Annotated in this window: 431 protein-coding genes, 8 tRNA genes, 1 other RNA gene, 12 pseudogenes and 2 riboswitches (2 of these 454 only partly in view); of the genes and pseudogenes, 308 read left to right on the top strand and 144 right to left on the bottom strand. The window is 50.9% G+C overall.

The window, feature by feature from the left end; genetic code table 11:
- Positions 1 to 853, top strand: partial view of an aminotransferase class I/II-fold pyridoxal phosphate-dependent enzyme gene (locus EP25_RS0108485; RefSeq protein ID WP_031433474.1) — the 3' portion only. Its footprint begins 365 nt before the window's first position; only the last 853 of its 1,218 coding nucleotides appear in the window; the start codon falls outside the window, past its left edge; it ends in the stop codon at positions 851 to 853.
- Positions 854 to 1,108: 255 nt separating this feature from the next.
- Positions 1,109 to 1,261, top strand: a complete 153-nt coding sequence (locus EP25_RS23595) for a hypothetical protein (protein ID WP_200875021.1) — start codon at positions 1,109 to 1,111, stop codon at positions 1,259 to 1,261.
- 101 nt (positions 1,262 to 1,362) lie between these two features.
- Here EP25_RS23595 and EP25_RS0108475 read toward each other — a convergent pair whose 3' ends face one another.
- The 3 genes from EP25_RS0108475 to glgX all read right to left on the bottom strand — a co-directional run bounded on the left by EP25_RS0108475 (position 1,363) and on the right by glgX (position 5,127).
- Positions 1,363 to 2,130 (bottom strand): HAD family hydrolase, encoded by a 768-nt coding sequence (locus EP25_RS0108475; protein ID WP_031433473.1) that lies wholly within the window; start codon positions 2,128 to 2,130, stop codon positions 1,363 to 1,365.
- Between the two features lie 163 nt (positions 2,131 to 2,293).
- Positions 2,294 to 2,884, bottom strand: coding sequence for a Uma2 family endonuclease (locus EP25_RS0108465; RefSeq protein ID WP_031433472.1), 591 nt, complete (start codon positions 2,882 to 2,884; stop codon positions 2,294 to 2,296).
- A 131-nt stretch (positions 2,885 to 3,015) separates the two neighbouring features.
- Positions 3,016 to 5,127, bottom strand: coding sequence for a glycogen debranching protein GlgX (gene glgX / locus EP25_RS0108460; protein ID WP_031433471.1), 2,112 nt, complete (start codon positions 5,125 to 5,127; stop codon positions 3,016 to 3,018).
- Positions 5,128 to 5,393: 266 nt separating this feature from the next.
- Between glgX and EP25_RS0108455 the strand changes: the two genes are divergently transcribed.
- From EP25_RS0108455 to rfbD, 9 genes are all read left to right on the top strand, one after another.
- Positions 5,394 to 6,161 carry a DUF4912 domain-containing protein gene (locus EP25_RS0108455; RefSeq protein ID WP_084190993.1) on the top strand — a complete coding sequence of 256 codons (768 nt, stop codon included), beginning with the start codon at positions 5,394 to 5,396 and terminating at the stop codon, positions 6,159 to 6,161.
- Positions 6,161 to 7,792: a glycoside hydrolase family 57 protein gene (locus EP25_RS0108450; protein ID WP_036300374.1), complete on the top strand. Its 1,632-nt coding sequence runs from the start codon at positions 6,161 to 6,163 to the stop codon at positions 7,790 to 7,792. The genes EP25_RS0108455 and EP25_RS0108450 overlap by 1 nt, the downstream gene beginning before the upstream one ends.
- Before the next feature lie 99 nt (positions 7,793 to 7,891).
- Positions 7,892 to 9,397, top strand: coding sequence for an endonuclease/exonuclease/phosphatase family protein (locus EP25_RS0108445; protein ID WP_031433468.1), 1,506 nt, complete (start codon positions 7,892 to 7,894; stop codon positions 9,395 to 9,397).
- A 58-nt stretch (positions 9,398 to 9,455) separates the two neighbouring features.
- A complete protein-coding gene (locus EP25_RS0108440) occupies positions 9,456 to 11,051 on the top strand; it encodes a phospholipase D-like domain-containing protein (protein WP_031433467.1) in 1,596 nt (531 codons plus the stop codon).
- 9 nt (positions 11,052 to 11,060) lie between these two features.
- The gene (locus EP25_RS0108435) at positions 11,061 to 11,855 is read left to right on the top strand and encodes a transglutaminase domain-containing protein (protein WP_031433466.1); all 795 of its coding nucleotides are present in this window, start codon (positions 11,061 to 11,063) and stop codon (positions 11,853 to 11,855) included.
- Positions 11,856 to 12,191: 336 nt separating this feature from the next.
- Positions 12,192 to 13,268: a dTDP-glucose 4,6-dehydratase gene (gene rfbB / locus EP25_RS0108430; protein ID WP_031433465.1), complete on the top strand. Its 1,077-nt coding sequence runs from the start codon at positions 12,192 to 12,194 to the stop codon at positions 13,266 to 13,268.
- A 3-nt stretch (positions 13,269 to 13,271) separates the two neighbouring features.
- Positions 13,272 to 14,147: a glucose-1-phosphate thymidylyltransferase RfbA gene (gene rfbA, locus EP25_RS0108425; RefSeq protein WP_031433464.1), complete on the top strand. Its 876-nt coding sequence runs from the start codon at positions 13,272 to 13,274 to the stop codon at positions 14,145 to 14,147.
- On the top strand, positions 14,147 to 14,692 hold the full coding sequence (gene rfbC, locus EP25_RS0108420; RefSeq protein WP_031433463.1) for a dTDP-4-dehydrorhamnose 3,5-epimerase: 546 nt from the start codon (positions 14,147 to 14,149) through the stop codon (positions 14,690 to 14,692). The genes rfbA and rfbC overlap by 1 nt, the downstream gene beginning before the upstream one ends.
- Positions 14,689 to 15,573 (top strand): dTDP-4-dehydrorhamnose reductase, encoded by an 885-nt coding sequence (gene rfbD, locus EP25_RS0108415; protein ID WP_031433462.1) that lies wholly within the window; start codon positions 14,689 to 14,691, stop codon positions 15,571 to 15,573. Before rfbC ends, rfbD begins: the two co-directional genes overlap by 4 nt.
- Before the next feature lie 211 nt (positions 15,574 to 15,784).
- On the opposite strand, the gene EP25_RS0108410 is transcribed toward rfbD, so the two are convergent.
- The 5 genes from EP25_RS0108410 to nadB all read right to left on the bottom strand — a co-directional run bounded on the left by EP25_RS0108410 (position 15,785) and on the right by nadB (position 21,568).
- Positions 15,785 to 16,147 (bottom strand): PilZ domain-containing protein, encoded by a 363-nt coding sequence (locus tag EP25_RS0108410; protein ID WP_031433461.1) that lies wholly within the window; start codon positions 16,145 to 16,147, stop codon positions 15,785 to 15,787.
- A 170-nt stretch (positions 16,148 to 16,317) separates the two neighbouring features.
- Positions 16,318 to 17,409, bottom strand: coding sequence for a TIGR03790 family protein (locus EP25_RS0108405; protein ID WP_084190992.1), 1,092 nt, complete (start codon positions 17,407 to 17,409; stop codon positions 16,318 to 16,320).
- A 486-nt stretch (positions 17,410 to 17,895) separates the two neighbouring features.
- Positions 17,896 to 17,970, bottom strand: a riboswitch (cyclic di-GMP riboswitch).
- Between the two features lie 279 nt (positions 17,971 to 18,249).
- Positions 18,250 to 19,335 (bottom strand): hypothetical protein, encoded by a 1,086-nt coding sequence (locus EP25_RS0108390; protein ID WP_152555622.1) that lies wholly within the window; start codon positions 19,333 to 19,335, stop codon positions 18,250 to 18,252.
- Between the two features lie 139 nt (positions 19,336 to 19,474).
- Positions 19,475 to 19,909 (bottom strand): NUDIX domain-containing protein, encoded by a 435-nt coding sequence (locus EP25_RS0108385; protein ID WP_031433457.1) that lies wholly within the window; start codon positions 19,907 to 19,909, stop codon positions 19,475 to 19,477.
- Positions 19,910 to 19,927: 18 nt separating this feature from the next.
- Positions 19,928 to 21,568, bottom strand: a complete 1,641-nt coding sequence (gene nadB, locus EP25_RS0108380) for an L-aspartate oxidase (protein ID WP_235185869.1) — start codon at positions 21,566 to 21,568, stop codon at positions 19,928 to 19,930.
- A gap of 130 nt (positions 21,569 to 21,698) precedes the next feature.
- On the opposite strand from nadB, the gene rpoE reads away from it, so the two are divergent.
- From rpoE to EP25_RS0108360, 4 genes are all read left to right on the top strand, one after another.
- Complete coding sequence (gene rpoE, locus EP25_RS0108375) at positions 21,699 to 22,289, top strand: RNA polymerase sigma factor RpoE (RefSeq protein ID WP_031433455.1); 591 nt, start codon at positions 21,699 to 21,701, stop codon at positions 22,287 to 22,289.
- A gap of 13 nt (positions 22,290 to 22,302) precedes the next feature.
- A complete protein-coding gene (locus EP25_RS0108370; protein WP_031433454.1) occupies positions 22,303 to 22,857 on the top strand; it encodes a sigma-E factor negative regulatory protein in 555 nt (184 codons plus the stop codon).
- Positions 22,854 to 23,807: a MucB/RseB C-terminal domain-containing protein gene (locus EP25_RS0108365; RefSeq protein WP_036300371.1), complete on the top strand. Its 954-nt coding sequence runs from the start codon at positions 22,854 to 22,856 to the stop codon at positions 23,805 to 23,807. Before EP25_RS0108370 ends, EP25_RS0108365 begins: the two co-directional genes overlap by 4 nt.
- 64 nt (positions 23,808 to 23,871) lie before the next feature.
- Entirely contained in the window at positions 23,872 to 25,266 is a 1,395-nt protein-coding gene (locus tag EP25_RS0108360; protein ID WP_031433452.1) for a DegQ family serine endoprotease, read from the top strand.
- 40 nt (positions 25,267 to 25,306) lie between these two features.
- Here the strand turns inward: EP25_RS0108360 and EP25_RS0108355 are convergent, their stop codons facing one another.
- Entirely contained in the window at positions 25,307 to 27,256 is a 1,950-nt protein-coding gene (locus tag EP25_RS0108355; protein ID WP_031433451.1) for a helix-hairpin-helix domain-containing protein, read from the bottom strand.
- A 180-nt stretch (positions 27,257 to 27,436) separates the two neighbouring features.
- On the opposite strand from EP25_RS0108355, the gene EP25_RS0108350 reads away from it, so the two are divergent.
- Both EP25_RS0108350 and EP25_RS0108345 read left to right on the top strand, forming a co-directional pair.
- A complete protein-coding gene (locus EP25_RS0108350) occupies positions 27,437 to 28,573 on the top strand; it encodes a sensor domain-containing diguanylate cyclase (RefSeq protein WP_031433450.1) in 1,137 nt (378 codons plus the stop codon).
- A gap of 119 nt (positions 28,574 to 28,692) precedes the next feature.
- Entirely contained in the window at positions 28,693 to 29,481 is a 789-nt protein-coding gene (locus tag EP25_RS0108345) for a pentapeptide repeat-containing protein (protein WP_031433449.1), read from the top strand.
- 73 nt (positions 29,482 to 29,554) lie between these two features.
- Here the strand turns inward: EP25_RS0108345 and EP25_RS0108340 are convergent, their stop codons facing one another.
- A complete protein-coding gene (locus EP25_RS0108340; RefSeq protein ID WP_031433448.1) occupies positions 29,555 to 30,133 on the bottom strand; it encodes a Maf family protein in 579 nt (192 codons plus the stop codon).
- A 68-nt stretch (positions 30,134 to 30,201) separates the two neighbouring features.
- On the opposite strand from EP25_RS0108340, the gene EP25_RS0108335 reads away from it, so the two are divergent.
- The 16 genes from EP25_RS0108335 (at position 30,202) to EP25_RS0108255 (ending at position 45,008) form a co-directional block, all read left to right on the top strand.
- Positions 30,202 to 30,723 carry a YceD family protein gene (locus EP25_RS0108335; protein ID WP_031433447.1) on the top strand — a complete coding sequence of 174 codons (522 nt, stop codon included), beginning with the start codon at positions 30,202 to 30,204 and terminating at the stop codon, positions 30,721 to 30,723.
- Positions 30,724 to 30,725: 2 nt separating this feature from the next.
- Positions 30,726 to 30,908, top strand: a complete 183-nt coding sequence (gene rpmF / locus EP25_RS0108330) for a 50S ribosomal protein L32 (RefSeq protein WP_031433446.1) — start codon at positions 30,726 to 30,728, stop codon at positions 30,906 to 30,908.
- Positions 30,909 to 30,986: 78 nt separating this feature from the next.
- Positions 30,987 to 32,015: a phosphate acyltransferase PlsX gene (plsX, locus tag EP25_RS0108325; RefSeq protein ID WP_084190991.1), complete on the top strand. Its 1,029-nt coding sequence runs from the start codon at positions 30,987 to 30,989 to the stop codon at positions 32,013 to 32,015.
- Positions 32,012 to 32,980, top strand: a complete 969-nt coding sequence (locus EP25_RS0108320) for a beta-ketoacyl-ACP synthase III (RefSeq protein ID WP_031433444.1) — start codon at positions 32,012 to 32,014, stop codon at positions 32,978 to 32,980. Before plsX ends, EP25_RS0108320 begins: the two co-directional genes overlap by 4 nt.
- A 10-nt stretch (positions 32,981 to 32,990) precedes the next feature.
- Positions 32,991 to 33,941, top strand: a complete 951-nt coding sequence (gene fabD / locus EP25_RS0108315; RefSeq protein ID WP_031433443.1) for an ACP S-malonyltransferase — start codon at positions 32,991 to 32,993, stop codon at positions 33,939 to 33,941.
- Positions 33,934 to 34,662 carry a 3-oxoacyl-ACP reductase FabG gene (gene fabG, locus EP25_RS0108310; protein WP_031433442.1) on the top strand — a complete coding sequence of 243 codons (729 nt, stop codon included), beginning with the start codon at positions 33,934 to 33,936 and terminating at the stop codon, positions 34,660 to 34,662. The genes fabD and fabG overlap by 8 nt, the downstream gene beginning before the upstream one ends.
- 145 nt (positions 34,663 to 34,807) lie before the next feature.
- Positions 34,808 to 35,038, top strand: a complete 231-nt coding sequence (gene acpP / locus EP25_RS0108305) for an acyl carrier protein (RefSeq protein ID WP_031433441.1) — start codon at positions 34,808 to 34,810, stop codon at positions 35,036 to 35,038.
- An 88-nt stretch (positions 35,039 to 35,126) separates the two neighbouring features.
- Positions 35,127 to 36,371 carry a beta-ketoacyl-ACP synthase II gene (gene fabF / locus EP25_RS0108300; protein ID WP_031433440.1) on the top strand — a complete coding sequence of 415 codons (1,245 nt, stop codon included), beginning with the start codon at positions 35,127 to 35,129 and terminating at the stop codon, positions 36,369 to 36,371.
- Between the two features lie 20 nt (positions 36,372 to 36,391).
- Positions 36,392 to 37,222, top strand: coding sequence for an aminodeoxychorismate lyase (pabC, locus tag EP25_RS0108295; RefSeq protein ID WP_031433439.1), 831 nt, complete (start codon positions 36,392 to 36,394; stop codon positions 37,220 to 37,222).
- A complete protein-coding gene (gene mltG, locus EP25_RS0108290) occupies positions 37,215 to 38,213 on the top strand; it encodes an endolytic transglycosylase MltG (protein WP_031433438.1) in 999 nt (332 codons plus the stop codon). Before pabC ends, mltG begins: the two co-directional genes overlap by 8 nt.
- Complete coding sequence (gene tmk / locus EP25_RS0108285) at positions 38,210 to 38,830, top strand: dTMP kinase (protein WP_031433437.1); 621 nt, start codon at positions 38,210 to 38,212, stop codon at positions 38,828 to 38,830. Before mltG ends, tmk begins: the two co-directional genes overlap by 4 nt.
- On the top strand, positions 38,827 to 39,807 hold the full coding sequence (holB, locus tag EP25_RS0108280) for a DNA polymerase III subunit delta' (protein ID WP_235185868.1): 981 nt from the start codon (positions 38,827 to 38,829) through the stop codon (positions 39,805 to 39,807). The genes tmk and holB overlap by 4 nt, the downstream gene beginning before the upstream one ends.
- A gap of 4 nt (positions 39,808 to 39,811) precedes the next feature.
- Complete coding sequence (locus EP25_RS0108275) at positions 39,812 to 40,162, top strand: PilZ domain-containing protein (protein WP_031433435.1); 351 nt, start codon at positions 39,812 to 39,814, stop codon at positions 40,160 to 40,162.
- Positions 40,163 to 40,185: 23 nt separating this feature from the next.
- On the top strand, positions 40,186 to 40,962 hold the full coding sequence (locus tag EP25_RS0108270) for a TatD family hydrolase (RefSeq protein ID WP_031433434.1): 777 nt from the start codon (positions 40,186 to 40,188) through the stop codon (positions 40,960 to 40,962).
- A 586-nt stretch (positions 40,963 to 41,548) separates the two neighbouring features.
- Positions 41,549 to 44,389 carry a bifunctional diguanylate cyclase/phosphodiesterase gene (locus EP25_RS0108260; RefSeq protein WP_036300367.1) on the top strand — a complete coding sequence of 947 codons (2,841 nt, stop codon included), beginning with the start codon at positions 41,549 to 41,551 and terminating at the stop codon, positions 44,387 to 44,389.
- A 22-nt stretch (positions 44,390 to 44,411) separates the two neighbouring features.
- Positions 44,412 to 45,008 (top strand): N-acyl amino acid synthase FeeM domain-containing protein, encoded by a 597-nt coding sequence (locus EP25_RS0108255; RefSeq protein WP_031433432.1) that lies wholly within the window; start codon positions 44,412 to 44,414, stop codon positions 45,006 to 45,008.
- 9 nt (positions 45,009 to 45,017) lie between these two features.
- Here the strand turns inward: EP25_RS0108255 and EP25_RS0108250 are convergent, their stop codons facing one another.
- The 3 genes from EP25_RS0108250 to EP25_RS0108240 all read right to left on the bottom strand — a co-directional run bounded on the left by EP25_RS0108250 (position 45,018) and on the right by EP25_RS0108240 (position 47,923).
- Positions 45,018 to 46,244 (bottom strand): hypothetical protein, encoded by a 1,227-nt coding sequence (locus EP25_RS0108250; RefSeq protein ID WP_036300362.1) that lies wholly within the window; start codon positions 46,242 to 46,244, stop codon positions 45,018 to 45,020.
- 1 nt (position 46,245) lies between these two features.
- Complete coding sequence (locus tag EP25_RS0108245; RefSeq protein WP_031433430.1) at positions 46,246 to 46,707, bottom strand: substrate-binding domain-containing protein; 462 nt, start codon at positions 46,705 to 46,707, stop codon at positions 46,246 to 46,248.
- Positions 46,708 to 46,795: 88 nt separating this feature from the next.
- The gene (locus tag EP25_RS0108240) at positions 46,796 to 47,923 is read right to left on the bottom strand and encodes an aminotransferase class V-fold PLP-dependent enzyme (protein WP_031433429.1); all 1,128 of its coding nucleotides are present in this window, start codon (positions 47,921 to 47,923) and stop codon (positions 46,796 to 46,798) included.
- 170 nt (positions 47,924 to 48,093) lie between these two features.
- Between EP25_RS0108240 and galU the strand changes: the two genes are divergently transcribed.
- A complete protein-coding gene (galU, locus tag EP25_RS0108235) occupies positions 48,094 to 48,975 on the top strand; it encodes a UTP--glucose-1-phosphate uridylyltransferase GalU (protein WP_031433428.1) in 882 nt (293 codons plus the stop codon).
- A gap of 24 nt (positions 48,976 to 48,999) precedes the next feature.
- On the opposite strand, the gene EP25_RS0108230 is transcribed toward galU, so the two are convergent.
- Complete coding sequence (locus EP25_RS0108230; protein WP_235185867.1) at positions 49,000 to 49,902, bottom strand: DMT family transporter; 903 nt, start codon at positions 49,900 to 49,902, stop codon at positions 49,000 to 49,002.
- Positions 49,903 to 50,069: 167 nt separating this feature from the next.
- Between EP25_RS0108230 and EP25_RS0108225 the strand changes: the two genes are divergently transcribed.
- Genes EP25_RS0108225 through EP25_RS0108205 form a run of 5 tightly spaced genes read left to right on the top strand, consistent with a single transcriptional unit; the run spans position 50,070 to position 55,988 of the window.
- Positions 50,070 to 51,203: a Glu/Leu/Phe/Val family dehydrogenase gene (locus tag EP25_RS0108225; protein WP_031433426.1), complete on the top strand. Its 1,134-nt coding sequence runs from the start codon at positions 50,070 to 50,072 to the stop codon at positions 51,201 to 51,203.
- 15 nt (positions 51,204 to 51,218) lie between these two features.
- A complete protein-coding gene (locus EP25_RS0108220; protein ID WP_031433425.1) occupies positions 51,219 to 52,127 on the top strand; it encodes a 2-oxoacid:acceptor oxidoreductase family protein in 909 nt (302 codons plus the stop codon).
- The gene (locus EP25_RS0108215; RefSeq protein WP_031433424.1) at positions 52,124 to 53,374 is read left to right on the top strand and encodes a pyruvate synthase; all 1,251 of its coding nucleotides are present in this window, start codon (positions 52,124 to 52,126) and stop codon (positions 53,372 to 53,374) included. The genes EP25_RS0108220 and EP25_RS0108215 overlap by 4 nt, the downstream gene beginning before the upstream one ends.
- Positions 53,371 to 54,291 carry a thiamine pyrophosphate-dependent enzyme gene (locus EP25_RS0108210; protein WP_031433423.1) on the top strand — a complete coding sequence of 307 codons (921 nt, stop codon included), beginning with the start codon at positions 53,371 to 53,373 and terminating at the stop codon, positions 54,289 to 54,291. Before EP25_RS0108215 ends, EP25_RS0108210 begins: the two co-directional genes overlap by 4 nt.
- Before the next feature lie 2 nt (positions 54,292 to 54,293).
- Positions 54,294 to 55,988, top strand: coding sequence for an AMP-binding protein (locus EP25_RS0108205; protein WP_200875020.1), 1,695 nt, complete (start codon positions 54,294 to 54,296; stop codon positions 55,986 to 55,988).
- Positions 55,989 to 56,021: 33 nt separating this feature from the next.
- Here the strand turns inward: EP25_RS0108205 and EP25_RS0108200 are convergent, their stop codons facing one another.
- The gene (locus EP25_RS0108200; protein WP_235185866.1) at positions 56,022 to 56,288 is read right to left on the bottom strand and encodes a hypothetical protein; all 267 of its coding nucleotides are present in this window, start codon (positions 56,286 to 56,288) and stop codon (positions 56,022 to 56,024) included.
- Positions 56,289 to 56,352: 64 nt separating this feature from the next.
- On the bottom strand, positions 56,353 to 56,574 hold the full coding sequence (locus EP25_RS0108195; RefSeq protein WP_152555621.1) for a hypothetical protein: 222 nt from the start codon (positions 56,572 to 56,574) through the stop codon (positions 56,353 to 56,355).
- A gap of 94 nt (positions 56,575 to 56,668) precedes the next feature.
- Between EP25_RS0108195 and EP25_RS0108190 the strand changes: the two genes are divergently transcribed.
- Together EP25_RS0108190 and EP25_RS0108185 are read left to right on the top strand one after the other, a co-directional pair.
- Entirely contained in the window at positions 56,669 to 57,253 is a 585-nt protein-coding gene (locus EP25_RS0108190; RefSeq protein WP_031433419.1) for a hypothetical protein, read from the top strand.
- 18 nt (positions 57,254 to 57,271) lie between these two features.
- Positions 57,272 to 57,925, top strand: a complete 654-nt coding sequence (locus EP25_RS0108185; RefSeq protein WP_031433418.1) for an SOS response-associated peptidase — start codon at positions 57,272 to 57,274, stop codon at positions 57,923 to 57,925.
- Positions 57,926 to 57,928: 3 nt separating this feature from the next.
- On the opposite strand, the gene EP25_RS0108180 is transcribed toward EP25_RS0108185, so the two are convergent.
- A complete protein-coding gene (locus tag EP25_RS0108180; RefSeq protein WP_031433417.1) occupies positions 57,929 to 58,294 on the bottom strand; it encodes a DUF6164 family protein in 366 nt (121 codons plus the stop codon).
- A 355-nt stretch (positions 58,295 to 58,649) separates the two neighbouring features.
- On the opposite strand from EP25_RS0108180, the gene EP25_RS0108175 reads away from it, so the two are divergent.
- From EP25_RS0108175 to EP25_RS0108150, 6 genes are all read left to right on the top strand, one after another.
- Positions 58,650 to 59,549, top strand: a complete 900-nt coding sequence (locus tag EP25_RS0108175; RefSeq protein ID WP_031433416.1) for a hypothetical protein — start codon at positions 58,650 to 58,652, stop codon at positions 59,547 to 59,549.
- An 18-nt stretch (positions 59,550 to 59,567) separates the two neighbouring features.
- Entirely contained in the window at positions 59,568 to 59,888 is a 321-nt protein-coding gene (locus tag EP25_RS0108170; RefSeq protein ID WP_031433415.1) for a hypothetical protein, read from the top strand.
- Between the two features lie 201 nt (positions 59,889 to 60,089).
- Positions 60,090 to 61,424, top strand: a complete 1,335-nt coding sequence (locus EP25_RS0108165; RefSeq protein WP_031433414.1) for a hypothetical protein — start codon at positions 60,090 to 60,092, stop codon at positions 61,422 to 61,424.
- 93 nt (positions 61,425 to 61,517) lie between these two features.
- Positions 61,518 to 62,027, top strand: coding sequence for a heavy-metal-associated domain-containing protein (locus tag EP25_RS0108160; protein WP_031433413.1), 510 nt, complete (start codon positions 61,518 to 61,520; stop codon positions 62,025 to 62,027).
- Positions 62,024 to 62,230, top strand: coding sequence for a SlyX family protein (locus EP25_RS0108155; RefSeq protein ID WP_031433412.1), 207 nt, complete (start codon positions 62,024 to 62,026; stop codon positions 62,228 to 62,230). The genes EP25_RS0108160 and EP25_RS0108155 overlap by 4 nt, the downstream gene beginning before the upstream one ends.
- Before the next feature lie 100 nt (positions 62,231 to 62,330).
- Positions 62,331 to 62,726, top strand: a complete 396-nt coding sequence (locus EP25_RS0108150; protein ID WP_031433411.1) for a hypothetical protein — start codon at positions 62,331 to 62,333, stop codon at positions 62,724 to 62,726.
- Positions 62,727 to 62,897: 171 nt separating this feature from the next.
- On the opposite strand, the gene efpL is transcribed toward EP25_RS0108150, so the two are convergent.
- Genes efpL through trxB form a run of 4 tightly spaced genes read right to left on the bottom strand, consistent with a single transcriptional unit; the run spans position 62,898 to position 65,921 of the window.
- Complete coding sequence (gene efpL / locus EP25_RS0108145) at positions 62,898 to 63,464, bottom strand: elongation factor P-like protein EfpL (protein ID WP_031433410.1); 567 nt, start codon at positions 63,462 to 63,464, stop codon at positions 62,898 to 62,900.
- Positions 63,465 to 63,519: 55 nt separating this feature from the next.
- On the bottom strand, positions 63,520 to 64,221 hold the full coding sequence (locus EP25_RS0108140) for an arginyltransferase (protein ID WP_031433409.1): 702 nt from the start codon (positions 64,219 to 64,221) through the stop codon (positions 63,520 to 63,522).
- Positions 64,218 to 64,913 carry a leucyl/phenylalanyl-tRNA--protein transferase gene (aat, locus tag EP25_RS0108135; RefSeq protein ID WP_031433408.1) on the bottom strand — a complete coding sequence of 232 codons (696 nt, stop codon included), beginning with the start codon at positions 64,911 to 64,913 and terminating at the stop codon, positions 64,218 to 64,220. The genes EP25_RS0108140 and aat overlap by 4 nt, the downstream gene beginning before the upstream one ends.
- Positions 64,914 to 64,958: 45 nt before the next feature.
- A complete protein-coding gene (trxB, locus tag EP25_RS0108130) occupies positions 64,959 to 65,921 on the bottom strand; it encodes a thioredoxin-disulfide reductase (RefSeq protein ID WP_031433407.1) in 963 nt (320 codons plus the stop codon).
- 207 nt (positions 65,922 to 66,128) lie between these two features.
- Between trxB and EP25_RS0108125 the strand changes: the two genes are divergently transcribed.
- The 3 genes from EP25_RS0108125 (at position 66,129) to EP25_RS0108115 (ending at position 69,728) form a co-directional block, all read left to right on the top strand.
- A complete protein-coding gene (locus EP25_RS0108125; protein WP_031433406.1) occupies positions 66,129 to 68,390 on the top strand; it encodes a DNA translocase FtsK in 2,262 nt (753 codons plus the stop codon).
- Positions 68,391 to 68,394: 4 nt separating this feature from the next.
- Positions 68,395 to 68,580, top strand: a complete 186-nt coding sequence (locus EP25_RS23240) for a hypothetical protein (protein ID WP_152555620.1) — start codon at positions 68,395 to 68,397, stop codon at positions 68,578 to 68,580.
- 146 nt (positions 68,581 to 68,726) lie between these two features.
- A complete protein-coding gene (locus EP25_RS0108115; protein WP_031433405.1) occupies positions 68,727 to 69,728 on the top strand; it encodes a cytochrome-c peroxidase in 1,002 nt (333 codons plus the stop codon).
- A gap of 83 nt (positions 69,729 to 69,811) precedes the next feature.
- On the opposite strand, the gene EP25_RS0108110 is transcribed toward EP25_RS0108115, so the two are convergent.
- Entirely contained in the window at positions 69,812 to 71,059 is a 1,248-nt protein-coding gene (locus EP25_RS0108110; protein WP_031433404.1) for a hypothetical protein, read from the bottom strand.
- Positions 71,060 to 72,559 (bottom strand): exopolyphosphatase, encoded by a 1,500-nt coding sequence (gene ppx, locus EP25_RS0108105; protein WP_031433403.1) that lies wholly within the window; start codon positions 72,557 to 72,559, stop codon positions 71,060 to 71,062. It lies immediately after the preceding gene.
- Between the two features lie 124 nt (positions 72,560 to 72,683).
- Here ppx and EP25_RS0108100 point away from each other — a divergent pair, with 124 nt between their 5' ends.
- The 6 genes from EP25_RS0108100 (at position 72,684) to EP25_RS0108070 (ending at position 80,356) form a co-directional block, all read left to right on the top strand.
- Entirely contained in the window at positions 72,684 to 73,589 is a 906-nt protein-coding gene (locus EP25_RS0108100; protein WP_031433402.1) for an ABC transporter ATP-binding protein, read from the top strand.
- Positions 73,586 to 74,350, top strand: coding sequence for an ABC transporter permease (locus tag EP25_RS0108095; RefSeq protein WP_031433401.1), 765 nt, complete (start codon positions 73,586 to 73,588; stop codon positions 74,348 to 74,350). The genes EP25_RS0108100 and EP25_RS0108095 overlap by 4 nt, the downstream gene beginning before the upstream one ends.
- Positions 74,351 to 75,006: 656 nt before the next feature.
- Positions 75,007 to 77,034, top strand: coding sequence for a cache domain-containing protein (locus EP25_RS0108090; RefSeq protein ID WP_031433400.1), 2,028 nt, complete (start codon positions 75,007 to 75,009; stop codon positions 77,032 to 77,034).
- Between the two features lie 683 nt (positions 77,035 to 77,717).
- Positions 77,718 to 78,317, top strand: a complete 600-nt coding sequence (locus tag EP25_RS0108085) for an Lcl domain-containing protein (protein WP_084190988.1) — start codon at positions 77,718 to 77,720, stop codon at positions 78,315 to 78,317.
- 452 nt (positions 78,318 to 78,769) lie between these two features.
- A complete protein-coding gene (locus tag EP25_RS0108075; protein ID WP_031433398.1) occupies positions 78,770 to 79,177 on the top strand; it encodes a hypothetical protein in 408 nt (135 codons plus the stop codon).
- Between the two features lie 3 nt (positions 79,178 to 79,180).
- The gene (locus EP25_RS0108070; RefSeq protein ID WP_152555619.1) at positions 79,181 to 80,356 is read left to right on the top strand and encodes a hypothetical protein; all 1,176 of its coding nucleotides are present in this window, start codon (positions 79,181 to 79,183) and stop codon (positions 80,354 to 80,356) included.
- Positions 80,357 to 80,436: 80 nt separating this feature from the next.
- On the opposite strand, the gene EP25_RS0108065 is transcribed toward EP25_RS0108070, so the two are convergent.
- From EP25_RS0108065 to thiD, 6 genes are all read right to left on the bottom strand, one after another.
- Complete coding sequence (locus EP25_RS0108065) at positions 80,437 to 81,132, bottom strand: helix-turn-helix domain-containing protein (RefSeq protein ID WP_031433396.1); 696 nt, start codon at positions 81,130 to 81,132, stop codon at positions 80,437 to 80,439.
- Between the two features lie 66 nt (positions 81,133 to 81,198).
- On the bottom strand, positions 81,199 to 82,461 hold the full coding sequence (gene moeA, locus EP25_RS0108060) for a molybdopterin molybdotransferase MoeA (protein WP_031433395.1): 1,263 nt from the start codon (positions 82,459 to 82,461) through the stop codon (positions 81,199 to 81,201).
- A gap of 2 nt (positions 82,462 to 82,463) precedes the next feature.
- Positions 82,464 to 82,784, bottom strand: a complete 321-nt coding sequence (soxZ, locus tag EP25_RS0108055; RefSeq protein WP_031433394.1) for a thiosulfate oxidation carrier complex protein SoxZ — start codon at positions 82,782 to 82,784, stop codon at positions 82,464 to 82,466.
- Positions 82,777 to 83,247, bottom strand: a complete 471-nt coding sequence (gene soxY, locus EP25_RS0108050; RefSeq protein ID WP_031433393.1) for a thiosulfate oxidation carrier protein SoxY — start codon at positions 83,245 to 83,247, stop codon at positions 82,777 to 82,779. The genes soxZ and soxY overlap by 8 nt, the downstream gene beginning before the upstream one ends.
- Before the next feature lie 17 nt (positions 83,248 to 83,264).
- Positions 83,265 to 83,882, bottom strand: a complete 618-nt coding sequence (gene thiE / locus EP25_RS0108045; protein WP_031433392.1) for a thiamine phosphate synthase — start codon at positions 83,880 to 83,882, stop codon at positions 83,265 to 83,267.
- Complete coding sequence (gene thiD, locus EP25_RS0108040; protein WP_031433391.1) at positions 83,879 to 84,670, bottom strand: bifunctional hydroxymethylpyrimidine kinase/phosphomethylpyrimidine kinase; 792 nt, start codon at positions 84,668 to 84,670, stop codon at positions 83,879 to 83,881. Before thiD ends, thiE begins: the two co-directional genes overlap by 4 nt.
- A 156-nt stretch (positions 84,671 to 84,826) precedes the next feature.
- Here thiD and EP25_RS0108035 point away from each other — a divergent pair, with 156 nt between their 5' ends.
- The gene (locus tag EP25_RS0108035) at positions 84,827 to 86,458 is read left to right on the top strand and encodes an alkaline phosphatase (protein ID WP_031433390.1); all 1,632 of its coding nucleotides are present in this window, start codon (positions 84,827 to 84,829) and stop codon (positions 86,456 to 86,458) included.
- Positions 86,459 to 86,561: 103 nt separating this feature from the next.
- On the opposite strand, the gene EP25_RS0108030 is transcribed toward EP25_RS0108035, so the two are convergent.
- From EP25_RS0108030 to EP25_RS23590, 6 genes are all read right to left on the bottom strand, one after another.
- Positions 86,562 to 86,637 (bottom strand) — tRNA-Gly (locus EP25_RS0108030).
- Positions 86,638 to 86,678: 41 nt separating this feature from the next.
- Positions 86,679 to 86,752: transfer RNA gene (locus EP25_RS0108025), tRNA-Cys, on the bottom strand.
- A gap of 45 nt (positions 86,753 to 86,797) precedes the next feature.
- A tRNA-Gly gene (locus EP25_RS0108020) sits at positions 86,798 to 86,873 on the bottom strand.
- A gap of 51 nt (positions 86,874 to 86,924) precedes the next feature.
- Positions 86,925 to 87,458 (bottom strand): hypothetical protein, encoded by a 534-nt coding sequence (locus EP25_RS0108015; protein WP_031433389.1) that lies wholly within the window; start codon positions 87,456 to 87,458, stop codon positions 86,925 to 86,927.
- Positions 87,459 to 87,640: 182 nt separating this feature from the next.
- Positions 87,641 to 89,224: a hypothetical protein gene (locus EP25_RS0108010; protein WP_031433388.1), complete on the bottom strand. Its 1,584-nt coding sequence runs from the start codon at positions 89,222 to 89,224 to the stop codon at positions 87,641 to 87,643.
- A gap of 159 nt (positions 89,225 to 89,383) precedes the next feature.
- Positions 89,384 to 89,551 (bottom strand): hypothetical protein, encoded by a 168-nt coding sequence (locus EP25_RS23590; protein ID WP_200875019.1) that lies wholly within the window; start codon positions 89,549 to 89,551, stop codon positions 89,384 to 89,386.
- A 186-nt stretch (positions 89,552 to 89,737) separates the two neighbouring features.
- On the opposite strand from EP25_RS23590, the gene EP25_RS0108000 reads away from it, so the two are divergent.
- Positions 89,738 to 90,775, top strand: a complete 1,038-nt coding sequence (locus EP25_RS0108000) for an NADP(H)-dependent aldo-keto reductase (RefSeq protein ID WP_031433387.1) — start codon at positions 89,738 to 89,740, stop codon at positions 90,773 to 90,775.
- A 23-nt stretch (positions 90,776 to 90,798) separates the two neighbouring features.
- A complete protein-coding gene (locus EP25_RS0107995) occupies positions 90,799 to 91,146 on the top strand; it encodes a phenylpyruvate tautomerase MIF-related protein (RefSeq protein WP_031433386.1) in 348 nt (115 codons plus the stop codon).
- 86 nt (positions 91,147 to 91,232) lie between these two features.
- Here EP25_RS0107995 and EP25_RS0107990 read toward each other — a convergent pair whose 3' ends face one another.
- Positions 91,233 to 92,297: an alpha/beta hydrolase gene (locus tag EP25_RS0107990; protein WP_084190987.1), complete on the bottom strand. Its 1,065-nt coding sequence runs from the start codon at positions 92,295 to 92,297 to the stop codon at positions 91,233 to 91,235.
- Between the two features lie 161 nt (positions 92,298 to 92,458).
- Between EP25_RS0107990 and EP25_RS0107985 the strand changes: the two genes are divergently transcribed.
- The 8 genes and pseudogenes from EP25_RS0107985 to EP25_RS23840 all read left to right on the top strand — a co-directional run bounded on the left by EP25_RS0107985 (position 92,459) and on the right by EP25_RS23840 (position 98,326).
- On the top strand, positions 92,459 to 92,983 hold the full coding sequence (locus EP25_RS0107985) for a GNAT family N-acetyltransferase (protein ID WP_051906489.1): 525 nt from the start codon (positions 92,459 to 92,461) through the stop codon (positions 92,981 to 92,983).
- 910 nt (positions 92,984 to 93,893) lie between these two features.
- Positions 93,894 to 94,325 (top strand): annotated as a pseudogene (gene tnpA / locus EP25_RS0107975) (IS200/IS605 family transposase).
- 289 nt (positions 94,326 to 94,614) lie between these two features.
- Entirely contained in the window at positions 94,615 to 95,781 is a 1,167-nt protein-coding gene (locus tag EP25_RS21870) for a sodium:solute symporter family protein (RefSeq protein WP_235185865.1), read from the top strand.
- Positions 95,732 to 95,983 (top strand): hypothetical protein, encoded by a 252-nt coding sequence (locus EP25_RS23845; RefSeq protein WP_235185864.1) that lies wholly within the window; start codon positions 95,732 to 95,734, stop codon positions 95,981 to 95,983. Before EP25_RS21870 ends, EP25_RS23845 begins: the two co-directional genes overlap by 50 nt.
- A gap of 164 nt (positions 95,984 to 96,147) precedes the next feature.
- Positions 96,148 to 96,756: a helix-turn-helix domain-containing protein gene (locus EP25_RS0107960; RefSeq protein WP_152555618.1), complete on the top strand. Its 609-nt coding sequence runs from the start codon at positions 96,148 to 96,150 to the stop codon at positions 96,754 to 96,756.
- Between the two features lie 71 nt (positions 96,757 to 96,827).
- Positions 96,828 to 97,349, top strand: a complete 522-nt coding sequence (locus tag EP25_RS0107955) for a PepSY domain-containing protein (protein ID WP_031433382.1) — start codon at positions 96,828 to 96,830, stop codon at positions 97,347 to 97,349.
- 178 nt (positions 97,350 to 97,527) lie between these two features.
- Positions 97,528 to 98,085, top strand: a complete 558-nt coding sequence (locus EP25_RS0107950; RefSeq protein WP_031433381.1) for an REP-associated tyrosine transposase — start codon at positions 97,528 to 97,530, stop codon at positions 98,083 to 98,085.
- Positions 98,086 to 98,164: 79 nt separating this feature from the next.
- The gene (locus EP25_RS23840) at positions 98,165 to 98,326 is read left to right on the top strand and encodes a hypothetical protein (protein WP_235185863.1); all 162 of its coding nucleotides are present in this window, start codon (positions 98,165 to 98,167) and stop codon (positions 98,324 to 98,326) included.
- Positions 98,327 to 98,404: 78 nt separating this feature from the next.
- Here the strand turns inward: EP25_RS23840 and EP25_RS0107945 are convergent, their stop codons facing one another.
- On the bottom strand, positions 98,405 to 99,361 hold the full coding sequence (locus EP25_RS0107945; RefSeq protein ID WP_031433380.1) for a PQQ-dependent catabolism-associated beta-propeller protein: 957 nt from the start codon (positions 99,359 to 99,361) through the stop codon (positions 98,405 to 98,407).
- A 110-nt stretch (positions 99,362 to 99,471) separates the two neighbouring features.
- Entirely contained in the window at positions 99,472 to 100,125 is a 654-nt protein-coding gene (locus EP25_RS0107940; protein ID WP_031433379.1) for a response regulator, read from the bottom strand.
- A gap of 566 nt (positions 100,126 to 100,691) precedes the next feature.
- On the opposite strand from EP25_RS0107940, the gene EP25_RS0107930 reads away from it, so the two are divergent.
- From EP25_RS0107930 to EP25_RS0107865, 14 genes are all read left to right on the top strand, one after another.
- The gene (locus tag EP25_RS0107930) at positions 100,692 to 102,476 is read left to right on the top strand and encodes a type II secretion system protein GspD (protein WP_152555617.1); all 1,785 of its coding nucleotides are present in this window, start codon (positions 100,692 to 100,694) and stop codon (positions 102,474 to 102,476) included.
- Positions 102,473 to 102,889: a tetratricopeptide repeat protein gene (locus tag EP25_RS0107925; RefSeq protein ID WP_031433376.1), complete on the top strand. Its 417-nt coding sequence runs from the start codon at positions 102,473 to 102,475 to the stop codon at positions 102,887 to 102,889. Before EP25_RS0107930 ends, EP25_RS0107925 begins: the two co-directional genes overlap by 4 nt.
- Before the next feature lie 380 nt (positions 102,890 to 103,269).
- Entirely contained in the window at positions 103,270 to 103,461 is a 192-nt protein-coding gene (locus tag EP25_RS0107920) for a hypothetical protein (protein ID WP_031433375.1), read from the top strand.
- 177 nt (positions 103,462 to 103,638) lie between these two features.
- Complete coding sequence (locus EP25_RS0107915; RefSeq protein ID WP_031433374.1) at positions 103,639 to 104,736, top strand: type II secretion system protein; 1,098 nt, start codon at positions 103,639 to 103,641, stop codon at positions 104,734 to 104,736.
- Positions 104,737 to 105,174: 438 nt separating this feature from the next.
- Positions 105,175 to 105,858 (top strand): type II secretion system protein, encoded by a 684-nt coding sequence (locus tag EP25_RS22435; RefSeq protein WP_031433373.1) that lies wholly within the window; start codon positions 105,175 to 105,177, stop codon positions 105,856 to 105,858.
- Positions 105,859 to 105,965: 107 nt separating this feature from the next.
- Positions 105,966 to 106,157 carry a hypothetical protein gene (locus EP25_RS23835; protein WP_152555616.1) on the top strand — a complete coding sequence of 64 codons (192 nt, stop codon included), beginning with the start codon at positions 105,966 to 105,968 and terminating at the stop codon, positions 106,155 to 106,157.
- Positions 106,154 to 107,245: a type II secretion system protein gene (locus EP25_RS0107900; RefSeq protein WP_152555615.1), complete on the top strand. Its 1,092-nt coding sequence runs from the start codon at positions 106,154 to 106,156 to the stop codon at positions 107,243 to 107,245. Before EP25_RS23835 ends, EP25_RS0107900 begins: the two co-directional genes overlap by 4 nt.
- Positions 107,246 to 107,514: 269 nt before the next feature.
- A complete protein-coding gene (locus tag EP25_RS0107895) occupies positions 107,515 to 109,296 on the top strand; it encodes a hypothetical protein (protein WP_152555614.1) in 1,782 nt (593 codons plus the stop codon).
- Positions 109,296 to 109,988 carry an EMC3/TMCO1 family protein gene (locus EP25_RS0107890; protein WP_031433370.1) on the top strand — a complete coding sequence of 231 codons (693 nt, stop codon included), beginning with the start codon at positions 109,296 to 109,298 and terminating at the stop codon, positions 109,986 to 109,988. Before EP25_RS0107895 ends, EP25_RS0107890 begins: the two co-directional genes overlap by 1 nt.
- A 21-nt stretch (positions 109,989 to 110,009) precedes the next feature.
- A complete protein-coding gene (locus tag EP25_RS0107885) occupies positions 110,010 to 111,656 on the top strand; it encodes a GspE/PulE family protein (protein ID WP_031433369.1) in 1,647 nt (548 codons plus the stop codon).
- A 1-nt stretch (position 111,657) separates the two neighbouring features.
- Positions 111,658 to 112,878 carry a type II secretion system F family protein gene (locus EP25_RS0107880; RefSeq protein ID WP_031433368.1) on the top strand — a complete coding sequence of 407 codons (1,221 nt, stop codon included), beginning with the start codon at positions 111,658 to 111,660 and terminating at the stop codon, positions 112,876 to 112,878.
- Positions 112,879 to 113,236: 358 nt separating this feature from the next.
- Positions 113,237 to 113,656: a hypothetical protein gene (locus EP25_RS0107875; RefSeq protein ID WP_235185862.1), complete on the top strand. Its 420-nt coding sequence runs from the start codon at positions 113,237 to 113,239 to the stop codon at positions 113,654 to 113,656.
- A 143-nt stretch (positions 113,657 to 113,799) separates the two neighbouring features.
- Positions 113,800 to 115,128, top strand: coding sequence for a histidine kinase (locus tag EP25_RS0107870; RefSeq protein WP_031433366.1), 1,329 nt, complete (start codon positions 113,800 to 113,802; stop codon positions 115,126 to 115,128).
- Entirely contained in the window at positions 115,125 to 115,769 is a 645-nt protein-coding gene (locus EP25_RS0107865; RefSeq protein ID WP_031433365.1) for a response regulator, read from the top strand. Before EP25_RS0107870 ends, EP25_RS0107865 begins: the two co-directional genes overlap by 4 nt.
- A 185-nt stretch (positions 115,770 to 115,954) precedes the next feature.
- On the opposite strand, the gene EP25_RS0107860 is transcribed toward EP25_RS0107865, so the two are convergent.
- From EP25_RS0107860 to EP25_RS0107835, 3 genes are all read right to left on the bottom strand, one after another.
- On the bottom strand, positions 115,955 to 116,515 hold the full coding sequence (locus tag EP25_RS0107860; RefSeq protein WP_031433364.1) for a PEP-CTERM domain protein: 561 nt from the start codon (positions 116,513 to 116,515) through the stop codon (positions 115,955 to 115,957).
- Between the two features lie 1,106 nt (positions 116,516 to 117,621).
- Entirely contained in the window at positions 117,622 to 118,545 is a 924-nt protein-coding gene (gene rbsK / locus EP25_RS0107840) for a ribokinase (RefSeq protein ID WP_031433362.1), read from the bottom strand.
- A gap of 91 nt (positions 118,546 to 118,636) precedes the next feature.
- Positions 118,637 to 119,362 (bottom strand): SDR family NAD(P)-dependent oxidoreductase, encoded by a 726-nt coding sequence (locus EP25_RS0107835; protein ID WP_031433361.1) that lies wholly within the window; start codon positions 119,360 to 119,362, stop codon positions 118,637 to 118,639.
- A 464-nt stretch (positions 119,363 to 119,826) separates the two neighbouring features.
- Between EP25_RS0107835 and EP25_RS0107830 the strand changes: the two genes are divergently transcribed.
- Entirely contained in the window at positions 119,827 to 120,507 is a 681-nt protein-coding gene (locus tag EP25_RS0107830; RefSeq protein ID WP_031433360.1) for an SDR family NAD(P)-dependent oxidoreductase, read from the top strand.
- A 71-nt stretch (positions 120,508 to 120,578) separates the two neighbouring features.
- Positions 120,579 to 121,835 (top strand): NAD(P)/FAD-dependent oxidoreductase, encoded by a 1,257-nt coding sequence (locus tag EP25_RS0107825; protein WP_235185861.1) that lies wholly within the window; start codon positions 120,579 to 120,581, stop codon positions 121,833 to 121,835.
- 94 nt (positions 121,836 to 121,929) lie between these two features.
- Here EP25_RS0107825 and EP25_RS0107820 read toward each other — a convergent pair whose 3' ends face one another.
- Positions 121,930 to 123,081, bottom strand: coding sequence for an NAD(P)/FAD-dependent oxidoreductase (locus EP25_RS0107820; RefSeq protein WP_031433358.1), 1,152 nt, complete (start codon positions 123,079 to 123,081; stop codon positions 121,930 to 121,932).
- A 324-nt stretch (positions 123,082 to 123,405) separates the two neighbouring features.
- Here EP25_RS0107820 and EP25_RS0107815 point away from each other — a divergent pair, with 324 nt between their 5' ends.
- Positions 123,406 to 127,047 (top strand): BLUF domain-containing protein, encoded by a 3,642-nt coding sequence (locus tag EP25_RS0107815; RefSeq protein ID WP_031433357.1) that lies wholly within the window; start codon positions 123,406 to 123,408, stop codon positions 127,045 to 127,047.
- 125 nt (positions 127,048 to 127,172) lie between these two features.
- Here the strand turns inward: EP25_RS0107815 and EP25_RS0107810 are convergent, their stop codons facing one another.
- Genes EP25_RS0107810 through EP25_RS0107800 form a run of 3 tightly spaced genes read right to left on the bottom strand, consistent with a single transcriptional unit; the run spans position 127,173 to position 128,375 of the window.
- A complete protein-coding gene (locus EP25_RS0107810) occupies positions 127,173 to 127,625 on the bottom strand; it encodes a DUF1249 domain-containing protein (protein WP_031433356.1) in 453 nt (150 codons plus the stop codon).
- 1 nt (position 127,626) lies between these two features.
- Complete coding sequence (locus EP25_RS0107805) at positions 127,627 to 128,031, bottom strand: 6-pyruvoyl trahydropterin synthase family protein (protein ID WP_031433355.1); 405 nt, start codon at positions 128,029 to 128,031, stop codon at positions 127,627 to 127,629.
- Positions 128,032 to 128,075: 44 nt separating this feature from the next.
- Positions 128,076 to 128,375, bottom strand: coding sequence for a PilZ domain-containing protein (locus tag EP25_RS0107800; protein ID WP_031433354.1), 300 nt, complete (start codon positions 128,373 to 128,375; stop codon positions 128,076 to 128,078).
- Between the two features lie 266 nt (positions 128,376 to 128,641).
- Between EP25_RS0107800 and EP25_RS0107795 the strand changes: the two genes are divergently transcribed.
- The 5 genes from EP25_RS0107795 to EP25_RS0107775 all read left to right on the top strand — a co-directional run bounded on the left by EP25_RS0107795 (position 128,642) and on the right by EP25_RS0107775 (position 135,664).
- Positions 128,642 to 129,655 (top strand): tryptophan--tRNA ligase, encoded by a 1,014-nt coding sequence (locus tag EP25_RS0107795; protein ID WP_031433353.1) that lies wholly within the window; start codon positions 128,642 to 128,644, stop codon positions 129,653 to 129,655.
- Positions 129,652 to 130,353, top strand: coding sequence for a hypothetical protein (locus EP25_RS0107790; protein ID WP_031433352.1), 702 nt, complete (start codon positions 129,652 to 129,654; stop codon positions 130,351 to 130,353). Before EP25_RS0107795 ends, EP25_RS0107790 begins: the two co-directional genes overlap by 4 nt.
- Positions 130,354 to 130,507: 154 nt before the next feature.
- On the top strand, positions 130,508 to 133,279 hold the full coding sequence (gene rapA, locus EP25_RS0107785) for an RNA polymerase-associated protein RapA (RefSeq protein WP_031433351.1): 2,772 nt from the start codon (positions 130,508 to 130,510) through the stop codon (positions 133,277 to 133,279).
- A 108-nt stretch (positions 133,280 to 133,387) separates the two neighbouring features.
- The gene (locus EP25_RS0107780) at positions 133,388 to 134,707 is read left to right on the top strand and encodes a DEAD/DEAH box helicase (protein ID WP_031433350.1); all 1,320 of its coding nucleotides are present in this window, start codon (positions 133,388 to 133,390) and stop codon (positions 134,705 to 134,707) included.
- A 303-nt stretch (positions 134,708 to 135,010) separates the two neighbouring features.
- The gene (locus tag EP25_RS0107775) at positions 135,011 to 135,664 is read left to right on the top strand and encodes a hypothetical protein (protein ID WP_152555613.1); all 654 of its coding nucleotides are present in this window, start codon (positions 135,011 to 135,013) and stop codon (positions 135,662 to 135,664) included.
- Positions 135,665 to 135,686: 22 nt separating this feature from the next.
- Here EP25_RS0107775 and EP25_RS0107770 read toward each other — a convergent pair whose 3' ends face one another.
- Positions 135,687 to 136,847 carry a porin gene (locus tag EP25_RS0107770; protein ID WP_051906485.1) on the bottom strand — a complete coding sequence of 387 codons (1,161 nt, stop codon included), beginning with the start codon at positions 136,845 to 136,847 and terminating at the stop codon, positions 135,687 to 135,689.
- 497 nt (positions 136,848 to 137,344) lie between these two features.
- Here EP25_RS0107770 and EP25_RS0107765 point away from each other — a divergent pair, with 497 nt between their 5' ends.
- From EP25_RS0107765 to EP25_RS0107740, 4 genes are all read left to right on the top strand, one after another.
- Positions 137,345 to 137,971 (top strand): VOC family protein, encoded by a 627-nt coding sequence (locus tag EP25_RS0107765; RefSeq protein WP_031433347.1) that lies wholly within the window; start codon positions 137,345 to 137,347, stop codon positions 137,969 to 137,971.
- 458 nt (positions 137,972 to 138,429) lie between these two features.
- Positions 138,430 to 139,017 (top strand): HupE/UreJ family protein, encoded by a 588-nt coding sequence (locus EP25_RS0107755; protein WP_031433346.1) that lies wholly within the window; start codon positions 138,430 to 138,432, stop codon positions 139,015 to 139,017.
- A gap of 331 nt (positions 139,018 to 139,348) precedes the next feature.
- Positions 139,349 to 140,398, top strand: a complete 1,050-nt coding sequence (locus EP25_RS0107745) for a hypothetical protein (RefSeq protein ID WP_031433345.1) — start codon at positions 139,349 to 139,351, stop codon at positions 140,396 to 140,398.
- 520 nt (positions 140,399 to 140,918) lie between these two features.
- Positions 140,919 to 141,620: a transposase gene (locus EP25_RS0107740; protein WP_031433344.1), complete on the top strand. Its 702-nt coding sequence runs from the start codon at positions 140,919 to 140,921 to the stop codon at positions 141,618 to 141,620.
- Between the two features lie 410 nt (positions 141,621 to 142,030).
- On the opposite strand, the gene EP25_RS0107730 is transcribed toward EP25_RS0107740, so the two are convergent.
- Together EP25_RS0107730 and EP25_RS0107720 are read right to left on the bottom strand one after the other, a co-directional pair.
- Complete coding sequence (locus EP25_RS0107730; RefSeq protein WP_036300033.1) at positions 142,031 to 143,128, bottom strand: IS91 family transposase; 1,098 nt, start codon at positions 143,126 to 143,128, stop codon at positions 142,031 to 142,033.
- Positions 143,125 to 144,032, bottom strand: a pseudogene (locus EP25_RS0107720) (tyrosine-type recombinase/integrase). Before EP25_RS0107720 ends, EP25_RS0107730 begins: the two are co-directional and overlap by 4 nt.
- Before the next feature lie 392 nt (positions 144,033 to 144,424).
- On the opposite strand from EP25_RS0107720, the gene EP25_RS0107715 reads away from it, so the two are divergent.
- Both EP25_RS0107715 and hspQ read left to right on the top strand, forming a co-directional pair.
- Entirely contained in the window at positions 144,425 to 144,958 is a 534-nt protein-coding gene (locus EP25_RS0107715) for a gamma-glutamylcyclotransferase family protein (RefSeq protein WP_031433343.1), read from the top strand.
- A pseudogene (gene hspQ / locus EP25_RS24155) lies at positions 144,958 to 145,269 on the top strand (heat shock protein HspQ). Before EP25_RS0107715 ends, hspQ begins: the two are co-directional and overlap by 1 nt.
- An 8-nt stretch (positions 145,270 to 145,277) precedes the next feature.
- Here hspQ and recG read toward each other — a convergent pair.
- The 5 genes from recG to EP25_RS0107685 all read right to left on the bottom strand — a co-directional run bounded on the left by recG (position 145,278) and on the right by EP25_RS0107685 (position 151,566).
- Positions 145,278 to 147,401, bottom strand: a complete 2,124-nt coding sequence (gene recG / locus EP25_RS0107705) for an ATP-dependent DNA helicase RecG (protein ID WP_268745438.1) — start codon at positions 147,399 to 147,401, stop codon at positions 145,278 to 145,280.
- On the bottom strand, positions 147,398 to 147,796 hold the full coding sequence (locus EP25_RS0107700) for a RidA family protein (protein ID WP_031433341.1): 399 nt from the start codon (positions 147,794 to 147,796) through the stop codon (positions 147,398 to 147,400). Before EP25_RS0107700 ends, recG begins: the two co-directional genes overlap by 4 nt.
- Before the next feature lie 19 nt (positions 147,797 to 147,815).
- Positions 147,816 to 149,993: a RelA/SpoT family protein gene (locus tag EP25_RS0107695; RefSeq protein ID WP_031433340.1), complete on the bottom strand. Its 2,178-nt coding sequence runs from the start codon at positions 149,991 to 149,993 to the stop codon at positions 147,816 to 147,818.
- A gap of 10 nt (positions 149,994 to 150,003) precedes the next feature.
- On the bottom strand, positions 150,004 to 150,243 hold the full coding sequence (gene rpoZ, locus EP25_RS0107690) for a DNA-directed RNA polymerase subunit omega (RefSeq protein ID WP_031433339.1): 240 nt from the start codon (positions 150,241 to 150,243) through the stop codon (positions 150,004 to 150,006).
- 150 nt (positions 150,244 to 150,393) lie between these two features.
- The gene (locus EP25_RS0107685; protein ID WP_031433338.1) at positions 150,394 to 151,566 is read right to left on the bottom strand and encodes a phosphoglycerate kinase; all 1,173 of its coding nucleotides are present in this window, start codon (positions 151,564 to 151,566) and stop codon (positions 150,394 to 150,396) included.
- A gap of 201 nt (positions 151,567 to 151,767) precedes the next feature.
- Between EP25_RS0107685 and EP25_RS0107680 the strand changes: the two genes are divergently transcribed.
- From EP25_RS0107680 to EP25_RS0107670, 3 genes are read left to right on the top strand one after another with little or no spacing between them, the layout of a single operon-like run.
- Positions 151,768 to 153,621, top strand: coding sequence for a VWA domain-containing protein (locus EP25_RS0107680; protein ID WP_031433337.1), 1,854 nt, complete (start codon positions 151,768 to 151,770; stop codon positions 153,619 to 153,621).
- Complete coding sequence (locus tag EP25_RS0107675; RefSeq protein ID WP_031433336.1) at positions 153,618 to 154,271, top strand: DUF6240 domain-containing protein; 654 nt, start codon at positions 153,618 to 153,620, stop codon at positions 154,269 to 154,271. The genes EP25_RS0107680 and EP25_RS0107675 overlap by 4 nt, the downstream gene beginning before the upstream one ends.
- On the top strand, positions 154,268 to 154,780 hold the full coding sequence (locus tag EP25_RS0107670; RefSeq protein ID WP_031433335.1) for a hypothetical protein: 513 nt from the start codon (positions 154,268 to 154,270) through the stop codon (positions 154,778 to 154,780). Before EP25_RS0107675 ends, EP25_RS0107670 begins: the two co-directional genes overlap by 4 nt.
- A 277-nt stretch (positions 154,781 to 155,057) precedes the next feature.
- On the opposite strand, the gene EP25_RS0107665 is transcribed toward EP25_RS0107670, so the two are convergent.
- The 4 genes from EP25_RS0107665 to moaC all read right to left on the bottom strand — a co-directional run bounded on the left by EP25_RS0107665 (position 155,058) and on the right by moaC (position 162,130).
- The gene (locus EP25_RS0107665) at positions 155,058 to 156,083 is read right to left on the bottom strand and encodes a dihydroorotate dehydrogenase-like protein (RefSeq protein ID WP_031433334.1); all 1,026 of its coding nucleotides are present in this window, start codon (positions 156,081 to 156,083) and stop codon (positions 155,058 to 155,060) included.
- 11 nt (positions 156,084 to 156,094) lie between these two features.
- Positions 156,095 to 159,676: a pyruvate:ferredoxin (flavodoxin) oxidoreductase gene (nifJ, locus tag EP25_RS0107660; protein WP_031433333.1), complete on the bottom strand. Its 3,582-nt coding sequence runs from the start codon at positions 159,674 to 159,676 to the stop codon at positions 156,095 to 156,097.
- Positions 159,677 to 159,679: 3 nt separating this feature from the next.
- Positions 159,680 to 161,317, bottom strand: a complete 1,638-nt coding sequence (locus tag EP25_RS0107655) for an NAD(P)-binding protein (RefSeq protein WP_031433332.1) — start codon at positions 161,315 to 161,317, stop codon at positions 159,680 to 159,682.
- A 333-nt stretch (positions 161,318 to 161,650) separates the two neighbouring features.
- Positions 161,651 to 162,130 (bottom strand): cyclic pyranopterin monophosphate synthase MoaC, encoded by a 480-nt coding sequence (gene moaC, locus EP25_RS0107650; RefSeq protein ID WP_031433331.1) that lies wholly within the window; start codon positions 162,128 to 162,130, stop codon positions 161,651 to 161,653.
- A 55-nt stretch (positions 162,131 to 162,185) separates the two neighbouring features.
- Between moaC and EP25_RS0107645 the strand changes: the two genes are divergently transcribed.
- On the top strand, positions 162,186 to 162,419 hold the full coding sequence (locus tag EP25_RS0107645; protein WP_031433330.1) for a MoaD/ThiS family protein: 234 nt from the start codon (positions 162,186 to 162,188) through the stop codon (positions 162,417 to 162,419).
- A 3-nt stretch (positions 162,420 to 162,422) separates the two neighbouring features.
- Positions 162,423 to 162,875, top strand: a complete 453-nt coding sequence (locus EP25_RS0107640; RefSeq protein ID WP_031433329.1) for a molybdenum cofactor biosynthesis protein MoaE — start codon at positions 162,423 to 162,425, stop codon at positions 162,873 to 162,875.
- Here EP25_RS0107640 and EP25_RS0107635 read toward each other — a convergent pair.
- Positions 162,872 to 163,831: a glycosyltransferase family 2 protein gene (locus EP25_RS0107635; RefSeq protein WP_036300347.1), complete on the bottom strand. Its 960-nt coding sequence runs from the start codon at positions 163,829 to 163,831 to the stop codon at positions 162,872 to 162,874. The two genes, EP25_RS0107640 and EP25_RS0107635, sit on opposite strands and share 4 nt — an antisense overlap.
- A gap of 16 nt (positions 163,832 to 163,847) precedes the next feature.
- Positions 163,848 to 165,095 carry a hypothetical protein gene (locus EP25_RS0107630; RefSeq protein ID WP_031433327.1) on the bottom strand — a complete coding sequence of 416 codons (1,248 nt, stop codon included), beginning with the start codon at positions 165,093 to 165,095 and terminating at the stop codon, positions 163,848 to 163,850.
- 268 nt (positions 165,096 to 165,363) lie between these two features.
- Here EP25_RS0107630 and EP25_RS0107625 point away from each other — a divergent pair, with 268 nt between their 5' ends.
- A complete protein-coding gene (locus EP25_RS0107625; protein WP_031433326.1) occupies positions 165,364 to 168,810 on the top strand; it encodes an AAA family ATPase in 3,447 nt (1,148 codons plus the stop codon).
- Between the two features lie 57 nt (positions 168,811 to 168,867).
- Here the strand turns inward: EP25_RS0107625 and EP25_RS0107620 are convergent, their stop codons facing one another.
- The 3 genes from EP25_RS0107620 to EP25_RS21855 form a co-directional block, all read right to left on the bottom strand.
- Positions 168,868 to 169,305 carry an exosortase system-associated protein, TIGR04073 family gene (locus tag EP25_RS0107620; RefSeq protein ID WP_084190984.1) on the bottom strand — a complete coding sequence of 146 codons (438 nt, stop codon included), beginning with the start codon at positions 169,303 to 169,305 and terminating at the stop codon, positions 168,868 to 168,870.
- 88 nt (positions 169,306 to 169,393) lie between these two features.
- On the bottom strand, positions 169,394 to 171,673 hold the full coding sequence (locus EP25_RS0107615; RefSeq protein ID WP_031433324.1) for a Tex family protein: 2,280 nt from the start codon (positions 171,671 to 171,673) through the stop codon (positions 169,394 to 169,396).
- Between the two features lie 73 nt (positions 171,674 to 171,746).
- A complete protein-coding gene (locus tag EP25_RS21855; RefSeq protein ID WP_036300345.1) occupies positions 171,747 to 172,367 on the bottom strand; it encodes a response regulator transcription factor in 621 nt (206 codons plus the stop codon).
- A 264-nt stretch (positions 172,368 to 172,631) separates the two neighbouring features.
- Here EP25_RS21855 and EP25_RS0107605 point away from each other — a divergent pair, with 264 nt between their 5' ends.
- The 6 genes from EP25_RS0107605 to EP25_RS0107580 all read left to right on the top strand — a co-directional run bounded on the left by EP25_RS0107605 (position 172,632) and on the right by EP25_RS0107580 (position 184,189).
- Positions 172,632 to 173,039, top strand: coding sequence for a response regulator transcription factor (locus EP25_RS0107605; RefSeq protein ID WP_031433322.1), 408 nt, complete (start codon positions 172,632 to 172,634; stop codon positions 173,037 to 173,039).
- Positions 173,040 to 173,224: 185 nt separating this feature from the next.
- A complete protein-coding gene (bcsA, locus tag EP25_RS0107600) occupies positions 173,225 to 175,420 on the top strand; it encodes a UDP-forming cellulose synthase catalytic subunit (RefSeq protein ID WP_051906480.1) in 2,196 nt (731 codons plus the stop codon).
- Between the two features lie 5 nt (positions 175,421 to 175,425).
- Complete coding sequence (locus EP25_RS0107595; protein WP_031433320.1) at positions 175,426 to 177,696, top strand: cellulose biosynthesis cyclic di-GMP-binding regulatory protein BcsB; 2,271 nt, start codon at positions 175,426 to 175,428, stop codon at positions 177,694 to 177,696.
- On the top strand, positions 177,686 to 178,699 hold the full coding sequence (locus EP25_RS0107590; RefSeq protein WP_031433319.1) for a glycosyl hydrolase family 8: 1,014 nt from the start codon (positions 177,686 to 177,688) through the stop codon (positions 178,697 to 178,699). Before EP25_RS0107595 ends, EP25_RS0107590 begins: the two co-directional genes overlap by 11 nt.
- Positions 178,675 to 181,068, top strand: a complete 2,394-nt coding sequence (locus tag EP25_RS0107585) for a cellulose synthase subunit BcsC-related outer membrane protein (protein WP_031433318.1) — start codon at positions 178,675 to 178,677, stop codon at positions 181,066 to 181,068. Before EP25_RS0107590 ends, EP25_RS0107585 begins: the two co-directional genes overlap by 25 nt.
- Before the next feature lie 13 nt (positions 181,069 to 181,081).
- The gene (locus EP25_RS0107580) at positions 181,082 to 184,189 is read left to right on the top strand and encodes a DEAD/DEAH box helicase (protein WP_235185859.1); all 3,108 of its coding nucleotides are present in this window, start codon (positions 181,082 to 181,084) and stop codon (positions 184,187 to 184,189) included.
- Positions 184,190 to 184,201: 12 nt separating this feature from the next.
- Here the strand turns inward: EP25_RS0107580 and EP25_RS0107575 are convergent, their stop codons facing one another.
- The 6 genes from EP25_RS0107575 to EP25_RS0107550 form a co-directional block, all read right to left on the bottom strand.
- Positions 184,202 to 184,585 (bottom strand): hypothetical protein, encoded by a 384-nt coding sequence (locus EP25_RS0107575; RefSeq protein WP_031433316.1) that lies wholly within the window; start codon positions 184,583 to 184,585, stop codon positions 184,202 to 184,204.
- Positions 184,586 to 184,722: 137 nt separating this feature from the next.
- Positions 184,723 to 185,739, bottom strand: coding sequence for a DUF6635 family protein (locus tag EP25_RS0107570; RefSeq protein ID WP_051906478.1), 1,017 nt, complete (start codon positions 185,737 to 185,739; stop codon positions 184,723 to 184,725).
- A gap of 35 nt (positions 185,740 to 185,774) precedes the next feature.
- Positions 185,775 to 186,308: a peptide deformylase gene (gene def / locus EP25_RS0107565; RefSeq protein WP_031433314.1), complete on the bottom strand. Its 534-nt coding sequence runs from the start codon at positions 186,306 to 186,308 to the stop codon at positions 185,775 to 185,777.
- Positions 186,305 to 186,931, bottom strand: coding sequence for an outer membrane lipoprotein chaperone LolA (gene lolA / locus EP25_RS0107560; protein ID WP_031433313.1), 627 nt, complete (start codon positions 186,929 to 186,931; stop codon positions 186,305 to 186,307). Before lolA ends, def begins: the two co-directional genes overlap by 4 nt.
- A gap of 2 nt (positions 186,932 to 186,933) precedes the next feature.
- Positions 186,934 to 189,210 (bottom strand): penicillin-binding protein 1B, encoded by a 2,277-nt coding sequence (gene mrcB, locus EP25_RS0107555; RefSeq protein WP_051906992.1) that lies wholly within the window; start codon positions 189,208 to 189,210, stop codon positions 186,934 to 186,936.
- A gap of 302 nt (positions 189,211 to 189,512) precedes the next feature.
- Positions 189,513 to 191,363: an EAL domain-containing protein gene (locus tag EP25_RS0107550; protein ID WP_031433311.1), complete on the bottom strand. Its 1,851-nt coding sequence runs from the start codon at positions 191,361 to 191,363 to the stop codon at positions 189,513 to 189,515.
- A gap of 289 nt (positions 191,364 to 191,652) precedes the next feature.
- Between EP25_RS0107550 and EP25_RS0107545 the strand changes: the two genes are divergently transcribed.
- The 15 genes from EP25_RS0107545 (at position 191,653) to EP25_RS0107470 (ending at position 206,174) form a co-directional block, all read left to right on the top strand.
- Positions 191,653 to 192,471 carry an HDOD domain-containing protein gene (locus tag EP25_RS0107545; RefSeq protein ID WP_235185858.1) on the top strand — a complete coding sequence of 273 codons (819 nt, stop codon included), beginning with the start codon at positions 191,653 to 191,655 and terminating at the stop codon, positions 192,469 to 192,471.
- A 62-nt stretch (positions 192,472 to 192,533) separates the two neighbouring features.
- Entirely contained in the window at positions 192,534 to 193,175 is a 642-nt protein-coding gene (locus EP25_RS0107540) for a DUF2959 domain-containing protein (RefSeq protein WP_031433309.1), read from the top strand.
- A gap of 257 nt (positions 193,176 to 193,432) precedes the next feature.
- Entirely contained in the window at positions 193,433 to 193,795 is a 363-nt protein-coding gene (locus EP25_RS0107530; protein WP_031433308.1) for a response regulator, read from the top strand.
- A gap of 45 nt (positions 193,796 to 193,840) precedes the next feature.
- Positions 193,841 to 195,937 carry a chemotaxis protein CheA gene (locus EP25_RS0107525; protein WP_031433307.1) on the top strand — a complete coding sequence of 699 codons (2,097 nt, stop codon included), beginning with the start codon at positions 193,841 to 193,843 and terminating at the stop codon, positions 195,935 to 195,937.
- 14 nt (positions 195,938 to 195,951) lie between these two features.
- Positions 195,952 to 196,479 carry a chemotaxis protein CheW gene (locus EP25_RS0107520; RefSeq protein WP_031433306.1) on the top strand — a complete coding sequence of 176 codons (528 nt, stop codon included), beginning with the start codon at positions 195,952 to 195,954 and terminating at the stop codon, positions 196,477 to 196,479.
- 33 nt (positions 196,480 to 196,512) lie between these two features.
- Complete coding sequence (locus tag EP25_RS0107515; protein ID WP_031433305.1) at positions 196,513 to 198,870, top strand: methyl-accepting chemotaxis protein; 2,358 nt, start codon at positions 196,513 to 196,515, stop codon at positions 198,868 to 198,870.
- 33 nt (positions 198,871 to 198,903) lie between these two features.
- Positions 198,904 to 199,395, top strand: coding sequence for a chemotaxis protein CheW (locus EP25_RS0107510; protein WP_031433304.1), 492 nt, complete (start codon positions 198,904 to 198,906; stop codon positions 199,393 to 199,395).
- Positions 199,392 to 200,153, top strand: a complete 762-nt coding sequence (locus EP25_RS0107505) for a ParA family protein (RefSeq protein ID WP_031433303.1) — start codon at positions 199,392 to 199,394, stop codon at positions 200,151 to 200,153. The genes EP25_RS0107510 and EP25_RS0107505 overlap by 4 nt, the downstream gene beginning before the upstream one ends.
- Positions 200,153 to 200,620 (top strand): STAS domain-containing protein, encoded by a 468-nt coding sequence (locus EP25_RS21850; protein ID WP_036300340.1) that lies wholly within the window; start codon positions 200,153 to 200,155, stop codon positions 200,618 to 200,620. The genes EP25_RS0107505 and EP25_RS21850 overlap by 1 nt, the downstream gene beginning before the upstream one ends.
- A gap of 96 nt (positions 200,621 to 200,716) precedes the next feature.
- Positions 200,717 to 201,550 (top strand): CheR family methyltransferase, encoded by an 834-nt coding sequence (locus EP25_RS0107495; RefSeq protein WP_031433301.1) that lies wholly within the window; start codon positions 200,717 to 200,719, stop codon positions 201,548 to 201,550.
- 12 nt (positions 201,551 to 201,562) lie between these two features.
- The gene (gene cheD / locus EP25_RS0107490) at positions 201,563 to 202,195 is read left to right on the top strand and encodes a chemoreceptor glutamine deamidase CheD (protein WP_031433300.1); all 633 of its coding nucleotides are present in this window, start codon (positions 201,563 to 201,565) and stop codon (positions 202,193 to 202,195) included.
- An 11-nt stretch (positions 202,196 to 202,206) separates the two neighbouring features.
- Positions 202,207 to 203,298 carry a protein-glutamate methylesterase/protein-glutamine glutaminase gene (locus tag EP25_RS0107485; protein WP_031433299.1) on the top strand — a complete coding sequence of 364 codons (1,092 nt, stop codon included), beginning with the start codon at positions 202,207 to 202,209 and terminating at the stop codon, positions 203,296 to 203,298.
- Positions 203,299 to 203,308: 10 nt separating this feature from the next.
- Entirely contained in the window at positions 203,309 to 204,514 is a 1,206-nt protein-coding gene (locus EP25_RS0107480; RefSeq protein WP_031433298.1) for a methyl-accepting chemotaxis protein, read from the top strand.
- A 65-nt stretch (positions 204,515 to 204,579) separates the two neighbouring features.
- Entirely contained in the window at positions 204,580 to 204,885 is a 306-nt protein-coding gene (locus EP25_RS0107475; RefSeq protein WP_031433297.1) for an STAS domain-containing protein, read from the top strand.
- Positions 204,886 to 205,073: 188 nt separating this feature from the next.
- The gene (locus EP25_RS0107470) at positions 205,074 to 206,174 is read left to right on the top strand and encodes an AI-2E family transporter (RefSeq protein ID WP_031433296.1); all 1,101 of its coding nucleotides are present in this window, start codon (positions 205,074 to 205,076) and stop codon (positions 206,172 to 206,174) included.
- A 93-nt stretch (positions 206,175 to 206,267) separates the two neighbouring features.
- Here the strand turns inward: EP25_RS0107470 and EP25_RS0107465 are convergent, their stop codons facing one another.
- From EP25_RS0107465 to EP25_RS0107455, 3 genes are read right to left on the bottom strand one after another with little or no spacing between them, the layout of a single operon-like run.
- Positions 206,268 to 207,683 carry a PhoH family protein gene (locus EP25_RS0107465; RefSeq protein WP_031433295.1) on the bottom strand — a complete coding sequence of 472 codons (1,416 nt, stop codon included), beginning with the start codon at positions 207,681 to 207,683 and terminating at the stop codon, positions 206,268 to 206,270.
- Positions 207,684 to 207,700: 17 nt separating this feature from the next.
- Entirely contained in the window at positions 207,701 to 208,177 is a 477-nt protein-coding gene (locus EP25_RS0107460) for a peroxiredoxin (RefSeq protein WP_031433294.1), read from the bottom strand.
- Positions 208,178 to 208,181: 4 nt separating this feature from the next.
- Positions 208,182 to 208,706 (bottom strand): glycine cleavage system protein R, encoded by a 525-nt coding sequence (locus EP25_RS0107455; protein ID WP_031433293.1) that lies wholly within the window; start codon positions 208,704 to 208,706, stop codon positions 208,182 to 208,184.
- A 221-nt stretch (positions 208,707 to 208,927) separates the two neighbouring features.
- On the opposite strand from EP25_RS0107455, the gene EP25_RS0107450 reads away from it, so the two are divergent.
- The 9 genes from EP25_RS0107450 to EP25_RS0107410 all read left to right on the top strand — a co-directional run bounded on the left by EP25_RS0107450 (position 208,928) and on the right by EP25_RS0107410 (position 216,296).
- The gene (locus tag EP25_RS0107450) at positions 208,928 to 210,409 is read left to right on the top strand and encodes an SPOR domain-containing protein (protein WP_084190983.1); all 1,482 of its coding nucleotides are present in this window, start codon (positions 208,928 to 208,930) and stop codon (positions 210,407 to 210,409) included.
- Positions 210,410 to 210,600: 191 nt separating this feature from the next.
- Positions 210,601 to 211,308 carry a type IV pilus assembly protein FimV gene (locus tag EP25_RS0107445; RefSeq protein WP_031433291.1) on the top strand — a complete coding sequence of 236 codons (708 nt, stop codon included), beginning with the start codon at positions 210,601 to 210,603 and terminating at the stop codon, positions 211,306 to 211,308.
- Entirely contained in the window at positions 211,305 to 212,531 is a 1,227-nt protein-coding gene (locus EP25_RS0107440) for a hypothetical protein (protein ID WP_031433290.1), read from the top strand. The genes EP25_RS0107445 and EP25_RS0107440 overlap by 4 nt, the downstream gene beginning before the upstream one ends.
- A gap of 5 nt (positions 212,532 to 212,536) precedes the next feature.
- Positions 212,537 to 213,076 (top strand): GTP-binding protein, encoded by a 540-nt coding sequence (locus EP25_RS0107435; protein ID WP_031433289.1) that lies wholly within the window; start codon positions 212,537 to 212,539, stop codon positions 213,074 to 213,076.
- Positions 213,077 to 213,079: 3 nt separating this feature from the next.
- Positions 213,080 to 213,721: a hypothetical protein gene (locus EP25_RS0107430; RefSeq protein WP_031433288.1), complete on the top strand. Its 642-nt coding sequence runs from the start codon at positions 213,080 to 213,082 to the stop codon at positions 213,719 to 213,721.
- A gap of 51 nt (positions 213,722 to 213,772) precedes the next feature.
- Positions 213,773 to 214,135 carry a roadblock/LC7 domain-containing protein gene (locus tag EP25_RS0107425; protein ID WP_031433287.1) on the top strand — a complete coding sequence of 121 codons (363 nt, stop codon included), beginning with the start codon at positions 213,773 to 213,775 and terminating at the stop codon, positions 214,133 to 214,135.
- A gap of 28 nt (positions 214,136 to 214,163) precedes the next feature.
- Positions 214,164 to 214,640 (top strand): PAS domain-containing protein, encoded by a 477-nt coding sequence (locus tag EP25_RS0107420; RefSeq protein ID WP_031433286.1) that lies wholly within the window; start codon positions 214,164 to 214,166, stop codon positions 214,638 to 214,640.
- A 15-nt stretch (positions 214,641 to 214,655) separates the two neighbouring features.
- On the top strand, positions 214,656 to 215,402 hold the full coding sequence (locus EP25_RS0107415) for a phosphate/phosphite/phosphonate ABC transporter substrate-binding protein (protein WP_031433285.1): 747 nt from the start codon (positions 214,656 to 214,658) through the stop codon (positions 215,400 to 215,402).
- Positions 215,403 to 216,296, top strand: coding sequence for a 5'-nucleotidase (locus EP25_RS0107410; RefSeq protein ID WP_031433284.1), 894 nt, complete (start codon positions 215,403 to 215,405; stop codon positions 216,294 to 216,296).
- Here EP25_RS0107410 and EP25_RS0107405 read toward each other — a convergent pair.
- Both EP25_RS0107405 and epmB read right to left on the bottom strand, forming a co-directional pair.
- Entirely contained in the window at positions 216,290 to 217,798 is a 1,509-nt protein-coding gene (locus EP25_RS0107405; RefSeq protein ID WP_031433283.1) for a hypothetical protein, read from the bottom strand. The two genes, EP25_RS0107410 and EP25_RS0107405, sit on opposite strands and share 7 nt — an antisense overlap.
- A gap of 98 nt (positions 217,799 to 217,896) precedes the next feature.
- Positions 217,897 to 218,886 carry an EF-P beta-lysylation protein EpmB gene (gene epmB, locus EP25_RS0107400; RefSeq protein ID WP_031433282.1) on the bottom strand — a complete coding sequence of 330 codons (990 nt, stop codon included), beginning with the start codon at positions 218,884 to 218,886 and terminating at the stop codon, positions 217,897 to 217,899.
- 108 nt (positions 218,887 to 218,994) lie between these two features.
- Between epmB and efp the strand changes: the two genes are divergently transcribed.
- The 8 genes from efp (at position 218,995) to dnaE (ending at position 229,014) form a co-directional block, all read left to right on the top strand.
- Entirely contained in the window at positions 218,995 to 219,564 is a 570-nt protein-coding gene (gene efp, locus EP25_RS0107395; protein ID WP_031433281.1) for an elongation factor P, read from the top strand.
- Positions 219,564 to 220,547, top strand: a complete 984-nt coding sequence (gene epmA, locus EP25_RS0107390; protein WP_031433280.1) for an EF-P lysine aminoacylase EpmA — start codon at positions 219,564 to 219,566, stop codon at positions 220,545 to 220,547. The genes efp and epmA overlap by 1 nt, the downstream gene beginning before the upstream one ends.
- A gap of 117 nt (positions 220,548 to 220,664) precedes the next feature.
- Positions 220,665 to 222,911, top strand: a complete 2,247-nt coding sequence (gene bamA, locus EP25_RS0107385) for an outer membrane protein assembly factor BamA (protein WP_031433279.1) — start codon at positions 220,665 to 220,667, stop codon at positions 222,909 to 222,911.
- Between the two features lie 280 nt (positions 222,912 to 223,191).
- A complete protein-coding gene (locus EP25_RS0107375; RefSeq protein WP_031433277.1) occupies positions 223,192 to 223,692 on the top strand; it encodes an OmpH family outer membrane protein in 501 nt (166 codons plus the stop codon).
- 26 nt (positions 223,693 to 223,718) lie between these two features.
- On the top strand, positions 223,719 to 224,162 hold the full coding sequence (fabZ, locus tag EP25_RS0107370; RefSeq protein ID WP_031433276.1) for a 3-hydroxyacyl-ACP dehydratase FabZ: 444 nt from the start codon (positions 223,719 to 223,721) through the stop codon (positions 224,160 to 224,162).
- A complete protein-coding gene (gene lpxA / locus EP25_RS0107365; protein WP_031433275.1) occupies positions 224,162 to 224,932 on the top strand; it encodes an acyl-ACP--UDP-N-acetylglucosamine O-acyltransferase in 771 nt (256 codons plus the stop codon). The genes fabZ and lpxA overlap by 1 nt, the downstream gene beginning before the upstream one ends.
- 3 nt (positions 224,933 to 224,935) lie before the next feature.
- Positions 224,936 to 225,496, top strand: coding sequence for a ribonuclease HII (gene rnhB, locus EP25_RS0107360; RefSeq protein WP_031433274.1), 561 nt, complete (start codon positions 224,936 to 224,938; stop codon positions 225,494 to 225,496).
- Between the two features lie 23 nt (positions 225,497 to 225,519).
- Positions 225,520 to 229,014, top strand: coding sequence for a DNA polymerase III subunit alpha (gene dnaE, locus EP25_RS0107355; RefSeq protein ID WP_031433273.1), 3,495 nt, complete (start codon positions 225,520 to 225,522; stop codon positions 229,012 to 229,014).
- A 135-nt stretch (positions 229,015 to 229,149) separates the two neighbouring features.
- On the opposite strand, the gene EP25_RS0107350 is transcribed toward dnaE, so the two are convergent.
- From EP25_RS0107350 to EP25_RS0107335, 4 genes are read right to left on the bottom strand one after another with little or no spacing between them, the layout of a single operon-like run.
- Positions 229,150 to 230,283 carry an ABC transporter ATP-binding protein gene (locus EP25_RS0107350; protein WP_031433272.1) on the bottom strand — a complete coding sequence of 378 codons (1,134 nt, stop codon included), beginning with the start codon at positions 230,281 to 230,283 and terminating at the stop codon, positions 229,150 to 229,152.
- Between the two features lie 9 nt (positions 230,284 to 230,292).
- Complete coding sequence (locus tag EP25_RS0107345) at positions 230,293 to 231,126, bottom strand: carbohydrate ABC transporter permease (protein WP_031433271.1); 834 nt, start codon at positions 231,124 to 231,126, stop codon at positions 230,293 to 230,295.
- Positions 231,123 to 231,998, bottom strand: a complete 876-nt coding sequence (locus EP25_RS0107340; protein WP_031433270.1) for a carbohydrate ABC transporter permease — start codon at positions 231,996 to 231,998, stop codon at positions 231,123 to 231,125. The genes EP25_RS0107345 and EP25_RS0107340 overlap by 4 nt, the downstream gene beginning before the upstream one ends.
- A complete protein-coding gene (locus tag EP25_RS0107335; protein WP_031433269.1) occupies positions 231,995 to 233,245 on the bottom strand; it encodes an ABC transporter substrate-binding protein in 1,251 nt (416 codons plus the stop codon). The genes EP25_RS0107340 and EP25_RS0107335 overlap by 4 nt, the downstream gene beginning before the upstream one ends.
- A 183-nt stretch (positions 233,246 to 233,428) precedes the next feature.
- Between EP25_RS0107335 and EP25_RS0107330 the strand changes: the two genes are divergently transcribed.
- The 5 genes from EP25_RS0107330 to EP25_RS0107310 all read left to right on the top strand — a co-directional run bounded on the left by EP25_RS0107330 (position 233,429) and on the right by EP25_RS0107310 (position 239,046).
- Complete coding sequence (locus EP25_RS0107330) at positions 233,429 to 234,145, top strand: DNA/RNA non-specific endonuclease (RefSeq protein ID WP_036300330.1); 717 nt, start codon at positions 233,429 to 233,431, stop codon at positions 234,143 to 234,145.
- A 124-nt stretch (positions 234,146 to 234,269) separates the two neighbouring features.
- On the top strand, positions 234,270 to 234,812 hold the full coding sequence (locus tag EP25_RS0107325) for an HPF/RaiA family ribosome-associated protein (protein WP_031433267.1): 543 nt from the start codon (positions 234,270 to 234,272) through the stop codon (positions 234,810 to 234,812).
- 46 nt (positions 234,813 to 234,858) lie between these two features.
- Positions 234,859 to 235,224 (top strand): DUF4870 family protein, encoded by a 366-nt coding sequence (locus EP25_RS0107320; RefSeq protein WP_031433266.1) that lies wholly within the window; start codon positions 234,859 to 234,861, stop codon positions 235,222 to 235,224.
- Between the two features lie 168 nt (positions 235,225 to 235,392).
- Positions 235,393 to 236,235, top strand: a complete 843-nt coding sequence (locus EP25_RS0107315; protein ID WP_031433265.1) for an endonuclease/exonuclease/phosphatase family protein — start codon at positions 235,393 to 235,395, stop codon at positions 236,233 to 236,235.
- Between the two features lie 426 nt (positions 236,236 to 236,661).
- Entirely contained in the window at positions 236,662 to 239,046 is a 2,385-nt protein-coding gene (locus EP25_RS0107310) for a phosphoketolase family protein (protein WP_051906474.1), read from the top strand.
- Between the two features lie 362 nt (positions 239,047 to 239,408).
- Here EP25_RS0107310 and EP25_RS0107305 read toward each other — a convergent pair whose 3' ends face one another.
- Positions 239,409 to 240,218 carry a tRNA threonylcarbamoyladenosine dehydratase gene (locus tag EP25_RS0107305; RefSeq protein WP_051906471.1) on the bottom strand — a complete coding sequence of 270 codons (810 nt, stop codon included), beginning with the start codon at positions 240,216 to 240,218 and terminating at the stop codon, positions 239,409 to 239,411.
- Complete coding sequence (locus tag EP25_RS21845) at positions 240,211 to 240,921, bottom strand: TatD family hydrolase (RefSeq protein WP_036300327.1); 711 nt, start codon at positions 240,919 to 240,921, stop codon at positions 240,211 to 240,213. The genes EP25_RS0107305 and EP25_RS21845 overlap by 8 nt, the downstream gene beginning before the upstream one ends.
- 129 nt (positions 240,922 to 241,050) lie before the next feature.
- On the opposite strand from EP25_RS21845, the gene EP25_RS0107295 reads away from it, so the two are divergent.
- Positions 241,051 to 241,674: a YqiA/YcfP family alpha/beta fold hydrolase gene (locus tag EP25_RS0107295; protein ID WP_031433261.1), complete on the top strand. Its 624-nt coding sequence runs from the start codon at positions 241,051 to 241,053 to the stop codon at positions 241,672 to 241,674.
- 10 nt (positions 241,675 to 241,684) lie between these two features.
- On the opposite strand, the gene EP25_RS0107290 is transcribed toward EP25_RS0107295, so the two are convergent.
- A complete protein-coding gene (locus tag EP25_RS0107290; protein WP_031433260.1) occupies positions 241,685 to 242,215 on the bottom strand; it encodes a metal-dependent hydrolase in 531 nt (176 codons plus the stop codon).
- 121 nt (positions 242,216 to 242,336) lie between these two features.
- On the opposite strand from EP25_RS0107290, the gene tnpA (EP25_RS0107285) reads away from it, so the two are divergent.
- Positions 242,337 to 242,768: an IS200/IS605 family transposase gene (tnpA, locus tag EP25_RS0107285; RefSeq protein WP_031432165.1), complete on the top strand. Its 432-nt coding sequence runs from the start codon at positions 242,337 to 242,339 to the stop codon at positions 242,766 to 242,768.
- Positions 242,769 to 242,843: 75 nt separating this feature from the next.
- Here tnpA (EP25_RS0107285) and gstA read toward each other — a convergent pair whose 3' ends face one another.
- A complete protein-coding gene (gene gstA, locus EP25_RS0107280) occupies positions 242,844 to 243,443 on the bottom strand; it encodes a glutathione transferase GstA (protein ID WP_031433259.1) in 600 nt (199 codons plus the stop codon).
- Positions 243,444 to 243,678: 235 nt separating this feature from the next.
- Here gstA and EP25_RS0107275 point away from each other — a divergent pair, with 235 nt between their 5' ends.
- The 5 genes from EP25_RS0107275 to EP25_RS21840 all read left to right on the top strand — a co-directional run bounded on the left by EP25_RS0107275 (position 243,679) and on the right by EP25_RS21840 (position 251,184).
- Positions 243,679 to 244,200: a DUF6933 domain-containing protein gene (locus tag EP25_RS0107275; RefSeq protein WP_031433258.1), complete on the top strand. Its 522-nt coding sequence runs from the start codon at positions 243,679 to 243,681 to the stop codon at positions 244,198 to 244,200.
- Between the two features lie 174 nt (positions 244,201 to 244,374).
- Entirely contained in the window at positions 244,375 to 246,801 is a 2,427-nt protein-coding gene (hsdR, locus tag EP25_RS0107265) for an EcoAI/FtnUII family type I restriction enzme subunit R (protein ID WP_031433257.1), read from the top strand.
- Positions 246,802 to 246,827: 26 nt separating this feature from the next.
- The gene (locus tag EP25_RS0107260) at positions 246,828 to 248,618 is read left to right on the top strand and encodes a type I restriction-modification system subunit M (protein ID WP_031433256.1); all 1,791 of its coding nucleotides are present in this window, start codon (positions 246,828 to 246,830) and stop codon (positions 248,616 to 248,618) included.
- Positions 248,618 to 250,384 carry a restriction endonuclease subunit S gene (locus EP25_RS0107255; RefSeq protein ID WP_051906469.1) on the top strand — a complete coding sequence of 589 codons (1,767 nt, stop codon included), beginning with the start codon at positions 248,618 to 248,620 and terminating at the stop codon, positions 250,382 to 250,384. Before EP25_RS0107260 ends, EP25_RS0107255 begins: the two co-directional genes overlap by 1 nt.
- 377 nt (positions 250,385 to 250,761) lie before the next feature.
- Entirely contained in the window at positions 250,762 to 251,184 is a 423-nt protein-coding gene (locus EP25_RS21840) for a hypothetical protein (RefSeq protein WP_051906468.1), read from the top strand.
- 23 nt (positions 251,185 to 251,207) lie between these two features.
- Here the strand turns inward: EP25_RS21840 and EP25_RS0107245 are convergent, their stop codons facing one another.
- Both EP25_RS0107245 and tnpA (EP25_RS0107240) read right to left on the bottom strand, forming a co-directional pair.
- On the bottom strand, positions 251,208 to 251,387 hold the full coding sequence (locus EP25_RS0107245) for a hypothetical protein (RefSeq protein ID WP_031433254.1): 180 nt from the start codon (positions 251,385 to 251,387) through the stop codon (positions 251,208 to 251,210).
- A 232-nt stretch (positions 251,388 to 251,619) separates the two neighbouring features.
- Positions 251,620 to 252,051 carry an IS200/IS605 family transposase gene (gene tnpA / locus EP25_RS0107240; protein WP_031432165.1) on the bottom strand — a complete coding sequence of 144 codons (432 nt, stop codon included), beginning with the start codon at positions 252,049 to 252,051 and terminating at the stop codon, positions 251,620 to 251,622.
- A 72-nt stretch (positions 252,052 to 252,123) separates the two neighbouring features.
- Here tnpA (EP25_RS0107240) and EP25_RS0107235 point away from each other — a divergent pair, with 72 nt between their 5' ends.
- Together EP25_RS0107235 and EP25_RS0107230 are read left to right on the top strand one after the other, a co-directional pair.
- The gene (locus EP25_RS0107235) at positions 252,124 to 252,510 is read left to right on the top strand and encodes a diguanylate cyclase (protein WP_084190981.1); all 387 of its coding nucleotides are present in this window, start codon (positions 252,124 to 252,126) and stop codon (positions 252,508 to 252,510) included.
- Between the two features lie 136 nt (positions 252,511 to 252,646).
- Positions 252,647 to 253,507, top strand: coding sequence for a sugar phosphate isomerase/epimerase family protein (locus tag EP25_RS0107230; protein WP_031433252.1), 861 nt, complete (start codon positions 252,647 to 252,649; stop codon positions 253,505 to 253,507).
- Positions 253,508 to 253,675: 168 nt separating this feature from the next.
- Here the strand turns inward: EP25_RS0107230 and EP25_RS0107225 are convergent, their stop codons facing one another.
- Positions 253,676 to 255,874 carry an Rne/Rng family ribonuclease gene (locus tag EP25_RS0107225; protein ID WP_036300324.1) on the bottom strand — a complete coding sequence of 733 codons (2,199 nt, stop codon included), beginning with the start codon at positions 255,872 to 255,874 and terminating at the stop codon, positions 253,676 to 253,678.
- A gap of 419 nt (positions 255,875 to 256,293) precedes the next feature.
- Between EP25_RS0107225 and rluC the strand changes: the two genes are divergently transcribed.
- From rluC to EP25_RS23585, 18 genes are all read left to right on the top strand, one after another.
- Complete coding sequence (gene rluC / locus EP25_RS0107220; protein ID WP_031433250.1) at positions 256,294 to 257,250, top strand: 23S rRNA pseudouridine(955/2504/2580) synthase RluC; 957 nt, start codon at positions 256,294 to 256,296, stop codon at positions 257,248 to 257,250.
- On the top strand, positions 257,234 to 257,881 hold the full coding sequence (locus tag EP25_RS0107215) for an HAD family hydrolase (RefSeq protein WP_031433249.1): 648 nt from the start codon (positions 257,234 to 257,236) through the stop codon (positions 257,879 to 257,881). Before rluC ends, EP25_RS0107215 begins: the two co-directional genes overlap by 17 nt.
- Positions 257,882 to 257,970: 89 nt before the next feature.
- Positions 257,971 to 258,930 carry a signal peptide peptidase SppA gene (gene sppA, locus EP25_RS0107210; RefSeq protein WP_031433248.1) on the top strand — a complete coding sequence of 320 codons (960 nt, stop codon included), beginning with the start codon at positions 257,971 to 257,973 and terminating at the stop codon, positions 258,928 to 258,930.
- 122 nt (positions 258,931 to 259,052) lie between these two features.
- Positions 259,053 to 259,289: a PepSY domain-containing protein gene (locus tag EP25_RS0107205; RefSeq protein ID WP_235185986.1), complete on the top strand. Its 237-nt coding sequence runs from the start codon at positions 259,053 to 259,055 to the stop codon at positions 259,287 to 259,289.
- Between the two features lie 12 nt (positions 259,290 to 259,301).
- Positions 259,302 to 259,994 (top strand): response regulator transcription factor, encoded by a 693-nt coding sequence (locus EP25_RS0107200; protein WP_031433246.1) that lies wholly within the window; start codon positions 259,302 to 259,304, stop codon positions 259,992 to 259,994.
- Complete coding sequence (locus EP25_RS0107195) at positions 259,991 to 261,334, top strand: ATP-binding protein (RefSeq protein ID WP_031433245.1); 1,344 nt, start codon at positions 259,991 to 259,993, stop codon at positions 261,332 to 261,334. Before EP25_RS0107200 ends, EP25_RS0107195 begins: the two co-directional genes overlap by 4 nt.
- 93 nt (positions 261,335 to 261,427) lie before the next feature.
- Positions 261,428 to 261,524, top strand: an RNA gene (gene ffs, locus EP25_RS22910) — signal recognition particle sRNA small type.
- 34 nt (positions 261,525 to 261,558) lie between these two features.
- Entirely contained in the window at positions 261,559 to 263,214 is a 1,656-nt protein-coding gene (gene dnaX / locus EP25_RS0107190; RefSeq protein ID WP_031433244.1) for a DNA polymerase III subunit gamma/tau, read from the top strand.
- Between the two features lie 10 nt (positions 263,215 to 263,224).
- A complete protein-coding gene (locus EP25_RS0107185; protein WP_031433243.1) occupies positions 263,225 to 263,548 on the top strand; it encodes a YbaB/EbfC family nucleoid-associated protein in 324 nt (107 codons plus the stop codon).
- Positions 263,549 to 263,558: 10 nt separating this feature from the next.
- Entirely contained in the window at positions 263,559 to 264,155 is a 597-nt protein-coding gene (gene recR / locus EP25_RS0107180; protein ID WP_031433242.1) for a recombination mediator RecR, read from the top strand.
- 24 nt (positions 264,156 to 264,179) lie between these two features.
- Positions 264,180 to 264,518 carry a histidine triad nucleotide-binding protein gene (locus EP25_RS0107175; RefSeq protein WP_031433241.1) on the top strand — a complete coding sequence of 113 codons (339 nt, stop codon included), beginning with the start codon at positions 264,180 to 264,182 and terminating at the stop codon, positions 264,516 to 264,518.
- A 32-nt stretch (positions 264,519 to 264,550) separates the two neighbouring features.
- Positions 264,551 to 265,342, top strand: a complete 792-nt coding sequence (locus EP25_RS0107170; protein ID WP_051906991.1) for a class I SAM-dependent methyltransferase — start codon at positions 264,551 to 264,553, stop codon at positions 265,340 to 265,342.
- Positions 265,343 to 265,351: 9 nt separating this feature from the next.
- Positions 265,352 to 265,672: a non-heme iron oxygenase ferredoxin subunit gene (locus EP25_RS0107165; protein ID WP_031433239.1), complete on the top strand. Its 321-nt coding sequence runs from the start codon at positions 265,352 to 265,354 to the stop codon at positions 265,670 to 265,672.
- An 84-nt stretch (positions 265,673 to 265,756) separates the two neighbouring features.
- Positions 265,757 to 266,551, top strand: a complete 795-nt coding sequence (gene lgt / locus EP25_RS0107160) for a prolipoprotein diacylglyceryl transferase (RefSeq protein WP_031433238.1) — start codon at positions 265,757 to 265,759, stop codon at positions 266,549 to 266,551.
- 89 nt (positions 266,552 to 266,640) lie between these two features.
- Complete coding sequence (gene prfB, locus EP25_RS0107155; protein WP_031433237.1) at positions 266,641 to 267,738, top strand: peptide chain release factor 2; 1,098 nt, start codon at positions 266,641 to 266,643, stop codon at positions 267,736 to 267,738.
- Positions 267,739 to 267,792: 54 nt separating this feature from the next.
- On the top strand, positions 267,793 to 269,289 hold the full coding sequence (lysS, locus tag EP25_RS0107150; RefSeq protein WP_031433236.1) for a lysine--tRNA ligase: 1,497 nt from the start codon (positions 267,793 to 267,795) through the stop codon (positions 269,287 to 269,289).
- Positions 269,290 to 269,398: 109 nt separating this feature from the next.
- The gene (locus EP25_RS0107145; RefSeq protein ID WP_031433235.1) at positions 269,399 to 269,881 is read left to right on the top strand and encodes a flavin reductase family protein; all 483 of its coding nucleotides are present in this window, start codon (positions 269,399 to 269,401) and stop codon (positions 269,879 to 269,881) included.
- A gap of 157 nt (positions 269,882 to 270,038) precedes the next feature.
- A complete protein-coding gene (locus tag EP25_RS23585) occupies positions 270,039 to 270,179 on the top strand; it encodes a hypothetical protein (RefSeq protein WP_200875018.1) in 141 nt (46 codons plus the stop codon).
- Between the two features lie 108 nt (positions 270,180 to 270,287).
- Here EP25_RS23585 and EP25_RS0107135 read toward each other — a convergent pair whose 3' ends face one another.
- The 8 genes from EP25_RS0107135 to EP25_RS0107100 form a co-directional block, all read right to left on the bottom strand.
- Positions 270,288 to 270,671, bottom strand: a complete 384-nt coding sequence (locus tag EP25_RS0107135; RefSeq protein WP_051906463.1) for a hypothetical protein — start codon at positions 270,669 to 270,671, stop codon at positions 270,288 to 270,290.
- Positions 270,671 to 272,434 (bottom strand): Hsp70 family protein, encoded by a 1,764-nt coding sequence (locus tag EP25_RS0107130; protein ID WP_031433233.1) that lies wholly within the window; start codon positions 272,432 to 272,434, stop codon positions 270,671 to 270,673. Before EP25_RS0107130 ends, EP25_RS0107135 begins: the two co-directional genes overlap by 1 nt.
- Positions 272,431 to 273,105 (bottom strand): nucleotide exchange factor GrpE, encoded by a 675-nt coding sequence (grpE, locus tag EP25_RS0107125; RefSeq protein ID WP_031433232.1) that lies wholly within the window; start codon positions 273,103 to 273,105, stop codon positions 272,431 to 272,433. The genes EP25_RS0107130 and grpE overlap by 4 nt, the downstream gene beginning before the upstream one ends.
- The gene (locus EP25_RS0107120) at positions 273,102 to 273,440 is read right to left on the bottom strand and encodes a J domain-containing protein (protein WP_031433231.1); all 339 of its coding nucleotides are present in this window, start codon (positions 273,438 to 273,440) and stop codon (positions 273,102 to 273,104) included. Before EP25_RS0107120 ends, grpE begins: the two co-directional genes overlap by 4 nt.
- Positions 273,441 to 273,453: 13 nt before the next feature.
- Positions 273,454 to 275,934 (bottom strand): tetratricopeptide repeat protein, encoded by a 2,481-nt coding sequence (locus EP25_RS0107115; RefSeq protein WP_031433230.1) that lies wholly within the window; start codon positions 275,932 to 275,934, stop codon positions 273,454 to 273,456.
- A 303-nt stretch (positions 275,935 to 276,237) separates the two neighbouring features.
- Positions 276,238 to 277,959: a lysophospholipid acyltransferase family protein gene (locus EP25_RS0107110; protein WP_031433229.1), complete on the bottom strand. Its 1,722-nt coding sequence runs from the start codon at positions 277,957 to 277,959 to the stop codon at positions 276,238 to 276,240.
- Between the two features lie 68 nt (positions 277,960 to 278,027).
- Positions 278,028 to 278,780 (bottom strand): alpha/beta fold hydrolase, encoded by a 753-nt coding sequence (locus tag EP25_RS0107105; protein WP_031433228.1) that lies wholly within the window; start codon positions 278,778 to 278,780, stop codon positions 278,028 to 278,030.
- The gene (locus EP25_RS0107100; RefSeq protein ID WP_031433227.1) at positions 278,767 to 279,804 is read right to left on the bottom strand and encodes a M14 family zinc carboxypeptidase; all 1,038 of its coding nucleotides are present in this window, start codon (positions 279,802 to 279,804) and stop codon (positions 278,767 to 278,769) included. The genes EP25_RS0107105 and EP25_RS0107100 overlap by 14 nt, the downstream gene beginning before the upstream one ends.
- Before the next feature lie 164 nt (positions 279,805 to 279,968).
- Between EP25_RS0107100 and EP25_RS0107095 the strand changes: the two genes are divergently transcribed.
- Positions 279,969 to 280,169, top strand: a complete 201-nt coding sequence (locus EP25_RS0107095) for a hypothetical protein (RefSeq protein ID WP_031433226.1) — start codon at positions 279,969 to 279,971, stop codon at positions 280,167 to 280,169.
- Between the two features lie 270 nt (positions 280,170 to 280,439).
- Here the strand turns inward: EP25_RS0107095 and EP25_RS0107090 are convergent, their stop codons facing one another.
- Positions 280,440 to 281,213: a hypothetical protein gene (locus EP25_RS0107090; RefSeq protein ID WP_031433225.1), complete on the bottom strand. Its 774-nt coding sequence runs from the start codon at positions 281,211 to 281,213 to the stop codon at positions 280,440 to 280,442.
- Between the two features lie 221 nt (positions 281,214 to 281,434).
- Here EP25_RS0107090 and EP25_RS0107085 point away from each other — a divergent pair, with 221 nt between their 5' ends.
- Complete coding sequence (locus EP25_RS0107085; protein ID WP_051906461.1) at positions 281,435 to 283,303, top strand: RelA/SpoT family protein; 1,869 nt, start codon at positions 281,435 to 281,437, stop codon at positions 283,301 to 283,303.
- A 57-nt stretch (positions 283,304 to 283,360) separates the two neighbouring features.
- On the opposite strand, the gene arsB is transcribed toward EP25_RS0107085, so the two are convergent.
- From arsB to EP25_RS0107045, 8 genes are all read right to left on the bottom strand, one after another.
- On the bottom strand, positions 283,361 to 284,521 hold the full coding sequence (arsB, locus tag EP25_RS0107080; RefSeq protein ID WP_031433223.1) for an ACR3 family arsenite efflux transporter: 1,161 nt from the start codon (positions 284,519 to 284,521) through the stop codon (positions 283,361 to 283,363).
- 12 nt (positions 284,522 to 284,533) lie between these two features.
- A complete protein-coding gene (locus tag EP25_RS0107075) occupies positions 284,534 to 285,013 on the bottom strand; it encodes an arsenate reductase ArsC (RefSeq protein WP_031433222.1) in 480 nt (159 codons plus the stop codon).
- Positions 285,014 to 285,188: 175 nt separating this feature from the next.
- Positions 285,189 to 285,641 (bottom strand): ArsI/CadI family heavy metal resistance metalloenzyme, encoded by a 453-nt coding sequence (locus tag EP25_RS0107070; protein ID WP_031433221.1) that lies wholly within the window; start codon positions 285,639 to 285,641, stop codon positions 285,189 to 285,191.
- 54 nt (positions 285,642 to 285,695) lie between these two features.
- Positions 285,696 to 286,046: a metalloregulator ArsR/SmtB family transcription factor gene (locus EP25_RS0107065; RefSeq protein WP_031433220.1), complete on the bottom strand. Its 351-nt coding sequence runs from the start codon at positions 286,044 to 286,046 to the stop codon at positions 285,696 to 285,698.
- Between the two features lie 193 nt (positions 286,047 to 286,239).
- Positions 286,240 to 286,830 carry a CDP-alcohol phosphatidyltransferase family protein gene (locus tag EP25_RS0107060; RefSeq protein ID WP_031433219.1) on the bottom strand — a complete coding sequence of 197 codons (591 nt, stop codon included), beginning with the start codon at positions 286,828 to 286,830 and terminating at the stop codon, positions 286,240 to 286,242.
- A 292-nt stretch (positions 286,831 to 287,122) separates the two neighbouring features.
- Positions 287,123 to 287,917, bottom strand: coding sequence for a 16S rRNA (adenine(1518)-N(6)/adenine(1519)-N(6))-dimethyltransferase RsmA (rsmA, locus tag EP25_RS0107055; protein WP_031433218.1), 795 nt, complete (start codon positions 287,915 to 287,917; stop codon positions 287,123 to 287,125).
- A gap of 2 nt (positions 287,918 to 287,919) precedes the next feature.
- Positions 287,920 to 288,906, bottom strand: coding sequence for a 4-hydroxythreonine-4-phosphate dehydrogenase PdxA (gene pdxA / locus EP25_RS0107050; protein WP_031433217.1), 987 nt, complete (start codon positions 288,904 to 288,906; stop codon positions 287,920 to 287,922).
- 75 nt (positions 288,907 to 288,981) lie between these two features.
- Positions 288,982 to 289,545, bottom strand: a complete 564-nt coding sequence (locus tag EP25_RS0107045; RefSeq protein WP_031433216.1) for a MarR family winged helix-turn-helix transcriptional regulator — start codon at positions 289,543 to 289,545, stop codon at positions 288,982 to 288,984.
- A 397-nt stretch (positions 289,546 to 289,942) separates the two neighbouring features.
- Here EP25_RS0107045 and EP25_RS0107035 point away from each other — a divergent pair, with 397 nt between their 5' ends.
- The 9 genes from EP25_RS0107035 (at position 289,943) to nirJ (ending at position 296,408) form a co-directional block, all read left to right on the top strand.
- The gene (locus tag EP25_RS0107035) at positions 289,943 to 291,529 is read left to right on the top strand and encodes a nitrite reductase (protein WP_031433215.1); all 1,587 of its coding nucleotides are present in this window, start codon (positions 289,943 to 289,945) and stop codon (positions 291,527 to 291,529) included.
- Positions 291,516 to 291,827 (top strand): c-type cytochrome, encoded by a 312-nt coding sequence (locus EP25_RS0107030; protein ID WP_031433214.1) that lies wholly within the window; start codon positions 291,516 to 291,518, stop codon positions 291,825 to 291,827. Before EP25_RS0107035 ends, EP25_RS0107030 begins: the two co-directional genes overlap by 14 nt.
- Before the next feature lie 11 nt (positions 291,828 to 291,838).
- The gene (locus EP25_RS0107025) at positions 291,839 to 292,126 is read left to right on the top strand and encodes a c-type cytochrome (RefSeq protein ID WP_031433213.1); all 288 of its coding nucleotides are present in this window, start codon (positions 291,839 to 291,841) and stop codon (positions 292,124 to 292,126) included.
- Between the two features lie 90 nt (positions 292,127 to 292,216).
- A complete protein-coding gene (locus EP25_RS0107020; protein WP_031433212.1) occupies positions 292,217 to 293,389 on the top strand; it encodes a cytochrome D1 domain-containing protein in 1,173 nt (390 codons plus the stop codon).
- 2 nt (positions 293,390 to 293,391) lie between these two features.
- The gene (locus tag EP25_RS0107015; RefSeq protein WP_200875087.1) at positions 293,392 to 293,868 is read left to right on the top strand and encodes an Lrp/AsnC family transcriptional regulator; all 477 of its coding nucleotides are present in this window, start codon (positions 293,392 to 293,394) and stop codon (positions 293,866 to 293,868) included.
- Complete coding sequence (gene ahbB, locus EP25_RS0107010; RefSeq protein WP_051906459.1) at positions 293,840 to 294,346, top strand: siroheme decarboxylase subunit beta; 507 nt, start codon at positions 293,840 to 293,842, stop codon at positions 294,344 to 294,346. Before EP25_RS0107015 ends, ahbB (EP25_RS0107010) begins: the two co-directional genes overlap by 29 nt.
- Positions 294,339 to 294,782 (top strand): Lrp/AsnC family transcriptional regulator, encoded by a 444-nt coding sequence (locus EP25_RS0107005; protein WP_031433209.1) that lies wholly within the window; start codon positions 294,339 to 294,341, stop codon positions 294,780 to 294,782. The genes ahbB (EP25_RS0107010) and EP25_RS0107005 overlap by 8 nt, the downstream gene beginning before the upstream one ends.
- Positions 294,779 to 295,258: a siroheme decarboxylase subunit beta gene (ahbB, locus tag EP25_RS0107000; RefSeq protein WP_031433208.1), complete on the top strand. Its 480-nt coding sequence runs from the start codon at positions 294,779 to 294,781 to the stop codon at positions 295,256 to 295,258. Before EP25_RS0107005 ends, ahbB (EP25_RS0107000) begins: the two co-directional genes overlap by 4 nt.
- Before the next feature lies 1 nt (position 295,259).
- Positions 295,260 to 296,408: a heme d1 biosynthesis radical SAM protein NirJ gene (gene nirJ, locus EP25_RS0106995; protein WP_031433207.1), complete on the top strand. Its 1,149-nt coding sequence runs from the start codon at positions 295,260 to 295,262 to the stop codon at positions 296,406 to 296,408.
- 186 nt (positions 296,409 to 296,594) lie between these two features.
- On the opposite strand, the gene EP25_RS0106990 is transcribed toward nirJ, so the two are convergent.
- A complete protein-coding gene (locus tag EP25_RS0106990) occupies positions 296,595 to 296,954 on the bottom strand; it encodes a hypothetical protein (RefSeq protein ID WP_031433206.1) in 360 nt (119 codons plus the stop codon).
- A gap of 167 nt (positions 296,955 to 297,121) precedes the next feature.
- Between EP25_RS0106990 and tnpA (EP25_RS0106985) the strand changes: the two genes are divergently transcribed.
- Positions 297,122 to 297,553, top strand: coding sequence for an IS200/IS605 family transposase (gene tnpA / locus EP25_RS0106985; RefSeq protein ID WP_031432165.1), 432 nt, complete (start codon positions 297,122 to 297,124; stop codon positions 297,551 to 297,553).
- A gap of 41 nt (positions 297,554 to 297,594) precedes the next feature.
- Here tnpA (EP25_RS0106985) and EP25_RS23435 read toward each other — a convergent pair whose 3' ends face one another.
- Together EP25_RS23435 and EP25_RS0106975 are read right to left on the bottom strand one after the other, a co-directional pair.
- Entirely contained in the window at positions 297,595 to 297,762 is a 168-nt protein-coding gene (locus EP25_RS23435) for a hypothetical protein (protein WP_160172711.1), read from the bottom strand.
- 114 nt (positions 297,763 to 297,876) lie between these two features.
- Positions 297,877 to 299,382: a sodium-dependent transporter gene (locus EP25_RS0106975; protein ID WP_031433205.1), complete on the bottom strand. Its 1,506-nt coding sequence runs from the start codon at positions 299,380 to 299,382 to the stop codon at positions 297,877 to 297,879.
- 317 nt (positions 299,383 to 299,699) lie between these two features.
- Between EP25_RS0106975 and rimP the strand changes: the two genes are divergently transcribed.
- The 31 genes and pseudogenes from rimP (at position 299,700) to EP25_RS0106815 (ending at position 335,691) form a co-directional block, all read left to right on the top strand.
- Entirely contained in the window at positions 299,700 to 300,185 is a 486-nt protein-coding gene (rimP, locus tag EP25_RS0106970) for a ribosome maturation factor RimP (RefSeq protein WP_031433204.1), read from the top strand.
- Entirely contained in the window at positions 300,175 to 301,701 is a 1,527-nt protein-coding gene (nusA, locus tag EP25_RS0106965) for a transcription termination factor NusA (RefSeq protein ID WP_031433203.1), read from the top strand. Before rimP ends, nusA begins: the two co-directional genes overlap by 11 nt.
- A 2-nt stretch (positions 301,702 to 301,703) precedes the next feature.
- On the top strand, positions 301,704 to 304,418 hold the full coding sequence (gene infB, locus EP25_RS0106960; protein WP_031433202.1) for a translation initiation factor IF-2: 2,715 nt from the start codon (positions 301,704 to 301,706) through the stop codon (positions 304,416 to 304,418).
- 3 nt (positions 304,419 to 304,421) lie between these two features.
- Positions 304,422 to 304,772, top strand: a complete 351-nt coding sequence (gene rbfA, locus EP25_RS0106955) for a 30S ribosome-binding factor RbfA (protein ID WP_031433201.1) — start codon at positions 304,422 to 304,424, stop codon at positions 304,770 to 304,772.
- Positions 304,773 to 304,780: 8 nt separating this feature from the next.
- The gene (gene truB, locus EP25_RS0106950; RefSeq protein ID WP_031433200.1) at positions 304,781 to 305,692 is read left to right on the top strand and encodes a tRNA pseudouridine(55) synthase TruB; all 912 of its coding nucleotides are present in this window, start codon (positions 304,781 to 304,783) and stop codon (positions 305,690 to 305,692) included.
- A gap of 111 nt (positions 305,693 to 305,803) precedes the next feature.
- Positions 305,804 to 306,073 (top strand): 30S ribosomal protein S15, encoded by a 270-nt coding sequence (rpsO, locus tag EP25_RS0106945; RefSeq protein WP_031433199.1) that lies wholly within the window; start codon positions 305,804 to 305,806, stop codon positions 306,071 to 306,073.
- Positions 306,074 to 306,297: 224 nt separating this feature from the next.
- Positions 306,298 to 308,382 (top strand): polyribonucleotide nucleotidyltransferase, encoded by a 2,085-nt coding sequence (gene pnp, locus EP25_RS0106940; RefSeq protein WP_031433198.1) that lies wholly within the window; start codon positions 306,298 to 306,300, stop codon positions 308,380 to 308,382.
- A 159-nt stretch (positions 308,383 to 308,541) separates the two neighbouring features.
- Positions 308,542 to 309,180 carry a uracil-DNA glycosylase gene (locus EP25_RS0106935; RefSeq protein WP_031433197.1) on the top strand — a complete coding sequence of 213 codons (639 nt, stop codon included), beginning with the start codon at positions 308,542 to 308,544 and terminating at the stop codon, positions 309,178 to 309,180.
- Positions 309,181 to 309,186: 6 nt separating this feature from the next.
- Positions 309,187 to 311,025, top strand: coding sequence for an excinuclease ABC subunit UvrC (gene uvrC / locus EP25_RS0106930; RefSeq protein ID WP_031433196.1), 1,839 nt, complete (start codon positions 309,187 to 309,189; stop codon positions 311,023 to 311,025).
- Complete coding sequence (gene pgsA / locus EP25_RS0106925; protein ID WP_031433195.1) at positions 311,015 to 311,575, top strand: CDP-diacylglycerol--glycerol-3-phosphate 3-phosphatidyltransferase; 561 nt, start codon at positions 311,015 to 311,017, stop codon at positions 311,573 to 311,575. Before uvrC ends, pgsA begins: the two co-directional genes overlap by 11 nt.
- A gap of 88 nt (positions 311,576 to 311,663) precedes the next feature.
- Positions 311,664 to 312,263, top strand: a complete 600-nt coding sequence (locus tag EP25_RS0106920) for a TetR/AcrR family transcriptional regulator (RefSeq protein ID WP_031433194.1) — start codon at positions 311,664 to 311,666, stop codon at positions 312,261 to 312,263.
- Positions 312,264 to 312,547: 284 nt separating this feature from the next.
- Complete coding sequence (locus EP25_RS0106915) at positions 312,548 to 314,959, top strand: tetratricopeptide repeat protein (protein ID WP_084190980.1); 2,412 nt, start codon at positions 312,548 to 312,550, stop codon at positions 314,957 to 314,959.
- A gap of 143 nt (positions 314,960 to 315,102) precedes the next feature.
- Positions 315,103 to 315,738: an XrtA/PEP-CTERM system exopolysaccharide export protein gene (locus EP25_RS0106910; RefSeq protein ID WP_031433192.1), complete on the top strand. Its 636-nt coding sequence runs from the start codon at positions 315,103 to 315,105 to the stop codon at positions 315,736 to 315,738.
- A 57-nt stretch (positions 315,739 to 315,795) separates the two neighbouring features.
- Positions 315,796 to 317,319: an XrtA system polysaccharide chain length determinant gene (locus EP25_RS0106905; protein ID WP_031433191.1), complete on the top strand. Its 1,524-nt coding sequence runs from the start codon at positions 315,796 to 315,798 to the stop codon at positions 317,317 to 317,319.
- A gap of 87 nt (positions 317,320 to 317,406) precedes the next feature.
- Positions 317,407 to 318,294, top strand: coding sequence for an XrtA-associated tyrosine autokinase (locus EP25_RS0106900; RefSeq protein ID WP_031433190.1), 888 nt, complete (start codon positions 317,407 to 317,409; stop codon positions 318,292 to 318,294).
- A complete protein-coding gene (locus EP25_RS0106895; protein WP_160172710.1) occupies positions 318,281 to 319,312 on the top strand; it encodes a TIGR03016 family PEP-CTERM system-associated outer membrane protein in 1,032 nt (343 codons plus the stop codon). Before EP25_RS0106900 ends, EP25_RS0106895 begins: the two co-directional genes overlap by 14 nt.
- A 63-nt stretch (positions 319,313 to 319,375) precedes the next feature.
- A complete protein-coding gene (gene tnpA, locus EP25_RS0106890; protein ID WP_031432165.1) occupies positions 319,376 to 319,807 on the top strand; it encodes an IS200/IS605 family transposase in 432 nt (143 codons plus the stop codon).
- Positions 319,808 to 319,901: 94 nt separating this feature from the next.
- Complete coding sequence (locus EP25_RS0106885) at positions 319,902 to 320,516, top strand: porin family protein (RefSeq protein WP_031433188.1); 615 nt, start codon at positions 319,902 to 319,904, stop codon at positions 320,514 to 320,516.
- Entirely contained in the window at positions 320,517 to 321,542 is a 1,026-nt protein-coding gene (locus EP25_RS0106880) for an AAA family ATPase (protein ID WP_031433187.1), read from the top strand.
- A gap of 9 nt (positions 321,543 to 321,551) precedes the next feature.
- Positions 321,552 to 322,409 carry an XrtA system polysaccharide deacetylase gene (locus tag EP25_RS0106875; RefSeq protein WP_031433186.1) on the top strand — a complete coding sequence of 286 codons (858 nt, stop codon included), beginning with the start codon at positions 321,552 to 321,554 and terminating at the stop codon, positions 322,407 to 322,409.
- 20 nt (positions 322,410 to 322,429) lie between these two features.
- A complete protein-coding gene (locus EP25_RS0106870) occupies positions 322,430 to 323,455 on the top strand; it encodes a FemAB family XrtA/PEP-CTERM system-associated protein (protein ID WP_031433185.1) in 1,026 nt (341 codons plus the stop codon).
- 22 nt (positions 323,456 to 323,477) lie between these two features.
- Positions 323,478 to 324,671, top strand: coding sequence for a TIGR03087 family PEP-CTERM/XrtA system glycosyltransferase (locus EP25_RS0106865; RefSeq protein ID WP_031433184.1), 1,194 nt, complete (start codon positions 323,478 to 323,480; stop codon positions 324,669 to 324,671).
- 2 nt (positions 324,672 to 324,673) lie between these two features.
- On the top strand, positions 324,674 to 325,810 hold the full coding sequence (gene wecB / locus EP25_RS0106860; RefSeq protein WP_031433183.1) for a non-hydrolyzing UDP-N-acetylglucosamine 2-epimerase: 1,137 nt from the start codon (positions 324,674 to 324,676) through the stop codon (positions 325,808 to 325,810).
- Positions 325,791 to 327,047 (top strand): UDP-N-acetyl-D-mannosamine dehydrogenase, encoded by a 1,257-nt coding sequence (gene wecC / locus EP25_RS0106855; protein WP_031433182.1) that lies wholly within the window; start codon positions 325,791 to 325,793, stop codon positions 327,045 to 327,047. Before wecB ends, wecC begins: the two co-directional genes overlap by 20 nt.
- 3 nt (positions 327,048 to 327,050) lie before the next feature.
- Positions 327,051 to 328,322: a Vi polysaccharide biosynthesis UDP-N-acetylglucosamine C-6 dehydrogenase TviB gene (gene tviB, locus EP25_RS0106850; protein ID WP_031433181.1), complete on the top strand. Its 1,272-nt coding sequence runs from the start codon at positions 327,051 to 327,053 to the stop codon at positions 328,320 to 328,322.
- A gap of 3 nt (positions 328,323 to 328,325) precedes the next feature.
- Positions 328,326 to 329,333: an NAD-dependent epimerase gene (locus EP25_RS0106845; protein WP_031433180.1), complete on the top strand. Its 1,008-nt coding sequence runs from the start codon at positions 328,326 to 328,328 to the stop codon at positions 329,331 to 329,333.
- Positions 329,334 to 329,659: 326 nt separating this feature from the next.
- Positions 329,660 to 331,720, top strand: a complete 2,061-nt coding sequence (prsK, locus tag EP25_RS0106840; RefSeq protein WP_031433179.1) for an XrtA/PEP-CTERM system histidine kinase PrsK — start codon at positions 329,660 to 329,662, stop codon at positions 331,718 to 331,720.
- Between the two features lie 83 nt (positions 331,721 to 331,803).
- On the top strand, positions 331,804 to 333,156 hold the full coding sequence (prsR, locus tag EP25_RS0106835) for a PEP-CTERM-box response regulator transcription factor (protein WP_031433178.1): 1,353 nt from the start codon (positions 331,804 to 331,806) through the stop codon (positions 333,154 to 333,156).
- Positions 333,157 to 333,470: 314 nt separating this feature from the next.
- Positions 333,471 to 334,724, top strand: a pseudogene (locus EP25_RS0106830) (SulP family inorganic anion transporter); the annotation flags it as partial.
- A 74-nt stretch (positions 334,725 to 334,798) separates the two neighbouring features.
- Positions 334,799 to 335,230 (top strand): annotated as a pseudogene (tnpA, locus tag EP25_RS0106825) (IS200/IS605 family transposase).
- 59 nt (positions 335,231 to 335,289) lie between these two features.
- Complete coding sequence (locus EP25_RS0106815) at positions 335,290 to 335,691, top strand: hypothetical protein (RefSeq protein WP_152555612.1); 402 nt, start codon at positions 335,290 to 335,292, stop codon at positions 335,689 to 335,691.
- Positions 335,692 to 335,953: 262 nt separating this feature from the next.
- Here EP25_RS0106815 and EP25_RS0106810 read toward each other — a convergent pair whose 3' ends face one another.
- The 8 genes from EP25_RS0106810 to EP25_RS0106775 all read right to left on the bottom strand — a co-directional run bounded on the left by EP25_RS0106810 (position 335,954) and on the right by EP25_RS0106775 (position 342,508).
- Positions 335,954 to 336,685: a TIGR00266 family protein gene (locus tag EP25_RS0106810; RefSeq protein WP_031433175.1), complete on the bottom strand. Its 732-nt coding sequence runs from the start codon at positions 336,683 to 336,685 to the stop codon at positions 335,954 to 335,956.
- A gap of 106 nt (positions 336,686 to 336,791) precedes the next feature.
- Positions 336,792 to 337,922, bottom strand: coding sequence for a succinyl-diaminopimelate desuccinylase (gene dapE, locus EP25_RS0106805; protein ID WP_031433174.1), 1,131 nt, complete (start codon positions 337,920 to 337,922; stop codon positions 336,792 to 336,794).
- A complete protein-coding gene (locus tag EP25_RS0106800; protein ID WP_031433173.1) occupies positions 337,919 to 338,260 on the bottom strand; it encodes an ArsC family reductase in 342 nt (113 codons plus the stop codon). The genes dapE and EP25_RS0106800 overlap by 4 nt, the downstream gene beginning before the upstream one ends.
- Before the next feature lie 2 nt (positions 338,261 to 338,262).
- Complete coding sequence (locus tag EP25_RS0106795; protein WP_031433172.1) at positions 338,263 to 338,505, bottom strand: hypothetical protein; 243 nt, start codon at positions 338,503 to 338,505, stop codon at positions 338,263 to 338,265.
- A gap of 141 nt (positions 338,506 to 338,646) precedes the next feature.
- Entirely contained in the window at positions 338,647 to 339,465 is an 819-nt protein-coding gene (gene dapD, locus EP25_RS0106790) for a 2,3,4,5-tetrahydropyridine-2,6-dicarboxylate N-succinyltransferase (protein ID WP_031433171.1), read from the bottom strand.
- Between the two features lie 7 nt (positions 339,466 to 339,472).
- Complete coding sequence (gene dapC / locus EP25_RS0106785; protein WP_031433170.1) at positions 339,473 to 340,672, bottom strand: succinyldiaminopimelate transaminase; 1,200 nt, start codon at positions 340,670 to 340,672, stop codon at positions 339,473 to 339,475.
- Positions 340,672 to 341,457, bottom strand: a complete 786-nt coding sequence (locus EP25_RS0106780) for a M48 family metallopeptidase (RefSeq protein WP_031433169.1) — start codon at positions 341,455 to 341,457, stop codon at positions 340,672 to 340,674. Before EP25_RS0106780 ends, dapC begins: the two co-directional genes overlap by 1 nt.
- Positions 341,458 to 341,650: 193 nt before the next feature.
- Positions 341,651 to 342,508: a LysR family transcriptional regulator gene (locus EP25_RS0106775; protein ID WP_031433168.1), complete on the bottom strand. Its 858-nt coding sequence runs from the start codon at positions 342,506 to 342,508 to the stop codon at positions 341,651 to 341,653.
- A 102-nt stretch (positions 342,509 to 342,610) separates the two neighbouring features.
- Between EP25_RS0106775 and EP25_RS0106770 the strand changes: the two genes are divergently transcribed.
- From EP25_RS0106770 to EP25_RS23825, 9 genes and pseudogenes are all read left to right on the top strand, one after another.
- The gene (locus EP25_RS0106770) at positions 342,611 to 343,675 is read left to right on the top strand and encodes a YeiH family protein (RefSeq protein ID WP_031433167.1); all 1,065 of its coding nucleotides are present in this window, start codon (positions 342,611 to 342,613) and stop codon (positions 343,673 to 343,675) included.
- A 145-nt stretch (positions 343,676 to 343,820) separates the two neighbouring features.
- Positions 343,821 to 344,711 (top strand): cysteine synthase CysM, encoded by an 891-nt coding sequence (gene cysM / locus EP25_RS0106765; protein ID WP_031433166.1) that lies wholly within the window; start codon positions 343,821 to 343,823, stop codon positions 344,709 to 344,711.
- Positions 344,712 to 344,743: 32 nt separating this feature from the next.
- Positions 344,744 to 346,771 carry a C4-dicarboxylate ABC transporter gene (locus EP25_RS0106760; protein WP_152555611.1) on the top strand — a complete coding sequence of 676 codons (2,028 nt, stop codon included), beginning with the start codon at positions 344,744 to 344,746 and terminating at the stop codon, positions 346,769 to 346,771.
- Positions 346,772 to 346,826: 55 nt separating this feature from the next.
- Positions 346,827 to 347,411 (top strand): YdbL family protein, encoded by a 585-nt coding sequence (locus tag EP25_RS0106755; RefSeq protein WP_031433164.1) that lies wholly within the window; start codon positions 346,827 to 346,829, stop codon positions 347,409 to 347,411.
- Positions 347,412 to 347,413: 2 nt separating this feature from the next.
- Complete coding sequence (gene rlmD / locus EP25_RS0106750) at positions 347,414 to 348,748, top strand: 23S rRNA (uracil(1939)-C(5))-methyltransferase RlmD (protein ID WP_031433163.1); 1,335 nt, start codon at positions 347,414 to 347,416, stop codon at positions 348,746 to 348,748.
- Entirely contained in the window at positions 348,745 to 349,236 is a 492-nt protein-coding gene (locus EP25_RS0106745; RefSeq protein ID WP_031433162.1) for a L,D-transpeptidase, read from the top strand. The genes rlmD and EP25_RS0106745 overlap by 4 nt, the downstream gene beginning before the upstream one ends.
- 284 nt (positions 349,237 to 349,520) lie before the next feature.
- Positions 349,521 to 350,324 (top strand): tRNA pseudouridine(38-40) synthase TruA, encoded by an 804-nt coding sequence (gene truA, locus EP25_RS0106740; protein ID WP_031433161.1) that lies wholly within the window; start codon positions 349,521 to 349,523, stop codon positions 350,322 to 350,324.
- A 76-nt stretch (positions 350,325 to 350,400) separates the two neighbouring features.
- Positions 350,401 to 350,832: pseudogene (gene tnpA, locus EP25_RS0106735) on the top strand (IS200/IS605 family transposase).
- Between the two features lie 338 nt (positions 350,833 to 351,170).
- A pseudogene (locus tag EP25_RS23825) lies at positions 351,171 to 351,686 on the top strand (YfiR family protein).
- Positions 351,687 to 351,811: 125 nt separating this feature from the next.
- Here the strand turns inward: EP25_RS23825 and tnpA (EP25_RS0106715) are convergent.
- On the bottom strand, positions 351,812 to 352,243 hold the full coding sequence (tnpA, locus tag EP25_RS0106715) for an IS200/IS605 family transposase (protein WP_031432165.1): 432 nt from the start codon (positions 352,241 to 352,243) through the stop codon (positions 351,812 to 351,814).
- Between the two features lie 109 nt (positions 352,244 to 352,352).
- Between tnpA (EP25_RS0106715) and EP25_RS0106710 the strand changes: the two genes are divergently transcribed.
- The 15 genes from EP25_RS0106710 to EP25_RS0106640 all read left to right on the top strand — a co-directional run bounded on the left by EP25_RS0106710 (position 352,353) and on the right by EP25_RS0106640 (position 365,752).
- On the top strand, positions 352,353 to 352,565 hold the full coding sequence (locus tag EP25_RS0106710) for a CHASE sensor domain-containing protein (protein WP_031433158.1): 213 nt from the start codon (positions 352,353 to 352,355) through the stop codon (positions 352,563 to 352,565).
- Between the two features lie 248 nt (positions 352,566 to 352,813).
- Complete coding sequence (locus EP25_RS24035; RefSeq protein WP_268745412.1) at positions 352,814 to 352,936, top strand: hypothetical protein; 123 nt, start codon at positions 352,814 to 352,816, stop codon at positions 352,934 to 352,936.
- Between the two features lie 15 nt (positions 352,937 to 352,951).
- Entirely contained in the window at positions 352,952 to 353,797 is an 846-nt protein-coding gene (locus EP25_RS0106700) for a sensor histidine kinase (protein ID WP_051906452.1), read from the top strand.
- 15 nt (positions 353,798 to 353,812) lie between these two features.
- Entirely contained in the window at positions 353,813 to 354,448 is a 636-nt protein-coding gene (locus tag EP25_RS0106695) for a DUF2231 domain-containing protein (RefSeq protein ID WP_031433156.1), read from the top strand.
- Positions 354,449 to 354,568: 120 nt separating this feature from the next.
- Positions 354,569 to 355,192 carry a phosphoribosylanthranilate isomerase gene (locus EP25_RS0106690; protein ID WP_031433155.1) on the top strand — a complete coding sequence of 208 codons (624 nt, stop codon included), beginning with the start codon at positions 354,569 to 354,571 and terminating at the stop codon, positions 355,190 to 355,192.
- Between the two features lie 4 nt (positions 355,193 to 355,196).
- A complete protein-coding gene (gene trpB / locus EP25_RS0106685; RefSeq protein ID WP_031433154.1) occupies positions 355,197 to 356,399 on the top strand; it encodes a tryptophan synthase subunit beta in 1,203 nt (400 codons plus the stop codon).
- Positions 356,396 to 357,205 carry a tryptophan synthase subunit alpha gene (trpA, locus tag EP25_RS0106680; RefSeq protein ID WP_031433153.1) on the top strand — a complete coding sequence of 270 codons (810 nt, stop codon included), beginning with the start codon at positions 356,396 to 356,398 and terminating at the stop codon, positions 357,203 to 357,205. The genes trpB and trpA overlap by 4 nt, the downstream gene beginning before the upstream one ends.
- Before the next feature lie 14 nt (positions 357,206 to 357,219).
- Positions 357,220 to 358,167 carry an acetyl-CoA carboxylase, carboxyltransferase subunit beta gene (gene accD, locus EP25_RS0106675; protein ID WP_084190978.1) on the top strand — a complete coding sequence of 316 codons (948 nt, stop codon included), beginning with the start codon at positions 357,220 to 357,222 and terminating at the stop codon, positions 358,165 to 358,167.
- 17 nt (positions 358,168 to 358,184) lie between these two features.
- Positions 358,185 to 359,459 carry a bifunctional tetrahydrofolate synthase/dihydrofolate synthase gene (gene folC, locus EP25_RS0106670; protein WP_031433151.1) on the top strand — a complete coding sequence of 425 codons (1,275 nt, stop codon included), beginning with the start codon at positions 358,185 to 358,187 and terminating at the stop codon, positions 359,457 to 359,459.
- A 2-nt stretch (positions 359,460 to 359,461) separates the two neighbouring features.
- Positions 359,462 to 359,953, top strand: coding sequence for an SPOR domain-containing protein (locus tag EP25_RS0106665; RefSeq protein WP_031433150.1), 492 nt, complete (start codon positions 359,462 to 359,464; stop codon positions 359,951 to 359,953).
- Positions 359,954 to 359,966: 13 nt separating this feature from the next.
- A complete protein-coding gene (locus EP25_RS0106660) occupies positions 359,967 to 360,458 on the top strand; it encodes a CvpA family protein (RefSeq protein ID WP_031433149.1) in 492 nt (163 codons plus the stop codon).
- A gap of 19 nt (positions 360,459 to 360,477) precedes the next feature.
- Entirely contained in the window at positions 360,478 to 361,986 is a 1,509-nt protein-coding gene (gene purF, locus EP25_RS0106655) for an amidophosphoribosyltransferase (protein WP_031433148.1), read from the top strand.
- A 31-nt stretch (positions 361,987 to 362,017) separates the two neighbouring features.
- Positions 362,018 to 363,199, top strand: coding sequence for an O-succinylhomoserine sulfhydrylase (locus EP25_RS0106650; protein WP_031433147.1), 1,182 nt, complete (start codon positions 362,018 to 362,020; stop codon positions 363,197 to 363,199).
- A 218-nt stretch (positions 363,200 to 363,417) separates the two neighbouring features.
- The gene (locus tag EP25_RS0106645) at positions 363,418 to 365,085 is read left to right on the top strand and encodes a putative bifunctional diguanylate cyclase/phosphodiesterase (protein WP_051906450.1); all 1,668 of its coding nucleotides are present in this window, start codon (positions 363,418 to 363,420) and stop codon (positions 365,083 to 365,085) included.
- A gap of 76 nt (positions 365,086 to 365,161) precedes the next feature.
- Positions 365,162 to 365,752 carry a PilZ domain-containing protein gene (locus EP25_RS0106640; RefSeq protein ID WP_031433145.1) on the top strand — a complete coding sequence of 197 codons (591 nt, stop codon included), beginning with the start codon at positions 365,162 to 365,164 and terminating at the stop codon, positions 365,750 to 365,752.
- A gap of 36 nt (positions 365,753 to 365,788) precedes the next feature.
- On the opposite strand, the gene grxC is transcribed toward EP25_RS0106640, so the two are convergent.
- The 3 genes from grxC to EP25_RS0106625 are packed head-to-tail and all read right to left on the bottom strand — an operon-like array spanning position 365,789 to position 367,752.
- Positions 365,789 to 366,052, bottom strand: a complete 264-nt coding sequence (grxC, locus tag EP25_RS0106635; RefSeq protein ID WP_031433144.1) for a glutaredoxin 3 — start codon at positions 366,050 to 366,052, stop codon at positions 365,789 to 365,791.
- 32 nt (positions 366,053 to 366,084) lie between these two features.
- Positions 366,085 to 366,729, bottom strand: coding sequence for a class II aldolase/adducin family protein (locus EP25_RS0106630; RefSeq protein ID WP_031433143.1), 645 nt, complete (start codon positions 366,727 to 366,729; stop codon positions 366,085 to 366,087).
- Between the two features lie 39 nt (positions 366,730 to 366,768).
- Positions 366,769 to 367,752, bottom strand: coding sequence for a COX15/CtaA family protein (locus EP25_RS0106625; RefSeq protein WP_031433142.1), 984 nt, complete (start codon positions 367,750 to 367,752; stop codon positions 366,769 to 366,771).
- 151 nt (positions 367,753 to 367,903) lie between these two features.
- On the opposite strand from EP25_RS0106625, the pseudogene tnpA (EP25_RS0106620) reads away from it, so the two are divergent.
- A pseudogene (gene tnpA, locus EP25_RS0106620) lies at positions 367,904 to 368,335 on the top strand (IS200/IS605 family transposase).
- 107 nt (positions 368,336 to 368,442) lie between these two features.
- Here tnpA (EP25_RS0106620) and EP25_RS0106610 read toward each other — a convergent pair.
- Together EP25_RS0106610 and ygfZ are read right to left on the bottom strand one after the other, a co-directional pair.
- Positions 368,443 to 369,285, bottom strand: a complete 843-nt coding sequence (locus tag EP25_RS0106610; RefSeq protein WP_031433141.1) for an HDOD domain-containing protein — start codon at positions 369,283 to 369,285, stop codon at positions 368,443 to 368,445.
- Between the two features lie 13 nt (positions 369,286 to 369,298).
- Complete coding sequence (gene ygfZ, locus EP25_RS0106605) at positions 369,299 to 370,360, bottom strand: CAF17-like 4Fe-4S cluster assembly/insertion protein YgfZ (protein WP_152555609.1); 1,062 nt, start codon at positions 370,358 to 370,360, stop codon at positions 369,299 to 369,301.
- A gap of 1 nt (position 370,361) precedes the next feature.
- Here ygfZ and EP25_RS0106600 point away from each other — a divergent pair, with 1 nt between their 5' ends.
- The 6 genes from EP25_RS0106600 to EP25_RS0106575 all read left to right on the top strand — a co-directional run bounded on the left by EP25_RS0106600 (position 370,362) and on the right by EP25_RS0106575 (position 375,669).
- A complete protein-coding gene (locus tag EP25_RS0106600; RefSeq protein ID WP_152555608.1) occupies positions 370,362 to 370,784 on the top strand; it encodes a protein YgfX in 423 nt (140 codons plus the stop codon).
- A 13-nt stretch (positions 370,785 to 370,797) separates the two neighbouring features.
- Positions 370,798 to 371,658 (top strand): HDOD domain-containing protein, encoded by an 861-nt coding sequence (locus EP25_RS0106595; RefSeq protein WP_160172707.1) that lies wholly within the window; start codon positions 370,798 to 370,800, stop codon positions 371,656 to 371,658.
- A gap of 46 nt (positions 371,659 to 371,704) precedes the next feature.
- Positions 371,705 to 372,856 (top strand): sensor domain-containing diguanylate cyclase, encoded by a 1,152-nt coding sequence (locus EP25_RS0106590; protein WP_235185855.1) that lies wholly within the window; start codon positions 371,705 to 371,707, stop codon positions 372,854 to 372,856.
- 104 nt (positions 372,857 to 372,960) lie between these two features.
- A complete protein-coding gene (gene ychF / locus EP25_RS0106585) occupies positions 372,961 to 374,052 on the top strand; it encodes a redox-regulated ATPase YchF (RefSeq protein ID WP_031433136.1) in 1,092 nt (363 codons plus the stop codon).
- Positions 374,053 to 374,119: 67 nt separating this feature from the next.
- A tRNA-Met gene (locus EP25_RS0106580) sits at positions 374,120 to 374,197 on the top strand.
- 332 nt (positions 374,198 to 374,529) lie between these two features.
- Positions 374,530 to 375,669 (top strand): GNAT family N-acetyltransferase, encoded by a 1,140-nt coding sequence (locus EP25_RS0106575; RefSeq protein WP_031433135.1) that lies wholly within the window; start codon positions 374,530 to 374,532, stop codon positions 375,667 to 375,669.
- Positions 375,670 to 375,731: 62 nt separating this feature from the next.
- Here EP25_RS0106575 and EP25_RS0106570 read toward each other — a convergent pair whose 3' ends face one another.
- A complete protein-coding gene (locus EP25_RS0106570; protein ID WP_031433134.1) occupies positions 375,732 to 375,956 on the bottom strand; it encodes a hypothetical protein in 225 nt (74 codons plus the stop codon).
- Between the two features lie 75 nt (positions 375,957 to 376,031).
- Between EP25_RS0106570 and EP25_RS0106565 the strand changes: the two genes are divergently transcribed.
- The 3 genes from EP25_RS0106565 (at position 376,032) to EP25_RS0106555 (ending at position 382,385) form a co-directional block, all read left to right on the top strand.
- Positions 376,032 to 377,291, top strand: a complete 1,260-nt coding sequence (locus EP25_RS0106565; protein ID WP_031433133.1) for a hypothetical protein — start codon at positions 376,032 to 376,034, stop codon at positions 377,289 to 377,291.
- Positions 377,288 to 378,652, top strand: a complete 1,365-nt coding sequence (locus EP25_RS21835) for a coiled-coil domain-containing protein (RefSeq protein WP_036300309.1) — start codon at positions 377,288 to 377,290, stop codon at positions 378,650 to 378,652. The genes EP25_RS0106565 and EP25_RS21835 overlap by 4 nt, the downstream gene beginning before the upstream one ends.
- A 256-nt stretch (positions 378,653 to 378,908) precedes the next feature.
- The gene (locus EP25_RS0106555; RefSeq protein ID WP_031433131.1) at positions 378,909 to 382,385 is read left to right on the top strand and encodes a hypothetical protein; all 3,477 of its coding nucleotides are present in this window, start codon (positions 378,909 to 378,911) and stop codon (positions 382,383 to 382,385) included.
- 78 nt (positions 382,386 to 382,463) lie between these two features.
- Here EP25_RS0106555 and EP25_RS0106550 read toward each other — a convergent pair whose 3' ends face one another.
- Entirely contained in the window at positions 382,464 to 384,215 is a 1,752-nt protein-coding gene (locus EP25_RS0106550) for a methyl-accepting chemotaxis protein (protein WP_031433130.1), read from the bottom strand.
- 185 nt (positions 384,216 to 384,400) lie between these two features.
- Here EP25_RS0106550 and EP25_RS0106545 point away from each other — a divergent pair, with 185 nt between their 5' ends.
- The 16 genes from EP25_RS0106545 (at position 384,401) to EP25_RS0106470 (ending at position 400,406) form a co-directional block, all read left to right on the top strand.
- A complete protein-coding gene (locus EP25_RS0106545; RefSeq protein WP_031433129.1) occupies positions 384,401 to 384,886 on the top strand; it encodes a low molecular weight protein-tyrosine-phosphatase in 486 nt (161 codons plus the stop codon).
- Positions 384,883 to 385,275, top strand: a complete 393-nt coding sequence (locus EP25_RS21830; protein WP_051906447.1) for a Dabb family protein — start codon at positions 384,883 to 384,885, stop codon at positions 385,273 to 385,275. Before EP25_RS0106545 ends, EP25_RS21830 begins: the two co-directional genes overlap by 4 nt.
- Positions 385,276 to 385,284: 9 nt before the next feature.
- The gene (locus EP25_RS0106535) at positions 385,285 to 386,004 is read left to right on the top strand and encodes a dienelactone hydrolase family protein (protein WP_031433127.1); all 720 of its coding nucleotides are present in this window, start codon (positions 385,285 to 385,287) and stop codon (positions 386,002 to 386,004) included.
- A gap of 244 nt (positions 386,005 to 386,248) precedes the next feature.
- Positions 386,249 to 388,834, top strand: coding sequence for a DNA gyrase subunit A (gyrA, locus tag EP25_RS0106530; RefSeq protein ID WP_031433126.1), 2,586 nt, complete (start codon positions 386,249 to 386,251; stop codon positions 388,832 to 388,834).
- On the top strand, positions 388,834 to 389,913 hold the full coding sequence (gene serC / locus EP25_RS0106525) for a 3-phosphoserine/phosphohydroxythreonine transaminase (RefSeq protein ID WP_031433125.1): 1,080 nt from the start codon (positions 388,834 to 388,836) through the stop codon (positions 389,911 to 389,913). Before gyrA ends, serC begins: the two co-directional genes overlap by 1 nt.
- A 12-nt stretch (positions 389,914 to 389,925) precedes the next feature.
- Positions 389,926 to 391,011: a prephenate dehydratase gene (pheA, locus tag EP25_RS0106520; RefSeq protein ID WP_031433124.1), complete on the top strand. Its 1,086-nt coding sequence runs from the start codon at positions 389,926 to 389,928 to the stop codon at positions 391,009 to 391,011.
- A 21-nt stretch (positions 391,012 to 391,032) separates the two neighbouring features.
- Positions 391,033 to 392,145 carry a histidinol-phosphate transaminase gene (gene hisC / locus EP25_RS0106515; RefSeq protein ID WP_031433123.1) on the top strand — a complete coding sequence of 371 codons (1,113 nt, stop codon included), beginning with the start codon at positions 391,033 to 391,035 and terminating at the stop codon, positions 392,143 to 392,145.
- Positions 392,135 to 393,013: a prephenate dehydrogenase gene (locus EP25_RS0106510; protein WP_031433122.1), complete on the top strand. Its 879-nt coding sequence runs from the start codon at positions 392,135 to 392,137 to the stop codon at positions 393,011 to 393,013. The genes hisC and EP25_RS0106510 overlap by 11 nt, the downstream gene beginning before the upstream one ends.
- 1 nt (position 393,014) lies before the next feature.
- The gene (aroA, locus tag EP25_RS0106505; RefSeq protein WP_031433121.1) at positions 393,015 to 394,322 is read left to right on the top strand and encodes a 3-phosphoshikimate 1-carboxyvinyltransferase; all 1,308 of its coding nucleotides are present in this window, start codon (positions 393,015 to 393,017) and stop codon (positions 394,320 to 394,322) included.
- Positions 394,322 to 394,978, top strand: a complete 657-nt coding sequence (gene cmk / locus EP25_RS0106500) for a (d)CMP kinase (protein ID WP_031433120.1) — start codon at positions 394,322 to 394,324, stop codon at positions 394,976 to 394,978. Before aroA ends, cmk begins: the two co-directional genes overlap by 1 nt.
- Before the next feature lie 94 nt (positions 394,979 to 395,072).
- Positions 395,073 to 396,737, top strand: a complete 1,665-nt coding sequence (gene rpsA / locus EP25_RS0106495; protein ID WP_031433119.1) for a 30S ribosomal protein S1 — start codon at positions 395,073 to 395,075, stop codon at positions 396,735 to 396,737.
- 60 nt (positions 396,738 to 396,797) lie between these two features.
- Positions 396,798 to 397,103, top strand: coding sequence for an integration host factor subunit beta (locus EP25_RS0106490; protein WP_031433118.1), 306 nt, complete (start codon positions 396,798 to 396,800; stop codon positions 397,101 to 397,103).
- Positions 397,104 to 397,143: 40 nt separating this feature from the next.
- Positions 397,144 to 397,395: a LapA family protein gene (locus tag EP25_RS0106485; RefSeq protein ID WP_031433117.1), complete on the top strand. Its 252-nt coding sequence runs from the start codon at positions 397,144 to 397,146 to the stop codon at positions 397,393 to 397,395.
- A gap of 221 nt (positions 397,396 to 397,616) precedes the next feature.
- Positions 397,617 to 397,850, top strand: coding sequence for a FeoA family protein (locus EP25_RS0106480; RefSeq protein WP_031433116.1), 234 nt, complete (start codon positions 397,617 to 397,619; stop codon positions 397,848 to 397,850).
- A complete protein-coding gene (feoB, locus tag EP25_RS0106475; protein WP_031433115.1) occupies positions 397,847 to 400,180 on the top strand; it encodes a Fe(2+) transporter permease subunit FeoB in 2,334 nt (777 codons plus the stop codon). Before EP25_RS0106480 ends, feoB begins: the two co-directional genes overlap by 4 nt.
- On the top strand, positions 400,167 to 400,406 hold the full coding sequence (locus EP25_RS0106470) for a FeoC-like transcriptional regulator (RefSeq protein ID WP_031433114.1): 240 nt from the start codon (positions 400,167 to 400,169) through the stop codon (positions 400,404 to 400,406). Before feoB ends, EP25_RS0106470 begins: the two co-directional genes overlap by 14 nt.
- A gap of 149 nt (positions 400,407 to 400,555) precedes the next feature.
- Here the strand turns inward: EP25_RS0106470 and EP25_RS0106465 are convergent, their stop codons facing one another.
- Entirely contained in the window at positions 400,556 to 401,002 is a 447-nt protein-coding gene (locus EP25_RS0106465) for a hypothetical protein (RefSeq protein WP_152555606.1), read from the bottom strand.
- Positions 401,003 to 401,176: 174 nt separating this feature from the next.
- On the opposite strand from EP25_RS0106465, the gene EP25_RS0106460 reads away from it, so the two are divergent.
- Entirely contained in the window at positions 401,177 to 402,838 is a 1,662-nt protein-coding gene (locus EP25_RS0106460) for an ATP-binding protein (protein ID WP_031433112.1), read from the top strand.
- A gap of 161 nt (positions 402,839 to 402,999) precedes the next feature.
- Positions 403,000 to 403,611 carry a PilZ domain-containing protein gene (locus tag EP25_RS0106455; RefSeq protein WP_031433111.1) on the top strand — a complete coding sequence of 204 codons (612 nt, stop codon included), beginning with the start codon at positions 403,000 to 403,002 and terminating at the stop codon, positions 403,609 to 403,611.
- A 193-nt stretch (positions 403,612 to 403,804) separates the two neighbouring features.
- On the opposite strand, the gene EP25_RS0106450 is transcribed toward EP25_RS0106455, so the two are convergent.
- Positions 403,805 to 404,797 (bottom strand): glycosyl transferase family protein, encoded by a 993-nt coding sequence (locus tag EP25_RS0106450; protein WP_031433110.1) that lies wholly within the window; start codon positions 404,795 to 404,797, stop codon positions 403,805 to 403,807.
- Complete coding sequence (gene cyoE / locus EP25_RS0106445; protein WP_031433109.1) at positions 404,794 to 405,684, bottom strand: heme o synthase; 891 nt, start codon at positions 405,682 to 405,684, stop codon at positions 404,794 to 404,796. Before cyoE ends, EP25_RS0106450 begins: the two co-directional genes overlap by 4 nt.
- Before the next feature lie 104 nt (positions 405,685 to 405,788).
- Here cyoE and EP25_RS0106440 point away from each other — a divergent pair, with 104 nt between their 5' ends.
- The 8 genes from EP25_RS0106440 (at position 405,789) to EP25_RS0106405 (ending at position 412,097) form a co-directional block, all read left to right on the top strand.
- A complete protein-coding gene (locus EP25_RS0106440; protein ID WP_031433108.1) occupies positions 405,789 to 407,159 on the top strand; it encodes a M16 family metallopeptidase in 1,371 nt (456 codons plus the stop codon).
- Positions 407,149 to 408,444, top strand: coding sequence for a M16 family metallopeptidase (locus EP25_RS0106435; RefSeq protein WP_031433107.1), 1,296 nt, complete (start codon positions 407,149 to 407,151; stop codon positions 408,442 to 408,444). The genes EP25_RS0106440 and EP25_RS0106435 overlap by 11 nt, the downstream gene beginning before the upstream one ends.
- Before the next feature lie 2 nt (positions 408,445 to 408,446).
- Positions 408,447 to 409,001 carry a 16S rRNA (guanine(966)-N(2))-methyltransferase RsmD gene (gene rsmD, locus EP25_RS0106430; RefSeq protein ID WP_031433106.1) on the top strand — a complete coding sequence of 185 codons (555 nt, stop codon included), beginning with the start codon at positions 408,447 to 408,449 and terminating at the stop codon, positions 408,999 to 409,001.
- A 70-nt stretch (positions 409,002 to 409,071) separates the two neighbouring features.
- Entirely contained in the window at positions 409,072 to 409,557 is a 486-nt protein-coding gene (coaD, locus tag EP25_RS0106425; RefSeq protein ID WP_031433105.1) for a pantetheine-phosphate adenylyltransferase, read from the top strand.
- Between the two features lie 2 nt (positions 409,558 to 409,559).
- Entirely contained in the window at positions 409,560 to 409,805 is a 246-nt protein-coding gene (locus tag EP25_RS0106420; RefSeq protein WP_031433104.1) for a YfhL family 4Fe-4S dicluster ferredoxin, read from the top strand.
- Between the two features lie 136 nt (positions 409,806 to 409,941).
- On the top strand, positions 409,942 to 410,430 hold the full coding sequence (locus tag EP25_RS0106415) for a cyclic nucleotide-binding domain-containing protein (protein WP_031433103.1): 489 nt from the start codon (positions 409,942 to 409,944) through the stop codon (positions 410,428 to 410,430).
- Between the two features lie 88 nt (positions 410,431 to 410,518).
- The gene (locus tag EP25_RS0106410) at positions 410,519 to 411,388 is read left to right on the top strand and encodes an HDOD domain-containing protein (RefSeq protein WP_031433102.1); all 870 of its coding nucleotides are present in this window, start codon (positions 410,519 to 410,521) and stop codon (positions 411,386 to 411,388) included.
- A 64-nt stretch (positions 411,389 to 411,452) separates the two neighbouring features.
- Positions 411,453 to 412,097, top strand: coding sequence for a hypothetical protein (locus EP25_RS0106405; protein ID WP_031433101.1), 645 nt, complete (start codon positions 411,453 to 411,455; stop codon positions 412,095 to 412,097).
- Between the two features lie 55 nt (positions 412,098 to 412,152).
- On the opposite strand, the gene EP25_RS0106400 is transcribed toward EP25_RS0106405, so the two are convergent.
- The 7 genes from EP25_RS0106400 to EP25_RS0106370 form a co-directional block, all read right to left on the bottom strand.
- Complete coding sequence (locus EP25_RS0106400) at positions 412,153 to 413,355, bottom strand: acetate/propionate family kinase (RefSeq protein WP_031433100.1); 1,203 nt, start codon at positions 413,353 to 413,355, stop codon at positions 412,153 to 412,155.
- Between the two features lie 2 nt (positions 413,356 to 413,357).
- Positions 413,358 to 415,451: a phosphate acetyltransferase gene (gene pta, locus EP25_RS0106395; RefSeq protein ID WP_031433099.1), complete on the bottom strand. Its 2,094-nt coding sequence runs from the start codon at positions 415,449 to 415,451 to the stop codon at positions 413,358 to 413,360.
- Between the two features lie 168 nt (positions 415,452 to 415,619).
- Positions 415,620 to 416,357 carry a DUF2182 domain-containing protein gene (locus tag EP25_RS0106390; RefSeq protein WP_036300303.1) on the bottom strand — a complete coding sequence of 246 codons (738 nt, stop codon included), beginning with the start codon at positions 416,355 to 416,357 and terminating at the stop codon, positions 415,620 to 415,622.
- Between the two features lie 2 nt (positions 416,358 to 416,359).
- Positions 416,360 to 416,974 carry a DUF1326 domain-containing protein gene (locus EP25_RS0106385; protein WP_031433097.1) on the bottom strand — a complete coding sequence of 205 codons (615 nt, stop codon included), beginning with the start codon at positions 416,972 to 416,974 and terminating at the stop codon, positions 416,360 to 416,362.
- A 127-nt stretch (positions 416,975 to 417,101) separates the two neighbouring features.
- Positions 417,102 to 417,836, bottom strand: coding sequence for an SDR family NAD(P)-dependent oxidoreductase (locus EP25_RS0106380; protein WP_031433096.1), 735 nt, complete (start codon positions 417,834 to 417,836; stop codon positions 417,102 to 417,104).
- Complete coding sequence (locus EP25_RS0106375) at positions 417,836 to 418,414, bottom strand: beta-class carbonic anhydrase (RefSeq protein WP_031433095.1); 579 nt, start codon at positions 418,412 to 418,414, stop codon at positions 417,836 to 417,838. The genes EP25_RS0106380 and EP25_RS0106375 overlap by 1 nt, the downstream gene beginning before the upstream one ends.
- A 23-nt stretch (positions 418,415 to 418,437) precedes the next feature.
- Positions 418,438 to 419,091, bottom strand: a complete 654-nt coding sequence (locus EP25_RS0106370) for a DUF938 domain-containing protein (protein ID WP_031433094.1) — start codon at positions 419,089 to 419,091, stop codon at positions 418,438 to 418,440.
- Between the two features lie 166 nt (positions 419,092 to 419,257).
- Between EP25_RS0106370 and EP25_RS21825 the strand changes: the two are divergent.
- Positions 419,258 to 420,472: pseudogene (locus EP25_RS21825) on the top strand (sigma 54-interacting transcriptional regulator); the annotation flags it as partial.
- Positions 420,473 to 420,777: 305 nt separating this feature from the next.
- Here EP25_RS21825 and EP25_RS0106355 read toward each other — a convergent pair.
- Positions 420,778 to 421,875, bottom strand: coding sequence for an IS91 family transposase (locus tag EP25_RS0106355; protein ID WP_036300033.1), 1,098 nt, complete (start codon positions 421,873 to 421,875; stop codon positions 420,778 to 420,780).
- Positions 421,872 to 422,779, bottom strand: a pseudogene (locus EP25_RS0106345) (tyrosine-type recombinase/integrase). Before EP25_RS0106345 ends, EP25_RS0106355 begins: the two are co-directional and overlap by 4 nt.
- Before the next feature lie 51 nt (positions 422,780 to 422,830).
- On the opposite strand from EP25_RS0106345, the gene EP25_RS0106340 reads away from it, so the two are divergent.
- Positions 422,831 to 423,247, top strand: coding sequence for an AAA-type ATPase lid domain-containing protein (locus EP25_RS0106340; RefSeq protein WP_235185854.1), 417 nt, complete (start codon positions 422,831 to 422,833; stop codon positions 423,245 to 423,247).
- 41 nt (positions 423,248 to 423,288) lie between these two features.
- Here EP25_RS0106340 and EP25_RS0106335 read toward each other — a convergent pair whose 3' ends face one another.
- Positions 423,289 to 423,840: a response regulator gene (locus EP25_RS0106335; protein ID WP_031433092.1), complete on the bottom strand. Its 552-nt coding sequence runs from the start codon at positions 423,838 to 423,840 to the stop codon at positions 423,289 to 423,291.
- A gap of 206 nt (positions 423,841 to 424,046) precedes the next feature.
- On the opposite strand from EP25_RS0106335, the gene EP25_RS0106330 reads away from it, so the two are divergent.
- On the top strand, positions 424,047 to 424,766 hold the full coding sequence (locus EP25_RS0106330) for a DUF6901 family protein (protein ID WP_036300299.1): 720 nt from the start codon (positions 424,047 to 424,049) through the stop codon (positions 424,764 to 424,766).
- 130 nt (positions 424,767 to 424,896) lie between these two features.
- Positions 424,897 to 425,661 carry an inositol monophosphatase family protein gene (locus EP25_RS0106325; RefSeq protein ID WP_031433090.1) on the top strand — a complete coding sequence of 255 codons (765 nt, stop codon included), beginning with the start codon at positions 424,897 to 424,899 and terminating at the stop codon, positions 425,659 to 425,661.
- A gap of 50 nt (positions 425,662 to 425,711) precedes the next feature.
- On the opposite strand, the gene rpe is transcribed toward EP25_RS0106325, so the two are convergent.
- Complete coding sequence (rpe, locus tag EP25_RS0106320; protein ID WP_031433089.1) at positions 425,712 to 426,383, bottom strand: ribulose-phosphate 3-epimerase; 672 nt, start codon at positions 426,381 to 426,383, stop codon at positions 425,712 to 425,714.
- A 433-nt stretch (positions 426,384 to 426,816) separates the two neighbouring features.
- Positions 426,817 to 427,164, bottom strand: coding sequence for a small metal-binding protein SmbP (gene smbP, locus EP25_RS0106310; protein ID WP_031433088.1), 348 nt, complete (start codon positions 427,162 to 427,164; stop codon positions 426,817 to 426,819).
- A gap of 147 nt (positions 427,165 to 427,311) precedes the next feature.
- On the opposite strand from smbP, the gene EP25_RS0106305 reads away from it, so the two are divergent.
- On the top strand, positions 427,312 to 427,695 hold the full coding sequence (locus EP25_RS0106305) for a 4a-hydroxytetrahydrobiopterin dehydratase (protein ID WP_031433087.1): 384 nt from the start codon (positions 427,312 to 427,314) through the stop codon (positions 427,693 to 427,695).
- A gap of 270 nt (positions 427,696 to 427,965) precedes the next feature.
- Here the strand turns inward: EP25_RS0106305 and dtd are convergent, their stop codons facing one another.
- The gene (dtd, locus tag EP25_RS0106300; protein ID WP_031433086.1) at positions 427,966 to 428,406 is read right to left on the bottom strand and encodes a D-aminoacyl-tRNA deacylase; all 441 of its coding nucleotides are present in this window, start codon (positions 428,404 to 428,406) and stop codon (positions 427,966 to 427,968) included.
- Between the two features lie 736 nt (positions 428,407 to 429,142).
- Between dtd and EP25_RS0106295 the strand changes: the two genes are divergently transcribed.
- Complete coding sequence (locus EP25_RS0106295) at positions 429,143 to 429,961, top strand: thermonuclease family protein (protein ID WP_031433085.1); 819 nt, start codon at positions 429,143 to 429,145, stop codon at positions 429,959 to 429,961.
- 59 nt (positions 429,962 to 430,020) lie between these two features.
- On the opposite strand, the gene EP25_RS0106290 is transcribed toward EP25_RS0106295, so the two are convergent.
- A complete protein-coding gene (locus tag EP25_RS0106290; protein ID WP_031433084.1) occupies positions 430,021 to 431,208 on the bottom strand; it encodes an OmpA family protein in 1,188 nt (395 codons plus the stop codon).
- Positions 431,209 to 431,365: 157 nt separating this feature from the next.
- Between EP25_RS0106290 and EP25_RS0106285 the strand changes: the two genes are divergently transcribed.
- The 5 genes from EP25_RS0106285 (at position 431,366) to EP25_RS0106265 (ending at position 433,626) form a co-directional block, all read left to right on the top strand.
- Complete coding sequence (locus EP25_RS0106285; RefSeq protein WP_031433083.1) at positions 431,366 to 431,827, top strand: tetratricopeptide repeat protein; 462 nt, start codon at positions 431,366 to 431,368, stop codon at positions 431,825 to 431,827.
- Between the two features lie 5 nt (positions 431,828 to 431,832).
- The gene (gltX, locus tag EP25_RS0106280) at positions 431,833 to 433,236 is read left to right on the top strand and encodes a glutamate--tRNA ligase (protein ID WP_031433082.1); all 1,404 of its coding nucleotides are present in this window, start codon (positions 431,833 to 431,835) and stop codon (positions 433,234 to 433,236) included.
- Positions 433,237 to 433,278: 42 nt separating this feature from the next.
- Positions 433,279 to 433,354: transfer RNA gene (locus EP25_RS0106275), tRNA-Ala, on the top strand.
- Positions 433,355 to 433,383: 29 nt separating this feature from the next.
- Positions 433,384 to 433,459, top strand: a tRNA-Glu gene (locus EP25_RS0106270).
- Between the two features lie 91 nt (positions 433,460 to 433,550).
- A tRNA-Glu gene (locus tag EP25_RS0106265) sits at positions 433,551 to 433,626 on the top strand.
- 217 nt (positions 433,627 to 433,843) lie between these two features.
- On the opposite strand, the gene EP25_RS0106260 is transcribed toward EP25_RS0106265, so the two are convergent.
- Positions 433,844 to 434,314 (bottom strand): MEKHLA domain-containing protein, encoded by a 471-nt coding sequence (locus tag EP25_RS0106260; protein ID WP_031433081.1) that lies wholly within the window; start codon positions 434,312 to 434,314, stop codon positions 433,844 to 433,846.
- A 137-nt stretch (positions 434,315 to 434,451) separates the two neighbouring features.
- Here EP25_RS0106260 and EP25_RS21820 point away from each other — a divergent pair.
- Positions 434,452 to 435,213: pseudogene (locus EP25_RS21820) on the top strand (ATP-binding protein).
- A gap of 107 nt (positions 435,214 to 435,320) precedes the next feature.
- Here EP25_RS21820 and EP25_RS0106250 read toward each other — a convergent pair.
- Positions 435,321 to 436,022, bottom strand: coding sequence for a ComF family protein (locus EP25_RS0106250; RefSeq protein ID WP_031433080.1), 702 nt, complete (start codon positions 436,020 to 436,022; stop codon positions 435,321 to 435,323).
- Between the two features lie 71 nt (positions 436,023 to 436,093).
- Here EP25_RS0106250 and bioB point away from each other — a divergent pair, with 71 nt between their 5' ends.
- The 10 genes from bioB (at position 436,094) to EP25_RS0106195 (ending at position 445,797) form a co-directional block, all read left to right on the top strand.
- The gene (bioB, locus tag EP25_RS0106245; protein WP_031433079.1) at positions 436,094 to 437,086 is read left to right on the top strand and encodes a biotin synthase BioB; all 993 of its coding nucleotides are present in this window, start codon (positions 436,094 to 436,096) and stop codon (positions 437,084 to 437,086) included.
- A 43-nt stretch (positions 437,087 to 437,129) separates the two neighbouring features.
- Complete coding sequence (gene bioF, locus EP25_RS0106240) at positions 437,130 to 438,275, top strand: 8-amino-7-oxononanoate synthase (RefSeq protein ID WP_031433078.1); 1,146 nt, start codon at positions 437,130 to 437,132, stop codon at positions 438,273 to 438,275.
- Positions 438,272 to 439,033 carry a pimeloyl-ACP methyl ester esterase BioH gene (gene bioH, locus EP25_RS0106235; RefSeq protein WP_031433077.1) on the top strand — a complete coding sequence of 254 codons (762 nt, stop codon included), beginning with the start codon at positions 438,272 to 438,274 and terminating at the stop codon, positions 439,031 to 439,033. Before bioF ends, bioH begins: the two co-directional genes overlap by 4 nt.
- The gene (gene bioC / locus EP25_RS0106230) at positions 439,030 to 439,821 is read left to right on the top strand and encodes a malonyl-ACP O-methyltransferase BioC (RefSeq protein ID WP_031433076.1); all 792 of its coding nucleotides are present in this window, start codon (positions 439,030 to 439,032) and stop codon (positions 439,819 to 439,821) included. Before bioH ends, bioC begins: the two co-directional genes overlap by 4 nt.
- Positions 439,818 to 440,495, top strand: coding sequence for a dethiobiotin synthase (gene bioD, locus EP25_RS0106225; protein ID WP_031433075.1), 678 nt, complete (start codon positions 439,818 to 439,820; stop codon positions 440,493 to 440,495). The genes bioC and bioD overlap by 4 nt, the downstream gene beginning before the upstream one ends.
- Positions 440,496 to 440,569: 74 nt before the next feature.
- Positions 440,570 to 440,965 carry a bacteriohemerythrin gene (locus EP25_RS0106220; RefSeq protein WP_031433074.1) on the top strand — a complete coding sequence of 132 codons (396 nt, stop codon included), beginning with the start codon at positions 440,570 to 440,572 and terminating at the stop codon, positions 440,963 to 440,965.
- A 421-nt stretch (positions 440,966 to 441,386) separates the two neighbouring features.
- Positions 441,387 to 442,553, top strand: a complete 1,167-nt coding sequence (coxB, locus tag EP25_RS0106215; RefSeq protein WP_031433073.1) for a cytochrome c oxidase subunit II — start codon at positions 441,387 to 441,389, stop codon at positions 442,551 to 442,553.
- Positions 442,554 to 442,604: 51 nt separating this feature from the next.
- Positions 442,605 to 444,209, top strand: a complete 1,605-nt coding sequence (ctaD, locus tag EP25_RS0106210) for a cytochrome c oxidase subunit I (RefSeq protein ID WP_031433072.1) — start codon at positions 442,605 to 442,607, stop codon at positions 444,207 to 444,209.
- 157 nt (positions 444,210 to 444,366) lie between these two features.
- Positions 444,367 to 444,912 (top strand): cytochrome c oxidase assembly protein, encoded by a 546-nt coding sequence (locus EP25_RS0106200; RefSeq protein WP_031433071.1) that lies wholly within the window; start codon positions 444,367 to 444,369, stop codon positions 444,910 to 444,912.
- A gap of 15 nt (positions 444,913 to 444,927) precedes the next feature.
- Positions 444,928 to 445,797, top strand: a complete 870-nt coding sequence (locus EP25_RS0106195) for a cytochrome c oxidase subunit 3 (protein WP_031433070.1) — start codon at positions 444,928 to 444,930, stop codon at positions 445,795 to 445,797.
- A 120-nt stretch (positions 445,798 to 445,917) separates the two neighbouring features.
- Here the strand turns inward: EP25_RS0106195 and EP25_RS0106190 are convergent, their stop codons facing one another.
- Positions 445,918 to 446,175 carry a twin transmembrane helix small protein gene (locus EP25_RS0106190; RefSeq protein ID WP_031433069.1) on the bottom strand — a complete coding sequence of 86 codons (258 nt, stop codon included), beginning with the start codon at positions 446,173 to 446,175 and terminating at the stop codon, positions 445,918 to 445,920.
- A 67-nt stretch (positions 446,176 to 446,242) separates the two neighbouring features.
- Here EP25_RS0106190 and EP25_RS0106185 point away from each other — a divergent pair, with 67 nt between their 5' ends.
- The 9 genes from EP25_RS0106185 to EP25_RS0106140 all read left to right on the top strand — a co-directional run bounded on the left by EP25_RS0106185 (position 446,243) and on the right by EP25_RS0106140 (position 455,459).
- Entirely contained in the window at positions 446,243 to 446,986 is a 744-nt protein-coding gene (locus EP25_RS0106185) for an SURF1 family protein (RefSeq protein ID WP_051906445.1), read from the top strand.
- Positions 446,979 to 447,575 carry a hypothetical protein gene (locus tag EP25_RS0106180; protein WP_031433067.1) on the top strand — a complete coding sequence of 199 codons (597 nt, stop codon included), beginning with the start codon at positions 446,979 to 446,981 and terminating at the stop codon, positions 447,573 to 447,575. The genes EP25_RS0106185 and EP25_RS0106180 overlap by 8 nt, the downstream gene beginning before the upstream one ends.
- A 4-nt stretch (positions 447,576 to 447,579) precedes the next feature.
- Positions 447,580 to 449,589, top strand: a complete 2,010-nt coding sequence (gene ftsY, locus EP25_RS0106175) for a signal recognition particle-docking protein FtsY (protein ID WP_031433066.1) — start codon at positions 447,580 to 447,582, stop codon at positions 449,587 to 449,589.
- Positions 449,589 to 450,245, top strand: a complete 657-nt coding sequence (ftsE, locus tag EP25_RS0106170) for a cell division ATP-binding protein FtsE (protein ID WP_031433065.1) — start codon at positions 449,589 to 449,591, stop codon at positions 450,243 to 450,245. Before ftsY ends, ftsE begins: the two co-directional genes overlap by 1 nt.
- Positions 450,246 to 450,250: 5 nt before the next feature.
- Positions 450,251 to 451,216, top strand: coding sequence for a permease-like cell division protein FtsX (gene ftsX, locus EP25_RS0106165; protein ID WP_036300295.1), 966 nt, complete (start codon positions 450,251 to 450,253; stop codon positions 451,214 to 451,216).
- A gap of 44 nt (positions 451,217 to 451,260) precedes the next feature.
- Positions 451,261 to 451,458, top strand: a complete 198-nt coding sequence (locus EP25_RS0106160; RefSeq protein WP_031433063.1) for a hypothetical protein — start codon at positions 451,261 to 451,263, stop codon at positions 451,456 to 451,458.
- A gap of 222 nt (positions 451,459 to 451,680) precedes the next feature.
- Complete coding sequence (gene rpoH, locus EP25_RS0106155) at positions 451,681 to 452,538, top strand: RNA polymerase sigma factor RpoH (RefSeq protein WP_031433062.1); 858 nt, start codon at positions 451,681 to 451,683, stop codon at positions 452,536 to 452,538.
- A gap of 55 nt (positions 452,539 to 452,593) precedes the next feature.
- Positions 452,594 to 452,678 (top strand) — tRNA-Leu (locus EP25_RS0106150).
- 778 nt (positions 452,679 to 453,456) lie between these two features.
- Positions 453,457 to 453,542: riboswitch (cyclic di-GMP riboswitch) on the top strand.
- 90 nt (positions 453,543 to 453,632) lie between these two features.
- Entirely contained in the window at positions 453,633 to 455,459 is a 1,827-nt protein-coding gene (locus EP25_RS0106140; protein ID WP_051906442.1) for a S8 family serine peptidase, read from the top strand.
- A 46-nt stretch (positions 455,460 to 455,505) separates the two neighbouring features.
- Here EP25_RS0106140 and EP25_RS0106135 read toward each other — a convergent pair whose 3' ends face one another.
- The 4 genes and pseudogenes from EP25_RS0106135 to EP25_RS0106120 all read right to left on the bottom strand — a co-directional run bounded on the left by EP25_RS0106135 (position 455,506) and on the right by EP25_RS0106120 (position 459,401).
- Positions 455,506 to 456,075: a PEP-CTERM sorting domain-containing protein gene (locus EP25_RS0106135; RefSeq protein WP_031433059.1), complete on the bottom strand. Its 570-nt coding sequence runs from the start codon at positions 456,073 to 456,075 to the stop codon at positions 455,506 to 455,508.
- Between the two features lie 391 nt (positions 456,076 to 456,466).
- Positions 456,467 to 457,780, bottom strand: a pseudogene (locus EP25_RS21815) (IS1380 family transposase).
- A gap of 43 nt (positions 457,781 to 457,823) precedes the next feature.
- Positions 457,824 to 458,015, bottom strand: coding sequence for a P-loop NTPase family protein (locus EP25_RS0106125; RefSeq protein ID WP_031433058.1), 192 nt, complete (start codon positions 458,013 to 458,015; stop codon positions 457,824 to 457,826).
- A gap of 132 nt (positions 458,016 to 458,147) precedes the next feature.
- Positions 458,148 to 459,401: a hypothetical protein gene (locus EP25_RS0106120; RefSeq protein WP_031433057.1), complete on the bottom strand. Its 1,254-nt coding sequence runs from the start codon at positions 459,399 to 459,401 to the stop codon at positions 458,148 to 458,150.
- Between the two features lie 883 nt (positions 459,402 to 460,284).
- Between EP25_RS0106120 and EP25_RS0106115 the strand changes: the two genes are divergently transcribed.
- The 3 genes in view from EP25_RS0106115 to EP25_RS0106105 are tightly spaced (at most 22 nt apart) and all read left to right on the top strand, a layout consistent with a single transcriptional unit that may run on beyond the window.
- Positions 460,285 to 460,854 carry a GspH/FimT family pseudopilin gene (locus EP25_RS0106115; protein ID WP_031433056.1) on the top strand — a complete coding sequence of 190 codons (570 nt, stop codon included), beginning with the start codon at positions 460,285 to 460,287 and terminating at the stop codon, positions 460,852 to 460,854.
- A gap of 22 nt (positions 460,855 to 460,876) precedes the next feature.
- Positions 460,877 to 461,344: a type IV pilus modification protein PilV gene (gene pilV, locus EP25_RS0106110; protein WP_031433055.1), complete on the top strand. Its 468-nt coding sequence runs from the start codon at positions 460,877 to 460,879 to the stop codon at positions 461,342 to 461,344.
- Positions 461,341 to 461,373, top strand: partial view of a PilW family protein gene (locus EP25_RS0106105; RefSeq protein ID WP_036300292.1) — the beginning only. Its footprint extends 1,056 nt past the window's final position; the window shows 33 of its 1,089 coding nt (coding positions 1-33); the start codon lies at positions 461,341 to 461,343; the stop codon falls past the right edge of the window. Before pilV ends, EP25_RS0106105 begins: the two co-directional genes overlap by 4 nt.

The following is a 461,373-nucleotide window of genomic DNA, read 5'->3' as shown; positions in this document are numbered from 1 at the left end:
TGCGACGGTGATCGGCGTGTTGCCCGCGTTGATCGACGAAGCAACGTTGGTGGTTAGCGACGAATTGAATCACAACTGCATTATCAAGGCGTTGCGTCTGGCCAAACCGGGTGAAAAGGCCGTTTATCCGCACTTGGATATGGCCGCTCTGGAACATATTTTGAGTGTTCACCGGGGGCAATTTAAGCGGGTTTGCGTCGTCAGCGACGGCGTGTTCAGCATGCGCGGCGATCATGCTCCGCTGGACGAAATCGCAGCCTGTTGCCGACGTCACGAGGCGGATTACGAACAAGGAGTGATAACCGTGATCGACGATTCGCACGGCGTCGGCGCCTTGGGCGTGACGGGGCGCGGCTGCGAGGACATCTGTGGCGCTAGGGCCGATCTGTTGGTCGCGACCCTGGGCAAGGCTTTCGGCGTGAATGGCGGATATGTCGTGGGGAAGCAAGAAATGATCGATTACTTACGTGAGACGGCCGCCAGCTATATTTATTCCAATCCGATCACGCCGGCGGAGGCGGCGGCCGCCCGCATCGCCGTGGAAATAGTCGATAGCGCGGAAGGCAGGCAATTATTAGAAACATTGCGTCAGCGAACGACGAAATTGAGAAACGGCATCGTCCACGCCGGTTATGAAACAGTGCCGGGCGAACATCCGGTCGTTCCGATTCTGGTTCGCGACACCGCTAAAACCAGTGCGCTGGTGAAGCATTTATTCGCTCGCGATATTCTTGTGACTGGGTTGAATTATCCGGTCGTGCCTAAGGGCGAACAGGAAATCAGAGTGCAGGTTTCGACCGAGCACAGTGAGCGGGATATCGATTATATTCTCTCGGCATTGACGTCGTTTTGACAGCATTACGTTGATCGAAAAACGGCCGGGTGGGGCGGTTTCCCTTTTTGGGGAGATGAGGAATGTTGAGATAAGACGTCAGAAAAAGAGCAATATTGTAAAGTAATTTTGTGACAAGATAATGAAACTGATGCAAAAATTGTTTCTTGAATGGAAGCAAATTGATTATTTGGCGAGATATTGTTTCTTTTTGTGTCATCAATTATAGTTTGCGCGACTCAAACGTAACGTGAAAAAATTATGAGGACTATGATTATGAGCGAAATAAAAAGAGATATTTTGGTCGGTTTGCTGTTCATCAGCGGAATCTTTGGCTTTCTATCCGGTGAATTTATCGTGTCGACGTTGGTTTTTGCCGCCGCTTCGCTATTCAGTAACCTGGATAAGAGACCGGAGCAAAGCTGTTAAAAGCTTTGTTCCGTCCTATTCTGATAATTTCCCCATGCTAAAAATACCAGTCGCTTCTTTATCCAACCGTAACCAGGCAGTCTGGTTTCTAAATCCCAATCCTATCCGTCCAGGCAATTCAAAAAATTTTGCAATGAAATTATATTGATGGATTGCTGTTTTTGAGCTTCTTGTTTATCTTTCACCGTATTGTAGCCCCAGTCGGCGAAAAACAGCTTGATCGTCTGCAGTTTGTCGTTTCGCAGTATCTTTAATAGGGTCGGCAAGCGATCTTCGACGAAATGAATGATTTGCTCCGGGTGTTGCTTCAATAGGCCGGCTAACACCTCTTCCTTGTTCATGTTGCGGTCCAAGCCAAAAATTCGTTCGGCGGGCATCCTGATATGATTGGCGGCAAGTATCTGGCTGACGAATCGTTCCTGTTTAGTGGTGACGATATACCAAATGCTCCGGTCGGCGAGGCCGTTCAATTTTTCCGCTACGCCGGGAAACAGCGGATTCATTCGACACCATTCGGTAGGTAACGCTTCGATCCATCGATCCCTGACTTCGCCGAACAGACGTTTCAGTTCTGTGATGTCGAGTTCGTTTTGCGTCAGAATTTCCAGTTTTTTTTGTTCGAAATGTTGCAGCAGTGAAGCTATGCTTTCGCCATTATGCAGAAGTCGCATAGCAAGTATCGATTCGTAGCCGGTTTCGATAATGGGCCGAGCTTGGCGGAATTGTTCGACCAGTTCAGGCGGCGGCAGCGGCGTTTCCATGTCGTTCCAGAGGTGGGTTGCCGCTTTCCAGCCGGCGATACCGGTTTCAATTGCACTGTCGCAGATGACGCCATCGAAATCCAGCGCGTGAATGACTGATTGTTCCATAAGGGGGTGGTTGGCTAGAGTCTACAAAAATGAAAATTATACTTCAGTGCTTCAGCATCCTATGGCGATTGATTGTATATTGATTCAGCCGGAAAAGCGCACCCATTGCGATGACGGTTTGCGCGAGTTGTTTGATTATTGGGGAACGTGAGCGTCAATTGCCTTAATAATCACGCGGCAATCGTGCCGCCAATTCATCCCATTCAATTGTGACTTCAGGCAGGATACCGACCGTGGTCGTTCCTTGTAATTCCACGATTTCCGGTTTGCCGTATTCGATTTCGTTTAAACGGTAAATCGTCAATACCCTGTCAATAGGATGAACCAACCAATATTCCCGAACGCCATGGCGCTGATAGATTTTGAGTTTGTTGATTTGGTCGTGGCTGGCGGTGGATGGAGATAAGACTTCCACGACCCAGTCGGGTGCGCCGCGCACCCCGCGACGGTCCAACTTATTGTCATCGCAAACCACTAATACATCGGGCTGTACCACGGTATCGATAAATTCGTCGGCTTCGTCGTGCTTGGGTAGGCGGACATCAACCGGTGCGATGAAAGGGCGGCAAGGTTTATTACGCAAAGCCCGCATGGCTTGAAAGTAGATTTCCCCAGCGACATCCTGATGAGCGAGGTCTGGCGCAGGCGACATCAAGTAGGCATCGCCGTCGATGAGCTCGTAACGCACATCGTCCGGCCAACTTAGATAGTCCTGATAATTATGATGTTGGCTATCTTTTAACGGCAGCCCCATGCTGTTCTCCGCAGAATTTTAGAATCCCGAGTATGGTAACCGAATTCGTTAAAGAGGGTAAATATGAGGGATAAAAAGGGTAGACGGATTTGGGTCGCTATAGTTGCTATCAACTATAGCGACCCAAAATTTCATCCCTCGGCACCGGTTTCGATAATGGAATTTTCGAACACCACTACTGAGCGAGCGTTGATGTAATATTGGGTTTCGTTAATCGGTGTTTGTTCCGCCCTGGGAATAATTTCGTGAGGCGACGGTAAAGAGGTATCCACCGATAGATTCCAAATTCTGCCATCAATATCGGGTAGGGTGGCGCTATGTTGGTGCTCCGACATGTTAATGACGATATGCACGTCGGGCTCCTTGGGGTCGAGGGCCGCGACGGTGAAAGCAAGCAACTGTGAATCGTGGTCATGCCAATCGGGGGTTTCGCCGGGCTGTAATCCGCTCCAGGTGATATCGGCGATGTCCCGGTTCTTAAGTTTTTTGCCGCTGAAAAAATGCCTCCGCATCAAGGCCGTATGTCTTTTACGGAGCTTAATCATCAGCCGCACAAAGCGCACCATGTCGGCATTTTGCTCGGCCTTGTTCCAGTCCAACCAGGTCAGCTCGTTATTTTGACAATAACAATTGTTGTTACCATGCTGGGTATGCAAAAATTCATCGCCGGCCAATAACATGGGGACGCCCTGGCTGAGCAATAATATTGCGAAAACATTTTTCACTTGTTTCCGGCGTAATGCCTGAATTTCAGGATTGTCGGTCTCCCCTTCGACGCCGCAGTTGTAGCTGAGATTATGGTTGCAGCCATCGCGATTATGTTCGCCGTTGGCGAGGTTATGCTTTTCGTTATAGCTGAATAAATCGTATAAGGTGAAGCCGTCATGGCAGGTGACGAAATTGATACTACTGATCGGGAGACGATGTTGATGCTCATACAAATCGCTGCTGCCGCAGATGCGCGTGGCGACATCTCTGATTAACCCCTTGTCGCCGCGCACGAATTGACGGATGACATCCCGGTAAATGCCGTTCCATTCGGCCCAGCGGTAACCCGGAAAACAACCGACTTGATAGAGACCGGTAGCATCCCAGGCTTCGGCGATCAATTTGGTCTTTGCCAGCAATTCCGATAGTTCGATCCCCCAGACGATAGGAGGGTCTTGCAATACCGTGCCGTCTTCGCTGCGCGACAAGGCGCTTGCCAAGTCGAAGCGGAAACCGTCGACATGCATGTCGCGCACCCAGTATTCCAGGCAACTGATGATGAAGCGAGATACCAGTGGGTGGTTGGCGTTGACGGTGTTGCCGCAGCCGGTATAGTCGTGAAAAATGCTTTTATCCACTTTATCGATCAGATAAAAGCTGTTACCGATGATGCCCTTGAAATTGATGACCGGTCCGTCGGCGCCCGCTTCGGAAGTATGGTTGAACACCACGTCCATGATGACGCCGATGCCGGCTTTATGCAGGGCCTTGACCAGGTCGCGGAATTCCTTCTGGTGAGTGCCTTGGTCCGGCGTCGAGCAATAACCGGGGTGAGGGCTGAAGAAGCTGTGGGTGCTGTAACCCCAGTAATTTTCTAATCCCAGCTCGGCGGTATGTTCGGGCACATCCTGTTCGTCGAAAGCCATCACTGGCAGTAGTTCGACATGGGTGATGCCCAGTTCCTTGAGGTAGGGGATTTTTTCTATCAGCCCTAAGAAGGTGCCGGGGTTAGTCACTTCGGCCGACGGGTGGCGGGTAAAACCTCCTACATGCAGTTCATAAATAATGGCTTTTTCACTGCGGATGGCCAGCGGTTTATCGCCTTCCCAATTATAATGATCATCCACGACGACACTACGCATGGAACAGTGGCCATTATTTCCCGGCAGGCAGGCGGCAGTCCTGTCCCAATGTTTGTCGCTGACTGCTTTAGCCCATGGATCAAGCAGATGTTTGTCCGGATCGAAACGCAGACCGCTGTGCCGGGTGTCTGTGGGACCTTTTATGCGCCAAGTATACCAAGTGCCAGCGGGCAGATGTTTTACAAATACATGCCAAGAAAAGAAGGTACGATTGCGGTCTTTGTGTAACTGGATTGTCTGGAAGGGCTCCTTGCAATCTACCGACTTGAACAGTAATAGCTCCACTTCTTCGGCGTGACGGCTGAAAATGGAAAAATTGACGCCGCCATCGTTGAGCTTGGCTCCATGAGGGTAGGGGCTTCCGGGTTTGACTTTAAATCCGACGCTCTGCATGTTGTTGAATAGGGTGAATTTTAAAATGCGTCATTTTACTGCATATAAACAGCGAAATGCGTATTTTTATATCGAAAAACCGCTAATTAAACGAAAATGTCTTGTTTTTTCATGTAATAAATTAATGACAACTATAAATGCCTTGCATAAATGAACGTCAACAGGTAGAGTTTTCAAGCGTTCATGGTTAGTTGTGTTCGTCCGGAGACAACATTGACCCTTCGTTGGCAAGAGAGGTCATTATTAATTACCCCTGCTCATTGCTGATGGAAGAAATAAGTCAAAGTCTTCCATCCCGACCCGGAAAAGCTCCAGGGATGAGTGTGTCCGGATGGCTGATTTTTTCAGATAATGATAGTCCGGCCAAGCATGTCGGCTGTATGGAAGCTCAAAATACTTTATCATTGCGGGAGATGGCGACTTCTCAGAGTAGGCACGGTTCCCGAATCAGGCTGTCACCTAGGGAAATGCTGGTTATTAGCGAACAGGTCAGTCGCGATTTTAGTCCGAAATACTCCAGCCACTTTTTGGGAAAAAAGCCCTCAATCAAACTGGCGCCACAAGAGATGCGGTCAATTAGCGAAGAAATTAGTCGTGAATTTGCCGTACGGGCTTCACCCCAAATACCTCACTCGGAAATCGTATTGTTGCCGGTCGACCCGGACCACTTGCACGCCTACTGGCATCTCGATGAAGAGCAATTGCGGAAGGAGGGAAGTCATCCGCTGACATTGCGAATTTACGCCATGCTCGAGGACCAAGCCGTGCCCGGCGAAAAGCCGAACTGGTTTGACTTGCCGATTGAGTCCGGCCTAAATCAGTTTAAAGTGACCGTACCGGCAATGATGACCGGCAATTATTATTCCGCGGCTATCGGCTGGCGACCGACTGAACGGCATTTTGCTTCCTTTGCCTGTTCCGAGACCACTTATATCCCACGGACACCGTTTGTCGAATCGGGCAAGCCTACAAGGCTTCAGCAAGGTCGTCGATTTATGCATGGCAATGCCTCCGGGGGAGGAAAGCGCAGTTAATGAAACAAGGATTTCTCAATATTATTCTTCACGCTCATCTCCCTTATGTACGGCATCCCGAATATGAACGCTTTTTCGAGGAAAGCTGGCTGTTCGAGGCCATCACGGAGTGTTATGTGCCATTAGTGGCGATGCTCGACCGATTGCAGGCCGACCGGGTCGATTATCGTTTGAGCCTGTCGTTGTCGCCGACGTTGATCACGCTGTTGCGGGATGAGTTATTGCGAAGCCGGTATTTGGACCATCTGAATCGTTTATTGGAGCTGGCCGACAAGGAAATTGAACGAACCCGCGAGCACCCCGATTATTACAAACTTGCCGTGTGGTACCGGGAATTGTTCAAAGAGACGTTGCGGATTTATCGGGACCAATATCGAGGCGATTTACTGACGGCTTTCAAAAAACACCAGGCCTCCGGCAAGTTGGAACTGCTTACAACCGCCGCGACCCACGGTTATCTGCCGTTATTGAATACCAGTTTGACCTCGGTGCGCTGTCAAATCAACACCGGTATCGACACTTTTCATGACGCTTTTGGGTTCAGGCCGGATGGGTTTTGGTTGCCCGAATGCGGTTATTATCCAGGACTGGAACAGAGTCTGCGGGAGGCCGGAATTCGTTATTTTTTCGTCGATAGCCACGGTATTCTGGATGCGTCAATCGAGCCGGTTCATGGGGTTTATGCCCCCCTCGATTGTGGTAACGGCGTGTGCGCATTCGGCCGGGATCCTCACTCGTCTCGGCAAGTATGGAGCGCGGAGGAAGGTTATCCCGGTCATGTCGATTATCGTGAATTTTACAGCGATATCGGCTTCGAGTTGGACTTGGATTACGTTGGGCCTTATATGCTCGACGACGAAACGCGCATCAATACCGGCATCAAATATCATCGAGTGACCGGCGAAGGCGTCGAAAAGGCGATCTACCGACCCGAGCTCGCCAGCATCAGGGCCAAGCAACATGCCGCTGATTTTATTCAACAACGGCGGCGGCAATGCGATAAATTGAGCGCTACGATGGAACGCTCTCCCGTTGTCGTGGCTCCCTTCGATGCCGAGTTATTTGGACACTGGTGGTTTGAAGGGCCGCAGTGGCTGGAGCAAGTGTTGCGGTTGGCGGCCAATGACGAAAGCAACATCCGTTTACAAACGAGCAAGGAATATCTACTGCGCTATCCCCAGCAACAGCAGGCGACACCTTCGGCGTCCAGTTGGGGGAATGAAGGGTATTCTTCCTATTGGCTCAATGACAGTAACGATTGGATTTACCCGTTATTACATCAAGCCGCCGCCGAAATGGAAAAATTGGCCGAAGATTTGCTTGGATTGACGGTGAGCGAGTTACAACGCCGCGGGTTGAATCAGGCATTGCGTTCGGTTTTGCTGGCGCAAGCTTCTGATTGGCCTTTTATCATGAAATCCGGGACCGACGCCGATTATGCGCGAAAGCGGATCACCGATCATCTGGCGCGTTTCAATTACCTGCACGATTGTATTCGCAAAAACCGTATCGACGAGCGTTACTTGACCGCGTTGGAAATCATGGACGATATTTTTCCGGCTATCGATTATAGAACTTATACCGGCAGCACCTCGAAATTCGGTACAATCTTGCCTGCTTTGCCCGAATGACAGTTGGAGCAAGGGGGTTGCCACTAAGACCGGCGGATCAATGATGGAACGGCTGTATGTTGAGATATGGTTGATTAGCCACGCAATGGAGAAAAATCGATGAAACCGATTCAGCTGATATACGTTGAAAATGTCATCAGCAGAAAGAAAAAGGTGCCCCGGCAGGAGCTGACCTTTTTCATGCGGGTAAAAAATGTCAGCTATGACAAGCGAGTCGATGTCATCTGGTCGGGCGAGGATGGCGTCTGGCACACCCTGCCGGTGCAGTACCATAGTCATTGGCATGACGATGTCGAGAATTGGATGGTTCGAACCAGTTTTCCCCTGACTGCCAACCAAGCATTGCCTGGTAATATCCGCTTCGGTTTACGTTATCGGGTCGAAGGTCAGGAATTCTGGGACAACAGCCATGGCCATAATTACGAAAGCCAGGCCGACTCGGGTATTCAATTAGGGCCGGAAATTCTGGTGCATAACGTTGGTTTTCACAACCAATTGCAGGAAGGGCAGAAAACCCTGCCGATCACCGTGGTTTTGGATAAAACGGTGCATGCCGAAAAAGTCACGATTCATTGGACCGTGGATAATTGGCAGCATACCTTCAAGACCACCTGCCATTGCAAGAAAAATTACTGGGATGGCAAGGCCAAGAGTAACGCGCGTAATCCGAACCAATATGGTGCACAAGTTTGGAGCGGCCGCCTCAGAATTGGGAGCGCCTTCCGTTTGCAGTACAGTATTTGCTGCGAAGCGCACGGCCAAATACTGTGGGATAATAACGAAGGGCGCAATTATGTCGCCAGTCGTAAGCCGTTGACCGTGATGATCTTGAATTTGCATTGTTATCAGGAAACGGAGCAAGACCAGAAGTTTTGGCAGATCGCCAAGGCCATCGACGAACAACAAGTCGACATCGTTTGTTTTCAAGAAGTTGCGGAACATTGGAGCGGCGGCCATGGCGATTGGGAATCCAATTCGGCCAACATCATCAATCAACGCCTGCACGCGCCCTATCATATAGTGGCCGATTGGTCGCATCTGGGTTTCGACAAATACCGCGAGGGCGTCGCGATTTTAAGCCGTTTCCCGCCGCTTAAACAGGAAGGGCGTTATGTGTCGGACAGCGACGATATCTACAGCATTCATTCGCGCAAAGTCGTCATGGCGCAGGTGCGGATACCGTACATGGGGGTGGTTAATTTTTTTTCCGCCCACCTGAGTTGGTGGGAAGATGGTTTCGAGCAGCAATTTCAGCGTTTGTGCGCATGGGCTTCAAGCAAGCAGACGAAACAGGTCAAGGGCACACTGCTCTGCGGCGATTTCAATATCGCCGCGGGTTCAGAGGGGTATCAGCTGGTGGTCAACAGCCACGAATATGAAGATCAGTATCTTCAGGCCAACGAACAGGGCTTGTTCGAGAAGGTTTTTCGCGTCAATGACCCCCATTGGCGCGATTATCTAGCTGACGACTACCGGATTGATTATATTTTTATGAATAAGGAGAGTTCCTTGCAGGTAACCACGGCGCGTGTAGTGTTTACCGAACAGGATTATGGTCGTGTTTCCGATCATTGCGGCTTTATCATGACATTCGAGCCGAAGTGATGGCACTTTTATTGCTTCGACAGTCGGCAAAGAACTAAGAAATACTTAAGAGGTGACAATGCAGTTCGCTGAACAATACGCCAGACCTTTTTTTGGCCAGTTAGGAGGGTATTTTCAACGGATCAACGATTTCAGGGATACCTTCGATATTCGCTGGGGGAAGATCGATTTCGAGATGTATCATGGCGTATCGGCAAATTTGAAGGTGATTCTGAAGGTCTATCGAGATAATCACGTTTGCGAAACCTACATTGTCGATACCGACCCTTACGATATTCAATGGGACCGACATAAACGCAGCACGCGGGATTTTTATGTATATCCGTTTTCGACCCATTTCGGCAAAATCAATTGTATCAAGATTGCCTATGTCGTCCATATTAACGAACATTCCATTCCGTCGGAGAAAGAATATATTTTCATGGATTGGCATCAATTGCAGGATGGTTATCCGCAGCAGCGCCATATCAATGGCGAATGGTGCACGCCGAATCATTACCGGACCTATGAATTAAATGCGGCGGAATTGCAAAGCGACGTCGATTGGTACAACCATCATTTCGAATCCTTGCATTTGACTCCTAAGTTTACCAAGGGGCAGCCGCATCATCCCTATCATCCCAAGCGTTTCATCCATGACCATATCGAAAAGGTCATACATTGCAAATGGCAGAACCCCGACCGGTTTTGCACCATCAAAGTCAGCGTCGATTGTATCGACGACAATGATTTCATCAATCACCTGATTCACGCCAGCGAGCAGGGGGTTTTCGTCCAGTGTGTCGTCGACTGGCGCAAGATGACGATGACCAACAGCCATACCTATGCCCGCCTGAAGCAGTCGAGAGTCGAACTCGTCGGCGTGTTCTGTACGCCCAAGCATCACTTGATCGAAGTGGAACCGGACATGCATACCAAGTTCATCATCTTCAACGACGAAGATGCTATCCTGGGGTCGTTCAACATTACCTTCGATCGTTGGTGGGCCAATTGGGAGTCCGGCATGACCTTCCATTCCAAGGGGGTTTGCCGTTTGCTGGACAACATTTTCCAAAGCCAGCGTGGCGGCGTGATCCAGAAGTACGGTATCGACCCGCTTAGCCATTTCAATCTGTTGTATACTTTCGGCCGCCACACGATGTTGAACGGGCAGAAATACCTGCCGCACCACGCCATCCTGGCGGAGATTCACCGCGCCCGCCATTCCATCCGCATTTGCCTGTTTTTAATCGGCGATTTGTTGGGCGACCATCATGACAGTGTCGTTAATGCCCTGATACAGGCTTGGCATCGCGGCGTCGATGTGCATATTTTATTCAACGGCCATTTGGCGCGACAGGGTCGGATCGGCGTCGAACGGAGCATGCATGATGAATTGAACCGGCCGTTACTGCCGGCCGTGCAACGATTGAAGGATGCCGGTATTCCGATCGGCCTGGTTTACGGACAAGACGACCATCCGGTGCCTTATTCGCCGATCCATTCCAAATATTGCGTCATCGACGATTACATCGTCATCGAAGGCAGTTTTAATTGGTATAACACTTCGGTTTTTTCACACGACTTGATAGTCGTTGCCGCCAATCATGAGGTGGCGAAACCCTATCTGTATGAATTCGATGAAATACGCCGAAGTTTCAGAGTCTTTTATTAATTATTAGCCATGTGGTTACGAGCCCGTTGTGATCTGACTTTCGAAATCAAAGTGCCAACGCCGTTCATTCTGATGTTGCGGCCCCGCAGCGGTTACCAGCAATGGGTGGCCAGGGAAGAATATACCTTGCTTCCCAATGTCGTTGCCTTTGAATACACCGATGGCTACGGCAATCTTTGCCAACGCTTGCTCGCACCCGTTGGCCGGTTTTCCGTGCACACCTCCTCGGAAGTGATGACGGCCGACTCCATCGATCAAGCGCCGGGCGCTCCATTTAACGAAATTCCAACATTGCCGGAAAGTGTATTAGCCTATCTGCTACCGAGTCGTTATTGCGAAGTGGATCGCTTTGGCAGTCTCGCCACGGAGATTACTTCGGGAGAATTGCCCGGCTACGATCAGGTCGCCGCTATTGTCGGCTGGCTCAGGCAGAACATCCGTTATTGTCCCGGTTCGAGCGTGATACCATTATCGGCCATCGAGATTAACCAACAGCAACAAGGCGTCTGCCGGGATTTGGCTCATCTTGGCATCGCGCTATGCCGTGCCCTCTGCATACCCGCTCGTATGGTGGTCGGTTATCTCTATGGTCTGCAGCCAATGGAACTGCATGCTTGGTTCGAAGCTTATGTCGGCGGACGATGGTATACGTTCGATGCGACCCAGGCGCAGTTACAAAGTGGATATATAGCCGTCGGCTATGGGCGGGATGCGGCCGACGTGGCCATTTATAATCAGTTTGGTCCAGCGGTTAGCCCAATTGCCCAGGATGTCGGAGTTGAACAAATAGCGCCCCCCGCCTAAACCGCGAATAAGTGATTAGAAAGATGGCGTATTGTTGGGTTACGGAGGAACCACAAATCATAGAACCGACCGGACTGGCTTGGAACAAAGTAAAAAGCTCGTCTACTATGTAATCTTATATGATTGTTGAGAAATTATCGTTAGTTATTTCCGATGGTTTATCGGACATCCCGTTTGGGCGCAGTAGCCGAAATAACCTCGGCCGTTGAATAAATAGTCTAAAATGGAAAAGTATTCTATAAGCCAAAAAACAAGGCTTGCAGATACTGCATTTCGACGGCGTATTTCATGAGTCGCGTATTAGACAGGAAGTATAAATAACAACTAGGGTTGCAAATGAATAAAAAATCAATTTTTGTCACCGGCGGGGCCGGATTCATAGGTTCCGCTGTCATTCGTTATCTGATCGAGGAAACCGATCATGAAATCTTCAACATCGATAAATTGACCTATGCCGGTAATCTCGAGTCGTTGGCCGGTGTCATAGAAAATCCGCGTTACCATTTCGCCCAAGTTGATATTTGCGATGCGGATAAGGTCTCGCACTTGTTTGTCGAGCACCACCCCGACATTGTCATGCATCTGGCGGCGGAATCGCATGTGGATCGATCAATCGACGGGCCGGCGCAATTCATCCAGTCCAATATCGTCGGGACTTATATATTGTTGGAGGCGGCGCGAAATTATTGGTTGGAATTAGACGGCGAGGAAAAAGCCTCATTTCGTTTTCACCACATTTCGACCGATGAAGTTTATGGCGCCTTGGGAAAAACCGGTTTGTTTACCGAACAAACCCCTTACGATCCCAGTTCTCCCTACTCCGCCAGTAAGGCGTCGTCGGATCATTTGGTCAGAGCCTGGCATCGAACCTTCGGTTTGCCGATTTTGATTACCAATTGCTCCAACAATTATGGCCCTTATCAGTTTCCCGAAAAGCTGATTCCGTTGGTGACCCTGAATGCGTTGGAAGGCAAGCCGCTGCCGATTTATGGCAAGGGCGATCAGATACGCGATTGGCTGTATGTCGACGATCATGCTCGCGCTTTGTACGAAGTCGTGACGAGAGGCAAGGTCGGCGAAACCTATAATATCGGCGGACATAATGAAAAAACCAATCTTGAGGTGGTGAAAGCTATTTGCGCCATTCTGGACGAACTGAAGCCGGACCATCCCAACGGAATTTCCCGTTACGAGGAATTGATTACCCATGTGCAAGACCGCCCCGGCCATGATCAACGCTATGCCATCGATGCCGGGAAAATTGCCGGCGAGCTGGGCTGGAAGCCGCAGGAAACCTTCACCAGCGGCATACGCAAGACTATACAATGGTATTTGGATAATCCCGGATGGTGGCAACGGGTTCAGGATGGTAGTTATCAACGTGAACGGCTTGGTTTGAATACAGGAGGCTGATCGATGAAAGGCATTATTCTGGCGGGCGGCTCCGGCACGCGCCTGCACCCGGTGACTCTGGCTGTGTCCAAGCAGTTGCTGCCGGTCCATGACAAGCCGATGATTTATTATCCGTTGAGCGTGTTGATGTTGGCCGGAATCAGGGAGGTGCTGGTCATTTCGACACCGGAAGACATCGGCCGTTTCGAATATTTGTTGGGCGAAGGCAAACAATGGGGAATCGACATCAGTTATGCGGTGCAGCCGGCGCCCGAGGGATTGGCTCAGGCATTCATTATCGGTGAGGACTTTGTCGCTTCCGATACCTGTGCGCTGGTGCTCGGTGACAATCTGTTTTATGGCCATGATTTCGAACCGATGTTGAAGCGGGCGGCGCAAAAGCAGGAGGGCGCGACCGTGTTTGCCTATCCGGTGCAGGACCCGGAACGCTATGGCGTGGTTGAATTCGGCGAGGATGGCGTCGCCGTCAGTCTGGAGGAAAAGCCGCCCCGGCCGCGCTCCCGTTATGCCGTGACCGGCCTGTATTTTTACGATAATCAAGTGGTCGATATCGCCAAGTCGATCAAGCCTTCGGCGCGTGGCGAACTGGAAATTACCGATGTCAACAGAACTTATTTACAGCGGCAACAGCTTTCCGTCGAGATCATGGGGCGAGGCATGGCCTGGTTGGATACGGGAACCCACGAGTCGTTGCTCGATGCCTCGCAATTCATTCAGACCATCGAAAACCGGCAAGGTTTGAAGATCGCCTGCCTGGAGGAAATCGCCTGGCGTAAGAAATGGATCGATGACGAACAACTGAAACGGCTGGCCGAGCCGTTGCTGAAAAATAATTATGGCAAGTACTTGATGCGTTTACTGCAGGAAAGGGTGTTTTGATGAAAGTGATTTCCACCAAGATAAAGGATGTTTTGATTTTGGAGCCGAGAGTGTTCGGCGACGAACGCGGTTTTTTCAAGGAAAGTTTCAATAAAAGGACTTTTGCCCAGGTCACCGGTGTGGAACCCGATTTTGTTCAGGACAATTATTCGCGGTCGAGCAAAAATGTTTTGCGAGGCCTGCATTACCAGATTAAACAACCGCAAGGCAAACTGGTTTACGTCGGCAGCGGTAGTGTATTCGATGTCGCCGTCGACCTGCGCCGCTCATCTCCGACCTTCGGCCAATGGGTTGGCGTTGAATTGAGTGAGCGAAATCACCGCCAACTGTGGGTGCCGCCGGGGTTCGCGCATGGCTTCGTCGTGCTGTCGGACAGCGTGGATTTTCTCTACAAAACTACGGATTATTATGCGCCGGAACACGAACGTTGCATCATTTGGAACGACCCGCAACTGAATATCGACTGGCCTCTCGACGGCGAGCCAAGGTTGTCCGCCAAGGATCAACAAGGCGTATCCTTCGAACAAGCCGAGTATTTCGCATGAAGATATTGGTCACGGGAAGTAACGGCCAAGTCGGCTGGGAGTTGGCGCGGACCTTATTGCCGCTGGGTGAGGTGATCGCCGCGACACGACAACAATTGAATCTGGCCGAACTCGGGCAATTACGCCATGAAATCCGTCGAATCGGACCAGATATAATCGTCAATGCGGCTGCCTATACCGCCGTCGATAAGGCCGAACAGGAGCCGGAACTGGCTCATTTGATCAATGCCGAGGCGCCATTGGTGATGGCCGAGGAGATGAAGGCCCGTAATGGGCTGCTGCTGCATTTTTCAACCGATTATGTTTTCGATGGCAGTATGGACAGGCCGTATCGAGAGAGCGATGACACTTGTCCAATCAATCGTTACGGTCACAGCAAATTAGCCGGCGAGGTCGTCATTAGGGAATCCGGTGTCGACCATATCATATTACGGACTTCGTGGGTTTATGCGTCCCGCGGGCATAATTTTTTGAAAACCATGCTGAGGCTGGCGGCGGAGCGGCAGGAATTGAAAATTGTTGCTGACCAAATCGGTGCGCCGACCTGGGCGCGTTTGATTGCGGAAACGACTTCTCATGTACTAAAACAATCCCAGCACGAAAGGCGGCAGGGAGATTTCAGTTCGGACCTTTATCATTTAACATCCAGCGGTGCTGCCAGTTGGCATGATTTTGCCGAGGCAATCATCGACCTGGCCAGGCAGAGTGAAACACATCCTGTTTCAGTGCGGCATATCGAACCGATTCCAACCACATCCTATCCGCTTCCGGCGCGACGGCCGATGAATTCGAAGTTGTCGCTCGATAAATTGGAGAAAAAATTTTCATTGAAAATGCCGCCTTGGCGAGATGCCCTGCGTTTATGCATGCAGGAATTGTAGAGAAGGGTAACCATGGGATTGCTTACTCATAATATCCCTCATGGCTCCCATGCTTCGGTAAGTAATTTTTTACCAAGTACCACGGCTGAAAAAATGCCTGTATGGAATTGACGAATCGTATAACCGGAAATTCCTTGTAAAGATATTATTGGCTACTGTCAAAAACTTGCAGCCATATATCGATTTCTTAGTCTACAGATAAACTGATTTTTTAAGCGGATTTAATCAGCATTATCAAATCGTTCAGTTTTATGCATTCGAATAACATGTCATCGATCGAACCTTCGGCATGGTCGGTGTAATGTACGCCGTATTCACCGTCGAGATGTTGGTGCTTCAGTATGCCATGCACCGAAAAAGGTTCGCCGGATTCCGGTAAGATCATGGTAATTTTGATTTTTTCGTTGACGCGTGTTTGAGCCGGTTGACTGAGTTTGATTCTGATGCCGCTGCGGCTGATATCGAGAATCTCGGCATTCAGGCTGGTCTCTTGATCGCAAGGATGGTCGGGATAAACCGCAACCTGCATTTTTTTCGGTTTTACCCTGTGATGGCGTCGTCTGTCCGGTTTCATAACAAAACGAGATTGTTGGTTTAAGTGAGAGAATGAGTATAGCAGTTAAATGGTTTGTTGTACCCTGTTTTGTCTTATTTTATTGTTATGTAGGTATTTGATTAATATAGTAAGTTTGCGCTTAATAACAGTGCGGAAGGAAGGCCGGAGCGGACGAATGCCGATGGGGTTTATTGGTAAGCAAAGGGCTTGGCCAACGGTTCGCCAATGAAAATACCTTGGCCGGGCCAAGCTACGCTTTTCCAGTAGGCCTCGATCAAGCTGTTACCTCTCAGGTAATAATGCAACATGATGGCGGGGTTAGGAAATTTCTGAACGAAATTGCAAGGCTCGACAACCGCGCCATAGCTTCCGGTAGCTCCGGCTTTCAGCCATTCGATGCTGCTCATTTGTTCGCCGCCGGTAAGAATGCCGCCGGAAGAGGTTAGATGGTCGGCAACAGCTCCGGCTAGAAAATGGTTTGTGTTTATGTTATCGATATGGGTCTTACCGGTAAAATAGAACATCACGTCTTGTCGGTTGCTTATGGTGTCTTGATGCAGAATTTCAACGGGCCACAATCCTGAAAAAGCTTTGTCGATCGAAGGGAAAAAGATCGCACGGGTATTGCGCGCTTTGTCCGATGTTTGCAACAGATAGGCGGTTCCTTTCGGCCTGCTGTAATCCGATGCCACTCCTCGGTCGATCAAGGCCTTGACGTCCGCAAGATTTTCTCCGGCCAAGGCCATTGTTGGCCGCCATTGCCAGTCTTGATAAGGTTGGCTGCTATCACTGTTGAAATAGGGGGAAGGACGCGTTTGTTTACAGCCGCGCGCGCAGAAAGACTCGTTATAACCGGCCGCGAAAGCAGTAGTGATGGACATGCAGCCGACCCGGTAGGGTTGCATCCAGGTTAGAGCGTATGCCTGTACGTGTTGCGATGTTTGCCGGTCGACTGAGGCTTTAATTCGGTTGAACTTGGTTACGGGCAATGTGTTGTAACCGGGGGTAAAATGTACATGGATGATGTTCTCATCCGGAATATGGCGGCGGGCTTGATAATATTCGGTAATTTTTACGCTTAAAGGGTCGGAGTCGTTGACGATGATTGCCAATTCATTTGCCGTTAATGCCGGTAATGGTTTCAATAAATTTGAGTAAGCGTTAGCCGAGAAAGAGGCGAATGACAGGCTTAAAAAAAATAACACCGGCAGGTCGAAGGGGAGGCAACGATATTTATTGGTAAATGATTGGATGGATTGAAAGGGAAATCGGGAAGTCATGGTTGAAATCTGTTTCGGAAAGGAATGTTAATCTGCCAGAAGGTGGAAAATGGTTTTATTGTAATGCAAATGATGATGCAGGGATTATCATGGAAGAGGCGAACAAATCGATCGAAAATTTTTTAACAACCGGCAAAGGAATATGCGGTTTCATATAGTTCCATATGACCAAAAAATGGTCGTCTTTCCTGTGTTATCGGTATTGTTGATTAAAATGGCATTTCCTTGAGGAACATCGGATGCATTTTATCAATGGGCGATATGTTTTCTTTCGTTGATAATCGATGGAGGCCCGTCAACGGATAGATTTGCTGGCAAAGGTTCTGTTACAAATGCTGAACTGCCCAAATAGAAGAGGATGCATAGTTCAGGAACATTTGCTTTTGATTGAGGGGAGGGAAAGCAAAATGGCTGTTCCTGAACTAGCAAGTTTGCGGGACATTTTTAATCTCTCCATTGACTTGTTCCGCACACCTTGAATCCTAAGGAGGCAGCTCGGCTGTCTGAGAAAGACCCGTGGCTTTCCGGCCCCGTCTCACAACGGGTGTGGCAAAGGGCTGCAAAATCCTTTTCGTTGCAGCCGTCTTGATTTAAGCACGTTACATGCCAAAATGTAAAAAGTTAGAGGGTTGATATTGATGTGTTATTGTTTAATGCCAGCGGTTTCAAGTTAAGTGCTTGAATATGAATCCCTTGAAGCTAATACAAGAAGAGAAATGGAAGTAGGGGATTTGCCGAAATGATCTGGGTGATAATTAAAAAGATAGGGCTATGACACTATGAAATTGTGTTATTTCACGTAAGTATTGCGTGATTTGACTCAATTGCATGCACTAGCAATCAACGCACCGGCAAGGTCAGGGTAGGGCCAGTGTAGCGGCTTTGGCCGGCCTGTAAATTAAACAGTTGGCTCAATAACATGAAAGTGGATTTCGATTCCAGGTCGTTGTCGGCGATATAGAACCAATGTCCGCGATAAGGAACTGTTAAGAAGGCCGAATCTGGGTAATCTTCGCTGAAGCGTATCCGGAAAAATTCGCCGGCAGGCGTTTCGCCCCAGTTAAACGGGCCGCCTGCTCGCCGTTGAGTGACGTTTACCAGGCCGGCTTCGATATGTTGATTGGGAATGTCGACTTGTTGGGACAGATAAAACAAGACGCTGACGATCGAACGCGGACGGATTTTCAGTACATTTCTATCGGTATTGAGAAAATTATTATCCAGCCGGATTAATAAGGTTTGTTCATGTTGGGGTTTTTGGAAGCCGAGAAAGTTCGATAATTCGGCTATTTTAGTTCGATTTTCTGCCGTGGCTTTGAACAAAATATTCAAACGGTTGTTTTCGTCGGGACCGATTTCGATTCCGTGGGACAACTGCAATTCTCGCATCAGTTTCATCGCTTTTTTGAAGTTTCTGAATTCCGGTTCCATGGCCGGAGTGGGCCCGGATGCGCTGGGGGCGTTGAAGGCGTCGTTGATGCGTTCCACGCATAAGCCGAAGACACGTTCGATGCTCCAGCCTGATTGGGTCATGACCAGCAGGGCGTCGAAGGAAATGGACGATAACACGCTTTTCAAGAAATCCTCGCCTTGGAGTGGTTGAAAAGATAGGGTCGGTTTGTCGGAATAGCCGATACCCAGATTGGGCTGTATGATATTGCCGCCGGGACCGAGGTCCAATTCCGAGCCGATGCCGATGTTACTGTCGAATGCTAACGAAGCGGTGACGCTGCCAACCCTGAGATAATAAGGTCGATCGCGATATCGTAACCTGACCAGGTTGAGTAGCATTTGTTCGTTCAGCGACTGCGCGATAGCCTGATTATAAGCCGGGTGAGTGTTTTGTAACGCATTGGGGCCGAATGCGGATTGGCAACCGTTGAGCAATAATGTACCCAGCAATAGGGCGAGGATTTTGTTAAACATTAACGAATTAAATTTGCAATAAATCATTGTGCGGCGGCTCCCTGTCAATCAAGTTAACCGGCTAATTTTCAGTAATTAAAAAAATGGCTATTTACAATTCACAGGTCACCTGCAGTAAGCTCATAGGCACTTAAAGCAATTAACGTAACGGCGCCACTTGTCCGGTTGTTCGAAATCGTTGGTAATCGGCGATGACTTGAGCGTGGTCGAAGGCCAGTTGTTGCGGCAGGTCGTCGAATGTGAAGATGGAGCAATGTTTGGCGTCGTCGGCAGCGACCGGCGTGCCGTGGGCCTGGGCGATATAAACGGCGGTGACGGTATGTCCCCGCGGGTCGCGATTGGGATTGGAGTATATTCCCAGCAAGGCCGACAGTTCCGCATCCAGACCGGTTTCTTCTTTCGCTTCGCGCACGGCCGCTTGCTCGACGCTTTCGCCGACATCGACGAAGCCGCCGGGGAGCGCCCAGCCATAAGGCGGATTGGCGCGTTCGATCAAAACGAATGGGCGGCCCGGTTGATCCAATAACTCGATTAAAGTATCGGCGGCCAATAAGGGGGTGATGGGTTTGGGCATGCTTATTCCTTGCAATGGCTAAGGATGATAATTGTCCGGCGTCAATACGGTATTTTGCGGCGGCCGGCTATCGTCAGTTTCCGGGTAATCGCGCGTGTAATGCAGGCCGCGGCTTTCCTTGCGTTGTTGCGCACAACGGATAATCAGTTCGGCGACGGTCACCAGGCTGCGCAATTCCAATAGGTCGCTGGTGACTCGGAAACTGCCGTAGTATTCGGCGATTTCCTCTTTCAGCAGTTCCAGCCGGCGCATCGCGCGGCTTAAACGTTTATTGGTACGGACGATGCCGACATAGTCCCACATGAAACGGCGGAGTTCGTCCCAATTATGGGCAATGACCACTTCTTCATCGGAATCGCTGACTTGCGATTCGTCCCAAGGCGGTAAGGCGGTGGGTTCCGGCAGCGTATCGATAATGCGCCTGATGTCCTCATTGGCGCGTTCGGCGAATACCAGGCACTCCAGTAAGGAATTGCTGGCCATGCGGTTGGCGCCGTGTAGGCCGGTGCATGCCACTTCGCCGATTGCATAGAGTCCGGGAATGTCGGTGCGTGCATGGCTATCGGTCATGATGCCGCCGCAGGTATAATGCGCGGCTGGAACGACGGGAATCGGCTGTTTGCTGATGTCGATGTCCAGCGCCAGGCATTGTTGATAGATAGTGGGAAAGTGCTGTTGGATAAAGTCCTTTGTCTTATGGCTAATGTCCAAATAGACGCAATCGATGCCGTGTTTTTTGATTTCACTGTCGATGGCTCTGGCGACGATGTCCCGAGGGGCCAGTTCCAAACGTTCGTCATAACGCTGCATGAAGCCAGAGCCGTCGGGTAAAATAAGGCGACCTCCCTCGCCGCGGACCGCTTCGCTGATCAGAAAGGAGCGGGCGCTGGGATGGTAGAGGCAGGTAGGGTGAAATTGCATGAACTCCATATTGCCGACCCTACACCCGGCTCGCCACGCCTGGGCGATGCCGTCGCCAGTGGAAATGTGCGGATTGGTGGAATAAAGATATACTTTACTGGCGCCGCCGGTCGCCAGGACGACAATTTTTGCCGCTATGGCTTTAATGTTGCCGACGGCCGTGTCCAAGACATAAGCGCCTCGTATCCTTTGCGCTGATTCGCCCAGTTTTTTGGCGGTGATTAATTCAACGACATTGTGATTTTCCAATAAATCGATATTCGCGTGTTCCCGGGCGCGTTCGATTAATGACAGGGAAACGGCTTTACCGGTAGCGTCGGCTGTATGTACAATGCGTCGGTGTGAATGTCCTCCCTCCCGGTGCAAATGTAACTGCCGGGTGCCGTTTTCGGTCCGTTCTTCGGTAAAATTGACGCCTTGCCCGCGTAGCCATTCGATACTTTGCCGGCCTTTCGATACCGTCAGCCTGACGATTTCGGGGTCGCATAAGCCGGCTCCGGATATCAAGGTGTCTTCTATGTGGGATTCCAATGAATCCTGCTCATCGAACACTGCCGAAATGCCGCCTTGGGCGTAGAATGTACTCCCTTCGGTCAAGGCGAATTTTGACAATACGCCTATTCGGATGAAGTCTTTATCGGCCAGTTTTAAGGCCAGGCTGAGGCCGGCACCGCCACTGCCGATGATAAGAACGTCATAATTGTGCTGCGGATTTATAGGGCTGTTTTGCTGGGTCAAGGGTGTTCAAAGTCAATAAAATTACAGGAGTGTGACGAGTTTATGAAAATCATATCGGCATGGCAATTTTTTTTGATATCACAGAACTAATAAGGTTTAATTCTGTCCATTCAAGCAAGAAAGCAGAACAGTGAACGAAGAATCAAGGAATAACGCAGAACTGGATCAAGAACTGGTGCAACGTGTTCAGCAAGGGGATAAGTCTGCCTACGATTTACTGGTGCTTAAATATCAGCACAAGATTGTGCAATTGGTAAACAGGTTTGTCAAAGACCCCAGCGAGGCTCAAGATGTCGCTCAGGAAGCATTCATTAAAGCTTATCGTGCGCTAGGGAACTTCAGAGGCGACAGTGCCTTCTATACATGGCTCTACCGGATAGCCATCAATACGGCAAAGAACTATCTGGTGTCCAGATCGCGCCGTTATTCCGATTACGAGGTCGATGTTCAGGACGCCGAACAAGTGGAGAATGCTCCGCAACTGAAAGGCCTGGAAACGCCGGACAGCATTCTAATGAACGAGCAGATTGTCGATGCGATTAAGTCTGCGATTGAAAATTTACCCGATGAAATGCGGACTGCGATCATGTTGAGAGAATTTGAAGGAATGAGTTACGAAGAAATTGCTCAGGCCATGGATTGTCCGGTTGGAACGGTACGTTCACGCATTTTCAGGGCGCGTGAAGCGATTGATCAAAAATTAACCCCATTGCTCGATTAATAAGGTGTTTTCGATGCAAGAAGAAATTAACAATAAAATTTCCCAATTTGTCGACGATGAACTGGATCTGCAACAGACTGTAATGCTGATGCAGTCAATTAAAAACGATACGGAATTGAAAAAGAAAATAAACCGTTATCAGACGATTGGTCAGGTATTGAAATCCGAACAACCTGTGTTGTTAAAAACCGATTTTGCCGAGCAAATTTCACAACAAATCAAACAGGAACCGGTTTATTTCATACCCGCTAAAAAATCGGCGATAACCTGGAAAAAAACATCCTTGGCCGTGGCCGCTTCTTTGGCAATTGCCGCGGTATTGCTACCCAAAGCGTTCAATCGACAGGCGTCCCCCGATTACACATCCACGCTAGCTGTCGCTGAACAACCTACCTTTAAGAAAAACGAACACTCTCAAACTGAACGGCCGCAATTGGCGCGTGTTCAAGCATATCCTCCCAATCAGCGTTTCAATGATTATTTACAGGCGCACAGCAACAGTCTTTACACGATAGGCGCATCCAATTATCAACCCTATGCGCGAGTAGCCGGATATAGTCAGGAATGATAAAGGTGTTACAACGTCTGTTTGTTTTGTTTTGTTTTGCTACAACGCCGGTTTATGCCGAAAATACTGATGGACTGATTTTGTTGGAAAAAATGAGTCGCGCGATGAAAAACCTGAACTATCAGGGGACGGTCGCGTTCATGAAAAACGGCCAACTCGATACAATGAAATATATCCATGCCGCCAAGGACGGGGTGGAGCAGGAGCGCTTGTTATCATTGAACTCACCCATGCGCGAAGTCATCAGGGATTCCGGTATAGTGAGCTGTACGTTCAAGGAAACACAAAAGCGCGTGATTAACCATCGTCCCGTCAGTCAGTCTTTCATTCTGGACTTGCCGCGACAAATCTCTTCGTTATCGGCGTTATATCAAGTAAAGGTCAGTGGCGAGGCAGCCGTTGCCATGCGGCCCGCGCTGGTTGTCGATATCGAGCCGCGGGATGCTTTTCGTTACCGGCGTAAAATCTGGATCGATAAGGAACAGGCATTGCCTTTGAAGGTTGAGGTCTATAGTTTAAACGGAACGATTCTCGAACAAGTGGTTTTCACCGATATCGATGTGGAACAATCCATTCCGTTTGTTCAAGCCGATAAACGTAACGGCGATATGGAAATTCAACATATTCATAGGGTGCACTCGGAGTCATTTGATAAGTCGTCTTTCACTCTGAATTTTTTACCGGCCGGATTCAATAAAGTATTTTTTACCCGTATGTCCATGCACAAGTCGGATCGGCCGGTAGATCATTTATTGCTGAGTGACGGTTTTTCTTCGATTTCCATTTACATGGACGATAAGAACGAAGATATCGAAAGCGGTTTGCATACCGTTGGTTCCGTCAATTCATTTACCCGCCTCGTAGATGATTCTATGGTGACGGTGATGGGAGAAGTGCCGGCCAAAACTGTCGAATTGATTGCTCAAGGCATCTCTTTCGCCCAGCCTTGAGGCCTCTTTACGCGGATTCATTCGCGACCTTTATTCATTCACCTTGCATATGATGGGAGTTTGTATGCTTAAAAAATGTATTTTTATCATCGGATTTGCTTTGATGAGCCAGCCGTTGTTTGCCCAATTGCCTGATTTTACCGAAATGGTGGAGGACAATGGTAAGGCGGTAGTCAATATCAGTACCACGCAGAAGATTGCCCAGGTGGGCGATGAAGAGAATGATCTGCCGCAAATTCCTGAGGATGTGCCGCCGCAATTGGAAGAATTTTTTCGGCGATTTTTTCAAGGTCCCGGACGGGGCTTTGTACCGCGCGAGACCAAGTCGCTAGGTTCCGGTTTCATCATTTCCTCGGACGGGTATGTGCTGACCAATCACCATGTCGTCAAAAATGCCGATGAAATAGTCGTCAAGCTCAATGACCGGCGCGAATTGGAAGCGAAATTGATCGGATCGGATGAAAGCACCGATGTCGCTTTATTGAAAGTAGAAGCAAAAAATTTACCGGTCGTGGCCATCGGCTCCTCGAAAAAGTTGCGGGTAGGCGAATGGGTATTAGCGATCGGTTCGCCGTTCGGCTTCGAGCAATCCGTGACCGCCGGTATCGTCAGCGCTAAAAGACGTAGTCTTCCGGGCGGCAATTATGTCCCTTTCATCCAAACCGATGTCGCGATCAATCCCGGCAATTCCGGTGGTCCGTTATTCAATATGAAGGGCGAGGTCGTTGGCATGAATTCCCAGATCTATAGCCGCTCCGGAGGCTATATGGGGCTCTCCTTCGCCATTCCGATGGATGTGGCGATGAACGTGGTGGAACAGATCAAGACCAATGGCAAAGTTTCCCGGGGCTGGCTCGGCGTGCAGATCCAGGACGTGACGCGCGAACTGGCGGAGTCTTTCGGCATGGACAGGCCTTACGGCGCCTTGGTCTCGAAAGTCATCGCAGGAAGTCCGGCGGAAAAAGCCGGGATCAAAATCGGCGATATCATCGTCGAATTCAACGGTCAGGAAATCGAAACTTCCGGGGAGTTGCCGCCGATCGTCGGTATGACGCCGGTTGACGAAGAAGCGCGTGTCAAGGTTATCAGAGAAGGCGACAGCCAAACGCTGGAAGTTAAAATCGGCTTGTTACCGGATCAGGAACAACTGGCGGCGAGCGAAAACCAGGAAAAAATTGTTAACCGCTTAGGGGTTGTCGTTTCGGAATTGACTGCCGAACAGCGCGAACAGTTGCAGGTCGACAAGAATGGCGTCTTGGTGCAGGACGTTAAAAATGGTCCGGCGCTGGATGCCGGCGTGCGGCGTGGCGATGTGATCTTGCGTATACAAAATCACACGATCCGTAATATTGCCGATTTCGAAGAGGTCGTCTCCAACCTGCCGGTCGAGAAATCCATTGCGGTGTTGATTCAGCGCCGGGGGAGTCCGGTGTTTTTGGCACTGAAAATCGAAAAATAGACTCCGCTGCGGGCAGGCGTTTTAGCGCCTGCCCGCCTCGCTAGCTCTTGATCAAGTCGAGATATTGTCGTTCGGTGAGGATGGCGACGCCTTTATCGCGAGCGGCGTTTAGTTTGGTTTCGCCGACTTTTTCCCCTATGACCAGATAATCGGTTTTGCCGCTGACCGAGCTGCCGACCTTGGCGCCCAGGGCTTTAGCTTCTTTCTTCATGTCATCGCGTGAGCCGTGTTGCATGGCGCCGGTGAAGACCACCAGTTTGCCGGCCAAAGGGTGCTGATTATCGCGGCTACGGTCGATCGTGCTGCTTTCCAGATTAAAACCCAGTCGGTAGAGCTTATCGAACAACGGTTTGATCTTTGCCAGGCCCTTGATGACGACGGTAGCGGTTTTTTCGGCAAACCCCTCGACGGCCACGATATCCTGTTCCGACAGCTGGAAAATGTCGGTCAGCGGATAATGGGGCAGTAATTTCTCGCAATTCCCCAGTCCCATCCGAAATACGCCGAAGGCTGCCAGGAAACGCCAGTCCTCGATAGCTTCGTTACGGCTGCGTTGCAGCTGCTCGACCAGGTTTTGCGATTGCTTGGGTCCGAAACCCATCGCTTCGAATTGTTCCACGCTCAACTGATAAATCGCATCGACGGTGCGGATGTCGTGTTGGTAAAGTTTTTTGATGGTTGCCGGCCCGAAGCCGTCGTTGTTTTTCAGGACCCGGAAAAAATGCTCCAGACTGTGGGTGATCTGCGCCGGGCATTCCAGGTTATTGGTGCAAATCAAATAATCGTTGTCCCAAACAAGTTCGGTGCCGCAACTGGGGCAATGCTCGGGGATTTGCGGTTCGACCGCCATAATGACTTCTTCTATTTTCGGAATCACCTCGCCGGAACGGGCCAGGCGGATTATGGCGCCGGGGCCGATGCCTTTGTCTTGAACCATTTTGTAATGATGCGCGGTGGCGCGGGACAAAAGGGCGCCGCTCAGGCGGGTCGGCTCCAGTTCCGCCACCGGCGTAATGCGGCCGGAGCGCGACGTTTGCGGCGTGACGTTGAGAACTTCGACCTCGGCGGTTTCGACATTCTCCTTGTAAGCGATTTGCCAGCGGTGATGGTGCCTGGTCGCGCCCATGTATTCCTTCAGGTCCGGGTCGGTGATCTCCAAAATGACACCATCAACGTCGTAATCCAACTTGTGCCAGATCGTTTGTATGATTCCCTCGAAGTCGTTGCTTAATTGTTTCCAGCTGCCGGTCCATGCGGGTAGCAGTGCGAAAGGATAAAACACGGCGGCTTGGTCGCGGATGGCTTGTTCGGCATGTTCCTCTAGTTCTTTTTCCTTGATTACGCTGGCCTGGAAATTTCGCGCATTGTCGAAATGGTTGGCCAAACGTTGTTGGAAATAGCTTTTGCTGATGACGATTTCGCCCGCGCCCAAGCCTCTGTCGCCACCGTTGGCGACCTTCAAGCCACGTTCGAAGACGCGGCTGATGTCGGTGCCTTTGCGGCCATCGCCGCGGGTATAGAGAATCGCGCCGTCGTCATAGGCGGCATAACCGTCCAATTTCGGGGTGACCCTGAAGGTGAGATCGGGGAATGATTTGCCCAATTCTTCCGCGGCTTTTTCGATTCGCGCCGCCCAACGTTTGATTTCGTCTAAGCTGTAAGCCTTGTCGGTGGATAACATATGCACCGGCAATTCCACCGTTTTGCCGGTAAACGCGCTTTCCGGCTCTACTCTATGCAAAAACGGATGATTCGGATGGCGTTTCTTCAGTTCGGCCTGGAACACAAAATCGTAATCGGCATCGCTGACGATGGCATCCCCGCCGCGATAGAGGGCGTTGGCAATGGTCAGGAATTCGACCAACTCTGCATCGCTCAGATGTTCGGCCCGATCGGGGTGGCTAGCAATGTGAAGGAGCTTTTTTTCATCCAGTTCGGTCAATGTCAATTGACTGCGGCTAAGAATTGCTTTCTGGTTTTGTGTCAGCATGAAGTTGCGGTGTTTAATCAAAATTTCAGACTGATTATATAACGTGTCATGCCGAGGAGCATGTTTTGGCAAGACTGATGGTGAGTCGAGGCATAGGCTTCGCCGTAGAGGAAGAGGTTAGTAATTTCTGGCAAAACTGCTAACCTATTCACAATATTAATATTTCATGAGACTCCCAAGTTGGAAGAAGATTTAACGACCGATCTATTAGTGCTGCAAAGTCACTTAGACGGCATGCTCGATCGCGTGCAGCACAATAGCCTGACCTTGAAACGTTTCCAGATGTTCGAGATGGGGTTGTTGCGCCTTAATTCATTGGCGGAAATGATCGAACATATTCTGCGGGATGCGAAAACCTTTTTCGATTTGGACGTGATCAGTTTCTGTTTGCTCGATGAAAAGGGGGATATTGCCAAATACCTGGAAGAAGATGGCTATGATTATCAAAATGCCGAGGGATTGATTTTATTGCGTGACAAGGAAATGTTGCAGAAAACGTTGGGAATGTCGGGCCGCCCTTTTTTGGGGCGCTATACTGCGCAAACTTGCGCCGATTTCTTTCCGTTTGAGCAAAAACCGTCTTCCGTCGCCATTATTCCGTTGTCACGGCGGGGTAATTATATGGGGTCGTTGAATTTAGGCAGCTATCAAAGCGAGCGCTTTAATTTTGAAATGGCGACCGATTTCGTCGAGCATATGGTTTCCGTGGTCAGTATTTGCTTGGAAAATAATCTCAATTTCGAAACGATGCGCAGGACGAGCCTGGTCGACACCTTGACCGGTGTGAACAATCGGTTGTTTCTTGAGCAGCGCATCGGCGAGGAGCTGGATCGCAGTCAGCGCAATGAGCAGCCGTTGAGCTGCCTTTTTCTGGATATCGATCATTTCAAAAGCGTTAACGATAATTACGGCCATCAAGCAGGTGATTGTGTGCTTGCCGAGGTTGCCGGCACCATCAAAAAACAACTCAGGAGTAACGATGTGCTGGCCCGTTACGGCGGCGAGGAGTTTGTGGCATTGCTGACCAATATCGACGAAAGCATGGCCGGCGAAATAGCGGAGAGAATCCGCGCGTCCATCAAAGGGCTGGACCTTTGCTTCAGCGACCATGCCGTCAGCGTCACTATCTCCGTCGGCTCGGCGACTTATCAGCCGTCGAAAAGCAGGATGCAGCAGACGAGTGCGGAAATTGCCGAAAGATTAATCAACAGCGCCGACAATGCGCTTTATCTCGCTAAAAACAACGGCCGGGACAGAGTCGAGCGGGGCGTTTTGGTTTTGGATGCTGATAAGTTGTTGGATTCAAAGATTGCTTAAAACTGCCTAAATGTAATCTTACTCTTGCCCTACCGCTAAGACTTTATAAACGGTCTTGGCTATGTATTCTCAAGATGCGATGGTATACACTTTCCCGATACTGATTCTGGAGGGTGAAAATGAAGCGTGTCGCGCAATTAACAAAAATTCTTTGTCTGGGTGTTTCGGTCGGTTTGCTGTCGCCGGCGATGGCCGTCGACATGAATCGCAAACAAGTCGTGCAATTGTTGAATAGCGCCAGTAGCGGGGAGACAGTCGATTTGCGCCGTAAGGATTTGACCGGCGTCGACTTGTCGGGGTTGGACTTTAGCCGGGCCGACCTTTGGGGCGCGGATTTGCGGGGCGCTAATTTGAGCCATAGCAACTTGTCCGGGCTGAATTTGGATTTAACGGTGATGACCGGCGCTAATCTGGAAGGGGCCGACTTATCCGGAGTCAGTATTTATGCAGTCAGTATGATGCGTACGAATTTAAAAGGTGCGGATTTTAGCGGCAGTAGGGTTATCGCCAATCTCGATAATGCCGATCTCAGTGGGGCGAATTTATCCAATGTTGATTGGGGCGCGGATATGAAAAATCAGCCGATGGGATTGATGCGGGCCAGTTTGAAAAAGGCCAAATTGAAGGGGGCTAATCTGAGCGGGGCGAATTTGAGCCGGGCCATGTTAATGTTTGCCGATTTGACCGACGCAAATTTGCATAATGCGGTATTGACCGTGACGGACTTGCGTGCCGCTAATTTGACCGGGGCCGATTTGAGCGGTGCGAATTTGTCCGATAGTCAAGTGGCGAACGCTATTGTGGGTGACGCGGACTTGTCGGGAACAATATTTAAAGGCGTCAACGGCCTGGATTCCTTGCGCGGCTTAGATGAGGCCAGCAACAAGAATAAAGCCGTGTTTGATTGAGAAAATTATCAGGCACCAGGGTTCCTGATGTTGTTGTAGCGACTCGATAGTGGGCCGTATCCTGCGGCTTTCGTTAAAGCACAGGGTGGCCGAATTGTGCTAACAGCGAGACCAACTTGATCAACGGCAAACCGATTAGTGCGTTGGGATCGTCGCCCTCGATTTTCTCGAACAAGGCGATGCCAAGCCCCTCCGACTTAAAGCTCCCGGCGCAGTCATAAGGTTGTTCCAGGTCGACATAATGGCGTATTTGTTCGCTGCCGAGTTGCCTGAAGTACACAGTGCAGGTGTCGAGGGCAGTCAAATAACGGTCATTAGCGCTGTCCATCACGCACAAACCGGTGTGAAATTTTACCTGAAGGCCGGATTGCCGGCTTAATTGCTTGATGGCCGTATCCCGGTCTCCCGGTTTGCGCAGTTGTTGACCTTCATGCATCGCAACCTGGTCGGATGCGATAATGAGGTGTTCGCCGTAGTGTTCGGCAACGGATTTGGCTTTCGTGATCGACAGTCTGACGGCGAGTTCTTGGCCTGATTCGAAGGCATGCGCCGATTCATCGATTTCCGCCGGGCAAGTGATAAAATTTAGGCGTAGTTTTTGCAGCAGTTGTTGCCGGTAAAGGGAAGACGAGGCGAGCACTAGTTTTTTCATGTCGAGTTCAGTTCGGAAGAGAGCTTTGGTTTGACTGAGGTGTCAATAAACTATATCATTGTACAGTTATGTTAGACAGGTTACCTGATTTTATCGATCCGATAGCACTCGCCGAGAGGCGAAGGGTTTTGTCTGGAGCGATAAGGCAAAGCGAATTTGCTCGGCTTTCTGAGGTCCTGGCGGATAGCCAGGGTGATGTTCGGATCGAGCTTTCTTTTTCCAAAGAAGGTCGGCTGGCAACCATACAGGGAACGATTAAAACAACGTTGACATTGATATGCCAGAGTTGTTTGCAAGAGTTGTCATGGCCAATCGATGTGGCGGTTAAATTAGGGGTTGTGTCCTCGTTGGAGCAGGCTGACAGGCTTGCTGCGGAATATGAGCCGTTATTGTTGAAGACGGAGAAAGTCTCTTTGCGGGAGTTGGTGGAAGACGAGATACTTCTCGCTTTACCCGATTTTCCTAAGCATGAGCATAATTGCAAGGAGAGCGGGCAGGAACAGGTGCCTATGTCTGCCGACAATAAAGAACAGATAAGGTCTGACAATCCATTTTCCGTTTTAGCAAAACTTAAGAGTACTGGAGATTAGTAATGGCTGTACAAAAAAGCAAAGTGACTCGCTCTCGCCGCGGTCAACGTCGTTCCCATGATGCATTGAACGCCAAAACATTGGCGCAAGACCCGTTGACCGGCGAAACTCATTTGCGCCATCACATGACCCCCGACGGTTTTTTTAAAGGTCGTCAAATCATCGCAAGCAGCGACGAAGATTAATATTCGATCTCTTCTCGATTAAGCCGGCCTGCTTTTGCAGGCCGTCTCTTTTCTATTATTCAGGAGTTAACCCTAAGCGTGAGCTCGACATTATCGATAGATGCTATGGGTGGGGATTTTGGGCCAGAGGTCACAATTCCTGCGTCACTGGCATGCCTGAAAAAAAATCCGGATTTGAAACTTATCATGGTCGGCGATGAGGCGGTCCTGCAACAGAAGTTGGCGCAGGCGCTGGTCGATTATCAGGGTAGAATCACTATTCAGCATGCCTCCCAGATTGTTGAAATGGATGAGTCGCCGCAAAAGGCTTTGAAAAACAAGAAAGACTCCTCCATGCGTGTGGCGATCAATCTGGTGCGGGACGGTGTCGCGGATGCTTGTGTGAGTGCCGGCAATACCGGCGCGCTGATGGCCACGGCCCGGTTCGTGTTGAAAATGATCCCGGGCATCGATCGCCCTGCCATTATTTCGACGATGCCGTCGACCTTCGGTCATACCCACATGCTCGATCTAGGCGGCAATGTCGATTGTACCGCCGAACATCTTTACCAGTTTGCCATCATGGGTGAAGAGGTGGTCAAGGCGGTCGAGAACATCGAAAAGCCCAAAGTCGGCCTGCTGAATATTGGCGAAGAGGATATGAAAGGCAATGAGCAGGTCAAGGCGGCCGCGAAATTGCTGGAAAATTCTCCGCTGAATTATATCGGCTATGTCGAAGGGAATTCCATTAATGCCGGCAATGTCAAGGTTGATCTGATTGTGACCGATGGTTTTGTCGGCAATGTCGCGCTGAAATCGATCGAAGGTGCGGCCAAGATGATCGGTGACAAATTAAAAGAGGCGTTTTCTAGGAATGTGTTTGCCAAGCTTGCCGGCCTGGCGGCTTATCCCGTTTTAAAATCATTCAAGGACAGTATCGATCCCAGATTGTATAACGGCGCCAGTTTTATCGGCTTGCGCGGTTTGGTGATCAAGAGTCATGGCGGCGCCGATGCGCTTGCCTTCGAAACAGCGATTCATCTGGCTGAAGTCGAGGTGGCAAAAGACGTCACGCGCAAAATCAGCGAAAAAGTCGAAATCGCCTTGAGCAGAAGAGAGGCCGTATGAGTCGCAACGCAAGAGTCATAGGAACCGGGGGGTATCTGCCGGAAACGGTGCGCACCAATGATGATATCTCGCAAATGGTGGATACTTCCGATAGTTGGATTTACGAGCGTACCGGCATCAAGTCGCGACGCATTGCCGGTCCCGAGGAAAGTGCTGCGAGCATGGCCGAGATCGCGGCGCGCCAGGCGATCGAAATGGCAGGAATTGCCGCCGATGACATCGACCTGATCGTCGTTGCAACAGGCACTCCCGATCGAATCTATCCCAGTACCGCCTGTTTGCTTCAACATCGTTTGGGAATTAAGCGGTGTGTCGGCTTTGATGTCCAGGCCGCATGTTCCGGCTCTATTTTTGCGTTGAGTATTGCCGACCAATATATCAAAACCGGGGCCGCCAAAAAGGTCTTGGTGGTTGGCACGGAGATTTGTTCCCGTATCGTCGATTGGGAAGATAGAACGACATGTATTCTGTTTGGCGACGGTGCCGGTGCGGCCATACTGGAGGCGAGTTGCGAGCCGGGTATTCTTTCCACGCATATTCATTCCGACGGCGGCTACGAGGATTTGTTGTATTGTCCCAATCCGCAGGTGGCGACGGCATCGAATAAAGACGAGTCTGGCTATATCAGCATGCGCGGAAATGAAGTGTTCAAGATGGCGGTCAATACGCTGGGGCGCATTGTCGATGAAACGCTGACCGCGAATGGCATGGAAAAATCCGATGTGGACTGGTTGGTTCCGCACCAGGCCAATACCCGTATTATCGCCGCAACCGCAAAGAAACTGCGCATGTCCATGGATCAAGTGGTCATGACATTGGAAAATCAAGGCAATACGTCTTCCGCCTCGGTGTTATTGGCGCTTAACGAAGCCGTCAGGGACGGTCGTATTCAACGCGGGCACGTGATTTTACTGGAGGCGTTCGGCGCTGGATTTACCTGGGGTTCGGCATTATTAAAATACTAACAATATTAAGATGAGTGAACAGAACTATAGTTTAGCGTTTGTCTTTCCTGGGCAAGGTTCCCAGGGCGTCGGCATGATGGCCGATTTAGCGGCGGCTTATCCGACGGTCAAACATACTTTCGAGGAGGGTTCCGATGCATTGGGGTTCGATTTGTGGAATTTAGTGCAAAACGGACCGGCCGATGAATTGAATCAAACTCATAACACCCAGCCAGCTATGTTAGCTGCCGGTGTGGCGATGTGGCGGGTTTGGTGTGAGCAATCCCCTATCAGGCCCGGATGGATGGCGGGGCATAGTCTTGGCGAATACAGTGCATTGGTTTGTTCCGATGCGATCAGTTTCGAAGACGGTGTCAAGCTGGTAGCCGAGCGCGGGCGCTTGATGCAAGAGGCGGTGCCCGCGGGGGTTGGCGCGATGGCGGCGATTATCGGACTGGAGGACCACGAAGTGGTCAAGGCTTGTGCCGATAGTGCCGGCGATGAAGTGGTTGCTGCGGTCAATTTTAATGCGCCGGGACAAGTCGTTATCGCCGGCCATGCCGCTGCGGTAGAAAGAGCGATGGAAGCGGCCAAGACGATGGGGGCGAAACGCGCCTTGAAATTGCCGGTGAGCGTGCCTTCCCATTGCGCCTTGATGGAACCGGCGGCGGAAAAACTCGCCGCAAGGCTGGAAGACGTCGCGGTCGAAATTCCCAATGTCACTTTGATTCATAATGTCGACGTAGCGGCCCACAGTGCGGCCGAGGTGATTCGCAATGCGTTGCGAGAACAATTGTTCAAGCCGGTGCGTTGGGTCGATAGCGTCAAATTCATGCATGATCAAGGTGTAACTCAATTCGTTGAATGCGGCCCGGGCAAGGTGTTAATGGGGCTGAACAAGCGTATCGTTAAGGACGCTAACCATCTGACGATGTATGATCCTGAAACCTTAAACAACGTGTTGGAGCAACTCAATGGATAAGAAAATAGCTTTGGTGACAGGCGCCAGTCGCGGTATTGGGCGCGCCATCGCCGAGCGTCTGGTGGCGGATGGTTTTTTTGTGATTGGTACCGCGACTTCCGACGGTGGGGCCGAGTCGATTAGCACTTACCTGGGTGATAACGGCAAAGGATTGAGATTGAATGTCGCCGACGCCGATTCGATCGCTGAGGTCATGAAAACGATTAACGATGATTTCGGTACGCCGGTCGTGTTGGTCAACAACGCCGGCATCACCCGTGATAATCTGCTGATGCGGATGAAGGACGAGGAGTGGGATGACATCATCAACACTAACTTGACCTCGATCTATCGCATGAGTAAAGCCGTATTGCGCGGCATGATGAAGGCGAAAGGCGGCCGTATCATCAATATCTCGTCGGTGGTAGGCGCTACCGGTAATGCGGGGCAAACCAATTACGCGGCGGCCAAGGCCGGCATGGTCGGTTTCGCCAAATCGATGGCGAAAGAAGTCGGTTCGCGTAACATCACCGTTAATACGGTCGCGCCCGGTTTTATCGATACGGACATGACCAAGGAATTGGCCGAAGAGCATAAAAACGCCTTATTGTCGTCGATCGCCTTGGGGCGTTTGGGCCAGCCCGATGAAATCGCTCATGCCGTGTCTTTTTTGGCTTCCGATGGCGCGTCTTATATCACTGGCGAAACGCTGCATGTGAACGGCGGCATGTTTATGCCTTAATATTGTGACTTTAAGGTAAATTCAAGTATAATTCACCCCGCCGTCTGGGATAGTCGCCAGTCACGGGATTTCTAATAAATTAATAATGATAGTAAGGTAAGCGTTTGCTAACGACAGACGCTTGCATTGTTTGGGGAAAATAATTATGAGCAATGTTGAAGAACGAGTAAAAAAGATTGTCGCGGAACAATTGGGTGTAAAAGAAGATATCTCTAACGATGCTTCTTTCGTTGACGATCTTGGCGCTGATTCCTTGGATACAGTTGAACTCGTCATGGCACTTGAAGAAGAATTTGAATGCGAAATTCCAGACGAAGAAGCTGAAAAAATCACCACAGTTCAATTGGCAATCGATTATATTAACGCCAATCTTTAATCCATTGTCACTTATGCCTAGTGGATGATTTTCATCCACTAGAACGCATACCTCTTTTTTTTCTCGAATAGTCTAACGGTATACCATTTTGAGCACACGTCGGGTTGTTATAACTGGATTAGGCGCTGTCACGCCTCTAGCTAATAATGTCGCACAAACTTGGGACGGAATTATTAACGGAAAAAGCGGGATTAGCCCGATCGATTCTTTCGATATCTCACCGTTCGCTACCCGGTTCGGCGGTGTGATCAGAAATTTCGACATCAGTGAATATATTCCGGCAAAAGATGCAAAACGGATGGATGGTTTCATTCATTATGGTATTGCCGCAGGCTGCCAGGCCATTGAAGATTCCGGAATCGAGGTCACCGAAGAAAATGCCGAGCGTATCGGTGTCGCCATCGGCGCGGGTATCGGTGGGGTGACCGGCATCGAAGAGTGCTATGCGACCTACGAAAAAAGCGGTCCACGAAAAATCTCGCCTTTCTTCGTGCCGGGCAATATTATCAATATGATTTCCGGTAACCTGTCCATTAAATATGGTCTCAAAGGCCCCAATTTTGCAATCGTGACCGCTTGTACGACCGGCACGCATAATATCGGCGATGCGGCACGGCTGATTAAATACGGCGATGCCGACGTCATGGTCGCCGGCGGTGCCGAGCGGTGCACGACTTCGCCGACGGCGATGGGCGGTTTTGCCTCGGCGAAAGCCTTGTCGCGCCGTAACGATGATCCGCAGGCGGCGAGTCGCCCCTGGGACCGGGACCGCGACGGTTTCGTGTTGAGCGACGGTTCCGGTGTCGTGGTGTTGGAGGAACTGGAGCATGCCAAGGCTCGTGGCGCCAAGATCTATGCTGAAGTGGTCGGTTACGGCATGAGCGGTGATGCCTATCATATGACGACGCCATCGGTCGGAGGCGAGGGTGCCGCCCGTTGCATGAGAAATGCAATGCGCGATGCCGGCCTGAACCCGGAAGATGTCGATTATATCAATGCCCACGGTACTTCCACGCCGGCCGGCGATATCGGCGAGACCCAGGCGATGAAAGCGGCGTTGGGCGAGCATGCCTATAATATTGCGGTCAGTTCGACCAAATCGATGATAGGCCATCTACTGGGCGCGGCCGGCGGCATCGAGGCCGTGCTGACCGCCTTGTCCATCCAAAATCAAATTGCGCCACCGACTATCAACCTGGAAAACCAGGATCCGGAATGCGACCTGGACTACGTACCCAACACGGCGAGAGAAATGAAGATTGACGTGGCGATATCCAATTCTTTCGGTTTTGGCGGAACCAACGGCTCGCTGGTGTTCAAGCGCTACCAATAATTCATTAAGCGTGTTTGCGGATGTACCTGCTCAATGGCGAAAGCAAACACTGCATCGACGTTTCCGATCGCGGCTTTCAATATGGCGATGGGTTATTCGAAACCATCGAAGTTTCTAACGGAAAGCCGCTTTTTCTCGACCTGCATTTAGAGCGTTTGGCGGCAGGTTGCGAGCGTCTGTTGATCCCCATGCCGGACAGGTCATTATTGCGACACGAGGCTATACAACTTTCGGCATCGGCGGTTCAAGCCGTTTTGAAGCTCATCGTCACCCGCGGTAGCGGCGGAAGAGGATACCGGCAACCGGATTGTATTCAACCCACTCGCCTGTTTTCATTGCATCCCTATCCCGATTATCCGCATAGTTATCAAAGCAAAGGTGTTGCCGCGCGTTTTTGCCGACATCGCCTGGGCCTTAATCCCGATTTGGCCGGGCTAAAGCATCTGAACCGCTTGGAGCAAGTGATGGCTCGGGCCGAATGGCAAGGTAGCGATATTCAGGAGGGATTGATGTCGAACGAAGAAGGCTTCGTGATAGAAGGCACCATGTCCAATGTTTTTGCTGTCCAGGATGGGATATTGCTTACGGCGCCGATCGAGCGCTGCGGCGTGGCCGGCATCGTGCGCGCTTTGTTGATAAATGTGGCCGGTGACATGGGAATCAAGGTCCAGGAACGCTATTTCACTTCAGAGAAGTTGCTACGGGCCGACGAAATTTTCGTAACCAATTCCGTAATTGGCATCTGGCCGGTTAGGCAGCTGGAAACTCGGCGTTTTGAACCGGGCCCCGTCACCAAGCTATTTCAGAAAGCCTATCAGCAAATGCGGCAGCAGGAAGTCGGCCATGCTTAAGCGTATTCTGCTATTGTCGGTTATGTTAATGGCTATGGCAGCGGCTTGGGCGTGGCACGCTTACCAGCAGGCCTTGCATCGGCAAGTAGTGACTGATGGCGGTAAAGCGATAGAGATAGAAAGAGGCGATTCCTTCCGCGCAATTGTCGCCAAGTTGCAGATCCGAAAAATCGATATCGACCCCTTCTGGTTTAAAGTCATTGCCTATCAGCGCAAGGTCGCGCACAAACTGAAAGCGGGCGAATACGAATTGGTCGAGGGTATGACCATGCCTGATTTGTTGGCGTTATTTGTGTCCGGCAAAACCCGGCAGTACGCAATTACCATTCCGGAAGGTTGGACGTTCAAGCAAATTCAGCAATCGCTTGCCGAGAACCCGAATCTCGAGCATCGGCTGACGGCCACCGAGCCTCAAGCGATCATGAGCCAATTGGGAATTGAGCAACAACACCCGGAAGGTTGGTTTTTTCCGGAAACCTATTTTTTCGAGAAACACAGTACCGACCTGCAATTGCTGAAACGCGCCTATGAAAAAATGCGCGTCGTTTTGCATCGGGAGTGGCAAGAGCGAGATGAGAATTTGCCGCTGCAGACCCCGTATGAAGCGTTGATTCTTGCCTCGATTGTCGAAAAAGAGACGGCAAAGGTCGAGGAACGACCGCAGATTGCCGGGGTATTTATCCGCCGGTTGCGCAAGGGGATGTTGTTGCAGACCGATCCGACCGTGATTTACGGCATGGGCGACCGCTATCGGGGCAATATACAGGCCAAGGACCTCAAGGAGCCGACTCCTTACAATACTTATGTCATCAAAGGGTTGCCGCCGACGCCGATCGCGATGCCGGGACGGCAGGCGATCCATGCGGTATTGCATCCGTCAGCGGAAGGTAGTTTGTATTTCGTCGCCCGGGGCGATGGCAGCCATGTATTCTCGGCAAGTCTGCGAGAACACGTCAATGCGGTCAACAAGTATCAGAAAAGGCGCCCATGATCAGAGGAAAATTTATTACCCTCGAAGGCGGCGAGGGCGTCGGGAAAACGACCAATATGAAATATGTTCAACAGTTGTTGGAAAACACGGGGCGTTCGGTGGTCGTTACCCGCGAGCCGGGGGGGACAGGCATGGCCGAAAAAATCCGTGATATTTTATTGGATAGACAAAGCGAGGGGATGACGCCGGTGACGGAATTGTTGTTGATGTTCGCCGCCCGCTCTCAACATATCGTCCATGTCATCGAACCGGCGCTGCAACGCGGGCAGTGGGTTTTGTGCGATCGTTTCACCGATGCCACCTTTGCCTATCAAGGCGGCGGTCGGGGCATGGATGTGGAGACGATCGCTTGGCTGGAGCAATGCGTGCAAGGCGAGTTAAGGCCGGACCTGACCCTCCTGCTCGATGCGCCGGTGGCAACCGGCATGGGGCGGGCGCAACGCCGGGGCGATTTCGACCGTTTCGAGCAGGAACAAGTCGAGTTCTTCGAGCGGGTGCGCCAGGTGTATTTACAACGGGCGCGGCTGAATCAGCGCCGCTTTAAAATTATCGATGCCGCGCAATCATTGGATTGCGTGCAGAAGAATATTGCCGAGGCGATCGCCGTTTTATCGTGAAGCAAGATTCCCTGTATCCCTGGTTGCAGGATAACTGGCGACACCTGACCGCCTATATCGCGCAACAACGCATTCCGCAAGCATTGTTGATCCAGGCCGGGCCTGGCTTGGGTATGCTGCATCTGGCGGAAAGTTACGCCCAGGCTTTACTGTGCGAGCGCCCGACCGAGGAGTATTTTGCTTGCGGCGGTTGCCATGGCTGTCGCTTGTTCGCGGCCGGGACCCATCCGGATTATTTGTTTATCGAACCGGAAGAATCCGGCAAGGCGATCGGGATCGACAGCATACGCCAGTTGATCAATAAACTGGCCTTGAAGCCGCAATACCCCATGCATCGATGCATCGTGATCAATTCGGCTGATTCATTGAATAATGCCGCCGCCAATGCGTTTCTAAAATGCCTGGAAGAACCGACGGAACGAACTTCCATTGTCTTGTTGGCGGAAAATCCGGCAAAATTGCCGGCCACGATCCGCAGTCGGTGTCAGCTGATGACGATCGCTCCGCCGGATACCGTCGTTACGCTGGACTGGTTGAAGCAATATCGCATCGACGCCGACGCTGACTTATTGCGGATGGCGCAGGGAGCGCCTTTGCGGGCTAAGGACTATGCCGAGAGAAACTTATTGGCCGTACATGAAACCTATCTCAATGATTGGCTGAAACTGGCTCGGGGACAGGGTAATGCAGTGCAGCTGGCCGAGCGATGGCAAAAGCAGGAAGCCGTATCGTTGTCCGAAGTTTTGTCTTGGATGGCCCAGTGGTTGGTGATTATCGTAAAATGCGCCTATCGGGCGGATTGTGATATCGGACAACATAGCGCCTTGCAAGAATTGTCGAAACGGCTAGACTTGTTACAAGTTTATCGGTTCTATGATGTGTTGCTGTCGAGTATTCAGAAACTGGATACGCAATTGAACAAGCAGTTAATGATAGAATATATCCTAATCGAATGGTCCAGACTGAATAAGCGATAATCTCATGGCTGAAAGTTCCTCCAGACAAGGTATCTTGTCGTTGTCCATTAAAGATAAAAATGCTCTGTATGCTGCCTATATGCCTTTTGTCAAAAACGGCGGTTTGTTTATTCCGACCAAGCGGGATTATCAAATGGGCGAAGAAGTATTCATGTTGCTTAATTTGATGGAAGAAACCGAACGCTTGCCGATAGCCGGTAAAATTATCTGGAAGACGCCCATGGGGGCGGAAGGATACCGGGCCACCGGTATCGGCGTGCAATTTAGCGATCAGGATGGTGGAACCGCCAGGAACAAGATCGAAACCTATTTGGCCGGCGCGTTGGAGTCCGACCGTTCTACCCATACGATGTAACCGATCTCCGTAGTTCATTTCCAATGTTTATCGATTCGCACTGTCATCTGGATCGCATCGATCTTGCGCCTTATCAAAACGATTTCAGCTTATTCATGCGGGAGGCGGATAAGGCGAAAATCGATCACATGCTTTGCATCGGCATCGATTTGGAATCCTATCCGGCAATGTATGATTTGGTCGCTCCTTATTCTTCCATATCGCTGTCGGTGGGCGTACATCCAAATGTCACGGAGGGAAAAGATCCTAGCGTCGATGAATTGCTGCGCTGGGCGGATGACGACAAGGTCATCGCCATTGGCGAAACCGGTTTGGATTATTTTCGTAGCGAGGGCGATCTGGAATGGCAGCATCAACGTTTCAGGAACCATATCCGTGTCGCACGGGAAATAAATAAACCCTTGATCATCCATACCCGGGAAGCCGGACACGATTCGCTCGATGTCCTGGCGGCGGAAGGCGCGCAAAGGGTTGGCGGCATCATCCATTGTTTCACCGAGGATTGGAGCTACGCCAAAAAGGCGCTGGAACTCGGTTTTTATATTTCCTTTTCCGGCATCGTTACCTTTAAGAATGCCCTGAAAATCAAGGAGGCGGCGAAAAAAGTACCTGTCGACCGGTTCTTGATCGAAACGGATTCACCTTATCTGGCCCCCGTCCCATTTCGCGGCAAGCCAAATTATCCCATCTATGTGCGTTATGTGGCCGAACATTTGGCCGAATTGCGTTCGACGACGGTCGAAGAAATCGCTGCACAATCGAGCCGGAATTTTCATGCATTGTTTACCGGGTCAAGTTGATACTTGCCGAAAATTCTATCGATTCGCGCTCAAATAAAGATTTTTCCTTCCTGCATATCGAACCGAATTCGTCGGTTCAGCCGATCTTTTCAGCATTGATCGGTTTTTAACAAGTTCCATCCAAAATTTTAAGTACATCACATTTTTTACCGACATCTGCAAATTCATTAACCTTTTATGTATAAAAGTTGCATGCTAGAAGGTAAAATGATTTTCTTTCAAAGCAATGTACAAGGTCATGGAGGCATTTGCCTTAGTGTGATGCGGCGTACCCGCGTTTTAAAGACACTCTAACGCTTCGGCGTAGAAGTGTATGAACAGAGCACTCGGACGTTTTTTCGTGGATTCCGTACTTTGCCGGAAGACGTCAAGATGTGTTATCAGATCGGATGGCTTAATTTACGCCAGTTCCGGAAAGCTAGCCTAGGGTAATGGTGATCAGAAATTTTCTCCTTTTTGGGCAATTTAAGTCCGAGCCCTGAAAAGAGCCTAATCTTGCGGGCGAACAACTGGCGGTATCTTGCATGAGATATAAAAGGAACGGGTTAATAAACTTAAAACGCCTTATCATGGAGTGTCGATTCTAGTGAAACGGTATGTCAAGAAAAAGCTGTTTTTCAGTCTGACATGGAAGGCGTTGTTTGCGGTGACGGTTTCGACGTTACTGGTTTCCGGCAGTGTGTTCGTTCTGGGCAACTACACCTTTGAACAAAATCATAAACAAAAGCGCAAAGTGAGGCATGAACAATACCAGCAGGCTTTTGCCAGCGTTTTAAAGCAATTGCAACAAAAAGAGACGGAATTAAGCTGGTTGATTCCTTCACTGATAGCTTCAGAGCAAAAAGAGGCTCGGATAGAAGAACAAATTAAACGGTTGCTTGATAATAACTGGTTTAAGATCGAACTGGAATCCGATATTCGCTCGATTTGTCTTTTTTCACCCCAGGGGCAATTGGAGGGGGAGTGGGGAGAGCGCGTCGATAGCACTATAATTTCCGCCTCCTGGATAGAGGCGGTTTTTCGACAAGAGAAGCCACTGAGTAAAATCGTTTGTAGCGGTGAGTGCCTTCAGTTTCATGCCTTGCCTTTTCTGCTCCAAGGTAAATTGAGTGGTGTGTTCATTTTTGTTTCCGGCATCGCGGAAATCGTTTTGCAAATGAAGGCGATTACCGGAGCCGATGTCGGCATTCTGATCGAAACAAAAGGACAGTCATTGCGGCAACAGACCGCTTTGCCCAATTGGTCGGTGCATGTCGCCGCCTTGACCGAATCCCCAGTCAATCTTCCCTTGTTGACGGCGCTGCGGAGTCGCCATGCCGATATCATCACGAAGGATAGCCTGTCTTTCATTTATAAAGGCAATACTTATGATATTTTTACCATTCCATTCGGCGAGAAATCTCATCAGGCCAGATTGATCATCATCGACAATATTACCCAGGAGCTGCTGGAGAAAAACAAGGCGGTCAATTTATATGCCGTCAGTGGCCTCTCCAGTATTGTATTATCGGGGATCATTCTCTTCCTAATGTTTGTGAGGCCGACGCATAAATTAAAGAAAATCATTAATTTATTGCCCCTTATTGCCGATAAGCAATACAGTAAGGTTCGCCAATTCCTACCCAGTACCAGTCAAACAAAATTCCTAGCCGACGAAATCGATATCCTTGGCTCAGTGTCCCACAATTTGATCGATACCCTGAGCCGTCTTGACCATGAAGTCGAACAACGCAATCAACATTTAATCGAGCGTGGCAGGGAATTGCAAAACGAGCGAAATTTTGTTGCTAATATTCTGAATACCGCACAAGTCATCATTATGCGGTTAGATCGTTTCGGCCAGATTTTGTCGATCAATAAATTTGGTGAGAATGTGACGGGCTATAACGACATCATGTTGTCTAAGCATCATTTCTTTACCGACCTGATCTACGATACTGAAAGTCATCAATTAATCACTGACATGATCGATGATTTGCTGCGGGAAAAATATAAAACTTTTCAACACGAATGTTCTCTTTATTCGTTGGAAGGTATGCAGCTGTTTATCTCCTGGTTTTTTACTATGATCGATAATCCCGACACGCAACCGGAAATACTGGCCGTGGGTTTGGATTTGACGGAAAGAAAAAAAGCCGAAACCGAATTAGCTTGGCTGGCCGATCATGATCCTTTGACTCGTTTGTTTAATCGTCGTCGTTTCGAAATGGAGTTGCGTCGGGTCGTCAAGGAGGCGCAACGCTTCAATCATACGGGCGCGTTGATATTCTTCGATATTGACCAGTTCAAATATATCAACGACAGTAGCGGACACCAGGCGGGTGACCAATTATTATTGAAGGTTTCCGAAAAGTTGAGGGCCATAGTTCGCTCTACCGACATTCTCGCTCGCTTCGGTGGCGATGAATTTGTTATCCTGGCGCCTGAAGTGGCCCAGGACCAGGCCGAGTCATTAATCACGAAAATCTTCCGCTTCATGCAAGAAGTGGAAATCGTATTGGAAGATACTCTGCATAAAGTCACGATCAGTGCCGGCCTACTGATGTTTCCGGTCAGTGACTATACTGAACAGGATCTGATGGCCAGCGTCGATATCGCCATGTACAAAGCCAAAGCGGCCGGAAGAGGAACATGGTGCCTGGCGTCGATTGACGATTTGAATCGAGAGGATATCAAACAGCGCGTCAATTGGAAGGCCAAAATCGAGAAGGCGTTGGTGGATGACCGTTTCGTTCTCTACTTTCAACCGATTCTACATATCAAGAGCCGAACCATTAGTCATTATGAATGCTTGTTGCGCATGATCGATGAAAACGGCAACATCGTTCCGCCCGCTTTCTTTATTCATGTGGCCGAGCAAACCGGCTTGATCAGCCTGATAGACCAACGGGTCTTGAAATTGGCATTACAAGCCCAACGCGACTTCATCAAGGCAGGACATGATATTACTTTGTCTGTCAATTTGTCGGGCGATATGATTTCCAATCCCGACGCGATGATCATTTTTTCCAAGATATTCGCGCAGTTTGATGTCCCTCTACAGAAATTTATATTCGAGGTCACGGAAACCCAGGCCGTGACCAATTTGTATGCCGCGACGGATTTGATCACTCATCTGACCGAATTGGGGGGAAGTTTCGCCTTGGATGATTTCGGCGTCGGTTTTTCCTCGATGAACCATCTCAAGCAATTACCCATTCAGTTTTTGAAAATTGACGGTGAATTCATCAAGCATTTGCCTGGCACGCGTGAAGACAGGTTGTTTGTCAACGCTATTCACGAAGTGGCCCATGGCATGAATATCAAAAGCATCGCGGAATTTGTCGAGAATAATGAAATATTGGATACCTTGGCGAAAATTGGTATCGATTATGCCCAAGGTTACGGTATAGGCAAGCCGACGCCTCAACCCGAATTTCTTCATTAGCGAAGTATTAGCCGGATATTTTATGGAAAATGTGTTGAATTGGCAGGGAAAATATAAGATTTCTCTATTAAGGGATTTTTCCCGCTTGCAGGAGATATATGCCTTGAATCACGATGCCCTGAGTGAGGTGGGGGATATCTCACCTAGGCAAAATGGAATGTTAGTGATCGATCCTCGCCTGGATAAGATGGCGGAAACATCCATATTGATTGCCGATGAGGGTTACGAGATTATCGGTACGATCTCTTTCACCCTCGATGGAAAAGAAGGCATGCATTTGGAGAAATGGTTTGAAAGAGAGGTCGAGGCAATTAGAGCAAAAGGCGATGTGAGATTGGGGACCGCTTGGCGTTTTGCTATCGAACGTAAACATCGAAATAACAGACGCTTGGTTTTGGAAATGATTTGCGCCGCTTTTGCCGTAGGGCGGAAACAACACTGCAATAAATGTCTAGTTGTTTCAACCTATCGTCATATCGGGTTCTACAAGAAATTTATGGAGGCCGAAATTGTCGCCCAACGCCAGGCTTCCCTGGACGGGAAACGGCTGGTCGATATCGCGTTGCTAATGATTGATGTCGAGGAAACCTGGAAGAGAATTAAGAAAGTGATTTCGTGACGGCCGGTATTAAAAATCATAGGACAGCATCAGGGTATATAAGTCCCAATGTTGGGTGGTCTGCCGGTTTTCCAAGGTGGACAGCCAGCCGGTACCGTTGATGCGGTGATATTCGGCGCTGAGCAAGAGCGTCGATATTAACCTGATCCTCAGGCCAAAGGTCCAGTCCTTGGCAAATCGACTATAAGCCGGAACGGAGAAGGTTCGGGCAAATTTCTGGCCATCTCTGTCGTTTTTGTCCCAGATGAGTTGATCGTAACGGACCAGGCCTTGTATTCGAGAGGTGATATTGTATAAGCCTTGGACATAATAACTTTCGCCGGTGTAATCCATGTCGGGCAGGGCTGGACCAAAATCGTGAATGCGTGTTTTACGTAACGCGTACTCTCCGGTGATCGACCAATTTTCTGCGTTGTATTGTGCGGAAAATATTAACGGGTTGAACCTGAAATTACCCGGCAAAAATTGTCGGTTCGTGGCTTCCGGGTGGTAGTCGGCATTGTATTCGCCATAAGTCACGGCCAACCTGACCATTCCGCCCTGCCATTCGTAATTCAGACGGGTCAGCCAGGAAACGTCGCCCTCGAAATCCCCCGGACTGCTGCCTACCAAGGAATGTTTGAAACTGGGGTCCTCATTGCGAGGAATAAACGCTCCAATATTGAACATGAAGTCGCCATAATCCGTTCTTTGCTCGGCATAAAAATAACCGCCATCGGATGATAAGGCGATATTCCTATTTCGGTCGAAATAAATCGATTGGGGGAGTAACACGCCAGGTCTGGTCGAAGCAACATCGCGGGTATCGTTGTACAACCCCAAGGGGGTAGGCACTCTGCCGACCTTGATGCCCAGCAGCGTCGATTCCGATGACAAAATGGCGTAATTCAAGACGCCATAATCGATGCGTAAATCTTCCTGGTCGGTTTGTCCGGCATTCCGCCACACCACTTGCAGCGCGAGTTGTAAGTCCGGCAAGGGGCGCCAGGAGCCATTGATGCCCAGTTCTCGAAAATCGACCGAAATATTGTCATCGCTATGACCGAATAGGTTATTGTCGGAAGTGTGCAGAAAACCCTGGGAGAGAAAACCATGGATTTGCATGGACTTGGGAAGGCTCGGACCATGGCTCGCTTCGCTTGCTGCGAGCGAGGTAGAGGCTAGGCATAATAGCCAACAAAGGCCGGTGATAACCTTGCCAAATTGATATTCTTTGTCGTGTTGATAATAAAGCATGTTAATCTTTCCCGCCCGCTTGTATGCGCAATTCTTTCAAGCCTTGTTCAATTTGATCGGACCTCAGATAGCCGATCGCGCCAGGAGTGGAAATTAATCTACTGATCATTTCTTCGTTGCTATTCAATTCAATCGGCGCTTGGCCGGAACCACTAAACACCAGGCGATTCCAAATTCGCCGCATCTGGTGAGGAAAGACATTTAATATTTCCTTGCAGAATGCTTTATGGAGGGGATTATCGTCACTTAGTACAAACACGGTAATAGGGGTGCCGTCCTGCCAGCGATGCAATCTCATCTTAAAGATGGCGCTAAGTCCCTGTTTACTGATGGCATCCTGCGTGATGGCGTGATTAACGACAGGTACTACCTTTCCGGGCGCATGCTCGAAATCCATAGCATGACAAAGATCCTGCAAGAGAAAGATAATCAGCAGAATGATGCCTTTTGAAGATGAATTCATTGAAGTCGTTTCAACGGTATGGCATTGGCCCCTGCAATATAGGTCCATGATTACAAACTGTGTAAGCCTAGACTATGTTCTCTAAGATTCAAATCACATTGTGCGCCAATTCAATTGCATGGTGAATTTCCTCGAAATCATTGTAAAAGTGGGGGGAGAAACGTAATCCTTGGCCCCTCATCGCGCAGGCAACATTATTGTCGGTCAATGTTCTAAATAAGGTCCGGTTATCCGCCGAATGATGGCGGAAAACGATAATGGCTGAGCTCAATGCAGGGTTATGTCTAGATAATAAAATAAGTCGACTGCTTTGTTCAATCAGTTCTCGCGCACAGGCCGCGTTTTCCAGGGCTTTTTTTTCGACTTCTTGCATGCCGGTTTCCAATAACAAGGAAAGGCTGGCCGACCAGGCGTGTATGCCCAGCATATTGGGACTGCCGCATTCGAAGCGTTGCGCCGTCGGGTGAATGGACCAGGGTTTGTTCTCGTAATTGTGGGTATCGGCGATCATATGCCAGCCGTATTGGGTAAGGCGCAGTCGCTCTCGCGCTTCGGGGCGGCTGTAAAAAACGCCGAGACCCTCTGGGCCCAACATCCATTTGTGGCCATCGGCCATGACGAAATCGGCCTGGCAGGCCTGTACGTCGAATTGAACGCAGCCGAGGCTTTGTATCGCATCGATGCAAAACAGAATATTGCGTTGTTTGCAAAATTCGCCGATTTTGTTCAGATCGAGGCGCAGACCGCTGGCAAATTGAATCGAGCTGATCGTAATAAGACGGGTGTGATGGTCGACCAGGGCGAACAAGGCATCCTCCGGTTCCGTACAGGGATTGAGATCCGCTTCCCTGAACTCCACCCCTTGGTCGGACAACGATTGCCAGGGAATTCGGTTGGATGGAAATTCCTCGTTACTGCTGACGATGTTGTCGCCGGCTCGCCAGGGCAGGCCATAGGCGACGAAGGATAGGGCTTCCGACGTGTTTTTGACCAGCGCAATATCCTCGGTTGAGGGGGCGTTCAGTAACTGTTGTAACTGCTGGCGTAATTCGCGTTCTTTTTGTAACCATCGGGGATAGAATTGGGAACCGTGAACGACGTTTTGTTCGGCGAATGCCGTCACGGCTTGCGCGGTCCGCTTGGGCCAAGGGGCGACGGCGGCATGATTCAGGTAAATCAATCCTTGTTCTAGTGGGAATTCTGGATGTCTCTGCATGGTTGATGTCTGGATAAATGATTTAAGAATTTTGCCGTGTAATAACGTACATGCTATGGTTCAATAACGGATGATGTCGATATCCAATAACATAATCATGTCATAATCATAAAGTATTCTCTCCCATCAATGACAACATGTATTGTTAAATCTTTAATGGACTGACAAATATGAATAAGAAAATTACCAAAGCTGTTTTTCCGGTAGCCGGATTAGGGACCCGCTTTCTGCCCGCAACAAAGGCCAGCCCCAAAGAAATGCTTCCGATCGTCGATAAGCCCTTAATTCAATATGCGGTCGAAGAGGCGATAGCGGCTGGCATCGATACGATGATCTTTATCACCGGGCGCAACAAACGGGCCATTCCCGACCATTTCGATAAGTCCTATGAGTTGGAGATGGAGCTAGAGCAAGCCGGTAAGACGGAAATGTTGAAAATGATCCGTAACATCCTGCCGTCCCATGTCTCTTGTGTCTTCATTCGCCAGCCGGAGGCTTTGGGCCTGGGACATGCCGTACTCTGCGCCAAACCGGTCATTAACGATGAACCTTTCGCGGTTATCCTGGCCGATGACTTGATCGAGGATTCGACCCGTGGCTGCATGGCGCAAATGACGGAGCTGTTCAAACGCGAGCATCGCAGTATCCTCGGGGTGGAGAGGGTCGATCCGGCCGAGACCCATAAATACGGGATTATCGAAACGGAAGAAGTCGAAACTAGAATCGGACGGTTGCAATCCATCGTCGAAAAACCGGCCCCGGAAGATGCTCCTTCCAACCTAGCGGTCGTGGGCCGTTATATATTGACCCCGGCAATTTTCAACAAGATCGAAAATACCGGCCGCGGCACCGGCGGCGAGATCCAGTTGACCGATGCCATCGCCGATTTGATGGCCGATGAAACCGTCATGTCCTATGAGTTTGAAGGTAACCGTTACGATTGTGGCTCCAAACTAGGTTATTTGATCGCCACCGTCGAACATGCCCTGTTGCATAAAGATTTGAAGGACGATTTCGAGGCTTACTTGAAGGACTTGTCGAAAAAACTGTAAACGATCCGCCCGGCAAGCGAATCGTTACACGCTTCTTAATTGTTCCTTTCGCCGCCGGCGTTCGACAAACTGATGTACCAACAAAGCCGTCAGTATTAGCGAAGCGCCGGCGGCGACCTTTGCGGTCAATTCCTCGTCGTTGACCGCAAAGCCCAATAATAATGCCAAAACCGGAGCAATAATCGTAATCAATGCTACCGTCGTGGCCGGCAGGTGGGTCAGGACGAAATAATACAGGGCAAAGCCGACGCTAGTCGCGATCACACCTAAATAAACGATGGCTATCAGGCTGCGTAGCGTCATATCCGACGGTAATTGCACATCGTCATAAACATACCAACTGCCAAGATACAAAGGCATCGCCAGCAACAAGCCTCCGCCGACCTGAACCATGGCTGGCAATTTGGCGTCGATCTGCTTGATCCAGACGGCGCTGAGCGAATGTAGAAAGGCGCCAAACAAGACGCCGCACATGCCTTGAATGGCGGCGACGTTGAGATCGATGGCCGAACTGAACATCAAGGCCAGCCCGCCGATGCCGAGCAAGTAAGAAAATAATTTCCCCCAACCCAGACTTTGTTCCTGTTGAAAAAATGCCGCCAACAGCGCGGTCATGAATGGCGTCAGCCCGAATATAACCGAAACCCAACCGGAGGGGATGAAACGGGAGGACCAATAAACCGCCATCATCGCGCCGAAAATCTGCACCGCGACGCCCAGGTAAGTCAGCAGCGCAAAGCGATGCCAGGGCAGGCGCTGGCGCGAAAATATCAGCATGAGAAATACGCATAAAGTCCCGATCGCCATGCGCAAAGCGGCGCCGGCAATAAATCCCGCGCCTTCGGCGCTCCATTTAATGGCCAGCGGTGTCGTGGCCCACAGCAGGGTAACGCAGAGGTAGGAGAGGAGAATGCGAATATTGTTCAAGGTCGGCGCTTTCGGCTAAAAAAATCCGCGATTATAACCGATAGGGGAAGGTATAGACGAATAGGTAGGAGCGCCGCCCCCCGGTACGAACAACGCAGGGTAATTGCTCTGCCGGGGCATCGGGAGTACACTCGAAAATAAAAGCGCATATTTCAGGAGAATCTTGGATGGATAATATGTTTGGATTTGCTGATGAGTTGGGACCGGCGAAAATAATTCATGTTTATGAACCGGCCATCGGCTTGAAAGGGATACTGGTGATCGACAACGTCGCCCGCGGGCCGTCGATCGGCGGTCTGCGCATCGCGCCCGATGTCAGCGCCAATGAATGCTTTCGCCTGGCTCGGGCGATGACGTTGAAAAATGCCGCGGCGGATCTGCCGCACGGCGGCGGCAAGATGGTCATTTACGGCGATCCGAAAATGCCGCTACAGCAAAAACAGCAAATCGTACGCGCCGCCGCCGATTCGTTGCGCAACGAGGAAGATTATATTTTCGGCCCCGACATGGGGACCAACGAAGAATGCATGGCCTGGGTCAGGGACGAAATCGGTCGGTCGGTGGGACTGCCGGAGGAATTGGGCGGCATTCCGCTCGATCAGCTCGGCGCGACCGGCTGGGGCTTGATGCACGCCACCGAAGTGGCCTTGCAGCATTTGGACTTCGATCTGACTGAAGCGCGGGTAGCGATCCAGGGGTTCGGTTCGGTCGGGAAGCACAGTGCGCGCTATTTGCATGACAAGGGTGCCAGGATTGTCGCCGTCAACGATAGCCGGGGAACCGTTTACAATCAACAGGGTTTGGATATCGAGGCCTTGTTCGAATTGAAAAAGTTGGGAAAAAGCGTCGCTGACTTCAGCGGCGGCAAAACATTGGAACGGGATGCGATTATCGCCATCGATTGCGATATCTGGATTCCGGCCGCACGGCCCGATGTGATCCATGAAGGCAATGTGCAACAGATGAGGACCAAACTGATCGTGCAGGGCGCCAATATTCCCGTTACCGAAGGGGCGGAAAAGTATTTATACGAACATGGCGTGTTGTGCGTGCCGGATTTCATCGCCAACGCCGGCGGGGTGATCTGCGCGGCGATGGAATACAAGGGGGCGACGGAGCATGCGGCCATGACGACCATCGCCGAGAAGGTTGCCGGAAATACCCGCAAGGTATTGGAAATCTCCGCTAACGATGGCATTCAACCCCGCGAGGCGGCGGTCAAGATGGCCACCGACCGGGTCAAGAAGGCGATGGCGCTGCGGCGCTGGTCGTTGTTTTCCACCGCTCCCCATTTCCTCTGAGGCGGGTGCCGTTCCATGTTCACGATTCGCTTTCACGGTCGCGGCGGGCAGGGCATGAAGACGGCCGGCCATATGCTCGGCAACGCCTTTTTCCTGGCCGGCTACGAGGTTCAGGACGCGCCGCGTTACGGCGCAGAACGGCGCGGCGCGCCGATGACGGCCTATGTTCGGGCCGATAAACAACAGATTCTCTCCCGCGGTATCATTCGCGATCCCGGTTTGGTCGTCGTCGCAGATGACAGCCTGGTGCCGATAGCGTCCGCCGGCGTCATGAGGGGTCTTAGCGAAAACACGGTACTGTTGCTGGTGACTCGGGAAACGGAAGCGACCTGGCGGCAACGGTTAAATATCAACGGCCCGATCAAATTGCTGCCGCCGCCGACCAGCGATCTGCCTTTGGCGAGCGCTGCCTGCGCCGGCGCCGCCGCCAGCTTATGCGGCGTGATCGAAGCCGAACAGCTTGGCGAGGCGATCAGACAGGAACTGACCGGACGGGAACAGGCGCTGATCGATAAGAATATTGCCGCCGCGTTGGAGGCCTACACGTTATTCGCAGCCGACCGCGGCATCGTACCGCAGCGCGAGGGCGCTGACGCGGAGGATTATGTTAAGCCCGATTGGATCGATCTGCCGCTGGAAACGGCGGAGCTGTCGGCGCCGGTGATCCATAGGCCGCAAACTAGCGTCAAGGTCCGCACCGGCTTGTGGCGAACGCGCCGCCCGGTCATTGATGCCGAGCGCTGCAATCAATGCTGGTGGGTGTGCAGCAGCAGTTGTCCGGACAGCGCGATCAATATCATCGATAACCGGCCGGTGATCGATTATGAACATTGCAAGGGTTGCATGATCTGCGTCGCGCAATGTCCGGCCCATGCCATCGAAAGCATTCCCGAGGCGGAAGCGCAACAGGAGGAAAAGTCATGACCCGCCAGTTGATGACAGGTAACGCCGCCGCGGCCTGGGGTGCGCGGCTGGCCGCGGTCGATTATGTGCCGGCCTTTCCGATCACGCCGCAGACCGAAATCATCGAAACGCTGGCCGCCTGGTTCGACGACGGTTCGATGCAGGGGCGCATGACGGTGCTGGAATCGGAGCATTCGATGGTGACCGCAGCCGGGGCTGCCGCCGCGACGGGGGTCAGGGTATTCACGGCGACTTCCAGCCAGGGCTTGTTGCACGCGATGGAAATGATCTACACGGTGGCTGGCTGGCGGGTGCCGTTCGTGCTGGTCAATGTTTCGCGTGGACTGAGTGCGCCGATCACGCTGGAGCCGGACCATAACGACGTGCTGGCGGCGCGCGACAGCGGGTTCCTGCAGTTGCATTGCAGCACCTGCCAAGAGGTATTGGACAGTGTGTTGATCGCCTATCGCCTGGCCGAACATAGCCAGGTCAGGCTGCCGATCATTGTCAACCAGGACGGTTTCTATCTGTCCTTCACCCGCGAGCCGGTGCAGTTGCCCGACCCCAAACAGGCCAGGGCCTTCGTCGGCGACTTCGACATGGGCGGGCTCGGCTTTCGCGCCGGCATGCCGGAAAGCCAGGCCGTCGCGGTGCTCGGCGGTTCGCCGTATTCCTATTTTCGTTACGAATGCCATCTGGCCATGCAGCAGGCCTTGAATGCCTACGATGAAATCGCGGGCGAGTTCGAGCAACGCTTCGGCCGCTATCACGGCGTGGTCGAAGCTTTCCTGACCGATAATGCCGACTATTTGTTCGTGATGATGGGCTGTTTCGCCACTAAGGCCAAACATGCGGTGCTGCAACTGCGCAAAGCGGGCGTCAAAATTGGCCTGTTGCGGCCGCGCTTGTTCAGGCCGTTGCCGGAATGGCGCATCAGGGACATCTGCCGCGGCAAAAAAGCGGTGGCGGTGATCGATCAGAATCTGTCGCTGGGCAAGGGCGGCGTGTTGCATGCCGAACTGACCTCGGTCTTGTATGGCCAAAGCGATATGCCAGCCATCGTCGCCAGTTTCATCGGCGGTCTGGGCGGGCGCGACATATCCCAGGAGGAATTCTTCCATATCGCCGAAATCCTTCAGGATGCGGCGATCAGCGGGCAAACGCCGGCGCCGCGTCTGCTCTATACGCAGACCGAGTTCAGAGAATTCAAGAAATTGCAGGCCATAGCCGTTTACGAACGACACGAGTCCAAGGAGCAGCCGACATGAGCGAAACGATTTACCGGCGCATGAAGGATCTGCCGTCGACCCATCTGCTCGGCGCCGGCACGGCCGCCTGCGCGGGTTGCGGCGGAATGCAGGCCTTGCATCAGATCTACGACGTGTTCGGCGACAAGACCGTTTTCATCAATGCCGCCGGTTGCATGACCCTGTTGTCGGTCTATCCGTTCACGCCGTTTAGCGGCTCCTGGTTGTATTCGGCGATGGGATCGGCGCCGGCCGGCGCGCAAGGGGTGCGCGACGCGCTCGATATCCTGTTGGCCAAGCAACGTATCCCGGCCGAAGAGGATCTTTCCGCCGTGGTGCTGACCGGTGACGGTTCGGCCTACGGCATGGGGGTATCGGCGACATCCGGCGCGATCGACCGCAATCTCGATTTTCTCTATATCTGCTACGACAACGAAGGTTACGGCAATACCGGCCAGCAATTCTCCAGCGCCACGCCGCATGGGGCGAAGACGGCGACCAGCGAGGGCGCGGCCGGCTATCCTGGCTTCAAGAAAGACCTGTTCTCGTTATGGGTGGCGAACAAACCGGCCTATGTCGCCACCGTAATCGGTAGCGAACCGCTCGATCTGGCGCGCAAGGTCGAAAAAGCGAAACAAATCAAGGGGCCGCGGCTGCTGTTGGCCTTGGCCCCTTGTCCAACCGGCTGGGGCTTCGATCCGGCCGACAGCTCGGCGATAGGCCATTTGGCTGTGAAGACCGGCATCTGGCCGCTCAAGGAGTATGTCGACGGTCGGGTCGTGCATAATAAAATTCCTCGGGAGCGTCTGCCGGTCGAAGACTATCTGCAAAAGCAGCAACGCTTCGCCCACTTGTTCAGGCCGCAACGCAACGAGGCATTGCTGCAGGAAATCCAAAACCGGGTCGATGATTACTGGGACAAAGTAGAACCGGAATGACAATGACGAAAAGTTATTGCCATCGCGGCGGCGAAACGCCGCTGCTCGGCGCGACGATCCCGGAGCATTTCGCCGCGATTGCCGAACGATATTCCGACCGCGAAGCGGTCGTCAGCCTGCCACAGCAACAGCGCCTGACTTATCGCGAATTAGGCGAACAGGTCGATCTCGTCGCTCGAGGCCTGCTCGCCTTCGGCTATTCCCGCGGCAACCGCATCGGCATCTGGTCGACCAATAATGTGGAGTGGATCTTGTTGCAACTGGCCACGGCGCGCATCGGCGCGATTCTGGTCAACATCAATCCGGCTTATCGCATTCATGAGCTGGAATTTGCGTTGCAACAATCACAAGTGCAATGCCTGGTGTGCATTCCCGCTTTCAGGAAGAGCGATTACGTCGAGATGCTGGTCGAATTGCTGCCGGAATTGCAGCAATCTTCCGCTATCATCGACAGTAAACGTTTGCCTAATTTGAAACGCGTGATTTTGTTCGATCCCCTGATGCCGTTGCGGAAGGCCCCGTCCGCAGGTTTCTCACGGTGGTCGGATTTATTGACCGCCGCCGGCGATGTGTCGACAAAGCAACTCGAGCAGGCCGGCGCGGCTCTAGATATCGACGATCCGATCAATATCCAATACACCTCGGGCACCACCGGTTTTCCCAAGGCCGTCGAACTGACGCATCACAATATCCTCAACAATGCCTGGTTTTCCGCCCAGGCGATGCGATTCTCGGAACAGGACAGGCTGTGCATCCCCGTGCCGTTTTATCATTGTTTCGGCATGGTGCTGGCCAATCTGCTGTGTTTCTCGGTCGGTGCCTGCGCGGTGATCGCCTGCGAGCATTTCGACGCCGGCCTGGTTCTGCAGGCCATCGAGCAGGAACGCTGCAGCGGGCTGCACGGTGTGCCGACCATGTTTATCGCCGAGCTGGATCATGCCGATTTTCCCCGTCATCGTCTCGATTCGCTACGCACCGGCATCATGGCCGGCGCGCCGTGTCCACCGGAACTATTGCGCCGGGTCATGCAAGATTTGCATTGCCAAGAGATCCTGATCGGTTACGGCGAAACCGAAGCCTCGCCGTTGACGCACCTGACCGCCATCGACGACAGCCCGTATTGCCGCACCCACACCGTCGGCCGCAATTTGCCGCATCAGGAAGTCAAGATCGTCGATATTTCGACCGGCAAGACGGTGGCGATAGGCGAGGCCGGCGAGATTTGTTTTCGCGGCTATCACATCATGCGCGGTTATCACGACAATGAACCAGCGACCCGCGAGGCCATCGACGACCGGGGCTGGCTGCATTCTGGCGATGTCGGGGTTATGGACGGGGAGGGCTATGTCAGTATCACCGGGCGCTTGAAGGAAATGATTATACGCGGCGGCGAGAATATTTATCCGCGCGAGATCGAGGACTTGCTTTATACCCATCCGAAAGTCGCCGCGGCCGCGGTCTTTGGCGTGCCCGACGATTACTATGGCGAAGAGGTCGCGGCCTGGCTGCAATTACGGGAAGGGCAATGCTGCGATGAGAACGAGATCCGCTCCTTTTGTGAGGGGCAACTGAGCCATTTCAAGATTCCCCGCTACATTCGTTTCGTTGACGGCTTTCCGATGACGGTGACCGGCAAGATGCAGAAATATAAGATGCGCGAGATGATGCAGCAGGAATTGGCCGGGAAATCAGATTAGCCTTAATCCAAAATACTTTTTATATTGCTGTTATCAATCAATCTCGGCGGCAGCCACTTCGCCGCGTTCATCGAGTTTAAGCCATAACCGGCCATAGCACGATTTCTGGTCGGCCTGACAGCCGGAGCCTTCCATGATGCTTTCCAGAAATGTGAAATAAATCAAAAGACGGCCGGGTTGGCGTATTAGAATTTCGTAATGAATCGAGTCGTCGATAATCCAGCCGTTCTGGCTGCAAAAAGTATTGAGTTCCTTGCATACCATTAAGAACGACTGGATAGGATCGGGTTTGGCAATCACAGAGAACAAGGGCTTGAAACAATAATTATAGAGTAACTCATCTATGGTTTGCTTAAAGCGTACTTTATAAACCAATATCCTGATGATCCGTCATGCTTTTCAGCCGTTTGGCGGTGTCTTCCACCAGTTCGGCCGCCATCGATAAGTGTTGCGATAGCGCTTCGCGGACGATGAGGTTAAGTTCGTGGAACTCTTTGTCGGAAATTGCATCCCTCGCTTCATCGCTCAACACGTTTTTAAAGGCGGTCACGACTTTATCGGCCAGTTGGTTGTTTTCGGTCGTCATGGTTTCTCCTGGTGCGATTATAAACGAATTTATTTTGCCGAGTTTGAGCTGAATTTGGTTACAATGCAAGTCATTACATAATCAATCGGCCCCTATGAAAAAATCAGTCTTAGTTACCGTTATCGCGGCTTTACCCCTTTTATTTTCCTGTTCTTCGCAACCGATACGGCCAGTGCATAACGAACAGCCGGCTATTGGTGATGACATGGAGGAACAAGCGACGGTGACGACTGCGTTGCCGGCGCCGTTTTTGTATCGCGACAAGGAAGGCAAGACGTTGAAATTGGTCCGCATGATGGAGGGCGGCGCTTGTAAGAATGAAGATCAGGGTGTCGTGGGCATGTTCATGTTGTATGCGGATCCGGATGATATCGAACGCATCAAGCAAGAAAAGGGAGAAAAAGTATTTGCCGATTATGAACAGGTTATCGAGCAGTTTTCCATGCTGGCTTTGGAACAGGCAGTCAAAGAGCTGGAATTTGCCGATGACCCGTTTGCATTGGATGAGGAAGATGCGCAACGTCGATTGGCGGGAAAATTGACCGATTTGTTCGACGCCGCGATTGCCGATGCCATCGTCGAGTTTGAAGCCAACACAACCCTGATGATCGATTTAGTGCCGTTGCAGGACTCTTTTTATTTTTATCTGAATGGTTGCGACATGTCCCATGAAGAATGATCGCAAACACCTGGACCGATGTGCGGACGATTCAACTTGTTGGCCGGGCCCGACCGGCTGAGCGAGCATTTTCAATTACAACGGCAACGCCCTTATCGAACCAGTTACAATATCGCGCCAGGGCAAAAAATCCTCACCGTCGTGCGATTGGGAGACGGCAGCCATAAGGCGGTCAATTTATGGTGGGGGCTGATTCCGTCCTGGTCCAAGGACCGTAAGATCGGTGCTCGCATGATCAATGCCCGCGCTGAAACGGCTGCCGAAAAGCCGGCATTCAGGGCAGCCTTCCGGCAACGGCGGTGCCTGATTCCGGCCACCGGTTTTTATGAATGGCACAAAACCGATCGCGGCAAACAGGCTTACCATATCTGCCGCGAAGACCTTAGTGTGTTCGCTTTCGCCGGATTATGGGAACATTGGGAAAAGGGCGCGGAAACCGTTTATTCCTGCACGATTCTCACAACGGCGGCCAATGCCTTGATGCAGTCGATACACGAGCGTATGCCGGTGGTGGTGAATTCCGGCCAGTACCCGCTTTGGCTGGATAAGCAAACCCCTATCGACGAATTGAATAGCCTATTGCTTGATGACGCCTATGAGGATTTCGTCGCCAAGCCTGTTAGCGATTGGGTCAACAACCCGGCCCACGACGATGCCGATTGTCTGACCTAACGCCTACAGCCCAAGCTCGAACACTAGCTTGATCGAAACATAGACGATTAGAATGATGAGGCCGATATACAGCAAAAACTGCAATGGCTGTTTCCGAACGCCATCGATCAGGCGTTTGTTTTTTCCTTGCCGTTTCAATCGCTCATAAATCGCCCGTTGCTCGGAATAGCGTTTTTGTTGATACGTTTCCAACAATCGTTTAGCCGTGGTCAGGTCGTCGTCGTTCCTGAGCCACAGAGCAGGCATCGAAATGCCCCAATTGCCTGCCGAGGTTTCGTAAAAATCGATATTGTGTGCGTCGAGTAATTCGCGTACTTCCTCGGCCTCGTCTTCCGGTACGCCCCGTAACGGGAAAAGCAGAGTTGCCATAGAATAAGCTGTCATTGCATAAAAGCCGAAGATAATACCTTATTCACGACCTCGTTGTGCAGCCGTCATGCTAAGTCCGGAAATATTAGCGGTTATGCCGGGCATTGTTTTTCCAGTTTGTTCGTTTTTTGTTAGCGTGCTTGAAAACACGAATTCAAGCAGTATATTTCTGGCGGATTATCCGCTTTTGTGCCAGGATGAGCCTTGGGGTTAAAACTTGCTTGTTATCGAATCGATTAAGTTTTCGCGTTGCCAGTTTCGGAATGATATTGCTTCATCCCGGCTTCTTACGAGGGAGAAAAGGTTAAGCGTCGAAATTTGTTGTGGGCAGGGTTTTGTATTAAGGGAGCGGATCATGAGACAGCTGAAATTTATTTTATATTTATCGTTGCCGGCTTTATTAAGCGGTTGTGTCAATCTCGATGCCGTCGGCAAATTTGCCGACGGCACGGAAAAACTATCCATTGCTTCGGCTGAATTTTACCGGTCAGAATTGGAAACGGACAGGAAACTGGCCGGTTTGGTCGTCGATCTCGGCGAGACGGTTCCGGCCGATGAATCAGCTTGGGTGAATGCCAGCAGTCGAGGGGAAAACCTAATCGCCGAAGCGCGCAGAAACAGGGCGGCGGTCGCGGCGTTGGCGAGCTATGCCGAGAGTTTGCGGGAAATTGCCGAGTACGACGATGAGGAAGAGATTGCCGAATCATCCGGCAAGTTAAGCCGCAATCTGGTGAGTCTCAGTCATGAGTTGGATAGTAGTTCCAGTGTGGATGAATCGGCGCTGGCTCAGGCTTTTACCCAACTGGCGGGTTTGTACAGCAAGGTTAAGACCCGTTCCGTTATCCTCGAAAAGGTGAAAAAAGCCCAGCCGCATGTGGAAACTATTGTCTATACGATGTTGAGGGATATCGAACGGCAGCAGGTCAGGTTTTCGCTCGCCCGGCTGAGCGCCAATGTGAACCGGGAAAAGTGGTTCAACAGCTTCCAGCATGATTATCGGTCGGCCGGTTTGGCGGACTCGCAGAAATCCTTATTGGCGATGGCGGCAGGGCAATTGGTGGAGGATGAACTAGCGGAAAAATTGTCCGAATTGCCCTCCCGCCGTTTTCTGGAAAAATTACAAAAAACCGCCAACAGTTGCCTTGCCGCGCATAAGGCCATCGGCGAAACCGGTTTGAAGAAGGACGCCAAAGTTCTCGTCGAGTTTGCCGGCGATGCGCGCGACCTTTACAACAGTATTTCCGATATCCCTTAAATTTAGGAGCAACTCATCATGGTTTCAACTGAAGAAATTCTCGATTTATTATCGACTTTAATTCTGGACCTCGGCTCGATTCGGGAGCAGACGCAGGACAAGATAGACCGGGCGGCGATTAATAATCAAATCATGGCATTGACCAGTCTATGGCGGAAAATCGACGACGCTCGGGCCGGTGAAGGGAATGATGAATTGACGGAAGCGAAAACCACTTTGGAAGGAATCACCCAGGAACTGAAACAGGAAAAGAACAATTTGCAGAATGTGGCCAAGGTGATTTATCGCGCGGCCCAGGCTATTGCCGTGGCGGAAAAGGTTGTCAAATTAGTCGGCTGATCGAGCCTTTCGTGTCGAGTTGCCGCCGTTGCCGAGCCATGCTTACACCTGTCGTAAATCAAAATTCGGCGCCTCCTTAGACATTGCCGAAAATTGAAGTGCGATAAGTATAGTTGAGACGGTGGTGGAATAGCGCCGCATTCATTTTTTTACGTTTTGTGTTGATCCGGTTCGAAGACTGAAACGGTGGAGGTTAACAGTATGACTTTTCCGGGCAAAGCCTACATTGGGCTCGTGGTTTTATGTTCAACTTTATTGGCCGGCTGCGCGCCGAACATCATTTATCGCAGCGATTACGCCAGTTGCACGATCACCGATAACAATCCCTGCGATAGTCATTCCATCCAGCTTCATCATGCCGGCAGCGACCAGGAATTTTTGCTGGGTTTTGTCGAAATCGACGATCAGGGGCAGTTACGGGACCGCCTGCAAATGAACGCATTGATGGACAGCGTGTACCGAATGTCTTCCGACGACGATGTGTTGATCAATGTGTTTGTTCATGGCTGGCATCATAATGCCGCGCCGGGCGATAGCAATATCGAGGGTTTCAAGGAGACTCTGGCCAAGCTCAGCCAGATCGAACACGAATATGCAAAAGACGAACCGCGTAAGGTAATCGGAATCTATGTCGGCTGGCAAGGCGAATCGATCGATTTCCCCGGGCTGCGCTATGTGACCTTTTGGGATCGGAAAAACACCGCCGAGGATGTCGGTTATTTGGGCATTAGCGAGTTATTGTTGCGTCTAGAGCAAGTTACCCACGTTAAAAAAACTCAGCGGATCGAAGATGAAAAAAAACCTGGGCTTACGGATGCGGGTGATAACAGTTTGCAACAATCGTCCAGCCGGTTGGTTATCATCGGCCACAGTTTTGGCGGGGCGGTGGTTTACAATGCCGCTTCGCAGATTCTGGCCAGTCGTTTCGTCAACAGTAAAATCGGCAAAAGCTATGTGGGAGCGGTGGAAGGCTTTGGCGATCTCGTGGTCTTGCTCAATCCGGCGTTCGAAGCCACGCAATTTGCGCCGTTGTATGACTTGGCGCAATCGCGTTGCAGCTATCCGTTTTCCAAGCGGCCGCGCTTGGCCATACTGACATCGGAAACCGATTACGCTACTAAATACGCTTTCTGGGCCGGTAGGGTTTTTTCCACGTTGTGGGAAACGCATAACACCATCGAACGCGAGGAATGCGGCGGCAAGCGCAAATTAATCATGGATGAAGGCGAAGCCGATCGCAACACGGTGGGGCATTTTTCTCCCCTGTTAACGCATGAATTGAGCAAGGCTAAAGCGCAACGCGAGGTTGCCAAACCAAGGCCGCAGGAATTAGCGGCTTTGTGGCGGCAACAGAAGGAGGGCAAGGCGATGCGCTACGGTAACACCGAACTCACCCATTTAGGCAAGACCGAACTGCATAATCCTTATTTGAACATCTTGGTGCATAGCGATGTCATGGATGGACATAACGATATTTTTGGGGATGATCTGACGGATTTCATCCGCATGTTGATTTTGTTATCAACCCAGCGATGAGCAAGCATTTTGTCGATGAGCGTTCAATTTGGTACCATGGGAGATTAATTTTCTGGATGCCTTGGCAGGTTTTGCGGGCAATCTCTGATCGTTATGACGAGCGAATCGATTGAATACAAAAACTTCCGACTAGTCAAAACCTGGGAAAACAGGGTAAAAGTGATTGCGCCCGCCTTGCAAGGCGAACCGGAACGCGCCTATATATTTCAAATATTATTGAACAAAAGGCCGGAGATCCAAGAGTTGTTGATCACCGTGAAGAGCGGCGAAATCGACATCAAATTTGCCGCCGAATCCTTGTCGCGGGAACAGTTGCTTCTGGCCATGGATAATATCTTGGGCAACGTGGCGAAAAAATCCTCCGCGATCGACAAAAAGCAGTTGCCCGGCAATCCCGAAGAAATCGAATTACGGGTCGGCGGCATGAGCTGTCCGGCATGTGCTTTGTTGATCGAAATGGCGTTAAAAAAAGACGAACAGGTCGTCGATGCCAGCGCTGATTTGGATAGCAAGTTGGTCAGGGTTTTTGGTTCCCTCAGCAGAGAGCAGGTGATCGAGCGTATCGAAAAATTGGGATATAAACATATCGGCGAAGAACGATGAGCGAAGAAAGAATTATCGAATTGGAAATCAAACTGGCTTATCAAGAAGAATTGGTCGACACGTTAAATTCCATTGTCGCCAAGCAACAAACGCAGATTGATAAGTTGGAAGAAACCTGCAAACTGTTGCACGATAAAATCAACGCGCTGGCAGTAGCGGAGCCGAAAAAAAATCCGGTGCATGAAATTCCGCCGCATTATTAAATGAAGGTGAACTCATTCACATTTGTTATAAATTAATAAGTTATGGAGCCTTTCTAAGCTAGACTGTTAATTATTCTTGATTGACACGGAACATGAGCAAATGAATACGATAGCGATAGACGGAAAAATTTATAGTGAGCGGGATATTGTTAAGGAAAAGCAAGAATATGTCCGCTTGGAAGCGGTCGATTTATGTTTCGCCTTGCGCGCCCTGGTCAACGATCGCTCGGCTTTGGTCAGGCGCGCGGTGGCTCGGAAGAAAGTGGGTCATGAGCAGTTGGTTCATGATGAAAATTGGCGGGTCAGGGCGACGGTGGCTCAATATTGCGACGACGAGCGTCTGCTCGATATTTTGAAGAACGACAAGAACGATTTTGTCCGCTTCATCGTTGTTAAGCGCGGCCACGACCTGGAGCAATTTGTTCACGATGTCGATGAGGAGATCGCTTCGATCGCCCGCTACGGTTTGCAGCAACGGCGCTTGGCTGCGGCCTGACGCGTCTCAAGCTAAGCTGGAGCTATTTGAGTTCATCAGTTGGGTTATTCCGTTGTCGTGGATCATGGTGAGCGCCAGCGAGTTCGACTTAACCAGGTGGAACGCGATGGCGCTTTTTGTCGCATGCCACCAAATGGCGGTCTACATTAATTTTCATTCATTAATGAGTAGCTACGCGCGGGACATAAACTTTCCGGTGTCGCTATTGACCTTGATGATTTCCCCGGTTTGGATATATTCAGGAACTTGAATCTCCAGTCCGGTATTCAGTTTGGCCGGCTTGGTGCGATTCGTGGCGCTGGCGCCTTTCATCGCCGGCGGCGTTTCGACGATTTCCATCGTGATTGTGGTGGGAAGCTCTATGCCCAGGGCGGAGTCGTCCAATAACAACATGACGATGCCTTCCAGGCCTTCGGTCAGATAGGCTATTTGGCCTTCCAAATCGGCGGCGTTCAGGCTGTATTGGTCGTAGGTTTCCGAGTTCATGAAATGGTATTCCTCTCCGTCCTGATAAGAATACTGCACCATCACCCGGGAACAGTCCGCCTCCTTGAGAAAATCGTCGCCCTTAAAGGTTTCATCCAGTTTTTGCTTGGTTTTCATGTGGGCGAAGCGAATTTTATAGAGCGTCGACGCGCCGCGGGAAGTCGGGTTGCGGACCTCGATGGTTTTCACGGCATAGGGTTCGCCGTTGATCTCAACGGCCGATCCTTGTTTGAGTTCGCTGGCTTTTGGCAAGGTAATGTCCTCAATTCGTTGTTGGAAAAAAAGTTAAATGTGTCGTGCCGAGGAATTATATATTGATTCCGCGCCATTGTTGATCGATAAACCCGTAAAGCGGCCAGTATTGGTCTTTGTAACTCATTTTGCGGCATTGTTTTATCCAATATCCCAGATATAAATAATCCAGGCCGAGCTGTTTGGCATGCTCGATTTGCCACAATACGGCGTAGGTGCCGAGGCTATGGGAAGCCAGCTCAGGATCGAAAAAGGTATAGACGGCAGACAGGGCCTTATCCAATAGGTCGGCAATGGCGACCGCTGCCAGCTTGCCATCCAGGTGAAATTCGACGAAGAGGGTGTCGCACCAAGCGCTGCCGAGAAAAGTGATATATTCCTCGGGACTGGAATCGGCCATGCTGCCGCCGGCATGGCGCTGGTGTTGATAACGCAAATACAGGTCGTAATGGCGTTGATCGAAAGCGGCGGGTTTGACGATGGCGGTTGCCGATTGATTTTTCTTCAGACAACGTTTCTGCCGTCGATTGGCGTTGAACAAACGAACCGGAATCCTGACCGGAATGCAGGCTTTGCAGTGCTGACAGTGGGGACTGTAGACATCGTTGCCGCTACGCCTGAAACCTTGTTCGATCAGGCGCGAATAAATTTCGACGTTGAGCGGAAAAGAAGGATGAACAAAAGCCGTTTGCGCCGTTTGTCCGGGTAAATAACTGCATTCGTGCTGACCCGTTAGCAGTAGTGGAACGGAGATCATGTCGTTTGCCAAGCCTGTTCGGCCGGTGCCCGGTTACACAGCCGGCGTAGGTGTTGGAGAAAGTCCAACCGTGCAATCTCAATGGCTCCCAGGCTGACCAAGTGCTCGGTATGGACTTGGCAGTCGATCAGCCGGTAATCCCAGGCGATCAGATTGTTCACCAGGTGTACGAAGACCACTTTGGATGCGTCGGTTTGGCGGTGGAACATCGACTCCCCGAAGAACACCCTGCCGATGGCCAACCCATAGAGGCCACCAACCAGCTCTCCATCACGCCACGCCTCGATCGAATGGGCAATGCCTTGTCTATGTAACTGGTTGTAGGCCTGTTTCATTTCCTCGGTGATCCAAGTGCCGCTTTGACGCTCGCGCGGGGCGGCGCAGGCATCGACGACCGCAGAAAAGGCTTGGTCGAAACTGAGTTGGAAAATATTCTTCCTCAGTGTTTTTCTGAGGCTGCGGGAAACCTTTAATTGCTCGGGAAATAACACCAAACGCGGATCAGGGGACCACCATAGGATCGGTTCACCCGGACTGAACCAGGGGAAAATGCCATGGCGATAAGCGTTGACGATGCGCCGGGAAGAAAGGCAGCCACCGATCGCAAGCAGGCCGTCCGGTTCGCGCAAGGCCTTTTCCGGGCTGGGAAAAGGCTGTTCCGGTCTAAGTGGGTCGAGAACGGTCAGATTCATGTCGGTGACAGGGAACGGTTATTCAGTCGCTCCCTGAAAAAACAGTCAGGCTTTCTCCTCCAACTCATCGAGATACTTTTCCGCGTCCAGCGCCGCCATGCAGCCGGCGCCAGCGGAAGTGATCGCCTGTTTGTAATGGGCGTCCATCACGTCGCCGGCGGCGAATACCCCGGGAACGCTGGTGACGGTGGCATTGCCTTTGATGCCGCTATTGACGACGATGTAACCGTTTTCCATCTCCAATTGGCCTTCGAAGATGCCGGTGTTCGGCGTATGGCCGATGGCGATGAATACGCCGTGAACGTCGACTTCTTTAGTGCTGCCATCCTGCGTGCTTTTGATGCGCATGCCCGTCACCCCCATATCGTCTCCGAGCACTTCGTCGAGGGTATGATTCCATTCGATCACGACATTGCCGTTTTGAGCTTTTTCCAGCAGTTTGTCGGACAGGATTTTTTCCGAGCGGAATTTGTCGCGGCGATGCACGACGGTCACTTGGGAAGCTATATTAGATAGATAAAGGGCTTCTTCGACCGCGGTGTTGCCGCCGCCGATCACCGCGACCGGTTTGTTGCGGTAAAAGAAACCATCGCAGGTCGCGCAGGCGGAAACGCCCTTGCCCTTGAACGCTTCCTCGGAGTCCAGGCCCAAATACTTGGCCGATGCGCCGGTGGCGATGATCAACGCGTCGCAGGTATAGGAGCCGGAATCGCCGGTCAAGGTGAACGGACGGGCGGATAGGTCGGCGGAGTGGATATGGTCGAAAATGATTTCGGTGTCGAAGCGCTCCGCATGTTTGCGCATTCTTTCCATTAACTCGGGACCCTGCAAACCTTCGGCATCGCCAGGCCAGTTATCGACATCGGTAGTGGTGGTCAACTGCCCCCCCTGCTGCATGCCGGTAATCATGACCGGGTTTAGATTCGCTCTGGCGGCATAAACAGCGGCCGTGTAACCGGCCGGTCCGGAACCGAGAATTAATAATTTGCAATGTTTCGCATCAGCCATCGACGGCAACTCCATAAGCAGGTGGGTTAAATTTGACAATTATACGAATTATTGCTTGGCGAAAAAACCGTTTGCCCGTCATGGGAACGAATCAACCAAGTATGGGCGGTAGTAAAATCCGCTATTTCAGTGCGTTACGATTTAAGGTGAAATATATACTTAATCATCTATAATGATGTTTTATCAGATCTTTATTCGTTATTTAAAATGGTTGCTGTTATCGAAGAGAAAACCGTACGCGGATTGCGCGAAGTGGCGTTTTTGGCTTTCATCAGCTGTGCGCTGTTTTTTTTCATCGCTTTATTTACATTCGATCACGAGGATGCCGGCTGGACCCATAGCGGCTCCATGCAACATATCAACAATGCCTGCGGCGTCGTCGGCGCCTGGGTGGCCGATTTCGTGCTCAGTTTTTTCGGCTTGATGGCATTCCTGTTTCCGGTCATGATTTTGTGGCATGGCTATCTGGTTTACACGCAGGCCAAATTAAAAGGCAATAAATTCGTGCTGGCCATTCGCTGGAGCGGTTTTGTCGCCACGTTGATCTCCGGTTCCGCGCTATTTTATTTGCATCTGCTCAGGGTTGGGCTGGAGTTGCCCGGCAGCACCGGCGGCGTGCTGGGGCAAGAGATTGGCGATGCATTGGTCATCATGTTGGGGGATTCCGGCGCCACTTTGTTATTGCTGGCGATCTTTCTGGCCGGCATCACGTTGTTTACCGGCTTGTCCTGGTTCGCGTTGATGGACTTCGTCGGTAAATATTCGCTGACGCTGTGCGCGTTTCTTTATCGTAAGGCCATACAAGGTTGGCAGGGTTATCAGGACAACAAGGTTAGCCGTCCCAAACCGGCCGTAACGAAAAGCAAACCGCAGAAAAAAGCGAAAGTCAAAATCGCGCCGGTGGTCAAGGCCGTCGAAAGCAGCGAGCGGGCGAAAAAAGAAGCGCAAATCGACTTGTTCGATGGCGCGGATTTCAAGGGCGCATTGCCACCGTTATCGTTGTTGGAAAAACGCGATATCAAAGTCAAAGGCTATTCCCAAAGCGACCTGGAAGAGATGTCCCGGCAGGTCGAGGATGTTTTGCAGGACTACAATATCGTTGCAGAAGTGGTCGCCGTGCATCCAGGTCCGGTGATCACCCGTTTCGAACTGCAGTTGGCGGCAGGGGTGAAAGTCAGTCGTATCAGCGGGTTGGCGAAGGATTTAGCGCGCGGGTTGTCCGTGACCAGCGTGCGCATTGTAGAAGTGATCGAAGGCAAAAGCGTGATCGGTCTGGAAATCCCCAACCAAGAACGGGAAATCGTGCCGTTGCGGGATTTGCTGGCGTCGCGTAATTTCGAGAAATCCAGATCGAATTTGACGTTGGCGTTGGGCAAAGACATTGCCGGTGTCCCCGTCATGTCCGACTTGGGCAAAATGCCGCATGCCTTGGTGGCCGGTACCACGGGTTCCGGTAAATCGGTGGCGATCAACACGATGATTCTCAGTCTGCTGTACAAGTCGCGGCCCGAGGATGTGCGATTAATCATGATCGACCCGAAAATGTTGGAATTGTCGGTTTACGAAGGCATCCCGCATTTATTAACGCCAGTCGTCACCGATATGAAAGATGCCCAGAATGCCTTGCGTTGGGCGGTCGCCGAAATGGAACGGCGCTATAAGTTAATGTCCAAGGTGGGTGTGCGAAATCTGGCCGGTTTCAATCAAATGATCAGGGAAGCCGAGAAAAAAGGCCAGCCGATTCGCGATCCTTTGTTTCAATTGGAACGGCCTTTAGAAGAAGGTGAGGAATTCCCGATGCTGAGCACGTTGCCAAGCATTGTCATCGTGATCGATGAGCTGGCCGACATGATGATGATTGTCGGCAAGAAGGTGGAGGAATTGATCGCCCGCTTGGCGCAGAAAGCCAGGGCGGCCGGCATCCATCTGGTATTGGCAACGCAGCGGCCGTCGGTCGACGTATTGACGGGGCTGATCAAAGCCAATATTCCCACCCGGATTTCTTTCCAGGTTTCTTCGCGTATCGATTCGCGCACGGTTCTCGACCAGGGCGGCGCGGAAGCACTGCTCGGTAACGGCGACATGTTGTTCCTGCCGTCCGGAACCAGCATTCCGTTGCGGGCCCATGGGGCTTTCGTCGACGACAACGAGGTGCATCAAGTAGTGGAATTCTTGAAAAAAACCGGCCCCGCCGATTATTTGGAGGAGATTACCCAGGAACGTAGCGACAGCGGCGAGATTGCCGGTAGCGAAAGCGTCGACGCGGAAATGGATAGTTTGTACGACGAAGCGGTACAGTTCGTTACCGAATCGCGCAAGGCCTCGATATCCAGCGTACAACGCCGCTTTAAAGTTGGCTACAATCGCGCTGCCCGCATGATCGAGGACATGGAGGCGGCCGGTGTCGTCAGTGCACCGGAGGGCAACGGTAGCCGCGAAGTATTGGCGCCGCCGCCACCGAAGGATTGATGTCGTGAATGAATATATTGCGGTGTTATTGGGGATGTTGTTGCTGGCCGCGTTTGGAGGCTGGTTCTTCAGTTCCCGCAAGCCGGTTGAAAAGCCGGTGAAAGTAATGTTATTCGTGCTGTATTTCTGGGGCTTGGCGTTTGTACAGATCGCGTTGCTGGCCTTGGGGTATTTTCTGTGGACGGAATAGTCCTGAGCCGAGTGGTTTGCGCGTCACGGCTTGTATTTGTCGCTGGCAAGGTCGGCAGCGGGCCGTATTTTTGTTTTACCTGACCGGTCTCATCCCTTACAATTCAGCAGTGGTTCATTAACTAATAATAATACCTGGAGGAGAGTATGTTCAAAATTCGCTTACTGGTTTCCGCGTTGGCGTTGACCGGTTCCATGGCGGTCAATGCCGCAGAAGCATTGCCAACTAACGCACCCGCACCGGCCGACAACCCTACCACGCCTGAAAAAGTCGCCTTGGGACAAATGCTGTACCACGATCCACGCTTGTCATCCAGCGGCACGGTATCTTGCGCCTCCTGTCATAACACCATGCTGGGCGGTGACGATAATCGCGGCGGCTCCGTCGGTGTTGGCGGCCAAGTTGGCGGGCGTAGCGCGCCGACGGTCTGGAATGCCGCTTTCAACAAAGTGCAATTCTGGGACGGCCGTGCGGCTAGCCTGGAAGAGCAGGCGGCCGGTCCTGTGACTAATCCGATCGAGATGGGCATGAAAAGCTGGGATGATGTGGTTGCCCGCTTGAAAACGATAGAAGGCTATCAAGTTGCGTTCGAGAAAGCCTTCGGTAAGGGCTCCATTTCCAAGGACAATGCGACCAAGGCGATTGCCGCTTACGAAAGGACCTTGATCACGCCGAACAGCCCTTATGACAAATATGTCAAAGGAAGTAAGTCGGCCATGACCGAACAACAGGTTCGCGGTATGAATAAAGCGGTCGAATTGGGGTGTACCAGCTGTCATAGCGGTCCGGCCTTTAACGGACCGGGCACCTTCCAAAAATTCCCTGTGATCGATAACGGCTACTTCGAAGCGCAGTATCACTTCAAGAAGGATAAAGGTCGCGCCGAAGTGACCGGTAAGGAAGAAGACGAAAACTTCTGGAAGGTACCGACGCTGCGTAATGTCGCTTTGACTGCGCCGTATTTCCACAACGGCAAGGTTAAAACGCTGGATAAGGCGGTTAAACTCATGGCTAAACTGCAGTTGGGTAAAGACTTATCCGATGAAGATGTCGCCGATATCGTCGCATTCCTGAATGCGCTGACCGGTGAGTTTCCAGAGCAAAAAATGCCGCATTTGCCGCCTCAAGCGGGTACAACTTTCAACTAATTTGGGAAGATGCGCTGCACAGTCGCAGCGCATTCTCTTTAGAGTAATAAAGAAGGAGGACTTTGATCCTCCTTTTTTATTGCTTATTGATTTTGATAAATCGACAGCGCCGTTATGCGCTGATCAATCAGCAGCAGCATATTTTGATAGGCCGGGCTGTAAATGGAGACGTAACGTTGCTGGAACTGTTGCAGGGTCATGCGTTCGGGCAGATCCCGCACATCCGGCATAAAGGCCTGGTAGTCCTTGATGTCATGCATGGCTTTTTGCATTTTTCTGGCGCTTTCCGGCGAAGCCGTGGCGATCTGACCGAATTTGAGCCCGGCCCGGTCGCCGGCCAGGTCGATAAAACTAAAACCGCTGCCGCCTTGGGCGTCGTTTAATTCCTTTTCCTGTCCCAGCATGTGAGCCAGCGTCGTGGCGCCAGTGGCCGCCAGCGCGGCGGAGGCCACGAAATGTTTGGCGATGTCGATGCGTTTATATAAAAAAACCGGATAATATTTGCTTGTCGTCAGTTTGATCGGCAGGTACGAACTCAGCTCGTCTCTGTTGACATAGGTACTGACGGCGATGAGCAGGGCGCGATTTTCCTCGACCGCATCGGCCTCGGTCGAACGCTGATAAGCGGCCAGAAACAAGGGCTGCATGATTTCGGCTAACGACAGGCGCCATTTCGGATCATGTTGCAAGATAACCTGGTCGATCAATTGTTGATAGAAAACCAACGATTGATAACTTTTATTTTCCAGCAGCGCGGCATTGTCGGCGGCATCCTGAAAGGTGGTCAAGAAGGTGATGCTCAGTTTGTCGGGTTGAATCTGTATCGTACTGATGTGTTGCGTCGCCAAAATGTAATATTGTTTCAGCGGCGTATAGTTGATGATGCTTTCGATCAACTGTCCGGCAAATTCGTTAGCAACTTTAATGCGGCCGATTGTTAAGTCCTTGATGACCGGGAAACCGTACATCTTGCTGAGGTTAAAAGTCATGTTCAGATAAGGGCCGAACAAATTGGGCGGCAGGGTCAGCGTGATGGCGAAATTAAGCGAGTCATGGTCCAGGCTGACCTCGGTGGAGCTCTTCAGCAAGTGATTGAATAAATAATTGCTCGCGATATTCAGGTCGTTTTCGTTCAGTTCGAAGGTCCTGAGCCGTTCCGCGTCGGTGGACGAGAAATTCAGGATCTGCTTGGCGCGCTGAATATCGCTTTGAGTCAGTTGCCGACTCGAGGTGTTCATAGGGCGGTCGGAAACCGCTAGAAACACAATGGCGGCCAGCAGGGCTGGTGGAGCCGCCAGAAAGAAGAACAGTATTCTAAGCGGCCGAAGCATTTAATGGAATTCGAGTTTGAATTTTGCGACGTTCAGAAAGGAGGCTTCCAACTCCAGATCCGTTTGGGTCAACGGGGCCTGATCGAGCCAATTTTCCTGGAATTGCAAATGAATGGTGTTTTTTATGAACGTGATGCGGAATTCCGGGCAAGGGCTATGGCGGTTTCTGTGGAGCAGGACGGCCAGTCGCAGAATGATGGCCAGTATCGGCGCGCATCGGTCCCAGGGGGCATGCAAGTTTTCGAAACGCGACAAGGAGAATTTCTTGCGATGGCTGCGGACTATCGTGGCGAGCAGAATTTGATCCTGGCGCGAGAAACCGGCAAAATCGCCGTTCTCGATGATATAGGCGCTGTGTTTGTGGTATTGGCTGTGGGCGATGCTTTGGCCGATTTCGTGTAATTCCGCTGCCCATTCCAGAAATTGAAGACATTCCTGGTTATCAATACTCAGGCAGGGATGTTTCGATAACTGCCGTACGATGTTACGGATAGTCTGCTTGAGGTTCTCGGCATGGCGCAAATCGGCGCGGTAGTGCTCGGCGATGGTTCGACTGGTTTGCGAGCGGATATCGTGATCGTAAATTCTGCCCAGCAAATCGTGGATCAGGCCTTCGCGTAGCGCGCCGTCGGAAACGGTCATTTGTTCGATGCCCAGGGCGCGAAAAGTGGCGTAGACGATGGCAACGCCGCCGGTAAAAACAGGTAGGCGTTCGCTGCTCAGTTCCGGAAGGTTCAGCTCATCGATATGTCTGCATTTGCCGATATGGGCAACCAGTTGCTCCAATCCGTCTATGGTGATGCCATTGTTGCTCCAGCCGGTGGCCTGCAGCACGTTGCTGATGGCTTTCAAGCTGCCTGAAGCGCCGATCGCCTCGTCCCAATTGGAGCGATTGAATTTTTGTTGAAAAGGCTCCAACCGTTGTTCGCCCAACAGCGTCGCTTTTTTAAAGGCTTTTTTCGACAGTACGCCGTTCTTGAAAAACATATTGCTGAAGGTCACGCATCCCATGTGCAGGCTTTCCTTGGTATGGGCGACATTATTGCTGCCGATAATATATTCGGTGCTGCCGCCGCCGATGTCCATGACAAACCGGTTGTTGGCATTACTGCCCAGGCTGTTGGCGACCCCTTGATAGATCAGTCGAGCCTCCTCGATACCCGAGACGATGTGGATGGGATGGCCGAGCGCTTTTTCCGCCTTGGCGATGAATTTACGCGAATTCCTGGCCGTGCGCAATGTATTGGTGCCGACGATACTGACGCTGTGGGGAGGGAAATTGCGAATCCTTTGGCCGAAGCGTTCCAGACAAGCCAGTGCCCGTTGCTGGGTTTCTTGGTCCAGGTTTTTGTTTTCGTCCAGGCCGGAAGCCAAGCGCACCATCTCTTTCAAGCGGTCGACGGTTTGCAGTTTGCCGTCTTTCAGGCTGCAGATTAGCATGTGAAAACTATTGGAACCGAGGTCTACGGCGGCAACGCTGCTGGGTAATTGTTGAGGCAAGGTCTTGTCCTGTTTTATCTACGAGGGTTTTAAGTTTCTGATAAAATTACAAGGTTTTTATCGCGTCCATTTGCGGGGGCTACTGTACCGCATTTAGGCTATTCCGTTAAGTATAACGTACTGTATGAATGCTTTATCAATCAAAAATCTGAAGAAAACCTATAACAATGGTTTTACCGCCTTGAAGGGAATCGACCTGGAGGTGGAAAGCGGCGATTTTTTTGCTTTATTAGGACCGAATGGCGCCGGCAAATCGACAGCCATAGGCATCATCAGTTCGATGGTGACTAAAAGCAGCGGTTCGGTCAGTATTTTCGGCCATGACCTGGATAAAGAGAACGCCCGGGCGAAAAGTTGCATTGGCCTGGTGCCGCAGGAGATCAATTTCAATCAGTTCGAAACGGTCAGGAACATCGTGCTGAACCAGGCGGGTTATTACGGCATCCCGCATAAGGATGCGGTGGTTCGAACCGAGAAATGCCTGAAACAAATGGATTTGTGGGACAAGCGCAATAGCGTCTCTAGGCGTTTATCCGGCGGTATGAAGCGGCGGGTCATGATCGCGCGGGCTTTGGTACATTCGCCGCGTTTGTTGATACTGGACGAGCCCACCGCCGGGGTCGATATCGAAATACGCCGCTCCATGTGGGACTTGATGCGGGAGGTCAACAAGCAGGGCACCACGATTATCCTGACGACGCATTATTTGGAAGAAGCGGAAAGCCTGTGCCGTAATATCGCCATCATCAATCAGGGCCAAATCGTCGAAAAGTCGGACATGAATAGTCTGTTAAGCCGTATCCATATCGATCACTTCGTGTTGAATCTGGCTCGGCCGCTGGATAAGGCGCCGCGCATCGACGGTTATCATATCGAACTGTTGGAACCGCGCGTGCTCGATGTCGCGGTTCCCAAGGATAAGGGACTTAATCTGTTGTTCCAGAAACTCTCGGAACAACAGATTTACGTCCTCAGCCTGAAAAACAAATCCAATCGTCTTGAACAGTTGTTTATGGATCTCGTGCAATGAATTATACCATCGCTTTTCGCACCATCGTCACAAAAGAGGTGCGCCGCTTCACCCGCATCTGGCCGCAAACGCTGTTGCCGCCGGCGATCACCACCTCATTGTATTTTCTGATCTTCGGCAAACTGATCGGCGACCGCATCGGCACCATCAACGGCGCCAGCTACATGGATTACATCGTGCCCGGCGTAATTCTGATGTCGGTGATCAGTCATTCCTATGCCAACGTCGTATCGTCGTTTTATTCCACCAAATTTCAGCGCCATATCGAGGAGTTGCTGGTCGCGCCGGTGCCCAATTGGGTGATCCTGGGCGGTTATGTGTGCGGCGGCATTGCTCGCGGCGTGCTGGTGGGTATCGTGGTGGCGGCCATTTCGTTGCTGTTCGCCGAGGTTAAGGTGCTGTATTGGGGGGTCGCCATCGGCGTATTCATACTGACCGCCACGTTGTTCGCCTTGGCCGGTTTCATCAACGCGATTTTTGCCGACAGCTTCGACGATATCTCCATCATCCCCAATTTTATTCTGACGCCGTTAAGCTATCTGGGCGGCGTGTTTTACTCGGTGCCGATGCTGCCGGATATCTGGCAAACCATTTCCTTGGGCAATCCCATTCTTTACATGATCAACGCCTTCCGTTTCGGTTTGATCGGGGTTACCGACATTAACATCGAAATCGCCTTTGCGATTACCGGCGGTTTTATCTTATTTCTGACGCTATTCAGCCTGTTCCTGTTGCATAAAGGAGTGGGGATCAAGAATTGAAGAAAGTTTTCGGGCTGATATCAAAATGCAGTGACATCAAAGCCCGCGTTAGACGTCGGCAACTCGAAGAGTCAAAAACGGCAAAATACGGTTCAGGCCTATTGAGGCTCGACTTTATAAACCTTACCGCCTTTCAGACACCAAGTTCCAAATTGGTTTAGAAGTCATGTCAAACGCCTTATCAGTGCTTTGCACCATTCGTGGGCGTGTACTGCACTAAATCTGTGCAAACAAGGCTACTTTATTGCCGACTCATATTCTCTTATCAATCGAAATTTGTTGTTCATCCAAAACTTATATACTAAAACTGCTTATCGGCCGCCTAAGGGAAATTCGGCATGACTATTGCTTTAAACTGTGTTTTTTATGATGCCAAGCTAAACCAATAATCGGATTATTCCTAAGGAATTCTGATTGATTACTATTTTCTCGAGTGCGGTGATGTGCGGCCAAAATCGATCAAGTTTGATCGTATTTTCGTTGGCCGAACGTTAAGAAATTCGGAATGGATTGGTTCCGCGCTACCTTAGCGATGCGAATTGGATAATTCAACAGAAATGACCAGACAACCTGGCGAGAGATTGCTCGGTTTGGTTTCGGCATCCAGTTGCTGACTAATCGATTTACTGAATACTCAAAACCGAAGCGATACAATGATGCAGACTTTCTTAGAACAGCATTCCGATACTCTCATGCAAGCGATGCCATTGGTGCGTAATTATGAAAAACGTTTGGCTTCGTTGAACGATTGGTGGGGCAAAATCGCCCTGATCGGAAAAATCAATAGCTACAACATTGCTTCCACGATCCTCGATGACATGCAGAGGACCAAGGATAAATTCGGGGAGTTACAGAAAAAACTGACCCATAATCTGCTGTTGGAAAACCTGCAAAAACTGAGGTTGGACAATGCTTCCAAGGCGCAAGTGGCGATCGATATCCTGATCCGTAATCTTTTCGAACGAACCGCGGATGTCGGTTTTCTAGCGACCGATGAGGACATTCGCTCGTTTCTATCGAATGAAGAAGCTCGCAATGCGTATCAGGATTTCATAAACCGGCGACTCGAGGAATATGTCAAAAAATATTCCGTCTATGACGAAATCATTATTTTCGACCTCGAAGGTAATGTCAAAGCCCATCTTGACGGGAACAATCCTATTCGGTATTCGAACGATCCGTTGCTGCGGGAGACCTTGAATAGCAAGGCGGAATATGTCGAAACGTTCCGTTACAGCGATTTACAGCCCGGGAAACAGAATTCGCTGATTTATTCCTGCAAGATCACTGCGACCAACGATCCGGCGTCGCGTCCTTTAGGCGTCATGTGTCTTTGTTTTCGCTTCGAAGACGAAATGGATGGCATCTTCAAGAAACTAATGTCCGACAACGATAGTGGGATATTGATGATTTTGGACGAGCATGGCAAGGTCATCGCCAGCAGCAACAAAAATCAGATTCCTTTATCCGCTACGATCAAGACCGATAAGCCGTTAAGCATCGTGACTTATAAGGGGCAAAAATATGTTGCCAGCAATTGCAAGACCAACGGTTACCAGGGGTTTTATGGTTTGGGCTGGCAGGGACAGATGATGACCCCTTTGAGCCAAGCCTTCGATACCGATATCAGAAAAGAAAGCAAGCGCCATAATTATTCGGAAATTATCAGCCAGGCCAGTCATTTTACCCCCGAGCTGAAAGAAATCCGTAGCGCCTCCATCGACGTCAACACGGATTTGAGTTTGTTGGTGTTGAACGGTCAAATCACTTCTGCCCGCAAGAATGCGGCCGAGTTTATGCCTGTCTTGGAAGCGATCAAGCAAATCGGGACGGACATTGCCGATATTTTTACCGAATCGGTCGATTCGCTACAGGAAGTGACAGTCATTTCATCGCACCTGGACAACGCCGGCTTCCTAGCAGCTCTGGCGGTCGATATCATGGATCGAAACCTCTACGAACGAGCCAACGACTGCCGCTGGTGGGCGTTGACCACCGAATTCAGGCGTTTATTGCAGCAAGACGTCTTGAGTTCGGTAGACAAACAGCAAATAGCCAATATTCTCGAATACATCAACGCCTTGTATACGGTTTACACGAATTTATATGTTTATGATAGAGAAGGGGAAATCGTGGCCGTGTCAAACAAAAGCGCACAACATATCATAGGCCAGCGGTTGCCGGAACAAACCGCGGCCTATATGGCATTATCCATCAAAGATTCGCAGCAGTATGCCGTTTCTCCTTTCGTCGAGTCGGAGTTTTATCATAACCGTCATACCTATATTTACAATGCCTCGATTACTCATTTAAACAACAGCAATGACGTGCTCGGCGGCATCGGCATAGTTTTTGACAGCGAGCCCCAATTTCGTTCGATGTTGGAAGATGCCCTTCCGCGCAATAAACAAGGTCATTTGGTCGATGGTTGCTTCGCACTTTTCTGCGACCGCCAACAGGACATCATCGCCGTGGCCAATGATAGCGAATTGAAGGTGGGTGAGCGGCTGACTCTGCCGGAACGTTTTTTCCAATTGAAAAATGGCGAAAAAACCTCCGAGATCATAGAATTCCGGGGTAAAAAATACATTTTCGGCGTCGCCGTCTCGCAAGGTTACCGGGAATTCAAATCGACCGACAATTATCGCAATGATGTATTGTGCCTGCTGTTTATTCCGTTCTGATTTCTCAATTGCTCAAGTTTTCTTCATCGATTGAGTTGGAAGAAGCGAGGCAATTCACAGCATCGGATCACTACTGCCCGGTTAAAAAAATCGCCATAGTCTGAATAGACTAAGTGACTTGAATTTAAGATAAAATAGCTGTTTACGAGACACCGTTTCGCAGCAGAAACGAAAACCTGATAAATCGACCTCTGCCATGCAGTTAGAGATTCAATTTGGTGAATCGGACACTAGTGATATTGAATGTTTCAAATCCGGCTAAAAGCGGCCGATTGATCGTTTCAGCGCAATGATCGAACAAAGGAAAGCTGTCGTTGAATTCTGAATGTCGTGTGTGGTGAGTGCGCGAACCGCACCATTCAAGATCAATGCAGTGTATGTCGTTTACCGCATCCTTGTGAGTTGGGTATCGGACATGGATTGACTTATATAGTTTGTTTAGTGTAGAAGTCATGAGGCATATCTGTATAATTTGTCAATGCGTCTCTGAGACGGCTGCTTGCAGTCCACTGGGTCGGAGCGAGGTATATTGCCGTTTATCCAGGTTTATTAGCGGAAACGGGCCAAAGCGTCCAATTAGCGCATGGATGTGTTTAGGCGCCGGGGTAGTCTATGTGACGCCAGCCAAGGCTGGGCAACCGCCGGGTTGAGAGAAGAACGAATGAACAAGAAGGGGAGTGATTATGGCATCACGTCTGTTGGGCGCAATCAGCGCCTGTTTCTTTATGTCGATAGCGCAGTCCGCCCAGTCAGCCATTGCGCCATTGCAAATACGCCTCGGCGGCGCGGCCTACTACGACCCGAACCTTAACATTACATGGGCGGCGGATTCCAATATCAACGGACTGATGGATTGGAACGCCGCGAATACATGGGCGGCTAACCTGACCATCAGTGGGGTCAGTGATTGGCGCTTGCCAAGCGCCGATGTCAATGGAGATGGAGCAGTGGTCGATTGCAATGGTGGGGGCGTCACCGGTTGTGCCGATAATGAAATGGGCTTTCTTTATTGGGAAGAAGGGATCACAACGATCAATCCCGGTCCATTCTCTGACGTACGATCGGGCGTTTACTGGATTGCTACAGAATCCTCGTCAGATTTGAGCCGCGCGTGGGCACTTGGCTTCAACATGGGCCAACTGGCAACCAACAGCAAAACAGGGAGCAACTATGCCTGGGCGGTACATGACGGAGACGTTAGCGCCGTTCCGGTGCCTGCAGCGGCGTGGTTATTCGGCACTGCTATGGTGGGCATGCTGGGCGTGGCGAGGCGCATGCGCTGATGCTCGGTTATTCAGGGTCGTAAGCTGGATTTTACAATGGAAAACCCAGCGTTGCCGTTGTTCCTGATTTTGTTCGATTTAGTTTGGTTCGGCCCCCCAATCTTTGCCGAAAATCCCTAATTTAACCCAACGCCGAAAGGATGAATAAGGCCTTTATGCCTTGCGGGTAAATATGCCACCTTAGTTACGAGTCCATGTTTTTCATGGCTGGAACACATGATCTCTTGAAAATCGATTATTACAGGTTAACCAGGTCAAAGAAATCAGGCCAAGCAAGCTCTTGACCACCTTGCCAACAATGGGGCCTCTCTAACCGGTGGATGCGGTGGCGGGCCAGACGTTCCCCCTTCAGCGAAACAAGATTTCGTCGGGCGGTATCGTACCATTGGCCAGAAGTGCCGCGCCGACACCTTGATGGTTTTAATGATTTTGCCCAATAGGAACGAAATATCATGCAGTATTCAATTCAACGGCAATTGTCCGTCGCCATCGAAAACAAGCCTGGTCGCCTGGCGACCATCGCCAGACTGATGGCGAATCAGGGAATCAATATCCGTGATCTTTGCGTGATCGATAATATCGAACAAGGAGTGATCCGGTTGATTCCCAGCGATCCTGAAGCCTGTAGAGCGGCGCTGCAGCAAGCGAATTATTTCGTCATCGAAGCCGACGTTCTGGTGCTGATACTCAAAGATAACCCGGGACAATTGGAAAGCGTTTGTCATGCATTGGATAAAGCGGGGGTCAATATCGAGTATGCTTACGGCAGCGAGGATGCGCGCGAAGAGGAGGAGCGCATCGTCTTCAAGGTTTCGAACATGGCCGAGGCGATCAAGGCCATGTCGGAATTGGAAAATTAGGTTATGGCGAAGACGATGGTAGGCGGAATAGGGATGCTGCCGGCCGGCGCCTTGGGAATGAGTTTTTTTTATCATCTGACCAAGCGATTGCAGCATCTCGACGGTCATGTTTATTTCGTGGAAAGAAGCGGTTCCAGAAGCGCCAAGGCTTTGCGGGCACAAGGCGAATGCCTTGTTGTCGACGATGCCGGCATTCACCACCTTGCTACCTCGGCATTCTTCAAATCAGATTTGCAATCCTGCTTTGCCGACGGTTGTTTGCCTGAAGTGCTCTTGGTTTGTCCGAATCCGGACCAATTGACCGGCGTTATCGGTAATTTGGTTAAGTTGTTGGAGTGCATTCAGCAAGCAGGGCTTTTGTCGGCTAAAGAATTGCCTTTTCCGGTCATCGTTCTCTGTTCGAACGGCATTTATTTCCAGCGCTTGCGTTCGCTGTTTCTGGAAAAACTGGAAGAGTCCGTGTTGTTTGGTCGGTTGCCCGATTTGTGGCCCGAACTAATGCCGCAAATTATTGGCCGCATACTTCGCGGTGTTACCTTGCAGACGGGCGTTCGCGATGGCGCGAATGGCGTTTCGCTGTATCGTCCCGGACCGTTAGGTATGACGCAGGTCGCTGGCGGAGAACCGCAGGTAAGGCGGCGCTGTTGCCAACTTTTGCAACAGCGGGGAGGCTGGTTCGAGCAGGCGGACCATGACTCGGCCACCCGTCTGGAGTTCGACAAGGCAATGATCAATCTTTCCACCAATCTATTGGGACAAATTCATGGCATTGATAACGAAGGGCGTTTTAGGCCTCTATCTATCAAGGACATGCTTCATGGACCACAACTGGAGGAAATCAGGGAATTATGCGGTTGGGTATTTCGCATAGGCCAGGCGGTAAAAGCCTATGACATGGAGGATGATTTCGAGGAAAGATTCAAAGCGTGCATGGATAGCCTTTATCGGCACCAAACGCATGTTCCTTCCAGCGTACAATGGATCGGCTTGCATTACCAAGCAGGGACTTTGGAGGCCAAATTAACTCCGACCGAAGCCTGGTTACTTGGCCCGCTCATACGCTATGCCCGTGGCGCCGATCTGGAAGAAGCCGCTCGCTATTTCGAAGGGTTGAAAAACAGCTTGTTAGAGAAACTGAGAAAAGCCGCCGGAAGGCAGAATGCGGCCATTAACCATTGAGCGGAATATCGCAAGGTGTGTAGGTTAAAGGGGCGATAAAAAACTGGTCTTGCTTTGCCTGCCTCGATATTTTATGTCGATTAAGGCTCCAAAATCTCTTTCAATCCTTCCGGGTCTTTGATCTCGATCAGCTTGTTTTTTACCCGAATCAAGTCGTCCTGTTGAAATTTTTTCAATAGGCGGCTGACGGTTTCCAGCGCCAACCCCAAATGGTTACCGATTTCCTGCCGGGTCAGCGACAGGGTAAAGGCGGAAGCCGAAAACCCCCGTTTTTTCAGGCGATCCCCCAGACTGATCAAGAAATAGGCCAGGCGCTCTTCCGCGGGTCTTTTACTCAACACCAATTGGTCTTTGTCGATATTGACTTTTTCGCCGGTGTGGCGGAACAACTCGCGCGTCAGGCCTGGCACATTGCGGAACAGCTCATCCAGGTTGGAGGCGGGCAAAATACAGAAGCTAGTCGTTTCCAGGGCGATGGCGGAACATTGGTGCAGGTCGCTGGACAGTCCGTCGAAACCGAGCAGTTCGCCGGGCAGTAGTATGTTCAGGATATGCTCGTTACCATGCGGGTCGTTGGCTACCAGTTTGGCGCTGCCGGATTTGATCGCCAGCACGCCTTTGAAATTATCGCCTTCGTGGTAAATGAATTCCCCGCGTTGTAGCGTTCTCCTCGCTTTCACGACCCGGCTGATATTTTCGATTTCCTGTTGCGACAAGCCGCGCGGCAGACAGATTTTGTCCAGGCCGCAGTTACTGCAACTGACTTGATGATGCATGGGTAAGTCCTATTCCCGTTATATAAGGGTGGCAATTATACAGCAATAAATAAAAACGGCGCAGCATCAGACCATCAAGCCGGCGAGCGGCAGCACCGTGATTCGTTCTCCCGCTTCGATATCGCTCCTGTCATGCTCCAGGATAATGAAGGCATTGGCACGGCTCATCGAACGCAGGTCGGCCGAGCTTTGTTTGCCAGTCGTCTTGACTTGCCATTCGCCGTTAGGGTTCCGCTCGATGATGCCGCGCACCACTTCGGTTCGCCCCGGTTTTTTGCGGAGATGTTCGCCGCTGATGGCACTAAAAGAGGGGGCGAGGGGCTTTTCGCCGATGCCCAGCATTTTTTCGATGGCGGGCAGAACGAACAGATAAAAGGACACCAACACCGCGACCGGATTGCCGGGCAGGCCGAAGAAAATGCAGTCATTGAGTGAGCCGAACGCCAGCGGCCTGCCGGGTTTGATGGCGACTTTCCAGAAATCGATTCGGCCCGAGGACTGCAGGACGGTTTTGGTATAGTCGGCATCGCCGACCGACACGCCGCCCGAGGAAATGATCAGATCGGCGTATTGGCTGGCGGCGTTGAACTCTCGCATCAGTATAGCCGGATCGTCAGCCAGGATGCCAAGGTCGCTGATTTCGATGTCGGCTCGGGTCAGGGCCGCTCGCAGGCTGTGACGGTTGCTGTCGTATATGCCGCCGTTGGCGCGTCGTTCGCCGATGGCATAAAGTTCGTCGCCGGTGGACGCGATGGCGATGCGGAGTTTGCGCCTAACCTTGATTTCGGCTATGCCGAGGGAGGCCAGTAGGCCGATATCGGCCGGAGTCAGCCATTTTCCAGGTTTAAGGACAGCTTCGCCTTGCTTTATGTTCTCGCCGGCCCGGCGAATATTTTCTCCGGCGCGATGCCGATGACCGATTCGGATCGTGTCGTTAACGACATTCACATGTTCCTGCATGAGCACAGTATCGGCCCCTTCGGGTATCGGCGCTCCGGTGGTGATGCGTATGCACTGGCCTTCTTGTAGGAGTCCGGTAAAGGTTTGGCCGGCGTAGACATGGCCGATGACCGTTAACTCCCGAAAACCTTGATCGGGAATGTCGCCGCTGCGGATGGCGTAACCGTCCATCGCCGCATTGTCATGGCAGGGGATGTCGAAGCGCGCGAAGACCGTTTCATGCAGGGTTCGGCCGCAAGCTTCGCTTAAGTCGACTTGCTCATAGGCCGAGATAGTCGATACGGCGTCCAAGACATTGTGTAACGCCCGATCGACGGGTAAGGCACCGGACTCATGGTCATCTACGCAACTGGGTTGTTGAACTATCATGGTTATTTGATGAAATGATCTTTGGAATCGCTCAGTTGTTGATTGTCCAGCCAGCTGATGGTGATTTTATCGCCCGATTGCGCCTCCTTTAACAAGAATGTGAAAAAAGGGTCTTTGGCGATACCGCCACCTAAATTGCCGGAAATAATCACCCGGTCGTTATGTTTCACCGTTATTTCCTGGATGAAATGAGCCGGGATCAATTCGCCGTTCAACTGATCTAGATTGCGGCCGTTTTCCATCGGGTGGGCAATCAGGGTTCTGATTTGAATGCCGTCGTGCAAACGCTTGCTGCGGATTTTGATGCTCGATTTCTTAGCCACCGCAGCCTCCTACGCTGACTTTTACGGTACGGCTGGCGCGCAATAATTGTTCGCCGGTGTCGGCTATGACGATGACATCGCTGCTTTCCGCCATTTTGATGCGGGCCTTGAGGTAAACGGCGACGGCAGGAGAGAGAGCAAACTCGGCGACCAATGGTACCGGGTTTTTTTCCGCCAATAAGTAAACTTTGCCGATGTTGTCGAGATCGCTTTTGATCGTGACCGGAACGTTGGCACCATTTTCCGCCGTTTTCGGTGCCTTGATCGTAATTTGGTTGCTATCGATGATTTCACGGTCATGAAACAGTGTTTGCAAGGTTTGTTCGAGATTAGCGGTGGCAAAATCATCATGCGGCCATTGGGCCATGGCAACCCCCGGTTTCAGGAGGCCGGTTACGGCAAATACGCTGAAGACGCCCCACGAGGCGCTGTGCTGTAAAAACTGTCTACGGCTGTAATGCATATTGTCTCCCCGCGAGGTCATTGTTCGAACAGGCGTTGATAAGAACGGGCCGCTTGTTCCGGGTCGTCGTCAAAGACTCCGCCTATGACGGCCAGAAGGTCGGCGCCGGCTGCCAGCAACTGATCGCCGTTGTCGGGCAGGATGCCGCCGATAGCGACGATCGGTACGCTAATCGACCGCTTGGCGCGGCGCAAAGTTTCGATATGCGCCGGGGACGCCAGAGGTTTCGAGGTGGACGGAAAGAAACGGCCGAAGGCGACATAATCGGCGCCGGCCTGCTGCATGGCTAGGGCCTTGTCCAAGTCGTCGTAACAAGATACGCCGATGATGGCATCTTGGTTCAAGCGTTGGCGAGCGGTTTCTATGCTTTCGTCTTCCCGGCCCAGGTGAACGCCGTCGGCGCCAATGGCGGCCGCCAGCTCGATGTCGTCGTTGACGATCAATGGCGCGTGGTATTGATGGCAAATCTCCAGCAGTTGCGTCGCCAAGGCTTTGGCGTCTTCAGGGTTCTTGTCGCGGTATTGGACAACCACGGCGCCGCCTTTGAGTGCGGCGGTCACTTCAGCGATGATCGTGGTGGCGGATTTGTTTTCAGTTTGGGTAATGACGTAGAGGCCGCGGTGGGGAAATTTCATGCGTTTTCCTCCATCCAGAACAATCGATTAGGGTTGAACTGGGCTTTGCCTGGCCGATAGGCGGCCTGCAAGGCATGCCAGGTGTATTCCTGGGCTTCGGCAATGGCGGTAAATGGATCCAGGCCATGGGCGAGCAGGGCGGCGATGGTGCTGGCCAGCGTGCAGCCGGAACCATGATAGTGCTGCGGCAAGCGTTGCCAATTAAACGTTTCTTGTTGCTGATCGGGCATGAACAGGCGGTTATGGACTTGCTGCGACTGCTCGTGTGTGCCGGTAATCAGGACGAAGTCGGCGCCTTGGTTTTGCAGTTGTTGGCCGCACAAATTCAGGTCGTCTCGTTGGGCGAGTTTGCGAGCCTCTTCGCTGTTCGGGGTCAGTACCGTGGTCATCGGCAATAATAATTGCACAATGCTGTCGACCAGGGGGGCGTTGCTTAGTTGTTTACCGCCTCCGGCTGCCAGCACCGGATCGAGAACAACCGGCAGGCGAGGGTATTCGGACAAAATGGAATGTATTGCCGCTACCGTTTCATGGTGGCCGAGCAGGCCGATTTTTACTGCGGCGATCGTGAAATCGGACATCAAGGTTCGCGCCTGGTCGATGATGTCCTGCGGTTGTTGCGGAATCAGTTTTTTGACGTTGCGGCTATCCTGTTCGGTCAATGCGGTTATGACGCTGCAAGCATGGCATTGATGGCTGATCAAGGCTTCGATATCCGCTTGAACGCCGGCGCCGCCACTGGGGTCGTGGCCGGAAAAAGATAAAACGACGGGGCGATTTTTATGCATGCGATAGAAATTTAAAAGGAAAAAACGGCAATAAAGAATTGGCTTATTATACTGCAGTCGTCCAACGACGATGAGTCGGGAGACATAAAAAGTGAACGGTTATTTTCCCCGGCTTTGTTATAGTAGCCGTCCGTTATATGACTCGGAGTGGGTGAAATGAATTGGTTACGCTATTTCGGTAGTGGTTCTCTGTGTTTACTGTTTTTGGCGTTGACTGCTTGCAGCCAACAGGAAGTCAGACGGGAACCAACGGTCAAAAACATCATTTTAATGATCGGAGACGGCATGGGGCCGCAGCAGTTGGGTTTGTTGCAGGCTTATGCCCAGCGAGCGCAACATTCGATCTATAGCGGGAAAGGCGGGTTGACCGCCTTCGATCGTTTTGCCGCCGAAGGCTATGTCGGTCTATCCAATCATTGGCCGGCCGATGCGTTGGTGACCGATTCCGCCTGTTCCGCCTCGCAATTGGCCAGCGGCGTCGCCTCCGGCAGTGAAATGATCGGTTTGGACCAGGACGGCAACCCGGTTGAAACGATACTGGAAAAAGCGAAAATACAGGGAAAATCGACCGGACTGGTGTCCGATACCCGGATCACTCATGCCACGCCGGCCGCATTCGCCGCCCATCAGCCTCACCGCTCGTGGGAAAACGAGATAGCCGAGGAAATGTTGAGCAGCGGCAATGTCGATGTGATGTTGTCGGGAGGGCTACGGTATTGGTTGCCGGCTACGGCCAATGCCGACCCGGCTGTGCGCGGAGCGCTTGAACGACGAATCGGCGAGCCGGCATTGGCCCTTGTTTCCAAACGCAAAGATTCGCTGGACTTATTGAGCCAAGCAGAGCGCCGCGGGTATCGGTTGGCCTTTAATCAGAAGCAGTTGCAACAGGCAACAGGGAATAAGTTGTTGGGGTTGTTCGCATCGGCTGCCATGCAGGATGGGATCGATTATCATCAGCACAGGCATGACAATGAACCCTCCCTGGCGCAAATGACCCTAAAAGCATTGCAAACGCTGGCCAGCAATCCGAAGGGTTTTTTCCTGATGGTAGAAGGCGGACAGATCGATTGGGCCGGTCACAACAACGATGCTGGTAATCTGTTGCACGAGATGGTCAAGTTCGAAGAAGCGGTCGCCGTCGTTTACGAGTGGGCAAGCCGGCGCGACGATACTTTGGTGCTTATCACGGCCGATCACGAAACCGGCGGCTTCGGCTTCAGCTACAGCCGTTATCGCACGCCAGAGGCTAAAGCGTTGCCGGGAAAAATGTTCGAGCACACGCAATATCGGCCGAATTTCAATTTCGGTAGTGTGGGCATTCTGGATCGATTATACAAACAGAAAAAAAGCTTCTATCAGATGTGGCGGCAAATCGAGCGCGAAAATAGCGAGCCTTCGGCTCGGCAAATCATGCAGGTGGTGAACGACTACAGCGATTTCAAAATAGATCTCGAGCAGGCCAAAGCTATTTTAGCGCAGGAAGCTAACGAATACCGGCGCAAGGGGCATAAGTATTTAAGCGCCGAATATTTTCCTAAGGTGCATGATTTTAAGGAATTCTATGTCTATGGCAAGGATGTGCGTCTGGATTTGATCGGGCGCGCCCTAGCGAAAGAGCAGAATGTCGTTTGGGCGACCGGGACCCATACTCATACTCCGGTACCTGTTATCGTCTGGGGCGCGGAGCGCTATGCGAGACCATTTTCGTCGCTGTCGCATCATACCGATATCGCGAGACGGTTGATTGGTGTTTTGAACGAGAGTGCTGTTAGCGATACTAAAAGGTGACAATTCAGTCTTACGTAACCGCGTAATCCAATGCTTGAATATGTTGGGTTACGCATAGCTGGAAGCTATGAGTAAGAAAGGGAAGAGAAAGTCTGGAAAATATTGGAGCGGGAAACGAGATTCGAACTCGCGACCCCAACCTTGGCAAGGTTGTGCTCTACCAACTGAGCTATTCCCGCAATTTTTGAATGCCTCCGAAGATTCGGCAGGCAGATGTGAATGGAGGCTGCGACCGGAATCGAACCGGTGTAGATGGCTTTGCAGGCCACTGCATAACCACTTTGCTACGCAGCCTTGTCAATTAAAAAAGCCGCGTTGCCCGCGGCTTTTTGAAATCCTTGGAGCGGGAAACGAGATTCGAACTCGCGACCCCAACCTTGGCAAGGTTGTGCTCTACCAACTGAGCTATTCCCGCGTTTCAATTTATCCGTGTATTTTAGCGTTCTGACAAAACTTGTCAACAGTTTTATTGAACATTAATTGCTAAAACCCAACCTTTACGGCCTTGGCATTCGCCTCCGACCATTTCAACTTGAACGAAAGCGTCTTTCTTGCCATAGGCGTCTTGGGTTTGTACCGCCTTGACGGGTGTACCTGGAGGCTGCAATTTACAACCACTGCGATCTTCTTCCTCGGTATCGTCGAACGCAGCCATCGAACCGGGAACGGAAACCAAGCGGATAGGAGCGGAAGGGTCGGCCGCATTAGCGCTCTTTAGAACGTAATTTTGACCAATGACGATAGCTTTAGATTGGTGTACGGGCAGTTTTTTGTCCGAACCACCGCTCATCAGAACGATCAGCAGGACAACGACACCGGCGATACCGCCATAGAAAACCTTCGGATTGGACTCTTTTAAAGTCATCAGCGAAGCAAGTGCATTGCCGACAGCATTTTTGGCTTTTTCTACCGATTCCTGTTGGTTTTCGTTTTCGGTACGGTTTTCAACATCAGTCTGGTTTTCTGATTCGTTAGCGTTTTCGTGTTCACCGTTACTCATTCTAAAATTCCTCTAGTAAAGATAAGTATGTAATTATTATTATGAAACAAGCTATAAAGTTACCATGCTGCCAGAACATTTCAAGTGCTTATTCGCATGCGTGAAGGGTAAACCGGCAGGGTAAGCTATTCTACTGAATTATCGTTTTAATATGTTGAGGATTTTTACCATTGCCGAAGAAATTAAATGAAATCATAGCCTTTTTTCTTTTGGCTGGCCGGCGAGACCGCTTTTTCGGCCAGGCGCCTGCATTCGAATTGCCAATAGCCCAGACCGATGTTCTTGCGGTCACGCAAGATGACGGGGAAATTTTCCTGGTTCATGAACATTCTCAGAACGTCTCCATCCTTGAACAAGAAAGAGTCGAAGATGATGTAACTTTTTTCCTCGTTATTATCCTTCAGAGCATACAGCAAGGCTTTCTGCGGTTCGGAATCGGCCGGCGCATCGATGTTGAGGTAGTTGACGGCAAAGCTTTGGTTGGCGACGACGTTTAATTCGAAGATCAGTTTGTTGTCCTGTTTGGGAATGGTGATTTTGCTGATGACGCCTAACAAGCGGACGCTGGGAGGGGCATCCTTTCTTCTGCAACTTACCAGACTGCCGATCGATAGCACGCCGGGATTATCGAATTGGCAACTCAAAGCCATATCGGAATTGGTTTCGGTGAGAATTTCCAATTCATTCAAGTCGACTTCGGCATTGCTGGATTGCAAGTTGTAGGTCGCTTCCAGGCCGATGGCGATGTATCTGTCCAGTCTGTCGCTAAACAAAGCCGCTCCCTGCAAAGGGATGCCTTGCCAGCGTTGCAATAAATAGTTGAATAATTCGGCCGGCAATTTACCGAATTTAGTTTGATGAAGGTCAATCGAACTGTAGCGAGGCTCATTTTCGCTACAGTATTTATCGGCTTGTTGGAATGCCTTAATAATTCGAGTCAGATCCAAATACATCATGGAGGAGTCGGCCTGTTTGCCCGAGGTATTGAAATAAGGCGCGCTATCCTCATCCATTAGAATCACGCATTGCAGTTTTTGTTCGTCGATTGGGTGGTTTTCGATACGGACCAGGGCGTTAATCTTCTCGATGAAATTGTAAATCTGCCGGAATTCTTTCTGCATCAGGCCGGACGGGTCGGTCAGACTGAATAGCAGAACTTGTTTATAGCATTCCTCGCTGGTGGTAGTTTTGCCGAAGGTACAGGATTCATCGGTGATCTTGGATGAGTCTTTTTTTACCTTAATGCTTAATTTGTAAAGAGAATGCAGATCGATCCAGATCCAATCGGGGACCGGGCGATTCATCATGTAATGCGTAACGACAATACTGCTGAGACCCTTGATGGTGCGCTGTATCGTCAACGCGGTATTTTTCCCTTGAAACCAGCCGATTTCACGGCGAGTCAGTTCCTTGACGATCATCCAGTAACCGATTGTGAATTCTTTTTCTATCGAAACCAGCACATCCATGATTTTGCAATCGTTCGTGCTCTTCGGAAAGCCGGACTTGATCAGCCTGGAACGCAGATAGTCCTCGATGACAAGAAAACTGGGCCTAAGTCGTTCAAGGCCTTCCAGTCGCTTTTGCGCCGGCATTTTCAAGCCATTCATTTCGATGATCAGATCATGAAATAAACGGGTGGATAGCCCCGGGTTGGCGGTGGGTAATTCGGCAACCCAACTCGTTAACGTTTCTTCGTCAAAGGATTGTAATAGCTCCGGATCGTGCTTTTGTTCGGGAATGACCAGAAAAAAAGAATTTTTCACAAATTTTCCATGGTTGAATAATTCAATCGCTAAACCTTGCTGACATCAAGTTTAGACTACTGGTGTAAGTTTATCTAAATATTACTTAAACTTCCAAACAATAGAACCATCGGTTGGGTAATGGGTGAATGCTGTCCTTAGGGGTGTTTTGAAGCTAATTCAACCGGAATAAATGTGGCTGACCAGTTGTTTAAACCAGCGCGGTCTGAACATCACGATAAACAAACCGAACGTACTGGTGAGGGGAATGGGGCCGACGCCTAGCACCATGAATAAGCAAATGACCAACGCGGTTATCGTGCGGGCTTTTAAACTGTTGCTGTTCATAAATCTGCCTAGCCATTAGATAAAATGACTGGACTATGGGACAAGTGGATTAAAAAAGATTATTTAGTTATATAAGGATAGGGTCAAAAGTCAATATTATTGTCGTTATCGTGTTTTGGACGCTGGCAAACAATCGCTAATTTGCTAAGATTGGGAAAATTTTGTGAATCTAAGGAAGTAGGCAATATGCGTTATCGGCAACTTGGAGACTCGCAACTCGAAGTCAGTGAAATTTGTCTGGGAACCATGACCTTCGGGCAACAGAATAGCGAGGCGGAGGGACATGCTCAATTGGATAGGGCGCTTGATTATGGCGTCAATTTTATCGATACGGCGGAAATGTATTCGATACCTCCGCGTAACGAAACCTATGGGGCGACCGAACGCATCATCGGCAACTGGCTTGCTAAAAGCGGCAAGCGTGACCGCATCATCCTTGCCTCCAAGGTGGTCGGTCAAGCCGATTGGTTGCCGCATATCAGGGACGGCAAGGCTTGCCTGAACCGGGCCAATATCGAACAGGCGATCGATGGCAGCCTGCGTCGGTTACAAACCGATTATTTGGATTTGTACCAGGTCCATTGGCCCGACCGTCAAACCAATTTTTTCGGTAAACTGGGCTATCAATATCCCGCTGAGTCGCCGCCCGCCTCGTTGGAGGAAACGCTTTCGGCGTTAGGCGGTCTGGTTAAGGCGGGAAAGGTCCGTTATATCGGGGTCTCTAACGAAACGCCCTGGGGCGTCATGGAGTATTTACGCCTGAGTGACAAATTCGGTTTGCCGCGCATCGTCTCGATACAAAATCCCTATAACTTGCTTAATCGCAGTTACGAAATTGGCTTGGCCGAAATCAGTCATCGGGAGCAGATTCCGTTGCTGGCCTATTCGCCGCTTGGTTTCGGGGTCTTGAGCGGCAAATATCTTGATCACAAACCCGAGAAAGCAAGACTGAGCTTGTTCGACAGCTATAAACGTTATTCCACAGTCAACGGCGTCGCGGCCACGCGGGAATACGTCGAATTGGCGCGGAAATATGGTCTGTCGCCGGCACAAATGGCGCTGGCTTTCGTCAATAACCGGCCTTTTGTCGGCGCCAATATCATCGGCGCGACCAATCTTGAGCAATTACAGGAAAATCTAAAAAGTATCGAACTGGTTTTGCCCGAACAATTGCTGGATGAGATCGAAGCCATTCAGCAGCGTTATCCCAATCCTTGTCCTTAATTGAATAATCGTGAGATCCAGACATGCCTTATTTGAAACTGAGAACCAATGTCGGTATCGGCCGGGAACAATCGCCGCAATTGTTGAGCGAATTATCGCAACTGCTGTCCGGAGAAACCGGTAAGCCGGAACGCTACGTCATGGTGGAGTTAGCCGCCGAACGGGATATGATCTTTGCCGGCAGCAGCGACCCGCTGGCTTATCTGGAATGCAAGAGTATCGGCTTGACTTCGACCCAGGCCAAGGCATTATCCGCGTCCATTAGCAAGTTGCTGCAAGGCAGATTGCAACTGCCGCCCGATCGGGTTTATATCGAGTTCGATAATTGCCCGGCCGAATATTGGGGCTGGAACGGCTCGACCTTTGGCTGATTGAGCAGGGAGCGGGAGGGAGGTCCGCTCGAAATCAATCGCGACCAATGAATGATTGTGCCGGGTCGACGCGAATCGCGCGTGCCTCAGCCGGGCGCCGGGAAATCATGGTGGGCTTGGTCCGGCTCTGGGTTTAGCAATCCAGCGGCGGATACCTCGTTTTGTTTCAGCCAGTGTTGAGCATGCTTGTCCGCGCCGGAAGGCAATGGCGCGCCATGCGAACTTATCCAGGCCGCAATATCGCGCCATAGAACCGGTGCTTGCAGGTCGCGCAACAACATATGGTAGCCATTCGGATAAAAGGCGATGGTTTTGGCGCGAGCGTGCTTGTCCAATAAACCCTGGAGAAAAATCATCGTCGGTCGGCGGGGAATTATTTCGTCTTTTTCACCGTATAGCAATAGGGTATCGACCGTTAACCGTTCGGCGTTTTCCAATGCCCGGTCCATCAAATTGACCAAGCCATGGATGGCGTCGACCCGGGTTTCCTTGATCACGAGGGGGTCGCGGCCCAATGCTTTCAACATGTCTATATTATCCGACGCAGTGATTTCCAGGTCCTCGCCGGTCAGGGTCAGCCATGGCAAACTATAAGACAGGGACCACAATAAAGCGGTCTGGTACCACGGCATGGTTTTACGGCCCCACACGGCCGGGGCCGCCAGGATTATACCGTCTATGGCGGGCGACGAAGGTTGGGTGACGGTATTGATGATGACGGCGCCGCCCATGCTTTCCCCCAATAAATACACAGGGGTATCGGGATGTCGTTGCTTGATCAGGCGGCTAAATAAAGCCAAATCGTTGGTATAGGCATCGATGCCAGCCCAATAACCGCGATTGGGGGTGGCGCCGAAGCCCCGCTGGTCGTAGGCGTAGGAAGTAATGCCGTGTTGCTGGAAAAATTGGGCAGGCGCTTGGAAGAATTGCCGGTAGTCGTTGAAGCCATGCAAGGCGATAATGACAGCTTTGCTCTGTTCGGCTTGCCAGCTGGATAACGGCAGTTTCATACCGTCATCGGTGATGAAGGTATTTGGGGTTAAACGGCCCTGATTGTTGAATAGGCCCGGTTTTACCACGACCGGGGCGCAAGCCGGTAACAGTAGCGAGATCAACAATAAATTCAATAAAGCTAAACTCTTTTTTTTCATCGATATTAATCCGGCCAGTCTTTCATGACGCTATAATCTTCGCATCAAAATTCGGCACCTTAAAAACCTTCGCCCTCCTAAAGAAGACTGGGTGATGGCGGCAAAGAAACCGAATTTTGCGAACAGTATAATGTTAACGGAAAAGTCGGTATTTTTTGGCAATGCCAGCAATTTACGATAAACCGCCAGGAATTCAGATTATTGCGGTCCGGCGGGACGAGCAAATCAGTGTCCTTTGCGAATTGGCCAAAGAAATTTGGCAAGATCATTATCTTGCCATCATTGGCCAAGCGCAGGTTGATTATATGTTGAATAATTTCCAGAGCAGGGCAGCGATTAACCGACAGATTGCCGATGGCTGTCGATACTTTTTGCTGTTGCATGGGCAACAATGGGCGGCTTATTTTGCCGTTTCGACAATCGGTGACGGTTCCATGAAACTGAGCAAGCTATACGTGCGCAAGCCTTTGCGCGGTTGCGGATTGGGCAAAAAAATTCTCGACTATATAGAACGGGAATGTCAGCGACAAGGCATTGCCGAATTATGGCTAACCGTCAACCGCTATAATGACTTAGCCATTCGCTTTTATCAACGAAACGGTTTCCGAAATAGCGGCAGCTTGGTTGAAGATATTGGAGAAGGGTTCATCATGGACGACTATAAGATGATCAAAACCCTTGCTTGAATCGCATTTAGTATGCGACTGCATGTTTCGGCTGCTAGTTTTTGCAATGGCGTGGGTTAGCAATCGAATAGGCAATGCATATTAATACACAGAAAGGTTTTCAGTCGATATGATTTCTTGGCATAGCGTTTACGTCTCGTAAAAATTATTGTTGACTTTTATAAGTCATTGAAAGAAATAATTTTTGTTGGCTGGTTAAAAAATAGTCAATTTAACAAAAATGTAACAGTTATGGGACGTTGCGACGTATTTAGACAATCTATCCACAGAGTTATCCACAGCTTTTGTGGGTAAAGCGAAATTTTCCAATATCGATCAATACTTAGCCAGGTTGTTCATAAATCACTTTTATTTGTGCCGATAAATGTTGATTTCTTTTTTTCATCGGGCAGTGTTATTTTCTCGAATGGCCAAAAAAATATGTGAAAGGCCGGCCGCGAAAAATGTGGAATAAAGCTCTTATGCACAGAAAGGTTTGAAGTCGATACAGTTGCCTTAATGCGAAGGAATTTGTTTGAATCTGGCGATATAACTTATTATCTTATTGATTTTTATGTTATTTTGTTTATTGTGTAAACAATGGCCAATTTAACAAAAATGTAATATTTATGGTTAGTTAGCACACGTTTCGACAATCTGTCCACAAAGTTATCCACAGGAATTGTGGGTAAAGTGGTGCTTAACTTTCCGGTGACGACTAAGTGGACTGGCTGAATCAATGAATTATCAGGCGTTAAGTTCAGTCGCTCGCCAGGCAGTGACAATGAATCGGCTGGATCTCGTCTTATGCACATAAATTTTTCAGCTAAGAATATCCAAGCGAGCGCTCCTTAATTATCCATCATAAGGTTTAAACCACCGGCTTTAGCCGGTCAGCTTTAGCTGCGATAATTTGCCCAAGGAGGTGGCGATGGACTATAGATACGGCAGCCATACGGTTTACCAAATTGAGTATCATTTTGTTTGGGTTACGAAGTATCGTTATAAAGTGCTGAAGGATGAAATAGCCGAACGAGTGAGAGACTTGGTGCGGCAGACATGCGAAGCCTTTGAGATACGGATTATCAAAGGTGTCGTGAGCAAAGATCATGTGCACATTTTGGTGAGTGCGCCGCCGACTATGGCCCCAAGCGAAATCATGAGGCGAATCAAGGGACGAACTTCGAGCTATCTGTTCGAAGAGTTCCCGCACTTGAAAAAGCGATATTGGGGTCGACATTTTTGAGCCCGCGGTTATTTTTGCGCCACAGTGGGGCAAATGACTGATGAGATGATAAAGCAATATTTGGAGCATCACTTTGAACCTAATCCAAACGATAATTTCAAGATGGAGCCCGACTAAGACGCGTCGTTTAGTCGACGCGTATCCGGACTTTCAGTCCGTTATTGGAACCCACCCGCTTGAGCGGGTGGTTGTTTAGTTGCATAAAATTTCCCATTGCCTTTTTTATGTTGTTGAATACGTTAGATTATCTGTCTTTGACCAATATTTGATCAATTTAACAAAAATGCAATGCTGATGGACAGTTAGCCTGCATTTCGACAATCTAGCCACAGAGTTATCCACAGCTTTTGTGTATAAGCCGTCCTTGTTAACAACCGTATAAGCAAGATAAATATCTATAGGTCTGATGAACATAATTGTATTCGGTATCGCCGCCTACATTTTGCTGCAATTGCTGATCGGCGTTTGGCTGTCGCGTCGTATCGCCAGCGAAGCCGATTATTTGCTGGCCGGGCGCAGTCTCGGCTATCCGTTGGCGACACTCAGCGTTTTCGCCACCTGGTTCGGCGCGGAAACCTGTATCGGCGCGGCCGGCGCGGTGTACGAACAGGGTTTGGCGGGCGCGACGGTCGACCCCTTCGGTTATGCCATGTGTCTGGTCGTTATGGGGTTGGTGTTTGCGATACCGTTATGGCGGCGACAGTTGATGACATTGGCGGACTTGTTTCGCCAGCGTTACTCCCGCAACATCGAAATGCTGGCCGTGCTGTTGCTCGTTCCGGGATCGATTATGTGGGCGGCGGTGCAGATCCGCGCCTTCGGCCAGGTGTTGTCGGCCTCCTCCGGGCTGGAGGTCGAATTCACCATCAGCATCGCGGCGCTGGTCGTCATCGTTTATACCATGTACGGCGGCCTGCTGGCCGATGTCGTCACCGACGCGGTGCAGGGCGTCGCCTTGCTGATAGGCCTGTTGTTGATCGCCTGGCTGGTGGTCGATCATCACGGCAGCCTGTCGGTCACTCTCGATAGCATCGATCCACAACGTTTGCGCATGCGCAGCGGGGAACAACAGTCCTGGCTGCATAACGTGGAAGCTTGGGCCATTCCGATCTGCGGTTCGGTGTTGTCGCAGGAACTGATCGCCCGTACGTTGGCCAGTCGCTCGCCGCAAGTCGCGCAACGCGCCTGTATCGGTGGCGGCCTGCTGTATTTGTCGGTGGGTCTGATTCCGGTCATGATCGGTTTGACAGGAGGCAATATCCTGCCCGAACTGAGCGAGCCGGAACAGATTCTGCCGCAATTGGCACAACAATTCTTGCCGACCTTTCTTTACATCATCTTCGCCGGGGCGTTGATTTCGGCGATTTTGTCGACCGTCGACAGCGCCTTGTTGGCGGCGTCGGCGCTGATGTCCCACAACCTGCTGATTTCGGTATTCAAGGTCAGCGAGGAAACGCATAAAATCCGCCTCGCTCGACTGCTGGTGATGGGGTGCGGTATCGTTGCCTTCGTTCTGGCCTGGAATGCCAACCGCGTCTACAACCTGGTCGAAGAGGCGTCGGCACTTCGGTAGTGCAGGCATCTTCGTCGTCGTCATCTTCGCCCTCTTCAGCCGTTTCGGTGGCGTTTACAGCGCCGCAGCGGCCTTGCTAGGGGGCATCGTTACCTGGATAGTCGGTATGCAGCTGGATTTTCCCTATTTGTTGTCGCTCGCGGTCGCCTTTAGCGGCTATGTGTTGACGGCGAGCTGGGAGATGGCGCGATTTTATTCATGAAAATGCCGTCAATGAGTTCAAGATTGGTTAAACTGACAATTTCTCACGATACTGATAACTCATATGTTCTACACAATTCATGCCGCGATGAAAGTCGTGGCTCCGCGCATTGATCGCCCGAGAACCTCGCCAAAGGAATGCAATAGGCAAGGATAGGCTAGTCTGTGAAAATACTATTCTGTACTTCTTCGACCGATTCCGCTTCCAAACTGGATGTTTTACGCCAGCATTATGACCTGACTGTCAGGGAGGGTATGAACTCAAACGATCCGCTCGAAGAAGAGGCGGATGTGCTGATTGTCGACGCCATGCTCGGCCAGGAATGGTTAGGCGTGCAGCTCGGACGAATTAAGCAACGACAAAAACTCCGCTGGCTGGTCGTCAATCAAAGCGGCAGCCCGCACGAGTATCTGCAATATTTTCAAGCGGGTGCGGCGGGTGTGCTGAGCGATGAGTATGACGACGAAACTCTGCTGAAATGCATCGAAACCGTTCGCGCGGGTGGAGTGTGCATCGAAGCGAAGATGAGCCAAATTCTGGCCATGCGCCAGATCAAAAAAATGCTCGCGCCCTTCGTCAAGCTCAGTTCGCGCGAATTCGATGTTTTCTGCCTGCTGGCGGAAGGTTACCCCATGGCCTATATTGCCGAAAACTTGGGGGGTCTCGACAAAAACGGCATTCAATTGCCAAACGCAACTGAAGAAAAAGATGGGATTGGCCAATCAATTGCAGATACGCGAATGGGCAAAAAAACACGGATTGATCTGATGTGATGGTATAATATTCCCGAAAAACGGGAATTTTTTCTGTTTTCGGAAATTTTCTGTTGAAAAAGGAGCGAACAATGAAGAAGAAATTTATCGGTAGTGTAATTATCTTGGCCGCTGTATCGACCGGCCAGGTCCTGGCTTCGGACCAAGCTCTGGAAATCTGCATCGCCGCGGCGCAACAGCAAAAAGCCGGCGAGATGCTCAAACTGGAGAAGCTGAAGATGGACGGAAAGGCCATGTACGAGTTGGAAATCCGGGACGCCAACGGTTTCGAATGGGAATTTATGTGTGACGCCAATAGCGGCAAAATTACCGAAACCGAAAGCGAAGTCAGATCCGTTGAGAGCAAGGCGTTCAAAAGCAAAATGAAAGTGACCGAGGAAGACGCGGCGGCGATCGCGTTGAAGGCCTATCCCGGAGTGATCGAGGAAGTCGAGTACGAAATCGAGTCCAACGGCGACGCGTCCTATGAATTCGACATCGTCAACGACAAGGGCGTCGAAACCAAGGTCGAAGTCGACGCGGCCAGTGGCAAGATCATCGAAGTCTCCACCGAGGAATGGGAAATCGGCGAGGAAGCCGACGAAAGAAGATAAGGCAAATAGGGTGCATAAAATGCACCCTACGCAGGTGGAAATTGAGTCTTCGGATACACGAAACCGCGTAGGGTGCATTCCATGCACCGTTTCAAGACAGACGTTTACACATGAAAGTGTGTAAGCCGTTGTGACAAGGTTTGATTTTAAAATGCACCTGCTGAAATATTGAACGATTATGTCAAACTACCGGCGTGTGACTGTCCCAGGCGCGACTTATTTCTTTACCGTCGTCACTCTCCATCGCCGGCCTATTTTATGTAACGAGGACGTTAGAACCTCATTGCGCGAAGGGATCCGGAGCATTCGGGTTGAGCATCCTTTCACGATAGAAGGGTGGGTTTTGTTGCCAGATCATCTCCACTGCATTTGGACTTTGCCGGAGCAGGATGACGATTTTTCCAAACGCTGGGCGCTAATAAAACGTTATGTCAGTAAAAGGCTGCAATTACGGTATCACCGCAGCGACTGGATGATCGCTTCCAAAATTAAACGCCGAGAAAGCACGCTTTGGCAGCGACGTTTCTGGGAACATCAAATTCGCGACGAAGAGGATTTGCACCGTCACCTTGATTATCTTCATTTCAACCCGGTCAAGCATGGACATGCTGCTCGTGTTTCCGATTGGCCTTATTCCTCATTTCATCGCTTTGTCCGGGAGGGTCGTTATCCTGAAGGCTGGGGGGATGAATTCGTCTCCAGCATCGAAATACCGGAAGCCGGGCAATATGATTGATATTTTTGGTGCATGGAATGCACCCTACATCGGCGGTAATTGAGGCTTCGAAGACACGAATCGACGTAGGGTGCATTCCATGCACCATTTCAACCCGGTCAGGCATGGACATGCCGCTCGTGTTTCCGATTGGCCTTATTCCTCATTTCATCGATATGCCCGGAAAGGTTGGTATCCTGAGGGGTGGGGAGACGCATTCGTCCCCCGCATCGAAATGCCGGAAGCCGGGCAATATGATTGATTTTTTCGGTGCATAAAATGCACCCTACATACAGCAAATCAACGTAGGGTGCATTCCATGCACCATTATTGAATCTCTTTAAGGTTTGACCGCTACGCCCCACGGATAACGGCCGACGCCAATGGATTTGCTGACCTTCATGTCTTCCAGGTCAATGATGGATATGTCGTTGCTGACGCCGTTGGTCGTATACAGGCGTTTCTGGTCGGGCGAAAACGCCAGGTTCCAGACCCGTTGACCGACCAGGAAATAATCTTCCACTTCCAACGTTTGCGCATTCACCAACGCCACCCGGTTGGCCGGCCCCAAGGCGACGAAGGCCCATTTCCGTTCCTTGTCGATGGCTATCCCGACCGGTTGTATCTTGTCGTCGGTGACGCCGGAGATTTCGAATTTCAAGGTCTTGACGATCTTTCGGGTCGCGGCATCGATCACGCTGACCGTGCCGCCCAGCTCCGATGAGGCCCATAATTGTCGGCTGTCGGCGGTGAAAGTCAGGCCGCGGGGGCGAGGGTCGACCAAGGTGTTGTCCACCACTTGCAAAGATTCCCGGGCGATCCAATGCACCATGTTGGTTGCTTCCGAGGCGCAGGCCACCCATTTATTGTCGGGACTGACCGCGACCGGTTCCGGTTCGACGCCGACCGGAATTCGCTTGATCGCCTTGGCCGATGCGATATCGATGGCCGTGACCAGGCTGTCGTCCTCATTGGACACATAAAGCCGTTTGCCTTCAGGGCCGATCGCGAAGGTTTCCGGGTCTTCGCCCGAAGGCAAGGTGCCGACCACTCGGAAAGTCTCGGTATCGACTATTTGAATGGTGTCGTCGTCGCTGGCGGCGAGATATAAATGCTTGCCGTCCTCGGCCATGACGATGCCGCGCGGACGTTGGCCGACCGGCACGGTCTGCAAAAGCTTGCCTTCGATTGGGTCGACCACGGCCAATGCATTGTCTTTTTCCAGCGTGACGAACAGCGTTTCCGCTAGTGTTTGGCTGCTGCCGAGCAGTAGGGCGGCGCAAAAAAAGTGTTTCATGAATCCTCCGTATCAATAAAAATTAAGGAAATGCCGATTAATTCAGCATTTCCTGGTGCGCATGGACGCACCGGGCGCCGAGAAATCCAGGATGGAGTTATACGACGCTATTAATCAACCGCATTGATTAAATCCAGGCGGCTGGCCAGCAGCGTCATTTCCGCGGCCGTCTTGGTGCCCAGCTTGTCCTTGATCGCGGTGCTGTGGTTGCACACCGTTTTGTAACTGAGGCGAAGCTGTTCCGCTGCCTCCCGGGTCGTCTTACCATTGGCCAGCAGACAAAATATATCGAATTCCCGCGGGGATAATTGCCTGATTTTTTCGTCTTCTTGCTCGCCGGTCACCATGTTGAGCGCCAACTTCTGCGCCAATTCCGGCGCTACGAAAGTCTCTCCCCGGGCGAGCGTGCAAACGGCGGTGACCAGCGTTTCCGGCACGCTGTTCTTGACGATATAGCCCTTGGCTCCGGCCTTGATGGCGCGGGCCACATAAATCAGTTCGTCGTGTATGCTGAAAACCAGGATTCTACAAGCCGGGTCGCGGCCGAGCAGGCGGCGCATCGTTTCGAAACCGCCGATGCCGGGCATCGACAGATCGAGCACGACGACATCGGGCAGGTGTTGCTCGTATAAACGGCAAGCGCTTTCGCCGCGGTCGCTTTCATAAACCTCGCCGATTTTATCCGCCAGCCCCAAATAGGTCTTGTAGCCAGCGCGGACGACGGCGTGATCGTCCACCAGCAGCACGCTGATTTTTTCTTTCACCTTAAAACCTTTTTCATAATCTGCAAAGGAAATGCGCATTCTTGCGGTTATGTCCGTTAAATGCCATAGGAAAGATTCCCGATTTGTCCCATTGCCGTGAAATCGCGAGGCGACGTCTTGCGCTCCTTCGTCCTGTGGGAGAGGGAGCGATCATAAGGACAGAGGCGTTCAAACCTTATGCCCGTTACGATTATCTCGTTCTGATCGAAGAGTGCCTGAAGAAAGTCTTGGAGGGAAATTGAGGGATCGGGAAAAATTCCCGGCAACCGAAGGAATACTTCCCTATGGAAGGTCTGAAGGTTTCCATAAAATACTTCCGCGATCACATGGTTTGCATAAGGATTGATTCCCCTTGCTCGTAAGCAAAAGATGAAGTGTGATGAGCGCGCCGGAACGCGCGCGATGGAGTGGGTTGCGCAGGGAAGCGTCAGGGACGGTTAAGAAAGTATATGAAATGTTTCCTAAGTGTTAGTTGTAAAGCAAATCAATCTGCGGAGCGCCTGAAAGACGGCGCCCGCGGATTTTTTTAGTCGATTGGTTAAGAAATTAAGGCTTGAGGCGATGCTTTGGCTGATGGTGCGACAGACGTGTGGAGCGGGATCAGCGAGTTGGCGAGAGTGTTGTTGATTAAAGTTAAACAGAAGATTATCAGGATATTCGTTGCGATGTTGTTGTTTTTGCCGGCCGTGGCTAACGGAGCCAAGCCGTTTAAAATCGCCGAGCTGGAATTCAAGCAGTCGCGGGTGATGGATATCATCCGCGTGCTGTCGGAAGACGCACAGGCCAACATCATCGCGACCCCGGAAGCGGGCGAGAAGGAAGTGACGCTGTACTTGAAACAAGTGACGCTGGAAGAGGCCATCAAGGCGATTTGCCGGATCAGCGATCTCTGGTATCGTCGCGACGACGGCGGCAACGGCACCTACCGCTTGATGACCAAGGAACAGTACGGCAAGGACTTAGTGGTCGGACAGGACGACGCTATTCGCGTGTTTTCGTTGCGCAACCCCAATGTCATCGCCATCGCCTCCGCGATCGAAGACCTGTACGACGATCGGGTTCAGGTATCCTACGGCAACAGTACGACCGGATCGGGGTTTGGCAACGCCGGCAGTCGCGGCAATCAACGCTTCGGCGGTCGCGTCAACGGTAACAACAACCGGCGCAATAATTCCAGAAATAGAAACGGCTCGAGACGCGGCGGCGTCAACGGCTTAACCAGGCAGCAGCGCTTGCCGGACGATTTGACGGTGGAGCAATTGGCGGAATTGTCGGCCGGCGGCAAGCAAGTCGAGGCAGGGCAATTGGCCTCGGTTTCCGGCATGAGTAAGTTGATTTACGTCACCGTCAACGTCGAACACAATTTATTGATCGTCAAGACCAGCGATCCGGTGGTCTTGAAATCCATCGCCAGCCTGGTGAAACAGCTGGACAAGCCGCAAACGCAGGTCATGCTGGAAATGAAGATCATCGACATCAAGGTCGGCGAGGACTTCACGTCCTTGTTCAATTTTGAATTGAAGGATACCACGCTGAGCGGCGACAGCGCCAACCCGATCGTACTCGGCGGGGCGGCGGCCATTTCCGGGGGAGGCAGTCTGGTATACGAGTTCGTCAGCCAGAACATCAAGGCCAACATCGAAATGTTGGAACAGAACAACCGGGTCAACGTCATTTCCAATCCGATGCTGGTGGCGTCCAATCATCGGCCGGCGACGCTGTTCGTCGGCGAGGAACGGATCATGGTGCGGGGCTATTCCATCGATACGATCGATAACCTGAATACCACGCGCACGATCACGACGCCGGAAACCGAACTGGAGGAAATCGGCACGACCCTGGAAATCACGCCGCATATCAACAGCGACGGCAGCATCCATATCCTACTGAAACAGGAAAACGCCACGTTGAACGAAGGCGCGGCGTTGATTCCGGTTACCGACGGCAGCGGCAGCGTGGTCGATTTGCCGGTCGACACCATTACCACGGCGAGGATGCAGGGCGAGATCTTCGCCCGGCACGGTTACACCGTCGCCGTCGGCGGCCTGATTCGCGACAGCTTCTCCAGGAACCGCAGCAAGGTGCCGTATCTGGCCGATATTCCGCTGGTTGGCAATGTGTTTCGCTCCACCGAGGACCAAGACAGCCGCTCGGAAATGGTGTTGCTGATCACCCCTTATATTCTCAACGAAGGGGACGACAAGGAACGTTTCGATCCGACCGAGAAATATCACCGCTACGCGCCGGATGCGTCGTTCCGGCCCAAGCCGTTGCCGGAAAAAACGCCGGCCGGGCCGCCGGTTTGCGGCGACTATTGCGCGCCGGCCAACTTGCGGAATTCGGATTTATGAAGCGGCTGGCGGTCGTGTTGTCGGCGCTGCTGCTCAATGCCTGCGCCCATGTCGGCCTGGATTCGGAAGCCGATATCGCGGCCGAAAACTGTTACGCCTATCGCTATGGCGACAAGCTGCGGCGCATCAACTTCGCCCAGGCCTTCGATTGGTGCCATCGCTCCGCGCGCTGGGGCGACGCCAACAGCCAGGCGCTGTTGGGCGAACTGTATTACATGGGACTGGGCGGCAGGCAGGATATCGAGCTGGCCGCGCAGTGGTTCGAAAAAGCGGCCAAGCAGGGCCACGCCCACGGCCAGTACATGCTGTACCGGATTTACACGGTCAGCGCCGAACCGCGCCTGCGCGAACAGGCCGGCTACTGGCTGAAGCAGGCACGACAGAGCGGTTACAAGTTGGCGTTGAAGAAATGAGATGACGCCAAGGGTAGACGTGGTAAGGATTTGATAAAAATGACTTTCCGGAATGCCCAATGTAATCGTATCCATGCCCCAGCGTGGATATGCTTTTGGGGACGCTTTGCGTCCCGCGCCGCAGAGCGGCGGGGGCGTGCTCCCACGCTGAAGCATGGGAGCCATGACAAGACGGCTACCGGCTTAAACAGGGCAGGCGCGGCGGTTTGCTGGCCATGCCCAAATAGAGGTAGGAGCACCGCCCTCGGCGCGACTGAAACGGGAAACGAGGAAGCCGGCAGGTATATATAGGCACCGCAATTCAAAGTTCGGCGCCTTAATACCTTCGCCCTTCGGGTACGTGGGAAAGAATAAAAAATTGAATGGGAGCAAGACAGAACATGACGACAACAGGAATCGACCATCAGACCGAACCCGTCAAAAACAAACTGCTGGAACTGCTCGACGACGTGTTGAGCCACGACGGCTTCGGCGATATCCATGTGGAAGTCAAGATACTCAAGCGCAAGCAAAAAGAGGTCATCATCCACTGCGGCAAGCAATACCGCTTCGTCGTTAATGCGCCGGCGTAGCGAGCATTCCATGCGACATCCAACAACAAGGACCATAGCGCGCGGGAACGCGCAACGGGAGGGCGCGTCCCGACCGGAAAAAATTACGAGTGTGAACGGGTCACATCGGCAATAAATACAAAACACGATGACCAACAGACTGCGCGAGGCGGTTGCGGCATTTAATCGAGGATAAAAATGAACATACAACAAATCAAATCGGCGATCAGCCGCTTCCGCGCGGCCGACGTTTCCGTCATCGAGGACGAAAAACTGCGCGCGAAGGCGCGAAAACTGCAAGCCAAGCAAGGCGGTTTCACGCTGTTGGAACTGCTGGTCGTGATCACGCTGCTGGCGACCCTGTCTACCGCGGCGCTGGTGGCCTATGAAGGTATCGGCGAAAACGCTCAGGATACCGCCAATGCCAACAACATACTGGCGGCGGAAAGCTCCATCCGTAACTACCGCGCGGTGGAGAATGCCTATCCGAACCAGTGGGATAATTTGGCGAATCTGGACGGTACGATACCGGGAACGAGCGGGACCGAACCGTTGCTGGCCGATGCGACCGAAGCGTTCTTGGGGCAATGGGTGACTACGCCAGCTGCAACATTAGATGGAACTACCGTATTGGAAGCCGTCGGCCTAGCATTGGCGGCGGTCGGCATTGACGAGTTGCAAACGCTGGATTCCACGACAACATACACTAACCCTATTCCAAACCTTTCCTGGAACGAAAGCGCGCCTGGTTTAACTGCGGGTGGTGCATCTGAGTTGGAATTTGATGTCGATGATGCTGGTGTTTTACAAAATATCCTGTGGGATGAAACTTCACAATTGGGCAGCCCTGTCGCCTTGTCGATCGTTCCTTCGGGCGGCGAGGATGGAACGACGGGCACCGATTCAACCTGTACTGCCGATGGCGCCACTATCAGTACCTTTTATGACAACACCACGACGGTTAATCATAACAGAACGCTTAATCTGATCAATGATGCCTTGAGCGATGATACTTGCAGTCTGGTGATTGCCGTAGGCTTCGGGAAGGACGTGCCGGGCACCACGATCGACAGTCGCGTGGCGATCGGCCAGGCGCCGACCGCCGGCACCGAAAACGTCAACCCTGCCGAAAGCTATGCCCGTTATATCGCCTTGTTCCAGGTCGCTGAAGATACAGACAACAGCACTACGATCGATGCGGATGAAGTTTTCCAAAGAGCCCGCCTGATCGGCGTGGTCGATCCGGAAGGCCGTACGCTGGACGCGGCGATCGCCGGCGCTAACCAAGACGCTTAAGCGCTGATGTTGTCGGGTTCCCACGGTCATCCGTGGGAATCCTTACGGCTGACTCTTAGGTTGGACATCGCGATAGTAAGTAGCCCACATGAAGCAAAGCGGAATGCGGGATCATCGAAGCCACGAATATCCCGGATTCCGCAAGCTACATCCGGGCTACTTGCTGGTACCCACGGTCCTCCGTGGGAACCCTATAGGGTTTAAGCGAGCCGTAGGTTGGGCATCGCGATAGCGAAGCCCAACATTTCCGATGCGCTTGAATTCGCTGGGCTCAATTCTATTCAGCCCAACCCAGACAAATAAGACACTCCGCAAGAGGGTTATAACGACGAGCTATGGGACGAGGTGGGCGGTTCTGCTTGCAGCGGTTCGTTATATTGACGATGGATGCATTCATCCGTATCCACCTTGTTTTTTTCAGTTCATCCAAGCAAGTAAATGAGAGGTTTATTGTTTGTGCATTTCCCTTTTTTCACCGTTGGCGCGTTGACCGAATTGCGTTTAAAACGCCGAACCAAGCATTTTTCCCATCACCCGTCCGTGGCGTGCAAACAAAGCGGTTTCACGCTGCTCGAACTGCTGGTCGTCATCACCCTGCTGGGCATCGTCGCCGGCGCCGTGGTGTTGGGCTACGAAGGCGTGCAGGACCAGGGCCGCGAGGACGTCACCCGTTTCGAAATGGCCGAGATCAGAAAGGCGTTGTTGCAGTTTAGGCGCGACAGCGGTTCCAACCAATTTCCGGGGCAGGGGGTATATGATTGCACCGACAGTTTTAATGGCGGCAGCGATACCGATGCCAATACGGCGATGACTTTTCCTGCTGAAGCAGGAAGCACCAACGCCGAAAAAATTACCTGGTGCCAATCAACTACAAATTTTTGGATGTTGTTTACCGACCCTTTTGGCCGCTCCGAGGACGACCAGTGGAATGAAGATACCAAGCGGGGCTGGCACGGGCCATATATTCAACGAAAAAACAACCTGCTCGCGAATGGGGCGTGGGGTATTCTCGATCCTTATCAAGAACCGTATGAAATACAAGGACTGGACGATGACGCGACTGCGCGCCTTGTGAGTCGAGACTCCGGTGCAGGCGTGAAGACGTTGTATTTGCTGCGATGAATCGATTCATGTCTATTTTAATGTCATGGTCCGTAGGGTGCGCTCCGCGCACCAACGCGGCGGTCGTCTTGGTGCGGTGGCCAAGGTGCGCGGAGCGCACCCTACTTATGCTCCGGAAAGCGGACTATGGGGCATTAACGGAGCTTATCGACCCCCCTTATCTCATGATCGATTCGCATGATAACGACGAAGCCCGCGTGGTCGCTATCGGCCTTAATAATGCCGTGGAGGGTGAAGGCGACACGCCCTGTGTTCCGCCGGCCAACTCGGATGACAACATATTGTGCTTGCCGCGATGAATCGATTCTTGTCTATTTTAATGACACGGTCCGTAGGGTGCGCTCCGCGCACCAACACGGCGGTCGTCTTGGTGCGGTGGCAAAGGTGCGCGGAGCGCACCCTACCGTCCCGGCAGGGACGCGCTGCCGGTTTCACGCTGCTGGAAATGGTGCTGGTGCTGTTTCTGGTCGGGTTGATGGCGTCGGCGTCGATGATGTTGACCGAGGGCGTCGAAGACCAGGCCAAGTACGACGAGACCAAACGCCGCATGGAAATGATTCGCAAGGCCATCGTCGGCGATCCGACCCGCACCGTCAACGGCGGGCCGGAAATCAGCGGTTTTGTCGCCGATATGGGGCGGTTGCCGGAGTGCATTGCGGAATTACTGGAATTGGGTGATGAAAAAGTGCCGAATACAGATCCCAAAACCTATGATTCCCCCTGCGATGCATCGAAAACCATCGTCGTGTGGCATCAGGATGCGACCACGGGTGTCGGGTTCGGATGGCGCGGGCCTTATATTCATGTGTTGCCCGAACGTGATGGCGCTTTGCGTTTCCGCGACGGTTACGGCAATTCGGATGCGAACGATGCAATCAATTCAGGTTGGGATTTTTCAGTTTCGGGCGCAGAGGTTAATTTAACCAGTGATGCTTATGATGCCGGTTCCGGAGATAATATTTTAGCAAATAAGCTGGTGGTTTCGTCTGACTGGGAAGTCGATCTTGATAATTGGTCGGGTCGATTACTGTTTAAAAACTCGACGGCTTCGCAGGTGCCTCCCGTTACAGGAACGGACATTACGCTTAAATTAAGAGTTTTCTTTCCTAAGGGAGATGGGACCATCGACTCCGCAGACAGCGATGATTTTCAGATTTTAGTGAGTGATCCGGTAGCTGCAAACAGCAGCAAATACTCAGCTCCGATCACTTTTTCAGGTGGGAAAAAAGTTCCACTGGGCCTTAGAAGCGTGCAGGTTTTATGTGCCTCGGATGACTCGATATTCAAGGGCGCCTGCCCAGGAGTTCCTCCGCCCGATATTTCAAGCAAATTAACAATGCTACCTTTTTCCCAATCGACGCAATTCAATTTCATCTGGGATTTCTAAAGGCTGTTTAAAATGAGACACACTCAATTTATGAATCTCCAATATCTGCAGGTCATAATTCGTTCAATCATTTATGGGTTCCTTCAGTGCTCCGTGCATAATGTCGGACGAGGTATCGAAACCGTTTTTATCTGGTTCCCACGGTCCTCCGTGGGAACCCATACGGAGTCTGAGTGCGGAACCGGGATCGATGGCAGTGTGGACCGGTCGATCTGCATTCCCACGCAGGAGCGTGGGAACGAGTTTCGATCCTGGATTAGGCAGATATTATGATGAAATTCGAGGGCTTGTTTCCGTTTTTTAAGACGTCCGAGCTGCTCGTCTGCGAAACCGACGGTTTTTCCCTGCGCGGCGCGGTGGTGAAACGGTCCGGTACGAGCGTCGAGGTGCTGCACCGGGCGGCGATCGCGCAGGTGGATATGGCCGACGCGGTGACGGATCTGGTCGAAACGCTGCAGGCCAAAGGTTGGCGGGGCGGCGGTTCGGCGGTTTTGCTGTCGCATGCGGTGTTGTCGACGCTGGTGGAACTGCCGGTCAATCCGAAAAAGCCTCGGCCTTTGCCGCAAATGAAGGCGTTGGTGCAAGGGGATGTGGAAGCGTTGTGGTTGCAACATTCGATGCGCTGGTCGCTGGGCCGGTTGCTGGTCAGTCGGGGTTATATGACCGAGGAGCAGGTCGAGGTGGTGATGGATTTACAGCAGGGCAAGCCCAATCCGGCCGGCGGTCTGGAAATGCTGGACAAATTCTCCTTCCGCCGTTTCGGCGAGCTGGCCGAGGAGTTAGGGTTTGTCAAACGCAGCCAGTTGAACGCCTGCCTGACCGGCCAGGAGTGGCTAAAGGTCGATGACGAACAGATCGAGTGTAATTGGGTGCCGCAGGGCGCGGTGGAGGAGATTCCGGGTACGTTTAATTGGCTGACCAGTTGCGTCGGCCAATCCCTGCTGCAACGCTGGGTGGAGGTGTTCGCCCGCCAAGGGGTGAAGCTTAAAGCGATGTATCCGTTGACCGGTTGCGCCGCTAGCCTGCTGCCGCAACGTCCGTTATCCGAGGTGCTGTTGGAATCGCACCACGGCCTGGTCAAGGCGGTCCGCTTGTGGGAAGGGCGCATCATCGACTGGCAAGCCTATTGGCATGTCAACAAGTCGGCGATGGAATTGTGCCTGGAAAGTTATCACGCCCTGCATGTCGCGCCCAACGAAACGTTGTGGCTGGCGAGCTGGGACGAGAATGCGGAAGATTTGGCCGAAGAGCTGCGGCGGATGCTCGAAGTGGAGGTCAAGCTGCTCCACGATCCGGCGTTGGACGGCTCGCTCACGCCGGGCATGCTCGGCGCGGCGCGCCATGCCTTGGGAGTCGGCGAACCGGGACGTTGTATCGAAGTCAGGGTCGGGGGGCCTTTGCCGCCGCCCGCGCAGCGATTGGAAGTGCGCGCCGTCGCCTTGGCCGGCGTGTTGCTGCTCGGGCTCGTGGCGGCGGAGGCGTCGCTGCAATTGCGACACAGCGAGGCGCAAAGTTACAAGGATGAAATGGATTCGCGCTGGCAGAGCATCAGCGCGGCGAAAAAACGCATCGACGCGCAAATTCAGGCGATCGAGCAACGTAAGCAGGCATTGCGCGAGCAACAGCTCGAACAGCGGCGGTTGCAGGCGATGTTGGGCTTTTACGAACGGGATATTCCCGAACGGGCGGCGCTGGTCAAGGGGATATTGGGCATGCTGCAGAATAGCGTCGGCGATGAAGTCATCATGATCGGACTGCGCGAGGGAGAAGCAAAAGCGCCGGCGATGCCGTTTCCGCCGAATTCGCCCGCGGCGAAAGACGATCGCGTCGAAGTGGAAAGTTTCATGCTCGAGTCCTGGGCGGTCAGCGAAGCGGCGGCGCAGACCTTCATTCAAACTATACAGAAGGCGGCGGCGCCGTGGAATCTGGACGTGCGCGACAGCCGGGTATTCAGCGGCAAGGGGCCGCTGAAACTGGACGGTTTCAGCATGACGATGCGTTTGGTCAAGTTACGACCGGTCGACCAGGTGGGGCAACAGGATAAGGCTTGATGAAACGATCGCATTTGAGTAATCGCGAACAGCTTTTGTCGGCATTGGTGATCGTGGCGATCGTGGCCGGCGCTTATGGCTTGCTGCGCTATAGGCCGGTCGACCAACGCATCGGGCAGTTACAAAAAAGCGCGGAGTCGACGCAGAAACGTTTGCTGAAAGCGCGCCTCCCGGACGAGCCGCTGGAAAACGTGGAAGAATTGACGGCGCAGCTAGACGATTTGGAGCGGGCGATGGCGCTGGTCCGCGAGCAGGCCGAATTGATGCAACTACGGCTGGCGCCGTTCGATTCCCAAGAACTCAAGGTGCGGATTTCGCAACTGGCGCGCGACAGCGGCGTGAGAATACGCAGCAACGAAAAATTGCAGCCGCCGCCGCAAACGGCGACGAGCAAGAATGCCAAGCGAGTGGGTAAAAAACGCGGCAAGATCGACGACAAGCCCAAGGAACCGCTGATCCTGCCGGAAACCTCGGGCTGGATCGCGCGGATGTCGCCCGGAACGATGTTTCACCGGCCGATGCAGCGAATCGAGCTGGAAGGCTCTTATATGGCGATACGTAAATTCGTTCACGGCCTGGACGACTTGTCTTATCAGGTCACCGTGCTGAAACTGAATATCGAAAAATTGCCGCTCGCCTCGCCGGCCGGCTATCCGCAAGCTTTGTTGGCGAAATTGGTGTTGGCATTGTAAAACTCGGCAGGTGATGAATCCATGGCGTTAACCGAGGAACAATTATTGAGTGCGGGCGCGCGCAGCGGCTTGGTCGAACCGGCGGCGGTCGAACGACTGCGGTTGGAAGCCAGGCGCCAGCGCTTGCCGTTGTTGGCGATGGTGCAGGCGCATTACCGTTTTCCGTTGTCGGCCTTGTACCGGGCCGTGGCCGAGCAGGGCGGCCATGCCTATGTCGATTTGACCTCGCTGAGCGTGGACCTAGAAGTATTAAAGAAGCTTCCCGCCAATCTGTTGCGGCGCAAACAACTGTTGCCGGGGCGCGCCGACGACAAAACCATGCTGGTGCTGTCCGATCCTTTCGACCGCGACGCGATCGATACGGCGCAACGCTTGTTGGGACGCCCTTTACCGTTGGCGATGGCGGATCCGTCGCAGTTGCGCCTGCGCATCGAACGGGCGCTGGCCGGCAAGGCCGCCGCGCCCGAGACGGACTCGGCGGAGGACGACACCGATCTGGTGGCGTTGCTGGACACGATCATTCGCGAGGCTTATCTGCATCGCGCATCGGACATTCACCTGTTGACCGAGACCTGGGGTTTGCGCGTGCGTTTGCGCGTGGACGGCAAGCTGCGCGATTATCCGGTCGAAGCCGGCGCGGGAGCCGCGGCGGCGGTGATTTCGCGGGTCAAGGTGTTGGCCGGCCTGGATATCGCCGAACAGCGTCAACCCCAGGACGGCGGTTTCTCGTATCATCTGGCGCCGCCGATCGACCGCTCGTTCAACATTCGCGTCGCGACTGCGCCGATTCGACTGGGCGAACGGGTGACCATGCGCTTGTTGGGACAGGAGGCGAGCGCCTTGAGCCTGGCCGACCTGGGCATGTTGGAGACGGACCTGCGCTATTTTCGCGACGCGATCAACAAACCCTACGGCATGATTTTGCTGACCGGACCGACCGGAAGCGGCAAGTCGACCACGCTGTGCGCGGCGTTGGAGGAAATCAATCGCCCCGATATCAATATCATGACGGTGGAAAATCCGATTGAGTACGTCATCGACGGCGTCTCGCAAATTCAGACCGGGCCGAAGGTCGGTTTCGCCAGCGCGTTACGCTCGTTCCTGCGCCACGATCCCGATGTGCTGATGGTCGGCGAGATCCGCGATCAGGAGACCGCGGACGTGGCGGTGAAGGCGGCGATGACCGGTCACCGGGTGTTCTCTACCCTGCATACCAATAATGCGGTCAGCGCCGTGACACGCCTGGTCGATATCGGTTGCGAACCGTTCCTGATCGGTTCGACATTGACGGCGGTGATCGCCCAGCGGCTGGTGCGGCGTTTGTGCGCGCATTGCCGCCGGCCTCGCCCCGCCACTGTCGAGGAACGGGAAATCTTGGGCGCAGAGCAGGAACTGGTCGAGATTTATCAACCGGTCGGTTGCGCGGTTTGCCAGGGCACGGGCTTTCGCGGCCGTCTGGGTTTGTTCGAAACCCTATGGTTCGACGACAACTTGGCGCGCCTGGTGACGCGAGGGGTGGAAGAAGAAGTATTGGAGACGCGCGCCGGCGAGCGTTTGCGCTTTATGTGGGAAGACGGCTGCCAAAAGGTGCGGCTGGGCTTGACGACGCTGGACGAACTTCGCGACGTGGCGGTCTATAAAACCCATAAGACGCTGGCGGTGAACTGAGATGCCGTATTATTCCTATATCGCATTGGATAACGGCGGCGCGGAGGTTTCCGGACGAGTGCAGGCCGACGACATCGGTGCGGCAAACTTGATGCTGCGTCAGCGGGGTTTGCGGGTGATGGAGCTGCAGGAGCGCAAGAGAAAGGAAGGCTTCCTCGGCCAGGCCAATTTCTCCGACTGGCTGGCCTCGCAGCGCTCGGTCGGCAACGCTTCGTTGATTTTTTTCTTTCGTCAGATGGCGTTCATGCTGCGCGCCGGCCTCTCCATCGCACAGGCCTTGAAACTGGCCCAGAAGCAGATTTCGAGCCCCCGGCTCAATTTGACCATCCGCCTGATGTTACAGGATATTGAGGCCGGCCAGTCGTTGTCGGCGGCGATGAAAAAGCATCCGGTCGTGTTTGCTGACATGGCGGTGAACCTGGTCGTGGCCGGCGAAACGACCGGGGACCTCGCCACCATCATGGAACGGCTGGCGCTGCATCTGGACAAGAAGGCGGCGCTGCGCGCGCAGATGATCAATGCGATGATTTATCCGGTCGTCGTGGTGTTGGCCGCGATCGGCGTGGGCGTGTTCATGGTGGTCAAGATCATTCCCAAGTTCGCCAAATTCCTGCTCGGCCAGGGCAAACCGCTGCCGCCGTCCACGCAGATGTTGATCGATCTGTCCGATGCGGTGCGCGCCAACGGATTGAGTATCGTCGGGACGTTGATCGCATTGGTCGTCGCGTTGTTGGTGTTGTATCAAACCGGCATCGGGCGGCGCTGGATCGATGCCGCACTGTTGCGCCTGCCGGTGCTGGGCAAGCTGGCGACGACCGGGGCGATGGCGCAAATGACCTGGGCCTTGTCCATCCAGTTGCGCAGCGGCGTCACGGTGTACGAGGCGATGAAAATCACTGGCAATTTGCTCGGGAATCGGGTCTACAGCGATCAGTTGCGGGATGCCGCCGGAAAAATCCTCCAGGGACGCGAAGTCGCCCGCAGCATCCGCCATCCGCGCATGCCGCCGTTGGTGCTGCAGATGATCGCGGTGGGCGAGAGCGCGGGCAGTCTGGATCAGGTTTTGCAGGAATTGGGCGAGTATTACGAAAGATTGCTGGAAGTCGCAATTAAGCGCCTGTCGGCGCTGATCGAACCGGCGATGATTTTGGTGATCGGCGGGATGGTCGGTTTCGTTTATTACGCCTTCTTCCAGGCTTTGTTCTCGTTGGTATCGGGGTGATAAAAGACGCGCGTGGTTATGCGTTCCCAGCGAAGAGTACTCATCGTTATACACATCTTTATGTGAACCATGTCATTCCGGCAAGGATTGCGCGAATCCAGGTTACAAGGATGTATTTGGCTTGTCATCCTTGACACTGGATACCCACTCCCGGCGGGTATGACGAGACTTATGTATAACGATGAAGCGAGGAGCATGGGGACGAGAGAATATTGTGTTGTAGGAGCGCCGCCCTCGGCGCGAAGAGTTTCAGTTAGGCCTTTTTTGGATTCCCATGGTTCAGCATCGGAACGAAGAGTTTTTGTCAAGGTAGGATGAAGTGAAATATATTGTAGAGTGTGTATATGGATTAACGTTTGTGGCATCGCTGCTATTCCCGTTAAGCGCTGCGGCCAATGGTTCCGCAAACGGCAATTATTTAGCCCGGGCCGGCCAAACGGAAGCGCAATGGGTGCGCGACCCTTTCACGCCGAGTAAGCTGATGTATGAGGCCGTGGGTCTGCAGTCCGGCATGGCCAGCGGGGCTTACGGTTTCGTCCCTTCGAATGAGGCCGAGCGTATCCCGCCAATGAAATTGCGCGGTCTAATAAACCCCGACGACGAGAAATTTATCGCCTTGTTGGAAGTGAAAGGGATAGGCACGTTCATGGTGCGCGAGGGGGACGAGTTTAATATCGATCCATCGCAGCCGAAAAACGCGATTCGAATCGGTAAAATTACGCGTCTGAGCGTCACGGTCGAGACCGGCATGCTGGGTTCGATTCGCGTGTTACGCTGACCGGCTGCGCTACCGCAGTTTTTTATACCCATCGTAAATCAAAATTCGGCGCTTCCTTAAACATTGCCGAAAATTGAAGTGCGATAATGATACACCATTCGTCAGGCGTGCGTTGCCTGCTATTTTTTTCCATTAAAACTATTATGCGAAGCAAGAGCTTACGTTTTCAAATTACCTACCGGGTGCTATTGTTTGCCGTCGGCATCATGGTCATCGGCGGCGCGGTCGCAATTTGGCAGGCGCGCAATGCGGTCGAGGACGAGGTCGAGTCCTCCATTAATCTGGCCCTGCAGTTGGTCAAGTTGGGCTTTTCGGCGTCGCCCAACCCGAATATCGACGCCACCGACTGGATTTCTCGCTTGAGCGCGTTGAAACAAACGCGGCATTTAAACATTCAGTTGCAGGATGACTCCGGTAATCTGATCGATATCGCCGGAGGCAGAGAAAGTTCGGAACAGGACGAGACGCCGCCGCGCTGGTTCGCGGACTTGGTCGGCGGCGATTATCCGAAGGTCGAATATCGCATCGAGACCCACGACAATAAAGTGCTGACCTTGGTTATCCAGGCCAATCCTTTGGATGAGATTACCGAGGTGTGGGGGGAAACCCGCGCCTTTTTTCTGACCATCTGCCTGTTGGTGCTGTTGATTTTTATGGCCGTGCACTTGGTGTTCAACAAGACGCTGCAGGCGATCGAGACGATCGTCGATGCGTTGAAACTGATCGAAACCGGCGAATACCGAAAAAAACTGCCGGAATTTGCCACCCAGGAATATGACAGCATTGCCGGGGCGATCAACCATATGACTGACGTGCTGGAAAGGACGCGGCAGAAGAATAGGGCGCTGACCCAGCATTCCCTGCAGATTCAGGAAGAAGAGCGCCAACGTCTGTCGCAGGAATTGCATGACGAACTGGGGCAGTCGTTGACCGCGATCAAGGTCATGGCGGCGACCGCCGCGCACCGGGGCGCCGATACGCCGAAGATCACCCAGTCGATCACCGAAATCTGCGATCATTTGATCAAGGTCGTGCGCTCGATGATGCAGCAATTGCATCCGTTGATATTGAGCGAACTGGGGTTGAAGGCGACCCTGGAAGATCTGGTCGAGCACTGGGCGGAGCGCAATCCCGCCCTGTCGGTCGAGTTGGATTGCGACGACGCGGTCGACACGCTCGACCATGCCGTCACCATCCAGCTGTTCCGCGTGATCCAGGAATGCCTGACCAACATCAATCGCCATGCTCATGCCAGTCGCGTTACAATCACCCTGGCAATCGACCCGGCCAGGCCCGGGCAACTAGCGGTCAAGGTGGTCGACGACGGCGAGGGTTGTCATATCGAACATGTCGCCGCCGGTTTCGGGCTGTTGGGCATGAAGGAAAGAATCAAATCACTGGACGGCGAATTTTCGTTTCATTCCCGGCCGGGCGCGGGAATGACGGTTGAGGCAAGCGTTCCGATCGCATGACAGAAGAGAAAATCAGAATATTGTTGGTGGACGATCACGCCGTGGTCAGGGCGGGGTTCAAGCTGTTGCTGTCCTCGGTGGCGGGGATGGACGTCTGCGGCGAGGCCGACCGCGGCGAGAAGGCCATACAACTGTACCAAAGCCTGCAGCCGGACATCGTCGTGATGGACCTGTCGATGCCTGGGATCGGCGGCTTGGAGACGATACGCCGCTTGTTGCAACGCTATGAACAAGCCAATATCCTGGTGTTCAGCGTGCATGACGAACAGGTCTACGTGAACCGGGCGTTGTCGTCCGGCGCCAAAGGCTATATCAGCAAGAACAGCGCCCCGGAGATTCTACCCAGAGCGATCGCCAGCATCGTCGCGGGACAACGCTATGTCGAGGCGGGCTTGTTGAAAGATGCCGTCGACCAGGACTATCAGGCCATCATCGCGAATTTTACCCCGCGCGAATTCGATATCTTCCGTTTGCTGGCCAAGGGACTTACGGTCCACACGATTGCCGACGAACTCTGTCTCGGCTATAAAACCGTCGCCAATTATTCAACGCAAATCAAGAAAAAACTGAACGCGGCCAGCGTCGCCGAATTGATGCAGATCGCCTTGTCCGCCCGCATCGACACCCGCCCTAAATTGTAGCCCGGTAGGATGCGGTGAGGCACGAACCGCATCGGTCGAGAATAAAGTGAATAAAAATCAAAGTGGGCGACTTTGATCGGTTTGTCAAGCGAGATTGATTCTTTGGATTTACTATTGATTCATTATTTAAATATATATGGAGAATTTTCCATGCCCGATAGCTTTAAACAATGTATAAAAATATATTAATTATTCTTTTTCCTTTTGGAGAAAGCTAAACCAGCTAAACCGGATGCAAATAAATATAAAGGAGCTGGGGCAGGGACTGTTGAAACATCCCCACTATCCCATTTCTGATTTGCAACACTAAATTGAACATCAGTAAAATAATCCTGAAATGTAGTTTTATCAGTACTTTGGACATCAGCCAATCCCGAATAATTCAATATATCTCCGATATCTGTTGAATCATAAATTAAAGTTGCTTCAATCGGGCTAAAATCACCACCACTAATACCTAAGAATGCAATTGAATCGTTAAAATAAACATTATCCCCAGTTGAATAAAGGAAATTACTGTCATTGATTCCAGTTGAGTTATAGAAGTCAATAATTGCAACACCAAGAACTCCTAAATCTGTATCATCTTCGAAGATGTTGAATTCCAAAGCATTCTGATTTGAATTACCTTCGTAGTCATACCAGTTTGTTACGTTAACAACTGGTGCAGCGTTTGAAATTGGCGCTGCCATAGCACCTGCCAAAGCTAGGGGTGCAAGTCTTTTTGTTAGTTTTTTGTTATCCATATATGTTCCATAATTCGTTTATTCTTTCGGAAAAATTGTTCATTATGTACAAGGCATTTTTATCCATGTTGAAGACTGTTGGCGCATTCCATTCTAATTAATACGAGCGGCCGTTTGGTTCCGTTTCGTCTTCGGCTAATTATGCAATGAATATTACGTATTAATGCCTTGCTTCTTACAAGTAAGCAAAAATTGTTCCATAATTGATATAATACATATAAGAAATTGATAAATATATAATAAATTCAGTTCAGTTCAGTTCAGTTCAGTTCAGTCTGAATTGTAAATTTTTTTGACAAAGAATAAAAAACAACAAAAGCGCGGTAGTCTTGTAGGTCGGGCATGCTTTTTCTGCCCGACAATGCCAATATTTCAATTGGGCGACTCGCCTGGAATTTCAGAGATCGATGAGATTATTGGCGCTAATACGTCGGGCAACGAAAAGCAGTTGCCCGACCTACTTGGCTTGCTGAAACCTGAACCCGCATAGTTTTGGGATTTTCCTATGCAAAAAATCGAAGTGGCCGAGTTCGATTGGTTGATCAAGGATGGGGTGTGGCACGAACCGCATCGGTCTAGAATAAAGTGAATCAAGAATTAACAATCTATGGGGCAGACACGATTGAAAGTCGCTAAACGTCGGCCATAAAGCCTCCCAACGTCAGCGGCATTCACAATTCTTCTACGATCCAAACGACCGATTGGATTAGCAAAGGCAAATTCACTTATGTCATTCAATAATATTCATGTGCATCAATACGCTTAGTCTTGTAGGTCGGGCATGCTTTTTCTGCCCGACAATGCCAATATTTCAATTGGGCGACTCGCCTGGAATTTCAGAGATCGATGAGATTATTGGCGCTAATACGTCGGGCAACGAAAAGCAGTTGCCCGACCTACTTGGCTAACTTGAATATCCCCAGGCTGGCGAGTAAATTCCTCTTTCACAAATTAATGAAACCCCGAATCAGGCCAGTCGATAGCCTGTTTGGCATATCCGTGTTTGTCCGGGTTCCTATCGATGTAATCGACATGCCGAGTAAAGCCTTTACTGCTGAGAAGATGGACGAATATCGGCGCGTGAGCGAGTATTCGGGCGCTGATCGCTACCGGGAATAAGCGGCGCGGAGTTTTTCGACTTCGACGAGCGTGGGGATGGAAGAGGCGGCGCCGGCACGGGTGACGCTGATCGACGCGGCAATGTTGGCCAGTTTAGCGGCTTCCGGCAAATCCAGGCCCGATAACAGTCCCGCCGTCAGGCTGCCGATGAAGGTGTCGCCGGCGGCCGTGCTGTCGACCGCCTGAACGGTTCTGGCGTCGATGCGATGTTGCCGATCGGCATTAAATAGACGCACGCCTTTTTCGCCCAACGTCACGACGATGGTGCTAAAACCGTGCTGCAACAATGTTGACGCCCCGGCGTAAATGTTTTCGTCGCTCTCGGCGTCGATCGCCATGCCGGACAAGGCCGCCAGTTCGATTTCGTTGACGACGAGCAGATCGGTCGAGTCGCGGAGCAGGGGCGAAACCGGGTGAACCGGGGTAGGGTTCAGTATCGTCATCGCGCCACATGCCTTTGCCTTGGTAAAGGTTTGTTCGATCACCCGGTCCGGTATTTCGAATTGCGTCAGCACGATGTCGCCGGCCTCGATGGGCAAGTCGTCGAGAAAACTTTCATCCCACTGCGCATTGGCGCCGGGAATCACGACGATCGAATTGGCCGAGCTTTCCGCGACCGTGATGAAAGCGGAGCCGGTCGCGGTATTCGGCAAGCGGCGAACGCCGCCGACATCGATGCCTTCCTGTCGTTGGAAGGCCAGCAATTGTTCGCCGAAGGCATCGTCGCCCAGACGGCCGACCATCAAGGTCTCGCAGCCCAGCCGTTTGCAGGAAACGGCTTGATTGGCCCCCTTACCGCCGGGAAAATATTTGACTTCGCGGCCGAAGATCGTTTCGCCGACCTTGGGATGGTCTTTGACGAAGGCGACTATATCCATATTGATGCTGCCGACGACGATAGCTTTGTTCATGACTAATGGAGAGGTGGAAGAGCTTAAACTGGTTTGATTATGCTGGTTTTGTAGTGTGATGCAAGCATGAAAACATCAAACGGTTGGCCTTTCAATACTCCCAGCCGCCGGAAACGGTCAGCAAAGAACCGGTCATCGCCTCCGGGCTGTCGAAGATCAACCAAGCAGCGGTTTTTCCGATTTCGTCGGGCTGCACGGGGCGGCCGGCGGGGATTTGGCTGGCCATGGCTTGACGTTCGGACGCGCCGATTTCGTCGTCTTCGGTCAGGCCGGGGCAGATCGTGTTGACCCGGACCTGGTACGGTGCCAGCGCGACGGCCAGGCTTTTGCTCAGGGCGACGACGCCGGTCTTGGCGGCGCAATAGCCGGTCGACATCGGCCAGGCCTTGATGTTGTCGACGCCGGAGAAGGCGAAGTTGATGATTTGTCCTCTATTGCGGCGCAGTTCTTCCAGTGCGTAATGGCTGGTGTGAAAACAGCTGTTCAGGTTCAGGTTAATGTCGCTAAGCCATTGTTCAGGGCCGACCTCGAGTATGTCTTTATGCACGAAAGGGCCGACGACATTGATCAACACATCGATGCCGCCGAACTCGCGCACCGTATCGGCAACCAAAGATTCGGCTTGGCGGTGATCGGTCAGATCGGCCTGGAACAGCTTATTGGCGATGTCTTGCTCGTCCAGCCAGGCCTTGAGTTCATCGGCCTTGGCTTGATTGGAAAAATAGTGTAGCGCCAGTTGTACCGGCTGTTCGACCAGGGCTTTGGCCACGGCGGCGCCTATAGCGGAATTGCTGCCGGTCAGCAAAATGGTTTTCATAGACTAAGGATATTCAGGTTCTTTCGACGTAGAGAATATAATAATGCTTAATCTCCAAAAACGCTCGCCGGCCTCAGAAACGGTTCGACCCCGAAGCTAGGCCGGGGAAGGTTTTACAGCTCGGAAAAACACGCGAACCGGGACACCCATTAGCCAGCCGGTGTCAATAAGCCCAAAAAATATCTGCTGACCCCGTTGCCCCTCGAGCAACGCTGTTTCGCGATACCTTGTATGCTGCCTACGCTCGCGCTATTCGTTCAGATTTCGGCAAAAAAACTGCGTTACGACTAGCGCGGCTTAAAACTTAGCGCCGCTGACGCTCGGTTTCTACGAATTTGAGTCGCCGATTGTGCATTGCAATTGCTTTACTCGGTGGTAACCTGAATTTATCTTTAAATGTTTGTTGATAGATAACCTATCTGGCCAGATTAAAGATTACAGATATTTCTACGAAGGGGGGAACAATGGCTAAAGTTCTCATTGTCGGCGCCAGCAAAGGGGTAGGCGCGGCTATCGTTACACTGGCACGGCCCGAGTTCGAGGTTATTGCGCTGAGTCGAACGCAGCCGCAAGGCGATGTCGCTGAATTTCATCTTTGTGATGTGTTGACTGATCCCTTGCCTTCTATCGATGAGCCGTTGGCGGGCTTAGTGTATTGTCCTGGCAGTATTATTCTGAAGCCTTTCAAAAATTTGCAATGCCAGGATTTTGTCGGAGATCTGGAACTCAATCTGATTGGCGCGGTGCGTTGTTTGAAACACTATCAAAGCAACCTTCAGAGAGCCCACAGCGCTTCGGTTGTTTTATTCAGCTCCGTCGCAGTGCAAATAGGAATGCCTTATCATGCTGTCGCGGCCGCTTCTAAGGGGGCTGTCGAGGGCTTAGTGCGTGCTTTGGCGGCAGAGTGGGCGCCAACCATCAGAGTAAATGCATTGGCACCTTCCTTAACCGAAACCGGCTTGTCGGAACGATTGTTGGCCGATGATCGCAAGAGACAAGCGCTGGCATCCCGCCATCCGATGAAGCGTGTCGGCCTGCCGGATGATATAGCCCAGGCCGCGCTGTTTCTGTTGTCAGAGAAATCCTCTTGGATTACCGGTCAGGTGCTACATGTCGATGGCGGTCTGTCGACGCTGAAGATTTAATGCTGTCACCCCCTTTGCGAGTTATTCGGGCTAGGTTTCGTTAATGTTGCCGGAGGATAGAGACTATGAGCATGAACTACCATACTGTCGTCATCGGTGGAGGGTGTCTGGGTTGCGCTTGTGCCTTCTCAATTCAGAAAAGATTGGGCAAAAAGGCCGGACAAGTCGCCATCGTTGAAAAAAAGGTCCTGGGAGCCGGTTTAAGCTCTCGGCATAGCGCCATTGTGCGATCAGCCAATGCCTCGCCGATGGCGGCCAGAATGGCTAAGCAGGCAACTGCATATTGGAAAAAACTTAAACCCCTTTGGGGGATCGATATGCCGTTTGAACAATCCGGTGCAATTTGGATTGCCGCGAACCAAGGAAGGCAAAGCTCGCAGAAATGGTCGGCTCTTGAAAATGCGATGGCGGCCGAAGACATTGATTTTAGAATGTTGTCGCATTTGGAAGTCGAGAAACTCTGCGGCAAAGCCATTAAAATTGTCCCCGAAGAAAATTATTATTATGAACCTGAGGTATTACAGCTGGATTCGTCGCAGATTCTAAATGCCATTCAAAGCGCGGCACGGCGCAATAAGATTGATGTGATAGAACATTGCGAAGTGGTTGATTTCAGTTGCGATAGTCGCCATAACATCGAAGCGATCAAGACCAATCAAGGAGAGATCCGCTGTCAAAATATCGTTAATGCGACCGGCGCATGGAGTGCCGAATTGTTTGCCGGTATGGACATTGAAATCCCGGTCGCTTTAGAACCGGTTTATGCGGCAAATTTTTTGCTCAGTACGCAAGACATCCCGGTCACACTGCCGATTATTGCCGATTTTGTTAACCGGGCGTATTTTAGACGTTGGCGGGGAAGTATCTTGCATATGCATCAGCCCAGAAGCCGTAGCCCAAAGGATATAGCCAGTTCATTCAGTCGTGCGCTGATGAACCCGGAAGGTGCCAATGTTATATACGACGCTTCGAGTTTCAACGTGAATTATCAGCAACTGGAAGATTATCTGCTAAAAGTACAACAACGTTTTCCCAACATAGGTCGACCCGTTTATGCGGGTGGCTATAGATCGTTTTTTGATATCACGCCGGATCTTAAATTTATTCTGGGCCCCGATCATCGATCGACCAATCTTTATCACTGTTTAGGGGCGGGGCAGTCGTTAAAATACGCGCCTATATTCGGAGAAATAATCGCCAGACTCATTACAGGAACAGGGAAAGTAAAAGAAGATATCGATATCACCGAATTTTCGATTGAGCGTTTCAGCAAAAAACCAATCAGTGATTTTTGGCAGGGTACTGAGCAAGACGCACAAGCTTTATAACAAGTGATCCAGACGTTCGTTTTTTCGCTGTCTGACGAATCGACGAACATATTGGTCGCTTTCGATTTGAAGTGTCAAGGCGCCCAAAAAAGATTCAGATTAGATAACTGTCTATACCCGACAAAAATAGATCATACTGCGCTTCGGAGGCTTGTTTGGCCAAATAGGCGGGTAAGCCGCTGATAATGTTGTTTTTGCTGACCAGCCAGCCGACCCCATCTTCGGGGCCCAAGCTCAATAGATAGCCAAGATCTCGATGCATATAGGGTAGGCAAAAAAACAAGATGCCGGCCTTAAGCAGGATGTTGTTGGCGGCGGCCTTTCCTTTGCGGATCGCTGCTTGCGAAGTCAGCAGATTCGAGCCCATTTTGTCATAATATGAACAGTCTCCGGCCGTGAAAATATGGTTCAGACGTTTCTCGCCGACAAGGACCTGACCGGAACTATTGGCGTGTAACAATAGTCTCGGCGTTTTTCCGAGCAGCAGTAGGGTCAGATCCGAGGTCAGGATCGATTTCTCGCCACTATGGGCATGTTCAAGGTGCAATTCTCGATCAAGCTGGCCCCGGTAAAATTGGCTTTGCAATAAGGTAATTCCCTTTTGGTCTAGGCGTTTTTTGACATACCGCCCGATGGCCGCTGGAAAAAGGGGAAGTAACCTGTCACCACCATCTATCAGATTAACATGATAATCGGCATGACTGCCGGCGAGCCTAGAGGCCAATTCGAAGGAAAACTGGATGCCGGAGGGGCCGGCGCCGATGACATTGATGGTTTTTTCTGATTGACCGGTAGCGCTTAACAGCTTGTCGAGCTCGGTTGCCAGGCAATGCCGGCTCAATGTGTCGAGATCATATACACCGTCCGCCGTAATAGATGAGTTGGGTTGAGTGCCAACGGATATCAACAGGTAATCGAACGGTAATGATTGTTCGTCGAGTTGAATGCATTTCTGTAAATTCCAGGTTAGCAGTTGCTCCTCGTCGAACCTGACCGGTTGTTGAACATGAATAAAATTAAAGCGTCGGGCCAGTTTTGTAAAAGGTATTTGAATTTCTTTCAGCGGCCGGCGCACCGTTTCATGCAGACGGGTTATCAGTAAATGATAAGGGCGAGGGTCTATCAACGTGATCTCGGCATCGGGGGCTCGGTGTCTCAGCGAGATCAATGCCGATAAACCGGCATAGCCGCCACCGATAATGACCAGCTTTAAGGTATTGTGATGTTTGCTGTGTCGGCCAGACATCGACTCTCATTCCTAAATTAATGGGGCATTGTGAATACCCAATAGCAATAAAGCCTTATAAGCAATCGACTCACGACAGCTTGCCTAAAATTAATTGTTTGTTATTTTCGCATAATGCGGTAAATATAGTTAACAATCTGTTTCCATTTGGGATGCTTGTCAAGACGGTTTGGTTTCAAATTTTGATCGGAAGATCAAGATGGCGGGCGTGATAGAGCAATGGCGTCTAGAGCGCTCCTGGCAAAGAACCAGTGCAGACATCTCCATCACTTGGCGCATATTCCTTGCCAGCGCGATATCTCAGTTCAACAAGGGGTAATAATTATGAAAAAAACAAAAGCCCTGTTCGCAAATTCAGTATCTTTTTTCTCTCTGGCATTCGTCTTCTCGGTATTGTTTGTCCCGGATTGCGGAGCGCATGAACGCTGGGTTTTGACGCCGGAACAAATCGCACAGTGGAACGCATTGCCAAAACCGTCGTTTTATACCGAGCTCTCGTTTGGAAATGTTACGATGGTCGCGATGTTTCTGTTATTCATCTTCGGATGGATAAGGCTGGGGTTCACTGGCGCTCGCGAATTGTTTCCGGATCTCCAGGCTCGACTCGCTTCGTACGGCGAACATGTACCTCGGATCCTTCGGGTCTGTTTGGCTTGGATGCTGATATCCTCGGCCTTTGGCGTCGAACCGCGCACCGGCGTGGAACCGTTTACTTCGCCGACCTTATTCGTTCCCGACCTCGAAATACGGCTATTGGGGTCGGGTTGGGCATGGTTACGTTGGCTGGAATTCCTGCTAGGATTGGCGATTCTGTTCGGCGTTTACGTTCGCTTTTGCGCGGTAGTGCTGATGGCTTTGGGCTTGTTGGCCGGCATGCTATTCGGCCTGGATTTCCTAGCCTACGGCGGGGCATTGCTCGGCACTTCGATTTACTTGCTGATGCAAGGCCCGGGAAGACATTATCTCCCTCTCCCCACGCCGGCTCCTCTGCTCGGCATTCAGTCGTGGCTCGCGGCCCAGCCCAGAGCCAGGGCGCAATTCATCATGCGGGTTTTGACAGGTTTAACGATGCTTTACTTGGGGATTGCCTTCAAGATCATGCAGCCCAATCTATCGGTGGCCATCATCAAACTTTACCAAGTTCCGATACTGTCTTCAGCGCCTGAAGGCTTTTCGTTGTTTATGGCCTTGGTCGAAGTATCCGCCGGCTTATTGATGATTGCGGGCATTCTGCTGCGCCCCTTATCGTTGTTTATGTTGGGGGCGTTTTTATTTTTCGCCTCCTTGCTGCCTGAAACCCTGACCGCGCATATTTTATTCTATGGCGTCATGCTGTCCAGCTTCATCAATTCCGCAGGCCATTGGCGCAAGCCGGAGGCCAGGGACCAAGCGGCCGAAATCGTCATCGTTGGCGGAGGGTTTGCCGCGCTGCATGCCGCGATGAAAATAGAGCGACTGATCGGGGCCTACTCGAATGTCAACATTACCTTGCTGCACGACAATTCGAATTTCGTGCTTAAGCCGTTGTTGCCGGAAGTCATCGGCGGAACGGTGCAACCCGGCAACGTGGTCAATCCGATCCGGCGGGTCATTCCTCGGGTCAACGTCATCGTCGGACGCCTGGATTCGATCGACGACAACAACCGACAGGTGTTGGCCCGGCGTCCGAGCGGCGAACGAATTATGTTGGGATATAGCGAGTTGGTGCTCGCGCAAACGGCAAAACCGAACACGACCTCGATTCCGGGGATGTTATCACATGCGTATCCGATCGACTCGGTGGGCGATGCCTTACACCTCCGGAAGTGTCTGCTGGAACTGATCGAGCAGGCGGAATTCACCGAAGACGCCGACGAACGGGCGCGTTTTTTGAGCATTGCCATCATTGGGTCGGGCGAATTGGCTTGCAGCGTCTCAGCGGAGATTTGTCAAATGCTGCGCGCCATGGCGCCGTCCTATCCGGTACTGCGTGATTCAAATTGGCAGGTTCATCTTTACGAAGACCCGGAATACGTTTATGCCGATTTCGAACAGGAACACATGTCCGTGCGCGATGGCTGTCTGGAGAAAGCCGGTGTCACTCTGCACAAGGCGGAAAAAATCAACGCCGTTGCCGAGCAGGAAATCATCATGGCCGGCGGAAAACGCCGTGCAGCCGGACTGTTGATCAACGCCTGTTTCAGTATGCCGGTCGTGCGCTTGCAGGGAGCCGCCGCCTTAGTTAGGCCTTTCGCCGTCGACGACGACTTGAGCCTCGAAGCTCATCCGCACATTTGGCATGCTGCTCCGAAACTTCAAGGCGACGAACATCCCTTCATCTCTGCCGCCGACTGGGAGGCCTTGGGGGCCGCCGCAGGCTATAACGCCTGGGCTAAAACGCAAGGCTTCAATCCCCGTCCTTATCAGCGCCGCAATAGATTGATCAAACCTTACAGCATCGGCTTCAATTCGTTCTGTGATGTGAAAGCCTTTACCTTCAGAGGCAGAATCGCCTGGTTTTTGTCTAGACTCAGCCAACTTCTGGCCATGCCCGGATTGGAAAAAAACCTGCGCATCATGATCGATTGGGCCTTGGTGATCCCCTTTCGCAGCGATATTGCGGTGCTTACGCCAGCGCCGATGGCCCGCCTGCAAAAGATACGCTTTGAACAAGGCGACGAAATATTCCATCAAGGCGACGAGGCCGAAATGGCCTATGTGGTGGAATCCGGTCGGCTGGAAGTCATAAAGGATGAGCGCAAGGTGGCCGAACTGGGGCCGGGCGATTATTTCGGCGAAATTACCCAGACTTATCTCAATCGGCGGGCGGAAACCGTACGCTGCATTTCCGGCTGCGAATTGACCGTGTTGTCGCAAAACGATTTCAAGGTGTTGACCAAGGGCTCAGGGCTTTTGAGCAAGGCGCTTCAGCACCTGGCGACACAGGATCGCTCCGCCGGCGGTGGGCGAGAGCAGGGACTCAAGCGCATTATGTACGTCAGCACGATGCATGCCGCGTTCAGCGATGAAGAGATCGTTGAACTGGGGCGTAAATCCAGTCTGAACAATCAAAAACTGGGCTTAACCGGGGTACTGATTTCGGTTCACGAATATTTCTTTCAAATCCTCGAAGGCCAGCCCTCCGTCGTGGATACGTTGCTGGAAAAAATCCGCTCCGATACCCGTCACAGGGACTTGACGATTCTCAGCGCGGAGTATGGGCTCGAACAACGACTGTTCAGCGATTGGGGCATGCGCACGGTGTGTCTTAATGAAGAAAGCGGCGTCTTGCTGCAAGCAATACGGATGATGCTGCGCAATATCGCCCAATCTCACCATATCATCGGGCGCTATACTCAGCCCGCCGTGCTCAAACTGCTTACCGAGGGCACGAACCCCTTGACCGTGCCGGTAAAATGCACCGAAAAACTGGTATTGTTTGGGAACATGCTGGGCTTTTCCGCCTTGTCGGATCGCTTTTCCGCCGAAGAGATTGCCGAAATCATCAACAGTTATTTGGAAACCTGCTCAAGCTGTATTATCGAGCACGGCGGACAAGTGGCCGAATATGTGGGTACCAGCCTGATCGCCTATTTTCCGTTCAACCAGGCGGATGCGGCGATTTCGTCCTGCCTCGACGCCTTGCGCGGTCTGAAGGCGTTGCGCGACCAGGACAACCCGCTGTATCACTCCGTCTATGGCGGCTTCGGACTTGCCGCAGGCGCGGTGATCGAAGGCAATATTGGCTCATCGGTCAAAATGGACTATACAATTCTGGGCGAAACCATCAATCAGGCTTCTCAATTACAGGCATTGGGACGTAACGCCGGCAAGGCCATCGCACTGAGCGAATCGGTGCAGCAAAGCGCACAGAGTGCTTGGAAGTTTCAGAGATTGTCCGAAACCGCGCTTTTCAAAGAAGGGGAAGAAAAACAACCTGTCTATACGATTGAAGATCGCTTGGTCATCGAAGGCATGCCCAGGTAGATGCACAAGTTCGGCGGTACGTAGGCAAAGGCTGTTTATATAAACCAATCGAGGCATCGACCTGTATGACTTGATCATGTTGGACAAGCTCGCGCTTCGTCAATCTATGCGGCAGCGTGTTTCCGCTAAGCGTAAGCCAACGCCTCGTTGGCTTCGTTAAAGTCATAATCGGTTTTCAGGCAGTGGTCCAGCCATTTTTGCAAAAAATAATTCAAGCGCCATTTATAGTCCCTGATTTCGACGCTTTGCGAGGGGCAGCGATAAACCTTGGAGACGTCGTGGCGGGCATGGTCTCTCAAGACTTCGGCTAATTGCGCGTCGAGATAGAGGCGGATTTTGACCGCCGGCTCCATGAATTCCACCAATTGCTGGTTGAAACAATGGCTTAGTTCGATGGTCATGGTGTAGGCGCTGCGTTCCAGTACTTTCAAATACAACGCCGGCTTGTGTTCGGTATAGCCTATCGCCCGATGGCGAAAATTTTCCAAGTCGGGAATCAAGCGGAACAGCTTTTGAAAATTGGATTCGCATAGCTTTTCCAGGCATAGCGAGGTATTGACAGGGTGTACCAGACTCATCTTAGTTTTCCCGGTAACAAGCGCTGGCGCTGGCCGTTTCCCACAACGCCACTTGATCGACATCGTAACCTTCGGCCTGCAAATGTCGATAAATCATCTTGCTCAACACTTCGGCGGTTGGATGTTCGTCCAGGGTCATGAAGCGTTCGTTATTGGCGATCAATGCCGGAATGATGGGATCGTCCTTGTGCAACAGGAAATTGTGATCCAGGTGCGCATCGATATATCTTTCCACGCTTTCTTTAATGTCGGAGAAATCACAAACCATGGCTTGCTCGTTCAGTTGCTCCTGTTTGATGGATATGGATGCCTTGACGCTGTGTCCATGCAGGTTCCGGCATTTGCCGGGGTGGTTCATTAATCGGTGGCCGTAACAAAAATAAACTTCTTTGGTGATGATATACATAATTAATACGTGTCCCCATAAGCCGCAAGACCGGGGAATACCGTTCAGTTCCCCTTAATGCTTTCAATAGTGGCGGCGATGTCGTAGCCGTCGTGTTCGTTTTCCGTGCAACGCACGACTTCGATGTAGGCCGTCATCGGCGGGGTCACATTGCTTTTCGGACTGATGCAGACTTCCAATGCGACACCGGGATTGAAGGGCGTATCGGAGACAAACGATAACCCGGCGCCACTGATGGATGTGCAGCGGCCCGTATGGACTTCATCGGAACCGGCCGGTTTATAGGTGATGTCACAGTCAACTTCCATCCGGATATAATTGCGTTTTTCATCATATTCCAGCATCTGTTTCCCCTGGCATTATGCCTTTATTGAACTAGCTAAAATTCATTATGTGCAGAGTTTACTATAAAAAGCGCCTAAATAGTTGGGCAAATGTAAGTTGGCAATTTATTGCGTTGCAATAATAAGATAGGCCGTGAAATGCTGGCTATTACTAGCGATTTGTGTAATATTTCTCAGATTTTAATGAACATACTGGGAACCGGTTTGGCGTCGAGACGACTATAACGCGTATTGAATCGGTTCTTGCAACAATCAGGAAAAGTTAAATGAGCAAGTCAATTGTCCTTACCGGCATCACCACTACAGGAACCCCTCATTTAGGCAATTACGCAGGCGCTATCCGGCCGGCGATCGCCGCCAGTAAAGACGACGATGTGCGGCCATTTTATTTTCTGGCCGATTATCATGCCTTGATCAAATGCAACGAACCGGAGCGGGTCAAGCAATCCAGCCGCGAAATCGCCGCGACTTGGCTGGCGCTGGGCCTGGATACCTCCAACGCCGTGTTTTATCGCCAATCCGACGTGCCGGAAATTCTGGAATTGACCTGGATGCTGACTTGCGTGACCGCCAAAGGCCTGATGAACCGGGCGCATGCTTATAAGGCCGCGGTCGCGGAAAACGAGGAAGCGGGCGGCGGCGACCCGGACAAAGGTATCACGATGGGGCTGTTCAGTTATCCGATTCTGATGGCGGCCGATATCTTAATGTTCAATGCCCACAAGGTGCCGGTCGGCAAGGACCAGATCCAACACATCGAAATGGCGCGGGACATTGCCGGCCGTTTCAATCATCTTTATGGCGAACATTTCGTCCTGCCGGAAGCGGTCGTCGATGACAACGCCGCGACCTTGCTGGGCCTGGACGGCCGTAAGATGAGTAAAAGCTACAATAACACCATTCCGCTGTTCGAGACTGAAAAGAAACTGCGTAAATTGATCAACAAGATCAAAACCAATTCCCTGGAGCCCGGAGAGCCGAAAGACCCAAACGGTTGCACTTTGTTCGCGATTTATCAGGCGTTCTCCAATCAACACGAGGTCGAGGAAATTCGCCAGCGTTATGCCGAAGGCATCGGCTGGGGCGAGATGAAGAAGATTTTGTTCGAAAAAATCAACGATGAAATCGCACCGGCCCGCGAGCGTTACGAGGCCTTGTTGCAGGCGCCCGAGCACATCGAAGAGCAATTGCAGGAGGGCGCGAAAAAAGCTCGCGAAATCAGCGTGCCGTTCATTGCAACACTGCGCGAAACGGTCGGTATCAGCAAGATTACGCTGTGAAGAAAATAACCTTTAGCGGCTGGCTGCTGCAGGCATTTGCATTGGCCAATAAAAAACCGGTGCTGTGGCTGGGCTGGGTCTTGGCTTTTGCCGTGTTGTTGGGGTTGGGGCGTATTTCTCTGCTTTTGGCCATCGTGGCTTCGGTCACTAGTTTGTTTCTTGGCATCGGCCTCGTCACGGCGATCGATCGGGACGAGTCGGTGGATATGCGCGCGGTCGGCAAGCGGCATTTGCCGACCGCGTTGACGCTGGCCCTTATCATCGCGTTGTGTTGGTTTGTTTTTCGCGTGGCGGCCAATATCCATGCCGGGGAGAGCGAAAAAATTCTGCAGTTTTTCTTCCATTGGGAACTGACGCCTGAGAATCTGTCCGGAAAAACCTTGCGTGAGTTGATCGTGTGGTTGTATTCGGCCGGCATTGTCGCGTTACTGTTCGTGCTGTTGATGCTGGGCAGTTTCGGCAGCTGGTTCAGTTATCCGCTGATGGTATTCGAACATCATAGTTGGAGCGAAGCCAGAGAGCGCGGCCGGCAGGCGTTCAATCAGCACACCTCCGTCATGTACAAGCTCGGCGCCTTCGTGATGTTGAGCGCCTTGGTCGGCATGGGCCTGGTGCCGTTGCTGACTCCTTTGTTTTATATGCTGGTGGCAACATTGATGTACGTTTCCTATCGCGACATTTTCGTTCATGCGCATTAACGCTTATCTAAACGTGTAGGGCGCTGACGACAGAAAGCGCATCAACTATTAGAAGGCGCAAAAGACCTAATTCAGCGCCTCGAAATAAACCATGATGCGCTTCACCATGCTTTACGCATTCTATTTTTTCCAATCAATAGACATTATTTACTCTATGAATGATTTTATCCCCGGCCAACGGTGGATCAGTAATACCGAATCGGAATTGGGCTTGGGCCTGATTTTGGAAGTGCAATTCAACCGGGTCAGCGTATTGTTTTTGGCGACCGGCGATAAGCGCGTCTACGCCAAGGACAATGCGCCGTTGACGCGGGTCAAGTTTACCGTCGGCGACGTGATCGAATCGACCGATGATGTTCGCCTGACGGTGCGGGAATTGCAGGAAAAAAATGGCTTGATTACTTATCTGGGGATCGACGAAAGCGGTCAGGCCAGGCAATTGAATGAAATGGAACTGAATCATCATATTCAATTCAACAAGCCGCAGGACCGCTTGTTCACCGGCCAGTTCGATCCTACCGGTTGGTTCTTGTTGCGCCACGAAACCTGGTTGCGGCAGCGGCAATTTCAGCAATCCGACGTGAAGGGACTGCAGGGCGCCCGCATCGCCTTGATACCGCACCAGCTTTATATTGCCCATGAAGCGGCTAAGCGCATCGCGCCCCGAATCATGCTGGCCGACGAGGTGGGCCTGGGAAAAACTATCGAGGCCGGGTTGATTCTGCACCACCGCTTGCTGAATGGGTTGAGCCGGCGAGTATTGGTGATCGTTCCGGACAGCCTGGTGCATCAATGGCTGGTGGAAATGCTGCGCCGCTTCAATCTGCGTTTCAGCATCTTCGACGAGGAGCGCTGTGTCGAAAGCCATGAAGCCAATCCGTTCATGACCGAACAATGGGTGTTGTGTAGTCAGGGCTTTTTCGCAAATAATCCACACCGCCAAGAACAAGCCTTGGCGGCCGATTGGGACATCGTCGTGGTCGACGAGGCGCATCACCTGGAATGGAGCGAAGAGGCGCCGAGTCCGGAATACCTGTTCGTCGAGCAACTGGCGAACAGTGTACCGGGACTGGTGTTGTTGACCGCCACGCCGGAGCAGCTGGGCAAGGAAAGTCATTTCGCCCGATTGCGCCTGCTCGACCCCGACCGTTTCTACAGTTTCGAACGCTTCCTGGAGGAGGAACGGCAGTTCGAGCCGGTGGCCGAGGTCGCCAATCTGTTGATCGGAGGCCAGGAGCTGAGTGATGGCGACCGGCAAAAACTGAAGGACTTGCTGCAGCAGGATCATGTCGAAACGCTGTTGGGCAAAGTCAATGACGCCGACCACGGTGCCGCGGTACGCGAGGAACTGATCACGCTGTTGCTTGACCATCACGGCACCGGACGCATCCTGTTCCGCAATTCGCGCCATACCGTCAAAGGCTTTCCCGATCGCCAACGCCATGCCTATCCGCTGCAGGGCGAGGCGCAAACGGACGATCTGCAACGCGATCCGTATTTCGTTTGGTTGGTCGCCAAAGTGAAGGAATTGGGCGGGGAGAAGGCGCTGTTGATCTGCCGGCAGGCGGAGACGGTGATCAAGCTGGAGCAGTTGCTGAAAAACCGGCACGGCATCGCCGCGGCGATTTTCCACGAAGGTATGAGCATCGTCGAACGCGACCGCGCCGCCGCCTATTTTGCCGACGAGGAGAGCAGCGCCCAGTTGTTGATCTGCTCCGAGATCGGCAGCGAGGGCCGTAACTTCCAGTTTCTGCATCATCTGATTTTGTTCGATCTGCCGGACAATCCGGATTTATTGCAGCAACGTATCGGCCGATTGGACCGGATCGGCCAGAAACAGGTGATACAGCTGCATATTCCGTATCTGGAGAACAGTCGTCAGCAGGTTTTGTTCCGTTGGTACGACGAAGGCTTGAATGCCTTTCGCCATAACTGTGCCGGCGCTGCTCAGGTGGTGGAGTTGCTGGGAGATGAATTCGATCGCGCCTTGAACAGTCGCGAACCCGGCTTGATCGATGATTTCATAGCCAAGACGCAGCGCTTGAATGCCCAAATCGAGGAGGAATTTCAGCACGGCCGCGACCAATTGTTGGAACTGAATTCTTGCAAGCCCGAAGAGGCGGCGCAATTGATCGAGCTGGTGGCGAACCGGGAACAGGACGGTAGCTTGTGGAATTATATGGAGGCTGTGTTCGATTGTTATGGCGTGGACGTGGAGTTCCATTCCCGGGACTGCCATATTCTGTGGCCGAGCGAAAGCCTGCGCATCGCTCATTTTCCGATGCTGCAGGATGACGGCCTGACCGTCACGGTGGACCGCGATATCGCCTTGGCGCGCGAGGATATGCAGTTTTTGACCGACGAGCACCCGATGGTGACGGCGGCGATGGATTTGGTGTTGTCCAGCGAAACCGGCAACGCCGCGGTCAGCGTAATCAAACATCCGCAATTGAAGTCGGCGCAATTTCTGCTGGAAATGTTGTTCGTGGTGGAATGCAGCGCGCCGGCCGAGCTGCAAATCGGCCGCTTTTTACCGCCTACGCCGATCCGAGTGTTGATTGACCAGAATAAAAAGGATTTGACCGCCGCGATCAGCCATCAAAGCATGATTGAAACCGGCGATAAATTCGACAAGGCGCAGATTAGTTCGTTTCTGAACAGTCAGCGCCAGCACCTGCTCGACATGATCAAGATCGCCGAGCAGGACGCTCGGCAACAGATGCAACATTTGCTTGCCGATGCCGACCGGCAAATGCTCGCGGCGATGACCGGCGAGATCAAGCGTTTGGTACGTTTGAAAAAGATCAACCCGGGTATCCGCGAACAGGAAATCGAGCAATTGAAGGAAATGACGTTGCTGGCGCACGAGAATATTCAGGCAGCGCAACTGAAACTGGATGCGGTGCGTTTCATTATCACCAATTAAACAAGTTGTTGCCGGATTTCGCTTTGCTTCATCCGGTCTACGTATTGATTCGCCGGATGTGCCGACGTTAGGAGGCGCATCTTTCCATGACTTTCCAACCTTAATATGATGTCATTTAGCCAATTAGAATTATCCGAACCTCTGTTGCAAGCGATTGCCGAACAGGGCTATGAAAAACCGACGCCGGTGCAGCAGCAGGCCATTCCGGTCATTTTGCAGGGGCGCGATATTTTGGCCGGCGCGCAAACCGGTACCGGCAAGACCGCCGGCTTCACCTTGCCGTTGCTGCAATTGTTGCTGAATCAGCCAAAGCCACGCAAGCCGCATCCAGTGCGGGCCTTGATCCTGACGCCGACCCGAGAGCTGGCGATGCAGGTTTACGAAAGCGTCAGAACCTACGGCAAGCATGTGCCGTTATTTGCCGAGGTGGTGTTCGGCGGCGTCAATATCAATCAGCAGATTCGTCGTCTGCAGCGAGGCGCCGACATTCTGGTCGCGACGCCAGGACGATTGTTGGATCTGCTCTATCAAAAACAGGTCGATCTGAGCCAGGTGCAGTTTCTGGTGCTCGACGAAGCCGATCGCATGCTGGATATGGGTTTCATCAAGGACATCCGCAAAATCATCGACATTCTGCCGGAGCGGCGCCAGAATCTATTGTTTTCCGCCACTTATTCCAAAGAAATAAAGCTATTGGCCGAGCAATTGCTGCATGACCCGGTCGAAGTCGCCGTCGCCAGAGAAAATGCCGCGGCAGATAGTGTGAGTCAGCGGGTTTATGCGATCAAGAAGGAATACAAGCGCGAACTGCTGTCCTGGCTGATCGGCCATAACAATTGGCAACAGGTATTGGTGTTCGTCAGGACCAAGCACGGCGCCGACCGTTTGTGCCGGCAACTGATCAAGGACGGCATCCGTTGCAGCGCCTTGCACGGCGATAAAAGTCAGGGCGCCCGTAACCGGGCGCTGCAGGCCTTTAAAAACAACGACATCACCGCCTTAATCGCCACCGACATTGCCGCCCGCGGCCTGGACATCGAGCAGTTGCCTCATGTGGTCAATTTCGACCTGCCCGCGGTCGCCGAGGATTATGTTCACCGCATCGGCCGTACCGGCAGGGCGGGCGCCGAGGGCGAGGCGATTTCGTTGGTAGCGCCGGAGGAGGCGCATTTACTGTTCGCGGTCGAGAAGATGTTGGACAAACGGATTCCCCGGGTTGCTGATACCGGCTACGAGCCCGTTGCGCTGGAACCGCAGAAGACAGCCAGGCCCAAAGCACCTCAAGGCAAAGCCGGTCCGGCAGGCACCAAGGAAAATAAAGGTCGTAGCGGCAGAAGACAAAGCAGGAACAAGACTCCCCAAGCGGCCACGGCCGCCCCTGCTAAGGCCAAGAGGACGCGTCGCCCGCGACAGCCTAATAAGGCATGAGGAAAATGAGGGACGGTCAGCCGCCGATCAGCCCTGATGTTGGTCATGCAAGGCTTAATCCGGTCCACGTATGTTCATAGTCTTCGCCAGTAGAAGAGTTTGCTGTTTGGATAGTCGAACAAACCGCCACTGTTATTGCTTTGGAAACATTCGGGTAGAATAAAGCTCTAATTTATAGTCAGCGCACTTCAAAATTCGGCACATTGATATCTTCTCTCACCGGGAGAAGGTTGGATGAGGGCTTACCAAAACCGAATTTTGAAGTGCGAACAGTATATTCTTTTCATTGCAACTCAAATCACCTTGTTTAAATTTCTGCCCGGCATCGTCTTGATCCAGCTCATCACCGGCTTCATGGTCGTGGCCGCGTTCAATTGGTCGCGGGATGTGCAGTTGGTCGTCGTGATCGTTTTGTTTTGCCTGATCGTCGGTTTGTTGGCGGCGTTCTGGTTCGCCTATATCGCCCGCGATATGTACAAGAACGAACTGCAGCAAATGCATGAACGGCATGCCCAGGAGCGGGAAAAGCTCCTGCTCAAGGCGGAACGGGAAAAGGCCGGCATCGCCGAAGAACAATCGAAGTTGCAGGAACGGCACGCTCGCGAGCGGGAAAGAATTCTGCTAGAGGCCGAGCGGGAAAAAGCCCATGTCGTGACGGAAAGTTATCGGCAATTGGAAAAAGAAATTAGAAAGGCGCATGCCAGGGCCAACTTTAAGGTCGGCGCGGCCTTTACCCTGGCTGCCGCGGCCGGCGGCGTCATGGTTTTCAGCCAGCTTGTGACCGTCGGCATGATGGTGTTGGTCGCCTCCGGCAGCGGCCTAGCCGGCTATCTGGCGCGAGCCAGGCATGAGCGTTTGTCGCGTAAAAAACGCATGTCCGCCGATGAATACCGGTTGTTGGAGAAACAGACAGGTTTTTTGCCGAACTCGGATAACAACTCGCGTTTGTCCGATTAGCTGGGCATAATCGGAGGCATATCTAAAAATTCAAAATAAAGTCGGTCGATAGCAGCAATTGCCGCTTACTGGTGCCGCTGTCGAACGCTTTCCAACCGTCGCTGATGTCGTAGCGGATGCTTGGACGAACGGTTATCCATGCCTTCGGTTTCCAATTGGCGCCAAACGTCGCCGCGTAATAATGGGCCGCGTGGCCAAACTCAACGGGCTGGCGGGCCGGAAAGCCCACCCGTTCACCGTCATCATCGCGAAACCATTCCAAGCGTATACCCAGTCCTAAGTCATCGCGGATATCGTAATTCAGATTGCCCAATACGCTGTACCATTCGGCTTTATGGCTAGCGGAGGTTCGATCGAGCCAGCCGTAATCGTGTTGCAAGGTAAGATGCCAATTTTCAGCTAAATCTTGCTTAATCACGATGCTGTAGAGATTGACATCCGCTTCCTCGCTGTCAGTTAAACTGCCATGGGTGCCGGTCATCGCGATAGAGGTGTCGGTTTGCGGCAGCGACAGGTTGACTCCCCCCACGAACCCCCAGTTATCCAAATGATGTTGAAAGCTGCCGTCCCAGCCGGCAAACGGACTACCGGTTACCGCACCGGCTGTCAGGTCTATGTGGTCGCTCAGTTGATAACGAAGCAGCAGTCCGGTGTGAGAGAAGGGTTCGGCGAATTGCATCGTGTAAGAGCGGGAGTAAAAAAAGTTATCCGGCGCGGTGACGGTTTCGTTCCCGACCACCGTGTAGAATTCGCCGATTTGAATATGCAAGCCATGGCCGATGGGAGCAAAAATATCCAGATAAGCTTGCGGAAAGGCAATGCCGTAAATGCGTTGGTGCAGTATATGCGAGTCCCAATGGTCGCTGAGGTCGCCCATAGAGCGGGTATAAAAGGCATCGCTGCCGAAAATAAAGTCTAGCCTACCACCCAAGCCCCACTGTTCGAGCTTGTTTTCGGGATCACGTTCTACATAGAGATAAAGCTGATTTAATTGAAATTCGTTGGCGCGATCGGAAAAGCCTACCGGGCCGTTGAAATTATCGTTGGGGTCATCGGGATTGTAAGCAACCCCGGCATTAAGCCAGCCGTCTATGGTTAACCCTTGGTTTTGGTTGAGATCCGAGCGAGTGGCGGCAAAGCCTGGTAAAAAATCAAGCAATTCGCGCTGGTCTTCGAGGGCCATTGCTTTTCCTGCAAGACTTACTGACAGAATAAAGCTTAGGCCGATAATTGCCGACTTAATTGTTTTTGCGTTGCGTTGTCGGGTGCTCATGTCGATAAATGTTAATTCTTTATCGTAGGGAATAAGCTCAAGCGGCTTGTGTCTACACATATCGTTATTGCTCGCTGGCACATTGTTTGTTGCTTAAATACGCTTAAATTCGTAAAGATAATATCGATACGATACTAGTTTGGCAAGCAATAATCCTGTCCGGAAATTATCGTGATAAACGGATTTTTAACCGATGCGTTTTGGAGCGGTCGCTTATTGTTGCAAAATATGAAGAAGACGTCGCAGAGCAACGAGCTAGAGTGTGCATCGATAACAAAGGCGATTTTCTTAGGTTTACGATACCCGGAAGGGCTTTGTTTAAACAGTTGATCAGAAATTCATAAGGTCTGCGTCTTTTTATTGTTAATCAATGGCCACAAGTTTTTATGTTTGGAGGGAAGTTCTTTATGCCGCAAAGTTTGATCGATCATATCGTCATCACCGCGCCGACCCTGGAGACGGGAACGGAGTTCGTCCGGGAAAAGCTTGGCGTCGAGCCGCAAAACGGCGGAGAGCATCCCGCCATGGGAACCCATAACATGCTGTTGCGTTTAGGAGAGGCCCTTTATCTTGAAGTGATAGCGGTTAATCCCGACTCACCGGCTCCCGGAAGGCCGCGATGGTTCGGGCTTGACCATTGGGATTGTCGTACTGGCTCTGCCTTATCGGCGTGGGTGGTTCGCGTGTCGGACATACAAACCACGGCATCCGCGGCTAGCGAGTCGCTTGGGGAAATCAGACCGATGAGACGGGCCGACCTTAATTGGCTGATAACGATTCCCGCCGACGGAGTTTTGCCGCTGAACGGGGTTGCGCCTGCCCTGATCGAATGGCGCACAAATGAGTTGCCAGCCGCCAGGCTGCGGGATTTGGGTCTCTCCTTGCTGAAACTGGAACTTTTTCATCCTGAGCCGGCACGAGTCGAACGTTTGTTGGCTACACTAGAACTCGAAGGGTCGTTCTCGGTGGGTAAGGATGAGCGTCCTCACCTGCGTGCGCTTATCGATACGCCTCTCGGTGTTCGCGAATTATAAAAAGAACGGCTAAGGCGATTAGATGGGTGGTAATCGGTATCGGAGGAAGCGGTCATGCGTGGTGCTGCGCAAAGAAAATCACAAAGAAATAGTTTGTTCAACAAACGGTAACTTGCATTCTGATTGGCATTGATGCTTAATCCAAACGAGTCGAAACAGTTTTAACCGAGGTTCACGGCAGTGGTTTTGACATAGTAACCTTTTGACTTTAATTGGCGAGTGATAGGCATTGGGATGCCGCATGACTGTCAATAAATTTACCGATTGCCGCGATAAAGGGTATTTATGGGGCGATATTTCAGGTAAGCGGGCGGTACCGCGATGTGCCGGTATTTTCAATGACGAAAAATCATAGCAAATGAGAAGGACCGTAAAATCTGTTTTCCGGCTTCGATCGAAGAAGCAACAAAGGGATGAATGTTTCCGGATGCAAACTTTTATAGACTATAGAGGAAATCATGAGAAAAGTAATTATCAGCCGTTATTTTAGTATTTTGGTTCTTTCCGTCATCTCGACTTCGGCCCTTGCCCATACCGGCATTGCCTCGATCCACGGATTTACCGACGGCTTGGTGCATCCGTGGCTCGGCATGGATCATTTGTTGGTGATGGTGGTGATTGGCCTGTGGGCGGCGAAGTCGGGCGGACGAACCTTTTGGTTATTGCCGGGGGCCTTCTTGTCCGCAATGGTTGCGGGCGCCTGGTTGAGTTTTGCCGGCATCGCGGTGTCCGGCGCGGAAACTTGGGTGGCATTTTCGGTGCTGGCCCTCGGCCTTTTGTTAACCCTGAACAAACGCTTGCCGACAGTTTTGGCAACCGGTTTGGTCGCGGCCTTCGCTTTAGGCCATGGCTATGTCCATGCCGCCGAGATCGGTGCCGAAGCCGATGCCATGACGTATGCCTTGGGATTTTTAACCGCGACGGCGGTATTGCATGCGCTGGGGATGGTGAGCGTTTTTACCGGTCCCCTGGTCGGAAAGACCATCAGGGCCGTTTTCACGGTTATGTGCACCTTGGTCGGCACGGCTTTGTTGATTGGCGTTTAAACGACCGGTTCTTCAACGATTCGGCCTTGAGCGACAGATGGTCGATCAAGGCCGGGCTCTTCGAAGACTGCCTGTTAGGCTGCGAGCGGCTCTTTGCGGCATAAAATCACTCACTTCTCATTAATCGTTATGAACTCCATAGTGTTATAAAGGCGTCAGTCGCGCCGTTTCAATCGATTTTTACCGATTCAGGTCAATCTTTTTTTCTTGCCCATAATCGAATCTCCCGTTGTCACTTGCTCGACACAAGCGGAAATAAGTCTGTTTCAAACTTGACGGATACGCCATGATGTCGGCATAGTTCGTCAAGGCAAGTTCCGGTGAATGCTGCATGAAAATTGAACTGTTACGCAATCCTTTGGAAGCGCGCTTCGAGCAAGAGCGGAAGATTCTTTTGTTGGTTTCCGCCGTGGGCGTGGCCGTTGCCTGGGCGGGCTTTATACCCCAAGGTTTCGATGTGCTTGGCATTAAATCGGGCGAGATCGACCCCACCGGCTTTACCCGGATGCTGGCCTTGGCGGTCTTGTATTATTTGATTTCCTTTTGCGCCCATGCGGTCATGGATTGGAAGTCCTGGCAATGGCGCTTGATTCGACAGGAAGGCTCGCAGACATTTGAAACATTGGCGGAGCTGAATAACTCAATCGGTTCCTATATAAACGTTTTTGCGACGGCATTTACGGCATTCTTCACTAATAAAATCGTCTTCAGCAAAGTTATCTTCGATTTGTTGCTTCCCTTTATCGTCGGTTTGTACGCGCTGTTCGTGTTGTTCAGCTGGGAACCGCCGGCGGCCAAGATTATTTCGATTATCCATAAAAAACAGGCCGCTGCGAATAAACCGACCATCGTCTTCATCAATTCCGGAGCGACCTTTATCACGGACAAGGAGTCGGAAAGTATGGCGACGATCATCGTGCCTTTTGCAAAGGAAGCGGCATGCGACGCGCCTTCGACGACGGAATGGACCGGTACCAAAATCGACTCGCTGCATCGCTCGTTTTTGCTTCAACTCAGCAAGGATCTGTCGCAATGCGGCAGCGAAAACAAGCCGATACGCTTGCAAGTGCGCGGTTTCGCGAGTTCCTCGAAGGTAGTCGATTATGCTAAATGTAACAACGCCTCTTCCGACGAGGAGGCCAATTTATTCATCGCCGATGCCCGCCGCGATAATGTCATCCGCTACTTAAGCAAGAACCGGGGAAAATATTTGCGCATCGAAAGTTACGACTGGCAAGGAGATTACAAAAAAATGCAACGGCAGCGGCGTTATAGCGATCGCTTCATGAGCAGGGAATATTCAAAAGCGAGGGGGCAATTGAATCGCCGGGTCGAAATCGTGTTACTCGATGCCGGGGAATGCGACATCGCCAATCAATAGGATAATGTCACATACGGTTTTTATGCGGATCAAAAACGCCACTAAGTCTTGTTGTTTTAACGCGATAACGTGCGCTAAATAGGATGTGCCGACGTTAGGAGGCGCATCGGTCGGGTATAAAATGACGCCATGACCGACTGCCGCCGATTTTATATTCCGAAAGCCATCTGGTTTATTTAACTGTCAATCTTGCCGAGCGGAAACACAATCGTCTGTTAGTCGAAAAGATTAATTACGCGATGCCTTTAGATACGTATAGAAGCAAAAGCCCTTTCGAATAAATGTGATAGTCGTTATTCCCTAAATATTTGGGGTCAGAGTAACATTTATCTGTTATCATTGGCTTGTTGACTCGTAAATTAGGTGACGCAATGGCAAGATTAACTCGGGTTGCCCCTGTCGGCGTGCCTCAACATATCCTGCAGCGAGGAAATAACAGGCAGGTCTGCTTAAATATTTGGGGTCAGAGTAACATTTATCTGTTATCATTGGCTTGTTGACTCGTAAATTAGGTGACGCAATGGCAAGATTAACTCGGGTTGCCCCTGTCGGCGTGCCTCAACATATCCTGCAGCGAGGAAATAACAGGCAGGTCTGCTTTGCCAGTGAAGAAGACATGAAAGCGTATCTCAACTGGCTCAAAGAGTTGTCCCTGAAGCATCAGGTCGATGTGCATGCCTGGGTCTTGATGACAAATCATGTGCATCTGCTGTGTACCCCTTGGAAAGAGAATGCTATTAGCCGTATGATGCAATCCCTCGGACGCCTGTATGTTCGCTATTATAATCATGCCTACCAGCGTAGTGGCACGTTGTGGGAAGGTCGTTTCAAATCCTGTTTGGTGCAAAGTGAGCGGTATCTGCTGGAACTCTATCGCTATATCGAATTAAATCCGGTTCGAGCGGGTATGCTTGATGACCCCAGTGACTATAGCTGGTCGAGCTATGCGATCAACGCCTTGGGTGTGGAAAGTGAATTACAAACGCCGCATCCAGAATATTTGGCTTTAGGGAAATCGAAACATGAACGGTTGAGCAACTACCGTGATTTGTTTAAAGCGCAGGTCAGAACAGACCTATTAAATGAAATCAGGGAGAATATAAATAAAGGGCTGGCGCTGGGAAACGAGCGGTTCGCGAAACAAATAGAAGCCTTAACCAAGCAACGCGTTACGGCAAGAAAGCCGGGAAGGCCACGAAGTCGGAGCATTAATGAAGCATAAATGTTACTCTGACCCCGAATATTTGACCCCGAATATTTTTGTTCGAATATTTTTGTTCGAATATTTTAACAAATGTTGGTACGCAGTATAGTCATGCCCAACGAATAAGGTTAGATTGTAATCGCGGAGCGAGCCACAATCTGAACCGTTTGTTGGACAAGCCCGGTATTCGGAGGGAGCGTTATATAAGAAAATAGCTTTTCGAAGGATTGGGGGATGTGTTGGCCCATTTCAAGCGTTGACGTCGATAAACGGGCTGAAATGGGCGTGATGCTGATCATCACACCCGGAATTTCGGATTTTAGCGGCATTTTGCCCTGAATTCAGACCGAACGAAAGCCTCGGTGCTAAAATGCCCGATGATCGGTTTGGGTCAGTGAGAAATGCCGCTTACATAACCGGTTTTGCCTCTACGCTTTGGTCGAATTCAATGCCATGACAGCCGAAGAACCGAGAATGCGCGTTTTGATAATCTGCAGGGTTCCACCACAACATGGGCATTGGAGTTTCGGGCGGGGCCTGAGCCAAGCGATAGCACGATTGGGATTGACGCCGAGCAAGACTTGCAGCAGACGAATCAGCCGTTTGCTGTTGGGGTGCAAAAAGCCGAAGTTGCGAGTCCGCCTAAAGCCTTTGGGCAGAACATGGCGGAGCATCAGCCACAGAAACTTCACGCCGGGTAGTGTTCGAGTCTGCCACTTTTTGGTTTTGCTGTCCTGGTAACGGAAGGTTACTTGGCCATCTCGGCAGGCAATAATGTCCTTTTCCTGGATAACGCCCTTATAGAGATAACGTCCCAGATAAACCAAGGCTTTATCGCCGCGTCCGACCGACTTGACGTCAACGACCCATTGTTGCGGATAGTAGTCAGGCAATGTCAAACCGGCCTGCGAGATCGCTTCAAGCAATTTGGCCCGAAACACTTTGGCCACTGCCTTGTGATTGAACAAATAGCCTTTCCGGCCCTTTTTACCCTGTTTGGTGCGCCACAGTCGTTTATCAGGATCGATGGCGGCCGCCGGCATCACCAAGTGTACATGCGGATGGTAATCCAATCGGCGGGAATGGGTATGCAACACAGCAATAGCACCGGCATTGCCCTGAAGCTGTTGATCGTTGCGGGTGAAGGTGTTGACGGTATCCCAACTACAGCGGATCAGCAGATCATACAACGTACGTTGCTGTTGCCAGGCCAACGGCCTGAGTTCTTTGGGCAAAGTAAACGTCAGCAAAAAATATTCGGCCGGCACCTGCTTCTGCAACTGCCTTTCCAGCCATTGTTGCGATTCGTGCGACTGGCAATGCGGGCAGCTGCGATGGCCGCAGGAATGCGGCACCAAGCGTTGCCGATCGCAATCATCGCATTGCGCCAACATCACAGGGCCTTGCGACGTGCGGCAGTGTTTCATCGCGGCCAGCGCCTGACGCTGACTGGGTGACAAGCGACCCTGGTAAGCGACCAGAAACTCGGCTTCGAAGGTTTGGATGATGGCGGAAAGCAAGATCATTTGACCGCCCCCCAGTCGATGTCGAAGCCATTCATTAAGGCATTAATCAACTGGCCGGTATTTTGATTCGTGCCGTCGGTCAGGTGAGTATAGCGGGCAGTGGTGAGGATACTGTGGTGACCGAGGATTTTCTGCACTTCCAGTAGATCGACGCCCGCTTCAATCAAATGTGTGGCATAGCTATGCCGCAGACAGTGCGGGGTAATCTTTTTTTTAAACCGCAGTCTTGCGCGACTTGGCGCAGAGCCTTTTGCACGCCACCGCGATCCAAAGGGCTCTGCGCGCGCTGCGCGCCCTTCAAACCGCCATGGCGATTGGGAAACAACATGACCGGATGCCGGTGAACTTGCCAGAAGCGGCGTAGCAAATCCAGGGTGGCAGCCGGCAACGGCACCAGTCTATCCTTATTGCCCTTGGCATCTCGGATATGCACGCGTTGGCGACCGGCATCGATATCCCCAACCTCAAGACGCAATCCCTCGCCGAGGCGCAAACCTAGACTGTAGAGCGTGAAAAAGAACACCCGGTAACTGAGAATACGCGTGGACTGGAAGATACACCGCGCCTCGTCGACAGTGACGATATCCGGCAAACGTTGCGCCTTCGGCGGCTTGACCAACTGCGGCGCGACCCAAGGCTTGCGCAGTACATGGGTGTAATAAAACTTGAGACCGTACAGGTCCAACTTGACCGCACTCCAAGAATGCGACTCCAGCAAATCGGTGAAATAATCGGTCAGTTGCTGTTCGGTCAACGCATTGATGTCTTCGTTGAAATACTGGCCGATACGTCGAATCGCACGGGCATAGGCCTCGATCGTCTTGGGCTGCAACCCTTTAAGTTTGAGGTGTTTCAGATGGCTTTGATAGTTTTGCTTGAAATGGGATTCGAATGATGTTGTCATTGTCGCGTAACCTCATGATTCGTCATGGAATAATCCCTCTTAAAAGAGGGCGTGAGATTACATTTTATAAATTACCGGCTACTGCCGCTTTTCTCCGCGTTAGCGGCTTCGTCCAACAAGCGCGTCAACACGGACTGCCAAAAGCTGTGCCACTTGTACCTCTCTATGCAGCTTTTGGTATCCGGTTATGCTTCGACAGTAGGGATGCTGTCGTAAAGCCCCCAGCACCTTAATTAACGAAGATGATAGCCAATAGTCTATGCAATTTAGGTGCTGAGTGAACGTTGTCCTCTGATAGCACCCCCATGCCGAAATTTCACAAACGATGAATATATTCTGCTTAATATGCCTTCAGTCAAACATTCGTCGTGATCAACACCGTAAACAACTACATGTCTAATACCTACAAAATCTTCGCCTATGGCAGCCTCATCAGCCAATCGTCGTTGAAAAAGACCGTGCCCGAAGCGCGCAATATTTTTCCGGCCGCGACCCACGGCCTGAAACGGGTGTTCAATTTAGCCTCGACCTACCGTTTCGACGAACAGCAGCAGGCGCCGGTTTGCGTGTTGAGCGCGGAAGCCGATGCGGCCGACAGCGTCATGAACGGAATCTGTTTCGAAATGGACGAAATTTCCTTGGACAATTTATTACGAAGGGAAAGCGGTTATGATTTCGTACGGATTCAAGCGCATCATTATCATGACCGCAAAGATATCCTCGAAGCTTATTATTTTCGCGCAAAACCGGCCAAACCATACCGCTATCTCGCCAACTCCGACGCGCAGAGGCATTATCTGCGATTATGCCTGTCCGGCAGCGCCGAATTCGGAACCTCGTTCGTGGAAGACTTCAAACGTTCCACATCGTTTTGGGGCATCGATTGCGAACAAACACTCAGTGCGATCTGGCAAGGGGATTACTGATGCGGCGGGAAAAATTCGCCATCGAGCAAATCGTGCAACATCGCTTGTTCGACTACATCGGCGTCGTTTGCGATGTCGATTTCATGTTTCAGGGCAGCGAAGCATGATATGAACGAGTCGCCCGGAGCAGGCCGCCGAAGGATCAGCCGTGGTAATATGTACCGGTCGATAAGGAAGTCCATCGGACCTATGTGGCCGAACGGAATCTGGAAGCCTACGACTTCGTCATAGCTATTCAACATCCGTTGTTGGAACACTATTTCGGCGGTTTCGAGCAAGGCCGTTATATTCCGAGGAACAGCCGTAATTAAACGCCGGGTCAGACCTCGGCGTAGCGCCCGGCATCGCCCAGCCAGCGATCGATGAGGGGTTGAATGGCTTCGGGATGATCTTTACAGATCAATTCCGCGGCTTGTTGAACCCGTTCCAGTTGCTCTTTATCTCGATTCAGGTCGGCGATTTTGAATTGCACTTGGCCGGTTTGCCGGGTGCCCATGATCTCGCCCATGCCGCGCATTTTTAAATCCATTTCGGCGATGACGAAGCCGTCGTGATTGTCGCGGAACACTTTCAGCCTTTCCCGGCCGCTTTCCGATAACGGCGACTGGTACAACAGCAGGCAATAGCTTTCCACGTCGCCGCGACCGATCCTACCGCGCAACTGATGCAGTTGCGATAGCCCCAGGCGTTCCGGATTCTCGATGATCATCAGGCCGGCATTGGGCACGTCGACGCCGACCTCGATGACCGTGGTCGCGACTAATAGATCGGACTCATGCCGTTTGAAGGCCTGCATCACGCCGTCTTTGTCGGCCGCTTTCATGCGGCCGTGGACCAACGCGATGCGCACGTCGGGCAGGGCGTCGCGCAGATAGTCGGCAGTTTTTTCTGCCGCCTCGCATTGCAGCGCCTCCGATTCCTCGATCAACGTGCAGACCCAGTAGGCTTGGTGTTTTTTCTCGATCCAGTGGCGGATCCTGGCGATGACCTCGTCGCGGCGTTCGGACGGAATCACGCTGGTCGTGATTGGTTTTCTTCCGGGAGGCAGTTCGTCGATGATCGACAGGTCCAAATCGGAATATTGCAGCATCGCCAGCGTACGCGGAATCGGCGTGGCGGTCATGATCAGTTGATGCGGCCGCAGCCCGGTAGGCTGGCTTTTTTCCCGCAGCGCCAGGCGCTGATGAACGCCGAAACGGTGTTGTTCGTCGATGACGACTAGGCCCAGTTTGGCGAAATGCACGCTTTCCTGGAACAGGGCATGGGTGCCGATAACCAGTTTGGCGCTGCCGTCGGCGATCGACTCCAAGGTTTGTTGCCGGGCCTTGCCCTTCAGTTGGCCGGTCAGAAAAACCGGTGCGCAATCGAAGCCGGCAAACCACTGGCTGAAATTGCGCAGATGCTGTTCGGCCAGCAGTTCGGTCGGCGCCATGACGGCGACCTGGAAGTCGCTGGCCAACGCCAGCAAGGCGTTGTAAGCCGCGACCACGGTCTTGCCGGAACCGACATCGCCCTGTACCAGCCTGAGCATGGGATGGTTATTCGCGCAGTCTGTCTCGATCTCGCCGATGACACGTCGTTGGGCCTTGGTCAGCCGAAAAGGAAGGCTGGCGAGGAAGCGCTTCTTGTAGCCTTCATCGGCCTGCAACACCGGCGCCCGCCATTGTTTTTGTCGCAACTTGTTCTGCAGCATGCGCAGGTGATGAGCGAGAAATTCCTCGAATGCCAGCCGTTTCAAGGAGCTGCTTTGCTGGATATCGTGGCTGGACAGGTTGGGCTGCGGACAGTGCAGGGTTCGCAGGGCTTGTGCTAGCGCGGGGAATTTGTGTCGTTGCAGAATAGGTGCAGGCAACCAGTCGGTCAGATGAGGCAAGCACAGGTGTAACGCCTGCTTGACCGCCTTGCGCAAGGTGTTTTGCCGGAGGCCCTCGGTCAACGGATAGATCGGCGTCAGGCTGTCCTCGGTGACGTTTTCCCGGGAATGAATGATTTTGTATTCCGGATGGATGATTTCCAAACCGGCGTAACCATGGCGGATTTCGCCGAAACAACAGACTTGAGTTCCCGGTTTTAATTGGGCTTGCTGATTGGCGGAGAAATGAAAAAAACGCAGGTTGATGAATCCGGTCTGGTCGCCGATTCGGCAGATCAGACTGCGCCGGCCCTTGGGCAGCACATCGCTTAGTTCGACGGTGCCGACGATCAAGGCCGACATGCCTGCGGTCAATGAACCGATCGGATGAACGCGGGTGCGGTCTTCGTAACGGTGCGGCAGCAGAAAGAGCAGGTCTTGGACGCAGTGAACACCGAGTTTTTGCAGTTTTAGGGCGGTTTGCGGGCCAATCCCGGATAGATTGTCGACCGGTTGTCGTTGGATCTCCATGGCTGCGGTCTTTCCCGGGCTTGAAGTGGGCCGGCTAACCCGCCGGCCGTAATAACTTATATGTTGTAGTCGTCTCTTAATTCCATGATGGCGTCCATTTCCACACCGACGCCCTTGGGTAACGATTTTACGCCGATCGCGGCGCGGGCGGGATAGGGTTGGCCGAAATATTCGCTCATGATTTGATTGACGATGGGGAAGTTTGCTAAATCGGTCAAAAAGACGTTCAATTTGACGATGTCGTAAAAATCGCCGCCAGCCGCTTCGGCAACGGCCTTCAGGTTGTCGAAGACGCGCCTAATCTGCACGCCGATATCGCCGTCTACCACTTCCATGGTTTCCGGGTGTAAAGGAATCTGGCCGGACAAGTAGACGGTGTTATTCACCTTGACTGCTTGGGAATAGGTGCCGATCGCTTGAGGCGCTTTATCGGTCTGGATGATTTCTCTGCTCATGGTTCGAGTCCTTGGATGTTTAGCCTTTGACGCGGGTAAGTTTTAACACAATGCTCAATTTTTTCAGTTTGCGGATGATATTGGCCAGGTGTACCCGGTCCCTGACCGTCAACGTGATCAAGTCCACCGAGACACGTTCGTCCTGATCCACCACCTTGACGTTTTCGATGTTGGATTCCATGCCGGAAATAGTCGAGGCGATCGTTGCTAACGTCCCCCGTTGGTTAAGGAGTTCGATACGGATTTCGGCGGGAAATTCCCCGGCGGCTTCGCTGCTCCATTCGACGTCCAGCCAACTGGTATGTTTTTTTCGCACTTCGTTGCTGTTGCGACACTCGTGATGATGCACGACAATACCCTTGCCGGGATTGAAAAAACCGATGATCGGATCGCCCGGAATGGGTCGACAGCATTTGGCCAGCGTCACGACCATGCCTTCGCTGCCCTTGATGATCAGTGGGGCCTTGTTGCTGCTTTCCTGGTCGTCCAGTTTGACGGCTGCATGAACATCGGCTTGGCTGATGCGTTTCGCGACCAGTAAAGGCATTTTGTTGCCGAGGCCGATGTCTTCCAGCAATTGATCCAGGGAATGCATCTGGAAAGCCTCCAGCACTTCGTTAATACGGAAGCTATCGATATCGTCCAACTGCAGGTTCATGCTATGCAACTCATTATCCAGCAGGCGCCGGCCCAGATTGATCGCTTCTTGCTGTTTGAAATTCTTCAGATACGTGCGGATGCTGCTGCGGGCCTTGGCGGTGGCGACATAATTGAGCCAAAGCGGATTGGGGCGGGCCCACGAGGCGGTGATGACCTCGACCGTCATGCCGTTCTCCAGCCGGGTTTGCAGCGGCACCAGTTTTTTGTCGATACGCGCCGAGATGCAGGAATTGCCGATGTCGGTATGGACCGCGTAAGCGAAATCGACCACCGTGGCACCGCGCGGCAATTTGATGATGCCGCCCTGGGGTGTGAAGACGAAGACTTCTTGCGGGAACAGGTCGACTTTGAGGTTTTCGATAAACTCCAATGAATCGCCGGCCGATTTCTGGATTTCCAACAGGTCGCGCAGCCATTCGTTGGCGCGGGCCTGCGCCGTTTCGTTATCGATGTTATCGGACTTATACAGCCAATGCGCGGCGATGCCGGTTTCCGACATGCGATGCATTTCGTGGGTCCTGATCTGAATTTCGATCGGCACGCCGTAGGGGCCAAGCAGGACGGTATGCAGGGATTGATAGCCGTTGGCCTTGGGCAGGGCGATATAATCCTTGAAACGGCCTGGAATCGGATTGTAGAGATTGTGTACGCAGCCGAGGGCGCGATAGCAGTCGTCGACCGTCTCGCAATAAATGCGAAAAGCGTAAACGTCGAACACATCGGAAAAGGAGATTTTTTTGTTCAGCATTTTCTGATAAATGCTGGCGACGTTCTTTTCCCGGCCCGCCACGGTACAGTTCATGTCGGTCTGGTTAAGCCGGGTCTGGATTGCCCCTTGAATCGTATCGATGATTTCCTTGCGGTTGCCGCGCGCTTTTTTGACCGCGTGACTGATAATTTTATAGCGCCTCGGATAAAGGGCCTTGAAGCCGAGTGATTCCAATTGATGACGAACCTTGTTCATGCCCAGGCGGTTGGCGATGGGGGCGTAGATTTCCAAGGTTTCCTTGGCGATACGGCGTTTCGCGGCTGGTGGCATGGCGCCCAAGGTTTGCATGTTATGCAGGCGGTCGGCCAGTTTGACCAGGATGACGCGCAGGTCCTTGGCCATGGCCAGGAACATTTTACGCACGTTTTCCGCCTGAGCCTCGGCGCGGGATTTGTTATCCAGTTTGGTAAGTTTGGTGACGCCGTCGACCAGTTCGGCGATTTCCTCGCTGAATTGCTCGCCTAGCTCTTGTTTGCTGACGGGCGTATCTTCGATCACGTCATGCAGAATGGCGGCCATGATTCCGCGAGTATCCAGGCGCATTTCCGCCAGGCTGATAGCGACGGATACGGGGTGGCAAATGAAAGCCTCGCCGCTTTTACGAAATTGGCCGGCATGGGCCTTAGCGCCGAACTGATAGGCGCGGACGATTTCGTCGATGTGTTCCTGATCCAGATAGTCGCTCAGAACCGAACATAAACGCCTAAGCAGTTTATCTTCGGGCGTCTCGGTTTTTTGTTGATCCGGTTCGACGACTATTCCTGGCATAGAGTATGGTTTATAGTTCTAGACTGGTATCGGAAACATCGCTCAATTTGTATAGCTTGTCAATGTTATCTTCGCTGACATGGCCGGCCGCGATTTCGCGTAAGGCGACCACGGTGTTTTTATCTCTTTCACGAGGGATGAATTCATCGGCCCCTTTTTCCAATTGACGAGCCCTTTTGCTTGCCAATAAAACCAGTTTGAAACGATTGTCGACATTTTCCAAGCAATCTTCGACTGTAATTCTAGCCATGATATAACCTATTAATTTAGCGCCAAAAATAAAACAGAACTGGCAATTATATAAAGAAAAAGCCCTGCCAAGCAATGGCCCGGCAGGGCTGCGACGAGCAACGACGGTCGCGCGATGCGCTGACCGGGCTCGCGTAACGGTGTTGAAGGATCAGTTGCGCTCTTCCAACATGGCGACGGCCGGCAGCTTTTTACCTTCCAGAAATTCCAGGAACGCGCCGCCGCCGGTGGAGGTGTAAGACACCCGGTTGCTGATGCCGTATTTGTCGATGGCCGCCAGCGTATCGCCGCCGCCGGCGATCGAGAAGGCCGCGCTGTTGGCGATCGCCATCGACAGGGATTTGGTGCCTTCGCCGAATTGGTCGATCTCGAATACGCCGACCGGACCGTTCCAGACGATGGTACCGGCCGATTGCAGGACTTGGGCGTATTGCTTGGCGGTTTCAGGGCCGATATCCAGGATCATGTCGTCGTCGGCGACCTCGTCGACTTTTTTCACGGTCGCTTCCGCGCTTTCGGAAAATTCCTTGGCGCAGACCACGTCGACCGGAACCGGAATGTCGGAACCGTTGGCTTTGGCTTGCGCCATCAGTTTCTTGGCTTCGTCGATCAGTTCTTCCTCGTACAACGATTTGCCGACCGAATAACCGGCCGCAGCGATGAAAGTATTGGCGATGCCGCCGCCGACGATCAGTTGGTCCACCTTAGTGGACAGGGATTCCAATACGGTCAGTTTGGTGGAAACTTTGGAGCCGCCAACGATTGCAACCAATGGCTTGGCCGGATGTTCCAGGGCTTGTCCCAAAGCATCCAGTTCGGCGCTCAATAATGGGCCGGAACAGGCGATCGGCGCGTATTTCGCCACACTGTGAGTGGAGGCCTGGGCGCGGTGCGCGGTCCCGAAGGCATCCATGACGAAAATATCGCACAATGCGGCCATTTTTTGGCCCAGTTCATCGTTATTTTTCTTTTCGCCAACATTGAAGCGGACGTTTTCGCACAATACGACTTCACCTGGCGCGATGTCGATGCCATCCAGCCAGTCTTTTTCCAGACGAACCGGTTTGCCGAGCAGTTCCGACAATCTTTCCGCCACGGGTTTCAGACTGGCTTCCTCGGAATATTGACCTTCCTCGGGACGGCCCAGATGAGACATCAACATGACAGCGGCGCCGCTTTCCAGGGCTTTCTCGATGGTTGGCACACTGGCTTGAATGCGTAGGTCACTGGTAACCTTGCCGTCTTTGACGGGGACATTCAAATCCTGACGGATTAGGACGCGTTTACCGGTGAGATCCAGATCTACCATTCTTTTAATCGACATATAGTTTCCTCGTAGAATGTATGGGTTAAATTTCTTGCCTATTATAAAGGTTAGTGATTATCTAGTCTTGTTTACATTGGGAGCCGCTAAATTTCATGGCGATCAACAAACAGGTTTAAGTTGTTAACCCGATTCAGTCTATAAATCCACTAATTGGACTATATTTGTTAATCACGACTTAACTTTTGTGGACAGTGTATGATGTTCTGGGTCAGAGCATGTATCGGTATTTTTGTACTCCTATACGGCACTTCGCACGCGGTGGCGCAAAACAGTGCAACGCCTGATATTGCCGTCAATGTGCTGATCGATGTCTCTGGCAGCATGAAACAAAACGATCCGGAAAATCGCCGCATCTCCGCGGTTAAGTTGCTTATTCATTTATTGCCGGACGGCAGTCGTGCCGGTATCTGGATGTTTGCGGAAGGGACTGCACTATTGAGCAAAACGACGTCGGTCGATCAGGAGTGGAAAAAGAAGGCTCTGTCGGCCGTCGATAAAATTCACTCACGCGGGATTTTTACCGATATCGAAAATGCCATTCAGCAAGTAGTGAAGGAAGGTTTTGGCCAGGAACGACAAAAAAATCTGATTGTGTTGACAGACGGCCTAGTGGATATATCGGAAGACATCATGGAAAGCGGAGATTCGAGGGAAAGGATCTTGAGCGACATGGTTCCGGTTTTGCAACAACGGCAAATCAAGGTGCATACGATTGCCCTGTCTGGACAAGCCGATAAAGAATTATTGGCCAGGTTGGCATTGGATACCAAAGGTTGGTCGGAGTCGCCGCAATCGGCCGAGCAATTGCAAAAAATTTTCTTGACCATGTTTAACCAGGCGGTTCCCCATGATACGGTGCCGTTGCGCGATAATAAATTCACTATCGATGACAGCGTCAAGGAATTTTCGCTGTTAGTATTCAAAAAAACAGATGCCGTGGCCACGCGCCTGATTGATCCCGACGGCAAAGAGCATAACCGGCAACACCGGCCCGAAAACATGACATGGGTCGAGGACAGACGCTATGATTTGGTTACGGTGAAACAACCTAAGACCGGCGAGTGGACGCTCGATGCGGAAACCGATCCCGACAATCAAGTCATGGTAATGACCGATTTAAAATTACTGGTCAACGATTTGCCGACTCATGTTGCCGAGGGGGAGTCGGTCGAAGTGCTTGTTCATTTTACCGAGCAGGGCGAGTTGATTCGGCGTGATGACTTTTTGCGTTTGGTACAAGTCTTATTAGTGCAAACCGATGCATTGAACAGAAAAAGCGAGTGGCGCATGCAGCTAGCGCCGGATAAGCCGGGCTTTTGGATGCAAACCCTTGCTCAAACGTTGGATAAAGGCAGGCATACGTTGCAAATCATCGCGGATGGAAAAACCTTTCAGCGTAAATTGGTCAAGACGGTCGAAGTCATGGATGCGTTAGTCAAAGTCGAACAATCGATCGATAATGAAAAGCAACTGTTCGAACTGGAATTGATACCGAATGCGAATATAATCGATACGAGCAAATTGGGTATTAATGCCGTCATTAATCATGGCGACAAACCGGTTGAGCGGAGACAGTTGAAAACTGAAGGTGGACGTTGGCTGCTGGCGCTGGCTTTGCCAGAATCAGGAGAAAGAGTGATCGTCAATTTCGATGTTTCGGCCAAGACCGTGCGTGGTGCAATGATTGCGCCGTCCATCAAGCCGATTATTATCGACGGTTCTTCGATTCGAGCTTTGCAAGAACAGCAAAAAGCCACTGCCCAAGCTGGTTCGGAAGATACAACGGCGAACCAACCGCAGTCACAAATCTTTCCTCGATCAGAGCAGGAAAATGTGACTGAAAAAGCGGAAATTCAACAACAGAATCAGCAAAATAGTAGAGAAACGAAAGTCGGGAAAACTATTGATAGCGAAGAAGGCAGTTGGGCCGTGGTTGCAGGTGTAGTGGCAGGAATCAATGCGTTGTTATTGGGTTTAGGGTTCTCGGTCTACAAAATAGGCAAGAAAAAATCCGCGGAAAAACATCAGCAACTTTTGGATAGATTGGCATGATTGAACTCAATACGGCACTGATTATTTTAATGGCGGAAGCGTTGGCTGGTCTACTCGTCCTGGCTTTTGCGTTGTTGTTTATTTTTGCTAAAAGAAAAAAGCGGGAACGTGTAGCGGCGAATGAATTGATCACCCGGCTAGAGGAGGCGGAACTCAAACGCAGCAAAAAATTGGGTGAATTGATCAAGGAAAATTGCGAAATCGACAACGATAAACTAAAGGAAATCTTGCAGGAAATCCGCAATTGCGAGCACGCTTTGTATCAACAGATTCTGCAAATTTTTCTACAACGAGATGCAGCCTTATTGAAAGAGATTGATCGCGCCATAAACAAATTGGCAAACCCTTATTGCCGAATCCTACAAGAAACGAACGGCTTGGTCGATTCGGGAACTATGGAAGAGCTGGAACGAGCCAAGGCGCAAATCAGTCAGTTAAAAAAAGAAGGGAAACAGCTGGCCGAACAGTTGGAAAAGGCGCTGCAAACGATGGATGAGATATCTACCGAATACACCCGGGTTTTTAGCGGTAAACAAACGGAATTGGAGCTGGAAAACAGCAGCAAGAAAATGTTACGGATTTTTCAGGAAGCGGAAAAGTCTGCTCGCGGTTCTTTCAAAGGGCTTGGCGAAGGGGGAGAAGGTTCATGAATGAAGTTGTACTGATTGTGATGGCCGAGATTATTTTTATTCTGGTACTGTTGCTGTTGACTATTTTGTTTGTGGGCTGGAAACGCAAAAAAAACAACCATGCGGCCTTGGAACAATTGCTCGACAGCGTTTCGCTCCGGGAAGAGCGGCGAAAATCGTCGTTGATCGATTATTTGACCGGTCATCAGAAAATGGAAAAGCAAGTCGCGGTGGAATTATGCGAAGACTTTATCGAGGCGGAAAAACAGTTTTTATATCAGTTTCTGGAACAGCAAGTGAAACAAAAGCCGATGAGTGATTTTTATCGACATTTGTGCGAATTGTTGGATAAATATCTCGCGCTACTGCCTCAGGCCGCCGCTTCATCAACCGCTCAGGCCACAAAGTCGGCTGACAAATCCGCCGTTAAGAAAAAAACACTCGAAACCGATTGGGCCGCGGCGTTTGCCGATATCGGGTTGGATATGTCTTCATTGTCAACCGGTGACGGCAGTAAAGCAAAAAACTAGTCGCTCCTCTTCCTGGCAAGATTCGTTAATGCATGCGGTCGAAGTGTGGCCAATTGCGTCCCCGGCGTAATCTTTTGTAGACCAAGTCAGCCGATGATTGGTCTGAAAGCGACAAATTGCATGCTTTTAGGCTTGACTAAAGGCAGCCTTTAATAATTCAAAATTTGACTATTTTGATGTGTGTAAGTTATGGAAAATGTTGGATGGGTAAAAATCGCATAACGTTATTTCTATAGGGTGTCTAAAGATGATTGTTTGCCTGTCAATCCGTGACACATTAAGGCGTCGCCGCGTAATTGCCGCCGGCGAGAGTATTGTCGAAACTCTCCAATATTTTGATATAGTTAACCCGCTCGAAGGCTTCCGGGTTGGTCGCGTTAAGACGGCTCATGACGCCTCTGACCTCGTCCAGGGAGTGGTAATTGCGCGCCGACAACCATTGTTCCAGGTCATTGACGAGGGTTTGCAGATGCTGCGGGCCGTGTTTCATCAGTGCCGAGGCGACGGTCACGACATCGGCCCCGGCCAGTAGGTATTTGACGATTTCCTTGGCCGAATGCACGCCGCGGCTCGCGGCTAGCGATGCCTCGATGCGGCCGTACAGCACTGCGATCCACAGCAGCGGCAGCCTGATCTCTTCCGGCGTGCTGAGGCTGGCGCGTGAATCCACCTGCAGCCGGTCCAGATCGATATCGGGTTGATAAAAGCGGTTGAACAGTACCAACCCGTCGGCGCCGGCTTCATCCAAGCGTTTCGCCATATTGCCGATCGAGCTGAAAAACGGACTCAATTTGATGGCGACCGGAATCGATACTGAACTTTTCACCGCTTGCAGTATGTCGAAATAACGTTGCTCGACATCGCTCGGGAGCATGTCGATATCGGTCGGGATGAAAAAGATATTCAGCTCCAAGGCATGGGCGCCCGCATCCTGAATCTGTCTGGCATAATCGATCCAACCCTCGCTGGTAACACCGTTCAGGCTGCCGATGATCGGAATGTCGGTGGCCTCGACAGCCTTGCTGACCAGTTTCAAGTAATGATCTGGCTCTTTCGGCGAGCGGTCGATATGAGGGAAATAGTTCAATGATTCGGCGAAGCTGTCGCAGCCCGAGTCCAACAAATAGTCGAAGGCTTCGTTTTCGTAGCGGATTTGTTCCTCGAAAAGCGAAAACATCACGACCGCCGAGGCGCCCGAATCCTCCAATAATTTAATCCCTTCCAGTGTCTCCGACAGCGGAGACGAAGAAGCGATGACGGGGTGTTTCAAGGTCAGGCCCAGGTAGCGGGTTGATAAATCCATCTGCGTTTCCTCTATTCGATGCCGGCGGCGTCGGGATGAAAATGGCTGCCAGGCTGCGTCGCCATTTGTTCGTAGGTATCCCATTTTTGGTTGACCACCTGCTGCGCCAGTTTCAGCATATGGTCGGCTTCGTCCGGGTTGGTCCGTTGCAGCATTTTGTAGCGTAGCTCGTTATAAGCATAGTCCTTAAACGGAATGCGCGGACGCGGCGAATCCAATACGAACGGATTTTTGTCGGCCTGGCGCAAGGTCGGATTATAGCGGATCAAAGGCCAATAACCGCTGGCGGTTGCCAGTTCCTGTTGATGCAGGCCGCTGTGCATGGGAATGCCGTGGGCGATGCAATGGCTATAGGCCAAAATCAACGACGGACCGGGATAAGCTTCCGCCTCGCGCATCGCCAACAGGGTTTGCTGCGGATTGGCACCCATCGCGACGCGCGCCACATAGACGTTGCCGTAGGAGATCGCCTGCAGGGCGATGTCCTTCTTCGCGATCGATTTGCCGCCGGCGGCGAATTTGGCCACCGCGCCCAGCGGTGTCGATTTGGACATCTGGCCGCCGGTATTGGAGTAGACCTCGGTGTCCATGACCAGAACGTTGACGTCGCGGCCGCTGGCCAGAATATGGTCGAGGCCGCCAGAGCCGATGTCATAGGCCCAGCCGTCGCCGCCGATGATCCAGATGCTGCGCCGGACCAGGTGGTCGACGACGGACAGCAAGTCGCGGGCCGGTTCGGAATCGAGCTGCAGTAAGACCGCCTTTAATTCGGCCACCCGTTCGCGTTGCCGGAGGATTTGCGATTCGGTTTGTTGCGCTGCGGTCAGAATGTCGTTGACGAATTCGCTACCCAGTTCGGCCTCGAAACCGCGCGTCAATTGTTGCGCCAGTGCCCGGTGCTTGTCGGCGGTCAGCCGGAAACCGAGGCCGAATTCGGCATTGTCCTCGAACAGCGAATTGGACCAGGCCGGACCGCGTCCCTCGTGATTTTTCGCCCACGGCGTGGTCGGCAGGTTGCCGCCGTAGATCGACGAACAACCGGTGGCGTTAGCGACGATCAGGCGGTCGCCGAACAATTGCGACACCAGCTTGACGTAAGGCGTTTCGCCACAACCGGCGCAAGCGCCGGAGAATTCGAACAGCGGTTGCAGGAACTGGGCGCCGCGCACCGAAGAGAAATCGACCCGCGCCCGGTCGTTGACCGGTAATGACTCGAAGAAACGGATGTTGTTTTTTTCCTGCTCTAATAGCGGCGCCTTGGGTTTCATGTTGATCGCCTTGATGCCGCTTTCCTTCAGGCTCAGCGCCGGACATACATTGACGCACAGGTTACAGCCGGTACAGTCCTCGACGTAAATTTGCAGGGTGTAGCGTGTTTCGGGAAAGCCGCGCGCGCTGATTGGAGCCGACTTGAAACCGTCCGGCGCCGACGCCAGCTGGCTTTGGTGATAGAACTTTGCGCGGATGACCGAATGCGGACAGACGAAGCTGCAATTGCCGCATTGAATGCATAAATCGGGTTTCCATTCCGGAACGAACTGTGACACGTTGCGTTTTTCCCAGGCGGTCGTGCCGGAGGGATAAGTGCCGTCCTCGGGCAATTGGCCGACCGTCAGGCTATCGCCCAGCCCCGCCATCATTTTCGCGGTGACTTCGCGGACGAAATCGGGCGCCTCGGTCGGGACGATCGCCGGCATTTCCAGCGAGCCGGTGACCTGGCGCGGCACCTCGACCCGGTGCAGGTGAGCCAAGGTTTGGTCGACCGCGGCAAAGTTCTTTTGCACCACGTCTTCGCCTTTTTTGCTGTAGGTCTTCTTGATCGTTTCCTTGATCTTGGCGATGGCTTGATCTTTCGGAAGCACGCCCGATAAGGCAAAGAAGCAGGTTTGCAAGATCGTGTTGACGCGGCTGCCCATGCCGGTGTCGCGGGCCACGGCAGAGGCGTCGATGACGTAAAACGAAAGGCGCTTGGCTATGAGCTGCTCCTGTACGTGTCGCGGCAGCCGGTCCCAGACGTCGCTAGGGCCGTAGGGGCTGTTAAGGAGAAATACCGATTCCTGGGCGGCTTGCTTGAGGATGTCGGTCTTGAATAGGAAATTGAACTGATGGCAGCCGATGAATTTGGCGGTTTGCACCAGATAAGGCGCGCGGATAGGCGCCGGCCCGAAACGCAGGTGGGAGACTGTCTGCGAGCCCGATTTTTTCGAGTCGTAGACGAAATAACCCTGGGCGTAAAAACCGGGCAGCTCGCCGATGATCTTGATCGTGTTCTTGTTGGCGCCGACCGTTCCGTCGGCGCCGAGACCGTAGAACAGCGCCGAGATGACATTGCTTGGTTCGATAGAGAAGCTGGGGTCGTAATCGAGACTGGTTTGCGACACGTCGTCGCTGATGCCGATCGTGAAACGGTTATTCGGCTGCGTCTTGGTTAACTCGTCGTAGATGCCCTTGACCATGGCCGGCGTAAACTCCTTGGAAGACAGCCCATAACGCCCGCCTATGGTTTTCGGCAATGCATTCAGTTTGTTCGAGGCGATCGCTTCAGACAGGGTCATGACGACATCGTGCAACAGCGGTTCGCCGGTCGAGCCGGGCGCTTTGCAGCGGTCCAGTACGGCGATGGCGCGGACGCTGGGCGGCAGCGTCGCGCGAAAGGCTTCCTGGTCGAAAGGCAGGTATAGGCGGACATGCAGGACGCCAACTTTTTCGCCTTGTTGCACCAGTGCCTTGGCCGTTTGCTTGACCGTTTCGGCGGCCGAACCCATGACCACGATGATGCGCTCGGCGTCTTTGGCGCCGGCGTATTCGAATAAACGATAGCGGCGGCCGGTGACTTCGGCGAAGCGGTCCATCGTTTGCTGGACGATGGCCGGAACTCGCGCATAAAACGGATTGACGGTTTCCCGGGCCTGGAAATAAACGTCGGGGTTTTGCGCGGTGCCGCGAATGAACGGCCGATCCGGATTTAGCGCGCGGGCGCGGTGAGCGCGAACCCTGCCGTTGTCGATCATCGCCTCGATTTGGTCGTCGCTCAATAACTCGATCTTGTTGACTTCATGCGAGGTGCGAAAACCGTCGAAAAAATGCAGGAACGGCACCCGGGCTTCCAGGGTGGCGGCCTGGGCGATCAAGGCCATATCGTGCGCCTCTTGCACCGAACTGGAGCCGAGCAGGACGAAGCCGGTGTCGCGCACCGCCATGACGTCGGAATGGTCGCCGAAGATCGACAGGCCCTGGGCCGCCAGCGACCGCGCCGCGACGTGGAACACCGCCGGTGTCAGTTCGCCGGCGATCTTGTACATGTTCGGGATCATCAGCAGCAGACCTTGCGACGCGGTAAAGGTCGTGGTCAGCGCGCCGGTTTGCAGCGCGCCATGCACCGCGCCGGCGGCGCCTCCCTCGCTTTGCATCTCGGCGATCAGCGGCACGTTGCCCCAGATATTGGTTTTGCCTTCGGTTGCCCATTGGTCGGCCCATTCAGCCATCGCCGAGGACGGCGTGATCGGATAAATGGCGCAGACTTCGTTGATCCGGTAGGCCACGTAGGCCACCGCCTCGTTACCGTCGACCGTGACTAGCTGTTTGTCGCTCATGGTTTAAGCTCCCTTTTCCGGTTCCATTTCAATGGCGTGACATGGACATTGTTCGTAACAGACCGCGCAGCCGGTGCATAAATCGTAGTCGTAGCGATAGCGTTTGCCCGGACCCAGTTTGATGATGGCTTTTTCCGGGCAGGCGCCGTAACAACCGTCGCATTCGAAGCAGTTGCCGCAGGAAAAACAGCGTTGCGCTTCGAAGGTCGCGTCGGCAGCGCTGAGGCCGGAAACGATCTCGTCGAAACTGGCGTAACGTTGTTCCAGTGGCAGTTGCCCCTGAGCCCTTTTTTCGGCGTCGGTGTTGTACCAGACGTGTAATTGTTCGTAACTGACCGGGTCATGCTTGGGGGCGGGCACATACCGTTCGCCCCGCAGCCAGGCGTTGATGTGGCGGGCGGCTTTCTTGCCGTGGCCGACGGCGACCGTGACGGTGCGCTCGCTCGGTACCATATCGCCCCCGGCGAAAATACCGGTTGCACCGGTCTGCATGCCGGAATCGACAATGACGGTGCCGTCCGATTTAAATTCGACGCCGGGAACATCGCGCAGGAAAGTGGTGTCGGTATCCTGGCCTATCGCCAGAATCAGGGCGTCGGCTTCCAGCGTTTCGTAGCGACCGGTGGGGCGGGCGCGACCGTCGTCGCCGATTTCCATGACTTCGACTTTGAAGGTGGTTTCGTCGATTTCCTTGATCGAGCGCAGCCAATTGATCTTGACGCCTTCTTCGATGGCTTCATCGGCCTCGAAACTGTGTGCCGGCATGTGGTCGCGGTCGCGTCGGTAAATGATCAAGGCTTCTTCGGCGCCCAGCCGTTTCGCGGTGCGGGCAGCGTCCATCGCGGTATTGCCGCCGCCATAAATCGCTACCCGGCGGCCCAGTTTTGGGGGCGTGCCGGTGGCGGTCTGGCGCAAGAAGCTGACCGCGTCCAACATTTTCGGCGCGTCCCGCGCCGGGATATCGATTCGTTTGCTCAAATGCGCGCCGACGGCGACGAACACGGCGTCGAAGTTACCTTCTTTCTTGTCGGCCAGCAGATTGTCGACCTTGCGGTTCAACACGATTTCGACGCCCAGTGATTGGATTCTTTCGATTTCTTGATCCAGCTCCTTTCTCGGCAGGCGGTAGGCCGGTATGCCGAAACGCATCATGCCGCCCGCTATCGGCCCGGCATCGTAAATGACGACGTTATGGCCGAGCCGGGCGAGATGATAGGCGGCCGACAAGCCGCTGGGACCGGCGCCGACGACCAATACGCGCTTGCCGCTGGGTGGTAGGTCAGGCTCGACGCGCCAACCTTCTGCGAGCGCCTTGTCGCCGAGAAAACGCTCGACCGCATGGATGCTGACGGCGCCGTCCAGGGATTCGCGGTTGCAGTTGGACTCGCAGGGATGGTAGCAAACCCTTCCGTGGACCGCCGGCATCGGGTTGTCCCGCATCAATGTCTGCCAGGCCTGGTGGTACTGACCGGCCTGCACCAGCGCTAGCCAGGCCTGTATGTTTTCTCCGGCGGGACAGGCGTTGTTGCAAGGGGGAAGAAAATCTTTATAAACGGGGCGTTGGCTTCTGATCGGCCCCGTTCCATGATCGTGCCGTGATAGGTCCGCCGGGCGGGTAATGTCAGCGGGTTTTTTGATCATCGTGGTTCCTTTAGCTGTTTGCGGGCTCGGAAGGGGGATTTCCAAGCTGACTTGTTAAGGGCTCTCCTGTGTCAAACTATACAAAACTCTTTCTCCCAGTGTAAAGCGCCAAGGGCGGGGAATATTGAGGAGGATCGAAGTTAGTAGTATGAAAGGGCTTACGAAGGCGATGGTTGAATATAGCCCTTTGATATTTAATGGCTTATGGAAAGTTATGATGATTGTTTACTATTTATCAAATAGTTGGATCACAATAGTAAACAGATTGGGTGGATCCGTCATTTTATTATTGTGAAAGCCGCTGTAAACAGGTTTTTCTCGAGCCGTGGATAATTATTCGGCTCGTTGCCAGTGGCCCGATTTGCCGCCTTCTTTTTCCAGCAATTGCACTGACTGTATGACCATGCCGCGATCGACCGCTTTGCACATATCGTAAATGGTCAGTAGAGCCACTTGCGTGGCAGTCAAGGCTTCCATCTCGACACCGGTCTGGCCGGTGGTTTTGACGGTCGTGCGGCAATGAACGCGATTATGTTCGGGTTCCGGCGTCAACTTGATGTCGACATAGGAGAGCGGCAGAGGGTGGCAGAGCGGAATCAAGTCGGCGGTTTTTTTGCTGGCCATGATTCCGGCCAGGCGTGCGGTGCCGAGCACGTCGCCTTTTTTATGTTGACCCGCCATGATTAGATTCAGAGTGGCGGTTTGCATCTCGATATAGCCTTCGCTAACGGCTGTGCGGTGAGTGATTTTTTTATCGCCCACATCGATCATATGAACTTCACCGGCTTGATTAAAATGCGTTAATTGCGACATAGTCAGGTAAAATCGGCATAAATAATTTTGTTATTTTATTATCGAGTGAAGATTAATGTCGATCAAAGTCCGTTATTTTGCCAGCTTGAAGGAATTGTTGCAGCGAGCCGATGATGAAGTTTCTGCCGAAGGTATCAGTTGTGTGCGCGATGTTTGGCAGGCCGCCAACCCTCACCAGACTCTGCCGGAGAATGTATTGGCCGCGGTCAATATGGAATATGTCGAGCTGGACGCGCCGGTCCAGGAAGGAGACATTGTGGCATTTTTCCCGCCGGTGACCGGAGGCTGACGGGTGGCGATCAAGATTTACGCGGAAGCGCTGGACCCTTGGCACGAAATACAAGCCTACCAGGCTGAAATGCCGCAATTGGCCGGCCGGTATGGAGCGACCAGCGTTTTTATCGGCACTATGCGCGATTTCAATGAGGGCGACGAAGTCAAAGGGATGATGTTGGAGCATTATCCCAGCATGACCGAAAAACAATTGGAAAAGATCGTCGAGCAGGCGGGGTCACGCTGGCAGGTATTGGAAACCTTGGTGGTGCATCGCGTGGGCAATATCAGGCCGCAAGATCCTATCGTGTTGGTGGCGGTTTGGGCGTCCCACCGTGGCGATGCTTTCGACGCCTGCCGCTACATCACGGAAGCCTTAAAATCGCGGGCGCCTTTCTGGAAAAAGGAAATGTTGTCATCCGGCGAATCGCGCTGGGTCAACAAAAATACGGATGGTTATCGGAAAAGCTAGGACGACAGAAGGGCCGGTAAATTTTTGACGCCTCTTAGCGCTTTGATTATTCCCGCCGGTAGCAAACAACTAAGCCAATAAATGAAGGCCCGTTTGGAAGGCCGTTGTTTCAGGCTGGCCGCAAATGCTGGGCGCGCCTTGCCCAAATCATATTGAGCGAAGTGCCAATATCCTAAATCCGCATAGGCTTGGGCGACCAGGCGATTGGGATCGATGCCCTGGATAAGCAATTGTTCCGAGGCATGCGATCTGAGCGATTGCATGACGCGGACTAGGTCTTCGAGCAACGGTGCGGTCAACTGGGTGGCGTTATTGCCATGTTGGCGACGTAACATGAGGACCTCGGGGATGCAGGCAATGGCATGGTTGGCCGCGATTTTGGCCCACAATTCCAAATCTTCGCCGAAACGGATCGCCCGATTGAACAGGCCGGACTCTTCGAGTGCCTTTTTTTTAACCAGCACGGTGCCGGTGGGAATGAAGTTTTTGCTGACCAGTTCGGCCAGGGCATTGGGTATTGCGCCTCCCTGCAGTTTCTGAAATTTTTCCAGTAAATGATGTTTGGCCAATACCGATTCGGTAATTAGCCGGTCTTCGCTGTCGATTTCCGCCATGTCGCCGGCGACCAGGACTAATTCGGGATACTTGTGAATCAGGTCCGCTTGTTTTTCGATTTTATCCGGCGTCCATTGGTCATCGGCATCGAGAAAGGCGATCCAGTCGTGGCGAGCGGCCAGGATGCCGGTGTTTCTGGCGGCCGAGGGTCCCTGGTTTGGTTGCTTGATGTAAGTGACCGGTGGCGTGATCTTTTCGACGACCGCTTCGCTATCATCGGTTGAGCCGTCGTCGACAACGATGATTTCCGCTACCGGTACAGTCTGTTTCCGTATGCTTGCCACGGCAGCGGCGATAAAAGCGGCATTATTATAAGTGGGTATGACGGCGCTGATTTTCATGGATGTGATTGAGTTGCTATGCTCGTCTCGATAATTGGCAGATCAGCCAACCGGGAATGATGAGTCCGCTGAAATAACTGAGTTTCGTCAGTTTGGGGTGGCGGTAATACAGCCGGTATAAAAAGGGGCCAATCTTGGCCGGGCCATTGATTCGTCTTAATTTTGGCCAATTTTTATGGTTGAAATGATTCGTCACCGGTTGGTCCGGATAATGCAAAGATTCACCCAGTTCGGCGGAGGATAGGAAGCGTATGTTAGGCAGATGTCGGCACAGACGGGACAATAGCGCATTCAGACCGGTAAGGGATGATTCGAATTGTTCCTCGCTGCGGGTGAAATTGTAGCGGTGGGTGGAAATAGTGATGGGCAATGCCTGGCGATACGCCTGCAAGGCTTCCTGGTAAGCCGTATCTGCGGTGTTTTTGCCATCTACCGGCTCGTACATGACGTTTCTGACCAGATAAACTTGCCCAGTCGCGTTTTTGTCGCCGGTTCGAATCAAGCATTTATCCTGCACATAGCGCCCGGTTTCGGTTCTCCCATTGCAACGGTACCCCGCTGTTTGAATTGAATGAATGGCATGCCGGTTCCATTCCGCTTCGATGGTATCGTTCCACAGATAGCATGGCGCAACGGTGGATAAACTGGGCTGAGAAAATAAGCGTTGAAATGTTTCGGTGGCGGTGCGAATAATCTCTTTCGCTTTAGCCTGATCGACCGCTTTCGTCGGCAACGTACTACCATCGACATAGTGGCCTTGTAGCGGGGAATCGAGCGTTTCCCAGTCCCACCAGTCGGTATCTCGACAGGCTGATTCGACCCTGGGGTCACCTTCGCGGCACAGTCTGGCGAAAGCCTCGCCGTGTAAATGCTCCAAGCCGTGCAGTTGTGGCACAAAGTGATCCTGTTCCATGCCTTCGAGCATGGTCCGGTAGATTTCTGGAAAATCTTTGTCGAGATGTTTTCGGCCGATGCCCGCCGCGCTGCCTATGATCGCTTGAGTGTCCGGCACCGTCAACACCACGTCGGCAGTCAACACCGCCGTGCGATTGACCGAATCACGATGCTCCGACAAAGACCGTAACAGTCGTTGTAAGCGCTTGGCGTGAAAGAGACCTCCCGGTCCCCAGTCATCGCTTTCCAGCAAAACCGGTGTTTCGTAAAAATAAGGTTCTTGCCAGGTTTTGCGAAAGAGCCGCCTCTGCCATAGCACAAGCGCAGTCACTAAAAATAGCCAAATGGCCGGTAGAATGATGAGTAACATATGGGATGGTTAAAGATTTAAGCGATGAGGTTGCTCTATATTTTTAGCATATTTTAGGACGAAACGCCGTTAACTCGGAATTTTCGGTCGTCTTTCCGCAAGAAGTGGAGCAAACAATTAAAACGGGCAGGACTTGCGCTATTTTGCCTCTTGTGTTTTCTCATCACCTATCTCAAGGTATCATGTGCGCAATAATAAGAATGTGTACCAAAGCCAAGCCGCATCTACCGAGTGCGGTTTAAATTTGGCACATATAAATCAATAAATTATGAAGATACTGAGTATTTATTTCAAAAATATCAATTCATTGGACGGAGAAAGTCGAATCGATTTCGATCAGGGACCATTTTCCGATGCCGGCGTTTTCGCCATTACCGGGCCGAATGGTTCGGGTAAAACGACGATTCTCGATGCCATCACCCTGGGTTTGTACGGTGAGACCTACCGTTTCGACAAACCGTCCGAGCATGTGATGACCAAACTGACCATAGAAAGTTTTGCCCAAGTCGAATTCGAGTTGGCCGGGGTCCGCTACCGTTCGCGTTGGCAGGTCAAACGTAAGGACGAGTCGCCGCAAGGCGAAATACTGCCGCCGGAAATGACGCTGATCCAATTGAACGGCGAGGAACAAGTGTTGGAGCAGACTCCTGCACAAGTGCGGAAACATATTGCCGAATTGACCGGCATGGATTTTCATAAATTCACCAAATCGATGGTATTGGCGCAAGGTGATTTCGCCGCTTTTTTAAATGCGCTGGATAGTGAGCGCATGGATATTCTGGAAAAGATCACCGGCGGCGACATCTATCAGGAATATCGTCGGCAAACCGAGCAGAAATACGAACAGTCAAAAACGGAACTGGCCGCAATCGAGCAGGATATCGTGGCGACGCCATTGCTGGATGCCTATGCGGTGGAGGCGGCCCAACACGATCTACAGGATTTTAGCGAGCAGGTCGAGGAACTGAATGCGGAACTTGCCGAGTTGAGCCAGCAATTGAGTTGGGTTAACGGTCTGGCCGAACTGGAACGGCAATTGACGGCGCTCGATGATCGGCGCCAGGCACTAACGAAGGAGGAAGAGCAAAGCCGGAATACCTTGGCGCGTATCGCTGAACTGAAGCCGGCATTGGTGTTTAAGGACGATGTCGACCTGCTGGATAAACAAGCCGGTTCGGTTTCTCAGAGCCAACAGACGTTGGAAAACTTCCGCAACGAAGTCGCCATGTTGCAACGCCAATTAGCCGAAAGGCCGGTCGACCAACAAGCTATCGAGACGGAACGGACGATCGGCGAGCAAAAGCAGGTCGTCGATCAATTGAAGCTGGAAATTGCCGAATTGAAGCAGGAGTTCCCACGGGAAGATGCTTTATTGAGATCGATACGCCAGCAATTGGAAGAGAAAACATCGGCGTTGGCTTTTGTAGACAAGTGGTTGCAAGAGCATGAGGCGGATAAGGTACTGCTGGATAATTTTCCGGAAACCGGCAAACTGAAGAGTCTGCGCAATGAATTGGCGGAGCTGAAAAATAAGCAGAAAACGCACGCCAAATGGACGAAAAACACCACATCGGAGTTGAAGAAAAACAAAGCTGCGATTAAAAATGTCAGCAAGGACATCAAGTTCCTGCAAAAAAAAATTGCGACAGACCAACAAACCATCAAGGACAGGACTCACGGCAAAAGTTTCGAGGAATTGGAGGAACTGAAAGCCGAGCAAGAGGAAAGGCTCAATGATGTGCTGGAATTGTTCGAATTGGCCCAGGTCAACGCCCGAATCACAAAAAAAGGATTATTCAGCATTTTTACCCGTAGCAGACAAGCCATTGAGCTGGAAGAACGGGAATTGGTCGAGCGGCTTAATGCGGTGCAACTGGAAACAGCCAAGGAAGAAAACATCCGTAAAGCGTTGGAAAAGGCGGTGGCGTATGAAGCTTTGCTGAGAAAAATGGAGATTGATCGCGACAAGCTTGAGGAAGGAAAACCGTGTCCGTTATGCGGAGCCTTGAAGCATCCTTATGTGACACGTCCGCCGGTCGTGGGTGATTCAAAAAAGGCATTGGCGGATCAACGCGGCAAGGTGCAAGCCTTGCGTACCCGCTCGGACAGCCTCAAACTCCAAATCAAGGAAGCGCAAAAACAGGAACAAGAGCGTGTCGATAAAGACAATCGCTTGCAGCGGGTACGCTCGCAATGGCGTATTTTGAGCAATCGCCTTAATCTTGCCAGTTCCCGATTAGATATCGATAACTTGTCGCTGATGAAAAAATTGCTCAAGCAGGAAAAACGGCAGTTGGTCGATATCAATCGATTGATCAAGAAATGCACTAAGCTGCATCTGGGCATCGAAAGGGCCGAAGCGGAGATCGAGAAAAACGAAGCCTTGCTGGAACAGTTGAAACAAACCCACGAGCAATTAGATCAGGAATGGGACAATCGGCCGCGCGAGTTGGTGGAAATGGAAAAAGCCTACGAAAAATGCAAGGTCGATGAAAAGGAACTGGCGGAAACCGTCGCAAAACAATTGAGCGCGCTGGACGAATCGTTACCTTCCAGGGGGCAGGAAGACGCCTTGTTCGATCGTCTCAATATGCGGCGAAAGGAATATCAGTCGCGTTTGATGCGGCAAAAAGTCCTGTGTGAGGAAATTGAATCCCTGCAGGAAAAAGTGGACATTTGTCAGGAAGATGTGGACGAGCTGAATCATAAATTGCAACAGCAGTCGACCATGTTGCAAGCCGAGGAAGGGGTCGGACTGCATCTGGCGTTGGTCGAAAAGCAGAAGTTAATCGCCGACAAAGAGCTGTTGTTGGAAACTCAGCAAGAGGAACTGGAGAAAATCAGCGAAGCTTTGCAAGATAAGTTGGCCGATAGCCCATTCGCCACAGTCGATGAATTAAAAGAAGCCCTGGCTCTGATAGCCCGGCAACAAGAGATCGAGCAACAACTGCAGGCGCAATCGACACAATTGGAAACGTTGTCGGGCGACATCGCGCGTTTGGAAAATCGCTTGCAGGAAGAACGCGCGTTGGCCTTGAGCACTATGACGGGTGACGAGCTTCAGCAGCAACATCAGCAACAGCAGGAAAAGCTGAATATTGCCGAGCTGGAAGTTCGCTCTTTGCAGGACAAGCTCAACAAGCAACAAAGCATGCAGGAAAAATTCGCCCGCTTGCAGGAACAACTTCAGGCGAAAAAGGCGGTGCTGGAACAGTGCGAAGCCGATATGCGCTTGATGGCCGATGAAAATGCCGTGCCGTTCCGGCGTAAGGTGCAGCAAGAAATGATCGCCCGCCTGTTGTCGCAAGCCAACCAAATTTTGGAGAAAATCAGCGGACGTTACTATGTCAGGCAGGAGCCTAGCGAACATGGGTTTGCCTTGAGTATTGAAGACACTAAACAAAGCAACAGCCGTCGCCTACCGAAAACGTTATCCGGCGGAGAAAGTTTTGTCGTCAGTTTGGCCTTGGCCTTGGCCTTGGCGGAAAGCGCCAGCAATGGTCACGCGCTGGACTCGCTGTTCCTGGATGAAGGTTTCGGCAATTTGGACGCCGAGTCGCTTTATCTGGTCATGACCGCACTGGAGGGCCTGAAAACGCATGGCAAATTAGTCGGAATCATTTCCCATGTGGAAGGCGTCAAGAAACGCGTGAAAACGCAAATTGAAATGTTCAAGAAACCCAATGGCTTCAGCGGGTTGAAACCGGCGGCCTAGAGGGCGAATGAATTCTAAAACGGTAGGGTACGCGGCGAACCCTACCGCTCACTCGGCCTATCTTTGCATTTGATAGCTGGAATCTTTTGTTTGATAGGGTTGGAGGTCAGGGTCGCCCTTCAGACGGAAAACCTGGCCGTAAGATGTGTCGACATCGAAGTCGTCCCAGACATAAAACGGATAAATGTAAGGTTTTGTAGGCAGCGGCGCGGTGATCAAGTCGGTCAACCCTACCATCATTCTGCCCACCGTATTGAGAATACCTTTGGCGCCACCACCGATAAAACCATAGGCCACGTTGCTTTGATTGGTCGTATTAATGATGTTTTTGGGAATTTCCAATGCGGAGGTGGTCAGATTGGCGAAACCGTTCAATGCCTTGCGCCCTACGGTATCGCCGTAACTTTCCTGTTCGTCCGCCAGTGTTGCGGATGACATCGCCATCAACAGGCAGGCTAGGGCAATGGAAATATATGATCGCTTGTTTTGTTTCATGAGGTATCCTGTAACTGTTCATTGCCGGTTGGGTCCCGAATCAGGAACCCAACTTTTTCACAGCACAGTATAGCAGAGCATTCAGATTTTACTTTTTTAGTGCCTGGGCAAAGGCATTGGCCATCGCATTTTGTGCGGCAGGTTGCGGTTTTGTTTTCTTGGCATGACTATTTCTTGCCTTGTCCGCCTTGCGGACCTCCCCTGTTTCGGTGCTTTTCTTCATCGACAAGGAAATGCGCTGCCTGGCGACGTCGACTTCCAGCACCTTGACCGTGACCATGTCGCCGGTCTTGACTACGTCACGCGGATCCTTGACGAAAGTGTCTGACAAGTGCGAAATATGTACCAGGCCGTCCTGATGCACGCCGATGTCGACGAAGGCGCCGAAGTTGGCGACATTGGTGACAACGCCGTCGAGCCTCATGCCTTCCTGCAAATCAGTGATTTTTTCCACGCCTTCCTTGAACTGCACGCTTTTGAATTCAGGGCGCGGGTCGCGGCCCGGTTTTTCCAGTTCCTGCAAAATGTCGGTCACGGTTGGCAAGCCGAAATGTTCATCAGTGTAATTGGCTGCCTTAAGCCCCCTAAGGAAGCTGCTTTGGCCGATCAGGTCGCGGATCGACTTGCCGGTATCCTCGATGATCGCATTGACGACGGGGTAGGATTCCGGGTGCACGGCCGAGGCATCCAAAGGATTGTCGCCGTTCATGATGCGGAGAAAGCCCGCGGCTTGCTCATAGGCTTTTTCGCCCAGGCGCGGTACTTTCTTCAATTGTTCACGGTTGCTGAATGGGCCATTGGCATCGCGATAGGCGACGATGTTTTCACTGACGCTGGGCGTCAAGCCAGACACCTGTTTCAACAAGGAGACGGAGGCGGTGTTGACATCGACGCCGACGGCATTTACGCAGTCCTCGACCACGCTGTTCAGGCTGCGTGCCAGTTGCACCTGGTTGACGTCGTGCTGATATTGGCCGACACCGATCGATTTGGGGTCGATCTTGACCAGTTCGGCGAGCGGGTCCTGCAGGCGGCGGGCGATCGAGACGGCGCCGCGTAGCGAGACGTCAAGGTCGGGAAATTCCCGGGCGGCCTGTTCCGAGGCGGAATATACCGAGGCTCCCGCCTCCGAGACCATGATTTTGCTGAATTTCAATTCCTTGTGTAGTTTCATCAGGTCGGCGACCAATTGATCGGTTTCGCGCGAACCGGTGCCGTTGCCGATACTGACCAACTCGACCTGATGTTGGGCGATCAGCTTGGCCAAGGTCGCGATCGATTGATCCCATTGGTTTTTCGGTGCATGCGGATAAATCGTGTCGGTCGCCAGCAATTTGCCGGTCGGGTCGACCACGGCGACCTTGACGCCGGTGCGAATGCCGGGGTCCAGGCCTAGCGTCGCTTTCGGTCCGGCCGGGGCGGCCAACAGTAAATCGCGCAGATTGCTGGCGAACACGCGTATCGCTTCCAGTTCGGCCGCTTCCCGCAAACGCAGTTTCAGGTCCAGGTCGATGCGGGTGAACAGCTTGATCTTCCAGGCGAAGCGGGCCGTTTCCGCCAGCCAGGCATCGGCCGGTCGGCCGGTGTCGCCGACATTAATATGGCGCGCGACCAGTTGCGCGCAGCGTTGATGCTCTTCCTGGTCTTCGGCGGCCGGTTTCAAGGTCAAAGACAACAAGTCCTCGTTGCGGCCGCGAAACAGTGCTAGCGCCCGGTGCGACGGGATCTTGTCGATCGCTTCCTGATAATCGAAATAATCCCTAAATTTGGCGGCTTCCGCTTCCTTGTCCTTGACCACGGTGGCATGCAGGATGCCGTTGCTCCAGATGCGTTCGCGCAGTTCTTGCAGCAACTCGGCGTCCTCGGAAATCCGTTCCATGATGATCTGACGGGCGCCGTCGAGGGCGGCGGCGACATCGGCTACCCCCTTGTTCTCATCGATATAGGCTTCGGCAGCCTGTTCCGGAATCAATGATCGGTCTTCCAATAATGCATCGGCCAAGGGCTCCAAGCCGGCTTCGCGAGCGATCTGCGCCTTGGTGCGGCGTTTCGGTTTGTAAGGCAGATACAGGTCCTCCAGCAGAGTCTTGCTGTCGGCGGTCAGGATCGCCCGTTCCAGGTCTTCGGTCAGCTTGCCTTGCGAACGGATACTGTTGAGGATGGTTTCGCGGCGATCGTTTAATTCGCGCAAGTAAATCAGCCGTTCTTGCAATAAGCGCAATTGGGAATCATCCAGTCCGCCGGTCACTTCCTTGCGATAACGGGCGATGAAGGGGACGGTCGAGCCTTCATCGAGTAGGGTTACGGCGGCGTTGACTTGTTTAGTGGAAACGGAAAGTTCTTCGGCGATGCGTTGAATAACGTCCATGGTGTCTGTCGGGTTAGCAAAATAAGGGCATTTTATAACATCCCCCACTGGATTGTTCCGAGATTGTTGCCGTTCAGGAGTTTTCTTTCAACAAAATGGCCAGGTGGAGGCGGTCGGGTACGTTCAGTTTTCGAAAGATCGAGGTCAAGTGGGCCTTGACGGTTCGTTCGGAAATGTTGAGGGAGTGGGCAATTTGTTTGTTGCTTTCCCCGGAACTGATCATGTTGGCGACGTCCATTTCCCGGTTGGAGAGAGTTTTCAGAAGCTCCGCCGATGGGTGTTCATTTTTCGAGGAGTCTTCGCTGGGTTTGCTGGGGATCAACGAGCGGATCACCTTGGGAACCAAATGGCGATGCACCCAGATGTCGCCTTGCAAAATATGATGAATTGCCTTATGCAGCATTTTTTCTGGATCGCTCAAGTCAAAGTAACCGGCTGCCGCATGAAGTATGGCGTCGATCTGTTTTTCCTCGGGCCAGTGCGAGCCGGTCATGAGAAAATAGGCGGGGTGCTCTTGCATAAAGTCGAATACTTGATTGGTATTATCGAGCAAATCGGTATCCACGATGATGACATCGGCCATGCAATTCGATTTCAGTTCCTGGGTTTGATTGACATGATGATCATCGGCGAGAACCTTGGCGTATTTGGCAAATAATTGATGGTTTTTTGAATAGATTAAAATACTCGCCACTGGGTTCACCCTGATAGCTTTGATTTAAATATATTCAAAAAAAATGGTTTTAAAATCATGCTGTTATTTTACCGAAGTATTGCCGGTTAAACTTTTTCGACGAACACATGCCGGTGAAAAAAGTCGCTTAGTACTATGATTAGCCATGTCATTCTAGCAGTGATGATAATTTTTTTACCAGTTTAGTACTTTTGTACAATAGGCAGAAGCATAATCGACTTCTAGTATTAAAACATTTGAAAGCGGTCGTATTAAATTTTTATGATGATCCCCGTATATATTTTTGACAGCGATGACGAAATACGTTCGGCTGCGGCTTTCGAGCTAGCAGCGGCGGTCGTCTGCGATAACGAAATTCAGCTGTTGAATGCAATGGAAGAGGGTGGTGGTGCCATCATTTTGTTGAATTATGCCGTACGCCAGCAGGGAACGGCGCAATTCATCAAGGTGTTGAAAAAAGCCAATTTCGATGCCGAAATCGTCGTGATAGGCCAGTGTCAATCGGACGAGGAACTCATTGATTGCATTATGGCCGGCGCCAATGGTTATCAGAATATCGAGACGCTAGGCCGTTATGTCGAAAAAATGCTGCGCGTGATCGAAACCGGAGAAGCCTGGATATCCAGAAGGATGGTAGCGAGGCTGCTCGAACACTGGCGACAGTCGGCCTAATTATCGTTCTTCACCATCTCTATTTTGCTTCCTCTTACTGTTTTCAAGCCAAGCCATTTGTGCCCTCTTCGCAAGATTTTGTCTGCTCTGGTTGTAAGCTGTCAGCATTAACTGATTGGACGTGCTCTTTACCTGTCGCCGATTCTAGGTGAAGATAGCTATTTTTGCTTACCTTTTCACTATCAATGATACCTCCGCAAGATGCTTGGCGGTTGCTACGGTTCGGCTATCTGCTGAGTCTGATCAGTATTTTTTCCGCACTGATTTATTTGTCTTGGCTACGCGTCGACATTGAAGTCCAGGCCTTGCTGTCGTTGTTTTTTTTAGTTGCGTTATTGGTCATCAGGCAATTAAAAAGGCAAGCCTTTTGGCGGGTTTTGTTTCTGATTCTCAGCGGTTTTTTGGTATTGCGGTATTTCTTTTGGCGCACCCATTACACCTTGGCCTATGAGGATTTTTCCAGTTTTATCGGGGCGGTTGCTTTGTACGGTGCCGAGACCTACGGAATATTGATGTTTTTTTTAAGCGCTTTTACCAATATCAGCCTTCTGCGGCGGAAGCCGGTGGCCTTAACGGCCGACCAAAGCGCGTGGCCCTCGGTCGATGTCATTATTCCTACCTATGACGAAGCGGTTGAATTGGTCAAAATTACCCTGGTAGCGGGCAAAAATATCGACTATCCGAGAGATAAACTGAACATTTATCTGCTCGATGACGGCGGTACCCGGCAGAAGTTGACTGCAGAGGATGAACAAGCGCGTCTTGCGGCGCGTAGCAGAGCCCTGCAATTAAAAAGACTATGCCGTGACTTGGGCGTCCGCTATTTGAGCCGCGAGCGTAATGTCGATGCCAAGGCGGGCAACATGAATGCCGCGCTCGAACAGTTATCGGGCGAATTGATACTGGTGCTCGATGCCGACCACGCGCCGGCGGTGGATATATTAACCAAAACAGTAGGCGCCTTCATCGAAGACGAACGCTTGTTTTTGGTGCAAACGCCACATTTTTTCATCAATCCGGACCCGCTGGAAAAAAACCTCAATCTGTTTTACCGCATGCCGCCGGAAAATTATATGTTTTACCGCTCCATCCAGCGCGGCCTGGATTATTGGCAGTCTTCGTTCTTTTGTGGATCGGCCGCCGTCTTGCGGCGTCAAGCGATCGACGAAGTCGGGGGCTTCAGTGGCGTCACGATTACCGAGGATTCCGAAACCGCCTTGAAACTGCACAGTAGGGGATGGCGCTCGCATTATCTATTTTATCCCTTGATCTCCGGTTTGCAACCGGAAACTTTCGTCAGTTTCATGATACAACGCATGCGCTGGGCCCAGGGCATGGTGCAGAATTTTATTTTGAATAACCCGCTCAGGAAATCCAAGCTCAGAATCTGGCAGCGACTATGTTATTTGTCCAGTATGGCATTTTGGTTTTTTCCATTTGCCAGGTTGATTTTTTTGGTCGCGCCGGGCCTGTATCTATGTTTCGGCCTAAAGATCTATAAGGCCAATGTCCATGAGTTCTTCGCCTATACCGTGCCTTATCTGTTGGCTTTATTATTATCGAGCCATTATCTTTTCAGCAGGGATCGGTGGATTTTTGTTTCGGAGATCTACGAAACCATGCAGTCGTTGTTTTCCATTCGGGCGATCTGGTCGGTATTGAGGAATCCGCGTCGGCCCCATTTTGCCGTGACGCCGAAAATGGAGACTTTGGAGCAGGATTACCTTTCTCCGCTATCCAAGCCGTTTTATTGGGTGACAGGGTTTACGACGTTTGCGGTCGTTTTGGGGGTATGGAAATTCTGGCAATTTCCCGTTGATAGGGGAATGACCGGCATCACACTGTTTTGGGCGGTTTTCAATTTGCTGTTGCTGCTTGCCGCCTTGGGCGTGCTGTACGAACAGAAACAACGGCGGGTAAACCCTAGAATACCGGTCAGGATCAACGCGCATTGGGTGAGCCGATCAGCGGCTGGCGGCGCGAAAAAAATACCGGTCACGATCCAGGATTTGTCGATGGGCGGTAGCAAACTCGTTAGTCGCTATCCGTTACCTGAAACCGGAGGTCATACCAGCCAAATCGACGTTTTCAACGATAAGACGCAAAGTACCGAATCCTATCCGGCTTCTGTCGTTAATGTCTCCGCACTAGGAAATCGATACCTGTATGGTATAAAGTTCGATTATTCCGATTTGCAAGAATATGCTGACATAGTACGATTCGTCCACGGCGACAGTTCCCGTTGGTTGTCGTTACAGGATCAGGCCAATCACGATTCGGGCTTGCTTGAATCGATGCGGGTCATGATCCAGACCGGTATTTATTATGGCTTGTTACATCTGAGGCAGTTGTTTGCCTTTCCAATAAGAATAAGAACTTGAAACTTATGCGCTTGTTAAACCATGGATTATTCGCCCTCGTTTTGTGCCTGTTTCCGCTATTGGCTAAGGCGATTACCGAGACCGACGTAGCTAGTAAAACTTGGCCCATCAATCACTTCATGGTCAAGAATGAACCTATTTTATTGGATTATGTCAGCAATGCCTATCGCATCAGTTTTCCCGTTTCCGAGCGGGTGAGTCCCGCTTCGCTGGAACTCGACCTGTTATTGCATAATTCCAACAGGTTGAAGAGCGAGCGTTCGCAGCTGACGATTTTTCTCAATGATTACCCGGTCGGTCAGGTCGGCCTTGATGCAAAGCAACCTCAACGCCGAATCAATCTGCACATTGCCGGGGAATATCTGGTTAACGGTTATAATAGTTTGACCTTCAGCGTCGCCCAGCACTATACCGCTACCCAATGCGAGGACTGGTCGGCGCCCGAACTGTGGACTCGTATCGATAGCGTCAGATCGACATTAACGCTGAATTATCGGAACAAGAACGTCGACACCAGCCTGGCGTTCATGAACGAACTGATCAATGATCGTCTCGGTGATTATTCGATCAGTATGTTACGAGCCGAGGATCAGGTTTCCGACGATTATTTATACTGGGGGGGGCTGGTTGCGCAGGGCGTTAAGCTGCGCCTTGACTATGTGCCGATGACATTGGAGGAACAGTCCGTTCGTCCTTTTCGCTGGCCCGAAGACCAGGCTAAAGACAAGCGTTTTAATATCGATCCCTCGCTGTTACGGCATGATGCCGTGCTGCTCGGTACCAAGGCGCAATTGCGGGAAATAATCGCGCCGGAGGTATTGGCGGCGATCAAGGGCGCTTATATCGGATTGTTTCGGCAGGACAGCGATAAACAGCATTTTATTCTGGTGATCTCGGGCGGGACAGGCGACCAAGTCGGTTTGGCGGCCAAGGCTTTTGCCTTGTTGCGTTCCCCCTTTCCCGATGCGGCTTCGACTATTATTTACGAGCAAGATTTACCCTCGGGCGACGGGATCTTGCCGATCAAAACAGTGCTTCCTGAACAAACCTACGCTTTTTCGCGTTTCGGATACCGTAGCAGGGTGCTCGATTCCGAGTATTCGACGGCGAGATTGCAGTTCGATTTGCCGGCCGATTTATACAGCACCGAAGAGGCAATGGTGGTTTTGCATTTGAATTTGGCTTATGGCGCCGCGATGCGTCGTGATTCGGTGATCAATCTTTCCTTGAACGGATTGTTCAACCATTCGATCTGGTTGAAGGAAGCCGATGGCGCGCATTATCGCGATTATCAAGTCGCCATTCCGCTGCGCGATTTCAAAGCGGGACTCAATACGTTGACTTTTGCTGCGGTATTGACGCCGTCCGAATATGGCGAGTGCACCTATATTCAGCGCAAAAACCTGAAAGTCACGCTATATGAAGATTCCTCTATCGAATTTCCGCCGGCCGGGCGGGCCGCTACCCTGCCGGATTTGGCCTTGCTGAGTTCAACCGGCTATCCATTCGTGAAAGGCGGCAGCGCCGGCCAGACAGTCGTGCAATTAATGAATTCGTCATCCGATACGATTCGTTCGGGTTGGCTTTTTCTGGCGAAGTTGGCGGCGCTGGCGCATGCGCCTCTATTCGATTTCAAGATCACCGTAGCCAAAGATTTACCTGACAGAAAGTATCGTATTGCCATAGGTTCGAGCAATGTCGATGCCGATGTTTTGAAAAATGCTCCGGTGCGCTTGGGACAATCGAGCCGATTTCCTTATCCTTACCGGGAAAGGCAAATCAAAGCGGATCAAGCTGCCTGGACAAGGCTATTGGCGGTAATATCCGGAGATGACCTGCTGCCGCAAATCACCGCCGGCTCCCCTGAAAATGCTCTCGTCACGCAAAGCGCTGGATTGGGCAATCAATTTCTGTTGATGTCCTATCCAAGCGCCGATATTGAAGAGGGCTTGGTGCTAACTATTCTTGGCAAAACCGGGAATGCGCTATATCCAGGTATGCATACCTTGCTCTCTCCGGATGTCTGGGGGCAATTGCAGAAAAATGTCTTTATCTGGAATCAACGCAAACAAGTTTATTCACAATGGGAAGGCGATCGTTTTGTATTGGGGGATAAAGACCTCAATCTGAACATGGTCAAGCATTTTTCCGATCATCCCTGGCGCTGGTTATTGCTGGTCGGTGTGACCCTTTTGATCGCGGCATGGTTGTTATATCGTTTGCTAGTTTTATTCAAGCGTCGGGCGCATCCCGGGGTGGAGGAAGATGCTGAATAAACTCGCGTTGATAGGGCTGATGTCCATCGTCGCGGCCTGTCAGGTTCAGTTGCCGGTATCTGTCGAACAGGATTGGCAAAGTTATAAAGAGCGTTTTGTCCAGGCCGACGGTCGGGTGGTCGATACCGGCAATGCCGGTATTTCCCATTCCGAAGGGCAGGGTTTCGGTATGTTGCTGGCGGTTTCAAATGACGATCGACGCATTTTCGATATTATCTGGCGTTGGACCCGACAACATTTACAGCTGCGCAAGGACGAACTTTTCATCTGGCGTCGGCGTCCCGATACAGCGCTGGAGGATGAAGACATGAATAACGCCAGCGACGGCGATATCATTATCGCCTGGGCGTTGTTGCAAGCGTCGCAAAAATGGCGGAATGCCGATTACCGGTTGGAAGCCGACAAAATCATGCAAGCTATCAAGCAACAACTGGTCATCGAATGGAATGGGCGGCCGTTGCTGTTACCCGGAGCCTATGGTTTTCAGCATGGACAGTCGGTTGAAATCAACCTTTCCTATTGGATCTACCCCGCTTTTAACGCTTTCAACCAAGTTGATAAGGACCCGGTATGGATGAAATTGACGGAAAACGGGTTGCATTTGCTGAAAACGGCGCGTTTCGGCCCTCATCGATTGCCGGCGGATTGGTTGGCGCTGAATAAGAATCACGAGCCGGAACCGCAGCGTACGGCGCGTTTTGGCTACGATGCCGTCAGAATCCCGCTGTATTTGGTTTGGGGAGGCGCCGACGGTTCGTTGCTGAAGGCGTTTGCCGACTACTGGCAATTTTACGGCAGCTATACGCCGGCCTGGGTCGATCTTACTGTCGCGGTAATGGATGCCCATGGCGCATCCGACGGCGTCAGGGCAATCAAGCAGTTGACCCTGGTCAGCCAAAAACGCCTGGATACGGTGCGCTTTGGTTCGGTCGCAGAGCAGGATTATTACGCGGCCACCTTGTTGTTGTTGAGTAAAATATGCTATCGGCAAATATTCGGTTGATTGCCGCCTTGCTACTGGCTTTGTTTTTGTCGTCGCTCGCTGTTTCGGTAGCAGCGGAGATCGATGGCAACAGGGCGCATCCGGATGAACGGATATTATGGCAGCTGTATCATGCAGGAAAAATAGAAGAGCTCAAACGCCAGATCGATAACCTGCAACAAAGTTATCCCCAGTGGCGACCTCCTTTAGTTTTACTGAAATCGTTGGCTGAACGGGGTAAGGTCCCCGGACAGGCTCGACCCAAAACGATAAAGCGCGTTGCATACTGCGATGCGGCGGCCAGACAATGGCATTGGGCGCAAATCGAGGTGGAGCGAAATCAGGTCGGCAAGGCTGTCGCCCGTTATCGAACATTGATTCGTCGGTGCCAACCGTCCTTGGCCAGGCAAACTCTGGAGCAGGCGCGATCTGTCCTGGCCAGCGAGGATTTTGTCGCGTTGGGCGAATGGGCAAAGACGTTTTTGACCGCCGAGTTCGTCGACAGGCAGATCTATGCGGCCTTGAAAGCGGCCTATCTCGGCGAACCGGCAGCTAACCGACCAGAACCCGGCAAGTTTTTACGGGTGGGGATAGAACAAAACCGCGACTGGCAAACGGCGACCGTGGTTGCCTGGCGATATTTTAATCGGCAAGAATATGCTCAGGCGTTAAGGTGGTTTCAATTGACCGAGTCCTGGAACGAGCAAGACGACGAAGCGCGGTTCGGGCAATTGCTGAGCCTGGAAAAACTTAAGTATTTTTCGCAATTGCTCGAATATTACGAAGGCATTCGGCGGCCTTCTCCTCGGAGCATGGCTGTTGCGGCAAGAGTCTACAAGAAGCGGGCATGGCAGAATTATGACGCGAGGCGTTGGCAGGAGGCGGCTGAAAACATAGAGCGGGCCAGGGCCATTGTCGGCGACGATGAAGAGGTTTTGACATTGATCGGCTGGGTCGACCTGAAAAGGCAACATTTGCCGCAGGCGGCCAGCGTATTCGAACGGCTTTATCAACAATATGCCAAGAAGGAGTACGCGCAAGCTTATATTCTCGCTCAGTCCCAATTGGATAGAGCCGTTTTGAGCAATAAGGCTGTGGATTACGATGGCATTCTGGCGGAAGAGTACCGACATTTCCATGCCCGGGAATTGTATCGACGCAAACAGTTTCAATCCGCTTATCTATTGGCTCCCGAGGAGTTTCCGGCATTGGCCAACATCGATACACCCTATCTGGATCTGGAAGGGGGGGCGCAACATCGTTCCGGAGAAAACGGCCGCAGTCACCTGGACACCTATCGCCTACCGTCGTTGACGGCATCTTATACCGTTGCCGGCAATCATCAGTTTTCTCTCGCTTTGACCCGGATTGCCTTGTATTCTGGGGGGCTAAGTCATTGCGGCTCCGAAATCGCTGGTTTTCCCGATAGTCGCTTTGCCCATCAATGCCGGCAATTGGCGGCCGATCACTCCCTGCCGGAACAGCGTCTGGATAATGCTTTGGAAGTCGAATTGTCTTATCGCAAGGACGGCTGGTTCAGTCCCTACGCCAGCTTGGGTAGCACGCCGATCGGTGGGGCGATCGATCCGGCGGTGACGTTTCGCCTGGGTTTCATGCAGCAAACCGGATACGGAAACTGGGGATTGGAAGCTTTTTCCCAGCCGGTCAGACAGTCGATGTTGTCTTATGTCGGGACCGACGACCCTTATCAGGGTAAGCTAGCGCCGATGTTTAACGAAAATGGTTTCGATGCTTGGGGCAGGGTGTTGAAAACCGGCATGCGAGCTTCCCAGTTCATCCGTTTCGCGGAGCATTGGAATGTCTCCGGCAGTGCCGAATACGCCTGGCTCCACGGCGAAAATGTCGCGGACAATCACGCCATTTCTGTTGCCATGAATGTCGGCCGGGAGCTGAACGTCGATGGCTTCGATTACTTTACCGTCGGCCCTTCGTTCAATTATCAGCATTTCGACAAAAACTTCGGCCATTACACCTTTGGTCACGGCGGCTATTTCAGTCCCGAGCAGTACGCCAATATCGGTGCTGGAATCAATTTCCTGACCGATGAAGGACGGGATTTTATCATCAAGGGGCGATTTACCGCCGGGCTACAAGTCATCAAGCAACAGGGGGCGCCTTGGTTTCCTCGCGGTAACACCGGCCTGGGCCATTACTCTGGCGACCATAGCAGCGGCGAAGCCTTGGATTTCGAAGTGAAAGGCGTCTGGTTGTTGACCTCCCATCTGCAACTGGGAGCAGGCGCCGCATTCCGCAAAACCAACGGTTATCAAGATTACACCGGTGGTCTCTTCATCCGTTACACGCTCGAACAACGCAAAGCCGTGTTCAGCAGGGATATTCCCCGAAGTTTGTTTGCCTCCTATTTTTGAGGATGGCATTGCATTGGCAAAGTTTTGTAACCCAAGACAGCCATTGATTTTCAATTCGTATAAAATAGCGATCGAACCAAACACCGATACCCGAACTATGGAAACCGACTTTTTTCTTTACGATACCGAACGCTTGCAGACGGTAGCCTCGGAGGAGTTGATCAAACAAGGCCTGGCTTATTTTACCGACAATCGTGTGTTCGACCTGGACATGAATGGTGACACCTTGACGGCCCAAGTAGAGGACGCCGAGGATGACCAACCTTATTGGTTGGAATTGGCGCAGGCCGATGACGGCGGCCTGCTTGTCCATTGTGATTGCCATGACGGGACCAAACCTTGCCGGCATGCCGTGGCCGTATTGTATGCCTATGCCGATCAATTCGGTTTCGACGGCGATGAAGCCAAGCTAGGTAGCGCGGTCGACGAGGCAATCCAGGAACGCGTCAAAAAAGGGCGCAACGAGGTCAGGGTCAAACTACTCAGCGGCAATCTCGGTTTCGGCACCTGGCAGGCAACATCGATCGTCTCGGCCACACATTGGCAGCGCTCGTATCAAGTGCAAATCCGTTCCTTGGATCAGCGCATGAACTATTGTAATTGCCCGGATCTGGCCAGTAACCGCTTAGGAACCTGCAAGCATATCGAGGCAGTGCTGCATTACGCCAAGAAACAGCCGGGTTACAAAGTTCAAAAGGAAGCAGGTTGCCCCGTGTCGTTCGTATATTTGGCCTGGGAATCGGCCACCCGTCCTGCGCTGCGTCTGCACCGTAAAGCGGAGGTAAGTGACGAGCTGGATAGCCTGCTGGCTGAATTTTTCAATCAGGATAACGTGTTTAGAGGGCGGGTGCCGGATGATTTTTACCGCTTTTCCGAGCGGGTTTACGGACGGGAAGATTTTCAAGTGGGCGACGACGCCCAGCAGTATGTCCGCCAATGCGCGGAGGACGCGGCGCAGGCCTTGCGTGGAGAAAAAATCAGCCGCGAAATCATGCGCGCTCAAGGCTTGTTGCCGGGGATCAAGGCCCGGCTGTTTCCGTATCAAAGCGAAGGGGTGGCGTTTTTGGCCTCGCGCGGCCGCGCCCTGCTGGCTGATGATATGGGACTGGGGAAAACGCTACAGGCGATTGCGGCGTCTTCGTGGTTGATCGAAAACGAAGGGGTGCGGCGCGTGCTGGTGCTTTGTCCGGCCTCGCTCAAGCACCAATGGGCGCGGGAAATCGCGAAATTTACGAACCATCCGCTACAGATCATCCAAGGCGGAGCATCAAACCGGGCAGTGCAGTACCGCGCCGATGCTTTGTTCTTCATCGTTAATTATGAATTGGTTTTGCGCGACCTGTCCGTCATCAGCGAAGATTTGAAACCGGATTTGATGATTCTCGACGAGGCCCAGCGCATCAAGAACTGGCGTACCAAATTGGCTTCCACCGTGAAATTGATTTCGACTCGTTATGTCTTCGTGTTGAGCGGAACGCCGTTGGAAAACCGTCTGGAGGATTTGTATAGTCTGTTGCAGGTGGTTGACGCCCGGGTGCTGGGGCCCCTGTGGCGCTGCCTGCTGGATTTTCATATCACCGACGAACGCGGCAAGGTGATCGGTTACCGCAATCTGTCGGAATTGCGTCGCCGCATTGCTCCGGTGGTATTGCGGCGCAACCGGACTTTGGTCAGAGACCAGTTGCCCGAGCGCACCGAAGTCAGCCTGGATATTCCGATGACAGCCGCACAATTGGAACTGCACGATGCGGCCTTGTCCACGGCTGGACGCTTGGCGACGATCGCCACACGTAGGCCTCTGACGCCGAGCGAACAAAACCGTTTGATGGCCGCTCTGCAACAGGCGCGTATGGCCTGTAATGCAGCCGGCCTGGTGGACAAGGAAACCCAAGGGGCGCCGAAACTGGATGAACTAGCGCGCTTGTTGGAGGAATTGTGTTTGCAAAGCGATCGTAAGGCGGTGGTGTTTTCACAATGGGCCTTGATGACGGAGATGGTCGAATCCTTGGTGCGGGGTATGGGGCTTGGTTGCGTGCGCCTGCATGGCGGCATTCCGACGCATAAACGCGGCGAGTTGATGGAACGTTTCCAAAACGACGCAGCCGTGCAGGTCTTCATTTCCACCGACGCCGGCGGCACCGGTCTGAATCTGCAGTCGGCCACCGTTCTGATCAATCTGGACATGCCGTGGAACCCGGCGATATTGGATCAACGTATTGCTCGGGTTCATCGCCTTGGGCAACATAGCAATGTCCAGATCTTTTTGTTGTTGGCCGAAGAATCCTACGAACAACGGGTCGCCAGTCTGGTTAAAGGAAAGCGCGATTTGTTCGAAAATGTCATCGATCCCGAGGCCAGCGAGGATGTGGTCGGCATTTCTAAAAAAATGCTGGAATCGTTGATAGATGATTTGGCCCAGCCATCGGTTAAAGAGGCCAGGGAAAGCGTTCCTTCCGAGCAAACCCATCCCGAAAAACCCGTGTCGCAGAACAGGGAAAGCGCTGTCGGCCAAGCGGCGGATGACGAGGGGGACTTGCGGCGGACAATCGAGCAAATCCAGGCATTATTTCCCGGTCGTGTCGAACGAATTGTAGGTTCGGGAGGCGGTCTGCTGGTGGTCGTTGAGCGATTGGGCGACGCCGATGAACAACAGGCGCAGGAGTTATCGCGTGACAATGTGCCGGTCGCGGCGATCGATACCCGCGCCTGGCGCAGTTTGCAACGCCTGGGTAATGCCTCGCCGCTGGCCGAGTCGCAGACCTTGTTTGCTTCTGAACATGGCGAAGGCAAGGGGGAAAATCCGTTGCTGCAGATGGCGCAGCGGAAGTTACACTCGGCCGAAGTTCTGTTGCAGCAACAATGCACGGATGGGGTTATGGATTTATTGGCGGCCGCTTTGTTGCAGAAATTGGCGGGGTTGAATGGGCAAAGCCAGGCTCCTACGCCGGAGTCGGCAGCGGTCTGGTTATACTGCGAAATCGTGCCGACCGGTTTGTTGACTCTCGAGCAGGCCGGCTCCGTGGTCGGCGTCGTTTCCCTAAGCCGCAGCCCGGAATTGTCCGATCACCTGGTCGAACAGTCGTTTAACGAGACGAAGAGGTTGTTTGCAGCGTTGGCGTGACCGCTGCGCTGCCTACTGTGGCGCGACTTCTTCTTCAAAAAGCTCGGCAATCAGTTCGATTTGTTCCTGGTAGTGAGGTATCGAAGGTATTTCCCAGTATTTGCCGGTGACCCTGGACAGTAACTGATTCAACCAAGGCTTGTTCGCCTGGGCATGGCGAATGATCAGGCGATGCGTATCTTGCTCAGTGACGATGGCGAATCCGTCGATTGCGACGTCAATGGGTTCGGCCTCGCCATTGAGCGTCAATTGTACATAGGCGGTACGGGATTCGAGATCGAACATGAATTCCGATAATTCGGCAATGCCCTTGAGGATGAAATTGGCCACCCAAATGACGATGATGTTTGGCGTCAGCTTGATGGCGATTTTTAATAGACTGGATTTGATGCTCATAAGCGGAACCGATGTGTCGATAAAGTCGGAATCGTCATTCTAACCGTTCTTCGTGTCGCTAGATACGCACGAATGAAAATTTTTATTCGTTGCCTAAGGCGCCTTTTTCGACCGTTTAAGCCAAAGCATTCACAAAGTCAACAGCGCAGGGCGACAGTCAGCAGGTCGAGTATGTCGAAGACTCTCGTGACATAGATGTCCTTGATGGCGTATCGGGTTTTGCGGTTACCTCTCATCTCATCGGCCAAGGCGTCGATGAATTTGTACAAACGTTTTTGATGCATTCCCAATGACGCTTGTAAGGGATCGGTGATGATACCGGAGAAGGTCGTGATCAGTCCCAGGCCGGCCATGATCGTGCCGGTGGCGGCGATAACCAGGCCGGTCGACGCGGCGACCGGAAACAAGCCGTAGTACCAGGCACCCAGAGTCGGGCCCAGCCAGAATTTGGCGATGGCGATTTTTTGCGCGATAGCCGCGGCGGTGGCGCTGCCGCTGGACCAGGCGCCGGGCATGGATTGGTGAAAAGCGATGTAACCGGAAGACAGGGTGATGAGGTTGCCGGCTATTTCGGCCGCGGCGGAACGGCTACTGGCGTATTCCTGCAGATTTCTTTCCAGTTTGAGGCGAAAACCGGGCTCGCTGGATTTTTGCTTGATTTCGGTCAGGCAGCCAGCTATGAGGCTGGCCAGTTGACTGTCTTGCAGGATAGCTTCTAGCAAGGCGTCTTTGCTCGATGTCCTGGAGTTTTGTTGATAAGGCAGTTCCAGCAGTTCGGTATAGATGAGCCAGTTGATTTCTTTCTGTACATCGGTTTGAAAGCCTTTGGGAAGGCCATTGAGGCGTAGTGCCATCGCGTCGGCGCCGGCTTTGTGCAGAAGCCAGGACGAGGCCTTGATCATGGCCAATGGCGCCAACCACAGAATATTCAGCGGCGTTCGGTATAAATCCTTGCCCAAAGCTTTGCGATGCAGCCTGAGGGCCCCGCGAAAGGAGAAATATTCCGCGACGAAGGCCGGTACTTTCGACTTCCGGGCCCGGATGTAATGCTCGATGCCGGCATTGACTGCATTTAGGATTACACGCCGTTGGTCCTCGGAAAGGGATGGGTGACTATTGCTGCTTCCTTGCCGCTGATTGACCGGAGTTTTCATGCAAGCAGATGGTGGAATTCGGCTGAGATCAAGGGTCAAAACATTTTCAAATACTCGCTTTCGGCGATGATGTCGCGGTTGTCCTCGACCCGGTCGAGATAGACCATGCCTTTCAGATGGTCGTATTCATGTTGGAAAACGCGGGCGACAAAGTCGTTAAGCAATAGCGTGTTGGCTTGGCCGGCTTCATTCTGATAAGTCGCTCGCACCGCCCGATAACGAGGCACTTGCGCCCGGATACCCGGTATGCTCAGGCACCCTTCCCAGTCCTTGATTCGCTGCGGGTCGGCGACTTCATAAACGGGATTGATCATGACCACCGGCTCCATCTGCGGCGCCTTGGGGTAGCGGGCGTTGGGTCGGGAGGCGACGATCACGATGCGGACGGATTCGCCGATCTGGGGAGCGGCTATGCCGACGCCATTGGAAGCGGCCAGGGTTGTTTGCATGTCGGCAATGATTTGTTGCAGAGACAGGGTATTGAAATCGCTAACCGTTTCGGACGGCCTGCGCAACAGCGGATCGCCTAACTGAACGATGTTTCTTTCTTTGCCTGTGATTTTGCTCATTGTTGCTCCAATACATCGACCCCTTCGGGTATCGTAAATTGGAAAATATCTTTGGCCAAGCGGGGATTGATCTGAATGTTGCTGAAATAAATCCGGGTCAGTTGGCCGAAGTTGTCGCTTAATTCCATGCCGGCCAATTTGCCTTCGCTCAATCCGATCAGAATGTATTTGAAACCGCTTTCTTCGTTTTTGGGTGATAATTTAACCCAGTCCAGGTCTTCGTCCCGCCCTTGCTGGCTGAGGATGAAATTTTCCTCGAGTTTGACTTCGCCGCTCAACAACAAGGCCGGTGTCGCGCCCAACGAGTCGTCGACCGATTTGATCGTGACTTGTTCCAGGTCGGCATCGTAAAACCAGACCTTGCCGTCATGGGAAATGATTTCCTGTACGTACGGTTGTTTATATTGCCAGCGAAAATTGCCAGGGCGGCTTAAATAGAAAATACCGCGACTGATTTGCGCGGGATTGCCGTATTGATCGAAGCTGACTTGTTTGAAGTCGGCGGTTAGCGACTGGGTTTGTTCCAGAAACGATTTCAATTGCTGTTCGGCTGTCGGCTCGGCCAGGGAGTTGCCCAGGCCGAGCAACAGCAAGAAAATAATCGCGATGGTTTTACTAATCATGGTTAGAAATTATCCTGTAAAAAATTATTAAACCAGCTTTTCGCCTTGTCTACGGCGGTTTCGACGCAAGGCGACCATTGCGTTGGCGCGGAACCGCGTATGAAAGGATAGTGCCGCGCCCCCTCGCAATGTTCGTTGGCAAGCAGACCGTTTGTCGGGTCGATCCATTGCATTTCGATGTTATCCGGTGGAATCAGATCGACCGGTTGTCTGGCGATTTGTTTCATCAGCTCGTTCCAGACCTGCAGGGCACCGCTGGAACCTGTCAATCCCGAAGGTTTGTTATCGTCGCGGCCTATCCAAACCACGGACAGATAATCACCGCTAAAACCGGCGAACCAGCTGTCCCTCAATTTATTGGTGGTGCCGGTTTTTCCCGCCAACCCCAATTCCTTGGGCAAATACAGATAGGCCGAACGACCGGTACCCTCGGTCATGACTTCCTGCAGGATGGTGTTGGTGATATAGGTCGCTGCGGGGTCGACGGTCTGCCGGACCGTGTAAGGATAACTTTGCAGCCTTTCGCCATCGGCCGCGACCACTTCGCGAATGGAACGTAGCGGCGTGGCGAAACCGTCGCCGGCCAATGTCTGGTACATCTGCGTTATTTCCAACGGCGTCAAGGGCGAAGCGCCGAGCAAGAACGACGGAAACAAGTCGACTTCGCGGCTGACGCCCAGGTCGCGCAAGGTTTTCGCGGTTCTGGCTATGCCGATATCCATGCCGATTCGGACCGTCGCCAGGTTGTAGGAATGACTCAGGGCGGTATGCAGCTCGACGTCGCCATGCTCCACATTATCGTAGTTTTTAGGATTCCAGTCCTTGCCTTTCGGTCCCTTGATCTCGATATCTCTATCGCTGATTGTGCTGGTTATCGTGTATTTGTCGGGATATTGCAGCGCGGTCAGGTAGACGACAGGTTTGATCAGGGAACCGATCGGCCGGACTGCGTCCAGGGCCCGATTGAACCCCGCCGAAGAAGCGTGGCGGCTGCCGGCCAAGGCCACGATTTCGCCGCTTTCACGGCGGGTGACGATGGCGGCGGTTTCCAGTTTGTCGGTCCTGGGCCGGCGTTCCAGCTGGGTGAGTTTGTGTTGAATAGTCCGCTGCAAGCTATCCTGTACCGAACTATCCAGCGTCGTAAAAATTCTCAAGCCTTCCGAGGTCAAGTCTTCTTCGCGATATTCCTGGCGTAATTGCCTCTTTACCAGGTCCATGAAGGCCGGATAGCGGTTGGCCGAGCGATGCGCCCGGGCAATGATCGCCAGTGGCTTTTGCTTGGCCGAGAGTAATTGTTTTTTGGTGATATAGCCCAACCGGTGCATTTCGTCCAACACCAGGCTGCGGCGTTTCTTGGCGCGTTCGGGATAACGACGAGGATCATAATAGGAGGGTCCTCGTACCAGTGCGACCAGTGTGGCGATTTGATCGAGCGGCAGATTTTTCAGCGGTCTGCCAAAATAAAATTCACTGGCCAAGCCAAAGCCGTGAACGGCGCTGGCGCCATCCTGGCCCAGGTAGATTTCATTGAGATAAGCCTCCAGGATTTCGTCTTTGTCGAAACGATACTCCAAGATCAAGGCCATCAGTGCTTCGTTGATTTTGCGCCACAGACTGCGCTCCGAGGTCAGGTAGAAGTTCTTCACTAATTGTTGGGTGATCGTGCTGCCGCCTTGCACAACGCCGCCGGCTTTCAGATTGGCCCACATTGCTCTGGCGATGGCCTTGAACGATACGCCAAAGTGTCGGTAAAAATCGCGGTCTTCCGTCGCCAGCAAGCCCTTAATCAGATAATCGGGTGTTTCTTCCAGTTTGATCAGTATTCGGTCTTCCTTGCGGGTCGGATAAAAACTGCCAATTTGCACCGGGTCCATCCGATGTATAGCAATCTCGGCGGAATTGGCCAAATTAATGATCCTATCGATCACGCCGCCGCGGAAACTGACTTTCAGCGATTTGCTTTCCTGTCGCGTGTCCCAAAAAGTGAAACTTTTGGTTTTCAGATAGACACTGTTGTTTTTTAGGTAATACGTGCCCTGGGAGGAAAGGTGGTAATCGCGTCGGTAATTGAGTTGCTCGAGCAGGTGCTCGAATTGCTTGGCATTCAATTCATGGCCGGCATAAAGCTCGACCGGATTGGCATAGACCCGTGCCGGAATCGACCAGCGTTTGCCGGCGAATTGTTTGCGGACGGTATAATCGAGATAACCGAGATAAGACAAAAAAACAAACATGAAAATGCCAAGGCAATAAAGCAAGGTCTTTTTGAACCATGACATTGTGCGTTTTTGCGATGTGTTTTTTTTGCTGGATTTGCTTTTTCTTTTGGTTTTTCTCGCCATTAAATTTAGGTTGGAAAGGTTGAAAATCGGTAAGAATAATTGAATACGAATTTGCTACTAGGAGCCAAGAATGTCCATTATCCAATATTTGCCGCTGAATCGCGACTGAATGGCTGGAATATCGATGATGTGTCTGGAGGGGGAATACGGACGGCGTGACTTGGCGGCCACAAGGTCAGGCAATGTCAGGGAAGGCCGAATTTTTTATGAGCGGAATGGGTTTGGTCAAGATCGAAGAGTCAAAATGACAGGCCGGAATCTACGGCTGTGGGCTGATTGATTAAATTCATGATGGAAATGCTCCTGCTTTTCAATAGCTGGGTTTCCGGTCTCCCGAAGATATAACCTTGGCCGAAATCGATGCCGTACTCTTTTAATTTCTTGATGGTTTTTGGCGATTCGACAAATTCGGCGATGGTTTTCTTGCCCAGGCGGGTGGCGATTTCCGCCATCGACTTCACCAAGACTTGGTCGGTTTCGTCGTCGATCAGGTTCTGGATGAACTGACCGTCGATTTTGACGTAGTCGACCGGAAAACTTTTCAAGTAATTGAATGAACAAAAACCGGCGCCAAAATCATCCAGCGCAAAGCGACATCCCAATGCCCGAATTTTATCGATCATATCGCGGGCTTTTTCGAAGTTTTCGACCGCCGCCGTTTCCGTGATTTCGAAGGTCAGTCGGCTGGCGTCGACCCAGGTCAGCTCCAGTTTGTCTCTGATGGTAGGCAATAGCGCTGTTTCCTGGAATGCCGAACTGGACAAGTTGATGGCTAGCGAAATATGGGACATTTCGGCCGGCAGGCTGGCCAGGAAGTCAATGGCCGTTTCGACGACCCAAAGATCGATGTTGTGTATCAATCCCATGCGCTCGGCTACCGGGATGAACTGATGCGGAGAAATGACCGTATTGTCCTCGCCTTTCATTCGGATCAGCGCTTCGTAATGGGAGATTTCGCCGCTATTCAATTCCACTACCGGCTGGTAGACCAGAAACAATTCTTTTTCCAGCAAAGCCTTTTTGATTAACGGCACCCAAAAAATGTCATGTCTTCTTTCCTTAACGGCAATGTCGTTATCGTTGAACAGCCATAGCATGTTGCGGCCGTTTGCTTTCGCCGTATTGCATGCCTGGCGGGCGCGTAAGACCAGCTCACTGGGATGGTAAATATGACTGGAAGTATTGAGCGTGGATATGCCGATCGAAATGGAAATACTGTAACAGACTTCCCCGGTAAAGAACCGGAATTCTTCAACCGCTTTTTTGATTTTTTGGGCTTCGGTGATGGCTTGGGTTTCGGTTTTGTTTTCTAGAAACAAACAAAATTCGTCGGAGCCGATACGGGCGAACAGGCTGTTAGCGGAAATAAATTTTCTGACCAGGACAACCAGTTCCACCAGTAAGCGGTCGCCGACCTCGAACCCCTCCAATTCATTGATCATGCTGAAACGGTCGATATCGATAAATAATAGGGCGCCCTCTTGCCTCAGATCCTTACCGCGATTCAGAATCAGTCTGAGCTGTCTTTCAAAATTGTTGCGGTTGTAAAGGCCGGTCAATTCGTCATGCACGACCAGGTATTTTAGTTTGGAGTCGACGACTTTGCGTTCCGCCAGCTCGTTGATCAGGCGTTCTTCTTGTTTATGCCTAAGAAAACGCTCGTGCTTCATGCCCAATTGAAACTCGACCGCCATGAGTAGCTCTTTGAAACTAAAATCATGTTGCATGGCGTAAACCAGACAGCGTGATTGCGATTCACATAGCTCTTTATCGCAAAAAGTCGTTTGTACGGAGTTTTTCTTGCTTAAAACCACGAAAGGGATGATCGAGCCATCGGTGGTGCAGGAAAGACTTCGACACATTTCCCGAATTTGGCATTGTGGTAAATCTTCGTTGATGATGACCAGTCCGACCTGTTCCGGACGGTTATAGTAAGGGCGAAGAACTTCGTAAATCTTACTGCCATCCTCAGCCAGGCGGATATTTTCATAGCCTGCCTCTTGTAAGGCTTTTGTTATATTTCGCGCTGATTCTTCTTCATGTTCGGCAACAATAATTATCCTGTCTTTCAACGAATTGTTATTAACCATAATAGCGACCAAGCATTTTCAAAGAGCTATTTTTCTTAGATTCCTTGAAAAACAGCAAAAGGTTAGTACCGCCAAACTTTGTAGAGCGTGAACTCCAACCAGCCGATTTCATCATCGGAAAGAAAATGAATGGACCCAAACTTGTAATTATTGTTTTTGAGTCTAGTGTTTAGTTACCGCATATTTTATATTTCCAACCGACTGGACCAAAGTATAGGCTTATTTTTCGAAATTGAAAACTTAAGACTTTATGTTAACTTCTTCACCAAGTGATTTAACAATTAACGATTTGTTGAAGGGCGACTTGCAGTTGACTTCTCCGCCTGCGATATATTTCGAACTGAAAAAAATCGTGGAGGACCCGAGTAAATCGATGGCCGATGCCGCTTTCGTCATAGAAAAGGATGCCGCCGTTGCATTGAAATTGATGAAAATCGTCAACAGCGCCTACTACGGTTTTCCTTCCCGGATTGCTTCGGTCGAAAGAGCTGTCACCATCATTGGAACGGCGGAATTGCAAAACTTGGTACTGGGCGCCGTAATTATCGAACGTTTTTCCAATTTACCTGGAAATATCATGACGATGCATGATTTTTGGGCAAAAAGCCTGAAATGCGCGTTGATTTCTCGAGAACTGGATGCCTATTTAGGCGGACAGTATCGCGATTCCGTTTTTCTGTGCGGTTTATTCCATGATATCGGGCAATTGGTGTTTTTTCGTCGTATTCCCGAATTGGCGAGGGAAGTGGAATTGATCAGACAATCGCGCCAGAATTTGGAGTTCGATGACGAGATTCTGATCGAAGAGGATATCATTGGTTTCAATCATTTCCAGGCGGGCGCTGTCTTATGCCGCTTATGGAATCTACCCGAGGTCATCGTCGAAAGTATCCGCCTGCACAATTACCCGGATAACACCGACCAGAACTATATGATTGCGGCCATCGCCCGTCTGGCCAATTATCACTGCAAGCTGGAATTTAATCACGATGGCGTCATCGCCAACAGCCTGGGAATCTCGGCTCCTGAAATGGCGGTGATTCTGGAAAAGGCTTTCGATCAATTCGCGGATTTATTCAACCTGTTTTATTCTCCTCGTACTTGCTGATTTCAGTCAGATAATTTGGTTTTCTTGTTTTACTTTCGATAACAATCACTTACTCCATAAATATGCAAAACAGATATTCAGCGATAGTATTTATCTTGGTCATTTTGTCCGGTTGTTCCACCGTTTATTACAACACTCTGGAAAAGATCGGTATTCCTAAACGCGATGTCATGGTGCATCGGGTTGAAAAGGCGCGCGATACTCAAGAGGAAACCAAGGAGCAATTCAAATCCGCGTTGGCACAATTTACCGCCGTCACCAATTTCAGTGGCGGCAATCTGGAGGAAGTTTATAACAAACTGAATGACGAATATTTGGCGAGCGTGGACAAGGCCGAAGAAGTCAAAAAGCGCATCAGCGATATCGAGGATGTATCGGTAGCGTTGTTCGAGGAATGGGAAGAAGAACTCGAGCAGTACAGTAGTCCATCTTTAAGAAGAAGCAGTCAACAAAAGCTCAATGACACCCGTCAGCATTATCAGCAGCTCATCACCGCCATGAAGCGAGCCGAAGCTAAAATTGAGCCGGTGCTTTCGGTATTCAAGGATCAGGTGCTGTATTTGAAACATAATCTGAACGCTCAGGCGATTGCCTCGTTGAAAGGCGAATTGGATTCGGTCGAATCGGATGTCTCGGCGTTGATTTTGGCCATGGAAAAATCTATCGATGAAGCGAACGCTTTCATCAGGACCATGGAAAAATAACAGTATGCGGTTCGATCGTGTCAACTACCGCAATTCACTGTTTTTTCATTTGAGGTATTATTAAAATATCGGGCCGGTAATCTGAACTGTAGCTAAAACCCGCGAGTTTGAGAACTTTGCGGGTTTTTTTGTGGCTAAAGATTTTGTTTTCCATGTCGAAAAAGTCAGTAATGAACTACAATTTTTATGAAAGAACATTTTTATGATATTCGGGGTTGTTCTAAACAACTCAGATCATTTTGGTTGAGGTGAAAAACGTGGCGAGTATTTTAGCGGTTGATGATTCAGCATCGATGAGACAAATGGTTTCTTTTACCTTGAAGGGAGCCGGCTATACCGTCGTCGAGGCGGTCGATGGAGTCGATGCATTAAATAAGGCGAAATCCCAGAAATTCGATTGCGTCGTGACCGACGTTAACATGCCGAACAAAGACGGCATTACCCTGATCAAGGACCTCCGTGCCTTGTCCGATTACAAATTCACGCCATTGTTAATGTTGACGACGGAATCGAGCATGGATAAAAAACAGCAGGGCAAGGCCGCTGGCGCGACCGGTTGGATCGTCAAACCCTTTAATCCCGATCAATTGCTAAAAACCATTAAAAAAGTTATCGGTTAGCCGTTATATTGGTTTTGCTTGCTTTTCATCTAAACGGGTAGCTCTATGTCTATCGATATGGCTCAGTTTCATCAGGTCTTCTTCGAGGAAAGCTTCGAGGGCCTGGATGCGATGGAATCGGGATTGTTGAATCTGAATATGGGAGACGTGGATGCCGACGAGATTAACACCATCTTCAGAGCCGCCCATTCGATCAAAGGGGGTAGCGGAACTTTCGGTTTTACCGACGTTTCGGATTTTACCCATGTCATGGAGACCTTGTTGGATGAGATGCGCGATGGCCGGCGCCAGGTGACTCAGTCCGCAGTCGATCTGTTACTGCGTTCGGTCGATTGCCTGCGGGAAATGCTTAATGCCATTCAGGAAGGGAGGGAGATCGATGAAAAAAGCGTGGCCGAGCATCAACAAGCGCTGGAGCATGAACTCGAAAATGGTGCCAATGCAGCGTCTGCCGATACTGTGTCCGATGGCAACGAGGGCGATGCCGAGCCGTTGCCGGCAAATCCTGTATCTTCCGTCGCAGGCTGGGTTATCGCCTTCAGCCCTCATGCCAATTTGCTCCAGACCGGCAACGAACCGCTGAGAATGTTTCGCGAATTGGCTGAATTGGGAGAAATGGCCGTTGCCGTCGATTTACAGGGCCTTCCCAATTTTCATGAGTTAGACCCGGAGGAATGTCATTTGTCTTGGAAACTGAACGTTTCCGGCGATATACCCAGGCATGAAATCGACGATATTTTCGCTTGGGTGGAGGACGATTGCGATTTATCCATTCAACCGCTGTTGGCGGTTCCGAATGACAAGTCGGTTTCGCGTCATGAAGTGGAAAAACAGCGTGAACAAAAAGCGCCAGACAAATCTGAGCAACAGCCTAAAAATGACGCGGCGGAACAAAAAAACGCTGACGCGAACATAACCGCGACGCCGGTTTCCGATCCAACCAAGCAAAAAGCCGCTAAACCGACAGCGAAGGGTTCCAGTTCCATACGAGTCGATACCGGCAAAATCGATACCTTGATCAACATGGTGGGAGAACTGGTGATTACCCAGTCCATGCTCAGCCTGATCGGCGAGCATTTTGAAATGGGCAAATTGGATCAGTTGAAAAACGGCTTGTCGCAATTGGAACGTCATACGCGTGAATTGCAAGAAAGCGTGATGAATATTCGTATGTTGCCGATCAGTTTCGTGTTTAGCCGCTTTCCGCGCTTGGTTCATGACTTGAGCGGTAAATTGGGTAAAAAAATCGAGTTGAAATTGATCGGTGAACACACCGAAGTCGATAAAACGGTGGTCGAGTTACTCAGCGACCCGCTGGTGCACCTGGTCAGAAATAGCCTGGATCATGGCATCGAGATGCCGGAGGAAAGAATGGCCGCCGGTAAACCGGAAAGCGGCACGGTCATTCTGGAAGCTTATCACCGGGGCGGCAACATCGTTATCGAAGTGGTCGATGACGGCAGGGGGCTGGACAAGGAAAAGCTACGCGCTAAGGCGATTGAAAAAGGGTTGATCGAGCCGGATGTCGTTCTGACCGATAAGCAAACCTATGAATTGATTTTCATGCCCGGTTTCTCCACGGCGGAAAAACTGACCGATGTGTCCGGGCGGGGCGTCGGCATGGATGTGGTGAGGAAAAACATTCAAGCTTTGGGCGGTAACATCGAAATCATTTCCGAACTGGGCAAGGGCTCGACGATATCCATTCACCTGCCGTTGACCTTGGCCATCTTGGACGGACAGTCGATTGCCGTCGGCGACGAGCGTTTCATCGTGCCGCTGGGATCGATCATCGAATCGATCAATATCAACGAAGAAATGGTCAACAGGGTCGCCGGTAAGGGCGAAACCTTCCGTTTGCGTGGCGAATATCTGCCTATCGTACGCATGCATGAAATCTTCAATGTCAGGTCGGCCAGAGCCACCAAGCTGACCGACGGTTTGCTGGTCGTGGTCGAAGGGCAGGGCGTCAAGTGCGGTTTGTTTGTCGATGATCTTTTGGGGCAGCAACAGGTGGTGATTAAATCGCTCGAGGCCAATTATCGTCGAGTCGAGGGAGTATCCGGGGCGACCATTCTGGGAGATGGCTCGGTCGCGTTGATTCTCGATATTCCGGGGTTAGTGCGATTATCCAATCAATAACTCAGGTTTGGTATATGACGGAAGAATTAGTGACTAATGAGAACGAAACGGCTGAAGAAATCGAAAAGCCGGCGAACCTGCTGCAGTTTCTCAGTTTTACCCTGGGTAAGGAGGAATACGCCGTCGATATTCTGCGGGTACAGGAAATCCGCAGTTGGGAGCCGGTATCCCGCATCCCTAATGTGCCGGCATATGAAAAAGGGGTGGTCAATCTGCGCGGCGCGATCGTGCCGATCATCGATCTGAGAGAACGTTTCGGCCTTAGCCATGTCGACTACAGTCCGTTGACCGTGGTGGTGGTGTTGCAAGCCCATATAACGGGAAGAACCCGGGTGATGGGGGTCGTAGTCGACGCCGTTTCCGATGTGGTCGATATCGACAAGAAAGGCATTCAGAGCTCGCCTAATTTTGGGGCCAAAGTCAGCACCGAATTTATCAACGGCCTGGCCTCCGTGAACGGGAGAATGGTCATGCTGTTGGACGTGGATAAATTACTGACGCTGGAAGACATGGAAAAGGAAAATGAAAGTAACGAAATCTGATGCAGAAAGCTGGGTCGAAGAGGAGAATCTAATATGAAAATCAATCACCCCGTAACGGATCATGAAGTCCTGATGAAACAGGGGACGATCCTGGTTACCCGGACCAACCTGAAAGGAATCATTACCTACGCCAACGATGCATTTGTCGAGATTAGCGGTTTCACCCGCAATGAACTGGTCGGATCCAATCATAACATCGTCCGCCATCCGGATATGCCGCCGGCCGCTTTCGAGGATATGTGGGCGTGTCTGAAAGCCGGTCGGCCGTGGACAGCACCGGTCAAGAACCGAACCAAGTCGGGGGATTATTATTGGGTCGAGGCCAATGTCACGCCGGTCTACAAAAACGGCAAAGTACATGAATATCTGTCGGTACGCTATGCGCCATCGCGCGAGCAGATCATGCAGGCGGAAGCCTTTTATAATCAGCTGAATGCCAACAAAGCCGAAATGCGGCCTAAGGGAATGGCCGCATTGAGCAAAAATATCCGTGAAATGTCTCTTTGGAAAAAGGCGACGTTGGCGCTCGCCGCGTTTCTGGTGCCTAATGCCTTTTTGCTGTTCCGCCTTTACCAGGAGCAAAATTGGGGGCTTTTGGTCGTGATGGTGGCGTTAACCGGTGCGGCCGTTTTCATCGTTGCCGCATTGGTGAAAAAAATCGTGAACACATTGGACGAGGCATCAACGATCTGTTTCCGGTTGGCGGATGAGCGTTTTCGCAATCTGATCGATTTGGACCGGAACGACCAAATCGGTGATTTTTTACGCGCTCTGTATGGCATGCAGGTGAAACTAAATTCCGATCTGGCCCATTCCAGTCAAGTTGCCGCCGAAGCCTTGCGTATCAAGCAGGCACTGGATAATGTTGAATCCTGTGTCATGGTGGCGAACACCGATCTGGACATTATCTACATGAACAATACCGTGCAGCAAATGTTCAAAAATGCCGAAGCCGATATTCGCCAGCAGTTACCGAATTTCAATGCGGATCGGCTGATGGGGGCCAACATCGATCAGTTCCATAAAAATCCGGCCCATCAACGCGATTTATTGGGGCGTTTGGATAGCACCTTCTCGTCGAACCTGATAATCGGCAGCCGGCATATGGATATCGTTGCCAATCCGGTGAAAAACGAGCAGGGCGATCGAATCGGTATCGTTGTCGAGTGGGTCGATCGCACGCACGAGGTGAAAATCGAGAAGGAAATCGATCAAATCGTGCAGGCCGTGAAAGCCGGTGAATTGGACAGCCGCATCGACATGGCCGATAAAGAAGGTTTTTTTGCTAAACTCAGCGAGGGGATCAACGAATTGTCCGATATCATCGAAAGGGTGTTCGGTGACGTTGGCAGTACCATGCAGAGCATGGCCAACGGTGATCTGACTAACCGCATCACCAATGATTATCAAGGAACCTATCTGGCTTGTAAGAACGATATCAATGCCACCATCGACAAACTGGCCGATATTTTTGGCCAGATCAACGATTCGGCCGGATTCATCAACAACTCGTCGCAAGAAATTGCCAGTGGCAACAATAATCTCTCGCAACGGGCCGAACAGCAGGCTTCGAGTCTGGAAGAAACCGCTTCCAGCATGGAGGAGTTGACCAGCACCGTTAAAAACAATGCCGATAATGCCCAGCAAGCCAACAAACTGGCCAATAATGCCCGGGAATTGGCGGAACGGGGCGGTTCCGTGGTCGCTTCCGCCGTATCGGCGATGCAAGAAATCAATCAGAGCAGCAATAAAATTGCCGATATTATCGGCGTGATCGATGAGATTGCCTTTCAGACCAATCTGCTTGCCCTGAACGCCTCGGTGGAAGCGGCCAGGGCCGGCGAACATGGGCGCGGTTTCTCGGTGGTCGCAACCGAGGTTCGGAATCTGGCGCAACGTAGCGCCACGGCGGCGCGGGAAAGCAAGGAGCTGATCCAGAACAGCGTGCAAAAAGTCAGGGCCGGTACGGAATATGTCAATGAAACCGGCGGAGCACTGAATGAAATTGTCGCCGGTGTGAAAAAAGTCGGTGATATTATCGCTGAAATCGCGGCCGCCAGCGCCGAACAATCGGCCGGTATCGGCCAGGTCAATCAGGCGGTGGCGCAAATGGATGAAATTACCCAGCAAAACGCGGCGCTGGCCGAACAAGCCTCGGCCGCCAGTATGTCGATGAGCGAACAGTCCCGCAACATGGTGGAACTGCTCTCGTTCTTTAAAGTGAACAAAATCGTTAAACCGGCCGAAAAAGGGCAAAACGTGGCTGCACCAAGGCAGGAGGATGCGATCGTGGCGTCGCTGCAAAAGACCGGAAGCGGATCGCAGACACAGCGGCCATCAAGCAATACCTTTACTTCCACACTAGATGACGACGAATGGGAGGAATTTTAGTGGGCGAAATTAACGGTCAAAGGAAGCGAGGTTATGAGAAATAATGACACCGTAAGTAATAAGGATAACGAGCAATACCTGACCTTCGAGATTGCCGACGAAGCCTATGGCATCGAAATTCTCAAAGTTCAGGAAATAAGAGGATGGGAGCCGGTTCGTCAGATTCCCAATACGCCGGACTATATCAAGGGAGCTTTAAATCTTCGCGGCGCGATTGTGCCGATTATCGATCTGCGGCAACGTTTCGGCATGGAAAAAGTCGGGTATACGCCGATGACCGTCGTGATCGTACTGTGCGTGCAAAATAAGGGGCAGACGTCGGTGATGGGGATTGTGGCCGACGCGGTCTCGGACGTGCTCGATATTAAACTGGCCGATATCAAGCGGACGCCAAATTTGGGAGCCAACATCGATACCCGCTACATGCGTGGCATGTATGTCGCGAAGGAGAGGATGGTTTTGTTGTTGGATGCGGATAGATTACTGGATCCGGATGAGTTTACCGAACTCAAAGGCTTATTATGAGCGACAGGGTGGTGGCGGTTCTCAATCAGAAAGGCGGGGTCGGCAAGACGACAACATCGGTCAATTTAACCCATGCCTTGGCCAGAATGGGGCATAAGGTCACCGTCATCGACCTTGATCCGCAAGGTCATTTGGCGGTTTCCTTGGGCATGGTTGCGGCCAAGCGACCGGGCATCGATGAAGTGATGCTTGGCACGGCCGAAATCGAACGACAGGCCGTGGAGGTCAGAGAGAATCTGATGCTGGTAACGGCCGGGCCGCGCTTGCAGGAAATTGAACAGTTGTCTGAAGGTGGCGCGCGCCGGGGCGACCTGTTGCGTCAGGCATTACATGAAAATTTGCCGGACCAGGACTTCGTCTTTATCGATTGTCCTCCCTCTTCGGGCGTTTTGGTGGCTAATGCCTTGTTTGCCGCCGATGAAATATTGATCCCGATGACCGGCGATTTTTTGTCGTTGCAAGGGCTGGCGCATTTGATCGGCACGATCAAGCGTTTCGAGAAAGCACTACGCAAGAAATATAAAATGGCGCTGGTGGTCAGTCGGTTCGCGACGACGCGAAGATTATCCAAGGAGGTACTGAATACCTTGCTCAAGCATTTTCCCGGGCAAATACTGGCCACGGTGATCCGGGAAACGGCCTTGCTGGCGGAATGTCCCAGTGCCGGCAAAACGATACACGAATACCGGCCGGGCAGTCGTTCGGCCAGGGATTTCAGGAGTTTGGCGAAAGATTTCTTGGAATATAGGGTGATGTGATGGCGGAAAAACAAGACCCAGGCTTGATCGGCTATGATCCGCTGGCCTGGATCGACGATGAAGACGACAGCGAAGACGATGCCGAAAAGCTTGCAGATACTGCCATGCCGGATTCGGCGCCGGCAGCGCAAACTAAAGCGCGGGAAACCGAACCTGTCGCGATTGCGTCTTCCGAAGACCAAGCGATTGTCTTGGAACCGGTATTGACCATTCAGCACGTGGGGGAACTGTATCAAAAACTGCAAGCTGTACTGGAGAGTCAAGATAAAATAGAACTCGATGCCTCTGAGGTTACGTCTATCGATACCGCCGTGTTGCAATTGCTGATCGCGTTAAAGAAAACGGCCGTTGGTAGCGGAAAAGACGTGACGATCGATTTTCCGTCCGAAAAATTCATTGAAGCGGCCGATTTGTTGGGGGTGTCGGAAATGCTGGAAGTGGAGCAGGCGGCGGCCGGATTTTTCTGACACGACTGGCCTTTTCAATAGCGGTTCTAAACGGCATTTATATTGCCTGGCATAACAACGGATATTGAATTTTGCCGCTAACGGCACAGAGTAACAGTGAACGAAAAAAGTCGAGAATTTACCTATACCTGGGACGATTTTAATGTACTCAGAAAAATATCCAACGAGCATTCCGGCATCTTGGTTCCGGATGATAAGTTCGATATGTTTTATTCGCGCCTGTCCAAACGTATCCGTTTGCTGGGTTTGAACGATTTCAAACACTATTGCCTGTTTCTACAGAATAACCCCGATTTGGAATTCACCGAATTCATCAATGCGATTACCACCAACCTGACGTCTTTTTTTCGTGAAAATCATCATTTCGAATTTTTGCGGAAAAAACTGATTCCGGAACTGCTGAAAAAAAATAACGCCACGAAACAGATCAAGGTTTGGTCGGCGGGATGTTCCACCGGGGAGGAACCTTATTCGCTTGCCATGACCCTGGCGGAAACCGTGCCCGGCGATTGGCGAATAAGAATATTGGCGACCGATCTCGATACCAATGTTTTGCAGACTGCCGCTAACGGTGTTTATTTGACAGATGGGGTCTCTGGGGTTTCTCAGCAACGCTTGCAACGCTGGTTCAAAAAAGGTTCCGGCATGAATGCCGATAAGGTGAAGGTCAAGCAGGAGTTGCAGCGGTTGATTGTCTTCAAACAATTGAACTTGATCAGAGAATGGCCGATGAAAGGGTATTTCGATTTTATTTTTTGCCGCAACGTGTTGATTTATTTCGACAAGAAAACCAAACAAACGCTGGCCAACCGCTATGCTCGAATGTTGCCGATAGGCGCGCATTTGTTTATCGGCCATTCCGAGTCGTTACATCAACTCGATACCGGTTTCAAGTTGCTCGGCAATACCGTTTATCAGCGAATTAAATGAGCGGGGGAGACCTTGAATAGAACGATTACGCCACCGTCGTTGCCAGGGTTCGATACTATCAAGCGCTATTGGGATACGCAAAATCAGATTATTGCTGCAAAATTACTGCCGGGCGAATATTACGTCACTCGCGAAAACGAACTGGTCACGACCGTGTTGGGTTCCTGCATCGCGGCCTGTATCAGGGATGTGGAATTAGGCATCGGCGGCATGAATCATTTCATGCTGCCGGAGACTACCGAGCAAAGATTGTCCGGCGGCGCCGAGGCCGTGGTCGGCAATGCCACGCGTTACGGTAACTACGCCATGGAGCATTTGATCAACACCATTCTACAATATGGCGGCAGACGAAATTATTTGGAAGTGAAACTGTTTGGCGGCGGGAAGATCATTGCGACGCTCGGCGATGTCGGGCAACGAAATGTCAACTTTGTTTTGGACTACGTCGCTACCGAAGCGCTCAACCTGGTTTCCCATGATTTAGGCGACATTTATCCGCGCAAGGTCAATTATTTTCCCCATACGGGGCGGGTCAGAATGAAAAAAATCAAGGACTTGCATAACGATACGCTGATCAACAGGGAAACGCAATATCGTTCCAGTATTAGGGATCTGCCGGTGGAAGGCGAAGTGGAATTGTTTTAACGGAATGCCTTATGGAAAAGATAAAAGTTTTGATTGTCGATGATTCCGCGCTGATCAGGCAAATGCTGACGCAGATCCTTGATTCGTCGCCACAGATCGAAGTAGTCGGCACGGCACCGGATCCATATGTCGCTCGCAACAAAATTAAACAGTTAAACCCGGACGTGTTGACGTTGGACGTGGAAATGCCGCGCATGGATGGCCTTACCTTCTTACGCAATTTAATGCGCTTACGGCCAATGCCGGTGGTCATGATTTCGACGTTGACCGAGAAAGGCGCCGAAATTACCTTGAATGCCTTACAGCTAGGCGCGGTCGATTTTATCGCCAAGCCCAAAATCGATGTGACCCACAGCCTGAACGATTATGCCGCGGATATTATCGCCAAGGTGAAAATGGCGGCCACGGCTTCGGTCAAAGCGCTTGATGCGACAGCCGTTTCCAAAGCGCCGGCCAAGAAAATGGGCCATTCGGTTTCCGCAAAGCATTCGGCGGATGTTATCCTGCAACCGGCAGCGGTTAAAAAACATTTCAGAACGACCGATAAACTAATAGCGGTCGGTTCCTCTACCGGAGGCACGGAAGCTTTAAAACATGTTGTCAAGGACCTTCCGGCAGATACCCCCGCGATCGTGGTGTCGCAGCATCTGCCGGCGGCATTTAGTGAATCCTTCGCTAGGCATGTCGACAATATTAGCGTGATGAGCGCCTGTATTGCCGAGGATGGGCAACAACTGTTGCCGGGAAACATTTATATTGCTCCCGGCGATAAACATTTGATGGTGATGCGTGATGGTGCGCGTTATATAAGTCGATTGAACGATGGACCGCCGGTTAATCGCCATAAGCCTTCGGTGGATGTCATGTTTCGCTCCGTTGCTCAGAATGTGGGGAGCAATGCGATTGGCCTGATGCTGACCGGAATGGGAGCGGATGGCGCACAAGGCATGAAGGAAATGCGCGAGGCGGGAAGTACCAATATTGTCCAGGATGAAGCCAGTAGCGTGGTTTGGGGCATGCCCGGAGAGGCTTATAAAATAGGCGCGGCACACAAGGTGGTGGCGCTCGACGAAATTGCAGCACAACTTTTGGCTTTATGTTAACAGGTATCGCATGACAGAATTTCTAAAAAAAAGCGGGCATTGTTTTGTTATTGTCTCGATCGTTTTGCTTTTACCGTTGGTAACCTCGTTGTCGGTCGCCTTTTGGATAGGGGTGCCTTTCATGGCCGTCTTTTGGCTGGGAAGCATCATTTATCATGAGAAACAAGACAGGCAAGTCGCCGATGGAGACGATCAAAACATCGAGGTTGACCAGTTAAATGGGGCCATAGACCATTACTTTGCTAAATTGGAGCAATGTGTCGAACAGGAAATAGAGCAATTTCAACAGGAGTTACAGCAGTTGAAATCGGTGTTCGCCGATGCCGTCACAACTATGTCGCAAAGTTTTAATGGCCTGAATGCGTTGACCGAGGGGCAAACCGGCTTGGTGTATGCGCTGATGACAAATTTGGGCGGCACAACCGAAAGTGACGAGCAGCATCTTAATTTCAAACAGTTTATCCACGAAACCGATAACGTTCTGGAGTTTTTTATCGACCATATCGTGCAAACCAGTAAACAAAGTATGCAAATGGTAAGCGTGATTCACGATGTGCGCGAACATATGGCGCAGGTGGAAAAGTTATTGAATGATGTGCAAAATATCGCCGACCAAACCAATCTGCTGGCATTGAATGCAGCCATCGAGGCGGCCCGGGCCGGTGAGGCGGGACGGGGGTTTGCGGTCGTCGCCGATGAGGTACGGAATTTATCGAAAAATTCCGATAAATTTAGTGAAGAGATCAAGATTGTCGTGAACGACTCAAAAAAGAATATCGATATGGCGCATGCGATGGTCGAGAAAATGGCGTCGAAAGATATGAATGTGGCGATTAATTCGAAAGCCAATATCGATAAAATGATGGTCGAAATCGGGGCGATGAATGAAGCAATATCAGTCAAGCTGAACGAGGTATCCGATATCGCCGGACAGATCGACACCACCGTGAATGATGCGGTCAGGGGGCTGCAATTTGAGGACATGGCCCGGCAAATTGTCGAGTTCCTGGAACTAAAAACTCGGCATTTTCAGGCATTGACGGACGAAATTCGTATTGGGCTAGGCATCTTCAAGACTGGCGATAGCGCCTCATGGATTAATGAATTGGAACAGGGTATAGGGCGCATCGACGAGATGAAAACACAATGGGCCAATAAAGAGAAAAAATCGGTGGTTCAATCCTCGATGGATGAAGGCGATATCGAATTATTTTAATTGGAACTAATAAAGGTATTGGATTATAACTTCTTCATTATTAAGCGGTTAATAAGGAATTAGAAATGGGGATTACAACAAAACTGGATTCAAATAGCGGCACCTTGCATATCGAAGTGAGCGGGCGTTTTGATTTCGGCGTCCATCAACAATTTCGCGAAGCGACCAATTTGTCCGATAACGGTGTAAAAAGCATCGAAGTGGACTTGGGCAAAACGGATTATATGGATAGTTCGGCGTTAGGCATGTTGTTAGTGTTGCGTGATAAGGTTGGCGACAATAAAAATGCCGTAAGGATTAAGAATGCCAAACCGGAAGTCAGAAAAATTTTAGAAATCGCTAATTTTGATAAACTGTTCACGTTGACTTGAAATGTTTCCAACAAAATGGAAGCTGCTTTATCAGTCTATGTCGTGGAGTGATCGTAATTCGTCGCTCTGCCTGTGAGGACCCCGAAAAATGTTTTGTACCGAACCTTGAAAAACGAAAAGGTCATAACTATTAACTTCGGTTTGGTGGCACAAAGAACAATAATAATTATCTAAAACCGTTGGTAATAATGACGACACGAACTGATTTCTCTAATTTGGCATTCGTCCGCGATTTTTTTCATCGATTCCTACCGAATTCACAAGCTGTCGCGCTGGCTTTAATCCTTGGGGTCGGATCGGTACTCATTTATAGCTTATCCGGCTTATTGATGCCGGTATTAGCTTCCATTGTGCTGGCCTATTTATTGGAAGGATTGGTCGAAAAAGCCGAACGCAGGAATATTCCACGATTGCCAGCTGTATACCTGGTGTTTTCCGGCTTCATGACTTGTTTGGGGTTTATATTATTCGTATTGATGCCGATGGTGTCGGGACAGGCGGTACAACTGGTGCAAACTATCCCGGAAATCGTTAAAACCGCGCAGAAGGAAATCATGCGCTTGCCGGTGATGTATCCCCAGTTTATTTCCGAGAGCCGAATCAAGGAGATCATGCTTGCCATACAGCAGGAGCTACTCAGGTACGGCCAGGAAGTGATATCCAGTTCGGCAGCGTCGGTGCTGGGAATCGTGACCGCGATCGTCTATCTGTTCCTGGTCCCGCTGATGGTGTTTTTCTTTTTGAAAGACAAAAAATTATTGCTCGGTTGGTTTGTGCAGTTCCTGCCCAAGGACCGGCATTTGACGATACGGGTTTGGCAAGAGGTCGACGAGCAGATTGGCAATTATGTCAGGGGGAAATTCGTCGAGGTATTTATTCTCTGGTTTGTCAGTTACGTGACTTATTCGACCATGGGCCTGAATTACGCCATGCTGTTAGCCGTATTCATGGGCTTGTCGGTCGTTATCCCCTATGTCGGGGCGACCTTGGTGACCTTTCCGGTGCTGGCGGTCGCTTATATTCAGTGGGGCGTGACCAGCGATGAATTCATGTATATCGTGATCGCTTATTCCGTTATTCAGGCGATCGACGGCGTCGTATTGGTGCCCTTGTTGTTTTCCGAGGCGGTGAATTTGCATCCCATCGCCATTATCGTAGCGATATTGTTTTTTGGCGGTTTATGGGGATTTTGGGGAGTGTTTTTCGCCATTCCCTTGGCGACATTAGTGAAAGCGGTGCTGACCGCCTGGCCGCGCATCGAAGATAAGGTGGTGGAGAATATTTATTAGGGAAGGCTGTGTTATCCCTTGCGGCCGAACATCAGTAACCGCCGTAAAGTTCTCCTAATTTCTTTTGCCACCTCCTTGTGGCTGTGCGAGGGTTTATAAAATATCGGAGGCGTAATCCGCCAAACGTGAACGTTCCCCCCGGCGTAAAGTTATATGCGCGCTATTTTCCCAGGTCTTGAACCGGTCGACCACATAAGTCAGGCCTGAGGTGGTGGCGGTCAGATAAGGCGTGTCGATCTGGCCCAGATTACCAATACAGATGATTTTTGTCCCCGGGCCGGCGCGGGTGATCAGGGTCTTGAGTTGTTTCGGCGTCAGGTTTTGCGCTTCGTCCAGGACCAGATAACGATTCAGGAATGTCCGTCCGCGCATGAAATTGAGGGAACGGATTTTAACGCGGTTCATCAAAATGTTATGACTGGCACCTTGTTCCCATTCGCTGGTGCCGGAACGGCTGCCCAGTAATTCCAGGTTGTCCATCAAGGCTCCCATCCACGGCGCCATTTTTTCTTCCTCGCTGCCCGGCAGGAAACCGATGTCTTCACCGACCGGCACCGTTTCCCGCGTCATGATGATTTCCTGATAAAGTTTATGCTCCATCGTCATGCTGAGACCGGCTGCCAGTGCCAGCAAGGTCTTGCCTGTGCCTGCCGTGCCCAACAACGTGACAAAATCGATGTCGGGATCGAGCAGTACATTAAGGGCGAAATTCTGTTCCCGGTTCTTGGCGGTAATTCCCCAGACATTGTTGTGTTTGCTGCGGTAATCGCGGGCCAATTCCAATATGGCGGTTTCGCCATCGCATTTTCGGACGATGGCCTCGAAATTGGTTTCATTTTCCATATACAGGTACTGGTTGGGATACCAGTCCGCAACCAAGGGACCTCCGATTCGGTAGAAAGTCCGGCCGTGTTCCAGCCAGGACTCCATTTTCGAGCCGTGTTCTTCCCAGAAATCGTCATCCAGGGTTTCGGCGCCGCTGTAGAGGAGATCGATATCTTCCAGCGTCTGGTCGCTATGGTAATCTTCCGCGTTCAATTCCAGCGCGGCGGCCTTGATACGCATATTGATATCTTTGGAAACAAGGATGACATTGATATCCGGGTGTTCCTTGGTCAGTGCCAGGACCACGGCCAGGATAGAATTGTCGGCAATATGGCCTGGCATGCTCTCGGGTAAAAAATTGCTCAACTGCCGGGTTTGAAAATATAAACGGCCATCGAATGGGGCGTCGACACTCGGACTATGTTCGATGCGCGATAAAGGCAGGCCGTCATTGATCGATTTACGGTCGGCACCTTGAATTAATTCGTCCAGAAAACGACTGACTTGGCGCACATTCCTGGAAACATCCGACAGGCCTCGTTTGGCCCGGTCCAGTTCTTCCAAAACCACCATGGGAACGAAGATGTTGTGTTCCTGGAAATGAAAGATCGATGTCGGGTCATGCATCAGGACATTGGTATCAAGTACAAATAGTTTTTTATCGCCCGATGACTGAATATTCATAAAGGGTTTCCTTATTGTTATTCTTGCGAGAGTTCTCCAAGTTTTTGCAATACTTCCGCTACATGTGTTTTTACTTTAACCTTGCGCCATTCGTGGACTAAAACGCCTTGTTCATCGATCAAAAAGGTGCTGCGTTCGATCCCCCTGACTTGCTTGCCATACATGTTTTTCATCTTGATGACATCGAATAATTGGCATAATTGTTCATCCTTGTCGGAAAGCAAGTCGAATGGAAATTCCTGTTTGCATTTGAAACCTTCATGAACTTTGACGCTATCTCTGGAGACGCCTAGGATAACGGCATTGAAAGCATGGAATTGTTCGATGTGATCCCTGAAGTCGCGGCCTTCCTGAGTACATCCCGGCGTATTGTCCTTCGGATAAAAATAAAGAATGACTTTTTTGCCTCGGTAATCGGAAAGCTTGACGGTTTTGTCGCCGGTGGCGGCGGCTTCGAAATCGGGAACGGGTTGGTTAAGGCTGATGGTTGTCATGGTATTAACGTTTAAGAGGTTCTAAGATTGCATCAAGGTTGAGGTTGTCACAGAAATCCAGAAATTCCTCGCGAAAGGACAGCAAATGAATTTTCGATGGAATTGCAATGACGAAGCGTGTTGAAAAAACCGGACTTTGGCAATAATGCGCAAGATAGCGGCTGGCGGATAATTCCTCGATACCGATATTGCGACTTAGTAAAAATGAAGTTATATCCTGAATGATCTCGTTACGATAAAGGGAGATGGTTTCCAGGGAATAGGGGACCACTTCGGCCGCGTTTTTGCTGGTCTCAGGTCTCAATGAACGAATCTGGATCCCTATCTTGCTCTGCAGGTTCTCCAACAGTGTTTCCAGCTTCGCGATATGGTTCCAATTGCCTTCAATCAATAGATAGGCAGCCTTCGCTTCGCTAAGTTGGGACCCCTTGAATTCCACGACATTGCATTTGCAACTACTGATCGCCGATAAAATTTCCGTAATAAAGTTTGAGGATTGTGTGCCTAAAACAGTGATTGCCAGTTGCATAAGATAATCCGTTTAATGAATTTCAGTGTAGCATCAAATTTACCATAAAAGACAATCCATGTTTGCTTAAAGACATAATTAAATACGATGCCAATCAATCACGGATTTTTCATTTTTCAAGACGATGTGGTTAGTTGCGGACTATACTGAATGACATATTCTTTACGATGTTTTATAGCGGTGGCCAAGCATTATAGGGCCATAACCTCTAGAGAGAAAAAATGGCTGAATCTTCAAATAACCAAAAAACTCCCGATAACAAATCAATGGCGGAAAACGGTTCCATGGCGAAAGGGCAGAAAAAAAACGAGAATCGACAGGATGAGCTGATCGATGATGAAGATGCAATAGAGCGCTTGTTGATGGATAACGCATTCGATAATTTTGACGAAGACGAAGAAGATGAATTTGCCGAAATTGATGAGTTGATCAGCGATCGACTGGAAAATTCCTCTTCCGAGCCAGCGGAAGAAGAGTCTGATGATGTCGATGAATTAATCGCTTCCGTGATTTCCTCGAGCGATCAGGAAAAAGAGGAGGAAGCAGAAGATGACTTTATCGAAATTGACGAATTCGCCGATGACGAGTTTTCCGATGTTAGCGATGATTCTCCAGCGGAATATGAAGCGGATGCAGTGATCGACGAGTTTGCCGAGGATGAGCCGGAAAATAATGATGAGGGATTTCTGGCAACCGATTTCGATATTTCAGCCGAAGAGGGGCAAGATGAAATAGTGATGGACAATGTTCAGGAAGAACCGGTCGCGGCAACGACAGCGTCCCGCGACCAGGAGCATTTGGATGCAAGCGCGGACAAAAATTCCGGTAGGGAGACAGAAATCGCAGCGGCGGCTTTGGCGACGATAAGCGCCCAACTGGCGGAATTACAAAACGAACAGCATATTATCCGGCAACAATTGGAAACGGTCGAAGCCAAAGACGCCAGCATGGCAATGACGGATGAGCTGGATGGACTGAACAGTGAACAAAAAAAATTGCAGCGTAGACTGACGGCAATCGAACAGAACAAACCGGTATTCGCCTATGCCGCGTTAGGAATCGCTATCCTTGCCCTTCTAGTCGGCGGAGGATTAGGGTTTGTTGCTTTGTCGGCTGATTCAAAGGTGACCGGATTGTCTGAAACGTTTTTGAGCCTCGAGGAGCAGGTCGATGCGTGGATGGCTAAAAGCAAAAATCAAGTTGAGCTGTCCAGCGTCACCACCCGATTGGATAAGGTCGATATGGAAGTGGCCAATTTTTCCGCTCAAATCGCCGCGGTCAATAAAAAGTTGGAAAATGCGGGCGGTCTATATGAAGTAAAAAAACTGAAAGAACAAATTGATCAACTCAATGAGCGTAATATGCAGTCGGCTGCTGTCATCGAAGAGCTGCAGCAGAAAGTCGATAAGCTGGAAAAACAAAAAAACGTTGTCGCTAAAAAAAATAGCAAAAAGGCGCCCGTCGTAAAGGAAGACTGGAAAGTTAATTTGGTTTCGTTCAAACAGGAATGGTATGCCAAACGCAAGGCGGCGGAATTCGAAAAACAAGGCATACCCGCCGAAGTAATGAGGGTCGTGGTCAAGGGGGAGCCTTGGTATCGTCTGCGGGTTAAAGGGTTTGCCACAAAGTATAAGGCGGCCGCCTATGCCGCAAAGGTTAAGAAGACATTGAATTTGTCTTCGGTATGGGTAACCAAAAATTGAAATTTACTTTCTTTCCGCTTGAGCAGGATTATGGCGGAAAGAACTCATATGACAGTTTTTCAGTAAACATGTCGGAATTTTGGGGATTCCTTATTTTTGAGCGATTAAAAACAGAGACGCGTTTCACAAACACGACTGGAAAAAATGCTTATTACATCTATCATTTAAGTGATGTTTCATGAGATTTGGAAATGCTCTCTTATCACTCTTTACTAATCGATGATGAACAACAAGAAAAATCGGTCGGTTGTGACTTTTTGCAGTTACATAGAACGATTTTTGGTCCCGAGGATAATTTGGCAGAAAAGGATATAGAAAGCCTCGTCTATCAAATCGTAAATAAACCAAGAAATCTTTTACTTCATTTGCAACGGATTTTTGCCTGTTATCAACAAAACAGGCCTGAACAATTGTATGCCGCATTTGTCGATTTTTTTAGTTTGTTGGCCGGTAAGGGACGTAGTCTGGCCAGAAGAATGCTGAACGGTGCGCGTGGTCGACTGAATGACGAACAGCTCGAAACGTTGCAGTTATATCTTAAAGGCCAATGGATTGGTTACTTACCCGTGAACACTTATTCCGTACTGGCCCAGGATTTGGTTGGAACACCGCTTCTCATCGAAAAGAATGATAACGAGCGGGAGGACTATGACTACTTAAATTTAGCTCGTGATTATATTGAATATAGCCAGCTCGATTCCGCCATGGAGCTATTGGAAGAAGGTATGGAAAAATTTCCTTCCTGGGAAGATTTGCAAGCACAGTTATTGGAGCTTTATCGCGTAACCGATAATGAAAACCGGTTTAGAGCCATGTATGCATCGGCTTTGAATAATAATAACGATTTGATTTCCGGCTGGAAACAATTAGATCACTACTTTAACGGACGGAAAAAATGAAAGAGCAGGATAAAGCACCGTTGCAAGCCGCTCTGTATGGATTAGATGGGCGCAGCTATAAAACCATGGTCATGTTTTTACAAGGGCCATGTCGCGGAGCTGCCGTAGTCGTCGAACCGATCGACGCTGATGTTGACATCATCGATGCCGATCATACGACGGCAAAAACGATTTTTGAAGAGCGGCGGGAAGCCTCGCCGGAACGACCGATTATTGCGATGTCGTTGGAAAACCTGAAATTGGACAATACCATTTTTGTAAAAAAGCCGGTATCAAGGGATGGTTTATTAGCGGCCTTGGACCAAGCGAAAAAATTAATCGATCAGTCGGCAAGGAAGTCGAGTAATAAGTACACTGAACAAGCCATTAGCAAAACCACCAGCCGGCAAGAGACATCTGAGACACGCACTGGCGCAGCTAAAACGGAACAAATTCCTCCGAAAAACATTGACGAGGAAGAAAGGAAAAAAATCACCAAACACAAAACGGCTAAGCAGTTTAGCGAGGGCGGATTTTCATCCTACATAGGTTTTGTTCCCGATATCGATTTTGACGATAAGGAACAGGTATTAACGGCTTCCTACAATCCGAAAAATTATTTTCAAGGCTATGTGAAATCGGCTATCGGTGTAGCAATGAGTAAAGCCAGAGTTGTCAAATTGAATTCCGGCTGGAAGACATTGTTAATTTTTCCTCATGGACATGAGGTTTGGTTGGATGCCGATGATATGCAATTACGGGCGTTTGCCGGCTTGCCCATTAATAATGCTTCTGGGTCGGCAATATCGTTGTCGCCGGTCGATATCAAGAATTCACAGACCAATGTGGCTATGGATAAATTTCAGAGTATGGAGGCTTTCCTCTGGAAACTGGCTATTTGGACATCCAAGGGGCGTTATCCATCAAGTCTCGATATTGAACAGCCCATTTATTTGAAAAAATGGCCGAATATGACTCGTTTGGTCGTGACACCCCATGCGCTGCGAATTTCTGCGCTACTGATAAGAGGGCCCAGAACGATGCTGAATATTGCCGAGGTCTTGGGTATCAAACCGCAATATGTCTTTGTATTTGTCAGCGCTTGCCAAGCGCTTGATTTGCTTGGCCAGGCAAAACGAACCGATGATCAACTCGTCGCGCCCGCGGAAATAACAGCAACCCTGAAAAGTGGTTTGTTCAAAAAAATTCTTAATAAATTACGAGCAAGTAAATCAGCTGAATAACAGACATGAGTCAATACAAAATAATTTTTACCGGACCGGTCGGGGCAGGCAAAACCACAGCAATCAATTCGATCAGTGATGTTCCTCCGGTTAAAACGGATGCCGTCGCAAGCGATATGACTAAGAATCGGAAATCGGAAACGACTGTGGCGATGGATTATGGCGTCATGAACCTGGACGGTGCCGAAAAAATTCATTTGTACGGCACCCCTGGTCAGGAACGCTTTGATTTTATGTGGGATATCTTGACGACAGGCGGCATTGGCCTGGTTCTACTGTTGGATAATACTCGGGCCGATCCGTTTCAGGATATGAAATTCTTTTTAGAGTCCTTTGATGGCTTTATAGGTAAAACCAGTGTTGCAATAGGTGTTACGCAAATGGACTTAAGCAATAAGCCCACTATCGAAGAATATCACATGCAATTGCAAGACTATCGTCTTAAACCGGCTGTTTTCGCAATCGATGCCCGGGAAAAAAACGATGTGTCATTACTAGTGCAGGCTTTGCTGTATTCAGTTGATCCGGGATTAGTGAGTGAATAATCGATGAGCACATATAAACTGGTCGAAGGCTTGTTTTTACTTCCGACACCTTCCGGGGCCTATTATGCGATTGCCTCCAATGAGGAAGATAAGGCCAGAAAATTTATACGTAAGTTGTTGCAGCAGGGGAAAACTCCTGAACTCACTGTCGAACAATTGCAAATTTTAAATGAAGGGGAAGATGAGGCAAAATCCCTGGAAATGCTGCATCATTGCCAAAAATTGGGTTGGGTGCAAGGTGTCGACGAAGTGCTTGAGTCGCCGCAAGGTGCATTGGAGGAAATATTGCCGGATTTATTGAAACAGGTTTCCGAAATCGGGAAGGTGTTGCTGGCAGATGATCAAGGGTTTTATTTGGTCAGCCAAGGATTCGCTCATGAAACGGCGGAAGAATTATCGGCGTTAAGTGCGGAATTGGCGACGGTGCATAAACGCCGTTCGGGCTTGCTGAGAAATAATTTGGGTATATCGAGTCATGCGTGGTCGATCGTCAATGCCTATGGAAACAGCCAAATTGGATTCTGGCCGGTTTTTATTGGCGAGCATCGTTTTGTCATTACGATTGAAGGGATACCGCATTTTAATCGAGCAGAATTTGTCAATTTAATTTGGGCCTTGAGTATCCGTTACTCGGGGAAAAAATAAAGAGGCTTTAAACAGTTTTATGAATTTATACAAGTAATGAGGAAATAAAGAATGAGAGATGACATGCTGACATCGGTGCTGACCGAGCTGAATGGTACATCCGCGGATATTGAAGCGTCCGGCGTGATTTCGACGGATGGCTTAATGATGGCTTCTGTGCTGCCGGCTGGTTTGGATGAGGACCGGGTCGGCGCGATGAGTGCGGCGATGTTATCTCTGGGTGACAGAACCGCGCAGGAATTGAATCGTGGTGGTTTGGAGCAGGTGTTGATCAAGGGAGATAGTGGTTACGTTTTAATGACTTATGCCGGCACCGAAGCCGTTTTGACGGTCATGGCGAAACCGAATGCTAAATTAGGACTGATTTTTCTGGATGTAAAAAGGGCCGCTGAAAGCATTGCCGAGTTACTGTAACGCTGATAACAATCAAGCGGAGGTCAGCATGATATATGACATGAAACCAGAAGATATTATCGGTGAATACAAGGAAGTTACATTACAACTTTATCGTTCCATTGCCAGGAAAATTTTATATACCGAAATAGAAACTCCCTATCCCGATGGTAAATTGATTGTATCCACGACCGACCCGGATGGTGTGATAACCCATGTCAATCAGTCGTTTATCGATATGTCGGGTTACATGGAAGAAGAGCTGGTCGGCGCTCCCCACTCGATATTACGGCATCCCGATATGCCGCCGGCTGCGTTCAAGGATTTGTGGGATACCGTAAAAAAGGGCGAAAAATGGCAGGGTTTTGTCAAAAATTTGCGTAAGGATGGTGGCTATTATTGGGTAAAGGCCACAGTGATCCCTAATGTGCGCAATGGTAAGGTCGTGGGTTACACGTCGGTCCGCCGAAAACCATCAAGAACTAAAGTGGAAGAATGTATCAAACTGTACCCAACCTTATTTTAATCGGGAGAATACAAAATGGCGTTCATGTTTACAGTCAGCCCTGACTTTACTCCGGATCATTTATCGGGTTGGTATATTTTTAATACGTGGTTGCAAAAACAAACCGGTGAGGGAATACACCTGGAAATGTATGATGATTTCAATAGCCAAAGACAGGCGATTAAGGACGATAAGGTAGACCTGATTTACGCCAATCCCTTCGATGCGGCGATGTTGGTCAGGGAAAAAGGCTTTTTGCCGTTGGTAAAGGCCGACGGTACCGCCGATGAAGCCATTATTGCCGTGAATGCCGATAATAAGGTGGAAGATGTTGCCCATTTGTCCCCTGGCGTTAAGGTCGCTTATACCGATGACCCCGATGTCAAGATGATGGGGATGATTATGCTGGAACCGGGAGATTTGGATGCGACCAATATCGTTCCAGTTATTTCGGATACCTATGTGTTGGTTGCCAAACATTTGTTGAAAGGAGAGGCCGATGTCGGCATCTTTCTGGCCGAAGCCTATGACGATTTGTCTTCAGTAATCAAAAAACAACTGCGTATTCTGGTGCGTAGTCAGATCAGCGTGATTCATCATGCATTGATGATTGGACCCAATTTGCAGCATAAACGAGAGGAAATTCAACAAATGCTCCTCAACATGAACAACGAAGACAAAGGCCAAGGGGTCTTGAAAAGTCTTGGTTTTTCGGGTTGGGGAAAGGTGGATGATGAAGAAATGGAATTCATGATCGATTTAATGGATACGTTGGTTATGTAAATGGCGACACAGAAATTGGTGGTGGCTATTTCATCGAGGGCTTTGTTTGACCTTGACGAGTCTCACCGAATTTTCGAACAGCAAGGGAAAGAAGCGTTTTGTAAGTACCAGATTGAGCACGAAAACGAAATTTTAAAGCCTGGTTTTGCGTTTAATCTGGTCAAGAAGTTTCTCCATATTAATCAATTGACCGCCGCCGAGCCGCTGGTTGAATTGGTTCTGTTGTCGCAAAATAGCGCGGATACCGGGTTGCGTATTTTTAATTCGATCAGCCATTACGGCTTGAATATAACGCGGGCGGCGTTTACCAGTGGCGTTTCGCCTTACAGTTATATTCCTGCTTTTGGCGTGCATTTGTTCTTGTCGGCCAACGGCGAGGATGTCGAAAAAGCATTATGCGCCGGTTATGCTGCGGCGACAATCGTGTGTGGTTCCAGCGGTAATCATACCGAGCAGCTACGCATTGCCTTCGATGGCGATTCCGTATTATTTTCCGATGAGTCGGAACGGATTTATCAGCAACAAGGCTTGGAGGCCTTTGCCGAAAACGAACGCAAATCGGCGCGCCAGCCGTTAAGCGGCGGGCCGTTCAAGGAATTTTTGAGTGCTTTACACCGCATCCAAGCCCAATGCGCGCAACACCCCACCGCGCCGATCAGAACCGCGTTGGTGACGGCTCGTTCCGCGCCGGCTCATGAACGGGTGGTGCGCACGTTAAGGGCGTGGGATATTCGCATTGATGAAGCGTTTTTCCTCGGCGGCATGCCGAAAGGCGCTTTTCTAAAAGCTTTCAATGCCGATATTTTCTTCGATGATCAGAAAGGGCATTGCGAATCGGCGCAAAGCCATCATATTGCAGCAGGCCATGTGCCCCATGGCGTGAGCAATCAGTAACTCATCCGGTAATGGGCGAAAAAAGGGCTGTAATCGAGCAAAGAATCGAGCCGGGCCTTTTTCGAGCCGAGCTGGACTTCCGCTCCATTGCGGTATTTGTCGTAAGGCAATAATATTTCGGGTGTTTCGCTTTCTTGGTTGATGAGGATGGCAGTGGAATGAGAATATTGATCCGATTGCATGGCTTGTGTCGATAAATTGCCCGTAAATTTTTCGATCAATACCATGGTCGATTGCGTATTCGAGAGGGCTTGGGTTTGTAAAATTTTACCGGCCATATAGGCATTTTTTTTATTGACCAGCAAGACCAGGTCGCCTATTTGCCATGTTGGATTTTTACTTTCGATGTGGAGATAATTTTTGTTTTTGCTTTGTAATAGTTTGACGTTTTGTCCATCGACAGGAGTGCCTTGTAGGGCGGCTTGTTTCTGTACTTGTCCAAAACTACTCATAAGGCTTTTTTCATGCTCCAACGGCTCGAGGGAAAAGCTGGATTGTTTTTTTTGTTCCGGGATCTTAGCGCTGAGTTCCTGTATTCGCTTTAACTTTTCCAGTTTGTTCAGAAAATCGTAAACAGGCTTGAATCCGGAAAACAGCGTTAAAACGATTGGCGCGGAAGGAAGAGTCTCGTTTATCAGCTTTTCATAGCCGGTCAATAGCTGGTAAAGGCGCTCTCGTTCTTGCTTGCTTATTTTGACAGCAATGGCGGAAGATTGAAGCGGTGGCAACAGGGCCGAAACATCGAGCGCGATTTCGGTTCTATAGAGGGGGCGGTTGGTTTGTGTGATTTGATAAGGCACGCCTTTTCTATAGTTCCAAATATAGCGGCAGGTTCCGCTTTTTTCCTGTGCAAACTTCAGTAAATCGGAATATTCGTTGGCAAACGCAAACAAGGCCTGGTGATCGGTGGGAACTTGTTGATGAAATGCCGTCAGTGTGAAGAGCAAATTGCGTTTAATGACTTGTTCGATCGAAGATTGATGCCTGAATTCCGAAATCTTGTTGGCGATATCTTCTTGCAAACCAGTGTTGTTCTGAGCGAAAGTAAATAATTCTCCACTTTTGTTCCACAAAGTTTCCGAGGGCAGTTCGTGAAACAGGTTGCTTAGGCGGAGATACTGGCCGGTCAGTTGCAAGGCAAAATAGACCGCCTGGAGCTTCTGCGGAATAGAGAGATGTTCGCTTTCCAATAAGCTATGGAAGGCCAAGGCCAGGTTTCTCAGCAATTGCAGGCTAAGTTTGGCGATTTTTGCCGTCTTATTTTTTTGTGGTCCCGGTTTTAACAAGGCGGCCAAGGCATTGGCTAGATGCAATGTTGTTGGCATCAGCTTCATTAGCAATGGAAAAACCAAAGTATGTTCGCAGCCCGCCTTCCTTAATTGGTTGATGGCCTGGTTAAGTTGGCTGCCTGCATTGACGGGAGGTAGCGCACTGATTGACTCGAGCCAAGCACTGAGCGATTCGATATTTAAGTAAAAGGGCAGTGAACGATCCGCTGACATCGATATTCGTTAAAAGTAATCTTGGGAGTGCAACTAAGTTTAGTTTATTTGTGAGCCATTTCTGAGAATAGCTTGGCAATAACTATAAATCAGCTTGCTTAACAAAGCGTTAATTTGTTTGGCGCACCCGCGACCTCCCGAACCAATTTAGGCACCAAATAGCCCGGTAGCCTTGTTTTGATTTGCTTCATCAGCAAGCGGGCCGGCTGTTCGTCCACGTTGAAATGGGCGGTTCCTGCGGCCTTGTCGAGCAAGTGTAGGTAATAAGGCAGCACGCCTATTGCGAACAACCGTTCGTTGAGTTGACATAACGCCTCTGCCGAGTCATTGACTTCTTTTAGGAGAACGCTTTGGTTTAATAAGGTAGCGCCATGTTGTTTTAATTCGCGGCAAGCTTGTTCGACCGACCGGCTTAATTCACGGGCATGGTTGGCATGGATCACGACGACGATTTGTTTTTGATTGTGCTGAAGGCAGGTCAGCAGCTCAGGGGTGACCCTTGCGGGCAAGACCACCGGCAAGCGGCTGTGAATACGGATGCGCTTAAGATGAGGGATTTGATCCAGTTGCTGGATTAACGTGGCGAATTTTTCGTCATTGATAAGCAGTGGATCACCGCCACTGAGGATGATTTCGCTGATATCTGTCCGAGCATTCAGGTATGCCAGGGCCTTGGCTTGCCGCTGCGGCGTCAATTGAACCTGGTTATAAGGGAAGTTGCGCCGGAAACAGTAACGACAATTAATCGCACAAGCACCCGTCAAGACAAGCAAGGCTCTTCCTTGGTATTTGTGGAGTACTCCCGCTTCGGCGACGGCGGCCATGTCGCCTACCGGGTCGGCGACAAAGCCGGGCGCATCGAACAATTCTTGTTGGACAGGCAGGATTTGCCGTAACAAAGGGTCGTTGGGGTTCCCCTTTTCCATGCACTCGACAAAGCTTAACGGCACCTTCAAGGGGAACGTCTTGCTGTTCGCAATGATCGGGAGTTCCCCGACGGCGATATCCAAATGACGGCATAAGCTTTCGATGTCGCCGAAGCCTTCGGCGAGTTGTTTGTGCCAGTTGTTGTGTTGCGATTGTTTCAAAATTATCCGTAGTGAGGCTGAAAAAGGCATAAATGGTAGCCAATATTCCTATCAAAATACATATCCTTTATAATGCTTGAGATTATTGTTTGTTCACACGAGGAAAAAATGGCTAGTTATAGCACCAACGAATTTAAGGGCGGTTTGAAGATCATGTTGGATGGAGATCCCTGCTCTATCATCGAAAACGAGTTCGTCAAGCCGGGCAAAGGACAAGCGTTCAACCGGGTGAAAATCAGGAACCTTAAAACCGGGCGTGTGATTGAGCGTACCTTCAAGTCGGGTGAATCAGTCGAGGGAGCCGATGTTGTCGAAGTCGAGATGCAGTATCTGTACAACGACGGCGAGTTCTGGCATTTCATGGCGCCCGATACCTTCGAGCAATATCAGGCCGATGCCAATGCGGTAGCTGACGCCGCAAAATGGTTGAAAGAACAGGATATCTGTACGATGACCTTGTGGAATGACTCTCCCTTGTCTGTCATGCCGCCGAATTTCGTCGAATTAACCATTACCGAAACCGACCCCGGTCTAAAAGGCGACACCTCTGGCGGCGGCGGCAAGCCGGCCACATTGGAGACCGGAGCGGTGGTGCGCGTGCCGTTGTTCGTGCAAATCGGCGAGCTGATCAAGGTCGACACCCGCACTGGGGAATATGTTTCCCGTGTAAAAGAATAGTGACACCGGCCAATTGGCGGCCGAGCTGCGATCTGCGGCAATTGCGCTTCCGCGCGCAATTGCTGGCGGCCATCAGGGATTTTTTTCAAAGCCGGAACGTCATGGAAGTCGAGACGCCATTGTTATGCCATGCCACCGGCACCGATCCACAACTCGATTTCTTTCGTTCGCGTTTCAATTTTTTGCCGTCGCGGCCTACCTTGTTTCTGCAAACCTCGCCGGAATTCGCGATGAAGCGTTTGCTGGCAGCAGGAAGCGGGTCGATTTATCAAGTCTGCAAGGCTTTCAGAAATGGCGAGAGCGGACGTTATCATAATCCCGAATTCACCATTTTGGAGTGGTATCGAGTCGGCTTTCGTTTGACCGACCTGATGAATGAAGTCGCCGATTTGTTGATGGGGCTTTTAAGTCCCCATCTCTCCTTGCAGTCGGTGCAGATTGTTAGCTACCAGGATATTTTTGTCGCTAATACCGGCTTGGATCCCTTGTCTTTTCAGCGCCGGCGTTACGAACAGTTTGCGCTGCGAAACAATATGCCCGAGGCGATAGACATATGCCAAGACGATCATGCCATGTGGCTGGACTTGATCTTTAGCCTTAAGGTGCAACCTGAACTGGGCAAGGATTCGGTTTGTCTGGTGCATGGTTATCCGGCCATTCAATCGTCTTTGGCCAGAATCAAGGAAGACGATTCCCGCGTGGCGGAGCGGTTCGAGGTGTTTGTCAAAGGCATGGAATTAGGCAATGGCTTCTTTGAATTGGCGGATGCTTCCGAACAGGAAAAACGCTTTGATAAGGAAATTGTCGAACGCCAGGTACGGCAATTACCGACGGTGGAGAAAGATGAGCGATTTTTGGCGGCGTTAAAACATGGATTACCCGATTGCAGTGGGGTGGCTATCGGTCTCGATAGGCTGTTAATGATTATCAGTGGAGTCGAGACCATCGACGAGGTGCTGGCTTTTCCGATTGCCAGAGCTTGATTGCAACCGTTATTTAGCTTCGGCAATCCTGAAAGCGAACCTCGGCATGATATAATTTTCGCCATTTAATTTAACCGGTAACCCTTTGTGAAAAAGAAACATATTTTTCCATTCCTGATGTTGGCGGCAATGGCCGTGCCGGCGCTGAAAGCCGCCGACGGCTTTGTCGTTGAAGATATTCAGGTCAGGGGGTTGCAAAGGATATCGGCGGGCACGGTTTTTAACTACCTCCCTGTCAATATCGGTGAAAATTTTACCTCGGATAAAGCCGGGCCATCGATCAGGGCGCTTTTTCAAACCGGTTTTTTCAAGGATATTTCCTTGGAACGGGAAGGGAATACGCTGGTTGTCAATGTGGTCGAAAGACCTTCGATCGCCAAAATCATTTTCGAAGGTAACAAGGACTTAAGCACCGAAGATTTGAAAAAGGCCTTGGATTCGATCGGCTTGTCCGAGGGTAAGGTGTTTAATCGCCTGGTGTTGGAAAAAGTCGAACAGGAATTAAGGCGGCAGTATTTCAGTCACGGCAAATATGGCCTGAAAATCGAAACGAGCGTCACCAATCTGACTCGTAATCGGGTCGGTATCCATATCAAAATCTCCGAAGGCCGTGTCGCCAAAATCAAGCAAATCAACATCGTCGGCAACAAGGTGTTCGATAAGCAAGATCTGATCGACGAGTTCGAATTGAGCACGACCAATTGGCTGTCTTTCTATACCAAGGACGATCAGTATTCGAAGCAAAAGTTGTCTGCCGATTTGGAGCGACTGCGTTCCTATTATCTGGATCGGGGCTATATCAATTTTGCCATCGAATCGACCCAGGTAGCGATCACGCCGGACAAAAAGGAAATTTACATTACGATTAATGTCAAGGAAGGCGACCTCTACACCCTGGAGAAAGTCAAGGTCACCGGTAATCTGATCGTGCCGCCGGAAGAATTGATCAGTTTGGTGCAGGTTGGACCGGGCGAGATTTTTTCCAGAAAAAACGCGACCCAGACCTCGAAGGCGATTTCCGATCGTCTGGGAGATGAAGGCTATGTGTTTGCCAATGTCAACATGGTTCCCGAAATTGATGAGGAGCAAAAGACAGTCGACATGACGTTTTTCGTCGATCCCGGCAAGCGCGTCTATGTGCGCAGAATCAATATGCGCGGCAATACCAAAACGCGCGATGAGGTGCTGCGCCGGGAAATGAGGCAAATGGAATCTAGCTGGGCGTCGACCGCTAAGATCGAGCGTTCCAAAACCCGACTGGAACGGTTGGGGTATTTCGAAGAAGTCAATGTGGAAACGCCGCCGGTCGTCGGTACGGCCGATCAAATCGACGTTAATTATTCGGTCGTGGAGAAATCATCGGGTAACTTGTCGGCGGGTGTCGGTTTCTCGCAAACCCAAGGGATCGTTTTCAATGCCAACGTCTCCCAGGACAACGTATTCGGTTCCGGCAAACGGGTGAACCTTGCATTCAATAACAGTTCGATCATCACCCAATACAGCTTTGGCTATTTCGATCCTTATTTCACCCTCGATGGCGTCAGCATGGGCTACGATATCGGATATAGCGCGCGCGACGCCAATCAGGCCAATATCTCCAATTATTCGACCGACGTCATCAATACCGGTTTCAATTTTGGTATTCCGCTGAACGAATACGACCGTTTGCGCTTCAATATCGATCTGAAGCATACCAAATTGAATACCTCGTCGTATTCGTCAAATGAAATCGTCGATTTCGTGCAGAACGAAGGTGAAAAGTTCCTAACGCTGGCGACGTCGGTGGGATGGACCCATGATACCCTGAACCGGGCCATTTTCCCCAGCGAAGGCGGTCAGCAACGCTTGTCGGCGTTGGCGACCATTCCGGGCAGCGACCTGGAATATTACAAGATCGCGTACAAGCACCAACAGTATTTTCCGTTGTCCAAAGACTTTACCTTCCGGCTGTTAGGCGAATTGGCCTATGGTGACGGCTATGGTAAAACCGGCAGTCTGCCGTTTTTCGAACATTATTATGCCGGCGGCGTGCAATCGGTCAGGGGTTACAACCAGAATACCCTGGGACCGCGAGATTCGAATAACAGGCCGTTCGGCGGTTCCAGTAAAATCGTGGGCAAGGCCGAGTTGTTTTTTCCGGTGCCTTTCATGGAGGAAAGCAAATCCATCCGCTTAGGTTCTTTTTTCGATGCCGGTACCGTAAGCGACAGCTTCAAGATCGACAATATGCGTTATTCGGTTGGCTTGTCCGGCGAGTGGTTGTCCCCATTCGGCGCATTGGCGGTCAGTTTTGCCGTGCCGCTCAATTCCGATAGCCAAGATGATACGCAGGCCTTTCAGTTTTCATTCGGTTCAGGATTTTAGTTTAGTTTGGCCGAGTTTTACCCTATAATCGTCAGAATGATTGATTGAAATATCAATAATATCGGGTTTCTTATGAAAGACGCATTTGTTAAGCAGGATGTTGATTTTTTTCAATGTGTCCCGAACAAAAAGTTGATTAATAAGTTTTGTTTAGCGAGGGATCTTTTCCATCGGAAAAGGTTGTTTGCGTGCATGGCCTGGTCGGCTTTTGGTTTTCTCGGCAATTTTCGAAACTTTGCCGAACAGAATTATATAAACCTAACTGGAGATGGTTTTAATGATGAAAAATAAAATTGCTTTGTTTCTGGCGTTGATGTTTTCCGCGAATTTATGTTTCGCTGAATTAAAAATCGGTTTCGTAAATGTCGCCAAGGTTTTGGAGAAGGCGCCGCAAGCGGCCAAGGCAAAAGAGCGGCTGGAGAAGGAGTTTTCACCGCGTGACAAGCATCTGGTGGCGCAACAAAAAGAAATCAAGGCGCTGGAGGAAAAACTGGCGCGCGATGCCTCGGTGATGGGCGAGTCCGAACGCCGTAAACTGGAACGCGACATCATTGGCAAAAAAAGAGAGGCCAAACGTTCGCAGCAGGAATTCAGCGAAGATTTCAATATGCGCAGAAACGAGGAATTAGGTAAGTTGCAGCGCCGTATCGTCGAAGCGATCAGGGCTTTGGCCAAGGAAGAAGGTTTCGATTTGTTGCTGACGGACGGTGTTATTTATGCCGGTGAGCAAATCGATGTGACCGAGCAAGTCCAAGAAAAACTGGCGAATCTGTCGGATTGATACTTTAGAGCAAGAAGACAGCAGATATGGCCGGACAATTAGATATATTAGAAATCCAGGAATTTTTACCGCATAGATACCCTTTTTTATTGGTTGACAAGGTCATCGAATGCGAACCGGGGAAGCGGTTATTGGCGGTAAAAAATGTCACTTATAACGAGCCTTTTTTTCAAGGCCATTTTCCTCATGTGCCTATTTTTCCTGGGGTATTGATCATGGAAGCCTTGGCGCAGGCTACCGGCCTATTGGCATCGCAGACGGATGAAAGTCTTGGCAAGGGAATGACGTATTACCTCGCCGGCATCGACAAGGCCCGTTTCAAACGGCCGGTCGGTCCCGGTGACCAGTTAACGCTGGAAGTCACTTATGTCAGAAGCAAGCGCAATATCTGGACCTTCGATTGCCGGGCCGAGGTCGAAGGCGAGCTGGCGGCCAGTGCGCAAATCATGTGTGCGGCGGCGGTGGAATAGTGATAGATCCTAAAGCAGTCGTCGATGTCAATGCGGAAATCGCCGATGACGTTCAAATCGGTCCTTTCTCCGTCATCGGGCCGGACGTTCAAATCGATTCCGGCACGGTCATCGGTCCGCATGTCGTGATTAAGGGTCCGACCGCGATCGGCAAGGATAATCACATCTATCAATTCGCCTCGATCGGCGAGGACCCCCAGGATAAGAAATATGCCGATGAAATAACGCGCCTGGAAATCGGCGACCGTAACACCATCCGCGAATTCTGCACCATGCACCGGGGGACCCAACAGGACCAGGGGCTGACCTTGATCGGCAGTGAAAACCTGTTCATGGCTTATACTCATGTCGCCCATGACTGCGTCATCGGCGATCATGTCATCATGGCCAATGGCGCTTCCATTGCCGGCCATGTACACATGGGCGATCATGCCATATTAGGCGGCTTTACCCTGGTGCACCAATTCACCCAGATTGGCGAATATAGCTTTTCCGCGATGGGTAGTGCGATTACCCAGGATATTCCGCCTTATGTCATGGTCGGAGGGCGTCCGACGCGGCCGCATGGGATTAATTCCGTTGGCATGGAGCGCAATGGTATTTCCCCCGAAGTGATCCGGCAGATTCGCAAGGCCTATAAGATTCTTTACAAAATGAATCTGCGCCTCGAGGATGCCATCGAGGAAATCGAAGATTTGGCGGGGGAGAGCAACGAACTTTCAAATATGGTCAGCTTCTTGCGCAACGTGACCCGGGGCATCTTGCGCTGAGTCGTGCTGGCCGGAATCGATGAAGTAGGCCGAGGCTGCATCGTTGGCCCCGTCGTGGCGGCCGTCGTAGTGTTGCGTCCCGGCAAACCGATTCCCGGCTTGACCGATTCGAAAAAACTGACGCCCAAAAAGCGAGAAATTTTTTGTGAATCCATCAAGGGATCAGCTCTCGCCTGGGCCGTGGGTCGGGCCGAAGCCAGTGAAATCGATCGACTGAACATCTTGCAGGCATCGTTATTAGCAATGAAGCGGGCTTATACGCAACTTTCCCTGCCGATCTCCAAGGTTTTAGTCGACGGAAAATTCTATCCCGACATTGCCTGCCCCGGCGAAACCGTCATTCAGGGCGATTTGACCGTCGCCGAAATTTCGGCGGCTTCGATATTGGCCAAGGTCGCCAGGGACGAGGAAATGCAGGTCCTGGACCGGCTCTATCCGGGCTATCAATTCGCCGGCCATAAAGGCTATCCGACCAAACTGCACTTGCAAATGCTTCATCAATTGGGCATCACCCCACAACATCGTAAATCCTTCGCTCCGGTAAAAAAACTGCTGGTTGATTAAACACACTGCTGGCGCGGCTCTTTATGAATCCTTCGTTCATTCATTTACGCATACATTCCGAATTTTCGCTGGTCGACGGTATCGTCAGAATCAAGCCGTTGGTACAAAAACTGGCCGACTTTGCCATGCCGGCGGCGGCGTTGACCGAGCATTCCAATTTATTTTCGCTGGTAAAATTTTATCGCGCGACGCAAGGGCAGGGCATCAAGGGGATCGTCGGCGCCGATATTAATATCTACAATCCCGAGGAGCCGGCTACGCCCTACCGGATGACGTTATTGGCGCGAAATGGTCGTGGCTATGTCGTCTTGACCGAATTGATCTCGAGGGCGTATCAGGAGGGGCAGCATCTCGGCATACCGATGGTGCGGAAGGAATGGATAGAGCAAAACCACGACGGTTTGATCGCTTTATCGGGGGCGCTGGAAGGCGACATCGGGCAGGCCTTGCTGATGGAAAATCGGGAGTTGGCGGAGCAACTGGCCGCCTATTGGTCGGGCTTGTTTCCGGATTGTTTTTACTTGGAACTGCAGCGCGTCGGTAAAAACGACGAGGAGCGCTATATTCAGGCGGCGGTCGAACTGGCGCTGAATTGGGCGCTGCCGGTGGTTGCCACCAATGACGTCCGCTTCCTTAAGCAAGAAGAATTCGATGCCCACGAAGTCAGGGTGTGCATTCACCAAGGCCGGGTGCTCGACGACAATCGTAGGCCACGAAACTATACCGAACAGCAGTACTTGCGTAGCGCGGAGGAAATGCAGGAACTGTTCGCCGATATTCCCGAGGCGCTGGAGAACACAATCGAAATCGCCAAACGATGCAATGTGCAATTGACGCTGGGAAAGAATTATCTACCCGATTTTCCAGTGCCCGAAGGCATGACGTTGGACGACTATTTCAAGGCCGCGTCATGGCAAGGGTTGGAAGAACGCCTTCGGCAACATCCGCCGGTCGGCAAAGGAACGCCGGAGGAAAATCGCAAGGTTTACGAGGAACGTCTCGAGGTCGAGCTCAATGTCATCACCCAGATGGGGTTTCCCGGCTACTTTATGATCGTGGCCGACTTCATTCAATGGGCCAAGAACAATGATATTCCGGTCGGACCCGGCCGGGGATCCGGGGCCGGGTCATTAGTCGCCTATGCCCTAAAGATCACCGACCTCGATCCGATCGAGTTCGATCTGCTGTTCGAGCGCTTTTTGAATCCTGAACGGATATCGATGCCCGACTTCGACATCGACTTTTGCATGGAGCGCCGCGACGAAGTGATCGACTACGTCGCCCGCCATTATGGCCGGGATCACGTCTCCCAGATCATCACCTATGGATCGATGGCGGCCAAGGCGGTGGTGCGCGATGTCGGCAGGGTGCTGTCGTTTTCTTATGGGTTCGTCGACCGGCTGGCCAAATTGATTCCGTTCGAGATTGGCATGACCTTGGAAAAGGCCTTGAAGGAAAGCGCCGAATTGAAGGAGTTGTACGACAGCGAGGAAGATGTCAAAACCTTGATCGACATGGCGCGCGCATTGGAAGGCATTTCCCGCAACGCGGGCAAACATGCCGGCGGGGTCGTGATATCGCCCAGCAAGTTGACCGATTTCACGCCGGTGTATTGCGAACAAGGCGGCGGCAACCTGGTGACCCAGTTCGACAAGGATGACGTCGAGGCGGTCGGCCTGGTCAAGTTCGACTTCCTCGGCCTGCGGACGCTGACGATCATCGATTGGGCCCTGCAGACCATCAACCAGAAAAAACAGGAGCAGGGCGAGGAGCTTGTCGATATCAGCAAAATCCCTCGGGATGACAAGCCCAGTTACGAACTGCTGAAAAACGCCCAGACCACCGCGGTATTCCAGCTGGAATCGCGGGGCATGAAGGAGTTGATCAAGAAACTGAAACCGGACTGTTTCGACGACATCATCGCCTTGGTGGCCTTGTTTCGTCCCGGTCCGCTGGAATCGGGCATGGTGGACGACTATATCAACGTCAAGCATGGCGCCAAGGCGGAATACGCCCATCCCCTGCTGGAACCGATCCTGCAGCCGACCAACGGCGTTATCCTGTACCAGGAACAGGTTATGCAGATCGCCCGCGACATGGCCGGTTATACCTTGGGCGGCGCCGACATGCTGCGGCGGGCGATGGGCAAGAAAAAGCCCGAGGAAATGGCCAAACAGCGGGAGATCTTTACCGAAGGGGCGATCAAAAACAATATCGACGAATCCATCGCGACCTATATCTTCGATTTGATGGAGAAATTCGCCGGTTACGGGTTCAATAAATCGCACTCGGCGGCCTATGCCCTGGTGGCTTACCAGACGGCATGGCTGAAAGCGCACTATCCGGCCGCTTTCATGGCGGCGGTGATGTCGTCGGACATGGACAATACCGATAAAGTGGTGGTCCTGATCGAAGAATGCCGGCAGATGAAATTGACCGTTCTGCCGCCGGACATCAATAGTTCCTCGTATCGCTTTACTGTCAACGATGACGGGCAGATCGTTTACGGTATCGGTGCGATCAAGGGCGTCGGTGAAAACGCTATCGAGGACCTACTCAAGGAGCGCCAAGCCAATGGCCCCTTTATTGGCTTGTATGATTTTTGCAAGCGGGTCGATCTGCGCAAGGTCAATCGTCGCGTGTTGGAAGCCTTAATCAGGGCGGGCACGTTCGATTCCATTAACGACAACCGAGCCGCGCATCTGGCCGAGCTGACCACGGCGTTGAGGGTGGCCGAGCAACACGGCAAGATGAGTCAAACCGGTCAGAACGACCTGTTCGGCTTGGCGGTGGAAGTGGAAAGTTCCGACGACGATGCCGAAGCCTATACCAATACCGTTGAACCTTGGACGGAAAAAGAACGGCTGGAGGCGGAAAAGCAAACGCTAGGCTTGTTTCTGACCGGCCATCCGATCGACGAATACGAAGCCGAGTTGAAGCATATCACCCATGGCACCATCGCAAATTTGCTGGATGATGCGGAAAGGTCCAAAGGAAAAATGGAAGGGCGGGTGGCCGGCCTCGTCATCGAAATGAGAACGCGCCAGACCAAACAGGGCAAGATGATGGGGTTCGCAACGCTCGACGACCGCACCGGCCGCCTGGAGGTGGCCGCGTTCAGTAAGGTCTATGAGCAATTTCGTGACATCATGGCGAAAGACGCCTTGCTGGTGGCGGAGGGGGGGATGAGTGTGGATGATTTTTCCGGCATGTTGCGAGTCACAGCCGAGAAAATGTATACCTTCGAACAAGCCAGGGAAATGTTTGCCCGCAGTATCCAGTTAACCTGGCGCAGTGACGGTATCGCCGATCAAGCGATTTTTTGCCAGGGATTGACGGAAATTCTCAGGCCCTATTGCGGCGGTACCTGTCCGGTCGTGATCCGGTACCGTTCGCGACAAGCCAAGGCAACCATTCAACTAGGCAACGAATGGCGCGTCTCTCCAAGCGATGAATTATTGCTGCGGTTGCGGAGGTTTTTGAACGACAAGCAGGCGGTCGAGGTCTGTTACCGTTAGCTGCCCCGAATAGAAACCGCTCGAATTCGGTTTAGCAAAGCCCGAGGTTACCGGGCGTTGACTCCGCATGTCGCCGGGAAATCATACCGGCGGCATGCACTTTCGCCTTCAACGCAGTCATATATCGAACTCAGGTTAACCAACGCCTTCTAGCGTGTTTCCGGTTTCCGCATCGAAAAGATGGATCTTGTCAGCGGTTAGCCTGAGAGGCAGCGATTCGCCTGGTTTTACCATCGTCGCCGGATCGAGCCTCGACACCAACGTGACGCGGCCTGGAGCAAACAGTTGTTGCGCTGCGGCGCCCGCCATTGCCGTGACAACGGTATCGGAATAAACAAACAGTTCGGCGCCCAGCCATTCGGCGACATCGATATCGGCCGCAAAAGTGATGCTGCGTTCATGATAATCTTGTCCCGAAACCAGGCTTACGGCTTCGGGACGGAAGCCGGCGATGACATGGCCATTCCCAAGTCCGCCGCGGTCGGGCAGTGCCACTTCGCCGAACGGCAATAGCAATCGGCCGTCCTCGATCCGGCCCGGCACGAAGTTCATGCCCGGCGAGCCGATGAAACCGGCGACGAACAGGTTGGCCGGACGGCGGTACAACTCTCGGGGCGTACCGACTTGTTGTACGACGCCGCCATTCAATACGGCGACGCGGTCACCCAGGGTCATGGCCTCGGTTTGGTCGTGGGTGACATAGATCATCGTCGTCCCCAGCCTTTTCTGCAAACGACCGATTTCTCCGCGCATTTGCACCCGCAGCCGGGCATCGAGATTGGACAGCGGTTCGTCCAGCAGGAACGCGACCGGGTTCCTGACCAAGGCTCGCCCCATCGCCACCCGCTGCCGCTGGCCGCCGGACAGGGCGGCGGGCCGGCGTTCCAACAGCTCGGTCAACTCCAATAGCTCGGCGGCTCGCTCGACCTTTTGCCGGATTTCGCGGTTGGGCAGCTTAGCCAGCTTAAGCGGGAAAGCGATATTGTCGCGTACCGTCATGTGCGGATAGATCGCGTAGCTCTGGAAAACCATCGCCATGTTGCGGTCCTTCGGATCGAGTTCGTTGACCCGGCGGCCGTCGACCCGGATTTCGCCGGAACTGACATCCTCCAGGCCGACGATCATGTTCAATAATGTCGATTTGCCGCAGCCGGAAGGACCGACCAGGATAAAAAATTCACCGTCGCGGATCATCAGGCTGGTTTCTTGCAACACCCGGGTAGCGCCGGGAAACTGTTTGCTGACCCGGTCGAGCACGATTTCCGCCATAATGACTCCTTAACCCTTGACCGCGCCGGCGGTCAGGCCGGCGACGATGCGTTTTTGAAACAGCAAGACGATGACGACGACCGGTAGCGTCACGACCACCGAAGCCGCCGCGATCGAGCCGGTCGGCTGCTCGAATTGCGAGCTGCCGGTGAAAAAGGCGATCGCGGCCGGCACGGTGCGGGCGGCATTGGTCGAAGTCAGCGAGGTCGCGAACAGAAAATCGTTCCAGGCGAAGATAAAGACCAGGATCGCGGCCGTAAAGACGCCGGGCGCCGCCAGCGGGACGATGATGTGGACGAAGGCCTGAAACGGCGTCGCGCCGTCGATGCGCGCGGCCTTGTCGAGGTCCCAGGGCAGTTCGCGGAAAAAAGCCGACAAGGTCCAGATCGCCAGGGGCAGGGTGAAGGTCATGTAGGGGATGATCAACCCGGCCCAAGTATCGTACAGACCGACGGTGCGCCACAGATTGAACAGCGGGCCGATGAGCGATACCGGCGGAAACATCGAGACCGCCAGCACGCCCCCCAGCACCAGCTTCTTGCCGGGAAAATCCAGGCGCACGACGGCGTAGGCGGCGAACAGCGCCAATACGATCGATAAGGCGGTCGCGATCAGGGCGATGCCGAAGGAATTCCATAGCGCCGCCGGAAACTGGGCGTCGGCGAAGATGGCGCGATAGTTGTCGAAGGTGACGGGTGACGGGAAGAAGCGGCGGTCGTTGAGGTCGGCGGGGCGTTTCAGCGACAGCGAGACGATCCAGGCCACCGGAATCAGAGCATAGGCCACGACTGCCGCGCCGAAAACGCTCCAGAAAAAGTCTTCTCGCCTGTTGCGCAGGGTCATTGTCCCCCCGAACGGGTCAGCGGCGCGGAGAAGCCCTTGATGAACAGCAGCGCTATGAGCAGCACGCCGAGGAATATCAGTACCGATACCGCCGAACCTAGCCCCAGGTTGAGGCGGGCGATCAGGACGTTGTAGCCGACTATCGACACCGTTTCGGTATCGGCCGCGCCGCGGGTCTGGATGTACACGGTATCGAAGATGCGAAAGGCATCCAGCGTGCGGAACAACAGTGCGACCAGGATCGTCGGTTTCATCAACGGCAGGGTGATCTTGACGAAGCGTTGCCGGGCCGTGGCGCCGTCGACCCGAGCTGCCTTCAGCAAGTCCTGCGGGATTAGGGTCAAACCCGCCAACAGCAGTAGGGCCATAAACGGAGTGGTTTTCCAGATTTCGCTGAAGATGATGACGAAGAATGCCGACCAGCGTTCGCTCAACCAAGCCTGGTCCAGGTTCAACAGGGCATTGACGAAGCCGGTGGTCGGATCGAAGGCGAATTTCCAGGCCAGCGCTGCCACCACGGTGATCATCGCATAGGGGATCAGGATCACGGTGCGGATGGTTCGGCGTCCCATAGTCGCCTTGAACATCAGTAAAGCCAGCGCGAAGCCCAATACCAGTTCCAAGCCGACCGAGCCTAGGGTGATGATCAAGGTATTGCTCAGTGCCCGCCACCAGACTTCGGAACCGAGCACGCTGGCGTAATTGGCCAGACCGACGAACTGGCTTTGTTCCGGGAAACGCAAATCGAAGCGGTGCAGCGACAGCCAGAAGGCGTTCAGAATCGGATAGCCGGTCACCAGCAGCATCGCCAATACGGCCGGTGCGCACAGCAGCCAGCCCAGACGCCGCTCGGCCCTGGAACGCCCCGTCAAAACAGGCCCTCCGAGCGCAATGCCCGCTGCACGGCTCGGCGCAAGCGTAGGCCGTCGGTTTCGGGATCGATGTCCGCCAGCGGGTGCAGGGTGTGGCTGATGGCCAGCGAGATATCGTTATAGACCGGGGTCTGCGGCCGTTGCACCGCGTCCAGCAGCGTTTCCAGCAAGGTGTCGGCCATCGGGAAGCGTTGTCTCACTGCGGGCGTTGAATACAACGCCCGCAACGTCGGCGGCAGTCCGCCCTTGCGGGCGGCGAGCTTTTGATTATCCGCCGCCGTGAGGCAGGTGACCGCCTCGAATGCCATTTGCGGATGGCGACTGTAGGCGCCGACCGCGAGATTGATGCCGCCGATCGTGACCCGGCTCGGTTGCCCCGCTATCACCGACGGCCAGCGCGCCCAGGCCATATTTTTAGCGATGTCGGGCGCATTCTGCCGGGCGCTGGGCCAAACGAAGGAATAGTTAACCATGAAAATGGGGTTGCCGGTTTCGAAGGCGAGACGGTTCTGGTCTTCCCGGGAAACCGCCAGGCCCGGGTCGGCGGCCGGCGAGGTGGCGATGCGACGCAACAGGGACAAAGTCTTGTGGGTCGCTTGCCGTTCCAGGGACACGCTGTTGCCGTCGCTGGCGAGGACGCTGCCGCCGGCCGAGGCGAGGAGGGAGACGAAGAACACCGTCAGGCCTTCGTAGCGCTCGCCTTGGACTTGAAGGGCGCCAGGCCTGGCGAAGCTTTCGGCCCGCTCGATCATCTCGTCCCAGGTGACGGGCGGGTTCTCGATTAAGTCCTTCCGGTACCACAATAATTGGGCATTGCTGGTGAAAGGCAGGGCCCAGAGCCGGTCATGATAAGTGGCGCTGGTCACGGCCGCCGGCAGCATGCCCTGGGTCGCGTTCGCGGCTGTCGTTTCGGGCCATGGCAAGATCCAGCCGGCCTGGGCGAATTCGGCGGTCCAGATGACATCCATGCCGATGATGTCGATGGCCGGGTCGCGAGCGGCAAGGCGCCTGACCAACTGTTCGCGTTGTTGATCGGCGTCGGACGGTAAAGGGGTGAATTCAATTCGATAACGGCCGTTCGCCTCTTCGCTGCAATGGCGCGCGGCATCCCGAAATGCGCCGGAACGTTCGTCGAACACATACCAGTTCAAGACAGGCTGACCGCTTTGCTGTTGCTGGTCGCAGGCTGCCATGACCAGTACAGCCAAGGGCAAAAAAAGACCGTGTAGGTAAAAAAATTTGGCCAATGTTATTGATCCCGTGCTGGTTGTGTGTACCCAGATACCCGAAATTAAACAAAATATAATACTTGCGTCAAGTAAAGGGTTTACGGGCTATGGTTAAGAACAAGGAAAAAATGACAATCTCGTTACGATCGGTTATAAGGAAGGGTGGAAATTTTCTAATTCCCGGATGAGAAGGCGGTGTCCATGGTCGATATTCCCAGTTTAAGGCGTGAAACCCGCTACGGCATGCCAGCCGCCGATCAAATCCTTTTCAACCGGCATTACGTACTCGGCTATTCCTACTACTTCAGGCAAGCAAAGTGGGCGCTGGAGATCGTCGACCGGGAGTTGATCGACATCGAGCGGGCGGAGAATTTTCGTCCCGATTACCGAATTCCCGAAATGTTCCGAGCCGATCTGGTCGATTATAAAAATTCCGGTTTCGATCGCGGCCATTTAATCGCCAGCGCCAATCAAAGCGAAACAGAAATTCAAAACAGCGAAACCTTTTTACTTTCCAATATGTCGCCGATGGCGCCCCAATTCAATCGGGGCATTTGGAAAAAACTGGAGGATGCCATCAGGGCGCTTAACGCCCAAAAAAAGATATACGAAACCTACGTCATTTGCGGCCCGATATTCGATTTCGATAAGCCGGTGAAACGAATCGGCACGGAAGACCGCAATAAGGTGTCGCTGCCGGTTCCGAACGCTTATTTCAAATCAATATTGACCGAAAACAGCAAAGGCGCTTTGCATATGTGGTCATTTATTATCCCCAATGAAGAAATCGATAAACCGTTAGCGGATTTTCGGGTGCCGGCATCGTTGGCTGAAAGAATGAGCGGAATTCTGTTGTGGAGCAAGTTGGTTGGCGGCAAGATCGAACGCGAAAAAAACAAGATCAGGAAAATGTGGTAATAAGAAAAATGATAACACCTTGTTTGATCGGATTGCGGTCGTATTAAAAAATCCGATTCAAATTACGGTTAGAAAAAATGTTACGCTATAAATCTTCAATTCTGTAACGAGCTGGAAAGAATTTATGCAAATCCCACTACAAATTACATTTCGTGGAATACCAAAGTCTGAAGCGGTGGAAGCCCGAATTCATGAAAAAGTGAGCAAGCTGGAGCAATTTCACTCTGATATCATGAGTTGCAGGGTAGCGGTCGAAGCAGAACATCAACAACATCATCAGGGCAACCTCTACCACATTCGTATCGATCTCACCCTGCCGGGAAAGGAAGTTGTTGTGAGCCGCGAGCATCATGACAAACAAGCGTATGAGGACATATATGTCGCGATACGTGATGCATTTAATGCGGCTGCCAGACAATTGGAAGATCACGTGCGGATTCGGCGAGGCGATGTGAAAAATCACAGTTTGCAACAGACCGGAACGGTCATGCGTTTGTTTCCCGAAAATGATCACGGTTTTATTGAATCGGCGGATGGCCGTGAAATTTATTTCCATCGCAATAGCGTGGTCGGAGATGGATTTGATTCATTGGCCGTTGGAGATCAAATTCGTTATGTCGAAGAAGACGATGATCTCGGCCCGCAAGCCAGCATTCTCTATCCATGATCGACGCTATAGTTTTGCAACAATGCCGTATTTAAGAGGGTAATTTATGAGTGATAATGCTCCCGGACAAAAAACGCCCGAAACATTGCAAACCTTGAAGAAATGGGCCGCGACCGTTTATCTATGTCAGCTACTGACCTTTACGCTGGCAGGTCTGCCTTTGTTGGTGGGGGTGGCGCTTAACTTCCTGAAACGTAACGAAGTGCAAGGCACATGGTTGGAATCCCATTTCGACTGGCAAATTAAAACCGCCTGGGTGGTCTTGGCGGGGTTTGCGTTATCTGGACTTACCCTGCAATTCGGTATCGGTTTTATTATCTTGCTGGTAACGGTGGTGTGGATGATATACAGAATTGTCATTGGCTGGTATGCATTGACTGACGGCAATCCCATCAAAAATGACAAGAATTGAATCTCGTTGCCGCTATACGGAACAAGACATCGTTATAGCCGTATCTTCTCGATTTTCTGGCGGTTAATGTTGTCCGGCTGTAAGAGTTTTGGCTGATTCCGGTTTTCATAAAACGGACATAGAACCGCTGTAGGATAGCAGACAGTTATAACTGTCTTGGTCTCGACAATGGAATTGAGTCTGCTCACGCTGAATTTGCATACCTATCAGCAGCATCCTCGTCACTGTCCCTTCGACACGATGCACCAACATGAACGGGAAGCGCAGATCATCGCCGAGGCGATCGCGCATTTGGAGATAGACGTGATCTGTTTTCAAGAGGTTGGGGAATACCTGCACGACCCGGTTACCCGTCCTTATGGCGAGTCTCCCTCGAACATGGCGTTCCGCGTCTGTAATAAATTGCGTCATTGGGGTATCTGGTACCACATTCATCAGGATTGGAGCCATATCGGTTTTTACCGCTGGCGCGAAGGGACCGCCATCTTGAGCCGATACCCGATGCGGCACAATTATTCCGCCTATGTCTCCATGGACCGGCGCAAGGACAACTATATGTCGCGTAATGTCACCATGTCCTGTATCGATGTGCCCTGGTTTGGCCTGCTGCATGTCGCCAATGTCCATTTAAGTTGGGGTCATCACGGTTTTTTCGAGGAATACTGGAACCTGAGGAATCTGATCGAATCCAGGCGGCATTTCGGCATCAGGGCCGATTTGATCGTCGGCGATTTTAATGCGCCGGCCGGCGAACAGGCTTATAACCATATCGTTGGCAACGGTGACTATGTCGATCAATTCCATGAGTTGCATCCTCACCGATTTTACGAGCCCAGTTATCGCGGGCAGATCGATGGTTGGATAAACCATCCTCCCAAGCGCATCGATTATATTTTTAAAGGCAACGGACAGCCTATTCGCGTCAAAACGATGGATTCTATTTTCAATGATGGGTTCTTCCCGGTCGTTTCAGACCATTTCGGTTATTTTGCTCGGTTTGAACTGTATTAATGCGAAGTTCGGCGTCGAGATGACACAACGGGCAAGCGGTGCTTGTATCGGCCTGGTTTGTTCGTTAATCTGGGCTTGGGGCGATAAGCCTTCTAAGGAATGCTTGCGGGTTTGAATCTGTGGCGAGAATTGTTTAGTTTGCAATTGGGCGGCAGATAAAGAAGCGGGAGAGACGGATCTCTGAGTCCGTTAATCCCCGGTATGTCGAATTTGGGTGTTCAGCGTTTTAAATATTCGGCATGAGTCGGTCGATTTCACGGGACGCGTGACTGGCTGCTCATGGCATTTGTCTGATGCTGCACGGCTACATCCCAGTGCCTAAATTCTATAATCGAGGAATGTAGGGCATTGGGGACCTGAGCAACCGATCTCTAAACTCGGCGAAAAATTTTTTCCTTCAGTCTTTCCTATCTTTAGGAGCCAATCATGACTAATGATCTATTCATCGATGATTTGCCCGACAACGAACTGACGCAACTGCATGGTTATTGGCGCGCCTGCAATTATCTAGCGGCCGGCATGATTTATCTGCAGGACAACCCCTTGTTGCGGCAGCCTTTGCAACCGGAACACATCAAGAACCGCCTGCTCGGTCACTGGGGCGCCAGCCCTGGCCTCAGTTTCGTCTACGTGCATATGAACCGGCTCATTAAAAAACTGGATCTCAATGCGATCTTTCTGGCCGGCCCCGGACACGGCGCGCCGGGGGTATTGGCGCCGGTTTACCTGGAAGGCACCTATGCGGAAATTTATCCGAACAAGAGCGAGGACCTCGACGGCCTGCGCCGTTTTTTCAAGGCGTTTTCTTTTCCGGGCGGTATCGGCAGTCATTGCACGCCGGAAACGCCGGGATCGATCCATGAAGGCGGCGAGTTGGGGTACAGCATATCGCATGCTTTCGGCGCGGCTTTCGATAACCCCGATTTGCTGGTCACGGTCGTAGTGGGAGACGGCGAGTCGGAAACCGGGCCGCTGGCGACGTCCTGGCATTCCAATAAGTTCCTGAATCCGATCCGTGACGGGGCGGTGTTACCGGTGCTGCATCTCAACGGTTACAAAATCAACAATCCGACACTGTTGTCGCGGATTTCCTACGAAGAATTGGAGGCCCTGTTCAAGGGTTATGGTTGGACTCCTCATTTTGTCGAAGGTGACGATCCATTAGAGATGCACCGTCAGATGGCGGCGACGATGCATCAATGCGTCGACGAAATCCAGCGGATACAGCAGCAAGCCAGGAGCACGGGCAGCTTCGAACGACCGCGCTGGCCGATGATCGTGCTGCGCAGTCCAAAAGGCTGGACCGGACCGAAGTCCGTCGATGGGCATAAAATCGAGGGATTCTGGCGCGCCCACCAAGTCCCGTTGACGGCGGTCAAGGAAAATCCCGCCCATCTGCAGCAATTGGAAGCGTGGTTGAAAAGCTATGGCCCGGACGAGTTGTTCGATGAAGAAGGCCGTCTGATTCCCGAGTTGAAGGCACTGGCACCGGAAGGCAATCGGCGCATGAGCGCCAATCCGCATGCCAACGGCGGTTTGTTGCGTAAAGCGTTGCGGTTGCCGGATTTTCGCGATTACGCCGTGATCGTCGGCGAACCTGGCAGCACCCAAGTGGAAAACACCCGGCCGCTGGGCGCATTTCTGCGCGACATCATGCAAGCCAATCCCAAGCGTTTCCGCGTGTTCGGACCAGACGAAAACACATCCAACAAACTGGATGCGATTTACCAGGCCAGCAAAAAATTGTGGCTAGCCGATTATTTGCCCGAGGACGAGGATGGCGGCGAATTGTCCCGCGACGGCCGGGTCTTGGAAATGCTGTCGGAACATACCCTGGAAGGATGGCTGGAAGGGTATCTGCTGAGCGGGCGGCACGGTTTCTTCTCGACCTACGAGGCATTCGTCCATGTCATCGATTCGATGTTCAATCAACACGCCAAATGGCTGGATATCAGCGAGGAAATTCCCTGGCGCGCCCCGATTTCGTCGCTGAACCTGTTGATTACATCCACGGTCTGGCGCCAGGATCATAACGGTTTCACCCATCAGGACCCCGGCTTCTTAGACATTGTCGTCAACAAGAGTCCGACGGTGTGCCGGATTTACCTGCCGCCCGATGTCAATACCCTGCTATCGGTGGCCGATCATTCGCTGAAAAGCACCAATTACATCAATGTCATCGTCGCCGACAAGCAGAAGCATCACCAATTTTTGGACATGGATGCCGCGGTCAAGCATTGCACCAAGGGTTTGGGTATTTGGAGTTGGGCCAGTACCGACCAGGGGCAGGAGCCGGACGTCGTGATGGTCGGCTGCGGCGACATCCCCACGCAGGAAGCGCTGGCGGCGATCAATTTATTGACCGAACATTTTCACGATCTGAAAATCCGTTTCATCAACGTCGTCGACCTGTTTAAGCTGCTGCCGGACAGCGAACACCCGCACGGGTTGCCGGACCGCGATTTCGATAGTCTGTTCACCAAGGACAAACCGGTGATTTTCAATTTTCACGGTTATCCGTGGTTGATCCACCGCCTGGCCTACCGCCGCACCAACCACCGTAACCTCCACGTCCGAGGTTACAAGGAGAAAGGCAACATCAACACGCCGCTGGAACTGGCCATCCGCAACGAGATCGACCGTTTCAGCCTGGCCATCGATGTTATCAACCGCGTGCCGCGATTACAGGTCACGGGTGCCCATGCCAAGGAAAAACTGCGCGATATGCAGATAGAATGCAGCCAATACGCTTATCAACACGGCGTCGACAAGCCGGAATTCGCCGACTGGAAATGGTCCGCTCCCGTATGAGCAGCGCCATGCTCTGCAGTTTCATCGTTCCCATGCTCTGCGCACATCGTTATACACATCTCTATGTTAACCGTGTCATTCTGGCAGGGATTCACGCTGGGCTATCCTGCCCAACGCCCTTCTGGTTAATGCAAATCTGTTCCCTACAGATTTGTGCCGGAATCCAGACTACATGTATTTGGCTTGTCATCCTTGACACTGGATACCCGCTCCCGGCGGGTATGACGAGACTTAAGTATAACGATGAGTGCTCTACGTGGGAACGCAGAGCGAACCGCTCCGCGGTTGAGGACGCGGAGCATCCCAGCCCGTGTCCCCAGACAGAACGTAAGAGCTATCTGCTGATTGCCAAGAGCCAAAAACTAACCTTCATTTAATACGATCTGTTCGTCCGGGTTGTCCGCAGTGGCGGCGGTTTGTTCTTTGCTGGTATCGTGCTGCGCATGCGCCGGCTCATGCATCAGGTTACGGATGACCACCGAGGCGCAGACGCCGCCGAAGGCGGCGGGTACATAGGAGATCGTGCCGTAGGCCGATTTCTTGTAATTGCTGCCGTCGGTGAACATCAGCGCGTTCTTGTTGACGGGTTCCGGCGAGAACACCACCTTGACGCCCCGTCTGATGCCGCCTTTACGCAGACGAATGCGGATGAATTGGGCGAACGGGCAACCATAGGTCTTGGAAATGTCCACCACCTTCAAATGCGTCGGGTCCAGCTTGCCGCCGGCGCCCATCGAGCTGATGATCTTCATTTTGCGTTCCTTGGCGGCGCGTATCATATGGATTTTCGGCGTCAGGCTGTCGATGGCGTCGACGATGTAATCGTAGGGCGTATCGAGCAGTGCGGCGGCGGTGTCCGGCGTGATGAATTGGTGGCGGATGTGCAATTTCAAGTCCGGGTTGATTTGCAGCAAACGGTCGCCCATTACATCGGCCTTGGATTGGCCTTCGGTCGTGGCCAGGGCCGGCAATTGCCGGTTGCGGTTGCTGGATTCGACCACGTCGCCGTCGACGATGGTCATTTCGCCGACGCCGGCGCGGCAGATGAATTCGGCGGCGAAAGAGCCGACCCCGCCCATGCCGGCCACCAACACATGCGATTGTTGCAGTCGGGCTAGACTTTCCTTACCTATCAATAATTCGGTGCGCGATAACCAATTTAAATCAGTCATTGAGAAATACGTGAGTAAAATTCCTAACAATCTGTCGCCTCAAGGAGGCGATGGCCAAACCGGTAATTTTAGCCGCGGCGGCATAGATCGCGCTAATAGAAATATCGGCCGCGGCGTCGGTTTCCAGGAACAGGCGGTCCAAGGGCATACGTTGCAGCGTCTTGGCAGCATTGCTTTGCTCGCGCAATAGGGCCTTGCCTAGGGAAAGATAGCAACCCTGTTTGAGCAATTGCTTGGCCAATTCAGGATTGTTGTTGAAGCCGTGGATGATCCAGGGCTGTGAAGTACAGCCTTTTTTCTTGAGTTGCAGCAGTTCGTTGTAGGCCCGTACGCAATGGATCATCAGCGGTTTGCGCCATTGCTCCGCGAGTGTTATTTGTTGCTCGAACAGGGAAATCTGCCGGGCCAGATCGGTCGTAACGGTTTTGTCCAGGCCGCATTCGCCGACGGCCAGTAATTTGGGGTGGTCACGGTAACTTTCCAGTTTTTGTATGGGGTGATCGGGGTTCTGACGTTCGATGAACCAAGGATGGATACCGATGCTGATAAAGCAGTTGGAAGGGATATTCAGTCCATCGGTTTCGCCGGCAAGTTCGTGCGTATCCAAGCTGAGGATTTGTAAATGGGTTGTCTCCCCGACCCGATGACAATGTATATCGATGGGCTGGTCGCGAAATGCAACGCTGTGGGTTTTATCGGTCATGCCTCAATTTTAAAGTCTTTTTGTAGAAATGTATCGGCGCACATTAATGCGGACGAAGTGACAATATTGCAGTTTGTTTAACCGCATCGCTACAATGCTGTGGGCACACATACTTAACATTTACGGGTTATGAAGAAAAAAGCGATTATTTATCTGCATGGATTCAATTCCGCGTCATTGGACCTTGAGGGCAACTTATTGATCAACAAGGACAAGCTGTTGGTGATGCAGGAATTTTGTACACAAAAAGACATCGTGTTCGATGCGCCGAATGTCGACTATCGGGATTTCCAGAACATCGTCGAAGATTTGCTGTTGCAATGGAACCAGTATTTGGATCAGGGCCATGACGTGATTTTCATGGGTTCTTCGATGGGCGGTTTCAGCAGCGAGTATCTGGCGATGAAAACAGGCGCTTGCGCCATCATGATCAATCCGGCGATTACGCCTTCGGAATTGTTGCCGCAATTTATCGGAGTCAACGAAAACTTCGAAACCGGCCAGCCTTATCACTGGGAACAGGAACATTGCGACCAGTACTGGCAATACGAGCAAGAGCTTGCCAACAGTCAGCGCGCCGTGGACAGAACGGTTTTATTGGATATGGCCGACGAATTACTGGATGCCGAAAAAACGTTGGCAAAATATAAAAACATCGCCCGGGTGGTGGCCTATGAAGGCGGTTCGCATGGTTTCGAGCATATGCGGCAGGCTTTGCCGGTCATCGAGCAGGTTGTTTTTTCCGGCGCTTAGTTTCGGACAATTAACGACGTTTAAGCCGGCGGAAAGCCGCCATGGCCAAAGCGGCTGTCAGCAACGGCAACCAAACCCAAACGATCTCGGACGCCAGTACCGCCAGCCCCCGTTTCGACATGAAACGGGAAACACCCAAGGGAGAGACTTCGATGGGTTGTAATGGCGCGAAAAAGCGCTCGGTCGAAAAAGGCCATAAAAAAGCGATGCCGAGACCGCCGTTGGTGAAGGTGTCGAGAATGCCGTGCGAGGCGGTCGCCAGAAACAGAAACCAGAATGCGCGGGCTGCTGTCGTCATCAAAGGCCGGGCCAAGGCCGCGCCCATCACGGCAACAAGCAATGCGAAAAACAATGAGTGGCTGAATCCTCGGTGACCCCATTCGGATGCATAGGGTATGCCGAGGCGGAAAGCCAAAACATCCAGGTCGGGAATGACGGAAGCAATGATTCCAGCCGTCAGCAGGCGTTTTGAAATCATCTCGCGTCCGAGTCCGCAAGCCAAGGCTAGGGGGACTGCGGGGTGGGTTAGAACGGTAGGCAAGGTGGCGCCTTTACAATGATCGTGCGAATAAAAGATTTAAATTAATTATCCATCATAAGGTTTAAACCACCGGCTTTAGCCGGTCAGCTTTAGCTGCGATAATTTGCCCAAGGAGGTGGCGATGGACTATAGATACGGCAGCCATACGGTTTACCAAATTGAGTATCATTTTGTTTGGGTTACGAAGTATCGTTATAAAGTGCTGAAGGATGAAATAGCCGAACGAGTGAGAGACTTGGTGCGGCAGACATGCGAAGCCTTTGAGATACGGATTATCAAAGGTGTCGTGAGCAAAGATCATGTGCACATTTTGGTGAGTGCGCCGCCGACTATGGCCCCAAGCGAAATCATGAGGCGAATCAAGGGACGAACTTCGAGCTATCTGTTCGAAGAGTTCCCGCACTTGAAAAAGCGATATTGGGGTCGACATTTTTGGGCCCGCGGTTATTTTTGCGCCACAGTGGGGCAAATGACTGATGAGATGATAAAGCAATATTTGGAGCATCACTTTGAACCTAATCCAAACGATAATTTCAAGATGGAGCCCGACTAAGACGCGTCGTTTAGTCGACGCGTATCCGGACTTTCAGTCCGTTATTGGAACCCACCCGCTTGAGCGGGTGGTTGTTTAGTCTTCTTCCTGTAACGCTTTTTGCACCGCAGGACGCGCGGAGATTTTTTCCACAAAGCGGGCCAGAGCCGGCCACTTGGCGATTTCCAAATCGACATAACGCCCCCAGCTTAATGCCACAAACAGATAAACATCGGCCACGCTATACTCCTTGCCGAGTAAATACGGTTGCCCGGCCAAGTGATTGGCGGCCGACTTCAGGCGCGTCGTCAATCGAGCGACGGCCGCTTCCTTGACGGCTTCATGCGCATTAGGATCGAACAACGGTGAAAAATTCTTGTGAATCTCGCTGGAGATGAAATTTAGCCATTGTTGTAATAAGTAGCGGTCAAACGTGCCGTTCTCGGGCGCTAGTTTCTTATCGGGGGCCAGATCGGCAAGATATTGCAAGATAACGGGGCATTCGCTGAGCTTGTTGCCGTCGTCGAGCAGCAGCACCGGCACATAGCCATTAGGGTTGATCCGCCAAAAATCTTCGCCTGTTTCGGTCTGTTTGCTTCCCAAGTCGACCTTGATCAATTCGATCGGCAATTCCGCTTCGCAAGCGACGATATGGGGTGATAAAGAACAAGCGCCGGGAGAGTAATAGAGTTTCATGATTGCCTCCGTTGTGTGTTTTTTAATCGAAAACCAATAGGTCCATTTGTACTAAGGTTGAAAAAAATTAGCAATGTAAAATTGGACACGAAACTGAGATTCAGACAGGACGGCAACGGATGCAAGGAGATATGAATACCAGTACGATAAGGTTCGTGGCTAAAAAATGGGCTGGCAATACCAATAGGTGAACAATGCTAAACTAGCAAAGTTAATTAATGTTATTCACATATTCATGCAACTGGTCCGCTGCACGCAGAAACTGCAAAAAGAAATGGGCCTGAAAAAGGCCAACCTGATCGCTCAGGAACCGGACGAAGCCACGCTGGGCTCCTGGCACGCCAATCTGCTGTTTATCAAGCGGCGCAAATGCGTGTTGTTCGTCAACGATAAGACGCTATTCAATTTCATCATTCCCGACCTGAAAAGGGAGCGCATCCGGCAACTCGATACCTTGTTCGGAAACCTGCTGCAATGCGTGTTGGCTGAAGAAGGCTTTGACGAGTCGTTACGGGATCGCATCATGCGGGAATACGAAAACATCGGCTACGCCGCCACCAACAATCGCATTGTGATGGGCTCGATGAATGATCTGGCTTTCCACTATCAGATTCAGATTGAAATGGAGGGGGGTGTGCACAGCCCGATGATTCCTCAAATCATTCATAAGCTCAATCGAATGTCGATGAAGGCCTTGGATTATGACTATCCCATCGTTGCGTTGTACCAGCTGTACGGCTTACAACGAAAGCGTTAGCGGCTATAATCATTCCGGTGTTAAAACTATTCACGGAATGAAACCGTATGCAATCCAACCTGCCAACGCCGGAACCTAAAGCCGGAATAGAAATCGACCAGGAACTGATTAAGCCGATCAGACGCTTCAAGATAGCAAACAGTCTAACCACCGTTGCAAAGAGGATGTCGCACTATGGATAAAAAGCAACTCAGCGAACGCGACATCTGCACCAAATTCATTACCCCCGCCATCGTAAAGGCCGGCTGGCGGCAATCGCAATTTCGAGAAGAAGTGAATCTTACCGACGGTCGGGTGATGGTGCGCCGCAATATCGCGTGGCGCATTAAAAATCCCGACGCCAAAGGCGGACCTAAGCGCGCCGATTTCGTGCTTTACGCCAAGCCCAACGTAGCGATCGCCGTCATCGAAGCGAAGAAGAACACCTTAACCTTAGGCCATGGCATGCAGCAGGCGCTGGTTTACGCCGAGCTGTTGGACGCTCCCTTTGCCATCAGCAGCAATGGCGATGGTTTTTTGTTCCACGACAGAACCGGACTGACCCAGCCGATTGAAAGAGAACTATCCCTCGACGAATTGCCGGGGCCGGAAAAATTATGGTCGTTGTATCAGCAATGGAAGGGCGTAGCCGATCCTAAACTCTTGCCCATTATCGAGCAGCCTTATTACAGTGACGGCAGCGGCAAGGAACCCCGCTATTATCAACGCGTCGCCATCAATCGCGCCTTGGAGGCCATCGCCAAGGGGCAGGACCGCGTACTGCTCGTCATGGCCACGGGCACGGGCAAAACCTACACCGCCTTTCAAATCGTCTGGCGTTTATGGAAGGCCAAAGCCAAAAAACGCATTTTATTTTTGGCGGACCGCAACATCCTGGTGGACCAAACCATGCAACAAGACTTCGCGCCGTTTGGCGAGGCGATGCACAAGGTCGCCAACCGCGAGGCCAAAAAGCATTACGAAATTTATCTAGCCCTCTATCAGGCCGTGACCGGCAAGGATGAATGGAAACAGATCTACCGCCAGTTCCCCGAGGATTTTTTCGATCTGGTCGTGATCGACGAGTGCCATCGCGGCAGTGCGGCGGAAGACTCCGCATGGCGAGAAATCCTCGATTATTTCAAGGGCGCCACCCATCTTGGCCTAACCGCGACGCCGAAGGAAACCAAGGAAGTCTCCAACATCACTTATTTTGGAGACCCGGTTTACACCTATTCACTCAAGCAAGGCATCGAAGACGGTTTTTTAGCTCCTTACAAAGTCATCCGCATCGCTTCCGATGTCGACGCCATCGGTTATACGCCCGAACAAGGCAAAATCGATAAACAGGGTCAAGTTGTGGAACAACGCCAGTACAACACCAAGGACTTCGACCGCAATCTGGTATTGGAACAACGCACCCGCTTCGTCGCCGGTAAAGTGTGGGAATACCTGAAAGCCACCGATCCCATGGCGAAAACCATTGTCTTTTGCGACGATCAGGACCACGCCGAACGCATGCGCCAGGAACTGGTCAAACTGATTCCGGCCGCGGCAAGCAATCGTCGCTACGTCATGCGCATCACCGGCGACGATAACGAAGGCAAGGCCCAGCTTTCTTACTTCATCGATAACGACGAGCCTTATCCCGTCATCGCCACCACCTCAAAACTGTTGTCCACCGGGGTGGACGCCAAGACCTGCAAATTGATCGTGCTCGATCAAAACATCAACTCCATGACCGAGTTCAAACAGATCATTGGCCGCGGCACGCGCTTGCGTGAAGATTACAACAAACTCTATTTCACCATCATGGATTTCAAGGGCGCGACGCGCTTGTTCGCCGATCCGGATTTCGACGGCGAACCGGTGGTGATCTACGAACCAAAGCCGGATGATCCCATTGTGCCGCCGGAAGAACAGGAAGACAACGACGATATGGATACGACGAATAGAGATGATGAAGCATCGACCGGAGACGATGACGACGATGAGTCCGATGCGGGAACGGGCGGCGCCGGTGAAGGCCGAGCCAAATACGTCATCGGCGATGTCAAGGTCAACCTCGCGGTGGAGCGATCGCAATACCTCGATGCGGACGGCAAACTGATTACCGAAGATTATCGCGTCTTGTTGAAAGACCAGATACAGGCATCGTTGCAACACAATTTTGGTTCCCTCGGCGATTTTTTGCGCCGCTGGAATGAAAGCGAACGCAAGCAAGCCATCTTGGAGGAGTTGGCCGAGCACGGCGTGCCGCTCGATGTGTTGCAACAGGCCGTGCCCAACGGCAAAGACCTGGATGCCTTCGATCTCGTCGCCCATGTCGCCTTCAACCAAAAGCCGCTGACCCACCGCGAACGCGCGCAAAAAGTCAAAAAGCGCGACGTGTTCGGTCAATACGGCGAACAGGCCAGGGCCGTATTGGAGGCATTGTTGGATAAGTTCGCTGACCACGGCGTACAGGATATTGAAAACCCAAAAGTGTTAGAATTGCCTCCCTTCGATCAAATGGGCAGCAAGACCCAGATTCGACGAAACATTTTTGGCGGCCTGGAACAATACAACCAGGCCATAAAAACCCTGGAAAACGAACTTTATCGTGATGATCGGTCGGCTTGATCATCGCCTGGTCAAGAGACGAATTAATGAACCTCAGCAGTACCGTAAAAAGCATTCAAGACATCATGCGCAAAGACGACGGCGTCGATGGCGACGCCCAACGCCTGGGCCAGCTCACCTGGATGTTGTTTTTAAAAGTCTTCGATCAACGCGAAGACGAATGGGAAGACGACGCCGCGGAAAACGGCAAAACCTACCGCTCGCCCATTCCGGAGCGTTTCCGCTGGCGCAACTGGGCGGCCTATAAAACCGACCCAGCCGGCAAAAAACAACCGCAAATCGCGGGAAGCGAATTGATCGCCTTCGTCAATAACGAGCTGTTTCCCGCGTTAAAAGACAACATCGACCCTAACGCCAGCAAACAGCACAAAGTCATCAAGCAGGTATTCGAGGACGCCAACAATTACATGAAGTCCGGGCCGTTGATGCTGGCCATCATCGAAAAACTCGAAGAGGCTATCAACTTTCACGACTTCAAGACCCGCGCCAATATCGGCGATGTCTACGAACAGTTGCTCAACGACCTGCGCGCCGCCGGCAACGCCGGTGAGTTTTACACCCCGCGCGCGATAACCCAATTCATGGTGCAGAGGGTCGATCCGCGTTTGGACAAACGCGAATCCGTGCTCGATCCCGCTTGCGGCACCGGCGGCTTTTTGACCGCCGCCATCGACCATCTGCGCGGCCAAATCGACCTGAAATCCAGCGCCGAAGACAAACGCGCCATCGAAGAGCTGATCTTCGGCTTCGAGAAAAAGCAATTGCCGCATCTGCTGTGCACTACCAATATGTTGCTGCACGATATCGACGTGCCCAGCCAGATCGACCACCGCAATACCCTGGCCAAGGCCTGGAACGATTGGTCCGCGCTGGACAAGCACGACTGCATCATCACCAATCCGCCGTTCGGCGGCTATGAAGACGACGGCGTCGGCGCCGACTATCCCGCCGACCTTAAAACCCGCGAAACCGCCGATATGTTCATGGCGCTGATGATTAAAAAGCTGTTGAAAGACAACGGCCGCGCCGCCGTGGTCCTGCCCGACGGCTTCATGTTCGGCGACGGCGTCAAGGGCAAACTGAAGGAACTGCTGCTGCGCGAATGCCAATTGCACACCATCGTGCGCTTGCCCAAGGGCGTGTTCGCCCCGTACACCACGATCAAAACCAACCTGCTGTTTTTCACCCGAAAGGGTGTGGCGCGCGACGGCAGCGAACAATTCGCCACCGACGCCATCTGGTTTTACGAACATCCCTATCCCGAGGGTTACAAGAGCTATTCCAAGACCAAACCGATACGCCTGGAGGAGTTCGACGCGGAAAAAGCCTGGTGGGGCAGCGAGGACAACGGCTTTGCCGACCGCCAGGAAAACGAATTCGCCTGGAAGGTGGATTTTAAATCGAAGCGGGAGGAGGCCGTCGCCGCGGCGCGGCCGCATTGGGACAAGGCCGAAAACCTGAACAACGAAGCCGGCAAGCTGGACAACGAGGCGCGCGGCTTGCGAGAAAGCCTGAAAGGAACCAAAGACAGCGACGGCCGCGAGCAGGTCAACGCGCAAATCGCCGAGTTGCAGGGCCGGGCCGAATCGCTGCGGCTGCAGGCCCGCGACGCCCAGGCCGCCGGCGACCGCTTGTATTGGCCGATCTACAACCTGGACATCAAAAACCCCAACGCCCCGGAAGAGGAAAGTCACGATCCGGATGTCCTGCTGGAAAAGTACAAAAAACTGATAGTCGAAATCGAGGCCACCGAAGACGCCTTGCAAAATGAACTGGCTGCGGCGCTGGCCCACCATTTCGAAGGCGGGGAAGTCTGATGGACGCCAAGCGGTTTTTAGCAGAATTCGGGCATATCGCCAATGCGCCGGGTGGTATAGAGCAGTTACGAAAATTGGTGCTACATCTTGCAGTATCCGGTGATTTAACCAAAGAGGGTGACCAAGTTAATGCTGAGGCACTTCTTATTTCAATTCTCGAAAAAAAATCAAATCACCCAGAAAAGAAAAAGGTTGTTCACAAACAAGCTTATATAGATCGTTCAAGTGTTATCGCGCCATCACATTGGGCAGTATGTCGAATTGGTGATTTAGTGCTGACCATTACAGGTGGCGGGACTCCTTCCAAGCGTAATTTAGCTTATTGGAATGGCGATATTTTTTGGGCGAGTGTAAAGGATTTATCGGATCATAGATTTCTTTCTACTACTCAAGACCGAATCACTAAGGAAGGTTTGAACAATAGCTCCAGTAATCTTATTCCAGAAGGTCATATTATTGTCTGCACAAGAATGGGGCTGGGTAAGATTGTGATAAATACCGTTCCCATGGCTATCAACCAGGACTTAAAAGCGTTAGAGCTTCCTAGCGAGGTAAATAAGGATTTTTTCTTAATTCTTTATAAAACTAGAGAGGTTAGTGGTAAAGGAACTACGGTAGCGGGGATAAAACAAAATGAACTGTTAGCTTTGCCAGCAGTTCTACCACCACTCGAAGAACAAGCCCGCATCGTCGCCAAAGTCGACGAGTTGATGGCCTTGTGCGACCGACTGGAAAAACAGCAACAGCACAAACGCGAGCTGCAAAACCAACTGCGTCAGGCCGCCCTGCAAGCCGTCGCCGCGGCTACCAGCCCGCTCGAACTCAAACAACACTGGCAACGCCTGCAAGACAACTTCGAACACTTGTTTACCGTGCCGGAGGATGTGATTAGTCTGAGGCAGTTGATTAGGTCTTTGGCTATCATGGGGTGCTTAACTGAGCAGAACGAAGAGGAAAAACTATCTAATCGATTATTAAATGCTATCGCCTCAAAAATGCATGAAATTGAAGACGGCGATTTGGATTGGTCAATTCCTGGCTCATGGAAATGGGTAAGAACAGCCATACTTGGTGAAGCCCGCTTGGGAAAGATGCTCGATAAATCAAAGAACAAGGGTATTTCCTATCCGTATTTGAGAAATAAAAATGTTAGATGGGATTCATTTGATCTATCAGATCTGTTGGAGATGAAAATTGAAGAGCATGAAATTCAAAAAGTTTCTGTTACAAAAGGTGACTTAGTTATTTGTGAAGGAGGAGAGCCGGGTAGAGCAGCAATTTGGGAGCTTGATGAGCCTTTTATCATTCAAAAAGCTTTGCATAGATTTCGATGCATTGAGGATGTTATGCCTCGTTATATGCTTATCTGTTTGGAGTGTGATTATTTCTCGGGGCGTCTTAGTCGTTTTTATACCGGAGCAACAATCAAGCATTTAACAGGCAAGTCACTTGCAAATTACTCGATCCCAGTCCCTCCATTACCAGAACAAAAACGTATTATTAAGCGTGTCGATGAACTAATGCAGTTTTGCGATACCCTAGAAGCCAATCTCCGTTCAGCCAATAAAATTGCAGAACAATTAGCCACAGCCGCCGTCGCCAGCCTCACCGACATCAACGCAACAAACGAGGAAGCCCCTTTAACAGGCCGACAATCCGAACCCACAGCGCCGGTAAAACTGTACACAGGCAAACCCGACAGCCAAAATGCGGCACGATGCTCAATCAGTAGCTCGGATGAAGCCTGCGTATCCGGCGGGGCATAAGTGATGATTGATCGTTACCACACCGCTCATAGTGTCGAAGGACAATATCAGCCTGGTTCCGATATCTGGTTCCCATGCTCTGCGTGGGAACCCAGTTCGGGACGCTCTGCGTCCCGAACCGCGGAACGGTTCAGTCTGCATTCCCACGCAGAGCGTAGGAACGATGAGAAAATTAAGACACTATTAAACGATATATTCGGACAACAAGGAGAAACAGGATGGCGGAAGTCAACAAACTATCCACTACGCAATTAGCCAAAAAACGCGGCATGGCGCCTAGCCTATTATTCGCTCAATTGAGCGAGCTGGACTTGCTTAAAAAAGAGAATGACTAATGGGTTCTGACCGAGGCTGGCGAGCAACTCGGCGGCGTTCACTTGAGCGGTAAATACGGGCAATATGCGGCTTGGCCGGAGGATGTCGAATTTAGCAAGCCAGCGGCTGTAGACAAAGCTAGCGAAAAATTGATTACGGCGACCGCGATCGGTAAACATTTCGATTTGTCGCCCAACAAGATGAATTACATCTTGTCGGAACTAGGCTGGATCAAAAAAGGATTAAAGGGATGGCTTGTCACCGATCAAGGCGCAAAGGTCGGCGCCCAGCAGGGCGAAGACTCTCGTTCCGGAATTCCCTATGCCCGGTGGCCGGAAAAGATTTTATCTGGTTCCCATGCTCTGCGTGGGAACCCAGTTTGGGACGCTCTGCGTCCCGAACCGCGGAGCGGTTCAGTCTGCATTCCCACGCGGAGCGTAGGAACGATGAGAATCCAAGTCCGCGGTGCAGGCGGGTTTGAATAATGACGAACCGATGAAAGCGCTGTTCAGGCGGATTTTGTTGGAAACGCGCAGCCGTGCAGACGATTGATTTTTTGTTCTATCTCTACCACTGACTCTCCGGTTTCAATCGCTGTTGAACTGGCGATGCTACGCACGATCATTCGCCGAGCTTTTTCGGCATCTTTCAAGTAGCGATTGGTCTTGATCAGGGTGTTTTTTTTCATGGCGTTGAGTATAGCGTTTTTGAAGCTAAACGGCACATAATTTTATCTGGTCCCCATGCGCTGCGTAGAAACCTAGTCCGGGACGCTTCGCGTCCCGAACCGGCGGATCGGTTCAGTCTGCATTCCCACGCAGAGCGTAGGAACGATGAGAAACTAAACAACCACCCGCTCAAGCGGGTGGGTTCCAATAACGGACTGAAAGTCCGGATACGCGTCGACTAAACGACGCGTCTTAGTCGGGCTCCATCTTGAAATTATCGTTTGGATTAGGTTCAAAGTGATGCTCCAAATATTGCTTTATCATCTCATCAGTCATTTGCCCCACTGTGGCGCAAAAATAACCGCGGGCCCAAAAATGTCGACCCCAATATCGCTTTTTCAAGTGCGGGAACTCTTCGAACAGATAGCTCGAAGTTCGTCCCTTGATTCGCCTCATGATTTCGCTTGGGGCCATAGTCGGCGGCGCACTCACCAAAATGTGCACATGATCTTTGCTCACGACACCTTTGATAATCCGTATCTCAAAGGCTTCGCATGTCTGCCGCACCAAGTCTCTCACTCGTTCGGCTATTTCATCCTTCAGCACTTTATAACGATACTTCGTAACCCAAACAAAATGATACTCAATTTGGTAAACCGTATGGCTGCCGTATCTATAGTCCATCGCCACCTCCTTGGGCAAATTATCGCAGCTAAAGCTGACCGGCTAAAGCCGGTGGTTTAAACCTTATGATGGATAATTAATGATCTATATGGACATTCTCAGGGCGATAAGGTGCTTGTTCAGGTGGCAAGAACGCTGACTGAAAATGTCAATCGCAAAGACGATGCCGTGGCGAGGTTTGGGGGAGAAGAGTTTTCAGTACTGTTGCCCGATACCGATATTTCCGGGGCGAAATGCGTTTCGAATAAGCTGTTGGTCGCGGTAAGAGCATTGCAGATTCCCAATGCCGGCTCGGATGTGGCGGATAGTCTTACTGTTTCGGTTGGCGGCTATACCGTGAAGCCATTACAGGTCGAGGCCGATCTCTACAGCGTTATCCGTTACGCGGACCTTGCCCTGTATCGAGCGAAACAGCAGGGAAGAAATCGTGCCGTTCATCATGGCTTTTCATATGGCTAGGGCGGTTAAATCCACTAGACCCGTATTTTAAATCATGACGCGATGTGCCTGCATGGATGCGCCGTTGCACAGGCTAAATCACTTGCCTTAGAATTCTTGCCTTGCAAACACAATTAAATCGACAGAAGGAATTCAAATGACAGTGAACAAACCCTTGGAATACGGCGGCCACGCGCTGGTTTGGTCGGGCGATTGGACGCCGGAAGGCGCACGCAAGGCTATCAGCGGGGCCGCCCGGGCCAAATACGATTATATCGAGATCGCGTTGTTGGACCCTTGGCAGGTGGATGTGGCCTTAACCAAGGATTTGCTGCAGGAATATAATCTGCGCGCCCATGCCTCGCTGGGGTTGTCGGCGGCCACCGACGTCACCAGTACCAATGCCGCTATTGTCGCCAAGGGAGACGAACTGTTACGTAAGGCGACGGACGTGCTGCACGGTATTGGCGGCACGGAGTTGTGCGGTGTCATCTATTGCGCCTTGGGCAAGTATCCGGGGCCGGCATCGAAGGAAAACCGCGCCAATTCGGTCAAGGCGATGCAACGGCTGGCGGACTATGCCGCCGACAAGGGCATCAATATCAACCTGGAAGTCGTGAACCGTTACGAAACCAATATCATGAACACCGGACTCGAAGGACTGGCGTTTCTGGACGAGGTCGACCGCTCGAATGCCTATTTGCATCTCGATACCTATCACATGAATATCGAGGAGGACGGCATGGAAAAATCGGTGCTGGCGGCTAACGATCGGCTGGGTTATGTACATATCGGCGAGAGCCACCGCGGTTATCTGGGCACGGGCAATGTCGACTTCGATACCTTTTTTGCCGCCTTGAAGAAAATCGATTACCGCGGCCCGATCACGTTCGAGTCTTTTTCATCGGAAGTGGTCGATCCTAAACTTTCCAATACATTGTGCGTCTGGCGTAATCTTTGGCATGATTCCGACGATTTGGCTGAAAAGGCCTTGCGGTTCATGAAAGAGCGTTATTGAGCGAAAAAAAAATGCCGACTGGCTTGCTAAATCGATGACCTTCTTTTGGACTGCATCGTGCCAATGTCATTCAGCCTTATGACGAGCAGGACGCTTGTTGTAGAACGCAGCTTTAAAAAGAAAAAAGCCCTCTGCCGAGGGCTTTTTATAGGGAATGCTAATGCTTGCTTAGGAGTCTTCGGTTTCCGAGACCGGAGGCTTTACTTGTGCTTCTTTTTTCTCCGACATATCCGCTACCGGATGTACTTTGGTTTCCTCTTTTTCGTTGTTTCGCTCGGCGAAATCGCTGGAATAGGAACGTGGTCGGTCGGCCGTTGAGGGGCCACTAGACGCACTCTTGCTGTCAGGTTGAGAAGTTTGCTCCTCGGCGGATGACGCTGCGCTATTTTCCTTACGTTCCGGCTTTCTGTAATTCGGGTTGCGTTTTCGGCGATTGGGGCCCCGGCGAGTGCTGCCGCGGGTTTTTTTACCGTTTTCGTCGCTTGGACCAGCGGATTTTTCCTCGTTTTCCACCGTTGTCGATGTGGATTTTTCCTCATCTTTTTTGCTGGTGCGTTTAGCGCTCCGTCGTTTATTGGTGGGGCCTTGCTCCGATCTGCTCGGGCGGCTTTTTTTACCTTTTCCAGCATCTCCTTTTTTTCCTTTTTCCGTTGTCTTGCCCGAAGGGGAAGCGGCCGGAGACTCAGTGGGGGTGCCGATCAATTTTTGCCAGAAGCGTTGTATTAGGCTGGCCGAAGCCCCTTTATTTTGCATCGGCGCCGGAGATTCCGGTAAAAATTCCTTGATCGCAGGCGTTTCGAATTTTTGCGAGGATTTTTTGGCGAACTCGGGCAGGGCGATATCCTCTTCCTTGATTTGCAGGTGGCTGGGCTTTTCGTCACTGCTTTCGGTTGCCTTGATTCTTTCGATATCGTAGGCCGGCGTTTCCAAATGTTTGCTCGGCAAAACGATGATGGAGACATTTAGCCGGTTTTCGATTTCCTGGATCGCGTTGCGTTTTTCGTTCAATAGAAACGTTGCGCATTCGATCGGTAAATGGGCGATGACTTTTTCCGTGCCTTTTTTCATCGCTTCTTCTTCGATAATTCGAAGTACGGCCAGCGTTACCGATTCTACGTTACGGATGGTGCCTTGGCCCTTGCAACGCGGACAAGTCAGCTGCGTCGATTCGCCCAGGGAAGGGCGAATACGTTGCCTGGACATTTCCAGCAGTCCGAACCGGGATATGCGGCCTGTTTGGATACGGGCACGGTCGATTTTCAACGCATCGCGCAAGCGGTTCTCGACGGTTCGCTGATTCTTGTTGGCCATCATGTCGATGAAATCGATCACGAACAAACCGCCGAGGTCGCGCAAACGCAGTTGCCGGGCAATTTCGTCGGCGGCTTCCAGGTTGGTGTTCAAGGCGGTTTCCTCGATGTCGCTGCCCTTGGTGGCGCGGGCCGAGTTGATGTCGATCGATGTTAGAGCCTCGGTGTGGTCGATCACGATGGAGCCGCCTGAGGGCAGGGAAACCTCGCGGTTATAGGCCATTTCGATTTGGGTTTCGATTTGGTAACGGCTGAACAAGGGCACGCTGTCGGAATACAATTTTGCTTTCGACAAATAATGCGGCATGACCTGTTTCAGAAAATTCTGCACCAGTTTGAACGACTCTTCGTTGTCGATCAGGATTTCGTCGATTTCACCGCGCAAATGATCGCGCAGCGCTCGGATGATGACGTTGCTTTCCTGGAAGATCAAAAATGGCGCGGGTTTCTCGCTGCTCGAACGATCGATGGCTTCCCATAGTTGCAATAGATAGTTCAGGTCCCATTGCAACTCCTCGACGTTTTTCCCGCAACCGGCGGTGCGAATGATCAATCCCATGCTCTCCGGAATCTCCAGGGCCGCCATGACTTCCCGTAATTCATTGCGGGTGTCGCCTTCGATGCGTCTGGAAATTCCCCCGGCTTTGGGGTTGTTGGGCATCAACACCAAATAGGTGCCGGCCAGGCTGATATAGGTGGTTAATGCGGCGCCTTTGTTGCCGCGTTCTTCTTTTTCGATCTGAACGATGACTTCCTGTCCTTCCTGAATCGGTTTTTTCGAACCCGATTTGCCGTCTTCTTCCTCACCGCCGTTGCCGCTCGCACGATACGAGGGAGCGATTTCCTTAAATGGCAAAAAGCCGTGTTTTTCCGCGCCGTAATTGACGAAAGCGGCCTCGAGGCTGGGTTCGACGCGGGTTATAATCCCTTTGTAGACGTTCGATTTTTTTTGTTCTTTTGATGGTACTTCTATATCAAAGTCATAAAGTTTTTGACCATCTACCAAAGCAACACGCAACTCTTCAGGTTGGGTGGCATTGATAAGCATTCTTTTCATTGAGTTTTCCTTGTAGTTTCCTGCTCCTTTTTAATTGTTTTCGAACAGAGGTGTTTTATATAGCGTTGGATGCTTGCCCTGAATCTTCTTGGTTGCCTGTGTCGCATTGCTTTAATCAAGCCACATGCTCGCGCATGCCATCATCGGATTTGATCCGGAAGAGGCACCGGTCAGGGATGCTAGTTATACTGTGAATCTGTCCTTTAGGAGCAGTGTCGCTCATCATGGGTCGAACGATAAAACCCGAAAATTCTTTAGTTGTCAGATTGTTTTAATCTGAATTTAAATAGGCTGGCCGTATGCGAGGACCAGCTTGTTTGTCGCCTATGCAATACGCATAAACTTCACTAATATAGCAATGTTTATAAATTGCATCAATTTAAACATCATGTTGGGGTAAAAATTGTTATGATTGCGCCATGAATGCGACTACTAAAGACAAGCCAGAAGTCCAATGGGTGCAAATCGACGAGGAAGCGGTCGGTCAGCGCCTGGATAATTTTCTCTTCACTTTGTTGAAAGGCGTGCCTAAAACCCGGATCTACCGAATCGTAAGGAAAGGCGAGGTCAGAGTAAATAAGGGGCGAGTCGAGGCCAAGTATCGCCTGCAATTGAACGATACGATCAGAATTCCGCCGATCAGAGTCGCCGAGCGTTCCGAACAAATGCTTATCCAGCCGCGTCTGAAATCGAGTCTGGAAAATCAGATTATATATGAGGACGAGGGCTTTCTGGTGTTGAACAAACCCGCCGGGTTTCCCGTCCATGGCGGTAGCGGAGTCAGTTCCGGCGTGATCGAGGCGTTGCGGCAAATTCGCCCCGACAGCCGATTCCTGGAATTGGTTCACAGATTGGATAAGGAAACTTCGGGATGCTTGTTGGTGGCAAAAAAAAGAAGCATATTAAAATATTTACATGAACTGTTTCGCGGCGACGGCGTCGAAAAGACGTATATGGCATTGTTGGCCGGCCAGTGGCGGCGCAAAAAGCAGGTGGTCGATGCGCCCTTGCTAAAGAACATTTTAAAGAGCGGCGAACGCATGGTCGTCGTCAGTAATAAGGGTAAACCGGCGCAAACAAGTTTTGTCCGGTTGAGGAAATTCGCCGATGCAACGTTGGTGCACGCTTCGCCAAAAACCGGCAGAACCCACCAGATTAGGGTGCATGCCGCCTGGCTTGGGCATCCGATAGTTGGTGACGATCGTTATGGCGATGCCGAAACTAACAAGATCTTCAGGAGCAGAGGCTATAAAAGATTGTTTCTGCATGCCGAGCAATTGCGCTTCCTTCATCCCGTCTCTGGCGAGCTGATGCAGTTTAACGCGACGTTACCCCAGGAATTACAAAATTTACTCGATCATGAGCAAACAATTTGATTTGATAATTTTCGATTGGGATGGCACGTTGGTCGATTCGATCGACTGGATCGTGCGTTGTTTACAGCATGCGGCGGTCGAGTGCGGTTGCCAGGTGCCTGATAAAGAGTCCGCCCGGGAAATCATCGGCCTGAGTATCGAGCGGGCCATGGAAACTTTGTTTCCAGGGATTGACGGGTCAACCCAGGAACAATTGATTCGTCTCTATAGTCAACAGTTTTTTTCCAAACAATTCGGCCGCGAGGACCTTTTTGAGGGGGTCTATGACATGCTGGGCAATTTCAAGCAAGACGGCTATAAATTGGCCGTGGCCACGGGTAAAAAAAATGCCGGGCTGGTCGAGGCGATGACTTCGACGGGGGTTGTCGAAATGTTCGACATCACGCGCAGTGCCGATCAGACTGCATCCAAACCGAATCCGCTGATGATCGACGAGATCGTTGCCGCGATGAACGTGAGTAAAGCGCGGACTCTGATGGTGGGTGATTCGGTGCATGATTTGCAAATGGCCCGCAATGCCGGCGTCGCGGCGATCGCGGTGGCGTGTGGTGCGCATCGTTGCGAGGTGTTGCGGCAACACCAACCGTTACACTGCTTGCCCCGGACCAGTGCGTTGATGGGAATGATTTAGGTCTTTTCAATTAAGTTAAAGATTCGTGCGGCCGCCACGCGGCTTTTGAGGTAATTGGGTTTTGAATAGTGGAAAATCAGCAAGAAAATATGAATCAAGATGAAAAAAAAGAAATAGGTTGGGAAAAAGAACTGGTTGAGAAACTGGTTTTTGCCGCCGTCACCGAGCAGCGCAGAAGCCGGCGCTGGGGTATCTTCTTTAAGATGTTGACGTTCGCTTATTTGATCGCAATTTTAGTGATCGCTACTTATCCGCGGTTGAAAAATGAAATGGGGGTGGGCGGTGGTTCCAAAAAACATGCCGCGGTGATCGATGTGCATGGGGTCATTGCCGAAAACGAGTCGGCCAGCGCCGATGTCATTATCGAAGGTTTGCGGGATGCGGTGAAGGACAAGAACACCCAGGGCATCATTCTCAATATCAATTCGCCCGGCGGCAGCCCGGTGCAAGCGGCTTATGTGTACGATGAAATTCGGCGCTTGCGGAAGAAGCATCCCGATATTCCAATTTATTCGGTGGTCAGCGATATTTGCGCCTCCGGCGGTTATTATATTGCCGCCGCCAGCGATAAAATTTACGTCAACCAAGCCAGTATCATCGGTTCGATCGGCGTAATCATGAATGGTTTTGGCTTCGTCGATGTGCTGCAAAAACTCGGTGTGGAGCGGCGCTTGCTGACGGCGGGCGCGCATAAAGCCCTGCTGGACCCGTTTTCTCCGGTTAATGAGGAGGAAAGCCAGCATATGCAGTCGTTACTGGATCAGGTTCATCGGCAATTCATCGATGCGGTCAAAACCGGCCGCGGAGAGCGCCTCTCCGATTCGCCGGAGATGTTTTCGGGGTTAGTCTGGACTGGAACGGAAGGGGTCAAGTTGGGGTTGGCCGACGATTTTGGCAGTGTCGATTCGGTGGCTAAGGAAGTGATTGGCACGGAAACCAAGGTGAATTTTACCCCTCAAGAGCACTTGTTGGATCGCCTGGTGGGGAAATTTGCCGCCTCGTTCGGGCATGCGATCGGCACCATGGCGCCTTCATTGGGCCTGCGATGAGCGTTTGAGTTCAGTTCGGATTCAGGCAGTTACGCCTATAATTAGCATCAAATTCCGACAATGGAATCGAACAAATAGAAAACCGGGAGTTTAAAGCCTTCATGCGACCATTTTTGATCCTTGTGCTTTTGTCTTTGTTTATGGCGCAGACTGGTTTCGCCGGAACGGTGCCCTTCGTTGCGCTGGTAACGTTGGATGAAGCCGTTAGAAACGTCATGCAGCAAGGGCAAAACAAGGTGCTGGCTACCCGTACCGAAACAATTGCCGGAAAGCGGGTTTACATCATCAAGGTTTTGACTCCCAAAGGCCGGATTCAGCATATCAAGATCGATGCGCAAAGCGGCCGGACGATTAGGTAGAAGGATTGAACGATGCGATTATTGCTAGTGGAAGACGAACAGGTTTTATGCGGGCAGATCAAGCAGTTTTTTGCCGACAAGGGGTTTGCCGTGGATATCGCCCATAGCGGCAGCGACGGTCTTTATTTGGCGACCGAATATCCGATCGATGTGGCGGTCGTCGATATCGGTTTGCCGGATTTTTCCGGTATCGAGCTGATCACGAAACTTCGCGCCCGCAACAATACTTTGCCGGTATTGTTGTTGACGGCGCGTAGTCGTTGGCAAGACAAGGTCGAAGGGTTGGAGGCCGGCGCCGATGATTATTTGGCGAAGCCTTTTCATTACGAAGAGTTGATGGCTCGGGTCAACGCCTTGTTGAGGCGTTCCAAGGGCAATGCTCATCCGGTATTGAGTTTCGCCAATATCAAACTCGATACCGTTTCCCAGGATGTCACCGTCGACGGTGAGTTGGTCGAATTGACCGCCTACGAATACAAGGTGTTGGAATACCTGATGTTTAGGCAAGGCGAAGTAGTTTCCAAGGCGGTGTTGACCGAACATATTTATGACGAGGATTTCGACCGCGACAGTAATGTAATCGAAGTCTTTATCGGCCGTCTGAGAAAGAAAATCGATCCTCAAGGCGTCACCAAGCCGATCGAAACTCTGCGCGGGCGGGGTTACCGCGTTCCGGCGCAAGTCGGTGCCGCCGCGGAGTCGTGAAGGCCCGTTCCCTTAGTTTTCGGCTCTTGTCCGCGGCCGGCCTGGTTCTGGCCGCTTTTTTCTTTCTGGTTGCATTGGTGTTGGAGCAAGCCTTTCAACAAAGCACCGAGCAAGCGCTGAGGGAAAAACTGCAAATACAAATCTATTCGTTGTTATCGGTTGCGGAGATGAATAGTTCGCTGCAACTGAAAATGCCCGCCATCTTGCGGGAACCGCGTTTCAGCAATCCGGGCTCCGGCTTGTATGCCGTCATTCGCCTGTCCGATCAGAGTTTGGTATGGCGTTCTCCCTCTTCAGTAGGTATCGAACTGCCCGTTGCCTCGCAATTAAAGCAGGGCGAATTTGCCTTTGTCAGAGACAGCGAACAGCGATTTGTGCTGCATTATGCCGTGATGTGGGAAAACGAGGCAGGTTTCGAGCGGGCTTATGTGTTTACTGTCGCCGAGGACGGCCAATTTCTCAATAATCAGGTCGCCGAATTCAGGGCGACGTTAACCGGTTGGCTGTCGGGAATCGGTTTGTTGCTGGTATTGATTCAGTTTCTGGTGTTGCGCTGGGGGTTAAAGCCCTTGCGTCAGATCGGGGCCGATCTCGAGCAGATCGAGGCGGGACGGAAAAGCCGATTGGATGGATGCTATGCCGCGGAATTGCAAGGTGTCGCCAGCAACCTGAATGCGTTGATTAGCAGTGAGCGGGCGCATTTGGAACGCTATCGCAATACCTTGGCCGATTTGGCCCATAGCCTGAAAACGCCGTTGGCGATTTTGCGGGGCTGTGTCGAGGAGCCGGTCGTGAACCGGGAGACGGTGCATAATCAGATTTCGCGGATGAATGAGATCGTCGAATATCAATTGCAAAAAGCGGCGGCGAAAGGGCAGGCTAATCTCACCGGTAAGGTCGACGTCAACGATATCGTGGATAAAATCATTGCCTCATTGACCAAGGTTTATGCCGACAAGCGCATCGATTATCGCTTGGCTGGGGACAAGGCGTGCCGGATCTATGGCGAGGAAGGCGATGTTTATGAGATTGCCGGCAATTTGCTGGACAATGCGTCGAAGTGGTGCCGACAGCAAGTGCGCGTGGCGTTAACCGATCTTACTGACAGTTCTAATCAGGCGTTTTCGTTACTGATGGTGGTCGAGGATGACGGTCCGGGCATCGTCGAGGAGAAAATGGGCGAAATCCTGCGGCGCGGCGTGCGCGCCGACGAGAATATCGCCGGGCACGGCATCGGCATGGCTGTCGTCAATGAACTGGTCGGATTGTGGGGAGGCCGTTTGCTAGGCGATCAAAGCCCCGAGCTGGGCGGCATGAGATGGCAGGTCTACCTGCCTTAATGGAAATTATTTCCGTTATGCGGTTGCGTCAGGGAAATAATTCAAGCATAATACGCGTCTTTCAGTCGTCGGCTGGATTAACAATGGTTGCCGTGTCGGTCCTCTCGCAACGATACGCTGTAAACCCCGCCAGGCCCGGAAGGGAGCAACGGTAGCAGCAGATTCGTGTGCCGGGATGTGGCTGGCATGGTGGCCGCCCAATCTCTATATTCCGTTCGAGTCTAATGACTTATCAGGTACTCGCCAGAAAATGGCGGCCGCGAAATTTCTCCCAGCTTGTCGGTCAGGAACATGTCAGCCAGTCGCTGATTCATGCATTACAACATGACCGTCTCCATCACGCTTATCTTTTCACCGGAACGCGGGGGGTCGGCAAGACCACGGTAGCCCGCATTTTGGCCAAGGCGATCAATTGCGAAAATCCGGTCGATTTCAATCCGTGCGGGAAGTGCCGGGTTTGCCAGGATTTCGAGCAAGGCCGTTTCATGGACTTGATCGAGGTCGATGCCGCCTCGCGCACCAAGGTTGAAGATACCCGCGATTTGCTCGATAACGCCCAATACGCACCGAATCAGGGGCGCTATAAAGTCTATCTGATCGATGAAGTCCACATGCTGTCCGGACACAGTTTCAATGCGTTGTTGAAGACGCTGGAAGAACCGCCGCCGCATGTCAAATTCCTGTTGGCGACCACCGATCCGCACAAGATTCCCGTCACCGTCCTGTCGCGTTGCCTGCAGTTCAATCTGAAACGGCTGTTGCCCGAGCAGATCGACGGCCAGATGAAATATATTCTGGGGCAGGAGGGAATAGCGTTCGAGGAAAACGCAATCAGACTGTTGGCCCGTTCCGCCGATGGCAGTATGAGGGATGGTTTGAGCCTATTGGACCAGGCGATCGCATATGGCGGTGGCGCTGTGCGTTACGAGGATGTCGCCGCAATGTTGGGAATCGTGGCGCAACAGCCGGTGGACGACATTTTGAGGGCGCTGGCCGATCAGGATGGCAAGGCTTTGTTGCGGACCGTCGCCGACGTTGCCGAATTGACGCCTGATTTCGGTGAAATTCTTCAGCAAATTATACGGGTATTGCATCGTGTCGCTCTGTCTCAGCAGATACAGGAGCTGGTCGACCAGGAATTCGACCCCCAGTTAATCGCCGATTTGACGAACCGTTTATTGCCGGAAGATGTGCAATTGTTCTACCAGATTGGTTTGATCGGACAACAGGATTTGGATTTGGCCCCCGATCCGCGCAGCGGCTTTGAGATGGTGCTGTTGAGGATGCTGACGTTCAAGCCGAAGCAGGCTGCCGTGACGCCGACGGCGCCACCGAACGAATTAACAGATCGAACTAATCCTGTCGAGCCGCAAAAGCCGGCTGTGTCCAGTGGCGAGGCGCGAACGCCGGCAAAGTCGGTTAGCATCGTTGCTGAGGAGCAAAGTGTCTCCGCGGCTGTCGAACAGCCTTCCCCGACTCTGGAGCAGCGGCGTGTTCGTGACGATAATTGGTCGGACATGATCGTTGCCATGAAAATCCGGGGTATGACCCGGGAACTCGCCAATAACTGTGTTTTCCAAGGCGTTGATGACAAGGAATGCCGTTTACTCATCGATCCGGCCCACAAACATTTGTTAGGCGGCAGGAGCGAGGAAAAATTACAAAAGTCCCTGCAGGATTATTTTGGCAAGGCCGTGAAGTTGCGCATTACCACCCAACAATCCGATAATGAGACCCCGGCGCTTCGTAGGCAGCGGGAACGGGACGAGCGTCAACAAGCGGCAGTGGATGCAATCAATGCCGACGACAACGTAAAAGCTTTGCAAGAACAATTTGGCGCCAGAGTCTTGTCAGGCACCATAGAACCTATTGACGAATAGTGGAGTATGTATGAAAAACGCATTGGGTAATATTATGCAGCAAGCCCAAAAAATGCAGGAAGACCTGAAAAAGGCCCAGGAAGAGTTGGCGGCCATGGAGGTTCAGGGCGAATCCGGCGGCGGGCTGGTGAAAATTATCATGACCGGCAAGCGCGAAGTCAGGAAGGTCGCGATCGACGATTCGCTGGTAGGCGACGACAAGGATATGCTGGAAGATTTGGTGGCGGCGGCGATCAACGATGCCGTGCATAAAGTCAGCAAGATGAAGAAAGAGAAAATGTCCCAGGTCACGGCCGGTATTCCGATTCCTCCCGGTTTTCAAATGCCGTTCTAATTAGCTCGTGATGCAGGGAAAAGGGCTGCTGGGGGAGCTGATTCAAAGCTTTTGTTGTTTGCCGGGCGTCGGACCGAAATCCGCCCAGCGCATGGCTTTCCATTTGTTGCAACGGGACCGACAAGGCGCGGAACAACTTAGCCGTATCCTGGCCAGGGCGGTCCACGAGATAGGCCACTGCCAACGTTGCAGAACGTTGACGGAAAAGGAATTATGCGATTTCTGCGACGACTCGGCACGCGATGACAGTCTGTTGTGCATCGTAGAGAGTCCGGCCGACGTTTGGGCGATCGATCAAGCGACGGTCTATAAGGGGCGTTATTTTGTATTGCATGGCCGCTTGTCTCCGCTCGACGGCATCGGGCCCGATGAATTGGGCCTGGACGAATTGGAAAGGCTCATGCAGTCCGGACCATTGAAGGAAGTTATTCTGGCGACAAATTCCACCGTGGAAGGCGAGGCAACGGCCCAGTTCATTGCCGAATTGGCGCGTAAATACGCTATTACGGCAAGCCGTATCGCCCATGGCGTGCCGATGGGGGGGGAGCTGGAATACATCGATAGCGGAACCTTATTTCATGCCTTCAGTGGACGGCGACAAGTGTAATATTCAGGCGAAAAGGGGAGAGCGATGAGCGATTGCTTATTCTGCAAAATGGTGGCCGGAGACATACAACCGGACGTGGTGTACGAGGACGATAAAGTGCTGGCGTTCAGGGATATCAATGCCCAGGCGCCAACCCATATTCTGATTATTCCAAAACAGCATATCGCGACCTTGAATGAACTGGAGGACGCCGAATTAGGCGGGCATATCCTGAAATCCGCGGTGACCATCGCAAAACAGGAAGGTCTGGCCGAAAACGGTTACCGCACCGTCTTCAATTGCAACAAGCACGGCGGCCAGGAGGTGTTCCATCTGCACATGCATCTGTTGGGCGGTCGGCAAATGTCCTGGCCGCCGGGTTGAGGTTGCGGCTGTTTACATCTGAACGCAAAGAAATGGCTGAAGTAGGTGGCGTGGCTGACGATGCCTCATTGCTGGCGGTAACCTACGAAACGGAAGGCGAAGTCGTCCGCAGTCGTGAACTAGCCGACCGATTAGGCGTCCTGTTATTGCCGATCGAGGAAGCCAAACTGCGACAAAGCGCCAGCTTTTTTCTGATTTACCGGGACGGTTGTTTGAAACTGTTGGACCGGCCGTTGCTGAACAAAGGCGGGCTGATGGTCGAAATCGATCCGCGTCCCGGCGAGCAGCATTCCTGGCCGGCGCCTAAAACCGGTGTATTCGCCCAGGCTATCGGCAAGAAAACCCGCACTATTGTGGATGCCACCGCTGGATGGGGACAGGATAGTCTGGCTATGTTTCGAATGGGGTATCGAGTCGCCTGTATCGAACGCTCGCCGGTGATGGCGGAATTGATTAGGGACGGTTTGGAGCGCTTGGCTGAAAAAGACTGGGTGCGCCGGCGTTCGCTGCCGGTTCCGGAATTGATCGTCGGAGATGCCATAGAGATTTTGCAAGGCTTGCCCGAACGCCCCGATTGCATCTATCTAGATCCGATGTTTCCGCCCAAGCGTAAAAAATCGGCGCAGGCGAAAAAGTCGATGGCCGTGTTGCGCGATATTTTAGGTGACGACCTAGATCGGGAGGCATTGTTTGGCGCCGCCTTTGCCGCCACCGGCAAGCGCGTCGTCGTGAAAAGCCCGGATTATGCTGAGCCGTTGGGGGCTAAACCCGACCAGAGTTTTCGGGGTAAGTTGGTGCGTTATGACGTTTATTTGAAACCATAAGGAGTGAATATGTCGGAATGGGTCGATGTCATCGCGGCCGATGCGCTGGCCGATGGCGAAAACGTGATTGTCGATGTCGATGGCAGCGAAGTCGCGGTGTTTAAAATCGACGGCCAGTTTTATGCCATTGAGGATGTCTGCACACATGACGGCGCGGAAATCGCCAGCGGCGAACTGGACGGCGATGAAATCGTTTGTCCGCGCCATGGCGCGCGTTTTTGCGTGAGGACCGGCGAAGTCAAATGTCCGCCGGCTTATGAAAATATCGCGACATTTCCGCTGCGGATCGTCGATGGGCGTGTCCAGGTCAGAGACGACCGTTGGGAGTGAGTGCGTCTAAACGCGTGTATTGTGCGTCCCCTGCTTTTCCTGTGTGGTAAATTACGCACTTTTTAAAATTCAACGCCATCCATCATGAGTTACTTTGTTTGGGATATCGATCCGGTACTTTTGTCCTTGGGCCCGTTGCAGATACGCTGGTACGGGCTAATGTTCGCCGCTGCTTTCATGACCAGTTACGCTTTCATGGCTTGGATTTATAAGCGCGAACGCAAGAACGTCGAGGAACTGGACAGGATGTTGTGGTATTTGGCGATCGGCACCGTGGTCGGAGCCCGTTTAGGGCATTGCCTGTTTTATGATCCTGACTATTATTTCAGCCATCCATTGAAGTTTTTCGCCATCTGGGAAGGGGGGCTGGCCAGTCACGGCGCTTATATCGGGGTATTGATCAGTCTTTATTTATATCAACTGAAAACCGACGACAGCTATCTTTGGTTGTTGGATCGGGTCGCCGTGTCTTGTATTCTCGGCGCCAGTCTGGTCAGGATAGGTAATTTTTTTAATTCGGAAATTTTAGGTTTGCCCACCGATGTGCCGTGGGCGATAATTTTTGCCCGGGTCGATTCCGTACCCCGGCATCCGGTACAGCTCTATGAATCGGCCGGCTATGTTCTGGTTTTCGCCGTTTTGCTGGTGGCTTATAGAAAAACGGCGGATAAACCGATTAAAGGTTTTCTGACCGGTTTGTTCACGGCTTTAGTGTTCCTGGTGCGGTTTTTTCTGGAATTCGTCAAAACACGGCAGGAATCTTATAGCCATGATTTTTGGATGACGACCGGTCAATTGCTGAGCATCCCTTTCTTTTTGGTCGGCGTGTTTTTCATCGTTTGGTCATTGCGCCGATATCGGATGAATTCAGCCCTGTAAATCAGTCGGTTATAGGGCTATAATAACCGGTTCGTTATTATGCCGATCAGCCAGCGGCTTTTCGGTTTTTCGTTATTGGATAAACATTCATGCAAGAAATTAATCCGATTAAACACCAGATCGTCGACCTGGAAGAACGGGTCGTGGCGCTGAAAAATTATCTGGATTTTGCCGCCAAAAGCGAGCGCCTGGTCGAAGTGCTCAGAGAACTGGAAGACCCGTCCGTCTGGAATAACCCGGAACAGGCGCAGGCCTTGGGCAGGGAACGCGGTTCACTGGAAGCCGTGGTCGATACCATCAATGAATTGGATCAGGGCCTGGCCGATGCCGAGGAATTGTTGTCGATGGCGGTCGAGGAAAATGATGAAGAGACCGTCGACACCGTCGCCAATGATTTGAACGGCTTCGAGGGGAAAGTCGAGGAATTGGAGTTTCGGCGCATGTTCTCGGGCGAAATGGATGCCAATAACGCCTTCCTCGATATACAAGCGGGTTCCGGCGGAACCGAAGCGCAAGATTGGGCATCGATGATCGAACGCATGTATCTGCGTTGGGGCGAGCGCAAGGGCTTCAAGACCGAATTGATCGAGGAGTCGCCGGGCGACGTGGCCGGCATCAAAAGCGCCACGATCAAGTTCGAGGGCGAATATGCCTTCGGCTGGCTGCGCACCGAAACCGGCGTGCACCGCCTGGTCAGAAAATCGCCGTTCGATTCCGGCAACCGCCGCCATACGTCGTTTGCCGCGGTGTTCGTGTCGCCGGAAATCGATGACGATATCGAAATCGATATCAATCCGGCCGATCTGCGCATCGACGTCTACCGGGCCAGCGGCGCCGGCGGCCAGCACGTCAACCGGACCGAGTCGGCGGTCAGGATTACCCACAATCCGACCGGTATCGTCGTGCAATGCCAGAACGACCGCTCCCAGCACAAAAACAAGGATACGGCGATGAAGCAATTGAAAGCCAAGCTGTACGAGCTGGAGATGATGAAGCGTAGCGAAAGCCAGCAGGCGGTCGAGGATTCAAAGTCCGATATCGGCTGGGGCAGCCAGATTCGCTCTTATGTGTTGGACCAATCGCGGATCAAGGACTTGCGCACCAGTGTCGAAACCGGTAACACCCAAGCCGTGCTGGACGGCGACCTGGACCAATTCATCGAAGCCAGTTTAAAAAGCGGTCTTTAATCAATTATGAAGTTCGGATGGGCGCAGGCTCATCCTTATTGGAATACGTAAAACATGTCAGAAATCGAATTAGACGAACAGGAACAGATCAAGCAACGACGCAGCAAGCTCAACACCCTGCGGGAAAATGGCATCGCCTTTCCAACCGATTTTCGCCGCAATGTCGTCAGCGGTGAATTGCTGGCGGAATATGGCGAAAAAAGCAACGAAGAACTCGAGCAGGAGCCGATTCGGGTGAAACTGGCCGGCCGCATGATGACGCGCCGAATCATGGGTAAGGCCAGCTTCTGCCATATCCAGGACATGTCCGGCAAGATACAACTGTATGTGACCCGCGATGCGCTGCCGGAAGGCTTTTATAACGAACAGTTCAAGAAATGGGATATCGGCGATATCATCGGCGCTGAAGGCACGCTGTTCAAGACCAAGATGGGCGAGCTTACCGTTCGGGTCGACGATATCCGCTTGCTGACCAAGGCCTTGCGTCCGCTGCCGGAAAAATTCCACGGCATCGCCGATCAGGAAATCAAATACCGCCAGCGTTATCTGGACCTGATCATGAGCGACGAGTCGCGCAAGACTTTCCTGATGCGTTCCAAAATCGTCACTTATATTCGCGAATTTTTGATTGCGCGCAGCTTTTTGGAAGTCGAAACGCCGATGATGCAAATGATCCCCGGCGGCGCGACAGCCAGACCGTTCACGACGCATCACAATGCGTTGGACATGGGCTTGTATTTGCGCATCGCGCCGGAGTTGTATTTGAAACGGCTGGTGGTCGGCGGTTTCGAGCGGGTATTCGAATTGAACCGCAACTTCCGTAACGAAGGGCTGTCGACCCGGCATAACCCGGAATTCACGATGCTGGAATTTTATCAGGCCTATGCCGAATATACCGATCTGATGGATTTGACCGAGGAAATGCTGCGCGGCCTGGCGCAGGACATCGTCGGACAGACCGTGATCGAATACCAGGGCGAGCAGTATGATTTCGGCAAGCCTTTCGACCGCATGACGGTATTGGAGTCGATACTGCATTTCAATCCGGAATTGACCGAGGACGATCTCGCGACCCGGGAGGCGGCGGTCAAGGTGGCCGAGAAACTGAACATCCCGGTCAAGGACAATTATGGGCTGGGTAAGGTGCAGATCGAAATTTTCGAGAAAACGGTCGAGCACCGCCTGATGAATCCGACCTTTATTACTTCCTATCCGGTGGAAGTTTCGCCCTTGGCCAGACGCAACGATGAGGATCCGCACGTGACCGATCGGTTCGAATTCTTCGTCGGCGGACGCGAAATCGCCAACGGTTTTACCGAGTTGAACGACGCCGAGGATCAGGCGGAGCGTTTTCGCAAGCAGGTCGAGGAGAAAGAAGCCGGCGACGATGAGGCGATGCATTTCGATGCCGATTACATTACCGCGCTGGAACACGGTATGCCGCCGACGGCGGGCGAGGGCATCGGTATCGACCGGCTGGTGATGTTGCTCACCAACTCGCCAAGTATTCGCGACGTGTTGTTGTTCCCGCATATGCGGCCGAAGAGTTGACAGAGTTGAAAATCGACACCGGCGCAGTGCGGCGCTAATTTATTGAAATCGTGCCGATGACGGCGTGGTTCGGATGACGGGGGTTCCCGGTTTTAACGTAGAGAGAAATATGGCAGTTAACGAACAAGAATTTAAGAGTGCACTGAAATTATGGGCCAGTGGCGTGACCGTAGTGACTTCCAAGACCGAACAACACGGTATCAAGGGAATGACGGCCACGTCGTTCAGCAGCGTTTCTCTGGAACCGCCATTGATTCTGGTTTGTATCAATCAAGCCGCGGATACCGGGGAAGTGATGTTGGAAGGCAAGCATTTTGCCGTAAATATTCTGAATGCCGAGCAACAAGAGGTCTCCAATCAATTCGCCGGCGGCAGCAGCCAAGAGGAGCGTTTCGCCAACGTGGCATGGCATGAAGGCGTTTTAGGTTCCCCCATATTGGACGATGCGCTGGCTTCCATCGAATGTAAGGTGGTACAGCAGGTTTTGGCGGGGAGCCATTGGGTTGTAATCGGCGAGGTGGAAAAAGTGGCCTGCCGCGATGGTGATCCTTTGCTCTATTACAATTCAGGATATCGAACACTGACGGCGTGATGGCAAAAAGCTAAATAGAGAGAAATTTAAGCGAAAAGTTCCAGTCCTTTGTTTTATTATAGGAAACAATAAAGCCTTTTTTTGTAGGATTGTTTGTTTTTAGTCGATCAATTATAGTTTGCGACAAGTGATTAACTTATATCGATAGGATATGAACATGAACATTCTGCATAAAGATATTCTGGTTGGGGTGCTGTTTGTCAGTGGAATCTTCGGGTTTATGTCCGGAGAATTCATACTTTCAACAGTCATGTTCGCGACCGCGACCGTGTTTAGTAATTTTTCATCATCGGCCTAACTTCTCGGCAATCGGGTCGTTCTTTTTGCCGAAACTGATAAAAACTCCCAGAGCATCGGCGATGGGAGTTTTTTATTGCCGGTCGATCAAGCGCGATGATGCATTGCGTTACTCTCTTGCCAGTAGATAATCGGTGAACCCTTGTAATTGCTGCAAGGTTTCATGCTGGGGAATCAGGTTTCTGAGGGTATAGAGCCGTGTCTTGGCGGCCAGCACTTGTCGCTGCGCTAACAATTCGAGAATCCGGGCGCACTGTTGCTCGATAAGTTGGTCACGCAGCAGCATAGCCAATTTGGACTGCTTCAGCAGGAGGGAATGCTGTAAGGCGTCGAGGCTTTGCGCTGCCTGCTCGTGTTGCCAATAGTACAGGGCTTTGCGCAACCACAATTGGGCGCCCTGTTCCGCCACCAACGCCTTGCCCAGATCGCTGCCGCAACGCTGGCAAACGGTCAGTCCACGTAGGCGGGCGTTGCAACAGGGGCAGCGTTCCATCACGATTCCAGATAATAGATGATATCGTTCAACTGTTCGACCGGTTCTTCCAGTCCTTCGATATCGCCGGTATCGATACAATTGCTGATGGTTTCGATCAGATCGATCATATCTTCCTTGTCTTCCGCCGAAACCTGGTCGAACAAGCTTTCGGCTTTGGCGATCAACTCGTGCGCGCCGATGATTTCCGGCGCGGTCGGTTCGGGTTCGGCGGCCGATTTTTCCTTAAATTTCTCGGGGTCCGATTCCAGTTGGCCGAACAAAGAAGTGATACGTTGTTTGGCCTTGTCGAGGGTTGCGCCTTCCAGACGGGACAGGGCGTTTTTGATCGTGATCGACTTTTCCAGCCCGGTGGCTTTTTCCTGTGCCGACACATGCAGAATGCCATTTAGATCGAGATCCAGTGTCAATGTGATGATGTTGCCGGCCTTGACGTCACGCAACCCTGAGACCTCAAACTCGCCGATCTCGATGTTGTTCAGCGCGTCGGGATCTTCGCCCTGATAAATCGCGATCTCGACTTTTTCTTGGCCGTCATAACTGGTCATGAACGCTTCGGTCTTGCGGATCGGCAGGGCGCTGTTCTTGTGGATGACCGGCACGAACATGAAGGGGTAATATTGTCCGTTCAATGTGCCGATCGCGCTGGTGCCGTAAGTATAAGGCGTCACGTCGACTAGTACGGTATCGACTTGCTGGCCTGCGACCATGGCGGCTTGGGTGGCAGCGCCGAGCGCTACGCACAGATCGGGGTCCACTTCGCCATGCGGCTCGAAGCCGAATTCGTTGAACAGACGTTCGCGGATGCACGGTGTGCGGGTCGAACCGCCGACCAAAATGATCTCGTCGATGTTCGAGGCGGTCAATTTGGCGCCTTTCAGGGCGATATGCACGGCATCCAGAGTGGCGTTGATATAATCCTCGATCATCTCCTCGTATGCCATGCGGGACAGTTCGACCGACAAATGAATGGTTGAGCCTTGATGTTGCAATAGGTGTTCTTCCTCTATACGCGTGTAAGGTTGGTCGGACAGTTGTAATTTAGCCTGTTCCGCCGCCCGGGTAATGCGCGCCATCGCCTTGCTGTCGCCGCTGGCATCGGCCTGGTGGTGTTCCCGTAGATGAGTGAGCAGGAAATCGACGATTTGTTCATCGAAATCGTCGCCGCCCAGATGATTGTCCCCATGACTGGCCAATACCTCGACCACGCCGGACTCGATGTTGACCACGGAAACGTCGAAGGTGCCGCCGCCCAGGTCATACACCAGCATGCGCTTGGCTTCTTGCTGGCCGGCCCCATAGGCGAGGGCGGCCGCGGTGGGTTCGTTGATCATGCGCACGACTTCCAGTCCGGCGATTTCCCCGGCCTCACGGGTGGCCTGGCGCTGGGCGTCGGAGAAATAGGCCGGCACGGTGATGACCGCCTTATTGACCGAGTGGCCTAAATCTTGTTCGGCGGCGGCCTTCAGGCGTTTCAGGATGATCGCGGAGATTTCCTGCGGCGTGAAAGACTGGCCGGCCAGCTTGACATGGGTGTCCTGCCCCATCAGGCGTTTGATCGATTTGACGGTGCGTTCCGGATAGACGAGATACTGGTTTCTGGCGGTTTCGCCGACAATGACCTCGCCGTTATCGTCGATGCCGACGAACGATGGCAGGATTTTGTTGCCGCCAGCGGCAATAACGCGAGCCTTGCCTTGTTCGACGATAGCGACTTCCGAGTTGGTGGTACCTAAATCGATACCGATAATGATGTCATTCATAATGAAGTTACCGGGGATTGAATTTTGTTGACTTTGACTTCCGCCAGCCGCAAAACCTGATCGTGAAACAGAAAGCCTTTGCGTAGCTCTTCCAGGACGACACCGTTGCCGAATTCGGGATCATGTCCCGTGGCTATGGCCGTCATCGTATGGGGGTCTAGCGCCTTGCCGACGCAATCGATCGGTCGGATGTGGTAATTGAGCAATAATCGTTCGAAGCGGTTGAGCGTCATCTGCTGTCCCTCGTGAAAACGTTGGATGAAGTGAATGTCCTTGTCTCTGGAGCGCTTGAAGAGTTTTTTGACGGGGCAGTAGCCTTGTAATATGTGCAGCCCGGCAGTCAGGCGGTCGTAGATATCGACGAACTCCAGCAGCATGGTACGGGTAATTTCCTGTTGCTGCTGGCGCAGGCGGTCGTCGTGCCGAGTGAGTTCTTTGGCCAGCGCGGCATTGTCGTTTTGCAGTGTGTCCAACGACGAACCGAGCGTATCCAAAGTGTTTTTGAACTGTCTGGACTCGGCTTTTACTTCCGTTTTTAGCGTCGCCATTTCTCCTAGTAACATCGCCAGATCGACGGCAGCAGGCTGACTGTTTTCCTCATCGAGTCTGCTTTGCTCCAGATAGTTCTGGAATTGCTCGAGCAAGTCGTTTTTTTGTGCGTCAGTGGTCATCGTTGGTCGGGGTCGGCAAGGGCGTTCAGCAGGTTGGCATCATCCAAGCCAGCGCTTAACAGCTGTTTGAATTGCTCCGGGCTGATTTGAATGTTCGTGGGTGTTTTCAACGCCTGATTTAAAAGCAGATCGAAGTCGGCGGTCGGCAGATCGAATAATTCCTGCCGCAGTCTGCTTTTATGGTCTTTGATCGCGGCGTAGGCTTGGTTGATCAGCTGAAACTTTTCCGAATCGCGTTCCGGAGGAAATTGTTTAACCTGATGCAAATAGGCCTGTTTAATTGCGGCATCGTTGGCGCCTTTAGAGACGCCAAGGATTTCATAGGGATTTTTCATGGTTTGCGTAAGATCAAAACGGAAACGGAAAAGAAGGGGTAGAGGATTGTTGCGCGTCGAAATAATCCAGCACGTCCGCCACGCTGATATTCACATCGAAGCCGAGTTCATCGGCTGCCCTGAGCATCATCAGGGCGGTGAATAAATCCGGATTGTTCATGATGGCTACCAGGACATTGCTGTCATTGCCGACCGATTTGCTCAGGTCTCTAAACAACCGTTCCGGGGAAATTTTTGTCAGTAATTTTTCCAGTTTTTGGTCGATCTTTATCATAATGCTTTCCGGTACATGGGCAAACAACTGCTCGATAGGGTCATCCGCCATGTTTTGTTCTATTAAATCATACAGCTGGTCCATGGCCGGCATTCTGTGCGCTTCGTCATAGCGATCGAGATATTGCTCGATAAGCACCCGAGCGCGCTGGTCTTTATCCTGGATGGCCAGTTCGTGGTTAAGTCTCAAGCTGTGTAATTGAGTATAATTACAGCGTGCCGGATCTCCGCCGGTTTCGGCATAGACTTGGTAATAAATCCAGATCGGCTTTTTCCGCGAAATTGCTACGCTTTTGACGCAATGCCGCATCAATTCGAAATGCTCGAGTTGGTACAGGGTTTCACATAGGCTTAATAACAGGGTGTCTTCCTTAGCCAAATGCGTCAACGATTTTTTCAGCGGGGCCTTGATTTTATCGAGCGCTTTGCAAAGCAACTCCTGTCGGCCTGATTCTAAGCCATATTCGCTCAATTGTTGCAGCAAATGGCTCAATTGCGTTTTCGAGAGAAGATAATCGGTCGCCGGCGGCAATGCTCTCAGCAGTGTTGCAACCGGCAGGCCGCATATTAGGGCTTCGGTGGCGGCCTGAAAATGCATATTGAGTGGGTCGCGATGCATTGTTGCCAGAGTATCCTGCAACAGTTTCAAGCCTTGTGCTTTATCTTCGGAAGCGAAGGTGAGCAGGGCGCGCAATAATTGTGCTTGCGGGTTTTGATTCTTGCCGGCCCTAAGTGCTTCGGCTTGTTGAATTTCTTTTGCGGCGAGTTGGTATTTCTTGCTTTTCAGTTGCTTGCGGGCGTGATTCAAGTGTCCCGAAAGTACGGTTTTTTTGGCGAAGCTATTTAAGGGATCGATTTGCAATATTTTCCTGGCATATTGCACGGCCTTTTTATAAGTTTGGTTGCGGATAGCGGATTCGACGACAAGTGTTAACAGTTCGACATCCTGCGGAAACTTGGCTTCGGCTTGCTGCAGCCATTGTTTATAGGGGCCGGCGGTTTCGTTGGATTGTCCGTAAAAGCGAAGGATTTGCAGCAGGCTGTCCTTGTCGTCCGGGTCGTAGTCCAGGCTTTCACTCAGCAATTGCGTGGTTTGCTCGGAGTCCTCCTGGTGTTTGGCCAGATGGCGCAGAATCAAGGCAATTTTTACGGCGTTGTCGCCGTCCTGATGGGTTAGCTGCTGGATATATTGGCGCCAGTGAAATTCGGCTTCCTGGTAACGATGCTGTTGTTCGAGGCGCAATGCCTTGAGGCGATGGTTTTCGAATTCATCGAGGGCGCCGAAGTTTTTCTTGTATTCTTTCAAGCCTGCCGGATAGTCGTTTAGCAGCACAATGCAAAAACGTTGCGCCAATTCGATCCCGAACAGGGATTGAAACTGAATGGCCAGATTGAATTTTATCTTGTCGGACAGCCTTCCCTGCTGCATGCTTAAGGTGTCGACCAGTTTCTGTCGTTGTTTGTCCAGGGCGAGGATCGCACCAATAAGCCGGCGCTGATGCGAGCTTAGTTTGCTCATTTCTTCGGCCAATTGGGCGCCGCTCAAGGTGCAGAGACGAATGAGTGCGGCGACTGCGGCGTAAGGCGACTGCGGCGGAATTTTGTCGAGTGATGGCGGGATCTCGGCCAACGAATGCGACGCCTTATGGCAAGCGTTGATCAAGGCGCGCAAATCGCGCAAGGCGGAACGATAAGGCAGGGCTTGCATCGCTTCGCGGACACTCTTCATATCTTCTGCCTTCAGTGCTTCTTGGGCAATAACGAGATGAGCGTACAAGGCCGAATCTTGTGGTAAACATTCATGCCATTGCGGATGGCGGGCCAGAATCAGCAATCCCAAGACAGCGGAAAGCTTGGGATAATCCTTATCCAGTTGTTGAGCGGTCAGTTGCCTCAGGGCCGTTTCGGTTTTACTCTGGTTGCCGGACAGGATTAACCAGAGCATATAATGGTCGTAATCCTGATAAGGCGGTTGCGCATATTGGGTATAACTCTCCCAAAGCGCCAGAGCCTCTTGGATCATCCCTCGGGCGGCAAAACTTTTCGCTCTTTGCAGGTAGCAATGCGCCAACTGCCGATACCACGCGTCGTTATCTCCTTGTTGCAGGAGTTTTTTATATAAAGCGATGGCTTCCTTGTAATGCCCGGCATTGGCCTGGGCCAGGGCCTGTTGTTCCAAGTTGTTGACCGCTCTGGAGCCGGTGGAAGTATTGTCTGACATTCGAATAATGCTGTTGCTAAAGGATATTGTTGCACTGACCTTTATTGTAAGTGATTTAAGAGCAATGCTACAGACTGATTAGCGCTACCTGGCAACGATCCGTCAACTCGTTTGTCTGCGAAAGGAAAAAGGCAAATCGTCAAGACGAGCGGAGACAATGTCATGACGAGGAGACGATAAAATAGAAGGTTTTGCGGTTAGCTGTGTCGCGGCTGACCTAGCCTCCGGCATGATCATCATGTCGTCAATGTATAAGGCCTCCGCTCATGAGCGAGGACGAAAGGCGGGGAATTCGGCGCTAAATCAAGCCGCCAGGTCGCGCTCGATATAGCGCTGGCGTTTTTTCTCGGTAATCTTGTCCAGTTCGACCATTATCAGGCTGTCGATGCAGTTGTTGAAATCCGGGTCGATGTTGAAGTCGATGAAATGACAGCCCTTGTCGGTGCATAGCTCGACATATTGCTTGTACAACGTGGGCACCTTGACGCCCAGTTTTTTCAATTCGCTGTTCAGAATCTTATAACTGGCCTTGTAGTCGGCGCCGAATTCCGCCGCAGCGAATTGCCGGGTTTGCTCGGAGACGACGAATGGCGTTCTGGCCTTGGCCAATTGCTGTTCGGAGCCGAACTGCTTTTGATAAAAGCTGATGATGACTTCCTTGGCCGGTTGCGGGTAGGCGTTGCTGATGCTGACCGGGCCGAATAAATATTTGATCTGCGGCTGTTCGCGCAAATAGGCGCCGATGCCGTACCACAGGTAATCGAGGCTGCGTTGCCCCCAATAACGCGGCTGCACGAAACTGCGACCCAGTTCGATGCTATGCGGCAGCAGGGCCTGGAATTCGCTGTTCAGGTCGAATAACGTATTGGTGTAAAAGCCCTCCACGCCCAACGCGGCCATGATTTTGTGGCCTTCGCCGATGCGGTAAGAACCGACGATTTCCAGATCGTTGTCGTCCCACAACACCAGATGGCTGTAATAAACGTCGTATTTATCCAAGTCCCGAGGTTGGCCGGTGCCTTCCTCGACACTGCGGAAGGTCAATTCGCGCAGGCGGGCGATTTCCTGCATGACTGGGCAGTCGTCGCGATATTCGTAGAGGAAAATCTTTTTGCCGTCCTTGGTTTCGCCTAGCAGGCGAGATTGATATAACGCTTTCTTCAAGGCTTTGCTGTCGACCGGGTGGGCGACCGTGGCGATGGTGTCGAACAACGGTTTCTTGCCTTTTTTGCCCAGATGCATGACATGCTTGCGGAAGCGCTGGCTCAGCTCCTTGTTGGATTCGGGGCTATCGGTAAAGGCACGGTAAGGCACCGGCGCGCCGACTTTGAATTTGAGTTCCTGCTGTTTCTTATTGAACATTTCCTGCACCAGCAGCATCGTGCCCATCGGTTTGTAAAGAGTCGATGCGGCATAAAACAGCGCGGAATTGCCTGCCTTGATATGAATCGGCAGCACCGGGCATTTGGCTTTCTTGGCCAGTTTGACGAAGCCGCTTTTCCATTTGCCGTCGCGCACGCCTTTCGGCGTGATACGGGATACTTCGCCGGCCGGGAACAATATTACCGCTTCCTCGTTTTCCAGCGCCTGCAGCATCGCCTTATAGGCCTGCTTGTGCAATTTCTTCTCCGACAAGATGTTGACCGGCAGGAAGACCGACTTCAACGGTTCCATGTGCGATAAAACCTGATTGGCGACGATGCGCACATCCGGTCGTACCGAGCGGATGAGTTTGATCAGTGCCAGGCCGTCCAACGTGCCGATGGGGTGGTTGGCGACGACGATCAGACGGCCTTCCGCGGGAATGTTGTTGTAGGATTCAGGGCTGACCTGATAGCTGAACTGGAAATGTTCAAGCAATTTATCCAGAAAAGCGAAGCCCCGCAGATGCTGGTTGTTGGCGATGACCTCGTTGAAGTCGTCTTCATGCAGCAATTTCTTGACGACTTTCAGCACCACTTTGTTGTCTTTGCCGATTTTCAGGTCGGGGTAGGTTTCTCTGAGAATTTTTTCGGCATTGATCATGATAGTTTTCCGTTTCTTTGCTTCATTCGCCGGGATTTTAAGCGCCGAATATGTCAGGATTGTGAAGGTTAACGATGTCTTAGCATGTCAAACCATTGCTCGAGCGTTTCCGCTAGCCAGAGCGGTTCGTCCAGCGGCAGGTCGTGGCCGGCTGTGGGATGTCGGCGATAGTCCGTTTGCCATAGTCGGTGTAATTCCAAGCTGCAGCGGTAATCGACCAGCCTATCGGCTTCGCTGGCGACAATAAGTATGGGTTGTCCGGGTTTTGCGGGAAGCTGGAATTTGGCCGCGGCCGTTAATTGTTTGCGGGCGCTAACCGACGAAACCGGGTATTGTTGTTGCCAGCGCCGCCATGTTTTCAGCAATTCGTCATCGTTCCGATAGCGGTTGGAGGTCAATGCCAGGATATCCCGTTCTCGCGCGGCTTTGCTGTGAAACAGCATTTTCAGCACGGTTGGGTAGACTTGCCAGCGCAGGCGGCGATAAAACGGTGATAGCTTACGGGCGCTGGTGTTGATCAGTACGGCGCTTGCAATTTCTTGAGGATAGCGGACCATCCAATCGAGCGCCATCATGCCGCCCATCGAAATCGCGACCAAGTTCAAGGGCTGCTTGTCGTCGATCTGTCGGCGCAAGGCCTCGGTCATCGCAGCGATTGAATCCGGACTGGTTTGCCGACAAAAACGGCCGTTACCGGGCAGGTCCGGGCTTAGGATCGTGGCGTTGGGAAACCGCTGTCGAAAGTAATCCGTGAAATTTCCCCAGTGCCGGGCTTCCCTCAGCATGCCACGGATCAGGACGAAGCAATCAGGGTTGTGCATCGGGATACCAAAGTTCCAGGGCTTGCCGCGCCATGTCCCGGGTGTGGCTGGCGATCAACCATTGACGGTAGGACAGGGTGGCATGCAGTAAAAACTCCATCAACACCAGGTGACCGCGCAATACACGGTTGATCCGGTGCGGCTTGATCGGATGAAAAAAACCCAAGGAATTGCGCATTTGTAGCGGGTTCTTGCGAATCCAGCGCCAGGAGCCCATTTCCAATGTCAAAGGCAAGAAGATATTGCTGTGATCCAGCGTTTGCAGATACAGGTAATCCCATAAATCGCCGTGGGTCAGGTAATGTTGCGATTGCGGTTCGAAGCGGTAATTTTGATAGGGATAGGTTTGCATGAACAATTGACGCAGATAGTACACTTCGCCAAGGTGTTTGATCGGTTCGATGCGGCTTTTTGCATAGGGAAACCAGATTTGATTGTGATAGCCGAAACCGGAGTGGCAGTCCAGCACCAGGCTGAACGGCGAAGGGATGACTTCCCGCTTAACATAATCGCATAATGTCCGGGCTTCCAGTTGCATCGGTTCATCGATGTTGCCACGATACCAAGGTAGCAATGGCGAAATACGATGGCCACCGCCCAACCAGACGGTTCGTTCGTCGCTGTCGACCGGAGCGTTGCGCATCAGATCGATGCCGTTACCATTGGCGCGGGTATGATTGAGCATGCCGACCGGATTGATCAACGGCAAGACATTGATGCGCACCCGCTGCAGGATGTCGGTAAAGGTCAAATCCCAATGCAGTCGTTCCAGCATGCTTTCCAGAAATGCCAGCACCACCAGTGTACCGATGCGTTCCAGACCGTGGATGCCGCCGACATAAGTGATGCTAGGCAGGCATTGGTCTTTGTTGCCCAGAGTCAATGCATAAACCGGTAATGATTCATCTCGATAAGGCACATGGCAGAGAATTTCTGTCGTTAAGAATTCGTTATGATCGCGTTGAATGAGGGCTTCGATTCGCCGAAGTTCCGGTAACCGTTCCAGAATTGATTCGCCGGTCATCGTGTTCCATTGTTACTGTAATTAAACAGCCTATTCTAATCAATTACGCCGGGGATTTTGTTACGATTCAATGAAGGTGGACTGAGGATAAATTGAGAGGGTCAGGAATTTTTTTCGCGTTAATTGATCATATCTAACTTTATTCGTTTATTAAGGGGGGAGGCATGGATTTCTTTGATACGCTCAATCTTTATCTAATGAATCATCCCATCATGCTTAGCCAATTAGCGCTTGCCTTCAGAATTAAATTCTGGTTATTGTTGGGTTTGGCGATTTATTTTATGTTGTTACCCGTTCGCCAACGGCAAAAAGACCTTAAGCATCAGGAAGAACTTGCCAAGGCTAAAGACAAGTTTCTTGCCTGAAAATTTGCCGGGACCGACGCCTACCGGGAGCAAAAATACGGCGTTATACCCATCGTAGCTCAAAATTCGGCGCCTCCTTAGACATTGCCGAAAATTGAAGTGCTATAAGTATATTTGGCATCGACCGGCTTTTAGAATATGAAAAGTCATTCGCTGACGCGAAGCGGTTGGAGTAAAAATCTCGGGAAAGAAAACAACGCCGGCATAACATTCTGGACACATTCCGAACGCGACCGGAACAGTTCCAATAGTGCGGGATCGAATGGTTGATCATGCTTCCGTGGCTCGGCGGTATATGTCTGCCATTCGAGGCACTTCGAGGCCAGCCTCGCGGGCATAGTGCAGCGCCCGTTTCAGCCTTGCCGGGGCACTGCGGCCGACGCTATTACGATTGGGACAATCCTCTATACCTTCCACCATGCCGGCGATGAGTTTTTCCGCCGGCAAGTTTTGGTCGGTCAGCCATTCCAGGATGGCGACCGCTTCCAGGGCCACTTCGCGCATTAATCCTTGGTGTTGTTTCCATAAATTGCCGGCACTGCCGCCGCAGGCTAGTCCGCAGATATTGACGGTCATAATATACAGGGATTTGCGTAATAACTCATATAACAACTCGTCTTCGTTATTCAATACGCGCTGGGGAATTTTGATCGCGTCCAAGGCTTGCGCCAACAATTCGGCTTGGGGGCCGTAGACCGGCGTATAAAGGATGTTGGTCAAGGCCATTTCCGGTTTTTTTTCAAACCAGACCACGGCAACGCTCGGCTCGGCAATATTATGGCGCTGCCAATGCCACGGCAGCAATTCGTTCTGCACCAGTCCCACTTTATCGCGCCAGGAGGCGGGCAGTTGCTTCAGGACCGCATCGAGCTCGTTTTCCTGAACCGTAATCAAAACCAGACAGGGCGAGGGGATGCGGTCGCATTCCTGTTGCATGTCCATTTGCCGGGTGATGGGGTAAACCGGATGTCCGCAACGCAAAAAACCGCGGGCGAATTCTCCGCCTAATTCTCCGATGCCGATAAGTACGATGGGTGCTTTCATGTTCCTGCCGAAATCCAAATCAGGTTGTGCATTATAACAACTGGTGTCGGGACGAAAAGAGATGGGCGGGTATTTTTATCGCTTCGGAACACGAAAATTTCATGCGTTAGGTAGGGTTTTTCGTTTATTTTTCGATAAAATGGGAAATTTATTCATTTAACGGGCATGGCTAAGCCTTCCTTCTTGAAGGATGGGCCGACGGATTCGTCTTAACGGCATTCATGAAAAAAAACAACATAGAACTAGATGATTTGATGGAGCATTTCTCCGCAGCAAACCAGCTTTTGATCCGGCAGGCAATGACATTGGTCGGAGAAGTGGCGCGGCCAAAACTATGCCGGCGTCCGCGAGGGGCTGATGTGGCGTCGATTCTGGCAGGTTTTCATGTCGATGCCGAAACGATCATGGCGGCCGTGCTGTCGGACCCGGTCTTTAACGAGGCGCGACCGGATTTCGATTTTGCCGCCCGCTTCGGGGAAACCGTCGCGGCATTGGTGCATGACGTTAACTGGTTGAACCGGCAAAAGGTGTATTCCACCGAGATGGCGGAGCAGCCCAATCAAGCGGAAATTCTGCGCCGTATGTTGTTCTCGGTGATCAAGGATGTTCGCGCGGTCTTGATCAAACTGGCCTATCGGATACAACGGCTGCGCAATATTGCCGGCGAGGACTATGAAATCCGGCGTTATATCGCCCGGGAAACGCTCGATATCTATGCGCCGATCGCCAATCGGCTGGGCGTCAGTCAACTCAAGTGGGAATTGGAGGACTTGGCTTTCCGCTATTTGCAGCCGCAGACTTATCTGAAACTGGTCAAGTCGTTGGCCGAGACCCGCCTGCAACGGGAAGAATGCGTCAACCGTTTCATCACCGTCTTGGAGGATACTTTGCGGCAAGAGCATATATCGGCCGAGATCGCCGGTAGGCCCAAGCATTTGTACAGTATTTGGAAGAAGATGAAACGCAAACAATTGGCCATCGACGAGCTGTATGATTTGCTGGCGGTGCGTGTCATTGTCGATAAATTAACGACCTGCTATACGGTGTTGGGCATCGTTCACGACCGTTGGCAATACATACCGAAGGAATTCGATGATTATATCGCCAACCCAAAAACCAACGGCTATCAATCCTTGCATACGGTGGTGCTCGACGAACAGGGGCATCGCATCGAGGTGCAGATCCGAACCCGGGACATGCATGAGTTTGCCGAACTGGGGGTGGCGGCGCACTGGCGTTATAAGGAAGGCAGCCATCACAGCACCGCGGTCGATAAAAACATCGCCTCGTTGCGTAAGTTGTTGGACGATCGGGAAGGCGATGAACAATTGCTGGAAGGTTTCAAGACCGAATTGTTTTATGACCGGGTCTATGTGTTGACGCCGGCCGGGCGTTTGATCGATCTGGTCAAGGGTTCGACCCCGGTCGATTTCGCCTATGCCGTGCATACCGAAGTCGGGCATCGTTGCCGCGGCGCCAAGGTCAACGGCCGCATCGTGCCGTTGACTTATCAATTGCAGACCGGTGAACGGGTCGAGATCCTGACGGCCAAGGAAGGAGGGCCTAATCGGCAATGGATCGAACCGCACCTGGGTTATCTCAAAAGTCCGCGCGCGATTTCCAAGGTAAAGGGGTGGATCAAACAGCAGAGCTACGACAAACATTTGGCCGCCGGCCGAAAAATCGTCGAAAAACTAATGCAGACAACCGGGCACGGTCAGGAAGCCATCGGCGAGTTGCTCGATCATTTCAAGGTGAGTGATGAAGAACGGCTATTGGTCATGGTCGGTCGCGGCGAAATTACCGGCACTCAGTTGCAAAATGTCTTCAAAAAACCGGAATCGGTTCGTTTCGTTTCCCGAGGCAAAGGCGGCAAGAAAACCAAGAAAGAGATACTGGTCGAAGGCATCAGTAATGTCGAAACGACCTTGGCGCACTGCTGCAATCCCGAAGTCGGCGACGATATTATCGGTTTTATCACCCATCATAAAGGCATCACCATCCATACCCGGGAGTGTGAAAATATTCTGCATTTGTCCGAGCAACAACAAACGCAACTGGTGGAGGTGAGTTGGGCAGGGGAATCCTGAGGGTTATGCCCTGGAGGATTTCCGTTTTTTCCCTAACGAAGTGCGCAGGCTCAGGGTTCAAAACCAGCGGCTGGTTTTTTTGCACAATGCCACGAGTGCCAGCATCAACGGCACTTCGATCAGCACGCCGACCACGGTCGCCAAGGCTGCGCCGGACGACAAACCGAATAGCATTACCGCCGTCGCGATCGCTACCTCGAAATGATTGGAAGCGCCGATCAAAGCCGACGGAGCGGCGTTTTCATAGGAAAGTCCCCAAAGCTTGGCCAAAAAATAGGTGATGACGAAGATAAAAACGGTTTGAATCGCCAAGGGTATCGCAATCCACAGAATCGTTAACGGATTCGCCGTGATCACGTCCCCTTTGAAGGAAAATAGCAATACCAAGGTCAGCAGCAACGCGATGATGGTGATCGGCGTCAGAATATGCAGGAACTTCTGTTCGAACCAGGCCGTGCCCTTGTGGGCGATGATCCATTTGCGGGAATAATAACCGGCCAGCAACGGCAAGGCGACATAGATGCCGATCGACAATAACAAGGCTTGCCAGGGCACCGGCAATTGGCCGACGCCGAGCAAAAAGCCACCGATGACGCCATACAATAACAACATGACCAGCGAATTGATCGCGACCATGACCAGCGTGTGGCCGGCATTGCCGTGGGCCAGGTGGCCCCAAACCAGCACCATTGCGGTGCAGGGTGCCACGCCCAATAGGATGCAGCCGGCCAGATAACTGCGCCACAGCGGTACTTCCAGCATCTTTATGCCGTCATGCATGACCACCGTTCCGGAGCCATAGCCGCTGCCGATCGGCAAATCCAGGCCAAACGGCATTTTGACCAGATCCACCGCATCGGCTCCGATGAGCCCTTGAAACAAAGTGCCTAAAAATAGCAAGGCGATGCCGTACATCGTAAACGGCTTGACCGCCCAGTTGATGAACAAGGTCAGCGAAACCGGTTTGATGCTCTTGCCGGCCTTGACGACTTCGGCAAAGTCGATCTTCACCATGATCGGGTACATCATGAAGAACAGGCAAATGGCAATCGGGATCGAAACGACCGGCGCGCCGTTGACATCGATGCTCAGGCCGTCCAGCGTTTCCGCAAATTCCGGCGCGACCGCCCCGAGGGCAATGCCGGCGGCGATGCATAGGGCCACCCATAAAGTCAGGTAGCGTTCGAAGAAGCCCATATCGCGGCTTTTTTCAGTCATCTTCAGTCCTCTTTATGCGGATAATCGGCCAATCTCGTTCAACTTGGCGCTTAACTCATCGGCAGACATCCTTTCCAAAGGCAGTTCCAGCATTTTTTCGACGCGTAATTTCAGCGTGGCGAAGGTTTGCTCGAACGCGGCGATCTTTTCCTCTTCGGTTCCTTCGACATGCCCGGGATCGGCAACGCCCCAATGCGCTCGCACTGCCTTGGTTAGGTAGACCGGACAGGTTTCCCCGTGGGCGTTGTCGCAGACGGTAATGACGATATCCATTTTCTGGTCTTCGAAATCTTCCCAGGACTGGCTTTGGTAGCCTTCTGTCGGCAGTCCATGTCGCTTTAAAGTCGCCAAGGCTCCTTGATTGATTCGTCCGATCGGATGGCTACCGGCGGAAAAGGCTTGGATGCGGCCTTGGCCGAGATGATTGAACAGGGCTTCACCCATCACGCTGCGGCAGGAGTTGCCGGTGCAAATCACGAATACGTTTAACAAGGTAATTTCTCCGTTTGATAGTTAAGGAGGCGTAGATAAATCCGTCCTGGATTTATCTACGCCCGGCTAAGGAAAATGCGCTGTCCCTTAACCTTACAAAATCAAACGCTTATTGCGATCGATTTTGGTCGTGTGTCCCTGAACTTGAGGAAATGCTGAATTAATCAGCATTTCCTTAACCACAGCAGGATGAAGACTTGCTTGCGGCAGGACGGCAAGTAAAAGGGTTTTCCCCGTCAGATGTGGCTTGACTATCGTTGAAAGTCGGTATCTCGCTCAAAGAATGGAAGGATTCCCAGGCGATGCCTTGCGGGTCGGTGATCCAGTATTTATCGGAACGCGCATAACAGCAAGCTGCTCCGTTCTGCTCCTCGATCGGCGCTTGCGTGGCATCCAATTGGTGTTTGATGGCGTGCAATTCTTCCTCGTTTTCGGCCTGGATACCGAGATGATCGAGCCCTAGGCGTTTGCTGCGGTTGGAAATCGCAAAATTGACGCGAGGATCGTCCAGCATCCATTTGGCATAGTCTTCGTGTTGTACTGTCGGTCGGCAACCAAACAGCGTGCTATAAAAGTCGATGTTTTGTTCGAGGTCTTCGACGGCAAGATGGATGTGTAGTCGTTTCATAATAATGTTTTTATTGGGATATATGGATAAAAATATATTAAAAATAGAATTAAATCAACAGCATAGGCTGTTATCGGGACGATTTTCCATGTGCTGTAAGCGCTGAAAATCAGCCTGAAATTGGCTGCTGTCCCGGACAGCGGATAAGGCTTGCTTCAATAATGGATAAGCCCATGTTGGCAGACGGGGATTGATCTGGTAAAAAAACCATTGGCCCTCGCGGCTATCCAAAAGCAGGCCGTATTGGCGCAATTGCGCCAGATGCCGGGAAATTTTCGGTTGGGATAAGTCCAGCGCCGCCGTCAATTCGCACACACAAAGCTTGCCCTCTTGCTGCAGTAAAGTCACGCAACGCAAACGTGTGTCATCGGACAAGCATTTGAAAAATAAAGAGGGGGTCAGCATTTTTTATCTTGTTAATGGATATATGTATAATCATATATAAATGTTTCGATGTTTTCAATGCAATATTTACGTATCTATATCATGCTTAACAAAGTCTTATTAATACGTAGATCGATTTTTCGATTTCATTGGTTTTTAGGCAGCCGTCCAATCCTTCAATTTTCGCGGCGTCCATAATCCTCGTGGAGAAAAATCATGGTTTGCCGTGATTTTGAATGAGTTGAAATATTGACCGGACGTTGCTGTACGGCTTGGATAGTATGGTGGTGATCGCAATCTGTTCTATTGCGGTGATAACGTAGATAAATACGGTCAGGCGAAATGGCCAGGAAATATCGGCCAGAAACAACGGATAGATTGCAATGGCCACGGATACAGCGGAAAGCTTGGCCAGCCAGGTATGGTAGCTGGTGGATTTGCCGAATTTAAGATAACTGTAGGCTAGCGGTATCAGAAAACAGGCAATGATTACATAAACGTAAATATCTTCCCGATGAACGATATCGCGCCATAACCACCAGGTGCCGAAGCCGACGGTCAAATAAGTGATGAGATCGGCCCAACTGTCCAATTGGGCGCCGAACTGTGTGACCTGATTGGTCAAGCGCGCGGCCAAGCCATCCAGGGCGTCGGTGAAAAAAGTCAAGGCTAGCAGGATCAGAAAGGCTTGACCATGACCAAACCATGCCAACCATAACAAGCAAGGCGCGAATAAAAAACGACTGCCGGTTAACAGATTCGGCAGTGTCAGGCGGGGATGTATTTCGCTCAGATGAAGCGGCATGATAGCTAAACCTCATGTCTCATTCTGACGTTACAATATTATGACAGGTAGGCTTGAGTAAAGTTTAAAGTCATTTGGCAATTCGGAATGAAAGGAAGATAAGGGGGTAAAAAAACGGCAGGCAAAAAAAATGCGGCTGAGAAAGCCGCATTGAGTGAGTTTTTAGGATATATGCTCTGAAAAAAAGTGTTCCTGTAACTTAGGAGCGCATTTAAGAGTTGCGCTTATTCTAATGATTATCGAACAAGTGGGGAATGTGACAAATCGTCGCGTGACAGTTTGTCGCACCCTTTCAGAGCGACATGCTTTGTTGGACAACAAGATTGCTGAGTTCGGCGAACTCGGTCAAGGTGAGAGATTCCGCCCTAAGGTTGGGGTCGATTCCCAAGGCTGCTATTTGTGCTTCGCTGATCAATTTCCCCAGAGAATTGCGGATTGTTTTGCGGCGCTGGGAAAAAGCCTGGGTTACGACGTCATTTAAAGTTTTAAAATTGTATACCGAAACGATCGGTTTTGTATATGGTTGTAATCTGACAATGGCCGACATCACCTTTGGCGCCGGGTCGAAACTTTCCGGCGGCACCTCGAACAAGAATTCGGTTTCGCAAAAATATTGCATCATGACACTCAAACGGCCGTATTTCTTGCTGCCGGGTTCGGCGCAGATTCTATCGACGACTTCCTTTTGCAGCATGAAGTGCATATCTTCGATTTGTGCGCTGCTGTCCAATAAATGGAACATCAGGGGGGTGGAAATATTGTAGGGCAGGTTGCCGATGATGCGCAGTTTTTCGTCGTTTGACGTCAGTGTCGAAAAATCGAAATTGAGAGCATCGGCGCTGTGGATGGTTAAATTGTCGTAGTTTTTAAATTTTTCCGACAGATAAGCGACCAGATCCCGGTCCAGCTCGATGATATCCAATTTGACCTTTTCCTGTAATAGCGGCTCGGTCAGGGCGCCCAGGCCGGGGCCGATTTCCACCCAGTGTTGGTTTTCATCGAGCTGAATATGGGAAAGAATGTTGCTGATGATATTGTGGTCTTGCAGAAAATTCTGACCGAAACGTTTACGGGCTTTGTGTGCCATGATTAATGTCTTTTTCCTGTCGCCATGGTTAATGCCGTTGCAATTGCATAGTGCAGGCTACCGGCTTCGGCCTTGCCGGTAGCGGCTAGTTCCAATGCGGTGCCGTGGTCTACCGAAGTGCGGATGATCGGCAGTCCCAATGTGATGTTGACTGCTTGACCAAAACCGATATGTTTGAGTACCGGCAAACCCTGGTCGTGATACATTGCCAGGATGGCGTCGGCCTGCTGCAAATATTTCGGAGTAAAAATGGTATCGGCCGGCAATGGGCCGGAAAGGTTCAAGCCTTGAGATCTGAGTTGGCTGATGACCGGTTCGATGATTTCGATTTCCTCCCGCCCTAAATGACCGTTTTCGCCGGCATGCGGATTCAGTCCGCAAATCAAAATACGGGGGCTGGCGATGGCGAAACGCCGACGCAAGTCGGTGTCCATTATAGTAATGACCTGTGTTAGCAGATCCGCATCGATGGCCTTGCTGACGGCGGCTAGTGGTAAGTGCGTGGTTGCCAACGCGACTCTAAGGCCGGGCGTCGCCAGCATCATCACGGGGTGTCCACCGGTAATCGCGGCGATAAATTCGGTATGCCCGCTAAACGGGATGCCGGCTTCGTTGATCACGGCCTTGTGCACCGGCGCCGTTACGATGGCATCGAAGCGTCCCTGTAAACATTCCCGGGTTGCTTGCTCGATTGTTTGCAAGACATAGCGGCTGTTGCTCGGATTTAACCGTCCTGCTTGACAAGGTTCGGCCAAGGCGATGGGGAAAACTGACAGATTCCCGGGGCGTCGCGGTGTTGCCGGAGCGGTGCTGCCGAAATCTTTTAAGGTAATCGGCAGATTGATTTGTGCGGCCCGTTGCGAAATTAAGTCGGGATCGCCGAACACCACGATTTCGCAATCGTGTTCCTGTTGTGCCAATTGAATGCAAAGGTCTGGGCCTATACCGGCCGGTTCTCCGGCAGTCAGCGCGATGCGATGAATGGTCATGTAAAAATAAAGATTAGGAGCAAATGCCCGCTTCTAGTTGACAAGGCCGCAATAATGCCAAGCAATCATTCCGCTTTATTGCGGGGTATGTTCTTGACATATTTTTTCACTGTCTTCGGAAGTAAGCTTTTCTTGGGTCAATTGACAGAAAAAACCACCGTTTTTCGTGCTGAAATGTTTGCACGTTTTGCACATGCCGAAGCTGTGGGAATTATTGGCTTTCTGCAAGGCCGTCAAAGCATGGGCAAAGATTTTATCACCGCTCATGCTGGGTATGTCGCTATTGAAAATTGTCACGGCTTTTTCGAACAATTCGGAGGGCCTGGCTTCCTGCAAAATTTCTTTTCCTTTCGGCAGCAGGGAAAGATGAACAACCCGCTTGTCGGCTATATCTTGTTTTTTTTCGATATAGCCTTTCTTTTCCAGAATAATGATTGACTGCGATACGGTGCCACGGGTCATGCCCAGAAAATTGGCGGTCGCGGCGGGCGTGTCGCTATATTTATTGCAGCGGGCAAGATAATTCAACAACTGGAAATGAACCGGTTGTAGGCCTAATTCGGTGCACTTACGGCGCTCCTCGGTGCGAATCAGCGCGGCCATGCATTCGATAAATTCATAAATATCAGTTTTTTGCATGGCTCATATTCTATTAGGGTGCATATCTGTTGACAATAAGAAAGGGGATGCGTTAAATTGATGTCGAATCGAAATTACTAGATTGCTAGAGCGTTTGTCAAATTAAGTCGGCTCGAATGTTAAGCACATGACCGGTAGTTTATACTACCGGTATTTTTTTATTAAACATGAATTGATAAATTCATTATTTATTTTGGCTGCCGGTTTGCGGGTAAAAGCAATCGATCGCAAACAGTGGAAAAATAACTACTTAAAATTCAAGTGAAGCTACATCCTCGTCTCTTGAGTTTAAGGCTGGAAAGTTTTCTGTTGGAAGCACAATAGAGGCTGTTTGTTGCTTTATTTTATGATTTAATTATCGATTCAAAATTAATTATTCGGATGACGGGAACTCAACATGAAGATAACGATAAAACAACTGAATAAAACGATTCTGGCGGGTGCAGTGACGATGCTTCTGTCATCCGGCGCTGTCCAGGCGGATTCCAATTCCAAGGCCCATCAATTGTACCAAGAGAACTGCGCCAGTTGTCATGGTGCGGACCATGGCGGTTATCTGGCCCCGGCCCTGAATTCGGAAACGTTAAAGGGGCGTAGTCCAACCGTGTTGCGAAGCACGATTATGACCGGAAGTTTCGAAACCTTGATGCCTCCGTTCTACGGCCGTTTATCGGATGACGATATTCGGGCCTTGGTCAAGCACCTGCAATCGACTCCGAAATTGCCGAATCCTGCCTGGACGATGGACGATATGAAAAAGTCGCTCAAGGTTTATGTCAAGGACGAGAGTTCCTTGCCGAGCGCGCCGACCTATCAAATCGATAATATCGACGATCTGATCGGGGTTGCCGCCCGGGGGAAATATGGCCGTGGCGCGGGATCCAAGGCGGTCTTCATCAATAGCAAAACCCATCAGCAAGTCGGCGAGATCGCTACCGGAACTGCCGCGCATATCATCGATTTCAATCCTGCCAACCCGCGTTGGGCCTATGTCAAGACCGATACCGCCGAGATTTTCAAGGTCGATTTGTATTCGATGCAAGCGGTGCGTAGCATCAAGACCGGCTTCAACGGCCCGGGCATGGGCGTTTCGCGTGACGGTAAATACATCATGGCCGGAACCTTCGTGCCTCATGTAGCCGTGATTCTCGATGCGGAGACGCTGGAACCGTTAAAAACGTTCGAACTGGAAGGGGTGGACCCGGACGGCAACATGGTTTCCTCCGATTCCGGCATGGTCATCGGCACCCCTTATGCTGATATCTTCGCCATCGCCCTGGAAAATGCCGGCCAGGTTTGGGTAGTCGACCTGAAGGAAGGTTTTCCGGTCACCAAAATAAAGAACGTCGGCCGTCATTTGCATGACGCCTTCCTGACCCATCAAGGCAGAAAATTGATGGTCGCATCCTACGACGACAGCATCGTAGCCGTGATCGATTTGGAAAAACGCGAAATCATCAAAAAACTGCCGGCGGGTTGTGTGCCGCATGTCGGCGGCGGTTCGGCGGTCAAAGTTGGCGGCCGAACCTTGGGCTTCGGAACCAACTTCGGTACCTGCGACAAAACCGTGGTCAGCGTCTGGGATTTGGATAAGATGGAAGTCGTCAAGCAAGTGCCGGTCTCCGGCGGTACCGAGTCGCCGGCCGCGCATGCCAACGCGCCTTATGTCGCCGTAGACATCATCACCAAGGATAGACGCGCCCGCACGATTCAATTGATCGATAAGAACTCGCTGGAAGTGGTTAAAACACTGGATGTCGGTGGCCATGCTTATTTCCCTGAATACAGCGCCGACGGCAAATATCTGTATGTGAGCGCCGGTTACAGCGGCGATGAGGTAGTCGTTTACGACTCACATTCCTTGAAAAAAGTGGCCACGGTGCCGATGGAAAGTCCTGCCGGTATTTTCTCTCGCGGCCGCGTTAAATACATGACTCGCGGTTTGTCACCTGACGAAATGGAGCTGGCTAATGCAACTCATTAAACATTCTGCCCTGTTGTTGGCCGGCTTGCTGCTGGCGGGCTCCGCCCAGGCGGCCAGCATTTATGCCGGCCAGGCCAAGGCCGCGGCCGTTTGTTCACAGTGCCACGGAATTCGCAATCCCAGCGTCGGCGCTCCTTTTCCGCCATTGGCCGGTCGTGACGTCGAGTATCTGAAAACGGCCTTGAAGCAATACCGCGACAAGACCCGAGTTTCCGAGATCATGAACAATATTGCCGGTTCCCTGAGCGATAGGGATATCAATAATATAGCCAATTATTACGGGCGATTGAAACCTTGAGAGGATTGCTGATGGCATTGGTCTTGACGACCAATGCCTGGGCCGACGAACCTAGTGTTGAACGGAAGCAGGAATTGGTCAATTTGCTCAAACATGATTGCGGTTCCTGCCACGGCCTTCGGTTAAGGGGAGGGTTGGGGCCGTCGCTGTTACCCGAGAAACTAGCAGGAAAGGAAGACCGATTTCTAGTGCAAACCATATTAAACGGCCGACCGGGTACCGCGATGCCACCGTGGCGTGATTTTATCAGCGCAGAGGAGGCATCCTGGTTGGTTGGTTATCTGCGTCGCAACCAGTAGGTCTCAACCTGTGCGACGTTTCAAGGCGTTGACTTCGTCTTCCCGCATTGCGTTAATAACCAAGTAGGCCGCCTTCTTGAATTCTTTACCATGAAGCATATGTTTTTCCGAATCTTTTGGGCCATTATGTTGATGTCCGGCGCGGCTAATGCGGAACTTCGCGCGACGGGTGATTTGGGTGTCATCATCGAACGGGAGCGGGGCAGCGCGTTGTTGGTCGATACCAGTCAAAAAAAGGTGCTGGCTCAAATCGATGACTTGGGCGATTTATCCCACGCCTCGGTCGTGTTTTCCCGCGATCAGCGCTATGCCTATGTGTTTGGCCGTGATGGCGGATTGAGCAAAATCGACCTGCTGCAGGACAAGATCGATAAACGTATCGTCCAGGCAGGCAATAGTATCGGCGGGGCGATTTCCCAGGACGGAAGCTTGATTGCCGTTTCCAATTATACGCCAGGCGGCGTCAAAATCTTTGCCAGCGACACTCTGCAACCAGTGGCCGACATTCCCGCGTTATATGACGGCGGCAAGCCTTCCAAGGTCGTGGGCTTGGTCGATGCGCCGGGGCAGCGTTTCGTCTTCAGTCTTTTCGACGGTGGAGAAATCTGGATCGTCGACATGAAACAACCGAACAATCCGCGTATACAAAAGTTTAAAGACATCGGCAAGCAGCCTTATGATGCCATGTTGTCACCCGATGGCCGTTATTATATCGCCGGGCTATTCGGCGAAAGCGGTCTGGCGTTATTGGATTTGTGGCAACCGGAAAAAGGTGTCATGCGCATCCTTGGCGATTACGGCAAGCATGAGGAAAAACTGCCGGTTTATAAGATGCCGCACCTGGAAGGCTGGGCCATGGCCGGTGAGTGGATGTTCGTGCCGGCGATGGGGCGGCACGAAGTATTGGTCGTCGATAAGCGCGATTGGCATTTGCTCAAGCGCATTCCCGTTCTGGGCCAGCCGGTGTTCGTGATGGCCAGGCCCGATGGTCGGCAAATCTGGGTCAATTTCGCATTCCCCGATAACCAGCATCTACAGGTCATCGACGTCAAGGATTTGCGCATCGTCGAGTCTTTACAGCCGGGTAAGGCGGTATTGCATATGGAGTTTAGCCCTAGAGGAGAAGAAGTATGGGTATCCGTGCGCGATGACAACCGTATTATCGTCTATGACACCGACAGTTTTCGCGAAAAGAAACGCTTTTCGGCCGACAAGCCCAGCGGTATCTTTTTTTCCTCGCGCGCATATAAGTTGGGGTTGTGACGTTGACTCCCTTGCATGAGCGGTTGTTGAACGATTTTCAGCAGGATTTTCCGCTAACGCCGCGGCCTTATCAGGCCATTGCCGATTCGCTCGGGGTGACCGAGGAAGAGGTGTTGTCGGCGCTGCGGGAATTGAGCGATGAGCGCTTGATCAGCCGTATCGGGCCGGTGTTTCGGCCCAACCGCATCGGCAAGAGCATGTTGGTGGCGATGGCGGTGCCGGCCGATCAATTGCCGCGGGTGGCGGACATCATCAGCCGTTTTCCCGAAGTCAATCACAATTACGAACGGGAAAACCGTTTCAACCTATGGTTTGTGTTGATCGCCAACAGCGAAAAGCATTTGCAACGAACTTTGCTCGAAATCGAAGGGCAAACGAACTGTAAGGCGATGCGTCTGCCGCTGCTGACGGATTACTTTATCAATCTTGGCTTCGAACTGGAATTGGATAATGGATGCAATCGATTGTCGTCTGATTGAGGCGGTGCAAAAAGGGTTGCCGCTCAGCAGCCGGCCTTATGCCGATATCGGTAAGTTGCTGGATTTGAACGAGCAGGAGGTCATTGTCCGGTTAGACGCGTTAAAAAAACAAGGGCTGATTTCCCGCCTGGGCGTCATCGTCAATCACCGCCAGTTGGGTTACCGGGCCAATGCCATGGTGGTGATCGATGTGCCGGATGCCTTGGTCGATCAGATTGGCGGCCACATCAGTCGCTTCAAGTTCGTCAATTTGTGCTATCGGCGTCCGAGGCAAGGCGAAGTCTGGCCGTACAACCTGTATTGCATGATTCATGGCAAGAGCCGGGAACGGGTGCTGGAGCAATTGCAGGACCTGATCGAAGCGTGTGGCTTGGGGCAATTTACGATGGAGGTGTTGTTCAGTAAGCGTTGTTTCAAACAACGGGGTGCTATTTATAAACCCAGCAGCAAACAATCTTTTAAATTAGCCCATGGATGAATTGGATAAACGTCTGATCAACCATCTACAGGATGGTTTTCCGATTTGTGATGCGCCTTACGCCAAAGTGGCCGAGCAAATTGGCATCACGGAACAAATTTTGTTGCAACGCCTGCAGGCCTTGTTGGATCAGGGTATTCTGTCGCGTTTCGGGCCCATGTATCATGCCGAACAATTGGGAGGGGCGCTGACGCTGGCGGCGGTCAAGGCGCCAGAAGAACGTTTCGAGCAAATCGCCGAGATCATTAATGCCTTTCCCGAGGTCGCCCACAACTATGCCCGTGAACATGAATTGAATATGTGGTTTGTCCTGGCGACCGAATCCCCCGAACAAATAGGTGAAGTGATCGAAAAAATCGAACGGCAAACTGGCTTACAGGTTTATAACATGCCGAAAATAAAAGAATATTATGTCGGCTTGAGGTTTGAAGCATGACGTTGGATGCCGTTGACCGGCAAATCATTCTGGCGACCCAGGCCGGCTTGCCATTGGTTCCCCAGCCTTATCGGTTTGTCGCCCGGCAAGTCGGCATTAGTGTTGAAGAACTCATGCGGCGGATGGAAGCCATTCGCGAAAGCGGAGTCATCCGTCGTATCGGCGCGGTGCCGAATCATTACAAGTTGGGGTATAAGTTCAATGGCATGACGGTTTGGGATGTAAACGATGACATGATCGACGAGTTGGGTGCGCAAGTGGGCCGACTCGATTTCGTCAGTCATTGTTATCATCGGCCGAGACATCTGCCCGATTGGCCGTATAACTTGTTCGCGATGGTGCATAGCAAGAGCAAGGAGGGGGTGCAGGAAAAAATCGCCGTAATTGAGCAGGTGTTGGGTAAGCATTGCCGCGGTCAGACGGTGCTATACAGCAGCCGCATCCTGAAAAAAACCGGCTTGCGCATCGGAGGATAACATGTTCCGTCTGAGTCAATACATGCGGGAAGTCTTGCAGCCGACGCCCCTCAAACCAGGGCGTCAGCAATCGGGGCCGGTGGTGATTTGGAATTTGATACGGCGTTGCAATCTGACCTGTAAGCATTGCTATACCACGTCGGCCGATATCGATTTTCCCGGGGAATTGAGCCGCGACGAAGTCTATCGCGTTATGGACGATTTAAAGGTCTTCAGGGTGCCGGTGTTGATTCTGTCGGGCGGCGAGCCGTTGCTGCATCCCGATATTTTTTCTATTTCGCAACGAGCCAGGGATATGGGGTTTTACGTTGCCTTATCCAGCAACGGCACCTTGATTACCGAGGACAATATCGACCGCATTGCCGCGATCGGTTATCAATATATCGGCGTCAGCCTGGACGGTATCGGCGAGACCCACGATAAGTTCCGGCAAAAAACGGGCTCTTTCGCCGATTCGATGGCGGGTATCCGCTTGTGCCGTGAGCGGGGCATTAAAGCCGGCGTGCGTTTTACCCTGACTCAGGACAACAATTCGGATTTTCCCGCCATGCTGCAATTGATGGACGAAGAGGATCTGGATAAGTTTTATTTATCGCACCTGAATTACGGTGGTCGCGGCAATAAAAACCGCAAGGACGATGCCGGTTTCCGCATGACCCGCGAGGCAATGGATTTACTGTTCGAAAGGTGTTTGCGTTGGGAGCAAGACGGATTGCACCGCGAAATCGTCACCGGTAACAATGATGCCGATGCCGTGTATTTCTTGCATTGGGTCAAGAAGCGTTTTCCCGACAGGGTCGAACATATTCGAGCCAAATTGGAACAATGGGGAGGCAATGCCTCGGGAGTGAACGTCGCCAATATCGATAATCTGGGTAATGTTCACCCGGATACCTTCTGGTGGCATTACAGTCTAGGTAATGTGCGCGAGCGGCCGTTTTCCCAAATTTGGACGGATGTTTCCGATCCGTTGATGGCCGGATTAAAGTCCAGTCCGAGGCCATTGCGGGGGCGTTGCCGAACCTGTCATTTTCAGAAGATTTGTAATGGCAATACCCGAGTAAGAGCGCAGCAAATCTATCGAGACCCCTGGCAAGAAGACCCTGGATGTTATCTCGATGATGAAGAAATTGCCGGTTATGGGGCTTGAATCATTGTTTTAGCCTTTAACCGCGAACGCAAGGGACGAAGAACACAGAGAAAATTATGCAATTTCTTGTTTGATCAAGGCGAGGGATTTGGGGGGGCATGAAAACTTCCGTGTTCTCTGTGTTCTTCGTTTTGACCTCAAGGTTAGGGAATTCAGTCGTTATGAGATGGAACTCGTGCCCAAGGCTTAACCTTTACCGGGTAGCATGCCGACGGAGCCTGGTTTGATGCGTTTGCAGGTCACGACGACGTCTTCTAAATGACAGCTTTGTAAACCGGGTTCGTCCGAACACTCGTTACACGCGACTTCGCCGGTGTTTTTCACTGCTTCAACATGCCAACCATAGCCTTGGGTTTGGCAGAATTTTTTACTATATCTTTTAATGTTATAGGATTTTTGCGCTGTTTGCTGGGCTTTTTCGAGTTTTTCGCATTTTGCGGATGGCAGCGTATTGGCCATTAAATCACGATAGATGTACTCGGTGGCTAAACTTGTGCCGGAAAAGCAGAGAGTTGGCAGCAATAAAGCAAATAATTTTGTTTTCATAGACACTCCTCAAATATTTTTTATAGTTATTATCGGCTTCGATAGCTACGGTTATTTCAAGACTCTGATATTCATGAGTCTGAGTTCTTCATTATCCATCATAAGGTTTAAACCACCGGCTTTAGCCGGTCAGCTTTAGCTGCGATAATTTGCCCAAGGAGGTGGCGATGGACTATAGATACGGCAGCCATACGGTTTACCAAATTGAGTATCATTTTGTTTGGGTTACGAAGTATCGTTATAAAGTGCTGAAGGATGAAATAGCCGAACGAGTGAGAGACTTGGTGCGGCAGACATGCGAAGCCTTTGAGATACGGATTATCAAAGGTGTCGTGAGCAAAGATCATGTGCACATTTTGGTGAGTGCGCCGCCGACTATGGCCCCAAGCGAAATCATGAGGCGAATCAAGGGACGAACTTCGAGCTATCTGTTCGAAGAGTTCCCGCACTTGAAAAAGCGATATTGGGGTCGACATTTTTGGGCCCGCGGTTATTTTTGCGCCACAGTGGGGCAAATGACTGATGAGATGATAAAGCAATATTTGGAGCATCACTTTGAACCTAATCCAAACGATAATTTCAAAATGGAGCCCGACTAAGACGCGTCGTTTAGTCGACGCGTATCCGGACTTTCAGTCCGTTATTGGAACCCACCCGCTTGAGCGGGTGGTTGTTTAGTTTGCTGTTCTTTGATTGGCGCGTATTTGTCGTTTTCGTTTTTCTTCACCGCGATAATGACGCTCACGGCGATAATAGCGGTAAGAGCGATGTAAAGAATTGAACGATCTTTTTCTTGGGTTTCGGACATGATGACCTCCTTTATTAATATCGAGTCGATACATTAATACAGAAATCGGAGGTTAGTCAAGTAATATAGAGTCGATATTAGCATTGTGTCTATCGATTTGTGTGTTTTTTCGATTTAATCCGCCCTTTGCCCTGATTGTCTGGCTTGTTGCGGCTTGTTTTTCCAGGGGCGTGATGAAACGGCTAGGGCAAGGATCAGCGTTAATAAAAGCCAGTCTCTGCCGATCAGAATCAAGGCGGTCCAGCCGTAATTGCCGTAGGGTTGCCGGAATTCGTCGATCAAATCTCCAAGGAGAATGACCGATAACATGAAGGGGACAAACAAACGAATCAGAAAGCTCCAACCTGCGCCGACTTTGAAGCTGGAGATGGCATTGATATGGCGACGTAAGGTGGGTAAGTGAAATATCCAGCCGATGACGATGCATTCGAGGATGCCGACTAGGATCAAGCCGTAATGGGTGATGAAATGATCAATAATATCCAGCCATAAAAGACCGGCTTGACTGGTAAAGACCGTACCGCCGATAAAACCGAGGGCGCTAACAAAAGTGACCAATAAGCGACGGTTTAAGGAAAATTTATCGATCATTGCCGAAACAAATGCCTCGATGATGGAGACCGCCGAGGATAAGCCGGCCACAGTCAGGCATAGAAAAAATACCGCGCCAAACAAGTTTCCGCCGGGCATTAGACTGATCGCTTTCGGATAGGCGACGAACGCTAGGCCGATGCTTTCGTTGACGACATCGGCAATTTCTTTGCCTTCGCTTTGTGCCATGAAGCCGAGTACGGCAAAAACACCGAAGCCGGTCAGCAGGGAATAGCCACTGTTAATGAAAGCGATGATCATCGCATTGCGAGTAATATCGGTTTTGTCTGGGAGATAACTGGCATACGCAATCATGATGCCGAAACCCAGGCTAAGGGTAAAAAAGATTTGGCTGTAGGCATCAATCCAAACTTCGGGCTGGGTGAGTTTGGAAAAATCAGGTGTCAAATAGACACTGATGCCATGGCTGGCGCCCTCTAATTGTAACGACCAGAATACCAAGATGAGCGTCAGTACCAGCAACAACGGCATCATGATTTTGTTAGCTAATTCGATGCCTTTTTGCACACCGCGATAGACAATGAACCAATTAGCCAACCAGATGACGATTAGGCTATACAGAATGGGCGTGCGGATTTCGCCAAATTCGCCAGGACTATCGGAAACGCGAAGAAACTCCTGGAAGAAAAACTGGTTAGGGTCGTTCCCCCACGCCAGGTTAAAAGAGAGGGTAAAGAAATTCAGGCACCAAGCGATGATCACGGAATAGTAAAGTTCGATGCCGAACATGACAAAAATAACCGACCACCAGCCCAACCATTCCCAGCGCCTGCCGATTTTTCGATACGCAAGCGGTGCCGATCCGACTCGTTCGTGTCCGATGCTATATTCCAGAATCAAGAGAGGTATCCCTGCTGTTAGTAATGCGGTAAAGTACGGAATCAGAAAGGCCCCGCCGCCATGTTCATAGGCCAGGTAACTGAATCGCCAGATGTTGCCAAGGCCAATTGCCGAACCGACCGCGGCAAATATAAAGCCAACTTGAGAATTCCATTGCGCCCTTGCCATTCCCCCCCCCTCCGATCTACAATTCATGTAATGATTTTATATCGATTCTGTAGCACAATTTATTTTTCATGCAAATTATCTGTATTGGCGAATCTCGATTGCTAATTGTCTCTTGACTGGTCTGTTGATAAAAAATATAATAATAAAAATAAGTTAGTCTATTAGGTTAGCTAGTTTCAATGCTTTGTCATTCGGCCCCGTTCATGGGGTTTTTTTATTTTATGGGCGTAAGTTAGTTTGAAACTTCAAGTTTAGTTTGGTTGTTTATGGAAGAGCCGTAGGCTCTTTTTTTTTGTGTGAAAAAAGGTGATGGCATCATGAAGCAGGCTCCTGAGCATTTGGTGAAACTGATCGAACCAATTGTGGAAGGTCTTGGTTATGAATGTGTCGGTATTGAGTTTAATCCTCACCCCCAACATGGGATGTTAAGGGTCTATATCGATAGTGAAAATGGAATCTTACTGGATGATTGCAGCAAAGTCAGTCACCAATTAAGTGGCATGTTGGATGTCGAGGACCCTATTCCGGGCAATTATCAGTTGGAAGTGTCGTCTCCGGGAGCGGATAGGCCTTTTTTTAAATTGAGCCAGTTTGAACGCTTCATCGGTAGCACTGTCACGGTGAATTTATTTAAACCGATTAATAAACGAAGAAAAATTACTGGTTTGATTCAGAAAGTCGAGGATGATGTCGTCGTTCTTCTGGAAGGGGATCAAACCTATGATATTCCATTTAAAGCTATGAGTAAGGCGCGACTGGTGCCTGAATTTTTACTCAATAAAGGAGTTCGCAGTGGCAAATAAAGAAATTTTGTTAGTAGCAGATGTTTTTGCTAATGAAAAGGAAATAGATAAAGAGATTGTCTTCCAAGCAATCGAGTCTGCGCTAGAAGCTGCGACTGTTAAGCGACATGAAAATCGAATTAAGGTTCGGGTAGCGATTAACCGGGCAACAGGCAATTATGCCACGTATCGGCGCTGGGAAGTTGTCGATGCCAATGATGAAATCGATGGTGATGTCGAGTTTCCTGAATCTCAGGTGTTGTTGGAAGTTGCGCAATTGGATAATCCGGACATCGAGGTCGGTGATTTTGTCGAGGAAGAAATTGAATCTGTAGCGTTTTGCCGGATCGCCGCGCAGACGGCCAAACAGGTGATTATCCAGAAGGTTAGGGAAGCGGAACGACGCAAAGTCGTGGAGGCCTATAAGGAAAAAATTGGCGAGCTGGTTACGGGTGTAGTGAAACGGCTCGAGAAAGGCAGCGTTTACTTGGATCTCGGCGGTAATATCGAAGCCTATATTCCTAGGGAAGAAATGATTCCCAAGGAAGCCGTTCGTATGGGCGATAGAATAAGAGGGTATTTGAAAGACGTACGCTCCGAGCCGCGTGGACCGCAATTGTTTGTTAGCAGAACGGCGCCGGAATTATTGATTTCCTTGTTCCGCCTGGAAGTGCCGGAAGTGGGAGAGGGGGTGGTAGATATTAAGGCTGCCGCCAGAGATCCGGGGTCGCGGGCAAAGATTGCCGTGAAGAGTAATGATCCTCGGTTGGATCCGGTCGGCGCCTGCGTGGGCATGAGAGGGTCGAGAGTGCAAGCCGTTTCCAATGAGTTGTCCGGCGAGCGCGTCGATATCGTGCTGTGGAACGAGAATGAAGCTCAATTTGTCATCAATGCCATGGCTCCGGCGGAAATTGAATCGATCGTTGTCGATGAAGATAATCACAGCATGGACGTCGCCGTTGCCACGGACAGTTTGTCGCAAGCCATAGGCCGGGGCGGGCAGAATGTTCGGCTGGCTAGTGAGTTGACCGGTTGGGAATTGAATGTGTTGGATGCGGCGGCGGCGGACAAAGACCATGATGAGGTATCGGCGAAAGCAAAACAGGAGTTTATCGAGAAATTGGATGTGGATGATGAAATTGCCGAAATATTAGTCGAAGTAGGGCTTAACAATATTGAAGAAATCGCTTACATACCAGTCGATGAGTTGCTGGAAATTGAAGGGTTCGATGAGGAGCTGGTTGAAGCATTGCGAAGCCGCGCTAAAGATGCCTTATTGATCAGTGCGATCGCTTCGGAAGAAAGAATTGAAACTTCACAGCCAGCTCAGGATTTGCTGGAAATGGAAGGCATGGATGAAGAATTGGCGCATGAAATGGCGGCCAAGGGTATCATTTGCATGGATGACTTGGCCGAACAGTCGATTGATGACATTTTGGAATTCACCGGCATGAACGAAGAGAAAGCGGCAAAATTGATTATGAAAGCCCGCGAACCATGGTTTGCGGATAAGCAGGGTGAACAGGCAGGGGGATAAGCATGAGTGAGAAGACAGTACAGGAATTGGCCAAAATTGTTGGAATACCGCTAGAACGGTTTTTAGAACAGTTGAATGAAGCGGGACTGGCTCCCCATGCCCCCGAGGATGTTGTCAGTGAAGACGACAAAATGAAATTGCTGGCGCACTTGCGTAAACGTCACGGTAAATCTGACGCCGATGAGTCGGCTACGGCTCCCAAAAGAATTACGTTAAAGCGGCGCAAGGTCACCGAGTTAAAGCAGGCGTCAATACCAGGTTCCGCTACCAAAACGGTCAGTGTGGAAGTCCGCAAAAAGAAAACCTATATCAAACGGAGTGAAATTGCTGCTCCGGATGAGGGCAGGGAAGTCAAATCGACTAACGAAGCGCTGCAGGAACAAATGGCGGCCGCAGAAGAAGTGTGCCGGCAGCAGGATATAAAATTGCAGGAAGTGGTTAAGGAAAAGAGACGGCAGGAAGTCGAGGTTGCTGCTGAAATTACACGCCCAGCGCAGGAGCCGGTGAAGGCAAAAGAAACCACTGCTAAGCAAGAAAAGCCTGTAACGGAGCCGTCCGAACCAGGTATGAAGGAGAAACCGGCAGAGGAGCCTGAAGTACAAGCAGCGGTGGAGGTTGAAGCCGAAAAAGAAGGAACGGTGCAGGCAAAATTAAGTGCCGAGGAATTGGAAGCCCAGCGACTGGAAGAGGAGAAAAAACGCAGACAGGAAGAAGCGGTGCAAAGAACCGCGGAAAAAGTCAGAAGGCAGGCGGAAGCCAAGAAGCAACAGACTCTGCATAAGAAAAAGCAAGAGCCGCGCGGGAAAAGGGCAGTGGGCGACGAAGGAACGGATTTTAGCAAGAGTGAGCCTGGCAGAAAAGCAAAAGGGAAAAAAGGTAAACAGCGCCGAGAAAAAGGAGAAGTCGAATTAGCGATGCAGGTTAAGCATCAGTTCGAAAAACCTGTCGAGCCGGTCGTAAGGGATGTGTTGATTCCGGAAAATATCATCGTCTCCGATTTGGCCATGAAGATGAGTGTCAAGGCCGCCGAGGTCATTAAGCACCTGATGAAGCTGGGGATGATGGCCACGATAAACCAGTCTATCGACCAGGAAACCGCGGCTATTCTGGTCGAGGAAATGGGGCACAATCCTATCATGCAGAGTGAGGATGATCTTGAGCAGGAAATGTTGGCCGGGGTGCAGAATGTCGATGAAGAGCGAGAATTAAGGCCAAGGGCGCCGATTGTGACCATTATGGGACACGTCGACCATGGTAAGACCTCATTGTTGGATTATATTCGCAAGACTAAAGTCGCCGCCGGCGAGGCAGGCGGAATCACTCAGCATATCGGTGCCTATCAAGTCAAAACTGACCACGGTTCGGTAACTTTCCTGGATACCCCGGGTCACGCGGCCTTTACCGCGATGCGTGCCCGTGGCGCCGAATTGACCGATATCGTGATCGTGGTCGTGGCCGCCGATGACGGCGTGATGCCGCAAACCAAGGAGGCCATTGAGCATGCTCGCGCTGCGGAGGTGCCGTTGATTATCGCGATCAACAAGATCGATAAACCGGAAGCCAATCCCGACAAAGTGATGCAAGAATTGGCCAGCATCGATGTCGTACCGGAAGAATGGGGCGGCGATGTGCAGTTCCTCAGGGTTTCGGCCAAAACCGGTGCAGGAATCGACGACTTGATCGAGGCATTGATCTTGCAAGCCGAAATTCTAGAATTACAGGCGCCGTTCGAAGGTGTTGCCTCCGGTATCTGTATCGAGTCTCGTTTGGATAGGGGGCGTGGGGCTGTCGCCACGATATTGGTCCAGAAAGGGAATTTGAAGAAAGGGGAAATGATTCTCTGTGGTCATGAATACGGGCGGGTTCGCGCCATGTTCGACGAGAATGGCAAGGCGGCGAAGGAGGCGGGACCGTGTGCGCCGGTGGAAGTCTTAGGCTTGTCGGGTACGCCTGATGCCGGTGACGAGTTTTTGGTGGTGCAGAACGAACGTGTGGCCAGAGAGTTGGCGGAACATCGGGAAGAACGTAAAAAATCCAGCAAACATGCGGCCCAAGCCGCCTCCAAGCTGGACGAGGTTTTTTCCAAGATGTCGGCCGGCGAAATGGCAACGGTCAACCTGGTTATCAAGACCGATGTGCAAGGTAGCTTGGAGGCTTTGCGTGAATCTTTGGTCAAATTATCCACCGACGAAGTTCAAGTAAAATGTGTTTACGGCGGTGTTGGCGGCATTAACGAGAGCGACGCCAACCTGGCGTTGGCGTCGGGTGCGATTCTGATCGGCTTCAATGTGCGTGCCGACGCGACGGCGCGAAAGTTGATCGAAGAAAAAGATATCGATCTGCATTATTACAGCGTGATATATGACGCGATTGACGAAGTCAAGCGTGCGATCAGTGGTATGATGGCACCTGAAATACAGGAAAAAATCGTGGGTTTGGCCGAGGTGCGGGATGTGTTTCGTTCGCCAAAATTCGGTTCCATCGCCGGTTGTATGGTCATCGATGGTTACGTCAAGCGTAATCTGCCGATTCGGGTATTGCGCGACAACGTTGTTATTTTTGAAGGCGCGTTGGAATCATTGCGCCGCTTCAAGGATGACGTCAACGAAGTCAAGATGGGGATGGAATGCGGTATCGGTGTTAAGAATTACAATGACGTCAAAGTCGGCGATCAGATCGAAGTATTCGAACGAGTAGAAGTCAGACGGGAAATATAACGGATGGCAAAAGAATATGGCCGCAGTGATCGTGTGGCATCACAAATGCAAAAAGAGCTGGCGTTCGTTTTGCAGCGCGAGATTAATGACTCACGCTTGGGTTTTATCACTGTCAATGAGGTGGTGGTGTCCAAAGACCTGGCCGTGGCAAAGATCTACGTGACAGTTTTGAATGCGGACGAAGAGGGGAAGCAGCGTAACATCGACGTGTTGAATGAGTTGGCCCCGGCCATTCGGCATGAGGTGGCAAGACGCATGCGTTTGCGGCATATCTCCGAATTTCGCTTCTATTATGACAATTCATTCGATACCGGGATGAGGGTAGCCGAGCTGCTCAGGGATAAGGACGACTAGCAAAAATAATGGCAAAACGTAAATCGGGGCGCGATATCCATGGCATCCTGTTGTTGGATAAACGTTTGGGGGTATCTTCCAATAAGGCTTTGCAGGAAGTGCGGCGATTGCTCAATGCTAATAAGGCGGGCCATACTGGAAGCCTGGATCCAATGGCGACAGGGCTGTTGCCCTTATGTTTCGGCGAGGCGACCAAGGTTTCCGGATTGCTTTTGGATGAAGATAAGCGTTATCGCTTTGTCATGCAGCTAGGCGTGATGACGGACACCGGTGATATTGAGGGAGAGGTCGTTAAGCGAATGCCGGTGCCTAAGTTATCGGAGCAGCGCTTGCAAGATTGCATCCGGCAATTTACGGGCGATATTGACCAGGTGCCGCCGATGTATTCGGCCTTGAAGCATCAGGGCAAGAAGCTCTATGAATTGGCGCGGGAAGGCAAAGTCGTTGCGAGAAAGGCACGCCGGATACGCATTCATTCGCTGCGTTTGTTGGCATCGGAAGGCGATTTGCTGACGATGGAAGCGCATTGCTCCAAGGGGACTTATATTCGCTCCTTGGCCGAGGATATCGGCCATTATTTAGGTAGTTGCGCGACGGTGAAAGTGCTGCGTCGCACCGCTTCCGGCCGCTTTAGCATCGAGCAGGCCTACACCCTGGAGCAACTGCAGGCCATGAGCGAAAGCCAATTGTTGAATAGCCTGATTGCCGTGGATAAGCCGCTCGAAAGCATCCCGGCGGTGCGCGTTTCAACCGAGCAGGCCGAGCGAATCCGGCAAGGTCAACAGCTTTGCATCGAAGAGTCGGGCCAAGGAATGGTCAGAATGTACAGTGAACAGGGATTTTTGGGTTTGGGAGAAATGCTTTTGAATGGTAAACTAGCGCCGAAAAAATTGTTCCTTCTGCACAATGAGGTTGCCTGAAAAACAGGCAGTAAAGAACATCGGTTTCTACACCCTATGGTGGAAACCATGTAAATCGTGGCCATCGTGGCGATGGCTTTAATTTTTATTACTAATCGATAGGGATTAATAATGCCGTTTACAGCTGAACAAAAGAAATCCGTTGTTGAAGAGTACCGTTTGTCGGAAAACGATACCGGTTCGCCAGAAGTACAGATTGCCTTACTGACTGCGCACATCGCTCATTTGACACCGCACTTTGCTGAACACAAAAAAGACAATCACTCTCGCCGTGGTTTGTTGAGAATGGTTAATCAGCGTCGCAAGTTGCTGGATTACCTGAAAAAGAAAGACGTGGAACGCTATCGTTCGTTAATCGATCGTTTAGGTCTGCGTAAATAACGTTCTGGAAACGGCACATTCTGTGCCGTTTCTATTTTCAAGCGCTTCGCTCTTGCTGGCTGAAGTGCGCCGGTACAGGATGGTACCGGATCCCTCAGCCATATGCGCTTGAGAAACTGGAGACCGAGTTATTTCGGTTTCCTGCCGGGAGGGCCGAAGGTTGGCTGCAACCGGCGTGAAAGTGATACATCCTCAAATAACCTTTAAAACAAAGGAACCTTATAGTGAATCCTATCAGGAAAGAATTTCAGTACGGCGATCGCCTGGTTACCCTGGAAACCGGCGAAATCGCTCGTCAGGCCCATGGTGCCGTATTGATCGATGTCGAGGGGACATCGTTGCTGGTGACAGTCGTTGGTAAAAAAGACGCGAGCGGTGGAGATTTTTTTCCACTGACTGTCAATTATCAGGAAAAAGCCTATGCCGCCGGTAAAATTCCGGGCGGTTTTTTCAAACGCGAAGGCCGTCCCAGCGAAAGCGAGACCCTGATTTCACGCCTGATCGACAGACCGATCCGGCCGCTTTTCCCTGATGGTTACACGAATGAAGTGCAAATCATTGCCACGGTGGTTTCTCTTAACCCTGAAGTGGGTACCGAAATTCCGGCTTTGTTGGGCGCTTCCGCTGCCTTAGCTGTTTCCGGCTTGCCTTTCAATGGACCGGTAGGAGCGGCTTGTGTCGGTTATATAGATGGCGAATATCGGCTCAATCCTTCGATGGCCGCGTTAAAGGATTCGCAATTGGAATTGGTTGTCGCTGGCACAGAAAAAGCGGTATTGATGGTGGAATCGGAAGCCGATTTGCTGACCGAGGAAGTCATGTTGGGAGCGGTGTTGTTCGGACACGAGCACATGCAAGCAGCCATCAATGCAATCAAGGAGTTTGCCGCCGAGGTAGCTACACCGCTGGTCGAATGGTCGCCGCCAGACAGTGATGACGAGTTAGAAAAATTGGTTATCGCCGAAGCCGAGGAAAGCATTAGAGCTGCCTATCAGGTCGCCGAGAAATTGGTTCGTCAGGATACGTTGAGCGACATCAGAATTGCGGTGGTCGAAAAATTGACCGCCGATGAGCAATACGAAGAACTGAAAATTCGTAATATTATCGAAAAACTGGAAAAGAAAATTGTTCGTGGTTCGATTCTGAACGAAGGTAAACGCATCGATGGCCGCCCTTTGGATCAAGTCAGGCCGATCTCGATCAAAACCGGTGTGCTGCCCAGAACGCATGGTTCAGCTTTGTTCACCCGCGGCGAAACACAGGCAATGGTTGTCGCCACTTTGGGTACCGACCGCGATGCGCAGATTATCGACGCCTTGACCGGTGAGTACAAAGAACCCTTCATGCTGCATTACAACTTCCCACCATTCTGTGTTGGTGAAACCGGTTTTATCGGTTCGCCAAAGCGTCGTGAGATCGGTCACGGTCGTTTGGCGAAGCGCGGCGTGGCGGCGATTCTGCCTAATATGGATGAATTTCCTTATGTGATTCGCGTGGTATCGGATATCACCGAATCGAACGGCTCCAGTTCGATGGCCTCGGTATGCGGCACAAGCTTGGCATTGATGGATGCCGGCGTGCCGACTAAAGCCCCCGTTGCCGGTATCGCGATGGGCTTGATCAAGGAGAATGATCAATTCGCCGTATTGTCCGATATCATGGGCGATGAAGACCATCTCGGGGATATGGATTTTAAAGTCGCCGGTTCCGAAAACGGCATAACCGCGCTGCAAATGGATATCAAGATCGACGGTATTACCGCCGAAATTATGGAAAACGCTTTGGAACAGGCAAAACGAGGACGTCTTCATATCCTGGGAGAAATGAACAAGGCCTTGTCGTCGACACGTGAAGAAATGTCGGATTTCGCTCCGCGAATTATTTCCTTCAAAATCGATCCAAGCAAAATTCGTGAGGTTATTGGTAAGGGCGGCGCGACTATTCGTGGTATCACCGAGCAGACTGGCGCCAGCATCGATTTGACCGACGATGGCGTGGTCAATATTGCTTCGGTCGATAAAGCGGCAGGGGAGGAAGCGCGCCGTATCATCGAAGAAATTACCGCCGAAGTCGAAGTGGGTAAAACCTATGAAGGCAAGGTAGTGCGATTAATGGACTTCGGTGCGTTCGTGACAATTTTGCCTGGAAAAGACGGCTTGGTGCACATTTCGCAGATTTCCGATGAAAGAGTGGAAAAAGTCAGTGATAAATTGTCCGAAGGCGATATAGTGAAAGTTAAAGTATTGGAAATCGATCGTCAGGGGCGTGTTAGGTTGAGCATGAAAGAAGTCGATAACGACGAACAGTAAAATTTACTACTTGCTTAAAAAAAGGGCCGCTAAGGCCCTTTTTTGTGCTTATCGGTTAATAGCCGTTTTTTGCATGCATTTGCAATTAAGCTAGTGTCTTGTTTGTATGCTCTGTGATACATGTTTAACTGTTTGGATTAGATAACGCATCAAGATTTTATGTGGACAAAAGATATATTCGACCAGCAGTGTCGGCGCTGTCCTCGGCTGAATGGATTCCTGGACGAAGTCAAAGAAAAGCATCCAACTTATTATGCTTTGCCGGTGCCTCCTTTTGGCGACGATGACCCCCGCTTGTTGGTCGTTGGTTTGGCGCCGGGGATGCACGGAGCTAATGCCAGCGGCCGTCCCTTTACCGGCGATTACGCCGGTTTGCTGCTCTACCAAACTTTGTATGACTTTGGCTACGGCAGTAAAGCGGAATCGAAGGCGGTTGATGACGGGCTTGAATTAAGGGGGTGTCGAATTACCAACGCGGTCAAATGTCTGCCTCCTCAAAACAAGCCCACCGGCGCTGAAATTAATCAATGCAACCCATTTCTAGCGGCGGAAATCGCATCCTTACCCGAGGGGACGATTATTTTGGCATTGGGAAGTATAGCGCATCAAGCGGTGCTGAAGGCCTATGGACTAAAACTGGCGAGTGCCCGTTTTGGTCATAATAGGGTTTTTCCATTGCCGGATGGTAAAACCATGGTCAGTTCTTATCACTGTAGTCGTTATAATGTACAAACCGGACGGTTGACGGCAGAGATGTTTGCCGAAGTATTTGAGACGATTCAGTCAATCAGTGGTTAAGTTGTGGTGCCAGAAAATTTGCCAGTGGAATTCGATGTCAAGGCCTTTTTAAGGCACCTGACGCAAAGGCCTGGTATTTATAAAATGCTCGATGACAAGGGAGAAATAATCTATATCGGCAAAGCCAAGAATTTAAAAAACCGGGTGTCCAGTTATTTCCGCAGTCAATCGGCATCGCCTAAGCAACAAGCTATGGTTGCCAAGGTGGCGTCGATCGAGGTCACCGTTACGCACACCGAAGGCGAAGCCTTACTGCTGGAAAGTCAGCAAATCAAACGCTTTAAACCGCGCTACAATATTTGCTTACGCGACGATAAGTCTTATCCTTATGTTTTCATATCCAGTTACCACGAGTTTCCACAAGTTACGTTTCACCGTGGTGCGAAAAAACGAAAGGGCATGTATTTCGGCCCTTATCCCAGTGCCGGGGCGGTAAGGGAAACCTTAAAACTGCTGCAGAAAATCTTTCCAGTCAGGCAGTGCGAAGACTCCTATTACAATAATCGCTCCCGCCCTTGTTTACAGTATCAAATCGAACGTTGTACGGGCCCTTGCGTGGGATTGGTGAGTCGCGAGCATTATCAGGAAGATGTAGAGAATACCGTGATGTTTCTGGAGGGAAAAGGCAATCAATTGATCGAACAATTGATCGGTAAAATGGAGCAAGCGTCTGAACGGCTGGAATTTGAACAGGCCGCCCTGATCAGGGATCAAATAGTGAGATTGCGTTCGATACTGGAAAAAAATTTCGTTCATGGCGAAAAGGGCGATGTCGATATCATCGCTTGTTCGACCAAGGCCGGCGTGGCTTGTGTGCAAGTTTTCTTTATACGTAACGGACAGAATTTGGGTAATAAATTGTTTTTCCCTAAAATCAATGAGGATTATGAGGCCGGCAGTATCTTGCAAGCCTTTATTGCGCAATATTACTTGGAGAAACAAGTGCCTCATGAACTCATCGTCAGTGATCCGTTGGCCGAGGCCGAGTTGCTGGCCGAGGTGCTGGCAAAGCAGGCAGGGCATGCCGTGACGATTTCTGTTAATGTCAGGGGGGAGCGACAAAAATGGCTGGAAATGGCTGTCACCAATGCCAACAATTCGCTACAAAGTAAATTATCAGATAAGCAAGGGCTGTATGCTCGTTTCTTGAGTTTACAGGAAGAACTTGGCTGTGACGAAATACCCAAGCGCCTGGAATGCTTCGATATTAGCCATACCCAAGGCGAGCAGACGGTAGCTTCCTGCGTGGTGTTCGATCGGGAAGGACCGGTCAGATCGGCATACAGACGGTTTAATATAGATGACATTGCGGCGGGGGATGACTATGCCGCAATTCATCAGGCCGTTTATCGCCGATTTAAACGCATGAAACAAGGCGAGCACCCTGCGCCCGATGTGCTATTTATCGACGGTGGCAAAGGTCAAGTCAATGAAGCGCAAAAGGCTTTAGAGGAATTGGCAATAAACAATGTTATGATAGTCGGCGTTTCCAAGGGGCCGGACCGAAAAGCGGGGATGGAAAAAATCCTGTTGGTTGATCAGCAACAACCACTCGATGTGACGCCCGGAGCCAGCGCTTTGTTAATAATACAGCATATCCGCGATGAGGCGCACCGTTTTGCGATCACGGGACATAGGCAACGTCGGGCAAAGACAAGAAATAAATCGGTACTGGAAGACGTGGCCGGTTTGGGGCCGAAGAGAAGGCAACGTTTGTTGAAACAATTCGGTGGTTTACAAGGTATTACTAATGCCGGCGTGGATGCGCTTGCAAGCGTGGATGGAATAAGTCGGCAGCTGGCGCAAAGAATATACGATACATTTCACTATCAAGATGGCAGTTGAATTTAACTTACCGACCTATTTGACGTTTCTCCGTATTGCCTTGATTCCCTTGTTGGCAATCGTTTTTTATTCGCCTTGGCAATATTCGAATATAGCGTGTACGGTGATTTTTATTGTTGCCGGTATTACCGACTGGCTGGACGGCTATTTGGCCCGGAAAATGAGCCTGGAAACGGCTTTTGGTGCCTTTTTGGATCCTGTCGCCGATAAATTGATGGTGGCCTTCGTCCTGGTTTTGTTGGTGCAGACGGAAGCATCCGCCTATCTCGCTATTCCGGCCGCAATTATTATTGGCCGAGAAATTACGATTGCCTCGTTGCGTGAGTGGATGGCGGAAGTCGGCCAGCGCGCAAAGGTTAAAGTTTCACAATTGGGCAAATGGAAAACCACCGCGCAGATGGTAGCAATCGGCATGTTATTATATCGAGAGGATTTTATAGGTTTGCCGATCAATCTCATGGGTTATTGGTTGCTGTACCTAGCCGCTTTATTAACTTTATGGTCCATGGTTAATTATCTGATGGTTGCGATTTCAACCATGCAAGATTGATTGCCAACGACTTCTTAACTACCTTCAATCCTTGCAAGGATTTATACAAATAGCTTAATACACAGCAGGTAAAGCTGAATATAAAAGAATGGAAATGGAACAACAGAGTCAACAAAAAAGAGTACTGAGCCAGGACGAAATTTTACTGGTAGCATTGAAACTATTCGCGCAAAAAGGATATTTCAACACCTCATTGACGGATATTAAGGATGCGCTAGGTTTGAAGACGACCAGTGGCATATATCAACATTTTAAAACAAAGCAGGCTATCGCGGCTGCTTTGTATGGAAATATTCTCGATAGTTTGAGTATCTCTATCGACGATATTCGCCGCAGAAATCGGAAAGCATCCGAACAATTACGGGAGATTGTCGATTTGTTTTTTAAGTTGACGGAGGATGCGCCGGAAGTCATGCAGTTTTTGCTATTGGTCAAAGTGAATGAGTTTTTGCCGGAGGAAAAGCCAGTAATGGAGACGGCGCCTTTCATTAAAATTCGACGCATTTTTCAAAATGGCATTAAACAAGGAGAAATAAGAGGCATAGATCCCTTGATGGCCTATACTTATTTTTTCGGTATTATCAATCATGCCTTGCAAATGATACTGACCGGAGTGCTGGATAAAAATATGACAAATTACCAGTCCCAGGTTTGGTTGGTTGCCTGGGGATGCGTGGCGAAAAAATAATTCGTCTTCCCAGGAATGTTTGATTATTCGACTAAGATGTAATCGACGAGAGAAAGTTTAAGGTTCAGTACACAGTAGTCAGCATTTTCAATAAAGGCAGGGGCTGGTTGATTTGTTTTCAGGTTCGTTAAATTAAAGAATGAAACGCTATTTGAGTACGTGGCTGAAGCTAGAATTAGCGTGCTAATGTCAATAAAACAACAAGAAAAAAGTGTTGCAAGGATCCGGGTTTTTCGAGTCGACTAAAGCCTGATTGATACGACAATTGAAGCGGTGATTGTAAGATGTTAGATAAATACTCTATGAATTGTATGAAAACCAATAACGCTATTCTTTTATGTTTGGCGCTATTAACGTCGGCCGCTTGTAACAGTATTGAGCAGACTAGTGAGGAATATTTAAATAAGGGCGTCGACTATTATGCCAAGGGCGAATTTTCCAAGGCCAAGATCGAGTTGCAGAATGCCCTGCAAAAAGACCCGAATTCAGCTAAATCCTATTATTACTTGGCGTTGTTGGATGAAAAAAAGCGTAATTTTAAGGCGATGCGATTGAATTTACAGCAAGCCATAAAATATAAACCCGATTATATCGATGCAAGGGAAAAACTGGCCAAAGTTCACTTGCTGTTCAATGACCTCGAACAGTCTTCGGCGGAAGTAGAGGCGATTGAAAAAATACAACCGGACAACCTCGCTGCGATGACGATTAAGGCACAAATCCTGGAAAAACAGCAGAAAAGCGACGAGGCAATGGCTTTAGTCAGTCAGGTTTTGTCTAAGGATCCCGATTTTCTCGATGCGTTGGCCTTGAAAACCGTCTTATTATCAAAGAAAAAGAATTACGATGAAGGGCTAGCTACAGCTGAGCATGCTTTAGAAATTGATAATACCAATGTGTCATTTCATTTGTTGAAAATCCAGCTGCACGGAATGAAAAACGATGTCGGTGCAGTCATTGGTGATTATAAATCGCTGATGGCGATTCAGCCGGACAATGATGAGATTAAATATGCGTTGGCCAAAGCATATTTGAAAAATGAGGAACGCGATCAAGCTGAAACGGTTTTAAGTAACTTGATTAAAGATAAACCCGATAATATCAAAGCAAAGCTGATGTTGTTGGAATTGTTGGCAGGTTCCAATAGGCAAAGGGCTATTGATCAGTTAAACATCTTCTTAGCAAACACCAAGCCGGGTGATCAAATTGAATTGGCGAAATGGGTTTTATCAAAAAGAGATATTGCCAAGGCCAATGAGATCTTAAATCAAATCATTATGGATCAGGAGGATGATAGTGAAGATAAGCAAACCGCTTTATATCTGCTGGCCGGTTTAAGTTACGAGCAAAATAATTATCAGAAATCTTCCGAGCTGACCGAACAGTTACTACGCATCAATCCCGATTATGTCGATGCCAAGGTGCTTAAGGCCGGAATATTACTGAATCAAGGAAATTACAACGATGCCGAGAAACTGCTTAACAATATCTTATGGGAGAAACCGGACTCCGATAACGCGATGGTTTTATTGGCAAAAATTTATCTTGAGCGAGGTGATCGAGATAAGGCCAATAATAAATTTCTCGAAGCGTTTAAGATTAATCCTGCAAACAAGCAGGCTTTGCTTCCCCTTGTCGAAAAAGCGTTAAAAAATAATCATAGCGACTACGCTAAAGAGTTGATTCAAACTTCTTTAGTAAGAGGTGGAGGAGGTCTGGATTTATTGCAAATGTTGGCAAAAATCAACATGGCTGAAAAGGATTGGGATGCCACCAAGAAAGTTATCGATGCTATAGAAAGAAAAAAAGGCGGTCAGTTGTTGGGTAAATTTTTGACCGCTCAAATGCTGACCCAACAGCAAGAATATAATCAGGCAATAGAATTGTACCAGCAAATTTTGAAGCAATATCCATGGCATGCTGCTTCGCTTGCCGCAATGGCGACCAACTATGAGAAGATAAACAAGCGCGATCAAATGAAAGAATATTTGGTCGATTTCAGCAAGTTGCATCCAAACAATACCGCGGCACATTTATTATCAAGCCGGTTCCTGGTGTTGGACAAAAAAAATGAGCAGGCTATTGAATTGTTGCGGAATTATTTGAATACAAATTCCAATGCAATTTCTGCTTATGTCGAGTTGGCGCGTTTGTATCTCTCGCAGGGCCAAAAAGAAGCCGCATTAAACACCTATCAACAAGGATTACGGGTTAAACCGAACAATATTAAATTGCTAATGGCCTTGGCCTCTTTTTATGAGCAGGAAAAGCAACCGGAATTAGCCATTAACTTGTATGAGAGGGTGCTAAAACTGAATCCGACAATGGATGTTGCGAAAAATAATCTTGCAGCTATTTTGTTAGAACGAGACTCGGATGAAGATATTGCAAGAGCGATTGAATTGACAAAACAATTCAAAAAATCCGAGCAGCCTTTTTTTCTTGATAGTTATGCGTGGGCGCAATTTAAAAATAAAAACGTAAACGAAGCATTGACTATACTTAGACATGTCATTGTATTGGCGCCCGATGTCCCTGTTTTCAGATATCACTTAGCGAAGGTGTACCATCGTCAAGGTAACAAAAGCGGAGCTGTATTGGAGTTGCGGGAAGCGTTGGAATTAGCGAAAAAGTCTCCATTTATCGAAGCCGATTCGGCCAAAAAATTGCTGGATGGCTTGCTTTCCCTAAACTGAACCAGTTTAAGGGGCGGTTTTTTAGCATTTCGAATCGATAAATGTGAGTTATATTATTGATCAATGAAGTTCAAATCCGCACAGTATAATTTAAAATCATTAAAAAATTTAATGTTTGTTAAAAACCGATTAGGTGGTTATTAATGATAATTAAGATGTTCTTTACCCTTTTTTGCCTATTAATAGTGTCAGGGTGCGCCTATCCGCCCTTAGATGAAGAAATGGATTTCCCTACGGATTATACTTACGTCATTGGGCCTGGTGATAGTTTGGAAATTTTTGTTTGGGGTAACCCGGATATTTCCAGAAGCGTCACGGTAAGGCCTGATGGTAAGATTGCAACCCCTTTAATTAATGACTTAATGGCAGTGGGAAAAACACCGAATGAATTAGCCAGGGATATTGAGAAGGAGCTTTCCAAGTTCGTCAGAGACCCTCAAGTGGCTGTTATGGTCGGGGGCTTCAATGGCGTCCATTCTCAACAAGTCAGGGTGATAGGACAAATCAGCGGTGGTGGCGGTGGCGGTTTGGGTGCAAACCGTTATAGTGCCAGGTCGCTACCTTACAATGTCGATATGACTTTGTTAGATTTAGTGATTCAGCTGGGGGGAGTCGGTCAATATGGCGATGGCAATCGTGCCAGCATTATTCGCATGGTGGATGGCGAGCAAAAACAGTTTGGCGTTAGGATAGATGACTTGCTTGAGAATGCCGATTTGTCTGCTAATGTAAAAATCATGCCTGGCGATATATTGCTAGTGCCGGAAGCTTTTTTTTAGTCCCTCTAACTATGTGTTGATAAATATAAACTTTCATAATCTTTCCGAAGTAACAACATGCAAGAGCAGTTAGCCGAAATCCTGTCTTATGTTAAAGGCATAATTAGTCAAAAATGGATAATCATTGGCATTGCTTGGTTCTTCAGCCTTGCCGGGTGGGGCTATGTTTATAGCATGCCAGATAAATATACTTCGAAAGCGCGTGTTCATGTTGATACCAGAACAATGTTAAGGCCTCTCTTAAGAGGAATGGCGATTCAAACGGATGTTAGAGGGCTAGTTGCCATCATGCAGAAGCTAATGTTTACTCGGGATAATCTTGTTAAAGTAGCCGAATTGGCAGGAATCGAAGGCGACTATTCCTCAGAAAACGGCAAATTTGAAATTGCGAATAAATTGAAAGGGAATGTCGGTATTTCCGGAGGAAGGGATGAAATCTTTTCAATCAGTTATCAATCAACCAGCCCGGTAATGGCGCAAAAAGTCGTACAAGCATTTTTATCGGTTTTTTCCGAACAAACTCAACAGTCAACGCTGGGGGATGTGGGGTCTGCTCAACGTTTTATTGAAGAACAGATCAGGGAATATGAGCAGCGCTTGCGTATCGCGGAAAAGGCTAGAGAGAATTTTAAAAGGGAAAACTTGGGTTTGCTTCCTGGGCAAGGAGAAAATCAAGTAAGCAAAATTCAGTCCACTCAGAAAAATTTGGAGGAAATCGAAATGAGTATCTCCGAATTGTTCTCGAAAAAGGAGGTCTTGCAAACTCAACTTAATGAAGCAATTGAATCCGAGGATGAATGGGGGTTAACTGATACCTTGGATAAGGATAGTGAAGAAGGCATCCGGATTAATAGCCTGAAAGAGAAAAAGGATGATTTGTTGATTAAATATACTTTAAATCATCCCTATGTGAAAGCCATTGACTCTACAATAAAGGAATTGGAGCAACGCATTGCCGAAAAAAAACGCACATCAGATGATGAAGATAAATTGGAAGCTATGTCAAATCCTTATGTGCAGTCTATCAAAGCTCAGATTAACCAGGTCGATGCGGAAATTGCGACGTTGCAATCCCGAACCGAAAGATATAAGAAGCAATTAAAACAAGCTGATGAGGAATTTAATACGCGACTGGCGATAGAAACGGAAATGCAAAACCTCAATAGAGATTATGAGACAATTAAAGGCAATTATTTAAGACTAATTCAAAAGAGGGAGCAGGCTTCACTCTCGGAAAAAGTCGATAATCAAGCGGCAGCGTTAAAATTTAGAGTTGTTGATCCCGCCAACAGGCCAACTAGTCCCTCGGCACCAAACAGAAAGTTATTGTATTCAGCTGCATTATCCATGGGCCTGATTGTTGGAGTCGGAGTTGCACTGCTAGTTGTTTTAATCAGACCGGTTTTTACCTCCACCAGGAATCTAAGAGCCTTGACCGGGTTGCCAGTACTCGGAAGTATCTCTGTTTATATGACGCGTGAAGAGATTAAGAAGCAAAAATTAAATAATGCTATTTTTGTTGCTGTGAGTCTTTTATTACTGATTAGTTTTTCCGGTGTCATGACTGTGGAATTACTGTAATTTCCTATGTGTTCATGGAAAGAGTGGCAGACTTATATCTACCTTTTTGAGCTGTGTTTAATGTAAAGGTTAATTATTGGGATTTTAATGAGCACGATTGAAGAAGCCTTAAGAAAAGCCGAACAACAGAAGCAGATTGGTCAAAAGATAATTGCATCTGATGACTCAGCGTCAGAACCTCATGATATCCAGCAAGACTCTCATGATTCGATTGAAGGCTTCGTCGCTAATGATCAGGAAAGTTTTAATCGTCCCGTGGAAAAATTCGATTGGAATTTTTTAAAATCAAAGGGCTATATTTGTCCAGAAAGCGCGCATTCAAAATTAGCCGAAGAATATAGAAGCATTAAGAGACCCCTGGTGGTTAATGCCATCGGCGCGCGAAAAAAAGATATACAACGTTCTAATCTTATCCTAATCACCAGTAGCGTACCGGGCGAAGGGAAAACATTTACCTCTATCAACCTCGCGTTGAGTATTTCTGCCGAGTTCGATAAAAAAGTTTTATTGATCGATGCGGATGTTTCCAAACCGGCGGTTTCCAAGGTCCTAAAAATAAAACAAACGCCTGGGTTGATTGAATATCTTGAGGGAGAAGTAGATAATTTATCGGATATCATATTGCACACTGAAATTGATGGCTTAAGGATAATTCCAGCCGGTAAACGACATAAATATTCAACGGAACTACTTGCCAGTAATAAAATGGTCAGTCTGGCAAAAGAGTTAAGTGAAAGATATGCCGACAGGATAGTAATTTTCGATACTCCGCCATTATTAGCAACGACACAAGCCGAGGTGCTAGCCAGTATGGTCGGGCAGGTGGTACTGGTGATCGCGGCTGATTCGACATCGCAAAGCCTAGTGATGGAATCCGTAAAGAAACTGGAAAATTGTGCGGATGTCGTGTTGACCTTGCTTAATAAGACAAAGCGGTCTTTAGATACAAGCTATTATGGATATGGCAAGTATTGACGAGAACCTGAAAAGAAGATGGAATACCCGGGAAAAAAATATACTATTATTGGTGTTCCTTGCTTTTTGTGCTGATCATGCTTTAGCTTTTGATTGGGTAATCAGACCCACTTTAAATATTGAAGAGACTTATTCCGATAACATAAACCAGGCAAGCGATAATAAACGTAGCGCTTTGGTCACCGAAGTGAGTCCCGGAATTTCCTTACGTTCTACCTCTTCGATCAATACCTTTAACCTGAATTACAGGATGCAAGGTTTATACAATGCAGGCGGTGGTTCGGGTCTGAATATCAATAATCAATTACAATTTAATTCCAAATACCAGCTTTTGCGTAATTCTTTGTACATGGATAGCAGTAGTTCTATCAGTCAACAGAATATTTCCAATAGGAACTTAGCTACCGACAATCTGACTGGCGATTCCAGCAGTTCGACTATAACGACGTTTAACATTTCACCTTATTGGACCCCTCATTTGAAAGGCTTTGCCGACGGTTTGGTCAGGGTAAGCTACGATAGGATTTCCTCCGACGGAGGCACTTCTTTGTCCAATACCAATAGCTTTAGTCAAAATATCAGTTTACACAGTGGAAGGGATTTTTCCCGTTTTACATGGTCGGTGGCATTTAACAATCGGAAAAGTTATTACAGCGAAGGCGATGATGTGCAGTTTCAAAATTCATCGGCGGAGTTAAGGACTTTTTTAAATAGAGAGCTGAGCGCTTTCATAAGGGCCGGGCATTCGGAAAATCAGTTTCAAACCACGACCGATAGTAACAACAACGGCTTTTTCTATACGGCCGGTGGGCAATGGCGCCCTAGTGCGCGGTTCAGTGTACAGGCCGGTTATGGTAACAATGCTTTTGTCACCGTCAACATCATGCCTATCAGAAGGATTACCTGGAGTACGACGTATAGTAATAACGATATAGGAACCAATACCGGGGATAGATGGCAGTCTTCTCTCAGATACAATACGCGGCGTTCGACCTGGTCCTTTAATTATCCATCATAAGGTTTAAACCACCGGCTTTAGCCGGTCAGCTTTAGCTGCGATAATTTGCCCAAGGAGGTGGCGATGGACTATAGATACGGCAGCCATACGGTTTACCAAATTGAGTATCATTTTGTTTGGGTTACGAAGTATCGTTATAAAGTGCTGAAGGATGAAATAGCCGAACGAGTGAGAGACTTGGTGCGGCAGACATGCGAAGCCTTTGAGATACGGATTATCAAAGGTGTCGTGAGCAAAGATCATGTGCACATTTTGGTGAGTGCGCCGCCGACTATGGCCCCAAGCGAAATCATGAGGCGAATCAAGGGACGAACTTCGAGCTATCTGTTCGAAGAGTTCCCGCACTTGAAAAAGCGATATTGGGGTCGACATTTTTGGGCCCGCGGTTATTTTTGCGCCACAGTGGGGCAAATGACTGATGAGATGATAAAGCAATATTTGGAGCATCACTTTGAACCTAATCCAAACGATAATTTCAAGATGGAGCCCGACTAAGACGCGTCGTTTAGTCGACGCGTATCCGGACTTTCAGTCCGTTATTGGAACCCACCCGCTTGAGCGGGTGGTTGTTTAGTACAGCGAAAATACCGTGACTACCCAGCAGGTTTTGTTGACTCGGCAACGAGGTACTTTCCAGCAGCTGTTCGGTATTTCTTATTCCGATTATCTTAATCAGACTACCGGGGCCAGTACCGCAGAGAGATTAAGTCAGGCAAATCCGATATTGTTTCCTTCAGCATCCGATGTGCCGGTAGAACTTGTTAATTTTTTAGACAATAATTTTAATAATGTACAATTTGAGGCAGATCTGCCGACGTTAACAGATGAAGTTTTTATTACGAAACGAGGAGACTTATCGGTTTCCTTTTTTACCGGTAAGAGTATCTTTAATCTCAACGCCTACCGCGAAAGAAGGGAATTTCAAGTCAGCCAAAACGGGGAGGATATCTTTGGATTTGGCGGTTCGTGGAACTGGAATTTTGCCGCTAATACCCGCTCGAATATCCGCCTGTTTTGGCAAACGACGGAAGGTCAGGATTCGACCCAGGACGAGCGTTTTCAAGCAACGGTCAATGTGACCCGTAATATTTACAGTTATCTCTATGGCAGAATCCAATACAGCTTTACCGATCAACAGTCGGACCTGCCTGGAAATGAGTTTTCGGAAAATCGAATCAGCGCCAGCTTGTCAATGCGATTCTAAATGTATAAAACTTTTTATAAATTAACGAAAAATCCGTTTCAATTAAACGCTGACCCGGCTTTTTTCTTCGATAGCTCCGGCCATAAAAGGGCAAAGGCTTACTTACGCTACGGCTTGGCGCAAGGCGAAGGTTTTGTCGTGGTGACCGGCGTTCCTGGAACCGGGAAAACCATGCTGGTCAAGGAACTGAGTAAGTTTCTGGAAAAAGACCAGTCCGTTGTGATCGGTTCCCTTGTCAGTTCCAGCGTAGGAGCGGAAGATACGTTGAGATTATTAGCGGCGACATTCGCTATTAATTACGAATTGGATGATACCAAAGCGACTTTATTGAATAGAATCGAAGGGTTTTTCAAGGAAAAGGCCAAGCAGGGCAAGCGGGTATTATTGATTGTCGATGAGGCGCATAATCTGCCTAATCAATCGATTGAAGAATTGCGCATGCTGTCGAATTTTGAATGGGAGGGGAATATTATTTTCCAGACCTTCTTAATTGGTCAGGAGGAATTGGGTAAGCGTATTTTTTCACCGGATATGGAGCAGGTCAGACAACGGATTGTGGCAACCTATCAGTTGAAAGCATTAAATGTTGAAGAAACCCGGGATTATATTTTTTTTCGCTTGGAAAAAGCTGGATGGCAGGGAAATCCAAGATTTCATGATGAGGCCATCACGGCTATTTTTGATTTCAGTAAGGGCATTCCCAGACGAATCAATACCGTTTGCGACAGACTGTTACTCTACGGCTTTCTGGAGGAATTAAATCACATTGATTTGAATGCCACGCAAAAAGTGATTGCCGAAATCAAGGAAGACTATAAGACGATGGCTGCCCAGAAAATAAATAATAATATTTCACCGCAAACTACCACTATTACACCGATTGACGGAAATCTGGAGCAGAAAGTCGCCATGCTGGAACAAACAGTCAATGAATTAAGTTTGAAACTTAAAAAGGAGCAGGAATTATTAAGAAAAGCCATATTGATTCAGCTGGATATGAGTGATGTTTATTCCGATGGCGAATAACTGATGACCATGACAACGGCTACACCCCCCCAAAAATCGATTGTCAATGCGATGACGGTCGATGTCGAAGATTATTTCCAGGTTTCCGCATTCGAACCCTATATCGACAGGGAATGCTGGGATGAATTGCCGCATAGAGTCGAAGCAAATACCCACCGTATTTTGGATGTTTTCGATGAGTTGGGTATTAATGCGACGTTTTTTACCTTGGGCTGGGTCGCCGAGCGTTATCCACGATTGATAAACCGCATCGTCGACGAGGGTCATGAATTGGCTTGCCATGGTTTTAGCCATATCAGGGTCACCGAGCAAACCCCGGAGTTGTTTCGTGCCGATGTTCGTCGGGCTAAAAATATCTTGGAAGATATAGCCGGGCGGTCCGTCATCGGCTACAGAGCGGCTAGTTATTCCATCGATAAGGAGAATTTGTGGGCGCACGACGTGCTATTCCAAGAAGGCTTCCTCTATAGTTCCAGTATCTACCCGGTCAAACATGATTTATACGGCATTCCGGATGCCCCACGTTTTGTTTATTCGCCTTTAACGGAAGCTAATTTCAAGGAAATACCCATTACCACGCTCGATTTATGGCATAAGCATGTTCCTTGTGGTGGCGGAGGTTTTTTTCGTTTTTACCCTTATGCATTTTCCAAATGGGCATTAAACAAAATCAATACGGAAGAACAACAACCGGCTATCTTTTATTTTCATCCTTGGGAGATCGATGCCGGACAACCCAGGCAGCAAGGCATTTCTCTGAAAACCCGCTTTCGTCATTATCTAAACTTGAGCAGGATGGAAGAACGGATCAGAGCACTGATACGGGATTTTGACTGGAACACCATGGAAAACGTTTTTATCAAATAGACCGCCTCTGTCAGCATCACATGAATATAAAATTATTGGACGAGAACACACTTCAGGCATGGGATGATTATGTGAACCAATCTCAGGGTTCGACTTTTTTCCATAGAGCGGGTTGGAGAGAGGTAATACAGCGTTCCTTCAATCACGACACTTACTATCTGTTTGCAGAAGAAAACGGCGTCATAATAGGTATATTGCCCCTGGTACACATCAAGAGCCTATTGTTCGGAAACTCTTTATGTTCTACCGCCTTTTGCGTATATGGCGGCATCGTGGCGGATAACGAAGAGGCGACGTTGGCATTGGACCGAAAAGCCGGGGAGATTGCTCGGGAATTGGGCGTCGATTATCTGGAAATGCGTAACACAGCGCAAATCACGCCGGACAGACCGTATAAGAAATTGTATGTGACGTTTAAAAAGGATTTGCTGGATAACGTGGAAGACAATATGCAGGCTATTCCCCGCAAGCAACGGGCCATGGTCCGCAAGGGAGCGAAGGCGGGTTTGATTAGCGAAATAGATGAAGGCATAGAACGTTTTTACCGGGCGTATTCGGAAAGTGTTCGTAATCTGGGTACGCCGGTTTTTACCAAGAAATATTTTCGCTACTTGAAGGAAGTATTCAAGGAAGACTGCGAAATCCTTACGGTGGTCGACTCCCAGGGCCAACTAATCAGTAGCGTCATGAGTTTTTATTTCAAGGGCGAGGTGTTGCCTTATTATGGGGGAGGAACCGAACGCGCCCGTTCGGTTCAGGGCAACGATTTCATGTATTGGGAGGTCATGCGCCGGGCGGTGGAGAAGGGATGCAAGGTTTTTGATTTTGGTCGCAGCAAGGAAGGAACCGGCTCTTACCGCTTTAAAAAACACTGGGGATTCGAGCCGCAGCCTCTGTACTATGAATTCGATCTGGTCAATTCCAAATCCATTCCGGATGTCAATCCACTAAACCCCAAATACCGCTTGTTTATTGCGGCCTGGAAAAAATTGCCGTTACCCGTCAGTCAACTCGTGGGGCCATGGTTGGCAAAAGATTTAGGTTGATTCAATCGATTAATGGCTGGTCATGCAAAACATTTTGTTTCTGGTTCATAGAATACCGTTTCCGCCCAATAAAGGCGATAAGATCCGTTCCTTTCATTTTTTAAAAGCGTTGTCGGAACGTTTCAATGTGTTCCTGGCGACTTTTGTCGATGATGAACAGGATTGGCAATATAGGGAGGAACTGTCCGCTTATTGTCGGGACGTGTTCTGTTTGCCATTGCAACCAAGGACCGCGAAGATCAGAAGTTTGACCGGTTTGATTAATGGCAAGGCCCTGAGTCTGCCTTATTATCATAATGCCGAGCTGCAGGACTGGGTCGACAGAGCCATCGATCAGTTTGGTATAGAAAAGGTCATGATATTTTCCTCCGTGATGGGGCAATATGTTCTTGATAAACCGGATTTAAAAATCGTTGCCGATTTTGTCGATGTCGATTCCGATAAATGGCGGCAGTATGCGCAAAAAAAACGCTGGCCCGAGAGTTGGGTTTATCGAAGGGAGGCGGTGAAATTATTGTCATTTGAAAGGTTGCTGGCCCGTCAGGCATCGATCTCGGCGTTTGTTTCGGCGCAAGAGGCTGAATTGTTCAAGCAATTGGCGCCCGAATGCAGCGAAAAGGTCACCGCCGTCAATAATGGCGTCGATGTCGATTATTTCAATCCGGCCATGGTTTTCCCCTCCCCTTATAACCAGGCAGAAAAAATCATGGTTTTTACCGGGGCGATGGATTATTGGGCGAATGTCGACGCGGTGGTATGGTTTGCCAGGGAAGTGCTGCCCCGAATTTTACGGCAAATCCCGCAAGCTAAGCTATATATCGTCGGCTCCAAGCCGGCCAAGGACGTTCGAGCTCTGGAGAACAAGCAATCTGTTTATGTCACCGGCCGTGTCGAGGATATCAGGCCTTATTTGGCGCATGCGTCCATTGCCGTTGCGCCGCTTCGAATAGCCAGGGGCATACAAAACAAGGTATTGGAGGCGATGGCCATGGAGAAGACGGTGCTGGCGACGTCGCCAGCGATGGAAGGCATTCAGGGCTACGATACGGAAAATGTCGTTGTCGGCGATGACTGCGAGCAAATGGCGGAACAGGCCTGTCGATTATTGTCCCTGCCCCCCGAGCGATTACATTCGCCAAGCAACAGGTCGTTTGTCGAGTCGAATTTCAGTTGGCGCAGCAGCGGCGATTACTTGATTGAGCTGATGGGATCATAAATATGAATCATCTTAGAGTTCTGATTGTTTTCGGTACCCGTCCCGAGGCGATTAAAATGGCGCCGGTAGTCAAGGCGTTGCAGCAGGACCCACGTTTTCAATGCAAAGTCTGCGTCACGGCACAGCACCGGGATATGCTGGACCAAGTGTTGAACTTGTTCTCCATTTCGCCGGACTACGATCTGGACATCATGCGTCAGAACCAAGGGTTGACCGGCATTACGTGCGCTATTTTGAACGGAATGGAATCCATACTGGCGGAATTCGAGCCCCATCGGGTATTGGTGCATGGGGATACCTCGACCACCTTTGCCGCAACATTGGCCGCTTATTACCAGAAGGTCGCAGTCGGCCATGTCGAGGCGGGCCTGCGTACCGGCAATCTTTATTCTCCCTGGCCGGAGGAAGCCAATCGGAAACTGACCGGGGCGTTGGCCGACTTGCATTTCGCGCCGACAAACACGGCTAGGGAAAACCTATTGAAGGAAAACGTGGCTGCTTCATGTATTGTCGTTACCGGCAACACCGTGATCGACTCGTTGTATCAGGTCAGAGAAAAACTCGGTCAAGATGCTCGTTTAGCCGGGCAACTGGCGGCACAATTTTCGTTTCTCGAGGCCGATAAGAAATTGATTCTGGTGACGGGACATAGGCGGGAAAGCTTCGGAGCCGGGTTCGAGCAAATCTGCCAGGCATTAAAAAAATTATCGACCAGAGCAGACGTGCAGATCGTTTACCCGGTCCATCTGAATCCGCATGTGCGCGAGCCGGTCAATCGTATCTTGGCAGGCATAGCCAATATTCATCTGATCGAACCGTTGGATTATTTACCTTTCGTTTATTTGATGAACCAAGCCGATCTTATTTTGACCGATTCCGGCGGCGTGCAGGAGGAGGCGCCTTCACTCGGCAAACCCGTCCTGGTTATGCGCGATACCACGGAAAGGCCGGAAGCTGTTACGGCTGGCACGGTCAAATTAGTGGGTGCCGACGAACAACGCATCATTAAGCATGTCAACCAGCTGCTGGACAGTCGGGAGGCGTATGAGGCAATGAGTTTTGCCCATAACCCTTACGGTGACGGCAAGGCCAGCCAGCGCATTCTAGAGGGAATAATCAATGCAGCAAACGACCTTTAATCGAATTTCTGTTATCGGGTTGGGCTATATCGGCTTGCCGACCGCCGCCGTGATCGCCTCCAGAGGGATAGAGGTAGTTGGCGTCGATGTATCGGAACATGCCGTCAACACCATTAATCAAGGTAAGATACATATCGTCGAGCCGGATCTGGATATGCTGGTGCAAAGCGCCGTCACCACCGGTAAGCTTCGGGCGACGACCGAGGCGGAACCGGCCGATGCGTTTATCATCGCCGTTCCGACACCTTTCAAAGACGGGTTTAAGCCGGATTTGTCCTATATCGAGGCGGCGGTGAAAAAAGTGGCGGCGGTATTGCAGAAAGGAAATTTGGTGATATTGGAATCGACCTCGCCGGTCGGCACGACGGAAAAAATATCGCGCTGGATGAGTGAAGTCCGGGAGGATTTGAATTTCCCCCATCAGGGGGGGGACGAGGCCGATATTCTGATCGCGCATTGCCCCGAGCGGGTTTTGCCAGGTTATGTGATCCAGGAATTGGTGGCGAACGACCGCGTGATCGGCGGCATCACGCCGAAATGCGCGGCCCGGGCGCAAGACCTGTATAAAATCTTCGTCAAGGCCGATTGTCTGATTACCGATGCCAGAACGGCGGAAATGGCGAAGTTGACGGAAAACTCCTTTCGCGATGTCAACATCGCCTTCGCCAACGAATTGTCGATTATTTGTGACCGCTTGGGAATCAATGTCTGGGAGTTGATCAAGCTGGCCAACCGCCATCCTCGGGTGAATATTCTCAATCCGGGCGCCGGCGTCGGCGGCCATTGTGTCGCCGTCGATCCGTGGTTCATCGTCGACTCCGCGCCCGAACAGGCGCGTTTGATCCGCACGGCCAGGGAAGTCAACGACAGCAAACCGGAATTTGTACTGAACAAGGTGCGTAAGGTTGCCGCTGAATTCAAACAACCGAAAATTGCTTGCCTAGGATTGGCTTTCAAGGCGGATATCGATGACTTGAGGGAGAGTCCGGCTGTCGCGATCACGCAAAAAATCATTGAGGAAGAAATCGGTGAAATCATGGTGGTCGAACCGCATATCAAGTCGCTGCCAGCCAAACTGAATCAGGCACATGTAAAATTGACCGGTCTCGCCGAAGGTCTGGAGGCGGCCAATATCATTGTGACGCTGACCGATCATAGCGTTTTTAAACAGGTCAAACTGACCACATTGAATGAAAAAGTGATAATCGATGCCCGCGGCATTTGGGAAAAGGAATAGAAAATGGTGGAAAATATTAAAATTGCGATGATCGGTTTGGGCTATGTCGGCCTGCCATTGGCGGTGGAATTCGGAAAAAAATACCCGACCGTCGGCTTCGATATTAATACCCGACGAATCGAGGAACTGATGGCCGGCAGCGACCATACCTTGGAGGTTAGCGATAGCGAACTTGCCGAAGCCAAGTTGCTTTCTTATTCGTCTTCGCTAGACGCTATAGCGGATTGCAATGTCTATATCGTCACGGTGCCGACGCCGATCAATGCCCACAAACAGCCGGACCTGACGCCGTTGCAAAAAGCCAGCGAGTTGCTGGGCAAGGTGATCAAGCAGGGCGATATCGTCGTTTATGAATCGACCGTTTATCCCGGCGCGACCGAGGAAGTTTGCGTGCCGATCATCGAACGGGTCTCCGGTTTGGTCTTTAACCAAGACTTTTATGCCGGTTACAGTCCGGAACGTATCAATCCAGGCGACAAGAAGCATCGCGTCACCAATATTTTAAAAGTGACGTCCGGCTCCACCGAAGAAGTCGCGGAAAAAATCGATCACTTGTATCAGAGCGTTATAAGCGCCGGGACTCATAAAGCGAGCAGCATCAAAGTGGCCGAAGCGGCCAAGGTGATCGAGAATACCCAACGCGATGTCAATATCGCTTTGATCAACGAGCTGGCACTGATCTTCAATCGCCTCGGCATCGACACCGAGGAAGTGTTGATTGCGGCCGGCACCAAATGGAATTTCTTGCCGTTTCGGCCAGGCCTGGTCGGCGGCCATTGCATCGGCGTCGATCCCTATTATCTGACTCACAAAGCCCAGGCCATCGGCTATAATCCCGAAGTTATTCTATCCGGCCGGCGCATTAACGATGGCATGGGAGAATACGTCGTGTCCCAGCTGGTCAAGCTGATGTTGAAAAAACGCATTCATGTGCAGAATGCCGATATCCTCATCATGGGGTTGACCTTCAAGGAAAACTGCCCTGACCTGCGCAACACCCGGGTGGTCGATATCATCAAGGAACTGAATAGTTATGGTGTCAATGTGCATGTCTACGACCCATGGGTCGACCGCGAGGAAGCCAGGCTGGAGTACGGTATTGATGTTCTTCAGCAACCGGAACAGCAAAAATATGACGCCATTGTCTTGGCTGTCGCACATGATCAATTCAGGCAAATGGATATTTCGGCAATTAGGGCCATGGGAAAAAACCATGCCGTGATTTATGACTTGAAATATCTTTTCCCCGCTCAATACACAGATGCGCGATTGTAATTTATGAAAATAATGGTGACCGGAACGGCCGGTTTTATAGGCAACCACTTGGCTTTAAGATTGCTCGAAAGGGGAGACGAGGTTGTCGGCATCGACAACCTGAACGACTATTACGATGTCAATTTAAAACTGGACCGCTTGGCTCGTATTAAGGATTATTCCGGTTTTACCGACATGCGTCTGGATCTAGCCGATCGTTCCGGCATGGAAGAGGCCTTTAGAAAATATCAACCGCAGAAAGTCGTGAATCTGGCGGCTCAGGCCGGGGTGCGCTATTCCCTTGAGAATCCTCACGCCTACATGGATAGCAATATCATCGGCTTCATGAATATTCTGGAAGGATGCCGGCACAATCGGGTCGAACATCTGGTGTATGCCTCCAGTAGTTCGGTATACGGCGCCAATGAATCCATGCCGTTTTCGGTGCATGACAATGTCGACCATCCGCTGAGTCTGTATGCGGCCTCAAAGAAAGCCAACGAGCTGATGGCCCACACCTATAGTAATCTTTACCAGCTGCCTACGACCGGTTTGCGTTTCTTTACCGTATACGGTCCGTGGGGCAGGCCCGACATGGCTTTGTTCTTATTCACCAAGGCCATTTTAAACGGGGAACAGATCAAGGTGTTCAATTATGGTAAACATCGCCGCGATTTTACCTACATCGACGATATCGTGGAAGGCGTGATCCGTACCCTCGACCATACCGCTGAGCCGAATCCCCAATGGAGCGGCAAAACGCCCGACCCCGGCACTAGCAAGGCGCCTTGGCGTGTCTATAATATCGGCAACCAAAACCCCGTCGAGCTGATGGATTATATCGAAACATTGGAGAAATTTTTGGGCAAGAAGGCCGAGAAACAGTTGTTGCCGCTACAACCCGGTGACGTGCCCGACACCTATGCCGACGTAGAGGCTTTAGTGGCCGACGTGGATTACAAACCCAATACATCGATAGAACAAGGAATCGAGAGGTTTGTCGAATGGTATTTGGATTATTACCGGTCATAAAGAGCGAAATCTTAGAATTGCTTTGTTTCTTTCCGAGCTTTGGTATACTCAAATACAGCATACAACGGCATTAGCTTAGCCAGGATGATGTTGATTCAATCAGCATATCCCCAGTGTTGTGGTGAATGAACAAAATCCATCATGGCAAGTGATTGATTTTTAAGGAAAAAAATCGAATTTGCTTTTGGCCGAAGCCGAGAAATCCAGTCAGGATGTATGCCGACTTTTCCTAACAAATCGTTACATGTCAGCGTTTTGACCGTGGAAAAAGCAAATTTCGGTCGCGTTCTGTGTACCGCCTGTCACGCTAATTATTAGAAAAATAAATGGTTTCTTATAGTTTATATAGTTATTTGGCAGCGGCATTCGCTTATTCGGTATTGTTTCTGTTATTGATATTGAATAAGAAAAATAATACTGTCTTTTATCCTTTTTTGACGGCAGTTCTTTTCTCGTTTATATGGTCGGCCTATTCCGCCCATGTGTTACAGGACGATAATCTCTATATCTTCGAAACCCTGGCGCTTGAATCGTTGCGTAACGGCGCCTGGTATTTTTTTCTCAGTGTATTATTTTCCAAACAGCAATTCTGTAACCAGTATGGTTTTATCAAACACTACTGGCAGCCCAAAGCCATGCTGGCTTTTATCATTGTTATAAGCTTTCTGGAATTTTATTCCCCTTTACGATACTGGGTCCAGAGTGAATTAGGTTTCGATTTCAGGCTTTTTGCCCATATTGCATTTGCCATTATCGGTTTATTGCTCATCGAACAGCTTTATCGCAACTCTTTGCCCGAGCAACGCTGGAATATTAAATATGTTTGCATCGGTGCGGCGGGGTTATTTATCTTCGATTTCATCGTTTATAGTAAATCCTTATTGTTTTCGAGCCTGGATTCCGATTTGTGGAAAGCCAGAGGGGTCATCAATGCCTTATTAGTTCCGTTATTCATTCTGTCCATTAATCGCCTGAATATCAGTCCGGGCACATTTTCGGTTTCAAAAAAAATAATTTTTCATTCCACCGTGCTGGTCGGGGCCGGGATTTATTTGCTGATCATGTCGCTGATGGGATTTTATATCAGGGATTATGGCGGTAGTTGGGGCGGTATTGCCCAGATCGGCTTCATTTTTCTGGCGGTACTTTTGCTGTTGGTTTTTTTCGTTTCAGGAAGAGTCAGGGCCTTAGCGAAGGTTTATTTCTCCAAGCATTTTTTTCAACACCGATACGACTACCGGGAGGAGTGGATCAAATTAAGCCGGACACTGGCCCAATTGAATTCCATCGATGCCGTTTCCGGTTTCATCGTGAAAACTCTTGCTGATTTGGTGGATAGTATTGGTGGCGGACTATGGCTTAAAAACGATCAGGGCGATTTTTATTTGGCGGAAGACATTAATTTGGGATTTCAACCGTTGCAATTGATTTCCAGGAATGACCCGGTCCTGACCTTTTTCAACAAGACCAATTGGGTGATTGATTTTGTCGAATATTTCAACGATCCCGAAATCTATGCCGGAGCCGAGTTGGAAAAGTGGTATAGGCACGATAACAATATCTGGCTGATGATTCCCTTGTGTCTGCAAAATGAGTTGGAAGCCTTTGTGGTATTGAGTAAACCGCGGGTGGCGAGGCAAATAGATTGGCAAGATCACGACTTATTAAAAACCGTTGGCATGCAATTGGCCAATGCGCTGGCTTTGACGCGGGCCAGCGATGATCTTAGCCGTTCAAGGCAATTCGAGGCCTATAATCGGCTGTCGGCTTTTTTGGTTCATGACCTAAAAAATCTGGTTGCGCAGATTTCGTTGATTGTCAAGAATTCGGAGCGACATAAAAACAACCCTGAATTCATCGATGATTCCATCGAAACGTTGGAAAATGTCGTTGTTAAAATGGAAAAAATATTGTCGCAGTTAAAAAAAGGAGGGGCGAAAAAAGAGAATGGATTCCAAGAGGTTGATTTAGCCGATGTTTTAAAGGATGTGGCAATTCAACAAAGTATTAACAAACCGCGGCTTCAGCTGATATTGAATAGCCCTAAAAGCATTATTCGCGGTGACAAAGAAAAACTAACCAGTATCATAAGCCATTTAGCACAAAATGCCCAGGATGCGACTGCCGATGCAGGCTGGGTTAGACTGGAACTATACAACGCCGATACCCAAGCGATTGTAAAAATTATTGACAATGGCTGCGGCATGGATAAACAATTCATTCAGCAACGCTTATTTAAGCCGTTTGATACGACTAAGGGTAACGCCGGGATGGGTATAGGCGTTTATGAAGCGCGAGAATATATTTTGCAGCATTCTGGACAGATTCTGGTCGACAGTGAACCGGGCAGGGGGACGACTTTTACGTTAAAATTTCCGCTGATCTAACGTGGTGTGTGGATCAGGTCAAAGTTGAAAGTTTCTTCCTGTTTATGCGATGCAAGAAAAGCGAGTGAGGGGATTACAAGAAAGTGGACGACAACAAAATACTGCTGGTGGTCGAAGACGATACCGGCCTGCAGAAGCAATTGAAATGGGGCTTTGAAGATTATCAAGTTGTTTTGGCCGGCACCAGGGAGGAAGCGATTACCGCGCTAAGACGTTATATGCCGCCGGTCGTGACATTGGATTTAGGCTTGCCTCCCGATCCGGCCAATGCCAGTGAAGGATTGAAAACGCTGGAGGAGATTTTGCGTTTGGCCCCTACCACCAAGGTCATCGTGGTTACCGGCAATGACGATAGGGAGAATGCCATTCAATCCGTGGCTTTGGGGGCTTATGATTTTTATCAAAAACCGGTCGATCTCGAAATTCTGAAGTTGATTATTGATAGGGCATTTCAGCTCGACCTGTTGGAAAAGGAAAAGAACAAACTACAAATCGATAAAAAGGAGCCGCTGTCAGGAATCATTGCCGCTTGCGATAAAATGCAGAAGTTATCGCGCATAGTCGAGAAAATCGCGCCGACCCAGGTGACAGCTCTATTACTTGGCGAGAGCGGCACCGGTAAAGAGGTGTTTGCCAGGGCCATCCATCGATTGAGCGAGCGCGCCGACAAACCTTTTATTGCGGTGAATTGTGCGGCCATACCGGAGAATTTACTCGAAAGCGAATTGTTCGGCTATGAAAAAGGCGCTTTTACCGGCGCCGTCAAACAGACCAAGGGAAAGATCGAATACGCGGACGGAGGGACTTTTTTTCTCGACGAAATCGGCGATTTGCCGTTTTCTTTACAGGCCAAATTATTGCGTTTCATTCAAGAACGCACTATCGAACGATTGGGGGGAAGAGCGGCAATTCCCGTCGATGTTCGTATAATTTGCGCGACTCATCAAGATATTAAATCGCAGATAGCCGAAAAACTTTTTCGAGAGGACCTTTATTACCGAATCAGCGAAATGACACTTAAAATCCCTCCCTTGCGCGAACGGGAGGGAGACGCGATGCTTATTGCGAAAACGTTGTTGAAACGATTTAGCGAGGAGAACAGGAAAAAAATCAGCGGATTTACAGAGGAAGCTGCGAGCGCCATAGAAAGTTTCCATTGGCCGGGTAATGTTCGGCAAATGGAAAACAAAATCAAACGTGCAGTCATCATGTGTGAAACTGCCACTATCACTCTGGAAGATTTAGATTTGTCTGTTGGTGAAAGTGACAGACGGCTACCCTTCAATTTAAAGCAAGTTCGTGAAGAGGCCGAAACGGCGGCGATCAAACGGACCTTGGTTTATTGCGATAATAACATTTCCAATGCCGCGAAATTGCTTGGTGTAACACGACCCACCTTGTATTCTTTAATGAACAAGTACAGCATCGAAATATGATGAGTCGATAATTCCCCTGTCGCTTGCTGTAGACTAACCCGCTCGATATAAATGGCTCTTTGCCTTATTTCACCGTTGAAGATAGCTCAACTGGAATTTTTAGCGCGATAAAATCTAGCGCCGTCAACGCAAAAATCCACATAATCTGTCGAATTCTTGCGCCTTGCGATGCCGTTTCGTCAGATTGAGTTGAGTCAGTGCCGGTAGGAAATTCTGATTTTTCTAGCAGCTTCTCCCTGGTCTTAAATGATGTTGTCCTGGTAGCCCATGATTTTACATATTATGATTAACACTTTTGAATTGGATTAGCGACAATGCATGAAATTAATACAAGGAATTTCCTCGCCAGTATGGGTTTGGAAAGTTTAAGGGAAAACTGGCGCGACGATCTTTTATCGGGTTTTTTGGTTTTTTTGATGGCCTTGCCGTTGTGTCTAGGCATCGCCATGGCTTCCGGTTTTCCGCCCTCAGCCGGTATTATCACGGCCGTGGTCGGCGGCTTGCTGGTGTCGCGTATCAACGGTTCCTATATGACGATAAATGGACCGGCGGCCGGGTTGATCGTTGTGGTTTACACAGCGGTGCAGACCCTGGGCGAGGGCGATGCGATGGCGGGATACCGCTATACCCTGGCGGCCATCGTCGTCGCCAGTGTATTGCAGATCGCAATGGGGCTACTTAAAGCAGGCCAGGTCAGCGCATTTTTTCCGGCCGCCGTCGTGCATGGGATGTTGGCGGCGATAGGCATCATCATTATCGCCAAACAGAGTCATGTCATGCTGGGGATCACTCCGGAACCGGGGAGCCTATTTTCGACTCTCTCCCAGATTCCTCATAGTTTGATGAACCCTGTAACGGAAATTGCCTTTATCGGTTTCAGTGGATTGGCGGTTCTTATTTTCTGGCCTAGGCTCAAATCAGAGCGACTGAAATTGATTCCGGCGCCTTTAATGGTAATAATTGTTGGGATGCTGTTAGGGCAAATCTTTGCTTTGCAGCACGAGAGCCCGTCATTAGTTGAACCAGAACAGCTGACTGGATCGGAGTTTTTGGTCGATCTTCCCGCTGATTTTCTCAGCAGTTTTTATTTTCCCGATTTTTCCAAGTCGTTCACGCTTGAGTTCTGGGGGGCCGTGATCAGCTTGTGCTTGGTCGGTACGTTGGAAAGCATGTTGAGCGCAACGGCGGTCGACCGACTCGACCCCTATAAACGTACCACCGACCTGGACAAGGATCTTACTGCGATCGGGATCGGCAATTTCATTTGCGGCATGATCGGCGGTTTGCCGATGATCGCCGAAATCGTACGTAGTTCCGCCAATGTCAACAATGGCGGCAAAACCGGTTGGGCCAATTTTTTTCACGGACTGATTTTGTTGCTGTTTGTCGTTTTGTTTCCTCGTCTTATCCAAAATATCCCACTAGCATCATTGGCGGTTTTGTTGGTCTATACCGGTTTTCGACTGGCGTCGCCGCAATCATTCAGGAAAGTATTGGAAATTGGCGTGGAGCAGTTAGCATTGTTCGTCATCACCATTATCGGCGTATTGGCCACCGACCTATTAATTATCCATCATAAGGTTTAAACCACCGGCTTTAGCCGGTCAGCTTTAGCTGCGATAATTTGCCCAAGGAGGTGGCGATGGACTATAGATACGGCAGCCATACGGTTTACCAAATTGAGTATCATTTTGTTTGGGTTACGAAGTATCGTTATAAAGTGCTGAAGGATGAAATAGCCGAACGAGTGAGAGACTTGGTGCGGCAGACATGCGAAGCCTTTGAGATACGGATTATCAAAGGTGTCGTGAGCAAAGATCATGTGCACATTTTGGTGAGTGCGCCGCCGACTATGGCCCCAAGCGAAATCATGAGGCGAATCAAGGGACGAACTTCGAGCTATCTGTTCGAAGAGTTCCCGCACTTGAAAAAGCGATATTGGGGTCGACATTTTTGAGCCCGCGGTTATTTTTGCGCCACAGTGGGGCAAATGACTGATGAGATGATAAAGCAATATTTGGAGCATCACTTTGAACCTAATCCAAACGATAATTTCAAGATGGAGCCCGACTAAGACGCGTCGTTTAGTCGACGCGTATCCGGACTTTCAGTCCGTTATTGGAACCCACCCGCTTGAGCGGGTGGTTGTTTAGTGGCGTGACGATTGGTATGGCGGTCAAGTTGGGTATTCATCTGGCCCGTGGCGTATGGCCGGAAAATATGTTCCGGATTCATTTCGATATTCGCCGGCCGGACAATCGTACCATTGTCGTCAAGATTATCGGTTCGGCGCTGTTTTCCAATTTTTTGCCATTGAAAAATGCGCTGGCTGAACTGGAAGACGGCAAAACCATCGTCTTCAATTTTACCGATGGTTATCTGATCGATCATACCGTGATGGATTATATTCATGATTTTAGCGAACAGTATTGTTCCCGCGGAGGATACTGTCTGGAAATCGGCCGTCCACTGCAAACGTTTTCCGATCATCGTTTGGCGGCGCGTTTGATGACCGAGGACGATCGCAAGCAATAAGAAAAGCGAGACGATTTATTTGCAAGGATGAGGGGCTCAGTTTTCCTTACTGTCGCCATACCTACAAATAGCAGAGCGTTGCATCTCATTATCCTTTGTGAGGTTAAGGGAAACCACGTTTTTCTTAACCGGGCGCTGAGAAATCCGGGACGGGTTTATTCAGCGCTTCATTAGATAAGAACTTGCAGGGATCACATTATTCGCTTTAGACGAAGATGAAGGGCAAAAATGCCATGAAGCGAATAAACCCGCAGTTATCAATTCAGGACTCCCCTTGATCGCTGGCGAGCGAATGACTCAACACTCTTTCCGCCAGGCGGGAAAACGGCATGCTTTGTATCCACACCGAGCCGGTGCCTTTCAAGGTCGCTAGGAACATCCCTTCGCCGCCGAAGAACATGCTTTTCAGTCCGCCGCTGAGGGAAATGCCGTAATCGATATCGCCGCTGAAACCGACCAGGCAGCCGGTATCGAGGCGCAATGTTTCGTTGTGCAAATCCTTGCGCACGATGGTTCCGCCGGCATGAACGAACGCCATGCCGTCGCCGCGCAGGCGTTGCAGGATGAAGCCTTCGCCGCCGAAGAAGCCGCTGCCCAGGCGTTTATGAAAGGCGATGTCGACTTCGGTGCCGAAGGCGGCGGCCAAGAATGAATCTTTTTGACAAATGACTTCCTCGCCCAATTCGGCCAGGTTCAAGGCGATAATCGAACCGGGGAAAGGCGCGGCGAATCCGACGTGACGGGTTTGCGAACCTTCGTTGTGAAAATGAGTCAGGAAAATGGACTCGCCGGTCAGCATACGCTTGCCGATCCCCCATAATTTTCCCATCATCCCTTCGGTGCCGTCGCCCATCTTGGCGGTGAAATCGATGTCCTGCTCGATATAGGTCATCGTGCCGGCTTCGGCGATGACGGTTTCACCGGGATCGAGCGCTATCTCGACCATCTGAATGTCATGGCCGATAATCGTGTAATCTACCTCGTGGCAGCGCATGTTACACCTCTTTCAGTTTAGGAAATGTCATAAGCTTAGACAAAATTTAATCTGGATGCAGCGTTGCGGACTCCGGGATAGGGATTGAACCGTAACTCGATAAAGATTATTTAACCAGCAACTCGACTAGCATCTGTTCATAAATTTGGCTCAGTACTTCCAGGTCTTCCAGGCCGATGTTTTCATTGACCTTGTGAATGCTCTCATTCAATGGGCCCAATTCGATGACCTGGGCGCCGGTCGGCGCGACGAAGCGGCCGTCCGAGGTGCCGCCGCCGGTGTCGTTCACCGTGTTGAGGCCGGCGACCTGCTTGATCGCCGCATGCGCGGCTTCGATCAACTCGCCTTGCGAAGTCAGAAAAGGGTTGCCGGAAAGACGCCAGTCCAGCTCGTATTTCAGCTTGTGCTTGCCGAGGATGGCGTGGACCCGGCGTTTGATCGTTTCCTCGTCCAGTTCGGTGCAAAAACGCAGATTGAACTGCACTTCGATCTCGCCCGGAATGATATTTTCCGCGCCGGTGCCGCCGTTGATGTTGGAGACCTGCAGGCTGGTCGGCGGGAAGTAGTCGTTGCCGTGGTCCCAGACTTCCTCGGTCAATTCCTTTAGTGCCGGAGCCAGGGAATGAATTGGGTTTTCGGCGATTTCGGGATAGGCGACATGGCCCTGGATGCCCTTAACGGTCAATTTGGCGCACAACGACCCCCGTCGGCCGACGCGGATGACGTCGCCGACTCGTGTGGAGCTGGAGGGTTCGCCCACCAGGCACCAGTCGATCTTTTCGTTGCGCTGTTCCAGTACCTCGACCACCTTGACCACGCCATGGGTGGCGATGCCTTCCTCGTCGCTGGTCAGCATCACCGCGATGGAGCCTTGGTGGTCGGGATGCTCTGCCAGAAAGCGTTCCAGCGCCGTGACGAATGCGGCGATACTGCCTTTCATGTCGGCCGTGCCGCGGCCGTAGAGTTTGCCGTCGCGGATGGTCGGCTCGAACGGCGGCGACAGCCAGGCATCCAACGGGCCAGGCGGTACCACATCGGTATGGCCGAGAAAGGTCAATAAGGGTTTGGCGGTGCCGCGGCGCAGCCAGATATTTTGCGTATCGGCGAAATCCAGCCGTTCGCTCTTGAAACCGAGTTTCTGCAGCCGTTGGATTAGCAGGTCCTGGCAGCCGGCGTCCTCGGGCGTGACCGAGGGTCGGCGGATCAGGTCTTTTAACAATTCCAGTGTGTCGCTCATAAGGCTTTTTGGTAGTGTTCCGCGTTGAAGCCGATTAGCATTTGCTCGCCGGTATCCAGGATAGGGCGCCTGATCAGCGTCGGGATCTCCAGCATCAGCTTCAAGGCGCTTTGTTCGTTCAGATGGTTTTTTTGCGCCTCATCGAGTTGCCGCCAGCTGGTGCTGCGTTTGTTCAACATCGATTCCCACCCCATTGCCGCATTGAAGCGGAGCAATAAGTCTAAATCCAGTCCGTCGACGCGGTAATCGTGGAAACGGTAATCGACGCCGTGCTCATCCAGCCATTTGCGGGCTTTCTTAACGGTGTCGCAGTTCTTGATGCCGTACAGGGTCTTCATGCTTACAGTTTACTGGTTAATAGTTCGTCGATGGAAGGCAACGTCTTGTCTTTTCTGCAACGCGCCTTGTAGGCGCCGAGAAACTCCATGAAAGCCTGTTCCATATCGCCCAGGATATCTTCTTCGTTTTCCCGCTCGTCGGCCGAAAGCTCGGGGGATTCGATATATTCTTTCTGCAGTTCGATTTCGCTGTTCAGCGACAAGATCGCGTAAATGATAGCGTTGCTGGAAATGGTTTCGGTCATAGAAGATGTTGGTTAAGGTAAGAAGCTGTAGCCTGGATGGAACATTCTATCCCGGATTCCGCTGCGCTTCATCCGGGCTACAGTTGTTTCATGCAGCCTGGATGAAGCAAAAGCGGAATTCGGGTTGAAATACCGACGATTTTAATCGCGCAACAACTCGTTGATGCCGGTTTTGCTGCGGGTTTTTTCATCGACTTGCTTGATGATGACCGCGCAATACAGGCTGTGGCTGCCGTCCTTGGAAGGCAGGCTGCCGGGGACGACCACGGAGCCGGCCGGTACCCGGCCGTAGATGATTTCGCCGGTCACGCGGTTGAAGATCTTGGTGCTCTGGCCGATGTAAACGCCCATCGAAATCACCGAGCCTTCCTCGACCACGACGCCTTCGACGATCTCGGAACGGGCGCCGATGAAGCAGTTGTCTTCGATGATGGTCGGACCGGCTTGCAATGGCTCCAAGACGCCGCCGATGCCGACGCCTCCGGACAGGTGCACGTTCTTGCCGATCTGCGCGCAGGAACCTACCGTGACCCAAGTGTCGACCATCGTGCCGCTGTCGACATAGGCGCCGATATTGACGTAGGAAGGCATCAACACCGCGCCCGGTGCGATATAGGAACCGTGGCGGGCGTTGGCGTTAGGCACGACGCGGACGCCAGCCTTGGCGAAGTCGTCAGGCGTGTAGGTGGCGAACTTGGTTTCGACCTTGTCGTAATAACGGTTGACACCGCCGTCCATGACGCGGTTTTCATTGACGCGGAACGACAGCAATACGGCTTTTTTCAGCCATTGGTTGACGACCCATTCGCCGTCGATTTTTTCGGCGACCCGGGCGGAACCGTTGTCCAGCATGTTGATGGCTTCCTCGATGGCCGAACGAATTTCCGCCGGAGCATTGGCGGGCGTGATGTCGGCACGGTTTTCAAAGGCGTCGTTGATGATGTTTTCTAATTGGGACATTGTTCTCTTAGGTTAATGTGTGAATAAAGTTTTTAATACGATTGGCGGCATCGACGCATTCGTCCAATGGCGCCACTAAAGCGATACGGACATGGTTTTCGCCCGGATTGATGCCATTGCTGTCGCGCGACAGATAGCTGCCGGGCAACACCGTGACGTTTTGCGCCGCGAACAACTGGCGGGCGAAGTCGGTATCGGCGATCGGAGTTTTCAGCCAGACATAAAAACTGGCCGGCGGTTTGCTCAACTCGCAGATCGGCGCCAGGATATCGATGAAGGCAGCGAATTTTTCCCGATATTGTTGCCGGTTTTGTTCGACATGCATCTCGTCGCGCCAGGCGGCGATGCTCGCATGTTGGGTCGGGAGCGGCATTGCGCAACCGTGATAGGTGCGGTATTGAAAATAACGCCGCAATACCTCGGCGTCGCCGGCGACGAAACCGGAGCGCAGGCCGGGTGCGTTGGAACGTTTCGACAAGCTATGAAAGATCACGCAGCGTTCGAAGGCGGTATTGCCGGCTTGATAGGCGCTTTGCAACAGCCCTTGCGGAGGGTTGCTCTCGTCGTCGTAAATTTCCGTGTAACACTCGTCCGAAGCGATCACAAAATCGTATTTTTCCGCCAGTTCGAGCAGCTTGAAATGGATGTCGCGTTCGATCACGGCCCCGGTCGGATTGCCTGGCGAACAAATGTACAACAGCCGGCAGCGCTGCCAGATCGGTTCCGGCACGTTGTCGAAATCCGGCAAATAGGCGTTTTCCGCCGTGGTATTCAGATAATAGGGTTCGGCCCCCGCCAGCAACGCCGCGCCTTCGTAGATCTGATAAAAAGGGTTGGGCATGACGACCAACGGCTTGTCGGCCGGATCGATGGCGCATTGGGCGAACGAAAACAGCGCTTCACGGGTGCCATTGACCGGCAGGATTTGACTGTCGCTGTCGATCAATCCGCTTGGAATAGCGAAGCGTTTGCTGATCCATGCGGCGATGGCTTGCCGCAGTTCCGGCAGACCTTTGGTCGTCGGATAATTGCCCAGGCCGTGCAGGTGGGCCAATAAGGTTTCCTGGATGAAATGCGGCGTCGGATGCTTGGGTTCGCCGATCGATAGGGAGATATGGTCCTTATCGGCCGGCGGCGTGACGCCTTGTTTGAGTTTGTTCAGTTTCTCAAACGGATAGGGATGCAGTTGATTCAGGTTCGGATTCATTATTTGCTGCAGCGGGGTTGTTTGCCGATCGCCAAGGCCTGCTGGCGATATTGCATGGCCTTGGACATGTGTTTGTTCAGGTCCTCGATGCGGGTGCCGTGCGACGGGTGAGTCGAAAGGAACTCGGCCGGTTCCTGGCCGTTGCCGGCGGCATCCATTTTTTGCCAGAGAGTAATGCTTTGCCGCGGATCGAAGCCGGCTTTAGCCATCAGGTCCAGGCCGATGATGTCGGCTTCGCTTTCGTGCGTGCGGCTATAGGGCAGAATGATGCCGTATTGGGCGCCGACACCGAGCAGGCCGATGGCGGTTTGCCCGAGCGCCGTTTCCGGCGCGCTGACCGCTTGGATCAGGGCGATACCGGTGTTGACGGCGGTTTCCTGAGACATTCTCTCGTTGCTGTGCCGGGCCATCACATGACCGATTTCATGGCCGATGACCGCCGCCAGTTGGTCTTGGTTGTCGACCAGCTCGATCAAACCGCTATGCACGCCGATCTTGTTGCCGGGCAGGGCGAAGGCGTTCAGCGATTTATCCTCGAATACGACCACTTCCCAATTGCCGCCGACTTCGTGAATCAATGCTTCGGCGACGCAATTGGCGAATTTAATGTAACGTTGATTGTTACTGACAGGTTTTTCCGCTTTGAGGTTATCGAAAGCCTGTAGCCCCATTTGATTCAACTGGGCGTCGGGCATGTAAATGAATTGCGATCTGCCGGTCGGACTGGTTGCGCAGGCGCTTACGGCCAGGATGCAGGCGAGTGCGAACAATGATTTCTTCAGCATAACGGTCGACTGATGTAGCGGATTATCGGATCAGCACGCTATTTTAGCGTAACTTGCCGTGGGATGGGAAAAATGTTGAGCGTCGATTTCCGATCGGGAAACCAGGGTCAGCTGGCCTCGAAACTTCGCTGATAGTGGCAAACTGGCTTCGCGCGGCCTTTGGTAGAGATAAGGCGCGCGGCTATGTTTCCGGTCAACTGGATTGTTCGCAAAGCGCTAAAAAACGCTTGATTGCAGCGGTTGTTTCGCGCTGGCGGTGTTGGACGATGTAAAAACGACGCCAGAGCCGTCGTTGCGGAGCGATCAGCCGCAAGCGGCCGCTAGCCAATGAATGCTGGACGATATGGCGCGATAAGCAGCTGATCCCCAGTCCCGCCAGCACGGCATTGTGAATTGCCTCGGAACTCCCCAATTCCAACACGATATTGACCGCTTCGAAATCGCCGAGTAATTGCTGTTCGACGATACTCCGGGTTCCCGAACCCGCTTCGCGCATGATCCAAGGGGCTTGGGCCAGCGCAGTGGCGGCATCGGATAGGCTTGACCACTGCGATTCACTGGCAGCGACGATGACCATTTCATCTTGCCGCCAAGGCGTGGTCCTGAGATCAGGATGCTGTAACTTGCCTTCTATTAGTCCGACATCCAAATCGCAACGAGCGACGCTGTCGGCGATCTCGTGGGTGTTGCCGATCTCGACCCGGCGGCAAGGAAGGTGTGCGGCGTTTGCTAACAGGTCGGGCAAGACGTAATTGCCGATGGTCGTGCTGGCGCCAATGCGCAGGTTTCCGCCGCCTCGCTTAAACAATCCGCCGAGCGCATCGGCTTGATGCAGCACCAGGCGCGCCTGCGGGTAAAAACGCTGGCCATGCTCGTTCATGACGAGCCTGCGTCCCACGCGATCGAACAAGGTGACGCCGAGGCGGTTTTCGAGTTCGGCCAAGGCACTGCTGACGGCCGATTGCGAGCGGGACACCTGTTCGGCGGCCGCTATTGTCGAACCGCTGTCGGCGATGGCGAGAAAAATTTCCAATTGGCGTAGCGATAGCATTCTATTTACCAAAAAAATTGATAGATTCTATAAAAATTACTCATTTTACTGGTATGTGGTGGATCACTACAATGGGCCTCAATTAAATTCGGAGGCATAAATATGAAACGTTCAGCGACTTCAACGCGTAGCATTCAATCCATTGCATCGAGCAGATTAACCGGCGTGTTGCTTGCCTTGCTATTGGCGTTATTAGCATGGCGGGTCTGTCTGTTACCGCTGCCGTTTCTGCAAGTCGTCGGACCGTTGATGCCGGCGATGTTGCTCGGCCTGTTGCTGTCTTCCTGTCTCAAGCCGTCCCTGCGCAGCCGGCTGCAGCCTGGGCTGAGTTTTGCCCGCAACCGGCTATTGCGTGTCGGCATCGTCCTGTACGGTTTCCGGATCAGTCTGGCCGATCTGCAGCAGGTTGGCATGACCGCCTTGTTGACGGACTTGTTGGTTGTCATGAGTACATTGGCTGTGGCCGCCTGGATCGGCATACGCTGGTTGCGGCTCGATTCTCGCACGGCTTTGCTGGTTGGGGCGGGGAGCGCGGTTTGCGGCGCGGCGGCCATATTGGCGACGGCGCCGGTTGTGCGCGCCCGTAACAGCGATATATCGGTGGCGATCGCCACGGTAGTCTTGTTTGGCAGCGCGGCGATGATGTTGTATCCGATCCTTTATACATTACCGGAAATTCAACAATTGTTTAATTATTCCGAGTTGGCCGTCGGACGATTGGTGGGGGCGACGGTGCATGAGGTCGCGCAAGTGGCCGCCGCCGCGCAAAGCCTCGAGGCCGGGGCCGCGCATGCCGCCGTTATCACCAAGATGATCCGCGTCATGCTGCTGGCCCCGGTGCTGTTCGGGCTCTCGTATTGGTTGAACCGGAAAAGTAATCAACAAAACGACGGCGCGCGAGTGAATGTGCCTTGGTTTGCATTGGTTTTCCTGTTGATGCCGTGGCTCAACAGCGGCGCTTGGATTCCCGAAGCATGGTTAAATCGGGTGTTGCAAGCCGATACCCTGTTGCTTGCCGTGGCAATGGCCGCGTTGGGGTTGGATACGCATATCGGAGCCGTCATCAAGGCGGGCAGGCGGCCGCTGCTGTTGGGCGCGATTCTGTTTATCTTTCTGTTGCTGTGCGGGGTAGGGTTGACCGTGGTATTGGGAAATAGGTTTGGTTGACGTGCGAATGAGAATGATGCAAGACGAGGGTGTGGCTATCAGTGATGAAATGAAGCAACACAGTGTTTGCGTTGCGGTATTGCCGAGCCCGTTTCGGTAATTTATGGGATAATTCGTATCAGTTTTATTAATTCGGTAGCATGAAATGACATTTCCCACGATCGAGTCTTTTGTCGGCAATACTCCGTTGGTTCGTTTGCAGCGCTTGCCCAGTGAAACCGGCAATACCCTGCTGGTCAAGCTGGAAGGCAATAATCCGGCCGGTTCGGTCAAGGATAGGCCGGCGTTGAGCATGATTCAGCATGCAGAAGCGCGCGGCGAAATCACGCCCGGCGACCGTTTGATCGAAGCGACCAGCGGCAATACCGGTATCGCGCTGGCGATGGCGGCGGCGATCAAGGGTTATAAGATGACGTTGATCATGCCCGATAACATGAGCGCGGAGCGCATCGCCTCGATGAAGGCCTATGGCGCCGAGATCATCCTGACGCCGGCGGCGAAGAGCATGGAGGGGGCGATCGATCTGGCCCGGGAAATGGAAGCGGCGGGCAAGGGGCGGATTCTCGACCAATTTTCCAATCCGGACAACCCGAGAGCCCATTACGAGGGAACCGGTCCGGAAATCTGGCGCGACACGGAAGGCAAAGTCACCCATTTCGTCAGCGCGATGGGAACCACCGGTACGATCATGGGCACCTCGCGTTATTTGAAGGAGCGAAATGCAGAGATTCAGATCGTCGGCGTGCAGCCGGCGGGCGAGTCTAAAATCCCCGGTATTCGACGCTGGCCCGAGGAATATTTGCCGAAGATTTACGATTCCACGCGCGTCGACCGCTTGATCGAAGTCGATCAGCAATCGGCGGAAGAAACAACACGGGCCCTGGCCGCCCGCGAAGGCATTTTCGCCGGCGTATCTTCCGGCGGTGCCGTCTATGCTGCCTTGCAATTGTCCAAAGAGGTTGAAAATGCCGTGATCGTGGCGATCATCTGTGACCGTGGCGACCGTTATTTATCGACGGGCGTTTTTCCAAGTTAGGCAAAAAGGGTTCCGACCGTTTTTCGTTGCGATTGAAATTTTTTGTTATCGTCTTACTGTTAATTCACATTCCGACAGTCGCCGCCTTGCAATCGGCAGCCTTGACTGTGGGCAAGATAACGGTTGGCGACTGGTCGCTGAAAGAGGTCTCGTTAAGCCTGACCGCCATCGACAGGGAGCAGGCGCAATGGACGCTAAAATCGGCCTCGCTGCGACTGCCTCCACCTTTTGATAGCGTTTCCGCGTTTCAAATTAGTTGTGACGCCTTTCAATGGCGGGATCGTTTTCTGCAGTGTCGGCAAGGACGAGGACGCATCGAGTCGAAGCAATTACACTCACCGACCTTCGATTTTTCCCTGCAGGTACAAGATCAACAGGGCTCCATCCGACTCGATAATTTGCGCCTGTTCGGCGGTAGAGTGAGTGTCACGGTTTGGGAGCAAGAAGGAAATTGGCGGGTTAAGGGAAGGGGAGACGCTATCGATCTGGCCGACTTGCACAAGCAGATCGGGCTGGACCAGCTGCAAAACCTCGTCGGCGCGGCAAACTTGGCTTTCGACTTACGAGGGAGTAAGGCGCAATTGCAAGAACTGTTCATCGACGCCTTGTTGAAACGCGTTTCGTTGCAGGCCGGCAACAAACTCGCCGGCGAAGCGATTACCTTGGCCACGACGCTGCGCGCGTCACGACAACCTAAGCAATGGCATTGGCGTAGCGATGCGGATTTTCGCGAAGGAGGATTGTACGTAGAGCCGGTGTTTTTGGAAGCCAACGAAGGGAAAGCGATCAGCCTGTCCGGCGAAGGTGTCTGGCGCCCGGGAAGCGATGAAATTAACCTGCATTCGGCCGTGTTGCGACATCCGTCGGTGGGTGAGCTGGATGCGGTCGCCACCTTGGGGCTGAACTCGGCACCATTGTTACGGCAAGCACGGATCAGCGCGCGGATTCCCGATTTGACCACGGCGGCCCCCATATATCTGACCCCTTTTCTTGAGGCAGGAGCGTTCGCCGGCTTGGCGCCGGCGGGACGATTGGACATCGGCTTGTCGATGAAATCCGATGCAATCGAGGATATATCGCTGGATTTTTCCGGATTGGGCATCGATGACCCCCAACGACGTTTTCAAGTCGTCGATGCCGAAGGCAAGATCGATTGGCGGCCGCGCAATGCGGCAGTTTCGTCCCTGGGCTGGCGGCAGTTGAAATTAAAAGCGATACCGATCGAAGCCGGTCGGATCGAATTCATTACCGAAGGTCAACAATTCAAACTGCAACAGCCCGCCGACATTCCGTTATTGGGCGGCCAATTAAACATTCAACGGTTCAGCTATGCCGCCGAAAACGACGATACCGATGTCCATTTTTCCGGAGCCTTGCACAATCTATCCTTGGAGCAGTTGTCGCAGGCCCTGGGCTGGACGCCGCTCAGCGGTGAAATTAGCGGGCGCATTCCATCGGTTAGTTACCGGAATAAAAAACTGGAGCTAAACGGCAAACTGACCATGCAGGTGTTCGACGGCGAAGTGACTATCAAGAAGCTTGCGTCTTCGGGCATGTTTAGCGATTTCGCCCAGTTCTATGCCGATATCGATGTCGACAATCTCGATCTGAATGCGATCACCCGCAAGTTTCAGTTCGGCTCCATCGAGGGGCGCCTTTCCGGTTACGCGCATAATCTGTATCTGGAGAATTGGCGGCCGGTGTCGTTCTATGCTTGGTTCGGCACGCCGGAGGACGATGATTCCCGCCACCGCATCAGCCAAAAGGCGGTCGAAAACATCGCCAGCATCGGCGGTGGCGGCGCGGCGGATGCGATTTCCCGCGGTTTCATGCGTTTTTTCGATAACTTCGGGTATGACAAACTGGGGTTCGGGTGTTACCTGAATAACGGGGTTTGCCAAATGATGGGCGTCGAGCCGGCCGAGAACGGTTATTACCTGGTCAAGGGGGGCGGCCTGCCCAGGATCGACGTGATCGGCTATAATCCCCGTCTGGATTGGAATGTGTTGCTACAGCGGCTACGCCGGATTACCGCGACCGATGAGGCGGTGGTGGAATAATCGGTTCGGAATGTTGCGCGCATTTTTGAGGATATTATCCCAACGGGAGACCATGATGAAACAGATGACATTTTTGGGCGCGTTGTTCTTGACCGCCTGCGTGACGATCAATATTTATTTTCCGGCCGCGGCGGCCGAGAAAGTGGCCGACGAGATCATTCAGGACATTCAACAGGAACCGGCCAGCGGCACGCAACAGCCGGCACAGCCGCAATCGGGCCTGACGGGGCAACGCCTAAGTTTTTATGCCGTGGATCGGGTGCTCGATTTTTTTATCAGTCCGGCCCATGCCGAAGCCAATCTTTCGGTGGACAGCCCCGATATCCGCAGGGTGCAGGCCTCGATGCAGCGGCGCTTTTCCGAACTTAAACCTTTTTACGACAACGGCGCGATCGGCATTAAGGCCGACGGCCTGTTGACGGTCAAGGGCAGCGTATCGCTCAGGGATAAAAATAAGGTCAACAAACTGATTGCGGCCGAGAACGCCGACCGCAACAAGCTTTATCAAGCCATCGCCAATGCCAACGGGCATCCGGAATGGTTCAATCAAATCAAGGATACCTTCGCCAAGCGTTGGGTGGGTAACGCCCACGCCGGGTGGTGGTATCAGACTTCAAACGGCAGTTGGAAACAGAAATAAGCATGGCAGGCAGAAGAGTCAGAAAGAAAAAAATACCGGAAACCCCGGTCAAAGTCACCATCGAATCGTTGGCGCATGACGGGCGCGGCGTCGCCCATGTCGACGGCAAAGTAGTATTCATCGACGAAGCCTTGCCCGGCGAGGAGTTGGAGTTCGTCTATACCGATAGCCGGCGCGATTACGCCGAAGGCAAGGTGGTTGCCTTACTGACTCAATCGGAACATCGGGTGGAGCCGGCCTGTCCCCATTTCGGTGTCTGCGGCGGTTGCAGCTTTCAGCATGTCGATGACGGCGAACAGATCCATTTCAAGGAGGATTTGTTACGAGAACAATTCCGCCGCATCGGCAAGGTCGAAATCCCGCAAATATGGGAGGCATTGAAAGGGCCGCATTGGAACTACCGCAGCAAGGCGCGGATGGGGGTCAAATACGTCGCAAAAAAAGGCCGAGTGCTGGTCGGGTTTCGCGAACGGCGCAATCCGTTTCTGGCCGAAATCGAAAGCTGTAAGGTCATGCGCCCGATCGTCGGGGAAAATTTGCTGGCGTTATCGGAGATGATCGGCAGGTTGACGATCAAGGCCAAGATTCCGCAAATCGAGGTCGCCATCGGCGACGAGCAATGCGTATTGGCTTTTCGCGTGCTGGAGCCACCGACGGCCGAGGACAAACGGATCATGAGCGAGTTCGGCAAGGCGCATGGCATCAGCATCTGTCTGCAGCCGAAAGGGCCGGACACGATCATGCCGATTCCGGGCGACCCGGAGGTCGTTCCGCGCTATTCCCTGCCGGATCAGGGTATACAATTCAGATTCCGCCCGGCTATGTTCACCCAGGTCAATTACGATATCAACCGCAAAATGGTCAATCGGGCCATCGAGGCGTTGGAATTGAACGAGAATGACAACGTGCTGGACCTGTTTTGCGGTCTGGGCAATTTCACGTTGCCGCTGGCGACCCTGGCCGGTCATGTGGTCGGGGTCGAAGGCGACCTGCCGTTGGTCAAGCATGCCCGCGAGAATGCCAGACTGAATAATCTGACCAATGCCGATTTTTATGTTGCCGATTTAAGCAAGGATGTCAGCGATCAACAATGGAGCCAGCAGAAATTCAACAAGGTCTTGCTGGACCCGTCGCGCGCCGGCGCTTCCGAAGTCTTGCATAATTTCAAGCATTGGAATCCCGAGCGCATCGTCTATGTTTCCTGCAATCCGTCCACGCTGGCGCGCGACGCCGGCATTCTGGTCAATGAGCTGGGCTACAAGCTGGTTAAGGCAGGGGTGATGGACATGTTTCCGCAGACGGCCCATGTCGAGTCGATTGCACTGTTCGAGAAATGATCAAGAACGAATCCTATCTCGATGTGTCGATTGCCGAGCAACGGCTGCGGCTGGTTCAGAAGGGGGTTACGGTCAAGGCCTATTCGGTCTCGACCGCGAAGAACGGTCCCGGCGAGCGGATGGGTAGCGAATGCACGCCGCGGGGATGGCATAAGGTGCGCGCCAAGATCGGCGCGGATCAGCCGTTGAATGCGATTTTCGTCGGCAGAAGGCCGACCGGAGAGACTTACACCGCGGAATTGGCCCGCACCCATCCCGAGCGTGACTGGATCTTGACCAGGATACTGTGGCTGAACGGCCTCGAGCCGGGCAGGAACCGTTATGGCCGGGTCGATTCCGGTTGGCGCTATATTTACATCCACGGGTGCCCCGATCATCTGCTGCAGGGAAAACCCGCGTCGCACGGCTGCATCCGTATGAAGAACGCCGATGTGGTCGATTTGTTCGGTCGCATTGCAGTCGGTTGTCGGGTTTTTATCCATGAATAGGGGGATATTTTTATACCATTCGCATTTCAAATTTCGGCATTTAACCAAGGCGGTACAGGGGAGTTTAGCAGGGGTTTCGACAGCAGGGCAGATTTTGGCTCCCTGCAAAACCTGCATTTCTATCATCCTTGGCGGTCAGATGCTGTCGTAAAGACCCCAGCACCTAAATTAACGAAGATGATGGACATAGCCAATAGTCTATGGAATTTAGGTGCTGGGTGAACGGCGTTCTCTGAAAAACACCCCTGTGTCGAAATTTCACAAACGATGAGTTTTGTTTAACCATGCCCAGAATCGTATTAGGCGTCGAATATGACGGAAGCCGCTTTCACGGCTGGCAACATCAGCAGGGCAAGCGTACCGTGCAGGCCGAACTGGAAAAGGCTTTGACTAAGATAGCCTCCCGGCCGATCACGGTGGTTTGTGCCGGACGCACCGATGCCGGTGTCCATGCCTTGGAGCAGGTTGTGCATTTCGATTGCGAGGTTGAGCGCGATCCGCGCGCCTGGGTCATGGGAAGCAACACTCAGTTGCCGGACGACGTCAGGGTTTTGTGGGCCAGGCCGGCGGTTGACGATTTTCATGCGCGTTACAATGCTATCGCCCGCTTTTATCGTTATATTTTCTTTAATCGACCGGTCAATTCGGCATTAGTCCATCGGCAAATGACGTGGTGCTTCGAACCACTCGATGAGAGAAAAATGCACCGGGCCGCCCAAGCGCTGATCGGCGAGCATGACTTTTCCTCGTTTCGCGCCACCAGTTGTCAGTCGGTAAGTCCTTGCAGGCTTATGTATTTCATCGACGTCCATCGCGAGCAGGATAGAGTGATCATGGATATTTCGGCCAATGCATTCGTGCATCACATGGTTCGCAATATTGCCGGGGTGTTGATGGATATAGGCCGCGGACGCAAGCCGGAAGACTGGACCGAGTATTTGCTTCAGGTTAAGGATCGCAAACAGGGTGGATTGACCGCGCCGCCGCAAGGTCTGTATTTGGGAGGTGTTTTTTACCCGGAAAAATATGGCATTAGCGCACATCCTGTCTTTGCTAAATTGCCCAAAAATGCCGAACGGTTCGATTAATTATCCATCATAAGGTTTAAACCACCGGCTTTAGCCGGTCAGCTTTAGCTGCGATAATTTGCCCAAGGAGGTGGCGATGGACTATAGATACGGCAGCCATACGGTTTACCAAATTGAGTATCATTTTGTTTGGGTTACGAAGTATCGTTATAAAGTGCTGAAGGATGAAATAGCCGAACGAGTGAGAGACTTGGTGCGGCAGACATGCGAAGCCTTTGAGATACGGATTATCAAAGGTGTCGTGAGCAAAGATCATGTGCACATTTTGGTGAGTGCGCCGCCGACTATGGCCCCAAGCGAAATCATGAGGCGAATCAAGGGACGAACTTCGAGCTATCTGTTCGAAGAGTTCCCGCACTTGAAAAAGCGATATTGGGGTCGACATTTTTGAGCCCGCGGTTATTTTTGCGCCACAGTGGGGCAAATGACTGATGAGATGATAAAGCAATATTTGGAGCATCACTTTGAACCTAATCCAAACGATAATTTCAAGATGGAGCCCGACTAAGACGCGTCGTTTAGTCGACGCGTATCCGGACTTTCAGTCCGTTATTGGAACCCACCCGCTTGAGCGGGTGGTTGTTTAGTAGTTGCGTTGCTCAACTCAGAGGTATTGATTGTTGGCGCTTTATTCGATTAGCGGGAATTCAGATATCGAATCGAAATTTTGCTAAGCGTTCCGACAAACCCAGTACGAAGAAACTGATGCCGAAATAAAACTATGGTATTTTTTTGCCATATATGTAGACACCTGTTTTCTTTCGGCGTTTATTGGCAAAATGAACCGGAAGGAATTCGAGTATCGTGATTTTTTCGTTGCAAATAGTTATTTCCTTCGGGGTAGTCATGCTGCTGCGTTTGATTGTCATGCTATCGGTGAATGCGAAAACCGTTGAAGAACAGCAATTATTGAGCGTGTTGACATTGAATTTGACGCGTTTCACTGACTGGGCGGAGCAAGTTCTTCCACAAACCGGGGCGACGCTGAAACTGAGTGTCTTTGGCGGTAATGTCGTGCAAGAATCATTCGAGCAGGTGGATCGCTCTAATATTGGCGGAAGGCGCCTGGAAGTAGTCAATCTGTCTCGCCTTCGCAATATAGAACAATGCTAGATTTTGTTCATCAGCGAGATGAAGCGCTCTAAATTGTTGCCCTTGGTGTTGTAATTTCAAAGGCAACCCATGTTGACGGTGAGTGATAGCCTGGATTTCGTTAAAGCGGGCGGCATGGTGGGGCTGGGAAATAATGGCGGCAAAATTCAACTCAATATTAACTTAGATGCCGTCAAACGGTCCGGTTTGGTCATCAACTGGCGAATTTTAAAATTGGCCCGGATTGTTGGCCAGGCGGTAAAGAATTAAAGGTACTCTCTATGCTGGGATTTGGCAATGCGTCGATCAGGAATAACTAAACAACCACCCGCTCAAGCGGGTGGGTTCCAATAACGGACTGAAAGTCCGGATACGCGTCGACTAAACGACGCGTCTTAGTCGGGCTCCATCTTGAAATTATCGTTTGGATTAGGTTCAAAGTGATGCTCCAAATATTGCTTTATCATCTCATCAGTCATTTGCCCCACTGTGGCGCAAAAATAACCGCGGGCCCAAAAATGTCGACCCCAATATCGCTTTTTCAAGTGCGGGAACTCTTCGAACAGATAGCTCGAAGTTCGTCCCTTGATTCGCCTCATGATTTCGCTTGGGGCCATAGTCGGCGGCGCACTCACCAAAATGTGCACATGATCTTTGCTCACGACACCTTTGATAATCCGTATCTCAAAGGCTTCGCATGTCTGCCGCACCAAGTCTCTCACTCGTTCGGCTATTTCATCCTTCAGCACTTTATAACGATACTTCGTAACCCAAACAAAATGATACTCAATTTGGTAAACCGTATGGCTGCCGTATCTATAGTCCATCGCCACCTCCTTGGGCAAATTATCGCAGCTAAAGCTGACCGGCTAAAGCCGGTGGTTTAAACCTTATGATGGATAATTAAGGCTACTGATCAGTACGAGCATACTGTTCATGGCCTTGAGTGCCGGTAGTGTGTTGCTGATCAACACGTTGCTTTCGAATCGGATGGTGTTGGAAAACGAGTTCAATGCGCTGACCGAAGTGATCGCCTTATCCGTCATTCCCTCGTTGATTTTCGATAACAGCGAGGAAGCCAAGCAAACGCTACAAAGTCTCCATGCGCATAAGAACGTAATCTATGCCGCGGTTATTAAGCCGGGGTAGCAGCGTCCCTTTGCCGAGTTTATACGCGAGGGAGATTGGGAAATTAACGGTCAATCGCTTGCCGAATGCCGTCAGATATTGTTTGCGCTGCAGACGTTGCAAGTCTTTGATATACGACAAGTAGAATACGGCCGAATCGTGTTGGTTGTCAGCTTACGCGATACCTATCAACGGTTGATAAGAGAATTGGGTATCGCTTTACTGGGTTTAGCCATCGCCGGGTTAATGGTGTTTTTATGCTGGAAGAGGTGGCTAAAAGATCGTCCGTCCCGATTCTGGATCTGGTCGAAATCAGCGAGGACGTGAGTCGTTCCGATAATTACCAAAAAAGGACCCATGTCACGACGAATGATGAGGTCGGCCGTTTGTGAAGAGCCTTCAATGATATGATGGAAAAAATCCATGATTGGAACGAGGCCTTAAAAGACCAGAAAGACACGCTCGAGCAACAGGTCGGAGAAAGGACTTCCGATCTGATCGAGGCGAGAAATAAAGCCATAATCTTGGCGGAACAGGTGCAAAAAGCCAGTATTGCCAAATCCGAATTTCTCTCGGTTATGAGTCATGAAATTCGGACTCCGTTGAACGCCGTGATTGGTTTTTCCGATTTATTAAAAGACTCTACCTTGAATCCGGAGCAGAAGGAATATGTATCGATTATCAACCAATCCGCCAATTCGTTGTTAACTCAAATCAACGATATTCTCGATTTTTCCAAAATCGAAGCGGGAAAAATGGAAGTCGATCAGGTTTGCGTCGACTTTTATCAAGTTTTGTTGACGGTAATCTCAGGGCAGTGTTACGAGTGCCGGCGTAAGTCGATCGAATTGCGGCATTGTTTAAGCGAGAATTTGCCGCGATATTTCTTTGGTGATGAGCAGAAACTTCGGCAAATTCTCTATAACCTGGTGAATAATGCGGTTAAATTTACCGAACAAGGTTATGTTTCAGTAGCGGTCAGTCATCATGAAGATAACAATGGTCCAGATATGTTGGAAGTGTTGATTGAGGATACCGGTATCGGCATTTCCACGGAGCAACAAAGCGTTTTGTTTGAACCTTTCACGCAGGTCGATGCGTCGAACACCCGTAAATACGCCGGAACCGGTTTGGGGTTAGCGATTGTCAGAAAAATGAACAATTCCAGCAATTGTTACGCACCTCTTAACTGCCAGCGTTTTTTACGGTTTTGCCGGTTGTCGACTGGTGGTAAAATCCTCACTGGTCAATGACAACACTAATCAATTATGTTCGATACGAATAATTACCTTTCCTTCGCCGTCCATGGCGCACAGGGAAAGCATGGGGGGGGAGTCGCCGGGACGGTCGAGCAATTGCTGGCTTTCCTGGAAAATCTAACGACCAAGTCGCCGACCGATATTTTTGCCACGATCATGCCGGGGATTTCGGCAATGGCGAACATTCATCCGCTGGTCGTTCATTTTCCGATCGCGTTATTCAGTTTCTTTGTTTTGATAGATTTGGCAGGCAGTCTATTTGGTAAACAAAGCTGGCGCCAGGCGGCAAGCTGGTTTCTTTATTTGGGTACGATCATGGCGGCCGCCACCGTTGCCGCCGGTTTGGCGGCAGCCGCTTCGGTACCCCACGGAGACAATGTGCATGCCATCATGGAACGGCATAAGCATTTGGGCATCAGTATTCTGATTTTGTCATCCGTGTTGTCGCTGTGGCGACTGCTCAGCCGCGGTGTGATCAAAGGCGGCGCCAATGTCTTGTATCTGATTATTGCGGTGATTTTGGGATTGCTGGTGGTTTTCACCGCCGACCTGGGAGGCTTGATGGTCTACAAATACGGCGTCGCGGTCGAGGCAGTCAATTCTTCGATGCTGGATTTCTTTCATGACCACCAGCATTCTCATTAATCCAGTGATGGCGGTAGATGGAATAAAGGCCGACTAAGATCGGCCTTTATTATTTGTGTTAGGCGGTAATGCCAATGCAATTTATGGTATCCTAATAGGCTTGATTTTTTGAGGCGTTTTATGCGGACGCGCGTTAAAATTTGTGGTTTTACCCGAGAGGAAGATGCGGTTTACGCGGCACGGTTGGGAGTGGATGCGATTGGCTTGGTTTTTTATCCGCCCAGCCCGAGGAATATTAATTTGGATAAGGCGTCCGCGATAATCGAGGCATTGCCGGCCTTTGTGACCGTGGTTGCATTATTTGTCGATGCCGGGGAAGAGAGAATCAGAGAGGTGCTGGATAGGCTGCCGGTGGATTGCCTACAATTTCATGGCGATGAAACGCCGGCCCAATGCCGGATTTACGGCAAGCCTTATATGAAAGCGATCCGCATGAAGGAAAACGTGGATATGGCGGGAATTGTCCGGCAATATCATGATGCTTCCGCGCTGTTATTGGACGCCTATCATCCGGGCTTGAAAGGGGGCAGCGGCAATGGCTTCGATTGGTCCCTGATTCCCAGGGATTGCGCATTGCCGATCGTGTTGGCGGGTGGATTGACACCGGACAATGCTCCTCGCGCCATTGCCGAAGTGAGGCCCTACGCGCTGGATGTCAGCAGTGGAGTGGAAAGCGAAAAAGGTATAAAAGATGCGGCGAAAATGGCGGCATTCATACAAAAAACCAATCAAGCGATAAATTAGAATGATGACTGATAAATATAATTTGCCGGACGAACGGGGGCATTTCGGTCCTTATGGCGGTATATTCGTGGCGGAAACCTTGATGCCGGCCATTACCGAACTGAACGAGGCTTACCAGAAATACATGCGGGATCCCGACTTCTTGGCTGAGCTCGATGCTGATTTACAGCATTATGTCGGCAGGCCGTCGCCGCTTTATCATGCCGAACGTTGGAGCCGAGAGCTGGGCGGGGCGCAAATCTATCTGAAACGCGAAGATCTCAATCATACCGGAGCGCATAAGGTCAACAATACTATCGGGCAAGCCTTATTGGCCAAACGTATGGGGAAAACGCGCATAATCGCGGAGACCGGCGCCGGGCAACACGGTGTGGCGACGGCGACGGTGGCCGCCAGACTGGGGTTAGAATGTGTCGTTTATATGGGCGCGGTCGACGTGGAAAGGCAGGCATTGAATGTTTATCGCATGAAACTGTTGGGCGCGACCGTGGTGCCGGTGGAATCCGGGTCGCGGACGTTGAAAGACGCGCTGAACGAAGCCATGCGCGACTGGGTTACCAACATCGACAATACCTTTTACATCATCGGTACCGTGGCGGGGCCGCATCCTTACCCGGCCATGGTCAGAGACTTCCAGGCCGTGATCGGGCGAGAAGCGAAGCAACAGTGCCTGGATATGACGGGTAAGTTGCCGGATGCCCTGGTCGCCTGCGTCGGCGGCGGTTCCAATGCGATCGGTTTGTTTTATCCGTTCATCGATGACGCCTCGGTGAGGATGTACGGCGTCGAGGCGGCTGGAGAGGGGGTCGAAAGCGGGCGGCATTCCGCGCCACTGTGCGCAGGTAAACCAGGGGTATTGCATGGTAACAGAACTTATTTAATGGCCGACGAGGACGGCGAGATTATCGAAACGCATTCGATTTCGGCGGGTCTTGATTATCCCGGCGTTGGTCCGGAGCACGCCTGGTTGAAAGACAGTGGCAGGGCCGAGTATGTCAATATTACCGATGAAGAGGCTTTACAAGGATTTCATGCGCTGACCCGCATGGAGGGGATTATTCCGGCACTGGAATCCAGCCACGCCATGGCCTATGCGATGAAACTGGCGCCGACTATGCGGCAAGAGCAGATTATGATCGTTAATTTGTCGGGACGGGGCGATAAAGATATGCATACCATTGCTAAACGTGAGGGAATCAAAGTATGAGCCGGCTGAAAAAACGCTTCGAACAACTGCAGCAAAACAATCGCAAGGCCTTGATTCCTTTTATCACAGCAGGCGATCCCTATCCCGAATTCACCGTGCCGATGCTGCACGCGATGGTGGCGGCAGGCGCCGATGTTATTGAACTGGGCGTGCCGTTTTCCGATCCGATGGCGGACGGCCCGGTAATTCAGCGTGCCAGTGAAAGAGCCTTGGCGCACCATGTCGGCCTTAGAAAAGTGCTAAGCATGGTGGCCGAATTCAGAAAAACCGATCAAGAGACGCCGTTGGTATTGATGGGTTACTTGAACCCAATCGAAATGATGGGGTACGAGGATTTCGCCAACGCGGCGCAACGAGTGGATGTCGATGGGGTGTTGACCGTCGATTTGCCGCCCGAAGAAGCGCATGATTGTGTCCTTTTGCTGAAGCAACGGGGTATCGATCAGATTTTCCTATTGGCCCCCAACAGTTCGGCCGAACGAGTGAGAAAAATGGATGCGGTCGGCAGCGGTTATCTTTATTACGTGTCCTTGAAAGGGGTTACCGGCGCCGGTCATCTCGATACCGCCGATGTCGAGGAGAAATTGGCGATGATTAAGCAAAATACCCGCTTGCCGGTAGGCGTCGGTTTTGGCGTCAAGGACGCGCAAACGGCCAAAACACTATCGGCAATCGCCGATGGGGTCGTTGTCGGGAGCGCGCTGATTGCCAGGATCGAAGCCAACCAAGACGACACGGAACAGGCCAAGACAGAAATTATTGAATTGTTAAAGTCCATGCGCGCAGCGATGGATAACCAGGAATGAGTCGGAGTACATCGATGAGTTGGTTTGAAAAATTAGTTCCTTCCACGATCAGAACCGAGGCGTCCAGTAAGAAAGCGACGGTTCCGGAAGGCTTGTGGAACAAATGTCCTAATTGTGATGCGATTTTGTACAACGCCGAGTTGGAAAAGAATTTCAATGTGTGTCCGAAATGCGAATATCACATGCGCATTTCCGCCAGAAAAAGATTGCACATGTTTTTGGACGAGGACAGCGGCGAAGAAATCGGCGCAGGGTTGAAGCCAAACGATCCGTTGAAATTCAAGGACAGCAAGAAATACAAGGATCGCATCTCCCAGGCGCAGAAGCAAAGCAATGAAAATGACGCCTTGGTCGTGATGAAGGGTACCTTGAAAGGCAAGGGTATCGTTGCGGCCGCTTTCGATTTCGCTTTCATGGGCGGCTCCATGGGATCGGTAGTCGGTGAGCGTTTCGTTCGTGGAGTCAATGAGAGCCTGAGATCCGGCTTGCCGTTTATCGTATTTACCGCCAGTGGCGGCGCCCGGATGCAGGAATCGTTGTATTCTCTGTTTCAGATGACCAAGACCAGTGCGGCGCTAACTAAACTGGCCGAGGCGGGTATACCCTATATTTCTTTTATGACCGATCCGACCATGGGGGGGGTCTCCGCCAGTTTGGCGATGCTGGGCGACATCAATGTGGCCGAACCTAACGCGTTGATTGGTTTCGCCGGTCCCCGCGTAATCGAGCAGACGGTGCGGGAAAAGCTGCCGGAAGGTTTTCAGCGCAGTGAATTTCTTCAGGAACATGGTGCGATCGATATGATTATAGATCGGCGAGAAATGCGCGATAAAATTGCCGGTATTCTATCGATCTTGTATCGTCCGGATCTGTCAGAAAAAAAAGCGGAAAATACCGCGGAGGAAAATGCGGCTCCCGATGCCGAATCTAACGAACCGGATTCCACCGAAATACAGGAATAAGCCGGTCTCTTATCCTAATGGCGCGTTTTGATTCGCTGCAGGGCTGGTTGAATTGGCAGGAAGGGTTGCATCCCAGGGTCATAGACTTGGGCCTGGACAGGGCAGCGGGCGTTTTCAACCAGCTCAATCCCGAACATAAAAAACCGCCGACCATTACGGTCGCGGGAACCAATGGCAAAGGTTCTTGCATCGCCTATCTCGAAGCGATTTATCGGGCACAGGGATATAAGGTCGGTGCCTATACCTCTCCGCATATTCTCCACTATAACGAGCGGATCAAGATTAATGGTCGGCCGGTCGCGGACGAACCGATTTGCGCGGCTTTCGAGCGCATCGACGCAATTCGCGGTGAGGCCACGTTGAGTTATTTCGAGTTTGGCACATTGGCGGCATTGGATATCTTTTGGCGCTCGAATGTCGATATACAACTGCTTGAGGTCGGTTTGGGCGGACGACTCGATGCGGTCAATATCATCGATGCGGATGCCGCTATTGTGACCAGTATTTGCATCGATCATGTCGATTGGCTGGGCGAGACCCGGGAATTGATCGCTCGGGAAAAAGCCGGGATTTTCCGTTGCGGCGTGCCGGCGATTATTGGCGATACCGATCCCCCCCGCTCGTTGTTCGAGGTCGCCGCCGAGAAAAATACACCCTTACTTTGCATAGGCGATGATTTTACTTATCAGAAAACAGGCAGCGGTTGGAATTGGCGCTGTCGCGACCGTTTGCTGACAGAGTTACCGTTGCCGGGTTTGCAGGGCGAGCACCAGTTTCGCAATGCGTCTTCGGTATTGGCGGCCATTAATGCTTTGAACGATTTAGTGCCGGTTTCTCGTGAAGCCATCAGACAAGGGCTGGCAACTGCCGAGTTGGCAGGACGTTTTCAGCTAGAACCCGGAGAAATGCCGGTTTTGCTCGACGTTGGCCACAATCCTCAAGCCGTCAGAACTCTGCTAGAGTATTTGCAACAACACTTTGCCGACGTGAAAATCTATGCGGTTTTTGCCATGATGCAGGACAAGGATATCAGCGGCGTCATCAGGATCATGAAGCCCATGATCAGCCGTTGGTATATAGCACCCTTAGCAAATCCGCGCGCGGCGACCGAGGAAGTCATCAGGCGATGTTTCCAGGAAAACAATATTGATGAGGTCGCGGGAGGATTTGGCGATTTTGCGGAAGCATTCCAGGCCGCCCGACAAGGGGCGAAGAAAGGCGAGTTGATCGTTGTCTTTGGGTCTTTTTTTCTGGTTTCCGCGTATTTGTCATATTGCAAAGAGAGAGGTTAGCAATGGATCAGGAATTAAAGCAACGTTTGGTTGGCGCGGTTGTGATCACCGCCTTAGCAGCCATTTTTGTGCCCATGCTGTTTGATGACCCGGTCGATGACACCGGAAAACGCATTAACGAATTGAAAATTCCCGCAATTCCTGAACACATGCAAGAAAACCGTTTAGCCGAAATACCTCAAAGCAGGGACGAAGTGATCAACCTGCCGGTCAAGCAACCGTTAAAAACGCTAACGCCCAGCGAGGAACAAGCGGCGAAATTAAAGCATTGGTTTTTGCAGGTCGGCCTATTCAGTCAACAAGAAAATGCCGTATCGTTACGGGATAAACTGAGGCGGCAGGGTTTTAGCGCAGCGGTCAGCCAAGTGACTGGTGATGAGGGCGTGATGTATAAAGTGAAGGTGGGGCCGGAATTGAATAGGGAACGCGCCGAAGTGGTTCAAGGTCAATTGAAAAAAGCGCTCGAGCTCAATAGCTTCGTGATTCAGGAGTAGCGGGGTGACTGTTATGATCTGGATCGATTACGCCATTATCGCCTTGATCGCGGTTTCATCGATTATTGGTTTGTTCCGTGGATTTGTTAAAGAAGCTTTTTCCTTGTTGCTTTGGGTATTGGCCATTTGGGTCGGTTTGAATTACAGCCGGGAATTTTCCATTTTTCTGGAAAGTATGATCAGTTTTCCCTCGGCCAGAATGGCGGCCGCCTTCGCTTTGTTATTTTTCATCACCTTGATTCTCGGCAGTCTGATCAGCTATTTGTTGGGGGAGTTGATCGAGAAAACCGGGCTGAGCGGTTCGGATCGCTTCGCCGGGATGATCTTCGGCATTGCCCGAGGAATGGTGGTGGTTTCCCTTATTATCATGCTGGCGGGCTTGACGCCTTTGCCGGAAGACCCTTGGTGGAAGGAATCGGCCTTGATTCCCCCCTTTCAATCGCTGGCTGTTTGGTTACGGGAACAGGTTCCCTCCGGCCTGGCCGGCCATTTTAATTATCGTTAATGTTTGTTAGGTTAGTTTTATGTGTGGTATTGCCGCGATTGTTTCGCATCAGAATGTTAATCAAGAGTTGTATGATGCTCTGACCGTGCTGCAGCATCGGGGGCAGGATGCTGCCGGCATTATGACTTGCGAAAGGAATCGTTTTTATTTGCGCAAAGATAACGGATTGACTCGCGATGTTTTTTCCACCAGTCAAATGGTGAAATTGCGCGGCAATATGGGCATCGCCCATGTCAGATATCCGACCGCCGGTTGTACCAGCTCCGCCGAAGCGCAACCTTTTTACGTCAACTCGCCTTTCGGTTTGGCCTTGGCCCATAATGGCAATTTGACCAATACCGAGCAGTTGAAAAAGGAGTTGTATGTGGAGGATCAGCGCCATATCAATACCGACTCCGATTCCGAGATTTTGTTGAACGTGTTTGCCCATGAATTGCAGCAATTACGCAAACTGCGCATTACTGCCGATGACGTATTTGCCGCCGTCTCCCAGGTACATAAGCGTTGCCGCGGGGCCTATGCCGTCGTCATCATGATTGCCGGTTTCGGTGTGTTGGCTTTCAGGGACCCGAACGGTATCCGCCCGGTCGTGTTTGGCGAACGTAAATCGGACCAAGGCAGTGATTTCATGATCGCATCGGAAAGCGTCGCCCTCGATGTCCTGGATTTTGAGCTGATTCGGGATATCGAACCGGGTGAAGCAATTTTCATAGAAACCAACGGCAAGTTGCACACTAAACAATGCGCCGACAAGGTCGACCATTGTCCCTGTATATTCGAGTATGTTTATTTTGCCCGTCCTGACTCCATTATCGACGATATCTCGGTTTATAAGGCCCGTTTACGGATGGGGGATAAACTGGCGGAAAAAATCTTGCGGGAATGGCCGGACCATGATATCGATGTAGTGATCCCGATTCCCGACACCAGCCGCACATCGGCATTGCAAATGGCCAATAAACTCAAGGTTAAATTTCGCGAGGGCTTCATCAAAAACCGCTATATTGGCAGGACATTTATCATGCCCGGACAACAAATGCGGAGAAAATCGGTCAAACAAAAATTGAATGCGATCGGTTTGGAATTCGAAGGTAAAAATGTTTTGTTGGTCGATGACTCCATCGTTAGGGGCACGACTTCAGAACAAATCATCCAAATGGCCCGGGATGCGGGTGCCAAGAAGGTTTATTTGGCGTCCGCCGCGCCTCCGGTACGTTATCCCAATGTTTATGGCATCGATATGCCGGCCGCGCACGAATTGATCGCGCATGACCGCAGCGAAGAGGATGTGCGCCAGGCGATCGGAGCCGACAGGCTGATCTACCAGGACCTGGACGATTTGGTGGCGGCGGTGCGTAGAGGCAACAAGTCGATCAAGCATTTCGATACCTCCTGTTTCAGTAATCAGTATATAACCGGGGATATCGATGACGCCTATTTGGGACGAATCGAGGCATTACGTAACGATGACGCCCAATTTAGGCGCAATAGGGAAAATTTCATTATAGAAATGCAGAATTCGGCATAACCCATCCGACATCAAAAACAGCCAACAGAACATGACCGAAATAGACTGGAACGACTATTCACTGGAAACCCAGGCGATCAGGGCCGGCCACAAGCGCACCCATGAAGACGAGCATAGCATCCCGATATTCGCTACTTCCAGCTATGTTTTCGCGAGCGCGGAAGAGGCGGCACTCAGATTTACCGGCAAGCAGCCCGGCAATATTTACTCCCGCTTCACCAATCCGACCGTTAATGCCTTTCAGGAACGCTTGGCTTTCATGGAGCACGGCGAGCGTTGCTTGGCGTTCGCTTCCGGCATGGCGGCGATCATGGCGGTTGGCATGGGGTTGTTGAAAGCCGGCGATCACGTGGTCTGCTCGCGCAGCGTGTTCGGTAATACGGTGTTGATGTTCCAGAATTATTTCGGTAAATTCGGTGTCGAGACGGATTTTGCCGAACTCACCGATTTGTCGGCTTGGGAAGCCGCCATCCGGCCGAGTACCCGTTTCTTGTTTTTGGAGACGCCGTCTAATCCATTGATGGAAATCGCCGATATTTCGGCCCTGGCCGATATTGCTCATCGACATGATTGCCTGTTGATTGTCGACAACGTTTTTTGCACCCCGGTGCTGCAAAAGCCTTTGACGCTGGGGGCGGATTTAGTCGTGCATTCGGCGACCAAGTACATGGATGGGCAGGGGCGTTGCGTGGGCGGCGCCGTGATCGGTAGCGAGAGTATTATCGAAAAGGAAATATATCCCTTTCTCCGCACCGGCGGCGCGACGATGAGTCCTTTCAATGCCTGGGTGTTTCTATCGGGCTTGGAGACGCTCAGTATCAGAATGAAGGCACATTGCGAAAATGCCTTCGCCTTGGCACAGTGGCTGCAGCAACAGGAAACGGTCGAAACAGTGCATTATCCCGGCTTGCCGACCCATGCCCAGCACGAGTTGGCCAAGCGCCAGCAGAGCCATTTTGGCGGTGTGGTCAGTTTCGAGTTGAAGGGCGGGCAAGAACAGGCTTGGAATTTGATCAATTCTACAAAAATGTTATCAATTACTGCTAATCTTGGTGATGTGAAGACGACCATCACCCACCCGGCTACGACCACGCATGGCCGCCTGGCTCCTGAAGTTCGAGCCGCTGCCGGCATTAAAGACAGTCTGGTGCGAATATCGGTAGGCCTGGAAAATGTCGAAGATATCAAGCAGGATTTGCTGGCCGGCTTGTAGTAGGAAGTAATGACAATCCGGCCTAGGAAGCCTGAGACGAAAGCCCCTGGTAATGAATGAGGTGGGAAAAGGGAGTTGGCACGGTGAAATGTTACGGTTGCAAACTAAGTTGGTTAGCGACTGTGATGAAGCATTGAGGTGTCGTTTGTCGTGAATAGTTGGCAGTTACGGCACAACAACATCAAATCCGGCATTAATTTTCCTTTGATTCCACCATTATGGCTTTAGCAAAATCATTATTGAGCGACAATGTTCGGGTACTGAAAAGCGAGGTGTCGAAAGCCGCTTATCAGGGGGTTCTGATTGCGGTCAGCAGCATTGTCATCGCGACCTTACTGGTCAGTTATTACCAGACCGGAACTATTTCCCTTCACGGCATCATGAAGGCGCAAAGTGAAAATTATGTGCTTTGGGCTTTGGATAGCGTGCCATTCATATTCGGTTTTTGGGGGCAATACTCCAGCTCCATCATCGCCTACCAGGCCGGCGCCCTTATTTTCGATCAGACCCAGGAACTGAGGAACAAGGCCGAAACACTCGAGAAACAGGCGAACTATACGGCGACCCATGACACGCTGACCGATTTGCCGAATCGCGCGTTATTTTACGACAGGGTCGAGCAAAGCATTCTATCCGCCACGAGTCAGAGCAAGCTGCTGTCCGTGCTGCTGATCGAAATCGCCAACTTCAAGGAAATTTACGATACCTTGGGCCGTAACAGCAGTGATATGGTGTTGAAACAATTGGCTGCGCGTTTGCAAGGGGTGGTGTTGGGCAGCGATAAGGTGGCCCGGATCGATGGCAATATTTTCGCGGTGTTGTTATCCGACGGTGTCGATGAAAGCGAGCCGGTGATGTTGGCCAAATATATCCAAACCGCCCTCGAGCCGGTTTTTATCGTAGATAAGCTGCATATACCGGTGCACGTCAATGTGGGAATCGTGCACTTTCCCGAACATGGCGATGATGTCGACACCTTAGTGCAAAAAGCCGGCGTGGCATTGTTTATGGCGGCCAAGTCCAATGAAGGGTACGCCGTTTATGCACCGGCGTTCGACGATCATAGTCCGCGACGTTTGACCTTGATGAGCGAGCTCCGCAGAGCCATAGAAAGTAATCAGCTGGAATTGTATTACCAAGCCAAGGTGGCGCTGCAAACCGGCGAATTGTTTGGGGTGGAGACTTTGGTGCGCTGGCATCATCCCAAACACGGTTTCATTCCGCCCGATGAATTCATCATCATGGCGGAGCGTACCCGCATGATCAGGCCGCTGACGGTATGGGTGATCAAGGAGGCATTCAGACAATGCGCACTTTGGCACGCACAGGGAAAGGACCTGACCGTATCGATCAATTTGTCCACCCGAGATTTACATGATCCCGAATTACCGGATTTGATATCGGGCATTGCGGCGTCCACCGGCATTAAACCAAAATGGATGATTTTTGAAATCACCGAAAGCTCAATCATGACCGACCCCGACAGCGCTTTAGAGATCATTAAGCGCTTAAACCGGATGGGATATCAATTTTCCATCGACGACTACGGCACCGGCTATTCATCCCTGGCTTATCTGAAAAAAATGCCGTTAGCCGAACTGAAAATCGACCGCTCTTTCGTGATGGATATTCTCAGTAGCGAAAACGATGAGGTGATCGTCAACGCTACCATCAATCTGGCTCATAACCTGGGATTGCATGTGACGGCAGAAGGCGTGGAAAATGAAGAGATCATGACAAAATTAACCGATCTAGGTTGTGATCTGGCCCAAGGATATCATCTGAATAAGCCATTGCCGGTGATTGAATTCAATCAATGGATGGCAGAAAAGCCTTGGAAACCGCCCGCTTATAAAGATCAGGATGACGAATCGGCAAACGGTTGATATTCGTCCAGAAATAAGTCAAATTTTCCAGAATGAGCTATGCTTATTCGATTATTAAGCTGAATGCGGTGCGGCCATGGCGAATGAGCATGACAGAAAAGAATACAGAAAAAGTCTGACATCCAGCGGTCAGATTTTTATTGGTGGCGAGATTCTCGAGTTCAAGAGTTACGATGTTTCTGTCAAGGGAATTATGGTCGAAGTCTATCCGGGTAGGTTTCTCACCGAGATTGAGGATTTCGAAGCGTTGTTGGTGGAAAATGATTCGGCCGAAATTTTTGTCGAGGAGCTTAGGCTGACAGGAAGCGTAGAGGTCGTTTGGGTTAAACAGGAGGCGGATAAAATCCTGTTGGGGCTCGAATACCGCGACGTCAGGCATAATGAACAAAAGCTATGGGTACAGCGAGCGGCTTATCGGCAGAAAAAATCTTTTTCCTGTTTGTTGATTTATGATCACGGCAGGATTAATGCGCGGGGGATCGATATTTCCGTTATCGGCTTGGCCTTGACCGGAGATTTCAAGGGCAGCGATATCAAAACGGGCGATATTGTCAAATTGCAGTTATTCAGTACTCCGGTCAATAAAGCGGTCGCAAAAATCGTTTGGCTTAAAGAAAACGATGAAGGTTCGACGACCTTAGGTTTACGTTATCTTGAGATCGACTGACAGGTCGTTTTATCCCCTGATCATAATAGGAAGACGTTAAGCGCCCGTCGCAAGTAATGGATCGAGTTCCTTACGCTGATCCAGCGCATACAAATCATCGAACCCGCCGACATGAAAATCATCGATAAAAATTTGCGGTACGGTGCGCCGTTTGGTTTTTTGCATCATTTCCTGGCGCAGGCCCGGCTGCGAGTCCACATTGATCTCCGAATAAGCCACGCCTTTTTTTTCCAGTAATCTTTTTGCCATGGTGCAATAAGGGCAGATGTTTGCGGTATAGATAAGTATTTCAGGCTTCATAATATTAGTATATTCTAAATTTATATTAGATTTTATCTGTTTGTTTGATTCAATTCAACAGTGATGGCTTGTGATAATTTGTCGATGAGCAATGTCGCCGCCTCCGTTATATTGCTGCCAAATGCCACGATGCCGTCTTCATGGCCCAGCATGCTAAAGATGCCGCATTGATCGAAAGCGTTTTGAGTGAATAGGTTTGTGACGGCGACAACCATGTCTACGGTACCGTAAGGAATATTTTCCGGGGTAAAAGGTAGCTCCAAAGTTTTTGTGCGGCACCATATTTCAGGACAATGAACATGAATGACGGCGCCTATGGCATTATTTTGTTGGTACAGGATCGCGTGTGTCAATGCTTCGGAAGAGGGGTTGCAGTGACCATGGGAATACAGGCGGTTCGATCCTGGTTCGGCCCGATCCACCACGGCAAAATGTTGGGGTTCCAGCAACGCCAGATGGCCGGTTTGAGTGCCGCTGATAATAAATTGATCATTGCCGAGGCGTTCGCTGATGTTGCCATAACCGTAGCCGCCATAGCGAGCAGCGTTTTGTCCAATCAAGTTTAGCCGAAATAGGATGAGCCGCCAGGCGCTCAAATTGGCTGTCGAAACGTTACGATCAATCGCTACGTCGCGATGATGCAATTGATATTTAATTACGCCTTCTGTTCCGGTCATGGGCGTGTCGACTGTCTTGCTACGGGCGGTGACGACGGTTTACTCATATTGCGGTGACTTCGATGCCGAATATTTCACGCAGATAAAGATGAAAAACTGCATGCCGAAAATCAAATTAGCCATCAGTAAATGAATGGGCTGGGCGACCGGCGGCATGCCGAAACGGTCCAGGGTGATCCCCGCAATAATCGCCGTCACGATCAAGCCGGTCAGCGCATAAGATAATTTCCTCAGCAGATTGTGCTTTTCAACCGCCTTATGAATTTGCCACACCAGCCATAAATTAGTGAATAGGATGATGGACGAAAAGGAGCGATGTACATAAAAAAGCAATGGAAAGCTGTCGCGCCAATATTCTCGCTCGATATAGTTATGTTGGTGAGCGATGAAATCCACGGCTTCCCGTACCTGGGTGCCCATGGCGATTTGGACCAGCGTCATGCCCATGGCGATTTTCAATACCGTCACAAAACGCTCCGAAAGCAAATGACTGTCGATTTGGGCAATAAAGGCCTTCTGTGACCGGGCGATCGCATATATTAAGAGAGCCACAATGAACAAGGCTAACAGCATGTGTAGCGTAATCATCAATGGTTTAAGGTTGCTGGCGACCACCGCGGAGCCCAACCAGCCCTGGAAGGCGACCAAAAATAGTACGGACAAGGCCAAATAAAAAATGTTTTTGTCGCCTTTCAGATAAATTCTTGATGCCCACGCGGTTAGCAAAATAAAAAAACCGATGGTGACGCCTATCAAGCGATTGGTGTATTCGGTCCAGGTTTTCAGCGGGTTGAAATCGGTATTGTCGTAACCTCGTTCGGCATAGATTTCATGATAGTTTGGCGGTAATTGGGATTCATTGGTTGGCGGAATCCATTGTCCGAAGCAGGTGGGCCAATCGGGACAGCCCATGCCGGCGCCTGAAGCGCGGACGATACCGCCCACCAGAATAACGAAATAAACTGCAAAAATGGTGAGAATCCCCAGGCGTCTAAAGCGTAGGGCCGCTTGCTTATCGATCATGCATAAAGCCTTAGAGTAAAATCAATCGGATAAAAAAATATTTCCGCCAGATTTTAGCATTTTTCGCGGTTTTAATTATCCATCATAAGGTTTAAACCACCGGCTTTAGCCGGTCAGCTTTAGCTGCGATAATTTGCCCAAGGAGGTGGCGATGGACTATAGATACGGCAGCCATACGGTTTACCAAATTGAGTATCATTTTGTTTGGGTTACGAAGTATCGTTATAAAGTGCTGAAGGATGAAATAGCCGAACGAGTGAGAGACTTGGTGCGGCAGACATGCGAAGCCTTTGAGATACGGATTATCAAAGGTGTCGTGAGCAAAGATCATGTGCACATTTTGGTGAGTGCGCCGCCGACTATGGCCCCAAGCGAAATCATGAGGCGAATCAAGGGACGAACTTCGAGCTATCTGTTCGAAGAGTTCCCGCACTTGAAAAAGCGATATTGGGGTCGACATTTTTGAGCCCGCGGTTATTTTTGCGCCACAGTGGGGCAAATGACTGATGAGATGATAAAGCAATATTTGGAGCATCACTTTGAACCTAATCCAAACGATAATTTCAAGATGGAGCCCGACTAAGACGCGTCGTTTAGTCGACGCGTATCCGGACTTTCAGTCCGTTATTGGAACCCACCCGCTTGAGCGGGTGGTTGTTTAGTCATAAAGACCCCTTGTTGAAACGGGACTTATATCAGCATGGATTGGGCCAGCTCGATTTCTTCGGAGATTCCTTCGATTTCCAATACTTCCGTTTCGGTCTGCAGTCCCAGCTTGGCAAAGGCGGGCACGCTATTGCAATCAATGCGCGATGCCGGGTGGTTGGTGCCGGCAATACTCTGTAAAAATGCGACCTGAACAATGTCGGCATAATCCGCTTTGGGCCCGGAATCACGTTCAAAATTGACATATTCGGACGCCACCAGTTTTAACTCGTCGGGAAAATCCCACGTATCCATAATGATTTTGCCGATGGGTGGATGCGCTTTTTCCAATAGTTTATTCAGCCTGGATGGGCTATCCCTGAATTCGGGAATATCCTCCACCAGCATCAAAATGGGCAGTTTGCCTAGTTGATGGATTAAACCGGCCAGCATGGCTTCGTCCGGATTCAAGTGGGGAGCGAAACTGCACAAAGCCCGACTGATCGCAGAGACATTGACGCTTTGTTCCCAGGTTTCGCGAAAATGATGTTCCAGTAAATCGCTGGTGGGCGTGAACATTTGCTGCATCACCAAGCTGGTGATGAGGGTGCGGATGGTTTTATGGCCAAGACGGGTGACGGCTGTCTGGATGTTTTTGATTTCAACGGTGCCCCGGTAAAGAGGGCTGTTGGCAACCTGAATTAAACGGGCGGATAAGGCGGCGTCGGTTGCGATCATTACGGCCAGTTCCTGGGCGGTTGCGTCGCCTTTCGATACCGCATCCCTGACCCTCAACGCAACATCTGGCAGTGTCGGTAAGATCAGGCGATTGGCATCCAGTTCTGCTTTGACATGAACGAGAAAGTCTTTAACAGATTTGAATTGCATGAAATGTGTTCCGTTATTGAAATGGAATAATGTCGATTCTATCCTGATCGGAATTATTTAACACCAGCGCTTCAGGATTGATTTTTTCCGGCTGCATGACCAATAATAGCCTGCAAGACTGATCATGGCCGGCTATTGCCACAATCTTGCCGACAGATTCTTTGCTGTTGCGGTCGATTATAGTCGTATCAGCATTAATCATAGCCGTTTTACGGCATTCGGCGAGAAACAGTTCACGTTTTGTTTTGCCCAGGTAGTGGGTACGGGCAATAATTTCCTGGCCGGTATAACAGCCTTTGTTAAAGCTGATGCCGCCGAGCTTATCGATATTCAACATCTGAGGAATATATTCTTCCGAGACTGCCTCGTTAAACCAGGGAATTCCAGCGGACAAATCCTGATAGATCCAATCACTGGAATTGCCGGCAGGGAGCATTTTCGGGCCGACAGTTTGCGACCAGAAAGTTTTTGCCTGATCGATAGTACCGTAAGCTAGATATCGAGGAGAATTCCCCGGCAACCGCATTAAATTTAGTCGATTTTGTTCAATCGCGTAAGGTTGTTGCGGCAATGGGATTTCGTTTACGGACGGTGCAGCGCTGACGAGGCCCAACAAGCAGAGCCGGTCCGACATGTCTTGCAGCTGAACCTTGGCGCGAAGAATATACATGCGTAACTTATTCATCACCTTGTTCAATAAAGATTGAGGCAAAATGATGATGAATGTATTTTCCGTTTTGCAAACGAGTAAAGTGCTGATCACTCGCCCCTTGGCATTGCAGAAGGCGGCAAGACTGGCGCGGTTAAGGTCCAAGTCTTTAATGTTGCATGTGAGCTGTCCCTGTAGGAATGATTCGGCGTCCGCGCCTGCGACGTTGAAAGCAGTAAGATGGGCAATTGGATAAAGCGTGTTTTCCGCCGGGGAAGATTTCATCGGAAACGTTATGTGTTGTTCAGCTGTCAGTCGGGCGCCGTTAGCTTGTAAAAAAGATATCCAGTCTGGGTTCATGGCGGTGGTTGAATTAAAAGATAATGTTGAAAATGAGATAAGATGGACAATTAAACGAGGAAACAATATGCTTAATTATAAGCCGACTACGGAAACTTTTGCGATTGGCTCTTCATTAAATAAAGCGGTTTTTCTGACTTTAATCCATCTTGTAGGGTTGTTTGCTTGTTGGCAGAATAGTTTGGCCGTAGATATAAGGTTGATTTTACTTGGACTGATATCAGTCAGTTTATTTATTCGGTTATCGGACTATAATGAAATTCATTATAAAGGGATAAGGCTAACGGAAGTAAGCGGCTGGGAGTTGGCATTGAAGGATAAGGTTTTTGTGCCGATTACTTTGGGAAAAGCTTCCGTTATTACACCTTGGGTTATGTTTTTATATTGCGAGACCGGGCAAAAACAGTGGATTATTGTCGTGTTTAGTGATGCACTATCGGGTAAGGAATATCGAAGGTTGTCGGCTCTCGTTAGAACTTCAGGTTTGTGAATAGGGAATCATGGTGAAATCCGAACAAGATTATAGGGTTCAGCTTGGCAAGGTTAAGAATCTTCCGCCCCTGCCTGAAGTCAGTCTCAGGATCATGAATGCGGTCAACAATCCGGATGTGTCGGTCGACGAGGTGGTGGAAGTTTTATCGTTATCGCCTTCTTTGGTTGCCCGTTTGTTGGGATTGGCAAATTCCGCCTATTTTGGTTATTCCGGAAAAATCAATGATTTGCGTAAAGCCATTATTCAGGTGCTAGGCTTTAATTTGGTTAAGAGTCTGTCATTAAGTATTGCCTTGAACGTGCAACTGGATACACGAAAATGCCAGGCCTTCGATGCGCATTTCTATTGGCTTCAAGCATTAACGGCCGCGGTATTGGCGCAAAAATTGTCGGCTAAAACGCAAGTAGATGTGCTGCAACCCGCAACGGTCTATACCTCAGGATTATTGCTGAACATAGGCGTTCTCGCAGCGGTGTTTCTTTTTCCCGAAATGATGCAAGCGGTTTTTAATCGTTGCCAGCAAAGCGGACAATCCCTTAAGGAAGGGATTTGCAATGCAGTAGGAGTGAGTCATTATAAACTTGGTTATTTGTTGTTGAATCGTTGGCGCTTGCCTGCAATCTATCAAACTGTCGTTAAGGAGTTTGAAAATCCTGATTTTGGAGAAAGCGAGATGTTGTTAATTTCACTCCATCAAATTAGCCAATCTATGGCGTCTTTGATCAACAAAGGAATGCCCGTCGATATCACATTATATAAAGCGGAACTGGAACTTTTATCAATTCCGGCCGGTTACGCGGCAGCGGCAGTCGAGCAAATCGTGACAAGCAGGGACGATATTCAGGAGTTGGCGACAATTATCAGTAGTTAATGAAAGCATAGCTAACATGAGCCTTAGCACGAGCGTAAGGAAAAACATGGAAGACATTATCGTCGATTTATTAAATTCGCTATCGGCCATTAAAGAATTGTCCGAGGTCAATTATCATGTCAAAAGCGAGGAAGAACTGTTAAAAAAAGCCTTGTCCGCGTTAATCCATAACCAGGATATGGAGCGTTGCTCCTTCTTCATGATAAACGACGAAGGAATGTTGGAAAATTTAACCGGTCTCAGTTATTTCGAGATTGTCGAGGACACGCAAGAAACCGTTCAGCCTTTGCAGTTCAAGGTGGGGGAAGGTATTATCGGTTTGGCCGCCGAGAAAAAAACCTTGCAACATTGTCATAATTGCCTTGAAGACGAACGCTTTGCCATATGCTCCGCTCAGGAAAAAGGGAAGTTGCCTGGTTCCATCATCAGTGTTCCGGTTTTTTCCGATAATGTGGAATTGATCGGCGTCCTCAATATTTCTCATCCGGAACCTTATTATTTTACAGACTGGCATATTCGATTATTAGAGATATACAAAAATATGCTGGGGCAGTTGATGACTAATTATCGCCTGTTTCATGTCATGGAGCAGCAGATCACCGCTCGGACAGCAAAGCTGGAAAAGGCTTATCAAGACATCAAACGGTTGAAGGATCATTATGAAAACATCTCTGTTTTGGACCAATTGACCGGCTTATATAATCGGCGTTATTTCTATAACCAGATCGAACTGACTATGGCGGGGTATGAGCGTTATGGACAATCGATGTGTTTGCTAGTGCTGGATATCGATCATTTCAAATTAATCAATGATAGTTTTGGACATTCGTTTGGTGATCAGGTGTTGGTCGACGTGGCGACCACCCTAAAACGCCATGTCCGAAACGCCGATGTATTGGTGCGTTACGGTGGCGAGGAATTTGTGATCATTTTTACCAATACCAGTTGCAGTAACGGTTTGATTTTCGCCGAGAGAATCCGGAATGAAATCAATCAGCAAACTTGGTGGAAAGATCAGCATCAAGTTACCGTGACCATGAGTATAGGCCTGTATTGTCATGATCAAAGCAGTAATCAGGACGGACAGAAACCCGACATAGACAATATAGTGCATTATGCCGACATTGCGCTTTATGAGGCTAAAAAAAGAGGACGCAATCAAGTTGTTAAATTTTCTGAAGAACTGCTAGCTAAATAGTTCTGGGTAGCCGGTTTTATATTCAACCGTTCAATTGTATAATTGCTCTCCCATTGCGACCGGGTTCGGTCCCATCCGTCTATAAATTCAATTTAGAGAACTCTATGGCACTTCATTGTGGAATTGTCGGCTTGCCCAATGTCGGCAAGTCAACGTTGTTTAATGCCTTAACCAAGGCAACCATCTCGGCAGAGAATTATCCTTTTTGTACCATTGATCCGAATGTTGGTGTGGTGCCGGTTCCCGATCCCCGGATGGATAAATTGGCTGACATAGTCAAACCGGAAAGAGTCTTGCCAACCACGATTGAATTTGTCGATATTGCTGGCTTGGTTGCTGGCGCTTCAAAAGGCGAGGGGTTGGGAAATCAATTTCTCGGCAATATCCGGGAAACCGATGCAATCGCCCATGTCGTGCGCTGTTTTCATGATGATAATGTTGTCCACGTCGCCGGAAAAGTGGATCCAATTGGCGATATCGAAGTCATCAATACTGAATTGGCGCTGGCGGACATGGCGACCGTGGAAAAAGCGCTCCAACGCGCGGCCAAGGCATCTAAATCAGGCAACAAGGAAGAATTGGCCAGAAAACAGTTGTTAGAGAAAATTGCCCAACATTTGGATAGCGGTCTTCCTGTCCGCTCGATGGAATTGAGCGAGGATGAAGACAGATTAATCAAAGAATTATGTTTGATTACGATAAAGCCGACCTTGTATATCGCCAATGTTCAGGATGATGGTTTCGAAGATAATCCAATGTTGGATCAAGTTAGGGAGTTTGCGGCTAAGGAAGATGCAAAAGTTGTTGCGGTTTGTGCGGCGATTGAAGCCGAAATTGTGCAATTGGATGACGAAGAGAAAAAAGAATTTTTGGATGACATGGGGTTGGAGGAGCCTGGTTTGAATCGGGTGGTCCGGGCTGCTTATGAGCTATTAAACCTGTCCACCTACTTTACCGCCGGTGTCAAAGAAGTCAGAGCTTGGACGATTCCTAAAGGCGCCTTGGCCCCGCAAGCGGCTGGTGTTATACATAGCGATTTTGAAAAGGGTTTCATCAGAGCCGAAGTCATCTCTTATCGGGATTTTATCGACTGCAACGGTGAACAGGGCGCGAAGGATGCCGGAAAATGGCGCCTGGAAGGGAAAGAATATGTCGTGCAGGATGGCGATGTGATCCATTTTCGATTTAATGTTTGACATTCGGTAAATAAAACCTATAATAGTCAGCTCTTCGGAGCTGAGCAGCTTCGAGGTTCAATTCAGTGGCGACATAGCTCAGTCCGGTTAGAGCGCGGGATTCATAACCCCGAGGTCCCAGGTTCGATCCCCGGTGTCGCCACCATTTTCTCCTTTCATTACCAGTCAGATAGCTTATCTTCATGCGTGATGCGTTGATCGGGTATTTTTAAGTTTCCGATTATTGGCAATCTCCTTGAGAAGGTTGATAAGATCGCAGGGAAATTCGGGCGTCGGTTAAACGTTCCTCCATCATTTCTTCACTTGCTCAACAATGGATGTTGAGGTTCGCTTGGTGTTTTTCCGCTCCAGTCGGGAGAATGGCGGGGATGGTGAGGCGTCATCTATTTTACACATCGCGGTCTTCAACCTAGATTGTGAGTATTCTCGTTAGAATGGCCTTTAGCTGGATGCGCAAGCTTGTGATGGATATTTCCCATGATTGTTAAGCAGATCACTAGCATGACGGAAGTCGATGCTGACAGTTGGAACCGGTTGGTTCAGGGCAAGGACCCCTTCGTCAGTCACGAGTTTCTGGCGGCCTTGGAAGAGAGTGGTTCGGTGTGTGCAGAGACAGGCTGGCGGCCAAGACATTTGCTGGTTTATCGAGAGCAGGAATTGATTGCAGCGATGCCGCTTTATCTAAAGGACCATTCGTGGGGGGAATACGTCTTCGACCAGCAATGGGCCGATGCCTATTACCAATCCGGCATGGATTATTATCCCAAATGGGTCAACGCCGTCCCCTTCACTCCGTGCCAAGGGCAGCGACTGTTGCTGGCGCCAGCCTTGGATAAACATAGCGTGATTGAGCGATGCATCGATTACATTAAGCGGCTTTCGGAGCATAAAAAAATTTCATCGTTGCATTGCCTGTTCCCCGACCCTGTCCAAGCGCAGGATCTGGAGAAGATAATGTTGCTACGCGAAGGCGTTCAATTCCACTGGTTTAACCGGGGCTACCATGATTTCGCCGATTATCTGCAGAGCTTTTCGGCCAGGCAACGCAAGAAGATCAGCAAGGAACGCCGCAAAATTGCCGAACAGGGCATCGATTTGATCCGTTTGCGCGGCGCTGAAATAGGCGAAAGGCAGTGGCGGCATTTTTTTCGCTTTTATCAAGCGACTTATTTAAAGCGCGGCCAATATCCTTATTTGAATCAGGAATTTTTTATGCGTCTGGCGCAGAGCATGCCCGACCAGTTGTTGCTGGTGTTGGCTGTAAAAGGGAATAAAATCGTGGCGGCGGCGTTGAGTCTGATCGGCGAAGATACGTTATATGGCCGCTATTGGGGCAGCCATAATGAATATGACGGGTTGCATTTCGAAACCTGCTATTATCAGGGGCTGGAATATTGCTTGGAGCATGGCGTGAAACGTTTCGATTCCGGCGCTCAAGGCGAACATAAAATCTCCCGAGGCTTTGAGCCGGTCACCACCTATTCCGCCCATTGGTTGCAAAACTCCCGTTTTTCCGATTTGATCGCCGAGTTTCTAAGGCGGGAAAAGCCGTTGATCCGCCAATATAAATATAATTGTCGTGGCCGACTTCCTTTCAAGGCTAGAAGTGACAATTAAAAGGCTTGTAATTCAGTAGAGTGGCTATGATTTTATGTTCTAATTCGGGCTTGGCACATTTTTTATTGAAAATCTGCGGCATTATCGGTATGTTTGCCGTTGATTAAAAAAGAAGTAAGTTTCTTAGTGTTTCGCGCTTTCAGAATGGTGCAATAGCGGAATTGATCGGCACAAAGTGTGATGAAACTGAGTACGACAAAGGCATTAGCCGGATGAGGTGTGCCGCCATCTTGTATGGAAGGCAAGTGGGATAAAATCGATGTTGTTGGGGTATCATGCAACAGCATATTTTTGAAATCAAGAGCCGTGCTAAGAAACGACTAAACCAAGCAATTCAGTGAGTAGCAGCGACCATTCCAAGCATGAGTAAAACGTCAGATTTAATCAAAATCCGTTCCACTGGAATGGGATATTTTATTAATCGGGTGCAAACCTTTTTTGTCGGTATGTTGCGTATCTGGTCCATACCGATTGTATTAATGCTCAGTGTTTGTTCCGGTTTCACAACCTTTTATGGCTTGTCGCATTTTATCACGCCGTGGATAGCCTTCGTTATTACTGTCGCCATCCAATCCATCATCGTCATTTGCTCGCTGGAATTGGCGGGGATTCATTGGAAGGCCAACCGAATGCGCTATTTTTCCGTGGTGGCATCGTTATTGATCGCCTTGGCCGCTTCGATTTCATTTTCCTATTTTAAGTTCTATGAAATCTCCGAGCAGGACAGTTTGCATATCCAACGTTTGAATCAGATTCGAACCGATGTCAAAGTTTATTTGGATAAGATCTTGCAAATTAAAGCGGCGGTATTGCAACAACAAAAAAAGGAATTGGAAAAGGCTTCGCGTGATGTGTCGCAGGCGTATTTCGGTACTCATCCGGAAATTGCCGAGGGCTATCGTAATCAGGTTGGGGAAGGGCCGTTCTGGAAACATTTCAATCAGATTTATCAAGAAAAAAAGCAAGCGGTGCTAGCGCAAGAGCAGGCATTCGCGGAACTGGACAATAATATTCGCCAGTTGCAGAGCAGTCTGGCTGAACTCGATGTTGCCACCGATGTGGAGAAAACTTACTACCAATTGTTGGCTAATTTTCAAACCGTGCAATTGGGGGTTAATCAGTTGTCCAGCGAAATGGGAAGACAATTGCCGGAAGCGCCTATGTTAATGACTTATAAGCAGTTTGTCGAGGATGTAAACCCATCTTTTTCGATGTGGACCGGTTTTTCCGCGTTCGCGTTCGTTTGTGCCGCCATGGTCGATTTCTTTACTGTTTTGCTGTCCTATCGGTTGGAGTTTACTGCGCCAGGCCCCTTGACCGTCCAGGAGGAAGAATTGGTGTTTGAATGTCTGCGCCAGTTTACCGAATTCAGGATCAATGAGAATGACGAACTGGAAATGGTAATCGAAAAGACGCCGCTTGAAAAAGCCCGACGATATTCGGATTGGTCGAGAATGTTCGCGGTCGGTTTGTTGCTTAGCCGCGGTTTTTTACGCAAAGTCGACGATCGTACCGTGGAATTCGCCCCCAATCTCTATCCATTATTGGCCGAAAAAATGGCTGATAAGATTTCCCTCCTTAAGGCGCGAGCGGCAGCCAAGCAAGCAGTGAAAGAACAATGAATAATAGTGGATCAGAATTGGAGCGTTGGTTGACCGGTGGGGAATTGATGGCTGCTGGCGATGAAACCGGTGACGCCTGGGAGCCGGGTTTTAATGCCGATCGGCAGGTTGTGCGCTCGCGGCTCGGTGGTTTTTATCAAAAACTGTTTTTGCGGCCGGATGTTTTCACCCAACGCTTTTATCACGAAATTTACCCCTTACCGATCGAGGATTGGGATTATCGGGAGCGGATGGAATTATTCGATGGTTTTTGTCAGGTCGAAGTCGCGATCGAATTGCGATATCAGGCGACGCTAACATTTGCGCAGCGCAATGCCGAGGCCTTGCCCGATATTAATACGCATATTAAACGTACATTTCAGTGCATGCTAACCGATATAGTGCATAAAGAGGTTCATGCATTGAACGATGGCCATTGGGTGCAAGGTAGCTTGCTCGATATTGAAAAAAAAATTGCCGTGACGATTTGCGAATTGTTAATGATGCAGAATATTCAATCTAGGGCTATATGCAAGATATTCGCTGAGTTCAAGGAGTTTCCCAACGTGCAGCCTGGCAAGGATAATGTCTATTTGCATGTGTTGAAACAAAGCCATGAATTGAATGAAAGCAAAAACCAGGCCTACTTTCGCCGCCACCAAGCGATGAAGGAACAAAAGTTGCTTCATAAACAACAGGAGCTGGAGATATTACATAAGTTCGCCGAAATCGAGCGGCGCAAGCGGGCACAAGACGCCGCCGATCAACTAGCGTTGCTGGAGGATGAAGAAAGACAGCTGGCGGCCCGTTTGGCGATTGAGAAACGCATGCACGCCGAGCAGGTCAGGCATCAGAATGAATTGAAGGAAATGGAATCCGAGGCGGAATTGCTGGCGCAACAAAAAATCAGGATGCTTCAGCAAGAAGCCGAATTGCAACAGATGCAAGACAAGTTGAAGCATCAGGAACGGCTTGAAGAGCAAAAACTTGAGGCCGACACCGCCAGACGAGAAAAACAATTGTTTCATCAGTCCGAGATTCAGGACAAGAAAACCAGGATTGAGGTAGAGCGCTATGAAAAACAGCAGGCAGCGTGGCGAGCAGCGAAACTCAAATTGCATGAACAACAGCTAGCCTTGAAAAAACGGCAACAACAATTGGAGCAGGAAGCCGAACAGGAACTGAAGCAGCAAGAACTAGACGCTAAAAAGCAGCATGTGGTGATGCCTTTTCAGAAGCTGGAAAAATTCGAGGATGGGGAAAAGGTCAAGAGAAGGTCGGAAACGTTACGCAATGAAATAGAGTTGTCATTGCTCGAAAAGCAACGCCTAGAGCTGGAAATGGCGATCACGGAAATGCAAAAGAAAACATTCCAGGAATAAGGCGGATTGGCGATCAGTCGTACGTTCAAAACAGCAACCGATCAAGCCCATGCAAATGGCAATGGGTGGGTAGCGTAAAATGTAAAAGTCCAGGTTGAGGCTGAATAGCAACTGAGACTAGGCTTGCTTTCGTGATTGGTACGGTCGCTACAGACGGGTTTAATTGTGGTTTTAACAACGGTTTTACGGCCACAAACACAGATTTCGCTTTTCCCGGTTGTTATAGGGAAAACCAAACACTATTCAGGGGAATACAATGGACCAATTAAAGGCCTTAGGTATCGACAATCAGCCGGTTGACATCGTTGCTGAACGGCGCAAGTTGCATCTTTACATCAATCTCAAGCTGGCCTCTTGCGGCCAGCCGACTTGTATCGATGCCGATTCGGCAGAGTTCATGGATACGGCTAACGATTTATTGCTCAGTTACTTGGAGAAAAGTCGCCAGTTGGCCACGACATCGTATTATCCGGCCGATCAGCGTATCCAGAATTTTTTGAACGACTATTTTTCCGACCTCGATTTGGAGCAATTTCCGTCGTTGCCCACGATTACTTTTGAATTGGATAGGCACGGCGTGGCCAGGGAATTATCCTTGCCGATCGGTGAAGACAAGTTCGTGTCCGATATTGTTTCCAGCTATCGCGTTAAACAGGGGATATTGCACAACCCGGCCAGCGACAGGCGTACTACCAAGGGGTCGTTTCATATCGCGGCAGGCGGATTGCCCGTTCCTTCCGACAAAAAAGAAGTGCCGAAACATGCCTTCGCCGCCATGCTGCAACATGCGGTCAATCCGCCGGAAGAATTATTGGTTCTCCCGTTTACAGCGAATCAAGCGGAAGCGGCGCGAATGTTCGCGTCACTCTTGTTGCGTCCCGTCGTTTGTCCGGAAATTCCCGGCGTGGAGGCGGAGAAATCGATGGAGGTGCGCTTCTTTGCGCCGGGAACCTTGGTAGGAAACCTGGATTTCGTCGAGAGTATTTTCGGCAATGGCGGCAATCCGGCCTTGCCGGAATGCGATGCCGCGTTGGATGTCGAACATTGGAGCGGACAGACCGGTTGCGTAATTTTGGCTCCGCATTTGAAAACGCTGACGAAAAAAGAGCTTGGCCTGCCGCATTGGGACCAAGCGACCGCGCGGCAACGCAAGGATGGTATGTGTTGGCAAGATCCCGACGAACTGTACAACGATGGCCAGGCGTTCAAGGTGACCGCGCGCGACCGCAACGGCGTCATCGTGACCTTGCTGGCCGACAACTACTTCGGTTACTGCAAGAAAGAGGTCAAGACACAGATCAGTTATGCGGCCAATCTGTATGGGTTGGCCGAAGAGGAGCATGCCGGCGGTGCATTGGCCTTCCAACGTTTCAACCACGGTGATGAGTTCGGCGTCAGCAGCAAGACCCGCGAACCGGGTTACAGTTTTGATGATATGGTGGCCCGGTACGGTGAAATCATGGACGTTCGTCCGGAAGGTTATGCCGTGGACAAACGCTTCCCCGAGATCATCTATGTCCAGCAAGACCTGCGTATGAACCTGAATGCGCAAACGATAACCTGGCGCAAAAAATTAAAAACTCAAACGCTGAGGCTGAAACCGGGCAAAATTTATATCCAGCCGAACGGATACAAAGTCGAAATGCAAAAGCATCCGGGGGCGCCATCGTGGCGATTGGTCGGGACGGCCCCGGAAGGCACTCTTTGCCATAAGCCTTGTACCGTCTCCGGAGGCGGCAAATCGGAAATCTCCAAGTCGATCGAGGACGCCGTGATTTTTGGCCCCTTGTTCGTCGATGTGCTGCAGGAGGATCTGGACCGGGTCCAGGAGATTTTCGATAAGGACTATAGCGATCGCTTCTTGCCCGGCTTCGAGGACGAAGACCGTGACCCGACCCGCAAACCATTGAGCCCGGAACGCAGTTTGGGATCGGTGATCAAATTGTTAACGCCGTCGCCCAGCCAAAAGCCGGAATACAACAAATGGTTGAAGTCCATTCCCCCCAGCATTCTTGCCCTAGTGTTCTTAATCAAACGGTTTTATCGGGAAGAGTGGGGCAATGATTGGCGGAAATATTTGTCTGTCGATGTGATTGATGGCGCTCCTGGACATGAATTGAAATTGGGCGATCGTAAGATCGTCGCGACCTATCTGCGTGTCGGTTTCGACTTAGACGGCAATTGGCGTACCTTTAAAGTTCGGCAGGATTATCTGGCGGCGGAAAAAGTGCAAATGGAGGACGACATCACCGCCTCGGTCGTCGTGCCTGCTTCGACGATAGCCGATTATATCGCCACGACCGGCGATTATGAGAGCGTTAAGCTGGTGCATAATTGCGAATATCGTCTGTTTCAGCGGCCCGATGACGCGATCATCCCCGGTTATGACAAACAGACTGAAATCAATATGGCCGCTCCAGGTAATTTTCTGGCCAATTACGAACCCTTAGACCATGAAAAACTGGCGGCGATCGTGGAAAATGTATTGACCTTTTCCCGTTTTACGCAACCGATGTACGACTTGCTCAACGTGGCCTATCAAGAAAATAAAGGTTTTGTGGTTTCGTCCGCCCATCCGCGCTTGGTTGATGGTAAGCCATCGAAAAATCCTCGTTATTTGGAAACCCGGGCCGATTTGATCAAGCCGTTGCGTAAATATGTTGCCGAAATAGGCGCCCGTTTCCATCGCAAAATTCCACTGGGGCAGCCGGTATGCCATCCGGTCAACGCAGTGTTGTCGGGGCGCCGTAATAATCCTCCTGAACCCGGTATTCGGTCATTGGCGGTCTATAATCCCATCCATTATCAGGAACTGCCGGAATTGTTCATGGACTTTATCAGTTCCCTGACTGGTAAATCCCCCTCCACCACCGGAGCGGGCAGCGAAGGGGCCTTGACCAAGGGGCCGTTCAATGCCCTGCGCGCCACGGCGGATCTGAACAATACGCTAGTCTCCTACATTCTGACCGGTTATCCCGGCTTTTCCAGTTCAGCCGGGCATATTGGCCCCAATGTCCGGGTCGATCACGATGTTAGTCTGCTGATTCCCGAAATCTGGGCTCGTTTGAAACATCACGAGCGACAACCCGATTACCTGATCGAGCATAAATTTCTGGAGTCGTTGCAGGATTTCGAACACGAAGGGCAAAGAGTATTGGCTAGCCGCTTGGGATATCGCATCACCAGCCGTTTCGTGCATGGATTAATGGGCAAGGTGTTCGATAATCCGAGCGCGGTATTCAACGAAGACATTTTAAAACCGGAGGTTCAAAACTTGGCCGTGTTTGTCGACGGCGTCAATAATATCGTGGAAACGCAGCAGCGCGTGGCGCAACAATATCTGAACGACGGTAGCGTCGAAGACGCCTGTCCGCCGTTGTATGCCTTACTGCACATTATGGCGTTAGGCGAGTTCGAAGGTAAGGATGCCCATCATCCTGACATACGCTCCATGTTTACCAAGGAATATTTACTCGGTTCGGATTGGTACCGCGAACGTCTTGAAATCAAGCAGCAAAGGGATATTGGTCTGTGGCAGCGGCATGTCGATTCCCTGCAACGGTTTCTGAACGAGACGAGCCATAGTAAACCGGCTGTTGAAATGAAGATACAACAACGTTTACAAAAGGCCCAAGAGCGTTTGCACTGGGTTACTCGTCCGGAATATCTCGAAAGTCTGGTCGGGACGATCGGCGCCGACCCTTTGGGGCCGCCAAGGGAAAGATCGCGATAACGTGATTGGTCGATCAGTTTGGATTCCTAGGGTAAACCGTAGGAATCCAATTATCGCCACATCCTTGTGGCCAAGGGATCAGGTTCTGAAATGACCAACCATTTCGCGTAGCTGATTGGCCAGTTCGAGTAGTTCCTGGCAAGCTGCCGAGGTGTTTTTAGCGCCATCGGCCGTTTCCTCGGACACCGAACTGATATTGTTGATATTGCGGTTGATTTCTTCTGCGACGGCGGTTTGCTCCTCCGCCGCGCTGGCGATCTGGTTGTTCATATCGGTGATGGTGTCGATGCGTTCGCTGATATTAGTGATAGACTCGCCGGCCGAGGCGGCTTGCTTGACGCTATTGGCGGCTTGCTTGCGACCGTTTTCCATCACCGCGACGGCCTGCTTGGCCCGTCCTTGCAAGCGTTCGATGGTTTGCTGAATTTCCAGCGTGGAGTTCTGGGTGCGGCTGGCCAGGGTTCTGACTTCGTCGGCGACGACCGCGAAACCGCGCCCCTGTTCTCCGGCCCTGGCGGCTTCGATCGCCGCATTCAATGCCAGTAGGTTAGTCTGCTCGGCTATGCCTTGTATGACGCCCAATACTTCGCCAATGCTGTTGCTATCGTTTTCCAGTTCATGAATGACATTGGCGGCGTTTTCGACTTCCGATGCCAGGCTGTTGATGCCGTTAACGGCGTCATTGACAATGTTTTTGCCGGAGGCGGCCTCCTCGTCGGCAATCGCCGCCGCATTGGAAGCATTGACGGCATTGCGCGCCACTTCCTGTACCGTTGCCGTCATCTCTTCCATGGCCGTGGCCACCTGGGTGGTTTCCTCCAGTTGCCGGGCGACGCCGGACTCGGTGGCGTGGGTAATATTGGCCAGTTGGTGGGAGGCGGTGGCCAGTTTTTCGCTGGTCGAGGAGATTTGGTCTATGGTTTTGGCGATCTTTTTAACGAATGAGTTAAAACTGCTGGCGACCCAGGCGAATTCAGACTTGCCTTCGGCCTTCAGGCGGGCGCGCAAGTTGCCTTCGCCGCTGCTAATATCCTGCAAGTTGAGGGCTAGTTCGGTTAGCGGTGTAATGATGATTTTATTCATGACGAAGTAACCGGTAACGGCAATGATGATCAGGGTTAGCAGCATGAAACCGATGGCCGACAAAATGTTCGTCTTTAGTTCTTCGGCGCCGGGCCCATAAGGCGTGATGATTTCGAAGGCACCGTGCAGATCGCCGGCGGATTTGTTTTCCATTGGGTAGCCGAGGATATCCTTGCCTTCGTTATTGCCCCAGATTCGAGCGGAATTAGCCGGGTTGCCATGGCAAAGCTCGCATTGTTTGACCAGTCTGACCGGCCGGAAATAACGCGCTTCGTAGTTGTCTTCGTCGATGTAAACAAATTCCTTGGTTGCAGGGTTGTCCTTGAAATGGGCTAACACCCGGCGCTCGATGTCGTCGGCCTCGTTTTTCGGGTTGCGCGCGTTTACCCGTGGAGCCTTAAAGCGAAAATCGCCTTCCTGGGCTTTTTCCTGGATGATGTGCCAGGCATTGGCGACCGGAACCGTGGCCAGTACCAGATTTCTCGCCGTCGAGTTGTTTTTGTTCTGGATCAGTTGCTTGAGTTGATCACTTGAAAACAGGCCCGCTTCCCATTTGTTGACGACATGGTTGCGTACTGATTCCGATACCAACATCAATTGTTTGGCCGAATGGATTTTGTTGTCGATCAATTGTTGTTTTTGCAGATTGGCATACAGAATCAACAATCCGATGCCAATGGCGGTCAATACCGCCATGGTGATCGCGACGACTTTTACGCCGACGGAATGCCAGTTCATCATCAGCATGGTTTTATCTCCGGGTGGTGCTTATTTTTTATAGTTCTTGTTTGAATCATTGTTATTTTGTTGCTTGAGGAATGAACATGTCTTATGTTAACGGATTATTAAGATTATTTTTGCACTTAAATTTAAAGATTGTAGTCTTTAAGCTTAAAATTGTTAGCGTCAGCATGGTTAAAAACTTTATCGACATGAATAAAATCAGAGTACTCTTTGTTTGCATGGGAAATATTTGTCGGTCGCCCACCGCCCAAGGTGTTTTTCAGGCCTTGTTGGCACAAAAGGAATTGGAAGATCGGTTCGAAATTGATTCCGCTGGAACACATGCCTACCATATCAACGAAGCGCCGGATCTGCGGGCGCAAAAAGCCGCCAGGGAGCGAGGCATCGATTTAGGGCGTATCCGGGCGAGGAAGGTGATTTTTGGAGATTTCGAGGATTTTGATTATCTGTTAGCCATGGACGATGATAATTTCCAGATTCTGATGGAAGCCTGCCCTGACGAGCATAAATCGAAGATCAAATATTTGATGGATTTTGCTCCGCATATTGGCGAACGCGAAGTGCCCGATCCTTATTATGGTGGTAAATACGGATTTGAACGGGTACTGGATATGGTCGAAGAAGCCTCGCTGGGTTTTTTAAATTCATTACAACAACAAGGGCATATAGAATGAAAAAAAGATCATTGTCTCTGCTAGTTTGGCTGGCCGCCATGCTGCTTTTCCCAACGCACAATGCGGTCGCGGAATCCGATGGAAAAATCAGTCATGTGGTTTTGGTTTGGTTGAAGGAGTCGGGTAACCAGCAAATACGACATGAATTCGTCCAAGCCAGCCAGCAACTGAACGGGTTGCCGGGCGTCGTCAATCGTCATGTTGGCGTTGTTGTTCCCAGCGACCGGGTGATTGTCGATGATACCTTCGATGTTGCCATTACCGTGACGTTGGAAAATAAAAAAGCTTTGCAAGCGTATATTCAGCATCCCAAACATAAAAAAATTCTGGAACAGCAACTTAAACCGCTGGTTAATCGTGTCGTTGCTTATGACTTTATGTCGGAATGAGGTTTAATCATGGCAATCGTTGCAAATACCGTCGGCTACCTTGACGGCGATGTATTATTGGAAGGTTATTTCGCTTACGATGATTCGAGCGAGGAAAAGCGTCCGGCCGTATTGATCAGTCATGCCTGGGGCGGACGCGATGAATTTGTGGCGGCCAAGGCAAGAAAATTGGCGGAGCTCGGGTATTTGGGATTCGCCCTCGATATGTATGGAAAGGGTGTTTCGGGGTCGGGACCCGAGGAAAATGCCATATTGATGCGGCCCTTCATGGAAGACAGAGCAAAGCTGCAAAGGCGCATCAATGCGGCGCTCTATGCGGTTAAATTGATGCCTTGGGTGGATGACCGTAAAATTGCGGCGATCGGTTTTTGTTTCGGCGGTTTGTGCGTGCTGGATTTGGCGCGTTCCGGTGCCGATATCGCAGGGGTGGTCTCTTTCCACGGTTTGTTGGGGGCGCCCGACAACATCGACAAGCCGCAGATCAAAGGCAAAGTGCTGGTTTTGCATGGTCATGACGACCCCATGGCGCCGCCCGAGCAAGTAGCCGCATTGCAACAGGAGTTGACCGCGTCCGGCGCCGACTGGCAGGTCCATGTCTATGGCAATACCATGCATGCCTTCACCAACCCGGTGGCCAATGACCCCGGTTTCGGTACGGTCTATCAACCGCTTGCCGATAATCGCTCCTGGCAAAGCATGAGAAACTTCCTGGCCGAAGTGTTTGCGTAATCCGTTTTTGCTGCTTGTTACCTACCTCCGACACTATTGTCGGAGGCATTGTCTTCTAGTTCGCAGGCGCGAATTCCCACTCCGTTCTTATTTCGACTCAATCTCTTCAATTTGTTATAATTGTTAGGTTTTTTGAGGCCTTATCAGTCTGGCATTTTATTCGGCAAAGCTGTTTCTTTACTAGACTGTTTTATAAGGAATTCATGTAGAAAAGGCTTACGGCTGAATTGGATACCACGGAGCAATGACAGACTTCGCTAAAGAAATTATTCCCGTCAATCTCGAAGACGAGATGAAACAATCCTATCTCGACTATGCCATGAGTGTCATCGTCGGTCGAGCGCTTCCCGATGTCAGAGACGGATTGAAGCCGGTTCATCGTCGTGTTCTCTTTGCCATGAGCGAGCTGGGCAATGACTGGAACAAGCCCTATAAAAAGTCGGCGCGTGTGGTGGGCGATGTGATCGGTAAATACCACCCGCATGGCGACACCGCGGTCTATGACACGATCGTCAGGATGGCTCAGCCTTTTTCCATGCGCTATATGCTTATCGATGGTCAAGGCAACTTCGGATCCGTCGATGGCGATTCGCCGGCGGCGATGCGTTATACCGAAGTGCGCATGGCCAGGATCTCGCACGAATTACTGGCCGATCTGGATAAGGAAACGGTCGATTTCGTGCCTAACTACGACGAATCGGAAGCGGAGCCGGCCGTATTGCCGACCCGTGTACCTACCTTGCTGGTCAATGGTTCCTCCGGTATCGCCGTGGGTATGGCCACCAATATACCTCCGCATAATCTCGGCGAAATTATTTCCGGTTGTCTGGCCTTGATCGAAAACGACGACTTGAGCATTGCCGACTTGATGAAAATTATTCCAGGCCCCGATTTTCCGACCGCCGGCATCATCAACGGAGCTTCGGGTATTTTTCAGGCCTACAGCACCGGGAGAGGAAGAATTTATCTGCGCGCCCGCTGTCATTTCGAAGACATCGGCGATAGCGGGCGTCAGGCGATTGTCGCCACCGAATTGCCTTACCAAGTCAACAAGGCTCGCCTGTTGGAAAAGATTGCCGAAATGGTCAAGGAAGGTAAATTGGAAGGCATTTCCGGCTTGCGCGATGAATCCGACAAGGACGGTATGCGCATGGTCATCGAATTGCGCCGGGGCGAAGTGCCGGAAGTGGTGTTGAACAATCTGTACAAACAGACTCAACTGCAGACGGTATTCGGCATCAATATGGTGGCCTTGCACAACGGCCGCCCCCATTGCCTGAATCTGAAAGAGATTCTCAATGCTTTTATCGACCATCGCCGCGAAATCGTCACCCGACGAACCATTTACAACCTGCGGAAGGCGCGCGAGCGGGCGCATGTGTTGGAAGGCCTCGCGGTGGCGTTGGCCAATATCGATGAAATGATCGAGTTGATCAAGACCTCGGCCAATCCGGCGGAAGCCAAAGTCGGCTTGTTGTCCAGGACCTGGAATGCCGGCCTGGTGACATCGTTGTTGGAAAGAGCCGATGCCGACCGCTCCAGGCCGGAGGATCTGGCGCCGGAATTCGGTCTGGTCGATGGCGTCTATCGCCTCTCCGAGACCCAGGCCCAGGCCATCCTCGATTTGCGCCTGCATCGTTTGACCGGCTTGGAGCAGGATAAAATCGTCAATGAGTATAAGGACTTGCTGCGATTAATCGACGAGTATCTGGAAATTCTCGGTAGCGATGCGCGGCTAATGGAAGTCATTCGCGAGGAACTGGAAGTCATTAAGGAGCAATATGGCGATGACAGGCGCACCGAGATCGTTCAGGATTATCTGAACCTGACGGCCGAAGATCTGATTACCGAGGAAGATGTGGTCGTGACGATGTCGCATGAAGGCTATGTTAAATCGCAGCCGTTGGCCGATTATAAGGCGCAGCGCCGCGGCGGGCGCGGCAAATCGGCCACGGCGACCAAGCAACAGGATTTTGTCGAAAAACTGGTTATCGCCAATACCCACGATACGATCTTGTGCTTTTCTTCGTTGGGCAAGGTTTATTGGTTACGGGTGTTTAACCTACCGGTCGCCAGCCGGGCATCGCGCGGCAAACCGTTCGTCAATCTGCTGCCTTTGGAGCAAGGGGAAAAGATTAACGCCATGCTGACGGTCAGGGAATATAGCGACAACCGCTATGTCTTCATGGCGACGACATCCGGTACGGTGAAGAAAACTCCGCTGAAAGAGTTTGAGCGGCAGCGGAGTAACGGTAAAATTGCCATCGATTTACGCGATAACGATAGATTGGTTGGCGTCGCGATAACCGATGGCGAACAGAAAGTGATGTTGTTCAGCAGCGACGGTAAGGCGGTTTGCTTCGAAGAGCAGGATGTCAGGCCGATGGGGAGAACGGCGGCGGGTGTGCGGGGTATTAAACTACAACCGGGACAGAAGGTTATTTCCCTGATCATCGCCACCGAAGGCATGGTGCTGAATATCACCGAAAACGGCTATGGCAAACGAACCCGGTTGGAAGAATTTACCTGTCACAAGCGGGGAGGCCAGGGCTTGATCGCCATTCAGACCAGCGAGCGCAATGGTGCGGTGGTCGGTGCGGTGCTGGTCAACGATAATGATGAAATCATGTTGATTACCAATGGCGGTACATTGGTTCGTACTCGAGTCAATGAGATTTCTATCGTGGGCAGAAATACTCAAGGGGTGACAGTGATTCGCCCTGATGACGATGAAAAAGTCGTGGGCGTCGATCGTATCGAAGGCTTGCCCGGAGAAGATGAAGAGGGGCTTCAAGCAGACGAGGCCGATATTACAGGAGATCAAGACTGATGGCGCGGATTTATAACTTTAGTGCGGGACCTTCGGCGTTGCCCGAAGAAGTGTTGTCACAGGCGCGTGACGAAATGCTGGACTGGCAGGGCACAGGGATGTCGGTCATGGAGATGAGTCATCGCGGTAAGCATTTCATGGCGATTGCCGAAGCATTACGACAGGATTTACGGGAGCTGATGGCGATTCCCGACAATTACAAGATCGCCCTGATGCAGGGCGGGGCAACGGCGCAGTTTGCCTTTATTCCCCAGAACATTCTGCGAGGCAAAAAAAAGGCCTGTTATGTCAAGACCGGTGCCTGGTCGAACAAGGCCATCAAAGAGGCCGGAAAGTACTGCCAAGTGCAAATTGCGGCCAGTTCGGAAGACTCGCGATACACGACCATACCGGAACGAGACAGCTGGAATATCGATCCTGACGCGGCCTATTTGCACTATACCTCGAATGAAACAATCCACGGTGTCGAGTTTTCCGATGTGCCCGATACGGGCGATTTGCCGTTAGTGGTGGATATGTCGTCGAATATTTTGTCGCGGCCGGTCGATGTCGGTCAATTCGGCTTGATTTATGCCGGCGCGCAAAAAAACATGGGGCCTGCCGGCGTCACCGTCGTCATTATCCGCGAGGATTTGGTCGGCCATGCCGACGCTTCGGTACCGGGCGTATTCGATTATAAGCAGCAAATCGATAACGATTCGATGTTGAATACGCCGGCGACATACAATTGGTATTTGTTGGGTCTCGTGTTGCAGTGGTTGAAACGGCAGGGCGGAGTAGCGGCCATCGAGCAGCAAAATATCCGTAAGGCCGAAAAACTTTATCGAGCGATCGATAACTCCTCGCTATATAGCAATCCGGTCGATCCTGCTTGCCGTTCGCGTATGAATGTGCCTTTCGTGCTTGCCGACAGTAACTTGGACAAGGAGTTTTTGGCTCTAGCCGAAAAAAATGGTTTGGCGACCTTGAAGGGACATCGTTCGGTTGGCGGCATGCGCGCCAGTATCTACAATGCAATGCCGGAGGCCGGTGTTGATGCTCTGATCGAGTTTATGGCTGAATTCGAAAGAACCCATTAAGACAATGAGATCATGACGGCTATCATTCCCTTATCAGAGTTGCGGAAAAGAATCGATGAGATTGATCGACAAATTCTCGAGTTGATCAATCAGCGAGCTAACTATGCGATGGAAGTCGCCAAGACCAAAATCGCCGAAGGTGAAACCGGTACCTTTTATCGCCCGGATCGCGAAGCCTTGGTGTTGCGCCGCATCAAGCAATTGAATCCGGGGCCTTTCTCGGACGACACCTCGGTACGTTTTTTCCGTGAACTGATGTCGGCTTGTTTGGCTCTGGAAAAGCCGTTGGAAGTCGCTTACCTGGGGCCGCAAGGGACGTTCACGCAACAGGCGACTTTCAAGCATTTCGGCCATGCCGTCAAAGATATTGCCGTACCGACCATTAACGATATTTTCAAGACCGTGGAAAACGGCCATTGTCAATTTGGCGTGGTGCCTGTGGAAAATTCCACCGAGGGTGTCGTCGCCCATACTCTGGACCGCTTCATGACATCCTCGCTGCAAATCTGCGGCGAAGTCGAGATTCGGGTGCATCAGAACTTGATGGGCAGGATGGAAAGCCTACAGGACATTACCGAGGTGTTTTCGCATCAACAGTCGTTGGCCCAATGCCGGCAATGGTTGAGCGCTTATCTGCCCGGTATCGAATGTACCGCCGTCAGCAGCAATGCCGAGGCGGCGCGGCTAGCCGCCAAGAATCCCAACAAGGCGGCCATCGCAGGGGCGGTTGCCTCTGAGTTGTATGATTTGAATATCCTGGAAAAAAATATCGAGGACGATTCCAACAATACCACTCGTTTTATCATCATCGGACATCAGCAACCGTCTTCGACCGGTTTCGATAAGACTTCGATTCTGGTGTCGACCGGCAATCAGCCGGGCGCGTTGTATAAAATTCTGGCGCCGTTCGCCGAATACGGCATTAGTATGGCACATATCGAATCCCGTCCTTCCCGACAAGGGTTGTGGGATTATGTGTTTTTTATCGATTTAAACGGCCATCGTGACGATGAAAATGTCGCTAAGGCACTCAAAGTGTTGGAGCAACACGTCCATTTGTTGAAAGTTCTCGGTTCCTATCCCAAGGCCGTCATTTAATTTCTTTCTCTTTGCACATCAATGAATAAAAAACATAGCATCAGTACCTTGGCGGTGGCAGGGGTGCAAAAACTCGTTCCTTATGTTCCGGGCAAGCCGATAGAGGAATTGGAGCGGGAGTTGGGGCTCAGCGATATCGTCAAACTGGCGTCCAATGAAAATCCTTTGGGCACAAATCCCCGCGTCGCTCAAGCGATTCAGAAAACCTTGCCGGAATTGACCCGTTATCCCGACGGCAACGGTTTTAAATTGAAAGTCGCCCTGGCGGAAAAATTGTCTGTCGATTCGGCGCAGATCACCCTGGGTAACGGTTCCAACGAAATCCTGGAGCTGGTCGCCAGAACCTTTCTGACACCGGATCTGGATGTAGTGTTCTCGCAACATGCGTTCGCGGTCTATCCGATCGTGACCCAAGCGGTTGGCGCCACGGCCCGAATTGTTCCGGCCAAGGACTATGGACACGATTTGTCCGCGATGTCGGAGCAGATCAATGACAGAACCCGTCTGGTTTTTATCGCCAATCCGAACAACCCGACCGGCACGTTGTTGCAACCGGACGAGTTGGAGGCGTTCATAAAGGCATTGCCGAGTACGGTGCTCTGTGTATTGGATGAAGCCTATCATGAATACGTTGCACCCGACAGGCGTGCCAGGTCGATCGATTGGCTGCGCGCTTATCCGAATCTGATTATCACGCGGACCTTTTCCAAGGCTTACGGCTTGGCTGGTCTGCGTGTCGGTTATAGCTTGTCTTCGCTGGAAATCGCCGATTTGTTAAATCGGGTCAGGCAGCCTTTCAATAACAACATGCTTGCGCTGGCGGCCGCCGAGACCGCGCTGTCCGATCGAGATTATTTGCATAGAACGGTCGCGGCGAACGCTGCCGGCATGCAACAGTTGACGGTGGCTTTTCGAACATTGGGGTTGGAGTGGATTCCGTCGGCAGGCAATTTTGTTTCGGTTGATCTCGGCAGGCCCGCTTTGCCGATTTATGAAGCCTTGCTGAGAAAAGGCGTGATCGTGCGGCCGGTCGCCAATTACGAGATGCCGAATCATTTGCGGGTCAGTATCGGTACGGAAAGGGAGAACCAAGTATTCATTACCGCGTTGAGTCAAGTGTTAAATGCTATTTGATAAACTTTGCATAATTGGCGTTGGTTTGATTGGCAGTTCCGTGGCGAGAGCTGCGCGCAAACAGGGGTTGTGCAAACAAGTCGTGGCCTTTGGCCGGGAAACCGATAACCCGAACTTAGTACGCGCCAAGCAGTTGGGGGTTGTCGACCGGTTTTATACCGATATCGAACCGGCCGTCACGGATGCCGATTGCGTAGTGATTGCCGTGCCGGTCGGCGCGGCCGAAACGATCTTCAAGCTATTGCAACCCTATTGGAATGATACGGCTGTCTATACCGATGTTTGCAGCACCAAGGGCAGCATCGTCAGTGCCGCTAAGGCGGTGTTCGGACGGGTGCCGAGTAATTTTATTCCGGCTCACCCGATCGCCGGCGCCGAACGCAGTGGCGTCGAGGCGGGCATGGCGGATTTATTCGAAAACAAGCGCTTGATCATCACGCCTTTGCAGGATAGTCATGAGGTCGCGCTGGAGAAAGTGACCCGCTTTTGGGAAGGCATGGGGGCGGCTGTGTCGCTGATGGATGTGGCGCATCACGACACGGTGTTGGCGGCCACCAGTCATCTGCCGCATATCTTGGCCTTCGCCCTGGTCGATTTATTGGGGCGTAAGGATGAGCAGGTCGAAATCTTTAAGTTTGCCGCCGGTGGCTTCAAGGATTTCAGTCGCATCGCCTCCAGCGATCCCACCATGTGGCTGGATATCTGCATGGCCAATAAGCAGGAAATCATTCCGCTGATTCAGCAACTGCAGGCTGAATTGAGCAAAATTCAACAGATGCTGGAACATGATGAGAGTCAGCAGCTTTTCGCAACCTTTACGTATGCCAGAGAAGCACGGCAACGTTTTCTTGATCAGTTAGAAAAATAATATGGCAGAAATTACATATACAGTTAACCCCGGCGGCAGTTTGCGCGGTGAAATCAGGGTCCCGGGCGACAAATCCATGTCACATCGCTCCATTATGCTGGGGTCTATAGCGGAAGGCGTGACCCATGTGACCGGTTTCCTGAATGCCGAGGATGCGCTGGCGACCTTGCAGGCGTTTCGTGCCATGGGAGTAGAAATCGAAGGGCCTGTCAATGGCGAAGTGACGATTCACGGCGTTGGCAAGCATGGTTTGAAACAACCCGAGCAGCCGCTTTATTTGGGTAACTCCGGAACCTCTATGCGGTTATTGTGCGGTTTGTTATCCGGGCAAGCATTCGATACCGTGCTGACCGGCGACAAGTCGTTGGAGTCCCGGCCGATGCGGCGGGTTACCGAACCATTGGTGCTGATGGGGGCGCAGATCGAAACTCAACCGGATGGTACCGCGCCGTTGAAAATAAAGGGTGGAGCAAACTTAAAAGGCATTCATTACGACATGCCGATAGCGAGTGCACAGGTCAAGTCCTGTTTGCTCTTGGCCGGTATGTATGCCAAGGGCGAGACCAGCGTGACCGAGCCGGCGCCGACCCGCGATCATACCGAGCGCATGCTGAACGGTTTTTCCTATCCGGTGGTGCGGGAAGGCAATAAAGCGATTATCGATTCCGAGGGAAAACTGAAGGCTTGTGAAATCGATGTGCCTAGTGATATTTCCTCAGCAGCATTTTTCTTGGTTGGAGCCAGCATCGCCCCGGATTCCGATGTCACGTTGAAACACGTCGGTATCAATCCCACGCGGACCGGCGTGATCGATATTTTGCGTCTGATGGGTGCCGATATCGAGATCATGAACGAACGCTCGGTCGGTGGCGAGCCTGTGGCCGATATTCGGGTTCGCTCCAGCCAATTGCAAGGCATCGATATCCCCGAAGACTTGGTGCCATTGGCGATCGACGAGTTCCCGGTGTTGTTTGTCGCGGCAGCTTGTGCCGAAGGGCAAACGCGTTTGACAGGGGCCAAGGAATTACGCGTCAAGGAATCCGACCGGATTCAGGTGATGGCGGACGGCCTGCAGATACTCGGTGTCGATGCCCAGCCTACCGAGGACGGTATGGTCATCAACGGCAGCGCCATCGGCGGCGGAACCGTCGATTCGCATGGCGATCACCGCATCGCGATGGCGTTCTCGATCGCGGGTTTACGCGCCAATGATACGATTAGGATTCAGGATTGCGAGAACGTGAATACCTCTTTTCCGGAATTTCGCGAATTAGCGACGAATTTGGGTTTGAATCTGGCTAGTGAATAATGAATATACCGGTTTTGACTATCGATGGTCCTAGCGGGGCCGGGAAAGGCACGGTTTGCCGTGCGATCGCCAAAAAATTGGGCTGGCATTATCTCGATAGCGGTTCCATCTATCGCTCCCTGGCAATCGCCGTATTGAAAGCGGGTGTCGATGTTCGGGATGTCGGTGCCGTGACCGAGGTGGCGCAAGCGATGTCGTTAGAATTCGATTGCGGCGATGAGCTGACTGTTAGGCTCGATGGCGAGAATATTACGCCGCAATTGGCCAGCGAGACCACCGGTAATACCGCTTCGGTTGTGGCAGCCTATCCCGAAGTACGGGCGGTGCTGCTGCAAAAACAAAAGGACTTCCAGCAGCCGCCTGGGTTGGTGGCCGATGGGCGGGATATGGGGACGGTGGTGTTTCCCGAAGCCGAATATAAGGTCTATTTGACCGCCAGTGCCGAGGAAAGGGCGAAAAGGCGATATAAACAGTTGATTGAAAAAGGAATCGGTGCTAACCTTGATCAAATTACCAGCGAGATAGAAGCCCGTGACCGCCGCGATCAAGAGCGTAATATCGCTCCTTTGGCGATGGCGGAGGATGCGCTATATTTGGATTCATCGGATTTAACTATCGAGCAGGTGATCGAGAAAGTAATGAATTTGGTCCGCTAGGGCTGTGTGGGTGTTGCTTGAAGAAAGCAGCTTTTTTTAACTTTTATTGAGATGTTAAAGCTTGTTTGAACGATAACAAGCTTGGGAAAGAAATATGAGCGAAAGCTTTGCTGAGTTATTTGAAGAGAGTTTAGCCAAGACTGAAATGCGTCCTGGTGCAATGTTAACGGGTACTGTGATTGATATCGAAAATGAATTCGTTATCGTCAGTACTCAAGCCAAATCTGAAGGTGTAATTCCGAAATGGCAGTTTTTGAATGCGGATGGCGACCTGGAGGTTGAAGTTGGCGATGAAATTGAGGTGGCTCTCGATTTATTCGAAGATGGACTCGGCTCCACGCTTCTTTCCCGCGATAAAGCTAAGAAAAACAAAGCCTGGGGTGAACTGGAGACAGCCTTCGAAAACGACGAAACGGTGGTCGGTCGCATCACCGGGAAGGTTCGCGGCGGTTTCACTGTGGCGGTTGGCGCGCTACGTGCCTTCTTGCCGGGTTCTTTGGTGGATGTACGCCCCATCAGAGACACGACTTTCCTGGAAGGCCGTGATTTGGAATTCAAGGTCATCAAAATTGACCAAAAACGTAACAACGTCGTATTGTCGCGTCGTGCCGTCGTCGAGAAAGAGTACAGCGAAGAAAGAGAAGAGTTGATGAAAACTCTGGAAGATGGCGCTATTGTCACCGGTGTGGTCAAAAACCTGACCGATTACGGTGCGTTTATCGACCTGGGCGGTATCGACGGCCTGTTGCATATCACCGATATGGCATGGCGTCGTGTTCGTCATCCTTCCGAGTGTGTTGAAATCGGGCAAGAAGTTCAAGTTAAAGTCTTGAAGTTCGACAAAGAAAAAACCCGCGTCTCGCTGGGCATGAAGCAAATGGAGGAAGATCCATGGCAAAACATCGCCCGTCGTTATCCTGCCGGTACTCGCGTGTTCGGTAAGGTTAACAACCTGACCGACTACGGTTGCTTCGTTGAGATCGAAGAAGGCGTTGAGGGGCTGGTACACGTTTCTGAAATGGATTGGACCAACAAAAACGTCAATCCGGCCAAAGTAGTTCAGCTGGGTGATGAAGTCGAAGTCATGGTTCTGGAAATCGACGAGGAGCGTCGTCGTATTTCACTGGGCATGAAACAATGCCGTCCGAATCCTTGGGATGAATTTGCGGCAACTCATAACAAAGGCGATAAAATCAGCGGTAAGATCAAATCTATCACTGATTTCGGTATCTTCATCGGTTTGGATGGTGGTATCGATGGTCTGGTTCACATGTCCGATATTTCCTGGAACGAGAACGACGAAGAGGCGATCCGCAAGTACAAAAAAGGTGACGAAGTCGAAACCGTTATTCTGGCAGTGGATTCCGAACGTGAGCGTATCTCTTTGGGTATCAAACAGCTGGAACAAGATCCATTCCAAAACTACATCGCGTTGCATGAAAAAGGTAGCCTGGTTAACGGTACCGTGAAGGAAGTCGATGCCAAAGGCGCTGTCATCACATTGGCTGAAAATGTCGAAGGCTATTTAAGAGCTTCCGAGATTCAGCGTGACCGGGTCGAAGACGCCCGTACCCTGTTGAATGTAGGCGATGAGATCGAAGCCAAGTTTATCGGTGTCGATAAAAAAGCTAAATCCATTTCACTGTCAATCAAAGCGAAGGATATCGAGGAAGAGTCCAATGCCATTAAAGATTACAGTCAGCAGAACGCGGCTGGCACACCGACATTGGGTGATATCTTTAAACAAATAGATAAATAAGTAGGCGAGGGGGATGACCTGTTCATCCCCTCTTCTTTCTTTATTTATTTAGGATTGCGTGTGACAAAATCAGAATTAATTGAAACGCTTGCAAGACAGCAGCCCCATCTTGCCTTAAAAGATGTGGAGCTGGCGGTGAAATGTATTATCGAGCAGATGAGTGAAACATTGGCCAGTGGCGAAAGAATTGAAATTCGTGGCTTTGGCAGCTTTTCCCTGCATCATCGCCCTCCGAGAATGGGTAGAAACCCGAAAACCGGAGAATCCGTTTCGTTGACCGAGAAATACGTTCCGCATTTTAAACCTGGTAAGGAATTACGTGACCGCGTCGATGCATCGCGCGAAAAATACAAAATTATTGATTAATTAGTATTTCAATCAACGCAATTAATAAAGTAACCTGATAATGAGACTTTTGGCTTTAATCGTATTTTTTGCAGTCTTTATTATTGCGTTGATTTTCTCCGTGCTGAATTTTCAATCGGTACAGATCGATCTTTACTTCTTCACCATTTCCCTCCCGCTTACGGTTGCCCTGACCATTGAATTATTTGCCGGTATTCTGATCGGCTTTCTCGCCGCATTGATGCATATTGTCAAGCTTAAAGCCCAATATGCTCAGTTGAGTAAGAAAATAGATAAAACTATTGTCAAATAAGCACGACGATGGGTCGCGCTTGTCTTAGCTGTGTTTTCGGTAAATAAACAATTTCCCCTTGTTTGACTGCTGTCCATCAAGTTTTCTATAGCATCAAAGCATGATATGGTATAGTCATCATTAATGAGAATGATTATTAATAATTGATTACTAGCCTTGTGCCGGAATAAGATAGGCTTGACTCGGTAATTTCATGCCATAAAAGGAGATTTACGTTGCTTATGACACAAAGTTTAAATGCCATGACGGTCGGCGACTCGGGCAAAATTGTCGGGTTTGCCAGCTCGGGCAAGGCTTATCGAAAGCGTCTCTTAGCGATGGGATTGACGCCAGGAACAATGTTCACCGTGACTCGCTTTGCCCCTTTGGGTGATCCGGTCGAAATAAAGATTCGCGGTTTTTCCTTGTCCTTACGGAAAAATGAAGCAGCCGTGTTGATTGTCGAGAAATTATGACTAAAAAGCAGTTTGTCGTCGGGGTGGTGGGTAATCCAAATTGCGGGAAAACCACCTTATTTAATGCCTTAACCGGTTCCAGACAACATGTCGGTAACTGGCCTGGGGTTACCGTAGAAAAGAAAACCGGTGAATATACCTTTGAGGACATTAAAATTGAGGTGGTCGATCTGCCCGGTACGTATTCGCTGGAATCGGCCGATGATACCGTGTCGCTGGATGAAAAAGTGGCGCGGGACTTCGTTGCAAGCAATGAAGCCGATCTAATCGTCAATATTATCGATGCCAGCAATATCGAGCGCAATCTCTATTTAACCTCGCAATTGCTGGAAATGCGTGTACCGATGGTGGTCGCATTAAATATGATGGATTCGGTCACCAAGCGGGGTATCAAAATCGATACTGCGGCGATGTCCAGTTTATTAGGATGCCCGGTTATCCCCATGACCGCTTCCATCGGCCAAGGATTGCAACACTTAAAACAGGTCGTTAACGATGCATTCGATCATCCCGCGGTCCCCGATGTGGTGATTCCCTATCACAGGGAAATCGAAAAGGCCATCGATGAATTATTGCCCCGCCTTGCCGCTCGTGCGGCCGAGTTTTCCTGTGATTTGCGTTGGCTCGGCCTACGTTTGCTGGAAAACGATACCTTGGCCCGTAAAATTGCCGGCCCGGACATCATCGTGCTCGCCGAACAATTGCAAACGAAGGTAGAGGACAAGGCCGATGAAGAAATCGATATTTTGACTGCCGACGCCCGCTATAGCTTTGTCAACGAACTGACGCAAGCGTGCGTTTGCAAACTGCATGAAGTGTCCCGGCACACCAGTGAAAAAATCGATCTGATCGTATTAAACCGTTTTTTGGGAATTCCGATCTTTCTATTAGTAATGTATGCGATGTTTTTGTTCACGATTAACATTGGCAGTGCGTTCATCGACTTTTTCGACTTGGCCGTGGGCGCGTTACTCGTCGACGGCTTGGCTATCATCCTGCAACAATTACACTTGCCTGAATGGCTGGTTGTCTTGATTGCCAATGGTGCCGGTGGCGGCGTCCAGGTTGTGGCAACGTTCATTCCCATTGTCGGGTTCTTATTCGTATTTTTGTCGGCATTGGAAGATTCGGGATACATGTCGCGGGCCGCGTTTGTCATGGATCGGTTTATGTGCATGATCGGTTTACCGGGCAAGTCATTCGTGCCGATGATCGTCGGTTTCGGCTGCAACGTGCCGGCCATCATGGCGACGCGTACGCTGGACAATCGGCGTGACCGGATTTTGACCAATTTAATGAATCCGTTTATGTCGTGCGGCGCCAGGTTACCGGTTTATGCCTTGTTCGCCGCCGCATTTTTTCCGGTCGGTGGGCAAAACTTGGTATTCGGGTTGTATTTGATCGGTATCTTGGTCGCGGTGTTGACCGGTCTGATTATGCGCCATACGCTGTTCAAGGGGGAGGTGACACCGTTTATCATGGAGCTGCCGACTTACCATTTACCGACCTTGCAGGGTATTTTCCTGAAAACCTGGGAAAGATTGAAAGCATTCATTTTCAATGCCGGCAAGGTCATCGTGCCGATGGTTCTGGTGCTGAATTTTCTCAATGCCTTAGGGACGGACGGTAGTTTCGGCCAGGAAAACAGTCAGAAATCGGTATTGAGCCAGATTGGCAGAGGTTTGACGCCAATATTCGAGCCAATGGGAATAGCGCCGGATAACTGGCCGGCCACGGTCGGGATTTTTACCGGGGTGTTAGCCAAGGAAGCGGTCGTCGGTACGTTGGATGCGTTATATAGCCAAATGGGAGCCAGTGAAGGAGAGGGGCAGGCGGAGGAAGATTTCGATTTAACGCAAGCTCTGCTAGAAGCTTGGCAAACGATCCCCGAAAATCTGCTCGATGTGGCCGGTAACCTGTTGGATCCGTTGGGTTTGGATATCGGCAATGTCGCCGATATGGATTCGGCCGCCAGCGAACAAGAGGTTAATACGGCTACATTTGTCGCGATGCAGGCCAGTTTCGAAGGTAAAGTCGGGGCTTTTGCTTATCTGTTGTTCATTTTATTGTATGCTCCCTGTGTCGCGGCCACGGCGGCAATTTACCGAGAAACCAGCCCGGGATGGGCTATATTCGTGGTGTGTTGGACCACGGGGCTGGCTTATTTGACGGCGACCTTGTTTTACCAGGTGATGACCTACAGCCAGCATCCGCAGTTGACGATGCTTTGGCTTGCCGTGTTAAGTCTATTTTTTGTCATGGTTCTGGCTGGCCTATGGATGTATGGGAAGACCAATCAATTCGAAGTGGTGAAAAATGATTTTGTCTGAATTAAAAAGTTATCTGCAACAGCAGAAAAGAGTGTCGCTGAATGATTTGGCGATTCATTTCGATATCGACGCCGACGCCTTGCGCGGTATGCTCGGCAAATGGATTGGCAAGGGTAAGGTTAGGCAGTTGCCGTTGAATTCATCCTGCGGCGGCAGTTGTTGTAAATGCGATCCTGCGTTGACCGAACTGTATGAATGGGTCGATAAAAGTAATGCAGATCAGTGATATTCGTCTCCCGATTTGTCAATTTTTACGAGGTGTTGGGAGACAATGCGTATCCGCCCAAGGCCGCCTTTAACTAATCTGTTGCGTTCCCGGTCGTTTTGCCATCGATTGCCGTGCTATTTTCGACTGCAAATTAGACATAACCGCCGTTAAATGAGGAAAAACGAGCCGAGATACAAAGTTAAAGGAATGTAAACGGCGATTAGCAGGATTTTTTGCACGGTTGTGAGTTCCTTCCAATAGTCGATGCATTGTTGCTTTTGATGTCTATACGCGATGTTCACATAATTCTTCAGGCGCAGCAATAAAAGCGGGCCTTTACGGTATGCCCAAATTGCCATCCCGGCCGCCAGCGCAATCAAAATATAAAATACGTACAGCTGACTTGTCGCCTTGTCGACATGAAAGATGTGCTGGATCACCTCCTCCAAGACCAATTCGAATGCTTCGAAAGCATAATGGCCCAGAATCATCAAAACGTCGATCACTTCCTCCGTCATGATGATCACTAAGGCGATCAGTACTAATATGGCAGCTTTCTTTAGGGATATCGTGGGATAAGGAAAATACTGCCGAAGCGTTGATTTTTTTTCCATCATTACCGTCGACCCAAGCATTCTGAATGCCAAAATTATTGAAAATGTAATTTCGTTGACCCTTGATTATCGGGTTTCGAAAGGGGAGGGTGTTCAAGCTTTAATTATATTAAATTTTCAACTCGGCAAAAACTCAACTAAGCTTGTTCAGTGTATTTGTTGATAGGAAATAAGATGGCAGAACAAGATTCCAGCATTTTGATTGGGTATTTGACCGAAGTTCGCGGTGACGGTATGGAAGCTCGGATAGCGGAAGAACATGCGACGGAATTGCCGGTTATCAAGGTGGGGAACGAGGAGATCCTGGCTGGACACGTCGGGTCTTATGTGGTCATCAGGCAATCGGACATCGGTGTGCTGGCCCTAGTCTATAAAATGTGGGAACTGGACCGTTTCGACCAACAAGGCAACCGGGCCAGCGATCGCTTCATCTCCCTCATTCCGGTCGGAGAAATCGTCGGTGAAAACACCTTTGTCAGAGGTGTCCGTCATTATCCGACACCCGGCGGGAAGGTCTATGCGGTCGGGTTGCACGAAATCAATACTATTTTCTCCAAATTTCGTGACTACGAATTTTTTATCGGCCAATTGGCTACCCATAAGGATTATCATCTGAGTCTCGATCCCAGGGCTTTGTTCGGTCGACATTTTGCCATTCTAGGGCAGTCCGGGTCGGGCAAGTCCTGGACCGTGACCAGCCTGATTCAGCACACCATCAAGGCCATGCCGAAGTCCCATTTGATCATGCTGGATCTGCACGGTGAGTATTGTTGGAAAAACGACGAGGGGACGGTCGAGTCCGCTTTTCCTGAGGAAAGAGTCAATTATGTCGATGCCATGGATTTGGAAATGCCTTACTGGATGATGACTTATGCCGAGTTGGTCGATTTGTTTATCGATAGAGACGATAGCGGTGCCTCGATACAAATGGCGTTCATGCGCGAGGTTTTGCAGCAATTGAAACGCAAAGAAGCGAAAAAAATCGGCCTGGGCGCTGTGTCGATCGACACGCCGATTTATTTTTCTTTGGCGGAAATGTATGTTCAGTTTAAAAACGCCAATGAGGAGCGAAAAGACTTCGGTAAGACCAAGGGGGCTTTGTTCGGCCAGTTCGACGAATTTCTAGTCAGAATGCAGAGTCGTTTTAACGATGTGCGTTATGATTTTCTGCTGAAGCCGAAAAAGCGTAACACCTCTGCGAGCATGATCGATCTGCTGCGAGAGTTCATCGGTTTGGGGGATAAGAAAGCCAATATTACCGTGGTCGATTTAAGTTCGGTGCCGACCGATGTCAGGCCGGCGGTATCCGCCCAAGTCGGCCGGCTTGCCTATGAATTCAATTACTGGAACCCGAAACGGCGCGAGTTCCCGATTACCTTGATTTGCGAGGAGGCGCATGCCTATATTCCACGGGAGAGAGGTGGACAATTCGAAGGCACCAAGAAAATGATGGAACGTATCGCCAAGGAAGGGCGGAAATACGGCGTGTCGATCGGAGTGGTCAGCCAACGGCCGACGGAGCTGTCTGAAACGATGCTGTCGCAATGCAGCTCCTTTATCTGTTTGCGCACGACTAACCCTGACGATCAGCAATATATCAGGGGCTTGGTGCCGGAAGCGGAGGGAGATTTAACCGATATCTTGACCTCGCTGGGCCGGGGGGAGGCGTTGGTGCTGGGTGAGGCCGCGCCTCTGCCGACCCGGGTGCAAATCTACCGACCTAATCCCGAACCGAAAAGTAATGATGTCGATTATTACAATGGTTGGCGCGAAGGTCCCGATGAGCTTGATGTCGAGGGCATCGTCAATAATTGGCGGACACAGACGCGTGCTTAACTGATCATGGTTGTTCCGATGTAGCAGGTTTTCTAGCGGGAATGCATTGCGATAGAATTGGACTCTGTATGCTGTGTCGGATTTTTTGGCGAAAGCCGTATAAATTTCTGTCAGGCACTATAATTAAAAAAATGTAGCCGACAAAATGGAAAAGAAAAACAATGGCGGAAGAACGTTCTTATCGAAAAAATCTAGCGATAAAAGGTTTTGTCTACATGGGCGGGCAGGAACTGGAGGTCAAGGTCAGGAATGTTTCCATCACCGGTTTGTTGGCCGAATTGAAGACTGAAGGCGTGATGAATGATGTTAAGGATGTTTTTCAGGCCATCAAGCTATCGCCAGTGATCGACATCTATTTGCCCGAACTCAGAGTGGCTGGTGAAGCCGAGATGGTTAGGTCGGAAAAAGTCGATGGCCACCTTCTGTTCGCGCTCGAGTTTCGTAATATTTATTACGATGTCGACAATTTGGTTTACTCGCGGCGCGCTTACCGAAAAAACATGGCGGCGCCGGGACATGTATGGATCAATGGCGAATCGCACACCTTCACTACCGAAAACGTTTCCGTCGATGGCCTGATGATTCGGTTGGAGGGCAAATTGGATTTGGAACCTGGCGCGGTTCTTCGTTATGAGTTTAAGCGGCTGGAATTGTCGGGTGAGGCTAAGGTGATATGGCGTGAGCAGGGCGAGGAAACTACTTTGTTAGGTCTGGAATACCTGTATCTGGAGAAGGATTCGATCAAGGGGGTTCCTCGGTTTATCCATGAATAAAGACTTTTACTAACTTTCTTGCCAAGCAGGCTTTGATGGAGTGAATTAAATCGCTGTTTCCTTCCAGATTAAGCTGCACGACTAAAATCGAACACGGCAAAAATTGATTATTTAGTTCCGAGGAGTCGTTAAAACGCCAAAGAAACTCGGCATGGGAGTTCAGCATGCGTTAAGTAACGACGTCCTGAATTTTCTATGTGGAAAACCTTTCTTTGTCGCGCGCGTTCCAATAGCTCTGGGCAAGGGCCTCCGCCTGTTGTTGGTTATCGGCCTTGCCTAATAATTTCAAGGCAATCGCCGCGGTGCCGATGACGGTGGCTTCGGCGTATTCATCGCTGAATTCGCCTCGCCATAATTGTGCCAGCTGCTGCGGATTCAGTTCTTCCGGCTTAATATGGCGGCGCTCGAATATAGCCGGCCAGTTTTCTTCGCTTAATTCATCGTAATGCACACTCTGTACCAAACAGTCCATATCCGGGTTACGTTCGGTTTCGCCACCTTCGCCCTTCAGCACCGCCATATGCGGTTGCTGCAATAACAGCGCGGCCTTTTGATGCACCTGACGGTAACTGGGGTGGAAAATGCCTTGAATGCTGTAAGCGGCATCAAACGGATTTAACAGTCTGACCAGCGTATGCACCGGTGAACGCAAACCCATCATCGGTCGGAGGTTGATCATGTCGTAAAGTTTCGGACAAATATGTTCCAATGACAGGTAACTAAAATTGTTTTCCTGCAGTTGCCGGGCGGCTTGGTCGATCGAGGTCGCGGCGTTTATGCCCAGGATGGCCAGTACATTGCGGGTATAGATGCGGCCCTCGGTATGGCCCTCGGCGCCATGCATGAACACGCGGATGCCGTTTTCCGCCAGCAGTAGCGAAGCCAACAGAAACCAAGGCAAATGACGGCGTTTGCCGGCGTATGACGACCAGTCGAGATCGGCAGAGATTGTTTGCGTGTCGTGGTGAAAACTTTCCCGGGCCGCCGCGACGAAACCGGCCAACTCTTCGGGCGTTTCTTCCTTGACCCGCATCAGCATCATGAAGGCGCCCAATTGGATCGGTTCGACCTGGTCGTTCATGATCATCGTCATGGCGCGATAGGCTTCGTCTTGGGTCAATGGGCGCGAGCCCTTCTTGCCTTTACCCAATATTTTGATAAATTCGGCAAACGGATGTTCGTTCATGACAGGGACAAGAGATAATAGTGATCGATTAATAAGGCGGCGAACATGATCATCAGGTAGATGATGGAATAGCCAAAGGTTTTCATCGCCGTTCTGTTGTCTTTATGGCCCATCATCAGAACGGCGAAATAGATAAAGCCGAGGCCGAGCGGAATCGCCGTTAATAGGTAAATTAGCCCACTCATGCCGGTCAAGTAGGGCAACAGCGTGACGATCAGCAATAGCACCGTATACAGCAAAATATGCAGGCGGGTGAATTCGCTGCCATGGGTGACCGGAAGCATCGGAATCTCGACCTTGGCATATTCGTCCCGGCGGGCGATGGCCAGCGCCCAAAAATGCGGCGGCGTCCAGACGAATATGATCAAAAACAACAGTAGTGCATAAGGATGGACTTCCCCGGTGATCGCGCACCAGCCCAATACCGGCGGGGCGGCCCCGGCGGCGCCGCCGATCACGATGTTTTGCGGTGTCATTCGCTTTAAATACACGGTATAGATAATGGCATAGCCGATCAGCGACAAAAAAGTCAGGGCGGCGGTCAGCCAGTTGACGAGAAAAACCAGCATCAGCATCGAGATCATGCCGATGGTGCACGCGAAAATCAGCACGTTCTTGGTGCTTAATTCGCCTTTCGGTAGTGGTCGGTGTTGAGTGCGGGCCATTTCCGCATCGGCCTTATGATCGATATAATGATTGATAGCCGCCGCCGAGGAAGCGGCCAGGGCGATACCGAAGGTGCCGAAAAAGAACGTATCCAGCGGCGGCACGCCAGGCACCGCGAGCAACATGCCGACGATCGCGGTGAATACAATCAGGGCGACGACCTTGGGTTTGCACAGTTCCAGATAATTTCGCCATGAAAGGGTGGTTGTCGTGTTTGTCATTCAGAGTTAATTAAAACCGGCCTAGAAGTTGCGTATAGAATACAGTGAACTATTCGTTATGGAAATAGTCCGACGCGCTAACATTTAATATTAATGAGGGAGACATGAATTATAGGGTCATTATTATCGCATTATTGAGTCTGCCGTTATGGGTTCAGGCGGGAGAAGCGAAAGTGCAGGAAAAAGTCTTGACGAACGGTTTGAAAATCCTGGTCAAGGAAGATCACCGTTCGCCGGTAGCGGTCTCGCAAATCTGGTACAAGGTCGGTTCCAGTTACGAGCCGGGCGGTATCACCGGAATTTCCCATATGCTCGAGCACATGATGTTCAAAGGGACCGACCGTTATCCGGCCGGCGAATTTTCCCGCATTATCGCCGAGAACGGCGGTAACGAAAACGCCTTCACCGGCCGTGATTATACCGCCTATTTTCAGACCCTGGAGAAATCACGCCTGGAAGTCAGTTTCAAACTGGAAGCCGACCGGATGCGTAATCTGCATCTGTTGGCCGACGAGCTGAAGAAAGAGTTGCAGGTCGTCACCGAGGAACGCCGCATGCGCACCGACGACAAGCCGCGGGCCAAGGTTCAGGAATACTTCATGGCGATGGCGTTTACCAATAGTCCCTATAGGAATCCGATCATCGGCTGGCCGGCCGATATCGCCAATTACCGGATCGAGGACTTGCAGGCCTGGTATCAACGCTGGTATGCGCCGAACAACGCGACCCTGGTGGTGGTCGGAGACGTTGAGCCGGAACAGGTCTTTCAACTGGCGGAAAAGCATTTTGCCGCATTGAAACCCAGCGACATCGAACCGCTGAAACCGCAAACCGAGGTCGAGCAGCTTGGGGTCAGGAAAATGACCGTCAAGCTGCCGGCCAAACTACCCTACATCGTCATGGGCTACAAGGTGCCGGTACTGGCCAGCGCCGATCCGGAATGGGAGGCCTATGCGCTGGAGGTCTTGGCTGGGATACTCGATGGCGGCAATAGCGCTAGATTGTCCTCGCGCCTGGTCAGGGGCAAGCAGATCGCGGTATCGGCCGGCGCCGGATACGGTCTGACCTCGCGTTTGCCGGATTTGTTTATTCTGGATGCGACACCGGCCAAAGGCAAAACGGTATTCGATATGGAATATGCGCTCAAAGATGAGATTAATCAGTTGCAGCGCGAACTGGTCACTGACGATGAGCTGCAACGCATCAAGGCCCAGGTACTGGCCAACGCCGTCTATGAGCGCGATTCCAATTTTTACCAGGCCATGCAGTTGGGCATGCTGGAAACCATCGGCGTAGGCTGGCAAAAAGTGGACGAATATGTGGACAAGGTTAATCAGGTGACGGCCGAACAGGTGCGCGCTGTGGCGCGCAAATATCTGGTCGAGGACAGGCTGAGCATCGCTTATCTCGAGCCACAACCGATTTCAGAACATACCCAGATAGAGAATGGAGAGGGAATAAGTGATGCGTATTAATTGGCTGGCAATCGTCTTGGTGGTTTTTTCACACAGTTCATGGTCGGCGGCAAACATCGAACACTGGCAAACGCCGCGCGGCAGCCGCGTTTATTATGTTCACACCGAAGGACTGCCCTTGGCCGATATTCGCGTGACCTTCGACGCCGGCAGCGCCCGCGACGGTTATCAGTACGGCTTGGCCTCGATTACGTCGGCGATGCTCGATACCGGTGCCGGGGAATGGAATGCCGATCAGATCGCCGAGCGCTTCGAAAGCGTCGGCGCGCAGTTTGGCACCGGCGCGTCCATCGACATGGCCTGGCTATCCTTGCGGACGTTAACGGACAAACCGTTGTTCGACAAGGCCGTGGCGACATTGCGCACGATATTGGCCGACCCGTCCTTTGACGAAGCCGATTTTCAGCGCAAAAAAAATCGCACGCTGGCGGCATTGAAACACCGCGAGGAATCGCCCGGCGCGGTGGCCGAAATCGCTTTCTATAAGGCACTGTACCAGGACCATCCCTATGGCCATCCTAGCGAGGGCATGGTGGAAACGGTTGCAGGCTTCACGGTCGATGATCTACGCCAGTTTTTTCGCCGCTATTATGTCGCCGCCAACGCCATGGTCGTGATTGTAGGCGATCTTGAGAGAGCGCAAGCGGAACGCTTGGCGGAATCGCTTTTGTCAGGATTGGCGGATGGCGAAAAACCGGAGCCCATCCCCGAAATCACGATGCCCAGCAAAGGCCATACCCGGCATATCCGGTTTCCGTCAACGCAGACCCACGTATTGTCGGGTTTGCCGGGCAGCTATCGCAAGGACCCCGATTATTTCACGTTATATGTCGGTAATCATATTCTGGGCGGTAGCGGTTTGGTCTCGAAGTTGTTCGAGGAAGTGCGCGAGAAACGCGGCCTCGCCTACAGCGCCTACAGTTATTTCTCGCCGTTGTATCGGCCGGGGCCTTTCACGATGGGTTTGCAAACTCGTAACGACCAAACCGGCAAGGCCCTTAAGATCATGAAGCGGACGTTAACCGACTTCATTGAGAACGGTCCCAGTGAGAAAGAATTGGAAGCCGCCAAGAAGAATATTACCGGTGGTTTCGTGCTGCGTTTCGATACCAACCGCAAATTGACCGAATATGTCAATATGATCGGTTTTTATCGTTTGCCATTGGATTACCTGGAAACCTTCCCGAACAAGGTTCAGGCGGTGACCGCAGCGCAGATAAAGGACGCGTTTCAGCGGCGGGTAAATCCTAAATTACTACAGACGATCACGGTCGGCGGAAAGTAAGCTTGGCGAGTAAACTGCGTATTATCGGCGGGCAATGGCGTAGTCGCCAGTTGCTATTCGAGGATGCCCCCGGGCTGAGGCCGACACCGGCGCGGGTCCGGGAAACGCTATTTAACTGGCTGCAATACGACGTGATCGGCAGCCGCTGCCTGGACCTTTATGCCGGCAGCGGCGCGCTGGGCGTGGAAGCGGCATCGAGAGGGGCAGCTTATGTCGTGCAAGTGGAACACAACGCCCAGGCTTGTCGTTTCTTGAAAGGCAATTGCGACAAGTTGGAAGCGGGGCAAATCAGGGTCGTGCAACGGGATGTGTTCCGTTTTTTGGCCGGCGGCGACGAGGAGTCATTCGACCTGGCCTTTCTCGATCCGCCTTTCGGTCAGGGCTTGGCCCAACAAACGTGTTTTTGGTTGGAAGATAAAAGCTGGTTGGCTGAGCGGGCGAAGATTTATGTCGAAGTGGAAAAAGGTCTGGCGCTGAACGATATACCGGACAATTGGCGGCGACTGAAACACAAAAGTGCCGGAGATGTCGATTATTATTTGTTTGAACGCGGTTAATGTGACTGAAGGCGTGCGATTATTGCGTCGATGGTATACAATTGCCGGCTTTTCATTGTAGCCTAGCACCATGCATATTACCGCTATTTATCCGGGAACATTCGATCCGATTACCAACGGTCATCTGGACTTGGTGGCCCGGGCAGCTAAGCTCTATCACCGGATCATTGTTGCCGTCGCCGAGAGCCGCGGCAAGGCGCCGCTGTTTTCGGTGGAGGAACGGGTGGCATTGGTCGAGGCGGTAACAGCGGATTTCGAAAACGTGGTCGTGATCGGTTTTAACAATCTGCTGGTGGACTGCGCCAGGGAACACGATGCCGATGTGATCCTGCGCGGCCTTAGGGCAGTTTCGGATTTTGAATACGAGTTCCAGTTGGCCGGCATGAACAGGAGATTGTCGCCGCAATTGGAAACGGTTTTTTTGACCCCGGCGGAACAGTATGAATTCATTTCGTCCAGTATGATCAGGGAAATAGCCCGGTTGCAGGGCGATGTTTCCAGTTTTGTCCCCGCTATTGTCGAACGACGATTAATTGAAAAATTTTCCAAGGAGTAAGCATGTCTCTTTTAATCAGCGATGAATGTATCAACTGCGATGTTTGCGAGCCCGAATGTCCGAACGGCGCGATCTCGCAAGGCGAGGATATTTATGTGATCGATCCTAATCTGTGTACCGAATGCGTCGGTCATCACGATACACCGCAATGTGTCGAGGTTTGCCCGGTGGATTGTATCGACAAGGACCCGGACAGGGTCGAAGATCACGATACGTTGTATCAAAAATATCTGAAATTGACACAGTAATCACTCATTTTTTCTCCTGTCCGCAACGGACAGGAGAATTCCCCTAGCAACATTATTCTATTTACACGGTTTTATAATCTGTTCTATTATCGGCTCGATGCTAATTGTTAGCGCGCTTGCGTAGGATGGGCCGATTATGTTGAATTCCGAGCACCCCTTGTCCTTGAAATCATTGCTGGATCATCCCGAATTTGTCGAAGGGGAGTTCTGGCTACGCAAACAGTACCACCCAGAGGAAGTGGTTATTGTTGAAGGCGAGAGGGGAAAGGAAATTTTTGTGATCTTGAACGGCCAGGTTTCCGTCTGTACAAAAGTACAGATTTCCGCGGATCGTCACATGGTGTCGGGGCTTTGCGAATTGTTCGATGGAGAAGAATTCTCCCATTCCTGCTTTTTCGATGACGAACCGCACTGTGCCACGGTTAAAGCGATTTCGGCTAGCGAGCTGGCGGTGATCGATGCGGAAAAACTCAAACAATTCCTGCTGAATAACCCAGAATTGGGATTTCGCCTTTTGTATCATTGGCTGAGCATCATCCTTCCCCGAATTCGGCAAAGTAATAAACGCTTTTCTAACTTGCTGAGCTGGGGCCTAAAAGCCTACCAAATCGACTCGTCCATTTAAAACATATCGATTCCGATAGTTCCGGGTCTGGAAAAAATTCGCGCCGAGACTAAACTGATAACTATAATTATCTGCGGAAGGCGATACGATGACCCCGAAAATTTTGGCCGAAAAAGTAAATTCCTTGTTTTCACTGCCTGATGTGGCGCTTCGGATCAATGAGTTGTTAGCCGATACGAAGTCGAGCAATAGCGATCTCGAGGAGGTCATCCTGCATGACCCCGCCTTGACCGCCAGGTTACTGAAGATCGTGAACAGTTCCTATTACGGTTTTCCGAGCAAGATTTCAACCATCTCCAGAGCAATCACGATGCTTGGGACGAAGGAATTGCGTAACCTCGTCATGGCGACTACGGTGGCAGACAGCTTTACAGACATTCCCGAGCATCTGGTCGATATGAATACTTTTTGGTATCACAGCGTGACTAGCGCCATTCTAGCGCGGTTATTGGCCAAGCAACGCAATCATTTGGATCACGAACGTTTTTTTATCGCCGGGTTATTGCACAGCATTGGCAAACTGGTGTTTTTTACCGAATATCCGCAACAATCGGCGTTAATTTTGAGTTTGAAGGAGCAAGGTGCTGACGCCATGACGGCCAAGGAGAAGGAAACCTTCGGTTTTACTCATACCGACCTTGGGGCGGAATTATTAAAACAGTGGAAGTTGCCGGAAACCATTTGGCGCATGGTCGGAAGCCAGCTGGACCCTTTGCATGCGGAAGAAGGGGTGGAAGACGCCTGTATTTTGCATGTCGCCGCTGTTATTGCCGATCGCATAGAACCCTGCGCCAAGCAGGACCTTGATTTCCAGGAACCTGAATTGGATTATGCTTCGCCGGTCTTCAAGTATTTGCAAGTACGGGAGCAAGACATCCAGCCTTTGATTCAGGAGGCGGTGTTCCAAGCCTTCGATATCCTGAGTTATATCCGACCGGAGGCTTCGGTCATTTTTTAATGGCCGTTTTTTCGATAAAATCGTTCGGTCCCTGGTCGAATTAATTTGAGCACCGAAACGAAACATGTCGAGAAGAACGAGAAACAAAATACAGATTCCCGCCCATTCCAATCAAGGCGAACCCATCCCGTATGAAATTACCTATCGGCCGATCGTCGATCAGAAACTACAAAAATTGCCGTTATCGATACAGCAAGAGTTGAATAACTTGTTGCCGGGCAATCGCAAGGAGGCCGAACAGGCTATTCCCAGGTTGCTGGAATTGAAAAGGCAATATCCCAAAATCCCTTTAATTTATAATTATTTATCGGTTGCTTATGGCTTCGTCGATGGAGAACGGCAGAAGCAGGCCATCAGGGAAAATTATCAACAACACCCCGATTATCTGTTTGCCCGCTGTCATTACGCCCAGCTTTGTTTGCGAGAACAGCAAGTCGATAAGATTCCAGCGATATTCGATAAAAAATTCGATCTGAAAGCGCTTTATCCGCGCAGGAATCAGTTTCACTCCACCGAGTACGCTGCTTTTACCGGTGTGTTATGTGCTTATTTCAAGGCAATCGGTGACGAGGAGAAGGCGCGCGATATGTATGATTGTTTACGGGACTTGGTGCCTAACGCCGAAGAGACGCGACAAGCGAAAAAGTTGCTGGAACCCGGCTTGTTCAAGCGGTTAGGCGCCAAGCTGCTAGCGGTTTTGAGCAATTAACGCTAAGGAATGTCGTTCTTGTTCGGGCAATCATGCCAACGTATGTCGAACAGGACTATGACTGAACGCAGGCAAGTGACTGCAGGGCGATCTCCAATTCTTCGTTGGTTTTAACGACCAGTATCGATACCGGCGCGGAATCGCTGTTGATGGCGAAACATTCGGCATCGCCGGATTGGTTTTTGTTGCGGTCGACCTCGATACCCAGAGCGTGTAAATTGTCGCAACAATGTTGCCGCAGCCAAGTGTCGTTTTCGCCGATGCCGCCGGTGAAGACGAGGGCATCGACATGGCCGAGCGCGGCATAGTAGGCGCCCAGATATTTTTTTATGCGGTAGGCATACATTTCCAACGCCAAGCGGGCCGATTCATTTCCTTGTTCGGCCAGGCGGTGTATGGCGCGCATATCGTTTTCGCCGCAAATGCCTTTCAGTCCGCTATGCTTGTTGAACTGGTTTTCCAGTTCGCTAAAGGAGAAGGCGTGGCTGCGTTCCAGAAAGAAGGGCAGGGCCGGGTCGATATCGCCGCAACGAGTCCCCATAATCAAACCTTCCAACGGCGTCATGCCCATCGTCGTATCGATGCTTTGTCCATTGGCGATAGCGGTCATGCTGGCGCCATTGCCTAGGTGCAACGTAATCAGATTCAGCGCGCGTAAATCCTGGCCTAAATGAGCGGCCGCCCGCTTGGCGACGTAATAATGGGACGTGCCGTGAAAACCGTAGCGGCGCACGCCGTATTGCCGATACCAGTCGGCCGGCACGGCGTAATGATAGGCCGGCGGCGGCAGGGTTTGATGGAAGGCGGTATCGAACACGGCAACCTGGGGCACGCTAGGCAATTGCTCAATCGCCTGTTCGATACCGAGTAGATTGGCGGGGTTGTGCAGCGGCGCTAACGGAATCATTTGCCTGATTTGCTCGATGACATCGGCGTCGATGAGGACGGGTTGGCGGAAATGCTCACCGCCATGCACGACCCGGTGGCCGATACAGACCAGCTCGGCCGCATTCTTCAGCGCGCCGCATTCACTCAGCAGCGTGAACAGGTTTTGCAATCCTTGCCGATGATCGCCGATGATGGCGTTTTTTTCGTCGCAGCGGGCTTCGGTATCGGCCAAATGAAGCTCGAAGCGGTGCCGGCTTTCCGCTTCGCCGATTCTTTCGATCAGTCCGGAAACGATAACGCTTTGTTCGCCCATGTCGAACAGGCTGTATTTAATCGAAGAACTGCCGGAATTGAGAACTAAGGTCTTCATGCTTATTCTTGCGCCTGTATGGCCGTGATCAAGACTGTGTTGACGATATCGGGAACGGTGCAGCCGCGGCTTAGGTCATTGACCGGTTTGTTCAATCCTTGCAGCACCGGGCCTATGGCGATAGCGCCGGAAGAGCGTTGCACCGCCTTGTAGGTGTTGTTGCCGGTATTGAGGTCGGGAAAGATGAAAACATTGGCATGGCCGGCTACCTCGCTTTCCGGCAGCTTGGTGCGGGCGACGCTGGCATCGACCGCTGCATCGTATTGCATCGGCCCTTCCAGTTTCAAATCCGGCTGTAATGCCTTGGCTAGCGTAACGGCTTTTCTGACTTTGTCCACTGCCTCGCCCTTGCCTGATTCGCCGGTGGAGTAAGACAGCATGGCGATGCGCGGTTCGAGATTGAATTTGCTGGCGGTTTCGGCGGAACTGATGGCAATTTCGGCCAGTTGTTGCGCGGTCGGATTCGGATTGACGGCGCAATCGCCATAAACCAGTACGCGGTCTTCCAGGCACATGAAAAAGACACTGGATACGATCGACGTGCCGGGTTTGGTTTTGATGATCTCGAAAGCCGGCCTTATCGTATGTTGCGTTGTATGGATCGCGCCCGACACCATGCCGTCGGCATGATTCAGGTGAACCATCATGGTACCGAAATAGCTGACATCAGCCATCAGGTCATAGGCTATTTCGTAGACAATGCCTTTATGCGCGCGTAGTTGATGATAAGTCTTGGCGTACAATTTACGCAGCTCGGAAGTCATGGGGTCGATGATGTCGATGTCGCGAAGCTGAAGTGCCAGCGATTCGATTTTTTGCCGGATTTTTTCTTCATTGCCCAGCAGGGTCAGTTTTACCGCGCCTCTCAATAACAATATTTCTGCGGCCCGCAGGATGCGTTCCTCCTCGCCTTCCGGCAAAACGATATGGCGGGGGTTGGCTTTTGCCCGTTGCAGCAGTTCATACTCGAACATCAGCGGGGTCACCCGCCGTGTTTTATGGGTCAGCAGCCGCTGCTTGAATTCCTCCATGTTGATATTGTTTTCCACCAGCCCCAATGCCGTCGCGATTTTACGTTCGTTTTGCGAACGCAGGCGTGCCGGCACGTGGGTCACGTTCAAGGCGGTGGTGAAGGTGTCGGTGGCGACGCCCAGCACGGCGAACGGCATATCGCCGAGTCCGTCGATTAGCAATTGCACCTGCTTGGCCGGCTCCTGTTCGCCGGTCAGCAACAGGCCAGCGATCTGGGGATAGTTCTTCGAATGATAGGCCATCAGGCAGGCAAGGATGATGTCGGAACGGTCGCCGGGGGTGATGACCAGATCGCCTTTTTCCAGGTAGTCGAGAAAATCCGGCACGATCATCGCGGCGACCTTGTAATTGGAAACTTCCAGGTTCAGTGTTTCGTTGTTGGACGAAAGCAGTTTTGCCCCCAGAGAATGGGCGATATCGCCGATACTGGGCCGCTCCAGGGAGGGTTCTTCCGGGACGACATAGACCGGAAAACTGGCATCGAGCGCATGGCTGAAACGGGCCCTGAGGGCATCGACCTGGGCCGAGGCGACACCGTTGATGACCGTGGCCAGCAAATCGCAACCGTTTTCATTAATGGCGTGCCTGACGCTATGCAGAATGTCGATGAGCTCGGTATTGTCGCGGTCGCCGCCCTGTATGATCGGCATGATCAAACAGCCAAGATTGTTGGCGACATCGGCATTGAAATCGAATTCGAACAACGGATCGCCCGTTTTGTAATCGGAACCGACGCACAGTACATGGTCGCATTGGGATTTGAGACTCTGGTATTTAATCAATATCGCTTTCAGCAATTCCTCATAGCGATCGTTGGCCAGTAACCGGTAGGCTTCTTCATCGGTGCAGCCATACATGGCTTCATAGGGCCAATCCAGTTGATAGCGGTGCGTGATGAGCTGGATCAGTTCGTCCTTTTCTGGGCCGCTATGGATGATGGGGCGAAAAAAACCGACTTTTTCGGCATGGCCGGAAAACATTTCCATCATGGCCAGCATGATGACTGATTTACCGCTGCCTTGTTCGGCGCCGGTAATATAGATATTTTGCGTAATGGGAGCCATGAACGACTATTGTTTGGACGTTAGGTAATCTGTTGATATTGGGAAAAACAGTTCTCCATGGACTGCTTCATGGTAGGAAAAAGGAAAAATATCCCGCTTCCATACATTTTCGATGGCTTGGCGCCTTAGAATGCAGGCCAATATCGGTGTTCGGACAGCAGTGTCATACTATACCATTAACACCCGGATTCCCCAGAAACATAGCAGAACACCGGCGGTTTTGCCGATGATTTGCGCTTTCGGCGGGGAATTTTTTTCCAGTAGCATAAATAAAGTCAACAATATCATGCCACTGAGGTTCATGACGCCGACAGCGAACATCAACAGCATTTGCGCCCAACAGCAACCCAGGCAATGGGTTCCATGTAATAGTCCCATGCGGATACTGCCGCGATGGCCGGGATGCCAATGATTTAACAGGAAGCTTACCGGTGAGCGGCAATGGTGCAGGCAACTGTTTTTCAGGGCGCTGAATTGATAGGTGCCGGCCGAGATAAAAATCAGTGCCGCCAGCCATTGATTATTATTCTCCATCATCGGCGTTAGCCAGTGCAGGCCGTGTAATTGCCACTGCAGTAAAGTCAAGGTTGTGCTAAACACGAGCCAAATCAGCAAATAGCCCAGGGTGAACAACAGGCTGTAGGAAAAGGAATTAGCATGGTAACGACGGCTGGCTTTATCGTAGGCCTTGATCATTGGCAAGGCCGTCGGCAGCATCATGGCCGTCATCATGACGGCCCACATCGTATAGACGACGGTAAAATCCTCGAACGACCACTGCCAGGTTTGCGCTGGCGGCATCCACATCTCGGCCATCAATTGCGTGCTCATTTGCACGTGTTGAAAATACAGTATGTCCCAGGCCCCTAGCGTGATGGCTATGAGCAGAGCGATGATAGCCTGCATTCTCACGGCTGGTAAGTGAATGGCGAATAATAGCCGTTACGCCCGCTGAATTGCCAGTCCTTGCCATGGTCGCGATATTCGTAGCTTTTGGATTTGGCCACGATCGAGGGATGGCTGCTGACCACGCACAAGGGCGGGGTGTCGATGCTGGAGGTGCCGCCGGTAATGCCTTGAATGGCTTCTATCTCGGCCTGGGCAATGCCGGGGATGGTTAACTGGCGGCGCTTACCTTGTTCCTGGTAGTTTATCTTGACCCGTTGAATGCCGATCACTTCGCTGACAAAACTCATTAATATGGCCGGGTGGCCGCCGAGCTGGCCTGCGAAAATTTGAGTAATGGCATCTTCTTGTTCGGCGCTGGCCCGTTCGTCGATATAGAGTGCGGCCTGCCAGTTGCCTTCCTTCATATGGCCAGGAGAGTAACAAGCCAGGGCGATATTGAGATCGTCAAGGCGCACTTGGTCGCAATAACCGTTGTCGATATGCCAGGCGACCAATAATTTGCAGTCACCTTCCGTGGGCGGTTGCAGCCAGACACAAGGGCAGGCCGCTTCACAGTTGCAGGTTTCAAAATAGCTGCCGTTTAATTGCCAGCTGGGTTGTGAATGTTGTGACATGGGAGAATCCTAAGGGTAAGAATAATAAGTTGATGGTCACGATTCTAAGCTAAAAGGGTTCAAGGGCAAGGAGAGTAGCTTATAACCTTAACCCTGAACCCTCTTGTAGCCAAGCTCCCGAATCGGCCTAAAATGGCTCTTTGAACGGTCTTAGATCCAACTCATGTGTCCAGGCGCTAGGATGTTGGCAATGAATGGCCCAATAGGTCTCGGCAATGGCATCCAACTGCAACAGGCCCTCTTTACCTTTGGACTGAACGTACTCCGGAAACTGCCGGGCCGCACGATCGCCGTCGATGACGCCGTCGATGACGGAATGGACGACATGGATGCCTTGTGGCGAAAATTCCCGCGCCAGACCCTGGGCCAGCGCTCTTTGCGCCGCCTTGGCCGAGGCAAAGGCGGTAAACGGCGGTTTGGACCGCAACGACGCCGTTGCTCCGGTGAAAAACAAGGTGCCATGCTGTTTTACCAACATGCAGTTAATCGCTTCCTTGGCAAATAAGAAGGCGCCCAAACAGTTCTGCTGCCATAAAAGGGTGAATGTCTCCTCCTCCATTTCCAATATCGGCGCGGGGATATTGCTGTCCACGTTATAGGCGGCAATTTGCAGTGTCGATCCTTGGTAACGGACGATCTCGAACAGGTGTTCGATATCGTAACTCTTGGTGGCATCGGCGAGCACGGCCGTCGCCTGCCCGCCGGCCGCATGGATGCTGTCGGCTACGGTTTGTAGCTTGGCTTCGCTACGCCCAGAAATAAAAACATGCAAACCTTTTGCGGCAAAATGCCTTGCGAGTGTGGCGCCCAGTCCACGTTCTGGTCCAACACCGATGATAACGGCTGAACATGGCTGCTCCATTACTCTGCTTTTCCAGCTGCGGTTGCTTCCGGGACTTCGATCAGGCTGCCTGATTTGACATCATAGATATAGCCGTAGACTGGAATGTCGGCAGGAACCAGGGGGTGAGATTTGATGCGGACAACATCTTCTAACACACTTGTAGCTTGGTCTTTGATGGTCAGCCAGTTAATATATTTACCCTCCGCAGAACCCGGGCCTTCGCAGCAATCATGCCAACCGGATTCATCGACCGAAGCGGTTTTCAAGCTGCTGTTCAACAGGTCGGTCATGATTTCATTGGTGAAGGTTTCCATGCCGCAGTCGGTGTGATGAATGACGAACCATTCACGAGTGCCCAGCAATTTATAGGAAATGACCAGCGAACGGATGGCGTCGTCACTGGCGCGACCGCCGGCGTTACGGATCACGTGGGCGTCGCCTTCGGCCAGGCCGGCATATTTGGCCGGATCGAGACGGGCGTCCATGCAGGTCAAAATCGCGAATTGGCGCCCCGGCGGCATTGGCAGGTCGCCTTTGTCGAAGCCGCTGACATATTCGCGATTGGCAAGTAATACTTCGTTTAACACTTTTGACATGGTTTTATCTCCTCACTAAGTTGTTATTGTCGGCCGAAAATCAAGGAAAAGTTGTTGGCCGGCATATCTATTATTTCTTTTAATTCCAGGCCATGTTTGGCTGCCGCTGCTTTCAGGTCGGCAACATCCTTCAGACCCCATTCTTCAACACCGGCCGAACTCAGCGTGTCGTGAAATTCCTTGTTGGAGTCGGTGGTGAAACGGCCTTCCACCTGGAATGGTCCATAAATCAACAGAATGCCATCGTCACTGAGCAGATTGGCGGCGCACTCCATCATACCATCAGCGATGGATATTGGCGCAACTTGAAAAATATTGATGCAGAAAATGGTGTCGAATGAACGGGGAGTACCCGCATTGAACCAGGTTTCCGGATTTGTCAGGTCCAAATGCACCGGATCGGCGATATTGTCGTTTCCGTGTTCCGTCGTCAGTTTCTTGATATTGTCGAAGACCTCGACGTCTCTATCGGACGGATGAAAATGCAGATGGTCGAAATGCGGCGCGAAGTAATTGATGTGCATGCCGCTGCCGCTGGCCATTTCCAGGACCCGGCCGGGATCCTTGGGTAATTTTTCTTTCAGCACGCCCAATAAAGGTTCGCGATTGCGGTTGCCGGCCCAGGCGACATATTCGCTTAGGGGATGAGGATCTAAAGGTGGCTTATTGTCTGACATGGTATCTCCTCGTATTTGTAATAATTATGGAAACTATTAAATTGCATTTTTTATGCCTGAAATAGGTTGATAGATAATTTGTTTGATATCAATAAGATATGATTGATGGGTTGTGACTTTTGTGAAGTTGTGGTTCAATTGGTGAAAAAATATTTCACGGCTTGCTATGGCTAACACGACACTTTCCGATCTGACCCCGACGTTTTTTCTTCAGACCTTTATACTCGAATTGATGCATGCCAGCGAGCAATTGGGACAGGAGCATTCCCGGCAGCTGATCGAGAATATCGCCCGCACCGCCGGTTGTTTTTTCGAGGAGGTTTATCGCCAACAGATCGATAATAAGGATGAGCCGCTCGATATCGAAAGTTATATCGAATTGATTTTGGGGTTGAAAAATCACATTGGCGGCAAGTTTTCGTTAATCTCGAGTACGCCGGATTGTATTACCGTCACTAACAGTTGCTGTCCTTTCGGTGAAAAAGTCAGTAATTTCCCCGAATTGTGTGGCATGACTTCCAGCGTTTTCGGCGGCATCGCGGCGCGAAATTTCGGTTATGCCAAAGTTGAAATCGATAAAAGCATTGCCCGTCATAATGATTGTTGTGAAGTTTATGTTCACCTAGATCCGGAAAAGGCGAGCAGCAAGCCGGGTATCGAATATCGAGACGACTGGAAGAAAGCCGAAAATCAACAGGATATAGGCGAGTTGCATTCGCGCATCGAAGAAAGCATGTTGAAAATCTGGCACCGGCAAAGCCGTAAACCCGAGAAAAAATATCAACCACCCGTCATCATCGCGAATTCTGCGGCGATGAAAAAAGTGCTGCAAGCCATTGAAGTGGTTGCGCCGACCTCGGCGACGGTGCTGATCCACGGCCATACCGGGGTCGGTAAGGAATTGGTGGCGCGCGCTATCCATGCCATGAGTGAACGCTGCAATAAACCATTCATTCCAATCAACTGCGGAGCCATTCCGGAAAGTTTGTTGGAAAGCGTGCTGTTCGGCCATGAAAAAGGCGCGTTCACCGGTGCCGTCGACGTGCATCAAGGTTTTTTCGAACGGGCGGAAGGGGGTACCTTGTTTCTGGACGAGGTGGATTCGCTATCGCCGGCGGCCCAGACCCGCTTGCTCAGGGTGATACAGGAAGGCGAGCTTGAGCGGGTCGGCGGCAGACAGACCATCCTGGTGGATTTGCGCATAATATCAGCCACTAATGTGCAATTGGAGCAAAAGGTTGAACAAGGGATGTTTCGTCACGATCTGTATTATCGCCTCAATGTCGTCAAGTTGGTGATTCCGCCCTTGTCGGAACGGCCGGAAGACTTGCCGCCACTGGTACACCTGATTCTGCAGAAAATGAACAAGAAGCATAACGAATAAGGTTAGATTGTAATCGCGGAGCGAGCCACAATCTGAACCGTTTGTTGGACAAGCCCGGTATTCGGAGGGAGCGTTATATAAGAAAATAGCTTTTCGAAGGATTGGGGGATGTGTTGGCCCATTTCAAGCGTTGACGTCGATAAACGGGCTGAAATGGGCGTGATGCTGATCATCACACCCGGAATTTCGGATTTTAGCGGCATTTTGCCCTGAATTCAGACCGAACGAAAGCCTCGGTGCTAAAATGCCCGATGATCGGTTTGGGTCAGTGAGAAATGCCGCTTACATAACCGGTTTTGCCTCTACGCTTTGGTCGAATTCAATGCCATGACAGCCGAAGAACCGAGAATGCGCGTTTTGATAATCTGCAGGGTTCCACCACAACATGGGCATTGGAGTTTCGGGCGGGGCCTGAGCCAAGCGATAGCACGATTGGGATTGACGCCGAGCAAGACTTGCAGCAGACGAATCAGCCGTTTGCTGTTGGGGTGCAAAAAGCCGAAGTTGCGAGTCCGCCTAAAGCCTTTGGGCAGAACATGGCGGAGCATCAGCCACAGAAACTTCACGCCGGGTAGTGTTCGAGTCTGCCACTTTTTGGTTTTGCTGTCCTGGTAACGGAAGGTTACTTGGCCATCTCGGCAGGCAATAATGTCCTTTTCCTGGATAACGCCCTTATAGAGATAACGTCCCAGATAAACCAAGGCTTTATCGCCGCGTCCGACCGACTTGACGTCAACGACCCATTGTTGCGGATAGTAGTCAGGCAATGTCAAACCGGCCTGCGAGATCGCTTCAAGCAATTTGGCCCGAAACACTTTGGCCACTGCCTTGTGATTGAACAAATAGCCTTTCCGGCCCTTTTTACCCTGTTTGGTGCGCCACAGTCGTTTATCAGGATCGATGGCGGCCGCCGGCATCACCAAGTGTACATGCGGATGGTAATCCAATCGGCGGGAATGGGTATGCAACACAGCAATAGCACCGGCATTGCCCTGAAGCTGTTGATCGTTGCGGGTGAAGGTGTTGACGGTATCCCAACTACAGCGGATCAGCAGATCATACAACGTACGTTGCTGTTGCCAGGCCAACGGCCTGAGTTCTTTGGGCAAAGTAAACGTCAGCAAAAAATATTCGGCCGGCACCTGCTTCTGCAACTGCCTTTCCAGCCATTGTTGCGATTCGTGCGACTGGCAATGCGGGCAGCTGCGATGGCCGCAGGAATGCGGCACCAAGCGTTGCCGATCGCAATCATCGCATTGCGCCAACATCACAGGGCCTTGCGACGTGCGGCAGTGTTTCATCGCGGCCAGCGCCTGACGCTGACTGGGTGACAAGCGACCCTGGTAAGCGACCAGAAACTCGGCTTCGAAGGTTTGGATGATGGCGGAAAGCAAGATCATTTGACCGCCCCCCAGTCGATGTCGAAGCCATTCATTAAGGCATTAATCAACTGGCCGGTATTTTGATTCGTGCCGTCGGTCAGGTGAGTATAGCGGGCAGTGGTGAGGATACTGTGGTGACCGAGGATTTTCTGCACTTCCAGTAGATCGACGCCCGCTTCAATCAAATGTGTGGCATAGCTATGCCGCAGACAGTGCGGGGTAATCTTTTTTTTAAACCGCAGTCTTGCGCGACTTGGCGCAGAGCCTTTTGCACGCCACCGCGATCCAAAGGGCTCTGCGCGCGCTGCGCGCCCTTCAAACCGCCATGGCGATTGGGAAACAACATGACCGGATGCCGGTGAACTTGCCAGAAGCGGCGTAGCAAATCCAGGGTGGCAGCCGGCAACGGCACCAGTCTATCCTTATTGCCCTTGGCATCTCGGATATGCACGCGTTGGCGACCGGCATCGATATCCCCAACCTCAAGACGCAATCCCTCGCCGAGGCGCAAACCTAGACTGTAGAGCGTGAAAAAGAACACCCGGTAACTGAGAATACGCGTGGACTGGAAGATACACCGCGCCTCGTCGACAGTGACGATATCCGGCAAACGTTGCGCCTTCGGCGGCTTGACCAACTGCGGCGCGACCCAAGGCTTGCGCAGTACATGGGTGTAATAAAACTTGAGACCGTACAGGTCCAACTTGACCGCACTCCAAGAATGCGACTCCAGCAAATCGGTGAAATAATCGGTCAGTTGCTGTTCGGTCAACGCATTGATGTCTTCGTTGAAATACTGGCCGATACGTCGAATCGCACGGGCATAGGCCTCGATCGTCTTGGGCTGCAACCCTTTAAGTTTGAGGTGTTTCAGATGGCTTTGATAGTTTTGCTTGAAATGGGATTCGAATGATGTTGTCATTGTCGCGTAACCTCATGATTCGTCATGGAATAATCCCTCTTAAAAGAGGGCGTGAGATTACATTTTATAAATTACCGGCTACTGCCGCTTTTCTCCGCGTTAGCGGCTTCGTCCAACAAGCAAGTGGAGACGGTTAGCCGAGAAGTGATGCAGAAGATACGGGCTTATACTTGGCCGGGAAATGTCAGGGAGCTGGAAAACACGTTGGAGCGGGGGGTGTTGTTTTGTAAAGGGCGCGAGATTACCGAACTTGATGTGGAAGTAGGCAATGGCAATCAGGTGCCGATCAGTTGGAAGCAGCAAAAGGAACAGGCCATTGCCGAGGTCGAACGAAATTTTTTACAGACGTCTTTGCAGCAGTTCCAGGGCGATATCAAGAAGATCGCCGGATGCATGGAAATTACGCCCCGCGCGGTCTATAACAAATTAAGCAAATACCGGATCAATCCGGATGATTACCGTAAATAGGGCGGCTACAATCCAAATTGGGCGCGAGGAGGAAGGAGATTTTACTCGAAATCCTTTAAATCCTCGTCATCCAGCAGGATCGCGCCGTTATCGGACCAGTTTACCTTGGTGATGCCGGGCTCCTCGGCTTCCAAGGCATTCAAAATGGCATCTTTTTCCGCCAATAATTTTTTCTGTTTTCTAACTTGATCGGCGAGTCGGCGATTTTCCGCCAATATTTTTTTGTGTTCCAGGCCGCGTTGTACGGCATTTCGAAGGTCGGTATTGTTCCAGGGTTTGTTGATGAAGCGGTATACCTCCGCTTCGTTGATGGCGGCCTGGGCATTATCGAGATCGGCATGGCCGGTCAAAATAATGCGGATAGCCTCCGGTTGTAGTTGCATGAATCGATTGAGAAAACGAACCCCATCCATACCGGGCATGCGGAAGTCCGATATGACAAGGTCGAAAGCCTCTTCCTGGGCTAGCAATAAAGCTTCTTCGCCACTGGTCAGCAGGGTGATGTCATACAGCTTTAATATCCGTGATAGGGCTTTCAACACATTCGGTTCGTCATCGACCAACAGAATTCTGGCGGTTGCTTGGTTGGACATGTGTGTGCGGAAATAGGTAGTTGGAATCGAGAACTGGGTGATCTTTATAGCATAGCCTATATCCAGAAAAGGAGACGGCTTTTCAAGCACGTTACTCTGGACTATATTGGATTCATGCTGCAAAAGACAACATCACTTTTTCGTACTTGTCGGCCAAGACTGGAGAAGGTGAGCAAGTTCAATATTATTTAGTAGGGACAGTGCTGATGAATGCGAAATTTGATGATCTAATTTTAAATTACAGTTATCAATTCAAGCTGTCCGATAAGGCGCCGGTCAAAATCGATTTGCGGATCGATAAACAAACCAATACGCTGCTGCCGCCCGAGAATGCGGATTTACCATTCTGGGCGGATCTGGAATATCAGCAATGCCCCAATTGTCCGTTAAACAGCGAAGAATCTCCCCATTGCCCGGTCGCCAGAAATCTAATTCCGTTGATCGATATTTGTTCGTTGATCGAGTCCTATGCCGAAATGGATGTACGAATTACAACCTTCGACCGGGTAATATCGGCCCATACCTCCGCGCAACGGGCAGTCAGTTCGGTGCTGGGTTTGATCATGGCGACCAGTCCTTGTCCCTTTACCGGCTACTTAAAACCCATGGCGAGATTTCATGTGCCGTTATCGAGCGAAGAGGAGGCGATTTATCGGACTACCTCGATGTATTTATTAGCCCAATATTTCCGTAGTAAGCGAGGACTGAGTCATGCTTATGACATTAACGGCTTAAAAACAATCTATCATGATTTGCAGACGGTTAACCGGGCGATGGCGCAGCGGTTGAAAGCGGCCAGCAAGGAAGATTCGGCGGTCAATGCCGTGATTTTGCTGGAATTGTTGACTCGGGCCGTGACCTGGTCGATCGAAGACGGTTTGGAGGAAATCGCTTACTTATTCGAAAGTTACACAGAGGAAAGCTGAAGTCATTTTGCGCACTCGAGGGTTTGGCTTGTAATAAATGATAACTCTCGGTAGAGTTTGCAAATTTGAGTCAACTATCGGTAGCCATTCGTTGGATTTACCGAATACAGCAAAATTTTGGGATAAATTAATGTCTATTTCCACTGTTGTCGTTGAGCGGCTGATCCGCGAGGCCGGATCGATCGCCATGAGTCATTTTAATAATCTGGCCAACCTGGAGGTCAATAAAAAGAGTTCCAGGGATTTGGTTACCGAGGCCGATGTCGCCGTCGAAGCGTATCTAAAGAAAGTTCTGGGTAAGGAATACCCCAAATACGGTTTTTGGGGGGAAGAGAGCGGCCAGTCGGATAATCAGTCCAGTCGTTGGATTGTGGACCCGATCGATGGCACGCATTCTTTTGCCAAAGGACAATATTTTTGGTCGATCAGCGTGGCTTTGGAAATCGACCGGGAATTAGTCTTCGGTGCGGTTTATGCGCCGGCTCTGGACGATTATTATCATGCGGAAAAGGGCAAGGGGGCTTTCAAGAATGGTCGTCCAGTCAAGGTGTCGAATGAAAGGAACTTGGCAGATTCCATGATTGCCACCGGCTTTGCCTGTTTACGGTCTTATTTGGAGGAAAACAATCTGGCGCGATTTAACCGCATTGCCGAAGTCACCACCGGCCAGCGTCGTTTCGGGTCGGCCGCGATGGACTTATGCCTGGTTGCCGATGGGCAGGTCGACGCTTATTGGGAGCAGGAATTGAATTTGTACGATGTTGCAGCGGGGGCCGTGATCGTCGAGGAAGCTGGCGGCACGGTCACTGATTTTGACGGTAGAAAAGGTATATTTCCGAAGCAAATTCTGGCGACCAACGGTTTGTTGCTGGAGCAGTTATTGCCGCTGATGTGAGGCTTTTTAAGACGAAAGAGGGGCGGAAAGCCCTCGGGTACTTTGATGAATTAGCCGGCTTTGGCGATTTCGGCACGCATGTCGTCGATAATTTGTTTGTAATCGGGTTTGCCGAAAATTGCGGACCCGGCGACAAAGGTATCGGCGCCCGCGGCTTTGATTTCGCGGATGTTGTCCACTTTAACGCCGCCGTCGATTTCCAGGCGAATGTCGTAACCGCTATCGTCGATTCTTTTTCTGACTTCGCGCAGTTTGTCCAACGCGGAAGGAATGAAAGACTGGCCGCCGAAACCGGGGTTCACGGACATCAGCAGAATCATGTCCAGTTTGTCCATGACGTAATCCAAGTGATGCAATGGCGTGCCTGGGTTGAATACCAGGCCGGCTTTACAGCCGTTGTCCTTGATCAATTGCAGGGTTCTGTCGATGTGGACGGAGGCTTCCGGGTGGAACGTGATGATGCTCGCACCGGCCTTGGCGAAATCGGGAATGATTCTGTCGACGGGTTCGATCATCAAATGCACATCGATAGGCGCAGTGACGCCGTGCTTTCTCAGCGCGTCGCAAACCAGTGGACCAATAGTCAGGTTTGGAACGAAATGATTGTCCATTACATCGAAATGTACGATGTCCGCGCCGGCAGCCAAAACGTTATCAACTTCCTCGCCTAAGCGGGCGAAGTCAGCTGACAGAATAGAAGGGGCAATCCAGTTCTCGGTCATTTTTTGATCCTCGTAGTTAAAAAGTTCCTTATTATACCGCGCCCCATGTCATTTTGCGTTGCCTGCAGCTTATTTTATCCGGGTTTTTATTGGTTTAATGGCAAGATATTACTGATTATTCAAACGGTTGAATTATTTCGTAAGCTGGTTTCGAGACAATGGGTTTTTCGCAGGGAAAGCCTAATTCCTTGGTTTTTGCAGTTTGGCATGTTTTTCCCGCTACGGGACGGGATATTAGCTTTTATATTCTGCTTGATACTAGCATCATCAAGCCGGTTTTGCTGTTCGTTTAGTTGCTGGGTCGGTAGCAGCGAGGAAGGGGTTGATTCTTCTCTTTGCGATTTTGCTTTCGACAATTGTCGAATTGGCGGATTCAGAAACAAGAAAGGATGAAGTAGAAATGACAGAAATCCTTTTCTGCCATAATCGACCGTTAATCGAAGGACTTATGAATGTGCTCCACGGCCTTATGGGCGGCCTTCGATGCCAGGTCGCTGTGTTTTTTATTGGCATGGTCGATAGCTTCATTCAGTTTGGTAACTGCTTTTTCCATATGCATGTGTCTGTCATGGTGTTCCTGCGACGCCGCTTTGGCATGATGGAGGGCTTCTTTACTGTGTTCCAGGATCAGGTCCAGATGCCCTTTTTCCGCATGGCTGGCGGCGACGGCCGCATGTTCTAGCGCATAGGCGCCGTGATGTTCGCCGGCAAGAACATTGCTGACGCCAAACACGAATGTAGTGGCCAATAAAGCGGTGAATAAGGTTGAATTATTTTTCATTTTAGAACTCCCCTCATTGAATTATTATTTACCATTCAGTCGAATGGTAAATATCTGACTTTAGCTGTCGGTATTTGTTCAAACTGTTTGTTGATTGGTGTTGACAAACACAGGCTTAGTGAAGATTAGATTTTAGAGGTGAACGTGATGGGCTGGAGAGAACGCAAACATGAAGAAACTTATGGCGAGGATGAAATTAAACAGCGATTGGAAGAGGAGTTGCCGCATTGGTATTATGAAAACGGTTGGATCAGGCGCAAATATAAAACCAGTGGTTGGAAGGCGACGCTGATGGTGGTCAATGCCGTGGGGCATTTAGCAGAAGCGGCTTTTCACCACCCCGACTTGACCGTTTCCTACGCCTTTGTGATCGTTAAATTGATGAATCATGCCGCCAAGGGGGTAACGAACAAGGATTTCGAATTGGCGCATAAAATCGAGGAGGTCGTCATGTGGCAACCTGGAATGGAGGAAGGTGCTCTGGAAGGCACGCCGGATGATCCGCGCTTTAAATATATTAAGTACGATTGAGCTTGAAGTGGCGCTGAATAACTGCGTAAGGGATTTATCCGCGGCCGGTTTCGGGAAATGCGATATTCCAAGAATTCGCTAAATTCAAAATCTGCCGTGTCCGCTCAACCGTGCATTCCCATTTCCCGGAAATATTGATTATATCTGTGTTTTCTTGGGTGTTTGGAAAGGCTAAAGCCTAAGCGGGGCCCGGCAAAAACGTTCCGAAATTAGGGGCAGAGCAGGAAACCGAAATTGAGCGGCGCTTTGCTTATTTTGTCCATTTTGTGGCTATCTGACCCGTAGCATAAAGGTGACCGGGCCGTCGTTAATCAGGGCGACTTTCATATCGGCGCCGAAGCGGCCGAATTGGGTCGAAGGGTAAATCTTGCCTGCTTGTTGTTGAAAATAAGTAAACAGTTCGCGGCCTTGTTCCGGACTGGCGGCCGATGCGAAACTGGGGCGGTTACCTTTCTCGGTATCGGCAGCCAAGGTAAATTGCGGTACGATGAGTAAACCACCGTCGATATCCCGCAGGCTCAGATTCATCTTGCCATTAGCGTCGGCGAAGATGCGGTAATTGAGAATTCTTTCCAGCAGACGGTCCGCCTGCTTCTCGCTGTCGGTCTTTTCGACCGCGACCAGCGCCATGATACCTTGACCGATGGAGCCGATTACCTTGCCGTCAACCGTGACATCGGATTCGATGACCCGTTGAATAATACTGATCATAGAGTGACTCTTTATTGGTAAATGCGTTCGAGGCGATATTGTAGCAGGGTCTTGATTCGTTATGAGTCCCTTGTTTAGTCACGGAATATTAATCGACTTTAGGTGGTGTGCAATCAAACATTCTCGGAATATCTCGTTTCATGCGCCTGCGGCGATCCGCATTCCGCGATGAAGAGTTTCCGGATGAGGGCAAGGGCTTATTCGGCATGGTTTTTTAAAACTGGATGTTAGCTCCTGAGCGGAATGACAGGAAATGAATGGCAAGCAATTCGTCAGATTGTTAACTCAATCCATAAATAAAATCTGTGGCCCGGGGATATAACATGGCCAGTCGCATGGCGTTGGGCAGGTTATTGGAAATACGATACTAAGGTAAGCCAAGAATAGGGAAGGCAAAAACATATGATAGGGTTTGATTGGAAATCGTGTTTGCTTCCAAGCCCATAGGTTGAAAGGAATTAACCCTAATAATAGGTATATGTTCGGAATGCTATCTATAACTTGGGCACAACCCATTCGTCTAATTCCTGTAAAATTAATGGTTTATCGATTCTTTGATTGGTAGCCTGGATTCAGTGTAGCGGAATCCGGGATGGCGTGGTTCCGAGTCTCCGCGTTCGGAGCTGTTCATGCGGGCTGATAAGCCAAACGATAAATGAGGGTAGTCGTTTATCAAGTTGAGTGAAATCGCATTTTTGTTCAATAAAAATTCGTTCAATAAGGGAAATTCAATTAGATGACAAAACATTTCTGGCTATCACTATTCGCGTTCTGTTTTTCGGGCAGCGTTGTCGCCGAGGTCTATCAATGGGTCGATGAACATGGCGGGCGACATTATTCCGACCGTCCGAATCAACAGGCGGAAATCGTCGAAATACATCCCGGTTATACCTTTTACCGGGTCAAATATGTTTTCGATGGCGATACTATCCTGTTGGAAAACGGACAGAAAATTCGTTTTTTAGGAATTAATACGCCGGAAGTGGAAGGCAGGAATAAACATGAAGAGCCTGGTGGCGAAGACGCCAAACGCTGGCTGGCGAAACGTTTAGGCGGACAAAAAATTCGTCTTGAAACGGACGTTGAAAAAAAGGATAAATACGACCGGTTGCTGGCTCATGTTTTTACCGGGTCCGGGCGGCATCTCAACCTCGAATTAGTGGAGAACGGTTTGGCGACGGTCAATATTTATCCGCCCAATTTGCGGTATACGAAAGCGCTGTTGCAAGCCGAGGAGCGAGCGGAACGGGCCGGAATCGGACTTTGGTCGAATCCTTATTATGCCAGATATCCGTTTAAGGCCTTGCCGAATAGAAAAGGTTGGAAAAGGGTGGTCGGAACTATAAAACGAATCAAACGGACCAGAAAGAACAATTATTTGATCTTTTCGGACGATTTTTCCATCAAGATCGCCAAGCAGGATCAACAATATTTTTCCGATTTAACCACTTACCGAGGCAAACGCGTCGAAGCGAGGGGGTGGTTAAGCAAGTCGCGAAATGGCTACACCATCAGAGTCCGTCACCCCGGCCATATCAAATTCATTGAAGAATGAAAAATGTCATGCCGAAAAAAAGGGAGGACGAAGCCTCCCTTTGTTCGGTCATTGGATAATTATTGATCGGTTCTTCTGTAAACCACGCGGCGGTTTTGTGCGCGACCTTCGGCGGTGTGGTTGTCCGCAATCGGTCTGGTCTCGCCAAAGCCTACTGTGGTCAAGCGGGAGCCGTCAATTCCCTGATTAACCAGTTCTTGTTTGACCGCCATGGCACGACGTTCCGACAATTTTTGGTTGTAGACCTCTGGACCGATGCTGTCGGTATGGCCTTGAATTTCGACGGTCAGTCCCGGATTCAGTTTTAAGACTTTAACGGCATTGGTAAACAATGGCTCGTATTTGGACTTGATTTTTGTACTGTCAGTATCGAAAAAGACGCCACTGAAGGCCCAGCAGCCATCTTTATTGACCAGCGCGCCTTTTGGCGTGTTCGGGCATTTGTCTTTGGAATCGACGACACCGTCGCCATCACTGTCCTTTTCGGTTGGAATTGGCGTGCCGCCACGGAAAAAGACATTTTCCACGAAACTTGCCATTCCTCTTGTGGAAGCAATGGCGGCAGCATTGGTGGCGAATCCGCACCTGCCGATATCGGCTAATTGATTCAAGACATTGATGCCTTGCCGGTCTTTTTCATTGCCCACCCAAACCGTATAAACGCATAATTTGTCGCCATGTTGCGCTTTCAATTGCTGCAAAGCCGGTGCCGGCGACGAATCGTAATTGTTGCCGTCACTGAACAAGATCAACGCGATGTTGCCGGGTGCGCCAGCCAAGTCGTTTTTGGCCGCGCGGAAGGCGTGGGCCGCCGGCGTGCCGCCGCTGGAACATTTCAGGGAATTCAGCGCGGCATCGAAGGAATCATGCGAATAGTTTTGCACGGCCTGGTTCAATTCGGTATAACGCCAGGAAAGGCAGGGGCCGAAACCGAAACTACGCAGGCCGGAAGACAACGTGACATCCGGGATGGTTTTGTTCATCCTGTCCAATAACGTTTTGGAGACGGAAAATTTAGTGGCTCCTGGAAGATAGGAAAATTCAGTTCCTTCGTAGACATCGCTCATTGATGACGACGAATCGTTGATAACAAAAAAGGTATCGGTTTTTTGTACTAACTGTCCCGATTGTACTTTTTGATTCAAGTTTCTGGCACGAAAATTCATGGTGTCGTTGACCGCATGAGTGGCGCAACCAGAAAAAACTGCGCTCACTAGGGTCAGGGTGGCGAGAGAGGTTTTTTTCATTTGAATCTCCTATGTTTCGACATGAAGGCCGTTTGGTAGGTAACCTTTGTTCGGATTCTAGCCTAAAACATTATTTTTTTATAGTTATTTCATCTTTATCAGTGAGCATGGAATAATATCGGACTTTTCTGAACCTAATATGAAGATGAGGTGAATGATGTTCAAATTTGTAAAGCCGTTGCTGTTGCTTTTATTGTTTTCTTTTTCTTTAGCCTCGCTGGCGCAAGGCCAGCAGGAAATCATTCAGTTGGCGGAGCAAGGCGAGGCCAAGGCCCAGGCTAAATTGGCTTCGATGTATTTATTAGGTTGGCAGGGTTTCGAGCAAAATAATGAATTGGCCGCTAAGTGGATGAAGAAAGCCGCCGATCAGGGTATTGTCGATGCCCAGGTTGTCATGGGGGCGTTGTATGATAGAGGCCTTGGCGTTCCTGGCGACCGGGATATGGCGACAAAGTGGTATGAAAAGGCGGCCGCTCAAGGGCATGGCACTTCATTGGCCATTTTGGGGCGCAACGATACCGCTAAAGGCAGTGTTAAATTCAGTTATCAAGCCATGCGCTTGAACGCCGCGCGTTCGATACCGCGAGAATATGCCAAAAGATTTTTAATGAGCAAATAAGATAGATGAGTATCAAAACACGTTTTGCCCCGAGTCCAACGGGTTATTTACACGTCGGCGGTGCCAGAACCGCCTTGTTTTCCTGGCTATATGCCCGTAAACATGGAGGCAAGTTCGTTCTACGGATTGAAGATACCGATTTAGAACGTTCGACACAGGAGTCGGTGAATGCCATATTGGAAGGTATGACCTGGCTGGGGCTGGAATATGATGAAGGGCCTTTTTATCAGACACATCGCTTCGACCGCTATAAGGAAATTATCAGGCAGTTGCTGGATCAGGGGGATGCCTATTATTGCCGTTGTAGCAAGGAAGAGTTGGAGGCGATGCGCGAACAGCAGATGGCCAATAAAGAGAAGCCCCGTTATAACGGTAAGTGCCGCGACGCCAACCATGAGGAAAGCGAGAATGCGGTCATCCGGTTTAGAAACCCGACCGACGGCGAGGTCGTCATCGATGATTTGATCAAAGGCCGCATTGTCGTATCCAACAAAGAACTGGATGACCTGATTATCGCCCGTGCCGACGGTACGCCCACCTATAATCTGACTGTGCTGGTCGATGACATGGATATGGGGGTCAATTATGTCATCAGGGGAGATGATCATATAAATAACACCCCTAGGCAAATCAATATCCTCAAGGCGCTGGGGGCGGAATTGCCCAGATATGCTCACGTACCGATGATACTGGGTCCGGATGGCGCGCGTTTATCCAAACGTCATGGTGCGGTCAGCGTCATGCAATATCGCAACGACGGTTATTTGCCGGAAGCCTTGTTGAATTACCTGGTTAGATTGGGTTGGTCGCATGGAAACCAGGAAATTTTTTCGGTGGATGAAATGATCGAGTTGTTCGAGCTCGACGATGTAAATGTTTCGGCCTCGACATTCAATAATGAGAAATTATTGTGGCTGAATCATCAATACATCATGAACAGCGACCCCGCCCATGTGGCGCATCATTTAAGCTGGCACATGGGCGAGCTGGGTATCGATCCGACCCAGGGGCCGGAATTAATCGACGTGGTCAAGGCCCAGCGCGAGCGCAGCAAGACCTTGGTGGAAATGGCGACGTCCAGTCGTTATTTTTATCAGGACTTTGGCGACTACGATGAAAAGGCTGCGAAAAAGAACTTCAAGCAGGGGGCCGATGAAGTGCTGCAAGTGCTGCTGGATAAATTTTCCGCAGAACCGGAATGGGACGGCGAGAGGTTGCATCAGCTCGTTCTGGAAACGGCCGAGCAGTTGGAGCTGGGGTTAGGCAAGGTAGCGCAGCCGCTGCGGGTCGCGGTTTCTGGAACGGCGGTTTCGCCCCCGATCGACGTGACCCTGGCCCTGCTAGGCCGGAAAAAGACCCTGGCAAGAATGGAAAGAGCGATAAATTTTATTAAAGACAAAAAAGGCTAGACAAGCGAAAAAAAGTCTGTATAATGGGTGAACTCAACTGACGGGGCCATAGCTCAGCTGGGAGAGCGCAACACTGGCAGTGTTGAGGTCAGCGGTTCGATCCCGCTTGGCTCCACCATCAGTTGGATTAAGCAGTATACAGTCTTAGTCCCCATCGTCTAGAGGCCTAGGACACCGCCCTTTCACGGCGGTAACGGGGGTTCGAACCCCCCTGGGGACGCCATTTTTTTGGTCTGGCTACAACTGTTAGTCACCGCCAAAGGTGATTGATTTCGCTGCAAACCGCTGCTGTAGCAGCACCGTTACAAGTCTTAGTCCCCATCGTCTAGAGGCCTAGGACACCGCCCTTTCACGGCGGTAACGGGGGTTCGAACCCCCCTGGGGACGCCATTTCTAAGTTTTCCACCGGGTCATCGGTAGAAAACTTTATCCATATCGTTTTACCAATCTTTTCTCGATTCAAGCCGACATCATAAGCATAATTCCGTTATGGCGTTGGATGCTGCGGTATGCCGGTTTTTTGAAATCTTCCGTGTTTCGGTGATTTGCAACCTTTTGCATATCAGAACTAACGATTTCGGCCTAGCCAGCACAGGCAAGGGAAGCTTTAGGGCAAGAATTCCCATTCGCCGAAACAGGCGGCCTGACCCCGATATACATTCCGTTCATCGTAAAGATTCCACACCACCGCATTGCTGATCAGAAAACGTCGCCCATTTTTGGAAATACGTATGCCCCGGTAATGGTCGATAAAGCCATGGCGACCGACTTGGTCGAGTAGGCGCTGGCGTTCCTCCCGGTTGACCGGTTCGGCTGAATATCGGGAAGGGGTCTGCGTAAACGCCTCCCAGCTGATCTCGAACAACTCCAAGGCTTTGCGATTGCCATAGTTGAATACCGGGTCTTCCTCGGTGCCGTGGGACACGACGGCAAACGGGGCTTCGAATAGGGCTCTGCCAAATTCCTTGGTGCCGCAATGGCCTGGCAGTAAATCCCGGTTCAGCAGTCTACGGTAACTGGTTCCGAGTAAAGCCGCATGAGCGGCCAGGTAATCGTTTTCTTCGGTCGGAATGTTCATGGGGGTTGCGCAATAGTTTAACATTGATGGGCAAAATAAAACCGCGGCCTTTCGCCATAACCTGTCTTAAGCAATCTGGGCCGGTTGTAGCGAAGCGCGCGCATCCGATATGTTGATCTTCCTGCAGGGAGTTTTCGATGATTGATTGGCATGATACCCATGCCGCCATATGGCGGCAACGTAAAGAATATTTGCGCCCGGTAAGGCAGCTCGATCCGATTCGCTTAGACGATCTGTTGGGAATAGATCGACAGAAATAACTGTTAATAGGGAATACCCAGCGTTTTATAGCGCGCGAGCCCGCCAACAATGCCTTGTTGTGGGGTGCGCGCGGAACCGGGAAGTCCTCCCTGATCAAGGCATTGTTGAACGAATATCGAGACCATGGCTTGCGCATCATCGAAGTCGATAAACGGGATCTGCTTTATTTGCCCGAAATCGTCGACGAAATACGCGAAAAACCGCAGCGCTTTATCGTCTATTGTGACGATCTATCTTTTGAAACCGGCGAAACCCAATACAAGGCGTTGAAAAGTGTCTTGGAGGGCTCGATCGAGTTGCCGCCTGAAAACGTGCTGCTTTACGCGACATCGAACCGGCGCCATTTGCTGCCGGAGAAAATGAGCGACAATCTCGATACACAGCTGGTCAATGGAGAAGTGCATTATTCCGATGCGGTGGAGGAACGGATTTCCTTGTCCGATCGCTTCGGATTGTGGCTGTCGTTTTATCCGCAAAAAACCGAAGCCTATTTGCAGATTGTCGACAATCTGTTTGCCGAATTTTCCGGCGATCGGGACGAATTGCATCGGGCGGCATTGGAGTTCGCCAGGATGCGGGCGGCCCATAGCGGCAGGACGGCCAGACAATTCTACAACACCTATTGTCGCAAGGGTTAGCAAAGACACGGGATATTGCATGGGGGCGGCGGTTTAGATTGCCGCTTTGAACGGCTTATCGAGGCCTGCGAAAAAAACGAAAACAAAGGTTGAATCTTGTTCGCGGGTCAAGCCCGGGCGCATACCCATACGTCGACTCGTTCGACGCCGGCGCGTTTCAGGGTTTTCGCCATTTCCGAAACCGTAGCACCGGTGGTCATGACATCGTCCAGCAAGGCGATATGCTTGTGGTTCGGTTGTTTGGTCATGGCAAAGGCTTGTCTGATGTTTTTGCGCCGTTGCTTGGAGGGTAAGCGGGTTTGGTGTTCGGTATGTTTGCGGCGTATACAACTGTATAGGTCTAACGGTATCGTCAATTCCTCGGACAGAATGCGAGCGATTTCGATGGATTGATTGAAACCGCGTTCGTGGTATCGGCTTTTATGCAAGGGGACCGGCATGATGCAGTCCGGCAATTCGGCATTTTCCTTGATCTTCGCCGCCAACAACATGCCCAGCAAGCGGGCATTTTTGAATTGTTTGCCGAATTTCAGGCCGGTGATTAAATAGCGCATCGTGCGGAGATACAGAAAAGGCGCGATGGTTTCGTCGTAAGCGGGGGGATCGCTCAAGCAATGGCCGCAAAGACGGGGCAGGGGCGAAGCGGTAGCGAACGGTTCGGCACAGCGGTAGCAACAGTGTTCGTTGAGCGGAAGGTCGGTAAAACAGTCGCGGCACAGGTCCATGGCGTTAAAACCCCGGAAGCCGCATAACATACAGCTGGGCGGAAACAGTTTATCTTGTATAATATTGAGCCAGTTGTTTACCATTTTTTTAGAAATAGGTTGACGAGTCGTTCGCTCGGCCTGTTCTATGCACGCACTACTTGGAGATTAACAGAATGTCGACCCAGCCGGAACCCATCACGATAAAAACGCCTTTGCGCCATGATTGGCAATTGGACGAGGTGCAAGCGCTGTTTGCGTTGCCTTTCAATGACCTGATTTTCAAGGCGCAGTCCGTGCACCGGGAGACCTTCGATCCGAACGAGATTCAAATCAGTACGCTACTCAGTATCAAGACCGGTTCCTGTTCGGAAGATTGCGGTTATTGTCCGCAAAGCGCGCGTTTCGATACCGATCTGAAACCGGAGGCCTTGCTGCCGGTCGAAGAAGTGCTGCAAGCGGCTCGACGCGCGAAAGCGCAGGGCGCGTCCCGCTTTTGCATGGGCGCGGCCTGGCGTTCGCCCAAGGACCGCGATGTCGAGAGAGTGGTCGAAATGGTTCAAGGGGTCAAGGACCTCGGCATGGAAACCTGTGTCACGTTGGGCATGCTGACCGATGAACAGACCCAGAGACTGAAGGAAGGCGGATTGGATTATTACAATCACAATCTGGATACCTCGGAAGATTATTATTCCGAGGTGATCAGTACCCGGACCTATCAGGACCGTTTGGATACGCTGGAACGCGTCAGAGAGGCCGGTATCAATGTTTGTTGCGGCGGCATCGTCGGCATGGGCGAGTCCGATAGCGACCGCGCCAAGTTGTTGCAGCAATTGGCCAATTTGCCCAAGCATCCGGAGAGTGTGCCGGTCAATATGTTGGTGCAGGTGCAAGGAACGCCGCTGATGGGGACGGAAAAGTTGGACCCGCTGGTGTTCGTCAGAACCGTCGCCGTGGCCCGCATCATGATGCCGCAATCGCGCGTGCGTTTGTCGGCCGGCCGCACCTATATGAGCGACGAGATGCAGGCCTTGTGTTTTCTGGCCGGCGCCAACTCCATCTTTTACGGCGACAAGCTTCTGACCACCGATAATCCGATGTCGAACGAGGATATGCGATTGTTCGAGCGCTTGGGACTCCGCTCCGGCGGTTCCAGTTATGCCGCTTGATGTTTCCGCTATTGATTCATGGGCTTGACTTAGCGTTGCTTGCATGGATTTATCGGAAAGTCTGACGCAACTGAAACGGCAGGGGCTTTATCGCTCCCGCCGTGTGATCGAAGGCGGGCAAGGCGTCAAAGTGTCTGTGGACGGCAAAGAGCTGATCAATTTCTGCAGTAATGACTATCTGGGCTTGGCCAATCATCCCGCTATCGTCGAGGCATTCAAGCAGGGTGCGGAAAACTATGGCGTCGGCAGTGGTTCGGCTCATTTAATCTGTGGCCACAGCCGGGCCCATCATGCCTTGGAAGAGGAGTTGGCCGATTTCACCGGCCGCCAGCGGGCCTTGTTGTTTTCCACCGGTTACATGGCCAATATGGGCATGATAGCAGCGCTGGCGGGGCAGTCGGATTATGTGCTGGAAGACCGCTTGAATCATGCCTCGCTGTTGGATGGCGGTTTATTGTCGCGGTCGAAATTCAAGCGTTTCGGGCATGCGGACATGGCCGATCTCGAGCGTAAGTTGGCCGATACCGAGCGCCGCCAGCTTATCGTGACCGACGGCGTATTCAGCATGGATGGCGACTTGGCGCCCTTGCCGGACATGGTTGAGTTGGCGACAACATATCGGGCGATACTGTTGGTCGACGACGCTCATGGCCTGGGCGTGTTGGGCGCTGATGGCGCCGGCGTGCTGCAGCATTATGGTCTTTCCGAGAGGGAGGTGCCGGTGCTGATGGGGACGTTGGGCAAGGCGCTGGGAACGTTCGGAGCGTTCGTGGCCGGGTCGGAGGACTTGGTCGAGACCTTGATTCAGCAAGCGCGCACCTATGTATTCACCACGGCCATGCCGGCGGCGCTGGCCGAGGCGACTCGGGCGAGCCTGAAGATCGTGCGCACCGAGCATTGGCGGCGAGAAAAACTGCGCGCTCTCGTCGAACATTTCAGACTGGGCGCGCAGCAGTTGGGATTGCCGTTAATGGAATCGAATTTGCCGATCCAGCCCTTAATGCTTGGAGACAGCCGGCGAGCCGTCGCCTACAGCGAGCAATTATTGGCCCGAGGCTTTTGGGTCAGCGCCATTCGCCCGCCGACGGTACCGCAAGGCAAAGCGCGCTTGCGGGTCACCTTTTCGGCCAATCATGAAACAACGCAGATCGATGCCTTGTTGCACGCCTTGGCAACAATCAAACTATGATCAAAATACACCGAGAAGTTTATGGCCAGGGCCAGCCCTTGGTGATGCTCCATGGCTGGTCCATGCACAGCGGTATCTGGCGGCGCTTCGCGCAAGGTTTGGCCGAGCATTTCCAGGTGATCTGCCTGGACTTGCCCGGTCACGGGCGCAGCGAAGGCGTCACCCCCTATACGCTGGAACGAATCAGTGCGGCTTTGCTGGCTGCGATCCCTCGGGATAGATTTCACGTGCTGGGGTGGTCGCTGGGCGGAACGGTGGCGCTAGACCTGGCTCATCGTTTCCCGGAAAAAGTGGCTTCGTTGACGCTCTTGGCCGCCAATCCGCGTTTCGTACAAGGCGAGCAGTGGCCCGGCGTCAAGGCCGAGGTATTGAGGTCGTTCGCCGATAACCTGGCCGTCAGCTGCCAGGCGACGCTGATGCGGTTTCTCGCCTTGCAGGTCAAAGGGCTCGCTAACGGCAAGGAATTGTTAAAGCAACTGAAACAGGCGGTTCAGGAATGCGAGGCGCCTGCTGTATCGACTTTGCAGGGAGGGTTGGATATTCTCGCGCACAGTGATTTAACGCTTTCGTTTCAACAACTGGGATGTCCGGTGCAGGCGATTTTGGGTGGCAGGGACAGCTTGATTCCCGCGCAATGCGGCGAACGTCTGCAATATCTGCGTCCGGACGCGAATATCCGCCTATTACGCGATGCCGGCCATGTGCCCTTTTTATCCCACCAACGTGAAATTGTTGAATTATTGGCTGGTGCGTTATGAATGCGTTGCTTGGTCTGGATAAAAACAAAGTACGCCGCTCATTTTCAGCGGCTTCCGATAGTTATGACGGGCTTGCCGAATTGCAAAGGCGAGTGGCTTTGCGGCTATTGGACAAAACGGATTTCTCCTGCAATGTGGAAACCATTGTCGATGTCGGCTGCGGGACCGGCTTTTTTACCCGTCATGCGCTGAAGCGCTTCCAATGCAAGCAGATGTTGGCCATGGATATCGCCTTGCCGATGCTGGATATGGCGCGGCAAAATATAGTCAGGTCGGAATTGAATTGTTTTTGCGCCGATGCCGAGAATTTGCCGCTAGCTTCTTCTTCGGTCGATAAGATTATGTCCAATCTCGCCTTGCAATGGTGTCTGGACTTGGACTCTGTATTCGCCGGGTTCCGGCGCGTGTTGAAGGAGGATGGAAAATTGCTTTTTTCCACCTTCGGCCCCGCTACATTACAGGAATTGAAAACGGCATGGGCGACTGTCGATCGCTACTCCCATGTCAACGACTTTTACAGTCTAAAGCAGATCGAGCGGATTTTGCGCTTGTCCGGTTTTCGACCGATTATGGCGGAGTCGGTCATGGAAAAAAGCTTTTATCCATCGGTGATGGCCCTGATGAATGAGCTGAAAGGGATAGGTGCGCATAACGTCACAAAGGGGCGAAACAAGAATCCGACCACCCGGTCGCAGTTGCAGCAAATGATTGCTGCCTATCCCGTGGATGAAAAGCAGCGGGTTACGGCCAGTTATGAAATCATTTATATCGCGGCCGAAAAAGTATGAGTCGGCAAGGTTTTTTCATAACCGGCACCGATACCGGCGTTGGTAAGACCTGGGCTACCGTGGCATTGATGCGGTTTTTACGTCGGCAAGGTTATAGCGTTGCCGGCATGAAGCCGGTCGCTGCCGGCTGCCGGTGGCTGGATGGGCAGTGGAAAAATGAGGATGCCTTGCTGATTCAGCAAAATGCCTCGTTGCCGCTGGCTTATAGTCAGGTGAATCCCTACGCCTTTGAATTGCCTGTTTCCCCGCATATAGCCGCCGCCGGCGCAGAAATTGACGTAAGCTTGTTAAATAAAATATTTAATGATACGAAACGACAAGCGGATTTGGTGCTGGTTGAAGGCGCCGGGGGGTGGTTTTCTCCCCTCGGCGATGAGATCAGTAATGCCGCCTTGGCAGAAACGCTACGCTTGCCGGTCATCATCGTGGTGGGGGTCAAATTAGGCTGTATTAACCATGCGTTATTGACTTGGCGGGCCGTCGATGCGGCAGCAGTGAGTTGTGCCGGCTGGGTTGCGGTGCAAACGAACGCGGATATGCCGTTTTTCGAGGAAAATATCGATTTCTTGCGCGATCGTCTCAATGTTCCATTGCTCGGTGTGTTGCCGCATGTCAGCACGGCCGATTTTGAAAAATTATCTTATAATTTTTTTGGAAATTTGTTAAAAAATTGATATGGATCAAAATTGAACGTTTTTGTCCGGTCATAATTGCCACTCCATTACAATAATCACTGGGGAGGAAAGACATGGCTTTAATGACTTGGACTGCTGAACAATATGGCACCAATGTTTCTTTTGCTGACGAAGAGCATCAAAAATTATTTGGTTTGCTGAATACTTTATATGATCAAGCGACGAACGGAGCGGACCGTTCGCAGGTAGGGGCATCCCTGGATGCCTTGATTGCCTTCGTGGTGGACCATTTCGCGCATGAGGAAAAGGAAATGCAGGCAAAAGGGTTTGCCGGTTACGAGGCGCATAAGGCCGAACACGACGCGCTGGTCGCCACTTGTGCCGATTTGCAGACAAAATTTCATGCCGGCGAGGCGGATGTGACCGAAGAGGTCGGGCAAATGGTCAAAACCTGGTTGGATAAGCATATTCCAACTTTCGATAAAGCTTATGGACCTGCTTTAGGTTAAATTTATAGCAGAAGTTCTACCTGGTTAATAGTGTTAAAAGGTCTGTGGGAGCAATTTCTCACAGGCCTTTTTTTTATGGCAAAGTTAGCGTTGGCGTAAGCTCGGCTAGCCTAGAGTGATTTGATAGGTTAAAATTGCGCAGTTTATTTGTGATAATCCTAGGGAACGAAGTTTTTTTAGTTCTGCAACCGGCTTGTCTTTCCGCTTATCCAAGGTGTTTATTTGATCAGTACATGGCTTTTTTGTCGTGAGGTCGTTATTACGCCTTGTGTTATTCCGGAAATCCTGCAAAAGTTGTGGTTCCCGTTTTGTTCCCAAGTATAAGAGAAGAAAGCAGTCCGTTTTTGCAAGGGGCGGACTGGTTTCAATGACGACATCCACGCATACAAGTTTATATAACTACACAACAGGAGGCTGCTCCGTGAGAATAACTAAGCAACTGTTCGCATTTCTGACCCTGATGCTATTAGGCTTGGGTACAGCGCGTGCGGATTATACCCTCAATCTGACGAAGGGGGTCACTAAGCTCAGTAACGATGTTTACAATCTGCACATGCTTATTTTGTGGATCTGTGTGTTTATCGGTATCGCCGTGTTCGGTACCATGTTTTATTCGATTTACCACCATCGTAAGTCGAAAGGACATAAAGCAGAGCAGTTTCATGAAAATACGACCGTCGAAATTATCTGGACCATCATTCCAACGTTGATTCTGGTCGGCATGGCTATTCCCGCGACAAAGACGCTTGTAGAAATGGATGATGTGCAAGAGGCGGACATGTCGATCAAAGTGACTGGCTGGCAATGGAAATGGGAATACGAATACCTGGATAACGGCATTCACTTTTTCAGTACCCTGGACGAAGCTAGTAACCGCGCCCGCCAAGTCGGTTCCGGCATCGATCCTCGTTCGGTGCCCAATTATTTGCTGAATGTCGACCATCCGCTGGTAGTTCCGGTCAATACCAAAATCCGCTTCCTGTTTACCGCGGCCGATGTACTGCATTCCTGGTGGGTGCCCGAGTTGGGCTGGAAAAAAGACACCGTTCCCGGTTTTATCAATGAAGCCTGGACTTACGTGGAAAAAGCGGGAACCTATCGCGGCCAATGTACCGAGTTGTGTGGAAAGGATCACGGTTTCATGCCGATTGTCGTCATTGCGATGGAGCAGGAGGATTACAACGCATGGGTGGAAGAGCAAAAAGGCATTGCGGTTGCCGAAGCTAGCGCCGCCGAACAGGAATGGACAAAAGAAGACCTGATTGCCAAAGGCGAGAAAGTTTACGCCAATAACTGCTCCTCTTGCCATATGGCGGATGGCACCGGCATGCCGGGCACTTTCCCTGCGCTTACAGGCAGTCCGATCGTGACTGGCGACATAGATGTCCAGATCGATCTTATGTTGAATGGTAAAGGCATGATGCCGGCCTTCGGCCAGATGCTCAGCGCGGTTGATTTTGCCGCCGTCGCAACCTTTATTCGTAATGGCTTGGGTAACTCTGTCGGTGATTCAATCCAACCTTCAGCCATTAAGTCCAAGCAATCGGCTTTGCCTGAAGAAGATGACGATGAAGAGGATGAGGCGTAAGTCGCCGGACTTCTTCACTAGCTAATCTTTCAAAAATACGAGGTATTAAATATGTCTGCTGTAGTAGCTGAACATGATGAACATCATGATCACGGCCCCGAAAAGGGCATTTTGAGGTGGATTATCACCACGAACCATAAAGATATTGGAACATTATATTTGTTATTCTCGCTGGTGATGTTTTTCGTCGGCGGTACCATGGCTTTGATTATTCGCGCGGAACTTTTCGAACCGGGCATGCAGTTTGTCAATCCGCAGTTTTTCAATTCGATGACGACGATGCACGCCTTGATCATGGTATTCGGTGCGGTCATGCCGGCCTTCGTTGGCTTGGCTAACTGGATGATTCCGATGATGATCGGTGCGCCGGATATGGCCCTGCCGCGCATGAACAACATGAGCTTCTGGATGCTGGTCGCCGGCGCCTTGCTGTTGGCTAGCACATTGTTCATGGAAGGCGGCGCGCCTGCTTCAGGCTGGACCTTGTATCCGCCGTTGGTGTTGCAAACCGGCGATGCCTTGCCGTTTGCGATCTTCTCGGTGCATATGCTCGGTATTTCATCGATCATGGGGGCGATCAACGTCATCGCGACCATTTTCAATATGCGGGCGCCCGGCATGACCCTGATGAAAATGCCTTTGTTCGTCTGGACCTGGCTGATTACCGCCTTCCTGCTGATCGCCATCATGCCGGTATTCGCCGGCGCGGTGACCATGTTGCTGACCGACCGTTTCTTCGACACCAGCTTCTTCGATGCGGCCGGTGGCGGTGATCCCGTTCTGTATCAACACATTTTCTGGTTTTTCGGACACCCCGAAGTATATGTGATGATTCTGCCGACTTTCGGTGTCGCCTCAACCATCATTCCTGTATTCGCCCGTAAACCCTTGTTCGGCTATGCCTCCATGGTTTATGCGACTGCTGCGATCGCCTTCCTGTCGTTCATCGTTTGGTCACACCACATGTTTACCACCGGCATGCCGGTGGCCGGTGAATTGTATTTCATGTACGCCACGATGCTGATCGCGATTCCCACCGGGGTTAAGGTATTCAACTGGACGGCGACTATGTGGAAAGGCTCGCTGACCTTCGAAACACCGATGCTGTTTGCGATTTGCTTTGTCGTGTTGTTTACGATCGGCGGGTTTACCGGCTTGATGATGTCGATCGCACCGTCCGATTTCCAATATCACGATACCTATTTCATCGTTGCCCATTTCCATTACACGTTGGTTCCGGCTTCCATCTTCATTTTGATGGCGGCGGGTTATTTTTGGCTGCCGAAATGGACCGGTAACATGTACAACGAAAGAATCGGCAGACTGCATTTCTGGTTGTCGGCCATTTCCGTTAACATCCTGTTCTTCCCTCAACACTTCCTGGGCTTGGCCGGCATGCCGCGCCGTATTCCGGATTACGCGATACAGTTCGCCGACTGGAATATGATCTCCAGTATCGGGGCGTTTATTTATGGCATCAGCCAGTTATTGTTTGTCTATATCGTCATCGATACCATTCGTGGCGGTACCGGCAAGGCGACCGACGAGGTGTGGGAAGACGCCAGCAAGCACAGTTTGGAATGGACATTGCCGTCTCCAGCGCCATACCATACCTTCACGACGCCGCCGGAAAAAATTCCTACGGAACATTTCTAACGGGCGTTAATTAGCAAGAGAATGGATACCCTGTTCCTCGGGAACAGGGTATCGGACAATTTATGAATACGAAACAAAAGAATATTCTGACCGCTGTCATCTTAATTGCGGTGGCTTTGACGATTTATGTTTTTGCGGTATTACAAGCCGTTTCCGAATGATGAACACTGTTGAACGGAAAAATACTAGGCTGGTTATCAAGCTAGCATTAATAGTTCTGGCGATGTTCGGTTTTGGTTATGCCTTGGTGCCTCTGTATAACGTGTTTTGCGATATCACCGGCTTGAACGGGAAAACGGGGGAAAGCGCGGCACAGGAAGTGCAGTACGAAATCGACCCGGAAAGGGAAATGACGATCGAGTTCGTTACCTCCCTGAACGAATCGGCGCCAATGGAATTCAGCGCCGAAACCGCGAAGATGAAACTAATTCCCGGGAAATATTACACGGTGAATTTTTTCGCGGAAAATAAAACCGACAAGCCGATGGTGGCGAGGGCCATACCAAGCGTATCGCCGGGATTGGCGGCGGAATATTTGAAGAAAACGGAGTGTTTTTGTTTTTCCGAACAATCGTTCGAACCGCATGAGAAAAAGACCATGCCGGTTCGTTTCGTGATCGACCCGGCCTTGCCGGAACGTTATAAAACAATCACGCTCGCTTATACTTTTTTTGACAACACTGAAACATCAGTAAAAAAATAACGATAGGGGAAGGTTATGTCTACAAATGGCGCTTATTACATTCCGCATAAGGCAGTGTGGCCGTTTATTGGCACCAGTGGCCTGATGATCATGCTGGCGGGTTTTGCCAATTACCTCAACGGTTCAGGCATCGGTTCGACCATGATGGTTCTTGGTCTGGTGATGTTCATCCTGATGCTGACCGGCTGGTTTGCCTTGCAGGCCGCCGAAAGCGAATCCGGTATGTACAATCATGGCGTCGGTATTTCCTACCGCATGGGCATGATGTGGTTCATTTTTTCCGAGGTCATGTTCTTCGCCGCTTTCTTCGGCGCTTTATGGTACGCTCGGAACTTATCCGTGCCCTGGTTGGGCGGCTTGGGCGATGGGCCGGGACGTGCTACCCAGGAAATTTTGTGGCCGGCATTCGAATCGGCCTGGCCGACCAATGGCCCAGGCAATATCGGCGGCGAATTCGAACCGATGGGCGCTTTCGGCCTGCCTTTCATCAATACCCTGTTGCTGCTGTCTAGCGGCGTAACCTGTACTTGGGCCCATCATGGCCTGTTGGCCAAAAACCGGGATCAATTGATCAAAGGCCTGATCGCCACGGTCGCGTTAGGTTTTACCTTCGTTGCTTGCCAGGCCTTCGAATATTACGAAGCTTACCATGAGATGGGGCTCACGCTGGGTTCCGGTATCTACGGTTCGACCTTCTTCATGCTGACCGGGTTTCACGGTTTTCACGTCTGTGTCGGTGCAATTATTCTGAGCGTCGTGTTGTTCAGAAGCTGGAAAGGCCACTTTACCCCGGAAAACCATTTCGCCTTCGAGGGTGCGGCATGGTACTGGCACTTCGTCGATGTGGTATGGCTGGGCCTGTTTATCTTCGTTTACTTGATGTAATCCGGTAAAAAACGGGAAAAAAGCGCGTTCTCCGTGATCGCGCTTTTTTTTTGTCTTTGGGTTTGAAGGTAAAAGTAATGTTGATGGGTTGCGGCTATTGCCTCTACTCTTTTACTGGCATTATGGCTGTTGAGAAGAGGATTGTTGCCGCATGTGCTGCATTCTGGCGCCGATGCCTTCCGGTTTTATCAAACCGGTCATATAAGCCAGGATAATGAGGATGAACAAGATTACCGACAAGGCGATTCTGAAGGTCAATGCTTTGGCTGTTTTGTGGGATGGTTCATTGTCATTGCGTTTGACCAGATGAAATAGTGCCGAACCGAGGCTTACAACGATTAAAATGAATGCAATGATGACGACGCTTTTTATGAGCATAACGGGATTGCAGGTAGATAAAAGTTTACATTGTCTGCCATCGCTAATTAATTGCCAATAGTCAATAATGAAAAAAATACAGATTCCAGTTGCCGGGAAGACCATTCGGTTTTCGGTCACAGCTTTGGTCGTCTACGTGATTTTGTTGATTATTCTGTGTTCCCTGGGGAGTTGGCAATTGCGCCGGGCGGAGCAAAAGGAACGTTATTTACGCCAACTCGAGCAGGGCCGATCAGTTGAAATCAGTCACTTAAACCGACTCGAAGAGGCCGATTTGAAGACGTTGGAATATCGAAAGGTGTCGGTTTCCGGACAATACGACGATGCCCACCAGTTTTTGATCGATAACCAGGTAAAAAACGGCAAAGTCGGCTACTTTGTCATGACACCGTTTTTTATTGCCGGGCAGGATAAAGCGGTATTGGTGAATCGTGGTTGGATCGGCATGGCGAAGAATCGTCAAGAATTTCCCGACCTGCGGATCGGCGAGCGCAATACCACGATCACGGGGCGGGTCAATCATTTTCCACCGGTCGGCTTGGTGCTGGAAGGCGCCGATGTGCCGAGCGATGGCTGGCCGGCGACGGTACAGGTGGTCAATCATCGCATACTCGCCGAACGACTTGGTTATTCTTTGCTGGATTTTCAGATCGAATTGGATCCGACCCAGAAAGATGGCTATAGCCGCGAGTGGCAAACGATTTCGATCATGCCGCCGGAAAAACATATCGCCTACGCGGTGCAATGGTTTGCGCTGGCATTGACCCTCACTGTGTTATTTTTATGGTTCAGTTTTAAACAGAATGGATAAACAACAACGAAAAAATCGCAACACCATTTTGCTGCTGTTTGCGATGGCGGTTATTCCTTTTTTGATAGCCTGGTACCTGTCGGCCAATAAAATTTGGCTGGGTGGCGGCACAAACAAAGGACAATTGATCGACCCTCCGGTCGCGACCGAATACGATGAATTCGCCGGCTTCGACCCGTTTTCCAGGGACAATATGGCGGAATTGAAAGGGCATTGGGTGCTGGTGAATATTATTCCGGGGACGGAATGTAACAAAGCCTGCCTCGATGCCATCCATGCCAGCAAGCAACTCCGGCTGATGATGAATAAGGATTTGGTTAGAATCCGCCGCTTGGTGCTGGTGTTGAACCGGGTCGACGAAAAAACCGCTGCGCGCTGGTGGCAGGACGACAACCGCCTGCTCAGGTCCTATTCGCGAGCTTCGCTAACCGAGAAAATCAAGCGGATCATTCCAAAGCAAATACCCGACGGCATGTTGTTGCTAATGGATCCCCTGGGAAACCTGATGATGCAATACCCGCCCGGCTTCGATCCCTATGATGTCAAGAAAGACTTAGGCAAATTACTCAGAATTTCGCAAATCGGTTAAAACAATGTTTAGAAAACTCGTTCTTTTCACCGCCTTATTGGCGCTGTTTGTAATTGTCCTCGGTGCCTATGTGCGCTTGTCCGATGCCGGCCTGGGGTGTCCCGATTGGCCGGGTTGCTATGGCAAGGCCATGGTCAGCGATGATGCCGCGTTCAAGTCCCAAGCCGAACAAACGTTTCCGGACAACCCCTTGGATGCCGGCAAGGCCTGGAAGGAGATGACGCATCGTTATGCCGCAGGCTTGTTGGGCGTGCTGGCATTGGTTCTGGCCGTGATGGCATGGTGGCAAAAGCAATGCCGCCTGCCCGCGGTCTTGTCGACCGGCGCTCTGCTGTTACTGGTTGCGGCTCAAGCGGCCCTGGGCATGTGGACGGTCGAGTCGAAGACCATGCCGATCGTCGTCACCCTGCATTTATTATTGGGTTTCATCACTTTTTGGACCATCGCCTGGATTTATCTGCGCACGGCGCCGGGACTAGTACGCAACGAACAAGCCTTTCCGGGCCTGCGAGTCCTGACCTGGCTCGGAATGGCGGTGTTATTGGCGCAGATTTTTCTGGGCGGCTGGACCAGCAGCAATTACGCGGCGTTGGCCTGCAGTGATTTTCCCCGTTGCGATGGCAAATGGTTGCCCGATGCCGATTACAGTGCCGCGCTGAATTTCTTTAGCGGCCTGGAAAGCGGTTACCAGGGCGTGTTGTCATTCCAAGGCCAATTGGCCGCTCATTGGCTGCATCGTGCCGGCGCCCTGGTGAGCTTTGTCTTGCTGACGATGGTAATGCTGGTGGCGACTTCCGAGCGTTATCCGAAAGCCGTGCGTCGCGCTGGTTTGTTGCTGAGTGCTTTACTCCTGGTGCAGATAACGCTGGGTATCCTCAATGTGCGTTTGTCGTTACCGCTATGGTCGGCCGTGGCTCATAACGCTTTTGCCGCCTTGCTGATGTTACCGTTGATTGCGGTTGGCTTTTACGCCCGCTATGGCGTGCCTGCCGAGAAAGCGGCCGAGGCAGAGAAAGCCGAAACGGTGGTTCCCGCGGTTGGTGGCGAGGCCGTTGCGGTTCCCGCGGAAGAAGTCTATGTCGAACCGGAAGCTGAGTCGCTTTATTTGCGTTTGAAGACCCAGTTGGGAAAGACCCGTTCGGGATTGGGCGGCGTACTGGCTTCGTTGCCGTTAGGCCAAAAAAGTATCGATCAGGACCTGTTGGAGGAAATCGAGGCTAGTTTGTTGATGGCCGACGTCGGCATCGAGGCGACCAACGAAATCATTTCCCGGTTGACTGAAAACCTGGAGCGTCACCAGCTTAATGATGCCGAGGCGTTGACGCAGGCATTGAAACAAGATTTGTACGATATGCTGCAGCCGTGCAGCCAACCGCTGGTTATTCCGAAACAAGATAATCCGTTCGTTATTCTGGTGGTCGGCATCAACGGCGCCGGCAAGACGACCTCCATCGGCAAATTGGCGAAACGTCTGCAGGCTCAGGGGCATAGCGTCATGCTGGCGGCCGGCGATACCTTCCGGGCGGCGGCGGTCGAGCAGTTGCAGACTTGGGGCGAGCGCAACAATATCCATGTGGTCGCCCAGCATACCGGCGCGGATTCGGCATCGGTGATATACGACGGCGTGCAGTCGGCCAAGGCCAAGGGAGTCGATGTATTGATCGCCGATACCGCCGGCCGATTGCATACCAAGTCCAATCTGATGGACGAATTGATTAAAATCAAACGCATCATGGCGAAATTGGATGAAACGGCGCCGCACGAGGTCTTGTTGGTGCTGGACGCCGGGACCGGCCAGAACGCCTTGTCGCAGGCCAAATTATTCAATGATGCGGTGCATCTGACCGGCATCGCCTTGACCAAGTTGGACGGCACCGCCAAGGGCGGGGTGATATTCGCCCTGGCCAAGCAATTGGCTGTGCCAATTCGGTTTATCGGTATCGGCGAGGGCATCGACGATTTGCAGGATTTCGATGCCAAAACATTCGTCGACGCCTTGTTTGTGCAAGACTGATGCTGAAATTCGATCACGTTTGTAAACGCTATCCGGATGCCGGCGATGCGCTGGTCGATGTCAGTTTTCATTTGGCGCACGGTGAAATGGCGTTTTTGACCGGCCATTCCGGCGCCGGTAAAAGCACCTTGCTAAAATTGATTGCGATGATGGAGACGTGTAGCAGAGGCCATGTTCTGCTGGAAGGGCAAAATCTCAATCGTCTCAGCGAACGCCAGATTCCTTTTATCCGTCGACGTCTTGGGCTGATTTTCCAGGACTATAAGCTGTTGTTGGACCGCACCGTGTTCGATAATGTCGCCTTGCCTCTGGTGATTTCCGGTTACGGCCATCAGGATATCGCCAGAAGGGTGAGGGCGGCATTGGATAAAGTCGGTTTGTTGGGCATGGAAAAGAAATATCCCTTGGCCTTGTCGGGCGGCGAGCAGCAACGGGTGGGAATCGCCCGCGCCGTGGTCAACAAGCCGCGATTGATCCTGGCCGACGAGCCGACCGGTAATTTAGATCCGGAATTGTCGGCGGAAGTGATGCATTTGTTCGAGCAGTTTCAACAGGTGGGGGTTTCGGTTTTGATTGCCAGTCACGATATCGATTTGATCAACCGAATGGGGTATCGCGTGTTGAAGCTGGATCATGGCCATTTGGTCAAAGAGTGACGTTTATGACGCAAATAAAAAAAGTCAATCATGCCAATACCGGCCTAGCCGACAAGGCGCAAGCTTATTTTATAAGTCACGCCCAGGCGCTGTTTTCCAGTTTGGGACGATTGATCAGGTCGCCTTTTAACTCGATCATGACTATATTGGTCTTGGCGATTGCAGTGGCGTTGGCCGGCAGTTTTTATTTGTTGGTCAACAATGCCCGCCAACTGACCGGTAATTTGGAGGCCAGCAACCAGGTTTCCATCTTCTTGAAAAACAGTGTTTCCGATGCGGAGGGACGTAAGTTGGCGGAAAAGCTCGGCGAAAACGCATCCATTGAAGACGTCAAGGTGATTACCAAATCACAGGCGATGGACGAGTTCAGAGCCTACAGCGGTTTCGGCGATGCCCTGAATGCGCTCGACAGCAACCCCTTGCCGGCGGTGATCCAGGTATTGCCGAAAAATACGCTAAAGGACGATGCGGATCTGGAAAAATTGATTGCGGCATTCCAGCGCTATCCGCAGGTGGATTTCGTGCAAATGGACATGCAGTGGGTCAAGCGGCTGCAAAGCATCATGCAATTGGCGGGACGGGGGGTGACTCTGTTAAATACGTTGCTGGCGATTGCCGTGATTTTTATCACCGGCAACACCATCCGCCTGGAATTGCAAAATCGCCGCGAAGAAGTGCTGATCGCCAAGTTGGTGGGCGCGACCCATGCCTTTGTACAAAGGCCGTTCGTTTACACCGGTCTGTGGCTGGGCTTTTTTGCCGGCGTGACTGCTTGGTTGATCATCACGATCATGGTATTGGTATTGCAAGGCCCATTGGAGAGATTGTCCTTGTTATATGATGGCAGTTTTCATATTCTCTATTTGAATTTCACCGAAACATTCTTGTTGCTTTTTTTCTCTTCTTTTTCCGGCGCGTTAGGCGCGTGGCTCGTTCTGCATTCCCAGCTTCGGCAAATAAAGCCGCAATAATTATTTTATTCGGGAACTTGTCATTAAGTTAGTTTGTAGCCTGGATGCAGCGTAGCGAAATCCGGGAATGGCGTGATTTACAGATCCCGCATTCCGCGATGCTTCATGCGGCCTATTTTGTTCAGATAGTTGAATTGGCTGAATTTGTTGTAAGAGAGAGTATTTCCGGCATCAAGAGAGCCAAGATAAATACTTCGAGCCATCAGGAAATAAGTGGCTTGACCACAGAAAGAGCCCTTTGAGGGCGTAACCCAAAAAACCTCCGGCTATCCGGAGGTAACTTAATATATTTTATTCGGGAACTTGTCATTGGATTAGCACTCAGAACGTTGGAGTGCTAAAATTTAGAAAATTGAAAATACCCCTCGCACAGCTGATTTCGATCGTTTATTAAAAAAGTCCTCTTTCCGGGAAAAGGGCAAAATGAATCAGATGCGCGAACACTAATTAATTAAGAGGTGAATATGAGTAATGCATTAGCTTTACCAGTCAACTTATCTGCCGGAACGTTCGATGCCTATTTGAACGCCATCAGCCAAATTCCGCAACTGACTTCCGAGCAGGAACGCGAGCTTGCGCTGCGTTACAGAGACATGGGCGATCTGGAAGCCGCTCGCCAGCTGGTATTGTCCAATTTGCGTTTTGTCGCTCATGTTGCCAGGGGGTACAGCGGTTACGGTCTGCCGATGGCCGACATCATGCAGGAAGGCAACGTCGGCTTGATGAAAGCGGTCAAACGTTTCGATCCCGACATGGGGGTGCGTCTGGTTTCTTTTGCCGTTCATTGGATCAAGGCAGAAATCCACGAATATGTCATAAAAAATTGGCGTATCGTCAAGGTTGCCACGACCAAGGCGCAACGCAAATTGTTTTTTAATCTGCGTAAATCGAAGCCAAACCTGGACTGGCTGTCTAAAAACGATGCCGAGGCGATCGCCGAAAACCTGGATGTCGATATCAGCACCGTCTATGAAATGGAAAAACGGCTGGATGGTCGGGACATGGCATTCGATCTAACAAATGATGATTCAGCCGAAGACAACAATTCCGCGCCGGTCAATTATTTGGAGCAACAGGGCGCCGACCCGGCTTTGGTGCTGGAAAACGCTGACTGGAAAGATCATAAGGAAGAGTTGTTGATTTCAGCGATGGCTGAACTTGATGAACGTAGCCAGGATATCTTGACCAGCCGTTGGTTGGCCGATGAGAAAGCGACGCTACACGAGCTGGCCGAGCGTTATAATGTATCCGCCGAGCGCATCAGGCAGCTGGAAAAAAACGCCATGAAAAAGCTGAAAGCCGCGGTAGTGCTGGAAGCATAATTTTTTCAAAAAAGGCTTGGCAAAACAAAAAGCCCTGGTATAATACTCAGGATCTGCCGAGGTGGTGAAACTGGTAGACACGCTGGATTCAAAATCCAGTTCCTTCGGGAGTGCCGGTTCGATTCCGGCCCTCGGTACCAGATAAAGATAAGGGGTTGTGAGAAATCACAACCCCTTTTTTTATACCTAAAAATTTTTGCACAATCTCTATAGTCATCAATGGCAATTGGCGGATTACCTCAAGGTCGAGAGCGAAGACGTCGTGTTGGTCGATTACTTGGATGACCAATTAGAGCTTACCCAAGACGCACATTCGAAACCTACCGCACTCCCGCTTCGGCGAAACCTTGCGCGAAGATATATTGCGGGCGCTTTCCTTATCCGATACCTCCAAGCATTTTGGCTTGACCCGCAGTTCGTAGCCTGGTTGCGGCGTAGCGGAATCCGGGAATGTCGTGGTTCCCAGATCCCGCATTTCGTAATGCTTCATGCGCGGGCTACAAGGGTTGCCCGTAAAATGAGTCCTTTGGGCCTTAACCCAAGAAACCTCAGGCTATGTCGGAGATAGCTTGATTCGATTTAAGTTTCATATAAGACTTCTAATTTATACTTAGCGAGTAAGATAATGCTTACATTTTGTGTGTAAGGACTTTAGCGCGTACAACGTGTTGATTACAATATGGCTTAATGATCTTAATGAGTTGAGAATTGCGTAATGAATCAACTTTTTTAGGGGATTATAAGCATAAATTGAGAAATAGTTCTCTGAACAGGGAAAGGCTGTAACTAAATGTTTTACTTAAATAAATTATTGCATACTACGTCACAACTTTATGGGCATTTCTCATTAAACTTTCACCCAACAGGAGCGGCAAGGCATTTAAACAAGCCGTTAACCTGGCCTGAGAAGGCAAGTTGATCTGAAAAGAGCAAACTCATCGAAAGGTGAGGACGCAAAGTTTCCAGTCTAACGGAGTTTTTCCTATGACAGTGGGATTGCCAGATCAAACGATGCAAAATGCATCGCTTGATTTATTATCGCCACCTCTGGGATCTCCTTCGGACTTAAATTTGATAATTTTGGAGTTAGAGTCATGAAATCAAAAAATATCCGAAGAAGCCTAAATCGTTCAAAACAAGTTTTAAAAACGGGAGTGGCGGTTTGTCTCGCAAGTGTTTCTTGCGTGACAGCCGTAAATGCTGCTCCCGAAAAGCCTTGGAAAACCGGACAAATTTTGGTTAAACCAAGGGCAGGGTTGCCAGCGAATGAATTCAAAAATATCCTCAAAAGAAGTAATGCTCGAGCAATTGAAGCAATTGGGGCGCTGAAAGTGCATGTGATCAGTGTTCCCGAAAATGCAGAGGAAGCCGTGGTCAGAGCGTTGTCTAAGAATCCGCATATCGAGTTTGCCGAATTGGATATGGCTGTGGAACCGAGCGAAATGATCCCTAACGATCCAAAATTCAGCAGTGCCTGGCATTTACCTAAAATCCAGGCGCCGACAGCATGGGAGACGTCAATTGCCGATGGCATCACAATCGCGGTACTCGATACCGGTGTCGATGCGACGCATCCCGATTTATCCGGAAAATTGCTTGCGGGCTGGAATGCGGTGGATGGCAGCAACAGTACTTCCGATGTCAATGGGCATGGTACGGCAGTCGCCGGTACTGCGGCCGCTTCCAGCAATAATGCCACCGGCGTGGCGTCGGTGGCCTGGAACGCTCAAATATTGCCGGTGAGAATCACTAATCGTTCCGACAGCTATGCCTATTGGAGTGACGTGGCCAGAGGCCTGAACTGGGCGGCCGATCATGGCGCGGATGTCGCCAATATCAGCTATGCCGTTTCCAATAGCTCCTCCGTCTCATCTGCCGCACAGTATATGCGCTCCAAAGGCGGGGTGGTCGTCGTGGCAGCCGGTAATGACGGCACCGATCCAGGGTATAGCGATAACCCTTATATGATTTCGGTTTCCGCTACGACAAGCACCGACGCCAAGGCGAGCTGGTCCAATTATGGGGCTTTCATCGATGTCGCGGCTCCGGGGTCATCTATTTTGACTACCACGCGTGGCGGCGGTTATGGCAATTGGAACGGTACTTCCTTTTCCAGTCCAGCCGCGGCTGGTGTCGTTGCGTTGATCATGGGGGCCAATCCGACATTGACGCCGGATGAAATCGAACAAGTATTGGAAGGTTCCGCCGATAAAATTGCCGGCGATTGGCATCCATATTATGGCAATGGAAGAGTAAATGCCGCTACGGCAGTGCAGATGGCAATGAATATGGACAATACGCCGGTTGATAATCAAGCGCCTTCGGTGAATATTTTCTCTCCGGTCGGCGGCGACCAAGTCAGCGGTATTGTTCAGGTCGAAGTCAATGCCAGTGACGATGTCGGAGTGAATGAAGTGTCATTGTATGCCAACAACCAACTGGTCGGAACCGACGGAACCGCGCCTTATCAGTTCAGTTGGGATAGCGAGGCTTTTGCCGATGGCGATGTCGTATTAACCGCTTATGCCGACGATGCGGCGGGAAACCAAGGGACGTCCAACGATGTGTCGGTCACGGTTAAGAACCTGCCTGATGTGGTTGATCAGAATGCGCCTTCAGTGGCGATCAGCAATCCGGCCGACGGCAGCACCGTCAGCAGAACGGTAACCATTTCGGTTTCCGCGGAGGACGATGTGCAAGTGGCCCGCGTCAGCCTGTATATCGATGGAGTGTTGATGGGTTCGGTAAATGGGAACTCATTGGACTATTCTTGGAATACCCGCAAAGTTAGCGACGGTAGTCATACCATAGAAGCGGTAGCCGTGGATACCGCCAATAAATCGAGTCAACAAGCTATTCAGGTGAATGTCGGTAGTAGCACGAACAATAAGTCGTCGGGAAGAGGAAATAAAAAGAAATAAAGCTTAACCCATAAAAAAAGCCGGCGGAAGCCGGCTTTTTTGTAGTTTATTTTTTGTTGCGCAACCTTGAGGCTCCGAATCCGAGTAGCCCCATGCCAAGCAGGGCGATTGAAGCGGGTTCGGGCGCGTTGCCTTGGCCGCCGCCACCGCCACCATTATTAGCATTATAGGCCGTATAATGGCTTAGCCTTTCAAATGTACAGGTTGTATTTCCACAACTGCTTCCAGCCTCGAGACCGTTTACTTGACTGTTATCCCAAACGAGTTTTGTTAGGTCGTCAATATTCTGGAAAAAATAATGTGAATCAAAGCCAGTGTTTCCAGTTCCAAATTTCAAGATGAAATATCCTGGATCATCCGGCGCGACGTCAATAACCCATTGACTAGGACTATCTCCTTGTGTCAAATCAAAAGCAGGTGCATCGAATTTAAAATCAAGAGCGACGTCAAAGCCAAGAAATGCTTCTAATTCGGCTTCTTCTGTTGAGGCGCCAGAATTTGCGAGATCGGCGCTTCCAAGAAGTGTATCATTAACAAAAGCTGAATAGACATTTGTCGAGTTAAATATCAGATACACTAGGGTTAAATATATTATCTTCGGAATTCTATTTATCATAACAATTCTCCATATCTCTCTTTAAAAATTGTGGCCGCTATCGCAGATTGGATCAAAAAAAATTGACTTTATACATTTTTGGTCTAGAAAGCATTATTAATGCCAAAAAGTATTTATGAAATGAAAACAGTCATATATGTCAAGTTGCTGTAAGTTTTGAATTCTTTAGATGAAACCTATGTAAAATTTTCTGACATATTTGTAGTCTTAGCCCGGATATTTCATCAGTCCCTTGAAACCCTATCGAAACCCTCGTTTGTTTTAAAACATGCGATCGTAAGGAGAAATTGAGCGGTCAAAAAGGGAATTAAGCATTGATTTCCGTTTTTCAGGCGCAACTTCCCCTTACCCCATTGTTTATCAGCGTGCCGGGCACAGCACTCTGTTTGTACTAATCAGGGCACAGGCGCTGACAAACGGATTTAAACAGGGATTGAAACGGATACTGACTGCTGAACAGCAGTCGAATACGACGGGTGTTACGAATGATGACGGCACCGATTTTAAACAATTTCAGGCGAATGGTGGCGCAAGTGGCTGTCGCTAGTTCGGTGTTGTTGAGGGCGATTCGGCGAATCGCCTGGATCAGGGTATAGGCCAAGGTGGATAACAGCAAACGAAACTGATTCGGCCACCACAGGCTGCAACTGGTGCGGTCGGCAAACAGATCCAATTGTTGCTCTTTAATCCGGTTTTCCATGTCGCCTCGCGCACAGTAAACGGTTTCATAGAGTGTTTGTGCATCGCCGTCCAGATTGGTTACGACATAGCGGGGATTGCTCCCTTGGCTCATGTGTTCGGCCTTAAGAATGACACGGCGTCGGCGTTTCCAGGTGCCGGCTTTATAGTGGAAATCGGTAAAGAGACGCTGTTTCTGTTGTTCGCTTTGGAACTGTTGCCGGGCTTGTTCAATCCAGGGTTGGCTTAAGCGCGTTAAGCGTTTATTTTTGGCCAACCCGACAATATAGTGAACGCGATGCCGCTCGCACCAACTCAGCATCTTATGGCGACAAAAACCGCCATCGCCGCGAAACGTGATGTCAACGTCCGGCCAAGCCTGACGCAAGCGCCGAACCAGCAACGCCAGAATCGCCCAGCTGTGCTTGGCGCCATCAATATTGCTGGGACGTAGATAACTGACCAAGCAGTGATGGCCGCAAAAGACATACAACGGCAGGAAACAATAGTGCCGATACTAGCCATGAAAAAAACGTCCGTCCTGTTCGCCATGAACCGGATCGTCGGTGGCGTCGAAATCCAGGATCAACGATTTCGGCGGTGTCTCATACGAAGCGATAAACTGTGCCAGCAACTCCTCATGAACGCGCCACATCAAGGCGCGATCCGCCTGCTGCTCAAACCGGCACAAGGTGGATCGGCTGCCCAATGTCTGATCCTTTTCCACCGCCGTCTGAAAGGCGATATCATTTCTGAGCGTGTCATGATCATTCAAATCCTCATACCCACACGCCAAGCCATAAACCCGTTGACGGAGCAGGTTGATCACAGAGTGTTGCACGCGGTCAGGGGCTCTGGCGTCAGGAATCTGCGCCGCTATCCGTTCGGTTAATCCTAATTGCTGGTCAATCGCTCTTAACAACAGCACACCGCCATCACTGGTGATCGCTCCACCACTGAATTGGGCGTCTATTTTACGGCGTTTTAAGGGAGGAAATTCTATCTGAGCTGGAGTACAATTTGTCATGGGCAAGTTGTTGGTTAAATTCAATATAAGTAACTGAATTTTATCAAATATCAACAAACTTGCCCGCCTCTATCATGAAATATTCGGGATAGCGCATCATGGCGCCGTGGGAAAGGTCGGCGTCGAAGACCTTGAATGGAGTTTCGTTGTCGATGAGGTATTGGGCCAGCAGGCGGGCCATGACGGATTTGCCGACGCCGCCTTTTTCGCCACCGATGAAATGGATTTGGCTCATGTTTTTTCCTTTTTCGATTGTTTGTTATATGGCAAATAGCCGCGTGGTTGATCGATTTTTTGAGTGTGCCTCGAGCACTTTTGTCGTACACGCTAAGGCTTAGTACGACCTACATTAATAACTCGGATGAGTCTAATTGCTCTCAGTTGCCAAGTTCGACATGGCATTGGTCTGCATTTTCAACAGCTCTTCCTCGACGCCGGTTGCGTGGGTCAGTTCGGCGACGTTTTGTTTGGTGAAGAAGCCGTCGAAGTCGCCGAAGCGTTGGACGTATTCGATGATTAACGACGAATGTTCCGAGGCGCTAGAGAAAATCTGCTTGATGCCTTCCTCGCGCGATCCGATGACGTCGAGCAAAAATTTCTTGCCTTGCTTGGCGATGGAATCGACGACATAGTCGATGTTTTCGACTCCGTTGTATTCGCCGTCGTTGACGCCGACGGCCAGGTGATGTAGGCGGGGGCCGTAGTTGCGCACGAAGGTTTCGGTGGGCGAGGGCAGTTTTTCCAGATGGTTGACGAAATAAGGGGTATTGTTGGCGGTGAACACCTTGGCCGGGCTGTTGATTTCGTCGCTGAAATGCACGCTTTTGGTGACGTTGGTCGAGGAGTTTTGGTCCTTGATGTCGTAGGAACCCCAGTAATAATAGCTGGACAGCGACAACCATTCGAGTATCGCCGTTTCCCGGTTCTGACTGTAGATGCGTGTCGCCAGGTGGTCGATCGGGTTCAACAATTTATCGATGCCTAATTCTTCTTGCAGTTCTTTGGCTTTCAAATAGGCGCTCTGCACGTCGTCGCGGATGCTGGACAAGCCTAGCGAATAGACCCTAAGCTGGTCTTCCGGACGTTCCATGTAAGCGACGATATTATGGGTGTAGGGCGATGGTTTGCTGATCGCGAGATTGCCGGGCAATTCCAGGCGGCGGATGTCGTCTTGGGAAAAGAAACGGAATTCGCGTTCCTGCTGCAAACGCACAACCTCGCTCCTATTTTCCACCCGCAGAATTTCTCCCATGTATCGGCTGTTGGGTTTGCTGGCGCCGATCGGGTAGACTTCGTTCAGGCTGCGGAAAATGCCCTGTATCGCCGGGTCTTTCACTTCCCTGACCAGTAAATCGGGCGAATTCATGTCGATGCGCAACACATGGGTCCAATGAGACTCGCTTTCCAGCGTGACCAGATAATGATACGGCGTCATCAAACAAAGTTCGCCGACATAACGGATCGACTGTTCCGGGTCCACCGTGATCATCAAAGCTTCGATCTGGCCGATCATATCGGTAAGGCCGATGCGATCGCGTTCGGTCAGGAGTTTTTGTATATAATTTTCGAAAAAATCGGAATTTTCTTTGTCGCCGTGCCGTTTGAAGGAAAGAGATTTCATAATGGTGTCGTTCATGGGTAGCTATTTTTTGCATTTAGAAGCGGATACTTGATATTAAATGCGAAATTAATGCCAGTTATGTATGTATTTAATAAATTATTTAAATATCAGTAATTTAATGAATAAATTGGTTGTGTCAAAGTGAGTAACAACGGAAAGACCGCTTTAAACTTGTGCATAAGAAACGCCCCTAGGATTAAATCAGTGCAATATGACCGGATAAAAAGAGAGGAAAATGGTTATCCGTCATCGATTCCTGTCGTTCGCGAGCGGTCGCTTGTTTGGAGCTCGAGCAACGAAAAAACATCGATAGGTTAGTTCATGAGAAGGGGCAATGGTGTAGGTGCGAACAATAATCTTGCGATTTGCTTCTCATTTTTTAGATTAACTTATGCAGGTAAAGAACGTGACTCCTATACTGGCAATTATGGATTTTAAGTGAATCTAGGTGCAGTCAGTCGTCGGCGAAATGCTGTAAATCGTTTACTCTGATCCCCAGGTATACACTCGTTCCCAAGCTCAGTGTAAGAATGCAGTCTGAACCACTCTGCGGTTCGGGGCGCGGGAGCGCCCCTGTTTGATTTACCAGGCAGAGCATGGTAACTATCGGATACGATTTGGTTGGAATTCCATTGTCTCAATTAAGATAAAGCGATACGCTAAAGAGGCAAAAGGAAAAATCCTGCAACTGGAAGTAGTCTCCAGTAAATAAAATCAGCGATTGATGGCGGGACGTTAAGTCAACCGCTAATACTTGAATCGCATGGCGATTCGACTAAACTGAAATTATCGGCATATTTAGTGCTTATCACACTATAGCTTCCGATCCGAATTGAGTAATTATGAAGCATAAACCTTATCGTTTGGAACGAGTTATTGAATAATGAATAGAATTTACGATGACAATGGATTTACCTTAATAGAACTCATCGTAACAATTGCGATCGCCGCTGTCGTGATGGGGTTCGCTATACCTAGTTTTATCGGCAGTATCAGGAGCAACCGTTTGACGACTAATGCCAACGAATTCGTGACGACACTGAAATTCGCGAAAAGTGAAGCCATTAAACGGGGCGTTCAGGTCACGGTCCGGAGAAAAGGCCCTACCAGTGGCGTGTGGGAAAACGGCTGGGATGTTTTTGTCGATCGCGATGGCAACAATTCTTTTAACGATGACGGAGACACGACTCTGTGCGAGACCAATGCCGATGGCTCTCCGAAGGAAGATTGTCTGTTGCGAACCTACGATCCCTTGCCGGCGGGAATGACCTTGAGAACCGGCGCCAGTTCGCATAAAGATTATACCGCCTATGTCGCCAGCGGAATGAGCAACACAGTGATTGGCGACACCTACCGGCTTTGCCAAGGTACGGATACCGTTAATTCCAGGGCCATCGTCCTCAATTCGGTCGGGAGAGTTTATGTTACCTCGCCGGCCGCATCTTGTCCTTGATAATTAATACCATGGAGTGCGTATGAATTTCATGCACAAAAATCGCGGCTTTACCTTGATCGAGGTTTTGATCGCGATGATTGTTCTGGCGATCGGCTTGCTCGGCCTCGCCGGATTGCAGGCGGCCAGCCTCAGAAATAATCAGAGTTCCTACAACCGCAGCCAGGCTACGCAAATGGCATACGACCTGGCCGATAGAATGCGGGCCAATCCGGGCGCGGCCGATAGTTACCTGACTAGTACGATGGCACCGGCCGATGCGGTCGCACAGGCCGATTGCACGACGGTGAGTGCGAGTTGCACCAATCAGGACATGGCCCAAAACGACTTGTTCGAATGGAATGCCGCGATGACCTCGATTCTTCCGGCCGCCGCCGGCAGCGTGACGGTAGCGGGCAATACTTACACGATTACCATTAACTGGGACGACAACCGGGACGGCAACGTCGACGCGAATGACCCGAATTTTCAGATGAGCTTTCAACTATGACGACCCGACAGAATCAACAAGGCATGACT

This window comes from Methylomarinum vadi, from assembly GCF_000733935.1.
In the GTDB taxonomy this organism is placed as follows: Bacteria; Pseudomonadota; Gammaproteobacteria; order Methylococcales; family Methylomonadaceae; genus Methylomarinum; species Methylomarinum vadi.
Note: the sequence above shows the minus strand (reverse complement) of the source record. Positions and strands in the feature narration are given on the sequence as shown.

Bases quoted from the DNA above. Each gene is read 5' to 3' on its own strand.
- thiD (WP_031433391.1), bottom strand. From the start codon at position 84,670: ATGCATAAAAATCGCCCCGTCGTTTTATCTTTTTCCGGCCACGACCCC.
- EP25_RS0108335 (WP_031433447.1), top strand. From the start codon at position 30,202: ATGTTAGACAGGTTACCTGATTTTATCGATCCGATAGCACTCGCCGAG.
- EP25_RS0107310 (WP_051906474.1), top strand. From the start codon at position 236,662: ATGACTAATGATCTATTCATCGATGATTTGCCCGACAACGAACTGACG.
- EP25_RS0107715 (WP_031433343.1), top strand. From the start codon at position 144,425: ATGTCTAATACCTACAAAATCTTCGCCTATGGCAGCCTCATCAGCCAA.
- EP25_RS0106915 (WP_084190980.1), top strand. From the start codon at position 312,548: ATGTTAGATAAATACTCTATGAATTGTATGAAAACCAATAACGCTATT.
- EP25_RS0107795 (WP_031433353.1), top strand. From the start codon at position 128,642: ATGAGCAAGTCAATTGTCCTTACCGGCATCACCACTACAGGAACCCCT.
- tnpA (WP_031432165.1), bottom strand. From the start codon at position 252,051: ATGGACTATAGATACGGCAGCCATACGGTTTACCAAATTGAGTATCAT.
- trpB (WP_031433154.1), top strand. From the start codon at position 355,197: ATGACTGATAAATATAATTTGCCGGACGAACGGGGGCATTTCGGTCCT.
- EP25_RS0107515 (WP_031433305.1), top strand. From the start codon at position 196,513: ATGAAAATCAATCACCCCGTAACGGATCATGAAGTCCTGATGAAACAG.
- EP25_RS0107105 (WP_031433228.1), bottom strand. From the start codon at position 278,780: ATGCACAACCCTGATTGCTTCGTCCTGATCCGTGGCATGCTGAGGGAA.
- EP25_RS0106325 (WP_031433090.1), top strand. From the start codon at position 424,897: ATGTCTATTTCCACTGTTGTCGTTGAGCGGCTGATCCGCGAGGCCGGA.
- EP25_RS0107885 (WP_031433369.1), top strand. From the start codon at position 110,010: ATGGCGTTAACCGAGGAACAATTATTGAGTGCGGGCGCGCGCAGCGGC.
- EP25_RS0107295 (WP_031433261.1), top strand. From the start codon at position 241,051: ATGAAGAAAAAAGCGATTATTTATCTGCATGGATTCAATTCCGCGTCA.
- galU (WP_031433428.1), top strand. From the start codon at position 48,094: ATGAATAAGAAAATTACCAAAGCTGTTTTTCCGGTAGCCGGATTAGGG.
- EP25_RS0108115 (WP_031433405.1), top strand. From the start codon at position 68,727: ATGTTCAAAATTCGCTTACTGGTTTCCGCGTTGGCGTTGACCGGTTCC.
- EP25_RS0107170 (WP_051906991.1), top strand. From the start codon at position 264,551: ATGGCTGAAGTAGGTGGCGTGGCTGACGATGCCTCATTGCTGGCGGTA.
- recR (WP_031433242.1), top strand. From the start codon at position 263,559: ATGCAGGGAAAAGGGCTGCTGGGGGAGCTGATTCAAAGCTTTTGTTGT.
- EP25_RS0107245 (WP_031433254.1), bottom strand. From the start codon at position 251,387: ATGAAAAAAAACACCCTGATCAAGACCAATCGCTACTTGAAAGATGCC.
- EP25_RS0107525 (WP_031433307.1), top strand. From the start codon at position 193,841: ATGTCTATCGATATGGCTCAGTTTCATCAGGTCTTCTTCGAGGAAAGC.
- EP25_RS0107925 (WP_031433376.1), top strand. From the start codon at position 102,473: ATGAAGCGGCTGGCGGTCGTGTTGTCGGCGCTGCTGCTCAATGCCTGC.
- lgt (WP_031433238.1), top strand. From the start codon at position 265,757: ATGAGTTACTTTGTTTGGGATATCGATCCGGTACTTTTGTCCTTGGGC.
- rimP (WP_031433204.1), top strand. From the start codon at position 299,700: ATGAAGCAGGCTCCTGAGCATTTGGTGAAACTGATCGAACCAATTGTG.
- EP25_RS0106875 (WP_031433186.1), top strand. From the start codon at position 321,552: ATGACAACGGCTACACCCCCCCAAAAATCGATTGTCAATGCGATGACG.
- pilV (WP_031433055.1), top strand. From the start codon at position 460,877: ATGAATTTCATGCACAAAAATCGCGGCTTTACCTTGATCGAGGTTTTG.
- thiE (WP_031433392.1), bottom strand. From the start codon at position 83,882: ATGAAATTTCCCCACCGCGGCCTCTACGTCATTACCCAAACTGAAAAC.
- EP25_RS0108175 (WP_031433416.1), top strand. From the start codon at position 58,650: ATGAGACAGCTGAAATTTATTTTATATTTATCGTTGCCGGCTTTATTA.
- EP25_RS0107595 (WP_031433320.1), top strand. From the start codon at position 175,426: ATGCGCTTGTTAAACCATGGATTATTCGCCCTCGTTTTGTGCCTGTTT.
- EP25_RS0106880 (WP_031433187.1), top strand. From the start codon at position 320,517: ATGTATAAAACTTTTTATAAATTAACGAAAAATCCGTTTCAATTAAAC.
- pgsA (WP_031433195.1), top strand. From the start codon at position 311,015: ATGGCAGTTGAATTTAACTTACCGACCTATTTGACGTTTCTCCGTATT.
- EP25_RS0107675 (WP_031433336.1), top strand. From the start codon at position 153,618: ATGATTGAACTCAATACGGCACTGATTATTTTAATGGCGGAAGCGTTG.
- EP25_RS0106650 (WP_031433147.1), top strand. From the start codon at position 362,018: ATGACCGAAATAGACTGGAACGACTATTCACTGGAAACCCAGGCGATC.
- EP25_RS0108205 (WP_200875020.1), top strand. From the start codon at position 54,294: ATGACGAAAAGTTATTGCCATCGCGGCGGCGAAACGCCGCTGCTCGGC.
- EP25_RS0107470 (WP_031433296.1), top strand. From the start codon at position 205,074: ATGACGACACGAACTGATTTCTCTAATTTGGCATTCGTCCGCGATTTT.
- EP25_RS0108440 (WP_031433467.1), top strand. From the start codon at position 9,456: ATGCAGTTCGCTGAACAATACGCCAGACCTTTTTTTGGCCAGTTAGGA.
- serC (WP_031433125.1), top strand. From the start codon at position 388,834: ATGGCGCGGATTTATAACTTTAGTGCGGGACCTTCGGCGTTGCCCGAA.
- EP25_RS0107255 (WP_051906469.1), top strand. From the start codon at position 248,618: ATGGACGCCAAGCGGTTTTTAGCAGAATTCGGGCATATCGCCAATGCG.
- EP25_RS0107655 (WP_031433332.1), bottom strand. From the start codon at position 161,317: ATGATCAAAAAACCCGCTGACATTACCCGCCCGGCGGACCTATCACGG.
- EP25_RS0107695 (WP_031433340.1), bottom strand. From the start codon at position 149,993: ATGCCAGGAATAGTCGTCGAACCGGATCAACAAAAAACCGAGACGCCC.
- moaC (WP_031433331.1), bottom strand. From the start codon at position 162,130: ATGTCGCAATTAACGCATTTTAATCAAGCCGGTGAAGTTCATATGATC.
- pta (WP_031433099.1), bottom strand. From the start codon at position 415,451: ATGGCTCCCATTACGCAAAATATCTATATTACCGGCGCCGAACAAGGC.
- EP25_RS0108100 (WP_031433402.1), top strand. From the start codon at position 72,684: ATGAATGCTTTATCAATCAAAAATCTGAAGAAAACCTATAACAATGGT.
- EP25_RS0106400 (WP_031433100.1), bottom strand. From the start codon at position 413,355: ATGAAGACCTTAGTTCTCAATTCCGGCAGTTCTTCGATTAAATACAGC.
- EP25_RS0107320 (WP_031433266.1), top strand. From the start codon at position 234,859: ATGAGTGATAATGCTCCCGGACAAAAAACGCCCGAAACATTGCAAACC.
- fabZ (WP_031433276.1), top strand. From the start codon at position 223,719: ATGGCCGGACAATTAGATATATTAGAAATCCAGGAATTTTTACCGCAT.
- EP25_RS0107825 (WP_235185861.1), top strand. From the start codon at position 120,579: ATGAACTACCATACTGTCGTCATCGGTGGAGGGTGTCTGGGTTGCGCT.
- EP25_RS0107415 (WP_031433285.1), top strand. From the start codon at position 214,656: ATGGCGTTCATGTTTACAGTCAGCCCTGACTTTACTCCGGATCATTTA.
- EP25_RS0108435 (WP_031433466.1), top strand. From the start codon at position 11,061: ATGTGGTTACGAGCCCGTTGTGATCTGACTTTCGAAATCAAAGTGCCA.
- EP25_RS0108075 (WP_031433398.1), top strand. From the start codon at position 78,770: ATGCAGTATTCAATTCAACGGCAATTGTCCGTCGCCATCGAAAACAAG.
- cysM (WP_031433166.1), top strand. From the start codon at position 343,821: ATGACATTTCCCACGATCGAGTCTTTTGTCGGCAATACTCCGTTGGTT.
- rbsK (WP_031433362.1), bottom strand. From the start codon at position 118,545: ATGAACAAAGCTATCGTCGTCGGCAGCATCAATATGGATATAGTCGCC.
- EP25_RS0106285 (WP_031433083.1), top strand. From the start codon at position 431,366: ATGTTCAAATTTGTAAAGCCGTTGCTGTTGCTTTTATTGTTTTCTTTT.
- EP25_RS0107830 (WP_031433360.1), top strand. From the start codon at position 119,827: ATGGCTAAAGTTCTCATTGTCGGCGCCAGCAAAGGGGTAGGCGCGGCT.
- EP25_RS0106800 (WP_031433173.1), bottom strand. From the start codon at position 338,260: ATGAAGACCCTGTACGGCATCAAGAACTGCGACACCGTTAAGAAAGCC.
- EP25_RS0106510 (WP_031433122.1), top strand. From the start codon at position 392,135: ATGCTATTTGATAAACTTTGCATAATTGGCGTTGGTTTGATTGGCAGT.
- EP25_RS0107260 (WP_031433256.1), top strand. From the start codon at position 246,828: ATGAACCTCAGCAGTACCGTAAAAAGCATTCAAGACATCATGCGCAAA.
- EP25_RS0108240 (WP_031433429.1), bottom strand. From the start codon at position 47,923: ATGCAGAGACATCCAGAATTCCCACTAGAACAAGGATTGATTTACCTG.
- EP25_RS0107440 (WP_031433290.1), top strand. From the start codon at position 211,305: ATGAAAGAGCAGGATAAAGCACCGTTGCAAGCCGCTCTGTATGGATTA.
- EP25_RS0106550 (WP_031433130.1), bottom strand. From the start codon at position 384,215: ATGCTGATGATGAACTGGCATTCCGTCGGCGTAAAAGTCGTCGCGATC.
- EP25_RS0107745 (WP_031433345.1), top strand. From the start codon at position 139,349: ATGAAAATTGAACTGTTACGCAATCCTTTGGAAGCGCGCTTCGAGCAA.
- bioD (WP_031433075.1), top strand. From the start codon at position 439,818: ATGAGTCGGCAAGGTTTTTTCATAACCGGCACCGATACCGGCGTTGGT.
- EP25_RS0108035 (WP_031433390.1), top strand. From the start codon at position 84,827: ATGAATTGGTTACGCTATTTCGGTAGTGGTTCTCTGTGTTTACTGTTT.
- EP25_RS0107085 (WP_051906461.1), top strand. From the start codon at position 281,435: ATGAAAAAAAACAACATAGAACTAGATGATTTGATGGAGCATTTCTCC.
- EP25_RS0108110 (WP_031433404.1), bottom strand. From the start codon at position 71,059: ATGCTTCGGCCGCTTAGAATACTGTTCTTCTTTCTGGCGGCTCCACCA.
- EP25_RS0107780 (WP_031433350.1), top strand. From the start codon at position 133,388: ATGTCATTTAGCCAATTAGAATTATCCGAACCTCTGTTGCAAGCGATT.
- EP25_RS0107070 (WP_031433221.1), bottom strand. From the start codon at position 285,641: ATGAAACGACTACACATCCATCTTGCCGTCGAAGACCTCGAACAAAAC.
- EP25_RS0107680 (WP_031433337.1), top strand. From the start codon at position 151,768: ATGTTCTGGGTCAGAGCATGTATCGGTATTTTTGTACTCCTATACGGC.
- EP25_RS0107215 (WP_031433249.1), top strand. From the start codon at position 257,234: ATGAGCAAACAATTTGATTTGATAATTTTCGATTGGGATGGCACGTTG.
- gstA (WP_031433259.1), bottom strand. From the start codon at position 243,443: ATGAAACTCTATTACTCTCCCGGCGCTTGTTCTTTATCACCCCATATC.
- EP25_RS0106295 (WP_031433085.1), top strand. From the start codon at position 429,143: ATGACAAAACATTTCTGGCTATCACTATTCGCGTTCTGTTTTTCGGGC.
- EP25_RS0108405 (WP_084190992.1), bottom strand. From the start codon at position 17,409: ATGACTTCCCGATTTCCCTTTCAATCCATCCAATCATTTACCAATAAA.
- EP25_RS0107185 (WP_031433243.1), top strand. From the start codon at position 263,225: ATGAAAAACGCATTGGGTAATATTATGCAGCAAGCCCAAAAAATGCAG.
- EP25_RS0107430 (WP_031433288.1), top strand. From the start codon at position 213,080: ATGAGCACATATAAACTGGTCGAAGGCTTGTTTTTACTTCCGACACCT.
- EP25_RS22435 (WP_031433373.1), top strand. From the start codon at position 105,175: ATGAGAGGTTTATTGTTTGTGCATTTCCCTTTTTTCACCGTTGGCGCG.
- EP25_RS0106665 (WP_031433150.1), top strand. From the start codon at position 359,462: ATGGATCAGGAATTAAAGCAACGTTTGGTTGGCGCGGTTGTGATCACC.
- glgX (WP_031433471.1), bottom strand. From the start codon at position 5,127: ATGCAGAGCGTCGGATTTAAAGTCAAACCCGGAAGCCCCTACCCTCAT.
- EP25_RS0107115 (WP_031433230.1), bottom strand. From the start codon at position 275,934: ATGTCAGACAATACTTCCACCGGCTCCAGAGCGGTCAACAACTTGGAA.
- EP25_RS23845 (WP_235185864.1), top strand. From the start codon at position 95,732: ATGCCAACCGCGTCTACAACCTGGTCGAAGAGGCGTCGGCACTTCGGT.
- coaD (WP_031433105.1), top strand. From the start codon at position 409,072: ATGCATATTACCGCTATTTATCCGGGAACATTCGATCCGATTACCAAC.
- EP25_RS0106465 (WP_152555606.1), bottom strand. From the start codon at position 401,002: ATGGAAAAAAAATCAACGCTTCGGCAGTATTTTCCTTATCCCACGATA.
- EP25_RS0108095 (WP_031433401.1), top strand. From the start codon at position 73,586: ATGAATTATACCATCGCTTTTCGCACCATCGTCACAAAAGAGGTGCGC.
- EP25_RS0108170 (WP_031433415.1), top strand. From the start codon at position 59,568: ATGGTTTCAACTGAAGAAATTCTCGATTTATTATCGACTTTAATTCTG.
- EP25_RS0107060 (WP_031433219.1), bottom strand. From the start codon at position 286,830: ATGCCGCTTCATCTGAGCGAAATACATCCCCGCCTGACACTGCCGAAT.
- EP25_RS23840 (WP_235185863.1), top strand. From the start codon at position 98,165: ATGCACCATTTCAACCCGGTCAGGCATGGACATGCCGCTCGTGTTTCC.
- EP25_RS0108450 (WP_036300374.1), top strand. From the start codon at position 6,161: ATGAAACAAGGATTTCTCAATATTATTCTTCACGCTCATCTCCCTTAT.
- EP25_RS0106700 (WP_051906452.1), top strand. From the start codon at position 352,952: ATGATGGAAAAAATCCATGATTGGAACGAGGCCTTAAAAGACCAGAAA.
- EP25_RS0107995 (WP_031433386.1), top strand. From the start codon at position 90,799: ATGCCTTATTTGAAACTGAGAACCAATGTCGGTATCGGCCGGGAACAA.
- EP25_RS0106745 (WP_031433162.1), top strand. From the start codon at position 348,745: ATGATCAAGAACGAATCCTATCTCGATGTGTCGATTGCCGAGCAACGG.
- EP25_RS0107345 (WP_031433271.1), bottom strand. From the start codon at position 231,126: ATGACCCTGCGCAACAGGCGAGAAGACTTTTTCTGGAGCGTTTTCGGC.
- EP25_RS0108245 (WP_031433430.1), bottom strand. From the start codon at position 46,707: ATGAATTCATCTTCAAAAGGCATCATTCTGCTGATTATCTTTCTCTTG.
- purF (WP_031433148.1), top strand. From the start codon at position 360,478: ATGTGTGGTATTGCCGCGATTGTTTCGCATCAGAATGTTAATCAAGAG.
- EP25_RS0106770 (WP_031433167.1), top strand. From the start codon at position 342,611: ATGAAACGTTCAGCGACTTCAACGCGTAGCATTCAATCCATTGCATCG.
- rsmA (WP_031433218.1), bottom strand. From the start codon at position 287,917: ATGGCACACAAAGCCCGTAAACGTTTCGGTCAGAATTTTCTGCAAGAC.
- EP25_RS0107175 (WP_031433241.1), top strand. From the start codon at position 264,180: ATGAGCGATTGCTTATTCTGCAAAATGGTGGCCGGAGACATACAACCG.
- EP25_RS0107330 (WP_036300330.1), top strand. From the start codon at position 233,429: ATGGTCGATATTCCCAGTTTAAGGCGTGAAACCCGCTACGGCATGCCA.
- dapC (WP_031433170.1), bottom strand. From the start codon at position 340,672: ATGAATCCGAACCTGAATCAACTGCATCCCTATCCGTTTGAGAAACTG.
- EP25_RS0106415 (WP_031433103.1), top strand. From the start codon at position 409,942: ATGTTGAATTCCGAGCACCCCTTGTCCTTGAAATCATTGCTGGATCAT.
- EP25_RS0108340 (WP_031433448.1), bottom strand. From the start codon at position 30,133: ATGAAAAAACTAGTGCTCGCCTCGTCTTCCCTTTACCGGCAACAACTG.
- dnaE (WP_031433273.1), top strand. From the start codon at position 225,520: ATGAATCCTTCGTTCATTCATTTACGCATACATTCCGAATTTTCGCTG.
- EP25_RS0106775 (WP_031433168.1), bottom strand. From the start codon at position 342,508: ATGCTATCGCTACGCCAATTGGAAATTTTTCTCGCCATCGCCGACAGC.
- EP25_RS0108180 (WP_031433417.1), bottom strand. From the start codon at position 58,294: ATGGCAACTCTGCTTTTCCCGTTACGGGGCGTACCGGAAGACGAGGCC.
- EP25_RS0106780 (WP_031433169.1), bottom strand. From the start codon at position 341,457: ATGCTGAAGAAATCATTGTTCGCACTCGCCTGCATCCTGGCCGTAAGC.
- EP25_RS0106405 (WP_031433101.1), top strand. From the start codon at position 411,453: ATGTCGAGAAGAACGAGAAACAAAATACAGATTCCCGCCCATTCCAAT.
- EP25_RS0106900 (WP_031433190.1), top strand. From the start codon at position 317,407: ATGAGCACGATTGAAGAAGCCTTAAGAAAAGCCGAACAACAGAAGCAG.
- EP25_RS0106355 (WP_036300033.1), bottom strand. From the start codon at position 421,875: ATGATCTTGCTTTCCGCCATCATCCAAACCTTCGAAGCCGAGTTTCTG.
- EP25_RS0106690 (WP_031433155.1), top strand. From the start codon at position 354,569: ATGCGGACGCGCGTTAAAATTTGTGGTTTTACCCGAGAGGAAGATGCG.
- ftsE (WP_031433065.1), top strand. From the start codon at position 449,589: ATGCTGAAATTCGATCACGTTTGTAAACGCTATCCGGATGCCGGCGAT.
- EP25_RS0107350 (WP_031433272.1), bottom strand. From the start codon at position 230,283: ATGGCGGAAATCGTGCTCGACCGGGTCAGCAAACAGTTTCCCGGCGCT.
- acpP (WP_031433441.1), top strand. From the start codon at position 34,808: ATGAGCAATGTTGAAGAACGAGTAAAAAAGATTGTCGCGGAACAATTG.
- EP25_RS0106755 (WP_031433164.1), top strand. From the start codon at position 346,827: ATGAAACAGATGACATTTTTGGGCGCGTTGTTCTTGACCGCCTGCGTG.
- EP25_RS0106935 (WP_031433197.1), top strand. From the start codon at position 308,542: ATGTGGACAAAAGATATATTCGACCAGCAGTGTCGGCGCTGTCCTCGG.
- EP25_RS0106865 (WP_031433184.1), top strand. From the start codon at position 323,478: ATGCAAAACATTTTGTTTCTGGTTCATAGAATACCGTTTCCGCCCAAT.
- rfbB (WP_031433465.1), top strand. From the start codon at position 12,192: ATGAATAAAAAATCAATTTTTGTCACCGGCGGGGCCGGATTCATAGGT.
- tmk (WP_031433437.1), top strand. From the start codon at position 38,210: ATGATCAGAGGAAAATTTATTACCCTCGAAGGCGGCGAGGGCGTCGGG.
- EP25_RS0106660 (WP_031433149.1), top strand. From the start codon at position 359,967: ATGATCTGGATCGATTACGCCATTATCGCCTTGATCGCGGTTTCATCG.
- EP25_RS0108445 (WP_031433468.1), top strand. From the start codon at position 7,892: ATGAAACCGATTCAGCTGATATACGTTGAAAATGTCATCAGCAGAAAG.
- EP25_RS0106695 (WP_031433156.1), top strand. From the start codon at position 353,813: ATGTTCGATACGAATAATTACCTTTCCTTCGCCGTCCATGGCGCACAG.
- EP25_RS23590 (WP_200875019.1), bottom strand. From the start codon at position 89,551: ATGAACAGCAACAGTTTAAAAGCCCGCACGATAACCGCGTTGGTCATT.
- EP25_RS0107405 (WP_031433283.1), bottom strand. From the start codon at position 217,798: ATGTCAGCGGATCGTTCACTGCCCTTTTACTTAAATATCGAATCGCTC.
- EP25_RS0107900 (WP_152555615.1), top strand. From the start codon at position 106,154: ATGAATCGATTCTTGTCTATTTTAATGACACGGTCCGTAGGGTGCGCT.
- EP25_RS0106410 (WP_031433102.1), top strand. From the start codon at position 410,519: ATGACCCCGAAAATTTTGGCCGAAAAAGTAAATTCCTTGTTTTCACTG.
- EP25_RS21835 (WP_036300309.1), top strand. From the start codon at position 377,288: ATGAATAATAGTGGATCAGAATTGGAGCGTTGGTTGACCGGTGGGGAA.
- ahbB (WP_031433208.1), top strand. From the start codon at position 294,779: ATGACGTTGGATGCCGTTGACCGGCAAATCATTCTGGCGACCCAGGCC.
- pheA (WP_031433124.1), top strand. From the start codon at position 389,926: ATGACGGCTATCATTCCCTTATCAGAGTTGCGGAAAAGAATCGATGAG.
- EP25_RS0106470 (WP_031433114.1), top strand. From the start codon at position 400,167: ATGATTTTGTCTGAATTAAAAAGTTATCTGCAACAGCAGAAAAGAGTG.
- EP25_RS0106260 (WP_031433081.1), bottom strand. From the start codon at position 434,314: ATGAACATTCCGACCGAAGAAAACGATTACCTGGCCGCTCATGCGGCT.
- EP25_RS0107485 (WP_031433299.1), top strand. From the start codon at position 202,207: ATGGAAAAGATAAAAGTTTTGATTGTCGATGATTCCGCGCTGATCAGG.
- EP25_RS0106450 (WP_031433110.1), bottom strand. From the start codon at position 404,797: ATGAACGAACATCCGTTTGCCGAATTTATCAAAATATTGGGTAAAGGC.
- EP25_RS0106455 (WP_031433111.1), top strand. From the start codon at position 403,000: ATGGCGGAAGAACGTTCTTATCGAAAAAATCTAGCGATAAAAGGTTTT.
- EP25_RS0107465 (WP_031433295.1), bottom strand. From the start codon at position 207,683: ATGAATATTCAGTCATCGGGCGATAAAAAACTATTTGTACTTGATACC.
- bioC (WP_031433076.1), top strand. From the start codon at position 439,030: ATGAATGCGTTGCTTGGTCTGGATAAAAACAAAGTACGCCGCTCATTT.
- EP25_RS0106460 (WP_031433112.1), top strand. From the start codon at position 401,177: ATGGCAGAACAAGATTCCAGCATTTTGATTGGGTATTTGACCGAAGTT.
- EP25_RS0108165 (WP_031433414.1), top strand. From the start codon at position 60,090: ATGACTTTTCCGGGCAAAGCCTACATTGGGCTCGTGGTTTTATGTTCA.
- EP25_RS0106335 (WP_031433092.1), bottom strand. From the start codon at position 423,840: ATGTCCAACCAAGCAACCGCCAGAATTCTGTTGGTCGATGACGAACCG.
- mrcB (WP_051906992.1), bottom strand. From the start codon at position 189,210: ATGTCATGGTTCAAAAAGACCTTGCTTTATTGCCTTGGCATTTTCATG.
- EP25_RS0107110 (WP_031433229.1), bottom strand. From the start codon at position 277,959: ATGATCAATGCCGAAAAAATTCTCAGAGAAACCTACCCCGACCTGAAA.
- EP25_RS0107505 (WP_031433303.1), top strand. From the start codon at position 199,392: ATGAGCGACAGGGTGGTGGCGGTTCTCAATCAGAAAGGCGGGGTCGGC.
- EP25_RS0107985 (WP_051906489.1), top strand. From the start codon at position 92,459: ATGCCAGCAATTTACGATAAACCGCCAGGAATTCAGATTATTGCGGTC.
- efp (WP_031433281.1), top strand. From the start codon at position 218,995: ATGGCTAGTTATAGCACCAACGAATTTAAGGGCGGTTTGAAGATCATG.
- rapA (WP_031433351.1), top strand. From the start codon at position 130,508: ATGAATGATTTTATCCCCGGCCAACGGTGGATCAGTAATACCGAATCG.
- EP25_RS0108250 (WP_036300362.1), bottom strand. From the start codon at position 46,244: ATGCTTTATTATCAACACGACAAAGAATATCAATTTGGCAAGGTTATC.
- EP25_RS0108220 (WP_031433425.1), top strand. From the start codon at position 51,219: ATGTTCACGATTCGCTTTCACGGTCGCGGCGGGCAGGGCATGAAGACG.
- EP25_RS0107815 (WP_031433357.1), top strand. From the start codon at position 123,406: ATGAAAAAAACAAAAGCCCTGTTCGCAAATTCAGTATCTTTTTTCTCT.
- EP25_RS0107540 (WP_031433309.1), top strand. From the start codon at position 192,534: ATGCAAAACAGATATTCAGCGATAGTATTTATCTTGGTCATTTTGTCC.
- EP25_RS0108345 (WP_031433449.1), top strand. From the start codon at position 28,693: ATGAAGCGTGTCGCGCAATTAACAAAAATTCTTTGTCTGGGTGTTTCG.
- sppA (WP_031433248.1), top strand. From the start codon at position 257,971: ATGAATCAAGATGAAAAAAAAGAAATAGGTTGGGAAAAAGAACTGGTT.
- gltX (WP_031433082.1), top strand. From the start codon at position 431,833: ATGAGTATCAAAACACGTTTTGCCCCGAGTCCAACGGGTTATTTACAC.
- EP25_RS0108275 (WP_031433435.1), top strand. From the start codon at position 39,812: ATGGCTGAAAGTTCCTCCAGACAAGGTATCTTGTCGTTGTCCATTAAA.
- EP25_RS0106535 (WP_031433127.1), top strand. From the start codon at position 385,285: ATGGCAATCGTTGCAAATACCGTCGGCTACCTTGACGGCGATGTATTA.
- EP25_RS0106975 (WP_031433205.1), bottom strand. From the start codon at position 299,382: ATGGCAAGGGCGCAATGGAATTCTCAAGTTGGCTTTATATTTGCCGCG.
- EP25_RS0107275 (WP_031433258.1), top strand. From the start codon at position 243,679: ATGCAACTGGTCCGCTGCACGCAGAAACTGCAAAAAGAAATGGGCCTG.
- EP25_RS0107410 (WP_031433284.1), top strand. From the start codon at position 215,403: ATGGCGACACAGAAATTGGTGGTGGCTATTTCATCGAGGGCTTTGTTT.
- EP25_RS0107095 (WP_031433226.1), top strand. From the start codon at position 279,969: ATGGATTTCTTTGATACGCTCAATCTTTATCTAATGAATCATCCCATC.
- EP25_RS0107730 (WP_036300033.1), bottom strand. From the start codon at position 143,128: ATGATCTTGCTTTCCGCCATCATCCAAACCTTCGAAGCCGAGTTTCTG.
- nirJ (WP_031433207.1), top strand. From the start codon at position 295,260: ATGTTCCGTCTGAGTCAATACATGCGGGAAGTCTTGCAGCCGACGCCC.
- EP25_RS0106120 (WP_031433057.1), bottom strand. From the start codon at position 459,401: ATGAAATCTCTTTCCTTCAAACGGCACGGCGACAAAGAAAATTCCGAT.
- EP25_RS0107615 (WP_031433324.1), bottom strand. From the start codon at position 171,673: ATGGACGTTATTCAACGCATCGCCGAAGAACTTTCCGTTTCCACTAAA.
- rbfA (WP_031433201.1), top strand. From the start codon at position 304,422: ATGGCAAAAGAATATGGCCGCAGTGATCGTGTGGCATCACAAATGCAA.
- EP25_RS0106185 (WP_051906445.1), top strand. From the start codon at position 446,243: ATGAAAAAAATACAGATTCCAGTTGCCGGGAAGACCATTCGGTTTTCG.
- EP25_RS0107765 (WP_031433347.1), top strand. From the start codon at position 137,345: ATGCCGCAAAGTTTGATCGATCATATCGTCATCACCGCGCCGACCCTG.
- ftsX (WP_036300295.1), top strand. From the start codon at position 450,251: ATGACGCAAATAAAAAAAGTCAATCATGCCAATACCGGCCTAGCCGAC.
- EP25_RS0107810 (WP_031433356.1), bottom strand. From the start codon at position 127,625: ATGAGTCTGGTACACCCTGTCAATACCTCGCTATGCCTGGAAAAGCTA.
- wecC (WP_031433182.1), top strand. From the start codon at position 325,791: ATGCAGCAAACGACCTTTAATCGAATTTCTGTTATCGGGTTGGGCTAT.
- EP25_RS23435 (WP_160172711.1), bottom strand. From the start codon at position 297,762: ATGTCCGAAACCCAAGAAAAAGATCGTTCAATTCTTTACATCGCTCTT.
- EP25_RS0107225 (WP_036300324.1), bottom strand. From the start codon at position 255,874: ATGAAAAGAATGCTTATCAATGCCACCCAACCTGAAGAGTTGCGTGTT.
- EP25_RS0106200 (WP_031433071.1), top strand. From the start codon at position 444,367: ATGATGAACACTGTTGAACGGAAAAATACTAGGCTGGTTATCAAGCTA.
- EP25_RS0108215 (WP_031433424.1), top strand. From the start codon at position 52,124: ATGACCCGCCAGTTGATGACAGGTAACGCCGCCGCGGCCTGGGGTGCG.
- EP25_RS0107045 (WP_031433216.1), bottom strand. From the start codon at position 289,545: ATGCAAAAAACTGATATTTATGAATTTATCGAATGCATGGCCGCGCTG.
- EP25_RS0108320 (WP_031433444.1), top strand. From the start codon at position 32,012: ATGAGTCGCAACGCAAGAGTCATAGGAACCGGGGGGTATCTGCCGGAA.
- EP25_RS0106600 (WP_152555608.1), top strand. From the start codon at position 370,362: ATGCTTAATTATAAGCCGACTACGGAAACTTTTGCGATTGGCTCTTCA.
- EP25_RS0106305 (WP_031433087.1), top strand. From the start codon at position 427,312: ATGGGCTGGAGAGAACGCAAACATGAAGAAACTTATGGCGAGGATGAA.
- EP25_RS0107550 (WP_031433311.1), bottom strand. From the start codon at position 191,363: ATGGTTAATAACAATTCGTTGAAAGACAGGATAATTATTGTTGCCGAA.
- EP25_RS0107865 (WP_031433365.1), top strand. From the start codon at position 115,125: ATGACAGAAGAGAAAATCAGAATATTGTTGGTGGACGATCACGCCGTG.
- EP25_RS0107920 (WP_031433375.1), top strand. From the start codon at position 103,270: ATGACGACAACAGGAATCGACCATCAGACCGAACCCGTCAAAAACAAA.
- EP25_RS0106180 (WP_031433067.1), top strand. From the start codon at position 446,979: ATGGATAAACAACAACGAAAAAATCGCAACACCATTTTGCTGCTGTTT.
- EP25_RS0106910 (WP_031433192.1), top strand. From the start codon at position 315,103: ATGATAATTAAGATGTTCTTTACCCTTTTTTGCCTATTAATAGTGTCA.
- hsdR (WP_031433257.1), top strand. From the start codon at position 244,375: ATGGATAAAAAGCAACTCAGCGAACGCGACATCTGCACCAAATTCATT.
- EP25_RS0108385 (WP_031433457.1), bottom strand. From the start codon at position 19,909: ATGCCCAAACCCATCACCCCCTTATTGGCCGCCGATACTTTAATCGAG.
- EP25_RS0107685 (WP_031433338.1), bottom strand. From the start codon at position 151,566: ATGTCGATTAAAAGAATGGTAGATCTGGATCTCACCGGTAAACGCGTC.
- EP25_RS0107835 (WP_031433361.1), bottom strand. From the start codon at position 119,362: ATGAAAACCATTTTGCTGACCGGCAGCAATTCCGCTATAGGCGCCGCC.
- EP25_RS0106895 (WP_160172710.1), top strand. From the start codon at position 318,281: ATGGCAAGTATTGACGAGAACCTGAAAAGAAGATGGAATACCCGGGAA.
- fabD (WP_031433443.1), top strand. From the start codon at position 32,991: ATGAGTGAACAGAACTATAGTTTAGCGTTTGTCTTTCCTGGGCAAGGT.
- EP25_RS0107585 (WP_031433318.1), top strand. From the start codon at position 178,675: ATGCTATCGGCAAATATTCGGTTGATTGCCGCCTTGCTACTGGCTTTG.
- EP25_RS23835 (WP_152555616.1), top strand. From the start codon at position 105,966: ATGCTCCGGAAAGCGGACTATGGGGCATTAACGGAGCTTATCGACCCC.
- truB (WP_031433200.1), top strand. From the start codon at position 304,781: ATGGCAAAACGTAAATCGGGGCGCGATATCCATGGCATCCTGTTGTTG.
- EP25_RS0106480 (WP_031433116.1), top strand. From the start codon at position 397,617: ATGACACAAAGTTTAAATGCCATGACGGTCGGCGACTCGGGCAAAATT.
- EP25_RS0106115 (WP_031433056.1), top strand. From the start codon at position 460,285: ATGAATAGAATTTACGATGACAATGGATTTACCTTAATAGAACTCATC.
- EP25_RS0107520 (WP_031433306.1), top strand. From the start codon at position 195,952: ATGACGGAAGAATTAGTGACTAATGAGAACGAAACGGCTGAAGAAATC.
- EP25_RS21830 (WP_051906447.1), top strand. From the start codon at position 384,883: ATGAAAAAAAGATCATTGTCTCTGCTAGTTTGGCTGGCCGCCATGCTG.
- EP25_RS0106555 (WP_031433131.1), top strand. From the start codon at position 378,909: ATGGACCAATTAAAGGCCTTAGGTATCGACAATCAGCCGGTTGACATC.
- EP25_RS0107645 (WP_031433330.1), top strand. From the start codon at position 162,186: ATGTCGATCAAAGTCCGTTATTTTGCCAGCTTGAAGGAATTGTTGCAG.
- EP25_RS0107435 (WP_031433289.1), top strand. From the start codon at position 212,537: ATGAGTCAATACAAAATAATTTTTACCGGACCGGTCGGGGCAGGCAAA.
- fabG (WP_031433442.1), top strand. From the start codon at position 33,934: ATGGATAAGAAAATAGCTTTGGTGACAGGCGCCAGTCGCGGTATTGGG.
- ychF (WP_031433136.1), top strand. From the start codon at position 372,961: ATGGCACTTCATTGTGGAATTGTCGGCTTGCCCAATGTCGGCAAGTCA.
- EP25_RS0107945 (WP_031433380.1), bottom strand. From the start codon at position 99,361: ATGAAACACTTTTTTTGCGCCGCCCTACTGCTCGGCAGCAGCCAAACA.
- dnaX (WP_031433244.1), top strand. From the start codon at position 261,559: ATGACTTATCAGGTACTCGCCAGAAAATGGCGGCCGCGAAATTTCTCC.
- EP25_RS0107100 (WP_031433227.1), bottom strand. From the start codon at position 279,804: ATGACCGGCGAATCAATTCTGGAACGGTTACCGGAACTTCGGCGAATC.
- EP25_RS21845 (WP_036300327.1), bottom strand. From the start codon at position 240,921: ATGACCGATAAAACCCACAGCGTTGCATTTCGCGACCAGCCCATCGAT.
- EP25_RS0108065 (WP_031433396.1), bottom strand. From the start codon at position 81,132: ATGCATCATCAAGTCAGTTGCAGTAACTGCGGCCTGGACAAAATCTGT.
- EP25_RS0106570 (WP_031433134.1), bottom strand. From the start codon at position 375,956: ATGCTGTTGCATGATACCCCAACAACATCGATTTTATCCCACTTGCCT.
- infB (WP_031433202.1), top strand. From the start codon at position 301,704: ATGAGTGAGAAGACAGTACAGGAATTGGCCAAAATTGTTGGAATACCG.
- EP25_RS0107575 (WP_031433316.1), bottom strand. From the start codon at position 184,585: ATGAGCATCAAATCCAGTCTATTAAAAATCGCCATCAAGCTGACGCCA.
- EP25_RS0107895 (WP_152555614.1), top strand. From the start codon at position 107,515: ATGATGAAATTCGAGGGCTTGTTTCCGTTTTTTAAGACGTCCGAGCTG.
- EP25_RS0107065 (WP_031433220.1), bottom strand. From the start codon at position 286,046: ATGCTGACCCCCTCTTTATTTTTCAAATGCTTGTCCGATGACACACGT.
- EP25_RS0108015 (WP_031433389.1), bottom strand. From the start codon at position 87,458: ATGAGTAACGGTGAACACGAAAACGCTAACGAATCAGAAAACCAGACT.
- EP25_RS0107670 (WP_031433335.1), top strand. From the start codon at position 154,268: ATGAATGAAGTTGTACTGATTGTGATGGCCGAGATTATTTTTATTCTG.
- lysS (WP_031433236.1), top strand. From the start codon at position 267,793: ATGTCAGAAATCGAATTAGACGAACAGGAACAGATCAAGCAACGACGC.
- tviB (WP_031433181.1), top strand. From the start codon at position 327,051: ATGGTGGAAAATATTAAAATTGCGATGATCGGTTTGGGCTATGTCGGC.
- EP25_RS0107130 (WP_031433233.1), bottom strand. From the start codon at position 272,434: ATGAATGACATCATTATCGGTATCGATTTAGGTACCACCAACTCGGAA.
- rpoZ (WP_031433339.1), bottom strand. From the start codon at position 150,243: ATGGCTAGAATTACAGTCGAAGATTGCTTGGAAAATGTCGACAATCGT.
- rlmD (WP_031433163.1), top strand. From the start codon at position 347,414: ATGGCAGGCAGAAGAGTCAGAAAGAAAAAAATACCGGAAACCCCGGTC.
- smbP (WP_031433088.1), bottom strand. From the start codon at position 427,164: ATGAAAAATAATTCAACCTTATTCACCGCTTTATTGGCCACTACATTC.
- EP25_RS0107860 (WP_031433364.1), bottom strand. From the start codon at position 116,515: ATGGATAACAAAAAACTAACAAAAAGACTTGCACCCCTAGCTTTGGCA.
- EP25_RS0106140 (WP_051906442.1), top strand. From the start codon at position 453,633: ATGAAATCAAAAAATATCCGAAGAAGCCTAAATCGTTCAAAACAAGTT.
- EP25_RS0107990 (WP_084190987.1), bottom strand. From the start codon at position 92,297: ATGAAAAAAAAGAGTTTAGCTTTATTGAATTTATTGTTGATCTCGCTA.
- moeA (WP_031433395.1), bottom strand. From the start codon at position 82,461: ATGATAGTTCAACAACCCAGTTGCGTAGATGACCATGAGTCCGGTGCC.
- EP25_RS0106385 (WP_031433097.1), bottom strand. From the start codon at position 416,974: ATGTCACAACATTCACAACCCAGCTGGCAATTAAACGGCAGCTATTTT.
- EP25_RS0106545 (WP_031433129.1), top strand. From the start codon at position 384,401: ATGAATAAAATCAGAGTACTCTTTGTTTGCATGGGAAATATTTGTCGG.
- EP25_RS0107630 (WP_031433327.1), bottom strand. From the start codon at position 165,095: ATGTTACTCATCATTCTACCGGCCATTTGGCTATTTTTAGTGACTGCG.
- feoB (WP_031433115.1), top strand. From the start codon at position 397,847: ATGACTAAAAAGCAGTTTGTCGTCGGGGTGGTGGGTAATCCAAATTGC.
- EP25_RS0107325 (WP_031433267.1), top strand. From the start codon at position 234,270: ATGCAAATCCCACTACAAATTACATTTCGTGGAATACCAAAGTCTGAA.
- EP25_RS0107460 (WP_031433294.1), bottom strand. From the start codon at position 208,177: ATGACAACCATCAGCCTTAACCAACCCGTTCCCGATTTCGAAGCCGCC.
- accD (WP_084190978.1), top strand. From the start codon at position 357,220: ATGAGTTGGTTTGAAAAATTAGTTCCTTCCACGATCAGAACCGAGGCG.
- EP25_RS0108225 (WP_031433426.1), top strand. From the start codon at position 50,070: ATGGATAATATGTTTGGATTTGCTGATGAGTTGGGACCGGCGAAAATA.
- EP25_RS0107305 (WP_051906471.1), bottom strand. From the start codon at position 240,218: ATGACTGATTTAAATTGGTTATCGCGCACCGAATTATTGATAGGTAAG.
- EP25_RS0106390 (WP_036300303.1), bottom strand. From the start codon at position 416,357: ATGCAGGCTATCATCGCTCTGCTCATAGCCATCACGCTAGGGGCCTGG.
- EP25_RS0107755 (WP_031433346.1), top strand. From the start codon at position 138,430: ATGAGAAAAGTAATTATCAGCCGTTATTTTAGTATTTTGGTTCTTTCC.
- EP25_RS0106370 (WP_031433094.1), bottom strand. From the start codon at position 419,091: ATGTCAGACAATAAGCCACCTTTAGATCCTCATCCCCTAAGCGAATAT.
- EP25_RS0106435 (WP_031433107.1), top strand. From the start codon at position 407,149: ATGCGTATTAATTGGCTGGCAATCGTCTTGGTGGTTTTTTCACACAGT.
- EP25_RS0107025 (WP_031433213.1), top strand. From the start codon at position 291,839: ATGGCATTGGTCTTGACGACCAATGCCTGGGCCGACGAACCTAGTGTT.
- EP25_RS0108255 (WP_031433432.1), top strand. From the start codon at position 44,412: ATGGAAAATGTGTTGAATTGGCAGGGAAAATATAAGATTTCTCTATTA.
- grpE (WP_031433232.1), bottom strand. From the start codon at position 273,105: ATGACCACTGACGCACAAAAAAACGACTTGCTCGAGCAATTCCAGAAC.
- EP25_RS0106610 (WP_031433141.1), bottom strand. From the start codon at position 369,285: ATGCAATTCAAATCTGTTAAAGACTTTCTCGTTCATGTCAAAGCAGAA.
- folC (WP_031433151.1), top strand. From the start codon at position 358,185: ATGGCGCGTTTTGATTCGCTGCAGGGCTGGTTGAATTGGCAGGAAGGG.
- EP25_RS23595 (WP_200875021.1), top strand. From the start codon at position 1,109: ATGAGCGAAATAAAAAGAGATATTTTGGTCGGTTTGCTGTTCATCAGC.
- EP25_RS0108160 (WP_031433413.1), top strand. From the start codon at position 61,518: ATGACGAGCGAATCGATTGAATACAAAAACTTCCGACTAGTCAAAACC.
- EP25_RS0107870 (WP_031433366.1), top strand. From the start codon at position 113,800: ATGCGAAGCAAGAGCTTACGTTTTCAAATTACCTACCGGGTGCTATTG.
- bioH (WP_031433077.1), top strand. From the start codon at position 438,272: ATGATCAAAATACACCGAGAAGTTTATGGCCAGGGCCAGCCCTTGGTG.
- EP25_RS0107820 (WP_031433358.1), bottom strand. From the start codon at position 123,081: ATGTCTGGCCGACACAGCAAACATCACAATACCTTAAAGCTGGTCATT.
- EP25_RS21870 (WP_235185865.1), top strand. From the start codon at position 94,615: ATGAACATAATTGTATTCGGTATCGCCGCCTACATTTTGCTGCAATTG.
- EP25_RS0106135 (WP_031433059.1), bottom strand. From the start codon at position 456,075: ATGATAAATAGAATTCCGAAGATAATATATTTAACCCTAGTGTATCTG.
- bcsA (WP_051906480.1), top strand. From the start codon at position 173,225: ATGATACCTCCGCAAGATGCTTGGCGGTTGCTACGGTTCGGCTATCTG.
- prsK (WP_031433179.1), top strand. From the start codon at position 329,660: ATGGTTTCTTATAGTTTATATAGTTATTTGGCAGCGGCATTCGCTTAT.
- EP25_RS0106810 (WP_031433175.1), bottom strand. From the start codon at position 336,685: ATGCGCTGCCACGAGGTAGATTACACGATTATCGGCCATGACATTCAG.
- EP25_RS0106420 (WP_031433104.1), top strand. From the start codon at position 409,560: ATGTCTCTTTTAATCAGCGATGAATGTATCAACTGCGATGTTTGCGAG.
- EP25_RS0106160 (WP_031433063.1), top strand. From the start codon at position 451,261: ATGCAGCGTAGCGAAATCCGGGAATGGCGTGATTTACAGATCCCGCAT.
- EP25_RS0106290 (WP_031433084.1), bottom strand. From the start codon at position 431,208: ATGAAAAAAACCTCTCTCGCCACCCTGACCCTAGTGAGCGCAGTTTTT.
- EP25_RS0106630 (WP_031433143.1), bottom strand. From the start codon at position 366,729: ATGACCGGAACAGAAGGCGTAATTAAATATCAATTGCATCATCGCGAC.
- EP25_RS0107880 (WP_031433368.1), top strand. From the start codon at position 111,658: ATGCCGTATTATTCCTATATCGCATTGGATAACGGCGGCGCGGAGGTT.
- dapD (WP_031433171.1), bottom strand. From the start codon at position 339,465: ATGTCCCAATTAGAAAACATCATCAACGACGCCTTTGAAAACCGTGCC.
- EP25_RS0107145 (WP_031433235.1), top strand. From the start codon at position 269,399: ATGGCAGTTAACGAACAAGAATTTAAGAGTGCACTGAAATTATGGGCC.
- EP25_RS0107035 (WP_031433215.1), top strand. From the start codon at position 289,943: ATGAAGATAACGATAAAACAACTGAATAAAACGATTCTGGCGGGTGCA.
- bioB (WP_031433079.1), top strand. From the start codon at position 436,094: ATGTCGACCCAGCCGGAACCCATCACGATAAAAACGCCTTTGCGCCAT.
- rpsA (WP_031433119.1), top strand. From the start codon at position 395,073: ATGAGCGAAAGCTTTGCTGAGTTATTTGAAGAGAGTTTAGCCAAGACT.
- EP25_RS0107135 (WP_051906463.1), bottom strand. From the start codon at position 270,671: ATGGAACGCTGCCCCTGTTGCAACGCCCGCCTACGTGGACTGACCGTT.
- wecB (WP_031433183.1), top strand. From the start codon at position 324,674: ATGAATCATCTTAGAGTTCTGATTGTTTTCGGTACCCGTCCCGAGGCG.
- EP25_RS0107625 (WP_031433326.1), top strand. From the start codon at position 165,364: ATGAAGATACTGAGTATTTATTTCAAAAATATCAATTCATTGGACGGA.
- tnpA (WP_031432165.1), bottom strand. From the start codon at position 352,243: ATGGACTATAGATACGGCAGCCATACGGTTTACCAAATTGAGTATCAT.
- EP25_RS0108390 (WP_152555622.1), bottom strand. From the start codon at position 19,335: ATGTTTAACAAAATCCTCGCCCTATTGCTGGGTACATTATTGCTCAAC.
- EP25_RS0107165 (WP_031433239.1), top strand. From the start codon at position 265,352: ATGTCGGAATGGGTCGATGTCATCGCGGCCGATGCGCTGGCCGATGGC.
- EP25_RS0106485 (WP_031433117.1), top strand. From the start codon at position 397,144: ATGAGACTTTTGGCTTTAATCGTATTTTTTGCAGTCTTTATTATTGCG.
- EP25_RS0107455 (WP_031433293.1), bottom strand. From the start codon at position 208,706: ATGCAACTGGCAATCACTGTTTTAGGCACACAATCCTCAAACTTTATT.
- EP25_RS0108465 (WP_031433472.1), bottom strand. From the start codon at position 2,884: ATGGGGCTGCCGTTAAAAGATAGCCAACATCATAATTATCAGGACTAT.
- EP25_RS0108410 (WP_031433461.1), bottom strand. From the start codon at position 16,147: ATGAAACCGGACAGACGACGCCATCACAGGGTAAAACCGAAAAAAATG.
- rfbC (WP_031433463.1), top strand. From the start codon at position 14,147: ATGAAAGTGATTTCCACCAAGATAAAGGATGTTTTGATTTTGGAGCCG.
- EP25_RS0106870 (WP_031433185.1), top strand. From the start codon at position 322,430: ATGAATATAAAATTATTGGACGAGAACACACTTCAGGCATGGGATGAT.
- EP25_RS0108360 (WP_031433452.1), top strand. From the start codon at position 23,872: ATGCTTAAAAAATGTATTTTTATCATCGGATTTGCTTTGATGAGCCAG.
- EP25_RS0107805 (WP_031433355.1), bottom strand. From the start codon at position 128,031: ATGTATATCATCACCAAAGAAGTTTATTTTTGTTACGGCCACCGATTA.
- EP25_RS0106195 (WP_031433070.1), top strand. From the start codon at position 444,928: ATGTCTACAAATGGCGCTTATTACATTCCGCATAAGGCAGTGTGGCCG.
- EP25_RS0107090 (WP_031433225.1), bottom strand. From the start codon at position 281,213: ATGAAAGCACCCATCGTACTTATCGGCATCGGAGAATTAGGCGGAGAA.
- EP25_RS0108210 (WP_031433423.1), top strand. From the start codon at position 53,371: ATGAGCGAAACGATTTACCGGCGCATGAAGGATCTGCCGTCGACCCAT.
- nifJ (WP_031433333.1), bottom strand. From the start codon at position 159,676: ATGAGCGACAAACAGCTAGTCACGGTCGACGGTAACGAGGCGGTGGCC.
- EP25_RS0106645 (WP_051906450.1), top strand. From the start codon at position 363,418: ATGGCTTTAGCAAAATCATTATTGAGCGACAATGTTCGGGTACTGAAA.
- soxY (WP_031433393.1), bottom strand. From the start codon at position 83,247: ATGCATTACAGCCGTAGACAGTTTTTACAGCACAGCGCCTCGTGGGGC.
- EP25_RS0107030 (WP_031433214.1), top strand. From the start codon at position 291,516: ATGCAACTCATTAAACATTCTGCCCTGTTGTTGGCCGGCTTGCTGCTG.
- ctaD (WP_031433072.1), top strand. From the start codon at position 442,605: ATGTCTGCTGTAGTAGCTGAACATGATGAACATCATGATCACGGCCCC.
- gyrA (WP_031433126.1), top strand. From the start codon at position 386,249: ATGACAGACTTCGCTAAAGAAATTATTCCCGTCAATCTCGAAGACGAG.
- EP25_RS0108150 (WP_031433411.1), top strand. From the start codon at position 62,331: ATGAATACGATAGCGATAGACGGAAAAATTTATAGTGAGCGGGATATT.
- EP25_RS0106625 (WP_031433142.1), bottom strand. From the start codon at position 367,752: ATGATCGATAAGCAAGCGGCCCTACGCTTTAGACGCCTGGGGATTCTC.
- EP25_RS0107770 (WP_051906485.1), bottom strand. From the start codon at position 136,847: ATGGCCCTCGAAGACCAGCGCGAATTGCTTGATTTTTTACCAGGCTTT.
- EP25_RS0107955 (WP_031433382.1), top strand. From the start codon at position 96,828: ATGAAGAAGAAATTTATCGGTAGTGTAATTATCTTGGCCGCTGTATCG.
- EP25_RS0106380 (WP_031433096.1), bottom strand. From the start codon at position 417,836: ATGGAGCAGCCATGTTCAGCCGTTATCATCGGTGTTGGACCAGAACGT.
- EP25_RS0106375 (WP_031433095.1), bottom strand. From the start codon at position 418,414: ATGTCAAAAGTGTTAAACGAAGTATTACTTGCCAATCGCGAATATGTC.
- EP25_RS0107005 (WP_031433209.1), top strand. From the start codon at position 294,339: ATGGATGAATTGGATAAACGTCTGATCAACCATCTACAGGATGGTTTT.
- trxB (WP_031433407.1), bottom strand. From the start codon at position 65,921: ATGGCTGATGCGAAACATTGCAAATTATTAATTCTCGGTTCCGGACCG.
- EP25_RS0108355 (WP_031433451.1), bottom strand. From the start codon at position 27,256: ATGCTGACACAAAACCAGAAAGCAATTCTTAGCCGCAGTCAATTGACA.
- EP25_RS0106220 (WP_031433074.1), top strand. From the start codon at position 440,570: ATGGCTTTAATGACTTGGACTGCTGAACAATATGGCACCAATGTTTCT.
- EP25_RS0107315 (WP_031433265.1), top strand. From the start codon at position 235,393: ATGGAATTGAGTCTGCTCACGCTGAATTTGCATACCTATCAGCAGCAT.
- EP25_RS0107445 (WP_031433291.1), top strand. From the start codon at position 210,601: ATGCTCTCTTATCACTCTTTACTAATCGATGATGAACAACAAGAAAAA.
- EP25_RS0107800 (WP_031433354.1), bottom strand. From the start codon at position 128,375: ATGCTGGAATATGATGAAAAACGCAATTATATCCGGATGGAAGTTGAC.
- EP25_RS0107890 (WP_031433370.1), top strand. From the start codon at position 109,296: ATGAAACGATCGCATTTGAGTAATCGCGAACAGCTTTTGTCGGCATTG.
- bioF (WP_031433078.1), top strand. From the start codon at position 437,130: ATGGATTTATCGGAAAGTCTGACGCAACTGAAACGGCAGGGGCTTTAT.
- EP25_RS0108370 (WP_031433454.1), top strand. From the start codon at position 22,303: ATGCAAGAAGAAATTAACAATAAAATTTCCCAATTTGTCGACGATGAA.
- EP25_RS0107570 (WP_051906478.1), bottom strand. From the start codon at position 185,739: ATGAAAACTCCGGTCAATCAGCGGCAAGGAAGCAGCAATAGTCACCCA.
- EP25_RS0107665 (WP_031433334.1), bottom strand. From the start codon at position 156,083: ATGGATTTATCAACCCGCTACCTGGGCCTGACCTTGAAACACCCCGTC.
- truA (WP_031433161.1), top strand. From the start codon at position 349,521: ATGCCCAGAATCGTATTAGGCGTCGAATATGACGGAAGCCGCTTTCAC.
- EP25_RS0108455 (WP_084190993.1), top strand. From the start codon at position 5,394: ATGGAAGAAATAAGTCAAAGTCTTCCATCCCGACCCGGAAAAGCTCCA.
- EP25_RS0107620 (WP_084190984.1), bottom strand. From the start codon at position 169,305: ATGAAACAAAACAAGCGATCATATATTTCCATTGCCCTAGCCTGCCTG.
- EP25_RS0107605 (WP_031433322.1), top strand. From the start codon at position 172,632: ATGATCCCCGTATATATTTTTGACAGCGATGACGAAATACGTTCGGCT.
- EP25_RS0108140 (WP_031433409.1), bottom strand. From the start codon at position 64,221: ATGATCTCCGTTCCACTACTGCTAACGGGTCAGCACGAATGCAGTTAT.
- EP25_RS0108125 (WP_031433406.1), top strand. From the start codon at position 66,129: ATGGTTGCTGTTATCGAAGAGAAAACCGTACGCGGATTGCGCGAAGTG.
- EP25_RS0107230 (WP_031433252.1), top strand. From the start codon at position 252,647: ATGACAGTGAACAAACCCTTGGAATACGGCGGCCACGCGCTGGTTTGG.
- grxC (WP_031433144.1), bottom strand. From the start codon at position 366,052: ATGAAGCCTGAAATACTTATCTATACCGCAAACATCTGCCCTTATTGC.
- EP25_RS0108070 (WP_152555619.1), top strand. From the start codon at position 79,181: ATGGCGAAGACGATGGTAGGCGGAATAGGGATGCTGCCGGCCGGCGCC.
- EP25_RS0107635 (WP_036300347.1), bottom strand. From the start codon at position 163,831: ATGAAAATCAGCGCCGTCATACCCACTTATAATAATGCCGCTTTTATC.
- EP25_RS23585 (WP_200875018.1), top strand. From the start codon at position 270,039: ATGAACATTCTGCATAAAGATATTCTGGTTGGGGTGCTGTTTGTCAGT.
- hisC (WP_031433123.1), top strand. From the start codon at position 391,033: ATGAATAAAAAACATAGCATCAGTACCTTGGCGGTGGCAGGGGTGCAA.
- EP25_RS0107700 (WP_031433341.1), bottom strand. From the start codon at position 147,796: ATGAGCAGAGAAATCATCCAGACCGATAAAGCGCCTCAAGCGATCGGC.
- EP25_RS0106920 (WP_031433194.1), top strand. From the start codon at position 311,664: ATGGAAATGGAACAACAGAGTCAACAAAAAAGAGTACTGAGCCAGGAC.
- arsB (WP_031433223.1), bottom strand. From the start codon at position 284,521: ATGACTGAAAAAAGCCGCGATATGGGCTTCTTCGAACGCTACCTGACT.
- EP25_RS0106905 (WP_031433191.1), top strand. From the start codon at position 315,796: ATGCAAGAGCAGTTAGCCGAAATCCTGTCTTATGTTAAAGGCATAATT.
- EP25_RS0108270 (WP_031433434.1), top strand. From the start codon at position 40,186: ATGTTTATCGATTCGCACTGTCATCTGGATCGCATCGATCTTGCGCCT.
- EP25_RS0106590 (WP_235185855.1), top strand. From the start codon at position 371,705: ATGGAAGACATTATCGTCGATTTATTAAATTCGCTATCGGCCATTAAA.
- pabC (WP_031433439.1), top strand. From the start codon at position 36,392: ATGTACCTGCTCAATGGCGAAAGCAAACACTGCATCGACGTTTCCGAT.
- rfbD (WP_031433462.1), top strand. From the start codon at position 14,689: ATGAAGATATTGGTCACGGGAAGTAACGGCCAAGTCGGCTGGGAGTTG.
- EP25_RS0107475 (WP_031433297.1), top strand. From the start codon at position 204,580: ATGGGGATTACAACAAAACTGGATTCAAATAGCGGCACCTTGCATATC.
- tnpA (WP_031432165.1), top strand. From the start codon at position 242,337: ATGGACTATAGATACGGCAGCCATACGGTTTACCAAATTGAGTATCAT.
- EP25_RS0106640 (WP_031433145.1), top strand. From the start codon at position 365,162: ATGGCGAATGAGCATGACAGAAAAGAATACAGAAAAAGTCTGACATCC.
- EP25_RS0108475 (WP_031433473.1), bottom strand. From the start codon at position 2,130: ATGGAACAATCAGTCATTCACGCGCTGGATTTCGATGGCGTCATCTGC.
- EP25_RS0106710 (WP_031433158.1), top strand. From the start codon at position 352,353: ATGGCCTTGAGTGCCGGTAGTGTGTTGCTGATCAACACGTTGCTTTCG.
- EP25_RS0106575 (WP_031433135.1), top strand. From the start codon at position 374,530: ATGATTGTTAAGCAGATCACTAGCATGACGGAAGTCGATGCTGACAGT.
- EP25_RS0106845 (WP_031433180.1), top strand. From the start codon at position 328,326: ATGAAAATAATGGTGACCGGAACGGCCGGTTTTATAGGCAACCACTTG.
- EP25_RS0107740 (WP_031433344.1), top strand. From the start codon at position 140,919: ATGGCAAGATTAACTCGGGTTGCCCCTGTCGGCGTGCCTCAACATATC.
- cmk (WP_031433120.1), top strand. From the start codon at position 394,322: ATGAATATACCGGTTTTGACTATCGATGGTCCTAGCGGGGCCGGGAAA.
- EP25_RS0106990 (WP_031433206.1), bottom strand. From the start codon at position 296,954: ATGAAAACAAAATTATTTGCTTTATTGCTGCCAACTCTCTGCTTTTCC.
- EP25_RS0106125 (WP_031433058.1), bottom strand. From the start codon at position 458,015: ATGAGCCAAATCCATTTCATCGGTGGCGAAAAAGGCGGCGTCGGCAAA.
- rpmF (WP_031433446.1), top strand. From the start codon at position 30,726: ATGGCTGTACAAAAAAGCAAAGTGACTCGCTCTCGCCGCGGTCAACGT.
- pdxA (WP_031433217.1), bottom strand. From the start codon at position 288,906: ATGACCATTCATCGCATCGCGCTGACTGCCGGAGAACCGGCCGGTATA.
- aroA (WP_031433121.1), top strand. From the start codon at position 393,015: ATGGCAGAAATTACATATACAGTTAACCCCGGCGGCAGTTTGCGCGGT.
- EP25_RS0107375 (WP_031433277.1), top strand. From the start codon at position 223,192: ATGAAAAATAAAATTGCTTTGTTTCTGGCGTTGATGTTTTCCGCGAAT.
- rpsO (WP_031433199.1), top strand. From the start codon at position 305,804: ATGCCGTTTACAGCTGAACAAAAGAAATCCGTTGTTGAAGAGTACCGT.
- EP25_RS0107200 (WP_031433246.1), top strand. From the start codon at position 259,302: ATGCGATTATTGCTAGTGGAAGACGAACAGGTTTTATGCGGGCAGATC.
- EP25_RS0107450 (WP_084190983.1), top strand. From the start codon at position 208,928: ATGGCTGAATCTTCAAATAACCAAAAAACTCCCGATAACAAATCAATG.
- lolA (WP_031433313.1), bottom strand. From the start codon at position 186,931: ATGATTAGTAAAACCATCGCGATTATTTTCTTGCTGTTGCTCGGCCTG.
- EP25_RS0106250 (WP_031433080.1), bottom strand. From the start codon at position 436,022: ATGGTAAACAACTGGCTCAATATTATACAAGATAAACTGTTTCCGCCC.
- bamA (WP_031433279.1), top strand. From the start codon at position 220,665: ATGTTGGCGGCAATGGCCGTGCCGGCGCTGAAAGCCGCCGACGGCTTT.
- EP25_RS0108155 (WP_031433412.1), top strand. From the start codon at position 62,024: ATGAGCGAAGAAAGAATTATCGAATTGGAAATCAAACTGGCTTATCAA.
- EP25_RS0108190 (WP_031433419.1), top strand. From the start codon at position 56,669: ATGAAAAAATCAGTCTTAGTTACCGTTATCGCGGCTTTACCCCTTTTA.
- EP25_RS0107950 (WP_031433381.1), top strand. From the start codon at position 97,528: ATGTCAAACTACCGGCGTGTGACTGTCCCAGGCGCGACTTATTTCTTT.
- EP25_RS0108185 (WP_031433418.1), top strand. From the start codon at position 57,272: ATGTGCGGACGATTCAACTTGTTGGCCGGGCCCGACCGGCTGAGCGAG.
- EP25_RS0107590 (WP_031433319.1), top strand. From the start codon at position 177,686: ATGCTGAATAAACTCGCGTTGATAGGGCTGATGTCCATCGTCGCGGCC.
- def (WP_031433314.1), bottom strand. From the start codon at position 186,308: ATGAGCAAAATCACAGGCAAAGAAAGAAACATCGTTCAGTTAGGCGAT.
- EP25_RS0107510 (WP_031433304.1), top strand. From the start codon at position 198,904: ATGAGAAATAATGACACCGTAAGTAATAAGGATAACGAGCAATACCTG.
- EP25_RS0107425 (WP_031433287.1), top strand. From the start codon at position 213,773: ATGAGAGATGACATGCTGACATCGGTGCTGACCGAGCTGAATGGTACA.
- EP25_RS0107420 (WP_031433286.1), top strand. From the start codon at position 214,164: ATGATATATGACATGAAACCAGAAGATATTATCGGTGAATACAAGGAA.
- rluC (WP_031433250.1), top strand. From the start codon at position 256,294: ATGAATGCGACTACTAAAGACAAGCCAGAAGTCCAATGGGTGCAAATC.
- EP25_RS0108195 (WP_152555621.1), bottom strand. From the start codon at position 56,574: ATGACGACCGAAAACAACCAACTGGCCGATAAAGTCGTGACCGCCTTT.
- EP25_RS0107020 (WP_031433212.1), top strand. From the start codon at position 292,217: ATGAAGCATATGTTTTTCCGAATCTTTTGGGCCATTATGTTGATGTCC.
- ftsY (WP_031433066.1), top strand. From the start codon at position 447,580: ATGTTTAGAAAACTCGTTCTTTTCACCGCCTTATTGGCGCTGTTTGTA.
- cyoE (WP_031433109.1), bottom strand. From the start codon at position 405,684: ATGACAAACACGACAACCACCCTTTCATGGCGAAATTATCTGGAACTG.
- rpoH (WP_031433062.1), top strand. From the start codon at position 451,681: ATGAGTAATGCATTAGCTTTACCAGTCAACTTATCTGCCGGAACGTTC.
- dtd (WP_031433086.1), bottom strand. From the start codon at position 428,406: ATGATCAGTATTATTCAACGGGTCATCGAATCCGATGTCACGGTTGAC.
- EP25_RS0107915 (WP_031433374.1), top strand. From the start codon at position 103,639: ATGAACATACAACAAATCAAATCGGCGATCAGCCGCTTCCGCGCGGCC.
- EP25_RS0106190 (WP_031433069.1), bottom strand. From the start codon at position 446,175: ATGCTCATAAAAAGCGTCGTCATCATTGCATTCATTTTAATCGTTGTA.
- EP25_RS0106565 (WP_031433133.1), top strand. From the start codon at position 376,032: ATGAGTAAAACGTCAGATTTAATCAAAATCCGTTCCACTGGAATGGGA.
- EP25_RS0107480 (WP_031433298.1), top strand. From the start codon at position 203,309: ATGACAGAATTTCTAAAAAAAAGCGGGCATTGTTTTGTTATTGTCTCG.
- EP25_RS0108000 (WP_031433387.1), top strand. From the start codon at position 89,738: ATGCGTTATCGGCAACTTGGAGACTCGCAACTCGAAGTCAGTGAAATT.
- EP25_RS0108085 (WP_084190988.1), top strand. From the start codon at position 77,718: ATGGCATCACGTCTGTTGGGCGCAATCAGCGCCTGTTTCTTTATGTCG.
- EP25_RS0106795 (WP_031433172.1), bottom strand. From the start codon at position 338,505: ATGACCGAAACCATTTCCAGCAACGCTATCATTTACGCGATCTTGTCG.
- trpA (WP_031433153.1), top strand. From the start codon at position 356,396: ATGAGCCGGCTGAAAAAACGCTTCGAACAACTGCAGCAAAACAATCGC.
- rfbA (WP_031433464.1), top strand. From the start codon at position 13,272: ATGAAAGGCATTATTCTGGCGGGCGGCTCCGGCACGCGCCTGCACCCG.
- EP25_RS0108365 (WP_036300371.1), top strand. From the start codon at position 22,854: ATGATAAAGGTGTTACAACGTCTGTTTGTTTTGTTTTGTTTTGCTACA.
- EP25_RS0107120 (WP_031433231.1), bottom strand. From the start codon at position 273,440: ATGAAAAATCCCTATGAAATCCTTGGCGTCTCTAAAGGCGCCAACGAT.
- mltG (WP_031433438.1), top strand. From the start codon at position 37,215: ATGCTTAAGCGTATTCTGCTATTGTCGGTTATGTTAATGGCTATGGCA.
- EP25_RS0106330 (WP_036300299.1), top strand. From the start codon at position 424,047: ATGAATGCGAAATTTGATGATCTAATTTTAAATTACAGTTATCAATTC.
- ahbB (WP_051906459.1), top strand. From the start codon at position 293,840: ATGGATGCAATCGATTGTCGTCTGATTGAGGCGGTGCAAAAAGGGTTG.
- aat (WP_031433408.1), bottom strand. From the start codon at position 64,913: ATGAATCTGACCGTTCTCGACCCACTTAGACCGGAACAGCCTTTTCCC.
- prfB (WP_031433237.1), top strand. From the start codon at position 266,641: ATGCAAGAAATTAATCCGATTAAACACCAGATCGTCGACCTGGAAGAA.
- EP25_RS0106440 (WP_031433108.1), top strand. From the start codon at position 405,789: ATGAATTATAGGGTCATTATTATCGCATTATTGAGTCTGCCGTTATGG.
- rpe (WP_031433089.1), bottom strand. From the start codon at position 426,383: ATGACCGAGAACTGGATTGCCCCTTCTATTCTGTCAGCTGACTTCGCC.
- EP25_RS21850 (WP_036300340.1), top strand. From the start codon at position 200,153: ATGGCGGAAAAACAAGACCCAGGCTTGATCGGCTATGATCCGCTGGCC.
- tnpA (WP_031432165.1), top strand. From the start codon at position 319,376: ATGGACTATAGATACGGCAGCCATACGGTTTACCAAATTGAGTATCAT.
- dapE (WP_031433174.1), bottom strand. From the start codon at position 337,922: ATGAGCGACACACTGGAATTGTTAAAAGACCTGATCCGCCGACCCTCG.
- tnpA (WP_031432165.1), top strand. From the start codon at position 297,122: ATGGACTATAGATACGGCAGCCATACGGTTTACCAAATTGAGTATCAT.
- EP25_RS0108090 (WP_031433400.1), top strand. From the start codon at position 75,007: ATGCAGACTTTCTTAGAACAGCATTCCGATACTCTCATGCAAGCGATG.